This window comes from Geodermatophilus normandii (genome assembly GCF_003182485.1).
Classification (GTDB): Bacteria; Actinomycetota; Actinomycetes; order Mycobacteriales; family Geodermatophilaceae; genus Geodermatophilus; species Geodermatophilus normandii.
Genome location: NZ_QGTX01000001.1, coordinates 4,108,624 through 4,569,996 on the forward strand (window position 1 = coordinate 4,108,624; position 461,373 = coordinate 4,569,996).

Annotated in this window: 393 protein-coding genes, 6 tRNA genes, 1 other RNA gene, 13 pseudogenes and 1 riboswitch (2 of these 414 cut by a window edge); of the genes and pseudogenes, 152 read left to right on the top strand and 261 right to left on the bottom strand. The window is 74.0% G+C overall.

The window, feature by feature from the left end; translation table 11 throughout:
- Positions 1-604, bottom strand: the beginning of a protein-coding gene (locus JD79_RS19800; RefSeq protein WP_110006897.1) for an MFS transporter. 902 nt of this gene lie to the left of the window's left edge; the window shows 604 of its 1,506 coding nt (coding positions 1-604); it begins with the start codon at positions 602-604; its stop codon lies off the left edge, out of view.
- Positions 605-739: 135 nt separating this feature from the next.
- Between JD79_RS19800 and JD79_RS19805 the strand changes: the two genes are divergently transcribed.
- Positions 740-1,777 carry an iron-containing redox enzyme family protein gene (locus tag JD79_RS19805; protein ID WP_245900247.1) on the top strand — a complete coding sequence of 346 codons (1,038 nt, stop codon included), beginning with the start codon at positions 740-742 and terminating at the stop codon, positions 1,775-1,777.
- 175 nt (positions 1,778-1,952) lie between these two features.
- Here JD79_RS19805 and JD79_RS19810 read toward each other — a convergent pair whose 3' ends face one another.
- From JD79_RS19810 to glnA, 4 genes are all read right to left on the bottom strand, one after another.
- Positions 1,953-2,270 carry a CDGSH iron-sulfur domain-containing protein gene (locus tag JD79_RS19810; protein ID WP_110006898.1) on the bottom strand — a complete coding sequence of 106 codons (318 nt, stop codon included), beginning with the start codon at positions 2,268-2,270 and terminating at the stop codon, positions 1,953-1,955.
- Positions 2,271-2,313: 43 nt separating this feature from the next.
- Positions 2,314-5,418 (bottom strand): bifunctional [glutamine synthetase] adenylyltransferase/[glutamine synthetase]-adenylyl-L-tyrosine phosphorylase, encoded by a 3,105-nt coding sequence (locus JD79_RS19815; RefSeq protein ID WP_110006899.1) that lies wholly within the window; start codon positions 5,416-5,418, stop codon positions 2,314-2,316.
- Between the two features lie 4 nt (positions 5,419-5,422).
- Positions 5,423-6,160, bottom strand: a complete 738-nt coding sequence (locus tag JD79_RS19820; RefSeq protein WP_110006900.1) for a type 1 glutamine amidotransferase — start codon at positions 6,158-6,160, stop codon at positions 5,423-5,425.
- A gap of 84 nt (positions 6,161-6,244) precedes the next feature.
- Positions 6,245-7,585 (bottom strand): type I glutamate--ammonia ligase, encoded by a 1,341-nt coding sequence (gene glnA, locus JD79_RS19825; RefSeq protein ID WP_110007908.1) that lies wholly within the window; start codon positions 7,583-7,585, stop codon positions 6,245-6,247.
- A gap of 149 nt (positions 7,586-7,734) precedes the next feature.
- Here glnA and JD79_RS19830 point away from each other — a divergent pair, with 149 nt between their 5' ends.
- A complete protein-coding gene (locus tag JD79_RS19830; protein WP_211308066.1) occupies positions 7,735-9,576 on the top strand; it encodes an NAD+ synthase in 1,842 nt (613 codons plus the stop codon).
- Positions 9,573-10,403, top strand: a complete 831-nt coding sequence (gene panB, locus JD79_RS19835; protein ID WP_110006901.1) for a 3-methyl-2-oxobutanoate hydroxymethyltransferase — start codon at positions 9,573-9,575, stop codon at positions 10,401-10,403. The genes JD79_RS19830 and panB overlap by 4 nt, the downstream gene beginning before the upstream one ends.
- Positions 10,404-10,458: 55 nt before the next feature.
- On the opposite strand, the pseudogene JD79_RS24005 reads toward panB, so the two are convergent.
- Positions 10,459-10,839 (bottom strand): annotated as a pseudogene (locus JD79_RS24005) (DUF2784 domain-containing protein); the annotation flags it as partial.
- A 71-nt stretch (positions 10,840-10,910) separates the two neighbouring features.
- On the opposite strand from JD79_RS24005, the gene JD79_RS19845 reads away from it, so the two are divergent.
- Both JD79_RS19845 and JD79_RS19850 read left to right on the top strand, forming a co-directional pair.
- Positions 10,911-11,531, top strand: a complete 621-nt coding sequence (locus JD79_RS19845) for a hypothetical protein (RefSeq protein ID WP_110006902.1) — start codon at positions 10,911-10,913, stop codon at positions 11,529-11,531.
- A gap of 175 nt (positions 11,532-11,706) precedes the next feature.
- Positions 11,707-11,970, top strand: a pseudogene (locus JD79_RS19850) (nucleotide disphospho-sugar-binding domain-containing protein); the annotation flags it as partial.
- Positions 11,971-11,976: 6 nt separating this feature from the next.
- Here JD79_RS19850 and npdG read toward each other — a convergent pair.
- From npdG to JD79_RS19865, 3 genes are all read right to left on the bottom strand, one after another.
- Positions 11,977-12,678, bottom strand: coding sequence for an NADPH-dependent F420 reductase (gene npdG / locus JD79_RS19855; RefSeq protein ID WP_110006904.1), 702 nt, complete (start codon positions 12,676-12,678; stop codon positions 11,977-11,979).
- A 73-nt stretch (positions 12,679-12,751) separates the two neighbouring features.
- Positions 12,752-12,934, bottom strand: a complete 183-nt coding sequence (locus JD79_RS19860; protein WP_110006905.1) for a hypothetical protein — start codon at positions 12,932-12,934, stop codon at positions 12,752-12,754.
- Between the two features lie 112 nt (positions 12,935-13,046).
- Positions 13,047-13,517, bottom strand: coding sequence for a cupin domain-containing protein (locus JD79_RS19865; RefSeq protein WP_110006906.1), 471 nt, complete (start codon positions 13,515-13,517; stop codon positions 13,047-13,049).
- A gap of 124 nt (positions 13,518-13,641) precedes the next feature.
- On the opposite strand from JD79_RS19865, the gene JD79_RS19870 reads away from it, so the two are divergent.
- Positions 13,642-14,835 (top strand): GGDEF domain-containing protein, encoded by a 1,194-nt coding sequence (locus JD79_RS19870; protein ID WP_110006907.1) that lies wholly within the window; start codon positions 13,642-13,644, stop codon positions 14,833-14,835.
- A 45-nt stretch (positions 14,836-14,880) separates the two neighbouring features.
- On the top strand, positions 14,881-16,197 hold the full coding sequence (locus JD79_RS19875) for a M24 family metallopeptidase (RefSeq protein ID WP_110006908.1): 1,317 nt from the start codon (positions 14,881-14,883) through the stop codon (positions 16,195-16,197).
- Here JD79_RS19875 and JD79_RS19880 read toward each other — a convergent pair.
- The 4 genes from JD79_RS19880 to JD79_RS19895 form a co-directional block, all read right to left on the bottom strand.
- On the bottom strand, positions 16,194-16,619 hold the full coding sequence (locus JD79_RS19880) for a ChaB family protein (protein WP_110006909.1): 426 nt from the start codon (positions 16,617-16,619) through the stop codon (positions 16,194-16,196). The genes JD79_RS19875 and JD79_RS19880 overlap by 4 nt on opposite strands.
- A 29-nt stretch (positions 16,620-16,648) precedes the next feature.
- On the bottom strand, positions 16,649-17,110 hold the full coding sequence (locus JD79_RS19885; protein WP_110006910.1) for a cupin domain-containing protein: 462 nt from the start codon (positions 17,108-17,110) through the stop codon (positions 16,649-16,651).
- Positions 17,111-17,258: 148 nt separating this feature from the next.
- Entirely contained in the window at positions 17,259-17,996 is a 738-nt protein-coding gene (locus JD79_RS19890; protein ID WP_110006911.1) for a polysaccharide deacetylase family protein, read from the bottom strand.
- Between the two features lie 112 nt (positions 17,997-18,108).
- Positions 18,109-19,242 carry an endo-1,4-beta-xylanase gene (locus JD79_RS19895; RefSeq protein ID WP_211308067.1) on the bottom strand — a complete coding sequence of 378 codons (1,134 nt, stop codon included), beginning with the start codon at positions 19,240-19,242 and terminating at the stop codon, positions 18,109-18,111.
- Positions 19,243-19,453: 211 nt separating this feature from the next.
- On the opposite strand from JD79_RS19895, the gene JD79_RS19900 reads away from it, so the two are divergent.
- Complete coding sequence (locus JD79_RS19900; RefSeq protein WP_110006913.1) at positions 19,454-20,482, top strand: LacI family DNA-binding transcriptional regulator; 1,029 nt, start codon at positions 19,454-19,456, stop codon at positions 20,480-20,482.
- A gap of 15 nt (positions 20,483-20,497) precedes the next feature.
- Here the strand turns inward: JD79_RS19900 and JD79_RS19905 are convergent, their stop codons facing one another.
- The 4 genes from JD79_RS19905 to JD79_RS19920 are packed head-to-tail and all read right to left on the bottom strand — an operon-like array spanning position 20,498 to position 22,530.
- Entirely contained in the window at positions 20,498-20,887 is a 390-nt protein-coding gene (locus JD79_RS19905; RefSeq protein ID WP_110006914.1) for an acyl-CoA thioesterase, read from the bottom strand.
- Complete coding sequence (locus JD79_RS19910) at positions 20,884-21,105, bottom strand: hypothetical protein (RefSeq protein ID WP_245900364.1); 222 nt, start codon at positions 21,103-21,105, stop codon at positions 20,884-20,886. The genes JD79_RS19905 and JD79_RS19910 overlap by 4 nt, the downstream gene beginning before the upstream one ends.
- A gap of 19 nt (positions 21,106-21,124) precedes the next feature.
- Positions 21,125-21,382 carry a DUF2795 domain-containing protein gene (locus JD79_RS19915; protein ID WP_110006916.1) on the bottom strand — a complete coding sequence of 86 codons (258 nt, stop codon included), beginning with the start codon at positions 21,380-21,382 and terminating at the stop codon, positions 21,125-21,127.
- A gap of 14 nt (positions 21,383-21,396) precedes the next feature.
- The gene (locus JD79_RS19920) at positions 21,397-22,530 is read right to left on the bottom strand and encodes a baeRF2 domain-containing protein (protein WP_110006917.1); all 1,134 of its coding nucleotides are present in this window, start codon (positions 22,528-22,530) and stop codon (positions 21,397-21,399) included.
- A gap of 139 nt (positions 22,531-22,669) precedes the next feature.
- Here JD79_RS19920 and JD79_RS19925 point away from each other — a divergent pair, with 139 nt between their 5' ends.
- Positions 22,670-23,032, top strand: coding sequence for a DUF8129 domain-containing protein (locus tag JD79_RS19925; RefSeq protein ID WP_110006918.1), 363 nt, complete (start codon positions 22,670-22,672; stop codon positions 23,030-23,032).
- A gap of 39 nt (positions 23,033-23,071) precedes the next feature.
- On the opposite strand, the gene JD79_RS19930 is transcribed toward JD79_RS19925, so the two are convergent.
- From JD79_RS19930 to JD79_RS19970, 9 genes are all read right to left on the bottom strand, one after another.
- Positions 23,072-23,971: a type II secretion system F family protein gene (locus JD79_RS19930; protein WP_110006919.1), complete on the bottom strand. Its 900-nt coding sequence runs from the start codon at positions 23,969-23,971 to the stop codon at positions 23,072-23,074.
- Positions 23,971-24,912 (bottom strand): type II secretion system F family protein, encoded by a 942-nt coding sequence (locus tag JD79_RS19935; protein WP_110007910.1) that lies wholly within the window; start codon positions 24,910-24,912, stop codon positions 23,971-23,973. Before JD79_RS19935 ends, JD79_RS19930 begins: the two co-directional genes overlap by 1 nt.
- Entirely contained in the window at positions 24,912-26,342 is a 1,431-nt protein-coding gene (locus JD79_RS19940) for a TadA family conjugal transfer-associated ATPase (protein WP_110006920.1), read from the bottom strand. The genes JD79_RS19935 and JD79_RS19940 overlap by 1 nt, the downstream gene beginning before the upstream one ends.
- 94 nt (positions 26,343-26,436) lie before the next feature.
- Positions 26,437-27,627, bottom strand: coding sequence for a CpaE/TadZ family protein (locus tag JD79_RS19945; RefSeq protein WP_110006921.1), 1,191 nt, complete (start codon positions 27,625-27,627; stop codon positions 26,437-26,439).
- Positions 27,624-28,436, bottom strand: a complete 813-nt coding sequence (cpaB, locus tag JD79_RS19950) for a Flp pilus assembly protein CpaB (RefSeq protein ID WP_110006922.1) — start codon at positions 28,434-28,436, stop codon at positions 27,624-27,626. The genes JD79_RS19945 and cpaB overlap by 4 nt, the downstream gene beginning before the upstream one ends.
- A gap of 12 nt (positions 28,437-28,448) precedes the next feature.
- On the bottom strand, positions 28,449-29,435 hold the full coding sequence (locus JD79_RS19955) for a pilus assembly protein TadG-related protein (RefSeq protein ID WP_245900250.1): 987 nt from the start codon (positions 29,433-29,435) through the stop codon (positions 28,449-28,451).
- Positions 29,423-29,818 (bottom strand): TadE/TadG family type IV pilus assembly protein, encoded by a 396-nt coding sequence (locus JD79_RS19960; RefSeq protein ID WP_110006923.1) that lies wholly within the window; start codon positions 29,816-29,818, stop codon positions 29,423-29,425. Before JD79_RS19960 ends, JD79_RS19955 begins: the two co-directional genes overlap by 13 nt.
- A gap of 82 nt (positions 29,819-29,900) precedes the next feature.
- The gene (locus tag JD79_RS19965; RefSeq protein WP_245900251.1) at positions 29,901-30,122 is read right to left on the bottom strand and encodes a Flp family type IVb pilin; all 222 of its coding nucleotides are present in this window, start codon (positions 30,120-30,122) and stop codon (positions 29,901-29,903) included.
- Positions 30,123-30,301: 179 nt separating this feature from the next.
- Entirely contained in the window at positions 30,302-31,000 is a 699-nt protein-coding gene (locus tag JD79_RS19970; RefSeq protein WP_110007913.1) for a prepilin peptidase, read from the bottom strand.
- A gap of 167 nt (positions 31,001-31,167) precedes the next feature.
- On the opposite strand from JD79_RS19970, the pseudogene JD79_RS24575 reads away from it, so the two are divergent.
- From JD79_RS24575 to JD79_RS24015, 6 genes and pseudogenes are all read left to right on the top strand, one after another.
- A pseudogene (locus tag JD79_RS24575) lies at positions 31,168-31,464 on the top strand (alpha/beta fold hydrolase); the annotation flags it as partial.
- 53 nt (positions 31,465-31,517) lie between these two features.
- Entirely contained in the window at positions 31,518-32,012 is a 495-nt protein-coding gene (locus tag JD79_RS23185) for an alpha/beta fold hydrolase (protein ID WP_211308068.1), read from the top strand.
- 23 nt (positions 32,013-32,035) lie between these two features.
- On the top strand, positions 32,036-32,362 hold the full coding sequence (locus JD79_RS19980; RefSeq protein WP_146220491.1) for a hypothetical protein: 327 nt from the start codon (positions 32,036-32,038) through the stop codon (positions 32,360-32,362).
- Between the two features lie 30 nt (positions 32,363-32,392).
- Positions 32,393-32,659 (top strand): DUF1905 domain-containing protein, encoded by a 267-nt coding sequence (locus tag JD79_RS19985; protein WP_110006925.1) that lies wholly within the window; start codon positions 32,393-32,395, stop codon positions 32,657-32,659.
- Positions 32,660-32,681: 22 nt separating this feature from the next.
- Complete coding sequence (locus tag JD79_RS24010) at positions 32,682-33,401, top strand: hypothetical protein (RefSeq protein WP_245900252.1); 720 nt, start codon at positions 32,682-32,684, stop codon at positions 33,399-33,401.
- On the top strand, positions 33,350-34,072 hold the full coding sequence (locus JD79_RS24015) for an HNH endonuclease signature motif containing protein (protein WP_245900253.1): 723 nt from the start codon (positions 33,350-33,352) through the stop codon (positions 34,070-34,072). Before JD79_RS24010 ends, JD79_RS24015 begins: the two co-directional genes overlap by 52 nt.
- 19 nt (positions 34,073-34,091) lie before the next feature.
- On the opposite strand, the pseudogene JD79_RS19995 reads toward JD79_RS24015, so the two are convergent.
- The 4 genes and pseudogenes from JD79_RS19995 to JD79_RS22800 all read right to left on the bottom strand — a co-directional run.
- A pseudogene (locus JD79_RS19995) lies at positions 34,092-34,469 on the bottom strand (alpha/beta fold hydrolase); the annotation flags it as partial.
- 105 nt (positions 34,470-34,574) lie between these two features.
- Positions 34,575-35,315: a hypothetical protein gene (locus JD79_RS20000; RefSeq protein WP_110006927.1), complete on the bottom strand. Its 741-nt coding sequence runs from the start codon at positions 35,313-35,315 to the stop codon at positions 34,575-34,577.
- 153 nt (positions 35,316-35,468) lie between these two features.
- Positions 35,469-36,089, bottom strand: coding sequence for an SIMPL domain-containing protein (locus tag JD79_RS20005; protein ID WP_170149278.1), 621 nt, complete (start codon positions 36,087-36,089; stop codon positions 35,469-35,471).
- A 35-nt stretch (positions 36,090-36,124) separates the two neighbouring features.
- A complete protein-coding gene (locus JD79_RS22800; RefSeq protein ID WP_170149279.1) occupies positions 36,125-36,634 on the bottom strand; it encodes a hypothetical protein in 510 nt (169 codons plus the stop codon).
- A gap of 301 nt (positions 36,635-36,935) precedes the next feature.
- Here JD79_RS22800 and JD79_RS20010 point away from each other — a divergent pair, with 301 nt between their 5' ends.
- Positions 36,936-37,514, top strand: a complete 579-nt coding sequence (locus JD79_RS20010; RefSeq protein WP_110006929.1) for a hypothetical protein — start codon at positions 36,936-36,938, stop codon at positions 37,512-37,514.
- 25 nt (positions 37,515-37,539) lie between these two features.
- On the opposite strand, the gene ppk2 is transcribed toward JD79_RS20010, so the two are convergent.
- Positions 37,540-38,376, bottom strand: coding sequence for a polyphosphate kinase 2 (gene ppk2 / locus JD79_RS20015; protein ID WP_110006930.1), 837 nt, complete (start codon positions 38,374-38,376; stop codon positions 37,540-37,542).
- 167 nt (positions 38,377-38,543) lie between these two features.
- On the bottom strand, positions 38,544-40,001 hold the full coding sequence (locus JD79_RS20020; protein WP_110006931.1) for a protein adenylyltransferase SelO: 1,458 nt from the start codon (positions 39,999-40,001) through the stop codon (positions 38,544-38,546).
- Positions 40,002-40,058: 57 nt separating this feature from the next.
- On the opposite strand from JD79_RS20020, the gene JD79_RS20025 reads away from it, so the two are divergent.
- Complete coding sequence (locus JD79_RS20025; RefSeq protein WP_110006932.1) at positions 40,059-40,577, top strand: putative immunity protein; 519 nt, start codon at positions 40,059-40,061, stop codon at positions 40,575-40,577.
- Between the two features lie 6 nt (positions 40,578-40,583).
- Here JD79_RS20025 and JD79_RS20030 read toward each other — a convergent pair whose 3' ends face one another.
- Genes JD79_RS20030 through JD79_RS20040 form a run of 3 tightly spaced genes read right to left on the bottom strand, consistent with a single transcriptional unit; the run spans position 40,584 to position 42,616 of the window.
- Positions 40,584-40,946 (bottom strand): hypothetical protein, encoded by a 363-nt coding sequence (locus tag JD79_RS20030; protein WP_146220493.1) that lies wholly within the window; start codon positions 40,944-40,946, stop codon positions 40,584-40,586.
- Positions 40,947-40,998: 52 nt separating this feature from the next.
- Positions 40,999-41,775 (bottom strand): MBL fold metallo-hydrolase, encoded by a 777-nt coding sequence (locus JD79_RS20035; RefSeq protein WP_110006934.1) that lies wholly within the window; start codon positions 41,773-41,775, stop codon positions 40,999-41,001.
- Between the two features lies 1 nt (position 41,776).
- Positions 41,777-42,616: an alpha/beta hydrolase gene (locus JD79_RS20040; protein WP_110006935.1), complete on the bottom strand. Its 840-nt coding sequence runs from the start codon at positions 42,614-42,616 to the stop codon at positions 41,777-41,779.
- A 188-nt stretch (positions 42,617-42,804) separates the two neighbouring features.
- On the opposite strand from JD79_RS20040, the gene JD79_RS20045 reads away from it, so the two are divergent.
- On the top strand, positions 42,805-43,758 hold the full coding sequence (locus JD79_RS20045; protein WP_110006936.1) for a helix-turn-helix domain-containing protein: 954 nt from the start codon (positions 42,805-42,807) through the stop codon (positions 43,756-43,758).
- Here the strand turns inward: JD79_RS20045 and JD79_RS20050 are convergent.
- A complete protein-coding gene (locus JD79_RS20050; RefSeq protein WP_110006937.1) occupies positions 43,718-44,875 on the bottom strand; it encodes a DUF2235 domain-containing protein in 1,158 nt (385 codons plus the stop codon). The genes JD79_RS20045 and JD79_RS20050 overlap by 41 nt on opposite strands.
- 169 nt (positions 44,876-45,044) lie before the next feature.
- Between JD79_RS20050 and JD79_RS20055 the strand changes: the two genes are divergently transcribed.
- Positions 45,045-46,496, top strand: coding sequence for an amino acid permease (locus JD79_RS20055; protein WP_110006938.1), 1,452 nt, complete (start codon positions 45,045-45,047; stop codon positions 46,494-46,496).
- Between the two features lie 3 nt (positions 46,497-46,499).
- On the opposite strand, the gene JD79_RS20060 is transcribed toward JD79_RS20055, so the two are convergent.
- The 9 genes from JD79_RS20060 to JD79_RS20110 all read right to left on the bottom strand — a co-directional run bounded on the left by JD79_RS20060 (position 46,500) and on the right by JD79_RS20110 (position 55,218).
- A complete protein-coding gene (locus JD79_RS20060) occupies positions 46,500-47,126 on the bottom strand; it encodes a hypothetical protein (RefSeq protein ID WP_110006939.1) in 627 nt (208 codons plus the stop codon).
- A gap of 9 nt (positions 47,127-47,135) precedes the next feature.
- A complete protein-coding gene (locus tag JD79_RS20065) occupies positions 47,136-47,990 on the bottom strand; it encodes an alpha/beta fold hydrolase (protein ID WP_211308069.1) in 855 nt (284 codons plus the stop codon).
- Positions 47,991-48,482: 492 nt separating this feature from the next.
- Complete coding sequence (locus tag JD79_RS20075) at positions 48,483-49,175, bottom strand: VOC family protein (RefSeq protein WP_110006941.1); 693 nt, start codon at positions 49,173-49,175, stop codon at positions 48,483-48,485.
- Between the two features lie 50 nt (positions 49,176-49,225).
- Positions 49,226-50,188 carry an alpha/beta hydrolase gene (locus JD79_RS20080; protein WP_110006942.1) on the bottom strand — a complete coding sequence of 321 codons (963 nt, stop codon included), beginning with the start codon at positions 50,186-50,188 and terminating at the stop codon, positions 49,226-49,228.
- Positions 50,189-50,211: 23 nt separating this feature from the next.
- Positions 50,212-50,796, bottom strand: a complete 585-nt coding sequence (locus JD79_RS20085; RefSeq protein ID WP_110006943.1) for a dihydrofolate reductase family protein — start codon at positions 50,794-50,796, stop codon at positions 50,212-50,214.
- A 197-nt stretch (positions 50,797-50,993) separates the two neighbouring features.
- On the bottom strand, positions 50,994-51,599 hold the full coding sequence (locus JD79_RS20090) for a hypothetical protein (RefSeq protein ID WP_146220494.1): 606 nt from the start codon (positions 51,597-51,599) through the stop codon (positions 50,994-50,996).
- Between the two features lie 193 nt (positions 51,600-51,792).
- Positions 51,793-52,443, bottom strand: coding sequence for a hypothetical protein (locus tag JD79_RS20095; protein WP_110006945.1), 651 nt, complete (start codon positions 52,441-52,443; stop codon positions 51,793-51,795).
- Positions 52,444-52,817: 374 nt separating this feature from the next.
- Entirely contained in the window at positions 52,818-53,381 is a 564-nt protein-coding gene (locus JD79_RS20105) for a dihydrofolate reductase family protein (protein WP_110006947.1), read from the bottom strand.
- A gap of 1,135 nt (positions 53,382-54,516) precedes the next feature.
- The gene (locus tag JD79_RS20110) at positions 54,517-55,218 is read right to left on the bottom strand and encodes a hypothetical protein (RefSeq protein ID WP_146220495.1); all 702 of its coding nucleotides are present in this window, start codon (positions 55,216-55,218) and stop codon (positions 54,517-54,519) included.
- Positions 55,219-56,725: 1,507 nt separating this feature from the next.
- Between JD79_RS20110 and JD79_RS20115 the strand changes: the two genes are divergently transcribed.
- Positions 56,726-58,237 carry an RNA-directed DNA polymerase gene (locus JD79_RS20115; protein ID WP_170149280.1) on the top strand — a complete coding sequence of 504 codons (1,512 nt, stop codon included), beginning with the start codon at positions 56,726-56,728 and terminating at the stop codon, positions 58,235-58,237.
- Between the two features lie 179 nt (positions 58,238-58,416).
- Positions 58,417-58,794 carry a hypothetical protein gene (locus JD79_RS20120; RefSeq protein WP_110006950.1) on the top strand — a complete coding sequence of 126 codons (378 nt, stop codon included), beginning with the start codon at positions 58,417-58,419 and terminating at the stop codon, positions 58,792-58,794.
- Between the two features lie 2 nt (positions 58,795-58,796).
- On the opposite strand, the gene JD79_RS20125 is transcribed toward JD79_RS20120, so the two are convergent.
- From JD79_RS20125 to JD79_RS20135, 3 genes are all read right to left on the bottom strand, one after another.
- Positions 58,797-59,582, bottom strand: coding sequence for a hypothetical protein (locus tag JD79_RS20125; protein WP_110006951.1), 786 nt, complete (start codon positions 59,580-59,582; stop codon positions 58,797-58,799).
- Positions 59,573-60,328, bottom strand: a complete 756-nt coding sequence (locus JD79_RS20130) for a HipA domain-containing protein (RefSeq protein WP_146220497.1) — start codon at positions 60,326-60,328, stop codon at positions 59,573-59,575. The genes JD79_RS20125 and JD79_RS20130 overlap by 10 nt, the downstream gene beginning before the upstream one ends.
- 853 nt (positions 60,329-61,181) lie before the next feature.
- The gene (locus JD79_RS20135) at positions 61,182-63,239 is read right to left on the bottom strand and encodes an NACHT domain-containing protein (RefSeq protein ID WP_170149281.1); all 2,058 of its coding nucleotides are present in this window, start codon (positions 63,237-63,239) and stop codon (positions 61,182-61,184) included.
- Between the two features lie 874 nt (positions 63,240-64,113).
- Between JD79_RS20135 and uppS the strand changes: the two genes are divergently transcribed.
- Entirely contained in the window at positions 64,114-64,830 is a 717-nt protein-coding gene (gene uppS, locus JD79_RS20140) for a polyprenyl diphosphate synthase (RefSeq protein ID WP_110006954.1), read from the top strand.
- A 1,524-nt stretch (positions 64,831-66,354) separates the two neighbouring features.
- Here the strand turns inward: uppS and JD79_RS22320 are convergent.
- The 3 genes from JD79_RS22320 to JD79_RS22805 all read right to left on the bottom strand — a co-directional run bounded on the left by JD79_RS22320 (position 66,355) and on the right by JD79_RS22805 (position 68,584).
- A complete protein-coding gene (locus tag JD79_RS22320; RefSeq protein WP_146220498.1) occupies positions 66,355-67,212 on the bottom strand; it encodes a hypothetical protein in 858 nt (285 codons plus the stop codon).
- Positions 67,213-67,817: 605 nt separating this feature from the next.
- Complete coding sequence (locus JD79_RS24335; protein WP_281270333.1) at positions 67,818-67,952, bottom strand: hypothetical protein; 135 nt, start codon at positions 67,950-67,952, stop codon at positions 67,818-67,820.
- 206 nt (positions 67,953-68,158) lie between these two features.
- Positions 68,159-68,584, bottom strand: a complete 426-nt coding sequence (locus JD79_RS22805) for a nuclease-related domain-containing protein (protein WP_170149282.1) — start codon at positions 68,582-68,584, stop codon at positions 68,159-68,161.
- Between the two features lie 271 nt (positions 68,585-68,855).
- Between JD79_RS22805 and JD79_RS20160 the strand changes: the two genes are divergently transcribed.
- Complete coding sequence (locus JD79_RS20160; protein WP_110006957.1) at positions 68,856-69,962, top strand: tyrosine-type recombinase/integrase; 1,107 nt, start codon at positions 68,856-68,858, stop codon at positions 69,960-69,962.
- 39 nt (positions 69,963-70,001) lie between these two features.
- On the opposite strand, the gene JD79_RS20165 is transcribed toward JD79_RS20160, so the two are convergent.
- Both JD79_RS20165 and rnpB read right to left on the bottom strand, forming a co-directional pair.
- Positions 70,002-70,436, bottom strand: a complete 435-nt coding sequence (locus tag JD79_RS20165; RefSeq protein WP_110006958.1) for a hypothetical protein — start codon at positions 70,434-70,436, stop codon at positions 70,002-70,004.
- Positions 70,437-70,886: 450 nt separating this feature from the next.
- Positions 70,887-71,300, bottom strand: an RNA gene (gene rnpB / locus JD79_RS20170) — RNase P RNA component class A.
- Between the two features lie 127 nt (positions 71,301-71,427).
- Positions 71,428-71,576, top strand: a riboswitch (cyclic di-AMP (ydaO/yuaA leader).
- 271 nt (positions 71,577-71,847) lie between these two features.
- Between rnpB and JD79_RS22810 the strand changes: the two genes are divergently transcribed.
- A complete protein-coding gene (locus tag JD79_RS22810) occupies positions 71,848-72,468 on the top strand; it encodes a VldE C-terminal domain-containing protein (RefSeq protein ID WP_170149283.1) in 621 nt (206 codons plus the stop codon).
- Positions 72,469-72,510: 42 nt separating this feature from the next.
- Here the strand turns inward: JD79_RS22810 and JD79_RS20185 are convergent, their stop codons facing one another.
- Both JD79_RS20185 and JD79_RS20190 read right to left on the bottom strand, forming a co-directional pair.
- A complete protein-coding gene (locus tag JD79_RS20185; protein WP_110006961.1) occupies positions 72,511-73,230 on the bottom strand; it encodes a PIG-L deacetylase family protein in 720 nt (239 codons plus the stop codon).
- A 117-nt stretch (positions 73,231-73,347) separates the two neighbouring features.
- Positions 73,348-73,707 carry a DoxX family protein gene (locus tag JD79_RS20190; protein WP_245900254.1) on the bottom strand — a complete coding sequence of 120 codons (360 nt, stop codon included), beginning with the start codon at positions 73,705-73,707 and terminating at the stop codon, positions 73,348-73,350.
- 24 nt (positions 73,708-73,731) lie between these two features.
- Between JD79_RS20190 and JD79_RS20195 the strand changes: the two genes are divergently transcribed.
- Entirely contained in the window at positions 73,732-74,484 is a 753-nt protein-coding gene (locus JD79_RS20195; RefSeq protein ID WP_110006962.1) for a sulfite exporter TauE/SafE family protein, read from the top strand.
- 1 nt (position 74,485) lies between these two features.
- Here JD79_RS20195 and nadA read toward each other — a convergent pair whose 3' ends face one another.
- Both nadA and JD79_RS24580 read right to left on the bottom strand, forming a co-directional pair.
- Positions 74,486-75,517: a quinolinate synthase NadA gene (gene nadA, locus JD79_RS20200; RefSeq protein ID WP_245900255.1), complete on the bottom strand. Its 1,032-nt coding sequence runs from the start codon at positions 75,515-75,517 to the stop codon at positions 74,486-74,488.
- 28 nt (positions 75,518-75,545) lie between these two features.
- Positions 75,546-76,238 (bottom strand): dihydrofolate reductase family protein, encoded by a 693-nt coding sequence (locus JD79_RS24580; protein ID WP_245900256.1) that lies wholly within the window; start codon positions 76,236-76,238, stop codon positions 75,546-75,548.
- 97 nt (positions 76,239-76,335) lie between these two features.
- Between JD79_RS24580 and JD79_RS20210 the strand changes: the two genes are divergently transcribed.
- Genes JD79_RS20210 through JD79_RS20220 form a run of 3 tightly spaced genes read left to right on the top strand, consistent with a single transcriptional unit; the run spans position 76,336 to position 78,835 of the window.
- Entirely contained in the window at positions 76,336-77,214 is an 879-nt protein-coding gene (locus JD79_RS20210) for an ABC transporter substrate-binding protein (RefSeq protein WP_110006963.1), read from the top strand.
- Entirely contained in the window at positions 77,175-78,095 is a 921-nt protein-coding gene (locus tag JD79_RS20215; protein WP_211308071.1) for an amino acid ABC transporter permease, read from the top strand. Before JD79_RS20210 ends, JD79_RS20215 begins: the two co-directional genes overlap by 40 nt.
- On the top strand, positions 78,092-78,835 hold the full coding sequence (locus tag JD79_RS20220; RefSeq protein ID WP_110006964.1) for an amino acid ABC transporter ATP-binding protein: 744 nt from the start codon (positions 78,092-78,094) through the stop codon (positions 78,833-78,835). The genes JD79_RS20215 and JD79_RS20220 overlap by 4 nt, the downstream gene beginning before the upstream one ends.
- 84 nt (positions 78,836-78,919) lie before the next feature.
- Here JD79_RS20220 and JD79_RS20225 read toward each other — a convergent pair whose 3' ends face one another.
- The 5 genes from JD79_RS20225 to JD79_RS24585 all read right to left on the bottom strand — a co-directional run bounded on the left by JD79_RS20225 (position 78,920) and on the right by JD79_RS24585 (position 83,686).
- Positions 78,920-80,014, bottom strand: coding sequence for a bifunctional RNase H/acid phosphatase (locus JD79_RS20225; RefSeq protein WP_110006965.1), 1,095 nt, complete (start codon positions 80,012-80,014; stop codon positions 78,920-78,922).
- Positions 80,011-80,751 carry a zinc ribbon domain-containing protein gene (locus tag JD79_RS20230; RefSeq protein ID WP_110006966.1) on the bottom strand — a complete coding sequence of 247 codons (741 nt, stop codon included), beginning with the start codon at positions 80,749-80,751 and terminating at the stop codon, positions 80,011-80,013. The genes JD79_RS20225 and JD79_RS20230 overlap by 4 nt, the downstream gene beginning before the upstream one ends.
- Before the next feature lie 92 nt (positions 80,752-80,843).
- Positions 80,844-82,487 carry a monocarboxylate uptake permease MctP gene (gene mctP, locus JD79_RS20235; RefSeq protein WP_110006967.1) on the bottom strand — a complete coding sequence of 548 codons (1,644 nt, stop codon included), beginning with the start codon at positions 82,485-82,487 and terminating at the stop codon, positions 80,844-80,846.
- 3 nt (positions 82,488-82,490) lie between these two features.
- Positions 82,491-82,772, bottom strand: a complete 282-nt coding sequence (locus JD79_RS20240; protein WP_211308072.1) for a DUF3311 domain-containing protein — start codon at positions 82,770-82,772, stop codon at positions 82,491-82,493.
- Between the two features lie 71 nt (positions 82,773-82,843).
- On the bottom strand, positions 82,844-83,686 hold the full coding sequence (locus JD79_RS24585; protein WP_425454179.1) for a Nif3-like dinuclear metal center hexameric protein: 843 nt from the start codon (positions 83,684-83,686) through the stop codon (positions 82,844-82,846).
- A gap of 143 nt (positions 83,687-83,829) precedes the next feature.
- Here JD79_RS24585 and JD79_RS20250 point away from each other — a divergent pair, with 143 nt between their 5' ends.
- The 7 genes from JD79_RS20250 to JD79_RS20280 all read left to right on the top strand — a co-directional run bounded on the left by JD79_RS20250 (position 83,830) and on the right by JD79_RS20280 (position 96,326).
- On the top strand, positions 83,830-85,782 hold the full coding sequence (locus JD79_RS20250) for an FUSC family protein (protein ID WP_110006969.1): 1,953 nt from the start codon (positions 83,830-83,832) through the stop codon (positions 85,780-85,782).
- Positions 85,783-85,866: 84 nt separating this feature from the next.
- Positions 85,867-86,817, top strand: coding sequence for an alpha/beta fold hydrolase (locus JD79_RS20255; protein WP_245900257.1), 951 nt, complete (start codon positions 85,867-85,869; stop codon positions 86,815-86,817).
- Between the two features lie 103 nt (positions 86,818-86,920).
- Complete coding sequence (locus tag JD79_RS20260; protein ID WP_110006970.1) at positions 86,921-88,327, top strand: WS/DGAT/MGAT family O-acyltransferase; 1,407 nt, start codon at positions 86,921-86,923, stop codon at positions 88,325-88,327.
- A 59-nt stretch (positions 88,328-88,386) separates the two neighbouring features.
- The gene (locus tag JD79_RS20265) at positions 88,387-89,394 is read left to right on the top strand and encodes an NAD-dependent epimerase/dehydratase family protein (protein ID WP_110006971.1); all 1,008 of its coding nucleotides are present in this window, start codon (positions 88,387-88,389) and stop codon (positions 89,392-89,394) included.
- Positions 89,395-89,528: 134 nt separating this feature from the next.
- A complete protein-coding gene (locus tag JD79_RS20270; RefSeq protein WP_110006972.1) occupies positions 89,529-91,781 on the top strand; it encodes a glycerol-3-phosphate 1-O-acyltransferase in 2,253 nt (750 codons plus the stop codon).
- The gene (locus JD79_RS20275; protein ID WP_110006973.1) at positions 91,778-94,732 is read left to right on the top strand and encodes an HAD-IB family hydrolase; all 2,955 of its coding nucleotides are present in this window, start codon (positions 91,778-91,780) and stop codon (positions 94,730-94,732) included. Before JD79_RS20270 ends, JD79_RS20275 begins: the two co-directional genes overlap by 4 nt.
- A gap of 67 nt (positions 94,733-94,799) precedes the next feature.
- On the top strand, positions 94,800-96,326 hold the full coding sequence (locus JD79_RS20280; protein WP_110006974.1) for a long-chain-fatty-acid--CoA ligase: 1,527 nt from the start codon (positions 94,800-94,802) through the stop codon (positions 96,324-96,326).
- On the opposite strand, the gene JD79_RS20285 is transcribed toward JD79_RS20280, so the two are convergent.
- Positions 96,301-97,215 carry an alpha/beta fold hydrolase gene (locus JD79_RS20285; protein WP_245900258.1) on the bottom strand — a complete coding sequence of 305 codons (915 nt, stop codon included), beginning with the start codon at positions 97,213-97,215 and terminating at the stop codon, positions 96,301-96,303. The genes JD79_RS20280 and JD79_RS20285 overlap by 26 nt on opposite strands.
- Before the next feature lie 232 nt (positions 97,216-97,447).
- Between JD79_RS20285 and JD79_RS22815 the strand changes: the two genes are divergently transcribed.
- Entirely contained in the window at positions 97,448-98,248 is an 801-nt protein-coding gene (locus JD79_RS22815; RefSeq protein ID WP_211308073.1) for an esterase/lipase family protein, read from the top strand.
- Between the two features lie 282 nt (positions 98,249-98,530).
- On the opposite strand, the gene JD79_RS20295 is transcribed toward JD79_RS22815, so the two are convergent.
- Positions 98,531-99,364 (bottom strand): hypothetical protein, encoded by an 834-nt coding sequence (locus JD79_RS20295; RefSeq protein ID WP_146220499.1) that lies wholly within the window; start codon positions 99,362-99,364, stop codon positions 98,531-98,533.
- A 660-nt stretch (positions 99,365-100,024) separates the two neighbouring features.
- On the opposite strand from JD79_RS20295, the gene JD79_RS22325 reads away from it, so the two are divergent.
- Positions 100,025-100,282 carry a hypothetical protein gene (locus JD79_RS22325; protein ID WP_146220500.1) on the top strand — a complete coding sequence of 86 codons (258 nt, stop codon included), beginning with the start codon at positions 100,025-100,027 and terminating at the stop codon, positions 100,280-100,282.
- 1,124 nt (positions 100,283-101,406) lie between these two features.
- Here the strand turns inward: JD79_RS22325 and JD79_RS22820 are convergent.
- A complete protein-coding gene (locus tag JD79_RS22820) occupies positions 101,407-101,955 on the bottom strand; it encodes a RusA family crossover junction endodeoxyribonuclease (protein WP_110006976.1) in 549 nt (182 codons plus the stop codon).
- Between the two features lie 77 nt (positions 101,956-102,032).
- Between JD79_RS22820 and JD79_RS20310 the strand changes: the two genes are divergently transcribed.
- From JD79_RS20310 to JD79_RS20320, 3 genes are all read left to right on the top strand, one after another.
- Positions 102,033-103,214: a hypothetical protein gene (locus JD79_RS20310; protein ID WP_110006977.1), complete on the top strand. Its 1,182-nt coding sequence runs from the start codon at positions 102,033-102,035 to the stop codon at positions 103,212-103,214.
- Between the two features lie 222 nt (positions 103,215-103,436).
- Positions 103,437-104,171 (top strand): hypothetical protein, encoded by a 735-nt coding sequence (locus JD79_RS20315; protein ID WP_110006978.1) that lies wholly within the window; start codon positions 103,437-103,439, stop codon positions 104,169-104,171.
- Between the two features lie 29 nt (positions 104,172-104,200).
- Entirely contained in the window at positions 104,201-104,941 is a 741-nt protein-coding gene (locus tag JD79_RS20320; RefSeq protein ID WP_146220501.1) for a hypothetical protein, read from the top strand.
- A 196-nt stretch (positions 104,942-105,137) separates the two neighbouring features.
- Here the strand turns inward: JD79_RS20320 and JD79_RS20325 are convergent, their stop codons facing one another.
- The 13 genes from JD79_RS20325 to JD79_RS20380 form a co-directional block, all read right to left on the bottom strand.
- Positions 105,138-105,587: a very short patch repair endonuclease gene (locus JD79_RS20325; RefSeq protein WP_245900260.1), complete on the bottom strand. Its 450-nt coding sequence runs from the start codon at positions 105,585-105,587 to the stop codon at positions 105,138-105,140.
- A gap of 29 nt (positions 105,588-105,616) precedes the next feature.
- Positions 105,617-106,852, bottom strand: a complete 1,236-nt coding sequence (locus tag JD79_RS20330) for a DNA cytosine methyltransferase (protein WP_211308074.1) — start codon at positions 106,850-106,852, stop codon at positions 105,617-105,619.
- Positions 106,853-106,920: 68 nt separating this feature from the next.
- Complete coding sequence (locus JD79_RS20335; protein ID WP_110006981.1) at positions 106,921-107,667, bottom strand: hypothetical protein; 747 nt, start codon at positions 107,665-107,667, stop codon at positions 106,921-106,923.
- Complete coding sequence (locus JD79_RS20340; RefSeq protein ID WP_146220502.1) at positions 107,664-108,485, bottom strand: hypothetical protein; 822 nt, start codon at positions 108,483-108,485, stop codon at positions 107,664-107,666. The genes JD79_RS20335 and JD79_RS20340 overlap by 4 nt, the downstream gene beginning before the upstream one ends.
- Before the next feature lie 292 nt (positions 108,486-108,777).
- The gene (locus tag JD79_RS22825) at positions 108,778-108,951 is read right to left on the bottom strand and encodes a hypothetical protein (protein WP_170149285.1); all 174 of its coding nucleotides are present in this window, start codon (positions 108,949-108,951) and stop codon (positions 108,778-108,780) included.
- Positions 108,952-110,328: 1,377 nt separating this feature from the next.
- Positions 110,329-110,454, bottom strand: coding sequence for a hypothetical protein (locus JD79_RS24340; protein ID WP_281270334.1), 126 nt, complete (start codon positions 110,452-110,454; stop codon positions 110,329-110,331).
- A gap of 32 nt (positions 110,455-110,486) precedes the next feature.
- Complete coding sequence (locus JD79_RS20350; protein WP_110006984.1) at positions 110,487-111,026, bottom strand: hypothetical protein; 540 nt, start codon at positions 111,024-111,026, stop codon at positions 110,487-110,489.
- A 157-nt stretch (positions 111,027-111,183) separates the two neighbouring features.
- The gene (locus tag JD79_RS20355; RefSeq protein WP_110006985.1) at positions 111,184-111,456 is read right to left on the bottom strand and encodes a hypothetical protein; all 273 of its coding nucleotides are present in this window, start codon (positions 111,454-111,456) and stop codon (positions 111,184-111,186) included.
- A gap of 80 nt (positions 111,457-111,536) precedes the next feature.
- Entirely contained in the window at positions 111,537-111,986 is a 450-nt protein-coding gene (locus JD79_RS20360) for a hypothetical protein (protein WP_110006986.1), read from the bottom strand.
- Positions 111,983-112,924, bottom strand: coding sequence for a tyrosine-type recombinase/integrase (locus JD79_RS20365; RefSeq protein WP_110006987.1), 942 nt, complete (start codon positions 112,922-112,924; stop codon positions 111,983-111,985). The genes JD79_RS20360 and JD79_RS20365 overlap by 4 nt, the downstream gene beginning before the upstream one ends.
- 117 nt (positions 112,925-113,041) lie before the next feature.
- Positions 113,042-113,116, bottom strand: a tRNA-Val gene (locus tag JD79_RS20370).
- 40 nt (positions 113,117-113,156) lie between these two features.
- Positions 113,157-113,618 (bottom strand): peroxiredoxin, encoded by a 462-nt coding sequence (locus JD79_RS20375; protein ID WP_110006988.1) that lies wholly within the window; start codon positions 113,616-113,618, stop codon positions 113,157-113,159.
- A gap of 48 nt (positions 113,619-113,666) precedes the next feature.
- Entirely contained in the window at positions 113,667-114,092 is a 426-nt protein-coding gene (locus tag JD79_RS20380) for a DUF3052 domain-containing protein (protein ID WP_110006989.1), read from the bottom strand.
- 312 nt (positions 114,093-114,404) lie between these two features.
- On the opposite strand from JD79_RS20380, the gene aceE reads away from it, so the two are divergent.
- The 4 genes and pseudogenes from aceE (at position 114,405) to JD79_RS23195 (ending at position 118,198) form a co-directional block, all read left to right on the top strand.
- On the top strand, positions 114,405-117,203 hold the full coding sequence (gene aceE, locus JD79_RS20385) for a pyruvate dehydrogenase (acetyl-transferring), homodimeric type (protein WP_110006990.1): 2,799 nt from the start codon (positions 114,405-114,407) through the stop codon (positions 117,201-117,203).
- A 97-nt stretch (positions 117,204-117,300) separates the two neighbouring features.
- Positions 117,301-117,483: pseudogene (locus JD79_RS24590) on the top strand (FAD-dependent oxidoreductase); the annotation flags it as partial.
- A gap of 89 nt (positions 117,484-117,572) precedes the next feature.
- A complete protein-coding gene (locus JD79_RS24035) occupies positions 117,573-117,857 on the top strand; it encodes a hypothetical protein (RefSeq protein WP_245900261.1) in 285 nt (94 codons plus the stop codon).
- Positions 117,812-118,198, top strand: coding sequence for an FAD-dependent oxidoreductase (locus JD79_RS23195; protein WP_211308076.1), 387 nt, complete (start codon positions 117,812-117,814; stop codon positions 118,196-118,198). Before JD79_RS24035 ends, JD79_RS23195 begins: the two co-directional genes overlap by 46 nt.
- On the opposite strand, the gene JD79_RS20395 is transcribed toward JD79_RS23195, so the two are convergent.
- From JD79_RS20395 to JD79_RS20420, 6 genes are all read right to left on the bottom strand, one after another.
- Entirely contained in the window at positions 118,152-119,123 is a 972-nt protein-coding gene (locus JD79_RS20395) for a glycoside hydrolase family 88 protein (protein ID WP_110006991.1), read from the bottom strand. The two genes, JD79_RS23195 and JD79_RS20395, sit on opposite strands and share 47 nt — an antisense overlap.
- A gap of 9 nt (positions 119,124-119,132) precedes the next feature.
- Positions 119,133-120,533: a GH1 family beta-glucosidase gene (locus tag JD79_RS20400; RefSeq protein ID WP_110006992.1), complete on the bottom strand. Its 1,401-nt coding sequence runs from the start codon at positions 120,531-120,533 to the stop codon at positions 119,133-119,135.
- A gap of 142 nt (positions 120,534-120,675) precedes the next feature.
- Complete coding sequence (locus tag JD79_RS20405) at positions 120,676-121,776, bottom strand: ABC transporter ATP-binding protein (protein ID WP_110006993.1); 1,101 nt, start codon at positions 121,774-121,776, stop codon at positions 120,676-120,678.
- 47 nt (positions 121,777-121,823) lie between these two features.
- Positions 121,824-122,729, bottom strand: a complete 906-nt coding sequence (locus tag JD79_RS20410) for a carbohydrate ABC transporter permease (protein ID WP_110006994.1) — start codon at positions 122,727-122,729, stop codon at positions 121,824-121,826.
- 9 nt (positions 122,730-122,738) lie between these two features.
- A complete protein-coding gene (locus JD79_RS20415; protein ID WP_110006995.1) occupies positions 122,739-123,725 on the bottom strand; it encodes a carbohydrate ABC transporter permease in 987 nt (328 codons plus the stop codon).
- Positions 123,726-123,825: 100 nt separating this feature from the next.
- Entirely contained in the window at positions 123,826-125,121 is a 1,296-nt protein-coding gene (locus JD79_RS20420; RefSeq protein ID WP_110006996.1) for an extracellular solute-binding protein, read from the bottom strand.
- A gap of 187 nt (positions 125,122-125,308) precedes the next feature.
- Between JD79_RS20420 and JD79_RS20425 the strand changes: the two genes are divergently transcribed.
- Both JD79_RS20425 and JD79_RS20430 read left to right on the top strand, forming a co-directional pair.
- The gene (locus tag JD79_RS20425) at positions 125,309-126,334 is read left to right on the top strand and encodes a LacI family DNA-binding transcriptional regulator (RefSeq protein ID WP_110006997.1); all 1,026 of its coding nucleotides are present in this window, start codon (positions 125,309-125,311) and stop codon (positions 126,332-126,334) included.
- A 166-nt stretch (positions 126,335-126,500) separates the two neighbouring features.
- On the top strand, positions 126,501-127,781 hold the full coding sequence (locus JD79_RS20430) for a right-handed parallel beta-helix repeat-containing protein (protein WP_170149286.1): 1,281 nt from the start codon (positions 126,501-126,503) through the stop codon (positions 127,779-127,781).
- 37 nt (positions 127,782-127,818) lie between these two features.
- Here the strand turns inward: JD79_RS20430 and JD79_RS20435 are convergent, their stop codons facing one another.
- From JD79_RS20435 to JD79_RS24045, 3 genes are read right to left on the bottom strand one after another with little or no spacing between them, the layout of a single operon-like run.
- Complete coding sequence (locus JD79_RS20435; protein WP_110006999.1) at positions 127,819-128,304, bottom strand: pirin family protein; 486 nt, start codon at positions 128,302-128,304, stop codon at positions 127,819-127,821.
- Positions 128,301-128,522 carry a phosphatase PAP2 family protein gene (locus JD79_RS24405; RefSeq protein WP_342767684.1) on the bottom strand — a complete coding sequence of 74 codons (222 nt, stop codon included), beginning with the start codon at positions 128,520-128,522 and terminating at the stop codon, positions 128,301-128,303. Before JD79_RS24405 ends, JD79_RS20435 begins: the two co-directional genes overlap by 4 nt.
- Complete coding sequence (locus JD79_RS24045) at positions 128,447-128,989, bottom strand: phosphatase PAP2 family protein (RefSeq protein WP_245900263.1); 543 nt, start codon at positions 128,987-128,989, stop codon at positions 128,447-128,449. Before JD79_RS24045 ends, JD79_RS24405 begins: the two co-directional genes overlap by 76 nt.
- A gap of 44 nt (positions 128,990-129,033) precedes the next feature.
- Between JD79_RS24045 and JD79_RS20445 the strand changes: the two genes are divergently transcribed.
- The 6 genes from JD79_RS20445 to JD79_RS20470 all read left to right on the top strand — a co-directional run bounded on the left by JD79_RS20445 (position 129,034) and on the right by JD79_RS20470 (position 135,626).
- Positions 129,034-130,212, top strand: coding sequence for a PucR family transcriptional regulator (locus JD79_RS20445; protein WP_245900264.1), 1,179 nt, complete (start codon positions 129,034-129,036; stop codon positions 130,210-130,212).
- Positions 130,213-130,362: 150 nt separating this feature from the next.
- Positions 130,363-131,580: an acyltransferase domain-containing protein gene (locus JD79_RS20450; protein WP_110007000.1), complete on the top strand. Its 1,218-nt coding sequence runs from the start codon at positions 130,363-130,365 to the stop codon at positions 131,578-131,580.
- Complete coding sequence (locus JD79_RS20455) at positions 131,577-132,542, top strand: beta-ketoacyl-ACP synthase III (RefSeq protein ID WP_211308077.1); 966 nt, start codon at positions 131,577-131,579, stop codon at positions 132,540-132,542. Before JD79_RS20450 ends, JD79_RS20455 begins: the two co-directional genes overlap by 4 nt.
- 76 nt (positions 132,543-132,618) lie before the next feature.
- Positions 132,619-132,858 carry an acyl carrier protein gene (locus tag JD79_RS20460; RefSeq protein ID WP_110007001.1) on the top strand — a complete coding sequence of 80 codons (240 nt, stop codon included), beginning with the start codon at positions 132,619-132,621 and terminating at the stop codon, positions 132,856-132,858.
- Positions 132,859-132,910: 52 nt separating this feature from the next.
- Positions 132,911-134,152 carry a beta-ketoacyl-[acyl-carrier-protein] synthase family protein gene (locus JD79_RS20465; RefSeq protein ID WP_110007002.1) on the top strand — a complete coding sequence of 414 codons (1,242 nt, stop codon included), beginning with the start codon at positions 132,911-132,913 and terminating at the stop codon, positions 134,150-134,152.
- A 61-nt stretch (positions 134,153-134,213) separates the two neighbouring features.
- On the top strand, positions 134,214-135,626 hold the full coding sequence (locus JD79_RS20470; protein ID WP_110007003.1) for an acyl-CoA carboxylase subunit beta: 1,413 nt from the start codon (positions 134,214-134,216) through the stop codon (positions 135,624-135,626).
- A 255-nt stretch (positions 135,627-135,881) separates the two neighbouring features.
- Here the strand turns inward: JD79_RS20470 and JD79_RS20475 are convergent, their stop codons facing one another.
- Together JD79_RS20475 and JD79_RS20480 are read right to left on the bottom strand one after the other, a co-directional pair.
- Positions 135,882-136,382, bottom strand: a complete 501-nt coding sequence (locus JD79_RS20475; RefSeq protein ID WP_110007004.1) for a DUF3145 domain-containing protein — start codon at positions 136,380-136,382, stop codon at positions 135,882-135,884.
- Between the two features lie 355 nt (positions 136,383-136,737).
- Positions 136,738-137,856 carry a GGDEF domain-containing protein gene (locus JD79_RS20480; protein WP_146220503.1) on the bottom strand — a complete coding sequence of 373 codons (1,119 nt, stop codon included), beginning with the start codon at positions 137,854-137,856 and terminating at the stop codon, positions 136,738-136,740.
- Positions 137,857-137,937: 81 nt separating this feature from the next.
- Between JD79_RS20480 and JD79_RS20485 the strand changes: the two genes are divergently transcribed.
- The gene (locus tag JD79_RS20485) at positions 137,938-138,846 is read left to right on the top strand and encodes a maleylpyruvate isomerase N-terminal domain-containing protein (protein WP_110007006.1); all 909 of its coding nucleotides are present in this window, start codon (positions 137,938-137,940) and stop codon (positions 138,844-138,846) included.
- Here JD79_RS20485 and JD79_RS20490 read toward each other — a convergent pair.
- On the bottom strand, positions 138,843-140,063 hold the full coding sequence (locus tag JD79_RS20490) for a M23 family metallopeptidase (RefSeq protein WP_245900265.1): 1,221 nt from the start codon (positions 140,061-140,063) through the stop codon (positions 138,843-138,845). The two genes, JD79_RS20485 and JD79_RS20490, sit on opposite strands and share 4 nt — an antisense overlap.
- A 455-nt stretch (positions 140,064-140,518) precedes the next feature.
- On the opposite strand from JD79_RS20490, the gene JD79_RS20495 reads away from it, so the two are divergent.
- Positions 140,519-141,001 carry a DUF1707 SHOCT-like domain-containing protein gene (locus JD79_RS20495; RefSeq protein ID WP_110007007.1) on the top strand — a complete coding sequence of 161 codons (483 nt, stop codon included), beginning with the start codon at positions 140,519-140,521 and terminating at the stop codon, positions 140,999-141,001.
- Positions 141,002-141,192: 191 nt separating this feature from the next.
- Positions 141,193-141,269 (top strand) — tRNA-Ile (locus JD79_RS20500).
- A 754-nt stretch (positions 141,270-142,023) separates the two neighbouring features.
- Here JD79_RS20500 and JD79_RS20510 read toward each other — a convergent pair.
- The 5 genes from JD79_RS20510 to helR form a co-directional block, all read right to left on the bottom strand.
- Positions 142,024-143,946, bottom strand: coding sequence for a SpoIIE family protein phosphatase (locus tag JD79_RS20510; protein WP_146220504.1), 1,923 nt, complete (start codon positions 143,944-143,946; stop codon positions 142,024-142,026).
- Positions 143,947-144,795: 849 nt separating this feature from the next.
- Complete coding sequence (locus JD79_RS20515; RefSeq protein ID WP_170149288.1) at positions 144,796-146,082, bottom strand: WS/DGAT domain-containing protein; 1,287 nt, start codon at positions 146,080-146,082, stop codon at positions 144,796-144,798.
- A 300-nt stretch (positions 146,083-146,382) separates the two neighbouring features.
- Positions 146,383-148,077 (bottom strand): CocE/NonD family hydrolase, encoded by a 1,695-nt coding sequence (locus tag JD79_RS20520; RefSeq protein ID WP_211308078.1) that lies wholly within the window; start codon positions 148,075-148,077, stop codon positions 146,383-146,385.
- Between the two features lie 119 nt (positions 148,078-148,196).
- Positions 148,197-148,748 carry a TetR/AcrR family transcriptional regulator gene (locus tag JD79_RS20525; RefSeq protein ID WP_170149289.1) on the bottom strand — a complete coding sequence of 184 codons (552 nt, stop codon included), beginning with the start codon at positions 148,746-148,748 and terminating at the stop codon, positions 148,197-148,199.
- Positions 148,749-149,374: 626 nt separating this feature from the next.
- Entirely contained in the window at positions 149,375-151,522 is a 2,148-nt protein-coding gene (gene helR / locus JD79_RS20535; protein WP_110007013.1) for an RNA polymerase recycling motor ATPase HelR, read from the bottom strand.
- A gap of 135 nt (positions 151,523-151,657) precedes the next feature.
- On the opposite strand from helR, the gene JD79_RS20540 reads away from it, so the two are divergent.
- Entirely contained in the window at positions 151,658-152,512 is an 855-nt protein-coding gene (locus JD79_RS20540) for an SDR family oxidoreductase (protein ID WP_110007014.1), read from the top strand.
- Positions 152,513-152,681: 169 nt separating this feature from the next.
- Positions 152,682-153,137: a hypothetical protein gene (locus JD79_RS20545; RefSeq protein ID WP_110007015.1), complete on the top strand. Its 456-nt coding sequence runs from the start codon at positions 152,682-152,684 to the stop codon at positions 153,135-153,137.
- A 20-nt stretch (positions 153,138-153,157) separates the two neighbouring features.
- Here the strand turns inward: JD79_RS20545 and JD79_RS20550 are convergent, their stop codons facing one another.
- Entirely contained in the window at positions 153,158-154,063 is a 906-nt protein-coding gene (locus JD79_RS20550) for a LysR family transcriptional regulator (RefSeq protein ID WP_110007016.1), read from the bottom strand.
- 72 nt (positions 154,064-154,135) lie between these two features.
- Between JD79_RS20550 and JD79_RS20555 the strand changes: the two genes are divergently transcribed.
- Positions 154,136-155,095, top strand: a complete 960-nt coding sequence (locus tag JD79_RS20555) for an EamA family transporter (RefSeq protein ID WP_110007017.1) — start codon at positions 154,136-154,138, stop codon at positions 155,093-155,095.
- Here JD79_RS20555 and JD79_RS20560 read toward each other — a convergent pair.
- Entirely contained in the window at positions 155,011-155,655 is a 645-nt protein-coding gene (locus JD79_RS20560; protein WP_170149290.1) for a TetR/AcrR family transcriptional regulator, read from the bottom strand. The genes JD79_RS20555 and JD79_RS20560 overlap by 85 nt on opposite strands.
- A 101-nt stretch (positions 155,656-155,756) precedes the next feature.
- Here JD79_RS20560 and JD79_RS22835 point away from each other — a divergent pair, with 101 nt between their 5' ends.
- Entirely contained in the window at positions 155,757-157,283 is a 1,527-nt protein-coding gene (locus JD79_RS22835) for a tryptophan-rich sensory protein (protein ID WP_170149291.1), read from the top strand.
- Positions 157,284-158,346: 1,063 nt separating this feature from the next.
- Positions 158,347-158,517, top strand: coding sequence for a hypothetical protein (locus JD79_RS22840; RefSeq protein ID WP_170149292.1), 171 nt, complete (start codon positions 158,347-158,349; stop codon positions 158,515-158,517).
- Between the two features lie 60 nt (positions 158,518-158,577).
- Here the strand turns inward: JD79_RS22840 and JD79_RS22845 are convergent, their stop codons facing one another.
- Positions 158,578-159,294 (bottom strand): hypothetical protein, encoded by a 717-nt coding sequence (locus JD79_RS22845; protein ID WP_170149293.1) that lies wholly within the window; start codon positions 159,292-159,294, stop codon positions 158,578-158,580.
- Positions 159,295-159,477: 183 nt separating this feature from the next.
- Between JD79_RS22845 and JD79_RS22850 the strand changes: the two genes are divergently transcribed.
- Positions 159,478-159,981: a DUF2505 domain-containing protein gene (locus JD79_RS22850; protein WP_170149294.1), complete on the top strand. Its 504-nt coding sequence runs from the start codon at positions 159,478-159,480 to the stop codon at positions 159,979-159,981.
- 2 nt (positions 159,982-159,983) lie between these two features.
- On the opposite strand, the gene JD79_RS20575 is transcribed toward JD79_RS22850, so the two are convergent.
- From JD79_RS20575 to JD79_RS20590, 4 genes are read right to left on the bottom strand one after another with little or no spacing between them, the layout of a single operon-like run.
- Positions 159,984-160,181: a hypothetical protein gene (locus JD79_RS20575; RefSeq protein ID WP_110007020.1), complete on the bottom strand. Its 198-nt coding sequence runs from the start codon at positions 160,179-160,181 to the stop codon at positions 159,984-159,986.
- Positions 160,182-160,190: 9 nt separating this feature from the next.
- Positions 160,191-163,361, bottom strand: coding sequence for an acetyl-CoA carboxylase family protein (locus JD79_RS20580; protein ID WP_110007021.1), 3,171 nt, complete (start codon positions 163,359-163,361; stop codon positions 160,191-160,193).
- A gap of 23 nt (positions 163,362-163,384) precedes the next feature.
- Positions 163,385-164,038: a response regulator transcription factor gene (locus JD79_RS20585; RefSeq protein WP_110007924.1), complete on the bottom strand. Its 654-nt coding sequence runs from the start codon at positions 164,036-164,038 to the stop codon at positions 163,385-163,387.
- The gene (locus JD79_RS20590) at positions 164,035-166,020 is read right to left on the bottom strand and encodes a sensor histidine kinase (RefSeq protein WP_110007022.1); all 1,986 of its coding nucleotides are present in this window, start codon (positions 166,018-166,020) and stop codon (positions 164,035-164,037) included. Before JD79_RS20590 ends, JD79_RS20585 begins: the two co-directional genes overlap by 4 nt.
- 152 nt (positions 166,021-166,172) lie before the next feature.
- Here JD79_RS20590 and JD79_RS20595 point away from each other — a divergent pair, with 152 nt between their 5' ends.
- Both JD79_RS20595 and JD79_RS20600 read left to right on the top strand, forming a co-directional pair.
- Positions 166,173-166,880 (top strand): hypothetical protein, encoded by a 708-nt coding sequence (locus JD79_RS20595; RefSeq protein WP_110007023.1) that lies wholly within the window; start codon positions 166,173-166,175, stop codon positions 166,878-166,880.
- 279 nt (positions 166,881-167,159) lie between these two features.
- Positions 167,160-168,413 (top strand): serine/threonine-protein kinase, encoded by a 1,254-nt coding sequence (locus tag JD79_RS20600; RefSeq protein WP_110007024.1) that lies wholly within the window; start codon positions 167,160-167,162, stop codon positions 168,411-168,413.
- A gap of 41 nt (positions 168,414-168,454) precedes the next feature.
- Here JD79_RS20600 and JD79_RS20605 read toward each other — a convergent pair whose 3' ends face one another.
- Entirely contained in the window at positions 168,455-169,504 is a 1,050-nt protein-coding gene (locus JD79_RS20605; RefSeq protein ID WP_110007025.1) for an ion channel, read from the bottom strand.
- A 96-nt stretch (positions 169,505-169,600) separates the two neighbouring features.
- Here JD79_RS20605 and JD79_RS20610 point away from each other — a divergent pair, with 96 nt between their 5' ends.
- Complete coding sequence (locus tag JD79_RS20610; RefSeq protein ID WP_110007026.1) at positions 169,601-170,107, top strand: mycothiol transferase; 507 nt, start codon at positions 169,601-169,603, stop codon at positions 170,105-170,107.
- Here the strand turns inward: JD79_RS20610 and JD79_RS20615 are convergent.
- Positions 170,080-171,204: a glycerate kinase gene (locus tag JD79_RS20615; protein ID WP_170149295.1), complete on the bottom strand. Its 1,125-nt coding sequence runs from the start codon at positions 171,202-171,204 to the stop codon at positions 170,080-170,082. The two genes, JD79_RS20610 and JD79_RS20615, sit on opposite strands and share 28 nt — an antisense overlap.
- Positions 171,205-171,242: 38 nt before the next feature.
- Between JD79_RS20615 and JD79_RS20620 the strand changes: the two genes are divergently transcribed.
- Both JD79_RS20620 and JD79_RS20630 read left to right on the top strand, forming a co-directional pair.
- Positions 171,243-172,424, top strand: coding sequence for an acyl-CoA dehydrogenase family protein (locus JD79_RS20620; RefSeq protein WP_110007028.1), 1,182 nt, complete (start codon positions 171,243-171,245; stop codon positions 172,422-172,424).
- A 431-nt stretch (positions 172,425-172,855) separates the two neighbouring features.
- Positions 172,856-173,161, top strand: a complete 306-nt coding sequence (locus tag JD79_RS20630) for a hypothetical protein (protein ID WP_211308079.1) — start codon at positions 172,856-172,858, stop codon at positions 173,159-173,161.
- A 119-nt stretch (positions 173,162-173,280) separates the two neighbouring features.
- Here JD79_RS20630 and JD79_RS20635 read toward each other — a convergent pair whose 3' ends face one another.
- Positions 173,281-173,727 carry a MarR family winged helix-turn-helix transcriptional regulator gene (locus JD79_RS20635; RefSeq protein ID WP_170149296.1) on the bottom strand — a complete coding sequence of 149 codons (447 nt, stop codon included), beginning with the start codon at positions 173,725-173,727 and terminating at the stop codon, positions 173,281-173,283.
- Between the two features lie 21 nt (positions 173,728-173,748).
- Between JD79_RS20635 and JD79_RS20640 the strand changes: the two genes are divergently transcribed.
- The 4 genes from JD79_RS20640 to JD79_RS20655 all read left to right on the top strand — a co-directional run bounded on the left by JD79_RS20640 (position 173,749) and on the right by JD79_RS20655 (position 178,287).
- Positions 173,749-174,804 (top strand): ABC transporter substrate-binding protein, encoded by a 1,056-nt coding sequence (locus JD79_RS20640; protein ID WP_211308080.1) that lies wholly within the window; start codon positions 173,749-173,751, stop codon positions 174,802-174,804.
- Between the two features lie 78 nt (positions 174,805-174,882).
- Positions 174,883-176,334: an APC family permease gene (locus tag JD79_RS20645; RefSeq protein ID WP_245900266.1), complete on the top strand. Its 1,452-nt coding sequence runs from the start codon at positions 174,883-174,885 to the stop codon at positions 176,332-176,334.
- Positions 176,331-177,353, top strand: a complete 1,023-nt coding sequence (locus JD79_RS20650) for an acetamidase/formamidase family protein (RefSeq protein ID WP_110007031.1) — start codon at positions 176,331-176,333, stop codon at positions 177,351-177,353. The genes JD79_RS20645 and JD79_RS20650 overlap by 4 nt, the downstream gene beginning before the upstream one ends.
- A 97-nt stretch (positions 177,354-177,450) precedes the next feature.
- Entirely contained in the window at positions 177,451-178,287 is an 837-nt protein-coding gene (locus JD79_RS20655; RefSeq protein ID WP_110007032.1) for an esterase/lipase family protein, read from the top strand.
- Here JD79_RS20655 and JD79_RS20660 read toward each other — a convergent pair.
- On the bottom strand, positions 178,257-179,903 hold the full coding sequence (locus JD79_RS20660; protein ID WP_110007928.1) for a bifunctional NAD(P)/FAD-dependent oxidoreductase/class I SAM-dependent methyltransferase: 1,647 nt from the start codon (positions 179,901-179,903) through the stop codon (positions 178,257-178,259). The genes JD79_RS20655 and JD79_RS20660 overlap by 31 nt on opposite strands.
- 68 nt (positions 179,904-179,971) lie before the next feature.
- On the opposite strand from JD79_RS20660, the gene JD79_RS20665 reads away from it, so the two are divergent.
- On the top strand, positions 179,972-180,556 hold the full coding sequence (locus tag JD79_RS20665) for a helix-turn-helix domain-containing protein (RefSeq protein ID WP_110007033.1): 585 nt from the start codon (positions 179,972-179,974) through the stop codon (positions 180,554-180,556).
- A 14-nt stretch (positions 180,557-180,570) separates the two neighbouring features.
- Here the strand turns inward: JD79_RS20665 and JD79_RS20670 are convergent, their stop codons facing one another.
- The 3 genes from JD79_RS20670 to JD79_RS20680 all read right to left on the bottom strand — a co-directional run bounded on the left by JD79_RS20670 (position 180,571) and on the right by JD79_RS20680 (position 186,195).
- Positions 180,571-183,129, bottom strand: coding sequence for a putative bifunctional diguanylate cyclase/phosphodiesterase (locus tag JD79_RS20670; RefSeq protein ID WP_110007034.1), 2,559 nt, complete (start codon positions 183,127-183,129; stop codon positions 180,571-180,573).
- A gap of 108 nt (positions 183,130-183,237) precedes the next feature.
- Complete coding sequence (locus JD79_RS20675) at positions 183,238-184,770, bottom strand: S8 family serine peptidase (protein WP_110007035.1); 1,533 nt, start codon at positions 184,768-184,770, stop codon at positions 183,238-183,240.
- 258 nt (positions 184,771-185,028) lie between these two features.
- Positions 185,029-186,195, bottom strand: a complete 1,167-nt coding sequence (locus JD79_RS20680; RefSeq protein WP_245900267.1) for a CaiB/BaiF CoA transferase family protein — start codon at positions 186,193-186,195, stop codon at positions 185,029-185,031.
- 54 nt (positions 186,196-186,249) lie between these two features.
- Between JD79_RS20680 and JD79_RS20685 the strand changes: the two genes are divergently transcribed.
- The 3 genes from JD79_RS20685 (at position 186,250) to JD79_RS20695 (ending at position 189,254) form a co-directional block, all read left to right on the top strand.
- The gene (locus tag JD79_RS20685; protein ID WP_110007036.1) at positions 186,250-186,819 is read left to right on the top strand and encodes a hypothetical protein; all 570 of its coding nucleotides are present in this window, start codon (positions 186,250-186,252) and stop codon (positions 186,817-186,819) included.
- 78 nt (positions 186,820-186,897) lie between these two features.
- Positions 186,898-187,500, top strand: a complete 603-nt coding sequence (locus JD79_RS20690; protein ID WP_110007037.1) for an acyl-CoA-like ligand-binding transcription factor — start codon at positions 186,898-186,900, stop codon at positions 187,498-187,500.
- Between the two features lie 83 nt (positions 187,501-187,583).
- Complete coding sequence (locus JD79_RS20695; RefSeq protein WP_110007038.1) at positions 187,584-189,254, top strand: MDR family MFS transporter; 1,671 nt, start codon at positions 187,584-187,586, stop codon at positions 189,252-189,254.
- 49 nt (positions 189,255-189,303) lie between these two features.
- Here the strand turns inward: JD79_RS20695 and JD79_RS20700 are convergent, their stop codons facing one another.
- Complete coding sequence (locus tag JD79_RS20700) at positions 189,304-189,939, bottom strand: DUF1707 SHOCT-like domain-containing protein (RefSeq protein WP_110007039.1); 636 nt, start codon at positions 189,937-189,939, stop codon at positions 189,304-189,306.
- Positions 189,940-190,372: 433 nt separating this feature from the next.
- Here JD79_RS20700 and JD79_RS20705 point away from each other — a divergent pair, with 433 nt between their 5' ends.
- Positions 190,373-191,902, top strand: a complete 1,530-nt coding sequence (locus JD79_RS20705; protein WP_211308082.1) for an LCP family protein — start codon at positions 190,373-190,375, stop codon at positions 191,900-191,902.
- Positions 191,903-191,942: 40 nt separating this feature from the next.
- Here the strand turns inward: JD79_RS20705 and JD79_RS20710 are convergent, their stop codons facing one another.
- The 10 genes from JD79_RS20710 to JD79_RS20760 form a co-directional block, all read right to left on the bottom strand.
- Complete coding sequence (locus JD79_RS20710) at positions 191,943-194,183, bottom strand: glycoside hydrolase family 3 C-terminal domain-containing protein (protein WP_110007041.1); 2,241 nt, start codon at positions 194,181-194,183, stop codon at positions 191,943-191,945.
- A gap of 402 nt (positions 194,184-194,585) precedes the next feature.
- A complete protein-coding gene (locus JD79_RS20720; protein WP_110007043.1) occupies positions 194,586-195,452 on the bottom strand; it encodes a nucleoside hydrolase in 867 nt (288 codons plus the stop codon).
- 14 nt (positions 195,453-195,466) lie between these two features.
- A complete protein-coding gene (locus JD79_RS20725) occupies positions 195,467-196,939 on the bottom strand; it encodes a glycoside hydrolase family 43 protein (protein WP_110007044.1) in 1,473 nt (490 codons plus the stop codon).
- Positions 196,936-199,557 carry a glycoside hydrolase family 78 protein gene (locus JD79_RS20730; RefSeq protein WP_110007045.1) on the bottom strand — a complete coding sequence of 874 codons (2,622 nt, stop codon included), beginning with the start codon at positions 199,555-199,557 and terminating at the stop codon, positions 196,936-196,938. The genes JD79_RS20725 and JD79_RS20730 overlap by 4 nt, the downstream gene beginning before the upstream one ends.
- Entirely contained in the window at positions 199,554-200,459 is a 906-nt protein-coding gene (locus JD79_RS20735; RefSeq protein ID WP_110007046.1) for an alpha/beta hydrolase, read from the bottom strand. Before JD79_RS20735 ends, JD79_RS20730 begins: the two co-directional genes overlap by 4 nt.
- A gap of 10 nt (positions 200,460-200,469) precedes the next feature.
- Complete coding sequence (locus JD79_RS20740) at positions 200,470-203,118, bottom strand: family 78 glycoside hydrolase catalytic domain (RefSeq protein WP_110007047.1); 2,649 nt, start codon at positions 203,116-203,118, stop codon at positions 200,470-200,472.
- A complete protein-coding gene (locus JD79_RS20745) occupies positions 203,115-204,134 on the bottom strand; it encodes an ABC transporter ATP-binding protein (protein ID WP_110007048.1) in 1,020 nt (339 codons plus the stop codon). Before JD79_RS20745 ends, JD79_RS20740 begins: the two co-directional genes overlap by 4 nt.
- The gene (locus JD79_RS20750; protein ID WP_110007049.1) at positions 204,131-206,146 is read right to left on the bottom strand and encodes a dipeptide/oligopeptide/nickel ABC transporter permease/ATP-binding protein; all 2,016 of its coding nucleotides are present in this window, start codon (positions 206,144-206,146) and stop codon (positions 204,131-204,133) included. The genes JD79_RS20745 and JD79_RS20750 overlap by 4 nt, the downstream gene beginning before the upstream one ends.
- Complete coding sequence (locus JD79_RS20755) at positions 206,143-207,084, bottom strand: ABC transporter permease (protein ID WP_110007050.1); 942 nt, start codon at positions 207,082-207,084, stop codon at positions 206,143-206,145. Before JD79_RS20755 ends, JD79_RS20750 begins: the two co-directional genes overlap by 4 nt.
- Positions 207,085-207,172: 88 nt before the next feature.
- Entirely contained in the window at positions 207,173-208,762 is a 1,590-nt protein-coding gene (locus JD79_RS20760; protein ID WP_146220505.1) for an ABC transporter substrate-binding protein, read from the bottom strand.
- 251 nt (positions 208,763-209,013) lie between these two features.
- Here JD79_RS20760 and JD79_RS24060 point away from each other — a divergent pair.
- The 3 genes and pseudogenes from JD79_RS24060 to JD79_RS20775 form a co-directional block, all read left to right on the top strand.
- Positions 209,014-210,318 (top strand): annotated as a pseudogene (locus JD79_RS24060) (IclR family transcriptional regulator); the annotation flags it as partial.
- 46 nt (positions 210,319-210,364) lie between these two features.
- A complete protein-coding gene (locus JD79_RS24065; protein WP_245900268.1) occupies positions 210,365-210,727 on the top strand; it encodes an alpha/beta hydrolase in 363 nt (120 codons plus the stop codon).
- 84 nt (positions 210,728-210,811) lie between these two features.
- Positions 210,812-212,521, top strand: coding sequence for a dihydroxy-acid dehydratase (locus JD79_RS20775; protein WP_110007052.1), 1,710 nt, complete (start codon positions 210,812-210,814; stop codon positions 212,519-212,521).
- An 84-nt stretch (positions 212,522-212,605) separates the two neighbouring features.
- Here the strand turns inward: JD79_RS20775 and JD79_RS20780 are convergent, their stop codons facing one another.
- Complete coding sequence (locus JD79_RS20780) at positions 212,606-213,376, bottom strand: dihydrodipicolinate synthase family protein (protein ID WP_110007053.1); 771 nt, start codon at positions 213,374-213,376, stop codon at positions 212,606-212,608.
- A gap of 160 nt (positions 213,377-213,536) precedes the next feature.
- Between JD79_RS20780 and JD79_RS20785 the strand changes: the two genes are divergently transcribed.
- From JD79_RS20785 to JD79_RS20810, 6 genes are all read left to right on the top strand, one after another.
- Entirely contained in the window at positions 213,537-214,094 is a 558-nt protein-coding gene (locus tag JD79_RS20785) for a quercetin 2,3-dioxygenase (RefSeq protein WP_110007054.1), read from the top strand.
- 72 nt (positions 214,095-214,166) lie between these two features.
- Positions 214,167-215,072, top strand: a complete 906-nt coding sequence (locus JD79_RS20790; protein ID WP_110007055.1) for an alpha/beta hydrolase — start codon at positions 214,167-214,169, stop codon at positions 215,070-215,072.
- Between the two features lie 188 nt (positions 215,073-215,260).
- Positions 215,261-216,895, top strand: a complete 1,635-nt coding sequence (locus JD79_RS20795) for an FAD-dependent monooxygenase (protein ID WP_110007056.1) — start codon at positions 215,261-215,263, stop codon at positions 216,893-216,895.
- A gap of 25 nt (positions 216,896-216,920) precedes the next feature.
- Entirely contained in the window at positions 216,921-218,093 is a 1,173-nt protein-coding gene (locus tag JD79_RS20800; protein WP_110007057.1) for a glycoside hydrolase family 1 protein, read from the top strand.
- The gene (locus tag JD79_RS20805; protein WP_110007058.1) at positions 218,093-218,944 is read left to right on the top strand and encodes a fumarylacetoacetate hydrolase family protein; all 852 of its coding nucleotides are present in this window, start codon (positions 218,093-218,095) and stop codon (positions 218,942-218,944) included. The genes JD79_RS20800 and JD79_RS20805 overlap by 1 nt, the downstream gene beginning before the upstream one ends.
- Positions 218,934-220,190, top strand: a complete 1,257-nt coding sequence (locus JD79_RS20810; protein ID WP_110007059.1) for a DUF3500 domain-containing protein — start codon at positions 218,934-218,936, stop codon at positions 220,188-220,190. Before JD79_RS20805 ends, JD79_RS20810 begins: the two co-directional genes overlap by 11 nt.
- A gap of 67 nt (positions 220,191-220,257) precedes the next feature.
- Here JD79_RS20810 and JD79_RS20815 read toward each other — a convergent pair whose 3' ends face one another.
- The 9 genes from JD79_RS20815 to JD79_RS20855 all read right to left on the bottom strand — a co-directional run bounded on the left by JD79_RS20815 (position 220,258) and on the right by JD79_RS20855 (position 231,868).
- On the bottom strand, positions 220,258-221,778 hold the full coding sequence (locus JD79_RS20815; RefSeq protein WP_110007060.1) for a DUF445 domain-containing protein: 1,521 nt from the start codon (positions 221,776-221,778) through the stop codon (positions 220,258-220,260).
- Between the two features lie 33 nt (positions 221,779-221,811).
- On the bottom strand, positions 221,812-223,302 hold the full coding sequence (locus JD79_RS20820; RefSeq protein ID WP_110007061.1) for a rhamnulokinase: 1,491 nt from the start codon (positions 223,300-223,302) through the stop codon (positions 221,812-221,814).
- A gap of 12 nt (positions 223,303-223,314) precedes the next feature.
- Positions 223,315-225,351, bottom strand: a complete 2,037-nt coding sequence (locus JD79_RS20825) for a bifunctional aldolase/short-chain dehydrogenase (protein ID WP_110007062.1) — start codon at positions 225,349-225,351, stop codon at positions 223,315-223,317.
- 132 nt (positions 225,352-225,483) lie between these two features.
- Positions 225,484-226,665 (bottom strand): L-rhamnose isomerase, encoded by a 1,182-nt coding sequence (gene rhaI / locus JD79_RS20830; protein WP_110007063.1) that lies wholly within the window; start codon positions 226,663-226,665, stop codon positions 225,484-225,486.
- A complete protein-coding gene (locus JD79_RS20835) occupies positions 226,662-227,024 on the bottom strand; it encodes an L-rhamnose mutarotase (protein WP_110007064.1) in 363 nt (120 codons plus the stop codon). Before JD79_RS20835 ends, rhaI begins: the two co-directional genes overlap by 4 nt.
- Positions 227,025-227,091: 67 nt before the next feature.
- Positions 227,092-228,180: a rhamnose ABC transporter substrate-binding protein gene (rhaS, locus tag JD79_RS20840; RefSeq protein WP_110007065.1), complete on the bottom strand. Its 1,089-nt coding sequence runs from the start codon at positions 228,178-228,180 to the stop codon at positions 227,092-227,094.
- 55 nt (positions 228,181-228,235) lie between these two features.
- Positions 228,236-229,258 carry an ABC transporter permease gene (locus JD79_RS20845; protein ID WP_211308083.1) on the bottom strand — a complete coding sequence of 341 codons (1,023 nt, stop codon included), beginning with the start codon at positions 229,256-229,258 and terminating at the stop codon, positions 228,236-228,238.
- Positions 229,248-230,327 (bottom strand): ABC transporter permease, encoded by a 1,080-nt coding sequence (locus JD79_RS20850; protein ID WP_211308084.1) that lies wholly within the window; start codon positions 230,325-230,327, stop codon positions 229,248-229,250. The genes JD79_RS20845 and JD79_RS20850 overlap by 11 nt, the downstream gene beginning before the upstream one ends.
- Positions 230,324-231,868 (bottom strand): sugar ABC transporter ATP-binding protein, encoded by a 1,545-nt coding sequence (locus tag JD79_RS20855; protein ID WP_211308085.1) that lies wholly within the window; start codon positions 231,866-231,868, stop codon positions 230,324-230,326. Before JD79_RS20855 ends, JD79_RS20850 begins: the two co-directional genes overlap by 4 nt.
- 187 nt (positions 231,869-232,055) lie before the next feature.
- Here JD79_RS20855 and JD79_RS20860 point away from each other — a divergent pair, with 187 nt between their 5' ends.
- The 4 genes from JD79_RS20860 (at position 232,056) to JD79_RS20875 (ending at position 236,071) form a co-directional block, all read left to right on the top strand.
- The gene (locus JD79_RS20860; protein ID WP_211308086.1) at positions 232,056-233,087 is read left to right on the top strand and encodes a LacI family DNA-binding transcriptional regulator; all 1,032 of its coding nucleotides are present in this window, start codon (positions 232,056-232,058) and stop codon (positions 233,085-233,087) included.
- Positions 233,084-233,857 carry a (Fe-S)-binding protein gene (locus tag JD79_RS20865; RefSeq protein WP_110007067.1) on the top strand — a complete coding sequence of 258 codons (774 nt, stop codon included), beginning with the start codon at positions 233,084-233,086 and terminating at the stop codon, positions 233,855-233,857. Before JD79_RS20860 ends, JD79_RS20865 begins: the two co-directional genes overlap by 4 nt.
- 11 nt (positions 233,858-233,868) lie before the next feature.
- A complete protein-coding gene (locus tag JD79_RS20870; RefSeq protein ID WP_110007068.1) occupies positions 233,869-235,377 on the top strand; it encodes a LutB/LldF family L-lactate oxidation iron-sulfur protein in 1,509 nt (502 codons plus the stop codon).
- A 73-nt stretch (positions 235,378-235,450) separates the two neighbouring features.
- A complete protein-coding gene (locus JD79_RS20875; RefSeq protein WP_110007069.1) occupies positions 235,451-236,071 on the top strand; it encodes a LutC/YkgG family protein in 621 nt (206 codons plus the stop codon).
- Between the two features lie 66 nt (positions 236,072-236,137).
- Here JD79_RS20875 and JD79_RS20880 read toward each other — a convergent pair whose 3' ends face one another.
- A complete protein-coding gene (locus JD79_RS20880; protein WP_110007070.1) occupies positions 236,138-236,491 on the bottom strand; it encodes a thioredoxin family protein in 354 nt (117 codons plus the stop codon).
- Positions 236,492-236,676: 185 nt separating this feature from the next.
- Between JD79_RS20880 and JD79_RS20885 the strand changes: the two genes are divergently transcribed.
- Complete coding sequence (locus JD79_RS20885) at positions 236,677-237,975, top strand: PP2C family protein-serine/threonine phosphatase (RefSeq protein WP_170149297.1); 1,299 nt, start codon at positions 236,677-236,679, stop codon at positions 237,973-237,975.
- A 34-nt stretch (positions 237,976-238,009) separates the two neighbouring features.
- Here JD79_RS20885 and JD79_RS20890 read toward each other — a convergent pair whose 3' ends face one another.
- On the bottom strand, positions 238,010-238,867 hold the full coding sequence (locus JD79_RS20890) for a patatin-like phospholipase family protein (protein WP_110007072.1): 858 nt from the start codon (positions 238,865-238,867) through the stop codon (positions 238,010-238,012).
- Between the two features lies 1 nt (position 238,868).
- A complete protein-coding gene (locus JD79_RS24345) occupies positions 238,869-238,997 on the bottom strand; it encodes a hypothetical protein (RefSeq protein ID WP_281270336.1) in 129 nt (42 codons plus the stop codon).
- 271 nt (positions 238,998-239,268) lie between these two features.
- Here JD79_RS24345 and JD79_RS20895 point away from each other — a divergent pair, with 271 nt between their 5' ends.
- The 4 genes from JD79_RS20895 (at position 239,269) to JD79_RS20910 (ending at position 244,515) form a co-directional block, all read left to right on the top strand.
- Positions 239,269-241,188, top strand: a complete 1,920-nt coding sequence (locus JD79_RS20895; protein WP_110007933.1) for an alpha-amylase family protein — start codon at positions 239,269-239,271, stop codon at positions 241,186-241,188.
- Between the two features lie 29 nt (positions 241,189-241,217).
- Positions 241,218-242,156 (top strand): alpha/beta hydrolase, encoded by a 939-nt coding sequence (locus JD79_RS20900; protein WP_110007073.1) that lies wholly within the window; start codon positions 241,218-241,220, stop codon positions 242,154-242,156.
- A gap of 89 nt (positions 242,157-242,245) precedes the next feature.
- Entirely contained in the window at positions 242,246-243,739 is a 1,494-nt protein-coding gene (locus tag JD79_RS24350) for a GGDEF domain-containing protein (RefSeq protein WP_110007074.1), read from the top strand.
- Positions 243,740-243,807: 68 nt separating this feature from the next.
- Positions 243,808-244,515 carry a class I SAM-dependent methyltransferase gene (locus JD79_RS20910; RefSeq protein WP_110007075.1) on the top strand — a complete coding sequence of 236 codons (708 nt, stop codon included), beginning with the start codon at positions 243,808-243,810 and terminating at the stop codon, positions 244,513-244,515.
- Positions 244,516-244,591: 76 nt separating this feature from the next.
- Here JD79_RS20910 and amaB read toward each other — a convergent pair whose 3' ends face one another.
- The 3 genes from amaB to JD79_RS20925 form a co-directional block, all read right to left on the bottom strand.
- Positions 244,592-246,121 (bottom strand): L-piperidine-6-carboxylate dehydrogenase, encoded by a 1,530-nt coding sequence (gene amaB / locus JD79_RS20915; RefSeq protein ID WP_110007076.1) that lies wholly within the window; start codon positions 246,119-246,121, stop codon positions 244,592-244,594.
- Positions 246,122-246,206: 85 nt separating this feature from the next.
- Positions 246,207-247,373: an NAD(P)/FAD-dependent oxidoreductase gene (locus JD79_RS20920; RefSeq protein WP_211308087.1), complete on the bottom strand. Its 1,167-nt coding sequence runs from the start codon at positions 247,371-247,373 to the stop codon at positions 246,207-246,209.
- An 88-nt stretch (positions 247,374-247,461) separates the two neighbouring features.
- Positions 247,462-248,298, bottom strand: coding sequence for an HpcH/HpaI aldolase/citrate lyase family protein (locus tag JD79_RS20925; protein WP_110007077.1), 837 nt, complete (start codon positions 248,296-248,298; stop codon positions 247,462-247,464).
- Between the two features lie 134 nt (positions 248,299-248,432).
- Between JD79_RS20925 and JD79_RS20930 the strand changes: the two genes are divergently transcribed.
- Both JD79_RS20930 and JD79_RS20935 read left to right on the top strand, forming a co-directional pair.
- Positions 248,433-249,032: a TetR/AcrR family transcriptional regulator gene (locus tag JD79_RS20930; protein ID WP_110007078.1), complete on the top strand. Its 600-nt coding sequence runs from the start codon at positions 248,433-248,435 to the stop codon at positions 249,030-249,032.
- Positions 249,033-249,038: 6 nt separating this feature from the next.
- Positions 249,039-251,231 (top strand): MMPL family transporter, encoded by a 2,193-nt coding sequence (locus JD79_RS20935; RefSeq protein WP_110007079.1) that lies wholly within the window; start codon positions 249,039-249,041, stop codon positions 251,229-251,231.
- Positions 251,232-251,309: 78 nt separating this feature from the next.
- On the opposite strand, the gene JD79_RS20940 is transcribed toward JD79_RS20935, so the two are convergent.
- Both JD79_RS20940 and JD79_RS20945 read right to left on the bottom strand, forming a co-directional pair.
- Positions 251,310-251,888 (bottom strand): DUF4865 family protein, encoded by a 579-nt coding sequence (locus JD79_RS20940; RefSeq protein WP_110007080.1) that lies wholly within the window; start codon positions 251,886-251,888, stop codon positions 251,310-251,312.
- Positions 251,889-251,911: 23 nt separating this feature from the next.
- On the bottom strand, positions 251,912-252,475 hold the full coding sequence (locus JD79_RS20945) for a TetR/AcrR family transcriptional regulator (protein WP_110007081.1): 564 nt from the start codon (positions 252,473-252,475) through the stop codon (positions 251,912-251,914).
- Between the two features lie 49 nt (positions 252,476-252,524).
- On the opposite strand from JD79_RS20945, the gene JD79_RS20950 reads away from it, so the two are divergent.
- The gene (locus JD79_RS20950) at positions 252,525-253,370 is read left to right on the top strand and encodes a PhzF family phenazine biosynthesis protein (RefSeq protein ID WP_110007082.1); all 846 of its coding nucleotides are present in this window, start codon (positions 252,525-252,527) and stop codon (positions 253,368-253,370) included.
- Between the two features lie 284 nt (positions 253,371-253,654).
- On the opposite strand, the pseudogene JD79_RS24595 reads toward JD79_RS20950, so the two are convergent.
- Positions 253,655-253,753, bottom strand: a pseudogene (locus JD79_RS24595) (ANTAR domain-containing protein); the annotation flags it as partial.
- Between the two features lie 278 nt (positions 253,754-254,031).
- On the opposite strand from JD79_RS24595, the gene JD79_RS20960 reads away from it, so the two are divergent.
- A complete protein-coding gene (locus JD79_RS20960; protein ID WP_110007083.1) occupies positions 254,032-254,544 on the top strand; it encodes an ATP-binding protein in 513 nt (170 codons plus the stop codon).
- Here the strand turns inward: JD79_RS20960 and JD79_RS20965 are convergent.
- Complete coding sequence (locus JD79_RS20965) at positions 254,541-255,665, bottom strand: trans-sulfuration enzyme family protein (RefSeq protein ID WP_211308088.1); 1,125 nt, start codon at positions 255,663-255,665, stop codon at positions 254,541-254,543. The genes JD79_RS20960 and JD79_RS20965 overlap by 4 nt on opposite strands.
- A gap of 67 nt (positions 255,666-255,732) precedes the next feature.
- On the opposite strand from JD79_RS20965, the gene JD79_RS20970 reads away from it, so the two are divergent.
- On the top strand, positions 255,733-256,323 hold the full coding sequence (locus JD79_RS20970) for a helix-turn-helix domain-containing protein (protein WP_110007084.1): 591 nt from the start codon (positions 255,733-255,735) through the stop codon (positions 256,321-256,323).
- Entirely contained in the window at positions 256,320-257,039 is a 720-nt protein-coding gene (locus JD79_RS20975; RefSeq protein ID WP_110007085.1) for a B3/B4 domain-containing protein, read from the top strand. The genes JD79_RS20970 and JD79_RS20975 overlap by 4 nt, the downstream gene beginning before the upstream one ends.
- Before the next feature lie 4 nt (positions 257,040-257,043).
- Here the strand turns inward: JD79_RS20975 and JD79_RS24410 are convergent.
- Positions 257,044-258,512: pseudogene (locus JD79_RS24410) on the bottom strand (NAD(P)/FAD-dependent oxidoreductase).
- On the opposite strand from JD79_RS24410, the gene JD79_RS24600 reads away from it, so the two are divergent.
- Both JD79_RS24600 and JD79_RS20990 read left to right on the top strand, forming a co-directional pair.
- Positions 258,394-258,885 carry a serine hydrolase domain-containing protein gene (locus tag JD79_RS24600; RefSeq protein WP_211308089.1) on the top strand — a complete coding sequence of 164 codons (492 nt, stop codon included), beginning with the start codon at positions 258,394-258,396 and terminating at the stop codon, positions 258,883-258,885. The pseudogene JD79_RS24410 and the gene JD79_RS24600 sit on opposite strands and share 119 nt — an antisense overlap.
- A 9-nt stretch (positions 258,886-258,894) precedes the next feature.
- Entirely contained in the window at positions 258,895-259,917 is a 1,023-nt protein-coding gene (locus tag JD79_RS20990; protein ID WP_211308090.1) for an ABC transporter substrate-binding protein, read from the top strand.
- 47 nt (positions 259,918-259,964) lie between these two features.
- Here JD79_RS20990 and JD79_RS20995 read toward each other — a convergent pair whose 3' ends face one another.
- Both JD79_RS20995 and JD79_RS21000 read right to left on the bottom strand, forming a co-directional pair.
- On the bottom strand, positions 259,965-260,174 hold the full coding sequence (locus JD79_RS20995) for a hypothetical protein (RefSeq protein WP_110007086.1): 210 nt from the start codon (positions 260,172-260,174) through the stop codon (positions 259,965-259,967).
- A 113-nt stretch (positions 260,175-260,287) separates the two neighbouring features.
- Positions 260,288-260,875 (bottom strand): dihydrofolate reductase family protein, encoded by a 588-nt coding sequence (locus JD79_RS21000; protein ID WP_110007087.1) that lies wholly within the window; start codon positions 260,873-260,875, stop codon positions 260,288-260,290.
- A 423-nt stretch (positions 260,876-261,298) separates the two neighbouring features.
- Between JD79_RS21000 and JD79_RS21005 the strand changes: the two genes are divergently transcribed.
- Both JD79_RS21005 and JD79_RS21010 read left to right on the top strand, forming a co-directional pair.
- The gene (locus tag JD79_RS21005) at positions 261,299-262,294 is read left to right on the top strand and encodes an endonuclease/exonuclease/phosphatase family protein (RefSeq protein ID WP_110007088.1); all 996 of its coding nucleotides are present in this window, start codon (positions 261,299-261,301) and stop codon (positions 262,292-262,294) included.
- Between the two features lie 166 nt (positions 262,295-262,460).
- Positions 262,461-264,350: a M28 family peptidase gene (locus JD79_RS21010; RefSeq protein WP_110007089.1), complete on the top strand. Its 1,890-nt coding sequence runs from the start codon at positions 262,461-262,463 to the stop codon at positions 264,348-264,350.
- Between the two features lie 52 nt (positions 264,351-264,402).
- Here JD79_RS21010 and JD79_RS21015 read toward each other — a convergent pair whose 3' ends face one another.
- The 11 genes from JD79_RS21015 to JD79_RS21070 all read right to left on the bottom strand — a co-directional run bounded on the left by JD79_RS21015 (position 264,403) and on the right by JD79_RS21070 (position 276,207).
- On the bottom strand, positions 264,403-264,732 hold the full coding sequence (locus JD79_RS21015) for a protealysin inhibitor emfourin (RefSeq protein WP_110007090.1): 330 nt from the start codon (positions 264,730-264,732) through the stop codon (positions 264,403-264,405).
- Positions 264,729-265,937, bottom strand: coding sequence for a M4 family metallopeptidase (locus tag JD79_RS21020; RefSeq protein ID WP_110007091.1), 1,209 nt, complete (start codon positions 265,935-265,937; stop codon positions 264,729-264,731). Before JD79_RS21020 ends, JD79_RS21015 begins: the two co-directional genes overlap by 4 nt.
- A 377-nt stretch (positions 265,938-266,314) precedes the next feature.
- The gene (locus tag JD79_RS21025; protein ID WP_110007092.1) at positions 266,315-267,694 is read right to left on the bottom strand and encodes a hypothetical protein; all 1,380 of its coding nucleotides are present in this window, start codon (positions 267,692-267,694) and stop codon (positions 266,315-266,317) included.
- A gap of 29 nt (positions 267,695-267,723) precedes the next feature.
- Positions 267,724-269,265, bottom strand: a complete 1,542-nt coding sequence (locus JD79_RS21030) for a S8 family peptidase (RefSeq protein WP_170149299.1) — start codon at positions 269,263-269,265, stop codon at positions 267,724-267,726.
- Between the two features lie 140 nt (positions 269,266-269,405).
- Positions 269,406-270,341, bottom strand: coding sequence for a hypothetical protein (locus JD79_RS21035; protein WP_110007094.1), 936 nt, complete (start codon positions 270,339-270,341; stop codon positions 269,406-269,408).
- The gene (locus JD79_RS22860) at positions 270,338-270,772 is read right to left on the bottom strand and encodes a hypothetical protein (protein ID WP_170149300.1); all 435 of its coding nucleotides are present in this window, start codon (positions 270,770-270,772) and stop codon (positions 270,338-270,340) included. The genes JD79_RS21035 and JD79_RS22860 overlap by 4 nt, the downstream gene beginning before the upstream one ends.
- An 856-nt stretch (positions 270,773-271,628) precedes the next feature.
- A complete protein-coding gene (locus tag JD79_RS21050) occupies positions 271,629-272,174 on the bottom strand; it encodes a hypothetical protein (protein WP_110007097.1) in 546 nt (181 codons plus the stop codon).
- A gap of 209 nt (positions 272,175-272,383) precedes the next feature.
- Complete coding sequence (locus tag JD79_RS21055) at positions 272,384-272,704, bottom strand: hypothetical protein (protein ID WP_146220511.1); 321 nt, start codon at positions 272,702-272,704, stop codon at positions 272,384-272,386.
- Positions 272,705-272,744: 40 nt separating this feature from the next.
- Entirely contained in the window at positions 272,745-273,521 is a 777-nt protein-coding gene (locus JD79_RS21060) for a GAF domain-containing protein (protein WP_110007099.1), read from the bottom strand.
- A complete protein-coding gene (locus JD79_RS21065; protein ID WP_110007938.1) occupies positions 273,518-274,366 on the bottom strand; it encodes a GAF and ANTAR domain-containing protein in 849 nt (282 codons plus the stop codon). Before JD79_RS21065 ends, JD79_RS21060 begins: the two co-directional genes overlap by 4 nt.
- 1,544 nt (positions 274,367-275,910) lie before the next feature.
- Positions 275,911-276,207, bottom strand: coding sequence for a hypothetical protein (locus JD79_RS21070; protein ID WP_146220512.1), 297 nt, complete (start codon positions 276,205-276,207; stop codon positions 275,911-275,913).
- 323 nt (positions 276,208-276,530) lie between these two features.
- Here JD79_RS21070 and JD79_RS21075 point away from each other — a divergent pair, with 323 nt between their 5' ends.
- From JD79_RS21075 to JD79_RS21085, 3 genes are all read left to right on the top strand, one after another.
- Positions 276,531-276,944 (top strand): DUF6640 family protein, encoded by a 414-nt coding sequence (locus tag JD79_RS21075; protein ID WP_110007101.1) that lies wholly within the window; start codon positions 276,531-276,533, stop codon positions 276,942-276,944.
- Positions 276,945-277,133: 189 nt separating this feature from the next.
- A complete protein-coding gene (locus JD79_RS21080; protein ID WP_106276035.1) occupies positions 277,134-277,538 on the top strand; it encodes a VOC family protein in 405 nt (134 codons plus the stop codon).
- Positions 277,535-277,816, top strand: a complete 282-nt coding sequence (locus JD79_RS21085) for a winged helix-turn-helix transcriptional regulator (protein WP_110007102.1) — start codon at positions 277,535-277,537, stop codon at positions 277,814-277,816. The genes JD79_RS21080 and JD79_RS21085 overlap by 4 nt, the downstream gene beginning before the upstream one ends.
- 272 nt (positions 277,817-278,088) lie before the next feature.
- On the opposite strand, the gene JD79_RS21090 is transcribed toward JD79_RS21085, so the two are convergent.
- Positions 278,089-278,161, bottom strand: a tRNA-Asn gene (locus JD79_RS21090).
- A gap of 139 nt (positions 278,162-278,300) precedes the next feature.
- Here JD79_RS21090 and JD79_RS24075 point away from each other — a divergent pair.
- Positions 278,301-278,615 carry a hypothetical protein gene (locus JD79_RS24075; RefSeq protein ID WP_245900270.1) on the top strand — a complete coding sequence of 105 codons (315 nt, stop codon included), beginning with the start codon at positions 278,301-278,303 and terminating at the stop codon, positions 278,613-278,615.
- 5 nt (positions 278,616-278,620) lie between these two features.
- On the opposite strand, the gene JD79_RS21100 is transcribed toward JD79_RS24075, so the two are convergent.
- The 7 genes from JD79_RS21100 to dusB form a co-directional block, all read right to left on the bottom strand.
- Positions 278,621-279,202, bottom strand: coding sequence for a hypothetical protein (locus JD79_RS21100; protein ID WP_110007103.1), 582 nt, complete (start codon positions 279,200-279,202; stop codon positions 278,621-278,623).
- Entirely contained in the window at positions 279,199-281,076 is a 1,878-nt protein-coding gene (gene dnaG, locus JD79_RS21105; protein ID WP_110007104.1) for a DNA primase, read from the bottom strand. The genes JD79_RS21100 and dnaG overlap by 4 nt, the downstream gene beginning before the upstream one ends.
- A 102-nt stretch (positions 281,077-281,178) precedes the next feature.
- Positions 281,179-281,676, bottom strand: coding sequence for a hypothetical protein (locus JD79_RS21110; protein WP_110007105.1), 498 nt, complete (start codon positions 281,674-281,676; stop codon positions 281,179-281,181).
- 17 nt (positions 281,677-281,693) lie between these two features.
- The gene (locus JD79_RS21115) at positions 281,694-282,320 is read right to left on the bottom strand and encodes a YdcF family protein (RefSeq protein ID WP_211308091.1); all 627 of its coding nucleotides are present in this window, start codon (positions 282,318-282,320) and stop codon (positions 281,694-281,696) included.
- 96 nt (positions 282,321-282,416) lie between these two features.
- The gene (locus JD79_RS21120; RefSeq protein ID WP_110007106.1) at positions 282,417-282,788 is read right to left on the bottom strand and encodes a hypothetical protein; all 372 of its coding nucleotides are present in this window, start codon (positions 282,786-282,788) and stop codon (positions 282,417-282,419) included.
- A 93-nt stretch (positions 282,789-282,881) separates the two neighbouring features.
- The gene (locus JD79_RS21125; RefSeq protein ID WP_110007107.1) at positions 282,882-283,322 is read right to left on the bottom strand and encodes a hypothetical protein; all 441 of its coding nucleotides are present in this window, start codon (positions 283,320-283,322) and stop codon (positions 282,882-282,884) included.
- A complete protein-coding gene (gene dusB, locus JD79_RS21130) occupies positions 283,319-284,473 on the bottom strand; it encodes a tRNA dihydrouridine synthase DusB (protein WP_110007108.1) in 1,155 nt (384 codons plus the stop codon). Before dusB ends, JD79_RS21125 begins: the two co-directional genes overlap by 4 nt.
- A 117-nt stretch (positions 284,474-284,590) precedes the next feature.
- Between dusB and JD79_RS21135 the strand changes: the two genes are divergently transcribed.
- Complete coding sequence (locus JD79_RS21135) at positions 284,591-285,760, top strand: glycosyltransferase family 9 protein (RefSeq protein WP_245900271.1); 1,170 nt, start codon at positions 284,591-284,593, stop codon at positions 285,758-285,760.
- Here JD79_RS21135 and JD79_RS21140 read toward each other — a convergent pair.
- From JD79_RS21140 to JD79_RS21155, 4 genes are all read right to left on the bottom strand, one after another.
- Complete coding sequence (locus JD79_RS21140; protein WP_110007110.1) at positions 285,730-287,148, bottom strand: glycine--tRNA ligase; 1,419 nt, start codon at positions 287,146-287,148, stop codon at positions 285,730-285,732. The genes JD79_RS21135 and JD79_RS21140 overlap by 31 nt on opposite strands.
- Before the next feature lie 88 nt (positions 287,149-287,236).
- The gene (locus JD79_RS23205) at positions 287,237-288,304 is read right to left on the bottom strand and encodes a hypothetical protein (RefSeq protein WP_211308093.1); all 1,068 of its coding nucleotides are present in this window, start codon (positions 288,302-288,304) and stop codon (positions 287,237-287,239) included.
- A 77-nt stretch (positions 288,305-288,381) separates the two neighbouring features.
- Positions 288,382-288,660: an antibiotic biosynthesis monooxygenase family protein gene (locus JD79_RS21150; RefSeq protein ID WP_110007111.1), complete on the bottom strand. Its 279-nt coding sequence runs from the start codon at positions 288,658-288,660 to the stop codon at positions 288,382-288,384.
- Positions 288,661-288,743: 83 nt separating this feature from the next.
- Entirely contained in the window at positions 288,744-289,613 is an 870-nt protein-coding gene (locus JD79_RS21155; RefSeq protein WP_110007112.1) for a hypothetical protein, read from the bottom strand.
- 271 nt (positions 289,614-289,884) lie between these two features.
- On the opposite strand from JD79_RS21155, the gene JD79_RS23210 reads away from it, so the two are divergent.
- The gene (locus JD79_RS23210) at positions 289,885-291,699 is read left to right on the top strand and encodes a serine/threonine-protein kinase (protein WP_211308094.1); all 1,815 of its coding nucleotides are present in this window, start codon (positions 289,885-289,887) and stop codon (positions 291,697-291,699) included.
- 85 nt (positions 291,700-291,784) lie between these two features.
- Here JD79_RS23210 and JD79_RS21165 read toward each other — a convergent pair whose 3' ends face one another.
- Positions 291,785-292,630, bottom strand: a complete 846-nt coding sequence (locus tag JD79_RS21165) for a protein kinase domain-containing protein (RefSeq protein WP_110007113.1) — start codon at positions 292,628-292,630, stop codon at positions 291,785-291,787.
- Positions 292,631-292,884: 254 nt separating this feature from the next.
- On the opposite strand from JD79_RS21165, the gene JD79_RS21170 reads away from it, so the two are divergent.
- The gene (locus JD79_RS21170) at positions 292,885-294,996 is read left to right on the top strand and encodes a cation:proton antiporter (protein WP_211308095.1); all 2,112 of its coding nucleotides are present in this window, start codon (positions 292,885-292,887) and stop codon (positions 294,994-294,996) included.
- 247 nt (positions 294,997-295,243) lie between these two features.
- Here the strand turns inward: JD79_RS21170 and JD79_RS21175 are convergent, their stop codons facing one another.
- The 3 genes from JD79_RS21175 to JD79_RS21185 are packed head-to-tail and all read right to left on the bottom strand — an operon-like array spanning position 295,244 to position 298,771.
- Positions 295,244-296,734, bottom strand: a complete 1,491-nt coding sequence (locus tag JD79_RS21175; protein ID WP_170149301.1) for an FHA domain-containing protein — start codon at positions 296,732-296,734, stop codon at positions 295,244-295,246.
- On the bottom strand, positions 296,734-297,168 hold the full coding sequence (locus tag JD79_RS21180) for a hypothetical protein (protein WP_110007115.1): 435 nt from the start codon (positions 297,166-297,168) through the stop codon (positions 296,734-296,736). The genes JD79_RS21175 and JD79_RS21180 overlap by 1 nt, the downstream gene beginning before the upstream one ends.
- Before the next feature lie 55 nt (positions 297,169-297,223).
- Complete coding sequence (locus JD79_RS21185; RefSeq protein ID WP_110007116.1) at positions 297,224-298,771, bottom strand: FAD/NAD(P)-binding protein; 1,548 nt, start codon at positions 298,769-298,771, stop codon at positions 297,224-297,226.
- Positions 298,772-298,922: 151 nt separating this feature from the next.
- Here JD79_RS21185 and JD79_RS22865 point away from each other — a divergent pair, with 151 nt between their 5' ends.
- Positions 298,923-300,518 (top strand): serine/threonine-protein kinase, encoded by a 1,596-nt coding sequence (locus JD79_RS22865; protein WP_211308096.1) that lies wholly within the window; start codon positions 298,923-298,925, stop codon positions 300,516-300,518.
- A gap of 12 nt (positions 300,519-300,530) precedes the next feature.
- Here JD79_RS22865 and JD79_RS21195 read toward each other — a convergent pair whose 3' ends face one another.
- The 9 genes from JD79_RS21195 to JD79_RS21235 form a co-directional block, all read right to left on the bottom strand.
- Complete coding sequence (locus JD79_RS21195) at positions 300,531-301,295, bottom strand: isoprenyl transferase (protein ID WP_110007117.1); 765 nt, start codon at positions 301,293-301,295, stop codon at positions 300,531-300,533.
- Entirely contained in the window at positions 301,285-302,073 is a 789-nt protein-coding gene (gene recO, locus JD79_RS21200; protein WP_110007118.1) for a DNA repair protein RecO, read from the bottom strand. Before recO ends, JD79_RS21195 begins: the two co-directional genes overlap by 11 nt.
- The gene (gene era / locus JD79_RS21205; RefSeq protein ID WP_110007119.1) at positions 302,070-302,984 is read right to left on the bottom strand and encodes a GTPase Era; all 915 of its coding nucleotides are present in this window, start codon (positions 302,982-302,984) and stop codon (positions 302,070-302,072) included. Before era ends, recO begins: the two co-directional genes overlap by 4 nt.
- A gap of 85 nt (positions 302,985-303,069) precedes the next feature.
- Entirely contained in the window at positions 303,070-303,402 is a 333-nt protein-coding gene (locus tag JD79_RS21210; RefSeq protein WP_110007120.1) for a cytidine deaminase, read from the bottom strand.
- A 134-nt stretch (positions 303,403-303,536) separates the two neighbouring features.
- Complete coding sequence (locus JD79_RS21215) at positions 303,537-304,868, bottom strand: hemolysin family protein (RefSeq protein ID WP_110007121.1); 1,332 nt, start codon at positions 304,866-304,868, stop codon at positions 303,537-303,539.
- 4 nt (positions 304,869-304,872) lie between these two features.
- Positions 304,873-305,376, bottom strand: coding sequence for an rRNA maturation RNase YbeY (gene ybeY / locus JD79_RS21220; RefSeq protein ID WP_110007122.1), 504 nt, complete (start codon positions 305,374-305,376; stop codon positions 304,873-304,875).
- A 5-nt stretch (positions 305,377-305,381) separates the two neighbouring features.
- Positions 305,382-306,407 (bottom strand): PhoH family protein, encoded by a 1,026-nt coding sequence (locus JD79_RS21225; RefSeq protein WP_110007942.1) that lies wholly within the window; start codon positions 306,405-306,407, stop codon positions 305,382-305,384.
- Positions 306,408-306,590: 183 nt separating this feature from the next.
- A complete protein-coding gene (locus JD79_RS21230) occupies positions 306,591-307,418 on the bottom strand; it encodes an enoyl-CoA hydratase/isomerase family protein (protein ID WP_110007123.1) in 828 nt (275 codons plus the stop codon).
- A gap of 31 nt (positions 307,419-307,449) precedes the next feature.
- Positions 307,450-307,809: a histidine triad nucleotide-binding protein gene (locus JD79_RS21235; RefSeq protein WP_110007124.1), complete on the bottom strand. Its 360-nt coding sequence runs from the start codon at positions 307,807-307,809 to the stop codon at positions 307,450-307,452.
- Between the two features lie 107 nt (positions 307,810-307,916).
- Between JD79_RS21235 and JD79_RS21240 the strand changes: the two genes are divergently transcribed.
- The 3 genes from JD79_RS21240 (at position 307,917) to JD79_RS21250 (ending at position 311,205) form a co-directional block, all read left to right on the top strand.
- Positions 307,917-308,861 carry a putative selenate ABC transporter substrate-binding protein gene (locus JD79_RS21240; RefSeq protein ID WP_110007125.1) on the top strand — a complete coding sequence of 315 codons (945 nt, stop codon included), beginning with the start codon at positions 307,917-307,919 and terminating at the stop codon, positions 308,859-308,861.
- Between the two features lie 62 nt (positions 308,862-308,923).
- A complete protein-coding gene (locus JD79_RS21245; RefSeq protein ID WP_245900272.1) occupies positions 308,924-309,601 on the top strand; it encodes a phosphonate ABC transporter ATP-binding protein in 678 nt (225 codons plus the stop codon).
- Positions 309,598-311,205 (top strand): PhnE/PtxC family ABC transporter permease, encoded by a 1,608-nt coding sequence (locus tag JD79_RS21250; protein WP_110007126.1) that lies wholly within the window; start codon positions 309,598-309,600, stop codon positions 311,203-311,205. The genes JD79_RS21245 and JD79_RS21250 overlap by 4 nt, the downstream gene beginning before the upstream one ends.
- A gap of 94 nt (positions 311,206-311,299) precedes the next feature.
- Here JD79_RS21250 and JD79_RS21255 read toward each other — a convergent pair whose 3' ends face one another.
- The 3 genes from JD79_RS21255 to hrcA are packed head-to-tail and all read right to left on the bottom strand — an operon-like array spanning position 311,300 to position 314,249.
- Positions 311,300-312,082 (bottom strand): 16S rRNA (uracil(1498)-N(3))-methyltransferase, encoded by a 783-nt coding sequence (locus JD79_RS21255; RefSeq protein ID WP_110007127.1) that lies wholly within the window; start codon positions 312,080-312,082, stop codon positions 311,300-311,302.
- Positions 312,079-313,215, bottom strand: coding sequence for a molecular chaperone DnaJ (gene dnaJ / locus JD79_RS21260; protein ID WP_110007128.1), 1,137 nt, complete (start codon positions 313,213-313,215; stop codon positions 312,079-312,081). The genes JD79_RS21255 and dnaJ overlap by 4 nt, the downstream gene beginning before the upstream one ends.
- Positions 313,216-313,229: 14 nt before the next feature.
- Positions 313,230-314,249 carry a heat-inducible transcriptional repressor HrcA gene (gene hrcA / locus JD79_RS21265; protein WP_110007129.1) on the bottom strand — a complete coding sequence of 340 codons (1,020 nt, stop codon included), beginning with the start codon at positions 314,247-314,249 and terminating at the stop codon, positions 313,230-313,232.
- A gap of 254 nt (positions 314,250-314,503) precedes the next feature.
- Here hrcA and JD79_RS21270 point away from each other — a divergent pair, with 254 nt between their 5' ends.
- Both JD79_RS21270 and JD79_RS21275 read left to right on the top strand, forming a co-directional pair.
- Complete coding sequence (locus JD79_RS21270; protein ID WP_425454195.1) at positions 314,504-314,818, top strand: type II toxin-antitoxin system VapB family antitoxin; 315 nt, start codon at positions 314,504-314,506, stop codon at positions 314,816-314,818.
- Positions 314,815-315,342 carry a GNAT family N-acetyltransferase gene (locus JD79_RS21275; protein ID WP_245900273.1) on the top strand — a complete coding sequence of 176 codons (528 nt, stop codon included), beginning with the start codon at positions 314,815-314,817 and terminating at the stop codon, positions 315,340-315,342. The genes JD79_RS21270 and JD79_RS21275 overlap by 4 nt, the downstream gene beginning before the upstream one ends.
- A gap of 28 nt (positions 315,343-315,370) precedes the next feature.
- Here JD79_RS21275 and JD79_RS21280 read toward each other — a convergent pair whose 3' ends face one another.
- From JD79_RS21280 to hemW, 5 genes are all read right to left on the bottom strand, one after another.
- Positions 315,371-315,988: a response regulator transcription factor gene (locus JD79_RS21280; protein ID WP_110007131.1), complete on the bottom strand. Its 618-nt coding sequence runs from the start codon at positions 315,986-315,988 to the stop codon at positions 315,371-315,373.
- A complete protein-coding gene (locus tag JD79_RS21285; RefSeq protein ID WP_110007132.1) occupies positions 315,985-317,115 on the bottom strand; it encodes a sensor histidine kinase in 1,131 nt (376 codons plus the stop codon). Before JD79_RS21285 ends, JD79_RS21280 begins: the two co-directional genes overlap by 4 nt.
- A gap of 20 nt (positions 317,116-317,135) precedes the next feature.
- The gene (locus tag JD79_RS21290) at positions 317,136-317,876 is read right to left on the bottom strand and encodes an ABC transporter permease (protein WP_110007133.1); all 741 of its coding nucleotides are present in this window, start codon (positions 317,874-317,876) and stop codon (positions 317,136-317,138) included.
- Entirely contained in the window at positions 317,873-318,760 is an 888-nt protein-coding gene (locus JD79_RS21295; protein ID WP_110007134.1) for an ABC transporter ATP-binding protein, read from the bottom strand. Before JD79_RS21295 ends, JD79_RS21290 begins: the two co-directional genes overlap by 4 nt.
- A gap of 102 nt (positions 318,761-318,862) precedes the next feature.
- Positions 318,863-320,086 (bottom strand): radical SAM family heme chaperone HemW, encoded by a 1,224-nt coding sequence (gene hemW / locus JD79_RS21300; RefSeq protein WP_110007135.1) that lies wholly within the window; start codon positions 320,084-320,086, stop codon positions 318,863-318,865.
- Between the two features lie 47 nt (positions 320,087-320,133).
- Between hemW and JD79_RS21305 the strand changes: the two genes are divergently transcribed.
- The gene (locus JD79_RS21305) at positions 320,134-320,901 is read left to right on the top strand and encodes an enoyl-CoA hydratase-related protein (RefSeq protein WP_110007136.1); all 768 of its coding nucleotides are present in this window, start codon (positions 320,134-320,136) and stop codon (positions 320,899-320,901) included.
- A gap of 32 nt (positions 320,902-320,933) precedes the next feature.
- A complete protein-coding gene (locus JD79_RS21310) occupies positions 320,934-321,089 on the top strand; it encodes a heme biosynthesis protein HemY (RefSeq protein WP_110007137.1) in 156 nt (51 codons plus the stop codon).
- A gap of 164 nt (positions 321,090-321,253) precedes the next feature.
- Here the strand turns inward: JD79_RS21310 and selB are convergent, their stop codons facing one another.
- The 3 genes from selB to JD79_RS22870 all read right to left on the bottom strand — a co-directional run bounded on the left by selB (position 321,254) and on the right by JD79_RS22870 (position 324,435).
- Positions 321,254-322,999: a selenocysteine-specific translation elongation factor gene (selB, locus tag JD79_RS21315; protein WP_110007138.1), complete on the bottom strand. Its 1,746-nt coding sequence runs from the start codon at positions 322,997-322,999 to the stop codon at positions 321,254-321,256.
- Positions 322,990-324,300, bottom strand: a complete 1,311-nt coding sequence (gene selA / locus JD79_RS21320) for an L-seryl-tRNA(Sec) selenium transferase (protein ID WP_110007139.1) — start codon at positions 324,298-324,300, stop codon at positions 322,990-322,992. Before selA ends, selB begins: the two co-directional genes overlap by 10 nt.
- A gap of 39 nt (positions 324,301-324,339) precedes the next feature.
- Positions 324,340-324,435 (bottom strand) — tRNA-OTHER (locus tag JD79_RS22870).
- A gap of 23 nt (positions 324,436-324,458) precedes the next feature.
- Here JD79_RS22870 and selD point away from each other — a divergent pair.
- The 3 genes from selD (at position 324,459) to JD79_RS21335 (ending at position 327,205) form a co-directional block, all read left to right on the top strand.
- Positions 324,459-325,466: a selenide, water dikinase SelD gene (gene selD / locus JD79_RS21325; protein WP_211308098.1), complete on the top strand. Its 1,008-nt coding sequence runs from the start codon at positions 324,459-324,461 to the stop codon at positions 325,464-325,466.
- A 127-nt stretch (positions 325,467-325,593) separates the two neighbouring features.
- Entirely contained in the window at positions 325,594-326,163 is a 570-nt protein-coding gene (locus JD79_RS21330) for a hypothetical protein (RefSeq protein WP_110007140.1), read from the top strand.
- Between the two features lie 76 nt (positions 326,164-326,239).
- Positions 326,240-327,205 (top strand): zinc-binding dehydrogenase, encoded by a 966-nt coding sequence (locus JD79_RS21335; protein ID WP_110007141.1) that lies wholly within the window; start codon positions 326,240-326,242, stop codon positions 327,203-327,205.
- On the opposite strand, the gene JD79_RS21340 is transcribed toward JD79_RS21335, so the two are convergent.
- The 4 genes from JD79_RS21340 to lepA are packed head-to-tail and all read right to left on the bottom strand — an operon-like array spanning position 327,195 to position 332,184.
- Complete coding sequence (locus tag JD79_RS21340; RefSeq protein ID WP_110007142.1) at positions 327,195-328,943, bottom strand: MFS transporter; 1,749 nt, start codon at positions 328,941-328,943, stop codon at positions 327,195-327,197. The two genes, JD79_RS21335 and JD79_RS21340, sit on opposite strands and share 11 nt — an antisense overlap.
- Complete coding sequence (locus JD79_RS21345; RefSeq protein ID WP_146220513.1) at positions 328,912-329,613, bottom strand: LppX_LprAFG lipoprotein; 702 nt, start codon at positions 329,611-329,613, stop codon at positions 328,912-328,914. The genes JD79_RS21340 and JD79_RS21345 overlap by 32 nt, the downstream gene beginning before the upstream one ends.
- Before the next feature lie 58 nt (positions 329,614-329,671).
- Entirely contained in the window at positions 329,672-330,343 is a 672-nt protein-coding gene (locus JD79_RS21350; RefSeq protein ID WP_110007144.1) for an MOSC domain-containing protein, read from the bottom strand.
- Entirely contained in the window at positions 330,340-332,184 is a 1,845-nt protein-coding gene (gene lepA, locus JD79_RS21355) for a translation elongation factor 4 (protein ID WP_110007145.1), read from the bottom strand. Before lepA ends, JD79_RS21350 begins: the two co-directional genes overlap by 4 nt.
- Positions 332,185-332,365: 181 nt before the next feature.
- Between lepA and rpsT the strand changes: the two genes are divergently transcribed.
- Positions 332,366-332,626 carry a 30S ribosomal protein S20 gene (rpsT, locus tag JD79_RS21360; RefSeq protein ID WP_073419169.1) on the top strand — a complete coding sequence of 87 codons (261 nt, stop codon included), beginning with the start codon at positions 332,366-332,368 and terminating at the stop codon, positions 332,624-332,626.
- A 93-nt stretch (positions 332,627-332,719) separates the two neighbouring features.
- Here rpsT and holA read toward each other — a convergent pair whose 3' ends face one another.
- The 10 genes and pseudogenes from holA to JD79_RS21405 form a co-directional block, all read right to left on the bottom strand.
- Positions 332,720-333,646 (bottom strand): DNA polymerase III subunit delta, encoded by a 927-nt coding sequence (gene holA, locus JD79_RS22875; protein WP_245900366.1) that lies wholly within the window; start codon positions 333,644-333,646, stop codon positions 332,720-332,722.
- Positions 333,600-336,155 carry a ComEC/Rec2 family competence protein gene (locus JD79_RS21365; RefSeq protein WP_110007146.1) on the bottom strand — a complete coding sequence of 852 codons (2,556 nt, stop codon included), beginning with the start codon at positions 336,153-336,155 and terminating at the stop codon, positions 333,600-333,602. Before JD79_RS21365 ends, holA begins: the two co-directional genes overlap by 47 nt.
- On the bottom strand, positions 336,152-337,027 hold the full coding sequence (locus JD79_RS21370; protein ID WP_110007147.1) for a ComEA family DNA-binding protein: 876 nt from the start codon (positions 337,025-337,027) through the stop codon (positions 336,152-336,154). The genes JD79_RS21365 and JD79_RS21370 overlap by 4 nt, the downstream gene beginning before the upstream one ends.
- A 125-nt stretch (positions 337,028-337,152) precedes the next feature.
- Positions 337,153-338,028: a DegV family protein gene (locus JD79_RS21375; protein WP_110007946.1), complete on the bottom strand. Its 876-nt coding sequence runs from the start codon at positions 338,026-338,028 to the stop codon at positions 337,153-337,155.
- A 55-nt stretch (positions 338,029-338,083) separates the two neighbouring features.
- Positions 338,084-338,833: a histidine phosphatase family protein gene (locus tag JD79_RS21380; RefSeq protein WP_110007148.1), complete on the bottom strand. Its 750-nt coding sequence runs from the start codon at positions 338,831-338,833 to the stop codon at positions 338,084-338,086.
- The gene (gene rsfS / locus JD79_RS21385) at positions 338,830-339,429 is read right to left on the bottom strand and encodes a ribosome silencing factor (RefSeq protein ID WP_110007149.1); all 600 of its coding nucleotides are present in this window, start codon (positions 339,427-339,429) and stop codon (positions 338,830-338,832) included. The genes JD79_RS21380 and rsfS overlap by 4 nt, the downstream gene beginning before the upstream one ends.
- A 178-nt stretch (positions 339,430-339,607) precedes the next feature.
- Positions 339,608-340,105: pseudogene (gene nadD, locus JD79_RS21390) on the bottom strand (nicotinate-nucleotide adenylyltransferase); the annotation flags it as partial.
- Between the two features lie 357 nt (positions 340,106-340,462).
- Positions 340,463-341,911, bottom strand: a complete 1,449-nt coding sequence (locus tag JD79_RS21395; RefSeq protein WP_110007150.1) for a vWA domain-containing protein — start codon at positions 341,909-341,911, stop codon at positions 340,463-340,465.
- A complete protein-coding gene (locus JD79_RS21400; RefSeq protein ID WP_110007151.1) occupies positions 341,911-342,798 on the bottom strand; it encodes an AAA family ATPase in 888 nt (295 codons plus the stop codon). The genes JD79_RS21395 and JD79_RS21400 overlap by 1 nt, the downstream gene beginning before the upstream one ends.
- A 25-nt stretch (positions 342,799-342,823) precedes the next feature.
- The gene (locus JD79_RS21405; protein WP_211308099.1) at positions 342,824-344,077 is read right to left on the bottom strand and encodes a glutamate-5-semialdehyde dehydrogenase; all 1,254 of its coding nucleotides are present in this window, start codon (positions 344,075-344,077) and stop codon (positions 342,824-342,826) included.
- A 65-nt stretch (positions 344,078-344,142) separates the two neighbouring features.
- Between JD79_RS21405 and JD79_RS21410 the strand changes: the two genes are divergently transcribed.
- Genes JD79_RS21410 through JD79_RS21425 form a run of 4 tightly spaced genes read left to right on the top strand, consistent with a single transcriptional unit; the run spans position 344,143 to position 347,351 of the window.
- On the top strand, positions 344,143-345,117 hold the full coding sequence (locus JD79_RS21410; RefSeq protein WP_245900274.1) for a metal ABC transporter substrate-binding protein: 975 nt from the start codon (positions 344,143-344,145) through the stop codon (positions 345,115-345,117).
- A complete protein-coding gene (locus JD79_RS21415; protein ID WP_110007153.1) occupies positions 345,114-345,920 on the top strand; it encodes a metal ABC transporter ATP-binding protein in 807 nt (268 codons plus the stop codon). Before JD79_RS21410 ends, JD79_RS21415 begins: the two co-directional genes overlap by 4 nt.
- 1 nt (position 345,921) lies before the next feature.
- Positions 345,922-346,950: a metal ABC transporter permease gene (locus JD79_RS21420; protein ID WP_110007154.1), complete on the top strand. Its 1,029-nt coding sequence runs from the start codon at positions 345,922-345,924 to the stop codon at positions 346,948-346,950.
- Positions 346,947-347,351 carry a Fur family transcriptional regulator gene (locus JD79_RS21425; RefSeq protein WP_110007155.1) on the top strand — a complete coding sequence of 135 codons (405 nt, stop codon included), beginning with the start codon at positions 346,947-346,949 and terminating at the stop codon, positions 347,349-347,351. The genes JD79_RS21420 and JD79_RS21425 overlap by 4 nt, the downstream gene beginning before the upstream one ends.
- Here the strand turns inward: JD79_RS21425 and JD79_RS21430 are convergent.
- Positions 347,342-347,818 carry a MarR family winged helix-turn-helix transcriptional regulator gene (locus tag JD79_RS21430; RefSeq protein ID WP_245900275.1) on the bottom strand — a complete coding sequence of 159 codons (477 nt, stop codon included), beginning with the start codon at positions 347,816-347,818 and terminating at the stop codon, positions 347,342-347,344. The two genes, JD79_RS21425 and JD79_RS21430, sit on opposite strands and share 10 nt — an antisense overlap.
- Positions 347,819-347,890: 72 nt before the next feature.
- Between JD79_RS21430 and JD79_RS21435 the strand changes: the two genes are divergently transcribed.
- From JD79_RS21435 to JD79_RS21445, 3 genes are read left to right on the top strand one after another with little or no spacing between them, the layout of a single operon-like run.
- Positions 347,891-348,547: a maleylpyruvate isomerase family mycothiol-dependent enzyme gene (locus JD79_RS21435; protein ID WP_110007156.1), complete on the top strand. Its 657-nt coding sequence runs from the start codon at positions 347,891-347,893 to the stop codon at positions 348,545-348,547.
- Positions 348,544-348,858, top strand: a complete 315-nt coding sequence (locus JD79_RS21440; protein WP_110007157.1) for a hypothetical protein — start codon at positions 348,544-348,546, stop codon at positions 348,856-348,858. The genes JD79_RS21435 and JD79_RS21440 overlap by 4 nt, the downstream gene beginning before the upstream one ends.
- Positions 348,859-348,891: 33 nt before the next feature.
- Positions 348,892-349,227, top strand: a complete 336-nt coding sequence (locus JD79_RS21445) for a hypothetical protein (RefSeq protein WP_146220514.1) — start codon at positions 348,892-348,894, stop codon at positions 349,225-349,227.
- A 9-nt stretch (positions 349,228-349,236) separates the two neighbouring features.
- On the opposite strand, the gene JD79_RS21450 is transcribed toward JD79_RS21445, so the two are convergent.
- The 9 genes from JD79_RS21450 to JD79_RS21490 all read right to left on the bottom strand — a co-directional run bounded on the left by JD79_RS21450 (position 349,237) and on the right by JD79_RS21490 (position 360,262).
- The gene (locus tag JD79_RS21450) at positions 349,237-350,019 is read right to left on the bottom strand and encodes an isocitrate lyase/PEP mutase family protein (protein ID WP_110007159.1); all 783 of its coding nucleotides are present in this window, start codon (positions 350,017-350,019) and stop codon (positions 349,237-349,239) included.
- 17 nt (positions 350,020-350,036) lie between these two features.
- Positions 350,037-350,519, bottom strand: a complete 483-nt coding sequence (gene def / locus JD79_RS21455) for a peptide deformylase (protein ID WP_110007160.1) — start codon at positions 350,517-350,519, stop codon at positions 350,037-350,039.
- Complete coding sequence (gene proB / locus JD79_RS21460) at positions 350,516-351,652, bottom strand: glutamate 5-kinase (RefSeq protein ID WP_110007161.1); 1,137 nt, start codon at positions 351,650-351,652, stop codon at positions 350,516-350,518. The genes def and proB overlap by 4 nt, the downstream gene beginning before the upstream one ends.
- Entirely contained in the window at positions 351,649-353,145 is a 1,497-nt protein-coding gene (obgE, locus tag JD79_RS21465) for a GTPase ObgE (RefSeq protein WP_110007162.1), read from the bottom strand. The genes proB and obgE overlap by 4 nt, the downstream gene beginning before the upstream one ends.
- 102 nt (positions 353,146-353,247) lie before the next feature.
- A complete protein-coding gene (gene rpmA, locus JD79_RS21470; RefSeq protein WP_110007163.1) occupies positions 353,248-353,505 on the bottom strand; it encodes a 50S ribosomal protein L27 in 258 nt (85 codons plus the stop codon).
- A 7-nt stretch (positions 353,506-353,512) separates the two neighbouring features.
- Positions 353,513-353,779 carry a 50S ribosomal protein L21 gene (gene rplU / locus JD79_RS21475; RefSeq protein ID WP_425454180.1) on the bottom strand — a complete coding sequence of 89 codons (267 nt, stop codon included), beginning with the start codon at positions 353,777-353,779 and terminating at the stop codon, positions 353,513-353,515.
- Entirely contained in the window at positions 353,742-357,266 is a 3,525-nt protein-coding gene (locus JD79_RS21480) for a ribonuclease E/G (protein WP_110007165.1), read from the bottom strand. The genes rplU and JD79_RS21480 overlap by 38 nt, the downstream gene beginning before the upstream one ends.
- Before the next feature lie 287 nt (positions 357,267-357,553).
- Positions 357,554-358,321, bottom strand: coding sequence for a TIGR03936 family radical SAM-associated protein (locus JD79_RS21485; RefSeq protein WP_110007166.1), 768 nt, complete (start codon positions 358,319-358,321; stop codon positions 357,554-357,556).
- A gap of 12 nt (positions 358,322-358,333) precedes the next feature.
- Positions 358,334-360,262, bottom strand: a complete 1,929-nt coding sequence (locus JD79_RS21490; RefSeq protein WP_110007167.1) for a TIGR03960 family B12-binding radical SAM protein — start codon at positions 360,260-360,262, stop codon at positions 358,334-358,336.
- 279 nt (positions 360,263-360,541) lie between these two features.
- Here JD79_RS21490 and JD79_RS21495 point away from each other — a divergent pair, with 279 nt between their 5' ends.
- On the top strand, positions 360,542-362,788 hold the full coding sequence (locus JD79_RS21495; RefSeq protein ID WP_146220515.1) for a putative bifunctional diguanylate cyclase/phosphodiesterase: 2,247 nt from the start codon (positions 360,542-360,544) through the stop codon (positions 362,786-362,788).
- A gap of 40 nt (positions 362,789-362,828) precedes the next feature.
- Here JD79_RS21495 and JD79_RS21500 read toward each other — a convergent pair whose 3' ends face one another.
- Genes JD79_RS21500 through ndk form a run of 4 tightly spaced genes read right to left on the bottom strand, consistent with a single transcriptional unit; the run spans position 362,829 to position 365,841 of the window.
- A complete protein-coding gene (locus tag JD79_RS21500; RefSeq protein WP_110007169.1) occupies positions 362,829-363,662 on the bottom strand; it encodes an ABC transporter permease in 834 nt (277 codons plus the stop codon).
- Positions 363,659-364,438: an ABC transporter permease gene (locus JD79_RS21505; protein ID WP_245900276.1), complete on the bottom strand. Its 780-nt coding sequence runs from the start codon at positions 364,436-364,438 to the stop codon at positions 363,659-363,661. Before JD79_RS21505 ends, JD79_RS21500 begins: the two co-directional genes overlap by 4 nt.
- A 1-nt stretch (position 364,439) precedes the next feature.
- Positions 364,440-365,384: an ABC transporter ATP-binding protein gene (locus JD79_RS21510; protein WP_110007170.1), complete on the bottom strand. Its 945-nt coding sequence runs from the start codon at positions 365,382-365,384 to the stop codon at positions 364,440-364,442.
- A 43-nt stretch (positions 365,385-365,427) separates the two neighbouring features.
- A complete protein-coding gene (gene ndk / locus JD79_RS21515) occupies positions 365,428-365,841 on the bottom strand; it encodes a nucleoside-diphosphate kinase (protein WP_211308100.1) in 414 nt (137 codons plus the stop codon).
- A gap of 73 nt (positions 365,842-365,914) precedes the next feature.
- Between ndk and JD79_RS21520 the strand changes: the two genes are divergently transcribed.
- Together JD79_RS21520 and JD79_RS21525 are read left to right on the top strand one after the other, a co-directional pair.
- Positions 365,915-366,136, top strand: coding sequence for a helix-turn-helix domain-containing protein (locus JD79_RS21520; protein WP_110007171.1), 222 nt, complete (start codon positions 365,915-365,917; stop codon positions 366,134-366,136).
- 1 nt (position 366,137) lies between these two features.
- A complete protein-coding gene (locus tag JD79_RS21525; protein ID WP_110007172.1) occupies positions 366,138-366,674 on the top strand; it encodes a Clp protease N-terminal domain-containing protein in 537 nt (178 codons plus the stop codon).
- A 13-nt stretch (positions 366,675-366,687) separates the two neighbouring features.
- On the opposite strand, the gene JD79_RS21530 is transcribed toward JD79_RS21525, so the two are convergent.
- Together JD79_RS21530 and folC are read right to left on the bottom strand one after the other, a co-directional pair.
- Positions 366,688-367,062 carry a DUF4233 domain-containing protein gene (locus tag JD79_RS21530; RefSeq protein ID WP_110007173.1) on the bottom strand — a complete coding sequence of 125 codons (375 nt, stop codon included), beginning with the start codon at positions 367,060-367,062 and terminating at the stop codon, positions 366,688-366,690.
- Entirely contained in the window at positions 367,059-368,399 is a 1,341-nt protein-coding gene (gene folC / locus JD79_RS21535) for a bifunctional tetrahydrofolate synthase/dihydrofolate synthase (protein WP_110007174.1), read from the bottom strand. Before folC ends, JD79_RS21530 begins: the two co-directional genes overlap by 4 nt.
- Before the next feature lie 42 nt (positions 368,400-368,441).
- Between folC and valS the strand changes: the two genes are divergently transcribed.
- Positions 368,442-371,027: a valine--tRNA ligase gene (gene valS / locus JD79_RS21540; protein ID WP_110007951.1), complete on the top strand. Its 2,586-nt coding sequence runs from the start codon at positions 368,442-368,444 to the stop codon at positions 371,025-371,027.
- A 1-nt stretch (position 371,028) separates the two neighbouring features.
- Here valS and JD79_RS21545 read toward each other — a convergent pair whose 3' ends face one another.
- The 8 genes from JD79_RS21545 to JD79_RS21580 form a co-directional block, all read right to left on the bottom strand.
- The gene (locus JD79_RS21545; RefSeq protein ID WP_110007175.1) at positions 371,029-371,958 is read right to left on the bottom strand and encodes an oxygenase MpaB family protein; all 930 of its coding nucleotides are present in this window, start codon (positions 371,956-371,958) and stop codon (positions 371,029-371,031) included.
- A gap of 89 nt (positions 371,959-372,047) precedes the next feature.
- Positions 372,048-372,962, bottom strand: coding sequence for a DUF559 domain-containing protein (locus tag JD79_RS21550; protein ID WP_110007176.1), 915 nt, complete (start codon positions 372,960-372,962; stop codon positions 372,048-372,050).
- Positions 372,963-373,154: 192 nt separating this feature from the next.
- Positions 373,155-374,429: an ATP-dependent Clp protease ATP-binding subunit ClpX gene (gene clpX / locus JD79_RS21555; RefSeq protein WP_110007177.1), complete on the bottom strand. Its 1,275-nt coding sequence runs from the start codon at positions 374,427-374,429 to the stop codon at positions 373,155-373,157.
- A gap of 307 nt (positions 374,430-374,736) precedes the next feature.
- The gene (locus tag JD79_RS21560; RefSeq protein ID WP_110007178.1) at positions 374,737-375,366 is read right to left on the bottom strand and encodes an ATP-dependent Clp protease proteolytic subunit; all 630 of its coding nucleotides are present in this window, start codon (positions 375,364-375,366) and stop codon (positions 374,737-374,739) included.
- 18 nt (positions 375,367-375,384) lie between these two features.
- A complete protein-coding gene (locus JD79_RS21565) occupies positions 375,385-376,020 on the bottom strand; it encodes an ATP-dependent Clp protease proteolytic subunit (RefSeq protein ID WP_425454181.1) in 636 nt (211 codons plus the stop codon).
- Between the two features lie 307 nt (positions 376,021-376,327).
- Positions 376,328-377,812 (bottom strand): trigger factor, encoded by a 1,485-nt coding sequence (gene tig, locus JD79_RS21570; protein WP_110007179.1) that lies wholly within the window; start codon positions 377,810-377,812, stop codon positions 376,328-376,330.
- Positions 377,813-377,898: 86 nt separating this feature from the next.
- Positions 377,899-377,972, bottom strand: a tRNA-Pro gene (locus JD79_RS21575).
- 14 nt (positions 377,973-377,986) lie between these two features.
- On the bottom strand, positions 377,987-379,435 hold the full coding sequence (locus tag JD79_RS21580) for an amidase (RefSeq protein WP_211308101.1): 1,449 nt from the start codon (positions 379,433-379,435) through the stop codon (positions 377,987-377,989).
- A 45-nt stretch (positions 379,436-379,480) separates the two neighbouring features.
- On the opposite strand from JD79_RS21580, the gene JD79_RS21585 reads away from it, so the two are divergent.
- The 3 genes from JD79_RS21585 (at position 379,481) to JD79_RS21595 (ending at position 381,168) form a co-directional block, all read left to right on the top strand.
- Positions 379,481-379,554: transfer RNA gene (locus JD79_RS21585), tRNA-Gly, on the top strand.
- Between the two features lie 215 nt (positions 379,555-379,769).
- Complete coding sequence (locus JD79_RS22335) at positions 379,770-380,285, top strand: hypothetical protein (protein WP_146220516.1); 516 nt, start codon at positions 379,770-379,772, stop codon at positions 380,283-380,285.
- A gap of 520 nt (positions 380,286-380,805) precedes the next feature.
- On the top strand, positions 380,806-381,168 hold the full coding sequence (locus JD79_RS21595) for a hypothetical protein (protein ID WP_110007181.1): 363 nt from the start codon (positions 380,806-380,808) through the stop codon (positions 381,166-381,168).
- 195 nt (positions 381,169-381,363) lie between these two features.
- Here JD79_RS21595 and JD79_RS21600 read toward each other — a convergent pair whose 3' ends face one another.
- Positions 381,364-382,968, bottom strand: coding sequence for a hypothetical protein (locus JD79_RS21600; protein ID WP_110007182.1), 1,605 nt, complete (start codon positions 382,966-382,968; stop codon positions 381,364-381,366).
- Between the two features lie 173 nt (positions 382,969-383,141).
- Between JD79_RS21600 and JD79_RS21605 the strand changes: the two genes are divergently transcribed.
- From JD79_RS21605 to JD79_RS21620, 4 genes are all read left to right on the top strand, one after another.
- Positions 383,142-385,346: a DUF2461 family protein gene (locus JD79_RS21605; RefSeq protein WP_146220517.1), complete on the top strand. Its 2,205-nt coding sequence runs from the start codon at positions 383,142-383,144 to the stop codon at positions 385,344-385,346.
- Between the two features lies 1 nt (position 385,347).
- On the top strand, positions 385,348-386,562 hold the full coding sequence (locus tag JD79_RS21610; RefSeq protein WP_110007184.1) for a 5-methylcytosine restriction system specificity protein McrC: 1,215 nt from the start codon (positions 385,348-385,350) through the stop codon (positions 386,560-386,562).
- A 618-nt stretch (positions 386,563-387,180) separates the two neighbouring features.
- Positions 387,181-390,717, top strand: a complete 3,537-nt coding sequence (locus JD79_RS21615) for a hypothetical protein (protein WP_146220518.1) — start codon at positions 387,181-387,183, stop codon at positions 390,715-390,717.
- Between the two features lie 17 nt (positions 390,718-390,734).
- On the top strand, positions 390,735-395,396 hold the full coding sequence (locus tag JD79_RS21620; RefSeq protein WP_170149303.1) for a DEAD/DEAH box helicase: 4,662 nt from the start codon (positions 390,735-390,737) through the stop codon (positions 395,394-395,396).
- 102 nt (positions 395,397-395,498) lie between these two features.
- Here the strand turns inward: JD79_RS21620 and JD79_RS21625 are convergent, their stop codons facing one another.
- The 10 genes from JD79_RS21625 to JD79_RS21660 form a co-directional block, all read right to left on the bottom strand.
- Entirely contained in the window at positions 395,499-398,627 is a 3,129-nt protein-coding gene (locus JD79_RS21625) for a type I restriction endonuclease subunit R (RefSeq protein WP_110007187.1), read from the bottom strand.
- Positions 398,627-399,835 (bottom strand): restriction endonuclease subunit S, encoded by a 1,209-nt coding sequence (locus tag JD79_RS21630; protein ID WP_170149304.1) that lies wholly within the window; start codon positions 399,833-399,835, stop codon positions 398,627-398,629. The genes JD79_RS21625 and JD79_RS21630 overlap by 1 nt, the downstream gene beginning before the upstream one ends.
- Positions 399,836-399,840: 5 nt before the next feature.
- A complete protein-coding gene (locus JD79_RS21635; protein ID WP_245900277.1) occupies positions 399,841-401,925 on the bottom strand; it encodes a type I restriction-modification system subunit M in 2,085 nt (694 codons plus the stop codon).
- A 667-nt stretch (positions 401,926-402,592) separates the two neighbouring features.
- Positions 402,593-408,208: a sacsin N-terminal ATP-binding-like domain-containing protein gene (locus JD79_RS21640; protein WP_146220519.1), complete on the bottom strand. Its 5,616-nt coding sequence runs from the start codon at positions 408,206-408,208 to the stop codon at positions 402,593-402,595.
- A gap of 741 nt (positions 408,209-408,949) precedes the next feature.
- Positions 408,950-410,833, bottom strand: a complete 1,884-nt coding sequence (locus JD79_RS21645) for a hypothetical protein (protein WP_110007190.1) — start codon at positions 410,831-410,833, stop codon at positions 408,950-408,952.
- A 45-nt stretch (positions 410,834-410,878) separates the two neighbouring features.
- Positions 410,879-411,010, bottom strand: a complete 132-nt coding sequence (locus JD79_RS24355) for a hypothetical protein (protein ID WP_281270337.1) — start codon at positions 411,008-411,010, stop codon at positions 410,879-410,881.
- 311 nt (positions 411,011-411,321) lie between these two features.
- Positions 411,322-414,975, bottom strand: a complete 3,654-nt coding sequence (locus JD79_RS21650) for a hypothetical protein (protein ID WP_110007191.1) — start codon at positions 414,973-414,975, stop codon at positions 411,322-411,324.
- Positions 414,976-415,148: 173 nt separating this feature from the next.
- On the bottom strand, positions 415,149-415,319 hold the full coding sequence (locus JD79_RS22880; RefSeq protein WP_170149305.1) for a hypothetical protein: 171 nt from the start codon (positions 415,317-415,319) through the stop codon (positions 415,149-415,151).
- Between the two features lie 147 nt (positions 415,320-415,466).
- The gene (locus tag JD79_RS21655; protein ID WP_110007192.1) at positions 415,467-415,931 is read right to left on the bottom strand and encodes a transposase; all 465 of its coding nucleotides are present in this window, start codon (positions 415,929-415,931) and stop codon (positions 415,467-415,469) included.
- Between the two features lie 189 nt (positions 415,932-416,120).
- Complete coding sequence (locus JD79_RS21660; RefSeq protein WP_170149306.1) at positions 416,121-416,351, bottom strand: transposase family protein; 231 nt, start codon at positions 416,349-416,351, stop codon at positions 416,121-416,123.
- A 640-nt stretch (positions 416,352-416,991) separates the two neighbouring features.
- On the opposite strand from JD79_RS21660, the gene JD79_RS21670 reads away from it, so the two are divergent.
- Positions 416,992-418,017: a glycosyltransferase family 2 protein gene (locus JD79_RS21670; protein WP_170149307.1), complete on the top strand. Its 1,026-nt coding sequence runs from the start codon at positions 416,992-416,994 to the stop codon at positions 418,015-418,017.
- Positions 418,018-419,208: 1,191 nt separating this feature from the next.
- Here JD79_RS21670 and JD79_RS21680 read toward each other — a convergent pair.
- The 7 genes and pseudogenes from JD79_RS21680 to JD79_RS21710 form a co-directional block, all read right to left on the bottom strand.
- Positions 419,209-419,674, bottom strand: a pseudogene (locus JD79_RS21680) (IS701 family transposase); the annotation flags it as partial.
- Between the two features lie 134 nt (positions 419,675-419,808).
- Positions 419,809-420,441 (bottom strand): hypothetical protein, encoded by a 633-nt coding sequence (locus tag JD79_RS21685; RefSeq protein WP_110007197.1) that lies wholly within the window; start codon positions 420,439-420,441, stop codon positions 419,809-419,811.
- Positions 420,442-421,170: 729 nt separating this feature from the next.
- Positions 421,171-423,399: a S8 family serine peptidase gene (locus JD79_RS21690; protein ID WP_110007198.1), complete on the bottom strand. Its 2,229-nt coding sequence runs from the start codon at positions 423,397-423,399 to the stop codon at positions 421,171-421,173.
- Positions 423,400-423,424: 25 nt separating this feature from the next.
- Positions 423,425-424,783, bottom strand: a complete 1,359-nt coding sequence (locus JD79_RS21695; protein ID WP_110007199.1) for a hypothetical protein — start codon at positions 424,781-424,783, stop codon at positions 423,425-423,427.
- 1 nt (position 424,784) lies between these two features.
- Entirely contained in the window at positions 424,785-429,986 is a 5,202-nt protein-coding gene (locus JD79_RS23215) for a peptidoglycan-binding domain-containing protein (protein WP_211308102.1), read from the bottom strand.
- Positions 429,970-431,988: a CHAT domain-containing protein gene (locus JD79_RS21705; RefSeq protein WP_110007200.1), complete on the bottom strand. Its 2,019-nt coding sequence runs from the start codon at positions 431,986-431,988 to the stop codon at positions 429,970-429,972. The genes JD79_RS23215 and JD79_RS21705 overlap by 17 nt, the downstream gene beginning before the upstream one ends.
- Positions 431,989-432,006: 18 nt before the next feature.
- Positions 432,007-433,014 (bottom strand): hypothetical protein, encoded by a 1,008-nt coding sequence (locus JD79_RS21710; protein WP_110007201.1) that lies wholly within the window; start codon positions 433,012-433,014, stop codon positions 432,007-432,009.
- A gap of 371 nt (positions 433,015-433,385) precedes the next feature.
- On the opposite strand from JD79_RS21710, the gene JD79_RS21715 reads away from it, so the two are divergent.
- Both JD79_RS21715 and JD79_RS21720 read left to right on the top strand, forming a co-directional pair.
- Positions 433,386-434,612, top strand: a complete 1,227-nt coding sequence (locus JD79_RS21715) for a lipase family protein (RefSeq protein WP_110007202.1) — start codon at positions 433,386-433,388, stop codon at positions 434,610-434,612.
- Positions 434,609-437,017: a hypothetical protein gene (locus JD79_RS21720; protein ID WP_110007203.1), complete on the top strand. Its 2,409-nt coding sequence runs from the start codon at positions 434,609-434,611 to the stop codon at positions 437,015-437,017. The genes JD79_RS21715 and JD79_RS21720 overlap by 4 nt, the downstream gene beginning before the upstream one ends.
- A 402-nt stretch (positions 437,018-437,419) precedes the next feature.
- Here JD79_RS21720 and JD79_RS21725 read toward each other — a convergent pair.
- From JD79_RS21725 to JD79_RS21740, 4 genes and pseudogenes are all read right to left on the bottom strand, one after another.
- Positions 437,420-437,950: pseudogene (locus JD79_RS21725) on the bottom strand (hypothetical protein); the annotation flags it as partial.
- Positions 437,951-438,258: 308 nt separating this feature from the next.
- Entirely contained in the window at positions 438,259-438,786 is a 528-nt protein-coding gene (locus tag JD79_RS21730) for a hypothetical protein (protein WP_170149308.1), read from the bottom strand.
- A 128-nt stretch (positions 438,787-438,914) separates the two neighbouring features.
- Positions 438,915-439,103 (bottom strand): hypothetical protein, encoded by a 189-nt coding sequence (locus tag JD79_RS21735; protein ID WP_110007205.1) that lies wholly within the window; start codon positions 439,101-439,103, stop codon positions 438,915-438,917.
- Positions 439,100-439,687 carry a DUF6326 family protein gene (locus JD79_RS21740; RefSeq protein ID WP_245900278.1) on the bottom strand — a complete coding sequence of 196 codons (588 nt, stop codon included), beginning with the start codon at positions 439,685-439,687 and terminating at the stop codon, positions 439,100-439,102. The genes JD79_RS21735 and JD79_RS21740 overlap by 4 nt, the downstream gene beginning before the upstream one ends.
- A 98-nt stretch (positions 439,688-439,785) precedes the next feature.
- Here JD79_RS21740 and JD79_RS21745 point away from each other — a divergent pair, with 98 nt between their 5' ends.
- Together JD79_RS21745 and JD79_RS21750 are read left to right on the top strand one after the other, a co-directional pair.
- Positions 439,786-440,931 carry a sensor histidine kinase gene (locus JD79_RS21745; protein WP_110007206.1) on the top strand — a complete coding sequence of 382 codons (1,146 nt, stop codon included), beginning with the start codon at positions 439,786-439,788 and terminating at the stop codon, positions 440,929-440,931.
- Positions 440,928-441,575, top strand: coding sequence for a response regulator (locus JD79_RS21750; protein WP_110007207.1), 648 nt, complete (start codon positions 440,928-440,930; stop codon positions 441,573-441,575). The genes JD79_RS21745 and JD79_RS21750 overlap by 4 nt, the downstream gene beginning before the upstream one ends.
- Positions 441,576-441,649: 74 nt before the next feature.
- Here the strand turns inward: JD79_RS21750 and JD79_RS23220 are convergent.
- The 4 genes and pseudogenes from JD79_RS23220 to JD79_RS21770 all read right to left on the bottom strand — a co-directional run.
- Positions 441,650-441,817: pseudogene (locus JD79_RS23220) on the bottom strand (ISL3 family transposase); the annotation flags it as partial.
- Between the two features lie 103 nt (positions 441,818-441,920).
- Positions 441,921-446,843 carry a multicopper oxidase domain-containing protein gene (locus JD79_RS24360; protein ID WP_110007209.1) on the bottom strand — a complete coding sequence of 1,641 codons (4,923 nt, stop codon included), beginning with the start codon at positions 446,841-446,843 and terminating at the stop codon, positions 441,921-441,923.
- Positions 446,844-446,880: 37 nt separating this feature from the next.
- Positions 446,881-447,612, bottom strand: a complete 732-nt coding sequence (locus JD79_RS21765) for a DUF2182 domain-containing protein (protein WP_170149309.1) — start codon at positions 447,610-447,612, stop codon at positions 446,881-446,883.
- A gap of 253 nt (positions 447,613-447,865) precedes the next feature.
- A complete protein-coding gene (locus JD79_RS21770; RefSeq protein WP_110007211.1) occupies positions 447,866-448,501 on the bottom strand; it encodes a DUF1326 domain-containing protein in 636 nt (211 codons plus the stop codon).
- Between the two features lie 570 nt (positions 448,502-449,071).
- Between JD79_RS21770 and JD79_RS21775 the strand changes: the two genes are divergently transcribed.
- Complete coding sequence (locus tag JD79_RS21775; RefSeq protein WP_245900279.1) at positions 449,072-449,956, top strand: SDR family NAD(P)-dependent oxidoreductase; 885 nt, start codon at positions 449,072-449,074, stop codon at positions 449,954-449,956.
- A 22-nt stretch (positions 449,957-449,978) separates the two neighbouring features.
- Here JD79_RS21775 and JD79_RS24415 read toward each other — a convergent pair whose 3' ends face one another.
- On the bottom strand, positions 449,979-450,935 hold the full coding sequence (locus JD79_RS24415) for a M55 family metallopeptidase (RefSeq protein WP_342767685.1): 957 nt from the start codon (positions 450,933-450,935) through the stop codon (positions 449,979-449,981).
- On the opposite strand from JD79_RS24415, the pseudogene JD79_RS24420 reads away from it, so the two are divergent.
- Positions 450,837-452,147: pseudogene (locus JD79_RS24420) on the top strand (FAD-binding oxidoreductase); the annotation flags it as partial. The gene JD79_RS24415 and the pseudogene JD79_RS24420 overlap by 99 nt on opposite strands.
- Before the next feature lie 85 nt (positions 452,148-452,232).
- Positions 452,233-453,117 (top strand): alpha/beta fold hydrolase, encoded by an 885-nt coding sequence (locus JD79_RS21790; RefSeq protein ID WP_110007213.1) that lies wholly within the window; start codon positions 452,233-452,235, stop codon positions 453,115-453,117.
- A 35-nt stretch (positions 453,118-453,152) separates the two neighbouring features.
- Here the strand turns inward: JD79_RS21790 and JD79_RS21795 are convergent, their stop codons facing one another.
- From JD79_RS21795 to JD79_RS21805, 3 genes are all read right to left on the bottom strand, one after another.
- The gene (locus tag JD79_RS21795; RefSeq protein WP_110007214.1) at positions 453,153-453,695 is read right to left on the bottom strand and encodes a DUF4396 domain-containing protein; all 543 of its coding nucleotides are present in this window, start codon (positions 453,693-453,695) and stop codon (positions 453,153-453,155) included.
- A gap of 121 nt (positions 453,696-453,816) precedes the next feature.
- The gene (locus JD79_RS21800) at positions 453,817-454,818 is read right to left on the bottom strand and encodes a sigma-70 family RNA polymerase sigma factor (protein ID WP_110007958.1); all 1,002 of its coding nucleotides are present in this window, start codon (positions 454,816-454,818) and stop codon (positions 453,817-453,819) included.
- A gap of 89 nt (positions 454,819-454,907) precedes the next feature.
- A complete protein-coding gene (locus tag JD79_RS21805; protein WP_245900281.1) occupies positions 454,908-456,518 on the bottom strand; it encodes a hypothetical protein in 1,611 nt (536 codons plus the stop codon).
- A gap of 179 nt (positions 456,519-456,697) precedes the next feature.
- On the opposite strand from JD79_RS21805, the gene JD79_RS24090 reads away from it, so the two are divergent.
- Positions 456,698-456,892, top strand: coding sequence for a response regulator transcription factor (locus JD79_RS24090; protein WP_281270358.1), 195 nt, complete (start codon positions 456,698-456,700; stop codon positions 456,890-456,892).
- Here the strand turns inward: JD79_RS24090 and JD79_RS21815 are convergent.
- Positions 456,877-457,305: a MarR family winged helix-turn-helix transcriptional regulator gene (locus JD79_RS21815; RefSeq protein ID WP_110007217.1), complete on the bottom strand. Its 429-nt coding sequence runs from the start codon at positions 457,303-457,305 to the stop codon at positions 456,877-456,879. The two genes, JD79_RS24090 and JD79_RS21815, sit on opposite strands and share 16 nt — an antisense overlap.
- Positions 457,306-457,367: 62 nt before the next feature.
- On the opposite strand from JD79_RS21815, the gene JD79_RS21820 reads away from it, so the two are divergent.
- Positions 457,368-458,609, top strand: coding sequence for a GNAT family N-acetyltransferase (locus JD79_RS21820; protein WP_110007218.1), 1,242 nt, complete (start codon positions 457,368-457,370; stop codon positions 458,607-458,609).
- A gap of 63 nt (positions 458,610-458,672) precedes the next feature.
- On the opposite strand, the gene JD79_RS21825 is transcribed toward JD79_RS21820, so the two are convergent.
- Positions 458,673-459,164, bottom strand: coding sequence for a ribose-5-phosphate isomerase (locus tag JD79_RS21825; protein ID WP_110007219.1), 492 nt, complete (start codon positions 459,162-459,164; stop codon positions 458,673-458,675).
- Between the two features lie 25 nt (positions 459,165-459,189).
- On the opposite strand from JD79_RS21825, the gene JD79_RS21830 reads away from it, so the two are divergent.
- Positions 459,190-459,858, top strand: a complete 669-nt coding sequence (locus tag JD79_RS21830; RefSeq protein WP_110007220.1) for a DUF429 domain-containing protein — start codon at positions 459,190-459,192, stop codon at positions 459,856-459,858.
- Complete coding sequence (locus tag JD79_RS21835) at positions 459,855-460,616, top strand: MBL fold metallo-hydrolase (RefSeq protein ID WP_245900283.1); 762 nt, start codon at positions 459,855-459,857, stop codon at positions 460,614-460,616. Before JD79_RS21830 ends, JD79_RS21835 begins: the two co-directional genes overlap by 4 nt.
- 12 nt (positions 460,617-460,628) lie before the next feature.
- On the opposite strand, the gene JD79_RS21840 is transcribed toward JD79_RS21835, so the two are convergent.
- On the bottom strand, positions 460,629-461,373 hold the 3' portion of the coding sequence (locus tag JD79_RS21840) for an SDR family oxidoreductase (RefSeq protein ID WP_110007221.1). Its footprint extends 11 nt past the window's final position; the window shows 745 of its 756 coding nt (coding positions 12-756); its start codon lies beyond the right edge, outside the window; it ends in the stop codon at positions 460,629-460,631.

A 461,373-nucleotide genomic window follows, 5' to 3' on the forward strand; every position in this document is an offset into this window, starting at 1 on the left:
GGAACGCGATGCGCCAGCCCACGCTGGGCTCGACGGCGTTGAGCAGGACGAACGTGCCGAGGGTGCCGAGGACCGCGCCGCCCCAGTAGGTGCCGCTCACCATGATGTCGACCCGGCCGCGGTACCGCGCCGGGATCAGCTCGTCGATGGCGGAGTGGATGGCGGCGTACTCGCCGCCGATGCCCATGCCGGCGATGAACCGGGTGAGGTAGAGGAACGCCACCCAGCCGGGCCCGTTGCCGAGGGTGAGGGCGGTCAGGCCGCTGCCGACCAGGTAGACGGCGAGGGTGACCATGAACAGCTTCCGGCGGCCCAGCTTGTCCGAGAGCCGGCCGAAGAACAGGGCGCCGACGACCTCGCCGAGCAGGTAGACGGTCGCGATCAGCCCGACCTCGGTCCCCGAGAGCCCGAGGGTCTCGGGCTCGGTCAGGCGGTCGACGACGGCGCCGGCGACGGTGATCTCCAGCCCGTCGAGGATCCAGGCCGTGCCCAGCGCGGCCACCATGCGGGTGTGGAACGGCGACCAGGGCAGCCGGTCGATCCGTGCCGGGACGAGGCTGCGGATCACCCCCGGCGCGTCGGCCGGCTTCGACAGGCTCGTCATCGAGCACCTCCAGTTCGGGAACCGCGGCGCGCCGTACCCCGTCGCACACTGGTTGACGCGCGCAACGGCCACGTCCTCCGATCGGTCGATCCCGGCCTGCCTGTGCGGCACTCCATCGCGCACGGTGCATCGAACGTGCAGCCGCTGGGCATGGTCGGCACCATGCGCCTGCCCGGGCCACGGGGCCCCCTCTCCGCCGCCCTCCGCGACGACCTGCTCGCCGGGTCGGTCTCTCCCGCGACCGTCGACCTCGCCCGCGCCGCCGCTGCGGGCAGCGCCGATCCGCTGCACGACGACGACCTGCAGCTGGCGCTGGCGCTCTGCTACGAGCTGCACTACCGCGGGTTCGACGGCGTCGACGACACGCTCGAGTGGGACCCCGACCTGCTCACGCTGCGCGCGCACCTGGAGCGCCGGCACCTCGCGGCGCTGTGCGAGCTGACCGGCCCGGTCGCCGTCTCCGGTGAGCCGGTCGACCGGCAGCTGACCGCGCTGATCGCCGCCGACGACGGCCCGTCGCTGTCGAGCTTCATGGCCAAGCGCGGCACCGCGGAGCAGTGGCGCGAGTACCTGACCCTGCGGTCGGTCTACCACCTCAAGGAGGCCGACCCGCACACGTTCGCCATCCCGCGGCTCTCGGGTCGCGCCAAGGCGGCGATGGTCGAGATCCAGGCCGACGAGTACGGCGGCGGCGCGCCCGGGCGCATGCACAGCGAGCTGTTCGCCGGGATGATGCGCGACCTCGGCCTCGACGCCGGCTACGGCGCCCTGTGGGACGACGCCCCGGCCGTCGCCTTCACCTCGGTGAACACCATGTCGCTGTTCGGCCTGCACCGGCGCTGGCGGGCGGCGGCGCTCGGCCACCTCGCCTGCGTGGAGATGACCTCCTCGGAGCCCAGCCGCCGCTACTCCGCCGGGCTGCGCAGGCTCGGCCACGACGCGACGACGACGGTCTTCTACGACGAGCACGTCGAGGCCGACGCCGTCCACGAGCAGATCGCCTCGGTCGACATGTGCGGCTCCCTGGTGGCCGAGGACCCCTCCCTCGCCGGTGACGTGCTCTTCGGCGCCGCCTGCTCGCTGGCCCTCGACGGGCTGGCCGCCCGCCACCTGCTCGGTGCCTGGGAGTCGGGCCGCTCGGCGCTGCGGGGAGAGGACGCCCTCGTCGCCTGAGTCGCGATCGGGTCTCGGCCGGCGGGACGGTCCCGTTCCGGCTGCACTCCGCGACGCCGCTGCCGAACCTCTGGTCCGGATGGCGCGGTCCATCCGGGGCGCGTCCTGGGCACGAGCGCGGGACGGCGGCGGCACGGGCCGGGCACGGGGCCGGCCCGTGCCGCCGCACCCTCGCTCAGTCGGAGGGGCGCTGGGCCTGACGCAGGATCGCCGCGGCCGGGCGGGGTCGGCTCGGTGTGCTCGGCGCGGAGAACCCCGAGCGCTTGTGGCTGCCGTCGCAGAACGGCTTGATGCCGGACTTGCCGCACCGGCACAGCGCGATCGTCTTCCGGCCCGGGTCGATCTCGGCGCCGTCCTGGTCGACGAGCCGGAAGTCCCCGCGCACGACCAGCGGCCCGTCGCGGTAGGGCGTGATGGTCGCCCCGCCCTCGGTGGGCTGCCCGGGGAGCCGGTCGTCGTCGGGGAGGTCGTCGGCGGGGACGGCTGAACTCACTCCCCCAGCGTGCCCCGCGCGCGCTCCCGGCACACCCGGCGGGTCACCCGGCCGGCTGGCCGTAGAAGACCTGCTCGACGACGCCGCGGGCGTGCCGGGCGGTGCGCCGGTAGTCGTCGAGGAACTGCCCGGGGTCGACGTCGGCACCGGAGCCGCTGGCCCGCGCCACGCCGGCCAGCTCCAGCCCCGGCCGGGGCAGCTGGTCGCCGGGACGGCCGCGGACGAGGAAGACGGCGTTGCGCGCCCGGCTGGCCAGCTCCCACGCCTCGCGCAGCGCCCCGGCCTGCTCCGCGGTCAGCAGGTCGGCGGCGGCCAGCCCGGTGAGCGCGTCGACGGTCGAGGGCGTCCGCAGCGCCGGCACCGCGGCGGCGTGCTGCAGCTGCAGGAGCTGCACGGTCCACTCGACGTCGGCCAGGCCGCCGCGGCCGAGCTTGGTGTGGGTGGCCGGGTCCGCGCCGCGCGGCAGCCGCTCCCGCTCCACGCGGGCCTTGATGCGGCGGATCTCGGCGACCTGCTCGGTCGTCAGGCCCGCCTCCGGGTAGCGCAGCGGGTCGACCAGCTCCACGAAGGCGGCGCCCAGCTCCGGGCTGCCGGCGACCGGCGCCGCGCGCAGCAGCGCCTGCACCTCCCACACCGACACCCAGCGCTCGTAGTACTCGCGGAAGGCGTCGAGGCTGCGCACCAGCGCGCCCTGGCGCCCCTCGGGACGCAGGTCGGCGTCGACCTCGAAGGCGGGGTCGGGCGCGGGCTCGCCGAGCAGCCGGCGCAGCGTGTGGGCCACCGCGTTGGCCGCCTGCGCGGCCCGGCCCTCCTCGGCACCCGCGCGGGCGCGGTGCACGAAGAGCACGTCGGCGTCGGAGCCGTAGCCCATCTCCCCGCCCCCGAGCCGGCCCATGCCGATGACGGCGAGCTCCATGGGCACGTCGTCGGGAGCGGTGTCGGTCTCCCGCGCCCACGCGCGCACGGCGACGTCGAGCCCGGCCTGCAGCGTGGCCACGGCGACGTCGGTGAGCGCCTGCCCGACCCGGACGACGTCGAGGCGGCCGAGCAGGTCGGCCGAGGCGATCCGCAGCAGCTCCTGGCGGCGCAGCCCGCGCAGCACGCGGATGCCGGCCTGCGGATCGGGCGCGCGGCCGGCCGCGGCGCGCCAGGCCCCGGCCAGCGAGGCGGCGCCGCGCGGCTCGAGCTCGGCGTCGTCGGCGAGGATGCGCAGCGCCTCGGGGGTGCGGGTGATCAGCGCGGCCACGTAGCGGCTGGAGCCGAGCAGCCGGGCCAGCCGCTCGGCCACCTGGCCCTCGTCGCGCAGCAGCCGCAGGTACCACTGGTTGCCGCCGAGCGCCTCGCTCACCTGGCGGTAGGCCAGCAGGCCGGCATCGGGGTCGGCGCAGTCGGCGAGGGTCTGCAGCACCACCGGCAGCAGGTAGCGCTGCATCGACGCCGACCGCGACACCCCGCCGGTCAGCGCCCCCATGTGCCGCAGCGCGCCCTGCGGGTCGCCGAAGCCGAGGGCGCGCAGCCAGTCGCCTGCGGCCTTGCTGCCCAGCTGTGCGGCCTCCGCCGGCACCTTGGCCACCGCCGACAGCAGCGGCCGGTAGAAGAGCTTCTCGTGCAGCCGGCGCACCTCGCGGGTGTGCAGGTTCAGCTCGGCGCGCAGCACGTCGACGGCGGTGCCGCGGGCGTCGGGCTTGTAGCCGAGCGACCGGGCCAGCCAGCGCAGCTGCTGCTCGTCGGTGGGCAGCAGGTGCGTCCGCCGCAGCCGCAGCAGCTGCAGCCGGTGCTCGACGGTGCGCAGGAAGCGGTAGGAGGCGATGAGCGTGTCGGCGTCGTCGCGGCCGACGTAGCCGCCGGCCCGCAGCGCCGACAGCGCCGGGAGGGTGCCCCCCACGCGCAGCCGGACGTCGGCCCGCCCGTGCACGAGCTGCAGCAGCTGGACGGCGAACTCGACGTCGCGCAGCCCGCCGCGGCCGAGCTTCAGCTCCCGGTCGGCCTGCGCCGGCGGGATGTTCTCCTCCACCCGCCGCCGCATGGCCTGCACCTCGGCGACGAAGCCGGGACGGTCGCCGGCCTGCCACACCATCGGGAACAGCTCGTCGACGTAGGACCGCCCGAGGTCGGGGTCGCCGGCCACCGGGCGCATCTTCAGCAGCGCCTGGAACTCCCACGTGCTGGCCCACTGCCGGTAGTAGGCGGCGTGGTTGGCCAGCGTGCGCACCAGGGCGCCGGCCTTGCCCTCGGGGCGCAGCGCGGCGTCGACCTCCCACGCCGCCTCGTGGCAGATCCGCATGAGCGCGGCGGCCACCCGGGTGGCGCTCTGCACGGCCGGCGCCTCAGCGTCCCCCGCCCGCCCCCCGGGGTCCACCGGCTCGGCGACGAACACGACGTCGACGTCGCTGACGTAGTTGAGCTCCCGGCCGCCGGTCTTGCCGAGCGCGATGACCGCCAGCCGGCAGGCCGCCGCGCCCTGGGGCTGCTCGGCGACGGCGAGCGCGAGACCGGCGGTGAGCACCGCGGCGGCGATGTCGGCGAGCTCCGCGGCGACGTCCTCGGCCGAGAGCCCCTCGCCGAGGTCGCGCCCGGCCAGGCTCAGCACCGCGCGCCGGTGGGCCAGCCGGAGCGCGGCGACCCGCTGCGGGGAGGCGTCGGGCGCCGGCTTCCCCAGCCGGACCCCCCAAGGCGGGTCGTCGGGGTCGGCGCCGACGGCTTCCAGCATGTCCCGCTCGAGCGCGTACGCGGCCGGGCGCACCTGGCCGCGATCCTCGTCGTCGAGGACCGCCCAGTCCCCGGGGTGGGCGGCGAGGTGGTCGGCCAGGCCGGCGCTGGCGCCCAGCACCGCGAGCAGCCGGCTGCGCAGCGCCGCGGAGCCGCGCAGCCGGGCGAGCAGCCCCGCGGCGGCACCGCCGGTGGGGTCCGCGGCGTCGAGGGCCTCGACCAGCCGGGACAGCGAGCGGACGGCGAGGTCGGGGTCCCCGGCGCGGGCCAGCGCGGAGACCACCGGGGCGGCCTCGGGGTCGGCGGGCTCGTTGCGGTCGAGGTCCCACAGCCCCAGGGCCGGGTCGGACAGCAGGAGCGCGGCCTTCTCGCCGTCGTCGAAGCCGAAGCGGGCCAGCCGCACGACCGCGCGGCGGGGCACCTCCCGGGCGGTGGTCACCGGGTCAGACCGCGGCGCCGCGGGCCGCGCGCACCAGGTCGGCGAAGCGGGCGGCGAACGGCGCCCAGACCTCCTCGAGGTCGGGGTGCACGGCGGCGGCGCGCTCGGCCACGGTGGCGGCGTCGACGGGGGTGGAGGCGACTCCGGCCGGGTCGCTGTCGGCCCAGCGCCGCACGATCTCCGGCGTCGTCTCGACGTGGAACTGCAGCCCGTAGGCCGCGCGACCGGCGCGGAAGGCCTGGTGGGCGTAGCGCACGCCGCTGGCCAGCAGGGTGGCGCCGGCCGGCAGCTCGCTGATCTCGTCGTGGTGCCACTGCACGACGTCGGGGCTCAGCGGCACCGCGGCGAACAGCGGGTCGGTCTCGGCGGCGTCGCGCCGGGCCACCAGCGCCGCGCCGACCTCGGGCCCGTCGGCGCCGGGGCGCACGCGCCCGCCGCCGGCCTGCGCCATCAGCTGCGCGCCGAGGCAGATGCCCAGCGCCGGGGCGCCGTCGGCCAGGGCCCGGGCCAGCAGCGCGCGCACCGGGCCCAGGCCGCTGACGGCGTCGTCGTCGATGCTGGACTGCGGGCCGCCGGTGACGAGCAGTCCGTCGTGGCCCGCCAGGTCGGCGGGGACCTCGTCGCCGGCGTCGAGGTGCCGCTCGTCGAGGTCGAGGCCGGCGGCGCGCAGCCACTCCCCCAGCCGGGCGGGCGGGGCGGTGTCGCTGGGCACGACGACGAGCAGGCGGGGGCGGTCCGGCACGACCCCGAGGTTAGTGCGCCGCGCCCCGGCGTCCCGGGGAGGCGCCTCCGTGGCGCCGCCGGGCGCCGGCGTGGCGCTGACGGCTCACAGGCCGGGCAGGTAGCGCTTGAGCTCGAAGGGCGTCACGTTCTGCCGGTAGGAGTTGAACTCCTCCCACTTGTTGCGGAGGAAGAACTCGAAGACGTGCTCACCGAGGGTCTCCGCGACCAGCTCGCTGCCCTGCATCGCGGTCAGCGCCTCGCCCAGGGAGACCGGCAGGTCCTCGTAGCCGGCCGCGCGGCGCTCGGTGTCGGTGAGCGACCAGACGTCGTCCTCGGCCTCCGGGGGGAGCTCGTAGCCCTTCTCGATGCCGCGCAACCCGGCGGCCAGCAGGACGGCGAAGGTGAGGTAGGGGTTGCACGCGGAGTCCGGCGAGCGGACCTCCACCCGCGCCGACTGGCCCTTGTTCGGCTTGTACGAGGGCAGCCGCACCAGCGCCGAGCGGTTGGCCCGGCCCCAGGTGGCCGCCGTCGGCGCCTCGGTGCCGGCCAGCAGCCGCCGGTAGGAGTTGACCGTCTGGTTGGTGACGGCGGTGAGCTCGCGGGCGTGGGTGAGCAGGCCCGCGATGAACTGGCGCCCGGTGGTCGACAGCCGGATCGGGTCGGCCGGGTCGTGGAAGGCGTTGCGGTCGCCCTCGAACAGCGAGACGTGGGTGTGCATCGCCGAGCCGGCCAGGTCGGTGAACGGCTTGGGCATGAACGTCGCGTGCACGCCCTGGGCGAGGGCGACCTCGCGGACGACGTGCCGCAGCGTCATCACGTTGTCGGCCATCGACAGCGCGTCGGCGTAGCGCAGGTCGATCTCCTGCTGGCCGGGCGCGACCTCGTGGTGGCTGAACTCCACCGAGATGCCCATCGCCTCGAGCGCGAAGACCGCCTCGCGGCGGAAGTCGTGCGCCACGTTGTGCGTGGACAGGTCGAAGTAGCCGCCGTTGTCGGCCGGCTCCGGCGGGCGACCGTCGGTCGGGAGGTCCTTCAGCAGGAAGAACTCGACCTCGGGGTGGGTGTAGAAGGTGAAGCCCATGTCGGCGGCCTTCGACAGCGCCCGACGCAGCACGTGCCGCGGGTCGGCCCAGGCCGGGGACCCGTCGGGCAGCGTGATGTCGCAGAACATCCGCGCGGTGTCGCTGACCTGCCCCTTGGTCGCGGGCATCACCTGGAAGGTGCCCGGGTCGGGCTTGGCGAGCATGTCCGACTCGTAGACGCGCGCGAAGCCCTCGATCGCCGAGCCGTCGAAGCCGATGCCCTCGGCGAAGGCCGCCTCGATCTCGGCCGGCGCGACGGCGACCGCCTTGAGGTAGCCCGAGACGTCGGTGAACCACAGCCGCACGAAGCGGATGTCGCGTTCCTCCAGGGTGCGCAGGACGAACTCCTGCTGTCGGTCCATGCTGGCCATGATCGGGTCCGCTCGTTTCCGGGTCGTGTCGTCGGTGCACAGCCTGCCCGGTCGGGAGGGACGGCACACGGGCTGTCGGCGCCGTGTCGCGCCCGGGACCCGGTGGCCGCGCCGGCGCGACGGCGACGAGACTGTGCGGCGTGAGCGGTCCGGTGCAGCTGAGAGTCGCGATGGCCCAGGTCGACACCCGCGTCGGCGACCTGGAGGGCAACGCCGCGCTCGTCGTCGAGTGGGCGCGCAGGGCCGCCTCCGACGGCGCGCACCTCGTCGTCTTCCCGGAGATGACGCTCACCGGCTACCCCGCCGAGGACCTGGTGCTGCGCGAGTCCTTCGCCCGCGCCAGCGAGCAGGCGCTCACCGACCTCGCCGGCACGCTGGAGCGGGAGGGGCTCGGGGAGGTCGCCGTCGTCGTCGGGTACCTGGCGCACACCGAGGGCCTCGCGGGGGTCGACACGCCACCGAGCGACGAGGAGACCCTCGACGACGAGCGGCCCGGCGACGCCAACCCCCGCCGCGGCCAGCCCCGCAACGCCGCCGCGCTGGTGCACGGCGGGCGGGTGGTGGGCCGCTACGCCAAGCGGCACCTGCCCAACTACGGCGTCTTCGACGAGGCCCGCTACTTCGTCCCCGGCAGCGAGCTGCAGGTCGTGCGGGTCCACGGCGTGGACGTCGCGCTGACCATCTGCGAGGACCTGTGGGTCGAGGGCGGGCCGTGCGGCGTGGCGGGGCAGGCCGGCGTCGACCTCATCGTGTCCCCCAACGCCTCGCCCTACGAGCGGGCCAAGGACGACCTGCGGCTGCCGCTGGTCCGCCGCCGCGCCGCCGAGGCCAACGCGCCGATCGTCTACTGCAACCAGGTCGGCGGGCAGGACGAGCTCGTCTTCGACGGCGACTCCCTCGCCGTCTCCGCCGACGGGGAGCTGCTCGCCCGGGCGCCGCAGTTCGTCGAGCACCTGCTGTGCGTCGACCTCACCCTCGACCCGGCGCGCGTCCCGCAGCGGCGCGAGGGCCGGATCGGGCCGATGACGGTGACCCGGACGGTGCTGTCCGAGGAGCCGGTGGCCGCCTTCGAGCCGCAGCCCGGGCACGTCGCCGACCCGCTGAGCGACTGCGAGGAGGTCTGGCGGGCTCTGGTGCTGGGCCTGCGGGACTTCATCGACAAGAACGGCTTCCCGTCGGTGGTGTTCGGCCTGTCCGGCGGGATCGACTCGGCGCTGGTGGCCGCGCTGTCGGTGGACGCGCTCGGCGCCGACCGGGTGCACGCGGTCGCGCTGCCCTCCCGGTGGTCCTCGGAGCACTCGCTGGCCGACGCCGGGGACAGCGCCCGGCGGCTGGGGCTGCACTACTCCACCGTGCCGATCGCGCCGATGGTCGACGCCTTCGAGGGGCAGGTCGAGCTGTCGGGGACGGCGGCGGAGAACCTGCAGGCGCGCATCCGCGGCACGCTGCTCATGGGGCTGTCCAACCAGCACGGGCACCTGCTGCTGGCCACCAGCAACAAGAGCGAGGTCGCCGTCGGCTACTCCACGCTCTACGGCGACGCCGCCGGCGGGTTCGCGCCGATCAAGGACGTGCCCAAGACGCTGGTGTGGGAGCTGTCCCGCTGGCGCAACGCCTACGCACGGGAGCGCGGGGAGACCGAGCCCATCCCGCAGAACTCCATCGACAAGCCGCCGTCGGCGGAGCTCGCGCCCGGGCAGAAGGACAGCGACTCGCTGCCCTCCTACGAGGAGCTCGACGCCGTCATCGCCGACTACGTCGACCGCGACCTCGGGATGGCCGAGCTGCTCGAGCGCGGGCACGACCCCGAGATCGTGGCCCGGGTGCTGCGCATGGTCGACGTCGCGGAGTTCAAGCGCCGGCAGTCCGCGCCCGGCACCAAGATCAGCCTCAAGGCGTTCGGCCGCGACCGGCGGCTGCCGATCACCAACCGCTGGCGGGAGAGCCTGCCCAGCGTCCGCGAGGGAGCTGCCCAGTCATGAGCGAGTCGGTCCTCTACGGCGGGACGTCGACCGCGCGGGTGCGCATCCACCACCTGCAGCAGGCCAAGGAGCGCGGCGAGCGGTGGGCGATGCTCACCGCCTACGACACCTACAGCGCGCAGGTGTTCGAGGAGGCCGGCATCCCGGTGATGCTGGTCGGCGACTCGGCGGGCAACGTCGTCCTCGGCCACAGCTCGACGGTGCCGGTCACCGTCGAGGACCTGCTGCTGATGACGAAGGCGGTCACCCGCTCGACGAAGCGGTCGCTGATCGTGGCCGACCTGCCCTTCGGCAGCTACGAGTCCGGTCCGCAGCAGGCCTTCGCCACCGCCGTCCGGATGATGAAGGAGGGCGGCGCGCAGGCGGTCAAGCTCGAGGGCGGGGTCCGGGTGGCGCCGCAGATCCGGATGCTCACCGACAACGGCGTCCCGGTGATGGCGCACGTCGGCTTCACGCCGCAGAGCGAGCACGCCCTCGGCGGCTTCCGCGTGCAGGGCCGCGGCGCCGGCGCCGACCAGCTGCTCGCCGACGCGCACGCCGTGCAGGAGGCCGGCGCGTTCGCCGTCGTCCTCGAGATGGTGCCGGCCGACCTCGCCGCGAAGGTGACCGAGGAGCTGTCCATCCCGACCATCGGCATCGGCGCCGGCGCCGACTGCGACGCCCAGGTGCTGGTGTGGCCGGACATGGCCGGGCTCACCGGCGGCCGGGTGCCGAGGTTCGTGAAGCGCTACGCCGACCTGCGCGGGGAGCTGCTGCGCGCGGCCCGCGAGTACGCCGACGAGGTCCGCGGCGGCGTCTTCCCGGGGCCCGAGCACTCCTTCGAGTAGTCGCCGGCGGTGCCGTGCGCCGGACGCGCCGGAGCAGCAGGGCGTAGCCGACGGCGTTGAGGCCGAGCGCCACCGAGTACATCCCCACCTGGACGGCGACCGAGCGGACGTCGAGGCCGAGCGGGCCGAACAGGAAGTGCCCGAGGAAGCCGCCGTCGTAGGGCGGCGCCCCGGCCTGCTCCCGCAGCGCGAGCTCGACGGTGGTCAGGGGGCACGGCGCGCCGGCGAGGTTCACCGCGAGCACCGCCAGCGCCACCGGGGCGTGGACGAGCGCGAGGCGCGGCCACCGCAGCGCCAGCAGGGCGCCGGTCAGCATGAACAGGACCACCGCGGCGTGCAGGACCGCGACCGCGTTCGCGAGCAGCACCCGCCCATCCTCCCGCGAGCGGGTGCGCCGGCGAGGGGTCCCGGGCCGGAGATCGCGGCGTGGGCGCACACGCTCCCGGCATCCACCGTCCGGGTGGTGGTCCTGCGGGTGCGGCGCGCGCCGACCTACCCTCTGCCGCCGTGACCTCCCCCGCGACGACCGGCCCGGTGCTCGCCGAACTGCGGCCCAGCGGCCGGTCCTACGGCGCCTACGCCCTGCCGCTGGTGCCCCTCGCCGCGGTCCTCCTCGTCGTCCGGCTCACCGGTGACGGCCTGTCCCTGGGCGGGTCGGTCGCCGTCGCGGCCGGCGTCGTGGCCGTGGCCGGTGTCGTCGCGCTGCTCTACTTCCGCGGGACCTCCCTGGTGCTCACTCCCGGCGCCCTGGTGTACCGGTCCCCGCTCGCCCGCGACCGCGTCGTCGCGCCCGGCGACGTCTCCGGCGGGGTCCTGGTCCCGCGGTACCGGGTGCTCAACGGCCCCGAGTCGGTCCTGTTCGCGCTGCTCGGGCACGACGGCCGCGCGCTGGTCCGGATCCAGGGCGTGCACTGGGACGCCGGCCAGGTGACCCGGTTCGCCCGCGCCACCGGCGTCCCGCTCACGGAGGTCCCGCAGCCCGTCGACCGCCGCGACCTGCGCCCCTGGTGCCCCGGCGCGCTGCCGGTCGCCGAGCGCCGTCCGGTCGCGTTCTTCCTCACCGTCCTCGGCGGGACCCTGCTGGTGGTCGCCGTGCTGGTCGTCGTCCTCGTCGCCGCCGGCGTCTGACGCCCTCGTCCCCCGGCGGCGGGCGGCCGGCCTGGGTGCGTGCGCGTCCTGGTCGTCGCGTCCCCGCTGACCGGTCACGTCCTGCCGCTGGTCCCCCTCGCCCTGGCCCTGCGCGACGCCGGCGCCGCCGCGGCCGGCACCGACCTCGACGTCGTCCTGGTCCGGCCCGACCGCCGGGTGGCCCGCCGCCGGCGTGCCGCAGCTGGTGGTCCGCGGTGCCGGCGACCGCCGCACCAACGGCGACCTGGTCGCCGCCCGCGGCGCCGGCCTGGCCGTCGACCCCGGCGGGATCACCACGCCGCTGCTCGAGCGGCTGGTGTCCGACCCGGCCCTGGCCGCCGCCGCCGGCGAGGTCGCCGCCGAGATGGCCGCCGAGATGGCCGCGATGCCCGCGCCGGCCGACGTCGTCCCCGGCCTGCTGGAGCTGGCCCGCCGGTGAGGACGCTCAGACGTCGGTGACGCGGATGCCGGCGTGGGCCTTGTAGCGGCGGTTGACCGAGACGAGGTTGATCGTCAGCGCCTCGACCTGGCGGGCGTTGCGCAGCCGCCCGGCGTAGATGCCGCGCATCCCCGGCAGCCGCCCGGCCAGCGCCTGCACGGTGTCGGTGGCGGCGCGGACGTCACCGACCACCATGACGTCGCCGTCGATGGTCGGCTGCGAGAGGTCCTCCAGCAGCCGGGCCGACAGGTGGTGGAACGCCCCGACCACGTCGGAGTCGGGAAGCAGCGCGGCGGCCTGCTGGGTGACGCTGCCCTCCTCGACGTCGAGGACGTACGCGCCGAGCTCGTCGAAGCCCATCGGCACCACGCAGTCGACGACGACCTTGCCCGCCAGCGGCCGGGCCAGCTCGGCCAGCGTCGCGGCGTGCCCGGCGTAGGGGACGGCGACGACGACCAGGTCGGCGGCGCCGGCGACGTCGAGGTTCGACCCGCCCTGCACCGACACCTCACCGCCGGAGACGGTCGCGGCCCGCGTGGCCACCTCCTCGGCGACCTCGCGGGCGCGGTCGGCGTCGCGCGACCCGAGCAGCACCCGCTGCCCCACGGCGGCCAGCCGGACGGCGAGCCCGCGCCCCTGGGGCCCGGTGCCGCCGAGCACCCCGACGACCAGGTCCTCGACCGGACGACTCTCCGCTGCGGTGGTCACGCTGCCTCCTCCCGTGCGCCGGCGGTCCCGGCGCACCGGGCCCGATCATGCCCGGCGGATGGGGCGGGGCCGGTCAGCGGCCCTCCCACTCCCGGTCCTCCTGGTCCAGCCGCTCGTTGCGCTCGGCCACACCCTGCAGCGCGTGCTCGGCCTCCTCACGGGTGTCGTACGGGCCGAGGCGGTGCCGCTCGGCGCAGCCGTCGCGGGTCTCCACGGTGTGGTGCTTCAGGCAGTAGAACCACGGTCCCTGCGCCACGGGCGCCTCCTGTCAGCCGGTCCCCGCGGGTGGGGACGCCTCGATCCCGGCATGCCCCGGGACGGCGAGGGACATGCTCCTCCGCCGGCAGGTGCCCGGCGCCCGACCGGCCTCACTCCTCGACCATCACCTGGTCGTGCCGGGCGTAGAAGGCCGTCATCTCCTCCGGCGTCGGCCGGCGTCCGCTGCGCCGCATCTCGGCCATCTCGGCGAAGAACTCCTCGCGGGCGATGCCCGGGGTGAACAGGATGAGGAAGGACGCCGGCTCGTCGGAGTCGTTGCGGAACCCGTGCACGCCGCGCTCGTGGGCGAGGGCGAAGTCGCCGGGCCGGTACGGCTGCCAGCGCCCTCCGGCGTAGAGGGTCAGCTGGCCGGACAGCACGTAGAAGGACTCGGAGAACGTCCGGTGGTAGTGCGGCGCCGCGCCCGGCGACCTCGGGCCGAGGCGGTACTCGACCAGCCCGAAGCGGCCCGCGGTGACCGCGCCGGGCGCCACCATGCGCAGCGCCGCCGCCCCGGCCTCGGTGAGCGGGTGGTCGGCCAGGGGGCGGACGTCGACGAGACCGGGCTCCGGGTGCGACATGCGCGCAGCCTGCCAGCGACGTCGCCGCGGGGGGAGCCCTGCGGGAGCGCCGTGCCGCCCGCCGCCGCCGTCCCACCGGGAGCCCGCGCCGGTGCCCGCCCACGCGTCGTCCCCGTAGGGCACGATGCGGCCCGTGCCCCCTGTCCGGCCACGCGATCCCGACGGACCGCCGTCCGGGCGCGCCCTCGGCCCCGGCGGTCCCGAGAACCGGGTCGCCGCGCTCCTGCTCGCGGTGCTGCTCGTCATCGGCGGCCTGATGGGCCTGGTCAACCTGGCCCTCGACGGCGTCGTCCGCGACGGCGTCGTGCGCACCACGTACGCCGCCACCATGGCCGCGTGCCTGCTGGCGGCCGTGCCGCTCGTGGTGCGCCGCCGCGTGGGGCTGTGGCAGACCTTCGGCCTGGTGCTGCTCGGCGACCTCGTCTACGTCGTCGTGGCGCTGTGCACCGAGGACCCGGTCCGCTACGCGACACCGCTGGTGCTGCTGTTCCCGTCGGTGGTGGCCGCCTGGTTCCTCGTGCCGTGGATGCTCGGTGTGCACATGGCGGCCGTGCCGGTGGCCGTCCTGGTCGCGGTGCAGCACAGCTACGACAGCCCGGGCGGGCTCGCCGTCCAGGTGGCCGTCTCCGCCGGGATGCTCGACCTCGTCGCCGTGGGCGTGCACCTGCTGCGCCGCCGCGAGCAGCGCCTGCTGTCGGCCACCGAGGCGCTGTCGCAGCACGACCCGCTCACCGGGCTGGCCAACCGCCGGTACCTGGTCGAGCAGGTCCCCCGCCTGTGGCGCCAGGCCCGCCGCGAGGGCCAGCGGGTGGCCGCGATGGTCATCGACCTCGACCACTTCAAGCAGGTCAACGACCGGCACGGGCACGCCGCCGGCGACGCCGTCCTGCAGGCCGTCGCCGGCGCGCTGGCCGACACCGTGCGCCCCAGCGACGTGCTCGCCCGCCTCGGTGGCGAGGAGCTGGTGGTGCTCGGGCTGGTCGGCGACCCCGGCGAGGCGGCGCACCTGGCCGAGCGGCTGCGGCTCGGGGTGGGGACGGCGCGCAGCGTCCACGGGCACGCGGTCACCGCCTCCATCGGCGTCGCGCTGGCCCGCCCCGGCGACGGCGAGGACGCCGTCGGGGCGCTGTGGCGGCTGGTGGACCGGGCCGACGCCGCGATGTACGAGGCCAAGCAGGGCGGTCGCGACCGCGTGGCCACCCTCGCCTCGCCGTTCCCGACTCCCCCGCCGCGACGGGCACCGGCCGCCGAGCTGCTGGACCCGCCGACCGTCCCCGCCCCGCGCCTGCCCGGTGCCTCCCGGACCGACACCGGCTGAGCTCCCGAGGGGTGGCGGCGGCGGTTCTCTGCTTCCCTGTTCCCCATGACGCTGGTCGTCCCCGACCCGACGCGGACGGTGCCCCTGCCGCTGCGTCAGCAGGCCGACGTCCGCGACCGGTGGCTGACCCAGCGCCTGCTCGACCTGCTGCCCGGCCTCATGGACCGCGCCGGCATCGACCTGTGGCTGGTCGTCGGCCGCGAGGGCAGCGAGGACCCGGTGCTGCCCACCCTGCTGCCGGCCACCTGGCTGTCGGCCCGCCGGCTGGTCGTCCTGGTCCTGCACCGCAGCGACGACGGCGTCACACCGGTCGCGGTCTCCCGCTACCCGGTGGGCCAGTACCTGCCCGGCTGGTCCGCCGAGGAGGACGGCGACACCGGGGAGGGCGACGAGCGCGCCCTGTGGGCCGCGGTCCGGCGGGTCGTGGCGCAGGCCGACCCGCGCCGGATCGGCATCGACGTGTCGGCGGGCTGCCCGCTGGCCGACGGGCTGTCGGTGACCGAGCACCGCCTGCTCGCCGGAGCGCTCGGCGACCTCGCCGGCCGGCTGGTCCCGGCCGAGGACCTCGTCGTCGGCTGGCTGGAGACGCGGCTGCCGGAGGAGGTCGCCGCGCTCGACGCCCTCACCCGGCTCACCGACCGGGTGCTGGCCGAGGCCCTCTCCCCCGCCCTGCTGGTCCCGGGCCTGACGACCGCGGCGGACCTGGCGTGGGGGGTCCGGGAGCGGCTGACCGACCTCGGCACCCCGCCGTGGTTCCACCCCGGGGTGACCGTGCAGCGCGCGGGCGTGCCGCTGCGCCGCGACGCCGGGGTCGACCTGCCCGCCGTGCCGCAGGACGCCCTCCTCGAGCCCGGTGACCTGGTCACCTGCGACGCCGGTCTCTCCAGCCTGGGCCTGGCCACGGACCTGCAGCGCAGCATCTACCTGCTGCGGCCCGGGGAGGACGTGCCGCCGGCCGGCCTGCGGCAGGCGTGGGCGGCCGGCCGCCGGGCGCAGGAGCTCACCGCGGCCGCGATGGTCCCGGGCCGGACCGGCGACGAGGTGCTCGCCGCCGCCCGGGCCGCGACCGCCGCCGAGGGGCTGCCCACCGACGTCTACTCCCACCCGGTGGGCGTGCACGGGCACGGCGCGGGGCCGGCGATCGGCCGGTGGGACGACCAGCGCGGCGTCCCCGGCGACGGCGGCCGGGTGCTGAACCCGGGCACCGTGTTCGCCCTCGAGCTGGCCGTGCGGGTGCCGGTGCCCGAGTGGGACGGCCAGTGCCTGCGGCTGGCGCTCGAGGAACAGGTCGTCCTCACCCGCGCCGGGGCCGCACCGCTCGGCAACCCGCAGCGCGACCTCTGGGCCGTGCCGGCCGGTTAGCCCTCCCGGGCCTTCGCCGTCGCCCGGTCGTTGGCCTTCCGGATGGCGTCGACCAGCTCCTCCTTGGTCATCGACGAGCGGCCGTGCACGTCCAGCCGCCTCGCGACGTCCATGAGGTGCTCCTTGGTGGCGTTGGCGTCGACGCCGCCCTTGGTCTCCCGGTTCGTGTCCGCGCCACCCTCGGCCTGCACGTCGCTCGGGCCCGTGTGGTCCTTCGGCTCCCAGTGGTCGCCGACCTTCTCGTGCGTGTGCTTGACCGCCGCCCACGCCACCCGGTTGGCCCGCTGCTCGTCGCCGTCGTAGGACTCGACGGCGGAGTCGTGGGCCTTGACGAACGTGCGCTGCGCCTTCTCGTCCGAGCGCTCCAGCGTGCTGGGGATCTCCTCGGGCTTCGCGTCGCCGCTCTTCGTCGTCTTCGGCATGCCGGCGGCGGTACCCGCAGGTCGGGCGGTCAGTCGTCCGGCCCCAGCCAGGTGACGCCGTGCTCCCGCGAGGCCCGCCGGTAGGCCTCGTCGAACGAGCCGCCGGACCCGCTGGCCTCGGCGAGGATGCGGAAGAAGCCCTCGAAGCCGGCCGGGGACGTCATGCAGAGCAGCCGTCCCGTGCGTGGCACCACCCGCCGGTGGGAGTGCGGGATGCCGCGCGGCAGGAACAGCGTCCCGCCCGGGCCGACCGTGAACTCCCGGTCGCCGCACACGAAGACGTGGTCGCCCTCGATGACGTAGTACATCTCGTCGACGTCCCGGTGCACGTGCCGGGAGGTGTCCAGGATCGGGGTCTGCTCCTCGAAGAGGGTGAAGGCCCCGGCCGTGGTGTCCGCGGACGCGCGGACGACGATCGTCGTCCCCCAGAAGACCAGCCGCTCCCCGCCGTCGTGGTCCCGTGCCAAGGGTGGCGCGGCGGGCTCGGCCATGCGGGGACGCTACGCCGGGGGGCTGCCCGGCGTCAGTGGCCCGCGGCGCGGTCGACGGCGGGCGGGAACGGCCGCGGCCCTGCCGTCGGGTCCGTCCTTGGGAGGCGGGCCCGACGGCAGGGCCGGTCGGGAAGCGGTCGGGACCCGGTCAGCCGCGGCGGTCGGGCTGGTGGAAGCGCCAGCCCTCGGCCCGCAGCTCGGGGACCACCCGCGCCACGGCCTCCACCGTGCCGCTGCGGTCCATGACCGGCCCGTCGTGCATCAGGACGACGGAGCCCGGGTTGGCCCGCAGCCGGGTCTCCAGCCGCTCGGCGAGGACGTCGGCGTCCTGGGTCTCCCAGTCCTCGATGGCGAAGGTCCACCCGAGGGGCTGCATGCCCAGCTCTGCCGCCACCTGCGGGCTCTGCCCCCACGCGCCGTACGGGGCACGGAAGTACCGGATCGGCGCGTCCGGGGCGACCTCGTGGATCAGGGCCGAGGTCGCCTCGAGGTCGGCCCGGATGGCCTCCGGCGTCCAGCCCGAGAGGTCCTCGTGGTGCATCGTGTGGTTGCAGAGGGTGTGGCCCGCGGCCACGATCTGCCGGACCAGGTCCGGGGTCTGCCGGACGACGTCACCCCAGAGGCAGAAGACCGCCTCGACGCCGTTGTCCTCCAGCACCTGGAGCAGGCGCGGGGTGTCGTACGGGTTCGGGCCGTCGTCGAAGGTCAGGGCCGCGACCCGGCCCTCCAGCTTGGTGGTCGTGACGATCGCGGGAGTGGCCGGGCCGCCCTGGCCGGGGCCGGGGCCGGCACCGCCGGCCTGCGCCGGTGCGACGCCGAGCAGCAGGGCGCCGAGGACGAGCGGCGCGGTGAGGAGGCGCAGGGAGCGCCTGCGGGACGTGGTCATGCTCGCTTCCCCCTGAGCAGGTGGTGGACGGGGTGGCGGCCGGCTGACGCCGGGCGGTCGCCACTGCTCGTGGCGGCCGCCCGGCCGTCAGGTCGTGCCGGAGGGGCCGTGGTCAGTCCTGCGCCGCGGCCAGGGTCTCGTGCAGGGCCCAGTAGGCCGGCTTGCGCTCGTAGTCCTCGAACATGACGTTCGCCGCCCCCGTACCGGTGAAGAAGTACGGGACCCACGAGTACTTGTCGGTGAAGCCCCAGATCGTGAAGGAGTTGCACTCCTCCACGGCCAGGCAGGCCTCCAGCGCCCACCGGTACCAGTCGGCCTGCTGCTGCAGCTGCGCCGCAGTGGGACCGCCCTCGGCGACCGGCATGCGGACGTCGAGCTCGGTGATGGCCGTCTCCAGGCCGAGGTCGTCGAAGCGCTGCAGGTTCTGCTGCAGGTCGCCCGGGAAGGAGTACTCGAAGCTCAGGTGGGCCTGGACGGCGAAGCCGTGCAGCGGCACCCCCTGCGCGAGCAGGTCCTGCGCCAGCGCGTAGTAGGCGTCGCTCTTCGGGCCGACGTGCTCGACGGCGTAGTCGTTGAGGAAGAGCTTGGCCTCGGGGTCGGCCTCGTGCGCCCAGCGGAACGCGTCGGCGATGATCCCGGGACCGAGCCGCTGGATCCAGAAGTTCTCCGGCCGCAGCCGCGGCGTCGCCTCGTCGGTGAAGACCTCGTTGGCGACGTCCCACTGCTGGATCCGGCCGGCGTAGCGGCCGACGACCGTCTTGACGTGGTCCTCGAGGATCGAGCGCAGCTCGGCGTCGTCGAGCTCGCCGCTCTCGACACCCTCGGTGAGCCACTCGGGGTTCTGGCTGTGCCAGAGCAGGGTGTGCCCGCGCACGACCTGGCCATGGGCCTCGGCGAAGTCGACGATCGCGTCGGCCGGCCCCCAGTTGTAGACGCCGGGCTCGGGGTTGATGAACTCCCACTTCATCTGGTTCTCGGGCGAGACGGAGCTGAACTCCGCCCCGAGGATGCGCCGGTACTGGTGGTCGTGGGTGAACGGGTCGGGGTAGCCGGCGGTCACGTGGTGACCGCCGCCGGCCGCGGCCGTGCCGATGACCAGGTCGTCGGGAGCGACCGTGCGCAGGCCGTTCTTCTTGGCCTGGCCGTAGGACTGGTCCTCGTTGGCCTGGCCGGGCGGCGTCTCCCGGGCGGGGGCCGCGGCGGCGGGCAGCACCGCGGCGGACAGGAGGACGGGCAGCAGACCCACCCCGATGGCACCCCGGGCGACGAGGCGAGACATGGATGCACGCATGCAGACGTGACCTTCCGAGAGGAAACGGCGGTGTTTCCGAAACTTTCCGGAACGTGATGCACGTTACGTACCGCTCAGTGACGGCGTCAAGCCGCCCGGCCTGTCGCGGCGAGCCGTCCGGGGGACGTCCGGCTCTAGGCTGTGTGCTCCCCAGGAGGAGGAACGCGTGTCCGACAGTCAGGGCCGTGCCGTCACGATCGCGGCCATCGCGGCGGAGGCCGGCGTCTCGCTGCCGACCGTGTCCCGGGTCCTGAACGGACGCTCCGACGTCGCGCCGCACACCCGCGAGCGGATCGAGCAGCTGCTGCGCGACCACGGGTACCGGCGCCGCGGCGCGCGCGCCCGGGAACGCGCGCGGCTGATCGACCTGGTGTTCAACGACCTCGACAGCCCCTGGGCCGTCGAGATCATCCGGGGCGCGGAGGACGCCGCCCACGCCGAGGGGGTCGGCACCGTCGTCTCGGCCATCCACCGGCGGGCCAGCGCCACCCGTGCGTGGCTGGAGAACCTCGTCGCGCGGGCGAGCGACGGCGTCGTCCTGGTCACGAGCGAGCTCGACCCCGCGCTGCGGTCGGAGCTGCAGGAGCTGCAGGAGCTGCAGGTCCCGGCCGTGGTGATCGACCCGGCGGGGATCCCCTCCCTCGACGTGCCGACCATCGGCGCGACGGACTGGGCCGGCGGGGTGAGCGCGACCGACCACCTGGCCGGGCTCGGTCACCGGCGGATCGGGTTCGTCGGCGGCCCCGTCCCGCTGTGGTCCAGCCGGGCCCGGCTCGACGGCTACCGCGCCGGCCTGGGTGCCGCCGGCTTGACCGTCGACCCGGAGCTCGTGCTGGAGGGCGACTTCGGCTACGCGTCCGGGTTCGCGCGGGCCGAGCAGCTGCTGCGGCTCCCCGATCGGCCGACGGCGGTCTTCGCCGCGAACGACCAGATGGCGCTCGGGGTCTACGAGGCCGCCCGCCGGCGTGGGCTGCGCGTGCCCGAGGACCTCAGCGTGGTGGGGTTCGACGACCTGCCGCTGGCCCAGTGGTCCTCGCCGCCGCTGACCACCGTGCACCAGCCGCTCGCCCAGATGGGGATGCTCGCCGCCCGCACCGTGCTCCGGCTGATGCAGGGAGAGCCGGTGGAGGGACCACGCATCGAGCTCGCCACCCGGCTGGTGGTCCGGGACAGCACGGCCCCTCCCCCGGACTGACGCCCGCGGCCCCGCTCAGGTCACCATCCACCGTGACCAGTGCGCGCGCTGGTCGTCGGTCAGCGGGGTCGAGGCGTCGGCGGCGTAGTCGAAGTTGACCAGCACCATCTCCGCGCGCAGGACCACCCGGCCGTCCTGGGTGAGCTCCTGGCGCATGCCGATCGAGCTGCGGCCCAGCCGGGTGATCGAGGTGGCGACGGTGAGGTGCTCGCCGATCCGGTACTGCACCTGGTGGAGGTAGTCGATCTCCAGCCGGGCGAGGATGATCCCCGCGCCCGGCGTGGAGTCGACCATCGCCAGCCGTGCGTCCTCGAGCAGCCCCAGCACGCGGGCGTGGTTGACGTGCCCGAAGACGTCGGTGTCCGACCAGCGCAGCTGGACCGGGTGCTCGTGCCGCTCGCTCAGGGCAGGTCCGCCGTCTCCGCCGACTGGCGGTGCGCGCCCTGCGCGTCGTCCGCGTCGGCGTGCACGGTGCGCTCCTCCGACTCGGCGAGGACGATCTCGGCAGCGACCTCCTCCATGCCGCTGCCCTTCATCCCCGCCTCCTCGGGCAACAGGTCGGCGCGCGTCTCGATGTTGTGCTCGGTGACGTTGGCCAGGGCCTCGGGGCTCGGCTCCTTCATCGTGACCACTGCGGCCTCCTCAGAACCGCTGCTGCTCGGTGCCGATGCCGAGCTCCCGGGCCACGTCCTGCACGTTCTCGAACTGGCGGCCCGACGGCAGCCGGCGCAGGTCGGACAGGACGCGGTCGGTCGCGTTGGACTCCTGGGCGCGGGCGACCAGCGTGTCGCGGTCGGCCGGCCAGACCTCCTTGCCGAGCGCCTCGGCGATCGCCGCGCGGCGGTCGACGTCGGCCGGGCTGGTGCCCGCGGGGGTGCCCTCCTGGCGGGGGTCGGTCATGGCTGTTGCCTCCGTCACTGCGGGGTGGACGTGGAGTCGTCGGTGTAGCGGAGGATCGCCGCCACGGGGATGTCCCCCGGCATCGCCGCACGCGGCACGACGACGACGCCCGCGGAGCTGGCCACGGCGGCGGCGAGCAGCGCGCTCTCGGCGGGCACCGAGTGCACCTCCTGCACGCCGAGGGCCTCCATGTCGGCCTGGTCGACGCCGAGCTCGAGCGGCGAGGCGCCCACGAGCAGCTTCTCGTCGTCGGCGGGGTCGGCGAGCACCAGCGTCTCCACCTGGGCCTTGCGGAGCGCCTCGATCACCGGAGCGGTGCCGGTGACGGCCAGGCCGTGGGCGCCGGCCGAGCTGATCTTCTCGACGGCGTCGGCCTCGTCGCGCGCCTCGTGCTCGGCGACGAGCTCGGCCGCCTTGCGCTCCACCGGCTCGCGGTCGGCGCCGGCGGCCCGGCCGCCCTCGTCCATGGAGACGATGAGGTCCGACCACAGGCCGCTGGCGCGGTCGGTGAGGATCTGCCGGGCGCGCATGTCGCCGGCCAGCAGCACGAAGCGGGGGTGGACCCGGCGTACGACCGAGGCGATGTGCTCGGCGACGTCGTCGGCGTTGTGGACCCACTTGTTCTCGGCGTTGTGCTGGTACCGGTGGTGGGCCCAGCCGCCGCCCTGGAACTTGCGGATCTGGAAGCTGTCGCCCTCGACGGTCTCCTCCTCCTCGGCGTGGCCGGGGAGGTAGGACAGGGTGAGGTCGGCTCCGACGCGGTCGGTGAGGACGACCACGTGCGGCACCCGGCCGGGCAGGGCGCGCAGCACGGGCAGCAGGTGGGGCTGGGGCGACCACTCGGCCAGCTCCTGGCGCGGGACGTCGCCGAGCTGGGAGTCGAAGACGACCGTGCCGTCGGCCGCGACGACGACCGCGCGGCCGCGGATGGTCCCGGCCTCACCGCCGTCGTTGCCCTCGAGGAGCCGGCTGCGCACCGCCTCGACGACGACCTCCGGCGCACCCTGCTCGGTGAGCTTCTCGGCGACCGCGCGGACGCGGAGGTCCAGCTCGGTGTCGGCGTTCTCGGTGTTGTGGGTGACGTCGGCCGTCACGGTGGCGAAGGGACCGGCGGCCTCGAAGACCGGTGCCAGGAACGACACGTCCATGGGGTGGGGACCACTTCCTCGGTGCTGATCGGTGTGCGGGACGGCGTCCACGGCGGGACGCGCACTGCCCGCCCGCCTACCCACCGGCCCGGGTGCCACACACCGTGTGGATCCGGGAGGGACGGGTAGGCGGTCTGCCATGACCGAGCACGACCAGCTGCCGCTGCCCGACTACGACCACCTGCCGGTGGAGGGACTGATCTCGCGCATCCGCACGCTGGACGCGACCGGCCTGCAGACGATCCTCGACTACGAGAAGGCGCACGCCAACCGCCTGCAGGTCGTCATCGCCATGCAGAACCGGCTGGAGTCCCTGCACGGGGGCGCCCAGCCCTCCGGCGGTGACCCGGCCGCCGCGGCCGCCGACGACCCGGTGCCCGCCTCGGCCGGTTCCAAGGTGTCCGAGGCCACCTCCGGGCCGGCGATGAACGCCCCGTCGCACGGCGACCCGACGAACCCGGCCCAGCCCCGCACCAGCGGGAGCCACCGCAAGGGGAGCTGACCGCCCGGCCGAGCCGGGGCGCCGGTCCGGCGCCCCGGCTCAGCCGCCGAAGGCGTCGACCATGTCCATGGCGGCCGGTCCGAGCAGCACGATGAACAGGACCGGCAGGATGCACAGCATCAGCGGGAAGATGACCTTGACCGGGATCTGCATCGCCTTCTCCTCGGCCCGCTGCCGGCGCTTGAGCCGCATCTCGGCCGCCTGGGTGCGCAGCACGTCGGCGATCGAGACGCCGTAGACGTCGGCCTGGACGACCGCCCGGATGAACCGCCGCAGGTCCTCCACCCCGGCGCGTTCGGCCAGCGCGAGGTAGGCCTCGCGGCGGGGGTGACCCACACCGATGTCCTGCAGGGTCCGCACCAGTTCCTCGGCCAGCGGACCGCGCCCGTTCTTCCCGGCCCGGGCCATGGCGGCCTCGAACCCGAGGCCGGCCTCCACGGCGATGGTCATCTGGTCCAGGGTGTCGGCCAGCTCCAGCCCGATGGCCTGCTGGCGTTCCTGGCCCCGGCTGTGGAGCAGCAGTTCCGGGACGAAGTACGCGACGACCGTGACGCCGACGGCCATGAGCACGGTGAGCGACCCCGGACGGCCGCTCACGACCAGGAGCCCGAGGCCCGCCGCGATCGCGGCCAGGACCAGCTTGGCGGCGACCAGCCGGGGGACGGGCCAGGCCGCGGGCCGCCCGGCAGCGCCGGCCATCCGGTCCAGCCGGGCCGCCGTGCCCGCCGGTGTCAGGGCGGAGGCCAGGCGCCCGAGCAGTCCCGGACGGTCCCGCGCGGCGGCCCGCGGGCCGGTGGCCGTGTCGAGCCCGCGGGTGAGGTTGGCCCGGGACCGGGCGGCGGCGTCCTGCGGGCGCGCGAACAGTGCCCAGCCCACCAGGGGGACGCCGGCGGCCACCGCCAGTGCGGCGGCGAGGACGGGAGCGGGGACGGTGTCCATCAGAACCGGATCGCCACGGTCTTCTTGAGCCACAGTCCCCCGACGACCAACAGGGCCGCCGACACCACGATCATGATCCAGCCGGGCAGTGACTGGGTGAACGCGGAGAGGTAGACCGGGTTGGTGACCGTCAGGAAGGCGACGATGCCGACCGGCAGGGCCATGAGGACCCAGGCCGACAGCCGGCCCTCGGCCGACAGCGCCTTCACCTGACGGCGGATGGCGTTGCGCTCCCGGATCGTGGTGCCGACCGTGTCGAGCACCTCGGCCAGGTTGCCGCCGACCTCCCGGTGGATGGCGATGGCCTGGGCGGTCCAGCGGAAGTCGTCGCTGTCCACCCGCGCGGCGACCTCGTCGAGCGCGACGCCGAGGTCCCGCCCCACCCGGGTCTCGTTGACGATCCGGGCGAACTCCTCCCCGATCGGGGCCGGCGCCTGGTCGGCCACCGCGTCCACGGCGCGCAGCAGGCTGTGCCCGGCGCGCAGGCTGCTGGCCATCAGCTGCAGGGCGTCGTCGAGCTGGTCGGCGAACCGGGCCTGCCGCCGGCCGGTCCGGAGCCGGACCGCCACCCGCACGCCCAGCGGGGCGAGCAGCGCGAGGAGCACCCCGGCGAGCACGCCGCCGAGCAGCCAGCCGACCGCAGCGAGCACGAGCGTGCCCAGGCCGGTGAGCAGCACGACCTCGGGCAGCCCCATCGCGACGCCGGCCCTCTCCAGGGCGGCCGCGCCGGCCCCGGCACCGCCCCGCCGGGCCAGCACCTGCTCGACGCCCCCCTGCGCCTGCGCGGTCACCCTGGACAGCAGCGTCGGCGGCGGCGCGATCGTGGGGTCCAGGCGGGCCATCGGCACCCGGCGCGGGCCGGCCGGCACCGCACCGAGGGCCAGGAGCGCCAGGCCGCCGGCCACGAGCACCAGCCCGAGGAGCAGGAGCGCCGGGGACATCAGGCCCACCTCCGCACCTGCGCCGGCTGGGGCATCCCGAACACCGACGGGGAGACCCGGATGCCCAGGTCCTCGAAGCGGTCGGTGAACCGCGGCCGCACGCCGGTCGGGACCGGCGTGCCGAGGAAGCGGCCCGAGGGGTCGACGCCGGCGGAGTAGTCGAACAGGAACGCGTCCTGCAGGGTCACCGTCTCCCCCTCCATCCCCTGCACCTCGGTCACGTGGGTGACCCGCCGGGTGCCGTCACGCAGGCGGGTCAGCTGGACGACGACGTCGACGGCGGAGGCGATCTGCTCGCGGATGGCGCGCAGCGGCAGGTCCATGCCGGCCATGAGCACCAGCGTCTCCAGCCGGGCGATGGCATCGCGCGGCGAGTTGGCGTGCACCGTCGACAGCGAGCCGTCGTGGCCGGTGTTCATCGCCTGCAGCATGTCCAGCGACTCACCACCGCGGCACTCGCCGACCACGATCCGGTCCGGGCGCATCCGCAGGCTGTTGCGCACCAGGTCGCGGATGGTGATCGCGCCCCTGCCCTCGATGTTCGGCGGGCGGGACTCCAGCCGGACGACGTGCTCCTGCTGCAGCTGCAGCTCCACGGCGTCCTCGATGGTGACGATCCGCTCGCCCTCGGGGATGAAGGAGGACAGCACGTTGAGCAGCGTCGTCTTCCCCGTACCCGTACCGCCCGAGACGATGATGTTCAGCCGGGCCTCGACGCAGGCGTGCAGCAGCTCGGCCATCTCCGGGCTCAGCGTGCCGAACCCGATGAGGTCGTCGACACCGAAGGGGTCCTTGGCGAACTTCCGGATGGTCAGCGTCGAACCGGAGAAGGCCAGCGGCGGGATGATCGCGTTGACCCGGGAGCCGTCGGCCAGGCGCGCGTCCACCATCGGCGAGGACTCGTCGATCCGGCGTCCCACCCGGGACACGATCCGGTCGATCACCCGGCGCAGGTGCTCGTCGGAGGTGAACCGGGCGGCGCTGCGCACCAGCTTGCCGCCCTGCTCGACGTAGACCATGTCGGGGCCGTTGCACATGATCTCGGTGACCGTCGGGTCGTCGAGCAGCTTCTGCAGCGGGCCGAAGCCCAGCACGTCGTCGGCCAGCTCCGCGGTCAGCCGGGCCTGCTCGTCGGGCGAGAGCGGCACCTTCTCCTCGTCGACGACCACGTCGAGCTCGCCCAGGACGATGCCGCGCAACTGCTCCTCCGACAGCGACGGGTCGTTCATCCGCGACCCCATGCGCTCGAACAGCGCCTTGGCGACGCGGTCCTTGAGCCGGGTGAGGGCATCGGTCGGGGGTGCGGGGCGGCCGCGGTCACGGGCCGGGCGCGGGACGACCGGTGGTGTCCGCTCCGGCGGCGCGACCGGCGGCGGCGTGTGCTCGGCCGGCCGTCCCTGGGCGGCCGCCAGGCGGGAGGCGAGGTTCACGACGCCGCCCGGTGCGTCGAGGCGGAGGTCACGAACGCCGCCCAGTGCGTCGAGGCGGAGGTCACGAACGCCGCCCGGTGCGTCGAGGCGGAGGTCACGACGCCGCCCGGTGCTTGGCGCGGTAGCGGCCGGGCTTGACCAGCGGGGTGGCCGCGAAGCGGGACACCAGCCGGCGCAGCTCCTTGGCCGCCGGGTCCCGGCCGTTGCTGGCCAGGATCGGCACGCCCTGGTTGGTCGACGCCGGCACGGCCGGGGACCGCGGGACGACGACGTCCACGCCGCAGCCGATGGCCACCTCCACGTCGCGCACCGAGAGCCCGCCCCTGGGGTCGGCGAGGTTCATGACCACGTGCCGGCCGGCGGGGATCATGCCGAGCTCACCGAGCACCTGCACCTCCTTGCGCAGGCCACGGACGCCGGGCACGTCCATGCTGCTGAGCATGACCACGTCGGTGGCCCGGTCGATCGCGGCGAGCGTCTGCTCGGACAACCCCGGCGCGGTGTCGACCACCACGTAGCGGAACTCCCGGGACAGCGCCTGCAGCAGGCGGCTGACGTCGTCCCCGGTCACCGTGTCACCGGCGGCCGGCGACTCCGACCCGCAGACGGCGAACAGCCCGCTGGGGTGCTGGGTGAGGAAGGTCTTGAGGACCATCGTGTCCTGGCTGGCCGGGCCGTGGACGGCGTCGGGCAGCGTGTACTCGGGCACCAGGCCGAGCGCGTAGGCGACGTCGCCGAACTGCACGTCGAGGTCGACGAGCACGGTGGACTGGGGCGCGCCCGCGGTGAGCCCGACGGCGAGGTTGGTCGCCACCGTCGTCTTGCCGACCCCGCCCTTGGGCGAGGCCACCGTGATGACCCGGCCGGTGAACCGGGCGGTCTCCTCCAGGGGACGCAGCACCCGGCGGCGGTCGGCCGCGGCCGCGCCGGCGCGCTCGACGGCCGCGGCGACCTCGGCCGGCTCCGCCCGCGGCGGCAGCAGGTCGCGGATGCCGGCGCGCATCGCCTCCTGCCACAGCTCCGGCGTGGGGTCGGCGACGAGGACGACGCTGGTGCCGGGGCACTGCACGTCCAGCCGCCTGGCCAGGGTGAGCACCTCGTGCAGGGGCGCCAGCGGGCCGACGAGCAGGACGTCGGGCAGCTCGCCGTCGCAGAGCAGCTCGAACAGCCGGGCCGGGTCGGCGGGCAGCCGGCCGGGCGGCAGGACCTGGACGTCGCCGTCCACGGCCGTCGCGACCGCCTCGCGCAGGTCGTCGCCGGCGCCGGCGAGGACGACGCGGCTCATTCCGCCGGCTCCGCGGCCACGCTGCCCAGGGCGGCCAGCAGGTCGCCGTAGGCGTTGCCCTGGTGGACGACCCGGGTGTCGGAGGTGTCCGTGCCCTCGCGCTCCAGGGCCAGCCAGACCGTCGCGTGCTCCATGCCGAAGACGGCGACCTCGGCGTCACGGGCCGGGAGGGCCAGGGTGACCATCACGTTCCCGGTGGGGGCGGCACTGGTGGCCGAGGCCGTCTCCACGTCCCCGCCCTCGGCCCCGGCGGGCGCGGGGGCGCCCTGGACCTGGGTGACCAGGACGCCGTGCAGCGTGGCGTGCGTGGTCCCGACCTGCTCGTCCTCGGGGTCGGCGTCGATGTTGCCCTGCAGGTCCATCGAGATGTAGAGCCCGACCTCGTCACCGGCGGCCAGGCGCCCCCCGACCGCACGCTGCGGCTCGAGCACCAGGCTCACCTCCGACAGCCCCTCGGGCACCGGCACGGTGCCGGGCGCCTGCAGGTCGGCCGGCGCGGCGAACCGGCTGGCGAGCACCTGCTCGCCGGGCTCGAGGTCCGCGGTGGCGACCTGACCGGCGAGCTGCTCCAGGTCGGTGACCCGCCCGTCGACCGCCGCCTTGACGGGCAGCACCTCGGTGCGGACCAGACCGGTGACCTCCTCGGCGGGGGTGCCCTCGGGGATCGGCTGGTCGACCACGAGCACCTCGACCGTGCGCACCCCCGCGAGGGCGCGGGCGTCGGCGCCCCGCACGTAGGCCAGCAGCACCACGGTGCCGGCGGCCACGAGGACCAGCGCCGCGACGGCGGCGAGCAGTCGGCGTCTCACGTCAGTGCGCCCCTATCGGATCAGTCGGAGGATGGCCGCGCCCAGGTCGGGAGCGTCGGTGCTGGTGTCGAAGGCGCCGGAGGCGTCGACGAAGCGGGTGAAGTAGCCGCGGATGCAGCGGTCCTCGCCCCTGCAGGGCTGGCCGGAGTCGTACTGGCCGCCGAAGTGGTAGCCGGTGATCGTGAAGGCGGCGTAGCCGTGGACCTCGTACCAGGCACCGCTGCCGGTGCCACCGGACTCGTCGAAGATCGGCAGCAGCACGGTGCGGCCGACCAGTGACGCGACGTCGCCGACCGAGCAGCCCTGCGAGGGGTTGTTGCCCGGCTCGGAGTCGTAGCGGCTGCCGATGCGGGTCGTCGCCCTGCAGGTGTTGCCGCCGTCGGACTGCAGCCAGCCGAACCCGCCGGGCACGAACATGCGCGACGGGCCGGTGCAGCCGGTGTCGGACTTCTTCGGCAGCACGATCGTGCGCTGCGTGGTGGTCGACGGCATGCCGCCGCCGGTCTGCGCCAGCCACTCGCACCAGGAGAAGATCAGCGGCAGCATCGCCGTCCCGCCGCTGGGTGCGCCCCAGGTGACGGTCGCCGTCGCCGACACCGCGCTCGCGTCGTGGCCGATGACCGGGGCGAACCAGTGCTCGCGGGGGGCGCTGCCGGTGACGGTCACGCGGGTGGGGGCGCTCCGCAGCAGCGGCGGTGCCGCGGTGGCCGCCCCGGCGCCGGCGTCGGCGACGCTGTTGGCGTCGACCAGCTCCTGGGCGGTGGCCTGCATGTCGCCGCAGGCCCCGCGGGCGCAGTCGCGGGCGACGGCGAGGGCGGCGGCGTCGGCGGCCACCTGCAGCCGCGCCCTGTCGGCGTAGAGGGCGCCGAGGTCGACGGCGATCGCCGTGAAGCCGAGCAGCGGGACGAGCAGGACGGAGAGCACGACGGCTGCCGCGCCGCGCTCGCCGGCGAGCCGGCGCCGGACGCGGGCCCGCAGCCCGGGGATCAGCCGTTGCACCGCATGACCCCCGTCCCGGTGAGGTCGACGTCGGCCCCGAAGAAGCGGGTGAGGAGGGGCATCGGGTAGCTGACGGTCACCCGCACGTTGGCCGTGGTCGTCGTGGTGGTGGGGCACGCGGCGGGCGAGATGGTGATCTGCGCGTTGGTGATCGCCGGGTCGAGGGTCGGGGCGGCGTCGCGGACGGCGGCCCGGGCGGCGGCCGGGTTGCTCTGCAGCGCCATGACGCGGGCGCCCTCGCGGGCCGCCGCGGACAGCGTCCCCTGCACCTGGAAGGCGTGGCCGAACTCGATGATGCCGAGGACCAGGACGATCAGCACGGGCAGGACCAGCGCGAACTCGACGACGCTGGCGCCGCGCTCGCGCTGCAGCCGCTCCCTCATCCCGTCCTCCTCTCCTCGACGCGCCGGTGGGCGTCGTGGCGACTCGACGTCGCCACGACGCCCGGCAGGGGATCCGTGCGGGTCAGGACCCGGCCGCGCCGTTGGCCTTCTCGAGGCCCCCCACCACCGACTGGAAGAGCTCCTTCAGCTCCGGGCCCAGCAGGATGAGGGTGGCGATGATCGCGACGGCGATCAGGCCGACCAGCAGGCCGTACTCGACGGCGGTGGCGCCCTTCTCCTCCCGCTGCACGCGGTCCTTGGCGAGGGAGACGAGGGTGACGAGGGTGGCGAGCGGGTTCAGCACGGTTTCTCCTGTGGGGTGGGCCGCCGGTCCGGATCGGTCGATCCGGCCGTCACGACGCTGCGAACGTCGTCGGACAGGAGGTGCGGGGACTTGAGCGTCCTTCATCCGGTCCACGGACAGGGTTCATCCCGAAGGGTGCGTTCCGCACCTGGCTGCTGACGCTGCGTGTCTGACGGCGCTCAGGCGACGAGCGGGGCCAGCACCGCCAGTCCGGTGCCGAGCAGCAGCGCCGGGCCGAACGGCAGTTCCGCCCGCAGTCCCACCCGGCGGGTCGCCACGAGGGCCAGTGCCAGCAGCGCCTGGACGACGAAGCCGGCGACCACCCCGAGCACGACGTGCGGCCAGCCGAGCCAGCCCAGGTACAGCCCGAGGACGGCGCCGAGCTTCACGTCGCCCATGCCGATGCCGCCCGGGGAGACCAGCGCCATGAGGAGCAGGGCGCCGAAGACCGCCGCGGCCGCCAGGACCGCGCGGAGCAGCGCCGGCCACGCGCCGGTGACCGCAGCGGCGCCGGAGAGCAGCACCGCGCCCGCGACCAGAGTGGGCGCCACGACCCGGTTGGGCAGCAGGTGGTGGTGCCGGTCGATCGCGGCCAGCAGCACCCCGGCCACGACGAGCAGGAGGTAGGCGGGCAGCTCGGCGGAGATCCCGAAGCGCCACGTGGTCACCGCGCACAGCACGGCGGTCAGCAGGACCAGCAGCGGCCGCACCGCCGGCCGCTCCTCCTCGCGGGCGTCCGGCGACGGGGCCGCCGGTGCGCCCACGGGGACGCGGGCACCCGCCGGCCACGGGTAGCGCGCGGCGGCGCGGTCCACGGCTGCCCCCGCGGCCAGGCCGAGGAGCGCCGCGACCCCGGGAGCGACGGCGGCGGCGGACACGGCGGACACGATGACACGGCCCGGCAGCGGCGCCCGTGAGCGAAACCCACCCCCTCGGGTGGGATCCCAGGACACCCGCTTCCTCCCCCGGACCGGCCGGCCCCCGGGAGGGCGGTGCCAGGATCACGGCGGACGAGGGTCGCCGTCGAGACCCAGGAGGAGGACGGATGGAGCCCGGGACAGCGTCGGCGGTCCTGCTGCCCGACGGGCGTGAGCTCGCGTGGTCGGAGTGGGGACCGCAGGACGGCCGGCCGGTGCTCTTCTGCCCCGGCGCGGGGATGAGCGGCGTCCTCGGCTTCGGGACCGGCCTGCTGACCGACCTCGGCCTGCGGCTGCTGGCGCTGGACCGTCCCGGGCTGGGCCGGTCCACACCGGACCCGGCCAGGACGTACGCCTCCTGGGCCGGCGACGTCGGGCACCTGCTGTCGGCGCTGGGACTGCGCGGCGTCCTCGGTGTCGGCTTCTCGCAGGGCGCCCCTTCGCCGTCGCGCTGGCCGGCGCCGGCCTGCTCGACGCCGTGGCGCTGGTCGCCGGGCAGGACGACCTGCGCGCCCAGCGGCACCTGCTCGTGCCCGAGGTCGCCGGGATGCTCGACGCCGCCGACGCCGACCCGGGGGGCTTCGAGCGGGAGATCGCCCGCGTCGCGAGCGCCGAGTGGCTCTGGCAGGTCATCCTGGCGACCGCGGCTCCGGTGGACCGGGCGCGGTACGAGGGCACCGACCTCGGCCCCGCCGTCCGCGCGGCCCTGGACGACGGGTTCCGCCAGGGTGCCGCCGGCTACGCGCGCGACCTGGTCACCGCGCTGGGCCCCTGGCCGGTGCGGCCCGAGGAGCTGACCGCGCCGGTGCACCTCTGGTACGGCGGGCAGGACACCAGCACCGTGCACTCCCCCGACCTCGGCCGGTCGCTGGCGGCCCGCATCCCCGGCGCCCGGCACACCGTGCTCGACGACGAGGGCGGCGCGCTGCTGTGGACCCGCGCGGCGGACGTGCTGGACGCGCTCGCGGCGTGACGGACACCGATACGGTCCCGTCCGTGTACGTGGTCCGGGGACTCCTGCAGGCGGCCGTGATGCTCGTCGTCGGGGCCGTGCTGGCCGCCGCCGCGGCCGGGGTGTGGGTGGCGGTGGCCGACGGCGACTTCGGGTCGCGTCTCGGGATCTCGATGGTGGTGGTCGCCGGGCTGATCGGCCTGCTCGGCGGCACGGCGGTCGCCCGCGCCGAGACCTCCGACGTCCGCGCCTTCCTCGGCATGGGGCCGGAGCGGGAGCAGCCCGAGCTGAATGGAGCGCTCGGGCCGGTCGGCGTCTTCCTGTTCGTCGCCCTGCCCCTGGCGGCCGTCGGGCTGGTCCTCGTCGGCTGAGCTGTCGGCCCCCTCCGCCAGGCTGCGTGCATGCCCTTCGAGACGACGCTCGTCCGCTGGCCGGGCGCTGCCGGCTGGGTCTTCGCGCCCGTGCCGGCCGAGCGCGCGCCGGAGACGGCGGGCCCCTTCGGCCGGGTGCCGGTGACGGCGACCGTCGACGGCCACACCTGGGCGACCAGCGTCTGGCGCGACCGCGCGGCCGGCTGGCTGCTGCCCGTGCCGGCGCGGATCCGCCGCGGCAAGGACGACGGCGACGCGGTCACCGTCGACGTCGAGGTGGACGCCGCTCGGCTGTGACCTGCGGGGACCGTCGTACCCGGTGCGTGGCTTCGGGGTCGTGCAGGAGGTCACCGGGTCGCTCGTGGAGCGTGCGCTGGCGGGCTGGCTGGTGGAGCAGCCCGCGCCCATCCGGCGCGTGCCGGTGGCCCTCCTGTCGCGGGAGCAGAAGGCCGCCGAGCTGCAGCGCCTGCAGGCCCGCAAGGCGATGGACGCCGCCCACGAGGCGGAGCTGATCCTGGGGCTGGCCGATGAATCTCCCGATGACGACGACCCGCCACCGGGGACGCCTGGGGCGCGGTCGTGGAAGCCGGACCCGGAGTTGCCGGGGGTGTCGGAGTCCTTTCCCGCCGAGTTGGCGGTGGTGCTCAACTGCGGGCGGCTGTCGGCCGGTCAGCTCGCCCACCGCGCGTGGACCTACCGGACGCACCTGCCGGCCACGTGGGCCGCCATGTCGGCGGGGCAGCTGGACGAGTACCGGGCCGGCACGTTGTTGCTGGAGCTGGATGCCGCGGCGGCCGACCGGCGGCGGGAGCAGGCCAGGCGCCGCGCCGACGCGCGCGTCTACCCCGCCCCGCAGGAGGGCATGGCCACCCTCGCCGCCGATCTGCCGGTCGAGGTGCCGGCCGCCTGCCACGCGCTGGTCGACCAGTTGGCGCGGCTGCTCGAGGCCGACGGCGACCCCCGCCCGATCGGGGACTGCGCACGCTGGTGCTCGCCGATCTGCTCCAGCGCCCCTGGGACGAGTCCCGCCCGCCGGTGACCGCGCACCTGCAGATCATCACCACCCTCGCCTCGCTCGCAGGGCGGTCTGCCGGCGCCGGCGAGGTCGACGGGCTACCGATCACCGCCGCCCACCTCCGCGAGCTCCTCGAACAGCTCGACGCGCTCGGGGTGCGCGCTCCGGAGGGCGGATCGGTCACCCTGGCGCTGACCGACGAGGACGGCACGCGGCACGCCACCAGCACCCACGATCAGCTCCGCCGCATCGCCCGCCGCGGCTGCCCCGAGCACCCCGCTGCCCCGGATGCCGGCGCCGACTGCGGCTGCGCCGCGCTGGCCCGCCCCAAGGCGACCGACTGCTACGCACCCAGCGCCGGGCAGCAGCGGTTCGTGCGCACCCGCGACCGCACCTGCCGCTCCCCCACCCGCGGGCAGCGGGTCGGGTGGGCCGATGTCGACCACGTCGTCCCGCACGCCCGCGGCGGGGCCACCGACTGCGCCGACCTGTGCTGCCTGTGCCGCAGCCACCACCGGCTCGAGACCCTCGCCCGCGGCTGGCGATTCGCGATGAGCCCCGACGGCGTCCTGACCGTCACCACACCGTCCGGGATCACCCGCACCACCCGGCCACCGGGCACGCGACCACCACCGGCCGAGGACACCGGGCCACCACTCCCGGGCGGACCGGACCACGACCCGCCACCCTTCTGACGACGGGAGGTCGCACCGGTCACCCGAGCGCGCGGGCGAGCAACGGGTCGACCGCCGCCCGGAAGGCGGCCGGCTGCTCGACGAACGGGAAGTGGCCGCTGCCCGCGACGACCGCCGTCCCGCCGCGGGGGAACAGCCCGGCCACCGCGAGCACCGGCCTGACCCCGGCCGAGGCGTCCTGCGCTCCCGCCACCACCAGGGTCGGCGCGGTCACGGCGCGCAGCCGCTCGGGCAGGTCGGCGGGCGTCTCCCCGGAGATGTACGCGCGCGCCGCGGCCACGCGGTACCGCATCCCTCGCGCGTGCGCCTGCTCCGCACCGGTCGAGTCCCAGCGAGACCCACAGCCGGAACCGCTCCCCCATCCCGGCCAGGTCGCCGAGGTACGCGGGGTGCGCGGGGTGCGCGGCCGCGCCGCCGGCGAGCACCAGCAGCGTCGGCCCGTCGTCCCGGCCGAGGACGTCGGCGTGCAGGACCGCGCCGTCGGCCGCGGTGCAGGTCACCGTCAGCGCCCGTACCGGACGTGCAGCAGGCCGTCGTCGGTGTCGGTGAGCCGGCCGCCGGCCGCGGCCATCGCCTCCGCGGCGCGGGCCAGCCGCTCGTAGGCGGCCGCGGCGTCGGGCAGCGTGGCGGCCCGGTCGGCCGCGTGGCGGAAGGTGAGCCCCTCGACGGTCCGGACGAGGACGCCGCCCACGACCGCGTGCACCCGCAGGGCGCTGCCGTCGGCGACGAGGTCGCGACCGGGACCGATCCGGGCCGCTCCGACACCCCAGCGGCGGGCGCCGAGCTCACCGGCGGCCACCTGGCGATCCAGTTCGGCGAGCACGTCGGCGGGCAGGTCCGGGCCGGCCACCTGCACGAGGTCGCCCCGGCCGCGGGTCACCACGGGGGTGCCGGGGGCCGCGTCGAGGGACAGGACGTCGTCCCCCGGCACGGGCGGCTCGTCGACCACCCGGACCCGCCAGCGCAGCGCGGGCGCCGTGCCGGGCTCCGGCAGGGGGACCGGATCCGGGGCGGTGCGGGCGCGCTGCCGCCGGGACGGCCGGGTGGCGACCAGGTGACCGTCGCGCATCGGCTCGGCCAGCGTCCAGCCGGCGGCGTGCGCGGCCCGGAGGTCGGCGGCCAGTGCACGCACCCGGGCCGCGGCCTCGGCGAGCGTGGTGACGTCGTCGAGGTCCCAGCGGTGTTCGGTCTCGTACCGGGAGCCCGGCCAGGGCGACGGCGGGCGGGAGAGCCGTGCGGTCATGTCGGTCCTCGCGCGGGCGGGACGCCGCCGGGCGGGGATCCGGCAGGAGCTGCCGGGCCGGCGCCGGGCGGACGGTCCGTCCCGAGGGTCGAGGCCGGCGGGTGTCCCCGGGCGGGGGCCGGCGCCGACCTCCCGATCATGGCACGGGCCCGGTCAGCCCTCGAGGGCGTAGGTGGCCTCGACGACGGCGCGCACCGTGACGTCCTGCGGGTCGAGGTCCAGCGCCGGGCCGCCGCCGGCCGAGCCGCGGGCCATGACCGCCATCGCCTCCGGGCCGCCGGTGACCGCCGAGGACAGACCGGGGGCGGCGAGCTCCCGCAGCGGCCCGAGCGGCCTGCCGACGGCGTCGGCGAGGTCGGTGGCGGCCTCCCGGGCGGCGTCGACGGCGGCCCGGCGGACGGCGCGGCGCGCGGCGGCCGGGTCGTCGAGCTCCCAGGAGACCCCGGCGATCCCGGCGCCGGCGGCAGCGACGGTCTCGGCGAGATCGGGGACGGCACCCGCGTCGGCCTCCACGGTGCCGCCGACGGTCGCCTCCCACCCGGCCCGCTGGTTCGTCCCGGCACCCGGGTCCCACGACCACCGCTCGTGCACCGAGACCCGCGACAGCACGACGCGGCGGACGCCGTCGGCACCGTCGAGCGCCGCGCGCAGGTCCGCAGCCACCTCCGAGGCCCGCGCCAGCGCGGCGACCCGGCTGTCCGGCGAGGACTCGCGGACGTGCACCGCGAGCGTCGCGCGGTCGGGGACGTGGTCGGCGGAGGCCTCCCCGCGCACGCGGACGACGGCAGGCGGCTGGACCACCCGCGCCCTCAGCCCGCCGCGGGCGCGGACCGGGCGGTCAGCTCCGCGACAGCGCCCTCGAAGCAGCCGTGCAGCAGGTCCAGTCGCTCGACGAGCCGGTCCACCCAGGCCGCGGACGTGCTCACCGGCACCGGCTCGAGCATCAGCGACCAGAACAGCCGGTCGACGTCGGCACCACCCGCCCACCGCAGCTCCTCCACCGACAGCGGGACCCCGACCGCCACCGTGAACCGGCGGGCGGCCTCCCGCCGCATCCGGCCGGTCACCGCCGCGGGGACGACGAGACCGATCGCCCGGCCGAGCAGCGGCACGAGGCGCGGCCGGTCGGCGTCGGACAGGACGTCGTTGGCGTGCCGCAGCACGGTGGCGAGCTCGGCGTCGACACAGGCCGGGGCGTCGCTGAACGCCTCACCGGCCAGCAGCGCCGTGTACTCGAGGAAGCACGCACCGCGCACGGGCGTGCGGTGCCGGCCCCGGCTCAGGACCGGCAGGAAGTCCGGGCTCCGCGTCATGCTCACCGCCCCCTCCGGGCCGCCGTCGGCCCTCGGCCCGACGAGCGTAGGACCGCCCTGCGCTCAGCGCAGGCCTGCGGCCACGGCGGGACCGCGCGGGACGACAGGCCGCCGCCGATCGTGCGCTCCCCCACCGCGCCGTGAGGGCCCGGGCGGCCGCCGGACGCGCCCGGCGGTCGCGGTGCCGAACGGCACCTCGTGACCCCGTCGCGCCTGCGAGCAGGGCAGTTGTCCCCTGTCCGCGGCGCGGGATGCGGAGCAGCGTCCGGGTCCCCGTACCACCCGGTCATCCACCCTTGGAGGAGCCATGCGCCTGGCACGAGCGACGACGGTCGGCGGTCTGGCCGCTGGGATCAGCGTGCTCACCCTCGGCACCGCGGTCGCGGCGCCACCCGAGCCGATCGTGATCGAGGAGCCCGTGCAGATCGAGGAGGACTTCTGCGGGGTCGCGGGGCTCACCGTCCAGACGACGGCCACCGCCGAGGGCCGGTTCCGCGTCGTGCAGCGCGGCCCCGACCGGCTGTCGTACTACATGGAGAACGTCCGGGGGACGGTGTCGTTCGCCCGGGTCGACGAGAGCGGTGAGGTCGGCCCGGTGGTGGCGACGGTCGTCGACCGCGTCCTCAGCAAGGACCTGCGCGTGACCGACAACGGCGACGGCACCCTCACCGCGCAGGTGCTCGCCACCGGCAACTCCGTCCTCTACGACGCCGCCGGCCGGGTCCTGGCGCGCGACCCGGGCCAGGTCCGCTTCTCGGTGGTCATCGACACCGGAGGCACGGCCGACCCCGGCGACGACGAGGTGGTCGAGTTCCTCGGGATCGACAAGGAGTCGACCGGCCGGAGCGACTCGTTCTGCGACGAGCTGGTCCCGCTCCCCACCTGATCGTCGACAGCGCCGTGCCCGGCGGTCAGGGGACGACGTCGGGCACGAAGCGCTGGCTGTCCTTGGGCGGGCGCTCGTAGTCCTCGTCGACCGGCGGGCGCGGCGGCAGGTCGGGTGGCTCGGGCGTCAGGTCCTCGTAGGGGACCTGGTCGAGCAGGTGCGTCATGACGTTGATCCGCGCCCGCTTCTTCACGTCGGCCTCGACCACCCACCACGGCGCCTCGGGGATGTCGGTCGCGGCGAACATCGCGTCCTTGGCCTTCGAGAAGTCGACCCAGCGGTTGCGGGCCTCGAGGTCCATCGGGCTGAGCTTCCAGCGCTTGGTCGGGTCGTGCAGCCGCGCCTGGAACCGCTTCTCCTGCTCGGTGTCGCTGACCGAGAACCAGTACTTGAGCACGGTGATCCCGCTGCGGACGAGCATCCGCTCGAACTCCGGGCAGGACCGGAGGAACTCCTCGTACTCCTCGTCGGTGCAGAAGCCCATGACCCGCTCGACGCCGGCGCGGTTGTACCAGGACCGGTCGAACAGGACCATCTCGCCGCGGGTGGGCAGGTGGGTCACGTAGCGCTGGAAGTACCACTGCCCCCGCTCCCGCTCGGTCGGCGCCGGCAGGGCCACCACCCGGGCGGCGCGGGGGTTGAGCGTCTCGGTGATGCGCTGGATCGCGCCGCCCTTGCCGGCGGCGTCGCGCCCCTCGAACACGACGACGACGCGCAGGCCCCGGGCACGGATGAACTCCTGCTGCTTGACCAGCTCCACCTGCAGCCGGGCGACCTCCTTCTCGTACCAGGCGCTGTCGACCTTGCCGGTGGACGAGGGCGCCTCCTCGACCGAGGTGCCGGACCGCTTCTTCGAGGCCATGACGCAGCATCGACCCGGCGCCCCGCACCCGGCAACCGCGGCGGGACAGGAGGGCGGGTGCCGGCCGCCCGCGACGGGGACGTCCGGATCCGCGGCCGGGTCTGGCGGGAGCCGCGGAGCGCCGGGCCGCGTGGAGGGGACGCCGTCGGCGGGCTCGACCCGCGGGCTCAGGTGCCGCAGTAGGTGACGAACGGCCCCTCCGGCCCCGGCGCGGCGTAGCGCTCGAGGCCGGGCCGCTCGTCGAACGGGCGGCGGACCACCTCGACCAGCCGCTCGAACGGCGCGAGGTCACCGGCCGTGGCCGCGGTCAGCGCCTCCTCGACCAGGGCGTTGCGCGGCACGTACACCGGGTTGACCCGGTCCATCGCGTCGGCGTCGGGGGCCAGCGCCCGCCACCGCCCGAGCCAGGCGTCGGCGGCGGCGAGGTCGAGGACCAGCTCGCGGGCCGGCTCCGCGTCGCCGCGGGCGGCCGCGCCCAGCCGCCGCACGAACGAGGTCAGGTCCACCCGGTTGGCCTGCAGCAGGGCCAGCAGGTCGTCGACCAGGCCCCGCGCGACGTCGTCGTCCAGGCCCTCGGGCAGCCCGAGCTTGGCCCGCCAGCCGGCCAGCAGGGCGGCGTCGAAGAGGGGACGGAACCGGCCGAGCGCCTCCACCGCCAGGGCCACCGCCGCCTCCTGCTCGCCGGCGAACAGCGGCAGCATCGCCTCGGCCAGCCGGGCGAGGTTCCACTCCGCGGCCAGCGGCTGGTTGCCGAAGCGGTAGCGCCCGCCCTCGTCGACCGAGCTGTACCAGGTGTCGGGGTCGTAGGCCTCCATGAACGCGCACGGCCCGTAGTCGATGGTCTCGCCGGACAGCGTCATGTTGTCGGTGTTCATCACGCCGTGGACGAAGCCGACGAGCATCCACCGCGCCACCAGGTCCGCCTGCGCGGCGACGACCGCCTCGTACAGCGCGAGGTACGGCTGCTCGGCGTCGGCGGCGGTCGGGTGGTGCCGGGCGACGGCCTCGTCGGCCAGCCGGCGCAGCAGGTCGTCGTCGCCGGTGGCGCGGGCGAACTGGGCGCTGCCCACCCGCAGGTGGCTGCTCGCCACCCGGGCGAGCACCGCCCCGGGCAGCAGGGTCTCGCGGCGGACCGGCCGGCCGGTGGCGACGACGGCGAGCGAGCGGGTGGTGGGGATGCCGAGCGCGGCCATGGCCTCGCTGACGACGTACTCGCGCAGCATCGGGCCGACGGCGGCCAGCCCGTCACCGCCGCGGGAGAACGGCGTGCGGCCCGAGCCCTTGAGGTGCAGGTCGCGGAGCCGGCCGTCGACGCCGGTGAGCTCGCCGAGCAGCAGCGCCCGCCCGTCGCCCAGGCGCGGGTTGTAGTAGCCGAACTGGTGGCCGGCGTAGGCCTGCGCCACCGGCCGCGCGCCCTCGGGGACGGCGGTGCCGGTGAGCAGCGCGACGCCCTCGGAGCTGCGCAGCGCATCGGCGTCGAGGCCCAGTTCGGCGGCGAGGGGCTCGTTGAGCGCGAGCAGCCGCGGGTCCGGCGTCTCCGCGGCCTGCCACGGCAGCGCCATCTCCGGCAGCGCGGAGGCGAAGCGGTCGCCGAGGGCGACGGTCAGGGCGGGAGCGACGCTCATCCTCCCGAATGTACGGACGCCACGGGCCGCGGGCCCGTCGTCTGCGACGCTGCGGACGTGACGGTCGAGCTGAGCCCGGACGACCTCCGCGCGGTCGCCCGCTACGCGGCGGAGAGCGCGCGCGAGGTCCTCCCGCTCGCCGAGTCGGCCTCTCCGGGGGACCGGCGGCCACGCGCGGCGATCGAGGCGGCGGAGGCCTTCGCCGGCGGTGCCGACCGGACGGTCCTGCAGCGGACGGCCGGGCTGGCCGCGCACCGGGCGGCCGCGGAGGCTCCGACGGCGGCGGCGCGGGAGGCCGCCCGTGCCGCCGGGCACGCCGCGGCCGCGGCCTACCTGCACCCGCTGGCGAGGGCGACGCAGGTGCGGCACGTGCTCGGGGCCGCGGCACACGCGGCGCGCGCGGCGGAGGTGGCCGCCGGAGGGGACGAGGCCGTCGGGGACGAGTGGGTCGAGCGGGCACGGCAGCGGGCGACGCCGGCCCTGGTGGCGGTGCTCCGGCGCTATCCGGCCGCCCCGTCCGGCGGGAACCGCGCGAGCCGGCTGCTGGCCGCGCTCGACACCGCGCTGCGGGCGTGAGCCGCCTCAGCGGCGGAGGCGGTCCTGCGCGTGCCGCAGCACGGCCCGCAGCAGCCGGCCGGCCGACGGCGGCGGCGCCGTCAGCCGCGACTCGACGGCGGCCAGCCGCGCCTCCAGGTCGGTGACCGTCGCCGGGCCCGCGGCCGGCGGCGGGGTCGCGGCGAGCTGGGCGAGGCCGTCGGTCAGCCCGGACACCAGGCCGGACACCTCGTCCGGGCGCAGCTTGACGGTCCCGACGCACAGGTCGTCACGCCAGATGCTCAGGTTGAGCAGGCCCTGCGCCGGGTGCGCGGAGACGCGGACCGCGCGGGTCCGGTCGCGCGCGTCCCACACCCATCGAGCCCGCGCCGGCAGTGCGGTGACCGTCATCACCCCATGATCGGCCCCGGTCGCCCGGAGGGCCAGGAGGAGCGGTCGCGCGTCAGACCTCGGCGGCGACGCCGGGATCGAGCCAGCGGACGCGCCGGCGGACCTCCTCCGGTGCGGCCGCCAGGTCGCGCTCGGCGCCTTCCCGGCCCTGGCGGAAGTGGCTCCAGCCCTCGTGGTGCACCGGCACGACGACCCGCGGCGCGGTCAACCGGACCACGGCCGCGGCCTGCCGGCCGGTCATCGAGTACCGCACCGGCCCGCTCACCGGGAAGCGGACGCCGCCGAGGTGCAGCACGGCGACGTCGACCCGCAGCCGTTCGGCGACCTGCCGCAGCCCGCTGAACGCCACGGTGTCTCCGGAGATCCACAGGACGCCGTCGGTCCGGCCCGGCTCGCGCACCGCGAACCCGACGACGTCGCCGACGACCGGGCGGCTCAGCGGCGGGCCGTGCCGCGCCGGGGTGGCGACCACCTCCAGCGGCGGGCGGCCCGGCCCGTCGAGCACCGTCGTCTCCCAGGGGCGCAGCCCGCGCGCGCCGCCGCCGAGCCGGCGCGCGCCGGAGGCGGTCGTCACGACCACCGGCACCTGCGCCAGCAGCGCCCGGCCGGCGTCGTCGAGGTTGTCGGCGTGGTGGTCGTGGGTGAGCAGCACCGCGTCGACGGGCAGGACCTCGCCCGGGGACAGGGCCGGACCGCCCGTCTTCGTCGACCCGGTGCCCCAGCCGAAGGAGTAGTGCCGTCCCGGCGGGTCGAAGGTCGGGTCGGTGAGCAGCCGGTGGCCGCCGACCTCCACCAGCAGGGTCGGGCCGCCGACGTGCGTCAGGCGCACGTCACTGCGCACCGGCGACCGGGGACCGGGCGCCGGTGGCGTGGGCCAGCGCCCAGTCGAGGACCTCGTCGGCGATCCGCTCCCAGCCCGGCGCGGCGGGCAGCAGGTGCGGGTAGCCGGGGTACTCGCGGATCTCGGTCACCGTGTCGCCGCGGTAGTGCTTCGCGTTCGACCGCTGGATCGCCGGCGGCATGATGTGGTCCTCGCCGCCGGACACGAACAGCAGCGGCGGGCGGGCGTCGTTCGCGTAGTCGACGTGCGCGTCCTGCGGGCCGGGCATCAGGTTGGCCAGCACGGAGTTCCACAGGATCCGGCCCGACGCCGGCACGTGGTAGCGCCGGTACAGCGCCCGCGACTCCTCCTCGCCGAAGGTGTTCGTGAAGGCGTAGTGCCACTGCTCCTCGGTCAGCCCCACGGCGCGGTGCCGGTTGGCCGGGTTCCTCAGCACCGCCCACGTCGAGCGCAGCTGCGACAGGGGGACGACCTTCACCCCCTCGGTCGGCGCCGAGTTGAGCACCACCCCGACGGCGCCGAGCCCGCGGTCGAGCAGCAGCTGGGTGATCGTGCCGCCGGCGGAGTGCCCGACGAGCACCGGCGGGGACCCGAGCCCACCGACGACCTCGGCCAGGGAGTCGACGATCTGCGGCAGCGTCACCTCGGCGATCGGCGTCGGGTCGGCGTTCAGCGCCTCGACCTCGACCTCGAAGCCCGGGTAGGTCGGGGTGAGCACGCGGAAGCCGCGCGCCTCGTAGTGCGTCCTCCAGTGCTCCCAGCTGCGCGGGGTCACCCAGAAGCCGTGGATCAGGACGATGGTGTCCGGCGCGGACGGCTGCGTGCTCACGGTCGCTCCTCGGGGGTGGTGGCCGGTCAGCCGGAGCCTGGCAGCGCGCCGGGCCGGGGACCGGGCCGTCCGTGCACGACTCCGGTCCCTGGCTGCACCCGCGGGCGGGTTCCGGTCACGGCACCGCTCTGCCAGGCTCGACGGCGTCCACGGGGGACGTCAGCTGCCCGAGGCCCAGGGACGGCGCGATGCTGCTCTTCGACACCACCCCGCTCCCCCGCGCCGACCGCGCGGAGGCCTTCCGCGCCGCGATGCAGGAGGCGTCGGCGGCCTGCCGCGTCGAGCACGGCGAGGAACCCGCGGCGATGCAGGCGCGCATGCAGCTGTTCCCCTACGGGACGGCCGCCCTGCTGGCCACCGACGCCACCCGCTTCCGGATGGTGCGCACCGCGCGGCACGTCGCCCGCGACGACGCGGCCGTGGTGTGCCTGGCCTTCCAGCACCGCGGCCGCGGCGAGTTCGCCCAGCTCGGCCACGAGCAGCACGTGCGCGACGGCGACCTGATGCTCGTGGACACGACCGCGCCCTACGGGTTCGGCTGTGCCACCGGCGGCGGGTCCCGAGCGCTGCTGGTGCCCCTCGACCAGCTCGGCCTGCCGGTCGACGTCGTCCGCCGGGCGACGCCGCGGCTGCGGGCCAGCCCGCTGCACGACCTGGTCCGCGCCCACCTGCAGCGGATCGCCGACGACGCCCCCGAGCTGTCGGCCGACCCGGGCGCCGCCGCGCTGGGCGCCGCGACCGTCGAGCTGGTGCGGGCGCTGGTGGTGTCGGCGGCCGGGGACGGGCGGCACGGGCCCGGGGTGCGCGAGGACACGCTCGTGACCCGGGTGCGGGCGCACGTGGCGCGGCACCTGACCGATCCCGGCCTCACCCCCGCGGCGGTCGCCCGGGCCCACGGCGTCTCGGTGCGCCAGCTCTACAAGGCCCTCGCCGCCGCGGGGGTCAGCCTCGAGCAGGAGGTCATCACCCAGCGGCTGGAGGCGGCGCGCTCGCGGCTGTCCTCTCCCGCCGGCCGCCGGCGGTCGGTCGCCGCGGTCGCGCGTGCCTGCGGGTTCACCGACCCCAGCCACTTCGCCCGCCGGTTCCGCGGCGCGTACGGCGTCAGCCCCCGGGAGTGGCAGCGGGCGGCCGGCGGTCACTGAGCGCGTCCTCGGGCGTCCGCCGGACCCGCTGCTCGCGCACGGGAACGCCCACCTCCGCGCACCGGCCGCCGCGGGCGAGGTACGCGGCGACGTTGGCCGGCCGGTAGGCCCAGTCCTGGCGGTACCGCAGAGCGGCGGTCGAGGCGAGGGACTCGGTGCGCGGGTGCGTGGTGCCGATCGGCCGGCGCCGGCGCGGGAGGAGCCGGTGGAGACCGGTCCGGGACTCCCGGAGCTCCCCGCAGGGGTCCGGCGCGGGGTGCGGGCGGTCGTCGTCGGGGCCCTTCCCGGCCGGGAGGAACGCGTCGGGCGCGAAGCCCAGCCCGCACTCGCGGGCCCGCTCGACCATCCACAGCAGCGCGACGTCGGACAGCGACGTGTCGCGGTACCCGCCGCCGACGGCGGAGTGGGCACCGGCGAACCAGACCTGCTCCAGCCGCTGGCCGGGCGGGTGGGTGTCGTCCCAGTGCGGCTCCCACAGCGTGGGCCGGAACGCGCGCCGGAACTCGTCCACGGCCAGCGCCTGGAAGGCGTTGCGGACCGTCGAGCTCAGCGTGGTGTCGTGGAACGCCCACCGCCGGTTGAGCCACCCGAAGCCCCGGACCGGGAGGCCGAGCGCGCCGACGGTGTCCCAGACGCCGATGAAGGTGATCTCGGGCTCCCAGGAGTAGGAGCGCCGGTACAGCCGGGCCTCGGTGCCCCGCGGGTGCGCCTCCCGGCAGCGGTAGAGCTCGTAGGCCTCGTCGAGCCGGTCGGCGTGCCGGCGCTCGAGGACGCCCGCGGTGCGGACGAGGCCGGCGGTGCTGCGGGCGGTGAAGGCCCCACGGCTGAAGCCGAAGAACCACAGCTCGTCGCCGGGCTCGTAGTTCTCGACGATCGTGCGGTAGGCGTCCTTGACGGCGCGGGACAGGCCGACGCCGAACGCGCCCCCCCGGAACCGCTCCCCGCGCGCGGTGCCGACGCCCCGCAGGTAGTAGATGCACTGCCGCACCCCGTCCTCGCCGGTGGGCGCGATCTCCAGCGCGACCTTGGTGACGTTGGTGGGGCAGGGCCAGCCCTCGGTCGCCTGGTCGGGCGTGTTCCAGGTGCCGTCGCAGCAGATGACCAGTCGCTTCGGCACGGCGCCTCCCGCGGGTCACGGTGCTGGGGTCATGGTGCTCCCCCGCGCTCCGGCCGACAAGGCCCGCGCGCCGGGCCTCGCTCCGCCGACCCGTCGCGCGCCTCGCTTTGCCGACTCTCGGGAGGGCGAGCACCCTCTCCTCCACGGGGCCCGAGACGAGGGGGCGCGCATGAGCACTCCGGCCCGGCACTCCGTCTGGCGGCGCATGCCGGTCGAGCAGATGGAGGACGAGGAGGAACGCACCGCCGGCGGCAGGCTCGCCAAGAGCCTGGGCCTCTGGCAGCTGACCGCGATCGGCGTCGGCGGCATCATCGGCGTCGGGATCTTCTCCCTCGCGGGGCTCGTGGCCGCCGGGGACGCGGACAACGAGGGCGTCGGTCCGGCCGTCCTCATCGCCTTCCTCATCGCCGGCCTGGCGTCGGCGGCGGCGGCGCTGTCCTACGCCGAGTTCGCCGGCATGATCCCGCGGGCCGGTTCGGCCTACACCTACGGCTACGTGGCCCTCGGCGAGATCGTCGGCTGGTTCATCGGCTGGGACCTGCTCCTGGAGTACATCGCCATCGTCGCGGTCGTCGCGATCGGCATCTCCGGCTACCTCGGGGAGCTGCTCGACAACCTCGGGCTCACCCTGCCGACGTCGCTCACCGCCTCGGCCGAGGAGGGGGGCGTCGTCAACGTCCCGGCCGTCCTGATCTGCCTGCTGGTCACGTTCATCCTCAGCCGCGGGACGAAGACCTTCGGCCGGTTCGAGCTGGTGGCCGTGGGGATCAAGATCCTGCTGATCCTCGGCATCATCGGGCTGGGCGTCTTCTACATCGAGGCCGGGAACTACGACCCGTTCCTGCCGTCCGGTTTCGGCCCGGTGCTCACCGGCGCGGCCACCGTCTTCTTCGCGGTCTTCGGCTACGACGCCATGAGCACCGCCGCCGAGGAGGCGGAGGACGGCAAGCAGCACATGCCGAAGGCGATCATCCTGTCGCTGGTCATCGCGATGCTGCTCTACGTCGCCGCGACGCTGGTGCTCACCGGCATGCAGGACTACCGGGACATCGACCCGACCGCCGGTTTCGCCTCGGCCTTCGAGGGCGTGGGCCTGTCGGTGGTCGCCAGCATCATCTCGGTCTTCGCCGTGCTGTCGATCCTGACCGTGATGCTGACCTTCCTGCTCGGCGTCACCCGCGTCTGGTTCTCGATGAGCCGCGACGGGCTGCTGCCCCCGTGGTTCGCCAAGGTGGACCGCAGCGGCACGCCGCAGCGGGTGACCTGGATCGCCGGCATCGGGTCGGCCGTGCTCGCCGGCGTCTTCCCCATCCGCGCCGTGGCCGACCTGACGAACATCGGCATCCTCTCGGCGTTCATCGTCGTCTGCGTCGCGGTCATCCTGTTCCGCTACACGCGGCCGGACACGCCCCGGTCGTTCCGCCTGCCCCTCATGCCGGTGGTCCCGGCGTTCGGGGTCGTCGCGTCGCTGTTCCTGATCTGGCAGCTGCCGTGGGAGACGTGGGCGCGCTTCGGGGTCTGGCTCGTGATCGGCTTCGTCATCTACTTCACCTACGGCCGCAAGCACTCGCTGCTGAACCCCGACAGCCCGCACCACCGGGCGCGGCAGCCGGACGCCTGACCCTCAGGGGCGCAGCGCCTGGCTCTCGCGGTAGGAGAGGTCGCGGACAGCGCGGAACAGCGCGACCGGCTGCAGGTCGTCGGCACCGACGGTCGGCAGGAAGCGCAGCTCCTCGGACTCCGCCTCGGACAGCGGCGCGCCCAGGGTCAGCCGGCCCCACCGGGTCCAGCCGCCGGTGAGCGGCGCCGCGAGCAGCTCCCAGCCGTCGCCGTCGCTCCGCGCGCCGAGCACCACCGTGCGGCCGCTGCCGGTGCGGTAGGGCAGCACGGAGGAGTACGTCCGGCCGAGCGGCGCGGGCAGGAAGAGGTGGCGCAGGCCGGGCGGGCCGCCGGAGGTGTTGACCAGCAGGTCCAGCGGCCCCCCTCCCCTCCCCAGGCCGGGGAGGCGGACGGCGAGGCCCACGACGTCGGGCAGCGGCTCGGGCAGCCCGACCCCGCGGGAGACGCGGACGACGACGTCGTGCCGGCCCGCCTCGTCGAGGAGCCGCGCGCCCCAGCCACCACCGCCGTCGGTGGCCACGGTGCCCGACGACGCCTGCCCACGGGGGTGGAAGACCCGGGCACCGCGCACCGCCGTCCCCAGGGCGAGGGCGGACGCCGTGACGGCACGGGGCAGCGCGAACAGGTCCATGCCGTCCCGCTACCCGGCCGCTCCCCCGGTGACGCCCTCCTCCACGGAGGGCTCGTCGAGGAACGCGAGCACCATCGGCAGCAGCCAGTCCAGCCGGTCGAGGACGCCGCTGCCCGGTGGCATGAAGTGCGTGGTCCCCGGCAGGACCGCCAGGCGCGCCGTGGACAGGCCGGACAGGTCGCCCATCCCGCCGCCGCCGAGGAGGCGGAACAGCTCCACGGCGGACTCGGCGCGGACGGCGTCGGCGTCCCCGGCGACGACCATGGCCGGCGCGGCGATCCCGCGGATGTCCTCGGCCGGCCAGTCGAAGGGGGTCTCGTCGAGGGTCTTGAGCTTCTGCACCAGGACCGGGAAGTGCGCCGGGTCGGGCGCGAGCTCCTGGTAGGCGGCCTCCATCGGGGAGCCGGCGAACAGCTCGGGCGTGATGGACGGGATCATCTCGAGCAGCTCCGGCTGCGTCCCCGCGCTCGAGTGGCTCGCGGAGACGACCACCAGCCGGCGGACGACGTCGGGGTGGCGGACGGCCACCTGCAGCGCGGCGGCACCCCCCATGCTGTAGCCCACGACGTCGGCCGGGCCGGTGCCGAGGTGCGCCAGCAGGCCGGCGGCGTCGTCGGCCATGCCCTCGTAGGTGAGGGGCCGGTCGACGTCGGCGGTCCGGCCGTGCGCCTGCAGGTCCGGCACGACGACCTGCCGGGTGGCGGCCAGCACCGAGACCAGCGGCGCGAGGTCGCCGGCCGACATGTAGGCGCCGTGCAGGAGGAGGACCGGCGCCGCGCTCGTGCCCGCCCCGTGCACCTCGTAGTACATCTGCAGCCCGTTCACCGGGGCGTACCCGGTCGTCGGCGGTGCGGCATCGGTCACGGCGTTCCTCCTCGGTGGTCCCCGCGGCAGGGGCATCGTCGCGCAGCCGGGCCGTGGTGTCGTGCTCGTCAGCTGGCGCACGCCGACGGTCTCCCCGACCGCGTCGGCGGGGAGCCGGCTCGGTCAGGAGGCGGCGGTGCGCTGCCGCTCGTGCCGGCGCAGCCGGGCGAGCACGTCCCCGACCAGGAGCCGGACGTCGACCTCGGTGTACACCCGGCGGGCCGCCGAGCCGGCGATCCGCCCCGGCCGTCGCCCAGGTGCTCGACTCGTCGCTGGGTGCGACCGGCCGCCGCCCGTCCCGAGAGCCGCCGCGCACCCGACGTGGACCGCCGGCCGCTCCGGCCCGCCGACGAGGGGTTGGTCGGGGACGGCAGGTGGTGGGCCAGCGCGACGAGACCGTCAGTCCCCGGCCCGGTCGTCGTCGACGACCACCCGGCAGTGGGCGGCGACGGGCAACCGTGTACGTGGCGGCACGGGGGTCCTCCCGGGGGATCAGCGGGTCGACACCGTGTACCCGTTGCCGTCGGGATCGGTCATGAGCACCCGCCCGTCGCGGGCGGTGCCCACCCGGGTCGCCCCGAGCGAGACCAGGCGCTCCACCTCGGCCCGCAGGTCGCCGTCGGCCGCGAGGTCGAAGCGCCAGCGGTCGTCGCCGGCCGGCGGCTCGACGGGCGGGCCGCCCCAGGTGACCTTCGGGCCGCCGTGCGGCGAGCGGATCGCGGTCTCCTGGTCCTGGTCCCAGACCAGCGGCCAGCCCAGCGCCCGACTCCAGAAGTGGCCGACCGCCTGCGAGCCGTCGCACGCGAGCGCTCCGACGAAGCCGCAGTCGGCGAGGAACCGGTTGCCGGGTCCGATGACGCAGAACTCGTTGCCCTCGGGGTCGCCGAGCACGACGTGGTCCTCCTCCGGGCGCTGACCGACGTCGACGTGCCGGCCGCCCAGCGCGAGCGCCCGCTGCACCGTCCGCCGCTGGTCCTCCAGCGACGTGCTGGTCAGGTCGAGGTGCCTCCGGTTCTGCGTGGCCTTCGGCTCCCGCGTCGGCACGAAGCGGAGCCGGAAGCCGGTGTCGTCGGTCGGCACGAGCGCGGCGCCGTCGGGCTCCCACCCCAGGACGCCGGCCCAGAAGCGCGCGAGCCGGAGCGGGTCGAGCGCGTCGACGTCGAGCGCGACGAGGTCACAGGCCATGGGCTCCGCATCTCCGATCCGCCGACCCGGGCGCGGGCAGGGCAGCGACGCTAGGACGTTCCCGCGGCGGGACGCAACGCGGTTCCGCCGGCCACCCGCGCCGCGGCCAGGCGCTCGGTGAGCCAGGCGTCCCGGTCGCCCAGCGCGGCTCTCGCCATGCCGGTCGGGTGGCCGGTGAAGCCGTGCGGCGACTCCGGGTAGACGCGGAGGTCGACCTCGTTGCCCGCCGCGGACGGCCGGGCGGCCATGACCAGGTTGTCCTCGAGCAGGATGTCCAGCGCCCCGACGACCAGCAGTGTCGGCGGAAGGCCGTGCAGGTCGCCGAAGACCGGGGAGACGTCGGGGGCGGTGCGGTCGGCGACGTGGCCGACGTGGGCCTCGAGGAAGTACTCGCCGGCGATCCGGCGGCCCGTCGGGGTCCGGCCGCTCAGGTCGTGGGTCCCGAACTGCAGCACGGCGCCGCAGACGCGGTCCGCGAGGCCCCGGTCCCGCAGCCGGAGCAGCGTGGTGACGGCGAGGGTGGCTCCGGCCGAGCTGCCGCCGATCGCCAGCGCGGTCGTGCCCAACCGGACCCCGGCGTGGTCGAGGAGCCAGAGCGCGGCGGCCTCGCAGTCGTCGGGCGCGGCCGGCCAGGGGTCCTCGGGGGCGAGCCGGTGCTCGACGCCGACCACGGCGATCCCGAGCGACTCGGCGAGCGCCGCGTCGCGCGCGTCCCCGCCCGCGGCGGACCCGAGGGTGAAGCCGCCACCGGGGACGTCGAGGTACACGCCGCGGAGCTGCCGGGTCGCCGGTGACGCGATCCGCACCGGGACCGCCCGCCCGGATGCGTCGGCGACCTGCTCGACGGTGACCCCCGCGGTCGGCGCGGCCGGGACCTGCTGGGCGCGCGCCTCCCGGAGCTCCTCGAGGGACGCCGGTCCTCGCCGCTCCCCCCGCGCGGCGTGGAACGCCCGGCTCCCCGCCACGTGCCCGGCGAGTCCTGCCGCGACCAGGCAGTCCAGTCCGACCCGCACGCGCGCTCCTCGTCCGGCCGGACTCAGCCGTGCAGGGTGGGCCGGTAGACGAGCTCCTGGATGCGGCCGTCGAGCGTTCGGGCCTCGAGCAGCTCGAGGTCGAAGTCGGCCGCACCAGCGAAGACCGGCTCCGCCCCGGTCCGGCCGGTGATCACGGGGAAGACCGACACCTGGACGCGGTCGACCAGACCGGCGGCCATCAGCGCCCGGTTCATCGACAGGCTGCCGTGCGAGCGCAGCGGCACGTCGGACTCCGCCTTGAGCCGCGCGACGACGTCGACGGCGTCACCGCTCACCAGCGTCGCGTCCGGCCAGTCGAGGGGTCCCTCGAGCGTCGTCGACACCACCGTGGTCGGCATCGTCCTCATCCGGGTGTTCACCGGGTCGTCCACCTCGGAGGTCTCGGTGAGCGGGCCCAGGACCTCCACGAACTCCCGGAACGTGGTGGCCCCGAGGACCATCCGCTGGTCGCCGGAGTACGCGGCGAGGCGGCGGTCGAGGAACTCGGGGCCCTGCTTGCCCCAGTAGCCACCCCAGTCGCCGCCCTCGCCGTAGGAGCCGAAGCCGTCGAGGCTGCAGAAGACGTCGAAGGTGTAGACGGCGGTCATGGGGCCCTCCTCGTGTGCGGTCGGTCGTCCGCTCGGGAGACAGACCGCGGACCACGGCCGGACTCATCGCCGTCGGCGGTCCCGCGACGTCGAGGCGCGGCAGCAGCCGACCGCCACGCTCCTGCAGCCCCGCGCCCGGGCCCGCGGTCGTACGCGACCGCGGGCCCAGGCCCAGGACCGCAGGAGCGGCCGGCGCGTCAGCCCGTGAACTCGAGGAAGTCCGCGCAGAAGTCCCGGCCCTCGGTCTCCAGGTGCCCGTTGATCCGGAACGCGCCGTCGACGACGCCGACGAACTCGTCGTCGTCCGGGTCACCGGGCGTGCCGTTGTAGTCGACGATCACGGCCTCCCGGACGTGCCCCTGGTCGACGAACAGCAGTTCGCCGTCCGACCCGTAGACGCGCTGCCTGAAGACGGTGTTGAAGCTGACGGTGATGGTCCCGTCCCCGTTGTCGACGATGCGCAGGTCCTTGTCGAAGAAGGTGTTCGTGACCGTGAAGGTCCCGCCGGTGTCCGGGTTCGTGTAGACGTCGGTCGACGTGCCGCGCGCGGCGAGGTACGGGAACTCGCTCCCCCGCACCTGCTCGAAGAGCTCGAGGTCCGCGGTGTACGAGTGCACCACCGGGTTCTCCGGGGTGAAGCCGCAGAACTCCGTGAACTCCGGGTCATCCGCCGGCGGCAGGAGCTCGGTGGAGGACTCCTGCACCGGCTCCCACACCGAGGTGGGCGGCGCAGCCTGCGCCGGCGAGGCCATCAGTACCAGCGACGTCGCGCCGAGGGCCGAGAGGAGTGCTGTCTTGCGCATGCGACTCACCGCCGTCCGTCGCCCGGCCCCGGTCGGCCGGGACGAGGGCGGATGCTGGCACGCCCCCGGACGTGACGGAAGGGTCCCGGCCACGCTGGTCGGCGCCCTCGACGACGTCGCTCGACCCGGCCCCGGGCAGCGATGGACGCCCTGCCGGGCCCGGTGGGAGACGGCTGAGGAACGCCGGCGCGGCTCACCTGTGGTTCCGGTGGCCGTACGCGTGCCCGTACGCGTGCCCGTGACCGCGGTTGCCGTCGAACCAGGTGCACAGGTCGACCACCCGCGCATCGACGTCGATCTCCTCGGAGGCGAACGAGCCGGTCTCGGGGTCGAAGACGACGTAGAACGTGACGACACCCTTGCGGAAGTACCCCAGGTCCGGCAGACCGGCCGCCTCGAAGGCAGCGGCGTCGACCGGCCCGAACTCCGGGATGGGGTAGAGGATCGCCGGGCCGTACATGCGCGAGACGCTCTCCGTCCCGCCGGCGTGGATCAGCTCGGACAGAGCGCCGGAGACGTCGAGCTCGTCGATCACCTCGCCCGTGTCCTGACGGCTGAGGTCGACGGTCTGCTCGCCGCGCCTCTCGAACAGGAGGTCCCCGTCGGGGAACGTGGTCTCGCGCCCCTCGACGTCGGCGACGTCGCCGGTGGTGATGGTGACGGTCGTTCCGCACGCCGAGATCTCGACCGGGTCGTAGAAGCCGGGACGCAACTCCTCGATGGGCACCCAGCCGGCGTCGTCGTCCGGCGCCGCTCCATCGCCGTGGGCTCCTGCCGGCGACGCGGTCAGCGCCATCGTCCCGCCGACGACCAGGACGACGCCGAGACGTGCGAGACGGTTCATGGGGGGCTCCTCACTGAGCGGTGTCGACCTGGAACAGGTCTGTTGACCGACGCAGGGCCCTGATGAGCCTCCCCCTGACCCCGCGCAGACTGTGAGCTGCGTCACAAAGCCTGTCCAGGGGCGTCCTGCGCCCGGAGGGGCACCGTGGTGGTCGCCCCGCCAGCCGTCACGAGGAGCAGGTGGCCGTTCACGGTGACAGCGGTCCCGTGCACCTGGACAGCTCGGGTGGCCGGATCGAGCGCCTGCGGCACTGCCCCGACCCGGATGACCGGACACGCGCCGCCGTCGTCGACCCGGTCAGGCGCGACCGTGTTCCCGGAGGCGTGCACCGGCGACGACCCGCTGTCCCGCCGGCCCGGGCCGATCCGAGGTACTCAGCGCCTGGTCTCGTACCTGGTCAGGACCACGCCGTCAGGGAACGTGCGGGTCTCCAGCAGGTCCAGCTCCACCCAGTCGTCCAGGGCCGTGAAGAACGGCGTGCCGCCACCGACCAGGACCGGATGGGTGACGATCGCGTACTCGTCGATCAGCCCGTCCCGCATGGCCGCCGCGGCGAGGGTGGCGCCGCCGATGTCCATGGGGCCGCCGTCCTCGGCCTTGAGCCGGGTGATCTCGGCGACCGCGTCGCCGGTGACCAGGCGGGTGTTCCCGTCGACCGTGCGGGTCGTCGAGGAGAACACCACCTTCGGCATGTCCCGCCAGCGGCGGGCGTACTCGATCTCCGCCGGCGTGGCACCCGGCTGCTGGTCGGCGGTCGGCCAGTGGGAGCTCATCGCCTCCCAGAGCCTGCGCCCGTACAGCGCCGTGCCCGTCGCCCCGACCCGGTCGGACCACCACTGGAACAGCTCGTCGCTCGGCACACCCCAGCCGAGGTCGTCGCCGGGCGCGGCGGTGTAGCCGTCCAGGCTCACGTTCATGCCGAAGGTCAGTCGTCGCACGGTGTCAGCCTCCCGTGGGTCGGGGTCCGGAGTACGGACCGGCACGGCGCGGAGGAGTCATCGGCCAGGCCGCACCGGGGGCCGGAGTCCGACGACCGGACCGGACCGCGGAGGACGCCGTGCTGGCTCCTGCGGGCTGCGGAACAACCGAAGGACGGGGACCCCGCCGGACCTGGAGGCGCAGGTCAGGCGGGGGACGACGGACGAGTCGGCCTGTACGCCGGGGACGGATCCCGGGATGTGGATCACTGTTGGCTGCCGCCGGATGCACCCACTGACCTGCGGATTCACCGTTGGCAGCCGCTGGTCAGGGTGGCCCGCGATTGACCCTGCTGAGGAACGATTGAGGAACGACCCGGCGAATCCAGCCACCTTGGCGGTCCCTGGTTGGTAACCGTGCGGCCTCCAGGAGGACTAGCAGGTCAGGACCCCAGATCGCCTGCCGAGAAAAACGACGCGGCTCACGACACCAAAGAGGTCCGTCACCCGCCTGCGATCGCGCGGCGTCCGCGTCCCAGCCTTCCAAGCGGCCATGCCGGTTCGATCCCGGTCACCCGCTCCACGCAAGACCGCAGGTCAGACGGCACATTAGTCTTGCAGGAGGAGTCCAGGAGGACTCTCCGGAAGGCCCGCTACAACCCCATTTTGACCCCTGTTTTCCGCTGCGTGGGTCATGTATGGGTCACGCCCTCGCCTTCGATGGCCTGGTGGGCAGCGCCTCGGGCCGCCGGTCAGAGCCCGTGACCCACGTTGGGTCACGGGCCAGCTCCTCGGGACCTGTCGTCAGACACGAGCGCTCAAGACGACGCGGGGCGACCGCACCTTGAGGGCTGGAGGCGGCGCAGCACCCTCACGCTCGCGATACGCACCATCGGAGGCGCTGGCGCATCCGGCGCTCAACACGGCTGTTGTCCGTCAGCACCTTGAGCGCATGGACGCCCAGAGCCTCGGGAGCGCCCCGGAAATGAGTGCTGCTCGCACATTACGACCCGCAGAGCAGCGCCCAACTGCCCCCTGCCGATACCTCAGCTACAGCCGACTAGTCACCACTCCGACCAGGCCGCCCCCTCGCTGTGGCCTGGTCTACGGAACGCAGGGGACGAGGTTCACGCAGTCTCACGGCTGAGTCATCTAGCTAGGACTCATCTGAGACGCGCATGACTGGAGCCTTTCCGCCGGAGCGGCGGATACCGAGGTCCTCAATCTGCTTGGCAAGCCATACACTTACGGGATCACTGTCGGGCTTCAGTTCGATGGCCGTAGGAAACTCGAACTCCTGAAGTTCATCACGCTCAAGCCCTAGCCCGCAGACTAGGCAGTGAAAGTCGACGGGATAAGCAGTACGCAGGATCCCGGTACCGACACCTGCCTCGTCCCTCAGCACATGGCCTCGTTCAATTTGGCATGACAGATAGCCAACCTGTGCGCACACAGGGCACGCATGCGGTTGGTCCTGCTCGTCAGTCATGAAGCTTGCGTACTGGCCGGATAGGGAGGCCAGGACGACGCTGCGGGCACTCTCATCGAGCCGGCCAATGAGCGCGGCGAGTCGTGCTCGCGCCATCACCTGCTTGGCAGCCACTATGCGCCGGCGCTCGGTCGTGGCTTCATTCAGTAGCTCAGACGCCAGTGAAGCCAAATCATCCCCCCAAAACTTGGCCGGGTCGGCCTTCCGGATGGTCAACAAGCCATCCACGTACCGGAGCATCACGAGCACGGCCGAGCGCAAATCGTCGCAATCCACAAGACCCATGTGAGCGGCGGCATTGCGGACTCGAAACACGACGGAATCGGTTGCCTGACGCCACGTGAGGCTGGGATGGAGGTGAACGGCCATGGCTACCGCATCAGGTGCAGACAGAGTCTTTACCTCTGTCGGCGCCTTGGCGGATAGATGGCCGAGATCGGTCAGGTGGAGAAGGGAATCTCGATCGCCACGCTCACTAAGTAGCGCGGGACTCGTGGCAGCAATCAAACTCTTGCTCAGTAGCTCAATCGCGCACCCGATTGAGATTGCAGTGAGCTCTTGATCACTGGGGTCCTCGGAGCTGAACCTAGATAGGGCGCGGCGGGCGTGGACACAGCCTGATGTCCATAGGTGTCTGGGGAGACCCTTGTGGTCGTATGAGAATATCGGGCCAACGGGCCAACGAGAGCCAGTTTGGGCAGGGGCGTCCTGCGTGGCGTCACCGCTCGGTTCTGTCGTCATCGCCGCCTCAGCACAGCACAGCGGCCGAGCCGCCAGTGGACACCTCGCCGGTTGGGTGACCTGATCGTCGTCCACCGCCATGTACAGGACGATGTTCAGCAGACTTGCACTCAAGCAGGATCCCAGGGGGCAACACTGGTTGACGGGAAGGCGGCATGACGGCCGAAGCGCCGCTGTCGTTCCGGTGCCGCGCACCCGTGCCAAGCGGGTCGCTTAGCGGCTGCCGCGTCCTCGTCCTCGGCGGCGCCGATGACGCGGCAACCGCCACCTGGAAACGCGTCCTCGAGGCTGGCGCTGACGTCGGATCAACCCGACCGACTCGGTCACCGACCTGGTACTCGTCCCGGCCCCCGCCAGGCCTACGGACCAAATGGAGGCCTCTTGGCCTTCGTCCTAGATGCCGAGACGTACCCTCTCTCAGCGCAACGCCACTTGGCGCTGACGCGCCATGGGCCAAGGTCTTCTTAAGCACCTCTCCGGCCTCGCCATTCGACACGCGTCGACATCGAAGAACATGACTGCCCCGCCCAGTCGACGTTGCTTCAATAAGAGACGTAGTCGTGCTGCAGTCCACTCGGGCCGGCCCCTGCCACCGCACCGCCAGGCCGTCTTGATGGTGTTCGTGGCGGTTCGCCGCCGTTCTGCGAGCCGACTGGCGTACGGAATCACAAGACGGCGGACGATTTCACGCTGGCGCGATCGAGGTCAATTACAACCCCAACTGCAACCAGGCGTGCGGAGCCGCGTCCGACGCGGGCACCGCCCGACGCCGCGCCTTGCCCGTCCTTGCGTCTCTAGAGGCCGTCGATGGGCGGCCGTCTGTCATCCGTCGTGCTGGCCAGCGGTGGGACGCGGGCGGTAAGGGGACGCTCCACACCCAGTCTGGAAGACACACGGCGGCCCACCACAAGTACGCGGAAGGACGAGCGGCCGCTGGCGAGTAGCGGTCCTCCGGGGTGGCGCAGGCAGGACTGCGGCCTGCCCACACCGATGTCTGGGCCCACTCTAGGCTCGCGTCGCACAGCCGGCGCGCGCTGAGGCCGCGAGCGACGCAGTGTCGACGCCTACCGAGGGCTTCATGCAGCACGACCCGGTAGCTTCCGAGCAGCGCAGGTGTGCAATCGAAGGAGTTCGAGTGGCGAGCGGACTGCTTACGGCGGATGAGCTTGAGGATGGGGCGGCGGTGGTTGGTGCCCGCTCGCTCGACCGCTTTCCCCCACTCATCTCGGACCTGTCACTCACAGACGCCGCAGGGACCCTAGCGGAGCATGCTGCTGCTTTGATGGCCGCCGGGAAGAGCCATTGGGCCGAAACTCTGACCATGTCCCGTAGCGGCTCCGGGCCTCGACCGGTCATAGTCCTCGCGCCCGCATCCAGAGCCATCTATACGGCGTTAGTAGCCCGGCTTGCACCTGCGTTGCCTGAGCCAAGCCGAGGCGAGGGCGCCTGGGAAGCGCACACTCAATTCGGCCTAGAGGGCCCGCACGGCTATGTCGTCGAGTTGGATATCGCGGCCTGCTACGAATATCTCGACCATTCGATCCTGGCGGACGAGTTGTTGCTGCGCTCCATGGCGCCAGCAGTCGTCGCCGAGCTGGCTGCCGTCCTCCGCGATGTTTCGTCTCGCGGCCGTGGACTTCCTCAGATGCTTAGTGCCAGTGATCACCTTGCGGACGCCTACTTAAGCATCCTGGACCGCCGTCTGATGCGGGATGGCTATGATCTGCATCGTTTTGCGGACGACACTCGAATTACCGCCAGCACGTGGGAAGATGCCAACAGGGTAATCGAGCGCGCGGCCGAGCATGCACGCGACCTTGGATTGATCCTTGCGAGCAAGAAAACCCGCCCATACAAGCGAGAGACCTTGGTGGAACGCAAGGCGGCCGAAGAGGCCTTCTTCGACAAGTACTACCGCGAGGCGCGGAAATCCCTGACTCAGACCCTATTTATCATGTCAGACCCCTACGGTGATATTGAGCAAATGCTACTCGGAGCCGACGTTCTGGAGTCTCGACAAGTCGCTTCCCGCAAGGTGGTCGAGGATTGGGCCACAAGCGTTCAAGCCCAGGATTCCGAAGACCACGTCGATGTCAATCTACGGAACTTCCAAAGTCGCGCTGTGAGCGCGCTGGTACGTGCAACCCAACGACTCGAGGACGAGACGCTGCTCGACCTTGTTTTCTATGATCCACAGCGACTGCAGTCCGTCAGCACATACCTTCGGCGCCGCGCATTGAGCGAGACTTTTTCTGACGAGCATCACTGGAGGACTGTTGGTAAGCTGATCGGCGGCTCGAGGGAGAGTGCGTGGACCTCGCTCTGGTTGCTCAATATCGTTCAGGCGCTTCCGGAGAGCGTGGAACCCGAATACGGGGCAGTCATGACCTGGGTTGAAGAGCGCCTTTCCGACCGGCATGAGGTAGTACGCTGTCAGGCCGCATGGGTTATGGCCAGTCGGCAAGCCTTGCCCAAGGATGCGATAGCCGACCTCTACAGGAGGTCAACCCCTCTCACTCAGAACGGCTTAGCTGCAGCCGTGGCAAAGCAGGCTGACTCTCCTGTCAAGGTTCGCGGAGCCGTCGTCGACGACTCGCCACTGAACAAGGCGGCAGCACAATGGGTAGAACAACAGGCGTCGAGCTAAGCGACCTGACGGCCTCGGGGGAACAATGCCTTCGCAGGGTCGCTGAGCTCAGTGTGTCCGGCGGACCGGAGCAACAATTAGTCACAAGTATCGCGACCGCAGTAGAGGTACATCTTTCTTCAGTCCTGGACCGACTCGTTTCGACGAGTGTGGTAGCCGGGGAACGACTGGGAGCCGCCTTGCTCGCCAAGGTCGGTGACGATCTGCAGCGGACTTGGGACTCACGCGCCAACTGGCTCAAGGAGGGCTTCGGATTGCGGGTCAAGGACGACCCCACATACGGCGACTTCAACTTGGTCGTCGAAGTCCGAAACGCTGTTGTACACGGCGGCGGCCGGCTTACCGACTTCCAGATGAGCAGCATCCATAAGACCGTGGCTCTGCGCAGGGACCTGGACAGACGCTTGGATATCGACGCTACCGCGGAGCTGCGTTTCGGCTCCTCGTCGCTTACTAGAATCGTAGAAGCGGTGCGCAACTACGTTCACTTCTTCGACCGCCACGTCTCCAACAGCTACCCCAGCCTATACTTAAAGGCTGGGGTCAGCTCAAGGTAGGACTAGATCAACAGGACGTGTTGAAGGGTGGAGACAGCCTCGTCGCGATCGTCTACGTCAACCGTCAGCGCCACTCCCTCCAGGGGGAGGAGGACCTCGTCCAAATCTGTGGAACCTTGCTCAGCCTGCGTTGATGAATAGAACGCTAGAAAGCTGTGGGCGGAGTCGGCGTTACGCGCCGCTGTCACTCGACTGAGGAGGTCTCGAGCATAGAGCGGACCCTGCTGCGGCGTGGCAGGCACTTGATCCAGCAGATGTAGTTGACCGTTGGTGTAGCCCATCTCGAACGACACTTGGGTCAGCGTTCCGTCTGGCTTGTATCGACCAGGAACGGTGATGTGGCGTGTGGGTGAGATGCCGGCGATCGCGAGGACTTCCTCGATCCCCGCTTCAAGCGGCGATACGCGCGGCTCACGGACTGGGCGCTCGACGGTTACGAGCTCGCGGAACAACTCGTCAAAGAAGGCGTCGAGCCGGACGTCCTCGTCAAATCGCATGCCGCCCAGTTCCGTGTAGAAGTTCTTCACGCGGCCGCGGCGCTCAAGGCGATTGACGTCCTCCCAACTACCACTTAGAGCCTTACGGCGGTAGTAGTCGATCCACGTTCGGTAGGCGTCGACCTGAAGGTTGAGCCATCGAACCTGCCGCCCGTCGACGTGACCCTGCTCGTCCTCGCCGACGAAGCGAACGATCGAACGCCCTTGCGCCTGCAGGACGAGGCCTACGTTCCGTGGCTCTCGCCGCCGGGGGTCCGCCACATACTTGATCAGGTGCCACGTCAGGGCCACAGCGTCTCTCCCTCCTGGGCGTCTGAGTCGTTCGTCTGGGGGACCGGTGAGGGCCAACCCATGGACCGCTGGACCAGCGCACCCAGGTTTCTACGCCTGTATGACAGGAACGTGAGGACAGCGGCTCCCTGGTCCGCCGTCAGCAGTCTCCTGTCACGTGCGTCCTGCACCGTGCGGCTGACCGCCGCATCGGTGTGGCGCTGAATGCGTTCGATCCACTCGCCGGCGTGAGCCTGTATGACCTGATCGCTAACGAAGGCGTAGCTCGGGGTGCTGTGGTCCCTCGACCCACTGAGCGTGGTCGCGATGTCCTCCTGAGAGCCGGCCAGGCATTGATCGTGGTCGATCAACCAGAGGCCGAGGCTTGGGTGGTAGAGGAGGTTTTCTTCGTGTCGGTCGACGTTGTGCAGCCAAACGTCAAAGACCACGATGCCGGCCGTAAGCACTGGAAAGATGGTGGCCAAGCTGGCCGGGTCGGGAGGTGCAACGTCCTGCCCCTGCAGGGCGATCTGAGCGCTCACCCAAGCGGCCCGGTCTCCGTCGTAATGGCCGACGTCCCCCATCGGCACTGGTAGGCCAAGCACGGTGGCTAAGCGAGCCGCGACCAGCTCGTTCAGCGCTAGATGTGGATGCTCCGGCGTGCTGGGCTTGACGAAGACCCGGCCACTGCCCCACCAGGTGTCGTTGCTGCCGTCGCCAGGCGCGTCCAGTGAGATGATCTCGATGCCGGGCCGTCGCACTCTCATCGGGCCCAACGTTCCTCGCTTCGCTCGGTGGGGACGGGCGGGGCGGTGCCGTCGACGGTCAGGCGATCCTAGAGGTGGGTCTCGCGACGCTCAGGTATGTCAGTCCCCGCCTCACTCGGTGGGACGAGCACCGTCGCCGGGCGTGGCGCTGCGCAAGCGTCCCGCCATGCAGCGGGGTGCGGTGGCGATACAGAGGGAGCTGCGCAGTCTCGGATGGTGGCACTGCCCCAGAGGCCGCCCTAAGGGACGGCTGCCCGGGCACCGCGGTCGCCTCACGCACCCACCATGGCGCGTCGCTGAGCCGCTTTGGAGCGCCACCCAGAGCCGGACCATCGGCACCGGAGACTGACGAGATCAAGGGGGACACACCTCTTGCACCTGCGGCCTCCAAACTCGTGGTGACAAGTCACTGAAGGCTCATCCGCAGCGTCGTCACATGAGAGACAGCGCGAGCCCCGACTACCGAGCCCGAAAACGAGAGCGTGAGAGGCAGCGGCGGGAACAGGAGCGCCGGCGCCGTCTACGAGCCGAGCAGCCGCCGGTCACCAGGGCCGCAAGGACGCCCGACGGTCAGGTGGTCGCTCGGGAGCGACGGGCGGCAGCGCGGACGTGTGGGTGGTGCAGTGGACCGATCACGCCGAGGAGCCGTGGACCGATCCCCAAGTGGTGTTCGGCTACTTGCAGGCACCGAGCCTGGGAGCAGACGCGGGCCACGACGTCGGACCGAACAACAGTCCAGGTGGTCGAGCGGCCGATACAGTTCCGCGTCCCCCTAGCCCCGACGCGGCGAGTCTGGCTAAGGCTTAAGGCCAGTCATACTCCTCATCATCTCCTGGGGCGATCGCAAGGCTGCTCAAATATGCCCGGCAACGAGCGCGTCCTCTATTTCCCTTTGGCGGAATTGATAACTGGCACCAGTCGAACGCAGGATTCCCACCGCGGTTGCCCACCGCAGAAAGGGAACGAATCGAATTGGTATACGGGTCCAGCGCGCCCAAAGAAGGATGCAAGCAAGGAAGTACCTGACGGAGGCAACGGAACCCCACGCCATGCCATAGATTAGCATGGCGCCGAGCGACACGAGCGCACCGAATTGCGGGCCAATAGCCACCGTTCCGCCAGCACCTCCGACCAGGATGAAGGGCACACCGCGAAGGAGTCCGTAGGCCGCATCATTGACAACCACGGCCGCTGGCTCATAAGCCTGCGACTGCTTCCTGCTCGCTGCGAGCCCTATGCCGAAACACATCGCCAGTATTCCGCCAGCCACGCCGCCTACGACGAGACTCCGAACGGACCCCAACGACAACCCGCTCCGTACACCCACTGCTTGACCGACCAGCAGGCCAACCACAACACCCACCAGACTGCAAACCAGAATCAGTGAGAGTGCGCCCAATCTCGCTAGTCCGCGCAGGCTGACAGAATGGGCTTGTGGATCCTTCGACGAGCAACGCAACATGGTAACGAACACCGCGCCCATCAAACCCACAACTACGACCACCGCGGCAAGCGAAAAGGCTGCATCAAGGTGCGGGTATGCCCTTATGTAGTCTTCGACGGCTGCGACCGACCAGATCCTGGGGCCGTCAACAGCCAAATATATTGCAACTAGACCACTGACACACGCAAGGGCGCCGACTCCCTGGTGTGCAACTCGAGTCCACCTTTCGTGCGCAAGCCACCACCTGTCGAGGCGAAGGTCACTCGGCTTTCCTAGGGCACGCTGCGCAGCCAAATGTTGCGCCATGAATCGAAGCGTGCTTAGGACAACCGCCGCGTCCCGAGGTTGCCCTCGGCGCACTGCATTCAAATGCAGCACCCCTGGCAAAAAGTAGCGCACCAGTTCACGATGGACATCGGATTTGGCGCGCACTATTACGGGAGCACCCGGCGCTGAAGCTAGAAAGAGATTATCGGGACGACGACCCGATTTGGCGGCTATCAGCGCGAGTGAAATGTGCCACGGCGTGACGAGACACTCGGCCAATCGTGCCTGAGCGATCGGACCATGAATACCTGCGAGGACGTCGCATACTCGGTGCCAATCAAATTCTTCCGCAGCGGACTCGTGCCGACGCTGAATATAGGCAACCGCGTCCGTCGGAGAGACTTGCTCCATCTCTACAACGGTGGCATCGCGCACTTGCAGACCGAGAGCGGAATAGACGCTTGAGCGACATGTCACCACAAACGTCGCCGGCACGCCTTCTAGAAAGTAGCTATTGAGGCGCGCGACCACTGCAGCCGCCCGTTCGTACGCGGTCCCTTCTCCATCAAGTTCGTCTAAGCCATCCACAACAGGGATCACCTTGTGCCGCTCAACCAGCTCCTTGGCGGTTCTCTTATCGACGCCTCCCTGCGCTATCAAGGCGTCAACCATCCAGGAATCGATTGAAGCTTCCCCATTGAAGCTTGTTGCGGGCAGCCATACCGGGATTGGACTACCCGGCGCCCGACCTCGATTCAGATCTACCACTAATTGCAACGCAAGAGTAGTCTTCCCTGATCCGCGCGCGCCGACGACAACTAGGCGTCGAGGGTTAAGGCTTGCGAAGTAGGTGCTTATGTTCTCGGCCTCGCCGGCGAGTGCACCTCCGGCGGCTTGGTACTGAAGGACCTGTCGCGAGAAGCGCAGGTTAATACGGGCTCCCTCTTGGTCTGTGTCAATCGCCACCATGCGCGAAAGTTCATTGCCCCGCTCCATACCAAAACGTGTAGCTAGCTCGTCGAGGGTCGCACTCAAGCGCGCGGTACGCGCGTCGGCGCGTTCAAAGCGACGGGAGACTAATGCCTCGAGAGCAATACCCCCAACCACGAGGGCAAAAATGTTCGCCCATCCTACAAGATCATCGAACCACTCCTCTCCACCGAACATCTGGGCTCCGGCCAGATAGACGGCTACGACCAATAAGCTGAGCGCTACCAACCACCCGATGAGCGCTCGTCGAGGGCGGTTCATGGGACGCTTCCGCAAAAGGGACCGTCGTTACCGACAGCGAGCAAGGTCCAATCCTCCACGAGAGCTGGCCGTCACGTAGACTTCGGAGATATACCCAAGGTGCCCACTGGCGCTTACGACGCCATACCACAAGTTGGATGTGACCCTGTTAGGATTCCGTCGGGCGCTTAGGGATGCAAGGTTCATGTTGGTCATGCTTGCTCCCTCCGCGAAGCAGACAGCATCAAGCCGTTCACCGTCCGACAATCGTGAACCGTTAAGCATGCATGACGGCTGCTGATCAGCACAGTACGGCTCCAACCTCGTGGAGAGGTAAGCAGGCGTGTGATCCAGGACCAGCCCATCGCCGTTGACGACAACCCTGTTTTGCACCACTATCGTCGCCTTCTCTGCGGTTCCCGGTTGCGGCAAGATGGGATTGCGCCCTTGCATCGGATAAGCGGCCAGTACTGCAAGTGCGCCGAGAAAGAGCACCGCAACAGCGACGGAAGCAACGCGCCTGAACGTAGGGATCGCCTCCGCTAGAACGGGAGCCAGGAATGAGGCTCGAGCGAGCGTCGCAGATGGATGTCTTCAGCGGACTGCCTAGTGACGACAGTGTGCCAGATCGGAGCAACGCAAGGGTGGCAGCCCAACGGTCGGGCGGAGAGCCCTTGAGAGAAGGGCCGGCCGCGGTGTTGAGGGCCTTTGAACCCTTGCGTCTGATCCTCCAGCGCTCAAGAGGTCTACGAGGACCACCTCGGTTGACGCGACATGCGGCTACATCGAGACTGTTTGCCGAGCCTGGTTAGCCAACCATGTGCATCGACGACACGGGGGATCCATGGCAATAAGAGGTGGCGCTGCTACAGGGGGCCCTACGCATCTCGCGATGATCATGGACGGTAATGGGCGATGGGCAACCAGGCGCGGGCTCGAGCGAGTCGAAGGTCATTCGGCGGGTGAGGCTGCCATTCTTGCCGCTGTAGACGCCGCCCTGAGCTCGCAGGTGCCATGGCTGACCCTCTTTGCCTTCTCGACGGAGAATTGGAACCGGCCCGCGGCCGAGGTCGCTTTCCTGATGGACTTCAATCGGCGCGTCATAGATGAGCACGGCGGGTCTTTTCATTCACGCGGCGTGCGCGTCCGCTACATGGGTCGCCCCGAACGGCGCATCCCGCAGGTATTACGCGAGGCGATGCATGACATTGAGGAGCTCACGCGCGAGAACGACGCCATGACTCTTACGCTGGCCTTCAACTACGGGGGGCGAGACGAGATACGAGAAGCGGTTAGGAGAATACTTGACGCTGGCCTATCGAGTTCGGAGATAACAGAGAGTACGATTGCACAGCACATGCAGTATCCTGACATGCCCGACATTGACATGCTTGTGAGGACCGCGGGCGAGCATCGGCTCTCCAACTTCGCTTTATGGCGTCTGGCATACGCCGAGATGGTCTTCTTGCCGACATTGTGGCCAGACGTAACCGAGTCGACTGTTCACGAGGCGATATCGGAGTATAGGCGTCGCGACCGGAGGTTCGGGTCGATAGCATGATCGCTCACTCTGGACGGACAGTGTGGGAGCCGGATGTCCCTGGATGTCCGGATTGGCCGCCGCAGGCCGAAGGAGCCGCTCGCTTATTCATCGATTCCATATTCGAGTCCGCGACCTTGCGGCATGGCGCCGGCAAGCCCACGGCGTTCCGTCGCGCCGTGCGCTCACCGCGACCAAGGTCTTGCCTCTGTCCGAACGATTGAGGCGGGACCGGAGGACTGCGCGCTATCGCTCACTGCGTCCTCGTCCTGGCCTGCAGGAGGCTCCAGTCCGTGGAGGCGTAGCCCTGCGCCGGTCCGACGTCCTGCCCGGCGGCCGGATCCGCGTCAAGCGAGGCACCGGGCGATTGCCCTGCCGAGGGCAGTCGCGGCCGTACTGGCTGAGTACCTAGATTAGCGCGTCGCCGCTGCTCCAGATGCGCTGCCGTCCAGCGCCAACTGCCGGGGCTACGTCGTCCACACAAACTGGGACGCGGTTCTTCGGCGCGCCGCTGACTCCATCGGCCTGCCGGCGGTCCGGCCACACGAGCTCCGCCACACCGGGGCCACCCTGGCCGCTGCCACCGGCGCGATCACCAAGGAGCTCATGCGCCGACTCGGCCACTCCTCCGTGGCCGCCGCTCTGTCACCAGCCCGCCGCAGACGACCGCGACGCCGAGATCGCCCGAGCCCTCGACGCCATGCTGACCGCAGGACATGAGCCATCGAATGGGCGTTCCGGACCCACCACGCCTGCAGGCTCAAGGCATGGTGGGTCACGCATGGGTCACGCCAGACCGCTGGGTCACATGTCGGGCATCGGCCCTCCTCCGTAGGTCGAGGTGAGCCGCTGACCAGCGCCGACATGGTCGCAGCATCCCGCCTTCCAAGCTGGCCACGCCGGTTTTATCCCAAGTACCGGCGCCAAGCGTTCCCGTAGGTCATCTGGCCTGTTGCCTCTTCCAAAGAAGCTTTGGAAGAGCCTCCGAGCCGCCCGTGTGAACCCTTTCAGGGCTCCTGCTTTCGCTGCGTAGGTCATGGATAGGTGACGTCGTCCGGCCCCGTACGGCCGGTGCAGATCCTCGTTTACCCCTCCGCGTGACCACAACTGGTCGCACCGCTAGCGCAAGACTCACCACGGTAACCACCTCCCCCATAGCCGCGACTCGCCAAGAGGCGCAGCACCGCGTCGTGCGAGGACTCTTTTGGTCCGGTCACGGGCAGGTCATCCACCTCGGCGGGCCGCGGCTCTGCGGCGGCCCGGGGCGCGGTCGGCGGAGGCCTGGGGCCTCGGGGACCAGCTGCCGCGGTGCTTGGTCGAGGGTCTAGGGCGGACTCATGACCGTCATGAGTAAGGCGCGGCAAGCCAAGGCCTGTCAACGACGCTGAGCCCACTGCAACCTCGACGCGACTGTCCATGGAGCCGCCCCAACGCTGACGACCACAGGCGCAACTCGACGCATCTGGCGGTCTCCGAACGCGAGGCCGGCCTCCCGTGTCAGGTTGCGGCACTGCGCTACGACCGCAAGACCTCCTAGCGGCACTGCTAGGTCATCGACCGGATATCTCCTGCGGTTTCGGCCTTGAGTGCGGCGCTAGCGTGATCGCGAGGTGCGTCGGTGTCGATGAACGTGTAGTACGCCTTTTCGTAGTCAAGTAGTGGTCGACCTCCGTAGGTCGCTACCGCTTGACCGTCCTCGTGCTCGCGCCAGAGGACGCCAAAGGTCTGCGAATTCATATGTCGGTAAATCTTCACGACTTGAGGCGCTCCGCCAATGGTGTGGTGTTGCCCCGACCGGATCAAATCTCTCAAGACCTCGAGCGGTTCCATGTCCAACGAGGTTGCCTCGGACGCCTTGAGTCGCTGCCTTAACACACCCCCGCCCAAGCCGCCAAGGTCCCCAAGAGCTGTCCATCGCAGGGTTGATTTTCGCCCCGCTGCATCCTTTGCGATGCGTAGGGGAATGCGTTCATACACGCGCTTCTTTGGGTTATAGACATATGTCCACGCCCGGAATTCGCTATAGCGCCACGAGTAGCCCGCCAACAGCAACTGTGTCTGCGACTTTTCTAGAGCCACGGAGTCACGCAGGAAACGCTCGACATCCCTCTTGTCCAACATCTGGTTCAAGATGTTGCGCACCAAATCCGAAGTGTCCGCGATGTCATATCGGCGTTCACGTTGTGCAGGGTTCGACTGGACAGCCTTCGAAATTTGAAGCAGCGCAGGGTAGGCGATGGCCGTGGATCCACAGAAGGCCATCACCGCGTCAGTTCTCGGAAGTTGCAGGATCTTGGGACACGCGTCCCACGTCGCACCGTCTCCGCTTAGACGACTATCCGAGGCGACTACAAACTCCTGAATCTCTCCGACGTTCCTGAGCCAGGCAAAGACGAGCGTCACAGACCCGACAGAATCACATGCCGCAGCAAAGTGCCAGCGACAGGCCGTGGCGAGGTCAACGATTCTTTTCGACATCCCTGGAGAGGGAGGCCCCTCTAGGGCGTGACTCGTCAACTGCTGCCCGCTGAGAGGCGATGGTGGCTCAATGAAGTACTTAATCCCCGACACGACCCAACTACTGGCAGCCGCGGCAGCCTGAGGGCGGTGGACGTGAGGTCGGCAAACGGGATACGGCTTCACGGCCTCGGTCAACTGCGTGACGGGGCTTCCAGTCCCGACCCCTGCTTTTCGCTCGAGCCCGACTCCCACGCCCAACGCGGTCTCAGCCTAGGCCGCACCCCCAGCTGGACATAGGGGCCCATCTCGGCGACGGAGACGGCGGCGATCAAGGCATGGTGTCTTCACCCGCGAGACTGAGCCCCACGTGCACGTCGTTGCTGTCTCGATCTACTCGTCACAACGAGTCGCTGGCCCGACAGTGCATGAGGTGTGTCGCCTCAGGATCCTGGATGCTCCAGTGGCGCTGAATCGGCGGCCTCGGTCAGGCGAAGCAGCCAGTGCCGAGGTCTCAGGAGACGTGCGAGCGAGGCAGCCCCACGGCTGGCTCAGGAGCGACGAACGGAGCGCTGCAACAGGTCGTCGTCCGCCGCTGCCGCCAGCCGAGCCACCTGATCGCGGTGCAGCGTCTGCGGTCGGCCGATGAGCCAGTCGGCCAAGTGCTCCCCCTCGACGTAGGTCACCCCACCGGCGCTCTCGACACGCTGCGGCAACCGAGCCCACACCACGACCACTGGTTCGGGTTGAGGGACGGCCAGGCCGCTCCGTGATGCAAGGGCACGGGCTATTGCAGTTCCGGCGCGTGTCTGCCTTCCACGCTGTCCACGGGCGGTCCACGCCGCGTCCGGGTTGTCCCTCGGCGTGATCGTGGCTCCGGCGTCATCGACGCTCACCACGCCGCTCCACGCCTTGCTGTCGAGCACGAAGACTCCCCGGGGCCGACGACCATGTGGTCGACGTTGCCGGCGCCGGGCCAGTCGAGGTCGTGCAGCACGTGCCAGCCGCAACGCACCAGCGGCCTCAGCACCCGTTCGGTGCTCCGCTCGCCCTCAGCTCCGCTGTTCCAGCTCTCGATGTGCTGCGGCGGCGTCCTCCAGGCGATGACGAAGAGCGCCAGGCCCGCACCGAGCACAACACCACCGTTCCAACGCAGCCAGCCGTCCAAGAACGCGCTGAGGGCGATCGCCGCAACCAGGAAGGGCGACACGATCAGGAGCAACGGTCCGAGGACCCGGCGCCGCCAACGACGGCGCAGTCGCCGGTAGTGCTGCGCGGCGTACCGGCCGGCTCGTGACGAGCGCTTCCACGAGCCCACGACGTCACCATCGGCCGAGCCGCGCCCAACAAGAGCCGACTGACCTGCTGCCTCACCACTGCAGGGGAACTGGAGATCTTCTCCAGTGCCGTCGGCAGGCTGGGCCGACGGCTCCAGCCTGCCGACGGCCACGGTGCCCGGCCCGCCTATCCACAGGCGCGGTCCGCTCCACAGATTCCGCAGCAAGGCACCCAACCCCTGCGGCCGCGCAGTAGCCCGGGGTGCGGCGGCCGGGAGACCCCGCCCGCTCAGTCCCGCGCGAGGAGACGGCATGGCCAGCATCTCGAGGCGACCCAACGGCACCTGGCAGGCCCGCTACCGCGCCGCCCCCGGCGGCCCGCAGCGGTCCCGCGTCTTCACGCGGAAGGTCGATGCCCAGCGCTGGCTCGACGAGGTCCGCGCCAGCATCGTCACCGGTCAGTACGTCGATCCTCGCGCCGGCCGGCAGACCGTCCGCGAGTACGCCGAGCAGTGGCGGGCCGCCCAGGTGCACCGGCCGACCACGGCCGCCCACGTGGAGACGATGCTCCGCCGGCACGTCTACCCGAGCCTCGGCGACAAGCAGCTGTCCGCCGTCCTCCCGAGCGACGTGCAGGCCCTCGTCAAGCGCCTGTCCAAGACGCTCGCGCCTGGCACGGTCGGCGTCGTCCACCGCATCCTGTCCGCCGTCTTCAAGGCCGCCGTCCGGGACCGCCGCATCATCGCGTCGCCGTGCACGGGGACGCGGCTGCCCAAGGTCCATAAGCAGCGCATCGAGCCGCTGTCCATCGAGGCAGTCCGCGCGCTCACCGACGCCGTCCCCGAGCGCTACCGGGCGCTAGTCACCCTGGCCGCCGGCACGGGTCTGCGTCAGGGCGAGGCCCTCGGGCTGACCGTCGACCGGATCGACTTCCTCCGTCGGCAGCTGACGGTCGACCGCCAACTGGTCACCATGCCCGACCGCCCGCCCTACCTGGCACCGCCCAAGACCCAGGCCTCGGTCCGGGTGGTGCCTCTTCCCCAGGTCGTCGTCGACGCCCTCGCTGCCCACCTCAAGCAGTGGCAGAGCGACGGCTTCGTCTTCACGACCGACCTCGGCAACCCGATCCGCCGGACGGCCTTCTCCGCCACGGTGTGGCGCCCGGCCGTCAAGACAGCCGGCCTGGACGACACCGTGACCTTCCACGGTCTCCGGCACTTCTACGCCAGCCTGCTCATCCGGCACGGCGAGTCGGTGAAGACCGTCCAGGCCCGGCTTGGTCACGCGAGCGCCTCCGAGACCCTTGACACCTACAGCCACCTTTGGCCGGACTCCGACGACCGGACGCGCGCAGCGGTGGACGCCGTGCTGGCTCCGCATGACGAGCCGCCAGGGAGAACCACTCACTTGCGCCCCTGAGATCAGTCGGCTGGGACGAGGGGCCCGTCCCCGGACTCGCTACTCCTGCACCGTCTCGGCTGGGAAGTCCCGGACTTGGAGCGTCGAGTGGTCGAGCAGCGTCAGTCGCCCATCAGCAACGAACACCAGCTGGCCAGGGAGCGGCGTCAATAGGTACGGGATGGCGAAGATGACGCGCCGCCGGAGCCAGCCAACACGGCGGACATGCAGCCTCGTCGACCAGCTGTCACGAACAGCCTTGAGGATCTCGTATGCCTGGGCGGGCTTCGCGGCGTACCGCCCGCGGAAGTCACCAGCGGTCGCCGGCGCCTCCGGGGTCGACCGCGTGCGATAGATCGCCTGCGGGCCGGCGGCCCAAGCGAAGCCAGCTCGAACGTCAGTGCACGGGTGCTTCGGCCATGGCGGTCCCATCTCGTCGAAGTAGACCCGACTGCCGGCCGCGTTCGACCAGAAGTAGACGGCTGCGCCGCACACGGGGCAGCGAGCATTGGGCCTCAGCCAGCGAGCCGAGTAGGGCAGTGCCGGATAGCGGACCGTGGCGGGTCGCGGCGGGGCTGGATGGTGGTCCTGCGTGAACCAGCTCGTCGAGTAGGAGCTTGAGCTCTGCCTGCCCGAGGACCCTCGTGTGACGTCGTGCGCAGAGACCCAGTGCATGGTCCCGTTTCGACCACGTCGCCAATGCCCCCGCCGCCGGTACTTGGCCAACGTGCCTCCTGCTCGGGCCGACGCTGGATCGCAGCCTCCCATACGAGACGTTCAAGTCCGCCCTCGTTGCCGGCGGCCGCGCGCAACGGGTGCGGACACGTCCGGGTCCTCGTCCTCAGGCGGGCCGTGGTGGGCGCCGTACTGGCTCCCGCGGCTGAGGAACATCTGAGGAACGGGGACCCCCGCCGGACCTGAAAAGGCAGGTCAGACGAGGGGCGACGGACGAGTCGGCCTGTACGCCGGGTTCTGTCCTCGGGCGCCTCGCGGCCTCCCGATGGGCGGTCATCCATCTAGGCCCGCCGTTGCCGGCGGGCTCGAGCGGTCCACCCGCAGGCTCGGGCGGGCAGCCCTCGAACGCCTGCGCAGGACGACGTTCCCGCCGTCCCTTCTCGACCTTGCTCCGGGTGGGGTTTACCGAGCCGCACCGGTCACCCGGTGCGCTGGTGGTCTCTTACACCACCGTTTCACCCTGACCGGCCGTGTCTCCGGAGAGGCACCGCCGGCGGTCTGTTCTCTGTGGCACTGTCCCGCGGGTTCCCCCGGGTCGCCGTTAGCGACCACCCTGCCCTGTGGAGCCCGGACGTTCCTCGGCGACGGGGTCTCCCCCGCCGACGCGACCGCCCGGCCGACTCGTCCGTCGTGCCCGCAGTCTACGGACCCTTCACAGCGGAACTGCCCGGTCCGCGTTGTGACTATTCCGTAACCCACCTACGGTTGCCGGGTCCGGTCGGTCGTCACCGCCTCCACCCGGGGGGAGCCGCACCGGATGCCGCCGAGTCGTGACCATCCGTGGCCGCGAGCCGGGGACCCACCGAACCACTGGGGTGAGTCCCGCTCCCTCGGGAGCGGGTAGGGCGCATCCCCGCCCGAACCCGTCAGCTGACCCGGTAGGCGGCCATGGGAGAACGGAGAACCGCAACGGGGTGCGCCGTAGGCGCCTGCCCTGGCGCGCCCGCACCCCCTCAGAGACGGACGCCGCGACCCGCGCACGAACGCCGGTCGCCGCGCATCCCGAGCCGGACCGCGACCGCTCTCGCGTCGGCCTGCCCTCCAGCAGGTGCCCGCCGCCCGGTCGCCCGCCCGGCCGTCCCATCCGGGGGCTTCCGCCCCACTCACGTGACGGTGACCGCTGAACACACGGCGGCGCCGCACGGAACCGACGTCAGGAGCTCTCCTCGTCATGCCTTCGCACAGCTCATCCCGCACCGTCCGCCGCACCGTCACGGTCGGCGCCCTCGCCCTCGCCTTCGGTCTCTCCGGGCAGTCCGTCGCCCAGGCCGAGGGCCGGTGGGACGGCCACCGCTCCGACTGGTCGCACGGCTGGTCCCACGACCGGGACGAGGCGCCGGCCGCCGCTCCGGCGGCAGCCCCCGCCGCGGCCGCGGCTCCCGCAGCCGCGGCGGCCCCGGCGGCGGCCGCCGCCACCGCGGTGGTCGCGGTGTCGACCGACCTCACCGGCAAGCCCACGCCGACCTCGACCGCCTACAGCGCCTGGGCCGCGCACGTCCGCCCGGTCGTCGCGGAGGTCACCTCGACCTTCGGGGTGTCCACGGTCCTGACCCGGCCCGGGCACTCGCCCACCCAGCAGCTGGCCGCGGACTTCATGGTCTACGCGGACTCCGCCAAGGGGAACGCCGTCGCCCAGTACGTCATCGACAACGCCGCGCGGTTCAACGTCGAGTACGTCATCTGGCAGCAGCGGATCTTCATCATCGGCGGCTCCGGCTGGCGGGCGATGGAGGACCGCGGGTCGGTCACCGCCAACCACTACGACCACGTGCACGTCAGCTTCAACCCCTGATCGACCGGGACGCGGCCCCGGGTCCCCCGGGGCCGCGTCCCCTCACCCCGCGTAGAGGGCGAAGCCGGCCACGCGCCGGCCGTCCAGCTCGGGGGTCGCCATGTCGACCTGCTTGCGAGCCTGCTCCTCGACCGGCTCGTCCGACAGCGCCTCGAGGTAGCGGCGGTGCTCGGCGAGCGAGGCCACCGCCCGGTCGACGACGTCGGTGACATCGACGGTGTGCGTCACCCCGACCGGCGTGGCGACGGCGGTCCACCGCACGCCCCGCCACGGCTCCTGGGCGGCGAGCTCCGGGAAGATCCACTCGTTGGCCGCGTCGCCGACCGCGTCGAGCGCGCAGCGGCCCAGCGCCCGGTGGTCGGCGCTGTTCCAGTAGCCGACCGCCGCGCCCGGGGGCGTCCAGGTGTCGCCGTGGTGCATCGTCACCACCAGGTGCGGCCGGTGCCGCCGGATCGCCGCCGCGAGCGACCGGCGCAGGTCCGTCCCCTCGGTCAGCCGGCCGTCGGGGTGGCCGAGGAACTCGACCACCGACACGCCCACCACCGCGGCCGCGGCCCGCTGCTCGCGCTCCCGCAGCGGCCCGGCCTCCTCCGGCGGCAGCCCGGCGATGCCGGCCTCGCCACTGGTCGCCAGCACGTACCGGACGTCGCGTCCGGCCGCGGTCCACGTGGCGACGGCGGCCGCGCACCCGTACTCGACGTCGTCGGGGTGGGCGACGACGACCAGCGCGCGCTCCCAGTCGTCGGGCAGCGGATCGGCCATGCGGGCAGTGTGCCCGGCGTCGGCGCGCGGCGGCGGGCTCGGGACGCAGCCGGGTGGACGGCGCCCGGCCGACCGGGCCCGACCCGGTCCCCACCCGCGGCCGCTGATCGACCGGCGTCAGCGACCGCGGGCCACCCGCAGCGCGGCGGCGATCATCGGCGCCTGCAGCGGCAGCCGGACCGCGGCGGCCGCCAGGAACGCCGGCCGCCCCCGCGCGAGGCGGACGTGGTGCAGGTGCGCCGGCAGGAACGAGGCGAGCAGCCCGGCCGCCGCCCACCCCCCGGCTCGCCGGGTCGGCGGCCCGGTGAGCAGTGCCGCCGCGGCGACCTCGGCCACGCCGCTGCCGAGCACCCACGCCCGGGCGTCGCCGAGCTCGGGCGGCACCAGCCACTCGTAGGTCCGAGGCCGCACCAGGTGCAGCACGCCGGAGCCGCCGAGGGCGGCGGCCAGCCAGGTCGCCGGGGCGGGGAGGCGCACGGCGTCACCGTAGGCTGCCGCTCCGTGTCAGCCGCCGACCTGCTCATCGCGGCCGCGGTGGCCCTCGGCGCCGGCGTCATCAACTCGATCGCCGGCGGCGGGTCGCTCGTCCTCTTCCCCACCCTCGTGGCACTCGGCCTGCCGACGGTGGCGGCCAACGTCACCAACTCGGTGGCGCAGTGGCCCGGCTACCTCGGCGGGATGGCCGGGTTCCGCCGCGAGTACGCCGGCCAGGGCGAGCGGCTGGTGCGCCTCGGCGCGGTGTCGGTCCTCGGCGGCACCGCCGGCAGCGTGCTGCTGCTGACCACGCCCAGCGAGGCCTTCGACGTCGTCGTCCCGGTGCTGGTGCTGCTGGCGAGCCTGCTGCTGGCCGTGCAGCCGCTGCTGACCCGCCGGCTGCGCGACCGCGACGACGGCACCGCCCGCGACCCGTGGTGGCTCCATCTCGCGCTGTTCCTCGCCACCGTCTACGGCGGCTACTTCGGCGGGGCGCTCGGCGTGATCCTGGTCGGCGTGCTCGGCACCGCGCTGCACCGGCTGCAGCTGGCCAACGCGCTGAAGTCGGCGCTGTCCGCGGTGACGGCGACGGTGACGCTCGTCGTCTTCGGCTTCTTCGGGCCGGTCGACTGGCAGGTGGTCGCCGTCGCGGCGCCGGCCAGCCTGGTGGGTGGGTTCGCCGGTGCCCGGATCGCCAGCCGCATCCCCGCGACGCCGCTGCGGGTGCTCATCGTGGTCTTCGGCGTCGTGGTGTCGGTCTACCTGTTCACCCGGATCTGACCTACTCGCCGCCGCGGCCGGGCTCGCCGATGGCGATCATCGCCTCCACGGCGCGGCGGGCGCGGGCGGCGGTCTCCGGGTCGACGTCGATCGCACCCTCGCCGGTGCGCAGCGTGTGCAGCAGCTTCGCCGGGGTGATCATCTTCATGTATCGGCAGGCCGCCCGCTCGTTCATCGGGATGAACGCCGTTCCGGAGTTCAGCGCCCGCAGCTGGTGCAGGATGCCGACCTCGGTGGCCACCAGCACCTGCGGGGCGCGGGTGGTCGCGGCCTCCTCGACCATCCCGCCGGTGGACAGCACGCGGGTGCGGTCGGCCGGCAGGTCGCCGTGGCTGACGAGGTCCAGCACCGAGGTGGTGCAGCCGCACTCGGGGTGCACCAGGATCTCCGCGTCCGGGTGCGCGGCCACCTGCGCGCGGACGTCGGCCGGGCTGATGCCGGCGTGCACGTGGCACTCCCCCGCCCACACGTGGACGTTCTCTCGCCCGGTCACGCGCTTGACGTGCGCGCCGAGGAACTGGTCCGGGCAGAACAGGATCTCCCGGTCGGCCGGGATGGAGCGGATGACGTCGGCGGCGTTCGACGACGTGCAGCAGATGTCGGTCTCGGCCTTCACCGCGGCGGTGGTGTTCACGTAGCTGACGACGACGGCGCCCGGGTGCTCGGCCTTCCACTCGCGCAGCTGCTCGGCGGTGATCGAGTCGGCGAGCGAGCAGCCGGCGGCGTGGTCGGGCAGCAGCACCGTCTTGTCCGGGGAGAGGATCTTCGCCGTCTCGGCCATGAAGTGGACGCCGCAGAAGACGATCTCGCGGGCGTCGGTCTGCGCGGCGACCCGCGACAGGTAGAGGGAGTCGCCGGTGAAGTGGGCGACGTCCTGGATCTCGGGCACCTGGTAGTTGTGCGCGAGGACCACCGCGCCCCGCTCGTCGGCCAGCCGGCGGACCTCGGCGGCCCAGGTCGCGTACTCGGCGGGCGACAGGGTGCGCTCGTCGCCGGCGACGGCGGGGGTGGCGGGCGCGATGGTCGCGGTCACGGGGCTCCTCGGAGGCAGGCGCGGGGGCTCATCGTCCCCGGTCCACCGTCAGCGGCGGTAGCGGGGTGCCCCCTACAACGCCGGGCTCCCCGGCCCGCTTCCCCCGGCGCCGGACGTCAGCGCCGGACGTCAGCGCCGGACGTCGTACACCAGGTGCGTCACCCGGCTGCCCTGCACCACCTGCGGGTCCTCGAACTGGATCTCCGGCGGTCCCCCGGCGCCGGAGTACGGCTTCCCCGAGCCCAGCACCACCGGGACGAGCGCGAGCACCACCCGGTCGACCAGGCCCGCGCGCAGCGCCCTGCCCGCCCACGTCCCCGGCCGACACCGTGACGTCCCGGTCGCCGGCGAGCTCCCTCGCCCGCTCGATCCCGGTGCGGACGTCGGCGACGAAGCTGAACGGCGCCGTCGCCCGGTGCGGCCAGTCGTCGGCCGGCCGGTGGGTCACCACGACGACGTGCTCGCCGTTCGGGGGCACGCCCTCCCAGCCGTCGGTGATGTCGAACAGGTGGCGTCCGCACACCATGACGCCCGCCCGCTCGGCGAACGGCCGCAGGAACTCCGCCGTCGGCGCGGTCACGTGGAAGGGGCGGTTCCGGTCGCTGAAGGTCATCTCGACGTCGCCGTTGCCGTACCAGTCGAACAGCGGGCCGGGCATGTCGTCGTCCCGGCCCACGAACCCGTCCAGCGACACCGCCGCGAACAGGACCACCGCACCCATGGCGCACCTCCTCGTCCGACGAGCCCGGGTGAGGCCGGACACACCGGCCCCGGTCCTACGATCTGCGCGCCGATCCGACCCAGCAAGGGACTCCTCGATGCGCCGTCGTCCGCTCCCCCTCGTCCTCGCCGCCACCGCCGCCCTGGCGCTCTCCGCGTGCGCACCGCAGGAGGAGTCGACCGACGCCGGCTCCTCCGGCAGCGGCGGCTCCTCGGCCACCGGCGCCTGCACGCCCGACGAGCTCGACACCCTCGAGCCGGGCACGCTGACGATCGCCACCGACGAGCCGGCCTACGAGCCGTGGTTCGTCGACGACGCCCCGGAGAACGGCGAGGGCTTCGAGTCCGCCGTCGCCTACGCGGTCGCCGAGCAGCTCGGCTACTCCGAGGACGACGTCACCTGGACGCGGGTGCCCTTCAACGCGGCCATCCAGCCCGGCGCCCGCCCCTTCGACTTCGACGTCAACCAGTTCTCCATCACCGAGGAGCGGCGGCAGGCCGTCGACTTCTCCTCGCCGTACTACACGGTGAGCCAGGCGGTCATCACCACCGCGGGCTCCGCGGCCGACGGCGCCACCAGCCTCGCCGACCTGCGCGGCCTGCGCCTCGGTGCCCAGGTGGCGACGACGAGCCTCGACGTCCTCACCACCGTGATCGCCCCCGAGAACGACCCGGTCGTGTTCAACACCAACGACGACGCCAAGCTCGCCCTGCAGAACGGCCAGGTGGACGCGATCGTCGTCGACCTGCCGACGGCCTTCTACATCACCGCCGCCGAGCTGGAGAACGGCGTGATCGTGGGCCAGCTCGAGGACTCCGGCGAGGGTGGCGACCAGTTCGGCCTGCTCCTGGCCAAGGACAGCCCGCTCACCGACTGCGTCAGCCGGGCCGTCGACGCGTTGCGCGAGGACGGCACGCTCGCCGAGCTCGAGCAGCAGTGGCTGTCCGACGTCGCCGACGCGCCCGTCCTGTCCTGAGCACCGTCGTCCCCGGCGGCCCCCGCGGCGTCGCCCTCCCCCCGCCCAGCGAGCTCGAGCTCTCCCGCCGGGCCTGGCGCCGCAGCCGGGCCCGGCGCTCGACGCTGGTCGCGCTCGCGTCCACGCTGGTCTTCGCCGTCGTCGCCTACCTGGCCGTCACCCGCTCGCCGGGCTGGCCGCGGGTGCAGGCCACGTTCTTCTCGCCGTCGGTGGCGCTGGAGTCGCTGCCCGACATCGCCCGCGGGCTGCTGGTGAACCTGCAGGTGCTCGTCGTCGGCGGCCTGCTCGTCCTGCTGGTGGGCCTCGGCATCGCCGCGCTGCGCACCCTGCGGGGGCCGGCGCTCGCGCCGCTGCGCTTCCTGGCCACGGCCTACGTGGACCTGTTCCGCGGGATGCCGCTGATCATCGTGCTGTACCTGGTCGGCTTCGGGTTCCCGGCGCTGGGCCTGCAGGGCGTGCCGACGTCGCCGTTCGTCCTGGGCACGGCGGCGATCGTGCTCGTCTACTCCGCGTACGTGGCCGAGGTCTTCCGCGCCGGCATCGAGTCGGTGCACCCCAGCCAGCGCGCCGCGGCCCGCTCGCTCGGGCTCACCCACCGGCAGACGATGCGGATCGTCGTGCTGCCGCAGGCGCTGCGCACGGTCACCCCGGCACTGCTCAACGACTTCGTCGCCCTGCAGAAGGACGTCGGGCTGATCTCGGTGCTGGGCGCCGTCGACGCGGTCCGCTCCGCGCAGATCCAGGTCGGACAGAGCTTCAACTTCACGCCCTACGTCGTCGCCGGGCTGCTGTTCGTGCTGCTGGCCGTCCCCTCGGCCCGCCTGGCCGACGCCGTCACCGCGCGCGCCCGCCGCCGCCAGCAGAGCGGCTCGCTGCTGTGAGCGTCCTGGAGCTGCGCGGGATCGCGAAGGCGTTCGGCGGGAACGTCGTGCTGCGCGGGATCGACCTCGCCGTCGACGAGCACCGGGTGGTCGCGCTGATCGGCGGCTCGGGCTCGGGCAAGTCGACGCTGCTGCGCTGCGCCGCGCTGCTGGAGACCGTCGACGACGGGCAGGTGCTCCTCGACGGCGAGGACGTCACGGACCCGCGGGTCGACGCCGACCGGGTGCGCCGCCGGATGGGCGTCGTGTTCCAGGCCTACAACCTGTTCCCGCACCTGTCCGTGCTCGACAACGTGACGCTCGCGCCCACGGTGGTGCACGGCCGGCCGCGCGCCGAGGCGGTCGAGGAGGCACGGGGGCTGCTGGCACGCATCGGCCTGGCCGACAAGGCCGGCGAGTACCCCGACCGGCTCTCGGGCGGCCAGCAGCAGCGGGTGGCGATCGTGCGCGCGCTCGCCGTCCGCCCGCGGGTGCTGCTGCTCGACGAGGTGACCAGCGCCCTGGACCCCGAGCTGGTCGGCGAGGTGCTCGCGCTCGTGCGCGAGGTGGCCGGGCAGGGCATGACGATCGTGATGGCCACCCACGAGATGGGCTTCGCCCGCCAGGTGGCCGACACGGTGGCCTTCCTCGACGGCGGGGTGCTGCTGGAGTCCGGTCCGCCGGACCAGGTGCTCGGCGAGCCGCGGCACCCGCGCACCCGGCAGTTCCTGGCCCGCGTCATCGACGCCGGCCGCCTGTAGGTCGCCCTCCCCCCGCCGAGATCGGCGGTCTCGCACGCTCCGGGCGACCGAGGCGTGCGAGACCGCCGATCTCGCCGGGGCGCGTCAGCGCAGGTGCGCGGTGTCGTTCACCAGGCGGACCGACGTGCGGCCGTCGCTGCTCCACGCGACCGTCGACAGCGACGCCGCCTCGAGGAACACCCGGTGCACGACCTCGTCGCCCACCCCGAGCCCGGCGGCGAGCAGCAGCTTGATCGGCGTCACGTGGCTGACCACGAGCACCGTCCTCCCGGCGTACCGCTCGAGCAGCCGCGCGCGCGCCCGGGCCACGCGCTTCGACACGTCGGCGACCGACTCGCCGTTCGGCGCGGCCACGGTGACGTCGGCCATGAACCGGCGGGCGGCCAGCGGGTGCCGCTCCCGGGCCTCGCCGGCGGTCAGCCCCTCGAGGTCGCCGAAGTCGAGCTCCACCAGGTCCTCGTCGAGCTCCACCCGCAGGCCGAGGGCACCGGCCACCGCCTCGGCGGTCTCCCGCGTGCGGCGCAGCGGCGAGGCGACGACGACGTCGATGCCGAGCTCCTCGGCGCGCGCCGCGGCCGCCTCGGCCTCCGCCCGCCCGGTGGCCGACAGCGGCAGGTCGTTGCGGCCGCTGTACCGACGTTCGGGCGTGTGCTCGGTCCGCCCGTGCCGCAGCAGGTGCGTGACGGTGGTGACGACCGGTGCGGGCTCGGCCGTCGGCTGGACGTCGTCCTCGGCGACGGACGGCTCGGCGGCCGCGTCGCGGTGCACGGGCCGGCCGTCCATCGCGCTGTTGGCCAGCGCGTCGGCGGCGCCGTTCTGCGCGCGCGGCACCCAGGTGTAGCGGACGCTGCCCAGCTGCCGGGCGATGTCGCGGGCCTGGACGGCGAGCTTCTGCATGTCCGGGTGCTTGATCTTCCAGCGGCCCGACATCTGCTCCACGACCAGCTTGGAGTCCATCCGCACCTCGACGTCGGCGGATGCGTCGAGGTCCAGGGCCGCCTGCAGCCCGGCCACCAGGCCGCCGTACTCGGCGACGTTGTTGGTGGCGCGGCCGACCGAGGCGGCCCGCTCGGCGAGCACCTCCCCGGTCTGCGCGTCCCGGACCAGCGCGCCGTAGCCGGCCGGGCCCGGGTTGCCCCGCGATCCCCCGTCCGCCTCGACGACGAACCGGCGGCTCACAGTCCCGACTCGGCGGTGCGCACCAGGATCCGCCCGCAGTTCTCGCAGCGGACCACCTCGTGCGGGTCGGCGTTGCGGACCGCGGCGAGCTCCCGGCCGTTGAGCTCGATGCGGCAGCCCTGGCACGCCCGCGCCCGCAGCATCGCCGCGCCGGTGGTGCCGGTCTGGGTGCGGATGCGGTCGTACAGCGACAGCAGCGGAGCGGAGATGCCGCCGGCGACCTCGGCCCGCTTCGCCTGGTGCCGGGAGGTGGAGTCGGCGATGTCGGCCAGGGCGTCGTCACGCAGCTGCTCGGCCCGCCCCCGGTCGGCGGCGGCCGAGGCCCTCCCCGTCCGGGCGTCGGCCAGCGCGGCGTCGGCGACCTCCCGGCGCTCCATCAGCTCGAGCACCTGGTCCTCCAGGTCGGACTGCCGCCGCGCGAGCGACTGCAGCTCCGACTGCAGCGAGGTGATCTCCTTCGGCGTCGCCGCGCCGGAGTCGATCCGCCCCTGGTCGCGCGTGGCCCGCTGCCGGACGGTGTCGACGTCGGCCTCGAGCCGCTTCTGCTCCCGGTCGAGGTCGCCCACCTCGGTCTCGGCGCGGACCTCGGCCTCGGCGAAGGTGCGCTCGGCCTCGGCCGCGGCCTCGACCGCGGCGACCTCGGGCAGCGTGCGCTGCCGGTGGGCGAGCTGGGTGAGCGCGACGTCCTCGTCGGCCAGGGCCAGGAGCTTCTGCTGCTCGAAGTGGTCGGCCTTCACCCGTCCAACCTACCGGGGCACCGCCTGGCCCTCGGCCCCCGTGCGGGGTCCCGCCGCGCGCGTGCGAGCGGTGGGGGCACGGGGTCCGTCGTCTACCTGCGGGTCGCCCTCTCCCCCGCCGCTCCGGGCGGTGCGGACTCCAGCGGGTCGGGCAGGTCGCGGAAGGTCGGGTCCTCCCGCTCGGCGGTGTAGTCGGACTCCGCCGTCCCGTCGACGCCGTCGGAGACCTTCATCGCCCGCAGCACGACGGTGACGACGACGGCCACCAGCAGGTTGGCCAGCAGTGCGAGCAGGCCGGCGTACACGCTGGAGGCGACGTCGAGGCCGAGCTTGGACAGCGCGAACGACGACCCGCCGAAGTGCTCCCGGACGACCGTGCCGTCCGGCCCCAGGCGCGGGATGTTGTAGAGCATCAGCAGGCCGGCCGCCATGCCGGCGAACCAGCCGGCGATGAGGCCGCCGCGGTGCAGCCAGCGGGTGTAGAGGCCCAGCGCGACCGCGGGCAGCGTCTGCAGGATGATCACGCCGCCGATGAGCTGCAGGTCGATGGAGAACTGCGGGTCGATGAAGAGGATCGCCGCGACGGCGCCGAGCTTGACCACCAGCGAGACGATCTTGGCGACCTGCGCCTCCTGGCGGGGCGTGGCGTCCCGCTTGAGGAACTCCTTGTAGATGTTGCGGGTGAACAGGTTCGCCGCGGCGATCGACATGATCGCCGCCGGCACCAGCGCGCCGATGCCGATGGCGGCGAAGGCGATGCCGGCGAACCAGCTGGGGAACATCTCCTGGAACAGGACCGGGACGATCGTGTTGCCGTCCTCGCCGATCGGCGTGACGCCGGCGGCGATCGCCATGAAGCCCAGCAGGGCGATGAACCCCAGCGCGAGGCTGTAGACCGGCAGCGCGCTCATGTTGCGCTTGAGCACGTCGCGGTTGCTGGCGGCCAGGACGCCGGTGATCGAGTGCGGGTAGAGGAACAGCGCCAGCGCGGAGCCCAGCGCGAGGGTGGCGTAGCCGAGCTGCCCGGTCGCCGGCAGCAGCACGCCCGCCCCGGTCCCGGCGGAGAACTTCTCCTCGGCCGCACCGAAGACCACGTCCCAGCCGCCGAGCTTCGTCGGGATGACGATGACGGCGACGATGATCGTCAGGTAGATCAGGGTGTCCTTGACGAACGCGATCAGTGCCGGCGCCCGCAGCCCGGAGTTGTACGTGTAGAGCGCCAGGATCACGAACGCGACGATGAGCGGCAGCTCGCCCTCCACACCCATCGCCTTGAGGATCGCCTCGATGCCCACCAGCTGGAGGGCGATGTAGGGCATCGTCGCCACGATCCCGGTGAGGGCGACCAGCAGGGCGAGGCCCGGGGAGTCGAACCGGGAGCGGACGAAGTCGGCCGGGGTGACGAAGCCGCGCACGTGGCTGACCGACCAGAGCCGGATCACCACCAGGAACACCAGCGGGTAGATGACCACGGTGTACGGGACGGCGAAGAACCCGGCGGCGCCCGCACCGAACATCAGCGCGGGGACGGCGACGAAGGTGTAGGCGGTGTAGAGGTCGCCGCCCAGCAGGAACCAGGTGATCCAGGTGCCGAAGCTGCGCCCGCCCAGGCCCCACTCGTCCAGGTGCATGAGGCTCTCCGCGCGCCGCCAGCGGGCGGCGACGAACCCCATGACCGTGACGATCAGGAAGAAGACGATGACGATCGTCAGCTCGACGACGTTGACCCCGTCCACGGCTCAGTGCCCCCCGTTCCGGTCGTCGGTGGTGCGCGCCGCCGCGTCCCGGGCGTCCCGGGTGACGGCGGCGCGGGCGGCGGCCTGGTCGGCCGGGCTGCGCCGGGTGGCCCGGTAGACCAGAACGGTGGTGAGCACGCCGAGTCCGACGAACAGCAGCTGCACCCAGTAGAAGAACGGCCAGCCGAACAGCGTCGGCTCGACGCGGTTGAAGACGGGGACCAGCAGCGGGACGACGATCGGCACCAGCAGCAGCCAGTTCCACGGGCTGCGGTCGCTGCGCACGGGCGTCCCGTCCGTCCTGCCCGGTGCGCCCCTGGGTGGTGTCGCTGCGCTGGACATCCCCGTCCCCTCCCTCAGCCGGCCGACCCCGCGGTCCGGTCCCCCTCGGCCCCGCGGTGCACCGTCCACGGGTCGGTGCGGCGCCGGGAGGCGACCGCCTCGACCCTGCCGGAGAGGTCCGTGGTCAGCACGTCGGCGACCACGGGCACCCAGGGCCACTCGGAGGCGAAGTGTGCCACGTCACACAAGGCCGGCCCGGGAGCCTCGCCGGCCTCCGACACGGGGTGGTGCCGCAGGTCGCTGGTGAGGAGGACGTCGGCCCCGGCGGCCGCGGCGGCCGGCAGCAGCGAGCCGCCGCTGCCCCGCAGACGGCGACCGTGCGCACCGGCCGGTCCGGGTCGCCGGCCGCCCGGACGCCGCCGGTCGTGACGGGGAGGACGGCGGCGGCGTGCGCGGCGAACCCGGCCAGCGTCGTCGGCTCGGCGAGCTCGCCCACCCGGCCGAGGCCCTCCGCGAGCCGGGGCGGCCGGCTGCAGCGGGCGGGCGCCGGTCAGGCCGAGGACGGCGGCCAGCGCGTCGTTGACGCCGACGTCGGCGGCGCGGTCGGCGTTGGTGTGCGCGACGAACAGCCCGCAGCCGGCCCGGACCAGCCGGTGCACCAGGCGGCCCTTCGGGTCGTCGGCCGGGACGCCGTGCACCGCGGTGAGGAACAGCGGGTGGTGGGTGACCAGCAGCCCGGCGCCCGTCTCGACCGCCTCGTCGACGACGGCGGCGACCGGGTCGACGGCGACCAGCACGCGGCCGACCGGCTCGGCCGGGTCACCGCAGACCAGCCCGACGGCGTCCCAGTCCTCGGCCAGCGCGGGGTCGAAGCGGGCCTCCAGCGCGGCGACGACCTCGCCGAGGGTGGCGGTCACGGCCGCCGACCCTAGGTCAGGGGGTGCGCCCCGTCCGGGCTCACCGTGGCGTGTCCTGGCTCGGCGTCGACCGTGAGCCAGGACGCGGCACGATCAGGTCACCTGGTCATCCGCGCCCCCCCGCGGGTGGCAGGCTGCGGGGCGTGGCGGACAGGTCGCTGCGCGCTCCGGCGTGGCTCGAGGAACTGGTCCGCACCTCTCCCCCGCCGGTGCCCTGGCGCGACGTCGCCCGCTTCGCCGTCACCGTGCCCGCGCCCCTCGCGGTCGCCCTCGTGGTCGGAGGCACCCCGGCGCTCGGCGCGGGCGTCTTCGGCACCACCGGCGCGCTCGCGGCCACCCTCGCCCCGCAGGCCGGGCCGCTGCGGGACCGGCTGCGGCGCACGGCGGCCGCCGTCGGCTTCGGCGCGGTCGGCCTCGTCGCCGGTCAGTTCGCCAGCGGCGGCGGGGTGCTGCCGGTGGTCCTGGTGGCGGTCCTGTCGGTGGCCGCCGCGGTGATCAGCGCGGTGAACTCGGCGATGTCGCTGGGGGCTCTGCAGCTGCTCGTCTACACCGCGCTGGCCTCCGGGCTGGTGACGCCGCTGCCGCAGTGGGCGGAGGTGTCGTTCTTCGCCGCCGGCGCGGCCTGGGCGACGCTCGCGACGCTGGTCCAGGCCGCCACGGAACCCAGCGACCCCGACCGGACGGCGGTGGCGGCGGTGTTCACCCGCATCGCCGGGCTGCTCACCGCCGTCGGCACCGAGCGCACCGACGACGCCCGCCGCGACCTCACCACCGCGCTCAACGCCGCCTACGACCGCGTGATCCGCACCCGCAGCCTCGCCGCCGGCCGCAACCGGCAGCTGTCGGAGCTGGCCGGGATCCTCAACGCCGCGGCGCCGCTGGTGGAGGCGGCGGTCGCCTCCGCCCGCGCCGGGGTGCCCGCCGACCCGCACGACGTGACGGCGGTGCACGCGCTGGCCACCGCGGTGTCCGCGGACCGCGACCTGCCCGGCGAGCGCCCCGCGGCGCTGGACGACGGACCCGCCACCCGCCGCGCCGTGCGGCACGGCGTGCGGCTGGCCTGGGCCGTCGTCGGCGACCCGGAGGAGCGCGCGGGCGCGGCGGTCGCGCTCCCCCGCCGGCCCCTGGGTGCCCGGCTGCGCGACCTGGCCGACCGCACCCTCGGCAGTCCCGACACCCGCGACTTCGCCGTCCGGCTGGCGCTGTGCATGACCGTCGCGGAGACCGCCCGCCAGCTGCTGCCCATCGAGCGGCCCTACTGGGTGCTGCTCACGGTCGCGATCGTGCTCAAGCCCGACTTCGGCTCGGTGTTCACCCGGGCGGTGCAGCGCGGCGCGGGCACGCTGCTCGGCGTCCTCATCGGCTCGCTGCTGCTGTCGTTCCTGCCGCGCGACGGCTGGGTGGTCGTGGCCATGGCGGTCGCGGCGGGCCTGCTGCCGTGGGCCCGCGGCGCCAACTTCGGCCTGTTCTCGGTCTTCCAGACGCCGGTGATCATCCTGCTGCTCGACCTCGCGGTCCCCGGCGGCCCGGGACTGGTCGGCGCGCGACTGGCCGACACCCTCATCGGCTGCGCGATCGTGCTCGTCTTCGGCTACCTGCTCTGGCCGCAGACCTGGCGGGCGCCGCTGGAGGACGCCATGCGCGCGGCCGCCCTGGCCCTCGACGGCTTCGTCGGCGCCGCCTTCGACGGCGACCCGGTCGCGCGCCGCCGCGCCCGCCGGGCCACCTACCGCGCGCTCACCGAGCTCACCACCCAGCTGCAGCGCCGGCTGGCCGAGCCGCCCCCGATCAGCACCCGCGCCGCGGCCTGGTGGCCGGTCATCGTGCAGCTGGAGCGCACCGCCGACGCCGTCACCGCGGCGGTCATCGCCGTCCGGCACGGCGGGGAGGCCCCGGAGCCGGGGCAGGTGGCGGTGCTGCGCCGGGCGCTGCGCGAGCTGGAGGACGACGTCCGGGCCCACCGGACCCCCGACGACGCCGAGATCCACGCCGAGGGCGTGCTCGCCCCCGTCGCGCGGGAGGTGGACGCCGCCCGCCGGCTGGTCCGCGACGCCGCGCCGGGACGGCGCCCGGAGGCGGCGGCCCCCGGCGGCTGAGTCGCCGGTCCCCCGGAGCTGCGCTGTCATGGACGGGTGCCGCTCCGACGACGTCCCGCCCCCGCGCCACCCCACGTCCCGGTCGTGCCGGGCATCGACGGTCCCCCGCCGCCGGGCTCGCGCACCGTCCGCACCGACGACGGCGTGGACCTGCACGTCGAGTTCGACGGCCCCGAGCACGCCCCGGTGACCGTGGTGTTCTGCCACGGGTTCACCGCCCGGCTCGGCGAGTTCGAGCTGCAGCGCCGGGCGATCCGCGACCGCGCCCGGATCGTGCTGTGGGACCAGCGCGGCCACGGCCGGTCCCGCTGGGTGGACCCCCGGACGGCGACCATCGACCGCACCGGCCGCGACCTCGGCCAGGTCCTCGACGCCGTCGTCCCCCCGGGACCGGTCGTCCTGGCCGGGCACTCGATGGGCGGCATGACGATCATGGCGCTGGCGCGGCAGCGGCCGGAGCTGTTCGGGCCCCGCGTCGTCGGCGCGTTCCTGCTGGCCACCTCGGCCGGTGGCCTGGTCGCCAGCGGGCCGCTCGGCGCGGCCGTGAAGCTGATGCGCAGGCTGCACCTGCTGCGGCTCTACCTGTGGTGGCTGCGGCTGCTCGCGCCGGGACTCGAGCGGCTGCGCCGCCGCGGCACCTGGCTCGGTGCGCGCTTCACCCGCCGCTTCCTCTTCGGCCGCGACGACGCCACCCGCGAGGCGGTCCGGGTCGTGCAGGCCATGCTCGAGGAGACCCCGCTGACGGTGACGCTCGCCTTCTACGGCACCTTCCTCGACCACGACGAGAGCGCGTCGCTGCCGGTGCTCGGCCGGGTGCCGTGCACCGTCGTCGCCGCGCAGTACGACCGGCTGACACCCGCCGCCCACGGCCGCCGGCTGGCCGAGGGCATCGGCGAGCGCGCCGAGCTGGTGGTCGTCCCCGGGGCCGGGCACAGCGTCAACCTCACCCGCACCGCCGTCGTCGACCGGGCGCTCACCGACCTGCTCGACCGGGTGGCCGCCGCTGGCCCCGGCTCCGCCCGGCAGGCAGGCTGATCGCCGGGCCTACTGTGTCCGGCACCACACGACCGTGTTCGGTCGGCCGGGTCGCTGGATACGGAACCGGCCGTCACCGTCTCGAAGGAGCAGAGGAGCGACCGTGGACCGCTTGAGTGCGACCGATGCCGGGTTCTACTACGCGGAGACCGAGAACGCGCCGCTGCACGTGGGCTCGGTGGCCGTGTTCGAGGGTCCGGCGCCGTCGTACGGCGACCTGGTGCGGCTGCTGCTGAGCAAGCTGCCGCAGGTGCCGCGCTACCGGCAGCGGGTGCGCGAGGTGCCGTTGAACCTCGGCCGCCCGCTGTGGGTCGACGACCCCCACTTCCAGATCCTCTACCACGTGCGGCACACCGCCGTGCCCCGGCCGGGCGGCCCCGAGCAGCTGCGCAACCTCGCCGGGCGGGTGCTCGGCCAGCGCCTGGACATGGCCAAGCCGCTGTGGGAGGTCTGGCTGGTCGAGGGCTTGGAGAACGACCAGTGGGCGATCATCTCCAAGGTCCACCACTGCATGGTCGACGGCGTCGCCGGCACCGACCTGATGCAGATCATGTTCGACCTCGACCCCAACGCCGAGCACGCGGCGCCGCGGGACTGGTCGCCGCAGCGCACCCCCTCGGGCCTGGCGATGGTGGCCGGCGCGCTCGCCGAGACCGCCACCGCTCCCCTGCGCCAGCTGGTGCACAGCCCCGACGCCGTCACCACCGGCGCCAAGGGCCTGGTGAGCAGCGCCCGCGCGGCGGTCAGCACCGTGCCGCAGCTGGCCCGCCAGGCGCTCACGCCTCTGGCCCGCACGCTGACCGGGCCGATCGGCCCGCACCGGCGCTGGGCGTGGTCCGACGCGCAGTTCGAGGACCTGCGCACCGCCCGGGCGGCGCTGGGCGGCACGGTCAACGACGTCGTCCTGACCGCGATCACCCGCGGCTTCCGCGACCTGCTCAAGGGCCGCGGCGCGCTCGGTGCCGACACGGTGGTGCGCACCATGGTGCCGATCTCGGTGCGCAAGGAGGGCGAGCGCGGGTCGCTGGACAACCGGGTCACCGCCGTGTTCGTCGACCTGCCGGTCGGTGAGGCCGACCCGCTGGCCCGGCTGGCCGCCATCCGCGGCCAGATGGACGAGTACAAGCGGACGATGCAGGCCGTCGACGCCCGCTCGATCATCGGGATGGGCGACTACGTCGCGCCGACCCTGCTGGCGCTCGGCGTCCGGGCCGCCGCCCAGACCGGGCAGATGTGGTGCCAGGCCGTGACGACGAACGTGCCCGGCCCGCGGGTGCCGCTCTACGTCCTCGGCAAGCGGATGGTGTCGGCCCACCCCTACGTGCCGATCGCCGGCGGCACCCGGGTCTCGATCGGGATCTTCAGCTACCTCAACGAGATGACCTTCGGCATCAACGCCGACTTCGACGCCTTCCCCGACGTCGACGTGCTGTCCGAGGGCATCTGCCGCGGCATCGCCGAGCTGGTCGGGCTGGCCGCCGACAAGCAGCCGGCCACGGCCGCCCGGTGACCCGGCGGCCGTCGGGCGTGACCGGGTTCACGCCCGGCGGCCGCGGGTAGCGGTCCGGGGTGACCGCTCCCGACACCGACCTGACCGTCGCCGTCACCGGCCCCACCGGCACCTTCGGCGAGGGCCTGGTCCCGCTGCTGCAGGCCGACGACCGGATCGGCCGCGTCGTCGGCATCGCCCGCCGCCCCTTCGACCCGGCCGCCCGCGGCTGGACGAAGATGGAGTACCGGCGGGGCGACGTCCGCGACGCCGACGCGCTGCGCGAGGCCTTCGCCGGCGCCGACGTCGTCGTCCACCTGGCCTTCCTCATCACCGGCAACGCCTCGCGGCAGACGACCCGGGCGATCAACGTCGACGGCACGCTCAACGCCTTCCGGGCCGCGGCCGCCGCCGGAGCGCGCCGCTTCGTCTACGCCTCCTCCGTGGCCGCGTACGGGTTCCACGCGGACAACCCGGTCGGCATGACCGAGGAGTGGCCGGTGCGCCCGGCGGCGAAGCTGTTCTACGCGCAGGAGAAGGCCGAGCTCGAGCAGCTGCTGCAGGCCGAGGCGCAGGCGCACCCGGAGACCGACCTGTACCTGCTGCGCCCGCCGGTGGTGCTCGGGCCGCACTCCGTGGGCGCCAAGGACGTCCTGCCCGGCCCGCTCGCGCCGCTGGGACGGCGGCTGGCCGAGCAGAGCACCCGGCGGCTGCCGGTCCCGGTGCCGGCGTTCGTCCCCGCCCTGCCGCTGCAGTTCATCCACGAGGACGACGTCGGCCAGGCGCTGCTGCAGTGCGTCGTCGCCGCCGGCCCGCCCGGCGCCTACAACATCGCCGGCGACGGCGTCCTGACCGCCGCCGACGTCGCCCGCGAGTACGGCGCCATCCCGCTGCCGCTGCCGGCCGGGCCGGCCCAGCTCGCCGCCCGCGCCGTGTCCCGGCTGCCGTTCCTGCCGCCGGTCGCCGAGTGGGTGGAGGCCGCCAGCCACCCGGCGATCATGGACACGAGCAAGGCCAAGCGGGAGCTGGGCTGGCAGCCGCGCTACACCGGCCTCGAGGCGCTGCGCGCCACCCTGAACCAGAGCTGATCACCGGGCCGGCCCGCACCGCGGCGTGAGGGGGCAGGATCTGTCCCCTCACGGCGGGTGCCCGTGACCCGCGGGGCGTCCCGCCCGTTGGACCCGGCGCGGACGCGCCCGACGAGTGCTGTGGAGGAGTGCGCATGAGCCCCGGAGCGGACACCGACGTCCCCCGCATCGTGCTGGTCGACGTCTCGAGCGAGGTGGAGCGCCGGCTGGTGGCCGGCGCCCTGCCCCTCGGCGGCACCGTCCTGCCCCTGAGGGGTTCGGCGCTGGCCGGGCCGCTGGCCGACGCCGACCCCGCCACGGTGGTCACCGCCACCCGCGTCGCCTGGGCGCCCGGCGGCGGGTCCGAGGTGACCCGGCGGGGCACCGGCCGGCGGGGGCGGCGGCAGCGGTGGTCGGCGGCCCGGCCCGCGCTCAAGCGGCGCCCGCCGCGCCCGCTGCAGGCCGCCGCCGTGCGCCGCGACCCCGACCGCGCCCGGGTGGTGGTCGCCGAGCCCGCCACCGTGGCCGAGCTGACCGCGCGCTGGGACGGCACCGGGACGCTGGCCGGATTCGTCGCCCACCAGGCGGCGCTGGCCCTCGACCGGGCCGAGCGGCAGGTCGTCGGCGACCGGGCGAAGGTGCCGCGGCACGTGGCCGAGGCCATCCGCCACAGCCCCGAGTGGCGCTCGGAGATCGCGAAGCTCGCCGAGCGGCTGGAGGCCCCCGAGGAGGAGGTGGCCGCCGAGGCCGCCGCCGACCTCGACGAGCTGGTGGCGGCGATGGACCCGGCCGCCGTCGAGGTGTTCACCGGGCTGCTGCGGCCGGTGCACGCCCGCGCCTGGGACGTGCAGGCCGACACCGCCCGGCTCACCGACCTGCGCGAGCTCAACCGCACCCACCCGCTGGTGTTCCTGCCCAGCCACCGCTCCTACGTCGACCCGCTCGTGCTGGCCGACGTCCTCACCCGGCACGACTTCCCGCGCAACCACGTGCTCGGCGGGGAGAACCTGCGCTTCTGGCCGGTCGGGCCGATCGCCAAGCGCGCCGGCCTGGTGTTCATCCGCCGCACCTTCGGCGACGACCAGGTCTACAAGACCGCCGTCCGCGAGTACCTGGCCTTCCTGCTGGCCAAGCGGTTCAACCTCGAGTGGTACATGGAGGGCGGCCGCTCCCGCACCGGCAAGCTCCGCCCGCCGCGGCACGGGCTGCTGCGCTTCGTGGCCGACGCCGTCGAGCGCAAGCGGGTGGAGGACGTCTACCTGGTCCCGGTCTCCATCACCTACGACCAGCTGCGCGAGGTCTCCGGGATGGCCGCCGAGCAGGGCGGCGCGGCCAAGCGCGGCGAGGGCCTGTCGTGGATGGCGTCCTACATCCGCGAGCAGGTGCGCACCCCGCTGGGCACCGTGCACGTCGGCTTCGCCGAGCCGCTCTCGCTGGCCACCGCGCTGCGCAACGGCGCCGACCCGGACGACCCCGACGCCCGCCGGCTCACCCTGCAGAAGGTGGCCTTCCAGGTCGCCGTCGGCATCAACTCCGCCACCCCGGCGACGGCGACGGCGCTGGTCACCACGGCGCTGCTCGGCGTCCGGGACCGCGCGCTGACGCTGGCGCAGGTGCAGCGGGTGCTCGAGCCGCTGCTGCGCTACCTCACCGAGCGGGACCTCCCGCACTCGGGCGCGGCCCTGCAGAGCGCCCGCGGCGTGCGCCGGGTGCTCGGGGCGCTGGCCGCGGAGGGCGTGGTGACCGTCTACGAGGGCGGCGAGGAGGCGGTCTACGCCATCGAGCGGGGCCAGCACCTGGTGGCGGCCTTCTACCGCAACAACGCCATCCACCACTTCGTGGACCGGGCCATCGCCGAGCTGGTCATGCTCCGCGACCCGGCCGACCGCTGGGACGAGGCCCACCGCCTCCGCAAGCTGCTGGAGTTCGAGTTCTTCTTCCCCGAGCGGGAGCCCTACCGGGAGCGGCTGTCGGCCGAGCTCGAGCGGCTGGACCCGGGGTGGGAGACCGCCGACGGCCGCGACGTGCTCTGCCGCGCCGACCTCCTGGTCGCCCACCGGGTGCTGCGGTCCTTCGTCGACGCACAGCTCGTCGTCGCCGAGCGGCTCGCCGCCCGCGACCCGCGCACGCCGGTGACGGAGCCGGAGTTCCTCGCCGAGTGCAGCGGCGTGGGCCAGCAGATGCTGCTGCAGGGCCGGCTGCACGGGCCGGAGTCGCTGTCGCGGGAGCTGTTCTCCGGGGCCCTGAGGCTGGCGGCGAACCTCGACCTGGTCGACCCCGGCCGCGAGGAGCTCGCCCGGCGGCGGCAGGAGTGGGCCGCTCAAGTCCGGGACGTCGTCGGCCGAGTAGTGGTGATCGACGAGTTGGACGCCGCGGCGCGGCGGGAGAACGTGGGGGTGGAACCGTGACGGCCGAGACGCCGCCCGGAGGTGGACTGCGCGAGCAGGCGGCCGCGATGGCCCGGACCAACGTCTGGACCGAGGAGCAGCTGATCGCCGACGTCGAGGCGGCGCCGCCCGGCCCGCGGGTGGGCGCGTTCTTCGACTTCGACGGCACGGTGATCGACGGCTACTCGCTGGCCGCCTTCGCCCGCCACCACCTGCGCTCGCTGGAGGTGACGCCGACCGACCTGGGCCAGCTGCTGCTCAACGGCCTGCGCGGGGTCACCACCGAGGAGGACTTCGAGCGGTTCACCGTCTCGGGCATGCGCGCCTGGGCCGGCCGCAGCGAGGACGAGCTGGCCGAGCTCGGCGAGCGGTTGTTCGTCCAGGGCATCGCCGGCTCGCTGTACCCCGAGGCGTGGCGGCTGGTCACGGCCCACCTGCAGGCCGGGCACACCGTCGTCCTGGCCTCCTCCGCCACCCGCTTCCAGGTGGAGCCGGCCGCCCGCGCCCTCGGCGTGGAGCACGTGCTGGTCTCCCCCGTGGAGATGGTCGACGGCGTCTGCACCGGGCGCCCCGGCGGCCCGCTGCTGTGGCGGGCGGGCAAGGCCGCGGCCGTGCGGGCCTTCGCCGAGGAGCACGGCATCGACCTGCTGCAGAGCTACGCCTACTCCAACGGCGACGAGGACGTCCCCTTCCTGCGCACCGTGGGCCGCGCCCGGGCGCTCAACCCGGGCCGGGGGCTCACCGCCGCGGCCCGGCACTACTCGTGGCCGGTCGCGCGCTTCCGCCGGCGCGGCCGCACCGGGCCGGCCGACCTCGCGCGCACCGTCGCCGGGATCGGCGGCATGCTCGGCGGGTTCACCACCGGCCTGGCCGTCGGCGCGCTGGGCGGCTCGCGGCGGGAGGCGGTCGACCTCGGCCTCACCCTCGCCGGTGAGCTCGGCAGCGCCCTCGCCGGCGTCCGGATCGACGTCCAGGGCGCCGAGCACCTGGCCACCCGGCCGGCGGTCTTCCTGTTCAACCACCAGAGCCAGCTCGACGTCCTCATCCTCGCCAAGCTGCTCCGCGGCGGGTTCACCGGCGTGGCCAAGAAGGAGCTGGCGAGGACGCCGGGCTTCGGGCTGGCGTTCCGGCTGGCCGACGTCGCCTTCGTCGACCGCAGCGACCCCGCGCAGGCGCGCCGCGCCCTCGAGCCGGCCGTCCAGCGGCTGCAGGAGGGCATCTCGCTGGTCATCGCCCCCGAGGGCACCCGCTCGGCCACCCCGACCCTCGGCCCGTTCAAGAAGGGCGCCTTCCACGTCGCGATGCAGGCCGGCGTGCCGATCGTCCCGGTGGTCATCCGCAACGCCGGCGAGCTGATGTGGCGCGGCGCCACGGTGGTCACGCCCGGCACCGTCCAGGTGCGGGTGCTGCCGCCGGTGCCGACGACGGACTGGGTGGCCGAGGACATCGACCGGCACGTGACCGAGGTCCGCGACTCCTACCTCGCCACGCTCGCGAACTGGTCGGGCCGCACCCGGCGCCCGGTCGTCGCCGAGTCCCCCACCGTCGACGACGGCGCCCCCGCACCCGCGGTCCCCGCCGCGCCGCTGGACTGGGGCACCTCGCCGGAGATGAACCCCATCGAGACGGCGATGTGGCGCGCCGAGGCCGCCGACCCGCGGCTGCGCGCCAACGTCACGCTGCTGGAGGTCCTGGAGACCGCGCCCGACTGGGACCGCTTCCGCGGCGCGCACGAGTGGGCCTCCCGGATGGTCCCGCGCATGCGCCAGCGGGTGGTCGAGCCCGCGCTCGGGGTCGGCGCGCCGCGCTGGGTGACCGTCGAGGACCTCGACCTGGACCGGCACGTGCACCGCGTCCGGCTGGAGGAGCCGGGGTCGATGCGCCAGCTGCTCGACGTCGTCGGGGAGTTCTCCTCCGGGCTGCTGGACCGCGACCGGCCGCTGTGGGAGGTCATGCTGGTCGAGGGCCTGGCCGAGGGGCGCGCCGGCTACGTCGTCAAGACCCACCACAGCACCACCGACGGGCTCGGTGCCGTCCAGCTCATGGGCCTGCTGCACCGCCGCGGTCCCGAGACCGATCCCGCCCGTCCCGAGCCGCCGGCGCCCGTCCCCGGGGACGTCTCCCGCGTCGGGGCCCTCACCGAGCAGCTCGTGGGGACGGCGCGGTCGGTGCCGCTGGCGGCGCTGCGGCGCGGCGTCGAGGCGCTGGGCACGCTGCGCCACCCGCGCGAGGTGGCCGCGCAGGCGCTCGACGCCGCCCGCTCGGCGACGAAGACCCTGGCGCCGCCGCGCGGCAGCTCGCCGCTGCTGACCCCGCGCGGCGGGGACTGGCGCTTCGAGGTGCTCGAGGTGCCCCTCGCCGACCTCAAGGCGGGGTCCAGGGCGGCCGGCGGGAGCCTGAACGACGGGTTCCTCGCCGCGGTGCTCGGGGGCTTCCGGCGCTACCACGAGCGCTCCGGCGCGCCGCTGGGGACGATGACCATCGGCATCCCGATCAGCCTGCGCGCCCGCGACGACGCCCAGGGCGGCAACCGCTTCACCGGTGCCCGGTTCACCGCGCCGCTGGACGAGGCCGACCCGGCCGCGCGGATCTCCACGATCCGCGAGTTCGTGCTGTCGGCGCGCGAGACCAGCACCAGCGGCGTCACCGACGACCTGCTCGGCCCCGCGCTGCACTGGATCCCCGCCCCCGTCGTCGGGGCGGTCTCGGGCCGGCTGACGGGCGCGAACGACGTCCAGGTGAGCAACATGCCCGGCGTGACGCACCCGGTGTGGATCGCCGGCTCGCGGATCCTGCGGATGTTCCCCTTCGGGCCGCTGCCGGGCTGCGCCGCGATGGTCACGCTGCTCTCGCACGAGGACCTGTGCTGCATCGGCGTCAACCTGGACTCCGCCGCGGTGACCGACCCGTCGGGCCTGGTCGCCGACCTGCAGGAGGGACTGGACGAGGTGGTCGCACTCGGCCGCCGCTGAGGTGTAGCCGCTCGCTGGCGCGGTACTGCACCGGGTTGTAACCAGCGTCACAGCCCAGGGAGCGGCCATGTTCAACCTCGCCACGATCCTGCGGGAGTCCGCCTCCGCGCAGCCGGACAAGCCGATGCTGCGCCTCGGCCCGCTCACGCTGACCTACGGGCAGGTGGACCAGCTGTCGGGGCAGGTCGCGGCCGGCCTGCGGGAGGCGGGGCTGCAGCGCGGCGACAGCGTGGCCCTGCAGCTGCCCAACGTGCCGCAGTTCGTGCTCGCCTACTTCGGCGCGCTCAAGGCGGGCATGACGCTCGTGCCGCTCAACCCGCTGCTCAAGGCACCCGAGGTGAGCTACCACCTGTCCGACAGCGGGGCGCGCGTCCTGATCACCTTCGACGCCTTCGCCGAGGAGGCGGTCAAGGGCGCCGCCTCCGCCGGCGACGTGCGGGTGTACGTGGTGCCCTCGCCCGGCGGGCCGGAGGCCCCGCCGGACACGACGCCGTTCGACGCGCTGCTCGCCGCCGGGCAGGGCGCCGACCCCTCCGACGTCGAGCAGATGTCGTCGGAGGACACCGCGGTGGTCATCTACACCAGCGGCACGACCGGCAAGCCCAAGGGCGCCGAGCTCACCCACTTCCAGGCCTACATGGCGGCCTCCGTCGCGGCCGAGACCTTCCAGTACCAGGACGACGACGTCGCCATGGCGGTGCTGCCGCTCTTCCACGTCTTCGGCCTGTCCAGCGTGATGAACTGCGCCGTCCGCGCGGGGGCCACGCTGGTGCTGGTGCCGCGCTTCGAGGTCGGCGCGGTCCTCGACGCGATGGAGCAGCACCGGGTCACGGTCTTCTGCGGCGTCCCCACGATGTTCGTGGCGCTCATGCACGCCGACCTCACCGGCCGCGACGTCTCCGCGCTGCGGATCTGCGTGTCCGGCGGCGCGTCGATCCCCGGCGAGGTCATCAAGGGCTTCGAGGCCGCCTACGACGCGACGGTGCTCGAGGGCTACGGGCTGTCGGAGACCTGCGCGGTGGCCACGTTCAACCGCAGCGCCGAGGAGCGCCGGGTCATGTCGATCGGCAAGCGCCTGTGGGGCTGCGAGGTGCGCGTGGTCGACACCGACGACAACGAGCTGCCGAGGGGCGCGGACAACGTCGGCGAGATCGTGCTGCGCGGGCACAACCTCATGAAGGGCTACCTCGGCCGGCCCGAGGCCACCGCCGAGGCGATGAAGGGCGGCTGGTTCCACACCGGCGACCTCGGCTACCAGGACGAGGACGGCTTCTTCTACATCGTCGACCGGAAGAAGGACCTGGTCATCCGCGGCGGCTTCAACGTCTACCCGCGCGAGATCGAGGAGGTCCTGCACGCCCACCCGGCGGTGCTCGAGGCCGCCGTCATCGGCCGGCCCGACGAGCGCCTCGGCGAGGAGGTCGTCGCCTACGTCAGCCTGCGCCCCGGCGCCTCGGCCGAGCCGGCCGAGGTCATCGGGTTCTGCAAGGAGCGGCTGGCGGCCTACAAGTACCCGCGGGACGTCGTGGTGATCGACGAGCTCCCCAAGGGGCCCAGCGGCAAGGTCCTCAAGACCGAACTGCGGACCCGCTGACCCTCTCGGCCATCCAGGAGAGCACCAGGTCGGCCAGGCGGTCGGGCACCTGCAGCTGCGGCACGTGCCCGACCGCCGCCAGCTCCTCGTAGCGCCAGCCGGGGTGCGCCTGCGCCACCTCGCGGGCGGCGGCGACCGGGACCAGCCGGTCGCGGTCGCCCTGCACCAGGAGCACCGGCGCGGCCACCCGGTCCATCGCCGACCGGTAGCGCCGTGGGTCGACCAGGATCCGCAGCAGCGAGCGCGCGGCCGTGAGGAACGCGCGGTCCATCCCGGCGACGTCCTCGCGCTGCTCGAGGAGGGTGACCGCGCGGTCGACCACCGGGGCCGGCAGCTCGTCGGGGTCGACGCCGACGAGCCGCAGCATCGCCCGCACGCGGGTCAGCGGCGTCGAGCGCGCGCGCCGCAGCGCGAGGAACCGCTCCCCCAGCCCGGGCAGCGCGTAGAGCGCGAACGTGGCCGCCACGAGCGGGTCCAGCCGGCGGCGCCCACCGGGCAGCGCGGGGTCCAGGAGCACCAGGCCGTGCACCAGGTCGGGCGAGGCCGCGGCGGTGAACAGCGAGATCATCCCGCCCATCGAGTTGCCGACCAGGACCACCGGCCCGCCCACGACCTCGCGCAGGAAGCGCTGCAGCACCTCGACGTTGGCCGGCACGGTGGCCCGGCGGTCCCCCGGCTCGCTGCGGCCGAACCCGGGCAGGTCCAGCGCCCACACCCGGCACGTCGGCGTCAGCAGCGGCGCGAACAGGTCCCAGTTGCCGTGCGACCCGCCGAGGCCGTGCACCAGGACGACCGCCCGGCCGCCGTCGGCACCGCCGTAGTCGACGACGTGCACCGGTCCCCCCAGGTCGATCGTCCGGCTCGTCCCCGGCGCCTGCGCCTCGTCCACCCGCGGTCCCTCCTGCCGGCCGCACGCCCGTCGCGCCGCCGTCCGTACGGTTCCACGGCCCCCGGGAGAGCGCTCGACGTACCCCTGGGGCGGCTGCGACGACTGTGGCCCGCATCACGCTCCTCTCCGCGAGCCGCCACAGTCAGGTGTGACCGGAGCCCCAGGGTGGTACCGACGGGTCAGTGGTCACGGGTCGAACAAGGGGCCCCGGACCGCCAGCGAGGAGGACGACGTGGCACGACAGCAGTTCGAGGGGCCGGGCCTGCCCCTGTACGTGACCGAGGTGGGCAGGGCGTTCGCGGACTACGGCCTGTACCTCGCAGCCCGGCCGCTGCTGCCCCGCCTGCCGGCCGGTGACGGGCACCCGGTGCTGGTGCTGCCCGGTCTGATGGCCGACGACATGTCCACGGTGACGCTGCGCCGCGTGCTGCGGCGGCTCGGGTACCGCGTGCACGGGTGGCGACTGGGCCGCAACATCGGCCCGACCGCCGAGTGCGTGGAGGGCATGGCCCAGCGGATCGAGGACCTCAGCGACCGCTACGGCCGGCCGATCAGCCTCATCGGGCAGAGCCTGGGCGGCATCTTCGCCCGCGACCTCGCCCGCAAGGCGCCCGACTCGGTACGCCAGGTCATCACCCTCGGCAGCCCGTTCGGCCTGCAGGCGGACAACCAGTCCCGGGCGCACAAGGTGTTCGAGCGGTACTCGCACCTGCACGTGGAGAAGCGCACGCTGCCGCTGGAGAGCGAGTGCGAGCCGCTGGCGATGCCGGCGACGTCGATCTACTCCCACTACGACGGCATCGTCGCCTGGCAGGCCTGCCTGGACCGGCTGGGGCCGCAGGCGGAGAACATCGCCGTCCACGCCAGCCACCTGGGCATGGGCCACCACCCGGCGGTCATCTACGCGGTCGCCGACCGGCTCGCGCAGCCCGAGGGCACCTGGCGGCCGTTCCGCGCCCCGCTGGCGCTGCGCCCGGCGTTCCCGCGCGCCGACGTCCCCCGGCACGACTTCCGCCCCGCCGCGGCCGCCTGAGCCCGGCGGCACCCGCCGCTCGTCGGCCTGCGGCCGTCTCGACCACGCCGAGACGGCCGCGGGTCGACGACGCGCGCCCGTCGGGGCACCGAGTGGTCACCTGTAGAGGTCCCCGCCCGTCGGTGACCACCACAGGTGACCACTCGACGTCGGCGAGGTCTGGGGTGGGCGCGGCCGGGATCGAACCGGCGACCGCTCGCTTGTAAGCAGTGAGCGCCTGAGCGCTGTGCTGGCCTGGGACTTTGCAGCTCGTTCCCGAGCGTTCCTGCGCAAGTTACGCGGTCACTGCGAGCCGGCCCCATGCCACGCCTCTGTCAGTGCGTCCGATCGCACCCACCCGACCAGCAGGACAGCCAACTGCACGATGTTCTGCGCCTCCTGGAGCGTAGGAGCGCGTCGCTCTCCGGTGCCATGCCGATCGGGGTTCGGCCAGAGCAGTCGGAGCAGCTGGACCACCGCCTCGATGTTGCTGGCCTTGGTGCTCGAGGTCGCCAGCCGGAAGAAGAACTTGTCAGGCTTCCTCCCGAGCCGCTCGATGATCTTCCCCAGCGTGGCCTTGGCGTCGTCCGGTGTCACAATCGGCCACAACGACAGCTCGACCGCCTTGATGGCGTGGTCCCATGCATCCGAGGGGTCGGGGTTGCGTCCATAGACAGCCGCCCAGGCCGTCCGCAGCTCATCGGAGACCTCGTCTGCCGGAGATTGGGCACGGTCGTAGGCCTCCTGCTCCCCCTCGCTGACGCGCCGGACAAGCGACCGATGATCCGCAGCCACAGTCCAGACCGACCCGCCAACGAGCAGTTGGAGCTCCAGGTCCTCAGCCGTTCGACCCTGAGTGAAGGCAAGCGCTAGGTCCAGCACGTCGAGGAACGCGTCCTCGTCGTCGCGGCAGGCGTTGAGCACCGCACCGAGTCTTGTCGAGCGCTCTGGTGCCGGAATCCGCAGCTGCAAAGCAACGAGCGAGGCCACCTTCTCCTCGGCGCCGGCAAAGCGGGGGTGGAGCGTCTCCTCGACCCATTCGAGCAGCCGAGTCCGCAGGTGATCAGGGACGCCTTCGTAGGGTCCGTCGGGCTCCGCCAGTCCCCGCCGCACGGACAGTGGAACCCACCGGGACACGCGTCCTCCTTGTCTTGGCGAGCTGAACTCGGGGGGCTCGTACAACCAAGCCGCTTGCGAGCTCCGTCGCAGCGGCAACGGCAGGCAGCAGGCCGCAAGCTCTCAACGGGGGTGCTGCGCCACGCTCAGCCTCTCAAAGAGGCTGAGCCTCGATGCCGCGCAGGATACGCCAGGCTTCGTTGTCGGCGAAGGTGGCCATGGTCGCTGGCATGACTCAGCTCCCGATACTTGCCTGCCCTCCCTTGTCCGCAGGGAAGTAACCGCTGCCTCCAATGATCAGGATTTGCCCGGCGAGGGCTGACACTTCTTGAGTTTGTCCGGCAGAGATTCGAAGAATGAAGTGCACATTGCAGGCGCCGTCAAGCAGCTCGACGGAGGTTTCTTGAATCGACGGTCCTCCAGTCAGCGTAACCCTCACGGATTCACCAAGGGGGGCCGTCACCCAGCTCTGCGTGACAACAGGAAGCGTCAATGCGCCATAGGTCACTTCTCGCTGGCACACGCCTGGAGCGGGCGTGGCCGGTGGGGGGACGTGGGAGCCGACGACGTGGGAGCCGACGACGTGGGCCGACGACGTGGGAGCCGACGACGTGGGAGCCGACGACGTGGGAGCCGACGTGGAGCCGACGACGTGGGAGCCGACGACGTGGAGCCGACGACGTGGGAGCCGACGACGTGGGAGCCGACGACGTGGGAGCCGACGACGTGGGAGCCGACGACGTGGGAGCCGACGACGTGGGAGCCGACGACGTGGGAGCCGACGCCCCGCAGGTCGCATCGGGACCAGCGTCGAAGGAACGGGCGAGGATATCGCTGATGGCCATGGGGGGAGAGCCAAACGACTCCACCACTTGCACGCCCGACCCGGTCAAACATTCATATGTTCCCCCATCGGGGATCCAGTGCCGGTCGTATTGACCATCTATTAGCCATGCAGTGCCCGTAGCGGGATCACGCAAGATCTTGCCCAGCAGCGTGTTACGAGGGGGGAAGGACCACGTTATGGGAACGCCCACTGATACAGGAGTGCCGTTCGGGACAAGGTCTATTCGCTGCGACGTGCCGTACTCCTCGCTCTGCTCCCATCCCGCAACGCAGTGAGCAGAGTCGAAAGGGGGTAGGAAGCAGGGTGCCCATAGGTAACCGCGGGAAGCAGCCAAGCTCATGCGCTCGCTGTCCGACAACGAGCCGGGGATGCGCACTTTGAGCGTGTACCACTGGTCCGGCATCAGCCGGGTCACGTCGTCGATACCCACCGTCAGGTCGCGCCTGTCCCACGCCCTTGAACTGTCGACATACGCGCCCGGCAGATCGGTCGACTCAATGCTGAAGTTCCGAGCCAGTCCTGTCGTTGAAAGTTTCAAAGCAGTCTCGAACTCGAAGGCAACTCGGTCGCGGCACGAGTCGAATGTGAGATCCTCAGCTCGCCATTTAGCCCGGATGGTCATGCGTGTATGAGCCGTTCCTGGATCGCCGGGCCGGATCGTCTCGAAAACGATCGACCCCTCCGACGGCTGCCACCCGACATAGCACTTAGATGGCCCGTTCGACTCGTCGGCCGCAGTGACGAGTGCCCCTGGCTCAGCGCCAGCCATCTCGTGGAACTGCCAGGCCGCGAGTCCACCCCAGACAACTAGCAAGGCCAGAAGGCCGACTAGTACACGCTTGACCAGTCGCACTATAACAACCACCACTCCCCCGTGCCACGGGTGGCCGGATGTTCGGGAGGTGATGGTAGGTGAGTTCCACCACGACGGGTACTGAGTTCAGCGCCCCTGGAAGCGCTAATATAGCCCGTGCCGGAAGAGTCGGTTTGGTTGCGGATTGCGCCGTGGTCGGCGGCGCTGCACCTTCTGCCCCACCTTGGGCCTTCTGCCGACCCGCTGAGTGCCGGCCAGCCCTTCCCATACTTCCGCGTTCATGAAGATGACCATGGCGGTTGGTGCTGACGCGGCGCCGACTTGGTTTAAGGCGAACGCCCACGGGACGTAGCCGGGTCGCCCGGACGCATGGCGACCCGCGAACCCCTGCTCGGTGACGGCCTAGCGGGCGATGTGGACGGTGATCGTCACTCCCGGCTCCTCGCCCTCCGCCACAGTGCGCTTGCTGGCCACCAGGTAGTCCACCCGGTCGTCGGCCGGCTGGGGCGGACCCGCCCAGGGACGGTGCCCGAAGACTCCCTCCATGGCGTCCAGGGTGGCCTTGACGAGGTTGTCCAGGTCCCAAGCCTCGTTGCTGTTGCGGGGCACCGGCGTACGGAACCCGATGCTTACCGCAAAGCGGCCGATGGTCGGCTCGACGTGCTCGGCCTCGATGGCGGCCCGGACCGCCTGCTTCCACGGGGCGGTCGCCGCCGTCGAGCACGAAGAGGGGCGACCCGCAACCTGGACGGCCAAGAGAGGTTCACCGGGCAGTCGGGCCTTCCCTGCAGCCCAACTCGCACGTGGAGCCATGCCCGGCCTTGTCCGGGGAGCACGCCAGCCCGATGTCGGCCCCTGGCGTCGACGGCCGACGCACCCGGCGACCGGCTGACCGCCAGCTGGGTCCTTGCGCTGCCACGGGCTGAGCCAATCGCGGCCAGCCGCTCGCATGTAGCCGTGAGGCAGCGGAGACCGCCGAAGGTGTTGGATGGGCCGCCTCGCCACAGCACCACGGAGGAGAGGGGTCGATGGCCACCACCAACAAGAACCCGACCGACCGCGACCCGGACGCCTCGGTGGAGCTGACCCGCGCCGACCACCAGCGGCAGCGCACACTGGAGGAGATAAGGGCAGCGTCCAAGGACAAGGTTGCCGCCGCACCGCCCATAAGCTGGGAAGTGGCGAACGACGTCTACGGCCTGCTCTACGCCACCCGCGACCGCGACCCGAGCGAACTCGTCGTCTGGCGTTGCCGCCTGTACTGCGGCCACGTCGCCGAGTGGACGGCGCACCGCGACCATCGCGAGCCCAGCAGCCACAGATGCCCTGAGTGCGAGCAGGACATGACCATCGTCGCCGCCAAGCGCCTCGGGCCGCCGCGGGAGGGCTGGCGGCCGCGACCACCTCGACTGCCCGAGAAGGCCCTGCCCGGTCGTGTCCGCCCACAGCGCGAGGTGCTGGCCGAGGTTGAGCAGCACAACGCCAAGGTCCGCCAGCGGATCCGGGAGCACTGGCAGGTCCCGGAGGATCAGCCGACCCCTAACCTGGAGGCGGCATACTGCGCCGCCCCGGAGACGTTGTTCCGGTGGAAGATCGGGCTGGACTGCGGCTGCATCACCGAGACACTCACCCGGGGCGACGACCCGGCCAAGCTGGAGGGCTCGACGCACCGCTGCAGGAAGTCCTCACACGATCACCCCAGCCGACGCCGGATCGTGGAGTGGCGCGACCGAGCCGAGGTCTGTCGCACCGACCTGTACGAGGAGTACTGGCGCGAGGAGTACGGCATCAGCACGCCCGCGTCCCGGCGCCATGAGCACCTGGCCCTCTGGACCATCGTGCTGGAGTGCGGGCACACGGTCGAACAGCACTCGACCGCTGCGGACTTCGACCCGACAGAGGGCCCGTCCTATGCCACCCCCAAGCGCGTCGCCGAGCTCCGCGCGGACAGGGAACTGGCCGGCGACCCGGACTGGCAAACCTGGTTGGAGCAGGGACTGCCGTCCCCACGCCAGGACTGGAACTGCACCGACTGCTGGATGCACCGCAGCGTCGTGGCCTACGACCCGATCGGCTGGCTTATCCCCCGCGAGCGCCCCAGGAAGCGGACGACGGCCCAGTCCAAGCCATCGCGGGCAGAGTTGGAGCGCAGGCTGCGGCACACCGAGGTCGAGGCGGCGCGCCTCCGACGGCAGCTTGAGCTGGAGTGATCCGCGGGCTCATCGCCCTGGCTGCACCACCTGACTGTCGGCCTGAAACCGTCAGGCGGAGGTCATCTCGCCCTCGGCAGGGGCGACGAGGCCCGGCGACGTCGGTCGTGGCGATCAACGCGGGCTCCGGTTGCGCCTGTAATCGACAGCACACTATGGTCCGAATCCTCTGACCGGCGACGCCCCAACGGGGGGCCGACCCGTGAGAGGGATGGAGAGAACATGTCCACGTGGCGCGACAGTGACGACGCCAAGCAGGCTCTCGCCGAGCAGGGCTACTACGACGAGGACCACGAAGCCCTCAACAACACCGCTCTGGCCGGCACCCTGGCGAAGATTTTCATGCGCAAGCCGGTGCGGGCCTCGGACGCCGAGTCGTTCGACCGATTCACCGCGGTGAAGCACCAGGGTCTGTCGAAGAACCAGCTCGTCGACGAGGTGCTGCCCCACTTCCGTGAGGGCATCGAACTCACCGATGAGGAGTTCGAGCTCTGGAAGAAGAATCGCAAGGAGCACCCGGACCTCGACGAGCGACAGCAGACGCTCGCCAGCGTCGGCAACCTCCTGTGGGGCACGATGTGCCGCACCTCCTCCAGCGGCGCTGTGCAGAAGCTGCTCGTGCCCAAGGGGCTGCTGCTCGTCGAGGCCAAACTGGGCCGTGAGGGTGAGCCGGGGCCGCTGAAGGTCGCCACCGACGACCACGAGCTCATCATGGAGTTCTTCGTGCGGCCGCGCGGCGACCAGCTCGTGCGGGTGAGCGGCAGTGTGCGCGCCGACTGTCTCATGGTCGGCATGGCCTTCGACGGCATCAGCGCACGGATGCGGCAGGAGCTCGGCATGAGCGTCACCAGCGCGGTGACGGACCTGATGCAGGTGGCGAGCCCCAACTTCGCGGTGATCACCGGGTCGTCGACCGAGGATTCCAAGGCTCTGACCTCGGGCGCCTCGAAGCGCTGACGGTGGGCTCCCGCGACTGGGAGACCCTGGTGGCCGAGGCGGTCCGCTTGGGTCAGGCGGACCGTCTCGACCGCTGGGCGCTCGGCGACATCTGCCTCGAGGCTGTCCCCCCGGGTAAGGACCGCGCCGGCCGGTCCGAAGCCCAGCGGCGCCTCGCCGCCTTCGCCCACGACATAGGCCACCCGATCAACCTGCTCAAGGACCTGCACCGGACGGCCGTGGCGTGGCCGCCGGACATGCGCATTGAAGGTGTCAGCCACTCAAAGCACTCGAAGTACGCCTCTCACCCGAACCGGGTCGCCCTCGTACTGGGGGAAGGTCTCGACGAGGGACTGTCCGGCCGGATCCTGCGCGACGTGGGCAAGGTGGAGAAGCTGCTCAAGGACCCCGCCGTGCGCGCCGCCGCGATGGACCGCACCAAGAAGCGCACGGCAGCAGTACGACAGCTTGCTCGCGCGCGCGAGGACGAAGCTCTCGCCGAAGCCCGGGAACACGAGCGCGTCCTTGCCGACCATGCCAAGGCCATGGAGATGGCCTCGCGGCTCCCCGGAGCGGGCGAGAGGGCGATGCAGGCCGCGAAGGCCCTGGGCAGGATGTACACCCACCTCATCGAGCTGCAGGACTTCGTCGGCCAGATCCCCGACGGCTACAAGGACCGGTGGGTCGAGCAGCTGGAGCGCATCAGGCGTGGCGCCGAGAAGCTGCGGCAGGAGCTCCGGCCGGAGTCGCGGTCACCTCAACCCCACGACGTCATCGACATAGTCGACTGACCGACGGGCGCAGAGCACCGACGCCTTGGCCGGGAAGAGGCCTCGGGCCCCGGTGTGGTCGACATCCACACCGGGGCCCGAGGTCGTTGCCTCGCTCGACTACTGCTGAGCAAGGGCGTCCGGAAGTCGGAACCCATGGGGGTGTGGGACTTCACCGGCACCAACACCGTAAGACGACTAGGCAAAGCCACAGGTGTCAGGACCCTGGGGTCGGTGACGTCGCTTGGCGCACAGTCAGTTCGATTTGGTCCGCAATAGCCGTCGGTGTCTCGTGCTCCCAGAAGCGCAGGACTTGCCAGCCGGCGTCGAACAGCTGCCGGTTGGTCTCGCGGTCACGCTCGACGTTGCGATCAATCTTGGGCCCCCAGTAGGCCCTGTTGGCCGCCGGCATTTGGAAGTGCTCCGGGCACCGGTGCCAGAAGCAGCCGTCGAGGAACACCGCAATCCGTCGCCGCGGGAACAGCAGGTCCGCTGTCCTGCGCAGTCCCTTTAGAGGTCGGCGGTCGACGTAGTAGCGAAGGCCACGGGCGTGCACCAGCGAGCGGACGGCCAGCTCGAGCCCGGTGTCGCGCCCGCGGTTGGCGACCATCGTGCGGCGTGCGGCCTCCGAAGACGCCCAGGACGCGGTGACAGGCTTGGGGGGCACGACCGGCATCCTTCCCCCACCCGCAGATCTCAGGCCTTCGACAGCGCCTTGGTGACGGCCTTGGCGACGGCCCAGCCCAGTGGCGGGGGGACCGCGTTGCCGATCTGACCGACGGCCTGGTAGACCGCGCTCGGCCAGGTCCAGGTGGGCGGGAAGCCCTGGATGAGTGCGACGTCGGCCACGCTGAGGCGGAAGGCCCCTGTGTCGGTCGGGAACGCGCTGGCCGCCTGGCGAGTCGCCGCGACGCCGTTAGGCCACAGCCCGAGGGCTGCCCAAGACCTGGCGGCGCTGGTCGAATTGCAGATGCTCGTGGTGTGCCGTGGGCCGGTCAGCCCGCTTCGGATCGTTGGTGCCAGGCCGTCAGGGTGCTCTTCGACCTGGGGCAGACCGAGCGCCGCCCGCACACCCATGGTGGCCGGAAGGTCGCTGCCAGGATCGTTCCAGGCGTGGGTCGGCGTGGGGTTGCGGAAGGCGTCATAGGCCTTCTTGGAGCGAAAGCCGACGAAGACGACCCGCTTGCGCACCTGGGGCACGCCGAAGTCCTTGGCCTCGAGCAGGATCCGGTGCACATAGTACCGGGGCCGGGAACGCTCGAGTGGCTCAACGATTACGTCGCGGACGTAGTCGGCGAACTTGGCGCTGGCCAGCGCGGGCACGTTCTCGGCGACGAAGGCAACCGGCTGGATGGCCCGGATGGCGTTGACCGTCGCGGGCCAGCAGTCGCGGGGGTCGAGGTGTCCCTGTTGCCGGCCGGCATTGCTGAATGGCTGGCACGGCGGGCCTCCGTGCATGACATCAACCCTGCCGCGCCAGTCCTTCCACTTCACGCCGTGCACGTCGCCGTCGCCGCCGCCGTGCACCTCCCACTCGGGCCGGTTCCGCGAGAGCGTCTCGGCCGCGTGATCAAGGATCTCGTAGCTGGCGACGTGCTCGAAGCCGGCCCGCTCGAACGACACGTCGAGACCCCCGCCGCCGGAGTACAGGCTGAGCGCCCGCAGACCGTTCGGCTCCTGACGCGGCATCAGGTCACGGGTGTCAAGGGAGGGGATGTTGACCTCGTGCAGCGGGTCCAGCTCTCCCGCCGCTGCCCGCCGAGACTGCTCACGGCTGCGCTGGGCCATGAGCCGGTACCGCTCGCGCTCCCGCGCGGTGAGCTGCCAAGGCTGGTGCAGCGGGTGCGTCGAGGGGATCCGGCTCGGGACGACCGCCTCAGGCAGGAGCTCCAACCCATCGTCTTCCCAGGCCATGGATTCGCTGCTCGACACGGAAACGGATCGTAGGCGGACCCGGTGACAACTTCCGGGACGCGTTGGGTCGCGTCGCCCACCTGACGTCAGCGCCGAGGCGGCTCAGCCTCCAACGCGGCCATGACGGCGCGGTGCAAGTTGAGCGCCCACTGAGGACCGGTGATCTCCTGGCAGCGGCTCATGACGTACAGACGGCTGATCTTGCGGTTGTTGACCGTGCTGCCGCGAGCGAGCAGGTAATGCGCGCGGTCGCGGACCGCCTGCATCGCGACTTCTGGGCTGTACAGGCAGTCGGCAGGCTTAGCCGCCCGACGGACATCGGCGTTGGTGATGTAGCGATTCGGCAAGCCTAGGGCCGACTTGGCGTTCCAGTGGTCCTTCATCAGAGCATGAAGGTCGTCGTAGGTGTAGACGTCCTTGTGTCCCAGGAGCTGATTGAGGATGTCCTTGTCAGCCAGGTCAGGGAGCAGACTGGTGAGCGCCAGATCAGGCGCTAGGTAGGCCTGCTCCTGCCGATTCCACTCGCGCATCATCGCCGGCGAGCCGTACCAGAGCCGCTTCGGGACGTTGTCTCGCGGCGCGAACCAGCCGAAGACGAAATGCATGTTGGCCCAGCGCCGCAGCTGCCCGATGCCGGTGTCGCGGCCAGTGCCGAAGTCACCGTCCACGGCCGCGGACTTGAGCTCGAACAGCAGACGCAGCCGACGGCCATGCCAGTCAATGTCGAGGTGGGCGTCCTCGTCCTGGCGACCACGGTCAGAGCGCTGCTCAAGGTTCAGCACGCTGACCATGGCCCGCTCGCGCAGATCGTCCTGGTTGAAGGGAGTCGTCACGACGCGACCGTTCCAGCAGATCGCCTTCGTTTCGGAACGACACGCCGCTCCGTACGCGTCTCAGCTAGGCCAGCCCCGACCGCTGCACGCAAACTCGCGGCCGGGTTCCGCAGGTCCAGCTCCACACAATTGTCGATGACGTACTTCCAGGGAACATGCCTGTTGTTAGTGGTGACGCCCCGAGCCATGAGGTAGCTGATGCGGTCCCCGATCGCCTCCGCGACCCCGTCTATGTCATAAGTCAACGCTGAGTTGCGCTTCGCCGAGTCTGCATTGCACGCGCGTTCCCGGTAGCGACTCTTGAGGCCCAGCTTCGGCTTGGCCTGCCACTCCGCCTTCATTAGTGCCTTCATCTGCTTGTAGCTATAAGGGGGGCCCTGCTCCCCCTCCTCCTGCTCCATGGCTGCGCGCATGAGGACCTCGACCAGCGCGGGGTTCGCCTTGATGAGATCGGGAACCCGAGCCGCTAGGGCAAGGTCAGGTCCGATGTACTTCAACTCCCTGTCGAGCCACTCGCGCATCATGGTGGGCGACCCGTACCAAAGTCCTCGCGGTTCGGGGTGGCCCGGCTCGAACGCGCCGAAGGCCCAGTGCCTGGTCGACCACTGCGTCAGCCGAGCCGCGCTGGTGTCGCGTCCGGTACTGAAGGCTTCTCCTTGGACGCCCGACTTCAGCTCAAAGAGAAGCGGCTCCTTCACCCCAGCGATGTCGAGATGGCCGTCCTCTTCGCCCCCTCTGCGCAGGTCCTCTCGACGGACGAGGTTCAGCGCCTGGCGCATGGCGCGTTCGTTGTCTTCGAGCTGGTAGGACCGCGGCACGGCAGCACGGTGACAGACGGACGGCGATTCCTCCAGAACCGACACGGACCGCATCACTCCGTGGAGTGGGTCATCCTTCCGGCGCGCGCCTGAGGAGGGGGCGACGCAACGGTCACCTTCAGCCCGTCGCCGCGTTCCATGCAATCGGGGCCTATCAGCTCCGCGATTCAGACGTGGACGTGTTGGGCGATCGCCTCAAGGGCGCGGCCGCGCAGCTCATACCGGGGGCAGCGACCGATGACTTCCTCGGCCGCGGCACAGCAGCGCTCGCCGTCAGCGTCCTCAACCCAGGTCACCCAGCCCTGGTCACCCAGCCCTGGTCGCCGTCGAGGTCTAGAGCAAGCACCACGTTGGCGCCGTCCGTGAGTAGCTGGATTCCGAAGTAGCCGCCGGCGAGTGAGACCACCTTGCCGGCGGTCGCCTCCGCGGCCTGGCCGAGCTCCTGCAGGTAGCTCCCGTACTCCATACGTTCGACCTCCGAGTGGCGCAGACGTCCGCGTCCATCAGCGTTGCGACTCATCGATACTGCATGAGGCGCAGTCAGGTACGCCCGGCGGTCCACAAGCAGCACTCGAGGCCGGCGAATCAGGGACGGTCACCCCGCGTCCTCTGGGCGCCGGCGGTGCTGGTGCTGTGCGCGAAGCTGAGCGAGCCTGCTCATTCCGGCCGGTTCGGCTGCCTTCACGGCCCCTTCCGGTGCCACTGCAGCGATCAAGCGGGTTAGGGCAACGCGCTGCGCGCGAACCTCGGCGGCCAAGCGCCGCAGTTCGAGCGAGTTGGCGTCCTCGGCTAGCTCATTGAGCCGATCGCACATGTCAGCGGTGCGGGCTGCCTCCCTGAGCAGCAACAACCGTGCGGGGTCGAGGGAGTAGCGGGTCGTCATGTCGGTCCAGAGATGGCGACCGGACGATCCCAGGCCAGCAGGGGCTCGAGTTGTCATAGGGGTTCTCCTGTTGTGCGTCGGAACCCGGCGCGATTTTCGGCTGGGGGGAGATCTCCGCTTTCCGACGGGGCGGAAGTCCCTTTCATCGGCACGTCCGTCACGTCCCCCCCTGCCCTTGGTGACACGGCCCGGCAGGTGGAACGTGTCCCACCTGCCGTCGCCGGGCCGCGGTGGTCGGGCTCGGGCAGGGTGTGGCACGGGCACGTGTCGCCTCTCGCTGATCGCGGTGGCCAGGCGCGGACTTGGGTGCATGGGCTCCGCTCCGCTGCGCGTGCCGGTCGCGGTTCTCTGCCGCCGTCCGCGGTGGGACGGGTCGGCCCCGAGCGCGGGCGTCGGCGGGTCGAGCGGATCGGCGGGCGGACCTCGGCCGGCCGCTTCGGTCGGTATCGGTCGGGGGGTCGGGCACGAGGACGAGCAGACGGTCGGCACGCGTCGGCATGACGTCGGCGCGACGGTTGGCGAGCACGGTCGGCGAGGGCTCGGGCCACGGGCGGCACGGTGGACGGCAGCGGATACGCAGCGACGGGCGGCAGGATGGCGACGCGACCGGCTCGGGGTGGGGCTGGCGCCAGGTGGGTCGCTTCGGCGCCCGGTTGCGCGACTCACGGATGACCCGTCGCGCTAAGCCGGCGACACCACTGAGCTGGCCACCGAACGGCGCGTGGCGCTGAGCCCGCAGGACGGCGACGGCTGGCCACCGACGGGTGCGTGCGCGTCGTTGACTGGTCGCAGGTTGTCGACGGTCGAGGCGGCCGTCTTGCGCGAGGGTCGCGCCGGCGATCACCGGGCCGGATCGTTGCTGACCATGCTCCTGGGTCCGGGCCGACCGGCTGGGGAGGGCGGGCGGTGTCGTGAGACAGGCGGCCGGGACATCCGCCCTCTTCGACGTGCGGCGCTGCCTCATTGGGTCAGTTCTCCAGGTCGATGCGGGATCGGCGCATGGGTGTCGAGGGAGTCGGCGAGATCGACGACGACGTCCTCGACTTCGGGCTTGGGCTCACCGGGCAGCGAGAGCCGAAGCAGCACCCGGCAACGCCAGGGACGGGACAAGTGGCAGGTCATGGGGTGGCCTGCCGCTGCCGTTCCCGTTCGGCGATGCGTGCGCGCACCGCTCGCAGCGCGGCAGCCCGCTCGTCGTCCTCACGCGCGTGCGCGTCTTCCGCAAGTGGTCCCGTAAGTGCCTCCTGACCCGAACCCGTCCCGTCCCTTTCGCTTCTCGACTCGCTAGCCGACCGGGTTAGCGGGTGGATTTCCGACAGCTCACGTGGCGAGCCGGTGCCTTTCCGGGGCCGACCGCCCTTCTTGCCGTTCGCGGCGTTTGCCGCCTGCTGGGCGAGCACCTGCTCGCGGGTCCGCTGGTAGCCAGCGTGGTGCCGGATCGCCAGCTCGTCGCCGTCCTCGGTCCACCAGCCGACGGCCACCAGCTCGGGCAGGGCCTCTGGGTGGGTGGCGAACCGGCGCAGGTGATCCCTCGGGATGCGGCAGTCCAGCAGTTTCCGGTTCGACCAACAGAGCCCTTCGACGTGCAGCCGGAACGCGGCGTCGGAGAGGCAGTCGCAGTCGTCGGGAAAGTCGTCCGACAACTTGCTCCACGTCACGGGGTCACCCCCGGGCTGTCGGCTCGGCGCACCACGGCGGCAGCCAAGACAACGTGCCTTACAGGGAACGGGTTACACGGGAGGCAGGCGCTGCCGGGCGACCTGCCTCCCGCATGTTCTGGGCCGGTCCTTCCTGGGGGCGACCCCTTCCAGTTGGTCACGCCCCGCCTCCGGACGCCGGGGTTTGGCGGCGCACCTGAGCCGACTTGAGCGCAAGGCGCTTGAAGTGGGCCTTGCGCAGGTGCTCGGCGCGGCGAGCCCGTTCGGCGGGCGGCAGGACCCCGTCAGGGTCGGCCTCCCGCTCGAACCGGTCGCGGAACGCGCGGCGGGCGTTGGCGGTGCGTGCGGCCGGGTCGGCGGTGTTCGCCCATGAGGAATGGGCGGCGATGGAGGCGATGACGGAACGGTCTTCGGGACGGCGCGCGGGCACGGCAGGACTCCGTAAGGGGAGTCCCGGCGCCGATCTCCGGGGATGCGGGAAGTGCCCGACCGGCCACTAGCGGCGGCGGATCAACGCCGCTGCGGTACCGACAGTACAACGTGGGCGCCGGGCATCGGCCGGTCGCCGGTGAGCTCGGCTGCGGTGACGGTCACCGCGGGGCGGTGGCAGCGGCAGCGCAGCACCCAGGAGTCGCGCAAGGTGATCACCCACATCGGCGGGGACGGACGCCCGTCGTTCCAGGTGGCTCGACTCGTGGGCACGGCCAGGAACCGGCGGCGGAACAGCTGCCGGCCACGGACGAACTTCGACGAGGTGGGGATCCGGTAGAGCCGCAGCAGCGTCTTGCCGCCGTCGCAGCGGACGGTGGACATGAGCAGTCGGGAGCGCACGTCTGGGGGCAGCTCGGCCAGCCAGGTGGCGGCGGTGGTGGCGCTGGTCACCAGCTGGTCGACATCGCGCGCCCACTGCGGTTGGGGCAGGCCGGAGATGCCCAGCCAGCCGGCGACCGGGTCGGTCACAGCCGGTCCCCTAGGGCGAGCCGCCGAGACGCCTCACGGGCCCGCTCGTCGGCGGTGCTGGCGGCGTACCGGCGGAGCATCTGCGCCGAGCGCCAGCCGGCCTTCCGCATCAAGTCCGACTCGCCGCCCCCGGCGTTGAGCCAGTGGTGGGCGTGGGCGTGCCTGAAGAGGTGGGCGTGCACCGGCACGCCAGCCTCGCGCCCGCGGCGCTCGAGCATCTGCCGGACGCCGTCTGCGCTAAGCGGCCCCCGGCCCTTCTCGGCGATCCAGAGCGGCGCGGTGGGCCCGATGTGCGCTCCACCCCAGCGGTCCCGGTCGCGCAGCCGCCGGTAGCGGCTGAGAGCCTGCGCGGTCTTCGCGTCGAAGGGGACGACCCGCACTCGGGAGCCCTTGCCGGTGACGGTGATCGTCTGCTGCTCGAGGTCGACGTCGGCCAGGGCGAGCCCGGCGACCTCGGCGCGGCGGCAGCCAGTGTCGAAGAACAACCGGATCATGGCCGCGTCGCGGCGGTCGACCAGGGCCTTGCCCGCGGCGGTGGCGAGCAGGGCCCTGATCTGGTCCAGGCTGAGCACCGCTACCGGCTGCTCCGGAACCGTGGGCGCGCGCATCCCATCCATCGGGTTGCGGTCGACCTCGTCCTCCTCGCGGAGCCAGCGGTAGAGCTGTTGCAACGCCCGGTACTCGACCGACACGGTGGCGGGCTTGGCGTGGTCGTGCCGGTCGGCGAGGAAGGCGTTCAAGTCCCGGCGGGTGACCTTGGTCGGGTTGTCGGGACCGTCGTGCTCGCGGCACCAGGCAGCCAGCTTGTTGAGCGCGCCGAGATAGAGCCGCGACGTGTTGGCGCTCTTGCCCTGAGCGCGCAGGGCGACCGCCCAGTCATGCCGGTAGCTGTCCCAGGCGGTCGGTCGGGGGGAGAGCGGGGTGACGGTGGCGGCCATCGGAGCCTCCGGTTGCGGTGTCCCTGGTGCCCCGTATGCAGATGTTACGCGGTCGCTGAACGCTGTGCATTGAGCAGTGAGCCCCTGACCCGGAGATATCTCCAGCTCAGGGGCTCATGGTGGGCGCGGCAGGGATCGAACCTGCGACCGCTCGCTTGTAAGGCGAGAGCTCTCCCGCTGAGCTACGCGCCCCGCCCGCCCAGGGTAGGGACCCCGGGCGGCGGTCCGGGGACTACGCCGCGATCTTCGCGACGGCGTCCTTCCAGCCGGACTGCTCGCGCGCGTCACCGGGCTGGTTGACCTCGGCGAACGCGATCTTCCCCTCGGCGTCGACGAGGAAGGTGCCGCGCACGGCCATGCCGGCCTTGTCGTTGAACACCCCGTAGGCCTGGGCGGTCGCGCCGTGCGGCCAGAAGTCGCTCAGCAGCGGGAAGTCGAAGCCCTCCTGCGCCTTGAACGCCTTGAGGCTGAAGACCGGGTCGGTGCTGATGGCGACCACCTCCACGCCGGCGTCGGTGTAGGTGGTCAGCTCGTCACGCAGCTGGCACAGCTCGCCGGTGCAGATGCCGGAGAACGCGAACGGGTAGAAGACGACGAGCACCGGCGTCCCCCGCAGGTCGGCGAGGGAGACGACCTGGCGGTCCTGGTCGGGCAGGCTGAAGTCGGGCGCGACGTCACCGACGGAGAGGCTCATGCGCCGATCGTGCCGCACGGGCCAGGGCGGCCCGTCAGCGGGACGGCGTCAGCGGCGCGTGCGCGCCGTCTTGGGGGTGACAAGCCGGATCCCCGACCAGTCCTTGGCCGCGGAGATGCTGCTGGTCTGGGCGAGCCCCGCGGTGGGGGCCGCCTCGGTGACGTCGCCGGGCTCGACGTGGCCCGGGCGCCCGGACTTGGGCACCAGCAGCCACACGACGCCGTCGTCGGCGAGGGAGGCGATCGCGTCGACGAGCGCGTCGACGAGGTCGCCGTCGTCCTCACGCCACCAGAGGAGGACGACGTCGGCGACCTCGTCGGTGTCCTCGTCGACCATCTCGCTGCCCGAGAGGTCGACGATCGAGTCGCGCAGGTCCTCGTCGGCGTCCTCGTCCCAGCCGAGCTCCTGCACGACCATGCCCGGCTTGATGCCCAGCCGGGCCGCCATGCCGGCGCTGCCCGAGTCGACGCTCATCCCTGCTGTTCCTCCGAGGTGTGGCCGGCCGCCGGCGTCCCACCGGCGGGCACGAGGCGCCTGACGGGCGCGTGGGAGTCGTGGGGGCCGACGGCGGACACGACCGGCGGGGAGTCCACCCGCTGCCTGGTCATGTCACCCCTCTCGTGCCCGGGAGCGCGGTCCCGACGGCGTCGGTACGCGTGGGCAGGAGCGTAGGGCATGCCTGGTCACGCGCAAGCGCTCGTCGACGACGCGCCCGACGGGCCCTTCCCACCGCTGGCCGGGAGGTCTGGCGTGACGCGGGCCATCCCGGCGCGCGACGATGGACCCATGAGCGCTCCGCAGCAGGGTGGCGACCCCACCCGCGACGCCGGCCAGCCCCGCGCGGTCATCACCGACGGACTCCCCAGCCAACTGGTCGACACCGATCCCGACGAGACCCAGGAGTGGGTCGAGTCCCTCGACAGCGTCGTCGAGCACGCAGGCCGCGGGCGGGCCCGCTACCTCATGCTCAAGCTGCTGCAGCGCAGCCGCGAGCAGCAGGTGGGCGTACCGGCCCTCCGCAGCACCGACTACATCAACACGATCCCGCCCGAGCGCGAGCCGTACTTCCCCGGCGACGAGGAGACCGAGCGGCGCATCCGCGCCTACATCCGGTGGAACGCCGCGATCATGGTGCACCGCGCGCAGCGGCCGGGCATCGGCGTCGGCGGGCACATCTCCTCCTACGCCTCCTCCGCCAGCCTCTACGAGGTCGGCTTCAACCACTTCTTCCGCGGCAAGGACCATCCCGGCGGCGGCGACCAGATCTGGTTCCAGGGCCACGCCTCCCCCGGCATCTACGCCCGCGCCTACCTCGAGGGCCGGCTCACCGAGCAGCAGCTCGACGGCTTCCGGCAGGAGGTCAGCCACCCGGGCGGCGGGCTGTCGAGCTACCCGCACCCGCGGCTGATGCCGGACTTCTGGGAGTTCCCCACCGTCTCCATGGGCCTCGGCCCGATGAACGCGATCTACCAGGCGCGGTTCAACCGCTACCTGCACTCCCGCGGCGTCAAGGACACCTCCGACCAGCACGTGTGGGCGTTCCTCGGCGACGGCGAGATGGACGAGCCGGAGTCGCTGGGCCTCATCGGCCTGGCCGCCCGCGAGGAGCTCGACAACCTCACCTTCGTCGTCAACTGCAACCTGCAGCGGCTCGACGGCCCGGTCCGCGGCAACGGCAAGGTCATCCAGGAGCTGGAGTCGTTCTTCCGCGGCGCCGGCTGGAACGTCATCAAGGTGATCTGGGGCCGCGAGTGGGACCCGCTGCTGGCCGCCGACCGCGACGGCGCCCTGGTCAACCTCATGAACCAGACGCCCGACGGCGACTACCAGACCTACAAGGCCGAGGACGGCGCGTTCGTCCGCGAGCACTTCTTCGGCCGTGACCCGCGCACGCGCAAGCTCGTCGAGGGCATGAGCGACAAGGAGGTCTGGGACCTCTCCCGCGGCGGGCACGACTACCGCAAGGTCTACGCGGCGTTCAAGGCGGCCGTGGAGCACAAGGGCCAGCCCACGGTCATCCTCGCCAAGACGATCAAGGGCTGGACGCTGGGCAGCCACTTCGAGGGCCGCAACTCCACCCACCAGATGAAGAAGCTGACCGCCGAGGACCTCGCCGCCTTCCGCGACCGGCTCTACCTGCCCATCCCCGACGAGCAGCTCGACAAGACGCTGCCGCCCTACTACAAGCCCGCGCCGGACTCCGACGAGATGCAGTACATGGTGGAGCGGCGGCGCGCGCTGGGCGGGGCGGTGCCGCGGCGGCGCTCGGAGTTCAAGACGCTCAAGGCGCCCGACGACAAGGCCCTCGACGTCCTGCGCCGCGGCTCCGGCAAGCAGGAGGTGGCGACGACGATGGCGTTCGTCCGCCTGCTCAAGGAGCTGCTCAAGGACAAGGAGCTCGGCCCGCGCTTCGTGCCGATCATCCCGGACGAGGCCCGCACCTTCGGGATGGACAGCCTCTTCCCGTCGCAGAAGATCTACAACCCGGCCGGCCAGCGCTACACCTCGGTCGACCGCGAGCTGATGCTCGCCTACAAGGAGTCCGAGCAGGGCGTGATCCTGCACGAGGGCATCAACGAGGCCGGGTCGACGGCGTCGTTCACCGCGGTCGGCACGTCGTACGCCACGCACGGCGAGCCGATGATCCCGATCTACATCTTCTACTCGATGTTCGGGTTCCAGCGGACCGGCGACTCGTTCTGGGCCGCCGCCGACCAGATGACCCGCGGCTTCGTCCTCGGCGCCACCGCCGGCCGCACGACGCTCAACGGCGAGGGCCTGCAGCACGAGGACGGCCACTCGCTGCTGCTCGCGCAGACCAACCCCGCCGTCGTGTCCTACGACCCGGCCTTCTCCTACGAGGTCGGCCACATCGTCAAGGACGCGCTGGCCCGCATGTACGGCGAGGACCCGGGCGCCCCGCTGGGCGGGTACCGCAGCCCCGACGTCATGTACTACCTGACGGTCTACAACGAGCCGTTCCAGCAGCCGGCCGAGCCCGAGGACCTGGACGTGCAGGGCCTGCTCGCCGGCATGTACCTGTACGCCCCCGGCTCCGGTGAGGGCCACCGGGCGCAGGTGCTGGCGTCGGGCGTCGCGGTGCCGTGGGCGCTGCGGGCGCAGGAGCTGCTGCGCGAGGACTGGGGCGTGTCGGCCGACGTGTGGTCGGTGACGTCCTGGAACGAGCTGCGGCGGCAGGCCGACGAGGTCAGCGAGCACAACTTCCTGCACCCCGAGGAGGACCCGCAGGTGCCCTACGTGACCCGGCGGCTGCAGGACGCCGAGGGTCCGGTCGTGGCGGTGTCGGACTGGATGCGGGCGGTGCCCGACCTCATCGCCCCGTACGTGCCGGGCGGCATGGCGACGCTCGGCACCGACGGGTTCGGCCTGTCCGACACCCGCCCGGCGCTGCGCCGACACTTCCACGTCGACGCCGAGTCGATCGTGGTGCGGACGCTGGGGGCGCTGGCTGACCGCGGGCAGATCGACCGCTCGACGGTCCGCGAGGCCGTGGAGAGGTACCGGATCCGCGACGTGCAGGCCGCCCCGGCCGAGGAGCGGACCGACCCGAGCCCGGCCACCTGACGAAGGACCCCTTGCCCCCCACCACTCGCGAGCTCGCGGCGGGGCCCTGCACGGGGCCGCCGACGACGGCCACTCCGTGGCCGTCGTCGGCGGCGGGGTGGTCGGCCTGACCTGCGCGCTGGAGCTCGCGCGGGCCGGGCACCGGGTCCGGCTGCACACCGCCGACCCGTGGGCGGCGACCACCTCCGCGGTGGCCGCCGCCATCTGGTTCCCGTACCGGGCGGCACCCGTGGACGCCGTCCTCCGGTGGGGCGCCACCTCGCTCGCGGTCCTCACCCGGCTCGCCGCCGACCCGGCGACCGGCGTGCGGCTCCGCCCGGGCACGTACGTGCACCGGACCCCCGACCCCGACCCGTGGTGGACGCCGGGGTGCCCGGGGTCCGTCCGGCTGCGCCGGAGGAGCTCCCGCCGGGCGTCCCCGCCGGCACCCGCTGCACGCTGCCGGTGGTCGACACCGGCGAGTACCTGCCCTGGCTGGCCGCCGCGTGCGCCGCGGCCGGGGTGACCACCGTGCCCGGCCGGGTGGACGCGCTGGACGACGTCCCCGGCGAGGTCGTCGTGGTGGCCGCGGGCTCGCGTCCGGGCCGCTGCTCGGTGACGGCACCGGCGTGCCCGTGCAGGGCCAGGTGGTGCGCCTGGCCGATCCGGGGCTGACCGAGTGGGTGCTGGACGAGGACGGCCCGGCCGGGCTGACCTACGTCGTGCCCCGCGGGCGGGACGTCGTCTGCGGCGGGACGGCGGTGGAGGGGGCCACGGGCCGGGACCCCGATCCGCGGGTGGAGGCCGCGATCCTGGAGCGGGCGTGCGCCCTGGTGCCGGCGCTGCGGGGGCAACCGGTGCTGTCACGGGCGGTCGGGCTGCGGCCGGCCCGGCCCACCGTCCGGCTGGAACGGCTGGCGGTCGGCGGCCGGCCCGTCGTCGCCTGCTACGGGCACGGCGGTGCCGGGGTCACCCTCTCCTGGGGCTGCGCGGCCGACGTCGCCGCCCTGGTCTGAGCGCCGCCGCGTCGGCGAGCAGCAGGAGGGCCTGGGCCTCGGGTGAGCGCCCCGGCCGGTCGAACCGGGGCGCGGCCGGGACGCCGGCGACCCGCCCGAGGGGGTCGAGGCTCGCGGCGGCGGTGGCGAGCAGCGACCGGCCGACCGCCCCGTACTCCCCCGGCAGCCAGCCCTCGGCGGCGCCGCTCGACGCCGTGTAGGACAGCATCGCGGCCACCGCGGGATCGGGCCGCGACGCCTCGTCGTCGAGCACGTCGCCGAGGGTGCCGTCGGGCCGCCGGTGCGCCAGGCAGGCGTCGAGGAGTGCGCGGACCTCCTCCGCCACGGCGGCGCCCCGCGCGGTCGGCAGCCGGCCCACCGTCCGCGCCAGCCCGGCGGCCACCCAGCCGTTGCCGGTGCCCCAGGCGCGGGCGTCGGCGGGCCGGCCGGCCGCGTCGTCCCACCGGGCGCGCCACAGGCCGTCGGGCCGCCGCAGCCGGGAGCGGTGCCCGTCCAGCTGGGCGAGCGCGGCGTCCGCGTGCCCGGCTGCGGCCAGCGGCGGCACCACCATGAACACGGTGTCGGCCCAGACCTCCCGCGAGCCGACCAGGTGGAACAGGGTGCCGTCGGCGGCGCGGGGCGCGTGCCGCAGCAGCCAGTCCCGCTGGCGGCCGGCGGCGGCGGACAGCGCCGCGTCGCCCGTCCGGCGCGCCACCAGGTCCACGAACTCGCCGACGACGCCGCCGTTGACGCTGCACGCGGGATCGAGCTCGGCCAGCCGGCCGTCGGGCAGCTGCCGGGCTACGGCGTCGTCGACGAGCGCCCGCAGCGCGTCCGCCTCGCCCGCGGCGTCGAGGACCGCCGCCGTCAGGCCCTGGTCCCACGAGTGCCGCTGACCGACCAGCAGGGAGCACAGGACCCGACGGCGGGTCTCCTCGTCGAGCACGGCCTCCGCTCAGGCGCCGTCGCGGTGGCGGCGCAGCAGCTCGGCGTAGGCCAGGCCGCTGTCCTTCACGGTGCGCCGCTGGGTCTCGTAGTCCACGTGCACCAGCCCGAAGCGCTGGGCGTACCCGCGGGCCCACTCGTAGTTGTCCAGCAGGGACCAGGCGAAGTAGCCGCGCACGTCGGCGCCGCGCTCCATCGCCGTCGCCACCGCCGCGAGGTGGCGGACCAGGAAGTCGACCCGCTCGGGGTCGTGCACCGCGCCCTCGGCGTCGACCTCGTCGTCCCAGGCGGAGCCGTTCTCCGTGACGACGAGCGGCAGGCCCGGTGCCTGCCCGCCGATCCACAGCAGCAGGTCGGTGAACGCCTCGGGGCTGATGCCCCAGCCCATCGTGGTCGTCGGCCCCTCGGGGTCGAGCTCGACGACGTCCCCGCCGCCGATGAACGACGTCGGCGGCTTGCCGGCCGGCCGGGCGCCGGCGCGCACGGTCTGCTCGAAGTAGTAGTTCACGCCCAGCCAGTCCAGCGGCGCGGCGATCGTCTCGAGGTCGCCGTCGCGGACGGGCAGCGGGGCGCCGGCGGCCTCGAGGTCGGCGACGACGTCGGCCGGGTAGGCGCCGTGCACGACCGGCTCGAGGAACATCCGGTTCTGCTGGCCGTCGAGGCGGCGGGCGGCGTCGACGTCGGCCGGGTCCTGGCTGGCCGGGCTCATCGGCGTGAAGTTCAGCGTGATGCCCAGCGAGGAGACCCCGGCCTCCCGCAGCCGGGCCGCCGCCAGGCCGTGGCCGAGCAGCAGGTGGTGGGTGGCGCGGGCCCCGGCGACGGGGTCCTGCAGTCCCGGCGCGTGCGCTCCGGACACGTGGCCGAGCAGCGCGCTGCACATCGGCTCGTTCAGCGTCGACCAGTGCGTCACCCGGTCGCCGAGCGCGTCGACGACGACGGACGCGTACTCGGCGAACCGCTCGGCGGTGTCGCGGTCGGCCCAGCCGCCGCGGTCCTGCAGCGCCTGCGGGAGGTCCCAGTGGTAGAGCGTCAGCCAGGGCGCGACCCCGACGGCGAGCAGCTCGTCGACCAGCCGCCGGTAGAAGTCCAGCCCGCGCTGCTCGACCCGGCCGCCGCCCTCGGGCACCACCCGCGGCCAGGCGACGGAGAACCGGTAGGCCGAGAGCCCGAGACCGGCCATGAGCGCGACGTCGTCGCGGTAGCGGTGGTAGTGGTCGACGGCGACGTCGCCGGTGTGGCCCTGGTACGTGCGGCCGGGCGTGTGGCTGTAGGTGTCCCAGATCGAGGGGCCGCGGCCGTCCTCGGTGACGGCGCCCTCGATCTGGTAGGCGGCGGTCGCGGCGCCGAAGACGAAGCCGGGCGGGAAGGTGAGGCCGGCGAGGGCGTCCTCGCGGATGTCGGTGCTGGTCACGGCAGGGGTTCTCCTCAGGGCAGGAGGGAGCACGGGCAGGGGGAGGTCAGGCGGCAGGGAGAGGTCGGGGGTGGGCCCGAGGTGGCCCGCTGCCGGGGCCCACCGCGAGCGTGCGAGTGGTGGGGGGCAGCGGGGTCCTTCGTCAGTCGACGCGCCGCTGCGTGGCCGGGTCGAAGACGTGCAGGCCGTCCTCGCGCACCCGCAGGTGCACCGTCTGCCCCACCGCGGCGGCCGAGCGGGGGTCGGTCCGCACGACGACGTCGGCGGTGTGCAGGACGTCGCCGTCGTCGTCGGCGCCGAGGGTGGCGTAGAGGAAGGCGTCCGAGCCGAGCTGCTCGACGACGTTGACCACGACCGGCACGCCCTCGCCGGGGGGCGCGGTCTCCAGCGACTCGGGGCGGAAGCCGACGGTGACCCTCCCCGTGCCGGCCGAGGCGCGGGCCAGCTTCTCGCGCGGCACCGGCAGCACCGCGCCGGCGAGCCGGACGCCGCCGTCGACGGCCGGTCCGGTGACGACGTTCATCGCCGGGGAGCCGATGAAGCCGGCGACGAAGGTGTTGGCCGGCCGGTCGTAGAGGGCGCCGGGGGTGTCGCACTGCTGCAGGACGCCGTCCTTGAGCACCGCCACCCGGTCGCCCATCGTCATCGCCTCGACCTGGTCGTGGGTGACGTAGACGGTGGTGACGGCCAGCCGCCGCTGCAGCGCCGCGATCTGGGTGCGGGTCTGCACCCGCAGCTTCGCGTCGAGGTTGGACAGCGGCTCGTCCATGAGGAAGACCTGCGGGTTGCGCACGATGGCGCGGCCCATGGCCACCCGCTGCCGCTGGCCGCCCGACAGCGCCTTGGGCCGGCGGCCCAGGTAGTCCTCGAGGTCGAGGATCCTCGCCGCCTCGGCCACCCGGCGGCCGATCTCGTCCTTGGCGACGCCGGCGATCCTCAGCGCGAAGCCCATGTTCTGCTCGACGGTCATGTGCGGGTAGAGCGCGTAGTTCTGGAAGACCATCGCGATGTCGCGGTCCTTGGGCGGCGCCTCGGTGACGTCGCGGTCGCCGATCCGGATGCTGCCGGCGTCGATCTCCTCGAGGCCGGCGAGCATGCGCAGCGAGGTGGACTTGCCGCAGCCGGACGGGCCGACGAGCACGAGGAACTCGCCGTCGCCGATCTCCAGGTCGAGGGTGTCGACCGCCGGCCGGTCGGACTTCGGGTAGATGCGGGTCGCGGCGTCGAAGGTGACGGTGGCCATGGGTCAGGCGCCTCTCGGGGAGCTGGGGGTGGGGGTGCTCGGGCGCCTCATCCCTTCACCGCGCCCTGCATGATGCCGCCGACGATCTGCTTGCCGAGGACGACGAAGACGACGAGCACCGGGAGGGTGCCGACGAGCGTGCCGGCCATGATCACCGCGGTGTCGGGGACGTAGCCGCCGCCCAGACCGGCCAGGGCCACCTGCACGGTCGGGTTCTCCGTGGTCAGCGCGATGATCGGCCAGAAGAAGTCGTTCCAGGCGGTGAGGAACGTGAGCATCGCCAGCACCGCCATCGCCGGCCGGGCGACCGGGACGACCACGGACCAGAAGGTCCGGAGCGTCGAGGCGCCGTCCACCCGGGCGGCCTCGAGCAGCTCGTCGGGCAGCGCCTGCGACAGGAACTGCCGCATGAAGAAGACGCCGAACGCGCTGACCAGCGTGGGCAGCACGACCGCCTGCAGGTGGTCGACCCACTGCAGCTGCGCGATGAGGATGAACAGCGGGATGATCGCCAGCTGGGTGGGCACCATCATCGTGCCGACGACGAGGCCCAGCAGCGTCTTGTTGCCGCGGAACCGCAGCTTGGCGAAGGCGAACCCGGCCAGCGTGCTGCACAGCACGGTGCCCACGGTGATGCAGCCGGCGACGATCACCGAGTTGGCGATCGCCAGCCCGATCGGCGCCTCCTCCATCGCCCGGCCGATGTTGGTGAAGAGGTCGGCGTCGGGGAGGAACGGCGGCGGGGTGCCGGCGAGCTCGGCGTTCGTCTTCGACGCCGCGACCGCCGTCCAGTACAGGGGGAAGACCGACAGCAGGGCGGTCAGCCCGAGCAGCACGTGGGTCAGCGGCCCGGCGGAGGTGACCTTCCGGGCCCGGCGGCCGCGGCGGCGCGGTGCAGAGGCGGAGGCCGGCGCGGGCGGGGCCTGCTCGGGCGCGGGGGTGAGGGTGGTCATGACCGGCTCCTACCGCTCGGCCCGGGCGCGCCGGCGGGCGATCAACCCGTAGACCCCGACGACGACGAGGATGATCAGGAACATGGTCCAGGCGGTCGCGGCGGCCTGGCCGAGGCGGAAGTTCGTCCAGCCCTGGTCGTACATCAGCAGGCCCAGCGTCTGGTACTGGTTCGAGACGCCGCCGCTGGTCATGCCGTTGCCGCTGAACAGCAGCGGCTCGCCGAACAGCTGCACCGCGCCGATGGTCGAGACCACGACCGTGAACAGGATCGTGGGCTTGAGCGCCGGCACGGTCACGTGCAGGAACTGCTGCCAGCGGCTGGCGCCGTCGAGGGTCGCGGCCTCGTAGAGGTCGTTCGGGATGGCCTGCATGGCGGCCAGGTAGATGAGCGCGTTGTAGCCGGTCCAGCGCCAGGTGACGATCACCGAGATGGCGATCTGGCTGGTCCAGGTGCCGCTCTCCCAGTCGACCCGGTCGAAGCCGACGGCCTCCAGCAGCGTGTTGATCAGCCCGTAGTCGTGGCCGAACAGCTGGGCGAAGACGAGCGTGGCGGCGGCGATGCTGGTCGCGTAGGGCATGAGCATCGCGACGCGGAAGAAGGTGCGGCCGCGGAGCCGGTAGTTCAGCAGGTGGGCCAGGCCCAGGGCGATGGCCAGCTGGGGCACCGTGGAGAGGATGCCGATGGTGAGGGTGTTGCGCGCGGCGTTCCAGAAGAACTCGTTCTGCAGCAGCTCGGTGTAGTTGCCGAAGCCGACGAAGGTCGCGCCGTCGAGGTCGGAGAGCCGCACGTCGTGCAGCGAGATGTAGGCGGTGTAGAGGAACGGGTAGAGGCTGAAGGCGGCGAAGAGGACGAAGAACGGGGCGACGTAGGCGTAGCCCCAGCGGTTGCGGGTGAGCCGGGACCGCCGCCGGCGGCCGGCCGTTGCGGGCGGCGGGGCGGGCGGCGGTGGTGCGGCGGCCGCCGCGACCCGGGGGTCGTCGCTGGCGATGGTCATGCGGGGCCTTCCAGGGGGTTCTCGGGCTCGGTCCCTCGGACGGGGTGGAACCGGCCGGTGCCCGGGCGGGTGGACGCGCTCGGGCACCGGCCGGGGTCTGTCAGCCTCCGGTGATCTGCTCGATCTCGGCGAGGGCCGCCTGGAAGGCGTCGTCCGGAGCGGTCCCCTGGGCGACCGTGCTCAGGGCGTTGGTGAACGCCTCCTGGATCTGCGTGTCGTAGGGGCCGATCGGCGTGAACCGCAGCGCCGCGGCGGAGTCCCCGAAGATCTGCCCGACCGGCGCGCCGCTGAAGTACTCGTTGACGGCGTCGGCCACCTGCGGGTCCTCGGCCGCCTCCTGGCTGGAGGGGAAGTGCGCCTCCTCGGTGAACATCCTGATCTGCTGCTCGGGCGCGGTCAGCCACTGGACGAGGGCGATGGCCTCCTCCTTGTGCTCGCTGGACTCGGTCACGCCGAGCCACGAGCCGCCCCAGTTGCCGGCACCGCCGGGCAGCGGCGCGACGTCCCAGGCGCCGGAGGCGTCCTCGCCGGCCTGTTCGCTGATGTAGCCGAGCATCCAGGCCGGGCAGGAGATGGTGGCGAAGGCACCGCTGGCGAACGCGGCGTTCCACTCGTCGCCGAACTGGATGAGGTTGGCCGTCATGTCCTCGGCGGCCGCGACGCTGGCGTTCTGCCACGCCGTGGCCACGCCGTCGCTGGACTCGGGGATCGGGTTGCCGTCCGCGTCGTCGTAGGCGGTCTCGCCCTGGTAGACGGCGGCCGAGAACACGCTGGCCGGGCTGTCCACGAACGAGGTGCCCTCCGGCTTCGTCGGCGAGGCCTCGTACTGCCGGCCGACCTCGAGGTAGCCCTCCCAGGTGGACCACAGCTGCGCGAGCTGGGCGCGGTCGGTGGGCAGGCCCGCCTGCTCGAACAGGTCGCGCCGGAAGCACATGGCCTCCGGGCCGGCGTCGGTGCCCAGGCCGATGACCCGGCCGTCGGAGGTGGTGGCCTCCTCGACCTTCCAGTCGTAGTAGTGGCCGAGGAGCTCGTCGGCGTTGCCCTCCGCCGCGAAGTCCACGAACGCGTCGGCGTGGTTCTGGACGACGTCGGCGACGAAGCCGATCTCGATGCCCTGGACGTCGGCGAGGCCGGACCCGGCCGCCAGCCGGGTCTGCAGGGCCCGGTAGTAGTCGGCCGACCGCTCGACCGACGTCTCCTCGATGCGGATCTCGGGGTGCAGCCGCATGTACTCGTCGTAGAGCCCGGCCTGCTCGAACCCGAAGGTCCCGAACAGACCCACGTCGAGCGTGACGGTGCCGTCGTCGGCGGAGCCGGAGCCCCCGCAGCCGGCGGCCAGGAGCGAGGCGACGAGCGCGGCGCCCAGTGCCGCCCTGCGTCTCGGGGGAACGGTCATCGGTCCTCCTGGATCGGTTCCCGAACGACCTCGTCCGGGCTACGGTGTCCGACGTGAAAGCGCTCTCACGACCGGTTGGGAGGAGAGTGATGGGCACCACAGTCACCTGTCAAGTACGAGTTCCGACGAGTCGCGCGGCGGCCCGGACCGTGCACCATGGACCCCGACCGCGATCCCAGGAGGCCCCGTGACGACGCTCGCCGGACGCGGCCCGTCCCCCACGCTCGACGAGGTCGCCCAGCTCGCCGGGGTGTCCCGGGCGACGGTGTCCCGCGTGGTCAACGGCTCGCCGAAGGTGCGCCCGGAGGCCCGTCGCGCCGTCGAGGAGGCCGTCGCGCGGCTGCGCTACGTGCCCAACCCTGCGGCCCGCAGCCTGGTCACCCGGCGCACCGACACCATCGCGCTGGTCCTGTCGGAGTCGGACACCCAGGTCTTCAGCGACCCGTTCTTCGCCCGCGTCGTCCGGGAGCTCTCGGCCGCGCTGGCCGACACGGAGATGAACCTGGTGCTGCTGGCCGCCCGCGGGGAACGCGAGCAGGAGAAGGTCGCCCGCTACGTCCGCCAGGGGCACGTGGACGGCGTCATCCTGATGTCGCTGCACAGCCAGGACACGCTCCCCGCCGTCCTCGCCGAGGCGCAGGTCCCGCTCGTGCTCTCCGGCCGGCCGCTCGACGGTCGCCCGGTCTGCTACGTCGACGCCGACAACGCCGGCGGGGCCCGCGAGGCGACCGAGCACCTCCTGGCGTCCGGGCGGCGGCGGATCGCCGCGGTGAGCGGCCCGCAGGACATGATCGCCGGGATCGACCGGCACGCCGGGTATATCGCGGCGCTCGAGGCGGCCGGCGTCGCGCCGGACGCCGACCTGGTCGCGGCGGGCGACTTCACCGAGGCCGGCGGCGCCCGGGCGATGGCCCTCCTGCTCGAGCGGGCGCCCGACCTCGACGCGGTGTTCGTGGCCTCCGACCCGATGGCGGTCGGGGCGCTGCGCGTGCTGCGGGAGTCGGGCCGCTCGGTGCCCGGCGACGTCGCGGTCGTCGGGTTCGACGACGCCGCGGTGGCCGCCACGAGCGACCCGCCGCTCACCACGGTGGCCCAGCCGCTGGACGAGATGACCCGCCACATGACCGACCTGCTGCTGCGCCAGGTCGAGGGCGACACCGGGGTGCAGGCCCGGGTCTGCCCCACCCGCCTGGTGGTGCGCGCCTCGGCCTAGGGCGACCGCGGGAGGGACCCCGGCCCGCGCCGGAGGGAGGAGGACCGACCGCGACCCGGGTATGAGGTCTCGCGCCTCCCGTCGTGTCAGCGGACCCTTCCGTCACATCCTCCCCATCGTGGGCGCACGTGCCGGGTCCCCGGCGCGCGCACAACCGGGAGGACACATGCAGCACGGCAGCACGGCAGGACGCCTGCGATCGCCCCGCCTGTCCCGCGGGCTGACGATCACCGCGTCCGCGGCCCTCGTCTTCACCGCCCTGCCCACCGGCGTCGCCGCGGCGACGGGAGGGCACACCTGGGTGGTGCACCCCGGCGAGTCGATCCAGGCCGCCGTCGACCAGGCCCGGTCGGGCGACACCATCAGGATCGAGGCGGGCACCTACGAGGAGGCGGTCTGCGTCGTCGGCAAGGGCCTGACCGTCGTCGGGGCCGGCCGCGGCGACGACGGGACGCGGATCACCTGGCCCGAGTGGAGCACCCCCGACCAGCTGCCGGACGTGGACCCGACGGAGTGCTGGCAGGCGCAGAACGCGGCCGACCCCGAGTCGGACCCGGACACGCTGGCCGACGACGTCTCCGGCCTGTTCTTCCTCGACCCCGACGGACCGGTGCGGGTGCGGAACCTGTCGACGCACGACCACCCGGCCAACGGCATCGCCGCGTGGGGCGCCGACGGCTTCCGGGTGACGAAGACCCGGGCGCACGGGCACGAGCGCTTCGGCATCCTGGCCGCGGCCTCGACGCACACCCGGATCAGCCGGAACATCCTCGAGGGGACCGACCGCGGCACCGCCGAGGCGCCCAACAGCGGCACGGCCGGCATCGGGATCACCGACTCCGACGCGTCCTACGCCGACGTCGTCGCCAACGACGTGCAGGGCTACAACATCGGCGTCTTCGCCCGCGAGTCCCGCAGCGGGGCCATCCGCCACAACTACGTGGCCGGCAACTGCGTCGGGATCCTCGTCTTCGACGACGCCGCCACCGAGATCCCCGACGACTCCCGGCAGGTCGCGGGCGGGGACTGGCAGCTGAGGTGGAACGAGGTGACCGGCAACGACCGCTTCTGCCTCGCCGGCGTGGGCGAGGTCGAGGCGTCGCTGCGGGTGTCGGGCACCGGGATCGGGATCGTGAACGCCGACTCCGTCAGCGTCCGGCACAACGACGTCCACGACAACGTGCCCTCGGTCGACCCCGCGACGCTGCAGTTCCCCGCCGGGGGGCTCGTCCTGGTCACCCTGCCGCCGTTCAACAACCCCGACGGCATCGACCCGGGCCCGGCGGAGGGCATCGTCGTCGAGGAGAACACGATCACCGGCAACGTCCCCGTCGACGTCCTGCTGAGCTCGCCGCAGCTCAGCCCGTTCCTCGGCGACGTCGGCGCCGTCGACTTCGAGGACAACACCTGCGCGACGAGCTTCCCGCCGGGGATCTGCACCCCCTGACCGGACGGCCGGGAGCCTCCTCGTCGGAGGCTCCCGGTCAGCCGGCCCAGTCGGGACGGGCGGGATCGACCCACCACACGACGACGACCCCGCCGCCGGGGCGCAGCACGACGCCGTCGGGGACGTCGCCGCCGTCCTCGCCCAGCCACAGCCGGGCGTCGGGACGGCCGAGGTCGACCCAGCCGCGCGGGGCGCGCAGCACCTCGTGCGCCGGCGCGGCGACCGCCCCGGCCGGGCGGAGGTGGGACTGCAGGACCCGCGCGCCGTCGGGGCCGGCGACCTCGTCGTGCTCGAGCCCCGTCCCGGCCCGCAGCAGGCCGACGTCGCCGGTGCCGATCACCGCTCCCCCGCCCCAGCGGTGCGTCACCGACCCGGCCAGGACCACGGCGACGACGTCGACCGCGCGGTGGGCGTGCACGCCGTAGCCGGCACCGGGCGGCAACCGGTCGTCGGTGACCCGCAGCAGCGGCCCCAGCGAGCCGTCGCCCGGCTCGAGCAGCGTGGCGCCCTCCACCCCGGTCACGGCGCGGCCTCCCGCTCCGGCAGCGCCGCGGGGCCGCCGGGGAAGGCGCCGGCCACCAGTGCCGCGAGCAGCGACCACGCCGTCCCGAGACACAGCCCGCCGACGACGTCGGACAGGTAGTGCACGCCCAGCCACATGCGGGTCAGCGCGACCAGGACGGCCAGCGCGACCCCGGCGGCGACGGCGACCCGGCGCCGGAGGGGCGCAGCCGCGGCCAGGCGAGCACCAGCCCGACGGTGACCAGCGTGGCGATGCCCGAGGAGTGACCGCTCGGGTAGCTGAGCCCCTCGTACACCAGGCCGCCGTTCTCGAACGCCGGCCGGGCGCGGCCGACCAGCTCCTTGATCGTCGTGGTGATCGGCCCGACGGCGGTGATCGCGACGACGACCCACACCACCGTGCGCCAGGCGCGGCGGCGCACCAGCCAGACGAGCACGGGCAGGAACACGAGCACCCGGAACCAGGTGACGCCCGGCGTGGTGAGGACCTCGAGCAGGCCGCCGCGCAGGGCCGAGCGGTCGTCGCCGGCATAGAGCGCGCGGCTCACCGCGTCGTCGAGGCGCACCTGCGGGCCGAAGCGGGCCGCCACCCCGGTGCCGAGGACGGCCAGGACGGCGACGCCGGCGCCCGCGGCGGCGAGCACCCGGCGGCGCAGCCGGGACCGCGGGGTGGTCGGGGCGCTCACTCCCCCACTCTCCCCGACGCGCCGGACCGTGACACGCTGACCCGGTGGCCCACCGGGTGATCGACCACCCGCCGACGGCGGCGACGCTGCGGCGGCTCGAGCGCGCGTCCGGGGCCATCGCCACCCGCGCCGTCGCCCGCATGGACGAGGACCTGCCGTGGTTCCGCACCATGCCGGCCGACCAGCGCTCGTGGGTGATGCTCGTGGCCCAGGCCGGCATCGCCTCGCTCGTCGAGTGGTGCCGGGCGCCCGGCCGCCCGCCCCGGCTGACCGGCGAGGTGTTCGGCGCCGCCCCGCGCGACCTGGTCCGAGCCGTGCCGCTCAAGCAGACCGTCGACCTGGTCAAGCTCACCGTCGAGGTGATGGAGGACCACGTCGAGTCGGTGGCCGAGCCCGGCGACGCCGACACCCTGCGGATGGCGGTGCTGCAGTACAGCCGCGAGGTCGCCTTCGCCACCGCGCACGTCTACGCCAGCTTCGCCGAGAACCGCGGCGCCTGGGACGCCCGGCTGGAGGCCCTCGTCGTCGACGCGCTCGTCCGCGGCGAGCGCTCCGAGGAGCTGCCCGGCCGCGCCGCCGCGCTCGGCTGGGACGGCACCGGCCCGGTGGCCGTGCTGGTCGGGGCCGCACCCGCCGACGGCGACGCGCACACCGGCGTCCGCCGCGCCGCCCGCTCGCAGCGCTGCGAGGTCCTCGTCGGCGTGCACGCCGAGCAGCTGGTGGTCGTGCTGGGCGGCGGGGAGGACGTGCCGACGGCGGCCGAGCGGGTGGCCGAGGAGTTCGGTCCGGGACCGGTCGTCCTCGGTCCCGTCGTCGACCGGCTCAGCGCGGCCGGCGGGTCGGCCGCCGCGGCGCTGGCCGGCCTGCGGGCCGCGCGCGCCTGGCCCGGCGCCCCGCGCCCGGTGTCCGCCGACGCGCTGCTGCCCGAGCGGGCCCTCGACGGCGACCCGCTGGCCCGTGCCGCGCTCACCGGGCGGGCCGTGCTGCCGCTGCGCACCGCCGGGGGCGAGGTGCTCGAGACGGTGCGCGCGGTGCTCACCGCCGGCGGCAACCTGGAGGCCAGCGCGCGGGCGCTGTTCGTCCACCCCAACACGGTGCGGTACCGGCTCAAGCGGGCCGCGGAGCTGACCGGCCTGGCGGTGACCGACCCCCGCGGCGCCTGGACCCTGCAGGTCGCGCTGGCGCTGGCCGACCTCGACGGCGACCGCTCCCTCTGGCACTAGGGGGACCCCGCTCCGTGTGTTGTCCACCACGGAACGGGTCCGCGACGGCCCGTCCGCGGCCGCCGTTTGTGGGGATCCTCCAAAGGGATGTGCCGTCCTTTCGTTCCGGACGAGCGCGCGGGACCCGGGCAGCAATGAGACGGTGAGGAGGTGCTGGCCGTCCTCGCACCCGGGCAGGGTGCGCAGAAGCCCGGGATGCTCACCCCCTGGTTGGAGCTCCCCGGTGCCGAGTCCTTCTTCCACTGGGCCGGGGCGATCGCCGACGCCGACCTGCTGACCCTCGGCACGACCGGCGACGCGGATGCCATCCGCGACACCGCCGTCACGCAGCCGCTGGTCGTCGCGATGAGCCTCTTCGTGGCCCGCGAGCTCGGCGGCCTGCCCGGCCCGGTCGCGCACTCGCCGCACACCGGCCGCGAGGTCGTCATCGCCGGCCACAGCGTCGGGGAGCTCACCGCGGCCGCGCTGGCCGGCGTCCTGTCGGTCGAGGCGGCGATCGCGCTGACCGCCGTCCGCGGCCGGGCGATGGCCCGCGCCTGCGGCCTCACCCCGACCGGCATGTCGGCCGTCCTCGGCGCCGACCCCGACGAGCTGTCCGCGGCCCTGGAGCGGCACGGGCTGACCGCGGCCAACCTCAACGGCGGCGGCCAGGTCGTCGTCGCCGGCCCGCTGGAGGGGCTGGCCGCGCTCAGGGCCGAGCCGCCTGCCAAGGCGCGGGTGGTGCCCCTGTCGGTGGCCGGCGCGTTCCACACCTCCTACATGGGCCCGGCCCGCGAGGAGCTCGAGGGCCTCGTCGGCGGCGTGCGCCCGGCCGACCCGAGCCGCCTGCTGCTGTCCAACGCCGACGGCGCCGCGGTGTCCACCGGCGCCGAGGTGCTCTCCCGCCTCGTCAGCCAGGTCACCAGCCCGGTCCGCTTCGACGCCTGCCTGGCCACGCTGCGCGAGCTCGGCGTCACCGCGGCCATCGAGCTGCCGCCGGCCGGTGCGCTCGCCGGCCTCGCCAAGCGCGAGTGGAAGGGCGCCACCTCGAACGGGGACACGGTCGAGGTGCTGGCCCTGGCCGGCCCCGGCGACCTCGACCGCGCCCGCGCCCTCATCGACGCCGCCCGCGGCCGGCCCGAGGCCGAGCACCAGCCCGACTGGCGCGTCGTCGTCTCCCCCGTCCGTGGCACGGTCAGCCCCGCCGACGTCCCCGAGGGCACCCACCTGCCCGCCGGCACCCCGCTCGGCTGCGTGCGCAGCCGCCGCGAGGAGGTCAACGTCTCCGCCGGGTACGACGGCGTCCTCGCCGAGTGGCTGGTGCACGACGGCGACCTGGTCGACGCCGGCGACCCCCTCGCCCGTCTCTACCCGGAGGTCCCCGCGTGAGCATCCGACTGCCCGAGGGCGCCCCGGGGGCGCGCATCCTCGGCCTGGGCGCCTACCGCCCGCGACGGCGGGTCACCAACGACGACCTCGCCCAGGTGATGGACACCAACGACGAGTGGATCCAGACGCGCGTCGGCATCGCCGAGCGCCGCTGGGCGTCGGAGGACGAGACGCTGCAGGAGATGGCCGTCGCCGCCGGCGGCAAGGCGCTGGCCGCCAGCGGCCTGTCCCCCGACGAGGTCGACCTGGTCATCCTGGCCAGCGCCAGCCTCAAGGAGCCCATCCCGGGCATCGGCCCGCAGGTGGCCCACCGCCTCGGCATCCCGCGCCCGGGCGCCTTCGACCTCAACGCCGGGTGCGCCGGCTTCTGCTACGCGCTGGAGATGGCCTCCGCGGCCATCCGCGTGGGCTCGGCCCGCAACGCGCTGGTGGTCGGCGTCGAGCGGCTCACCGACGTCGTCGACCAGACCGACCGCTCCACCGCGGTGATCTTCGCCGACGGCGCGGGGGCGGCCGTGGTCGGCGCGTCCGACGAGCCGGGCATCGGACCCGTGGCGTGGGGCAGCGACGGCGACCAGTTCTCCGCGATCGAGATCGTCGCCGGCAGCAACGGCATCTCGATGGCCGGCCAGGCCGTGTACCGCTGGGCCACGACCCGGCTGACCGACACGCTGATCCAGGCCATGGAGGCCGCGGGCGTCGGCCCCGAGGACATCGACGTGTTCGCCCCGCACCAGGCCAACCTGCGCATCGTCGAGTCGATGACCAAGCGGCTGGGCTTCGGCAAGGAGACCGTCGTCGCCCGCGACGTCGTGCAGTCCGGGAACACCTCGGCCGCCTCGATCCCGCTGGCGCTGACCGCGCTCATGGAGTCCGGCGAGGCGAAGAGCGGGGACCTCACCCTGGTCCTCGGCTACGGCGCCGGCCTCACCTTCGCCGGCCAGGTGCTCGTCCTGCCCTGACCGGCACCCCAGCCCCCGGATCCCCCGGGCCCGACGGCGGGCACCGCCCGTCCCCACAGAGAGAGAGGACCCCCGCGTGAGCGAGGACATCCAGGCAGGTCTGGCCGAGATCCTGGAGGAGGTCGCCGGGGTCGCCCCCGCCGACGCCACCCCGGAGAAGTCGTTCACCGAGGACCTCGACGTCGACTCGCTGTCGATGGTCGAGATCGCCACGGCCGTCGAGGACAAGTTCGGCGTGGCCATCCCCGACGACGAGCTCGGCAACATCAAGACCGTCGGCGACGCCATCAGCTTCATCCAGAAGAACCAGGGCTGACCAGCCCCGCTCTCCCCGGCCCCCGGCCGCCCCATCCCAGGAGGAACACGTCATGAGCACGTCCGACCGCGACGTCGTCGTCACCGGTCTCGGTGCCACCACGCCGCTCGGCGGCGACGTCGCGAGCACCTGGGAGGCCCTGCTGGCCGGGCGGTCGGGGATCAGCCGGCTCACCGACGACTGGGCGAAGGAGTTCCCCGCCCAGCTCGTCGCCGCGCTGGCCAGCGACCCGGCCACGCAGATCGACCGGGTCCGCGCCCGGCGGCTCGACCGCAGCCAGCAGGTCGCGGTCATCGCCGCCGAGCAGGCCTGGGCGGAGTCCGGCGCCGCGGACTCCGGCGTCGCGCCCGAGCGCATCGCCGTCGTCTTCGGCACCGGCATCGGCGGGGCGCTGACCCTGCTCGGCCAGGACGACGTCCTGGAGGACAAGGGGCCCAAGCGGGTCTCCCCCTTCACCATCCCGATGCTCATGCCCAACGGCCCGGCCGCGGCCGTCGGTCTCGCGGTCGGCGCCCGCGGCGGCGTGCACGCCCCGGTGAGCGCCTGCGCCTCCGGCGCCGAGGCCATCCGCTGGGGCCTGGACCTGCTGCGCTTCGACCGCGCCGACGTCGTCCTGGTCGGCGGCACCGAGGCCTGCGTGCACCCGCTGCCCATGGCCGGCTTCGCCGCGATGCGGGCGATGAGCACCCGCAACGACGAGCCCGAGCGCGCCTCGCGGCCGTTCGACAAGGGCCGCGACGGCTTCGTCCTCGGCGAGGGCGCGGCCGCGCTGGTCCTCGAGCGGGCCGGCTCGGCCGCCGCCCGCGGCGCCCGCGTGCACGCCCGGCTGGCCGGCGCCGGCGCCACCGCCGACGGCTACGACCTCGTCGCCCCCCACCCGGAGGGCGAGGGCGCGGCCCGCGCCATCGGCGCCGCGCTCCGCGACGCCGGCCTGTCCCCCACCGACATCGGCCACGTCAACGCGCACGCCACCTCGACGCCCGTCGGCGACACCGCCGAGGCCGCGGCCATCCGCAGCGCCGTCGGCGAGCACGCGCTGGTCTCGGCCACCAAGAGCCAGACCGGCCACCTGCTCGGCGCCGCGGGCGCGCTGGAGTCGGTGTTCACGATCCTCGCCCTGCGCGAGCAGGTCGTGCCCGCCACCGCCAACCTCGAGGACCCCGACGACGACCCGGCCGTGCAGGCCCTCGACATCGTCCGCCGCGAGCCGCGGAAGGCGTCGCTGTCCGCAGCGGTCAACGACTCCTTCGGCTTCGGCGGCCACAACATCGCGCTGGTCTTCACGACCGCCTGATGAAGGACCCCGCCCGGCCCTCCGGGCCGGCCCCGCACCCTGGCCCGCCCCTGGAGGTCCGGTGACCACAGTCCACGCCGTCCCGACCCTGCCCAGTCCCGACCCGCGCGACCCCGAGGACCGCCTGCAGCGGTTCTTCGACCCCGGGTCCACGACGCTGCTCGTCCCCCGCGACACCTCCGGGGTCATGGCCGCGCGCGGGACGGTGTCGGGCACCCCCGCGGTCGCCTTCTGCACCGACGCGACCGTCATGGGCGGCGCGATGGGCATCGACGGCTGCCGGCACATCGTCGACGCCATCGACACCGCGCTGCGCGAGCGGGTGCCGGTCGTGGGCATCTGGCACTCCGGCGGCGCGCGCCTGGCCGAGGGCGTGACCGCGCTGCACGCCGTCGGCGAGGTGTTCGCCGCGATGGTGCGCGCCTCGGGCCGGGTCCCGCAGATCTCGGTGGTCCTCGGCCCGGCCGCCGGCGGCGCCGCCTACGGGCCCGCGCTCACCGACCTGGTGATCATGGGACCGGCCGGGCGGGTGTTCGTCACCGGTCCCGACGTCGTCCGCTCGGTCACCGGCGAGGACGTCGACATGGAGCGCCTCGGCGGTCCGGACACCCACGGCCGGCGCAGCGGCGTCGTGCACGTGGTCACCGACACCGAGGCCGCGGCGCTGGAGACGGCGCGCCAGGCGGTCGACCTGCTCGCCGCGCAGGGACAGTTCGCGCCGGCGTCCGGGACGCCCGACGTCGACCTGCGCGCCCTGCTGCCCGAGCAGCCGCAGCGCGCCTACGACGTCAAGCCGCTGGTGACGGCCGTCCTCGACGGGCCGGGGCTGGAGCTGCACCCGCGCTGGGCGCCCAACGTCGTCACCACGCTGGGCCGGCTCAACGGGCGCACCGTCGGCGTCATCGCCAACAACCCGCTGCGCCTGGGGGGCTGCCTGGACTCGGCGTCGGCGGAGAAGGCCGCCCGTTTCGTGCGGATGTGCGACGCGTTCGGCGTCCCGCTGGTGGTGCTGGTCGACGTCCCCGGCTACCTGCCCGGCGTCGGGCAGGAGTGGGACGGCGTCGTGCGGCGCGGCGCCAAGCTGCTGCACGCCTTCGCCGAGGCGGTCGTGCCGCGGGTGACGCTGGTGACCCGCAAGTCCTACGGCGGGGCCTACATCGCCATGAACTCCCGATCGCTGGGCGCCACCGCGGTCTTCGCCTGGCCGGGCGCGGAGGTGGCCGTCATGGGCGCCAAGGCGGCGGTGGGGATCCTGCACCGCAAGAAGCTGGCCGCCGTGCCGCCCGGGGAGCGGGAGGCCCTGCACGCCTCGCTGGCCGCCGAGCACGAGCGCATCGCCGGCGGGGTGAACCGGGCGCTGGAGATCGGCGTCGTCGACGAGGTCGTCGAGCCCACCCGCACCCGGGGCCGGCTCGTGGCCGCCCTGGCCGCCGCGCCCGCCGGCCGCGGCGCGCACGGCAACATCCCGCTGTAGTCGGAGGACCCCGCTGCCCCCGCCCCTCGCGAGCTCGCGGCGGGACCCTGCAGCGGAGCCGGCCGCTCAGCGGAGGTCGTCCGGACGCCGAGAGGCCCGTTCCCCGGAGGGAACGGGCCTCTCGTGCTGAGGTCGCCCGGACGCCGCTTCCCCGACGGCGTCCGGACGACCTGGACTGGAGCCTACGACCTCGACACGGGGTGTCTCACGTCGTCGTGCCCTGATCGTGACCTGCGGGTTCTCCGGGGGCCGGTCTCAGACGACCTGGTGCAGCCAGGTCGTCTGGCTGCCGTCGCCGGCGTACCGGTAGACCTCGAGGTCGGCGTCCCAGGCCGCGCCGAGGAGCTGGTCGACCCCGTGGCGGAACGCCTCGACCGACGTGGCGGTCGCCGCGAGGGTGCGCAGCTGCTGCTCGGTCACCACGATGTCGCCGTTGGCGCTCGTGGGGGCGCGGAAGACGCCGTGCCCGGGCACGTAGGACATGCGCTCGCCGTCGTTGCCGTGGCTGGCCTCCTCGGTGACCTCGAAGCGCAGCATCGGCCACGCGCGGAGCGCGGCGACCAGCTTGGCGCCCGTCCCGGGGGAACCGGTCCAGGCGACCTCGGCACGGTAGGCACCGTGCGCCGCGGGCTGGTCGGCCCACGACAGGGAGACCGGCGCGCCGATGACGCGCTCGAGCGCCCACTCGACGTGCTGGCAGAGCGCCTTCGGGCAGGAGTGCACGAAGACGACACCCTGGGTAGACCGTCGCTGCACGAGGCACCTCCATCGACTCGATCGGTCTCGTCTTCCCCAACGGACGATCGGTTCGGTGACAGGCTGTGTTCGGCGGCGTCGGACCAGGGGTCCCGGGGACAGTGTGCACGATGAGGCACCGGTCGCGCCAGTGCGGATGCGGCGACTGTGCCGGAAGTGACCCCATCCGTCCCAGCGGTCACGGAAGTGCTGGTCAGCGGCCATAGCACGACCACGCGACAGGCGTCCAACCCGGGTCCGGACGGCCTGACGGTACACGGGCGACGCGATCACGGGCCGTTGTCACCAGAGGTGTCGCATGCGGAACTCTTCCGGTCCCCGGTGACGCTCGGTGAGTGGCGCGCGGAGCGACCCGTCACCCTGCGAGATCGGCCACGCGGTCCCCACCTGCGGCCTTGGCCCGGTACATGGCCGCGTCGGCCCGGTGCAGCACGCCCGCGACGTCGTCGCCAGGGCGCACGAGGGCGCGCCCGACGCTGGCGGTGACGCCGCAGCCGGCGCCCACCTCGGCGACGGCGGCGCGCAGCCGCTCGGCCAGCACGGCGTCGTCGGCGGGCAGGAGCGAGCCGGCCACGACGGCGAACTCGTCCCCGCCGAGGCGGGCGACGGTGTCGGTCTCGCGGACCACCCGGCCCAGGGCGGCGGCCACCGCCCGCAGGACGGTGTCACCGGCAGCGTGGCCCTGCCCGTCGTTGACCGCCTTGAACCCGTCGAGGTCGACGATGCAGACGACGGCCCGCTCACCCCGCCCGGCGCAGCTCACCGCCCGGCCGACGCGGTCGAGGAAGACGCGGCGGTTGGGGACGCCGGTGAGCGGGTCGGTGGTGGCCAGCGCCTCCTGGGTCCGCAGGAGCAGCACCTGGCGGTCGTGGGCGGCCCACTGGTTGGCCGAGGTCATCGTGCAGATGAGCGTCGTCGTCGCCAGCACCGTGGTCACCAGCAGCGACTGCGGGTCCAGCGGGCCGGCGACGAGCGCCGTGTGGACGGCGGTCATCAGCCCGCCGGCGAGGACCACGCCGGCCGGCGGGAAGGCCACCGCCATGTAGACGAGGACGAGGAAGAACAGCACCGGCAGCGGGCTGGCGGCCCCGCCGTCGAAGGCCGACGCCGTGGCCACGATCGCCGTGGTGGTGGCCGTCCAGCCGTAGAACAGCAGCGGCCCGCGCAGGTCGCGGACGATCCGGTCGAGGGGCAGCAGGAGCAGCAGGGGCGTGACGACGACGACGGCGGCGGCCAGCGTCAGGAGCACCGGGTGCGCGTGGCCGGGTGTGGCGGTGGTCGCCGTGTAGACCAGGCAGGCGAGACCGGCGATCTCGCTGAGCAGCACGCCGGTGTGCACGTGCCGCACCCAGAACCGCGCGCGCTCGTCGTCCTCGGCCAGGGGCCGGTACAGGCCGGCGCCGAGCCAGGCCGGCGCGGGACGTCGACGCAGACGCCGGACCGGGGCCGGTCCTGTCGCTGCTGCGTCGTCCACGGCCGGAGCATCGGCCGGATCCGTTCCGCTCTCGATCCGGATCTCGGGGCGATCCCCCGACGGGGTGGGTAGGGGCCCGGTATGGGACAGGACGACGACACGGCGCGGCGCGGGATGGCCGGCGCCGGCCGGGACGTGGTGGGGCCGATGGTGCTCGGCGCCTGGGACGCCTTCCTCGAGCAGGCCGCGGCCGTCGACCTCGACCGGCCGACCCGGCTACCCGGCTGGCGGGCCCACGAGATCTGCGTGCACCTGGGCGCCTGGCCCGACCACGCCGCGCTGGCCGACCTGGCCGCCTCGGCTCGGTCGGGCGGCACCGGGGCGCCACCGGACGTCGACGCGACCAACGCCCGGGTGACCGCCGCCCACCGCGACGCCTCGCGCGAGGAGGTCCTGGCCGCGCTGCGCCGCAACCGAGAGGCCACCGTCCGCTACCTGGCCGACGAGCCGGCGGAGCTCGACACCGCGCCTGCCTCCTCCACGGTCGGCCGGCTGCCGATGCTGTCGGTGGTGCTGGGCCAGGCCTACGAGCTCGCCGTCCACGGCCTGGACCTGGTGCCGCTGGGAGCGACCCCTCCCCCGCCGTCGGTGCTGGACGCCGGGCTGGCGGCGCTCGCCGACGTGACCGGCGCGCTGGCCGCCTCCTCCGGCATCGCCGGCGGCGCCGCCCTGGTCACCCCGGACGGCGGCTGGGCCTTCGCCGCCGACCCTCCCGGGTGGACGGTGCGCCGGCTGTCGGGCGAGCGGCCGCGCGGCGCCGTCGTCGAGGCGGCGGCCGACGTGCTGCTGGAGGCGGCGTCGGGACGGGCCAACCCCGCCGCGGCCCTGGTGCGCCGGCGGCTGCGCGTGCGCGACCTGCCGGAGCTGATGCGGCTGGCGCCGATCGTCGAGTCGGCGCCGGGCATCCCGGGCGGTCCGATCCTGGCGCTGGCGGCACGGACCGTCGGGGGTGCCGGCGACCTGCTCGGCCGGTTCCGCGGACGGCGCTAGCAGCTGCCCCCGAGGGAGATGCCGTGGGCCTCGAGCCACGGCATCGGGTTGACGCGGCTGGCGTAGAGACCGCCCTCGTGCACCTCGAAGTGCAGGTGCGGGCCGGTCGACTGGCCCTTGTTGCCGACCTCGGCGATCTGCTGGCCGGCGCTGACCACCTGGCCGGCGGACACGAAGAACCGGTTCACGTGGCCGTAGAGGGTGATCGAGCCGTCGTCGTGCTGCACGTAGACGGCCTGGCCGAACCCGCTGGCCGGGCCGGCCTGCAGGACGACGCCGCCGGAGGGGGCGAAGACCGGGGTGCCGATCGGCGCGGCGATGTCGACGCCGTAGTGCATGGTGCCCCAGCGGGCGCCGTAGCAGCTGGTGACCCGGCCGGTGGTCGGGGCGATGCCACCGCCACCGGTCGACCGGACGTTGACCGCGGCGGCCTGCTCGGCCTCCTGCTGCGCCTGCCACGCGGCCTCGGCGTCGGCGATGCCGCGCAACCGCAGCAGCTCGACCTCCGCGGCGCGCAGCCGCTCGTCGAGGCGGGCCTTGTCGGCGGCGAGCGCGTCGTAGTCGGCCTGCGCGTCCGCGAGGCGGGCGTCGGCGGCGGCCTGGGCCTCCACGGCGGCGGCCGCGGCGACGTCGCGCTCGGCGACGGCGGCCCGCGCGGCGGCGTCGGCCTCCTCCTCCTGCGTCTCGAGCAGCTCGTACTCCTGCAGGGTCTCGGCGCGCTGGGTGCCGAGCAGGTCGAGGGTGGCGGCGCGCTCGAGCACCTCGCGCGGGCCCTCGCTGTCGAGCAGCACGGAGGCGGCGCCGCCCACGTCGACGCTGCCGCCCATGTACGCCTCGCGGCCGAGCTCGACGACCTCGTCCTGGGCCTCCGCGACGGCGTCGCGCGCGGCCTGCAGCTCGGCGGCGGCCACGGCGGCGGCGGCCTGCGCGGAGGCCAGCTCGGCCTGGGCGACGAGCGCGGCGTCCGCGGCGGCCTCGGCCTCGACGGTCATCCGCTGCAGCTGCTCCTCGGCGGCGGTGACCTCGCCCTGGATGCGGCCCACCTCGGCCACGAGCTCCTGCTCGGCGGCCTGTGCCGCGGCGACGTCGTCGGCGGGGGCGGCCAGCGCCGGCACCGGTGCGGCCAGCAGGAGGGCGGCGGCGCCGGCGGCGAGCACGGCGCGGCGCAGCCGACGGGAGGAGGCGGGATGGGCGGTCCGGTGGTGCAGGGTCGCCAAGACGGCGGATCTCCGTTTCCTCGCATCCGCCTGCCGGGTCGGCGCCCGCCCGTCGGGAGGGGCACCGTGCCCGCGTCAGCAGTCCGCGGGCGCGACCGTGCCGGGGACCCCCACGTGCGGTCCCCGTCTCCGGCGGAGGCCGGAGCGGTCAGGCGGGATCTCGCCGGGGCCCTCGGTGGATCGAGGGGCTGAGGCCCGGCAGGACCGCGGGCGAACGTACTACGGATGGGACGGGTGAGGTCACGGGGAGGTCACGGTCACGGCGCGCCTGCTTGCGCGTTCAACGTCCTCGACCAGCGGTTCTCACGGTCCGTACAGGGATCGGCACCGCATGCCACTCCCTCGCACGTGGCACGTCGCGGGCGTGTCCGCGCTCACAGGTCCGTCACAGGTACCGCAGGCACCCTGGCGCGCCGGACCGGCTCGTGGAGAGGAACGACGTGGACGCAGGGCCGATGGCAGGACGGACGACGGCACCGCAGGGGGCCCAGGCGGTCCCTCCGCCGCTGCGCGCCTCCGATGACGACCGGCTGGCCACGGTGCACCGGCTGCAGGACGCCGTCTCCCGCGGGCTGCTCACCCCGGACGAGGGCAGCGACCGGATGGCGGCCGCGTTCGCCGCCGTGCACGTGCGCGACCTGGTGCCGCTGACCGCCGACCTGCCGCCGGCGGTCGCCGTTCCGCCCGTTCCCGCCCCGCCCGGATGGCGGCAGCTCGGCGCGTCGGCCTGGCAGCAGCTGCGCGCGAGCGTGGCCGCGGCCCGGCACGGCGGCCCGGCGGCCTGGCGTCTCGCGCTGGCCGTGATCGTCGCGCTGGTCCTGCTCCTGACGGTGCTCTCGCTGATCGCGCACGGCCTGGTCGACGGTGGTCCCGGCGACTTCCGCGGCCCCGACCCGGGTGGCCTGGACGGCGTCGACGGGGACCGCGGCCCGCGCTGAGGGCGGACGGCCCGCCCGCGAGGGCGGGGTGCCCCGTCCTCAGGGGCGCCGTCGGCACCGGGGCCCCGCTGGTCGGGGGCCTCTCCGACACCGCGGTCCGTGAGGACGTGGCGGCCGACGTCAGGAGGGTGCGGGGTGGGTGGACGTACCGGCGGCCCCGCGCGCGACGTCTGGCAGGCTGACGCCGTTGCGGGGCGGTAGCTCAGCCGGTCAGAGCATGGGACTCATAATCCCTGGGTCGTGGGTTCGAGCCCCACCCGCCCCACCACCAGCCGATAGGCGAGTACTCAGTCCCGCACAGCGTTACAACAGCCGGGGACTGGGCCCACGCTGTGGGGCATGACGCAGCTCCGAGGAGCAGCTCCGGTCGACGACCTGGCGGTGCTGCTGCCCGACTGGCTCACGCACCTGCGCGCGCAACGTCGCCCCGTCGACCGTCGCCAGCTACCTCACGGTCGGCGACAACCTGGCGGCCTGGCTGCGCGGGGCCGGGATGCCGACGACAGCGAGCGGGATCTCCCGCGAGCACCTCGAGTCCTTCCTCGCCGCCCTCGCCGACCGGGTGAGCCCGGCGACGGTCGCCGAGCACTACCGGTCGATGCAGCAGCTCTTCCGCTGGCCGGTGGAGGACGGCGAGATCCCGCACTCCCCCATGGAGCGCATGCGTCCGCCTGCCGTGCCCGAGCAACCGGTCGACGTCTTCACCGACGACGAGCTGGGCGCCCTGCTGGCCACCTGCCGAGGGACACGTCGAGAACGTGCACCCGCACTGGTTCCGGCACACCTACGCCCACACCTGGCTGGCGAGCGGCGGTCAGGAGCAGGACCTCATGCGGCTCGCCGGCTGGCGCTCCCGGGAGATGGTCGGCCGCTAGGCAGCGAGCGCCGCGGACGAGCGGGCCCGCGCCGCCTTCCACCGTGCGGCTCTGGGGGACCGCCTGTGACCCGCGGCGCCCGTGCCACCGCAGGCCGGTCGGAGGTCCGGGGCGGCCGGCGGCCACCGCACTCGGGCCGGGGCGTGGTCAGTGGCCGGCGTCGGTCGGGATCCCGGCCAGGGCGAGGACCTGCTGGGCGACGCTGCCGGGGCGGCAGCGCACGCGCGCGCTCACCCCGGCCCGGCGTGCGTGCTGCAGACCGACCCGGAGGGCGCTGATCGCGCTGCTGGCGAGGACCGTGACGTCGTCGAGGTCGATGGCGAGGTCCGGCGCGCCCGGTGTCGTGCCCAGGGCCAGGTGCGACTGGAGCTCCTCGAGCATCGCCGCGTCGATGGGTCCCCGCACCCGCAGCACGTTGCGGTCGCCGTGCTCCTCGAAGTAGACGTCGGCGAGGCCGGGCGGGGTCGCCGGGGCCCGCGGGACACTGGTGCGGGACGGTTTCCACGGGCGGTGGTGGACGGTGACCTCGGTGCCGTGCTCGTGGTCGATCGACACGGCGGTGGACATCTGCCGGACGGCCGCCAGCCCGATGCCGCGGCCCTGGACCGACCGGGCCGGCGGGCGCCACGGCCCGCGGTCGCCGACCGTGAGCGTGAGGTCGCCGCTGGGGGCGAGGTCGGCGCACACCGTCACCGGGCCACCCGTGCCGCCGTAGGCGTGCTCGACGGTGTTCTCGACCAGCTCGGTGAGGATCTGGTCGAGCTCGGACAGCGCCCGCTCGTCGACCTGGCCCGGCCGGAACCAGGCGCGCAGCGATGCGCGGACGCCGGCGACGTCGCCCGGCCCGACGACGCGCTCGAGGCGGAACGGCTCCAGCGCCGGGACGCGCTGCAGAGCGAGGAGGGTGACGTCGTCGGTGGCGCCGGTCTCCCTCGTGAGGCGCTCGAGCACCTGCACGGTGACCCGGTCGACCGCTGACGGTGGGCTGAAGGCGGGCAGCAGCTCGTCGGCGACGGCCGCGGTGGCGGTCCGGAGGAGCTCGACGACGCCGCGGGTGGCCGGCACGCCTGGGCGCTCGACGATCCCGTCGCTGTAGAGCAGGAGCACGCCGTCGTCCAGCCGCGCGGTGAGGACGCGTCGGTCCCCGGCCTCGCCGAGGGGGCCCTGCCCGCTGGGCTCCAGGTAGGCGCTGCCGCCGGTGCCGCCGGCGAGCAGCGGCGGCGGGTGGCCGGCACTGCAGTAGCGGAGCTCGCCGCTGGGCAGGTCGAGGGTGACGACGCAGACGGTGCTGCCGGCGCCGCCGGGCACGACCTGGGTGAAGCGGTCGAGGGCGGCGACGACCTCGGCGACCCCGGCGCCGGCGTGCAGGCGCTCGAGGGCGACCGCCCGCAGCTGAGCCATCACCGCCGAGGCGGCCACGCCGTGGCCGACGACGTCGCCGACCACGGCGGCGACGGTCCGGTCGTCGAGCGGGAGGACGTCGAACCAGTCCCCGCCGGCCGCCTGCTCGGCGCCGCCGACGGTGTAACTGGCGGCGACATCGAGGGCCGGCAGCACCGGCAGTCGCGCCGGCAGCAGCGCGCGCTGCACCTCGTCGATGACGTCGGTGGCCCGCCGGTAGCGCCGGCTCAGCTCGGCCGCGGCCGCGGCGTCGGCCTCCTCGCGACGGACGGCGGCGGTGATGTCGCGGCCGACGCCGAGGACCCCGACGATCTCGCCGTGCCGGTCCCGGAAGGGGCCGACCTCGAAGTCGAGGACGATCTCCTCCTCGTGCCCGTGCGGCGTCACCACGGCCAGGCGGATCCGGTCGAGCATCGCCCGCTCGCCGGCGTAGGCGCGGTCGAAGATCTCGATGACCCCCTGCCCCGCGATGCCGACGAGGAAGTCGGCGGCGCGCATGCCGACCGGGTCGAAGCCGCCCAGGACCCGGAGGAACTCGGCGTTGAGAGCGGCAACCCGGTGTTCGGGGCCCTCGTAGACGATGGCGTACCAGGGCAGCTGGTGCAGGGCGGCCGACCGGACACGGTCGCTGCCGACGCCTGCCTCGATGGGGAGCTCAGACTCCTGCACGCCACCCCCTGCGCACGACCACGCCGCGACCGACGACGGGGCGCAGCCGTCGGCGCGCACGAGGGACCGGGGCCCGGGTCGATGCAGACCAGCGACATGCTGGGTGCACGGGTTGCCGGCGCCGCGGCCTGGCCTCCGTGGCCGCCGTCACGACGCGTCCCCGGGGCGCGAAGCTCACCAGCAGAATGTGCCCGCAGGGCCGAGAGCTCGCAAGACACGCCCGACGCCGCCGATGCGCCGTCAGGAGCCGGAGCGGTCGGACCCGGGCGGGGTCCGGCAGGCCGGCTCCGAGCAGTGACGGAGGGACGGACGGCCAGGCGACTGCGCGGTCGCGATGGGCCGGCCGGCGCTCACCGCAAACGCACGGCCGGCCCTGGGCTGCGGGGACGCGAAGACACACCGCGCGGACATCCCACCTCGCGAGGAGGGCGCCGTGGTCGATCCACCGGTGCAGGTGGACTCCACCGTCATCGCGGCCGCGCTCGATCGCCTCCGCGGTGCGGCCCTGGTGCCGGAGGAGCAGCTGTCGGAGGCGGTGCCGAGACCGTGACGTAGGAACGCCCCTCGACGTCGGCCGCAGCCACGACAGCCGGGGACTCGCCCTCCTGCGCTCGACTTCGACGCGCATGTCCGCTGGTCAGCACAGCGTTGAGGCCGGAAGTGCTCATCATCCCTGGGTCGTGGGTTCGAGCCCCACCCGCCCCACGCGTGGCATCCGGGTCAGCGCGGTGGCTGTCGTCTGTCGAGATCGCGGGTCTCGGCCGGCGCCCACACGGCACCCACGACACGCTCCGTGACCGCCTGGTCGTCCCCGTGCCCGTGCACAGCCCTCACGCGACCCACAGGTGCTCACCCGGCAGAGGTGCCCGCGGTCCCGTTCCGGTCGGTGTGCAGCAGCTCGGCCGCCGCCTGCTCCACCGCGGCGGCGAGCAAGTCGAGGTCCCCGACCACCGAGGGGTCGGCGACCAGCCCGAACCCCAACCGGTCGGCGACCGACAGCACCCCCACCCGCAGCGCGTGGTGCTGCGCGACCTCCACGAGTGGCTGGACAGCGCCGACAGGCGCGTCGAGCACGGTGACCGCCCGGTCGGGTCCCCGGACGTTGGACACGTTGAGCGCGAACGAGCGTCCGCTGCGCTGCAGCCGCTGCGACCAACCGGCCAGGCGGGGCGAGAGTCGCGCCAGCCCGTCCATGAGCTCGTCCAGTTGCTGGGCATCGTGGCGGGCCTTGCGCTGCGCGGTCTCCCGGCGGACGGCGAGCAGCCGCGTCACGGGGTCCGCCTCGTCCACCGGCAGGTCCACCCGGAAGTACGAGTCGCGGTTGCCGACCTCGTCGCCGTCGTGGTGCAGGGTCACCGGCACCTTGACCGTCAACCCGTGGATCGACCCGTGCCTGTGCTCCAGCCACCGGCGCAGCGCACCTGCCACCACGGCGAGAACGGCGTCGTTGAGCGTCGCCCCGGCCAGCCTGCGCGCGGCCTCGCGCAGGGCCGCCACCGGTGTCACGGCGAGGGCCACGTCCCGCTCGCGGCCGACCCGCGCGTCGAACGGAGAGCGCCGCAGTCCGGGGAGGAGCCCGCCGGTCAGCACGCCGGCGAGCGAGGAACATGCCTGACCGGCTCCGGACGTCCCGGGGCCGGCGGTTCCGGAGCGGCGCTCCCCGGCGCCTCCCGCGGCCGGCGCCGGGTCCCACAGCACGTCCTCGGCGAGACGCATGACCGTTCCGCCGTCGGCCAGCGCGTGGTGCACCCGCCACACGAGGTACGCACCCTGCCCCGCCACTCGGCTGATCACGTCCATCCGCCACAGCGGCAGGCTGCGGTCGAGGTGCTCCTCGAAGAGCCGGACCAACTCGGTGCGGAAGCCGGCCGCGTCGAGCGGGCCGACCGCGCCGACGGCCCGGACGTGCGCCGCGACGTCCACCTCGTCCGGGCGCCACACCGGCTCCTCGGACGTCCCGCCCAGCCGCCAGGTCAGCCGGGGCGCGGCCGGCAGCCGCCGGGCGACCGCGTCGCGGAGCAGCCGCAGGTCCGGTGCACCTCCCGGCAGGTGCACCACCGTGGCGGTGTGGCCGACCAGCTGGGGACCCTCCAGCGCGAGGATCGCCCGGTCCTCGGCGGTCAGCGGGACCTGCACGGCAGCAGCCTGCCGGTGCGGCGTGAGTCCGGACAAGCGGGATCCCCGGTCGCGCGCCCGTCGTCCCCGTCGCGGCGCATCCGGCCGGTGGTGTGCGGACCGCCAGGCGCCGTCGATCCGGAGCGCTCCTGACGGCTGCACGACCGTCCGCCGGTCTCGTCACGAGCCAGGGTCGTCGACACGACCGGCGCGGGATGACGGACCGGATGCCCACGCAGGGCAGCCGGCCCCGCTCGTGCTGCCGAGGCACGTCGACGAAGCCGCCTGGGCACGGCCACGTGTCCTCCACCGGCCGCCGGATCAGGGCGCCGGGAGCGGTACCTCGGTGACCTCGATCCAGCTGTCACCACCGAAGTGCACGGTGTTGCGGCAGGGGTAGGGCGGCACGGGCATGTCGAACTGCGCGTAGCCCTCGCTCGGGTCTGCGCGCAGCAGATCGACCCGGCTGGCGAGCTCCAGCCGCAGGGTGTCCCCGCGGCGCAGCAGCGTCGGCCCGGGCGTGAGGCTGAAGCGCAGGACGACCGGCTCGTCCGGGACGAGGGGTTCGCGGCGGCCGGCGTCGATGGCGATCTCCAGTGGCGTGCTGCGTCCTTCCTCCTCGGTGCGGGACACGGGACGGATGGCGCCGAGGGAGAGCTGGTGGCACCCGCCTGCGGCGTCGAGACGGGACAGTCGGGCCACGACGTAGGAGTCGATCTCGTTGCAGCTGTAGGTGAGTCGGGCGGTGACCGGACCGGCGAGCCGGGTGTCCTCCTCGACCGGCAGGTCGAAGGCGAGGACCTGGTCGGCCACCTCGTCCAGGCCGCCGAGCTGCGGCAGCCCCAGGGGGACGGCGACCCAGGACCCGGAACCCCCAGCCGTCGCCTCCCGGCTCAGCCGGTGGGTGACGGCGTCCCCGTCCGGGGGTCCGAGGTGCAGACGCCGGACCTCCCCGCCGGCGGGCGGGAAGGCGGTGGCGGCGTCGAAGCGTTCGGCGCCCTCGACCCAGTAGCGCACGTGCGGCTGCTCGGCGTAGCCGTTGTCGGTACCGCGCAGGACGTGGTCGAAGAAGGCCAGCGCCTCGCCCTGCCACGAGTAGACCGGCAGGTCGTAGGCGGGCGGGGCGAGGATGAGCCACCGGGACCCAGCAGGTGTTCCCGCGTTGGCGACCAGGTCGTAGCAGCCGAACTGGTGGAGGTTGAAGTACCCGAGGTTCTGCACGACCGTGAAGGGCACCTCGACGTCGCCGAGCGTGGCGGTCGGACCCTCGGGGATCGTCGCCTGCGCGCGTGTCTTCTCGTCGAACATCCAGGCCGCGTAGATGCGGCGCATGAACTCCACGGGCGTGGCGGTCTCGAAGGACTCGAACATCCCCGACACCCGGCGGTGGACCAGCCGCTCCACCAGCGGGTGCAGCGGCCCGTTGGTGACCTGGCTGAGGAGCGCACGACGGTCCGGTGACAAGCGCTCGTCGTAGTCCTCCTGGGCGTAGTTCGCCCCCATCCAGATGGCGACGAAGAACCAGGCGGGTACGCCGGCGAAGTGGACCAGGTGGCGCCACAGGTCGGTCGACACCTCGTTGCAGAACAGCGCCCTGAGCGCCGGCGGCTTCCGCGCGGCGACGCTGAGCTGGGACACGGCGTAGTAGGAGGTGCCGAAGAGGACGACCTCCCCGTTGCACCACGGCTGCTCGGCCGCCCAGGCGATGACCGCCTCGTGGTCGTCGACGTCCTGCGGATCGAAGAACATCACCTGCTCGCCGGTCGAGCGGCCCATCCCCCGGCGCTCGACGACGACGGGGCAGTAGCCGCGGTCGGTGAACACCGGCGGTGAGCCGATCTCGTTCGAGCCGGCCGGGATGCCCGCCGTGGCCTTCTCGGTGGCGTAGCCGCCGAAGGAGACGACAGCCGGATGACGGCCCGGCGCTCGGGGGACGTAGACGTCGGCGTGCAGCTCGGCGCCTCCGGCGACCGGGACGCGCTGGTCGGCCAGCACGCGGTTCCCGAGCCCTTCCATGGCAACGGCGCGTGGTTCCCACCCGGCGTACTGCCGGCCGGCGGTCGAGCCCCTGAGGGGGATGTGCGTGCTCATGCCGGTGCCTCTCCTGGGTCGGTGCTGCGGTGGGTGCGGTGGGTTCAGGTGCAGTCCTGTTCGGTGCGCAGGCCGGTGAGCAACTGGGTGAGGACGTGCTCGGCGCGGCCGCGGAACGCCTCTGCGCCGGTGGCCAGGGCGAGGACCGCGATGCCGGTGGAGGTCGCCTGCAGCAGGGCGAGTGAGGCCTCGGTCGGCTCGGCACCGAAGGAGCTGATCAGCTCGGCGCCGAGTGGAGCGATCCCGGCGCCCAGCGCCGCGAACGCACGGCGTACTCCGGGGTCGGCGTCGGCGCTCTGTGTCAGTGCCGTCAGGATCCGTGTCTGACGGGGGTCGACGAGCACCTCGACGAGCCCGGCCACCTTCGCCGCCGGGTCCTCGGCCGACACCGCCGTACGCAGGGCCTCGATCCGTCGGCGCACGGCCTCGTCGGCAACAGCGAGCAGCAGGTCGGCCCGCGTGGGGAAGTAGTACGTGAGATGGCTCTGGCGCAGCCCGGCCCGCCGGGCGACCCGCGGCTGGGTGAAGCCGCTGAGCCCCTCCTCCTGGATGACGTCGAGCGCTGCAGCCACGATCGCCTCCCGCCTGGCCAGCACGCGGATCCTCCTGGTTGGTCGACTTACCAATATGGCGGGACCTTGCCCTTCCTGCAAGGAACGCGCGCGCGGCCGAGTCGCTTCTCGTCACGGGCGTGGGTCCACCTCGCGAGGGCCCTGGGCACCCGGAGGCTCGTCCGGCTCCAGGACACGGCCGAGCCCGCCGATGACGACGTGGACGAGCACTCCCGAGACCACGCCGACGGGAACGAGGCCGACCCGTGATCCACACCGCTCTCACCGCCGCAGCCGTCGCCGTCGCCGTCCTCGCCCCCCTGGCGATCGTCGTCAGCGCCGCCGTCCTCACCGTCGCCGCCGGCCGCGGCCGCGCGCCCCACGGCCGGATCCGACGCTCCGGTCGCGACGTCACCCGAGGGGGTCGTGGCGGCCGCAGGCACCTCAGACCGTGCGACGAGGCGGTCCGCTGAGCACACCGCCTGCTCCTCCGGCATCCACGGACCCCACACGCTGTCCTCTCACCCGGTGGGAGGCGGAGGCGCCGGTGTCCGGTCGTGCGATCGAGCCGGGCCCGCGGCACCGGCCGCCACCCGGACCCGCCGGCCCTCCCGTCCCGTGGCGCTGAGCGACCGGCCCGGACGGTCCACCGCGGCGATCGTCACCCGACGTCAGGAACTCGTGAGGACGACGAGCTGCGAGGTCGCGCGGGTCATGGCGACGTAGCGGTCGACCGCTCCCTCGATGCCCCCGCCGAGGTGGTCGGGATCGACGAGCACGACCAGGTCGAACTCCAGCCCCTTGGACAGCACCGGCGTCAGTGACCGCACGCGCGGCGTCGCGCGGAACGTCGGGTCACCGATCACGCAGGCGATCCCCTCGGCGTGCGCGGCGAGCCAGCCGTCGAGCACCGACCACAGGTCCGAGGCGCGCCCGTGCACGACGGGCAGCCCGGTGCTGCGGATCGACGTCGGCACGTTGGCGTCGGGCAGCGCGGCCCGGATGACCGGCTCGGCCTCCGCCATGACCTCCGCCGGCGTCCGGTAGTTGATGGTCAGGGAGGCCACGGTGGCCCCGCCGAGGCCGATCCGCTCCAGCCGCTCCTGCCACGACTCGGCGAAACCGTGCCGCGCCTGGGCGCGGTCCCCGACGATCGTGAAGCTGCGCGAGGGGCAGCGCAGCAGCAGCATCTGCCACTCCGCGTCGGTCAGCTCCTGCGCCTCGTCGACGACGACGTGCGCGAACGGCCCGGCGAGCTCGTCCGGGTCGGCGGTGGGCAGCGCCGCCTGGTCGACCAGCGCGTCGCGCAGGTCCTGGTGGCGCAGGCTGGTCATGAGCAGCAGCTCGGAGTCGTCGGCCGCGATCAGCTCGTCGATGACGCCGGCCATGCGCTCGCGCTCCGCGGCGACGGTGGCCGCGGCCTGCCGCCGGCGCCGGGCCACCCCCGGGTCGCCGACCCGCTGCCGCGCCGCGTCGAGCAGCGGCAGGTCCGACAGCGTCCACGCGCGGGGGTCGGGCCGCTGCAGCCTCCGGACGTCCTCGGCGCCCAGCCACGGGGCGCACCGCCGCAGGTAGGCGGGGACCGACCACAGGTCCGCGACGACGTCGGCCGCCTCCAGCAGCGGCCACGCTCGGGTGAACGTCGCCCGCAGCTGCCGGTCCCGCCGCAGCGCGGTGCGGACCAGCTCGGGCTCGACGTCGTCGTCGTGGGCGTCGACCAGGATCGTCAGGAGCTGCTCCCAGACCTGCTCCTGCGCCTCGTTGTGCGGGGTCCCGGGCTCGCGCGCCTCGAACGCCTCGGCCCAGTCGTCGGGGCTCAGCCGGACGTCGGTCCACGGCGTCTCCACGGTCGTGCCGGTCGTCGGCGGCTCCTCGGAGAAGGCGACGGCCGCCTCGATGGCGCGCACCATGTCCACGGAGGCCTTCAGGCGGGCGACGTCCGGATCGGTCTCGGCCGCCGCCGCGGTCCCCTCGGGCACGAGGTCGCGCAGCGTGCAGGTCCGCACGCCCTCCACGCCGAGGCTGGGGAGGACGTCGGACACGTAGGCCAGGTAGGGCTCGTGCGGGCCGACGAACAGCACCCCGCCGCGCCGGTGGCCCAGCCGGGAGTCGGCGTGGAGGAGGTAGGCCGTCCGGTGCAGGGCGACGACGGTCTTGCCGGTCCCCGGCCCGCCGTCGACGACGAGGGCGCCGGCCGACCCCGCGCGGATGATCGCGTTCTGGTCGGCCTGGATGGTGCCGAGGACGTCGCGCATCCGGGCCGAGCGGTTGCCGCCCAGGCTGGCGATGAACGCCGACTGGTCGTCGAGCGCGGCGTGTCCCTCCAGCGCGTCGGGGGTGAACACCTCGTCCCAGTAGTCGGTGACCCGGCCGCGGGTCCAGCGGTACCGGCGGCGGCTGGCCAGGCCCATCGGGTCGGCGTGGGTGGCGGCGAAGAACGGCTCGGCCGCGGGCGAGCGCCAGTCGACGAGCAGCCGCCGACCCGCGTCGTCGGTGAGGCCGAACCGGCCGACGTACACCGGCTCGCCGCCGTCCGCGCCGACGATGCGGCCGAGGCACAGGTCCAGACCGAAGCGGCGCAGCGCGCGCAGCCGCGCGGTCAGGCGGTGCACCTCGAGGTCGCGGTCCAGGGCGGCCTGGCCGGTGCCGCCGGGCGACCGGCGCTCGGCGTCGAGGCGGTCGGACAGCTCGGCGATCGAGCGCTGGAGGCTCTCGGCCACGGCGGCGAAGTGCTGCTCGTCGCGGGCGACCAGGGCCGGGTCGGCCTTGGCGGCGAGGTCGTCGGGGAGGTCGAACACGCTGGTGCTCAGGGGGCTCACGGCGGGCGAGTGTGAGCCCCGACCCGGGTCTTGCCGCAAGCCCCGGGCCGCGCTATACGTTGAGGTGGCGGGAGAGGTGCTCCCCCCGCCGCCTCCTCCGTCCGGTCCGGCTCCCGGCCTGCCGATGTGGTTGCCGTGGACAACGAGCAGCGGACCGTGCTGATCACCGGCTGTTCCTCGGGTCTGGGCCTGGAGACCGCCGTCGAGCTCGCCGGCCGCGGCTGGCAGGTCGTCGCCTCGATGCGCGACCCCGCCCGGCGCGCCGCCCTCGACGCGCGCACGCGCGAGGCCGGCCTCGACCCCCTCGACGTCGTCCAGCTGGACGTGACCGACGCCGAGTCGGCGCAGCGTGGCGTCAAGGAGGCGCTCGAGCTGACCGGCGGGCGGCTGGACGCCCTCGTCAGCAACGCCGGCACCGCCAGCGGCGGCGCGTTCGAGGAGACCGACGAGGAGGAGTGGCGCCGCGTCCTGGACACCAACCTGTTCGGCGCGATGCGGCTGACCCAGCTCGTGCTGCCGGTCCTGCGGGAGCAGCGGTCCGGCCGGCTGGTCCTCGTCTCCAGCGACTCCGCGCGCTACGGCAACCCCGGCCTGTCGCTGTACTGCGCCTCGAAGTGGGCGCTCGAGGGCTGGGCGGAGTCGCTGGCCTACGAGGTGGAGCCCTTCGGCGTCGGGGTGGTCCTGGTCGAGCCGGGCAACTACGACACCGCCATCTGGACGACGACGCCGCGCACCACCCCGCCGGGCAGCCCCTACGCCGGGCTGCTGCGGACGGTGGAGCGCTTCCTCGAGGAGGAGCACCTCCCCCGCTCGCGCGACCCGCGCGAGGTGGCCCGCGCGGTGGCCCGCGCGCTGACGGCACGCCGCCCGGCGTTCCGCGTGCAGGTGGGGCCGGACGCCCGCATCGCCGCGGGGCTCGGCAAGCTCCCCTACCGGGTCTCGTCGGCCGCCGTCCGCCGGCTCACCGGCCTGCACCGCTGGAAGCCCTGACACCGCTGGACGGGAGAACTCGACCGCGACGGCGATCGTGAGATCGCTGGGAGTCCTCCCGTCCACGCCTTCACAGGACGACGCCCCGTGCCGATGTCCCTGCCGTGGGTGGGGGAACGGCGACGGCCGTGTTCGGATTCCTGGGGACCGTGGTCGGCGGACTGATCACGTGTTCGGGCAGTGGCACAGCTCGCGGGTGGGACGTCGGCGCCAGGAGATCCAGGTGCAGCAACAGCGGGCCGACCTCCGGCGTCAGGCGTACCTGCGCTTCCTGAACAGTGCGGACGAGTTCCAGGAGCACGCCCGGGATGTCACCGCGGTGATCGGCGCCGGGCAGGACGGCGACGTCCGTCGACAGGCGGAGGAGCGCTACCTGCTGGGCTGGCGCCAGCTGAACAGTCGTCTCGCAGAGGCCCAGATCGCGGGGCCTCGACAGGTCAGCGACGAAGCCGGGCGGCTGTACAGCGCCGCTGCTGCCTACAGCGACGCGGTCGACAGCTACATCCGGGAGACGCCTCGAGGCAACCGGGGGAAGGCGCAGCGGGAGTCCCTGGAGGACGCCGTGATCGAGGCTCGGCGGGTGTTCGCCGTCGAGGCACGGCAGGCGATCGACCTGGATCGCTGACACGTCCGCCCGGCTCGACCTCAGCGCGGGGCAGCCGATGCCTCCGCGGAGACGGCGACCAGCGCGTCGAGCACGCGGCGGACGACGAGCCGCTCGGCGGTGTCCGGCCGCAGCAGCGCGTCGACCGTCCGCCCCGCGCGCACACCCCCGAGCGGCAGCAGCCGGACGCCGGGGTGGCCGCCACCGGTGAAGCGGGGCAGCAGCGAGACGCCGTGACCGGCGGCGACGAGCGCCTCGGCGACGGAGAAGTCGTTGATGCGGTGCACGATCCGCGGCGCGGTCCCGGACGCCGTCGCCACGGCGCCGAGCACGTCGGCCACGGGGAAGCCCTCGCGCACGGCGATCCAGTCCTCGTCGTCGAGGTCGCCGGGCGACACCCGGTCGCGGCCGGCCAGCGGGTGGTCCCTCGGCACGGCGACGTCGAGGGGCTCGCGCAGCAACGGGACGACGCGCAGCCCCGGCGCGGGCCACTGCGCGCCGTCGGGCCGGTGGGCGACGACGACGTCGACCCGGTCGGTGAGCGCGGGGAAGTCGTCGAGCGCCACGTCCTCGTCCGAGCACTCGACGGTGATCCCGCCGAGGGTGGCCACCCGGGTGAGCAGCGGGGGCAGCAGCAGTCGCGCGCCGCTCTGGAACGCCGAGACGCGCACCGTCCCCTCCGGGCGCTCCAGGAAGGCCGCGCAGGCCGCCCGGGCCCGCTCGACGGCGACCGCCACGTCGACCGCCGCGTCGGCCAGCGCGTCGCCGGCGGCGGTGAGCCGCAGGCCGCGGCCGACCCGCTCGGTGAGCGGCACGCCGGCCTCCCGCGCCAGCGACGCCAGCTGCTGGGACACCGCCGACGGTGTCAGGTGCAGGACGGCCGCCGCGGCGCCCACACCGCCCTGGCTGCGCACGGTCCGCAGCGTCTCCAGCGCCCGCACGTCCATGCAGCGACGCTACATCGTCAGTACAGATCTGTTCGCTGGTGCTGACGCGTCGGCGCGGGGAGGCTCGACGTCGTGCCGACCCGCGACCGCCTCCTCGCTCTCCTCGTGGCCGTCGTCTGGGGCTTGAACTTCCTGGCGATCCACCTGTCGCTCGAGCAGTTCCCGCCCTTCTTCCTCGTGGCGCTGCGCTTCGCGGTGATCGCCGTCCCGACGGTCCTGCTCGTGCCGCGCCCGGGCGTCCCGTGGCGGTGGGTGCTCGGCTACGGCGCCGGCTTCGGCGTCCTGCAGTTCGTCTTCCTCTACGTCGCGATGGACACCGGCATGCCGACCGGGCTGGCCTCGCTGGTCCTGCAGTCCTCGGCGCCGTTCACCGTCGTCCTCGCCGGGCTGCTGCTGCGCGAGCGGCTGACCGGGCGGCAGGCGGCGGGGGTCGGGCTCGCGGTCGTCGGCCTGGCCGGCATCGCCGTCCACCGGGCCGGCCTGGACGGCGGCGCCACGCTGCTGCCGGTCCTCCTGACGCTGTGCGGCGGACTCGGCTGGGCGCTGGGCAACCTGTGCAACCGGCAGGCGCGCCCGCCCCGGCCGTTCCGGCTGATGCTCTGGATGACCGTCGTGCCGCCGCTGCCGATGCTGGCGCTCTCGCTCGCCACGGAGGGGCCCGCCCGCATCGTGACGTCGCTGACCACACTGGGCACCCGGCAGGGCGTCCTCGCGCTGGCCGGCCTGCTGTTCACCGTCGTCGTCGCCACCCTGCTCGGCTCGGGCATCTGGACGGCGCTGATGAGCCGCCACCCCTCGGGCACCGTGGCGCCGTTCTCGATGCTGGTCCCCGTCGTCGGGACGGGTGCGTCCTGGCTGTTCCTCGGGGAGCGGACGCCTGCGCTCGAGCTGGCCTGCGGCGTCCTGGTGGTGGCCGGGGTGCTGTTCGGCAGCCGGCTCCCCCGCTCCTACCCGTCGGAGCCCAGGGCGACCGAGCCCGGGGCGACCGAGCCCGGGGCGCCGACCCAGGAGACCCGCAGCGCCTCGGTGTAGGCGGCCGGGTCGAGGTCGCCCAGCAGCAGCCGCTGGAGGAGGAAGCCGAGGACCGCGGACAGCATCGTGGCCCCGAGGTGGTGGGGGTCGGCGTCGGCCGGGAGGGTCCCGGCCCGCTGCCCGCGTCGCACGACCTCGACGAAGAACCCGCGGATGGTGCGGTAGGCCCGGTCGACGACGGCGTGCACCTCGGGGTTGCGCAGCGCCTCGCCCCACGCCTGGACGGCGACCCGGGTCAGGTCGACCGACCCGCGCCCGGCGACGTCGGCGACCATCCGGACGGCGGTCGCGACGGCCCCGGCGGGGTCCGGCACCGGCTCCTGCCGCAGCAGCACGTCGAAGCGCGCCGCCGCCTCGCCCAGGACCCGCTCGACGATCGCCGCGATCAGCTCGTCCTTGCTGCGGAAGTACCGGTAGACCGCGCCCGCCGAGAGCCCGGACGCCGCGATGACGTCGGCCATGCCGGTCGCCTGGAAGCCGTTGGCGGCGAAGCGCGCGGTGGCGGCGTCGAGGATCTGGTCGCGGCGGGCGGTGAGGTGGGACTCGGGTACGCGGGGCACGCGTCCACTGTAAAGCGAACGACCGTTCTTGACGCCGTGCCGCGGTGGGTCCACACTCGGCGCGGTAAGCGAACGGTCCTTCGTTTTACTGGAGTGGTCCGATGTCCGCCTCCCCGCAGCCCGCGTCTCCTCCCCCCGCCCGCGCGCTCCTGACCGTTCCCGTCGCGGTCGCCGTCCTGCTCACCGTGGTCCTCACGGCCTTCGCCTGGTTCGCCGTCCGCTCGGCGCCGCACGACCTCCCGCTCGCCGTCGCGGGGCCGGCGCCCGCCGCCGCCCCGGTGACCGCCGGCCTCGAGGCCGCCTCCCCGGGTGCCTTCGACGTCCGGCCGGTCGACGACGAGGCGGCGGCCCGCTCGGCGATCGAGGACCGCGAGGTCTACGGCGCGGTCGTGGTCGACGCCGCCGGCCCGCGGCTGCTGGTCGCCTCGGCCGCCTCGCCCACCGTCGCCACCGCGCTGCGCCAGGTCGCGACCGGGCTCGGCGCGGCCACCGGCACCCCCGTCCCGGTCGAGGACGTCGTCCCCGCCCCGGAGGCGGACCCGCGCGGCGCCGGCCTGGCCGCCGCCGCCCTGCCCCTCGCGCTCGGCGGCATCGTGACCGCCGCGCTCGCCTCGCGCCTGGTGCGCGGCCGCGGACGGCGGATCGCCACGGCGCTCGCCGCGGCGGTGGCCGGCGGCATGGTGACCGCGACCGTCCTGGGCAGCTGGCTCGGCTCGGTCGAGGGCTCGTGGTGGACGACGACGGGCGTGGTGGCCCTGGGCGTCGCGGCGACCGCGCTGGTCCTGCTGGGCCTGCACGACCTGCTGGGCACGCCCGGGCTGGCGCTGGGCGCGGCGACGACCGTGCTGCTGGGCAACCCGCTGTCCGGGCTGGCCGGCGCGCCGGAGCTGCTGCCCGGCGCCTGGGGTGCGGTGGGCCAGTGGCTGCCGCCGGGCGCGACCGGCACGCTGCTGCGTTCCACCTCGTGGTTCGACGGCGCCGGGGCCGGCCCCGCGCTGCTGGTCCTGACCGTCTGGTGCCTGGCCGGCCTGGCGCTGACGGGCGCCGGCGCCGCGACGGCCCGCCGCTCCCGGCCCGCGGCGCCGGTCCCGCCGAGCGGGAGGCCGTGCCGGCCTGAGCGGGCCGTGCTCGGGGCCGTCGGGGCCCGGTCCCCTGGTCACCTCCACCGTGCCCGTCGTGCTCACCGCGCTGGTGGGCACGGCGGGCACCGACGTCGGCCCGGGCTGGTGCCGGCGCCTGGACGAGCCGCGCGGGCAGCCGCCCGGCCCGGCCTCCGGGATCACGGGACGGCGCTGTACGTGCCGCTGGCCACGGCCGGCACCGGGGCACCGCGGCGGGCGGGGCCGGACGGCGGAGCTGGTTGCGTTCCCGGTCGACCTCCTCCTGGACGCGGGACGGCCGTGGGCGTTCCTCCGCGCCACCGGCCCGCGCTCGCGGCGGCGGAGGCGGTGCTGCTCGCCGTCTCGAGCGCCGACCTCGCCCGGCGGTCCGCGCGGATCGACCGCACCGCCGGGCCGGCCCTGCTCCCCCACGCGGATTGGACGGCCTTCGCCGCGGTGCCGAGCACGGAGATCGTGCGGCGCGACCGCCGCTGCCCCCGTCCCGCTGCGGCGGCCGGGAGTTCGTGATCGGATCGGTTCCGCCTCCCGCTGGGAGTGTCCACGCCGGCCTCCGGCGGGGCGCACGCGCGACACGCGCAGCGCCTGCGGGTGCCACGCCGTCGGCCATGGACGTACGGAACCGTCCGGGACACCATGGGCGGGCCTTCCGACAGCTCAGGGGGAGCGCACATGGACAGAAGACGACGCGGTGTCCGGTCCGCCCGGTTCGTCCCGGGCCTCGGCGCGAGCGCGTGCGCACTCGGGATGGCGGCCGCGGTGGCCGCCGTCTCGGGCCCGCCGGTCACCGGCGCTGCGGGGACGGGCAGCGCGTCGGCGGCCGGGGAGGCGGCGCACACGGAGGCCCGGGTGGGCGAGACCGCGGACGACGCCGGACCGCTGGTGCTGCCGAGCATCGGCGTGACGGCCCCCGGCTTCGAGGACGGCTGGGTGCCGGCGTCCGCGTCGCGGCCGCTGCCGGACGCCGGCGCCTCGCCGGGCGACCTGCTGGAGCGGTTCTCGTTCGACACGTCCTCGCTCGGGAACTCGTTCTCCTCGGGTGGGTCCGCGGGCGGGCCGGTCGCGCCCGACGTCCCCCCTCCGGCGCCCGTCCCCGCCGACCCGGTCCCCGCCGCGCCTGCTCCGGAGGCTCCGGCACCCGAGGCCCCGGCACCCGAGGCCCCGGCACCCGAGGCCCCGGCCCCTGAGGCCCCGGCCCCTGAGCCGCCCGCCGAGCAGCCGCCCGCCGAGCAGCCGCCCGCCGAGACGCCGCCCACCGAGACGCCGCCCACCGAGCAGCCGGCCGCGCCGGCGGACGCGGCGCCCCTCGCCCCGGTCGAGGAACCGCCGGTCGAGGAACCGCCCGCCGAGGAACCGCCCGCCGAGGAACCGCCCGCCGAGCAGCCCCCGCCGAGCAGCCCCCGCCGAGCAGCCCCCGCCGAGCAGCCCCCGCCGAGCAGCCCCCGCCGAGCAGCCGCCGGTCGAGGAACCGCCCGCCGAGCAGCCCCCGGCAGAACAGCCACCGGCGGAGGGATCTCCGGCGGAGACGCCCGTCGCCGACCAGGCACCGGCGGAGGAGCCCGTCACCGAGCAGGTGACACCGGTCGCCCCGGCGTGCGAGGACCCCGCCGACGCGGCGGCGGCCGACGGCACCGCGGTCGCGGACCCGGCGGCGACCACCCCGGCCGACCCCGCGGCGACGGAGTCCGCCGAGGCGGCCGTCGAGGCGTGCACGGCTCCCGAGGAGGCCGCGCCCGCGGCCTGACCCCGACGCACGGAGGCCCCCACCCGGACTCGGGTGGGGGCCTCCGTCATCGACGTGGCGTCAGCGCTCGGCGGCCTTGGCGAAGCTGCTCACGCACTCACCCTGGTTGCGGAAGACCGGCAGGGTGCTGGTGGCCCAGCCACCGTTCTTGCACTGCTGCTTGCCGGTCAGCTCGACGTCCCGCGCGAACGTGTACCGGGTGCCGGCGAAGTGGATCGCGTTGATCACGCCGTCGCCCTTGACGCCCGAACCGAGCGAGAAGCCGAACGCGTCGACCCGCGCTGTCGGGAACGCCGCTCGCCACTGGTCGAGCGTGCCGTGGTCGGTGCTACCGGACCCGCCCTCGTGTGAAGGAGCGCCGTCCTTCACGAACTGGGCGGCCTCGTTGTTGAGCCACCAGTCGCCGTTGTAGGCGCGCTCACCGACGAGGATCCCGTCCGGGGTGCCGTTGGCATCGAAGTCGACGACCAGCTGGAATCCCGGAGCGCCACCGGTGGTGGCGGTGTAGTCGAGGGTCGGCTCACCGACCCGGGCCAGCGGGGTGTCCGTGGCGACGTACTCGGCGACCTTGTCCGTGCGGGTCGCGCCCTCGGTCCAGATGTGCAGGCCGGTGCCGGCCACCTCGAAGTGACCCGTGGCGCGGGTGTCGCTGTAGGGAGCCGCCAGGAAGTCGCTGGGGTGGATCACGTCGGTTGCGGCGGCCTGGGCGGCCGGGCCGGTGAACAGGATGGTGACGCCGGCGGCCAGGGCCCCGGCGACGGCGGTGCTGCGGCGCACGCGTCGTCTCCTCGATCGGTGCGCCGGTCCCCGATCGGCCGGCGCGGTGTGACGGACGCTAGGTCGCTCGGACCGGCCCGCCGCGGAGGTCGCGGGCGCGGGTCCGGCCCAGCGGCCCCAGTGCCCTCGCCCGTCCCGGTGACCCCGGTGGGCGCCCCGCCCGTGGCCGCACGAGGATGGGGCGTGCCCATCGACGCCACCACCAGCTACGCCGCCACCCCCGACCGTGTGCTCGCCGCCCTCACCGACGAGGCCTTCCTGCGCGAGGTCGCCTCGGCCCTGGAGGCGCAGGTGCAGGAGGTGTCCAGCCGCACCGAGGGGCCGGGGACCACGACGGTGGTGCGGCTGACGGCACCGACGACGGGCATCCCGCCGGTGTTCGCCCGCTTCGTCGGCGGCACCGTGCCGGTCACCGAGCGCACCACCTGGACCTCCGACGGCGACGGTGGTTACCGCGGCGCGCTCGACCTGCGCGCCGAGATCATGGGCCGCCAGGCCCTCGTCACCTGCGAGCGGCGGCTGACCCCGGCCTCCGGCGGCGGCACCCGCGCCACGGTGACCGGCGACGCCAGGGTCGACGCGCCCTTCATCGGCCGCCAGGCCGAGGGAGCCGTCCGCGACCTGGTCACCCAGGTGGTGCTCCGCCGCGAGCACGAGGTGCTGCAGCGCCGCCTCGGCGAGGACTGAGCTCAGGGGGCGATCGGGCCCCACCGCGCGACGTCGCCGCCGGCCTCGTCGCGGAGGACGTACTCACCGGCACCCGGCGGGTCGTCCGCGCGGTGGCGGCTGACGACGTCGACGGCCTCGGACTCGGCGGCGGTCGCGTCGGCGGCGTCCCACTCCCGCAGGACGGCGCCGTCGCCGGTGGTCAGGCGGTGGCTCGGCACGGCCGGACGCTAGGACGGTCCGGCCAGTCCGGCCAGCGCGCGGACCAGCACCTCCCGGGTGTCGGCCGGGTCGACGACGTCGTCCACCTCGAAGGCCGAGGCGACGTTGAGCGCCCGCCCCTGCGCGTAGGACTCCGCCACCAGCTCGGCGTAGCGGGCCTCGCGGGCCTCGGGCGGCAGCGCCTCCAGCTCGCGCCGGTGCCCGAGCCGGGTCGCGCCCTCCAGGCTCATCGGCCCGAACTCGCCGGTGGGCCAGGCGAGGGTGAGCAGCGGGACGCGCAGGTCGCCGCCGAGCATGGCCATCGCGCCCAGCCCGTAGGCCTTGCGCAGCACCACCGCCAGCAGCGGCACGCCCAGCTGGGCCCCGGCCACGTAGAGCCCGCCGAAGCGGCGGACGGTGCCGGTCCGCTCGGACTCCGGGCCGACCATGAACCCCGGCGTGTCGACCAGCGAGACCACCGGCAGCCCGGCCGACGCGCAGAGCCGCAGGAACGCCGCGGCCTTGTCCGCCGACTCGCCGTCGATGGCGCCGCCGAGGTGCCGCGGGTCGTTGGCCACGATGCCCACCGGCCGCCCGTCGAGGCGGGCCAGCGCGGTGACGACGCCGCGGCCGAACGCCGGCCGCAGCTCCAGCACGCTGCCGGTGTCGGCGAGCGTGCCGACCACGGGCCGCACGTCGTAGCTGCGCACCCGGTTGGCCGGCAGCGCCGTCCGCAGCGCCCGCTGGTCGGCCGCCTGCCCCGCCACGACGCGGCCGGTGAGCAGCCCGATCGCCTGCCGGGCGGCGGCCACGGCGGCGGCGTCGTCGGGGACCACGACGTCGACGACGCCGTTGGCGGCCTGCACCGCGGTCGGGCCGACGTCGCCGGGTGCGACGACGCCGAGCCCGCCGGCCTCGATCATCGCCGGGCCGCCCATCCCGATGCTGCTGTCCTCGGTGGCGACGACGACGTCGCAGCAGCCGACGAGTGCGGCGTTGCCGGCGAAGCAGTACCCCGAGACGATGGCCACCGTGGGCACGCGCCCGGCCAGGCGGGCCATCGTGGTGAACGTCGGGACGTCGAGCCGGGAGAAGCCGCCGCCGTCGGTGTCGCCGGGCCGCCCGCCCCCGCCCTCGGCGACCAGGACGACCGGCAGCTCCCGCTCCGCGGCGACCTCGAGCAGCCGGTCGGTCTTGCGGTGGTTGGTGCGCCCCTGGGTGCCGGCCAGCACGGTGTAGTCGTAGGCGAGGACGGCGCACGGCACGCCGCCGACCTCGCCGATGCCGGTGACCATGCCGTCGGCCGGGGTCCGCGTGACCAGCTCCTCCAGCGACCGCCGGGCCCGCTGGGCGGCGATGCCGAGCTGGCCGTACTCGACGAAGGTGCCCGGGTCGACCAGCGCGGCCACCGTCTCGCGCGCGGTCATCCGCCCGGCGTCGCGCCGGCGGGCCACCGCCTCGGGCCGGGCGTCGTCGAGGGTGGCGGCCCGCCGCTCCTGCAGCTCGGCCAGCTCCGGGCGGACGGCGTCGGGATCGGCCGCCTCCGGTCCCGCGGCGGCGTCGTCGACGTCGCCGGGGACGACCCCGCCGAGGACCGTCCCCGCGGTCACGACGTCGCCCACCCGCACGGCCAGCCCGGTGAGCACGCCGGCCACCGGCGCGGGCACGACGTGCTCCATCTTCATCGCCTCGAGCACCAGCAGCGTCGTCCCGGCGGCGACGGCGTCGCCCTCGGCGGCGGTCACCTCCACCACCGCGCCCGACAGCGGCGCGGTCACCGGCAGGGCGCCGTCGGCTCCGGCGACGGCGGACTGCACGGGGACGTCCGGCACCAGGTCGGCGAGGCGGTCGTCGACGAGGTCGGTGGTCGCCCTCCCGTCGGCCACGCCGGGCAGGTCGAGCAGCGCGGCCAGCAGGTCGCGGTTGACCGGGACCCCGGCGACGTCGAGCTCGGCCAGCGCACGACGGCAGCCGGCCAGCGCCCGCGGCAGGTCGCGGTCGGTGACGACGACCTTGGCCAGCAGCGAGTCGTAGCGCGGGCCGACCTCGTCGCCGGCGACCACGCCGGTGTCCACCCGCACGCCGCGGCCCGTGGGCGGGACGAACCGCTCGAGCCGTCCCACGCCGGGGTGCACCGTGCCGTCGGGCAGCAGCGTCTCGGCGTTGACCCGGGCCTGCACGGCCGCGCCCCGGGACGGCGGGGGCGAGGCCAGTCCGAGGTCGCCGAGCGTCGCGCCCTCGGCCAGCCGGATGCCGACCTCGACCAGGTCCAGGCCGGTGACCTCCTCGGTCACGGTGTGCTCGACCTGGAGCCGCGGGTTCACCTCGAGGAAGGCCACCTCGGCGCCGCGCGCCTCGTCGTGGCGGACCAGGAACTCGACGGTGGCGAGCCCGCGGTAGTGCAGCGAGCCGCACAGCGCGGTGGCGTGGGCGGCCAGGCGGGCGCGCAGGTCGTCGCCGAGCCCGGGCGCCGGAGCGATCTCGACCAGTTTCTGCCGGCGCCGCTGCAGCGAGCAGTCGCGGTCGCCGAGGGCGACGACCGCGGCGCCGTCGCCGGCCACCTGCACCTCGACGTGCCGGGCGCCGGTCAGCAGCCGCTCCACGTACACCGCGCCGCTGCCGAAGGCCGCCGTCGCCTCCGAGCGGGCGCGCTCGAGCGCCGCGGGCAGGTCCGCGGGGTCGCGCACCGGGCGCATGCCCCGCCCGCCGCCCCCGGCGACCGCCTTGACCATGACCGCGCCGCCGTCGCCCAGGCCGGCGAGGAACGCGGCGGCGGCGTCGAGGCCGGTGTCGCTGTCGGTGGCGACGAGCACCGGCAGGCCCAGCGCGGCGGCGCGGGCGCGGGCGGCGGTCTTGTCACCGAGCAGCGCGAGCGCCTCGGCGCCGGGGCCGACGAACGCGACGCCCGCCTCCGCGCAGGCGCGGGCGAGGTCGGGGCTCTCGGCGAGGAAGCCCCAGCCGGGGTGCAGGCCGTCGGCACCCGAGCGCACCGCGGCACCCACGACGGCCGCGACGTCGAGGTAGGCGGCCGGGCCGCTCCCGGGCAGGCGGACGACGTCGTCGGCGCGGCGGGCGTGCAGGCTCCCGGCGTCGTCCTCGGCGGCGACCGCGACGGTGGACAGGCCGAGGGCGGCGGCGGTCCGCAGCACGCGGACGGCGACCTCGCCGCGGTTGGCCACCAGCAGGCGGGTGAGCGTCATCGGGCGCGGAGTCTAGGCGGGCCTCAGGTCCCCAGCCCGGGCGCGGCACCACCGAGGCCGGCGTCCCGGGCCCGCGCCACCGCCTCGGCCCGGCTGCCCACCTCGAGCTTGGCGAAGACGGCCGAGACCACGTTGCGCACCGTCTTCTCCGACAGGTACAGCCGCCCGGCGATCTCGCCGTTGGACGCCCCCGTGGCCAGCAGCCCGAGCACCTCCCGCTCGCGCTCGGTGAGCTGCGGGAAGGCGGCGAGCCCGTCGCTGCGGGGGCTCAGCCGCGCGAGCGCCGCGCCGAGCCCGCGGCCCAGCACCGTCTCGCCCTCGGCCACCGCCTCCAGCGCCCGCGCGATCTGCGCCCGCGAGGAGCCCTTGACCAGGTAGCCCCGCGCACCGGCCCGCAGCGCCGCGGCCACGGCGTCCTCGTTCTCCACCATCGTGAGCACCAGGACCGCGGTGTCCGGCAGGTCGGCGGTGATCCGGGCGGTGGCGTCGATGCCGTTGCCGCCCGGCAGGTGCAGGTCCATGAGCACGACGTCGGGCCGGTGTGCCAGCGCCGCGGTCACCGCCTCCCCGGCGTCCGCGGCCTCGGCCACCACCCGCGCCCAGCCGAGGGAGTCGACGAGCGCCACCAGGCCCTCGCGGAACACCGGGTGGTCGTCGACGACGAGGACGGTGGTCACGCCGCTCCCGTCGGCAGGCAGGCGCGCACCGTCGTCCCGGGACCGCTGCTGACCGTGCACGTGCCCCCCAGCTCGGCGGCGCGCTGGTGCATCGAGCCCAGCCCCACGCCGGTCGCCGCCCCCGGCCGCACGCCGATGCCGTCGTCCTCCACGCAGACCTCCAGTGCCGTCCCGCGGTGGGTGATCGTGACGTGCGCGCGGGTGGCGCGGGCGTGCCGGGCCACGTTGGTCATCGCCTCGCCGACGATGCGGAGGGCCGCCACCTCCACGGCGGCCGGCAGCTCGCCGAGGTCCCCGGGGACGTCCACGGTCACCGCGACGCCGCCATCGGCCAGCCGGGCCGCGTGCGCCCGCACCGCGCCGGCCAGCCCGAGGTCGCCGAGCGCGGCCGGGCGGAGGTCGTCGACGATCCGGCGGACGTCGGCCACCGAGGCGCGCAGGTGGCCGGCGGCGCGGTCGAGCATCGCGGTGGCCCGGGCGGGGTCGGCCGGCACGAGCTCCGCGGCGGCCTCCAGCTGCATCGCCGTCGCCGCCAGCACCGGGCCGAGGTCGTCGTGCAGGTCGTGGCGCAGCCGCCGCCGCTCCTCCTCGCGCGAGGTCACGATCGACTCCCGCGAGCGCTGCAGCTCCCCGGCCAGCAGCACCGCGTGCGCCGCCTGCGCGGTCTGCCGCACCAGCTCGTCGAGCAGGTCCCGCAGCCGCGGGCCGAGCCCGCCGGCGGGCAGGACGACGTCGAGCCGCCCGACCGTCCGCCCCTGGTGCACCAGCGGCAGCGTCCGGACGTCGTCGCCGCTGCCGGGGGCGCGCCCGGCCGTCACCGGCTCGGAACCGGGCAGGTGCAGCGCGACCGACGGGAGCCGCAGCGTGCGCGCGAGGACCTCGACCACGCCGGGCAGGACCTGGGACGGCGCCGTCGCCGAGTCCACCCGCCGGCCCAGCTCCCCCACCACCACCCCGGGCTCGACGACGTCGCCGTAGAGGAGCCGGTTGACCCCGCGCTGCAGCGCGTCGCGCGCGGGCTGGACGAGCACCGCGGCGAGGGCGAAGACCAGCAGGTCCGACTGCTCCCCCAGCCGGCCGAGCAGGCGGCCGGCGAGCACGAGCAGGACGCCGTGCAGGGCCAGCGCCAGCAGGGTCAGCGACAGGTAGACGAGCGTGCGGGCCAGCGCGGGGTCGAGGTCCCACAGCCGCGTGCGCACCAGCGCCCAGGCGGTCGCCGCGGGCAGCGGCAGCAGCGCCGCGGCGATCAGGGCGGTCTCGGCGGCGGGCACCGACCAGGCCAGGACCAGCAGCAGGACCGTGGCCAGCGCGCCGGCCAGGACCCACAGGACCTGCTCGCGCTCCCGCCCGCCGCTGCGCCGCAGCCGCACCACCAGCGAGGCCACGCCCGCGACGGTGCCGGCCAGCACGAGGACGAGGGAGAGCCCGGCCAGCGCGAAGGCGCCGTCGACGCCGACCGGGTTGACCAGGTCGCGGTACGGCGCCGCCACCGGCCGGTCCTGCTGGTCGTAGGGGGTCAGCGCCCAGCCGACCGGGGCCAGGACCACCGTGGCGGCGCCGACGCCGGCCGCCGCCGTCCAGCCGCGGCCGGGCAGCCGCCCGTCCGGCAGCACCTGCAGCAGCAGCGCGACGACCGGCACGTAGGCCGGCACCCACAGCCAGGTGGAGAGCCAGAAGGCCGCGGCGCCGACCGCGGACGCCGGGTCCGCGGGCACCAGCGCGGCGGCGACCGTGGCGGCCAGCGCGACCCCGCCGCTGCTCACCCCGACCAGGAGCATCAGCCACCCGGCGAGCAGCCGCGGCCGCGCGGCGGCGACGACGGCGCCGAGGACGCCGGACCCGCCCGCGCCGGCCAGCCCCCAGGCGACCGTCGCGGGCCCGGCGTCGGGGACGCCGGTCAGCGCGAGCACCAGCGCGGCGACGGCCATGGCCAGCCCGGCGACGGCCGCGGCACCGGCGGCGACGGTCCGGGCGGCGGGCACCGCGACATGGTGGCAGTGGAGGTGTCCCAGGACCCAGGGACCACGCTCCCCCGGCAGGTCGGGACACGCGGCCGATGCCGCCGGGACGCCGTCGCCGCGACCGTTCCCGGTGCCCGGCCGACGGAGCCGGTCCCCCGCAGGAGGAACCCGACATGTCCAGCACCACCCACCTCGGCACCGGCCTCGTCGCCCCGCAGGCCACCGCACCCGAGGTCCCGGCCGCACCCGCCGCGCCGGCCGCCCCCGCACCCCACCCGCGCCGCCGGCTCCTCGTGGGCGCCGCCCTCGCCGGTCCGGTCGCCCTCGCCGCCCAGTACCTGTTGTCGTCGGCCGGCCTGCCCCGCGACGACGCCGGCCCGTGGCTGGCCGGGCTGGCCGAGGACCCGACGGCCCAGACGCTGTCGGTCGTCGTCTACCTGGTGGCGATGGTCGCCGGGATCGCCGCCGCGGCCACGGTCGCCCTGGCCTGCGGCCGCCGCGCCCCGTGGCTGTCCGGCATCGCCGCGGCGCTGCTGGCCGCCGGCAGCGTCGGCGGCGGCGGCTTCGCCGGCATGCGGCTGATCGCCGGCGTCCTGGCCGGCGAGGGCGGTCCCGCGGCCGCCGAGACGTGGGCGGCCGTGCAGCAGGGGCCGCCCTTCCTCGTCCTGGGCCCGCTGGTGCTCATGGCGGTCGTCGGCACGGTGCTGGCCGCGGTGGCGCTGGTCCGGGCGCGGGCCGACGTGACGGTCTGGGCCGCGCCGGCCTACCTCGCCGGCTTCGTCCTCGCCAGCGGCGAGTTCCCCACGGCCGTGAGCGTCCTCGGCGAGGCGCTGGTGCTCGCCGCGCTGGTGCCGGTGGCCCGGGCGGCCCTGCGCGGGTGACCCGGCGCGGGTGACCCTGCGTGGGGAGCCCGGTGCGGTCCGGCGGCGCCGGGTCCGTCCTCCCCGGACGGGCCCGGCGCCGGGGCGCGGACCGGACGCGACCGGGGCAGGCTGGAGCCATGACGACGCCGGAGCCCGACCTCCCGCAGCCGCGCGACATCGCCCTGGAGATGGAGGACGAGGAGACCGCCGCCCACCTCGAGGCGGAGAGCGACCCCGAGCCGGGTCGCAGTGACTGAGCCGGGCCGCCCGGCCCGCTCCGGGCGTACCGTCCCCGACATGACCGCCGACGCGGGTGCACAGCGGTTGGTCGCCGGCCGCTACACGGTGAACGGGATGCTCGGCCGAGGGGGCATGGGCGTCGTCTGGCGGGCCACCGACCAGGTCCTGGGCCGCCCAGTGGCGCTCAAGGAGGTCACCTTCCCGGCGCACCTCACCGACGACGAGCGCGAGGCGCTGCGCAACCGGACGCTGCGCGAGGCCCGGGCGGCCGCCCGCCTGGTGCACCCGTGCGTCACCACCCTCTACGACGTCGTCGAGGAGGACGGCCGGCCCTGGCTGGTCATGGAGCACGTCGAGTCCCGCAGCCTGCAGGAGATCGTGCAGCGCGAGGGCCCGCTGCCCTGGCGCGCGGTGGCCCGCATCGGCCTGGACGTGCTCGACGCGCTGGAGGCCGCGCACGCCGCCGGGATCGTGCACCGCGACGTCAAGCCGGCCAACGTGCTCGTCGGGCGGGACTGCGCGGCGCACCTCACCGACTTCGGCATCGCGATCGCCACCGGCGGCCCGTCGATCACCACGTCCGGCGCGATCATCGGCTCACCGTCGTACATGGCGCCCGAGCGGGCCCGCGGCGAGGAGCCCGGGCCCGCCGTCGACCTGTGGTCCCTCGGCGCCACGCTGTACACCGCCGTCGAGGGCCGGCTGGCCTTCGACCGGCCCGAGTCGATGGCCACGCTGCTGGCCGTCGTCTCCGAGGACCCCGCGCCGACCGAGCTCGCCGGCCCGCTGGCCCCGGTCCTCGAGGGCCTGCTCACCAAGGACGCCGCCGCGCGCTGGGACGTGCCGCGGACGCGGGCGGCGCTGCGGGCGGTGCTCGAGGGCGCCGGGCCGGGACCGGAGTGGACGCCCCGCGCGCAGGACCCCGGCGACGACCGGGCCGACGGCAGCGACTCCGACCGCGACGACGGCAGCCGCCCGACCCTCGGCGGCCAGGTCGAGCGCTTCGACCTCGACGACCTGCGCGCCCTCGCCTCGGTCATCCACGGCGTCGCCCGCGACGCCCGCGACCAGGCGCGCTACCTCGCCGACCGGCGCAAGGAGCGCAAGGAGCGCAGGGACGCCCGGGAGCAGCAGCGCAGGCAGGGCAGGCGGGCGCCCCGGCCCGCTCCCGCGGCCGCCGCCGCGCCCTCCACCCCGTCCCCTGCCGCGCCGCCGGCCCCGTCCCCGGCGCCGCCCCGGCCCGGCGCGCGGCGCCCGTGCAGCGGCGCCGCCGGTTCAAGCGCCGCTGGGTGGTCGTCCCGGTCGTGCTGACCGTGCTCGCCGTGCTGGCCGCCCTCGCCGGGGTGGTGGCGCTAGTGGCCGCGGCGTTCGGCGTGTGGTGAGCGGCCCAGCCGGGACGCGTCCAGCCGCTGCGACGCCACGTAGTAGAGGGTCGCGCCCTCCGGCACCGGGGTGTCCCACGCGGGGCTGACCAGCAGCCCCTCGCCGGTGCGCAGCGCGAGCACGGTCGCGCCGTGGTCCCGGCCGAACGCCGTCTGGCACTCGCCGAAGGTCCGCTGCGGCAGGTCGCGCGGCACCCGCACCGAGTAGGTGTTGCCGTGCCCGCCGGCGGTCATCAGCTCGTTGTAGACCTGGGTCAGCCCCGGGTCGGCGGCCTCCTCCGACAGCAGGAACGGCATGTGCCACTGCACGACCTGCACGCCGGGGTTGACGTAGCGGAGCGTCTCGCGCCGGCCGAGGTCGCGCACGGCGGCGACCATGTGCACCTGCGGGTTGGCGTGGTCGACGGCGACCGCGATGGCCAGCGTCTCGTTGTCGTCGCGGCCGTCGATGACCGCCGTCCGGGCGCGGTCGACGCAGGCGCGGGTCATGACGTCGGCGTGGGTGAGGTCGCCGCGGACGAAGGACACCCGCGGCTCCTCGGGCATGGGGTTGCTCGCGACGTCGTCGTGGGCGGCGAGCACCACCTGGGTGCCCGGCTCGACGGTGAGCTCGGCGACGATCCGCTCGGTGCGCCCCGGCGTGTAGCCCAGGACGACGACGTGGTCCCGGAGGTCCAGGCCGACCACTCCTCTCAGCCGCTTGCCCCGCGCGGTCTGCAGGGCGGTGGCCAGCTCGGTGAACAGCAGGGTCAGGGTGACGATCCCGCCGACGATGACGTAGGCGCCGACGAGGTGGCCGAGGCCGGTCTCGGGGAAGAAGTCGCCGTAGCCGACGGTGGCGGCGGTGACGACGAAGTACCACCAGTAGGTGCCGGGGGCGACGAGCTCGCTGCCCGGCTCGGCCAGCGCCATCAGCCCCCAGCTGGTGAGGAACACCAGCGTGGCCACCGCCAGCGGCAGCTTCCAGCCGGGCAGCCGGATGCGGGCGAAGCGCAGCAGCCGGTGCAGGAAGAACGGCAACGCTCTGGCTCCCTCGACGGCGCGGCGGACACCGCAACCTACCGTCGCGCCGGGTCCGCAGGAGTCCCCCGCGAGCGGGACGGGTAGCGGCCGGTCATGCGCACCCGTGAGCTGCTCACCTACGCCTACTCGCAGATCGGCGAGACGCTGCACGCCGCCGTCGAGGGCCTGTCCGCCGGCCAGCTCGCCGCCCGGGTGGGCCCCGACGCCAACCCGATCGGCTGGCTGGCCTGGCACCTGCTGCGCGTGCAGGACGACCACCTCGCCGAGGTGGCCGGCACCGAGCAGGTGTACACGGCGCAGGGGTTCGCCGTCCGCTTCGGCCGGCCCGCCGACGACACCGCCACCGGCTACGGGATGAGCAGCCTGGAGGTGGAGTCGCTGCGGGTGCCCTCGGCCGACCTGCTGCTCGAGTACGCCGACGCGGTGGCCGCCCGCAGCGCCGAGTACCTCGGCGGCCTGTCCGACGACGACCTCGACCGCGTCGTCGACGAGCGGTGGGACCCGCCGGTCACCCTCGGCGTCCGGCTGGTCAGCGTGCTCTCCGACGACCTCCAGCACGTGGGCCAGGCGGCCTACGTGCGGGGGCTGCTGGGCGCCTGAGGTCCCAGCACCCGGGCGGCGAGCTCCTCGAGGACGGCCGCGGGCTGGGCCAGGCAGCGGCTGAGGCCGGCGGCCTCCGTCAGGGCGTGTGCGGCGGTGAGGCCGGCGGCCGCGAGCCGGTCCGGTCCCAGGGCGACCCGGCCGGCCAGCGCGACGCAGGGCACCCCGGCGGCACGGGCCCGGGCGGCGACGACGGCCGGCGCCTTGCCGCGCAGCGACTGCGCGTCCAGGCTGCCCTCCCCCGTGACGGCGAGGTCCGCGCCGGCCAGCGCGGCGTCGAGCCCCACGAGGTCGGCGACCAGCTCCGCGCCCGACGCCACCGTGCAGGTCAGCACGGCGGCCACGCCGGCCGCGGTGCCGCCGGCCGCGCCCATCGCAGGCTCCCCCTCGAGGTCGGTCCCCAGGTCGCGGCGGACGACGGCGGCGAACCGGGCGAGCGCGGCGTCGAGCGCCGCCACCTGCTCCGGCGTCGCCCCCTTCTGCGGCCCGTAGACCGCCGCGGCGCCGTCGGGGCCGGTGAGCGGGTTGTCGACGTCGGTGGCCACCTCGACGGGGACGCCGCGCAGCCGGGGGTCGCGGGCGCCGGCGTCGATCCGGTCGAGGACGGCCAGGCCCGCGCCGCCGGGCGGGACGTCGCGGCCGTCGGCGTCGAGCAGTCGCACGCCGAGCGCCTGCAGCAGGCCGGCGCCGCCGTCGGTGGTGGCGCTGCCGCCCAGTCCCAGCACGATCCGCCGGGCGCCGGCGTCGAGGGCGGCCAGCAGCAGCTCCCCCACCCCGCGGGTGGTCGCGGTCATGGGCGCCGGCGCGGGGAGCAGCCCGAGGCCGGCCGCGGCGGCGAGCTCGACCACCGCCGTCGTCCCGTCGACGGCGAAGGTGGCGCGCACCGGCCGGCCGTCGGGACCGCTGACCGTCGTCGTCACGGGCCGGGCGCCGGCGCGCACCGCGGCGGCCACCGTGCCCTCCCCGCCGTCGGCCACCGGACGGGTCAGCACCTCGGCCTCCGGGCGCACCCGCAGGACCCCGCGGGCGACCGCGTCGGCGGCCTCCGCGGCGGTCAGCGTGCCCTTGAAGGAGTCGGTCGCGACGACGATCCGCACGCCCGGCAGCATGCCGTGCCCGCGCGTAGCGTCGGCACGTGACCGAGACCGCGCGCACCGACTTCTACGCCCTCGACGAGCTCCTCACCCGCGAGGAGATCGACGTCCGCGACCGGGTGGCGGACTGGTGCGCGAAGGAGGTCACCCCCCGGATCAACGACTACTGGGAGCGCGCGGAGTTCCCGTTCGAGCTGGTGCCGGGCTTCGCCGAGCTGGGCATCGCCGGCGGCACCATCGAGGGCTACGGCTCCCCCGGCATGAGCGCCGTCGCGGCCGGTCTCGTCGCCGCGGAGCTCGCCCGCGCCGACGGCAGCATCGGCACCTTCAACGGGGTGCACAGCTTCCTGGCGATGCAGTCGATCGCGCTGCTGGGCTCGGAGGAGCAGCGCGAGCGGTTCCTGCCCGAGATGGCGCGGATGGAGAAGATCGGCGCGTTCGGGCTCACCGAGCCGCGGCACGGCTCGGACGCCGTCGCGCTGGAGACCCGCGCCCGCCGCGACGGCGACTCCTTCGTCCTCGACGGGCAGAAGAAGTGGATCGGCAACGGCTCGATCGCCGACTACGTGCTGATCTGGGCGCGCGACGAGGAGGGCGCCGTCGGCGGGTACGTCGTCGAGAAGGGGACGCCCGGGTTCACCGCGCGGGTCATGACCGGCAAGACGGCGCTGCGGGCGGTGTGGCAGGCCGAGATCACCCTCGAGGGCGCCCGCGTACCGGCCGAGAACAAGCTGGAGAACTGCCGGTCGTTCAAGGACGTCTCCACCATCCTCGACCGCACCCGCTATACCGTCGCCTGGCGGGCGCTGGGCGTGGCGATGGCCTCCTACGAGCTGGCGCTGGCGCACTGCCTGGGCCGGGAGCAGTTCGGCCAGCCGATCGCCGGCTACCAGCTCGTGCAGGAGAAGCTCGCCACGATGCTGGCCGAGATCACGAACATGCAGCTGATGTGCTGGCGGCTGTCCGGTCTCGCCGACGCCGGCCGCATGACCGCGGCTATGGCGTCGCTGGCCAAGCGGCACTGCTGCGCGGCCGCGCGGGCGATCGTGGCCGACGCCCGCGACCTGTTCGGCGGCGACGGGATCCTGCTCGAGCACCACATCGCCCGGCACCACGCCGACATCGAGGCCATCTACACCTTCGAGGGCACCGACCACGTGCAGGCGCTCATCGTCGGCCGGGAGATCACCGGGCTGTCGGCGATCAGCGGCCGCCGGCGCTGAGCCCCGCCGCGCCGGGCCGCGCGGCGCTCGGCCCGCGCGGCTGAGCGTGGCGGCCTCCCGGACGAGCCCGGACAGCCGGCGGCACTCCCGGCAGCGGGTGCGCCCGGCGCCGATGCGCTCCCACCGCTGGCAGCCCCAGATCTGCACGATCGCCCCGCACGGGGCCAGCTCCACCTCGCCGTCGAGCTCGTCCGCCGGGCGCAGCGCCGGAACGGCGTGCCACCGGATCCGCGCCGACCTCTGACCGGCCTGTGACCACCGGTCCGGGCGCGCGGACCCGACGGCGAAGGGCTCCACGCCGGGGCTGTGCCCTGCGTCACCGGGAGGCGTCCCCTCGCCCGGGGGAACCGGCCGGCGCCCCCGGTGCGGCACCTCGGGGGCGTCCGCGGCGTTACCGTCGGGGAGGTCTGCGGAGCGGAGGAGCGAGCACGGTGGAACCAATCAGCCTGGTGGTCGGTGCGGCCCTGCTCGCCATGGGCTTCGTGGCCGGACGGCTCGGGCGCCGTCGTCCCGCCGGTCCTCCGCCCGTCCCGACGGCGGTGTGCGGCTGCGGGCACCCCCTGAGCCAGCACGACACCGAGAGCAACACCTGCTACGCCGAGCTGCGGCGCGACACCTTCGACAAGCGCGGCCGGTGGGCGGGGCACAGCTGGGTGCCCTGCACCTGCCGGCAGTACGTGGGCCCGCGCCCGATCGACGAGGTGTTCCTCCCCCGGATGCTCCCGCCGACCGACTGACGGAGGACCCGCTGCCCCCGCCCCTCGCGCGCTCGGGGCAGGCCCCTGCAGCAGGGCCGTGCGTGTCGCGCGTGCACGTACCCGGTGACCGACTCCCGCCGACGGCCGGCGCCGCGGGCTCAGGCGGGCGTCGGCTCCGCGAGGTCGGTCAGGGCGGTGACCAGCGCGGCCACCCGCGTCTGCCCGAGCTCGGTGGTCAGCGCCGCCTCGTGGGCCGACACCAGCGCCTCCAGGCGGTCCAGCCGGGTGCGGCCGCGGGCGGACAGGTGCACCCGCACCCGCCGGCCGTCGTCGGGATCGGGCAGCCGGTAGGCCAGCGCGGCGTCGACCAGCCCGTCGACCAGCCGGGTCGCGGTCGGCGCCGGGACGCACAGGACGGCGCACAGGCCGCTCATCGTCCGGCCGGGCCCCGACGCCAGCGCGCGCATCAGCCGGTAGGTCTCCAGCGTCGCGCCGTCCTCGGCGAGCACCGCCCCCACCCCACGGGCGACCCGCCGCGAGACCACGCTCAGCAGTTCGACGAGCGAGGTCGTCGCGATCCCGGTGGCCTCCTGCTCGACCGCCATGGACCGCACCATACTCAGACGGTGACCCGCCCGACCGTCCCGATGGACGCGTGGGAGGCCGCCGTCGCCGGCCGCTCCCCCGACGCCGTCCGGATCGGTCTGGCCGTCCCGCTGACCGGGTCGCTCGCCATGACCGCGCCCTCGGCGCTGGACCTCGCGGCGCTGGCCGCCGACGAGCTCACCGAGGCCGGTGGCGTCCGCGGACGCGCCGTCGAGCTGGTCACCGTCGACGCCGGACGGCGTCCCGCGGAGGTCGCCGCCGAGGTCGCCGCGCTGCACGCCGCCGGCGCCGTGGACGTCCTCGTCGGCTTCTCCACCAGCGACGTCTCGCGCGCGGTCGCCGCCGCGCTCGCCGGGCGCGCCGGCTACGTGTTCACCCCGCCGCACGAGGGCGGGCGCGGCACCCGCGGCGCGCTGCGCCTCGGCTCCTCGCCGCTGGTGCAGCACGCGGCCGCGCTGGCCTGGCTGGTGCGGCACCGGCGCGCGCGGCGCTGGGTGCTGCTCGGCACCGACTACGTGTGGCCGCAGGCGGTGCACCGGGCCGCGCGGACCGTGCTGCGCGACCTCGGCGCCGAGGTCGCCGGCGAGCTGCTCGTCCCGTTCGGCCCGTCCGACCCCGGCCCGGCGCTGGACCTGGTCCGCCGCACCCGCGCCGACGCCGTCCTGCTCAGCCTCGTCGGCCGCGACCTCGTCGCCTTCAACCGCGCCTTCGCCCGCGCCGGGCTCGACCGCCGCGTCGTCCGGCTCTCCGGGGCGCTCGAGGAGAACGGCCTCTACGCGGTGGGCGGCGACGGCACCGGCGAGCTCTACGCCTGCATGCCCTCCTTCGCCATGTCCCCGTCGGGAGAGGCCGACGGGGCCGGCGACGAGGGACAGCTGGCGCTGCAGGAGCGGCTGGCGGCGCGGGTCGGGCCGAACGCCCCGGTGGTGTGCGCCTACGCGCGCGGCGTCCACGACGGCGTCCGCACCGCCGCGCGGCTGCTGGAGACGGGCATGCCCGAGCCGGCGCGGATCCCCCGGCCCCGGCTGGCCCGCGCCGACGGGCTGCTGTTCCGCGAGGTCGGGTCGCCCGACTGACCCCCACTGCTTCCGATCGGAAACAACAGTGGCCTACCCTCCCCGCGTCCGGCTGCGTGCCGGCCGAGAGGAGGAGCCGTGAGCGACCCCCGCACCACCCCGTCCCCCGACCTCACGAAGCCGGGAGGGACCGGCGCCGGAGCGGTGCCCGCCGCCGGCGCGGCCGGCGTCGAGGAGTTCGGCTACCGCCAGGAGCTCAAGCGCTCGCTGACGTTCACCGACCTGCTGGTCTACGGCCTGGTCTTCATGGTCCCGATCGCGCCGTTCGGGATCTTCGGCAGCGTCTTCCAGGGCTCCGGCGGCATGATCGCACTCGCCTACGCCATCGGCGGGCTGGCGATGGCCTTCACCGCGGCGTCGTACTCGCAGATGTCGCGGGCGTTCCCGATGGCCGGCTCGGTCTACACCTACGCCGGCCGCGGCATCGCCCAGCCGGTCGGGTTCATGGCCGGCTGGATGATCCTGCTCGACTACGTGCTCGTCCCCGCGCTGCTCTACCTCATCGCCGCGGTCGCGATGAACTCGATCGTCACCTCGATCCCGGTGTGGGTGTGGCTGATCGGCTTCGTCGTCCTCAACACCGTCGTCAACTACTTCGGCATCGAGTTCACCGCGCGGGTCAACAAGATCATGCTGGTGGCCGAGCTGATCGTCCTGGCGGTCTTCCTGGTCATCGGCGTCATCGCGCTGGCCACCGGCGAGGGCCGCGGCTTCGACTTCACGCCGATCTACAACAGCGACACGTTCTCCCTCGAGCTCGTCTTCGGGGCGGTGTCGATCGCCGTCCTGAGCTTCCTCGGCTTCGACGGCATCTCCACCCTCGCCGAGGAGAACCGCGACTCCGCCCGCTCGATCGGCAAGGCGATGATCGCCGCGCTGGCGCTGGCCGGGACGCTGTTCATCGTGCAGACCTGGGTCGCCGCGCTGCTCGTCCCCGACCCCGACACCCTCATCGCCGAGGGCGACGCCGCCGGCACCGCGTTCTACGACGCGGCCGAGGTCGCCGGCGGCGCGTGGCTGGGCACCCTGACGGCGGTGGCGACGGCGGTGGCGTGGGGCTTCGCGAACTCCCTCGTCGCCCAGGCGGCCACCTCGCGACTGCTCTTCGCGATGGCCCGGGACCGCCAGCTGCCCGCCTTCCTGCGCCAGGTGCACCCGACCCGCCGCGTGCCGGTCAACGCCACGCTGCTGGTGGCGGTCGTCTCCCTCGTGCTGGGTCTCTACATGGAGTCCCGCGAGGACGGCATCACGCTGCTGTCGACGCTGGTCAACTTCGGCGCGCTGTCGGCGTTCCTGCTGCTGCACGTCTCGGTGGTGTGGCACTACGTCGGCCGGCTGGGGAGCAGGAACTACTGGCTGCACCTCGCGGTGCCCGTCATCGGGTTCGCGATCCTGGCCTACGTCGTCTACAACGCCCAGGTGGCCGCCCAGGAGCTCGGCTTCGTGTGGCTGGTCGTCGGCCTCGTGCTCATGGGCGTCCTGATCGCCACGGGCCGCAAGCCCGAGATCCGAGCGGAGGAGGACCTGTGACGGCGTCCCTGGAGGTCGTGTCGCTGGAGCCGACCCCCGACCAGTACCGCTTCTCCTTCGGCGGTGGCGAGCCGCTGCTCACGGTGGCGCCGGGCACGGTGGTCGAGCTGACCACCGAGGACTGCTACGGCGGCAGGGTCCGCGGCGTCGACGACCTGCCCAGCCAGGTGTGCGACTTCCCGTACCTCAACCCGGTGAGCGGCCCGATCGCCGTGGAGGGCGCCGAGCCCGGCGACACCCTGGCGGTGCACCTGGTCGACATCGCGCCGGCCCGCGACTGGGCGGTGTCGAGCACCTTCCCGCACTTCGGCGCGCTCACCACCACCCACTCGACGGCGATGCTGCACGAGCCGCTCGAGGAGCTGGTCTGGCTCTACGAGGTCGACCGCGAGCGGGGCACCTGCCTGTTCCGGCCGCGCCGCGGCGGCCCGGAGGTGGAGCTCCCGCTCGACCCGATGCACGGCACGATCGGCGTCGCCCCGGCCGCGGGCGAGGTGTTCGCCAGCATCACCCCGGGCGCGCACGGCGGGAACATGGACACCCCGGAGATGCGGGCGGGCACGACCGTCCACTTCGGCGTCAACGTGCCCGGCGGGATGCTCGCCCTCGGCGACGGGCACTGCCGCCAGGGCGAGGGCGAGGTGTGCGGCACCGCGGTCGAGTCGGCGATGCGCACGGTCGTCGTCGTCGACCTGGTCAAGGGCGGCGCCCCCGCGTGGCCGCGGCTGGAGACCGACGAGTTCCTCATGTCGACCGGGTCGGTCCGGCCGCTCGAGGACGCCTACCGGGTCAGCCAGCACGACCTGGTGACCTGGGCGGCGCAGCTCACCGGGTGGGACCCGCTGGACGCCCTGCAGCTGGTCAGCCAGGCCGGCCTGGCGCCCGCGGGCAACGTGGTCGACACCAACTACACGATGGTCGCCAAGCTGGCGAAGCGGTTCGTGCCGGGTGCCGTGGCGCACGACGGCGTCCACGAGCGGCTGCGCGCCACCGCCGCGGCCTACCTGCAGCAGCGCTGACGGCCGGCCCGGGACTCGCCTTTCACGCGCGGAAGGCGAGTCCCGGGCGCCCGGCGGGGTAGCGGAACGGAACGCCACCGCCGTCGGAGGAGTGCCCGTGCCCGAGTCCCCGCAGAACCGCCGGTCCGGCGGGCGCACCGCGCCCGGCCGCGCTCCCGGGTTCCTCCAGCCCAGTCGGCGAGCCACCCTCCTCGCGGCCACCGAGCCGGTCCGTGCCGCGGCGAGCGCCGGCGCACTCGCGCTCACCTATCCCCTGCTGCGCGGCGCCCCCCGCGGCGAGCCGCACGGCGTCCTCGTGCTCCCGGGGCTCATGGCCTCCGACGCCTCCACCGTGACCCTGCGCCGCTGGCTGCGCGGGCTGGGCTACCCGGTGGTCGGATGGGAGCTCGGCCGCAACCGCGGCCCCACCCGCGAGATCACCGAGCAGCTGCCGAAGCTGGTCGAGCAGCTCGCCGACCGGCACGGCGGCCCCGTCAGCGTCGTCGGGCAGAGCCTCGGCGGCATCTTCGCCCGGCGGCTGGCGCTGCGGGTGCCGCGGCTGGTGCGCCAGGTCGTCAGCCTCGGCTCGCCCTTCGGCCTGGCCGGCCGCCCCGCCGACGGCACGCCCGGCGCCCGTGCGTACGCCCGCTACCGGCACCTGCACGCCGTGCCGACCACCGGCCGGGGCGACCTGCGCGGCGCGCTGCCGGTCCCGAGCACCGCGGTCTACTCGCGCTGGGACGGCGTCGTCGACTGGCGGGCCTGCCGGCAGCGGCCCGGCCCGGGTGCGGAGAACGTCGGCGTGCACGCCAGTCACCTCGGGATGGGCCACGACCCGGCGGTGCTGTGGCTGGTCGCCGACCGCCTGGCCCAGTCCCGCGACGACTGGCGGCCCTTCACCCCGCCGGCCCGCCTGCGGCTGCTCTACACCAGCGAGGACGACGTCGACGGCTGACGCCGCGCGCGCAGGACGGCGTCGGCCACGTGGGCGTGCCCCTCGTGCCCGCCGTGCCCCTCGTGCCCGCCGTGGTCGTGTCCCCCGTGCCCGTTCTCGTGCGCGCGGGCGCGCCGCGGCCGGGTCTCGGCGACCTCCACCGTCCACTCGGCCGGGTCGAGGACGGCGGCCATCTGCTCGCCCGTGGCGTACCACTCGGGCAGTCCCGGCCGCTGCAGGCCGCGGGAGAGGTCGCTGCCGTCGTGCACGGTCACCAGCAGCGTGCCGCCGGGCGCGACCGCCGTCGCCAGCCGGCGCAGCACGTCGTCGCGGGTGGCGGGGAGGAAGTGCAGGAACGACGCCGTCACCAGGTCCCAGCGCTCGTCGCCGGGCTCCCACGTCGAGACGTCGGCCCGGCGGGTCTCCAGCGGCACACCGGCCTGCTCCGCCGCCGCGGCCGCCCGGTCCAGCGCGGTCCGGGAGAGGTCGAGCGCGGTGACCTGCCAGCCCCGCCCCGCCAGCCAGACGGCGTCGCCGCCCTCGCCGGCACCGGCGTCCAGCGCGCGCCCGGGCGGCAGCCCGGCGGCCTCGGTGGCCAGCACGTCGTTCACCCGGCCGCTCCAGACCCGGTGCTCCTGCGCCCGGTAGCGGTCCTCCCACCAGCGCTCGCCGAACTCCGGGTCGGTCTGCGCGCGCAGCACCTCGACCGCGAACCGGGTGTCCTCGGCGACGAGGTCGGCGTTGACCGCCGCCCCGGCCATCAGCCCGGCCGCGGCCGCGCCGATCACCTGGGCGCCCGGGTCGGCGACGTTGCCGGCGGCCCACACGCCGGGCACCGCGGTGGCGCCGCGCGGGTCCACCGGCACGTGCGCCCCGACGACGGCCTCACCCATCCGGAACGGCTCGGCCTCCAGGCCCAGCCCGGTCAGCACGGCCGATCGGGCCACGAACCGCGGGGCGACGACGACGGCCGCGCGCGGCACGACCCGCCCGTCCGCCAGGCGCACGCCGGTGAGCCGCCCGCTCCCGGTCTCCAGCGCCGCCACCTCGCCGCGCACCACCCGGACCCCGCGGGCGGCGAGCGCCTCGGCGGTGTCGTCGTCGGGCTCCGGCGCGGTGTGCAGGAAGAGGACGACGTCGGCGCTCCACTGCCGCCAGAGCTGGACCTGGTGCAGCGACATGGGGCCGGTGGCGACCACGCCGACCGCCTGGTCGCGCACCTCCCAGCCGTGGCAGTACGGGCAGTGCAGGACGTCGGTGCCCCACAGCTCGCGCACGCCCGGGATCTCCGGCAGCTCGTCGGTGAGGCCGGTGGTGACCAGCAGCCGGCGCGCCCGCAGTCCGCGGCCGCCGGCCAGCTCGACGGTGAAGGCGCCGGCCGAGCCGCCGACGGCGGTCACCGTGTCCCGCACCAGCGTTCCGCCGTACCCGGCGACCTCCGCCCGCCCGGCGGCGAGCAGGTCCGCGGGCGGCGTGCCGTCGCGGCCCAGGTAGTTGTGCATCTCGTGCGCCGGCGCGTTGCGCGGCGTCCCCTCGTCGACGACGGCGACCGAGCGCCGCGCCCGTCCCAGCGCCAGGGCCCCCGACAGGCCCGCCGCGCCTCCACCGATGACCACCACGTCGTACGTCTCGTCCATGCCGCCCACGGTGCGCCCAACGGTGCCGGCTTGACAAACTCCGTTGCAGGAACGGCAAACTGGACGGCGTGACCGACCTCGATGCCGTCCTCGACGCCGTGGGCCCGCGCCTGCGCGAGCTGCGCCGGCAACGCGGCGCCACGCTCGCCTCGCTGTCGGAGGACACCGGCATCTCGGTCTCCACGCTGTCCCGGCTGGAGTCCGGGCAGCGCCGGCCGACGCTGGAGCTGCTGCTGCCCCTGGCGCGGACGCACCAGGTGCCGCTCGACGAGCTCGTCGACGCCCCCGAGACCGGTGATCCGCGGGTGCGGCTCACGCCGGTCACCCGGCACGGCGCGACGTTCATCCCGCTGACCCGCCGGCCCGGTGGGCTGCAGGCCTACAAGCAGGTGCTGCCACCGCGCTGGGGCGGGGAGCCCGGCGAGCAGCGCTCGCACGGGGGCTGGGAGTGGGTCTACGTCCTGTCCGGGCGGCTGCGGCTGCTGCTCGGCGACACCGACGTCGTCCTCACGCCCGGCGAGGTGGCGGAGTTCGACACCCGCACCCCGCACTGGCTCGGCAACCCCGACGACCGGCCGGCCGAGCTGCTGGCCCTCTACGGCCCGCAGGGCGAGCGCATCCACGTCCGCGCCGCCACCGCCCGCCGCGGCTGATCCGGCCGGCGGGGTCAGACGGTGCCCACCGTCACGCGCGCCGCCGCACGCGCACGCAGCCACGGCAGCAGGTCGTCGACGGGCATCGCCCGGCCGAGGTGCCAGCCCTGCACGATGTCGCAGCCCATCTCCCGCAACAGCTCCCAGGTCGCGGCGTCCTCCACGCCCTCGGCGACCACCTCGAGCTGGAGGTGCCGGCCGAGGTCGGTGACGGCCCGGACGATGGCGACGTCCTCCGTGCCCCTCCGCAGGCCCGTGACGAAGCTGCGGTCGATCTTGACCTCGTCGACCGGCAGCCGCTTGAGGTAGGACAGCGACGAGTAGCCGGTGCCGAAGTCGTCGACCGACAGCCGCACCCCCAGGTCGCGCAGCCGGTGCAGCAGCGCGATGGCCCGCGCGGGGTCGGCCATGACCGAGCCCTCGGTCACCTCCAGCGTGAGCCGGTGCGCCGGCACGGCGTGGCGGGCCAACAGCCGGGCGACCTCGTCGACGAGGTCGGTGTCCAGCAGGCTGCGCGCCGACAGGTTGACCGCGACGCCGAGCCCGTGACCCTCCGCCTGCCAGGCCGCACACGCCGCCAGGGAGCGGTCGAGGACGTGCGTCGTCAGCGGGCCGATCAGGCCGCTGCGCTCGGCCACCGGGACGAACTCCTCCGGCGAGACGCTGCCCAGCTCCGGGTGGTGCCAGCGGACGAGCGCCTCCACGCCGCTGACCTCGCCGGTGGCCAACCGGGCCTGCGGCTGCACGTGGACCTCGATGCCACCGCCGGCGAGGGCGGTGCGCAGCTCGGAGACGAGCGTCAGCCGCCGCGGGTCGCTGGTGTCGAGGTCGGGGGTGTAGACGCGCAGGCCGCGCGCCGCACCCTTGGCGTCGTACATGGCGACGTCGGCCCTCTTGAGCAGCCCCGCGGGGTCGGACGCGTGCGCGGGCGCGAGGGCGATGCCCAGCGAACCGCCCACCTCGACCTCGAGGCCCCCCAGCGCGATCGGCTGCTCGAGGGCCCGCAGCAGGCGCCGCCCGAGGCGGACCACCCGGTCCTCGTCGGCGGCGTCGGTCACCAGGACGGCGAACTCGTCGCCGCCCAGACGGGTGACGGTGCCCGCGGACCCGGCCGCGGACACCAGGCGGGCCGCGACCTCCACCAGCAGCTGGTCGCCCTGCTGGTGGCCGAGGGTGTCGTTGACCTCCTTGAAACCGTCCAGGTCGAGGATCATGACCGCGGCTCCGGCGGCCCGGCCGCTCCGGACGTCGTCGAGGGCCGGGGTCAGCCGGCGCTGCAGGAAGGCCCGGTTGGGCAGGCCGGTCAGGGCGTCGTGCAGCGCCTCGTGCCGCAGCCTGTCGATCAGCTCGCCGTTCTGCAGCGCGACGCTGGCGTGGTTGGCGACGGTCTCGAGGAGCAGCACGTCCTCCTCGTCGAAGGTCCGGACGTCGCCCAGGCGGTCGGTGACCAGCAGGACGCCGACGGTGCCGGCCCCACCCCGCAGCGGGACGGCGATCGCCTCGCGCGCGTGCTGGGCAGCCAGCCACTCCCGCTCCGCGGCTCCCCGCGTGGTGCGCGGCAGCAGCTGGGCCTCCCCGTCGGCGACCACGCCGCGCAGCAGCCACTCGTCGGCAGGTGACTGCCCGCCCTCGGAGCGCGACAGCCGGCCGGACGCGCCCAGGCGGACACGGGCGACGGTGCCGCTCCCCGGGGCGGGGAAGAGGACCTCGGCGTTCTCCGCCTTGAGCAGCTCACGCGCCTCGGCCAGGACGTTGCCGAGCACGACGTCGATCTCCGGCGAGCTGGTCACCGCCTGGGTGAAGCGGTACAGCCGCTCGAGGTTGAGGTGACGGTCGTTGAGGGACGCGTAGGACCGGTAGGCGGCCAGCAGCCCGGCGGCGGCGAGCAGCAGCAGCCAGGTGCTGCGGACATCGGCGGCCAGGCTCGTGACGGCGACGAGTGCGACCGCCACCACCATGGGCGCGACCGGCTGCCCGGTCACCGCCTCGCGGGCGAGGGCCGCGGGGCGCAGGCCGCCCTCGAAGGCAGCGATCACGAGGCCGATGGACACGATGCCGAGCACGTTGGCCAGCAGGGCGGCGGCCAGTGCGCCGACCCAGAGCACGGGGACCCCGTCGGCGAGGTGGCCGACCACGCCGAAGACGAGGACGGCGACACCGGTCTCGGCCGCGGCGAGGGAGAGGTTGAAGGCCGTCTTGAGCGGCGTCGACCTCCGGTGGAGCACGAGCACGGCCGCGGACCCCGCCAGACGGCCGGCCAGCAGCGACAGCGGACCGGCGAAGAACAGCCCGAGGACCAGCGGCAGCTCGCTGACGGCGACCGTCTGCGCCTCCCGCTTGACCTGGATGTGCAGGACGGTGGCCTCGGTGGCCGCGTAGGCGAGGGCCAGCGCCCACCAGGGCAGGTCCACGCCGCCGTGCGGGCCGGTGGGCAGGGCGGGCGCGCCGGGCGCCGTCCACAGCGTCCCGACGGTGAGCCCGACCAGCGCGGCCGTGATGCCCAGGACCCGCAGTACGGGGCCGCACGCGCGCCGGCGCGGGGCCGGGCGCCCACCGTGCTCCGGCTCGTCCACGTGCCACCTCCTCGGGATCGGGTCTCCCCGTAGACGACGGCAGGGTGGGGTGCGACCTGCAGTCGCACCCCACCCCGGTCACCCCGAGGGGTCAGCCGATCGCGTCGCTCATCCCCATGCCGCGCTGGCGAGGTCGGCCGTCCGCCACTGACGGGTCGACCAGGAGGCGTCGCGCCACTGACGGGTCGACCACGTGGTCGTGACCCAGGACCCGTCCCTCCACTGGCGGGTCGACCAGGAGGCGTCCCGCCATTGCCGGGTGTCCCAGGCCGGCTGGGTCCACTCGGCCGTGCGCCAGGTCGTGCCGTCCCAGCCGTCGCCGCTGAGGAGGTGGCCGCGCCAGGTGCCGCCCGCCCACACCGTCTGCCGGGCGGAGGCGGCGGCCCAGGCCCGGCCGTCCCAGGCGTTGCCGAAGACGTCGATCTCGCCCTGCAGGAGCACCCCGTCGTGGTCGACGTGGCTCGTCCCGCGGGACGCCTCGACCGAGCCGGTCCCGGTGCTCCAGAACTGGGACGACTGGGTGGCAGCGGCGTTCGGCTTGACCTGCGCCTGCCGGACGTCGGTCAGCCCGTTGCCCCGGTACTGGTTGGTCGTCGAGCTGAACGCCGTCGCCGTCGCCATGATCTGGCGCTTGACCTGGTCCGGGGTCAGCCGCGGGTCCTCCTGCAGCAGCAGGGCGACCTCGCCGCTGACCACCGCAGCGGCCTGCGACGTGCCCGACGAGACGGCGAAGCGGGCGCCGCGCCGGGCGTCGGCGTGCCGCTCGTCGGCGTAGCCGTTGGGCACCCGCAGGCCGACGACCGAGACACCGGGGGCGACGACGTCGACGTGCCGCTGGTTGGTGCCGCGGGTGGCCCAGGCCGGCACCGTGTCGTCGACCGCGCTGACGGTGCCCTGCGTGTCGGCCGCGCCCACCGCGAGCACGTACGGATCGCGCGCCGGGTTGGCCAGGTTGTAGTTCGTCGACCCGTCGTTGCCACCGGCGACCACGACGACGATGCCCGCCTTCCACGCCTGCTCGACCGCGAAGGCCAGCGGGTCGACGCGGCTGTCCTGGGTCGAGTCGGTGCCGTAGGACAGGTTGATGACGCGGATGTTCATGCCGTTGTCGTTGCGGTGCTCGACGACCCAGTCGATCGCGGCGATCACCTGGGTGACGTCGACCGCGCCGTCGCTGGCACCCACCTTGACGTTGACCAGGGTCGAGTCCGGCGCGATGCCCGTGAACCGGCTCGGGTCGGTGTAGGACGCGGGGCTGCCCGGCACGTCCCGGCCGGCGATGATCGAGGCCAGGTGGGTCCCGTGGCCGTAGGCGTCCCGGTGCGCGAGCTCCGGGTCCTGGCTGTCGAAGGACAGGTCGACCCCGTCGACGACGTTGCCGCTGTCCAGGCCGGGCACCCGGGTGACGCCGGTGTCGATGAGCGCGACGCCGACACCCCTGCCCGTGTAGCCGGCCCGGTAGGAGTCGTGGGCCCCGACGGCCTGCGCGATGTGGGCGAGCGCGCCCTTGGCGTTCGGGTCGTAGCCGAGCGGGTCGGCACCGGCCGGTCCTGCCCCCGCGACCATGCCCCCGAGTACGGCGGTGGCGGCCGCGACGGTGGCGACCATCCGGGAGGTGCTGCGTGCCCAGAGCCGGCTCATGCGCCGGCTCCGAGAGCAAGTGGTGACTGCACGTCACGTCACCTTTCTCATCCGTGAGCGATGTCATGCCATCCCGGCCGGGATGGCACGCTGAGTAGCGCACAGACAACGGACCGTGCACCCACGGCGACCGACTCCGTACCTCCGAGGAGGGAAGGACACAGGACTCCCGGGGAGGGCTGCCGCCGGGGGCGGCCTCCGCACGGGCGACGTCCCGGGGCGACCGCCGGTGACGGAGCGTGAGGAGGGTCGACCGCGTCAGCCGGGGGGTGGGGACGGCGGCGCCTGCAGCCAGCGCCGGATCTCCTCGTCGTGCTCGCCCAGGGACGGCGGCGGCAGCCGGTAGGACGCCGGCGTGTCCGAGAACCGGATCGGGTTGCGCACCGACGGCACCCCGCCGACGTCGACCACCGGGTCGAGCCCGAGCCGCGCGGCCAGCTCGATGCCCTGGTCGACGCTGTTGATCGGCCCGCAGGGCACGCCGGCGTCGGTGATCACGGTGAACCACTCGTCCTTCGTGCGGGTCCGCAGCCGCTCGACCAGCAGCGGGCGCAGCTCGTCGCGGTGGGCGGTGCGGTCGGCGTTGTGGCGGAAGCGGGGGTCGTCGGCGAGCTCCGGCACGCCGAGGACACCGACGAGCGTGCGGAACTGGGCGTCGTTGCCGGCGGTCACCACCAGGTCGCCGTCGGCGCAGGGCAGCGGCTCGTACGGGAACAGACTCGGGTGGCTGTTGCCCATCCGGTGCGGCACGACGCCGCCGGCCACCACCGCGGAGGTCTGGTTGACCAGGCCCGACAGCGCGGAGGACAGCAGGTCGACCTGCACGTGCTGGCCGCGACCGGTCTGCGCCCGCGCGTGCAGGGCCGAGAGGACGCCGACGGCGGCGTGCAGCCCGGTGATCACGTCGATCACCGCCACACCCGCGCGGTAGGGCTCGCCGCCGGCGTCACCCGTCAGGCTCATCAGCCCGGACACCGCCTGGACGATGAGGTCGTAGCCGGGCAACGACCGGCCGCCCGGGCCGTCGCCGAAGCCGCTGATCGAGGCGTAGACGACGGCGGGGTTGAGGGCCGCCACCTCGTCGTAGCCCAGCCCGAGGCGGGCCAGTCCGCCGGGACGCAGGTTCTCCACGAGCACGTCGGCGCGGCGGACCAGCTCCCGGGCGGCGGCGAGGTCGTCGTCGACGGTGAGGTCGAGGACCACCGAGCGCTTGTTGCGGTTGATCCCCAGGTAGTAGGTGGAGACGCCGTCGCGCACCGGCGGGACCCAGGTGCGGGTGTCGTCGCCGCGCGGACCCTCGACCTTGACCACCTCGGCGCCGAGGTCGGCCAGCAGCATCGTCGCGTACGGCCCGGCGAGGATGCGGGAGAAGTCGGCCACCAGCACCCCGGCCAGCGGTCCCCGGGGGCCCTCCGTCGTCGTCACCGCTGCAGGCAACCACGCGGGTGCGGGCGCCGCCCCGCGGGTACCGGTGACCGCATGAGCGGGAAGTCGGCGGAGGACTACGCCCGGGACTACACGGACCCGGAGCTGCGGGAGCGGCTCAAGGAGGAGATCAAGGCCGGCGGCAAGGGCGGGCGGCCCGGCCAGTGGAGCGCCCGCAAGAGCCAGCTGCTCACGCACGAGTACGAGGCGCAGGGCGGCGGCTACCGGCACGAGGGCGAACGCACCGCGTCGCAGCGGCACCTGCAGGAGTGGACCGAGCAGGACTGGCACACCGCCGACGGCGGCGACCGGGCCCGCGGTGCCGACGGGACCCGGCGCTACCTGCCCGACGCCGCGTGGGAGCTGCTCTCCGAGGAGGAGGAGCAGGCCACCGACGCGCGCAAGCGCGGCTCCGACGAGCAGCACGTGGCCGACACCGACGCCGCGAAGGAGGCCCGCAGGGCCGCCGAGCTGGTCGACGTCCCCGCTGCCGAGGCACGCGAGCGGGTGCGCTCGATGCACGGCGACTCCCAGCTCGACCGCGCGGAGCGGGCCGAGCGCGACCTCGGGACGGGCCGGAAGACGGTGCTCGAGGCGATCGAGCGGCAGCGCGACCGGGACTGATCCCGGGCGACACCGGCGACACGCCGTGCAGTGCACGCAACATTGCACGGACTGCAGGTTCCGCGGGATGATGGTCCGGTGACCTCCGGCCTGCGCGAGCGCAAGAAGCTCGCCACCCGCCTGGCGCTGCACCAGGCGGCGCTGCAGCTGGTGGCCGAGCGCGGGCTGGACGGCGTCTCGGTCGACGACATCGCCGCCCGCGCCGACGTCTCGCCGCGCACCTTCTTCAACTACTTCCCGACCAAGGACGACGCCGTCGTCGGGATCGACGCCTCCGCGGTCGGCCAGGCCGCGGAGCGGTTCGCCGCGCGGCCGGCGCACGAGTCGCCGGTCGAGGCGCTGCGGGCGGTCCACGCCCAGCAGGCCGCCGAGATGGCCGGGGAGCCGGAGACGCTGTGGCCGCTGCGGCTGCGGGTCATCGACGAGCACCCTGTCCTCATCGCCCGGCTGCACGCCGTCTTCGGCTCCGCCGAGCGGGCCCTGGCCGAGGCGATCGCCGTCCGCACCGGCACGGCCGTCGGCACCGACGTCTACCCCACGCTGCTCGCCGCGGTGTCCGGGACGGCCGTGCGCGCCGCCCTGAACGCCTGGCTGGCGAGCGACTTCACCGCGTCCCTGCCCGCCCTCGTCGACGAGGCGTGGGACGCACTGGCCGCCGGGCTCCCCGCCCCGCGCCGCTGACTCCCCCGAGCGGCCGGCGTCGTCCGCTCTCCCCTCGGTGCCGCGCGCCCGCGGCACCGCCGAACGACCGAAAGAGGACCTCCGTGCAGGCCCCGCCCGACCCCTCCGCGCCGCCGATCGTCCTGACCCGGCGGCGCATCAACGTCATCTTCGGCGCGCTGCTGGCCGGCATGCTCATGGCCGCCCTCGACCAGACGATCGTGTCGACGTCGATGCCCACGATCGTCGGCGAGCTCGGCGGCGTCTCGCACATGGCCTGGGTGACCACCGCCTACCTGCTGGCGACGACGCTCGTCATGCCCGTCTACGGCAAGTTCGGCGACCTGTGGGGCCGCCGCACGCTGTTCCTCGTCGCCATCGGCCTGTTCACCGTGGCCAGCATCGGCGCCGCGCTGGCGCCGGACTTCACCTGGTTCGTCATCTGGCGCGGGGTGCAGGGCCTCGGCGGCGGCGGGCTGATGATCCTGTCGCAGGCGATCATCGCCGACATCGTCCCGGCGCGGGAGCGGGCGAGGTACATGGGCCCGATCGGCGCGCTGTTCGGCCTGTCCGCCGTCGCCGGGCCGCTGGTCGGCGGCTTCCTCACCGACTCGGCCGCGCTGGGCTGGGAGTGGTGCTTCTGGGTGAACGTGCCGGTGGGCCTGGGCGCCTTCCTCATCGGCTGGTTCGCGCTGTCGCTGCCGCGCAAGCGCAGCACGACCCCGCTCGACGTCGCGGGCATCGTCGCGCTGTCGGCCCTGACGACGTCGCTGGTGCTGTTCGCCGACCTCGGCGGCAGCGACGGCTGGACCGACCCGCTCACGCTCGCGCTCGCGGCGGCGTTCGTCGTCGCGGCCGTCGCCTTCGTGCTGGTGGAGCGGCACGCGGTCGAGCCGATCGTGCCGCTGAGCCTGTTCCGCAACCGGACGTTCGTCGTCGCCACGGGGATGGGCATGGCCGTGGGCCTCGGCATGTTCTCGGCCATCGCGTTCATGCCGACCTTCCTGCAGATGAGCTCCGGGCTGTCGGCCGCGAACTCGGGGCTGCTCATGCTGCCCATGACCGCCGGCATCATCGTCACGATCCAGGGCTCGGCGACGTTCATCCTCCGGACCGGGCGGTACAAGCGGTTCACCGTCGCCGGCATCGCGGTGATCCTCGCGGCCGTCGTCTGGATGACCACGCTGACCGGCGCGACGTCGCTGTGGACGATCGGCGTGATGTTCTTCGCGCTCGGCTGCGGACTCGGGCTGATCATGCAGAACGTCGTCCTGGCCGCGCAGAACGCCGTCCCGGCCACCCAGATCGGCACCGCGACCTCGACCAACAACTACTTCCGCGAGGTGGGCGCCACCCTCGGCGTCGCCGTCTTCGGGACGCTGTTCACCAGCAGGCTCGCCGAGAACCTGACCGGCGCGCTGTCCGGCAACGCCGAGCAGGCGGCCGCCGCGGGCATCACCTCGCCGGACACCCTGGTGCCGGCCGCGGTCGAGGCCGCCGGTGAGCCCCTGCGGACCGCGATCGTCGACGCCTACGCCGACTCGCTGGCGCCGGTGTTCTGGTACCTCGTGCCGCTGCTCGTGCTCGCGCTGCTGCTGTCGTTCGCGCTCAGGGAGATCCCGCTGGCCGAGCACGCCGGCATGGTGGCCCGCGGCGAGGCGGTGGAGTCCGAGGAGGAACTCGCGGCGCTGCTGCGCTCGGGTGCGCACGCCGCCGTCCCGGCGGCCGGGCCCACCCTCCGCGAGGACCGCGACGACGACCAGCTGAGGGTCTGACCGTCGCCCGGGGGTGGCAGGGACGGCCGTCCCTGCCACCCCCGGGCGGTCAGGACCCGGCCGGTCGCGGACGCTGGGCCAGCCGGTCGAGCAGCGCCCGCCACCCGCTCGCCGACTCGCCGGGACCGAGGCTGCGCAGCCGCAGGTCCCCGATCACGGCGTGTGCCCGCACCACGACGCGCGGGGTGCCCGCCAGCCGCGGCACCGGCGCCAGCTCGACCCTCCGGTCGCCGATGACCGTCCAGCCCTCCAGCTCGGCGTCCACGCCCTCGGCGACGACCACGTCCACGTCGCCGATCACGGTGGTGAGGTCCAGGTCGACCACCTCGGCGTCGGTGCGCAGGGCCCGCAGGTCGACCCGGATGTCGCCGATCCCGGTCCTGACCCGCTGCGGCAGCGGGGACCGGGCGTCGAGCCGGACGTCGCCCAGGACGGAGGACCGCGCCGCGGCCTGCCGACCGCCCACCATCTCGACCTGCGCGTCGGCCGCCCGGGCCGGCAGGTCCGCGAGCAGGGGGCCGAGCTGGTCGGTGGTCGTCGCCGCGTAGGCGGCCTGGGCCCGCTCCCCGAACTCGTCGACGGTGATCCGCCCCTCCGCCATGGCGGTCTGCAGCCGGGTCACCGCCGCCTCGCGGTCGGCGTCGGACGCCCGGACGGCGGGCCGCGGTACAGGGTCCTCGAGCATCGGCCGGCCTCCTCCTCCGCGCTGCCGACCCCCGTGGGCGCACCCCACCCTGGCACGACCGCCCGGCCGGACGACAGGGCCGCACACCCGGGTCTTCCCCTTCCAGACCCTGCTCCCGGCCGAGGACACCGGTCTCCAGGTCGACGGCGAGGCACAGTCGGAGCAGGTCCGCGCCGTCGCCGTCGAGCGCGTCGGGGGCCGTTCCCGGCCGGGTGCCCCCCACGAGGACGGCCGCCCTCGACGACGCGCTCCGCCTCCACCTCCACCGCTGACCGGCCGCCGCCCGAGGACCGGTCCTCGGGCGGCAGGAGTGGCCGTCTCCGCCGCCCCGGGAGTCCGGCCGGCCCGGTCGGCCGGCCCCGGCACCGCGAGCTGTCGTTCCCGCGTCCCGAGGAGCCCACGCCCGCACCCGCCGCCCCTACCCTGCGGCGCCGTGAGCCGAGACCTCGACGACCACGGCGGCCCCGCGACCCGGCCCATCCCCGCGCGGCTCGACCCGCGCGCCGGCCGCGGGACGGGGACGCCGCGCCGCCGCACCGGCCCGGCCGTCGTCGTCCTCCGCGCCGTGGCCGCCGTCGTGTCGGTGGTCCTGCTGGCCGCCAGCGGCTGGGGCTGGTACCTCGGCCGGGTCGCCGACGCGACGGTCGACCGCACCGACGCCATCCCCGGCGACGGCACCGGCGGGGATCCGGCGGAGGCGATGGACCTGCTCCTGGTCGGCAACGACAGCCGCGCCGACCTCACGCCCGAGCAGCTGGCCCGCTTCAACGCGGGCGTCGACTCGGGGACCAACACCGACACGATGATCCTGGTGCACGTGCCGGCGGACGGGTCGCACGCCTCGTTCGTCTCCTTCCCCCGGGACTCCTACGTCGAGATCCCGGGTCACGGCACGGACAAGCTCAACGCCGCCTACGCGCACGGCTACGGCGACGTCGACGACGCCGCGCCCGAGGCCGACAAGGAGTCCGGCGGCGCGCGGCTGCTGGTGGAGACGATCAACCGGCTCAGCGGTCTGGAGATCGACCACTACGTCGAGGTCGACCTGCTCGGCTTCTTCGAGCTGACCGAGGTCGTCGGCGGCGTGACCGTCAACCTCTGCTACGCCGTCGACGACTCCGCGTACTCCGGCGCGGTCTTCCCGGCCGGGGAGCAGACCATCTCCGGCGTGGACGCGCTCCGGTTCGTCCGCCAGCGTCACGGGGTCCGCCCGGACGGCTCCGACGCGCTGCCCCGGGCCGACCTGGACCGGATCGTCCGCCAGCAGGTCTTCCTCGGCGGCGTGCTGCGCAAGCTGCTCTCGCAGGACGTGCTGCTCGACCTCGGCACGCAGCGCGAGCTGGTGCGGGCGGCGTCGGAGGCGCTCACCGTCGACCGCGACCTCGACCTCCTCGACCTGGCCCGGCAGCTGCAGTCCGTGACGCCCGGGGACATCGACTTCCGGACCGTCCCGATCGCGGACCCGGACGCCCGTGACGCCAACGGCAGCTCGATCGTGCAGCTCGCCGACGAGGAGACCCTGCACGCGTTCTTCGCGGGTCTGGCCGCCGAACCCGAGGCAGCGGCCCCCGGGGCACCCGCGGCTCCGGACACGGTGGCGCCGTCGGAGGTGTCGGTCGAGGTCCTCAACGGCTCGGGCGTGCCCGGGGCGGCCGCGCAGGCCCGGTCCGCGCTCGAGGCCGCCGGCTTCCGCGTGACCGGCACCGGCAACGCCGACCGCAGCGACCACGACCGGACGACGATCCGCCACGCCGCGGGCGACGAGGCCCCGGCCGCCACGCTGGCCGCGCAGGTGCCCGGCGCCCTCACCGAGGTCGCCGACGACGCCACGCCCGGGACCGTGCAGCTGGTCCTGGGCGGGGACTTCTCCGGCATCGGCCAGGCCGTTCCGCCGCCGACGTCCTCCCCCGCCGCCCCCGCGGAGCCGGCGCGGACCGCCGCCGACACCAGCTGCATCAACTGACGGGCGGCAGCACAGCCGTCTCCGTCGCCCGACGGGGAGGTCACGTGGCGCGCGCGTCCCGCGCCACCGCGACCAGCCGGTCGAGCTCGGCCGGCGGGATGGCGGAGCCGAAGTCGGCGGCGAAGCGGCGCATCGGCATGGAGCCGATCATCTGCAGCATCCCGGCGTGCATCTCCGCGGCGCCGTCCGGCATGGACGCGAGGAAGCCCTCGAGCAGCTGCGGGCCGACCACCGGGTGCTCGAACCACTCGGCCACCGACGAGCCGAGCGTGAGCTCCGGGACGACCGTGTCCCCGGCCAGGGTCACGGTCTCCTCTGCCAGCACCTCGGCGGCGCTGGCGCCGACCTGCACGGTGTACTCCCCCGGCGCCACGACCCAGCCGCCCTCCCGGACGTCCCAGTAGGCGAAGGCGCGGCGGTCGAGCTCCAGCTCCACCGTCCGCGACTCCCCCGGCTCCAGCGCGACCTTGGTGAACGCGCGCAGCTCCCGCGCCGGGCGGCGGACCGGGCCGGCCGTCGTGGCGACGTAGACCTGCACCACGTGCCGGCCCGCCCGCTCCCCGGTGTTGGTCACGGTGACCGACACCAGGGCGGTGTCGTCACCGGTCGCCGTCACCCGCAGGCCGGAGGTGTCGACGGTCGTGTAGCCCAGCCCGTGGCCGAACGGGTAGCGCACCGGACGGCCGACGGTCGTGTAGTGGCGGTAGCCGACCATCACGCCCTCGCCGTAGCGGACGTGCCCCTGCTCGCCCGGGAAGTCCAGGAAGCTGGGGTTGTCCTCGAGGCGCAGCGGGATCGACTCCGCCAGCCGCCCCGACGGGCTCACCGCGCCGGTGAGCAGGTCGGCCAGCGCACTGCCGCCGGCCTGGCCGAGCAGGAAGCCGGCCAGGACCGCGTCGACGTCGTCGTGCCAGCCCTCCAGCGAGACGATGCCGCCGGAGGACAGCACGACGACGGTGCGCGCGCTGGCCGCGGCCACCGCCCGGATCAGCTCCACCTGGACGGCGGGCAGGTCGATCGTGGCGCGGTCGAAGCCCTCGGACTCGTCGTCCTCGGCCAGCCCGGCGAAGACGACGGTGACGTCGGCGTCCCGCGCGAGCGCGACGGCCTCCTCCCGGAGGGAGTCGCCGGGGCCGTCGAGGGAGAAGCCGGGCGCGAAGGAGACGGCGGGCAGCGCCTCCCGCAGGGCCGTCAGGGCGTCGTCGACCCGGGTGGCGTTGACGTGCGAGCTCCCGCCCCCCTGGTAGCGCGGCGTCCGGGCGAACTCCCCGACGACGGCGACCCGCGTCCCCGGCGCCAGCGGCAGCACGGCGCCGTCGTTCTTCAGCAGCACCGCGCACTGCGCGGCCAGCTCCCGGGCGAGCGCGTGGTGCGCGTCGACGTCGAAGGCCCCGGCCGGCTCGGCCACCAGGTCGGCCAGCGCGGCCACCCGCCGGGCACTGCGGTCGACGAACTCCTCGTCCAGCTCCCCGGACCGGACCGCCTCGACGACGAGCCGGTTGCCGGCGCCGGCGTCGCCGGGCATCTGCAGGTCCAGCCCGGCCCGGAGGGCCGCGACCCGGTCGTCGACGGCGCCCCAGTCGGACACGACGACACCCTCGAAGCCCCACTGCTCGCGCAGCACCTCGGTGAGCAGCCAGTGGTTCTGCGAGGCGTAGACGCCGTTGACCTTGTTGTAGGCGCACATGACGGTGGCCGGCCGCGCCTCGGTGACGATCCGCTCGAAGGCGGGCAGGTAGATCTCGCGCAGGGTCCGCTCGTCGACGTCGGCGCTGACCTGCATGCGCTGCGTCTCCTGGTTGTTGGCCGCGAAGTGCTTGACCGAGGCACCGGCTCCCGCCGCCTGCTGGCCGCGGACGTGCGCGGCGCCGAGCACGCCGGTCAGCAGCGGGTCCTCGGAGTAGTACTCGAAGTTCCGCCCGCCCAGGGGGGACCGCTTGACGTTCACGCCCGGGCCGAGGACGACGGGCACGCCGAGGGCGCGGGCCTCCCGGCCGACCGCGGCGCCGACCCGCTCGGCGACGTCGGGGTCCCAGCTCGACCCCACGCCGACCGCCGGCGGGAAGCAGGTGGCGGGGACGCTCCGCAGCAGCCCGATCCGGTCGAAGTCCCCCTCCTGGCGGCGCACGCCGTGCGGGCCGTCGGTGAGCACCACCGAGGGCAGCCCGGCCGCCTCGACCGCCGGCGTGGACCAGAAGTCCTGTCCGGACAGCAGCGCCGCCTTCGTCTCGAGGGGCAGCGCGTCCAGGTCGGACCGGTCGGGGGGCGTGGCGGAGGTCACCACCCCATCCTGCTGTGCCGCGGACCGCACGGCCTCGCAGCTGCCGACCAGTGGCAGCGCCGCTCGGTGCAGCGCGGCGTCCGCCGGGCCGGCTCGACTCCTCGGCGTCGCTGTGGACCTCGACCGTCAGCGGCGTCCCCCGGGTCCCGGAGGGGAAGGCCCAGCTGCCCACGGTGTCGCTCCACGCCCAGGGGGTGGCCGACAGCGCGAGACCGGAGCGCTCCGGCCGCAGCACCACGACGTAGGGGGCGCGGCGGAGGCTGGAGACCATCCCGCGGTGGTGGGACGCCGGCCGCCGGGGCAGCCGGGTGAGCACCGTGGTGGCGCCCTGAACCGAGACCGGCATGAGCACGTCGTGACCCGGTGGGGTGGGCCGGGTGCCCCACCCCACCCGGGCGCCGGTCACACCCGCCCCGGGGCCCCGACCGCCTGCCGCTCGTGCCGCCGCAGCTTGGCGTGGAGGTCGGCGACCAGCAGCCGGACGTCGACGTCGACGTACACGCGCCGGGACGCACCCCCGGGCGCGGACGCGGTCTCGGTCCACGCACTGGTGGCGTCGCTGAGGGCGGTCAGCAGCAACGGCGGGGTGTCGCCCAACGGCCAGGTCTCCCCCTGCTCCACGAAGTCGGGGATCGGCAGCTCGACGTACCGCTGCCACAGCCACGCCCCCACCCGGCCCGCCCCACCCAGGTCCTGCTCCAGTTCGGCGACGGAGTACTCGCACCGCCGGTAGGTCTCCAGCGGGAACTGGGAGACGGCGAGATCGGTGCGGGCCAGCACCTCACGGGCTGCTCCGGCGTCGGTCTCCCGGTTGTACTCGAAGGCGGCCGGGTCCAGCGCCCCGCCGACCCAGACCAGCGTCAGCCGCGACGCGATCTCCGGCGCCTGCCGCAACGCCTGCGCGACGTTGGTGAGCGGCCCGGCGCAGACCAGGAACAGCGGCAGTGGGTCGTCCCGCCGGGCCTCGGCGACGATGAGGTCCGCCGCGGCCGAGCGGGTGTCGCCTGCGTCCAGGAGCACGTCGCAGCCGGCGGCGACGGCCGGCCGGGGGCCGTCGACCACGTCCACCAGCTCCTCGGCGAACCGGGCGCCTCTCCCCGCGGTGCCCTCGGGTGGCCCGAACACCGGGTTCAGGTGCGAGCTGGTCACCGCGTCCACCCGGTTGGCGGGGCTGAGCAGGTGGTGGGCCAGGGCGACCAGGCCGTCGGGGTCACCGGCCCAGTCGTTGTCGACGACGACGCGGCAGCGTCGGGTGATGCGCAGGGACACACGTTCCTCCGTGGTCAGACGGCGGCCGGGTCGTCGGCGCCGCGGTATGCGGTCGATCGGACGAGCAGTTCGCCGCGCGCGCACCAGACGCCGCCCAGCCGTCCGGTCATGCCGCCGGCGACCTCGGTGGAGACGTAGCGCCCGTCGAGGCGGCCGAGCTCGGTGCAGCGGCCCGCGCCGGCGAGGCCGGCCACCAGCACGTCGGGGGCCAGCGCCGTCGAGGAGAAGTGCCCCTCGGCCGGCAGCGTGCGGATCTCCAGGACGACGTCCTCGCCCGGGGCGACGGCGGCCTCCCCGAGCACCGAGCGCAGCGCGCCGACCTGGGCGACGGCCCGCACCCGGTCGCCGTCGACCTCCAGGTCGAGGTGGTGGCGGGCGTCGATCCGCAGCGTCAGCCCGCCGACGCCGTCCACCCGCACGGTGGCGCGGAACCGGGCGTGCTCGTGCTCCTGCCGGCGTCCCACGAAGGCGAGGTCCTCCGAGGCCGGGTCGGGATCGGCCGCGGTCAGCCGCCACCCGCCCTCGACGCGGGTGAGCAGCTCGCCGGGGAACCGCCGGGGCGCGACCCACGCGGAGCCGGGGAGGTCGTCGGCGACCTCGACGGCGCCGTCCGGCGGCGTCAGCCACTCCCCCAGCCGCGGCCAGCCGTGGACCCACTCGACCTCGGCGGCGAAGGTCTCCCGGCCGAGGACGTGGAACTGCGGGCTGGCGCCGCGCGGGCGGACGCCGTGGAAGACGATCGCCCAGGAGCCGTCGGCCCGCTGCACCAGGTCGGCGTGGCCGGTGTTCTGCACCGGCGACTCGACGCCACGGTGGGTGAGCAGCGGGTTGGCCGGGCAGGGTTCCCACGGCCCGGCCGGTGACGGCCCGCGCGCGATCGTGACCGCGTGCCCGCGCTCGGTGCCGCCCTCGGCGATGAGCAGGTACCAGAGGCCGCCCACCCGGTACAGGTGCGGGCCCTCGGGGAAGCGCCCGCCGGTGCCCTGCCACAGCCGCCGCCGCCCGGTGAGCGCGGCCCCGGTGACCGGGTCGACCGCCTGCTGCACCAGCCCGGCGGGGCCGCCCGCGCCGAAGCCGGCGTAGGAGACCAGCAGCGTGCCGTCGTCGTCCCAGGCGAGGTCGGGGTCGATGCCGCGGACCTCCGGCATCCGGACCGGGTCCGACCACTCCCCCAGCGGGTCCTCGGCGGAGGTGAGCACCTGCCACCCGCCGTCGGCGAGGTTGGTGGTGACCATCCAGAACCGGCCGTCGTGGTGGCGGATCGTCGGCGCGGTGACGCCGCCCGACCCGGGCGCGGCCGAGACGTCGAGCTGGGAGGGCCGGGCCAGCACGTGCCCGGCCTGCTCCCACGTGACCAGGTCGGCCGAGCGGTACAGCGGGACGCCGGGGGCGTACTCGAAGCTCGAGTGCACCATCCAGTAGGTGTCGCCGACCCGGACCACGCTCGGGTCGGGGTGGAAGCCGGGGACGACGGGGCGCGGGATCACGGGTGCGCGTCCGGGTCGAAGAACAGCGCCGGCCTCTCCACCGGGCGCGGCTCCTCGATCGCGCAGGCGAACGCGTGCCGGCCCGAGCCCACCTCCACCGGCGCGCTGCCGTCGGGCAGCACGACCTCCGCAGACGTGTTCGGCGGGACGACGACGTCGAGCGCGAACGCCGTGCCCCCGGTCAGCGCCCAGGACACCGACGCGGTGCCGTACGGCGTCTCGTGGGTGGCCGCCGCCGAGGTCAGGCCCGGCCCCGGCCGCGGGGCGAACCGGATCCGCCGGTAGCCGGGGGCGGCCGGGGCGAGCCCGGCGACCGTGCGGTGCAGCCAGTCGGCGACCGCGCCGAACGCGTAGTGGTTGAACGACGTCATCTCCCCGGGGTTGATCGTCCCGTCGGGGAGCATGGAGTCCCAGCGCTCCCAGATCGTCGTCGCGCCCATCGTCACCGCGTACAGCCACGACGGGTTCTCCCGCTGCAGCAGCAGCGCGTAGGCGGTGGCCAGCTCGCCCGCGTTGGTCAGGGCGTCGGTGACCAGCGGCGTGCCGAGGAAGCCGCTGGCGATGTGGAACCCGTCCGCCAGCACCTGCTGGGCGAGCAGCCGGCCGGCGTGCTCCCGCTGCCCGGGCTCGAGCAGGTCGAACTCCAACGCCAGGGCGTAGGCCGTCTGCGACGGGAAGGCGACCCGGCCGTTCGGGGAGACGTACTCGGCGCGGAAGCGGGCCGCGGCCCGCTCGCCCAGCTCGGCGAAGCGCGTTCCGTCGTGCCCGAGCACCTCCGCGGCCTGCGCCACGGTGCGCGCCGAGCGGGCGAGGTAGGCGGTGGCCACGCACTGCCACGGTGTCCGGGCGGCCGCCGGGTTGTCCGGCGGGGCGGCGGTGTCGAGCCAGTCGCCGAAGGAGAACCCCCCTCCGGGGAAGTCGAGGGCCTCCCCCGCCCGTGCGGCGAAGGCGTCGACCCAGGCCGTCATCGACCCCCACTGGTCGGCGAGCAGACCGGCGTCGCCGGTGCGCTGGTACAGCACCCAGGGGACGACGACGGCCGCGTCGCCCCAGCCGGTCTCGGCCTGCTGCGGGAAGGGCAGCAGCGGCAGGAACGGCACGTACATCGGGACGACGCCGTCGAACTCGCGCTGCTCGACGGCGAGGTCGGCCAGCCAGGAGCGCAGCATGCCGGTGGTGTCGTGGAGGAACGACGCCGTGGGCGCGAACACCTGGAGGTCGCCGGTCCAGCCGAGCCGCTCGTCGCGCTGCGGGCAGTCGGTCGGGATGTCGAGGAAGTTGCCGCGCATCCCCCAGACGACGTTCTCGTGCAGCCGCTCGACCTCGGGGTCGGAGCAGCTGAACGTCCCCGTGCGCCGCAGGTCCGTGTGCAGGACGACGGCCTCGAGGTCCTCGGCCCGCAGCTCTCCGGGCCAGCCCGACACCTCCGCGTAGCGGAACCCGTGGAAGGTGGACCGCGGCTCCCAGGTGCGCGGGCCGCGACCGTCGAGCACGGCGACGTCGGTGGCGCGGGCGGCCTTCAGCGGGCGGGTGCCCAGCTCTCCGTGCTCCAGCACCTCGGCGTGCCGCACCGTGATCTGCGTGCCGGCGGGGCCGTCGGGCAGCGCGAACCGGATCCGCCCGACCAGGTTCTGCCCGAAGTCGACGAGCCGCCGCCCCGACGGCGAGGTGGTGACCGCCTGCACCGGGAGGACCTGCGTGCGGCGCACCGGCGGGCCGGTGGGCGCCACCAGCGTGGCGAGGTCGAGGTCGGCGACCTCCACCGGCGTCCACGCGGCGTCGTCGAACCCGGGCGCCGACCAGCCGGGCAGGTCGCGGCGGAAGTCGACCGTCTCGCCGGAGTAGAGGCCGGAGCGGACGGTGGGCCCGTCGGTCGTCGAGCGCCACGCGCCGTCGGTGGTCACCACGGTGCGGGAGCCGTCGGGGTGCTCGACCTCCAGCTGCAGGAACGCGCCGGTGCGGTCGCCGTACCACTCCCGCTTGCCGGTGAAGCCCAGGTAGCCGGTGAACCAGCCCTCGGCCAGGTGCACGCCGAGCGCGTTGGCGCCCTCGCGGAGCAGGCCGGTGACGTCGGTGGTGCGGTACCGCAACCGGTGCCGGTAGCTGGTCCAGCCCGGGGAGAGCACGGCGTCGTCCACGGGCGTGCCGTTGAGCTCGGCCTCGTACACGCCCTGGGCGGTGGCGTACAGCCGGGCGCGGGTCACCGGCCGGTCGAGGGTGAACTCCCGCCGCAGCAGGGCCACGGCCTCCTCGGCGCCGGTGGGCGGCACCGGCCGCACCAGCCGCGCGGTCCAGTCGGCCGGCGCGAGCAGGCCCGCCTCGACGGCGACCTCCTCGCTCCAGGCCGACGGCCCGGCGTCGCCCTGTCCCCACACCCGGACGCGGACGGTGCGCCGCTCCCGGGAGGCCAGCGGCGGCGCGCCCCAGGGCACGAGCACCGAGTCTGCGGAGTCGACCCGGCCCGAGGACCAGTCGCCGATCTCCAGCTCGTACGCGGACTGCCGCCAGCCCGGCAGCTCCGTGGCGGTGACCCACGACAGCCGCGGGGTGGTCCCGCCGATGCCCAGCGGCACCCGGTGGTGCTCGACGGTGACGGGGGCGACGGTCACGTCGCTCATCGGACCCGGTCCCCGAGGAGCACGCCGGCGAGGTACCGCACGGAGCGGTCGACGATCCCGTCGACGTCGTCGGAGCCGAGCCAGATGTGCCCGGCGCCCTCGACCGGCACCAGCTCCGGGGAGGCGCCGGCGGCCTGCAGCGCCGCGTGCAGCGCCTCGCTCTGGGCGTACGGGACCAGCCAGTCCGCGGTGCCGTGCAGCAGCAGGAACGGAGGCGCCTCCGCGGTCACGTGCGTGACCGGGCTGGCGTCGGCGCGGGTGGCGTCGGTGAGGCCGGCGACCAGGTGCTCCTCCGGCGGTCCGCGCAGCTCCTCGGGCAGCAGCGCGGCGACCTCCGGCGGCGGCGTCTGCCGCGGCATGGTGTCGAGGTCGGAGACGCCGTACCAGTCGACGACGACGTCGACCGCGCTGGACTCCCCGACCACGCCGTGCGTGCCCTCGAGGTCGGGCCGGTGCCCGGTCAGGCCGAGCAGCGCCGCGACGTGCCCGCCGGCCGACTCGCCCCACGCGCCGACCCGGGTGGTGTCGACGCCCAGCTCGCCGGCGAATCGGCGCAGGTACCGGACGGCGGCCTTCGCGTCGTGCAGCAGCGCGGGGAACGGCGCCTCCAGTGCGTGCCGGTAGTCGATGGTGGCGACGGCGAGGCCGGCGTCGAGCAGCGCGTCGAAGACCTGGTTCCCGCGCAGCGTCTCGGGCAGGTACCGGCGGTCGCCCATCATGAACGCGCCGCCGTGCACCCACACCACCAGAGGCGCGGGCGCCGGGGTGTCGGGCACCCAGACGTCGAGCTGCAGCGGCCGGTAGCCGAAGGCCACGGCGTAGGTGACGCCGGAGAAGTGCCGGGCGCCGTCCTCGCGCCGGACGGGCGCCGGCGGGGCAGGAACCGGGCGGGGCCGGCCCACTCGGTGGTGGTCATGCGACGTCCTCCAGGGTGCTCGGAAACGTGTGGGTGCCGGGGCCGGCGGTCGTGGTGGTGCCGTCGGGCAGGACGACCTCGGCTCGGGTCCCGGCGGGGACCTCGACGGTCAGCTCGAAGCGGCCGCCGTCGATCCGCCAGGACGACCCGATCCGGCCGTACGGCGACTCGTGCGCGGCCGCGGCGGAGGTGAGCCCGCCGCCGGGGCGGGGCCGGACGCGGAAGCGGCGGTACGCGGGCTCCAGCGGCTCGATCCCCGCGGTGTACCGGTGCAGGAACGAGACCACCGCGCCCTTGGAGTAGTGGTTGAGCGACTCGTGCGGGACGCCGTCGGCGTCGACGCCGTCCCACCGCTCCCACACCGTGGTCGAGCCGCGGTCGACCATCACCAGCCAGCCGGGCTCGGTGTCCTGCAGCAGCAGCTCGTAGGCGACGTCGAGATGCCCGGCGTCGGCGAGGGCGGGCAGCAGGTACGGGGTGGCGAGGAAGCCCGTGCCCAGGTGGGTGCCCGCCTTCCGCACCAGCTCCACCAGCCGGTCGGCGACCGCGGGCCGCAGCTCCTCGGGGACCAGGCCGAAGGCGAGGGCGCGCACGTGGTCGGCCTGGGTGTCGGAGACCAGCCGACCGTCGCCGTCGAGGTACTCGGCCCGCCAGGCGGCGCGCACCTGCGCGGCGAGGCCGGCGAAGCGGGCGGCGTCGTCGTCCCGGCCGAGCACGGCGGCGACGCGGCCCGCGAGCTCCGCGCTGTGCGCGAACCAGGCGGTGGCGACGACGCCCTCGTCGGCGGCGACGAACGCGCCGAAGTCGCCCACCTCCTCGCCGGGGACGAGCCACTCGCCCCAGTGGAAGCCGGTGTCCCACAGGTACCGCTCGTGCGGCGCGGGCTCCGGCCGGCGGGCGGCGCGCTCGGGGTGCCGCTGCTCGCGGGCCATCCGTCCGGCGCGGTCGAGCCAGCGCACCATCGCCGGCCAGGTCTCCTCCAGCACGCGGGTGTCGCCGTAGGCGCGGTACAGCTCCCACGGCACGACGACGACCGCGTCGCCCCACCCGGCCGAGCCGTTGAGGAACGACACCGGGCTGTCCCGCCCCTCGCCGCGCGGGCACGGGCTGACGTTGGCGACCGTGCCGTCGGCCCACTGGTCGGCCACGACGTCGCGCAGCCACTTGGTGGAGAAGCCGGCGACGTCGTACAGGAACGCCGCCGTCGGCACGAACAGCTGCCAGTCGCCGGTCCAGCCGTGCCGCTCGCGGTGCGGGCAGTCGGTCGGGACGTCGCAGGCGTTGCCGCGGAAGCTCCGGACGGCGGCCTCGTGGAAGGCGTCCACCCGGGGGTCGCTGCAGGTGAACGTGCCGGTGCGGCGCAGGTCGGTGTGCACCACGACGCCGCGCAGGTCGCCGGGCGTGAGGTCGCGCGGGTGGCCCTCGATGCGCACGTAGCGGAAGCCGTGGGTGGTGCGGCGCGGCTCGAAGACCTCGCCGGGCACGCCGGCGGAGACGACGACGTCGACCTGGCCGGCCGGCAGCGGGTGCGGCAGGAACGGCAGGTCGGGCCGCAGGTGCTCGACCGTGACGTCGCCGTCGGGGCCGAGCCACTCGCCGTGGGTGAGCGTGAGCGTCGTGCCGGCGGGGCCGAGGTCGGTCAGCCGCACCCAGCCGTTGACGTTCTGGCCGAGGTCGGCGACCTGGACGCCGGACGGCAGCCGGGTCACCGAGACCGGGACGATCTCCTCCACCCGGCGCACCGGCGGGGCCGGGCTGTCGACCAGCCCGCCGAAGCCGTGCTCGGCCACGGTGACCGGCTCCCACGCGGCGTCGTCGAAGCCGGGGGCGTCCCAGCCGCGCGGCAGCCGCGTGAGGTCCCACCGCTCCCCGGCGATGAGGTCGGCGGCGGTGACGTGACCGGTCGCGCTGCGCCAGCCCGGGCCGGTGCCGAGCACCGTGACGGCGCCGTCGTCGTGCGTGAGGTGCAGCTGGGCCAGGAACGCGACGCGGTCGCCCCACTGGTCGGCGGAGCGGGTGACGCCGGTCTGGCCCCGGAACCAGCCGTCGGCGAGCACGACGGCGAGCGCGTGCCGGCCGGGCGCCACCGGGCCGGGGTCGAGCGTCTGCACCTGCAGCCGCTGGTCGTACTGGGTGTAGCCGGGGGTCAGCTCGGCGTCGCCGACCCGGTCGCCGTCGAGGAACGCCTCGTAGAGACCCTGCGCGGTCGCGTACAGCCGGGCGCTCACCACGGGCCGGTCGACGTCGAGCTCCCACCGCAGCAGCGCGGCCGGCCGCTCCCCCGCCGGGCCGCCCGGCATGGTGCCGGGCTCGATCCAGTCGGCGGCCCAGTCGGTGGCCTCGAGCAGGCCGGTCTCGAACCGGGCGGGGTCCGACGGCGGGCTCTCGCCCAGGTCGGTGCGTACCCGCACGCGCCAGGCCACCCGCTGCGCCGAGCGCAGCACCGGGCCGGTCCACGGGACGAGCACCGACCGGCCGTCCCCGACCCAGCCGGAGTCCCAGCCGTCGTCGGTGGTCAGCCGGTACGCGAGCTGCTCCCGGGCGCCGTCGGGCAGCCGCCACGACAGGCGCGGCGACGTCGTACCGATGCCGAGCGGCTCGTCGAGGTGCTCGGTGCGCAGGCCGTGCGGTGCCGCACCCGTCACAGGGCGGGGACCCGCTCGGCGTGGTGGCAGGCCGTCTCGGTGCCCCCGACGAGCCGCAGCGGGGGCCGCTCGGCGACGCAGACGTCGGTGGCCAACGGGCAGCGCGGCACGAAGGGGCAGCCCGTGGCCGCGGGCTGCGCAGCGCCGGCGGTGCCGAACCCGGCGGCCTCCCGGGCGGCGCGGCGGGCCGCCTGCTCGGCCGGGCGCGGCACGGGCGCCGCGGCGGTCAGCGCGACCGTGTACGGGTGCCGCGGCGCCCGGCTGACCGCCTCGACCGGTCCGGTCTCCATGACCTGCCCGCGGTAGAGCACCACGGTGCGCTGGGAGAGGAACCGGACGACGCCGAGGTCGTGGGCGATGAACAGGAACGCCAGGCCGCGCTGGTCGCGGAGGTCGGCGAGCAGGTTGAGCACCTGCGCCTGGGTGGAGAGGTCCAGGGCGCTGACCGGCTCGTCGAGGACGACGACCTGCGGGTCGCACACCAGCGCCCGCGCGATGGCGATGCGCTGCCGCTGGCCGCCGGAGAACTGCGACGGGTAGCGGTCGACGGCGTCACCGGGCAGGCCGACCGACTCCAGGCCGGCGCGTGCCTTCCGCAGTGCCTCGGCGCCCCTGGTCCCCATGAGCCGCAGCGGCTCGACCAGCGTCTGGCCGATGGTGCGCGCCGGGTTGAGCGAGGAGTACGGGTCCTGGAAGACGACGCGCAGGTCGGCCACCTGGCGGCTGCGCTGCTTGAGCGACATCGCGGTGACGTCCGTGCCGTTGACCCGGATCGTCCCGGAGGCCGCCGGCTGCAGCCCGAGCACGGCCTTGCCGATCGTCGACTTGCCCGAGCCGGACTCGCCGACCAGGCCCACGGTCTCGCCGGGGGCGATGTCGAAGCTGACCCGGTCGATGGCCGGGGGCGCCTGCCGCGCCTTCCGGCCGGAGCCGTAGCGGACGACGAGGTCGCGGATCTCCAGCGCGGGGGTGGTGGCCGCGGCCGACAGGGCCGTGGCACCGGCGGGGGCGGTCATGCGGACACTCCAGCGGTCGGGGTGGGCTCCTGGACGGAGGTCTCGTCGCCGGCGGACTCGGGTGCCCACGTGGCGTGGTCCCGGGTGAGCTCGTCGACCCGGACGCACAGGACCGAGCCCTCCCCGTGCGCGGGCAGCGCCGGGAACGGCGTCGTGCACTGCGCCTCGGCGAACCGGCAGCGGGTGGCGAACCGGCAGCCAGTCGGCCACGAGCCCGGCGGCGGGACGGTGCCGGCGATGGAGGCCAGCCGCTCGGGCACCGGCTCGCCCTCCGGCACGTGCGGGTTGGCCCCCAGCAGCGCCATCGTGTACGGGTGCGCGGGGGCGTCGAGCACGGCCGCGGCGGTGCCGGACTCCACGACCTCGCCGGCGTACATCACCGCGACGGTGTCGCAGATGTCGGCGACGACGCCGAGGTCGTGGCTGACCATGACCACCGACAGGCCGGTGTCGCGCACCAGCGCCCGCAGCAGCGACAGGATCTCCGCCTGCACGGTGACGTCGAGCGCCGTCGTCGGCTCGTCGGCGATCAGCAGCCGCGGCTCGCCGGTGAGCGCGAGCGCGATGCACACCCGCTGGGCCATGCCGCCCGAGAGCTGGTGCGGGTAGCTCGTCAGCACCCGCTGGGCGTCGACGATGCCGACGTTGCGCAGCAGGTCCGCGGCGATCCGCCGCGCCTGCTTGCGGCCGACCCCGCGGAAGCGGCGGATGGGGCCGACGAGCTGGGTGGCGATCGAGAACATCGGGTCCAGCGCCACCATCGGCTCCTGGGAGATCATCGCGATCTCCCGGCCCCGGATGCGGTTGAGCTCGGCCTCGGGCAGCCCGGCGAGCTCGCGGCCCTGCCAGCGGATGGAGCCGCCGGTGACCGCGACGCCGTCGGGCAGCAGGCCCATGAGGGAGCGGGCGGTCATCGTCTTGCCGCAGCCGGACTCGCCGACCAGGCCCAGCACCTGTCCCTGCCGGAGGGTGAAGGAGACCCCGGTGACCAGGTCGGGGCCGTCGTCGACGGAGATGGTGAGGTCGCGGACCTCGAGCACCGCCTCCGGGTCGGCGGGCACCGCGGTGGCCGCCTCGACGGCGCGGCGCAGCGGCCGGCGCCGGCGCCGGGCGGGCGCCTTCCCCACGGCTCGGCCGGCCAGCGCGTCGGCCAGCTCGTTGGCCGCGACGACGGTCAGCGCCAGCACCAGGCCGGTGGGGACCAGCAGCCACGGCCCGTCGAACAGATGGCCCGAGGCGTCCTGGATCATGAAGCCCCAGCTGGGCTCGGGCTCCGCCGGCCCGAAGCCGAGGAACGCCAGGCCCGCGACGATGAGCAGGCCGATGCCGAACAGCTGCGCGGCCTGCACGGCGACCACCGTGGCCATCGACGGCAGCACGTGCAGCAGGTTGACCCGCAGCGAGCCGAGCCCGTTGACGCGGGCGGCGTCGACGTAGAGGCGCTGGCGCACCGACTGCGCGACGCCCAGCAGCACCCGGTAGACGGCTGCGGAGACGAGCACGCCCATGATCGCCATCACCGGGTAGAGGCGGTTGCCGATGACGCCGATGACGGCGAGCAGCAGGATCGTCGCCGGCAGCGCGAGGAACACCTCGGTGACCCGGCTGATCACCCGCTCGACGCGGCGGCCGCGCTCGGCGGCGACCAGCGCGAGCGGCAGGCCGATGCCGAAGGCGACGACGAGCATGAGCGCCGACGCCAGCAGCGGCAGGGACCCGGCGGTGAAGATCCGGGACAGCAGGTCGCGGCCCAGCGGGTCGGTGCCCAGCAGGTGGTCGGCCGAGGGCAGCGCGAGCCGGTTGGCGGTGTCCTGCTCGGTGACGTCGTAGGGCCGCCACAGTGGGGCGGTGAGGGAGGCGACGACGACGAACGTCAGCCAGACGGCGCCGAAGACGCCACCGGGACGGCGGAGGACGGACGGCAGGCCGCGGCGGCGGCGGGCCGGCGGGACCGGCTCGATGGCGACCTCGTCGGCCGCGGCCTCGGCGCCGGGGAGGGGCAGCACGCTCATGCAGCACGCACCTTCGGGTCCAGCGCCGCGACCAGCAGGTCGAGCAGCAGGTTGACGACGACCACGACCGCGGTGGCGATCACGACCACACCCACGAGGGCGGGGAAGTCGCTCGCGGAGGCGGCGTTCTGGCTGGCCTGCCCGAGGCCGGGCAGCGCGAAGAGGTTCTCGATGATCACCGAGCCGCCGAACAGCGCGATGAACTGGATGCCCAGGGTCGACACGACCGGGACGCTGGCGAACCGCAGCGCGTGCACGTACCGGATCCGCCACTGCGGCGTCCCCATGGCCCGCAGCGTGCGGATGTGCTCCTGGGCCAGCGCCTCGCGCATCCCGGCGGCCGCGGTGCGGGCCACGATCGCCGCCCCGCCGACGGTGAGCGTGAGCACGGGCAGCAGCAGGCTCTGGAACCAGGTGGCGGGGTCGACGGAGAAGTCGACGTAGCCGGTGGCCGGCAGCCAGCCCAGCTGCAGGGAGAAGAGGTAGACGAACAGGACGCCGACCCAGAAGGCCGGCAGCGACAGCGCGATGCCGCTGCCGGTGGTGATGCCCTTGCCCAGCCGCCCGCCGCGCACCGCGGCGGTGACGCCGACCAGGATGCCGACGACGCCGGACAGCAGGGTGGCGAACAGGGCGATGAAGCCGGTGACCGGGAGGCGGTCGGCCAGGTCGTCGGCGATGTCGCGGCCGTCGATGAGCGACGTGCCGAGATCGCCGCGGAACAGGTCGCCGAGGTAGTCGGCGAACTGCACGTACAGCGGGCGGTTCCAGCCGAGCGCCTCGTTCTCGGCGGCGACGGCCTCGGCCGTGGCGCCCGCGCCGAGCCGGACCGCGCCCGGGGTGCTGTCGCTGGCGTGCACGAGCAGGAAGGTGATCAGCACCGCGGCCAGCAGCGTGCCGACCGCCAGGGCCAGTCGCCGGGCGACGTAGGCGAGCATCGCAGGATCCCTCGGCTGGAGTGGGTGGGTGGGGGTGCGGCCGGTGACCGCCGGGGAGGCCCGGCGGCCACCGGCCGCGTCAGACGGGTCAGGCGGCCGGCTGGATGGCCGACAGCACCAGGAAGTTGTTCGTGCCGGCGAACGCGGGCTCGGAGACCGAGCCGGCGTTGTAGCCGGCGTAGGTCACGTCCTCGTAGACCGGGATGAACCAGGCGTGCTCGGTGATGGCCCGGTTCAGGTCGGTCAGCGCCTGCTCCTGGGCGTCGCCCGTGGCACCGAGCGCGGCACCGAGCGAGGACTCGATGTCCGGCTCCGTGGCGCCCTGCATGTTCATGAAGCCGCCGTAGAGGACGCCGGCCACGAAACCGGCCGGGCTGGAGCCGACCGAGAACGGCCCGAAGATCACCGGGTCGGTGCGGACCGCCGCGAAGACCTGGTCCGTCGAGGTCGCGGTGACGAAGTTCAGCGTGATGCCGACCTCGGCCCACTGGCTCTGGATCGCGATGGCGTCCTCGTCCGGCTGGCCCAGCACGGTGTAGTCGACCTCGAACCCGTCGGGGTAACCGGCCTCGGCGAGCAGCTCACGGGCCCGGTCGGGGTCGTAACCGAACTCCTCGTCGAGGGCCGGGTCGAAGCCGGGGGCGTCCTCGGGGAAGAACTGCGAGGTCGGCCGGGAGCCGTCGTGCAGGTCCGCGACCAGCGACTCGCGGTCGGTGGCGTAGAGCAGCGCCTGCCGCGCCGCCTCGTTGCCGAAGGCCGGGTTGCTGCTGCCCAGCTTGTCGATGACCGGGAAGCCGACGATGGTGCCGCCGACGTCCACGGTGCTCTGCCGGGACTGGACCAGGTCGATCGTGGTCGGGTCGAGCTGCGTGGCGATGTCCGCCTGCCCAGAGACGACGGCGTTCGCGAGGGCCTGCGGGTCGGTGATGACGTTGTACTCGATGGTGTCCCAGGCCCAGTCGTCAGCGGCCCAGGCGTCCTCGTTCTTCACCACGGTGTAGGTGCTGGCCCGGGTGGTCGCGTCCTCGTCGAGGACGTAGGCGCCGGACCCGTCCGGGGTGGTCTCCAGCGAGGTGGGGTCGGCGACGGCCTCCGGCCCCACGATCACGCCGGCCGTGTCGGCGAGGAGGACGTCCGGCGAGGCCTGCGGGGAGGCCCAGGTGATGACGACGGTCTGCGGGTCCTGCGCGGTGACGTCGACGATCTCGGACGCCTGCCCGGCCCCGAAGGAGCTGTAGGCCTCCAGGTGGGCGTCGCTGCGCCGGTCCAGGTTCGCCTTGACCAGCTCGGCGTCCAGCGGCGAGCCGTCGGTGAAGGTGACGCCCTCGCGCAGGGTCAGCGTGGTCTGGGTGTTCTCGGGGTTGCTCGTGAACTCCGTGACCAGGCTCGGCTCGACCGACCCGTCGGTCTGGGTGACGAACAGGGCGTCGTACAGCGAGGCGAAGAACTCGAACTGCCGGGCCGAGTACAGCAGCGGGTCGTAACCGGTGGGCGCGGCGTCGGCGTCGAAGGCGATGGTGAGCGTGCCGTCGGCGCTGGCGCTGCCGGCACCTCCGCCGCCGCCGTTGCCGCCGCAGGCGGCCAGGGTGGCGGCCGTCGCGAGGGCGAGGGTCGCGGCACCGAGACGGGCCCTCATCGGGCGGGTGCGCCGGTGGGTCGGGAGGGTGAATCGATTCATCTGTCCTGGCTCCTCATCCTCGGCGGACGCGAGGGGTCTGGACGGCCGACCGGCGGCCGTGCGGGCTGCTCCGCCCGACTGCTCCAAGACGATGCGGACGTCTTCGCTGTGGCGTCAGGCACAATTCCGGTCAATGGCACGCCAGTGTGGTGCGGGCCTCAACTGACGGGGGAAGGAACCAGCAGGTGTCGGAGACACCCTCCGGGGAGGTCCCCCGGGTGCGCGGCAAGCGCCCGCCGCAGGGCGACCCGGTGGTCGACCGGGCGTTCGCGCTGCTCGCCGCCTTCGACGCCGGCCGCCCGTCGTTGACCCTCGGCGAGCTGGCCCGGCGCAGCGGCATCCCGACCAGCTCGACGCTGCGGCTGGCCGGCCGGCTCGTCGCGTGGGGCGCCCTGGAGCGGGACGCCGAGGGCCGGTTCACGGTGGGCCTGCGACTGTGGGAGGTGGCCTCGCTGGCCCCGCGGGCCCGCGGGCTGCGCCAGGTGGCGATGCCGTTCCTCGGCGACCTGGAGGAGGTCACCCGCCAACACGTGCTGCTCGCCGTCCGGGAGGGCGGGGACGCCGTGCTGCTCGAGCGGCTGTCGGCACACGCGGCGATCCCGGTGCTCTACCAGGTGGGCGGCCGGCTGCCGCTGCACTCGACCGGCGTGGGCCTGGTGCTGCTCGCCTATGCCGAGGCCGACGTCCAGGAGGAGTACCTGTCCCGGCCGCTGCTGCACGAGCCGGAGCGCACGCCGGTGTCGGAGGCGGCGCTGCGGCGGACGCTGGCCGACGTGCGCCGCGAGGGCATGGCGCACTTCCGCCGGAGGGTGCCGCGGCCCATCGTGTCGGTGGCAGCGCCGGTGTTCGACGCCGCGGACCGGCTGGCCGCCGCGGTCTCGGTCGTCGTGCCGCAGGAGGATGCCGACGCGCGGGTGCTCGGTCCCGCGGTGCGCACCGCCGCCCGCGCCATCTCCCGCGGCCTGGGCGCGCGCCGCCCCTCGGCCCCGGCCGCTGAGCCGACCCGACGCGGACGGGGCCACGGTTCCCGAGGACCCGTCCCGCCCGGGCCCTCTCGCCGCGATCACGGAGCTCCGGTGGCGACACCCCGGCGGCCATCGGCGTGTCGGCACCGCGACTCCGTGATCGCGAGGGGGACGGCGCCCGTCTGCCGGTGGATGGCACGGCGATGGCCGGATCCACACCGCGCTGGCGAGGGTGACGCCGACTCCCCGCCGAGCCCCGGGGGCCGCCCCGTGCCGATCCACCCCGCCATCGCCGCGAACCTGCACCTGCTCGAGGGCATCGAGTCCTTCGAGCAGGGTCTCGCCGACCCGGAGCAGCGCGCCCGCCTCGACGCGTTCACGTCGATCGAGGGCGCTCCCCCGCCGCCCGCCGTCGCCACCCGGGCCGCAGCCGCGCCCGGCCCGCACGGCGACGTCCCCGTCCGGGTGTACGAGCCCGACGGCGACGGTTCCGGCCGGCCCTGCCTCGTCTGGCTGCACGGCGGCGCCTTCCGCACGGGCGACCTCGACATGCCCGAGGCCGACTGGACCGCCCGGCAGGTGTGTGGGCGCGCGGACGCGGTCGTGGTCAGCGTCGACTACCGGCTCTGCGGCCCGGATGACCGAGGTCCCCCGGCTGCTGCGCTTCCTGCCCGAGGACCGGCGGTCGATCACGACGAACTACCTGGGCGGGCCGGAGAGCACGGCCGACGGGTACGCCATGCCGGCGAACGCCGTCCTCGAGGGCCTGTGCCCCGTGCTGCTGCTCGACTCCGAGTACGACGACCTGCGCGCCTCGGCGGAGGCGTTCACCGCCGCGCTGGCACTGGCCGGGGTCGACGTCCGCCAGGTGCTCGTGCCCGGCATGCTGCACGGCTTCCTCAACCTGCCGGCGCACGACGTCGAGCCGGTCGACCGGGCGCTGGCCCTCGTGGCCGACGTGGTCCTCGGCACCGAGCGGAGGCCGGTGCCGGCCGGGTGACCCCGGAGCGCCCCGTCCAGGGCGCGGCGCCGGGGGCCGGCGCTCGTCTGGACCACCGTCTCGGCACGGAGCGAGGATGGCGCCGTGGCCCTCCGCAGCGCGCAGTGGTACTCCGGCGACGTCCGCAACGCCTACATCCACCGGGCCTGGATGCGCCGCGGCGTCCCGGACGACGCCTTCGGCCGCCCGCAGATCGCCATCGCGAACACCGCCTCCGACCTCGTGCCCTGCAACCGGCACCTCACCGAGGTCGCGGCCGCCGTCCGTGACGGTGTCCTCGCCGCGGGCGGCACCCCGCTGGAGGTGCCGGTGTTCGGTCTGGGCGAGACGCAGGTCCGGCCGACGGCGATGCTCTGGCGCAACCTGGCCGCGATGCAGATGGAGGAGGTGTTCCGCGCCAACCCGGTCGACGGGCTGGTGCTGCTCGGGGGGTGCGACAAGACGATCCCGTCGCTGCTCATGGCAGCCGCCTCGGTCGACCTGCCCGCCGTCGTCGTCCCCGGTGGGCCCATGCTGACCGGCACCTTCCGCGGGGTGCCGCTGGGCTGCGGTACCGACGTGTTCCGTCTCTCCGAGGAGGTCCGTGCGGGCACGTTGTCGGCGGAGGAGTTCGCGCGGTCGGAGTCGGCGATGATCCGCAGCCGCGGGCACTGCAACACGATGGGCACCGCCTCGACCATGGCGCTCGTCGCCGAGGCGCTGGGCACCGTCGTGCCCGGGGTCGCCGGGACCCCGGCCGCGGACAGCCGCCTGCTGGAGGCCGCGCACGGGACCGGACGGCTCGCGGTGGAGATGGTGGCCGCCGACCGCCGGCCGAGCACCTTCCTCACCGAGGGGTCCTTCACCAACGCCATCGTGGCGCTGGCCGCCATCGGCGGGTCGACGAACGCCGTCGTCCACCTGCTGGCCATCGCCGGCCGGCTGGGGATCGACCTCACGCTCGACGACTTCGACCGCATCGGCTCGGGCGTGCCGGTGCTCGTCGACCTGCTCCCGGCCGGGCGGTTCCTCATGGAGGACCTCCACCGCGCCGGCGGCCTGCTCGCCGTGCTGGGCCAGGTCCGCGACCTGCTCGACCCGACCGCGCTCACCGTCACCGGCGAGCCGCTGGTCGACAGCCTCGACGAGGCGCCGATCTGGGACCCGCAGGTGATCCGGCCGCGCGGGGAACCGCTGCTCGAGCACGGGGGCATCGCCGTCCTGCGCGGGAACCTCGCGCCGTCCGGCGCGGTCGTCAAGCCGGCCGCGGCCTCCCCACACCTCCTGCGGCACCGCGGCCGGGCGGTGGTCTTCGACTCGATCGAGGACTTCCACGCCCGCATCGACGACCCCGACCTCGACGTCGACGCCGACTCGGTCCTCGTCCTGCGCGGCTGCGGCCCGAAGGGCTACCCCGGCATGCCCGAGGTCTCGAACATGCCGCTGCCGAAGAAGCTGCTGGAGCAGGGGGTGCGCGACATGGTGCGGGTGTGCGACGGCCGGATGAGCGGCACCGCCTACGGCACCGTGGTCCTGCACGTGGCGCCGGAGGCGGCCGCCGGCGGCCCGCTGGGCCTGGTACGCACCGGCGACGTCGTCACGCTGGACGTCGCGGCCCGCCGGATCGACGTCGAGGTCCCGGACGACGAACTGGCCCGGCGCCGGCCGAGCGGGGCGACCGTCGCCGGCTTCGCCGAGCCCCGGCGCGGCTGGGAGCGGCTCTACGTCGACCACGTGCTGCAGGCCGACACCGGCGCGGACATGGACTTCCTCGTCGGCTCGAGCGGGTCGGCGGTGAGCCGCGAGTCCCACTGAGCGCTGTCAGCGATCCCGACGGCCTGACCCCGCGCCTCGCTCGTTCCTCGCTCGTTCCTCGCTGCGGTGCTCCCGAGGCTGTCGTCAGGCGCCCACCCGGGTGACCACCGACGTGCCGAAGCGCTCCGCGGCCGCCCGCTTGTAGCCCGCCGGGAAGTCGGCCGACGCGCTGCGGTCGACGGCGGCGAGCCGCACCTGTGCGTCCGGGTCGCCGCCGGAGGCCGCGACGCACTGCTCGGGGGCGACGTTGGCGGCCGCCACCAGTGCACCGGCGCCCCCGATCGCGCCGCACAGCCCGACCAGGGACGCCGCCCCCGTGTAGAGGTCGCCCGCGAAGACGTCGCGCTCGTGCAGCAGCCGGCCGGCGTCCCCAGAGGAGTCCTTGAGCCCGGACACCGGCAGGTCGGGCAGCAGGCCGACCGGGATCCCGGGCGCGGAGGCACCCGGGAAGTGGTACGCCAGCAGCGGCCCGGTCGCCGCCTTCGCGACCGCCTCGTAGTACGGCCGCGGGTCGGGGACACCGGCCGGCGACAGCGCCAGGACGGCGTCCGCGCCCACGGCGAAGGCGCGCTCGGTGAGCTCCGCCGCCTGCCGGCCGGTGGGCGCCCCGGTACCGGCGAGCACGGGCACCTCCGCCGGCAACGCCGCCCGCACCGCGCCGACGAGCGCATCCCGCTCCTCGGCGGTCAGGGCGGCCGCCTCTCCCGTCGTCCCGGCGACGAGCACGCACCGCACGCCGAGGCCGGCCAACTGCGCCGCCAGGTCGGCGGTGGCCGGCGCGTCCAGCGCCCCGTCCTCGGAGAACAGGGTGACCAGGGCGACGCCGACGCCGGTGAACAGGGGCACGTCCCGCATCCTGCTCCTGCGGACGCCCCCGGGCCCGCCGGCAGGACCGATCCGGCGGGGACCGGGCCGCGGCAGGAGATGGTTGCCGGTCAATGGCACGCCGCTGGGAGTGCGTGACCCGGCTCACGGATGCTCGGACGGTCACCGTCGACCCGACCCGGGAGTGCAGATGAGCTTCGAGTACCTGATCGACCCGGAGAAGGGCCCGCAGTGGCAGGGCGTCCTGCCGGGCAAGCCGGTCCCCTACGTGCTCAGGCGCGGGGAGGGTGAGCACGCGATGCTCTTCGGCGACCTGTTCACGGTGCTGCTCTCCGGCGACGAGACGCAGGACCAGTTCGGGATCGTCGTGAGCGACTCGCCGGCCGGCGACGTCATCCCCACGCACTCGCACAACGAGACCCACGAGACGTTCTTCGTCCTCGACGGCAAGGTCCGGCTGTTCTTCGAGGACGCCGAGGGCGGCAGGCAGTCGCAGCTGCTCACCCCGGGCGACTTCGGCTACGTGCCCGCCGGGTTCGCCCACGCGTACCAGATCGTCGAGGACGCCCGGATGATGGGCACCCTCTCCGGCGGCTTCGAGCGCTTCTTCCAGCACATGGGCCAGCCGACCGACCACCCCACGAAGGAGCAGCCGCCCTTCATCCCGGACCTCCCGCGCATGCAGGCGGCCGCGCAGCAGCACAACATGCAGTTCCTGCGCGACGTCGAGTGGCCCGAGCAGGCCTGAGTCCCGCACTCCCCCGACCGGGCGCGGCTCCTCGTGGAGCCGCGCCCGGCGCGCGTCCCGAGGAGGTCCCTCGTGCCCACCCCCGCCCTGCCGCTCCCGCCGCCGGCCTCCGCCGCTCCCCTGCCGCCGGCCTCCCCCGGCCCGGACGGCACCCGGTTCCTCGGCGGCGTCCCGTACGCGGCACTCCCGGGCGCCCGCCCGCTGGAGCTCGACCTGTACCTGCCGGCCGGCGACGGTCCGCACCCGGTCGTCCTCTTCCTGCACGGCGGCGGCTGGCGGCTGGGCAGCCGGCGCTCGGGCGGCCCCGCGTTCCCGGGCCGCAGCCTCTTCGAGCGGGTCGCGGGGGCCGGGATCGCGGTCGCCAGCGCCGACTACCGGCTCTCCGGCGAGGCGGTCTGGCCGGCCCAGCTCTCCGACGCCAAGGCCGCCGTCCGCTGGCTGCGCGCGCGGGCCGGCGAGCTCGGCGTCGACGGCGAGCGGATCGCGGCCTGGGGCGAGTCGGCCGGCGGGCACCTCGCCGCGCTGCTCGGGCTGGTCGCCGACCCGGCGCTGGAGGGCGACGTCGGTGTGACCGGCCCGCCGAGCGCCGTCGTCGCCGTCGCCGCCTGGTACGCGCCCAGCGACGTCGCGGCGGTCGCTCCCGACACCGGAGCCGACCCGGCCGACGCCACCACGCGCGAGGCCCAGCTGCTCGGCGCGGCACCGTCGGCCGTCCCCCGGGTCGCCGCGCAGGCCAGCCCGGTCGGCCACGTGCGCGGGGACGTCCCGCCGTTCCTGCTGCTGCACGGGCGGGCCGACCGGTTCGTCCCGTGCGTGCAGAGCGAGCGGCTGACCGCGGCCCTGACCGCGGCGGGGGCCGACGTCGAGCTGCACACCTACGACGGCGCCGACCACATGTGGCTGGGCGCCCCGGAGGCGGCCGCCGACGCGCTCGAGCGGACCGTCGCCTTCCTCCGCGCGCGCCTGCTCGCCGGCTGATCCGGAACCGCCCGGGGCCGTCTGCCGGTCAATGGCAACAGGGTGGGGCCGGGTGACCTGTGCCACCGATGCTCGACACGTCCGGGGAGCGGCTCCCGAGCCCGCCGGCCCCGATCTCCCCGCGCCGTCCCGTACAGCCTTTATCGCGATAAAGGCTCCTCCGGCACCGCAGTCCGACAGGAGTCCCCGTGTCCGAAGCCCCCGTCCCCTCCCGGGTCCCGGTCCTCGTCGCCGGCGGCGGCCCCAGCGGGCTCGCCGCCGCCATCGAGCTCGGCCGGCGGGGCGTCGAGGTGCTCGTCGTCGAGCCCCGCACGGTCCTCGACCCGCTGCGCCCCCGCGCGAAGACGACCAGCGTCCGCACCATGGAGCACCTGCGCCGCTGGGGGCTGGCCGACCGGCTGCGCGCCCTGGCGCCGCTGCCCGTCGCGCACGCCCAGGACGTCGTCTTCTGCACCGGCCTGTTCGGACACGAGATCACCCGCTTCCCCGAGGCGTTCGGGCTGTGGACGCAGCCCCGCCAGATCGCCGCGGAGGCCGGCCAGCAGGCGCCGCAGCCCGACGTCGAGGTCCTGCTCCGGGCGGCCGCCACCGAGCTGGCGTCGGTCACCGTGCTGGCCGGCTCGCGGGTCACCGCCGTCACCGACGGTCCCGACGAGGTGCGCGCCACCGTCGAGGGCCCGGACGGCACGGCCACCGAGGTCGTCGCCGACTACCTGCTCGGCTGCGACGGCAGCGCCGGGATCTCCCGCCGCGCCATCGGCGCCCGCTACGAGGGATCCTCGGGCGCCCTGCCCAACCTCAGCGTCACCTTCCGCTCGCGGGCGCTGGAGGAGCGGCCGCTGTGCGCGCTCGGCGTCCACTACTGGGTGATCGGCACCGAGCGCGGCGGGCTCATGGGCCGCCTCGACCTCGAGGGCACCTGGTGGGCGATCGTGCAGGGCGTCGACACGGTGGCCGAGGACGCCGACCCGGTGGGGCTGGTGCGCGCCATGGTCGGGCACGACATCGACGTCGAGGTGCTGGCCACCGACCCGTGGCAGGCGCGGATGCTGCTGGTCGACCGCTACCGCGGCGAGCGGGTGTTCCTCGTCGGCGACTCCGCGCACCTCAACCCGCCGTGGGGCGGCCACGGCTTCAACACCTGCGTCGGCGACGCGGTGAACGTGGGCTGGAAACTCGCGGCCGTCCTGCGCGGCTGGGCGCCGGCCGCGCTGCTCGACAGCTACGAGCCCGAGCGGCGGCCGGTGGCCCGGCGGACCATCGAGGCGGCCGGCAGCCAGGAGGCCTTCCTCGCCCCCGCCTTCTCCGGCCGCGACCTCGACGACGACGGCCCGACCGGCTGGGAGCTGCGCGCGGCACTCGCCGAGGCGCTGCAGGTCAAGGACCCCGAGTTCCACAGCCTGGGCCTGGTGCTGGGTTACGACTACCCCGACTCCCCCGTCGTCGTCCCGGACGGCCGTCCGGTGCCCGAGCCCGCGCTGGCCACCTTCACGCCCTCGGGGCACCCGGGCGCCCGGCTGCCGCACGCGTGGCTGGCCGACGGCGAGTCGCTGTTCGACCGCCTCGGGCCCGAGCTCAGCCTGCTGCGGCTCGACGCCGCCGCCGACCCCGCGCCGCTGGTCGCCGAGGCGGCGCGGCGCGGTGTCCCGCTGACCGTCGTCGACCTCCCCGACGTCCCGGGGCTGCGCGAGCTGCTGGGCGAGGACCTGGTGCTCGTGCGGCCCGACCAGCACGTCGCGTGGCGCGGCCCGGCCGTCGCCGACCCCGCCGCGCTGCTCGCCCACGTCCTGGGCGTCCCCGTCCCCGCCGCCGTCGCCCCCTGATCCGCCCGACCTCCCAGGAGACCCGATGACCGTCCGCTTCCCCGAGGGTTTCCTCTGGGGCTCCGCCACCGCCGCCCACCAGGTCGAGGGCGGCAACGTGAACAACGACCACTGGGAGATGGAGCACGCCGAGCACTCGCCGTTCACCGAGCCCAGCGGCGACGCCTGCGACTCCTTCTCCCGCTGGCCCGAGGACCTCGACCTCGTGGCCGGCGCGGGCCTGACCGCCTACCGGTTCAGCCTCGAGTGGAGCCGCATCGAGCCCGAGGAGGGCGAGGTCTCCCGGGCCGCGCTCGACCACTACCGCCGGATCGTCGACGGCTGCCGCGACCGCGGGCTGACGCCGGTGGTCACGCTCGTGCACTTCACCCAGCCGCGCTGGCTGTTCCACGACGGCGGCTGGACCGGCGCGAAGACCGGCGACCGGATCGCCCGCTACACCGAGACGGTGCTGCCGGTGCTCGCCGACGCCGAGTACGTGGCCACGCTCAACGAGCCCAACCTCATGGCCGCGCAGCCGGTCATGGGCGCGATGGCCCGCCGCGGTGAGGAGATCAGGGGCCTGCCCCGCCCCGACCAGGAGGTCGCCGAGGCGCTGCTCGGCCTGCACGGCCGGTCGATGGAGGTGCTGCGCGGCACCGTCCGCAACGCCGGCATGACGCTGGTCGGGCGCGAGCACATCGCCGAGCCGGGCGGCGAGGAGCGGATGCGCGAGGAGCGCGCCGCCTTCGAGGACCAGTTCCTCGAGGCCGCCCGTGGCGACGACTTCGTCGGCCTGCAGGTCTACACCGCCGCCCGGTTCGGGCCCGACGGGCTCATCGCCCCGGCTCGTGAGCTGCAGACCCTCGCCCACGGCATGGAGCGCCGGCCGCAGGCGCTCGGCGCCGCCGTCGCGCGCGCCGCGGAGGTGCTGCCGGGCGTGCCGCTGGTCGTCACCGAGAACGGCATCGCCACCGCCGACGACGACGACCGCATCGCGTTCACCACCGAGGCGCTGACCTCGCTGGCCGCCGCGATCGAGGCCGGCGCCGACGTCCGGGGCTACCTGCACTGGTCGCTGCTGGACAACTTCGAGTGGATGCTCGGCTACCGGCCCACCTTCGGCCTGGTCGCCGTCGACCGGCAGACCTTCGTCCGCACGCCCAAGCCGAGCCTGGCGTGGCTCGGCGAGGTGGCCCGCCGGAACGGGCTGGCCTGATGCGGGTCGTGGGGATCCGCCGCGCCGGCGGGCCGGTCGAGGTGGCCGCGCTGTCCGGCGACGGCGCCCGTGTGACCGTGCTGGCGTCGCTGGAGGAGTTCTGGGCCGACGCGTCCCGGTTCCTGGCCGGAGACCCGGCCGGGGACCCGGTGCCGGCCGGCGACGTGGAGTTCGTGCCGCCGGTGCTGCCCGGCGCGCGGGTGCTGTGCACCGGGCTGAACTACCTCAGGCACGTCGCCGAGGGGTCGTTCGCCGGCGAGGGCGTGCCGCCGTACCCGACGCTGTTCGCCCGCTGGACGCAGTCGCTCACCGTCGACGGCGCGGAGATCCCGGTGCCCGCCGACGAGGACGGGCTGGACTGGGAGGGCGAGGTCGTGGCCTACGTCGGGTCCCCCCTGGTGGACGCCACGCCGGAGGAGGCGCTCGCCGCCGTCGTCGGCTACTCGACGTTCAACGACGTGACCTCGCGGCGGGCGCAGAAGCTCACGTCGCAGTGGATCCTCGGCAAGAACGGCGACCGGTCCGGCCCGCTCGGGCCGCTCGTCCCGGCCGCCGAGGTCGGCGACCTGCGCGACGGCCTGCGGGTGCGGACGCGGGTCAACGGTGAGACCGTCCAGGACGGCCGCACCGACGAGATGGTGTACACGGTCGGCGACACGCTCGCGCTGGTCAGCCGCACCTTCACGCTGCGGCCCGGCGACCTGCTGGCCACCGGCACGCCGTCCGGGGTCGGCTACGCCCGCACGCCCCCGTGGCTGATGCAGCCCGGGGACGTCGTCGAGGTCGAGGTCGAGCGCCTCGGCGTGCTGACCAACCGCGTCGTCGGAGCGGAGGCCCGCCGTGGCCGGTGAGTTCCGGCGGTACCTCTTCCCCCGCGACCACCCGCGGCTGGCCGGGGTCCGCGGCCTCGACCCCTACGCCTACCGCGAGCACGCCCGGACGCCGGGCACCTTCACCGGCGGGCTGGTCGAGGGCTGGACGCCGCTGTACCTGGCGCCGTTCCGCGGCGTGACCGAGGACGGGGTCCTCCGCGAGGGCCTCCACCCGCTCACCCCTGCACAGCCCGGCGAGGAGGCGCCGGTGGCCGCGATGGTGGCCGCCGCGGAGACGCTGCTCGGCCTGCTGAGCCCAGGGGACCGCACGCGGCTCTGCTTCCCCGTGGACGCGCCCGAGTGGCAGACCTGGGCCAACCCCGAGTTCATGCAGTTCGACACCGGGCTGCGGCTGGAGTTCCAGCCCGAGGAGGTGCGCGAGGCCGCGCTGGCGCTGGTCCGCGCCTCGCTGTCGCCCGAGGGCGCCGCCCTGGTGCACGCCGCGATGCTGGTCAACGGCTTCCTCGGCGACGTCGTCGACCTGCCCACCGTGCTCGGCGAGTGGAGCTACAACGTCGCGGTCTACGGCACCCCCGACCTGCGCGCGCCGTGGGGCTGGCAGCTCTACGGCCACCACTGCGCGGTCAACGTGCTCGTGGTCGAGGGCCGGATGGTCGTCTCGCCGGTGTTCGTGGGCGCCGAGCCCGACGGGATCGACGACGGCCCGCACGCCGGCGTCGCCGACCTGTTCGCCGACCGCATCTCCTCCGGTCTGGCGGTCATGGCGGCGCTGACCGGCGAGCAGCGCGCGGCCGCCACCGTCTACGAGCAGATGGTCGACCCGGCGATGCCGCCCGGCCGCGTGCACCCCGGCGACGAGCGGCACCTGGCCGGCGCGTTCCAGGACAACCGCGTCATCCCGGTCGAGGGAGTGCGGCTGTCGGAGGTGTCGGAGGAGGCGCGGGCCCGCGTGCTCGACGTCGTCGCCGCCTTCGTGCGGCTGCTGCCGGAGGGCCCGCGCGCGGCGCGGCTGCGCGAGCTCGAGGCGCACCTGGACGAGACGTGGTTCTCCTGGATCGGGGGGCACGCGCCCGGCGACGTCTTCTACTACCGGGTGCAGTCGCCGGTGGTGGTCGCCGAGCTCGACCACCACTGCGGCGTCTTCCTCGACTACCACACCCCGAAGCCCTTCCACGTGCACACCGTGCTGCGCACCCCGCACGGCAACGACTACGGCCGTGCCTGGGTCCGGGAGTGGCAGTCGCAGCACGATCAGGTGGGCTGATCGTGCTGCGTCCTGGCTCACCGTCGGCGGTGAGCCAGGACGCGCCACGGTGAGCCGGGACGGCCGGTCAGCCCTCCGGCGCGGCGTCCCCGGTCTCGGTGCGCGGGGCCTCGGGCTCGGGCTGCGCGTCCCCCGTCCCGGGCCGCGAGGCCTCGACCCGCGGCTCGTCGGCCCGGGGCTCGTCGGCCCGGGGCTCGTCGTCAGGCGGCCGGGGGTCCTCGACCTGCGGGTGCGGGTCGTCCCCGCGTTCGCGGGCGCGGCCGGCCCCGGGCAAGCCCGACACCACCTGGTGCAGGTCGTCCATCAGCTCGAGCAGCGCGTGCAGGTCCGTGGGCACCCGCCCGAGGTCGGCGGTGCGCGGCAGGTGGCCCGACTCCAGCCCGCGCAGCAGCCGCGGCACCTGGTCGGTGAGGGCGGCGAGGTTCGCGGCCCGCTCCTCGGTCAGCAACGCGGGCAGCCGGCCGAGCAGCGCGCCCAGCGCGCGGGCCGCGTCGTCGTCGATCTCGCGGCCGAGCCGGGTGAGCAACCCGAGGACGGCGTCCACCTGCTCCTCGCCGAGCGCCTGCTCGAGCCGGTCGAGGCGCTCGTCGGACAGCAGGCCGTCGAGCCGGGAGCCGACCCGGGCGAGGCGCTCGTCGTCCAGCAGCCCGGCGGCGCGGTCCACCAGCCGCGGGACGCGCTCGTCCTCCAGCAGGCCGGCGGCGCGGTCCACCAGCCGCGGGACGCGCTCGTCCTCCAGCAGGCCGGCAGCGCGGTCCACCAGCCGCGGGACGCGCTCGTCGGCGAGCAGGTCGTCGAGCCGGCCGAGCAGGCGCAGCACGCGTTCGTCGGCCGCCAGGTCCAGCAGCGTGCGCACCCGCTCGTCGGCGCCCAGGTCGAGGGCCTGCTGCACCCGGTCGCCGGTGAGGAGGTCCAGGGTGCGGTCGACCCGGTCGCCGGTGAGGAGGTCCAGGGTCCGGTCGACCCGGGCGTCGGTCAGGACGTCCAGGGTGCGGTCGACCCGGTCGCCGGTGACGAGTTCGAGGGCGCGCACGACCCGGTCGTCCCCCGCGAGGTCGAGGGCACGCTCGACGCGCTCGTCGGCCAGGTGGTCGAGCACCCGCTCGATCCGGGTCAGCAGCTCGGTCGACAGCAGCCGGTCGAGCCCGTCGGCGAGCCCGTCGAGCCGGCCCGGGGACAGCAGGCCCGAGGACAGCAGGTCGTCGAGCGCGTCGAGGGCCCGCGGCACGACGTCGGCGCGCGAGCGCAGGGTGTCCACGGTCCGGGTGACCGCCTCGACCCGCTCCGGCGCCAGCGCGGCACCGAGCCGGTCGACGAGCGTGCCCAGGGCGGCGATCCGCTCCGGCGTCATGACGGCGGCGAAGCGCCGCACCACGTCGGCCGCCACCTCGACGGCCTCCGGGCCCACCGCGACCGCGCGGGCGACCGCCGGACCGGCGCCGTCGAGGAGCGACCGGGTCCGGCGGAGGACGTCGTCGGCCAGGGGCAGCAGCGTCTCCGCGCGCGGCAGCGCCGCACTGAGGCTGCGGACGGAGTCGGCGAGCGTCCAGGGCAGGTCGAGGAGGTCCGAGGGACCGGGCAGGCGCACGGGCGCTCCCTACCCGTGCGCCCGCCTCCGGACTCACCGGCCCGGGTACGCCCGCGCCTCGGCGGCGTCCCAGGCGGCCGACGAGCCCGAGGGCCGGTACTCGACCGGCGCCTGGGTGGCGCGCAGCAGCCGGCGCATCTCCCCCAGGCCACCGCCGAGCGCGCCGAGCGCCCGCGCCTGCACCAGCGCGTTGCCAAGCGCCGCGGCCTCCACCGGTCCGGCGAGCACCGGCCGCTGGCAGGCGTCGGCGGTGAGCTGGCACAGCAGCGCGTTGCGCGCTCCCCCGCCGACCAGGTGGACGACGTCGACCTCGCGGCCGGACAGCTCCTCGGCCGCCCGCACCGTGCGCCGATAGGCCAGCGCGAGGCTGTCGACGATGCAGCGCACCGTCTCCGCCTGGCCCTGCGGCGGCGTCTGCCCGGTCTCGGCGCAGACCTGCGCGATCCGCGCCGGCACGTCACCCGGCGGCAGGAAGCGCGCGTCGTCGACGTCGACCACGGCGGCGAAGGCCGGCACCCGCGCGGCGGCGGCGAGCAGGTCGGGGAGGTCGGCGGGCAGGCCGGCCGCGGTCCAGGTGCGCAACGACTCCTGCAGCAGCCACAGCCCCATCACGTTGTGCAGGTACCGCACGGTGCCGTCGACGCCGAGCTCGTTGGTGAACCCCGCCGTCCGGCCGGCCTCGGAGAGCACCGGCTTCTCCAGCTCCACGCCGACCAGCGACCAGGTGCCGCAGGAGACGTAGGCGAACCGGTCGCCGCGCGCCGGGACGCCGACGACCGCCGACGCCGTGTCGTGCGACCCGACCGCGACCACCGGCACGTCGCCCAGGCCGGTCTCGGCGCGGACGTCGGCGGTGAGCCGGCCGATCTCCTCGCCGGGCTGCACCAGCGCCGGGAGCAGGTCGCGCGGCAGGTCGAGCCGGTCGAGCAGGCCGGTCGCCCACTGCCGCGTCGTCGCGTCGAGCAGCCCGGTCGTGGAGGCGTTGGTCACCTCCGCGACCCGCGCCCCGGTCAGCCAGTACGCCAGCAGGTCGGGCACGAGCAGCGCCTGCCGGGCCGCGGCGAGGCGCGCCGTCCCCCGCATGGCGGCGAGCTGGAACACCGTGTTGAACGGCAGGTGCTGCAGGCCGTTGACCCGGTACAGCTCGTCGGGCGGGACGAGGGCGTGCACGTCGGCGACCGCGGTCTCGTGCCGGGCGTCGCGGTAGTGCACGGGGTTGCCGAGCAGCGCGCCGTCGGCGTCGAGCAGGCCGACGTCGACGGCCCAGCTGTCGATGCCGATGCCGTCGACCCCCCGGCCGCCGGCCTCGTGGCCGGCGGCCCGCAGCCCGTCGAGCACCCCGGCGTAGAGGCCGAGGACGTCCCACTGCAGCGTCCCCGCCGTCCGCACCGGCCGGTTCGGGAAGCGGTGGACCTCCGTGAGGTCCAGCCGCCCGGAGCCGACCCGCGCGACCATCACCCGGCCGCTGGAGGCGCCCAGGTCGACCGCCGCGAGGGTCAGCTCCCGGGGGACAGAGGTGGCCATCCCTGCCACCCGTCAGCGGAGGAAGGCGGCCGCGACGCCGGAGTCGACCGGGACGTGCAGGCCGGTGGTGCGCGACAGCTCCCCGCCGGTCAGGGCGAAGACGGCGTCGGCGACGTGCTCGGGCAGCACCTCGCGCTTGAGCAGGGTGCGCTGCGCGTAGAACTGGCCCAGCTCCTCCTCCGGCACCCCGTAGACCGCGGCGCGCTTGGCGCCCCAGCCGCCGGCGAAGATGCCCGACCCGCGGACGACGCCGTCGGGGTTGATGCCGTTGACCCGGATCTGGTGCTCCCCCAGCTCGGCGGCCAGCAGCCGGACCTGGTGCGCCTGGTCGGCCTTGGTCGAGGAGTAGGCGATGTTGCTGGGCCCGGCGAAGACCGCGTTCTTCGAGGAGATGTAGACGACGTCGCCGCCCATCCCCTGCTCGATCATGAGCCGGGCCGCCTCGCGGGAGACGAGGAAGCTGCCCTTGGCCATGACGTCGTGCTGCAGGTCCCAGTCCTGCTCGGTGGTCTCCAGCAGCGGCTTGGAGATCGACAGGCCGGCGTTGTTGACCACCAGGTCGACGCCGCCGAAGGCCAGCACCGCCTCCCGGAACGCCGCGGCCACCGCCTCGGCGTCGGACACGTCGGCGGCCACGCCGATCGCGACGTCGGCGTCGCCGATGCCGGCCGCGGCGTCGGTCGCCTTCTGCAGGTCGAGGTCGGCGACGACGACGCAGGCGCCCTCGGACGCCAGCCGCTCGGCGATCGCCTTGCCGATGCCGCTCGCCGCACCGGTCACCAGCGCGACCCGCGACGCCAGCGGCTTGGGCTTCGGCATCCGCTGGAGCTTGGCCTCCTCCAACGCCCAGTACTCGATGCGGAACTTCTCGCTCTCGTCGATCGGCGCGTAGGTGCTGACCGACTCGGCGCCGCGCATGACGTTGATGGCGTTGACGTAGAACTCGCCGGCCACCCGGGCGGTCTGCTTGTTGGCGCCGAAGCTGAACATGCCCACGCCGGGGACCAGCACGATGGCCGGGTCCGCGCCGCGCATGGCGGGCGAGTCGGGCGTGGCGTGGCGCTCGTAGTAGGCCGCGTACTCGGCGCGGTACTCCTCGTGCAGCTCCCGGAGCCGCGCGACGACGTCCTCGACCGGGGCGCTCGCCGGCAGGTCGACCACCATCGGCCGGACCTTGGTGCGCAGGAAGTGGTCGGGGCAGGAGGTGCCGAGCGCGGCGAGGGGCGCGAGCTTCTCGCGCGACAGGAACTCCAGGACGACGTCGGAGTCGGTGAAGTGCCCGACCTGCGGCCTGTCGGTGGAGGCCAGGCCGCGGATCACCGGGGCGAGGGCCGCGGCCCTCACCCGGCGCTCGGCGACGGGCAGCGCCTCGTAGCCGGGGACGACGGCGCCGAACGGCTCGGCGCTGCCCCTCTCGGCGAGGAAGCGCTCGGCGGTGCGGATGACGTCGAGGGAGTTGGCCTCGGCCTCCTCGCTGGTCGCGCCCCACGCGGTGATGCCGTGGCCGCCGAGGACGCAGCCGATGGCCTGCGGGTTCTTCTCCTTGACGGCCGCGATGTCGAGGCCGAGCTGGAAGCCGGGGCGGCGCCACGGCACCCAGACGACGCGGTCGCCGAAGCACTCGCGGGTCAGCGCCTCGCCGTCGGCCGCCGTCGCCAGGGCGATGCCGGAGTCGGGGTGCAGGTGGTCGACGTGGGCGGCGTCGACCAGGCCGTGCATGGCGGTGTCGATCGACGGGGCGGCGCCGCCGCGGCCGTGCAGGCAGAAGTCGAACGCGGCGACCATCTCGTCCTCGCGCTCGACGCCCGGGTAGACGTCGACCAGCGAGCGCAGCCGGTCGAGCCGCAGCACGGCCAGGCCCGCCTCCCGCAGGGTCCCGAGGTCGCCGCCGGAGCCCTTGACCCACAGCAGCTCGACGGGCCGGCCGGTGACCGGGTCGGTCCCGGTGCCCTTGGCGGAGGTGTTGCCGCCGGCGTAGTTGGTGTTGCGCGGATCGGCGCCGAGCCGGTTCGACCGCGCGATGAGGTCGCTGACCACGGGGTTGGTCACAGCAGTGGGTTCCTTCCGGGAGGGACCGGCGAGATCGCCGATCTCGCACGGTTCGAGGGGCGGAGACGTGCGAGATCGCCGATCTCGCCGGGCAGGCGGACCGCCTCTCGCGCGCGCGAGAGGCGAGGGGGGCTAGGCGCCCCAGGAGGCCTGGGTGCCACCGATGCGCTCGCGGGCGATGCGCTCGGCGTGGCCCGAGCGGGCGTAGGCGGCGTACGGGTCGGCGTCGAGGCCCTTCGACTCGCGCAGCTCGGCGAGCAGCGGGCGGACGTCGGTGGCGAAGGCGTCGGTCAGCGCGCCGTGCGCGGCGAGCACGTCACCGGAGGCCTGTGCGGCGGCCAGCGCCTCGCGGTCGACCAGCAGCGCCTTCGCCGTCGCCTCCTGGACGTTGAGCACCGAGCGGATCTGGCCGGGGATCTTCGGCTCGATGTTGTGGCACTGGTCGAGCATGAAGTTGACGCCGGCGCCGAGGAGCGCGTCCGCGGCCACGATCTCGTTCATGATGCGGAAGAGCTGGAATGGATCGGCCGAGCCGACGATGAGGTCGTCGTCGCCGTAGTAGCGCGAGTTGAAGTCGAACGCGCCGAGGCGGCCCACCCGCAGCAGCTGCATGACGATGAACTCGATGTTGGTGCCGGGCGCGTGGTGGCCGGTGTCGAGGACGACGGTCGCCTGGTCGCCGAGAGCCAGGCAGTGCAGCAGCGAGGTCCCCCAGTCGGGGATGTCCATCGCGTAGAAGTACGGCTCGTAGAACTTGTACTCCAGCAGCAGCCGCATGCCCGGGTCGAGCATCGCGTAGACCTGCTGCAGCGAGTCGGCGAGCCGGTCCTGCCGGGCGCGCAGGTCGTCCTGGCCGGCGTAGTTGGTGCCGTCGGGCAGCCACAGCTTCAGGTCGGTCGAGCCGGTGGCGCGCATGACGTCGACGCACTGCGCGTGGTGGGCGATCGCCTTGTCGCGGACCGCCTCGTCGGGGTGGGTCAGCGACCCGAGCCGGTAGTCGTCGTCCTGGAACAGGTTGGAGTTGATCGCGCCGATGGCCACGCCGAGGTCGGCGGCGTGCGCGGCGAGCTTGGAGAAGTCGTCGACGAGGTCCCACGGGACGTGCAGCGACACCCGCGGCGCGGCGCCGGTGTAGCGGTGCACCTGGGCGGCGTCCTCGATCTTCTCGAACGGGTCGCGGGCGACGCCGGGCTGGCCGAAGACCTTGAAGCGGGTGCCGGAGTTGCCGAACGCCCACGAGGGCAGCTCGATGGTCTGCTCGGCCAGCGCGGCGAGGGCACGGGCTCGGCGGTCGGGGGTCCCGAGGTCGGTCACGGTCGGTCTCCTGTTGCTGCGGTGGTGGGGTCGCCGAGCGCCGCGAGCTGGGCGTCGAGGTCGAAGACGAGCGGCAGCTCGGACTTGCCGGAGCCGTCGCCGGAGACGAAGAAGGGCGCCATGGAGGCCTCCCAGCGGGCGCTCACCTCGGTGGCGTCCACGGCGGCCCGCGCGGCGGCGAGGTCGTCGGTCTCCACGACGCCGACCAGCAGGCCGTCGTCGCGCAGGTAGAGCTGGTAGTCCCGCCAGCCGGCGTCGCGCAGGGCGCGCAGCATCTCCGGCCAGACGGCGGCGTGCCGCTCGCGGTACTCGGCCAGGCGGTCGGGGCGGACCTGGAGGGTGAAGCAGGCGCGGGGCACGAGGGGTCTCCTAGGAGGGGCCCGGTCCCGCCGCCGCCGGGTGGGGGCGGCGGGACCGGGGGGCGACTCAGAAGTCGAAGTCGTCGATGTTGTCGGCGTTGAAGACCGTCGGCTCGCCGAGCACGATCTCGCCGTCGGCACCGACCTCGTACTCGCCGAGGTCGCCGGCGGTGAAGGTCTCGCCCTCCGCACCGGTGATCTGGCCGGCGGCCAGCGCGGCACCGGCGTAGGCGGCCAGGTAGCCCAGGTCCTCGGGGTTCCACAGCGCGAACGCGGTGACGGTGCCGTCCTGGACGTACTCGCGCATCTGGTTCGGCGTGCCCAGGCCGGTCAGCGCGACCCGGCCCTTGTACTCCGAGCCCGACAGGTAGCGCGCCGCGGCCGAGATGCCCACGGTGGTCGGCGAGATGATGCCCTTGAGCTCCGGGTAGGTCTGCAGCAGGCCCTGGGTCTCCTGGAAGGACTTCTCGTCCTCGTCGTCGCCGTAGACCGTCGCCACGATCTCCAGGTCCGGGTACTCCGAGGCGGCGTACTCGGTCATGAGCTCGATCCAGGTGTTCTGGTTCGTGGCGTTGGCCGTCGCCGAGAGGATCGCGACCTGGCCGGCGCCGCCGATCTGCTCCGCCATGAGGTCGATCTGCGCCTCGGCGATGCCCTCGGGGGTCGCCTGGTTGATGAAGACGTCGCGGCACTCCGGCGAGGTGTCGGAGTCGAAGGTGACGACGCTGGCGCCTCCGCTGCGGGCCTGGTCCAGGGCGCTGCAGATGGCGTTGGGGTCGTTGGCCGAGGTGAGGATGACGTCGGCGCCCTGCTGGGTCAGCGTGTTGATGTAGCTGACCTGCGAGGAGGCGCTGGCCTCCGACGGGCCGACCTGGCTGAACTCGCCGTCGATCTCGCCGGCGGCCCGCTCGGAGCCGGCGGCCGCGACGTCGAAGTACGGGTTGTTGAGCTGCTTGGGCAGGAAGGCGATCGCGAGGTCCGCGGGGATCTCGGCGTCCGGGTCCGCGGACGCTCCGGCGGCGTCGCCGCCGGAGCTGCTGCCCTCCTCCTCGCCACGGGTGGTGCCACCGCAGGCGGCGGTGGTGAGCACGACGGCGGCCACCGCCACGCCGGTCAGGCCGCCACGCAGGCGACGGCTGGTCAGGAACAGCGACATCGGGGTCCCTCTCTTCGGGGTGGTGGGGAGTGGAGCGGGTGGAGCGGTGGTGCGGTCAGGAGGCCGGTCGTCGCCGGGCGAGACGGCCCTTGACCCGCGCGGTCACCTGCGGGGCGACGACGGCGGTGATCAGCAGGACGCCGGTGACGATGTTGAGGACGTCGGAGGGGACGTTGACCAGCTGCAGGGCGTTGCGCACCGAGGCCAGGAGCAGCGCGCCGGCGATGACGCCGAGCAGGCCGCCGCTGCCGCCGAAGATGGACACCCCGCCGAGCAGGATCGCCGCGACCACCTGCAGCTCCAGGCCGGTGGCGTTGTCGGCGCGGGCGCTGCCGTAGCGGAGCGTCCAGTAGACGCCGCCGAGCGCGCTGACCACGCCCGTGGCGACGAACAGCCACAACTTGGTGCGGGCGACGTCGATGCCGCTGAAGCGGGCGGCGTCCTCGCTGTTGCCCATGGCGTAGAGCGACCGGCCGACCGGGGTGGCGTGCAGGACGACCGCGGTGACGACGACGAGCACCAGCAGCGGGACCACCACGGTCGGGATGCCGGTGGAGCCGATCGAGCTGATCGCCCACGTCGTCCAGGCGCGCGGGAAGTCGGCCACCGCCTGGTCGCCGAGGACGACGAACGCCAGCCCGCGGTAGAGCGCCAGCGTGCCGATGGTGACCGCCAGCGACGGCAGCCCGAGCCGGGTCACGAGGAACCCGTTGACCGCGCCGAGCACGCCGCCGAGGACGAGCACCAGCGGGACGATCGCCTCCAGCGGCAGGCCGGCGATCCACAGCTGCCCCATCACCGCGCTGGACAGGCCGACCGTGCTGGCCACCGACAGGTCGATCTCGCCGGTGACCACCACGAGCGTCAGCGGCAGCGCGATGAGCGCGATGACGACGACGTCGAGCAGCAGGAACCCGGCGTTGCGGGTGGAGGCGAAGCCCTCGACCGACACCGCCGCGACGACGAGGAACAGCACGAGGAACGTGGTGATGACGCTGCCCGAGGGCAGGGTCGGGCCGCGACGGGCGGGCGCGGCCGGCGCCGGGGCGGCCGGGGCGGGGGCGGTCTCAACGGTCACTGCGGGCGTTCCTCCCCCGGAGGCGGGCGGCCAGGCGCAGTTGCAGCGCCCGGTCCAGTGCGATGGCGGCGAGGATCAGCGCGCCGACGGCGGCGTCCCGCCAGAACGGGTCCAGCCCCAGCTGGGGCAGCGCGGTGCCGATCGTGGTGAGCAGCAGCGCGCCGAGCGCGGCGCCGTAGACCGAGCCGCTGCCGCCGAAGATGGCGACCCCGCCGACGACCGCGGCGGCCACGACGAACAGCTCCTGGCCGGTGCCGGCGGTGGTGTCCAGCGTCTGGAAGCGGGCGGCGTAGAGGACGCCGGCCAGCCCGGCGAGGGCCCCGTTGACGACGAAGGCGGTGAGCACCCGCCGGCCGACCGGGATGCCCGACAGCCGCGCGGCCTCCGGCGCCGAGCCGATGCCGTAGAGCTCGCGGCCGCTGCGGAAGGTGCGCAGGTAGTAGCCGACGACCAGCACGACGACGACGGCGACGAGGAACAGCACCGGGACGCCGAGCAGCCGCGCGGTGCCGAGGGACTTGAAGCCGCTCGGCAGGTCGGCGGCGTTGATCTGCAGCCGGTCGGCGCTGGACGCCCACAGCGAGTCGAGCCCGCGGAAGGCGTAGAGCGTGCCGAGGGTGACCACCAGCGAGGGCACCCCGGCGACGGCGACGATCGCGCCGTTGAGCAGGCCGCACACCGCGCCGACGGCCATGCCGGCGAGCACGACCACCACGAGCGGCAGGTCGGGTGCGACCACCAGCAGCGTGCCGGTGGCGTACGCCGACAGGCCCAGCACCGACCCGACCGACAGGTCGACGTTGCGGGTGACGATCACCATCGTCTGGCCGGCCGCCAGCACGGTGAGGATCGCCGCCGACAGCAGCAGGTCGCGGACGTTCTGTCCCGACAGGAACCGCGGGTTGGCGATGACGGTGACGACCACGAGCAGGACGAGCGCGGCCAGGATGCCGAGCTCGCGGGCGAGGACCAGGCGCTGCACCAGCGCGGCGCCGCGGCGGCCGGCGCGCTCGGGGGCGGCCAGCTCCTCCGGCAGCGGCGCGGGCGTCTTCGTGAGGGGCGCGCTCACCGGGACACCCCGGCGGCGGCCTGCCCGGTCGCGGCCAGCATGACGCTGTCCTCGTCGGCGCGGGCACGGGGGATGTCGTCGACGAGGCGGCCCTCGGAGACGACGAGGACACGGTCGGCCATGCCGAGGACCTCCGGCAGCTCGCTGGACACCATGACGACGGCGAGGCCCTCGGCCGCCAGCTGCGACAGCAGCCGGTGCACCTCGGACTTGGTGCCGACGTCGATGCCGCGGGTGGGCTCGTCGACGATCAGCACCGTCGGCTCGGTCGACAGCCACTTGGCCAGGACGACCTTCTGCTGGTTGCCGCCCGAGAGCGTGGACACCGGGTCGGAGAGCCGCCCGGCCTTGACCTGCAGCCGCTTCGACCACTCGGCGGCCTGCGCCCGCTCCGCGCGGGAGCTGAGCAGCCCGCCCCGGGCGAGCTTCCAGCGCCGGGTGAGCGTGGCGTTCCGCTCGACCGACAGCTCCATGACCAGCCCCTGCTGGCGGCGGTCCTCGGGGACGAGCGCGATGCCGGCGGCCATGGCCGCGGCCGGGTCACCCTTCCTCAGCGCCTTCCCGGACACGCGGACGGAGCCGGCGTCGTAGGGGTCGATGCCGAACACCGCGCGGACGATCTCGCTGCGCCCGGCACCGACCAGCCCGGCCAGCGCGACGATCTCGCCGGCCCGCACGTCGAAGGAGACGTCGGAGAAGACGCCGCGGCGGGTCAGCCCGCGCACCTCGAGCACGACCTCGCCGGGCTCGACGTCGGTCTTGGGGAACAGCGAGGAGACCTCGCGGCCGACCATCCGGCGGACCACCTGGTCGACGGTCAGGTCGCGGGCGAGGTCGGTGGAGACCCACTGCCCGTCGCGCATGACGGTGATCCGGTCGCAGAGGTCGAACACCTCGTCGAACCGGTGGGAGATGAACAGCACCGCGGCACCGGAGGCACGCAGCGACCGGGCGACGGCGAACAGCCGCTCCACCTCGACGCCGGACAGCGCCGCGGTCGGCTCGTCCATGACCAGCACCCGCGCGTCGAACGACAGCGCCTTGGCGATCTCGACCATCTGCTGGTCGGCGATCGACAGGCCGCGCGCCGGGCGGTCGGGGTCGAGCGCGACGCCGAGCCGGTCGAACAGGGCCCGGCAGCGCTCGACGAGGCCGCGCCGGTCGATGCGGCGGCCCGGGAGCAGCGGCTGGCGGCCCATGAAGATGTTCTCCGCGACCGACAGGTCGGGGAACAGCGTGGGCTCCTGGTAGATGACGGCGATGCCGGCGGCCCGCGCCGCGGCGGGGTCGGCCAGCGTCACCGGCTGCCCGTCGAGCAGGACGTGGCCGGTGTCGGGGCCGTGCACGCCGGCGAGGATCTTCACCAGGGTCGACTTGCCGGCGCCGTTCTCGCCGACCAGCGCGTGGGCCTCCCCCGCGCGCAGCTCGAGCTGCGCGCCGCGCAGCGCGGCGACCGCGCCGAAGCTCTTGCCGACGTCCTCCAGGGCGAGCACGACCTGCCCTGTCGCCGGCGGCGCCGCTGGCGCCGGGGCGTGGTCCACGACGACCACCTCCGTTGTGAAACGATTCAGACGGGCTGTGGCGCAGACCATAGGGCGACGTTCCGAGACGTGTCAACGACCGGATCCACGTCCCGCACTGGTCGTTGACACGTTTCAGTCCAGGGGCGACCATCGGTCCCGCGACGGTGTCCCCCGTCACCACCCCGCCCCTGCCGAGGAGGACGCCGTGCCCGCGAGCATCCGCGACGTCGCCGAGCACGCCGGCGTCTCGGTCGGGACGGTGAGCAACGTCCTCAACCGCCCCGAGGTGGTCAGCGGGCCGACGCGCGAGCGGGTCCTCGACGCCATCGCCGCCCTGGGCTTCGTCCGCAACGAGTCGGCCCGCCACCTGCGCGCCGGTCACAGCCGCACGATCGGCCTGGTGGTCCTCGACATCGCCAACCCGTTCTTCACCGACGTCGCCCGCGGCGTGGACGACGTCGTGGACCCGGCCGGCCTCGCGGTGATCCTGTGCAACTCCGACGACCGCCCGGAGAAGGAGTCCGCCCACCTCGACGTGCTCGCCGAGCAGCGCGTGCAGGGCGTGCTCATCACCCCGACCGCGGAGCTGTCGCCGCACCTGGAGTCGTTGCGGCGCCGAGGGATCCCGGTCGTGCTGGTCGACCGGCGCGCGCCCGGCCCCGACCAGTGCGCCGTCGCCGTCGACGACGTCCTCGGGGGCCGGCTGGCCGCCGAGCACCTGATCGAGCGCGGGCACCGGCGGATCGCGTTCATCGGCGGCGCGTCGGGCCTGCCCCAGGTGCAGGAGCGGCACGCCGGCGTCGCCGCCGCCGTCCGGGAGGCCACCGGGGACGGCGACGCGCTGCTGGTCCTCTCCCCCGAGCACCTCACCGTCGCCGGCGGCCGCGAGGCCGCGGCCCGCATCGTCGGCCTGCCCGCCGCCCGCCGGCCCACCGCCGCGGTGTGCGCCAACGACCTGCTGGCCCTCGGCGTGCTCCAGGAGATGGTCCGCCAGGGCGTGCGGGTGCCCGAGGACTTCGCGATCGTCGGTTACGACGACATCGACTTCGCCGCGGCCGCCGCGGTGCCGCTGACCTCGGTGCGCAAGCCGCGCGCGGCGCTCGGGTCGCGCGCCGCCGAGCTGCTGCTGGACGAGGCGCGCGGCGAGGGGCACGCGCACGTGCAGGAGGTCTTCGAGCCCACGCTGGTGGTGCGCGAGTCGAGCATGGTCTTCCGGGACCGGGAGGGAGCCCAGTGAAGGTCGCGCTCTTCGCCACCTGCCTGGTGGACACGATCGTTCCGCAGGTCGCCCGGGCGACGGCGACGCTGCTGCAGCGGCTGGGCCACGAGGTGGTCGTGCCGCCGACGCAGGCCTGCTGCGGGCAGATGCACGTGAACACCGGCTACCGGCGCGAGGCGGTGCCGATCGTGGCCAACCACGTGCGCGCCTTCACCGCTGCCGAGGCGGTGGTGGCGCCGTCGGGGTCGTGCGTCGCCTCGATCCACCACCAGCAGGCGGCGGTCGCCCGCCGCGCCGGGGAGTCCGCCCTGGCCGACGAGGCCGAGGCGCTGGCCGCGCGCACGTACGAGCTGTCGCAGTTCCTCGTCGACGTCCTCGGGGTGGTCGACGTCGGCGCCTACTACCCGCACCGGGTCACCTACCACCCGACCTGCCACTCCCTGCGCCTCCTGCGGGTCGGCGACCGGCCGCTGCGGCTGCTGCGCGCCGTCCGCGGCCTCGACCTCGTCGAGCTGCCCGGCGCGGAGTCCTGCTGCGGCTTCGGCGGCACCTTCGCGGTCAAGAACGCCGACACCTCGACGGCGATGCTCACCGACAAGATGGCCGACGTGCTCTCCACGCACGCCGAGGTCTGCACCGCCGGCGACTCCTCCTGCCTGATGCACATCGGCGGCGGGCTGTCGCGGCTGCGCTCGGGGACGCGCACGGTGCACCTGGCCGAGATCCTCGCCTCGACGGAGGAGAACGTGTCCCCGACCCAGACCACCGCCCCCGCGGTCCCGGCTTGAGGGCGGCGCGAATGACCACCTCTGCCGACCCGACGCCGCTGGCTCCGGGCGCGCCCCGCTCCGGGACGACGTTCCTCGGCCTGCCGACCGCGCCCCGCGGGGTCGGCCACCTGCGCGGCACGCAGTCCTTCCCCGACGCCGCCCGCACGTCGTTGCGCGACGGGCAGCTGCGCGCCAACCTCGGCCGCGCCACGACGACGATCCGCGGCAAGCGCGCCGCCGTGGTCGCCGAGGTGCCGCACTGGGAGCAGCTGCGCCAGGCCGGGAAGGCGCTGAAGGCCGCCACCATGGCCCGCCTCGACGAGCACCTCGAGGAGCTCGAGCGGCAGGTCACCGCGCGCGGCGGCACCGTGCACTGGGCCCGCGACGCCGCCGAGGCCAACCGCATCGTCACCGAGCTGGTCCGGGCCACCGGCAGCGACGAGGTGGTCAAGGTCAAGTCGATGGCCACCCAGGAGATCGGCCTGAACGAGGCGCTCGAGGCGGCCGGCATCGAGGCGGTCGAGACCGACCTCGCCGAGCTGATCGTGCAGCTGGGCGAGGACTCCCCCAGCCACATCCTCGTGCCGGCCATCCACAAGAACCGCTCGGAGATCCGCGAGATCTTCCGGCGCACGATCCCCGGCGTCGACCCCGGCCTCACCGACGAGCCCCGGCAGCTGGCGATGGCCGCCCGCACGCACCTGCGCGAGCGGTTCCTGCGCGCCCGGGTCGCCGTCAGCGGGGCCAACTTCGCCGTCGCCGAGACCGGCACGCTGGCGGTGGTCGAGAGCGAGGGCAACGGCCGGATGTGCCTGACGCTGCCGCAGACGCTCGTCACCGTCATGGGCATCGAGAAGGTCGTGCCGCGCTGGGAGGACCTCGGCGTCTTCCTGCAGCTGCTCCCCCGCTCCTCCACCGGCGAGCGGATGAACCCCTACACGTCGCTGTGGGCCGGCGTCACCCCCGGCGACGGGCCGCAGGACTTCCACCTGGTGCTGCTCGACAACGGGCGGACGGCGGTGCTCGCCGACGAGGTGGGACGCGAGGCGCTGCACTGCATCCGGTGCTCGGCCTGCCTCAACGTGTGCCCGGTGTACGAGCGCGCCGGCGGGCACGCCTACGGCTCGGTGTACCCCGGCCCGATCGGCGCGGTGCTGTCCCCGCAGCTCACCGGCGTCGAGGACAACGCGTCGCTGCCGTACGCGTCGTCGCTGTGCGGCGCCTGCTACGACGTCTGCCCGGTGGCCATCGACATCCCCTCGATCCTCGTGCACCTGCGCGCCGAGCACGTGGAGGCGCAGCCGCGGCCCACCGCCGAGGCGGTCGCCTTCCGCGGGCTGTCCCGGGTGATGAGCAACCCGCGGCTCTGGCACCTCGCCCAGCGCGCCGCCGGGCTCGGCCGCTTCCTCGCCCGCGGGAGGCCGACGCTGCCGGCCGCGCTGCCGCCGCCGGCCAGCGCCTGGACCCGCACCCGTGACCTGCCCACCCCGCCCGGGAGGTCGTTCGTGCAGCAGTGGACGGAGGAGCACCGCAGGTGAGCGAGCCCGCGAGCTCACCGGTGGACGGGGCAGTGCCGCGAACGCGGCCGACGAGCGCCGGCGAGGAGGTCACGTGAGCGCCCGCGAGGAGGTGCTCGGCCGCATCCGCACGGCGCTCGGCGAGCACCGTCCGGTCGTCGACGTCCCGCCGGTGCCGGCACCCCGGTCGCTGGCTCCTGCCGAGCTGCTCGACCTGCTCGCCGAGCGCGTCGAGGACTACCGCGCCACGGTGCTGCGCTGCGCGCCCGACGAGGTCCCCGCGACCGTCGTCCGCGGCCTGGACCTGGCGCTCGGCGGCGGCTGGGCGCCCGCCGACGTCGTCGTCGCGCCCGGCGTGCCGGCGGCCTGGCGGCCGTCCGGGTCTCCGGAGGACGACGGCCGGCCCGCCGTGCGGCTGGCCGCCTTCGCCGCGACGCTGACCGGCGTGGCGGCGGCGGTGGCCGAGACCGGCACCCTCGTCCTCGACGGCTCGCCGCTGTCGGGCCGCCGGGCGCTGTCGCTGCTGCCCGACGTGCTGGTGTGCGTCGTCGAGGCCGCCCAGGTGGTCCCCGACGTGCCCGACGCGCTGGGCCGGCTCGACCCGGTCGCCCCGCTGACGATGGTCAGCGGCCCCTCGGCGACGTCGGACATCGAGCTGCAGCGCGTCGAGGGCGTGCACGGCCCCCGGACGCTGGTCGTCGTCCTCGCCGGCTGAGCGCCCGCCGTCGGTCTGCCGTCGTCTCGCGCAGCCGGAGGCAGCCGCACGTCGGCACCCGGCGGCTCAGAGGGGCTCGGGGTACTGCGCGACCACCGCGGGCATGTCAAGCACACGGACGGTGGCGATGAGCAGGTCGACCGAGTCCTCCGGCAGCCAGCCGGGCTCGGCGAACACCAGCACGCCGTCGCGGTAGACCATCAGCGTGGGCGCCGAGCGCACCCCGAGCTCCGCGGCCAGCGCCACCTCCGCGTCGGCGTCGACCGCGGCGAAGGTCACGTCCGGGTGCCGCGCGGCGACGGCGTCGAGGACCGCGCTGAACGCGCGGCTCGAGCCCGACCGCGACGAGCGGACGTCGACCAGCACGATCCCCTGGGCCGACACCGTCGACGCGAACCCGGCTGCGGTGAGCGTCCTCATGCGCACCTCCCGTCCGCCGACCAGTGTGACGCGGACGACGACGCACCGTGGGCCCGCAGCGGTCCGGTCCGTCGGGCGAGGGGCGCCCGGCCCCCGCTGCGCCGCCGACCTGCAGGTCGGCGGGTGAGGGCTGCCGTACGCTCCGTACCCGGCGCCCGGAGCGAGGGGGCCGGGACGGAGCCGGAGTGAGTGGACCCAGGGAGGACGGGGCCGTCGACGTCGAGCGCGACCGCTACCGCTACCTCGCCGAGGTCACCGAGTCCCTGACGCAGAGCCTGGACACCGGTACCGCCGCCGACCAGCTCGCCCGCCTGGTGGTCCCGCGCCTGGCCGACTGGGCGACCGTCACCGTCCTCGCCGGGGACGGCGCACCGGGCAGCTCCGCCCGCGCCCACCGCGACCCCGAGCGCCTCGTCGACGTCGACACCTACCTGGCCGGCCGGATCACCGCACCGCGCGACACCGAGGCCGTCGCGATGGTCATGCACTCCGGCGAGCCGGTGCACCTGCGCGGCATCGAGCCCGACCTCGGGCCGGAGTCGCTGCCCGAGGGCCCGGTGCGCGCTGCCTGGGAGCGGCTGGACCCCCGGTCGAGCCTGTTCGTGCCGCTCCAGGCCCGCGGCACGGCCTTCGGCGTGCTGTCGCTGGTGCGCTGCGGCGACCGGCCGCCGGCCGGGCCCGACGACGTCGCCCTCGCCGTCGAGGTCGCCCGCCGCGGCGCGCTGGCACTGGACAACGCCCGGCTCTACGGCCGGCAGCTGCGCGTCGCCGAGACGCTGCAGCACAGCCTGCTCACCCCGCCGTCGCAGCCCCCGGGCCTCCAGGTCGCCGTCCGCTACCGGCCCGCCGTCTCGCAGGACCTCGTCGGCGGCGACTGGTACGACGCCTTCGACCGGCCCGACGGCGCGACCGTGCTGGTCATCGGCGACGTCGCCGGGCACGGGGTCGAGGCCGCCGCGGCGATGGCGCAGCTGCGCAGCGCCGTCCGGACGCTGGCCTACGACTCCCCCGACGGCCCGGCGGGAACGCTGGACCGGGTCGACCGCGTGCTCGCCGGCCTGCACGTGGGCACGCTGGCGACGGCGCTGGTGGGGCACCTGCTGCCCCGGGCCGACGGCGCGCCGGGCTCCCTGCTGCGCTGGTCGTCGGCCGGCCACCTGCCGCCCCTGGTGCTCGGCACCGACGACCGGGTGCGGCTGCTGGAGACCCCGCCCGAGCGGCTGCTGGGCGCCGACGAGCTCGCGGTGCGCAGCGACCACGAGACGGTCCTCTGCCCGGGCGAGACGCTGGTGCTGGTCACCGACGGGCTGGTCGAGGTCGGCCGGCGGGGCATCGACGAGGGGCTGGCGGCGGCCGCGGACGCGCTGTCCGGGCTCGCCGCGCTGTCCCCCGACGCGCTGTGCGACCGGCTCCTCACCCGGGTGCTCCCCGAGCGCACCGACGACGACGTCGCCGTCCTCGCCGTCCGCGTCCTCGGCGCCTGACACCTCCTCCACGCCGCGGGCCGACCACGCGCCCTCAGCCCCAGGCGGCCCGGACCTCCTCGGCCACCCGCTCGCCCTGGGCGCGGCCGGCGCGGGCGCAGGGCTCGCGGGTGGCGGGGTCGAGCGGGTTGGTGCCGAAGGCCCGCACCGCGGTCTCGTCGGCGAGCACCAGGTGCGCCTCGCCCGCGCCGCGCAGGGTGGCCATCTCGTCGTCCAGCGAGGGCCCGAGCGGGCTGCCGGCGGTCCCGGCCATCGGCGCGACGACGAGCACCGTGTCGCAGCCGGCGGCGAGGTCGGCGTTGGTGACCGAGCGCATGCCGCCGTCCATGAACCGGCGCCCGCCGATGGTGATCGGCGGGTAGACGCCGGGCACCGCGCACGACGCGGCGACGGCCTCGAGCAGCGGGAAGCCGGTGTCACGGTCGACGGCGAGGAACTCCCCGTCGGCGGTGTCGACGACGGTGACCACGAGCCGCCGGCCGGGCCACTCCGGCGTCCCGATGCGCGCGCCGATGACCCCGAGCCGCTCCGACTCCGGCATCGTCCGCCCCCGCAGCGCGAGCGCGCCGATCCGGGCGCGCGCCTCCTGCTGCCCCGTCGCGCCGGCCAGCGCCGCGGCGAAGGAGGCGAAGAACGCGGCGCCGTCGAACGGCACGGCCCGCTCGGTGGGCGGCACCGGGCCGAGCTGCGCGGCGTAGAGCTCCTCGAGGTCGGCGCCGGTGCGCAGGAGCGTGCCCACGATCGAGCCGGCCGAGGTGCCCACCACCAGGTCGGCGTCGCGGACGTGCACGCCGGAGGCGGCCAGCCCGGAGAGCAGGCCGATCTCCCACGCGATCCCGGCGATGCCACCGCCCCCCAGGACGAGTGCCCTGCTGCGGCCGGGGGAGCTCACCTCAGGACCCCGGGACGCCGGCGCCGGCGGCCGGCGCGGGCGCGGTGACGTGGCCGGACCCGTCGGAGGCGGGGAACGGGACGACGTCGGCGCCGTCCTCGTGCCGGACGGGCAGCAGGTCGCTGGACATGGACGTCAGTCTGCGGTCCCAGCCCCGGCCGCGCCGCAGGTGGCCCGGATCGGGGCCGGGCCGGCCCGATGGCGGGGGCCTCGGCCGTGCCGGGGCGCCGACCAGCACGATCGAGCCTCCCCCTCCCGAGGACCGGTGCGGCGTGGGGCCGTGACGGTGTTCCCACCCCGGTCTCGTCGGGTGTGCACCGCGTGCGGGGCCCTAGGGTCGACGCCGTGGAGCGGGGAACGCGGCAGTCCTCCCGGCCGGGGACGGAGGAGACGTGACGGGCATGCCAGCGGGGCTGGCCGACGAGGCGACCGCGGCGCTCGGGGAGGACGAGGCCGACGCCTTCCTCGCGCGGGCCGGCCTGGTCCTGCCCGACGTCGTCGCGGCCCTGGAGCGCCTCTACGGCGACCGGGCCGGCGACCTGCTCGGCAGGGCGCTGCGCACCGCCCTGCAGGCCGCCGCCGAGCGGCCCGCGGCCCTGCGCCGGCTCGACCGCCGCCGCGAGATCGACCCCGCCTGGTTCCAGTCGCCGCGGGTGCAGGGCTACGTCTGCTACGTCGACCGCTTCTGCGGCACCCTGCGTGAGCTGCCCGCCAAGCTCGACCACCTCGAGGCGCTGGGCACCACCTACCTGCACCTCATGCCGCTGCTGCGCCCGCGGGAGGGCGAGAACGACGGCGGCTACGCGGTGGCCGACTACCGCGCCGTCGACCCGCGGCTGGGCACGATGGCCGACCTCGAGGCGGTGGCCGGCGCGCTGCACGAGCGCGGCATGAGCCTGTGCATCGACCTGGTCCTCAACCACACCGCCCGGGAGCACCGGTGGGCGCGCGGCTGGCTGGCCGGCGACCCGGCGTACGCCGGCTTCTACACGGCGTTCCCCGACCGGCGGCTGCCCGACGCCTACGACGCCACCATCCCCGAGGTCTTCCCCGACCGGGCGCCGGGCTCGTTCAGCTGGGTGCCCGAGGCGCTCGGCGGTGCCGGCGGCTGGGTGTGGACGACGTTCTGGCCCTACCAGTGGGACCTCGACTACACCAACCCCGAGGTGACGCTGGCGGTGCTCGGCGAGATCACCTGGCTGGCCAACCGCGGCGTCGACGTCTTCCGCATGGACGCCGTCCCGTTCCTGTGGAAGCGGATCGGCACCAACGGCCAGAACCTGCCCGAGGCGCACGTCCTGCTGCAGCTGCTGCACGCGCTGACCCGGCTGGCCGCCCCCGGGGTGGTGTTCAAGGCCGAGGCGATCGTCGCCCCCGACGACCTCGTGCAGTACCTCGGCGCCCACGAGCGGTACCGGCCCGAGTGCGAGCTGGCCTACCACAACCAGCTCATGGTGCTGCTGTGGAGCAGCCTGGCGACCGGCGACGCCCGGCTGGCCCGCCAGGCGCTCGGCCGCATGCGGCCGATCCCGCCGACGACGACCTGGTGCACCTACGTGCGCGGGCACGACGACATCGGCTGGGCGGTCACCGACACCGACGCCGGAGCCCTCGGCCTCGACGGCGCCGCCCACCGCCGGTTCCTCAACGACTTCTACTCCGGCCGCTTCCCCGGCTCGTTCGCCCGCGGCGCGCTGTTCCAGGAGAACGAGGCCACCGGCGACGCGCGGATCTCGGGGACGACGGCGTCGCTGTGCGGCATCGAGGACGCCCTCGACCGCGGCGACGACGCCGCGCTGGAGGCGGCCCTGCGCCGGCTGGGGCTGCTGTACGCGGTCGCCTACGGCTTCGGCGGGATCCCGCTGCTGTACTCCGGCGACGAGCTGGCGCAGCGCAACGACACCGGCTACCTCGCCGACCCCGCGCTCGAACCCGACAACCGCTGGATGCACCGCCCGCCGCTGGACTGGGCCGCCGCCGCCCGCGCCGGCGACCCGCGGAGCCTCGAGGGCCGGGTGACGGCGCTGCTGCGCGGGCTGGCCGAGGCGCGGCGGGGGCAGCCCGCCCTCGCCGGCGGCACGGAGTCCGAGGTGGTGGACGCCGGCAGCGACGCCGTCCTGGTGTGGCGCCGCCGGCACCCGCGCAGCGGCACCCTCGTCGGGCTGGCCAACGTGAGCGCACGGCCGCAGACCGTGGACGCCGACACCGTCACCGGCTTCGGCACGTACCCCTGCGTCGCCGGCAGCGACGGCCCCCTGCCGGTCGAGGACGGCCGGCTCGTCGTCCCCGGGCTCGGCTGGGCCTGGTACGCCCAACCCTGACCCACTGCACAGGAGGACACGTGGCACGGATGGACCTGCGGGTGCGGGTGCTCGGCCGGCTGCTGCGCCCCGCGTCGATCGCGTCGATGGACGACGAGCGGCTCCGGAAGGCGCAGTCGCGGTCGGTCCCGCACAACCCCGTGACCGACCTGCTGCTCGGCGGCGTGGCCCGCGGCGTGCGGCTCACCGACGGCACGGCCCGCGGCGAGACCGGCGACGTCCCCGTGCGCACCTACCGGCCGGAGGGCGCGACCGGGCCGCCGCCGCTGGTCGTCAACTTCCACGGCGGCGGGTGGACGCTGGGGAACCTCGACTCGGCCGACTGGCTGTGCAGCAGCGTGGCGGCCACGGTCGGCGCCGTCGTCGTCTCGGTCGACTACCGGCTGGCGCCGGGTCACCGCTGGCCGGCCGCGGCGGAGGACTGCTACGCCGCGACGGTCGACGTCGTGGCGCGGGCGGAGGAGTTCGGCGCCGACGGGAGCCGGGTCGCGGTGATGGGCGACAGCGCCGGGGGCAACCTGGCCGCCGTCGTGTGCCTGCTGGCCCGTGAGCGCTCCGGCCCCCGGATCGCGCACCAGGGGCTGGTGTACCCGTCGGTGGACCTCACCATGAGCAGCCCCTCGATCGACGAGAACGCCGCGGCGCCGATCCTGACCAAGGCCGACTGCCTCGCCTTCCGCGACCACTACCTCGGCGGCCAGGACCCGCACCACCCGCACGCGTCACCGCTGTTCGCCGCTGACCACTCCGGCCTGCCGCCGGCGTTGGTGCAGGTGGCCGAGCACGACCCGATCCGCGACGACGGCGTGCGCTACGCCGGTGTGCTGCGCGACGCCGGCGTGCCGGTGCGTTCCACCGAGTACGTCGGCATGCCGCACGGGTTCCTCGCCTTCCCGCGGCTGTGCCGCTCGGCGCCGCAGGCCCTGGCCGAGCTCTGCGCGGAGCAGTCGGCAGCGTTCGCGTCCTGAGACGCGCGGCTCACCCCGACGGGTCATCTCCCCGGCGGCGCCGGGCGCCGATCAGGAGGAGGACACCCCGTCGGCGAGAGGAGCACGCCATGCCCCGGACCACGTCCCGGCACCTCGGTGTGCTCCTGGTCGTCGTCTGCACGACCGGGACGCTCGCCACCGCGCTGCTGCCCGCTGCCGCCGCGGTGCTCGTCTCCGACCTCACCCAGGCGCTGGCCGCCGCCTCCGCGGCCGCGGCCACCGCCCGGCACGCCACCTGGTCCACCGGCCTGCGGCTGCGGGCGGCCTGGGTCCTGCTGTCGGCGGCCTGCGCGTGCTGGTTCGCCGGCCAGACGTACTGGGCCGTCCTGTCGGCGCGGGGCGAGGAGCCCTTCCCGTCCCTGGCCGACCTCGGTTTCCTCGGCTTCGCGGTGCTCTCGGTGCTGGCCCTGCTCGTGCACCCGGCCGGCGGCGGGCGCACCGGCCTCTGGCAGCGCTGCCTCGACGCGGTGATGACCGCGGGCGCCGTCGGCCTGGTGAGCTGGCAGACGGCGCTGGGCGCGGTCCTGCGGGAGGACGCCGGGCACGACGTCGCCGTCCGGCTGCTGCTCGCCGCCTACCCGGTCAGCGACGTCGCCCTGGTCGTGCTCGCCGTCCTGCTGGTCACCCGCACGCCCGGCGACCGGCGGCCGCTGAACCTCGTCGCCGCCGGCGTCACCGCGATGGCGGTCGCCGACAGCGCGTTCACCTACCTCTCGGCCACCAGCGCCTACGACGGCGGCACCGCCGACGCCGGCTGGACGCTCGCCTTCGTGCTGCTCGCCGTCGCCGGGCTGTGCCGTCCCGCCGCCCCGGCCGCCGCCGCTCCCGACCGGACCGGCCGCCGGACCAGCGCCGCGGCGTCGCTGCTGCCCTACGTGCCGGTCTCCCTCGCGCTCGGTGTCGCGCTCGCGCGCACCCTCACCGGCACCACCCTCGGCCGCGGCGAGGAGGTCGCGGTCGCGGTCGTCATCGCCGCGCTGCTCGCCCGCCAGTACGGGACGGTGCGGGAGAACGTGCGGCTCGCCGACGACCTCGCCGCCCGCGAGGCGCAGCTGCGGCACCTGGCCTTCTCCGATCCGCTCACGGGCCTGGCCAACCGGTCGCTGTTCCTGGACCGGCTCGAGCACGCCCTCGTGCTGCACGCCCGGGACATGCGACCGGTGGCCGTCGTCTTCCTCGACCTCGACGACTTCAAGTCGGTCAACGACACCCTCGGCCACGCTGCGGGCGACGAGCTGCTGCTGCGGGTCGCCGAGAGGCTGACCGGCGCGCTGCGCGGCGGCGACACGGTCGCCCGGCTCGGTGGCGACGAGTTCGCCGCGCTGCTCGAGGACGGCGGGGACCCGATCGGGGCCGCCGCCCGCGTCACCGCCGCGATGGACGTGCCGTTCAGCGTGGCCGGCCGCAGCCGCGCGGTGGGCGCGAGCACCGGCGTGGTCGCACTCGCCGCCGGCGACGCCGCGGTGGGCGCCGACGAGCTCATGGCCCGCGCCGACGCCGCGATGTACTCGGCCAAGCGCGCCGGCAAGGGCCGCGTCGTGCACCACGGCGCCCCCGCCTGACGTCCGCCCGTCCGCCCCCGCCGCACGGACAGCGGGCGCCGACCCCGGACGGGTGACAGGCTGGACCGGTGACCGACGTCGTACGCCGGGACGGGCGTCGCACCCCCGCCGTCCGCAGCTACCAGGGGCACGGGATCCACGCGGCCCCGGGCGTCCACGAGTACGCCGCCGCCCTGGCCCGGTCGCTGCTCCCCGACGGCGGCCGGGTGCTCGAGGTCGGCTCCGGCTGCGGTGCGCTGGCGCTGCGGATGCGCGACGCCGGCATCGACGTCGTCCCCACCGACCTCGACCCGCCGCACGACTGGATCGCCCGCCTCGACCTCGACGACCCCGAGTGGACCGACGACACCCGCGGCCCGTTCGACCTGGTGGTCTGCGTGGAGACGCTCGAGCACGTGGAGAACCCGCGGCAGGTGCTGCGCTCCGTCCGCGGGCTGCTGCGCCCGGGCGGCCGGCTGCTGGTGAGCACGCCCAACGTCACGCACCCGCACTCGCGGCTGCTCACGCTGCTGCGCGGCGCGCCGTACGTCTTCGGCCCTCGGCTCTACCACTCCCCCGGGCACATCACGCTGCTGCCGGACTGGATGCTCACCGAGCACGTGCGCCTGGCCGGCTTCGACGACGTCGAGGTCACCACGGCCGGGGACACGTTCTACCGCGGGCCGATGCGCGTGGCCTATCGGGCGGAGATGGCCGCGCTGTGGCTGCTCGGCATCCGCCAGCGCGCCACCTCCGGCGACGGCGTCTGCACCTTCCTCACCGCCACCGCCGTCTGAGGCGCCCGACGGTGTGCGCCGGGGCCGCGTTCCAGCGGAGGGAACCCGGCGCCGGCGCACACCGTTACGGCGGCGGTCAGATGGGGAACTCGACGCCCTGCGCGAGCGGCAGCTCCCCGGAGAAGTTGATCGTGTTGGTCGCGCGGCGCATGTAGCCCTTCCACGCGTCGGACCCGGACTCCCGGCCGCCGCCGGTGTGCTTCTCACCGCCGAACGCGCCGCCGATCTCGGCACCCGAGGTGCCGATGTTGACGTTGGCGATGCCGCAGTCGGAGCCGTCGGCGGCGAGGAACCGCTCGGCCTCGGCCTGGTCGGAGGTGAAGATGCTCGACGACAGCCCCTGGGGGACGTCGTTGTTGAGGGCCACCGCCTCCTCCAGCGTCCGGTAGGGCAGCACGTAGAGGATCGGCGCGAAGGTCTCCTGCCGGACGATGTCGGTCTGCCCGGGCATCCGGACCAGCGCCGGCTCGGCGTACCAGGCGTCCGGCGCCTCGTCGGCCAGCCGCCGCCCGCCGCCGACGAGCACCTCCCCGCCCTGCTGGCGCGCCGCCTCGAGCGCGTCCTGCATCGCCTTGTACGCGGCGTCGTGGACCAGCGGTCCGACCAGCGTGCCGGCCTGCAGCGGCGAGCCGATGGGCAGCCGGCGGTAGGCGGCGGTGACCCGCTCGGTCAGGGCGTCGACGACGTCGACGTGCGCGATCAGCCGGCGCATCGTGGTGCAGCGCTGCCCGGCGGTGCCGGCGGCGGAGAAGACGATGCCGCGGGTGGCCAGGTCGAGGTCGGCCGACGGCGTGACGATCGCGGCGTTGTTGCCGCCGAGCTCGAGCAGCGACCGGCCGAAGCGGTCGGCGACCCGCGGCCCGACCAGCCGGCCCATGCGGGTGGAGCCGGTCGCGCTGAGCAGGGCCACGCCGGGCGAGGCGACCAGCGCCTCGCCGACGTCGGCGCCGCCGAGCACCACCTGGCTGAGCCCCGCGGGCGCGCCGGTCTCGGCGATGGCCCGGTCCAGCAGCGCGGCGGACGCGAGCGCCGACAGCGGCGCGAGCTCCGAGGGCTTCCACACGACCGGGTCGCCGCACACCAGCGCTATCGCGGTGTTCCACGACCACACCGCGACCGGGAAGTTGAAGGCGCTGATGACACCGACGACGCCGAGCGGGTGCCAGGTCTCCATCAGCCGGTGGCCGGGGCGCTCGGAGCTGATCGTCCGGCCGTAGAGCTGCCGCGAGAGCCCGACGGCGAACTCGCAGATGTCGATCATCTCCTGGACCTCACCGGCCGCCTCGGAGGTGATCTTGCCGACCTCGATGCTGACCAGGGTGGCGAGGTCGGCCTTGTGCTCGCGCAGCAGCTCGCCGAGGCGGCGCACCAGCGCGCCGCGCACCGGCGCGGGGACCGTGCGCCAGGTCCGGAACGCCTCCCCGGCCCGCGCGACGGCGGCCTCGACGTCGGCCGCGGTGTCCCGCCGGACGGAGGCGACCCGCCGGCCGTTCACCGGCGAGACGACGGCGTCGTCGCCCGCGACGGCGTCGAGGTCGACGCCGCAGCGGGTCGCGGCCTCCGCCGCCAGGCGGGCGAGGTCCTCGGCGGTGGGCAGGGTGGTCACAGACGGACTCCTCGGGAGTGACGGTGGGCGGCCCCTGTGCAGGGACCCGCCGCGAGCGTGCGAGCGATGGGGGGCACAGGGGTCCTTACACGACGTTGAGCTCGGGGCGTACTCCCGCACCCGAGAACCTACGGACGTCGAAGACGGACACGTCGACGAACGGCTCCACCCCGAGGACCAGGTCGCGCACGACCTCGCCGACGGCCGGGCCCATGAGGAACCCGTGGCCGGAGAAGCCGGTGGCGTAGAGGAAGCCCTCGACGCCGGCGGCGCGGCCGATGAGCGCGTTGTGGTCGGGCGTCATCTCGTAGAGGCCGGCCCACCCGCCGGCCACGCCGACTCCGGCCAGCGCGGGGGCGCGCCGCTCGATCGCCGCGGCCAGCCGGGGCAGCCACGCGTCGGATCGGGTGAGCCGGAAGCCGGGCGTCTCGTCGGGGTCGGACATGCCCATGAGCAGGCCCCGCCCCTCGCGGTGGAAGTAGAACGAGGTGTCGAAGTCGATGGTGAACGGCGTGTGCGGGTCCAGGCCCGGGACCGGCTCGGTGACCAGCACCTGGCGGCGCAGCGGGCTGACCGGCAGGTCCACCCCCGCCCAGGCGCCGACCTCCGCTGACCAGGCGCCCGCGGCGCAGACCACCGTGTCGGTGCGGATCGTCCCGGCCGCGGTGTGCACCGCGGTGACCCGCCCACCGTCGACGTCGATGCCCGTGGCCGCGCACTGCGGCAGGAGCGTGGCCCCGGCCCGCCGGGCGGCCGACGCGTAGCCCAGCACCACCGACTCCGGCGTGCAGTGCCCGTCGGTCGGCGAGAACGCGGCGGCGAGCAGTCCCTCGGGGTCGGCCAGCGGGGACAGCCGGGTCGCCTCGGCGACGTCGAGCATCCGGCTGGGCACGCCGAGGGAGTTCTGCACCGCGACGGCGGCCTCGAAGTCGGCCACCGCCTGCGGTGTCGACAGCAGGAACAGGTAGCCGACCGGCGCGAAGTCGATCTCCTGCCCGAAGCGGGCCGGGAAGTCGCGGAAGGTCTCCAGGCTGCGCGCGCCCAGGGCGACGTTCACCGGGTCGGAGAACATCGCCCGCACCCCGCCGGCCGCCTTGCAGGTCGAGCCGGCGCCGAGCGCGTCCCGGTCGAGCAGGACGACGTCGGGCACGCCGGCGCGCGCCAGCTCGTACGCGGTGGCCAGCCCCACCACCCCGCCGCCGACCACCACGACGGACGCCGAGGCGGGCACCTGGCGCGACGACCGGGTCACCGGGGACCTCCTGCACGGACGGGGACGGGCCCCCATCCTGCGTCCTCCGGGGCCCCCGGCACCACGCCCCGGCGCAGCGCGCCGCGGATCAGGCCGGCTCGACGCCGAAGGTCTGCGCCAGCCGCTCGATCTTGCGGGCCCGGCCAAGCCGCGGCTTGTCGCTGCCGTCGCGGATGACCTGGCCGCGGGCCTCGAAGTCGGCGAGGAAGGACCGCGCCCACGCGACGTCGGACGGCGCGGGGCTGATGACCTCGTTGATGACCGGCGCCTGGTCGGGGTCGAGGCAGAGCTTGCCGGTGAGCCCGAGGGAGACGGTGACCGCCGACTGCTCGCGCAGCACCGGGTGGCTGGTGCTCACCGTCGGGCCGTCGATCGGGCCGGGCAGGCCGCCGATCCGGCTGGCCACGACCAGGCGCGAGCGCGGGTAGGCCATGGCCAGGTCGTCGGCACTGGTGCCGGTGTCCCGGCGGTAGTCGCCGCTGCCGAAGGCGAGCCGGAACGCGCCGCGCGCCCGGGCGACGTTGACCGCCTCCTCGATGCCGAGCGCGGACTCCACGAGCGCGAGCACCGGGGTGGCGCCGCCGAGCCGGTCGAAGGTCTCGGTCACGTGCTCGCCGGCCTCGGTCTTGGCCAGCATCACGCCGGCCAGCCCGGGCAGGCCCGCGAGCGCGGCGACGTCGTCCTCCCACCACGTCGTCGAGCGGTCGTTGATCCGCACCCAGGCGGGGCGGGCGGCGTCGCCGAGCCAGGCGACGACGCCGTCGCGGGCCTCGTCCTTGTGCGCCGGGTCGACGGCGTCCTCGATGTCGAGGACCACCTGGTCGGCGCGCGAGGCGTACCGCTCGTCGAACAGATCCGGGCGCGCGCCGTTCACCAGCAGCCAGGAGCGCGCGTCGGCCGGCCCGACCCTCCGTCGTGTCGTCATGACGTCATCCTCGCCCGCGTCCGGCCGCGCCCCGCGGTGCGACTCCCGGCCAGCGGCACGCTGTGAGCGAGGGCACGCCGACCACTTCGGGTGGTCGGCCGACCGGATCGGTCGGTCGGCCGTACCGTGGTGCCGTGGCGCGACCGTTCCGGCAGCAGATCGACGAGGGCATCCTCGACCGCGCCGCCGCCCTGTTCGCCCGCCGCGGCTTCGCCAAGACGTCGGTGCAGGACGTCGCCGACGCCGTCGGGCTGTCCAAGGCCGGGCTGCTGCACCACTACCCCAGCAAGGACGCCCTGCACGAGGCGGTGCTCGGTCAGGCGGAGACGCTCGGCAAGCGGGTCCTCGAGCAGGTCGAGCACCTCCCGCTGGGCGCGGCGCGCGACCGCCGGGCCGTCGAGGTCCTGGTCGACGTCGCCCTCGCCCACCCCGGCGTCGTCGCGCTCCTGCTGGCCCCGGCCACCCAGGGCGAGCCGGGTGCCGACGGGTCGCTGACCGAGGGGGCCGGCGCCCTGGCGCTGGCCGCCTTCGGCGTCGACCCGGAGAGCACCGACCCCGAGCGGTGCGTCCGGGTGGTCGGTGCCCTGGGCGCGCTCGCCGTCCTCACCCTCGCCGCCCGCCAGGCGGACCTGACCCTCGCGTGGCGGCCCTTCGTCGTCGGCACGTGCTTCGACGCGCTCGGCCACCGCCGTCCGCGCGCGACCCCTCCCGCCCCTCCCACTCGTGAGGCCTGATCGTCCATGGCAGTCCTGTTGTCCCGTCTCGGGACGTTCTCCGCACGGCACCGGTTCGCCGTCCTCGCCGTGTGGCTCCTCGTCCTCGTGGCCGGCGGCGCCGGCGCGGTCACGCTCTCCGGTGAGACGTCGACCAGCTTCTCCATCCCGGGGCAGGAGTCCACGACCGCGCTGGAGCGGATCGGCGAGGAGTTCGGCGACGTCGCCGGCGGGGTGAGCGCGCGGGTCGTCGTCGCCGCTCCCGAGGGCGGCACGCTGACCACCCCGGAGAACGCCGCCGCGGTGACCGGGCTGGCCGGCACCCTGGCCGAGCTCCCCGGCGTCGTCTCGGCCACCGACCCCCTGGACCCGGCCGCGCCGTCGGTCAACCGGGACCTCACCACCGGCTACAGCACCGTCACCTACGACGCCGAGGCCGGCGGGGTGACTCCCGAGCAGCAGGACGCGCTGCTGGAGGCCGTCGACGACGCCCGCGACAGCGGGCTGACCGTCGAGGTCACCGGCCAGGCGATCGAGGAGGTGCCGGCCGTCGGCGGCCCGTCGGAGGCCATCGGCGTCGTCGTCGCCCTGGTCGTCCTGGCCGTCACCTACGGCGCCCTCGTCGTGGCCGGCATGAACCTGCTGACCGCGCTCGTGGGCGTGGGCGTCGGCGTCCTCGGCATCACCATCGCCACCGGCTTCACCGACCTGTCCTCCACCACGCCGATCCTCGCCGCGATGCTCGGCCTGGCCGTCGGCATCGACTACACGCTGTTCATCGTCACGAGGCACCGGCAGGAGCTGGCGCGCGGCGCCGAGGTCCGCCGGTCGATCGGCCTGGCGGTCGGCACCGCCGGGTCGGCCGTGGTGACCGCCGGTCTCACCGTCGTCATCGCCCTGGCCGGCCTGTTCGTCGCCGGCATCCCGTTCCTGACCCAGATGGGCCTGGCCGCCGCGGCCACGATCGTCGTCGCCGTGCTGGTGGCGCTCACGCTGGTGCCGGCGGTGCTGTCGCTCCTCGGGCACCGGGTCCTCCCCCGCAGGCGCCGCGCCGCGGCCGTCGCCGCCCCGGCGGGGGCACCCGCGCCGGCGCGCGGCCGGGGCTTCCTCCCCGGCTGGGCGGCCACCGTCAGCCGGCACCGCGTGGTGTCCCTGCTGCTGGCGATCGTCGCCCTGGGCGTCGTCGCGATCCCGGTCGCCTCGATGCGGACGACGCTGATCCAGACGCCCGGCGAGGGCACCACCCAGGCCCGCGCCGACGCGCTGCTGGCCGAGGGCTTCGGCGAGGGCTTCAACGGCCCGATCACCGTGCTGTTCGAGGGCGACGGGGCCGCCGAGGCCGCCGCGCGGGCCGCGGGCACCGTGAGCGGCCTCGACGACGTCGCTCTGGTGGCGCCGCCCGTCCCGGACGCCGACGGCACCGCCGCACTGCTCAACGTGATCCCGCAGTCCGGCCCGGCCACCGAGGCCACCGAGCAGCTGGTCGCCGACCTGCGCGCGCAGCTGGGCGACCTCGACGGCGTCGAGGCCTCGGTGACCGGCCAGACGGCGGTGAGCGTCGACGTCGCGCAGAGCCTGGACGCCGCGCTGCCGGTGTACCTGCTGCTCGTCGTCGGGCTGGCGCTGGTCCTGCTGGTGCTGGTCTTCCGGTCGCTGCTGGTGCCGCTGGTCGGCGTCCTCGGCTTCCTGCTGACCATCGGCGCCTCGCTCGGCGCCACGGTGGCGGTGTTCCAGTGGGGCTGGCTGGCCGACGTGGTCAACCTCGACACGACCGGCCCGCTGCTGAGCCTCACGCCGATCCTGGTGATCGGCATCCTGTTCGGCCTGGCGATGGACTACCAGGTGTTCCTGGTGTCGCGCATGCACGAGGCGCACACCGACGGCGCCGCGCCGCTGGACGCGATCCGCACCGGGTTCCGGCAGGCCGCACCGGTCGTCGTCGCCGCCGCGCTGATCATGTTCTCGGTGTTCGCCGGGTTCGTGCCGGCCGGTGAGCCGACGATCAAGTCGATCGCCTTCGCGCTGGCGATCGGCATCCTGTTCGACGCCTTCGTCGTCCGGATGGTGCTGGTGCCCGCGGCGCTGGCGCTGCTCGGCGAGCGGGCCTGGTGGCTGCCGCGCTGGCTGCGCTGGCTCCCGGCGGTCGACGTCGAGGGCGCGGCGCTGGAGAAGGACCACGGTGCCGTCCGCGAGCCGGAGCTGGTCGGCGACCCGCGCTGACCTCCGCACCCCACCCGGCCCGCCTCCCCTCCCGGGGAGGCGGGCCGTGGTGTGTCCGGGGTCCTCAGCCGGCGGGCGTCACCAGAGCCGGCCCCTCCTGAGCTGCTCCAGGCAGGGCGTGCTCGCGTGCAGGACGTCGAAGGCGGTCGCGCCGGCCGGCACCTGCTCCGGCTCGGAGGTCCAGAGCGTGAAGCGCGCGAGCTCCCACCGCGCGGGGTCGACGGCCACGGCACGGCTGTGCCAGCCGTCGCCGGCGGGGGCGGGCGCCCGCAGCTCCTCGGCCACCGCCTCCCCCGGCGGGACGTCGTCGGGCAGCGCGACCAGCTCGCGGGTGGCGAACCCCGGGGCGCCGGCCGCCGGGCCGCGCTCGAACGCCGCACCGATCCAGTGCCGGACCGGCGGGCGGCCGAAGTCCGCGGTGATGGCGCGGAACGGGCCGTAGAGGAAGGCGTCGAGCCCGGCGGGGTCGCGCCACAGGTAGAAGGGCGCGTAGGCGTTGACCGGCGACCCGTACCTGCCCCTCCGGCGCACGGCGTAGGCCTTGAGCCCCAGGTGCGGGAAGTCGTCGGTGGCCGCGCCCCGGGTGGCGACCCGGTGCTCGATCACCCCCATGTCGTAGTCGGCCGGCAGGGTGATCTCGTACTGCACCACGTGCACGTCGTCTCCGTCCTCGGGTGGGCTCAGCGGGCCAGGGCGGCGAGCAGCGCGACGGCGCCCTCGGTCGCCTCCGCGAACGGCTCGGGGCGCCCGGCGGAGCGGGCCAGGACGTAGCCGCCCTGGACGGTCGCGACGAGGGCGGCCGCCACGGCCGCCGGGTCGACGTCGGCCCGCAGCTCCCCCGCCTGCTGCCCCTCCGCCACGACCTCGGCCAGGCGGCCGCGCAGCCAGGTGAAGGTCGTCTCCAGCGGCGCGCGCAGCTCCGGGTCGGCGACCAGGTCGGGGTCCTGGGCGTGCCGGCCGACCGGGCAGCCGCGCAGCACCTGCCGCTCGCGGCGCAGGTAGCCGGTGAGCCGGTCGAGTGCCGTTCCCCCGCCGCCCAGCAGCACCTCGGCGCCGGCGCGCTCCCGGTCGGCCGTGCGCTGCAGCGCGGTGCGCGCGAGGTCGGCCTTGCCGGTGAAGTGGTGGTACATGCTGCCCTGGCCGGCGCCGGCGCGGTCCTGGATGGCCCGGGGGCTCGTGCCGACGTAGCCCCGCTCCCACAGCAGGTCCTGCGCGGCCTCGACCAGTCGCTCCCGGGCGTTCACCCCTGCTACTGTACACACCAGTAGGTACAAAGCAGTGACAGGAGGCCCGATGCCCGCTCCCGAGGTCCTGCGGTACGTCGCGTTCAGCGACGACCCGTCCGGTGGGAACCCGGCCGGCGTCGTCCTGGACGCCACCGGCCTGACCGACGACGAGATGCTGGCCATCGCCGCCGACGTCGGGTTCTCCGAGACGGCGTTCCTCCTCCCCCGCCCCGACGGGCTGGACGCGCGCTACTTCAGCCCGCTGGCCGAGGTCAGCTTCTGCGGCCACGCGACGATCGCCACCGCCGTCGCCGCCGCCGAGCGCGGCGGCGCCGGCACCCTGCACCTGCGCACCCGGGCCGGCGACGTGCCGGTGCGCACCGAGAGGTCCGCCGACGGCGCCTGGACGGCGACCCTCACCAGCGTGCCGCCGCGCACCGTGCCGCTGGACGACGGCGACCTGCGCGACCTGCTGGCACTGCTGCGGCTGTCGGCCGACGACCTCGACCCCGCGCTGCCGCCCCGCGTCGCCTACGCGGGCGCCTGGCACCCGGTGCTGGCGCTGGCCTCCCGGGAGCGGCTCGCCGTCCTCGACTACGACGTGGCCGGCCTCGGGCGCCTGATGGCCGACCGCGACTGGACGACGGTCGCGCTCGTGTGGCGCCAGGACGCGGCCACCTTCTCCGCCCGCAACCCGTTCCCGCCCGGCGGCGTGGTGGAGGACCCGGCCACCGGTGCCGCGGCCGCCGCGCTCGGCGGCTACCTGCGCGAGGGCGGGCACGTCGCGGTGCCGGCCCGGCTCACCGTCCTGCAGGGCGCGGACATGGGCCGGCCGAGCACGCTGACGGTCTCCGTCCCGGCCGGGACCGGCGGCATCGAGGTCAGCGGCACCGCCGTCGTCATCCCGGGCTGACCACCGACCCCCCGGTGGTACGGGAGGACACCCGCTCCGGGCGGGCGGGGGCGGCCCCGCCGCCCCCGTTCTGGAGCGACGGGGCCTGACCGCCGGGGTCTCCCGGGAGACGCCGGCGGCTGCCCAGGAGTGTCGCTGCGCGTCCGGTCCCGGGCGACCGGACGCCGGCGCAGGGCACGGCTGCGCGGCACGACGACGGGCAGCTCCCCGGTGCGCACCGGGTCGTCGGCGGTGTCGGGGACCTCCCGGGTGGCGTGGGCCGACGCCCGGGCCGGCAGCTGGAACGCCTGGCCGGGGCGCAGCTCGTGGCGCTCGACGAGCACGCCCTTCGCCTGGTCGACCACCGCCCGGCTCGCCAGCGCGGCCTGCAGGCCGTGGGCCATCCCGCGGGCAGCCCGGCAGGCGTGCAGGTCGCCGACCGCGACCTCACCTCCGCGGTCAGGCCGGCCACGGTCTGCCGCAGGCGCTCCGTCGACAGGTCCCGCAGGGACGGCCGGCCCCGTCGCCTCCGGCGCTCGTCCGCGGCCCACGCGGGTCGACCGCCCACCGGGCCGCACCGCGGCCCTGCGCGTAGCGTTCCCGGCAGGCGGCCCCCACGGGCCCCGGGCGAGGACACGAGGGCCCGAGTCGAACACCCGGTTCGGACCGTGGAAGTCGGCCGATGACCGCGTCGCCGTGGGCCCACCGGGCACCGCCGGTCAGGGACACGCGGTCCGGCCTCGTGGGGCGGTGGAGCCCGGGGACGCTGGCGGAGCTGACCCTGTCCCGGCACGCGCTCGGCGTCGCCCTGCGCGGCGGCGCCCGGCCGGCCACCGCCGCCGAGGGTGCGGTGCAGCGGCTGCTGCTGGCCTTCGAGGAACTGACGTCGAACGCGCTGCGGCACGGCCGTCTCCCCGTGGAGGTCACGGTCACCCGGACGGGGCGGTCCTGGCTGCTCGAGGTCAGCGACGCCGCCGGCGACCACGCGCCGACGCCGGCGGCCGACCGCGACCCCGCCCTCGGCGGCCTGGGCCTGCCCCTCGTCGCCAGGATCTCCGCCGCCCACGGCTGGACCGTGGTCGGGGGCCGCAAGGTGGTGTGGGCCAGTCTGGACCTCACCCGCCCCGAGGCCTCGGACGCACCGCGGGACCCGCGGCCGCAGGGCAGGAGCGACCGGCGCCGGCCGGCACGCTAGCCCTGCACAGCACCGTCCAGCGCGGCGGCGAGGTCGGCCCAGAGGTCCTCGACGTGCTCGCAGCCGACGCTGAGCCGGACCAGGCCCGCCGGGACGTGCTCCTGGCCGGGGAGCTTCGCCCGCCGCTCGATGGTCGACTCGACTCCCCCGACGCTGGTCGCCGAGGCGATGACCCGGACGCCCGCGCACACGGCGTCGGCGGTGTCGGCGTCCCCGACCTCGAAGGCCAGCACGGTCCCCGGCCCGCGCATCTGCCGGGCGGCGACGGCGGAGTGCGGATCGCCGGGCAGCCCCGGGTAGCGCACCCGGCCGACCGCGGGGTGCGCCTCCAGCCGGCGGGCGAGCTCGCCGGCCGACCCCTGGGCCTGGCGCAGCCGCACGGCGAGGGTGCGGGCGCCGCGCAGGGCCAGGTAGGCCTCGAGCGCGCCGGGCGTGGCACCGGCGACCTCCCGGCGGCGGACCACCCGCTCGCGGTCCTCCTCGCGACTGCACACCACGACGCCGAGGAGCAGGTCGGAGTGCCCGCCGATGGACTTGGTCGCGCTGTGCACGACGAAGTCCGCGCCGAGGGCCAGCGGGTTCTGCAGCAGCGGGGTGGCGAAGGTGTTGTCCACCGCGACCAGCGCACCGGCTGCGGCGGCGATCCCCGCGATGTCGACGACGTCGAGCAGCGGGTTGCTCGGGGTCTCCAGCCACACCAGGTCGGCGTCGCGGACGGCGGCGGCGAGCCCGTCGGCGTCCGCCACGTCGACGGTGCGCACCGTCCAGCGGCCGCCGGCTGCCGCACCGTCCGCGAGCAGGGCCCGCAGGCCGGGATAGCTGTCCCGGGGGACGACCACGCGAGCACCGACGGGCAGCAGCTCGAGGACCGCGGCGATGGCGGCCATGCCCGAGGAGAAGCACACCGCCGGGCCGCCCTCCAGGTCGCCGATCAGCTCCTCGAGCGACTCCCACCCGGGTGTGCCGTCGTCGCGGGAGTACTCCCGTCCCCCCGTCCCGCCGCCGGCGGCCCGGAAGGTCGACGCCGGGACGATCGGGACGTTCAGCGGCTGACCCGGGCCCGCGGGACGGCCCAGCACCGCCAGCCGTGTCTCCACCCGCAGCCCCGTCGTGTCCCGCACGGCGACCCCCTCACTCCTCGATGCAGTATGTTGCACTTCGGAGAGCAGCGTACGGGAGAGGAGCGGGATGACGCAGGCCCCCGCGGTCAACGAGCTGATCGGCGCACGCGTCCGGCAGCACCGGACCGCCCGCGGCTGGACCCTCGACGAGCTGGCCGACCGCTCCGGGGTCAGCCGCCGCATGGTGATCACCATCGAGCACGGCGAGGGCAACCCGAGCATCGCCACCCTGCTGCGGATCAGCGACGCCCTCGGCGTCGGGCTGCCGGTCCTGGTCGACGTCGAGCGTCCGCGTGCGGTGACCGTGACGGCGGCCGGGCGGGCGCCGGTGCTGTGGCGGGGTCCGGGCGGCGGTCAGGCACTGCTGGTCGCCGGCACCGAGCCGCCCGACGTCGTCGAGCTGTGGGACTGGACGCTGCAGCCCGGGGAGGCGCACACCAGCGAGGCGCACAGCGCCGGCACCCGCGAGCTGCTGCTGGTCCTGGCGGGCGTCGTGGACCTCCGCGTCGGCGACCGGACCGACCGACTGCAGACCGGCGACTCGGCGGCCTTCGCCGGCGACGTCGCGCACGGCTACGCCACCCCGGCCGAGGCGGCCGCGTCCGCCCGCTTCGCGCTCACCGTGTTCCAGCCCCACGTCACCGGAGGCCGACCGTGACCGATCCCCAGGCGTGGCTCCGCGCCGCCACCGTCGACGACGCGGTGTCCGCGCTGCGACCGGACTACCGCGCGCTGCTGCTGACCGCCGACGGCCTGCGCGGCGGCGCGAGCGACGCGACCAGCGAGCGCGTCCTCACGGCCGCCGAGGCCACCGCCCGGGAGCGGCTCGGCGGCCAGCGGCCCGAGGAGCTGCCGCACCTCGCGGCGTGGCGGGAGGCCTACCGGGCCTTCGGCGCCAAGCCGCAGCGCACCCGCCCCAGCGTCGAGGCGCTCCTGCGCCGGCTGGAGCCGGACGGGCTGCCGCGCATCGACCGGATCACCGACGTCTACAACGCCGTCTCCGTCGCGCACCTGCTGCCGCTGGGCGGGGAGGACCGCTCCGCCTACGCCGGACCGCCGCGGCTGGTGCGCGCCGACGGCACCGAGCCGTTCGACACCACCGCCGGCGGCGCGGCCGTCGTCGAGCACCCCGAGCCCGGGGAGGTGGTCTGGCGGGACGACGCCGGCGTCACCTGCCGCCGCTGGAACTGGCGCCAGGGCGTCCGCACCCGCATCACGACCGCCACCACCAGCGCGCTGTTCGTCCTCGACGTCCTGGACCCGATGACCGACGACGCCGCGCACGCCGCGGCCGACGCCCTCACCGAGGGCCTGCTCGCGCTCACCCCGGACGCCGTCGTCCACCGGCGAGTGCTCGGCGGCCGGCCGGACTGACGTCTCAGGCGTCGACGGACGCGTACAGCCCGGCGGACGCGCTGGCGCCGGTGACGACGAGCTCGGCCACCACGCGGGAGGCGACCCAGGCCTGGACGTTGCCCGTCCCGTTGTAGCCGCCGAGCGCGAGCACCCGCCCGGCGCTCCCCGGCACCGGTCCGCAGCGGGGCAGGGGGTCCTCGGCGAAGCCCACGACGCCCGCCCACCGGTGCGTCACCGGTGCGTCCACCCGGAGCTCGTCGGTCAGCCACCGGTCGAGGCGCGCCTGGACCGGCGCGGAGACCTCCGCCCGCGCCGTCCAGCTCGCGTCGCCGTCGAGGTCGGAGAAACCGCCGAGCGCGATCCGGCCGTCGGCCGTCTGGTGCACGTACTCGTGGCCGTACCGCGCGTAGACGGGGAACGGGAGGACCGCCCGGCGCAGCGGTGCCGTGGCGAGCATGTTGAGGCGCCGCGGACGGACCGACCGCGCCGACGGCACCAGCGCCGCCAGGTCGCCGTCCACCGCCACGACCGCCCGGTCGCACCACACCGCTCCGGCGGTGGTCCGCACGCGGACCCCGTCCCCCTCGACGGCGGGCGGCCCGACCACCCGCGAGTGCTCGAACACCCGCGCCCCGCGCGCCTCCAGGGACCGGGCCAGCGCCCGGAGCCAGCGCACCGGGTGCACCGACCCGTCGTGGGGGAAGAACAGCCCGGCCCGCCCCCGCGGGCGAGCGGTGCCGGCAGGTCGTCGCCGGCCACCAGGTGCCCCGGGAAGCCGTCCTCCGCGAGCGCCGCGGCGTTCGCGCGGACGTCGTCGGCCTCCGCCTCGTCGACGGCGAGCCGGAGGAGCCCGTCGACGCGGAAGTGGTCCCGCGCGCCGACGGCGTCGGCGACCTCGAGCACCTCCCGCTGGGCGGCCAGCGTCGCCGCGTGGACGGCCGCGGCCCGCTCGCGCCCCCACAGCCGGCGGGTGTCGTGGTACATCGGCGCGGCGCCGGCGATGAAGAAGCCGCCGTTGCGGCCGCTCGCGCCGGAGGCCACCTCGGCCCGGTCGAGCACGACCACCGAGAGGCCGGCGTCGACGAGGCGCCGGGCGGTCGCCAGGCCACCGACGCCGGCACCGACCACGCAGACGTCCGCCCGCGCCTCGCCCTCCAGCGCCGGTCGCGGGCGGTGGGGCTCGTCCTGCCACAGCGGCACCGGTGCGCTGGTCACGTGCGTCCACCTCTCGACGGGCTCCTCGCGGCTGAGCGCCCCACCGTGGCACGGCGCGGCGCCGGACCGGGAAACGCGGTCGTCCCGGACGCGCCGGTGCGGGCCACCACGGTGCACGGCCGACGTCCGGGGCCCCTCCGACGAGTCGTTCACCGCGGTGCCGAGGGCGCTGGGCGGACTGCCGGACGACGGGGACGCGGGCGGCTCGGTCGCGGTCCTCGTCGACGGCGAGCCGGTGGTGGACGTCTGGGGCGGGTCCGCCGACGCGGAGGGCACGACCCCGTGGCGGCGGGACACGACCACCGGCGTCCGGTCGGTGACCAGGACGATGACGGCGCGGTGCGCGCCGGTACTCGCCGGCCGCGGCGACCTCGACCTGGGCGCACCGGTCGGCCGGAGTCCACCGTGCGGGGCGAGGAGCGGGTGCTGGTGCGGCGACTGCTCGCACACGGCGGGCCTCCCGACCGGGACGGGCCGGTGGAGGACCTCCACGACTGGACGGCGGCCACGACCCGGCTGGCCCCGCAGGGGGAGCCGGGGACCGCGGCCGGTACCACTCGCTCACCCGGGGGTTCCTCGTGGGCGAGGTCGTCCGCTGACCACGGACCGGACGTCTCCCCGTGATCACACCCAACTTAGGACAGGCTAACCTCGCCCGGTGCCGAAGAACGCGGGCCTGCTGCGCCCCTCCCGTCTCGCCGTCCCGCTCGCCGTCCTGGCCCTGTCCGGAGGGCTGACCGCCTGCGGCGGCTCGGAGGACGACGCCGCCGCGTCCGCCGCCGGGACGTCCTCCTCGCCGGGCTTCCCGGTCAGCATCGAGAACCGGTTCGGCACGACCGAGATCCCCGCCGAGCCGCAGCGCGTGGTCACCGTGGGCTTCAACGACCAGGACTTCGTGCTGGCCCTGGGCGTCACCCCGGTCGGCGAGCGCGAGCTCCTGGGCGACTACGACGCCACGACGCGTCCCTGGGCGGAGGAGCTGCTCCCGGCGGAGGACATCCCCACCGTGGGCGGTGAGGAGATCGACCTCGAGGCCGTCGCCGCGCTGGAACCCGACCTGATCGTCGGCGTGTACTCCTTCATGGACGAGACGGTCTACGACCAGCTGTCCGGCATCGCGCCGACGCTCGCCCAGACCGACGAGTACGCCGACGGCGCCACCCCGTGGCAGGAGCAGACCCTGCTCATCGGTCAGGCGCTCGGCCGCGAGGACGAGGCGCAGCGGCTCGTCGACGACGTCGAGGGCCGGTTCCAGCGGGCGGTCGAGGAGAACCCCGGCTTCGCCGACAGCTCGATCGCCGTGGACCTGACCGGCGTCGGCTCGGGCCACTACCTGCTCGGCGCGGACGACCTGCGCACCCAGTTCTTCACCGGTCTCGGCTTCGGCGTCCCCGACACCAGCACCGACGTCAGCCAGGAGCGGCTGGACCTGCTGGACGCCGACGTGCTGGCCGTGAACGGGTACGACCAGGCCGCCGCCGACGCGGACACGCTGTTCTCCGCCCTCGACGTGGTGACCCAGGGCCGCACGGTCCTGCTCGGCAGCTACTCCGGCGACGTGTCCGCCGCGCTCGGCTTCGGCAGCCCGCTGTCGCTCCCCTTCCTGCTGGACGAGGTCGTGCCGGCCCTCGCCGCTGCCGCCGACGGCGACCCGGCCACCGCGGTCCCCGCTCTCGGCTGAACCCCTCGACGCGCCCTCGGCCAGCCGGTCGAGGGCGCGTGGAGCGCTCAGGCGTGCGCCGCGTGGTCCGGGACGTCGTCCCGCGCCCGCGAGCCCACCCGGTCCGGACACGCGCCGGAGAACGCGATCAGCCCCCAGGTGACCGCGATCGGCACGGCCCAGTCGAGCAGCAGCTCCGCCAGGTGGTCGGAGGAGCGGGTGGTGGCGTGCTCCTCGAGGAGCGTGTCGAGGACACCGGCGGCCCCGATCACGACCATCCCCGTCCCCCACGCCGCGCTGACGACCCGGTCGACGGACCGGGACCAGGGAGACCGGCTCCACGGCCGCCGACCATCCGCGCGGGCGGTCCCATCCCGCTCCAGGCCCCGTCTCAGACGGACGGCGCCGCCACCTGGGGCCGTCGGACGGCGTAGCGCAGCAGCACGACGCCGTTGCCGAAGCGCCGGTCCTCCACCAGCTCCAGGTCGGTCGGGGTGTCGGCGGTCTCGAACAGCCGCCGACCGCGGCCGACGACGACCGGGTTGACGTAGAGCCGGTACTCGTCGACCAGGTCCAGCCGGCGGAAGGTCTCGACCAGGTCGACCCCGCCGAGCGTCATGTCCCCGCCGGGCTGCTGCTTCAGCGCGCGGATCTCCTCGGGGTCCACCTCCGCCCGCAGCGAGGCGTTGGGGCCGACCTCCCGCAGCGTGCGGGAGAACACGATCTTGGGCACCGCCCGCCAGATGCCGGCGAACTCGTGCATGACCGGCGGGTACCCGGGGTTCTGGTCGGCGGTCGGCCACACCGCCTCCATGAGCTCGTAGGTGACCCGGCCCTCCACGAAGGCGCTCATGGTGGCGAGCTGCTCGTTGAAGTGCGCGTGCAGCTCCTCGTCGACCCGGTGCCAGCTCAGGTCGCGGTCCGGCCCCTCGAAGTAGCCGTCCAGCGACAGCATCATGTGCACGACGATCTTCCGCATGCGTCCTCCTGGTCTGCGGCTCGGCCCGGGAACTCGGACCGGCGGACGCGGACGATCTCATCGGTCCCGTCGTCGTCCGGTGCCAGGCGACGGCGCGGGGACGCAGCCGGAGCGGACCACTGCAGTCGTCCGGACGCTCCCCCGGGCCGCCTCGACGCCGGGCCCTCCGCCCACCGGATCGCCGACCGCCGCGAGCGCGACCGTCGGCGCGCGGGCCGACGCACGCGGTCGGGGAAGCCGACGCGGGGCGCACCACCGATCGGGCGACGCGGCTGCACCGAGGGCCAGGACCTCGCCTCGGGCCGATCGTGGCGGGCGGTGCCCGTGTCCGGCTGGGTCCGGAGGGCTGGGATCCGTCCGGTGACGTGGTGGTGACGGCCCAGGCCCCAGGATCCGGGTGCGTCGGGATGGGGGTGGACGGACATGGACGTCGAGATCGGGACGTTCAACCTGCTCAACCTGGCCCGGCCCGGCGAGCGCTACTACCCGGACGAGAGGCCGTACTCCCAGGCCGAGTACGAGCAGAAGGCGACGTGGATCGCGCACCAGCTGCGCCTCATGGACGCGGACCTGGTCGGCTTACAGGAGGTCTTCCACGAGGAGGCCCTGCGGGACGTCTGCGACCGGTCCGGGCAGTACGACGACGGCACCGTCGTCGCGCCGGGCGCCGACGGGGCCAGCGGCCCGCGACTCGGCCTGGCCAGCCGGCTGCCCCTCGACGGTCCGGTCACGGCCGTCACCGACTTCCCGCCGGGGATCGACGTGGCGGTCGAGGACGTCGGCCTGCCGGCCGGGACGTTCAGTCGTCCCGTCCTGCGCGCCCGCGTCGTCCTCGACCCGGCGAAGGACACCACCGCGACGGTCCTGGTCGCGCACCTGAAGTCCAAGCGCCCCATCCGCGACCCGCAGGCCCCGGAGCACGATCCGCGCGAGGAGGCCCTCGGCAAGGCCCGCGCGCTCGTCCGCAGGGCCGCGGAGGCGGCGGCCCTGCGCTTCCTGGTGCTGGACGAGGTCGTCGGCACCTCGCAACCCGTGATCGTGCTGGGCGACCTCAACGACGCCGCCCGGGCGGTCACCACCGACGTCATCATGGGCGACGCACCCTCGAGGTTCTGGCCGAGCGACCCCGAGGACCGACGGGCCTACTGGGACCGGCTCCTCTACTCGGCGTACGAGCTGACCGTCCGCCGCACCGGACGCGACGTCAGCTACACGCACATCTTCAACGGGCACTACGAGAACCTCGACCACATCCTGGTGAGCCAGGAGTTCTACGAGCGCAATCCGCAGCGCATCGCGGAGGTCCGCTACCTGCGCTACCTCAACGACCACCTGGTCGACAGCCAGCTCAGCAACGACCGCCGCGACCGGGTCGCTTCCGACCACGCCCAGCTCGTCGCCGAGATCCGCCTGCTCTGACGTGGATCGAGGACCGGTCGTCCCGGCCCGCACCGGCAGGACGGTGACGCGGTCGTGACGTCCGGGTGACGGCGCACCGGGCACCGTCTCCCCGGACGGTCCCGGCGGTGTCGACCGCCGGGCGACGGCATCCGCGACGGCGGCACCCGGGCGGTCAGGAGCGACGATGGACCCACTGACCGGCACGGTCGTCTTCTCCGACGTCGGCGGCACGCTGGCCTCGGTCTCGGTCTCCGCGGGCGGGGACCGGATCGAGCGACTCGCCGTCTACCCCGACGTCCCCGGGATCCTCCGTGGTCTCCAGGAGCGAGGGGCCCGACTGGGCGTGATCTCCGACCCCGGCCCCCTGCCCGCCGAGGAGGTCGACCGGGCCCTGGCGGAGGCCGGTCTCCGGAGGTTCTTCGAGCCGGACCTGGTCGTCTACGGCCGGAAGGACTCGCCCCGCCTCTTCGAGCGGGCCGCGGAGCGCGCCGGGGCCGCGGACCGGCTCCTCTTCGTCGGCGAGGACGCGGACGAGCGCGCGCACGCCCTGGCCGCCGGGATGCTCGTGGCGCCCCACCCGGGGCTGGCGGAGGCGGTGCTGGACGAGCGGGCCCCCGTGCGCTACCTGCGGATCACCGTGCCGGCGTCGCACGCCGCCAGCCAGTGGCGCCCGGCGCTGCGGGACCTGCCGGTACTGGCCCTGCACGTCGCAGGCCCGGCCGGCACCACGGTCTACGCCGTCGGGACCACGTCAGCCGCCGCACGACTGGACGACCTGGGCTTCCGCGTGGACCGCCTGGGCGCCGGGGACGAGCCGCTGACCACGACCGCGTACGTCCTGCGCGACGACCGGCAGACCGAGAGCGGCTTCCTCGCACCGGACGGCAACTCGCAGGGGTTGTTCGGGACGGGTGCGGCGGCCGGGCGGGTGCTCGCCTCGACCGATGACGGCCTGGTGGTCGCCGTCCCGGCCGGGGAGTCGGTGGAGACGTACCACTTCGACCGGACCCGGCACGGCCACGACCTGAGGCTGGTGCCGACCGTGCAGGCCCTCGGGCGGGCCGACGAGCCCCCGGGGACTCCCGCGCCCGAGGCCGGGCCCGCGACCATCACCCCCGAGGAGCGTCGGGTCATCGAGGCCAGGACGCGCCCGCAGGACATCCGCGACCACCTCGCGCGCTACACCGGGGCCGCACCCGCCGGACACGGGGCCGGGCCCATCCGCAGCCGGCACGTCCAGCACCCGGACAACGCCGCGGCCATCGAGGCTCTCGTCGGCGACCTCGACCGGATCGGTGGCGGGCGGTTCGTCATCCGCCGGCACTGCTTCCCGCACGAGGGCCGGCAGCTGCAGAACGTCGAGGCCGAGCTGCCCGGCAGCGGGCTCGACGGCGTCGTGCTGGTGACGGCCCACGTGGACTCCACGGGGGCGCTGCACCCCGGGTACCAGCCCTCCCTCGACCCGGCCCCCGGCGCCGACGACGACGGCAGCGGGGTCGCCGGGGTGCTCGCCGCCGCGGACGCGCTGCAGGCGTTGGACGCCGCGCTGGGGATCCCCCGGCGGGCCGTGCGGTTCGTCCTGTTCAACGCGGAGGAGCACGGGCTGGTCGGCAGCCTGGCGTACGCGGGTGACCAGGCGTCGCTGGGCGACCCGGTCGTCGCCGTGTTCCAGATGGACATGATCGGCTGGGACGTGCTCCCGGAGCGGACCTTCGAGGTGCACGCCGGGGTCACCGGCCGGCCGGTGGCCGAGGAGCGGTCGCTGGCACTCGCACGGCGGATCGCCGACCTCGTCCCGCAGATCTCCCCGGAGCTGGCGGCCCCGCAGGTCTACCCCCGCGGTGGGGAGCCGGATCCGGCGGAGGCACGCAGCGACCACTTCAGCTTCCAGCTGCACGGTCACGCGGCGTGCCTGGTCTCGGAGGACCTCTTCGCCGGGCCGGGGAGCGGGGCGCCGCCCGCCGAGATGAACCCGCACTACCACACACCGGCGGACGCCTCGGTCAACGCCGACTACGCCTCCGGCATCGTCCGGGCGGTCACCGCGGCCGCCTGGTTCACCGCCACGCGGTGACGCGGCGAAGCGTCAGGCGCCCACCGGGAGCGTCGGGCGCCGGCCGGGAGCGTCAGGCGCCGGCCGGCGGGAGGTGCTCCTGCAGCCAGCGGAGGAGCGCTGCGAACTCCGCGGTCATCGACGTGTCGGTCTGACGGAGGACCACCGGGTCGGCGCGGTCGACTCCGGTGTCGACGGTGACCTCGTAGGTCATCGCGTCCCCGCCCCTGGCGTCGCCGGCGCCTGCAGCCGTGCGCGCAGACGCCGTGCGCGCGGCCTCGACCAGGCGGGTCAGCTCCCCGGCCTCGGCCCCGGTCAGCCCTGACGTGTCCACCGTGGACGGCCGGCGGCCGAGCCGCAGCCCGGCCGCCAGCCCGCCGTGCGTCGCCAGGGACACCCTCATGCGTGCGGCGCCGGACGTCCCCCGCCGACGGCCTGCCGCTGCAGGTCGCGACGCAGTGCGTCGATGGAGGCGGACATCTCGGCGAGGTGCCGCAACACGTCGCTGACGGAGTCGGACCCGCCCGCGGCGCCGCTCGCGCGCGACACCGTGGGCTCGGAGGTGACCGTGATGCCCACCCCGTCCCAGCCGGCCTGGACCGCCTGCTGCTCGGCGGAGTCGATGCCGTACAGCTCGCCGGCCTTGGTGAACGTGGTGTCGGCGAACTCCTGGAAGTCCGTCGTCGCGGTGGAGGCCCGCAGCGACTCGTACCAGATGTGGCCGGCGGCCTCCCAGGCGTAGCCGCCGATCCCCACGGCGGTGAAGTGGAAGGCCTTGTTCGGGATGCCCGAGTTGATGTGCACCCCGCCGTTGTCCCCCTCGTCGGTGTCCGGGAGCTGGACGTAGTCGCGCATGTGCGCCGGTTGCGGGTCCTTGCCGAGCAGCTCGTTGTCGTAGGCCTGCCCCGGTGCCGCCAACGAGCGCAGCGCGTCGGCCTCGATGCCCGGGGTGAAGACCTCGGCACCGATCAGCCAGTCCGCCTCGTCCGCGGTCTGCCGGAGCGACCACTGCTTGACGAGCACGCCGATCACGTCCGACATCGACTCGTTCAGCGCACCCGACTGGTTGTGGTAGACCAGCCCGGCCGTGTGCTCGGTGACCCCGTGGGTCAGCTCGTGCGCGATGACGTCCAGGGAGGCCGTGAAGTCGGTGAAGATGATCCCGTCACCGTCGCCGAACACCATCACCTGACCGTTCCAGAAGGCGTTGTTGTACCGCACGCCCCGGTGGACGTAGGCGTCCAGCCGCATGCCCTGGTCGTCGATCGAGTCGCGCTGGAGCACGTCCCGGTAGAACTGCCGCGTCGAGCCCAGCCCGTCGAAGGCCTGGTTGACGGACCGGTCGGACGACGGCGGGCCGTCCTCCGACCGCGCCAGCGAGCACAACGGCAGGAACGTGGAGTTCCGGCAGTCGAAGACCGTCCGCCGCCCCTGCCCCGGAGCCGCCAGTCCCGCGAGGGACGCGCGCACCTCCCGCTCCCCTCGCAGCCGTGCCGTGGTGAGCAGCGTGGTCATGGCCGCGGAGCGGACCGCGGCGTCGCCGCTCTCCACCAGCCGGTTCAGGACGTGCGGGGGGATGATGCACTGGCGGGTCATCTCGTGCCTCATGGGGTCACCTCTCCTGTGCGGGATCCTGGGAGTCCGCCCTTCGGCGTCCATCTCCTCGTCAGCGCCTCGGTGAGGACCACGTCCCCCCGGGCCCGACCACGCTCCGACACCTGGGTCGTCCAGCGGGACGTCCGGGCGCTCGCTCCGTGCCGGCACGATCCTCGGAGGTCCCCGTCACGGTGGCGTCACCGCCACGTCACCCGGCCGTCGCGGTCACCCGGCCGTCGCGGTGACCCGGCCATAGCGGTCACCCGGCCATCGCGCTGGGAGCGTCGCGCGGGGCGAGGCGAGCGGAGTGGAGACGGCGACCGCCCTCCCCTCGCGCCTGCGCGGCCCTCCCCTCGCGCCGCTCCGCGGCACGGCCGGCGGCGAGCCGGTCACGGGGGCGCTCCGCCCTGCGGCGCCGGCGCCGGGGAGGTGGCCTCCGCGGCCGGCGGCGTCCGGGGGCTCACGACCGGAGCAGCGAGCATCGCCTGCAGGAGGGCGTTGGCGACCGCCCGGTTCCGGACGTCGCCGTGGCCGGACACGTGCCGGTCGGCGAGCAGGTTGGTGATCCGCCGTGGGGCGAACCGGTACCGGGCCTCGTCGTCGCCGAGGGTGGCGTGATCGGCCTCGGCGGTCGCCACGGCGCCGTTGGCGCCAAGGCCGCCGTAGGGGTCGTCGGCGTCGCCGAGACCGCTGCTCGCCTGCCGGGCGAGCCGGGAGGCGACGGCATAGGCGAGCAGGACTGCCTTGTCGTTGTGCGTGTGGGTGACCACGACGGGCCCGACCAGCTGCGGACCGGTGAGCACCCCGCGGAAGGTGCCCGGGGGTGCGGTGCTCCCGCTGAAGCTGCGGTGGCTGAAGGCGCCCTGCAGCAGCGTCAGCGAGGCGACGGGCACCTCGGTGGCGGCAGCTGCCGCGGTGACGACCCGGGCTCCGAAGGAGTGCCCGACCAGGTGCAGGCGCGGCGGACCGGGCAGCCGCGCGAGCCGGGCGAGCAGCGGGGCGACACCGCGCGTGCCGACGCGGCCGGCACGCCCCTTCATCGTGTAGTAGGTGGTGAGGTTGAGCAGCTGGCGGGCCGCCCGCGTGGGGTCCAGGCCGGGCAGCGACAGGCCGGTCGCGGTGGTCCCGCTCGCCGTCAGGAAGTCGGGGGGCACCCCGGGCGGGAGGCCGGCGCCCGCGCCCGGGGGGTCGGACGGCTCGGCCCCCGTGTCGACGTCCAGCTCGGCCGCACCGGCCCGCGCGAAGACCTCCTCCGTGTCGCCGCTGCGCAGCGTGCCGGGGACGGGGTCGTCGTCCCCGTCGTCCGGCTCGGGCGGGAGCAGGTCGCGCAGGCGGGCGAGGAACCGGTCCCGCGCCTCGGCCGAGGCCTCCAGCGCGCCGGCCAGCTCCCTGAGCTCGCCGGCGGCGGCCGGGTCCTCGACCCGCTCGGTGATCGCGTCGAGGAGCGCGGGCAGCTCGCCCGCGGCGGACAGTCCCCCGCCGGCCACCCGGTCGTCGTCGGCCCACCTGACGGAGGGCCAGAGCAACCCGACGACCACCCACCGACGGTTCGGCGCGCGGGTGCGGGCGAGGTCGGCGACGTCGTCGGCGAGCTCGGTGAACAGGCGCTCGGCGTCGTCGACGTCGTTGTTCCAGCCGTGCGCGATCAGGAGCACGTCGGTGGCGGGGTCGGCGCCGGACCGGACGAGCCGCAGCGCCCGGTCGACCTGGGCGTCTCCGGCGGCCCTCCCCTGCTTCGTGAACTCGACCGGTGCGTAGGGCCACTCCACGGGATCCCCCTCGGGACTCTCGGTACGGGCTAGACGGACTGGATGGCCCGCATGGCGTCGACCAGGCCGGCACCCTGGAAGTGCCGCGACCGCCCGATGTCGGTGGCGGTGTCCATGAGCGCGGTGCGCACCTGCTCGGGGTGGCCGATGAACTCGGGGTGCACCGAGAGGAAGCCGGCGGCGACACCCGACACGTGCGGAGCCGCCATCGAGGTGCCGGAGTTCTCGATGTACATCGACCCCGGCAGCGCCTCCCGCGCGCGGACGGCCAGCTTCCCCGCCGCCGCGCTGACCACGCGCTCCCCCGGGGCGATCAGGTCCGGCTTCATCCGCCCGTCCCCGGTGGGTCCCTTCGAGGAGAAGTAGGAGACGCCGTTCTGGTGCGGGGAGCACGAGGTGGAGCCGACCGTGAGCGCGAGCGCGGCGTTGCCCGGGTCGTTGATCGTCATGTCGAACCCCAGGCGGAACACGTTGTTCTGGGGGTCGCGCGCATAGCCGTAGCCGGAGTTCCCCGCGGCCACCACGACGACCACCCCGGACCGGACGAGCCGGTCGACCTCCCGGCACACCGGCGTGAGGCCCGTCGCGAACCAGGTCGGGTCGAACGGGTGGCCGACGGAGACGTTCACGCCGTGGACGACGAGGTCGCGGCCGTTGTCGTTGAGCGTGTTGACGTACTGCAGGGCAGCGATGAGCCCGGTGATGTCGCCGGACTCGTCGGGCCGGAGCACCTGGCAGGACAGGAGCCGGCACTCGGGCGCCATCCCGGCGATCGACGGCAGCCGCAGCGCGGAGGGCTGGACGGTGCCACCGCTGTCGCGGTACCAGGTCGTGGCGGTGATCGAGCCGCCGTCGGGCGCCACCATCTCGCCGGCCAGGATCCCCGCCACGTGCGTCCCGTGGCCCGCCTCGTCGACCAGCGCCATCTTGTCGTCGGCGTCCACGAAGGACTTGTGGGGCAGCCCGTCGAGGTTGTGGTGAGTGGCGAAGTGCGGGTGGTCGCCCTGGATGCCCGAGTCGAGGACGGCCCAGACCAGGCCCCGGCCGGTCGCCCGGAAGGAGCGCTGCGCCGCCTGGCACTTCGTGGTCACGATCGAGCGGTAGATGAGGGCGGAGGTCTGGAAGTTGGGCCAGAGCCGGTGGATGGCCCCGCGCGGCGCCCGGCCCTGCTCGTCGGGCGACTCCACCGGGCCGGCGTCGTAGCGCACGAGCTCCTCGATCGCGGGAGCCCGCAGCGTCACCGTGAGGTAGCTGCCGTTGACGGCGATCTCGTCCTCCCGGACGCCTGCCACCTCGCCGAGGAGCTGGGTGACCCGGGCGCGGGCCGCGGGGATCCCGCCCTCGTACCGGGTGCGCAGCTCGACCATGACGCCGATCGGGCCGCCGCCGCCGCCCATCAGCTCTCGCAGCGGCTTGGAGACCACCGAGTCGAGCACCAGCTCCGGCGACGTCGGGACCTGCCACGTACGCGCGCCCGGCGTTCCCGGGACGTACTCGTCGGCGGGATCCCGGACCGGGCCGTACTCCGACGGGAACTGCGGGACGCCGTCCCATCTCGGGGGTTCGGTCACGGTGCCTCCCCTGAACGTCCGCCGTGCGGCCATCCGTGGCCGCGGACGGTAGGGACGAGGCATCACCGTGCCGTCACCCGTGCGTCAACGCGCGGGTCGAGGCCGGGATCCGCACGGGTGCCGCGCGCGGTGGTCCGTGGTCACGGAGGGTCGTTGAGGAAGCGGAACTGCAGCCGCACCGAGTCGTCCATGGGCACCACGAGGGTGGAGTTGCTGGCGTCCCACCTCTCGGGGACCAGGAACACCCGGTCCTCGCCCTGGACCAGCAGCCGCAGGTCGCGGTACCGGTAGCGGAACGTCTGCCCCTCGCTCGGCTCCAGCGCCGTCTCGCGGACGCCGCGGGAGGTCAGGTGCAGCCGCTCGGTGGTGTCGAGGATGACGGCCGGGAGGCGGTCCAGGTGCCGCGCCGCCTCACGCGCCGCGCCCCGGCCGGACCACTCGGCGAAGGTCGCCGTGGCCCAGAAGACGCTGATCACCAGCAGCACGGACAGGACGACGGTCACCACCCCCGACGGCGGCTGCCCCGGCCGCAGCGACCGCGCGATCCGCCGTCCGTAGAGGGCGAGTCCGGTGCCGGCCGCCATGAGCAGCGGCGTCACGAGGGGGTAGTACGCCCAGCCGCCCCACGACGGGAAGCCGACGAGGAGCAGGACGCCGACGAGCAGGAGTGCGTCCCCGGTGACGACGACGGCGCGCGCCTGCCGGCTCCCCCGCTCCACGCGGTGCCGCCCGCTCGCGGCCACCTGCGGGTCGGCGTCCTCCGCGTCCGCCAGAGCGGCCTGCACCCGGTGGCGCACCCGCTCGTGGACGACCGCGACGACGACGGCCAGGAGCGCCAGGACCAGCAGCGGGGTGAGCAGCGGTTCCGGGCTGCGCATGACGTAGTCCTGCGTGCTCAGCCCGATGGTGTCGACGTCGACGCCGAAGTACAGGTACCGGGCCCGCGAGGACGCGTAGCCGAAGTAGAAGAGCAGCGCGGTGAGGACGCTGAGCGGCGCGACGACCTGCGCGACCGATCCCGCGACCTGCCCGAGCCGGCCGAGGGGCGTGGCCGGGTCGGGGGACGGCGAGGTCATCCCTCCGGCTCGGGCGGGATGAGCTCGATGTCCTGGTCGTCGGCCTCGACGCCGGCCGCGAGTGCCGTGCAGGGCGGATCGAGGTCCGCCGGACACCGCACGAGACCGGTCAACTGGAGGAACGCCGGCTCCGGTCCCGGCGCCGGTTCCGCCGGCTCGTCAGCGGCCGGGGCGTCGTGGTGGACGGCGACGACGCACACGTCCCGATCGTTCGGGTCCGTGTTGTCGGAGGTGAAGACGAACCCCTCGCACGGCGGGTCCCCTCTCTCCGAGCACCCGTCCCCGCCCACGGTGAAGGCCCCACCGGTGACCACCGCAGCACCGACCTCGATCTGGACGCCGGGCGGGAGCTGGCTACCCAGGTAGCTCACGATCACGCACTGGTCCGGCGTGCCCTCCCCCTCGACGGGGCCACCGATCGGCAGTCCCACCGCATCGACCTCCGGCTCCTCCTCCGCCGGTGGCTCCGGGGCCTCCGGACCCGGTTGCTCCGGCGGAGGCGCCGGCGCACCCGGCTCGGCCGGGGGCTCGACCGGAGGAGCCGGGACCGGTGCTGAGGGGGCCGGAGCCGGTGCCGGAGGCGCCGGCGAGTCCGGCCCGGTCGGCGACTGCGGGGAGTGCGGAGCCGCAGGACCCGGTCCGGTCGGCGACTCACCGGGTGTCCCGTGCTCCGGGGTGTCCGGGTCGGCCGAGGGCTCGGGCGACGGCGGGAGGGGATCGGCCGGCACCGGCGCGGGTGCCGGAGCCGACGCGGACGACGTCGTCGCGGCCGGAGCGGCACCCGGGTCGCCGTCGTTCCCACCACCGCACCCGGCGACGACGACCAGCGCCACCACGGCTCCCCACACCGTCCTCGGCCGCGACGTCGTCATGCGATCACCCCGGCCGTGGCCGCCACACCCGGGGCCCCCGATCGACCAGCACGACGCGCCCGGCGCGGGTCGGCGCCCCCGCCGTCACGACGGACCCGTGCAGCGGCACCGAGCCCGTCCACCCGACCTCCCCCGGACCGGGTCCGTCCGTCGGCTCCACCGACAGCGCGTCGTCAGCGGCGACGTCGCCGATCCCCTGCCGCGGCGCGGGAACGGCCACGCGGGAGGTCTGCGTCACGGTCGAGGTGTAACAGCGGAGGCGTCACCGCGACGTCACCACCGCCGCCGGGTCCGGCGACCTGCCCGCGCCGACCGCCTGCTGCACCGCCGTGGCCCCGCGGTCGGGGCGCGGGACCCGGACAGCGCTGCGCCGGACCCGGTCCACGGACGCCCCCGGTGGCCGGGGCCGCCGGAGTCACGTCGGCTCAGGCCGCGACGGGACGGGCGCGCGATGCGCGGCGGGTGGCTGGGTCGGGGCCCTGCCATCCCGGGGCTCGGCGAAGGCCAGCCACACGAAGCACAGTCCGACGAGGAACACGCCTCCCGTCACCATGCCGGCGAGCTGCAGGGGCGTGAGCGCGAACGTGTCCTGTGGCGCGAACGCCACCGCGCCCATGGCCGCGTAGAGCACCGGGTCCACACCGCGCAGGATCCTGCTCGACAGCGCATCGGACCTCGTCGAGCGCCGCACGAAGGACACTGCTTCGGCCAGCCCGATCAGACCGGCTGCCAGGAAGGTGGCCCGCCAGATGAGGCCGTCCGGCGTTCCGTCCGCGAGCACGGAGGCCAGGCTCGCCGTCCCGGGCAGGAGGAAGTGCAGTGCGGTGTGCAGGTTCGCGCGGTGCCGACGCGGGTCGGTGCGCCAGTGGTCGGGGACCAACTGCAGCGCGGTGAACCACAGCCCGAGCAGGGTGAAGCTGACTCCGGCCAGCGCTTGGTAGAAGCTGATCTCCGGATCCACGGCGCTTCCTCTCATCCGGCGGCCCTGCAGTGCAGGTCACCACGTACGCCTCGCGTCGACCGCGCTCGGGCACCCCGGTCGTCGGACGGTCCTCCACGCGCTCACCGCGCTGGGACGATCGTCGGCACTCCGCGTCACGGTGGCGTCACCGCTCCGCTACGCCCCCGTCCCGCGCCGCGAGTCGGACCTGACGTCGTGGGGGGCTTCGCTCAAGCGGTGTCGACGTCGGGCGACTCGACCTGACCCGCCGCCGGCCGCTCGCCCATCAACTCGTCGATGATCCGGCCGAGCCGCTCGTCGCCCGGATCACCGGGCGGCGGCGTCGACAGCGGGATGCGGTAGGCGCGGTAGCTGTCCTCGAGCGCCTCGTTGAGCGCCTGGGCGAGGACGTCCTGCTGGAAGGTGTCCAACGGCACCAGTCCCTGCAGGTAGCCGTCGAGGTCGAAGGCGTCGCCGGTGCCACCGAGGGCGAGGTAGCGCAACCACAGGTCCTGCACGGTCAGCTCCGCGCGGACCCGGGCGGCGTCCATGCGCCCGTGGCGCTCGTCGCAGGTCATGGTCGACGAGCGGTCAGGCGTCGCCGCGAGAGGCGTTGCGCGCGGCGACGGCGGTGACGAGGGCGCGGGCCACGTCCAGCACGGGGCGCTCGGCCTGACGTGCAGCGGCGGCCAGGCCGGCGAAGGCCTCCTCCTCCCCGGGAGCGCCCCGGGCGAGCAGCACGCCGGTGGCCCGGGCGATCGCGTCGCGGCTGGCCAGGGCCTCGGTCAGCTGCCGGCTGAGCCGGCGGGCCTCGGCCAGGCTCTGGGTGTTGGCCAGCAGGATCGCCGCCTGCCCGGCGAGCAGGCGCATGACCTGCTCGTCGTGCGGGCCGTAGTTCACCGGGCGCTCGCAGTAGACCTTCATCGCGCCGATCGACTCCTCGCCCACCACCAGGGGTGCGCTGAGCACCGAGCGCACGCCGAGCGCGCTCGCGGCCTCGCTCCACCGCGGCCAGCGGCCGTCGGTGAGGGTGTCGTCGATCCGCACCAGTTCCCGGGTCCGCCAGGCGGTCAGGCAGGGCCCCTCGTCCAGCTCGTACTGCAGGGCGTCGGCCCGCTCCACGGTGGCGTTGGACGCGGCGCGGGAGCGCTTGCCGTACTCGTCGACGACGGTGACCGCGGCACCCAGCGTGCCGGCGGTGGTGGTCGCGGCCAGCGTGGTGACCAGCTCGAGGGCGGTGTCGACGGTCTCCCGGGAGAGCACCAGCCCGGCCATCTGGCTCAGCGCCGCGCCCAGGTCCACCGGCGGGGCGAGGCCCGCGGAGTCGGTCGCGGCCGGTGCCGGGTCCTCGGCAGCGGGGTCGGTCATCCGTACTCACCTCCAGCGGAGTCGCGCTCGGCCGGGGCGGTCCTCGCCGGCCGGCGCTTGGGGGGTGCAGAGGGCGGTTCGCCGGTGAGCCGGGACGTGCGGCCGCCACCGCGTGCCGGCACGGCCTGGAGTTCCCCGGTGTGCACCAGCTGGTCGGCGATGTGGCGGACCTTGCGGTTCGCGTGCACGGACACCCGGGTCAGCAGCTGGAACGCCTGGTCGGGCGTGAGCCCGAACCGCTCGATCAGCACGCCCTTGGCCTGGTCGATCGTCGCCCGGGACTCCAGGGCGGCCTGCAGGTCGTCGGCCTTGGTGTGGGCGGACCGGTAGGCGTGCAGGTTGCCGACGGCCACCGCGGCGTACGGGCCGAAGCGGGTGGCTGCCGCCCAGGCGTCGGCGTCGAAGGCGGAAGGCTGTCGGGCGTAGACGTTGAGCGCGCCGGAGACCTGCTCGTCGACGGCGATCAGCAGCGGGACGGACAGCGAGCTGAGGACGCCGCGCTCGGCCGCCCGGGGCACGTAGTCCGGCCAGCGGCGGTCGGTGCGGGTGTCGGCGATCTCGACCACCTCACCGGTGCGGGCGGCGTGCAGGCACGGCCCGTGGTCGCGCTCGTACTGCGCCTCGTCGGCGTCGACGGCGAGTCGGCCGGTGGAGACCACGGTGGTGGGTCTGTCCCTGACGAGCAGCGACACCGAGGTCTCGGTGTCGCCGGGCACGACCGTCTTGGCCAGGTCGGCCACGGTCTGCAGCAGGTCCTCCATGGACAGGTCCCGCAGGGACAGCCGGCCCAGGTGCTCGAGCGCCTCGGCGGCCTGCACGGGCTGGGGGTCCTGGCTGCTGGCCACGGCACGGCCTCCGGTCTGGTGCACCGGGGCGGATGACCTCGGCAACGGAGCCCGATCTGGAGTCCGTGCGTGCGCGGTACGCCGCTGGTGGACGTACGGGCGGGGTTCGCCCCGCACTCCCACCGAGCCTACGCGGATCCGCCCGGACCCGGGGGCCGACCGGCACGGGCTCGACGGGACCGAGTGCGCTCTCCGGCCCGGCATCGGACCGGATACGGCGTAGGGTGAGACCACCTCCACCGCGGAGGCGTCGTACGACACCGAGGTTGTCACCGTCCCCACAGACACGCTCGTCCTGGCCTGCCGCCTCAGCGGCCTCTCCCTCCACGACCTGTGGTGCGAGTACCTCAACCTCGGCGGGAACCGCTCCGAGACGCAGTTGGCGGCCCGCATGACACTCGGGTACGAGTGGCCGGCCTTCGACGACCTGGTGCTGTCGACCGCTGCTGACGAGGCGCTCGTCGACGGCGGCCTGCCGCCACTCGTCCGCTCCTCCGCTGTCTGAGTCATCGGCTCAGACACCTCCGGGACACCCGTGACGACGAGTGCCCCGATCGCCCGGGACGGGTCCGCCGCCCTCCGACTCGCGGGCCTGAGCCCTCGCGGCTCGACGCCCGCGCGTCGACACCCGGTCACCACCTGAGCCGCTCGTGCGGTGGTCCGGTCGGTCGAGGCCGGCCATCCGGCGGTTGCACCGCGGGTCCTGGCCGGCTGCCTGCGCCCCGTCCTGCGGACAGCGGACCCGCCCTGGCTGCTGCGCCGGACGACTGGGAAGCACCGGAGAGCGCCGTCGATGCTGGAGGACCGGTGCCGCGCCCCGTCACGGCTCACCGGCCGTCCCGAGATCCCCGGCCGCCGTCGCCGTGGCCGCAGCCGCGCCGAGGACGAGCGCCGCTCGCGGACCGCGCTGCGCGACCGCGCCGGGATCCGCGGAGGACCGACCAGGGCCGACAGCCACCCGTCCGCGGTGGCCACGGCCCGGGCTCCCGCCGAGCAGTTCCGGCTCCAGGCAGCCTCGGCAGGCGAGCCTCTGGGCGCCGACGTCAGCACGGGTTCCGATACCGCCGGAGCGCGGGATGCCCTCGTGCCCCCTCACGGCATGTCTCATGGCCGCCGTCCCCACCAGTCAGCGCACCTGGTTCCGGACCGCTCAGGCCATGCCTTCATGCACGCCCTGTGAGGCTCGGCCTCACCTGGAGAGGCCTACAGCGCTTCGCCCGCCACCTGGCGGCCATCGGGCCTGTCGTCCGCCCTGAGTCCGAGCAGAGGGAAGGTCATGCGACGTCGCCGGCCGACACGTCCGCTCCGCGACTGCTGAACCACGGGTGTCCTCGAGTGGGCCGCTCTGGGACACAGGGCGGCTGCAGGGCAGGGACGGCCGTCACCTACTGCGGACGGTCCTGTTCGTTCCTAGGCGCTGCATCGAAGTCCGGGCGGAGAGCGCCGTTCCGATGTGCTCCACTGCGAATGCAAGAGCCACACACCCGAACGATGGGCGTCCACCTGCAGGCGTCGGGGACCGCCGCCAGCCAGCCCCTGGTGACTCACGCGTTCGCCGCCGTACGCATCTCGAAGTGCGTCACTTCGAAGCGCTCGACGTCCGCGATGACCGTGCCGCCTGCTTGGGCCGCATCAGCCCTGACCCGGCTGGCCGCCTCCTCGGACGCACGAAGAGCTACCTCGCTCTCCCACAGAGTCACGGTCAGCACCCTGCCGTTCTGACGGTCGACCATGCCGATGACGCCCGCACAGCCGTCCATCTGCAGCACCGTGGAGGCGAAGCCGGCCTGAGTCTGCTCATCGGCGTCGGGCCGATCCGCCGGACCTTCATAGGTGGACACTCGAGCGAACATCCGAACACCCCCCACGACGTGCACCCTCCGGGACTGCCTGACTTTCCTCGCGCCATCGCGGTGGAGGCAAGGACCTCCGCCACCTCCCGCTGCGCATCCGCGAGTTCGCGGGCGAGCCGGTGCCCCGACCGGAGCGGCTGGTCAGCACCTGGCCGTCGTACCGGTCGCGTTGCCGACGCCGGGTCGAGTCGGCCGGGACCGTGGACGTCGTGCGACGGCCGCGACCAGCTGCACGACCACCGCCCGGCCGCACACCCCTGGTCTCCCGACCGGGAGTGCCCCACGCTGTATGCCTGCGGCGGGGAGGTGCGATGAGGACGAGCCGGCTGCTGCTGACCGGCGCCGCCGTCGGCACGATCGTCGGCACGGCGCGCGCGGACCTGAACGCCACTCACGTGTTCAACCCCGACTGGCCCCCACACGCCCGTTTCCACGGCGCCGCCGGCTGGGGCACGGTCGCCGGTGCTCAGGTGCTCGCGCTGTGGCTGTTGTGGCGACCGGCGTCCTCCACCGCCGAGCTGGACCTGGCGACCAGGACCGCCGCGCTGCTCCCGGCGGTCGCGTGGGCGCCGTTCTTCGCCGCGCTCGCCACGCCCGGCACCGCGGTCGAGGACGAGCCCGGGCACCTGCCGCGGCTGGCCGGCGTGCCGCTCAACCTGGTCCCCGCGACCCTCGTACCGGCCGTGGCGGCCCTCGGCTACCTGCTGCACCGCCGCGGCCTGTAGCCCACCCGCGCCGGAGAAGCCCACAGCCGGGCGGTCCGAGCCCCGCCGACCACTCCGACGGCTCCGCGGTGATGCGTTCCTTGGTGGACCGCTCAGGGACAGCTGTGCACACGACCCGACGCACACGACCCAACTCGAGCGCGCGGCCAGGACTTGACGTCGCACTTGCATTTTGCAAGTGTCGGCCGCATGAGCCTCTTCATCACCTGCCCCGTCGAGAGCGTCGAGCGCGCGACCGCCTTCTACACCGCCCTCGGCTGGACCCTCAACGCCGAGATGTCCGATCACAACGTCTCGTGCTTCGCGATCGCGCCCGAGCAGTACGTCATGCTCGGCAGCCGCGAGATGTACGCGAGCGTCGGCGGCGTCGAGGAGTTGGTCGGTGGACCCCGTACGCCCTCGAAGGTCACGGTCTCGTTCGACCTGGGCAGCCGCGAGGCGGTCGACGAGCTCACCGAGCGCGCCGGCGCCGCCGGCGGGCGGATCGGTGACACCGACGACTACCCCTTCATGTACCAGCGCCAGTTCGACGACCTCGACGGCTATCACTACTCGCCGTTCTGGATGAAGCCGGACGCCGATCCGACCGCGTGAGCGACCTCGCCGCGGCCCTCGACATCGTCGGAGCACGGTGGGCACTGCTCATCGTGGAGCGGCTGCTCGACGGGCCGCAGCGCTACGGCGATCTGCAGCGCGACCTCGGAGTGCCGACGAACATGCTCGCGACCCGCCTGCGCGAGCTCGAAGCGGCCGGCGTACTGACCCGTCTGCCGCTCCGGCACAACACCCGGGCCTACGCGCTGACCGATCGCGGCCTTGCCTTGCGCGAGGCGATCGTCGCGCTCGGACGCTGGGGCGCCGAGGAGGCCTGAGCCCCGCGCGGAACCACGGGTCGCTCCGACCGGTCGAACCCGGCTCGCACCGACGTTCGCGCTCAGGCAAGGCGACGACTGTCCCATGAGCCGCCTCCAGGGACGGGGATGGCGACGCACAAGATCCGCAGGCCGAAGCCCAGCCGCGCTGCGTCGTCCCGACGCAGCACCGTGAGCGGCGAGAAGGGCGGTGGCCCGTCGGCCATTCCAGGGGTTCGTCATGGGTGGCTGGGCCGCCCGCCTCGCTCACGAGGCGCTGACGTGCGGTGTTGCTCCCCCGATTGGACTCGAACCAATAACCCTGCGATTAACAGTCGCATGCTCTGCCAATTGAGCTACGGGGGACGGGCGGGCGTGGCCCGCGCGCCCGTCGAGAGTACCGCACGGCCTCGGGCGTCCCGCGCAGGCTCCTCCGATCGCGGACGGTGGGGTCCGCCCGTAGCGTGATCACCTCGTCGGTCTCGTCTCGAACACGGAGGTCCCCGTGGCCAAGTTCTCCTTCCTCCTCGGCTTCGGTGCCGGCTACGTGCTCGGCGCGAGGGCCGGTCGTGAGCGGTACGAGCAGATCCGCGGCCTGTGGTCCGACGCCAAGGACAACCCGCAGCTGCAGGGCCTCGCGGGCATGGCGCAGGCCCGCGCCGACGACGTCGTCAGCTCGGTGAAGGCGAAGATGGGCCGCGACACCGGGTCGGACACCACGTCGGCCCGCAGCACCGGCACGACGACGACGCCGCCGGCCACCAGCACCGACTCCCCCGACCTCACCGCGCTGCCGGTCGACCCGCCGCCGATGGTCTGAGCGGCTCAGTCGGGCTGGTCCGCCGCCACCGCCTCGGCGAGCTTGCGGCGGGCCACCTCCCGCGCCTCGGGATCGCTCCGGTCGGCGTCGTCGTCGAAGACGACGGTCCACTCCCGCACCGCCTGACCGGGCACCCGCCGGGCCACCAGCACCACCCCTCCCCCACCGGGCAGCGGTGAGCGGCGGCTGGCGACGACGGTCTGGTCGACCCGGCGACGCACGATCGCGGGCAGGTCGCCGGCGTCGCTGAGCGCGTACCGCTCGGCGGGCTCGCGGGCCTGCACGCCCGGCTCCACCTCGGTCAGGGCGCTGACGGTGAAGCTGCCGCCGCCGTCGTTGGTGGCCGACCACCGCGCCGACCCCACCTCGTGCCAGGGCAGCAGGCCGACGTCCCCGGCCCGGGCGAGCGTCAGGTCCTCCGGGACGACGCGCAGCCCGCGGCTCGTGGCCACCAGCCACCCCTGCCCGCGGACCAGCACGCCCCAGGCCAGGACCCGCTCGTCGGGGTCGGGCGAGGCCTGCACGGCCGCGCGCACCGGCTCGGGCGGCCGGGTGAAGCGGCGTCGCAGCGCCGAGGCGACGCTCACGTCAGCCCGCCGATGGCCCGCTGCCGCAGCGAGATGGCCTCCTGCTCCAGCGCCATGAGGCGGGAGAAGGCGCGCATGTACTCGTCGCCCTGCTCGACCGGGTTCATCCGCTGCAGCCTGCCCTTGAGCGCGGTGACCTGCCGGACGGTGGCCATCTCCTGCAGCCTCGCCAGCACCGCCGAGACGTACCCGGCGTCGGCCTCCCCCACCGAGCGCAGCGGCTCCACGGCGAGCGCGGTGAGCTGGGCGCGGGCGGTCTCGCGGTCGCAGTGCGCGGCCACCTCGTCCAGCCACGCCGGTCCGGTGACCTGCGCGGCCGCCGCTCCCCCGGCCTGCGCCACGGCCGCGGCGACGGCGGCGTAGTCGGGGTCGGTGTAGGCGTCCGGCCCGATCGCGTCGAACGACGGCCCGGCGATCTCGGGCACCTGGAGCGCGGCCTTGACCGCCTCCCGCTCCACGGCGAGCGCGGCGTCGTCGGGGGTCCGCTGCGGTGCGCGCGGCCGCCGCGGCGGCGCGGTGTCCCCGCCGGTGATCCGGCGGACCCGCTCGAGCACCTCGCCCTCGTCGGTGTCGCCGATCAGCCCGGCCAGCCGGCGGGCGTAGGCCGGACGCAGCGCGTGGTCCTTGACCTGGGCCAGCAGCGGGGCGGTCCTGTCCAGCGCGGCCACCCGGCCCTCGACGGTGTCCAGGTCGTACTCGGCCAGCGTCGTCCGCAGCACGAACTCGATGAGCGGGGTGCGCCGGGCCACCAGGTCGCGGACCGCCGCGTCGCCGTGGGCCTGACGCAGCTCGCAGGGGTCGCGCCCGTCGGGCTCGACGGCCACGTAGGTCTGCGCGACGAAGCGCTGGTCCTCCTTGAACGTCTTCATCGCGGCGGCCTGCCCCGCGGCGTCGCCGTCGAAGGTGTAGACGACCTCCCCGCGGAACTCGTCCTGGTCCATGAGCAGCCGCCGCAGCACGCTGATGTGCTCGGGGCCGAACGCGGTGCCGCAGGAGGCCACCGCCGTCGTCACCCCGGCCAGGTGGCAGGCCATGACGTCGGTGTACCCCTCGACGACGACGGCCTGGTGCCTCTTCGCGATGTCGCGCTTGGCGCGCTCGATGCCGTAGAGGACGGTGCTCTTCTTGTACAGCGGCGTCTCGGGGGTGTTGAGGTACTTCGGGCCGGGGTCGTCGTCCATGAGCTTGCGGGCGCCGAAGCCGATGACGTCGCCGGTGATGTCCCGGATGGGCCACACCAGCCGGCGGTGGAAGCGGTCGATCAGCGTGCCGCGCGAGGACTCCTTGGCCAGCCCCGCCGTCACCAGCTCCTGCTGGCTGTAGCCCTTGCCGCGCAGGTGCCGGGTGAGGGCGTCCCAGCCGGCCGGGGCGAACCCGCAGCCGAAGTCGAGCGCGACCTGCCGGTCGAAGCCGCGGTCGGCGAGGAACTGCCGTGCCGGCGCGGCCTCGGGGCTGCGCAGCTGCTCGGCGTAGAACTCGAACGCCGCGGTGTTGGCCGCGACCAGCCGCGCCCGCTGCCCGGCCTGCGCGCGGTCGGGCGCACCGGTGGGCCGGCCGCCGTCGTCCTCGTACCTGAGGTCGATGCCGGCCCGCGCCGCCAGCCGCTCGACGGCCTCGGTGAAGCTCAGGTGGTCGATCTGCTGCACGAAGCTGATGACGTCACCGCCGGCTCCGCACCCGAAGCAGTGGAAGAGGTTGCGCGCCGGGGTGACGTGGAAGGACGGCGACTTCTCGTCGTGGAACGGGCACAGGCCCTTGAGGCTGCCGCCACCTGCCCGCTTGAGCTGCAGGTGCTCGCCGACGACCTCGTCGATCCGGCTGCGCTCGCGCACCAGCGCGATGTCCGCGGCTCGGATGCGTCCCCGGCCGGCCATGGGCCCCCTCCGTCGTGCTGCTGCCGGGACGCCGGTGCGCGTCCCGCACCGATCATCCCCTCTCGCGACGGCGGGAGCCGCAGCCGTCCTGCAGCTGCGGGCTCAGCTGCCCCCCGCGGCCGCGGCCCCGCCGGCCGTGGCCGCGGCCGCGGACGTCGACTGGCGCCGGTCGAGCACCAGCTGCACCCAGAGGAGGAAGACCTGGGCGTCCAGGGACAGCGTGTCGTCGGCGGTCAGCGTCGGGCGCCGGGACCAGCCGCCGGTCGTGCCGCTCTCCCCCACCGTGCGCCCGCCCGAGGTGTAGCGCCGGGTGCCCCTCCACCAGGAGGCCGTCTCGACGGCGACCGGGACCCCGTCCAGGTCGACGTTCCAGGTGCCCCTCCACAGCGAGGTCGGCACGGCCCGGAACCGGGCGGCGTCCTCGGGATCGGCGGCGAGCCGTCCGACCAGCTCGCGCTCCCGCTTCCCGAAGGCCCACTCGCGGTCGCCGACGACCGCGGTGGCCGCCTCCCGCCAGTTGCTGGCCCGCAGCCGGGCCACCGGCTCGCCGTCGCGCAGCACCGGCGTCCCGTGCTGCCCGGCCTTGCCCAGCTCCAGCACCCGCGCCTCCCGTGGACTCAGCCGATGCCCGGTGCGCCCGCGACGCTCTCCCCGGTTACGCGGTAGAGCAGGTAGGCGGCGGTCTCCCTCAGGATGTACCGGAACTGCGTGGTGCGCGTCTGGACGGCGGGGCCCTGCCGCGTGGGCGAGCTCTCCGCCGAGATGCCGGCGTCCTCGGCCATCCGCTCGGCGCGCATGGCGTGCCAGGGGTCGGTGACCAGGACGGCGTCGGACCAGCCACGCTCGGCGAACGCGGTGCCGACCGCGCGCATGCTCTCCAGCGTGTCCACGCCCTCGGGCACCGCGAGCAGCGACTCCCCCGGGATGCCGGCGCCCGCCAGGTAGTCGCGCCCGGCCTCGGCCTCGGTGAACTGGTCACCGGCCGCCTTGCCGCCCACGGTGACGACGACCGGCGCGACGCCGTCCTCCCACAGCGACAGGGCGTGCTCGAGCCGGGCCTCGAAGATCGACGACGGGACGCCGTTGTACTGCGCCGAGCCCAGCACGACGATCGCGTCGGACTGCGGCCGCGCGTCCTGCCGCGCGGTCCACCAGATGGCGGCCGCGGTCGAGGCGACGAGCAGCAGGGCAGCGAGCACGAGGGCGCCGAACACCCGCGACGCCAGCGCCCCGACCCGAGTCACCGGTCATGGATAACACGGGCCCTGCGCCGTCCGTGGCAGCTGTGACGGGCGTGGCGCGGGGCCCGCCCCGGTGACGGGCCCCGGCCGCCGGGACCGTCAGGCGACGAGGACGAACCCGACGACGGCGAACAGCAGGGTCAGCACGCAGACGAGGATGCCGACGTACAGGCCGGTGCGGTTGACCGGCGAGGGCGGCGGCGGGACGTAACGCGGGAACCCGCTGGCCAGCGACCCCCGCTGCACCTGCGCGGCCTGCTGCGGCGTGGGCGTGAACTGCGGCTGCGGCGGCAGCTGGACCTGGCCGGGGAAGGCGACCTGCGTGGGCGCGGCCTGCTGTGGCCCGGGGGCGCCGACGGGTGCACCTGCGGGTGCGACCCCCGCGGCGGCGTACGGCGCGGCCGGGGCGTAGGGCCCGGGCTGGGCGTAGGCCCCCGCGGGGGCGACGGGCGGGTGGGGCGGCTGCGACAACGCGGTTCCTCTCGAGCGGGCCCGGTGGACCTCCAGCCGGGCGGCGCACATGGTGACAGCCCGCCGCCGGGGTGAGAAGGGATCCGCTCGCGGTCAGCCGGAGGTGCCGCAGATCCTCGGGCCGTCCTCGAGCACCACGGTCAAGGTGGCCTCCTCGCCGTCGTCCCAGCGGACCCGGACCTCCCGGGAGTCCTGGTCACCGAGCCGTCCCTCCGCGACGCCGACGACCTCGCCGGTGCCGGGGTGCTCGTACGCGGACAGGACGTCGGCGACGTCGCCGGAGTCCCGCTCGGCCTCGCACAGCAGGTCGCCGGAGGTCTCGGTGTCGCCGGCCTCGAGGGCGGCGAGGAAGACGCCGGCCACCTCGCGGGCCTGCTCGTCGCCGCCGCCCTTGACCAGGGGCAGCGCCACGACCATGGCGACGGCGAGGGCCGCGGTGCCCCCGAAGATCCACAGGATCAGGGCGTTGCTGCGCCGCGGGGTGCCGGTGTGCAGCGGCTCGGGGCCCTCGTCGTACAGGTAGGGGCCGCTCATCCGCCGCTCGTCTCCAGCTCCGCGCCGGCCGGCGGGCGGGGGTCGTCGCGGTCGTCGAGCCAGCCCTGGGGCAGCGCCACCGGCCGGGGGCTGCTCGTCCGGCCGCGCGGGCCGCCGAGGACCGCCGTCGGGTAGGGCTGGTCGGGGATGCGGTCGAGCAGGCCGGCCAGCTCGTCGAGCGAGCTCACCATCGCCAGGGCGCGGCGGACGTCGGAGCCCACCGAGAAGCCCTTGAGGTACCAGGCCACGTGCTTGCGGAAGTCGGTGCAGCCGTGCAGCTCGCCCTGCTCGGCCGACAGCAGCTGCGCGTGCCGGTGCATGACGGCGGCGACCTCGCGCAGCGACGGCAGCGCGCGGCGCGACTCCCCCGCGAAGGCCGCGGCGAGGTCACCGAAGAGCCAGGGCCGGCCCAGGCAGCCGCGCCCGATGACGACGCCGGCGCACCCGGTCCCGTCCAACAGGCGCAGCGCGTCGTCGGCCTCCCAGACGTCCCCGTTGCCGAGCACCGGGATGTCGACGGCCTCGACCAGCCGGGCGATCGGCGCCCAGTCGGCGGTGCCGCTGTAGAGCTGGTCGGCGGTGCGCCCGTGCAGGGTGATCGCGGCGGCGCCCTCGTCCTGGGCGATCCGGCCGGCGTCGAGGTAGGTGACGTGGTCGGCGTCGATGCCGATGCGGGTCTTCACCGTCACCGGCACGTCACCGGCGGCGCGGACGGCGGCGCGCACGATGTCGCGGAACAGCACCCGCCGCCACGGCAGCGCCGACCCGCCGCCCTTGCGCGTCACCTTGGGCACCGGGCAGCCGAAGTTCAGGTCGACGTGCGCCGGGCGGGTGCCGGCGACCTCCTCGTCGACGAGCATCTCCACCGCGCGGCCGACGGTGGCCGGGTCGACGCCGTAGAGCTGCACGGAGAAGCCGGCCGCCGCCTCCTCGGGCGTGGCGCGGATCATCCGCAGCGTCTTCTCGTTGCGCTCGACCAGCGCCCGCGTGGTGATCATCTCGCAGACGTAGAGGCCGGCGCCGAACTCGCGGCACAGCGTGCGGAACGCGGGGTTGGTGATGCCGGCCATCGGCGCGAGCACCACGGCCGGGTCCACGGTGAGCGGCCCGAGCCGCAGCGGGGCGACCGCCGGTGCCAGGGTGCTCGTCACACCGTCCAGGGTAGGTGGCCGCCTCCGGTGGCCGGGGTCACCCGCGGGAGGGCCGGCCGCATGGACGGCGTCCCCGCTGGGCAGGGGGTCTCCCGTCCACCGAGCCCAGGAGCACGCGTGCCGAGGTCCGCCCCGCTGACGCCCGCGGGCGCGCGCGTCCCCGGCGTCGAGCGGATCGCCGTCCTGCGGGCCAACTTCCTCGGCGACCTGGTGCTGACGCTGCCGGCGCTGGACGCGCTCCGGGCCGCCTACCCCGACGCCGAGATCACCCTGCTGGGCGCGCCGCTGCACGCCGCCCTCCTCGACGGGCGGCCCGGGCCGTGGGACCGCGTGGTCGTCGTCCCGCCGTGGCCCGGCGTGCGCGACGCCCCGGGTGCCTCCCGCGACGGCGCCGAGGTGCGCGAGTTCCTCGCCGGCCAGCGCGACGAGGGTTACGACCTCGCGCTGCAACTCCACGGCGGGGGCGGCAACTCCAACCCGTTCGTGGCCGCCCTGGGCGCCCGGGTGACCGCCGGCGCCCGCGACGTCGGCGCCCCGCCGCTGGACCGCTGGCTGCCCTACGTCTCCGACCAGCACGAGGTGCTGCGCTGCCTGGAGGTCGCGGGCCTCCTCGGCGCGGTGCCGGTGACCCTGGAGCCGCGGCTGGCGGTGACCCCCGAGGACGCCGCGGCGGCCGACGGCGTCCTGCCGCCCGGGCCCGAGCCGTGGGTGGCGCTGCACCCCGGCGCCCAGGACCCGCGGCGCCGGTGGCCGGCGGAGTGCTTCGCCGAGATCGCCGGCGGCCTGGCCGGCGAGGGGGCGCGGGTGGTGCTGGTCGGCGCGGGCGAGGACGACCGGCGGGCGGCCGACGCGATCCGCGCGGCGACGACGGCGCCGCCGCTGGACCTCGTGGGCCGGCTGTCGCTGTCCGCGCTGGCCGGCGTCCTGGCCCGCTGCCGGCTGGTGGTCGCCAACGACTCCGGCCCGCGCCACCTCGCCGAGGCGGTCGGGACGGCGACCGTCGGCGTCTTCCTCGAGCGCAACCTGCTCAACGCCGGCCCCCTCACCCGCCGGCAGCACCGGGTGGCGGTCTCGGCCCGGACGGCGTGCCCGGTGTGCGGCGTCGACCAGGGCCGCGCGCGCTGCGGGCACGACGCGTCCCTGGTCGCCGACGTGCCCCTGGAGACGGTGCGGGCCGCCGCCCTCGACCTGCTCGAGGACGGCGGCCCGTCGGTGCACCCCGCCGCCGCTGCCGCGCGGCAGCGGCGGCGTCCGGCTCAGCAGCCGGGGAGGCGTGCGGCGAGGTAGGACTCGACGGCGTCCAGGCCGATCCGCTCCTGGCTCATCGAGTCCCGCTCCCGCACCGTCACCGCGTCGTCGGTGAGGGTGTCGAAGTCGACGGTGAGGCAGAACGGCGTGCCGATCTCGTCCTGCCGGCGGTAGCGGCGGCCGATCGCGCCGGCGTCGTCGAAGTCGACGTTCCAGTTCCGGCGCAGCCGGGCGGCGAGGTCCCGCGCCTTGGGCGAGAGGTCGGCGTTGCGCGACAGCGGCAGGACGGCGGCCTTGACCGGCGCCAGCCGCGGGTCCAGCCGCAGCACGGTGCGGACGTCGACGCCGCCCTTGGCGTTGGGCGCCTCGTCCTCGGTGTAGGCCTCGACGAGGAAGGCCATGAGCGAGCGGGTCAGCCCGGCGGCAGGCTCGATGACGTAGGGCGTCCAGCGGGTGTTGCTGGCCTGGTCGAAGTAGGACAGGTCGACGCCGGAGTGCTCGCTGTGCGTGGACAGGTCGAAGTCGGTGCGGTTGGCGATGCCCTCGAGCTCACCCCACTCCGAGCCCTGGAAGCCGAAGCGGTACTCGATGTCGACGGTGCGCTTCGAGTAGTGCGACAGCTTCTCCTCCGGGTGCTCGAAGTGCCGCAGGTTGTCCGGCGAGATCCCGAGGTCGGTGTACCAGCGGGTCCGCTCGTCGATCCAGTACTGGTGCCACTCCTCGTCGCTGCCCGGCTCGACGAAGAACTCCATCTCCATCTGCTCGAACTCGCGCGTGCGGAAGATGAAGTTGCCCGGGGTGATCTCGTTGCGGAAGGACTTGCCGATCTGCCCGATGCCGAACGGCGGCTTCTTGCGGGCGGCGCCCATGACGTTGGCGAAGTTCACGAAGATGCCCTGCGCGGTCTCCGGGCGCAGGTAGTGCAGCCCCGACTCGTCCTCGACCGGGCCGAGGTAGGTCTTCAGCATCATGTTGAAGTCGCGCGGCTCGGTCCACTGGCCGGTCACGCCGCAGTTCGGGCAGGTGATCTCGGTCAGGCCGTTCTCCGGGAGCCGGCCCTTCTTCGCCTCGAAGGCCTCCTCGAGGTGGTCGGCCCGGAAGCGCTTGTGGCAGTTCTGGCACTCGGTCAGCGGGTCGGTGAAGACGCCGACGTGACCGGAGGCCACCCACGTCTGGCGCGGCAGGATCACCGAGGAGTCCAGGCCGACGATGTCGTCGCGACTCTGGACGACGGTGCGCCACCACTGCTTCTTGATGTTCTCCTTGAGCTCGACGCCCAGGGGCCCGTAGTCCCAGGCGGAGCGGGTGCCGCCGTAGATCTCACCCGACGGGAAGACGAAACCCCGGCGCTTGCAGAGGTTGACCACCTTCTCGAGGCGGGCGGGGTCGTGCGGCGCGGTCGACGTGCTGGTGGTGCTGGCGCTCACGGGCTGGGTGCTCCATCCGGCTGGCGGTCGGCGGTTGACCCGCCCACGGTAGACGCCCCGCCCGCGCGCCCCCGCCCGCCGTGGCCCCTCAGGGGGAGGTGTAGCCGCAGACGGCCGGACCGCCCTCGTCCACGACGGTGACCACGAACGCCGCCTGCTCGCCGCTGTCCAGGGTCACCTCGAAGGTGACCTCGTCGACGTCCCCGGCGGCGGTCGCGCCGGTGGCCGACCCCTCGGTGATCTGCCCGCCGAGGAAGGTGTCGAAGTCGTCGAGCAGCGCCTGCCCGTCGGGGAACTGGCCCTGCCCGTCGGTGCACAGGTCGGCGTAGGCGGTGTCGCCGTTCCGGTCGACCACCGCCTGCACCCACGAGGCGGCGAACTCCAGGCTGCCCGGGATCCCCGGCTCCCCTCCCCCGCCGGTCCCGCCCCCGCCGGTCGGCGTCGACGCCCCGCCGCCGAAGCCACCCTCGCCGGAGGGAGACGACGAGGAGGACGAGGAGGACGACGAGGACGACGGCGCCGAGGACGAGGTGCTCGCCGACGTGGCGGTGGCGGTGGACGTACCGGCGTCGTTCCCGCGATCGAGCAGGACGACGGCGAGCACGCCACCGCCGACGAGCAGGACGGCGAGCGCGACGAGGAGCGCCACGAGCGGGCCACGGCCCTTCCGCGGCGCCCCCGGGCCTGACCCGCCGTACGGGGGCTGGCCGTAGACGGGCTGGCCGTAGCCGGGCTGGCCGTACTGCTGCTGCCCGTACGGGGGCTGCCCGTACTGAGGCGGGCCGTACGCGGGCTGGCCGTAGGGAGGCTGACCGTGGGGACCCTGCCCGTAGCCGGGCTGGCCCTGACCCGGCGGACCGTAGGAGGGCTGGCCATACGGGGGCTGGCCCTGGCCCGGCTGTCCCTGGCCCGGCTGTCCCTGGCCCGGCTGTCCCTGGCCCGGCTGTCCCTGGCCCGGCTGTCCCTGCTGGGGCCGGCCGTACGGGGGCTGCTGCACCGGGCCACCCAGGCGCAGCGTCGGGTCGCGCTGCTCGGACGCGCCGGGCAGCCGGTCGGTGGGCGGGTCGGGCAGCGGACGCGGCGGCACCGGGGGGAGTCGGACCTCGCGGGTGCGGTCGGGCGGCGGCGTCCCGTCGTCGTGCGGCGGCTGGCTCATCGCGCCTCTCCCGATCCGGCGTGTGCTGTCCCGCGAAGGCTACGCATCCGGCGGGGCCGTGGCCGGGCACGCCGGGCTCACCCCGCTGGGAGGTAGGCGCCGGGCTCGTCGAGGGCGTGCACCCACACCGGCGCGCCCGCCACCTTCACCTCCGCGGCCGACAGCGCGCGGCGGTAGGCGCCGACCCCGTCCCAGCGGGTGACCAGCGCCCACAGGGTCGGGTCGTCGGCGCAGCGTCCGGACTCCCCGCCGAGGCAGCCGGGCCGCGCGGCCAGCGCGGCGAGCAGTCCGTCGACGGCGGACGCGACCTCGGCCGCCTCGCTCTCGGGCACGCGCAACCGGGTCACGGCGAACACCGGCACATCGTGCCGCAGTCGCGGGGCACAGACGGCGACGGCCGGTCCCCGCGGGTGCGGGGACCGGCCGTCGGGGGGGTGCGTCAGCCGAAGTTGCAGACCGTCAGGTCCGCCTGCACCCACACCTCCACGGTCTGGGTGCTGCCGTCGTCGAGGGTCAGCTCGAAGGTGGCGACGTCGACGGAGTTCGCCGGGTCGTACTCGATGCTGACCAGGCCGCCGTCGGTGATCGTGTGGCCGCCCAGGATCTGGCTGTAGAAGTACAGCGTCAGGTACTCCTCGGGGCTGTACTCGCTGCCGGCCGAACCCTCCTGGGCGGCGGACTGCAGCTCGGCGCAGGAGAGGCCGAAGGCGGTGGTGTAGTCGAAGTCGTACACCGCCTGGACCCACGCGAGGGCGAGGTCGGAGGAGCCGGCGATCTGGCCCGCGTCGGCGCCCCCGCCGGTCTCGTTCCCCATCGGCGTGCCACCGCCGGTGCTGCCTCCGCCGCCGGGGGTGCTGCCGCCGCCGGGGCCGGGCGTGCCGGCACCGCCGGGGACCGAGACCGGGCCGCCCATGTCCATGCCCATGCCGGAGCCGGAGCCGGAGCCGGAGCCGGAGCCGGAGCCGCTGTCGGAGCCGCTGTCCGCGGAGGTGGACGTGGAGGTGGAGGTCTGCTGCGCCGCGGGAGCCGGGTCGTCGTTCCCGCGGAGGAGGAAGAACAGCAGCACGCCGACGCCGGCCGCCACCACCACGACCGCGGTGATGACCCACGGCAGGACGCTCTTCTTCTTGGGCGGCTGGCCGTAGCCGCCGGGACCGAAGCCGGGGCCACCGCCCGGGCCGAAGCCGGGCGCGCCGTACTGGCCGGGCTGCGCGTACTGGCCCGGCGCGCCGTACTGGCCGGGCGCGCCGTACTGGCCGGGCTGCGCGTACTGACCGGGCGCGCCGTACTGGCCGGGGGGCTGACTCATCTGCTTCTTCCGTTCGTGTGGACGGGCGCTGGGGGCCCGCGAGCGAGAGCAAGATAGGGAGACTCCGCCGCCCCGCATACCGGTTCGCGCGCGGCAGTTCCGCGGACCGGTCACAGGTGGGTCACGGCCCGGCGACCGGCGTCCCGCAGGTGGAGGAGCCGCGGCCGGGACGCTGGTCGGGGTGCGCACCCGTCCCTAGACTCCGCCGACGACCCGCACCCGGCGCCGGCTCCGACGAGCGCCCGCGCTGCGGCACACGGAGGAACGACCGGTGGAGTTGCAACAGTTCGGCCCCTACCGCATCGAGGCCCTGCTCGGCCGCGGCGGGATGGGTGAGGTGTACCGCGCCTTCGACACCGAGCACGACCGCACGGTCGCGCTCAAGGTGCTCTCCGAGCACCTGGCCGCGGACAAGGGGTACCGCGAGCGCTTCCGCCGGGAGGCGCACCTCGCGGCCCGGCTCAACGAGCCGCACATCGTCCCGATCCACCGCTACGGCGAGATCGAGGGCCGGCTGTTCCTCGACATGCGCCTGGTGCCCGGCCGCGACGTCGCCGCGGTCCTCGCCGCGGAGGGGCCGATGAGCCCGCAGCGTGCGGTGTCCGTCGTCAGCCAGACCGCCCGCGCGCTGGACGCCGCGCACGCCGACGGCCTGGTGCACCGCGACGTCAAGCCCTCCAACGTGCTGCTCACCGGCACCGGCGAGGACGAGTTCGTCTACCTCGTGGACTTCGGCATCGCCCGGTCGACCTCGGACGCGCAGGGCCCGGCGCTGACCCAGACCGGCGCCGCGCTCGGGTCCTTCGACTACATGGCCCCCGAGCGGTTCCTCGAGAAGCCGATCGACAAGCGGGTCGACGTCTACGCGCTGGCCTGCGTGCTGTTCGAGTGCCTCACCGGCCGCCGTCCCTTCACCGGTGACGGGCTGGCCACGCTGATGTACGCCCACCTCAACAACACCCCGCAGGCCCCGTCGGCGCTGCGGCCGGGGCTGCCGCGCGCGCTGGACGACGTCGTGCGCAAGGGCCTGGCCAAGGAGCCCGACGAGCGGTACGCGACCTGCGGCGAGCTCGCTGCGGCCGCGCGCGCGGCGCTGAGCTCGGCCGGGGTGTCGGTCCGGACCGAGGCCGCCCCGCCCACCTCGGTCAGCCCGCTCCCCCATCCGCAGACGGTGGGCTTCTCCTCCCCCGGCCCGGCCGGCACCTACGGCGCACCCTCGCACGCGGTCGCGCCCGCGGCGCTCTACGGCCCGCCGTCGAACCCCGGCTACCCGACCGGCGGCTACGGCCCGCCGTCGGACCCCGGCCCGCCCACCGGCTACGGCCCGACCTCCAACCCGGGCCCGCCCACCGGCTACGGCCCGACCTCCAACCCGGGCCCGCCCGGGTATCCGCCCCCGACCGGCCCGGCCTTCCCGCCGCCGGCCGGCGGGTCCTCGGCCAGCGGCCGGGGCCGCGGCTCGAGCAAGCTGCCGCTGGTCATCGTCGGCACGGCCGTGGTGGTCATCGCGGTCGTGGTCGGGATCATCGCCCTGGCCGGCGGCTTCAGCGGGGGGGACGACGTCCGGGCCGACGACACGGACACCTCGACCGGCTCGTCGAGCGGCGGCTCCTCCGGCAGCGACGACCCCGCGGACCCCGAGGACGAGTTGCTGAGCGTGATCCCCGGCGGGTTCGACGTCGAGGACTGCACGTCCGGGACCCCCGCCGGGGACGGGGACCGGGCGCGGGTGGAGTGCGGAGCCGCCACGCAGCCCGGCCCCGAGGTGTCGTTCTTCTACCTCTACGAGGACGAGGCGGCCGTCGACAGCGTGTTCCTCTCCGACGTCGGCAACGTGGGCCTGTCCCCCCTGACCAGCACCGACTGCCCGGACGCACAGGGTTACCGCGGGTACGAGGCCGACGACCAGCCGGCCGGGCGGGTGGCCTGCTGGGTGGACACCGACGGCGACGCGAACATCGCGTGGACCCAGAACGACGTGGCCGCCGAGGGCCTCGTCACCATCCCCGACGGCGGGCAGTCCGGGCTCGCCGACCTGTGGGCGTGGTGGAACGACCCGGCCAACAGCGACTTCGTGCAGCGCTGAGGTCCCGCGCGAGGTCCTGACACGACGAGGGCCCCGTCCCCACCGGCCGGTGGGAACGGGGCCCTCGTCGGATCGGAGCCGCCGGTCAGGCGCGGGCGGCTCCCAGCGCGGCGTCGGCCAGCCGGTCGAGCCGCTCGGCCACCTGCAGCGCGGTCACCGGGCGCTGGCCCACCGGCGCCAGGCACTCGGAGACCAGCGCGGCCTCGTCGTCGGTCAGCCCGGGGGCGATGGCCGGCTCGGCGCTCATCACCCGGCGGATGGCCAGCAGCGGCTCGCCGTCGGGCAGCTCGCCGTAGAGGCCGGTGCCGGTGAGCGCCCGGTTGAGGGTGGCCCCGAGGGCGAACACCTCGGTGGCGCGGGACGGGCGCTCGCCGCGCAGCAGCGCCGGGTCGAGGTACTCGACCGACGCCGCGCTCGCCATGCCGGTGAGCGTCACGCCCGGGGCCAGGTAGCGGGCCAGCCCGAGGTCGGAGAGCTTGCCGCCGTCCTCGGTGAGCAGGATGTTGGCCGGCTTGATGTCGCCGTGGGTCAGCCCCGCCTCGTGCAGCGCGTGCGCCGCGTGGGCGGCGTGGGCCACCGCGCGCAGCACCTCACCGCGGCTCAGCGGCCGCGCCGGGGCGGCCAGCGAACCGAGCGGGCAGTACTCCATCGCGTACAGGAAGCTGTCCTGCAGCACGGCGTCGTAGACCCTGACCAGGTACGGCGAGGCCACCTGCGCGAACGCGCGCAGCTCGCGCACGCCCCGCTCGTAGGCCTGCTCGCTGTGCGTGCCGGTGAAGACCTTCACCGCGACGTACTCGTCGGGCAGCCCCAGCCGCGCCGGCGGGCGGGCGAGGTAGAAGCGGCCGTTGTTGCCCTCGCCGAGCACACGGATCACCTGGTAGTCCGCGATCGTGGCAGGCGCCGCGCCCACCAGGCCGACGGCATCCATGCATGTCCTCCTGAAACGCTGTCCTCCCCGGACGAGCCGGGGACGCCGCCGGTGCGGCAGCGGCACAGTGTGACGGCACCCGTGCCGTCCCGGAAGCCGTTCACGCCTGCGAAGTCCCGCGCGCGGAGCGCCCCCGGGGCGGACGGAGCGCAGCTAGCATCCGCGCCCGGCTGGCCCCGGTGGCCCGGATCCGGCCGTCCCACCCGACTCCCGCGCGGTCCCACGTGGCGCGGACAGCACCGCCCGGAGACCCAGTGGAAGCGCGCCCCGTCGCAGAGATCATCGCCTACGTGTTCGTCGATCTGGCGGTGATCATGATCATCGCGAGGTTGATGGGCCGCCTGGCCGTCAAGGTCGGCCAGCCGGCCGTCGTCGGGGAGATCGTCGCCGGCATCCTCCTCGGCCCGACCCTCCTCGGCGCGCTGCCCGGCGACCTGGACCTGCTGCTGTTCCCCACCGACATCCGGCCGTTCCTCAACGTGCTCGCGCAGCTCGGCCTGGTCCTGTTCATGTTCCTGGTGGGCCTCGAGGTCGACCTGTCCTTCATGCGCGGGAGGGAGAAGGTCGCCGTCTCGGTCTCGCTGGCCTCGATCCTGCTGCCCTTCTCACTCGGCGTGCTGCTGGCGACCTACCTGCACGTGCAGCACGACGTCTTCACCGAGATGGACGGCACCACCTCGCCGATCCCGTTCCTCGGGTTCGCGCTGTTCCTCGGCGTGGCGATGTCCATCACCGCGTTCCCGGTCCTGGCCCGGATCCTCGCCGAGCGGCAGATGCACCGGATCCCCACCGGTGTGCTCGCGCTGGCCTGCGCCGCCGTCGACGACGTCCTCGCCTGGTGCCTCCTGGCCGTCGTCGTCGCGATCGTGGCGGCCTCCTCGTTCAGCGGCGTCGTGCTGATCCTCGGCCTGTCGGTGGCCTTCGCCCTGGTGATGTTCCTGGTCGTCAAGCCGCTGCTGCGGGTGCTGGTGACCCGCTACGAGCGGCTGGGTCAGCTCACCCCGGAGATGCTGGCCGGCGTCCTCATCGGCATCCTCGCCAGCGCCTGGGTGGCCGAGGAGATCGGCATCCACTTCATCTTCGGCGCCTTCCTCTTCGGCGTCGTGATGCCGCGCAAGGGCGCCGCCCGGCTCAACCACGAGATCGTCGACCGGCTCGAGCAGGTCAGCGTGCTCCTGCTGCTGCCGGTCTTCTTCGTCATCACCGGGCTCAACGTCGACGTCGGCGCGATCGACCTCGCCGGCCTCGGCGAGCTGTGCCTCATCCTGCTGGTGGCGATCTCCGGCAAGTTCGTCGGCGCCTACGCCGCGGCCCGGGCGATGCGGGTGCCCAAGCGCCAGTCCACCGCCCTCGCGACGCTGATGAACACCCGCGGCCTCACCGAGCTGGTCATCCTCAACATCGGCGTCCAGCAGGGTGTGCTCGACGGCGAGATGTTCACGCTGATGGTGATCATGGCGCTGGTGACGACGGGCATGGCGACGCCGCTGCTCAACGTCATCTACCCCAAGCGCATCCTGCAGCGCGACATCGCCGCGGCCGAGCGCGCCGAACTGGGTCTCACCGAGGCCTACACCGTCGTCGTGGTGGTGGACGACCTCGACCGGGACGCCGCGCTGGTCGACCTGGCCTGCGACCTCGTGGGCCGCGAGACGCCCGCCCAGGTCGTCCTCACCCGGGTGGTCCACCGCTCGCGGCCCAAGCCCGAGTGGGCCAGCGGCCTGGGCGCGGACCTCGAGCTGATGGCCACCGTGGCCGACGAGCTGCGGACGCTGGCCCGGCAGGTCGAGGCCCGGGGACTCAGGGCCTCCGTCGCCTCGCGGTTCAGCGAGGACCCGTGGGCCGAGGTCGTCGACCTGGCCGGCAGCACCGAGGCCGACGTCGTCCTGGTCCGCAGCGGCTGGGGTCTGGCCGAGGGCGCGCTGGCCGCCGACGGCTCCGGCACCCCCTGGCCGCCGTCGCTGCGCGGGTCCGTCGTGACCGTCTCCGGCGAGCTCGGCGAGGCCGGACTGCAGCCCGGCGGGCCGGTGGCCGTGCTGCAGGACGGCGACGCCGACGGGCGGGCGGCGCTGCGGCTGGCCGCGCACGCCGCCGTGGGTCGGCGCGTGCCGCTGCAGCTGCGGGCCGGCGAGGGGCGGAGGGGCGTCAAGCGCAACGTCGCGGACTCCCTGCGCAGGGCGGGTGTGCAGGTCGCCGCGCAGGCGGAGTCCCTGCCGGCCCTGCTGGTCGCCCCGGCCGGCGCGGGCACCGTCCCGGGGGCCGACGACCTGACGCCGATCCTGCTGGTGCACGCCGGCACGGCCGACACCGACCGCGACATGGACGAGACCCTCGCCGGCATCGCGGCCCGTCCCGGGGCGGTCTGACCGTCCTCTCCTGCAGGCCCGGAGCCCGCGTCCCGTTCGAGGGGACGCGGGCTCCGTCGTCTCCGGGGTCGGGTCCCCGGGCGAGGCCGCCGGCGGCGGCCTCCTCCCCCTCGGCTCGCTCGTGCTCTGCCCCGCGTCAGTGGGCAGAGCACGAGCGTCCACGGGAGAGCCTCCCGCACCCCCGGACACGTGACGGCGCCCGCCTCCCCGAGCGGGGAGACGGGCGCCGTGGTGGTGCCGGGAGCGGTCAGTAACCGCCGTGCGGCGACTCGAAGGCGAACTGCCGGCCACCCATGCGGACGGCCATGCCCGGGGTCAGCCGGACCGGCTGGTCGGGCACCAGTGAGGACCAGCCCGGTGCGCCGCGCGGGGCGACGAGCGTGCCGTTGGCCGAGCCGGTGTCGACCAGCAGCACGTCCCAGCCCTCGAGCCGGATCTCGGCGTGGTGCCGGCTGACCCCGCCGGTCTGGTCGAGGACCAGCAGCGGCCGCAGTTGCCCGGAGGCCACCCGCTCGTCGGTCTCCGGTTCGCGGCCCAGCAGGTAGTCCATGTCGAGGCTGACCGTCGCGCCGTCGTCGAAGACGAGCAGCCCCAGCGGCGGGCGCACGCCCTCGATCAGCACCGCCGTCTGCTGGGTGGTGCGGATCCCGCACAACGCGCAGAAGCCGGCCCGCGGGTCGTTGAGGTGGCCGTTCTTGCAGAGGATGCCCTTGACCTTGGCCCGCTCGTCCTCCGGCTCCGCCGCGGCGGGCGCCGAGGGCTCCGCGCCGGGGGTCGGCAGCGGCTCCCGGGCCGGCTCTGCCTCCGCCGGGCCGCCGAACAGCAGCGCCGACCTCTTCGGCGCCGGCAGCTCGACCGGCGACGGAGCGGGCGGCTGCGCCGCGACCGGCGCGGGGGCCGGGTGGTCGTGCCCGGCGTGCTCGTGACCGGCGTGGTCGTGCCCGGCGTGGTCGTGCCCGGCGGGCGCCGGGACGGCCGGCGCGGGGGCCGCGGGCGCAGGGGGCTTGACCGTCGACAGCGGCACCCGGGCGTGCGGCGCGGGCAGCCGGACCTGCATGGTCGCCGCCGGCGGAGGGCCGGGCACCGAGGGTGCGGGAGCCGGGGCTAGCACCGCCGCGGCACCGGGGACCGCGCCGGCCTCGAGGTCGGCGAGCGGGTGCGGCGCGGTGTCGGCGGGCGAGCCGGCCGACAGGTGCAGCGCAGCCGGCGGCCAGGTGACGAAGCGGTCGAGCACGAGCGTGCCGTTGTCCAGCTTCTCGCCCTGCGCCGGCGTCAGCCGCAGGCCCAGGTCGGGCACCTCGGCGGTGCCGCCGCCGACGAGCACCAGCGTGAGCCCGTCCTCGGTCGCGGCGGTGACCGCGAACGACGGCGGGTCGGCGACGGTGCCGAGCCAGCTGCGCAGCTCCTCGTGCAGCCGGCGGCCGGGGGCGCGGGACCCGGCCGCCGAGACACGGCGGCAGAGCGCGACGAGCTCGCCGACGTGGGCGTCACCGGCGGGGGCGGCCGCCGGTGCGGCCGGGACCGGAGCGCTGCCCCAGCCGACCAGCGCCGGCTTGGCGGCGGGCGCGGCGGACCCGGTCGGCCGGTGGGTGACCCCGACGACGAGCAGCACGCCGGGCAGCCGGACGACGAGGTCGGGGCCGGGGGCGACCCGGACGGCGACCTGGTCGAACGGCGGCACGGTGGCCGGGGCCCCGGTGGTGCCGGTGAGCGGCGCCGGAGGGGTGGCGGAGGACATCAGATGAGCCTCCCACCGTTGATCCGCCAGTGGATGAAGGGCACGCGCATCGGGCCGTTGGCCACCAGCCACACGATCAGCCACGTGCTGACGAAGTGGATGGCGAAGGCCGGGCCGGGCAGCGAGTCGATCCACGGGATCGCACCGCCGGCGAAGAGGAACCACACGAGCAGGCCCTCGGGGATGCCGGTGAGCAGGCCGAACAGCGTCGGCCAGTCCTTCTCCCACCGGAACTGCTGGATGCCGTGGTAGACGAACTCCCACAGCACGCCGAGCACCAGCACGACGAGCAGCACGGAGAAGGTGGCGCCGTAGGAGGCCGCCAGGGAGGCCCCGGTGGGGAGCACCGGGGTGATGATCAGGGTCCAGATCGAACCGACCACGGCCAGCAGGAAGATCCTGGTCTGGATGCGGCCGCTCAGGGTGGGCAGCACGGTGTCGTCTCTCTCGGTCGTCGCGGACGTCGGTGGCGGGTCGGGGGCGGGTCGGTCAGATCTGCTTGTTGCGGACCCACTTCCACCACTGGCTGGTCGACCGGCCCGGGCCGAGCTTCTGCGCGAAGCCCTGCGCGATCAGGTCGTCGGCGATCTCCTGCGCGGCGATCTGCAGCCCGAAGAACGTGTCGACGCCGGGGAACGGCCCGCCCAGGGTGGCGCTGCCGGAGGCGTAGATCTTGCCGCCGTTCTGCGCGCCGGTGACCTCGAAGTTGCGCTGCACGTCCAGCCGGCCGACGGGGTTGCGCTGGGCGTTGGAGTGGTCGAGCAGGTCGGCCAGCACGCGGTGCTCGCGGATGTCGGCCTCGAGGCCGGTGCAGTCGATGACGGCGTCGAAGGTGCCCGTGTGGGGACCCTGGTCGGGGGTGTTGACGGTGACCTCGACCAGGTCGCCGACCGGCTTGAGCTCCTCGATGGAGCCGATCATCACGCGGTACCAGCCCTCGCGGCGACCCCGCCGCAGCTGCTCCTGCCAGTCCCGCCGGACCGGGGTGTTGGTGCCGCCCATCTCCTCGTACAGCCGCTTGCGCTCGGGGCCCTCGCTCTTGCGGACCTGCTGCTTGAGCTGGCCGCCCCACACCGACTTCGGGTAGTTGAAGCCCTGGTAGGCCCAGCCGTCGGCGCCCTTGCGGCGCTTGAGGATGCCGGTGCCGTGCGGCCGGTCCACGTAGGTGCGGAACAGGTGGACGATCTGGGTCTGCAGGCCGCGCTGGTCGCGGTCGTCGATGAGCCGCTGCAGCACCCGCGAGGCCACGATGCCGCCACCGCGGATGAGCACCGTCCCGGGGCGCTGGTGCAGCCGCTCGTAGACGTGCTCGTGCCGCTCGTAGGCGTTCACGACCCTGCTGTAGTCGTTGTACTCGTTGCGGTACCGCTGCAGGTCGGGGAGGAACTTCAGGCCCGGGTAGCCGACGGCCACGTGCACCCACTGGCTGCGGTAGGCGATGCGCCGGGTCGGGGTGGCACCCTCCGGCGGCGTCAGGATGGTGAAGTAGCCGCCGCCCACGCGGCGCCGGACCATGCGGACCTGGCCGTTGACGACCATCTCCGGGTACCGGATCCGGTACATCTCCTTCTCCATCGACTCGAACGCGTGCCCCGCCTTGGGCGTGTAGTAGTTCGCGAAGATGGGCTCGACCAGCACGTTCCACGCCTGCTTGACGTTGCCCTGCAGGGCCTCGCGGATGGCGTAGCTCGGGAAGCCCCAGATGTTGTCGGGGCAGGACGAGGAGTCCGACCGCAGCCGCTCGCCGCGCGGGATCTGCGAGACCGTCGTCAGGTACTCGTAGCTCTCCCACGGCGTCTTCAGCGGGGTGAGCACCCGCATGGCGCTGGTCGGGACACCGCAGATGCGCAGGTAGTCGACGGTGACGAACGAGCCGATGCCGCCACCGAAGGTGACGAACGGGACGTCGACGACGGGGATGCCGGCCTCGGCGAGCATCTGGTCGGTCCAGAAGTCGCTGGCGATCAACGCGTCGTTGAGGTCGCCGGGCTGCGGCGGTGTCGGGGCGTGCTGGGGCGCGATGGTGCTCTCGCTCACGGGAGTGGATCCGTCCTCTGTCGGGGAGCCGCCACTGTCAGGTGGGTGCGCAGCACTGTCAACGGATTCCGGCGCGGCTGCGCGAACCGTTGCCCGACCCCGGACGAGGGCCGCCTGCCTACACTGCCGCCACTGCTCCGGGAGGCCACGGGTGGAGTCACGACAGTTCGGTCCCTACCGGATCGAGGAGCTGATCGGCCGCGGCGGCATGGGCGAGGTCCACCGCGCCTTCGACACCGAGCACCAGCGCACCGTGGCGCTCAAGGTGCTCGCCGAGGACCTCGCCGCCGACCGCGGCTACCGCGAGCGGTTCCGCCGCGAGGCCCACGCCGCCGCCCGGCTGTCGGACCCGCACGTGGTCCCGATCCACCGCTACGGCGAGATCGACGGCCGGCTGTTCCTCGACATGCGGCTGGTCCGCGGCCGCGACCTGGCCACCGTGCTCTCCGAGGAGGGTCCCCTCTCGCCGGCCCGCGCCGTGTCGGTCGTCGGGCAGGTCGCCCACGCCCTCGACGCCGCACACGCCGAGGGGCTGGTGCACCGCGACATCAAGCCGAGCAACGTGCTGGTCTGCTCGACGGCGGGCAACCCCGTCGACGACGACGAGTTCGTCTACCTCGTCGACTTCGGCATCGCCCGCTCGGTGGTGCAGGACGGCGGCACGACCGCGCTCACCCAGGCCGGCTCGGCGGTCGGGTCGTTCGACTACATGGCCCCCGAGCGGTTCCTCGAGCGGCCGGCCGACGCGCGCGCCGACGTCTACTCCCTGGCCTGCGTGCTCTTCGAGTGCCTCACCGGCCGCCGTCCGTTCGGGGCGCGCGACCTCGCGCCGCTGATGTGGGCGCACCTCAACGACACGCCGCCGCCGGTGTCCTCGCTGCGCCCCGGCGTGCCCGCCGCCCTCGACGAGGTGGTGGCCCGCGGGCTGGCCAAGGACCCCGCCGACCGCTGGCCGTCGGCCGGCGCGCTCGCCTCGGCCGCCCGCCGTGCGCTGACCTCGTCCGGGACGCCGGCCCGCCCGGACCCGGCCGCGCCACCGCCCGGGCCACCGCCCGGGCCACCGCCCCTGCCGGCCACGGCCGGGGCCACCCGCCTCCCGCCGCCGCGCCCGCCGGCCGCCACCGGCCCGGCCGCTCCCCCGCTCCCGGCCGACGGGCGTCGCTCGCGGCTGCCCGCCCTCCTGGTGACGACGGCGGCGCTGCTCGCGGCCGCCCTCGTCGCGGTCGTGCTGCTCGCGGGGGGCGGCGGTCAGGCCGCGGCGGACCCGCCGGCCCGGCCGACCGAGACCGCGCGGCACGACGACCTGCTGGCACTCGTCCCGGCCGACTTCGACCGGGCCGCCTGCCGCCCCGCCCCCTCGGCCGGTGACGGCGACGTCGCCGCGGTGGACTGCGGACCCTCGACCACCGAGGACGGGCCGCGGACGGCGCGGTTCTTCCTGTATCCCGACGGGGAGGCCGCCGAGGCCGCGTTCACCGCCGACGTCACGCGGCTGGAACTGCCGCGGCTGGCCAACGGTGCCCGCTGCCCGGCGTCGCAGGGCCACCAGGACTGGACGCTGGAGGGCGCGGTCAAGGGACAGCTCGCCTGCTACGTCGACGAGGAGAACACCGCCGTCCTCGTCTGGACCGAGACCGAGGACGCCGTCGAGGCGATCGTCACGATCCGCAACGGCGGGACCGCCGGACTGGCCATGCTGCGCCAGTGGTGGGACGACCCGGCCCTCTCCACGTTCGGAGCGGCGTAGGCCGGGGGCGGCTCAGGCCCTGCCGAAGCGGCGCTGGCGCGAGGCGTACTCCTCGCACGCGGCCCACAGGTGCCGGCGGTCGAAGTCGGGCCAGAGGGTGTCGAGGAAGACGAACTCGGCGTAGGCCGACTGCCACAGCAGGAAGTTGCTCGTCCGGTTCTCCCCGGAGCTGCGCACGAACAGGTCGACGTCGGCCATGTCGGGCTCGTCGAGGAACCGGGCGACGGTGGACTCGTCGACCCTGCCCGGGTCGAGCCGGCCGGCGGCGACCTCCCGCGCGATCGCGGCGGCGGCGTCGGCGATCTCGGCGCGGCCGCCGTAGTTCACGCACATGGTGAGCGTGAGGACGTCGTTGTCCCGGGTGAGCTCCTCGGCGACCTCGAGCTCCTTGATGACGCTGCGCCACAGCCGCGGGCGGCGGCCGGCCCAGCGCACCCGGACGCCGAGCTCGTGCATCTCGTCGCGGCGGCGGCGGATGACGTCGCGGTTGAAGCCCATGAGGAAGCGGACCTCCTCGGGGCTGCGCCGCCAGTTCTCCGTGGAGAACGCGTAGGCGCTGATCGCCTTCACGCCGAGCTCGATGGCGCCCTCGACGCAGTCGAACAGCGAGGACTCCCCCGCCTCGTGTCCCGCCGTCCGCGGCAGGCCGCGCTCCTTGGCCCAGCGGCCGTTGCCGTCCATGACGATCGCGACGTGCCCCGGCACCCGGTCGGCGGGGATCGACGGCGGCCGCGCTCCCGACGGGTGCGGGTTGGGCGCCTTCACCTCACGCCTCACTCAGCAGACCCGCTTCCCGCCTCGGGGCGACGTCGGAGCGGTCGACCAGCGGCAGCGAGCGCAGGCCGCGCTCGAGGTGCCACTGCAGCAGCGCGGCCACCAGCCCGCTGCCCTCGCGGCGCTGCGGGTTCTCGCTGGCCTCGGCGGTGTCCCAGTCGCCGGACAGCAGCGCCTCCAGGTGCCCGATGGTGACCGGGTTGGGCATGGCCGAGCCGGTCGGCCGGCAGCCGGGGCAGACGGTGCCGCCGGCCGGGACGGAGAAGTGCCGGTGCGGGCCGGTGACGCCGCAGCGGGCGCAGTCGCCCAGCGCCGGCTCCCAGCCGGCCACCGACATCGCGCGCAGCAGGAAGGCGTCGAGCACGAGGCCGGACGGGTGGGTGCGCTCGGCCAGGGCCCGCAGTGCCCCGACGACGAGGAGGAACAGGCGCAGCGAGGGCTCCTTCTCCTCGGCGGTCAGCCGGTCGGCGGTCTCCAGCACCGCGGTGCCGGCGGTGTAGGCCGGGTAGTCGGCGGCGATGACCGAGCCGTAGGAGCGGATCGACTCCGCCTGGCTGACGATGTCGAGGGTGCGGCCGGTGTAGAGCTGCAGGTCGACGTGGCTGAACGGCTCGAGGCGGGCGCCGAACTTGCTCTTCGTGCGGCGCACGCCCTTGGCCACCGCCCGCACCTTGCCGTGCCGGCGGGTGAGGACCGTGACGATCCGGTCGGCCTCCCCCAGCTTGTGGGTGCGCAGGACGATCCCCTCGTCGCGGTACAGCGACTTCGGCGTGGTGCTCAATAGCCCAGCCTGTTCAGCTTCTTCGGGTCGTCCTGCCACTCGCCGAGGACGGTGACGTGCAGGTCGAGGTGGACCCGGGCACCGAGCAGCTCCTCCAGTCCCGCGCGGGCCTCGGTGCCGATCGCCTTGATGACCGACCCGCCCTTCCCGAGCAGCATCGGCTTCTGGCTGGGGCGCTCGCAGTGCAGCAGCGCGTGCACCTCGACCAGCTCCGCGCCCTCCCGCTTGGGGTCGGGCCGGCGGTTCAGCTCCTCGACGGTGACGGCGAGGGAGTGCGGCACCTCCTGGAACACCTTCTCCAGCGCCGCCTCGCGGATCAGCTCGGAGATCTGCCGGTCGGTGTCCTCGTCGGTCGTCTGCTCCTCGGGGTACAGCGGCGGCCCCTCGGGCAGCAGGCCGACGAGCAGGTCCTCCAGCAGCTCGACCTGGTCGCCCCGCACGGCGCTCACCGGCACGACCTCGGCGGCCTCGACCAGCGCGCTGGCGGCCACCAGCTGCTCGGCCACCTGCTTCTTGCTCGCGGCGTCGGTCTTGGTCACGACGACGACCACCGGCGCTGTCACGTCCCTCAGCTGCCGGGCGATGAACCGGTCACCGGTGCCCACCGGCTGGTCGGCCGGGATGCAGAACACGACGACGTCGACCTCGGACAGGGTGTCGCGCACGACGTCGTTGAGCCGGCGGCCGAGCAGGCTCTTGGGCTTGTGCAGGCCGGGGGTGTCGACGAGGACCAGCTGCCCGCCCGGCCGGTGCACGACGCCGCGGATGGCGTGCCGGGTGGTCTGCGGCCGGTTGCTGACGATGCCGACCTTCTCGCCGACGAGCGCGTTGGTCAGCGTGGTCTTGCCCGCGTTGGGACGGCCGACCAGACAGGCGAAGCCGCTGCGGTACGGCTGGTCCGGCGTGGTCACCCGACCAGTCTCCCACCGCGCACCGACACCCTCGCCGTCCCGCACCGAGACGTCGGTCCCAGGAGCCGACAGCGCTACGGAGGCCCTAGACGGTGGTGCGCAGCGCTCCGTCCGGGCCGGCGAGGAACACCGGCGCCGAGGCCGTCAGGTCGTGCACGGCGGCGAGGCCGTCGGACTCCACCGCGTCGGCGTCGGACACGACCGCCGCCGCCTCCAGGCCCTCGACGCCGCTGGAGACCGCCGCGGCCACCGCGGCCTGCAGCGCCGACAGCCGCAGCGAGGGCAGCGCGACGCTGGCGGCGACGTAGGTGCGCCCGTCGGTGTCGCGGACCGCGGCGCCCTCCGGGGCGCCGGTGCGGCCGCGCGCGGAGCGGGCGAGGGTGACGAGCTTGGCGTCCTCGGGCTGCAGGTCGGGCACGGGACGATTCTCCCCACCGGTGGCTCCGGCCCTCCCGCAGGGGCCCGGCGCCGGCCCCGTCCGGAGGCTCGCCCGAGCGTGCGAGGGGTGAGGGGGACGGGGTCCTTCCACGGTGGGGGGCGGGAGGGTCCTCCTCAGCCTTCCACGCCGGCCGGGACGTCGGCCCGGGTGGCACCGGACTGGTGCTCCGGGTCGGTGTCGGGCAGGCGGGAGACGAGGATCGTGTCGATGCGGTTGCGCCGCCCGCCGGTGCTCTCGGCGACCAGCCGCAGCCCCGCCACCTCCGCCGCGGACCCCTCGATCGGCACCAGCCCCAGCTCGCGGGCCAGCAGGCCGCCCACGGTCTCGACGTCGTCGTCGCGGGGCAGCTCGACGTCGAAGAGCTCGGCGAGGTCCTCGACCGGCAGCCGGGCGGTGATCCGCACCGACCCGTCGTCGAGGTGCTCCACCGGCGGCCGCTGGACGGCGTCGTGCTCGTCGGCGATCTCGCCGACGATCTCCTCGAGGATGTCCTCGATCGTGACCAGCCCGGCGAAGCCGCCGTACTCGTCGACGACGACCGCGATGTGCGTGCGGCGGGCCTGCATGTCGCGCAGCAGCTCGTCGACCGGCTTGGACTCGGGCACGAACGCCGGCGAGCGCATGAGCTCCTCGACCCGCGGGCCGCGGCCCTCGCCGAGGTTCTGCGACCGGCGCACGAGGTCCTTGAGGTAGACGATCCCGACGACGTCGTCGACGTTCTCGCCGATGACCGGGATGCGGCTGAACCCGCTGCGCAGCGCGAGGGCCAGCGCCTGCCGGAGGGTCTTGGTGCGCTCGATCCAGACGACGTCGGTGCGCGGCACCATGACCTCGCGGGCGATGGTGTCGCCCAGCTCGAACACCGAGTGGATCATGTTGCGCTCGCCGGACTCCACGACGCCGCGCTCCTCGGCGAGGTCGACGAGCTCGCGCAGCTCGACCTCGGTGGAGAACGGGCCGTCGCGGTAGCCGCGGCCGGGCGTGATCGCGTTGCCGACGAGGATCAGCAGCCGGGTGACCGGGCCGAACACGCGGCCGAGCAGCCGCACCAGCCCGGCGGTGGCCAGCGCGATCGGGTAGGCGTGCTGCCGGCCGAGGGTGCGCGGCCCGACGCCGACCAGCACGTAGCTGACCACCGTCATCACCCCGGCCGCGGCCAGCACCGCCTGCCAGGTGCTCTCCAGCATCCCGTAGACGACGACGCCGACCAGCACGGCGGCGACCATCTCGCAGAGGATGCGCAGCAGCAGGAGCAGTGCCACCAGGCGGGCGCGCTCGTCGAGGACCCGCTCCAGCCCGGCCGCCCGGCGGACGCCGTCGCGGCGCAGCTCCTCGACGCGGGCCTTGGACACCCGCTGCAGCGCGGCGTCCATGGCACCGAACGCGCCGGCGAGCGGGACCAGGCAGATCGCGACCACCAGCAGCGTGACCGCACCGGCGCTCATCGGGTCACCGGGTCCCGGGACCCCGTTCGGCCGGCTCGCCGGTGACCGGCTGCCGCGGAGCGGAGCGCCAGCCCTCGAGCAGGCGGGTCTGCAGGCCGAACATCTCCCGCTCCTCCTCCGGCTCCATGTGGTCGTAACCGAGCAGGTGCAGCACGCCGTGGGTGGCCAGCAGCAGCAGTTCGTCGTCCATGGAGTGGCCGGCGGCGCGGGCCTGCCGGACGGCGACCGACGGGCAGAGCACGACGTCGCCGAGCAGCGCGGGACCCGGCTCGGGGTCGTCGGGCCGGGCGGTGTCGAGCTCGTCCATGGGGAAGGCCAGGACGTCAGTCGGGCCCTTCTCCCCCATCCAGCGCTCGTGCAGCACCGACATGTAGTCCGGGTCGACGCACAGCACCGACAGCTCGGCCATCGGGTTGACGCCCATCTCGCCGAGGACGTACCGGCAGATGCCGGTCAGCTCCGCCTCGTCGACGGCGATCTCGGACTCGTTGGCGACCTCGACGGGCACGCCGCTCAGCTCCCCTGCCGGCGCGGACGCGCCGGCCGGGCCGGGGCCGACGGGCCCGCGGTGGACTGCTGGCGGGAGGTGTCCCAGCGCTCGTAGGCGTCGACGATGTCGCCGACGAGCCGGTGGCGGACGACGTCGGAGCTGGTCAGGTTCGCGAAGTGGACGTCCTCGATGCCGTCGAGGATCTCCCGCACGATCCGCAGTCCGCTCTGCGCGCCACCGGGCAGGTCCACCTGCGTCACGTCGCCGGTGACGACGATCTTCGAGCCGAAGCCGAGCCGGGTGAGGAACATCTTCATCTGCTCGGCGGTGGTGTTCTGCGCCTCGTCGAGGATGACGAACGCGTCGTTGAGCGTGCGGCCGCGCATGTAGGCCAGTGGGGCGACCTCGATCGTGCCCGACTGCATGAGACGCGGGATCGACTCGGGGTCGACCATGTCGTGCAGCGCGTCGTAGAGCGGGCGCAGGTACGGGTCGATCTTCTCGCTGAGCGTGCCGGGCAGGTACCCCAGTCGCTCGCCGGCCTCGACCGCCGGGCGGGTGAGGATGATCCGGTTGACCTGCTTGGTCTGCAGCGCCTGCACGGCCTTGGCCATCGCCAGGTAGGTCTTGCCGGTGCCGGCCGGGCCGATGCCGAAGACGATGGTGTGCGCGTCGATCGCGTCGACGTAGCGCTTCTGGTTCAGCGTCTTGGGCCGGATCGTGCGCCCGCGGCGGCTGATGATGTCGAGGCTGAGGACGTCGGCCGGCCGCTCGGAGCCGCCGCTGCGCAGCATCCCGATGACCCGGCGCACCGAGTCGGGGCGCAGCGCCTGCCCGGTGCCGAGCAGCGCGATGAGCTCGTCGAACACGCGGACGGCGAAGGCGTTGTCGGCCGGCTGGCCGGTCACGGCGATCTCGTTGCCGCGCACGTGGACGTCGGCGTCGAGCTCGGCCTCGACCAGCCGCAGCAGCTCGTCACCGGAGCCCAGGAGGGCGACCATCGACACGGAGTCGGGGACGGTGATCGTGGTGCGGACCGCGGCGGGCACGGGGCTCGCGAGGGTGCTGGCGTCGTCCACCGCGGCGGCCTGCAGAGAGGCCTCGCGGGACGTGGGAGCGCCTGGCACGGGGACGTTCGGGGAGGTGTCGGGCAAGAACCCTCGACCCTGCCTTCCTTGCACGGGGGGATGACCGCTCCGACTCTACCCGCGCCCGTCGAGGGGGAACCGCGCTCAGCGGCCCCGGTAGGTGGCCTTCCCGGGTCCCTCGTCCAGGAACGAGGCCACCGCGCCGCGCAGGTCGGCGGTGCCGAACAGCGGCCCGGAGACCTGCGGGGTGATCTCGTCGGCAGCCCGCACGCCGTACCGGACCGCGGTGGTCACCAGGCGCTTGGTGGCCGCGTGGGCCAGCGTGGGGCCGGCGGCGACGCGGTGGGCGTAGGCGCGGGCGGCCTCGGCGAAGCCCTCGTCGGGCAGCACCCGGTTGACGACGTCCCACCGCTCGAGCACCGCGGCCGGGTAGCGCTCACCGGTGAAGATCAGCTCCTTGGCCCGCGCCGGACCGGCCCGCTCGGCCAGCCGCTGCGGCCCGCCCATCGACGGGGTCAGCCCGACGACGATCTCGAGCAGCCCGAACGACGCCTTCTCCGCGGCCAGCAGCACGTCGCAGGCCAGCGCCAGCTCGAAGGCGGCGGTGAGGGTGAGCCCGTGGGCGGCGAAGACGGTGGGGACGGGCAGGTCCTCCAGCGTCTGGGACATGCGCAGCAGCCGTGCCCACAGCGCCGCGCCGCGCTGCTCGGGGTCGGGGCCCTCGGCGATCTCCTGGAAGGCGTGCACGTCGACGCCGCCGGAGACCACCTTGCCGCGCGCCTCGAGGAGCACGGCGCGGGCGCGGTCGGGCCGGCCGGGCTCGGTCAGGGCGACCAGCTCGGCGACCGCGGCCTCGAAGCCGGCGAACACCGACTCGTCGAAGAGGTTGAGCGGCGGTGCGTCCAGCACGACGACGGCGACGTCGCCGTCGCGCTCGATCCGGACGGGGGCGGCGCTGCCGGCGTCGGTCATGCCCGCCACCCTGCCAGGCCCCCCACGCGGGTCAGCCGGGAGGCCAGGTGAGCGGCCGGCCGCCCAGGACGTGCAGGTGGAGGTGGTGGACGGTCTGCCCCGCGGCCGGGCCGGTGTTGGCGACCAGCCGGTAGCCGGGCTCGGGGCCGTCCTCGGTGGCCAGGCCCTCCTGGACGGCGACCGCGTGCGCGGAGGCGACCACGTCGGCCAGCAGCTGCGGATCGGCGCCGACCAGCAGCCCCGCCGTCGCGTGGTGCTCCTTGGGGACGACCAGCACGTGCGTCGGCGCCTGCGGGTTGACGTCGCGGAAGGCCAGCGTGCGGTCGGTCTCGTGCACGACGTCGGCGGGGATCTCCCGGGCGACGATCCGGCAGAACAGGCAGTCGCTCACGGCGCCGACCCTAGGGGGCGGGGGCGGACGCCGCGGGTCAGGATGGCGCGGTCGCCGTCGACCCGAGGAGGTCCCGTGCCCGTTCCCCAGCCCCCCGAGCGGACGTAGTGGGCCGCCGCAGCGCTCTCCGGTCGGGGAGCCCCGGGGTCCAGCCGTCCCGCCGCGCGTTCCTCGCCGGCACCGCCCTCGCCCTCGCCACCGCGGCGTGCGGCCGCTCCTCCCCCGTCGGCGCCGCCTCCTCCGGCGCGACGACGACGATGCGCATCGGCGCGATCCCCGACCAGGACCCCGAGGTCCTGCAGCGCCTCCACGGCACCGTGGCCGACTCGGTGTCCGCCGCGCTCGACCTCGACGTCGTCTACGCACCGGTCACCGACTACGCCGCCGCGGTCTCCCTCTTCCGCACCGGCGACCTCGACCTCGTGTGGTTCGGCGGCCTCACCGGCGTGCAGGCACGGCTGCAGGCGCCCGGCGCGCGGCTGATCGCCCAGCGCGACGTCGACGAGGACTTCCACTCGGTCTTCGTCGTGAACGCCTCGACCGGGCTCGCGCCGTCGGACGACCTGCGCCCGCTGGCCGGGCTGCGGTTCACCTACGGCAGCGAGACGTCGACGTCGGGTCGGCTGATGCCCGCCTGGTTCCTGCAGCAGGCCGGCGTCGACCCGCAGGGCTTCCCCGGCGGGCCGGGCTTCTCCGGCTCGCACGACGCGACGCTGCAGCTGGTGGCCTCGGGCAGCTACCAGGCCGGGGTGCTCAACGAGCAGGTGTGGACGTCGCGCTCGGCGGAGGGCGCGGTGGACCCGGCGGTCGTTCCCTACTCCCGCACCCCGGGCTACCACGACTACCACTGGCTGCTCGGCCCGCGGGCGGCGGAGCGGTTCGGCGGCGACGTCGCGGAGCGGCTCACCGCGTACTTCACCGGGCTGTCGGCCGACGACCCGGACGACGCCGCGGTGCTCGCGCTGTTCGGCGCGGGCTCCTTCGTCCCGGCGCGGGCGTCGGACTACGACCGGATCGAGGAGATCGGCCGCAGCCTGGGGCTGGTCCGCTGACCGCCGTCCTCCGGCTGGCCGGCGTCACCGTCCGCTTCGGGACGGCGACCGCGCTCGACTCCGTGGACCTCACCGTCGGTCCCGGCGAGCGGGTCGCCGTCGTCGGGGCCTCGGGCGCCGGCAAGTCGACGCTGCTGGCCGTGGCCAACGGCGCGGTGCCGCCGTCGTCGGGTGCGGTGCAGGTGCTGGGGCAGGACCCGGCCGGACTGCGCGGGCCGGCGCTGCGCCGGCTGCGCGCCCGGGTGGGCACCGTGCACCAGCACCTGGAGCTGGTCGGCCCGCTGCGGGTGGTGCACAACGTCAACGCCGGCCGGCTGGGGTCGTGGCCGGCGGCGCGGGCGGCGTGGTCGCTGGTGCGGCCGCAGGGCCTGCCCGAGGTGCTCGCCGCCCTGGACCGGGTCGACCTGGCCGACCGGGTGTTCGACCGCACGGACACCCTCTCCGGCGGGCAGCGGCAGCGGGTCGCCGTGGCGCGGCTGCTGGTGCAGGACCCCGAGCTCGTGCTGGCCGACGAGCCGGCCTCCGCGCTGGACCCGGTGCTCGCCGACCGGGTGCTGGAGCTGCTGGCCGGACCGGCGTCGCGGGGCGGCGCGCTGCTCGCCGCCCTGCACGACCCGTTGCTGGCGCTGCGGCACTGCGACCGGGTGGTCGGGCTGGCCGGCGGGCGGGTGGTCCTCGACGCCCCGGCGGCGGCGCTGACCGTCGCCGACCTGGCCGCGTTCTACGGGGCGCCGGCGTGACGGCGGTGGCCGCGCCGGCGGTCTCGCCCGGACTGCGGCGGGACCGCCGCCGCTGGGGATGGGGGCTGGCCGCGCTGGCCGCCGTCGGCTGGTCGCTGGTCGCGGCCGTCGACGGGGAGGGGGTGAACCCCGCCGGGGCCGCGCAGTTCGGCCGGTTCGCCGCGGCGGCGCTGTCCCCCGCGCTCGACGGCGCCTTCCTCGCGGTGCTCGGCACCGCGGCGCTGGTCACGGTGGCCTACGCCGTCCTCGGCACCGCGCTGGCCCTGGTGCTGGGGGCGGCCGGGGCGGTGCTCGCCGCCCGCACCACCTGGGGACGCCGCCGGCTGGGGTGGGCGGCGGCGCGCGGCGTGCTGGCCGTCCCGCGCGGCCTGCACGAGGCGGTCTGGGGCCTGCTGCTGGTCAACGTGCTGGGCCTGGACCCGTGGGTCGGCGTCCTGGCCATCGGGCTGCCCTACGGCGCGGTGACCGCGAAGGTGTTCGCCGACCTCCTCGACGAGGTGCCGCGCGGGCCGTACACGGCGCTGCTGGCGCAGGGCTCGGGCCGCGCGGCCGCGGCGTGCTACGGGCTCGTGCCGCAGGCGGCCGGCGGGCTGCTGTCCTACGCCTTCTACCGGCTGGAGTGCGCGGTGCGCTCCGCGGTCGTGCTGGGCCTCATCGGGGCCGGCGGGCTGGGCTACCAGCTGTCCCTGTCGTTCACGTCGCTGCGCTGGCCCGAGGTCTGGAGCGCCGTCTACGCCCTGGCCCTGCTGTGCCTGGCCGCCGACGTCGCCGGGCGGGCGGTGCGGCGCCGGGTGGCCGCGCCGCGTCGCCGCACCGGGGTCCTCGCCCGCGACCGGGTGCTCGCCGTGGCGGCCGGAGCGGTGCCGGCCGCCGTGGCGTGGTCGTGGTGGTTCCTGGCGCTGTCGCCCGGGTCGCTGGGATCGGCGCGCACCCGCGAGCAGGCCGGCTACGTGCTCGGTGCGGCGTGGCCGCCGGCCGGGGACGGCGACCTGCTGCGCGAGGTCGCGCGCCAGTCGGTGGTCACGCTGCAGACGTCGGTGCTGGCGATCGCGGTGGCGACGGCGGGCGCGGTGCTGGTGGCAGGGGCCGCCGCGCGGCCGGCCGGGCGGCCGGGGCCCGCGCGCCGGGTGTCCGGGGCGCTGCTGCGCGCGGCGCTGCTCCTGCTCCGGGCGGTGCCGCCGCCGGTGTGGGCGCTGGTCCTGCTGTTCGTGCTGCTCCCCGGCGTCCTGCCCGGCGCGCTGGCGCTGGGCGTCTACACGCTCGGCGTGCTGGGGCGGCTGGCCGCCGAGGCGGTGGAGGAGGCCGACGCCCGCCCGCGGACGGCGCTGGCGGCGCTCGGCGCCCGGCCGACCGGCGGCTGGCTCTACGCCGTGGCGCCCCAGGCGGCCGGCCCGGTGCTCGCGTTCGCGCTCTACCGGTGGGAGGTCGTCGTCCGGGACACGCTGCTGGTCGGGCTGCTCGGCGCCGGCGGGCTCGGTGCGCTGCTCGCCTCGCGGCTGGCGGCCTTCGACTGGGCGGCCGTCACCACCGTGCTGCTCGCGACGATCGCGCTCACCCTCGCCGTCGACCTGGTCGGCGACCGCGCCCGCCGCGCGCTGCGCTGACCGACGTCCTGGCTCACGCTCGTGCGTCCTGGCTCACCCTCGGCGCTGAGCCAGGACGCAGCACGATCAGGTCACCTGATCGTGCACGCCGGGCTCAGGACCAGCGGGCGCGGACCGACAGCGCGGCCAGGGCGGCGGCGCCGGCGGTGGAGGTCCGCAGCACCTCGGGGCCGAGCCGCACCGCCTGGGCACCGGCCGCGCGCAGGGCCACGACCTCGCCGTCGGTGAGCCCGCCCTCGGGGCCGACGACGACGGCCACGGTGCCGCCGGCTGGCAGCTCGACCCCGGCCAGCGGCCGGCGGGCCTGCTCGTGCAGGACGAGCGCGAGGTCGACGTCGGCCAGCTCGCCGCACACCTGCCGGGTGGTCATCAGGCCGGTGACCTCGGGCACCCGCGGCCGGCGGGACTGCTTGGCCGCCGCCCGCGCGGCGGCCCGCCACTTCGCCAGCCCCTTGTCGACGCGGTCCTCCCGCCAGCGGGTCACGCACCGCGCCGCGGCCCAGGGGATGACCCGGTCGACGCCGAGCTCGGTGGCCAGCTCCACCGCCAGCGGCCCGCGGTCGCCCTTGGGCAGCGCCTGGACCAGCACGAACTCCGGCTCGGGCGCGGGCACCTCGTGGCGGGCGGTCACCCGCACGCGCAGCCCGGCCGGGCCGGCATCGACGACGACGCCCTCGACCAGGGCGCCGCGGCCGTCGCCCACCCGCACCGGCTCCCCCGGGGCCAGCCGCACGACGTCGACGGCGTGCCGGCCCTCGGCGCCGTCGACGAGGACCTCGTCGCGGTCGAGCAGCTGCGCGGCGGGCAGCTCGTCGAGGAGGAACAGCGGCGAGCCGTCGAGGGCGGGGCGGGGCGCGTCGGGGGCGGCGGCGCTCACTTGAACGGGTTCCGGACCCGGGAGAACAGCCCGCCGTGCGCCTCCGCGGACGGGCCGGGCCGGTCCTCGCCGCGCAGCACGGCCAGCTCGCGCAGCAGCTTCTCCTGCTCGGCGTCGAGGCGGGTCGGCGTCTGCACGTCGACGTGCACCAACAGGTTGCCCCGGCCGGTGGCCCGCAGCCGCGGCGCGCCCTGGCCGCGCAGCGTCAGCACGGTGCCGGCCTGGGTGCCCGGGCGGACGTCGACGTCGGTCTCCTCGCCGTCGAGCAGCGTCAGCGGCAGGGTGGTGCCCAGCGCGGCCGCGGTCATCGGCAGGGTCACGTGGCAGTGCAGGTCCTCGCCGTCGCGGGTGAAGACCTCGTGCGGCCGCTCGCGGATCTCCACGTACAGGTCGCCCGCGGGACCGCCGCCGGGGCCGACCTCGCCGCGGCCGGTGAGCCGGATGCGCATGCCGTCCTCGACACCCGCGGGCACCTTGACCTGGATGGTCCGGCGCGCGCGGATGCGGCCCTCGCTGCCGCACTCGGGGCACGGGTCGGGGATGACCTGGCCGGTGCCGGCGCAGGTCGGGCACGGCCGGCTGGACACGACCTGGCCGAGGAAGGAGCGCTGCACGCTCTGCACCTCGCCGCGGCCGGAACAGGTCGCGCAGGTGGTCGGGTGGGTGCCCGGCGCGGTGCCCGCGCCGCTGCAGGTGCCGCAGAGGACGGCGGTGTCGACGGTGATGTCCTCGGTGGTGCCGAAGACCGTCTGCTCCAGGTCGAGCTCGAGGCCGATCAGCGCGTCGTCACCGGCACGGACCCGGCTGCGCGGACCGCGGCCGCCCACCCCGCCGCCGAAGAAGGCGTCCATGATGTCGCCGAGCCCGCCGAAGCCCGCCCCGCCGAACGGCGAGCTCCCGGCCGCGCCGGCCCCGCTGTCGAACGGGTCGCCGCCGAGGTCGACGATGCGCCGCTTGTCCGGGTCGGTCAGCGCCTGGTACGCGCGGCTGACCTCCTGGAAGCGCTCCTTGGCCTCGGGGTCGGGGTTGACGTCGGGGTGCAGGTCGCGCGCCAGCCGCCGGTAGGCCTTCTTGATGTCGGAGTCGGAGGCGCCCCGGGCGAGTCCGAGGACGCCGTAGTAGTCGGTTGCCATCAGCTGTCGAGACCTCAGCTCCCGGCCAGCAACTGGCCGACGTAGCGGGCCACGGCTCGCACCGCGGCCATGTTGCCCGGATAGTCCATGCGGGTCGGGCCGACGATGCCCAGCCCGCCGAGCGCCCGGTCGCCCGAGCCGTACCCCACCGACACCACCGACGCACCGGCCAGGGCCTCGTGGGCGTTCTCCTCGCCGATGCGCACGAGCACGGCGCCGCCGCTGTCGACCTCGCTGATCAACCGGAGGACGACGACCTGCTCCTCCAGCGCCTCCAGCAGCGGCCGCAGGCTGCCCGGGTCGACGGCGACACGCGCCAGGTTCGCCGTCCCGCCGATGACGAGGCGGTCCTCCCCCGGCTCGACGAGCGTCTCGACCAGGGTGGCGCTGACCGCGGCCACCAGCGCCCGCAGGTGCGGCGGCGCGGTGTCGACCAGGTCGGCCACCTTGCTGCCGGCGTCGGCCAGCTTGGCGCCGGTGAACGCCGCGTTGAGCGTCGTGCGCAGGTCGGCGACGTCGTCGCGGCCGACGTCGACCGGGCAGTCGACGATCCGCTGCTCGACGCGGCCGGTGTCGGTGATGAGCACCAGCAGCAGTCGCGAGCCGGTGAGCTGCACGACCTCGAGGTGACGGACGGCGCTGCGCGACAGGGTCGGGTACTGCACGACGGCGACCTGGCTGGTCAGCTGCGCCAGCAGCCGCACGGTCCGGCCCAGCACGTCGTGCAGGTCGACGGCGCCGTCGAGGAACCGCTCGATCGCCTTGCGCTCGGCGGCCGACAGCGGCTTGACCGCCGAGAGCCGGTCGACGAAGAGCCGGTAGCCCTTGTCGGTGGGCACCCGGCCGGCGCTGGTGTGCGGCTGGGTGATGTAGCCCTGCTCCTCGAGCACGGCCATGTCGTTGCGGATGGTGGCCGGCGAGACGCCCAGGTCGTGCCGCTCGGCCAGGGCCTTGCTGCCCACGGGGTCGTTGGTGGAGACGAAGTCCTGGACGATCGCCCGCAGGACCTGCAGGCGCCGTTCGTCGTGCGCCACGGTGACACCTCCCCGAACCGGTCGACGTCGCCGTGCGGAGGGCCGCGGGGCCCCGGCCTGCACGCTCCGGAGGGTCCGGGCGGGCTGGCACTCGCACGGACCGAGTGCCAATCCAGCATACGTCCAGGGAGCCGTTCCGTCGCGGATGCGCGGGGGCCGCCCCCCGGAGGGGGCGCGGCGCGGGCCGGGGGCGGCCGATACGCTGACCGGGGTCGGAACGGGCGCGCGCAGGTCGGACGGAGGTCGGGTCCCTGATCTTCAAAGCGGTGCGGAGCGGGCGCCCCTATCCCGAGCACGGCCTGTCCACCAGGGACTGGGCGATGATCCCGCCCCGGCAGATCCGGCTCGACACGCTGGTCACCACCAAGCGCGAGCTGGCGCTGGACACCCTGCTCGCCGACGACTCGACCTTCTACGGCGACCTGTTCCCGCACGCCGTCCAGTGGCACGGCGACCTCTACCTCGAGGACGGCCTGCACCGCGCGCTGCGGGCGGCGCTGCAGCAGCGCTCGGTGATCCACGTCCGGGTGCTCGACCTCGACGCGCTGATGCCCGCCAACCTGGCGTGACGAAGGACTCCCTCGCCCCCCGCCACCCGCTCGCTCGCGGCGGGCTCCTGCGAGAGGGCCGGGACGGACCGGTACTGCGCCGGGCGACCGCGGACGACCTCCCGGCGATCGTCGCGCTGCTCACCGACGACCCGCTGGGCGCCGGCCGCGAGTCCGCCGACCTCGCTCCCTACCGCGCGGCGTTCGCCGCCGTGGACGCCGACCCGGCCCACCTGCTGGTCGTGGCCGAGGACGCCGGTGCCGTCGTCGGCACGCTGCAGCTGTCCTTCCTGCCGGGGCTGTCGCGCGGCGGGGCGCTGCGCGCCCAGGTCGAGGGCGTGCGGGTGGCCGCGGCCGCCCGCGGGTGCGGCCTCGGCGAGGCGATGCTCGGCTGGGTGGCCGAGGAGTCCCGCCGCCGGGGCGCGGCGCTGGTGCAGCTCACCACCGACACCCGCCGCCCCGACGCACACCGCTTCTACGAGCGGCTCGGCTACGTCCCGTCGCACGTGGGGATGAAGCTGGAACTGCAGCCCGTCGACCTGTGAGCCGGCCCCCTCGCAGGGGCTCCTCCGTCTAGAGCCAGCCCTTGTCCGCGGCGACGCGGGCGGCCTCCACCCGGGTGCGGGCGCCGGTCTTGCCGATGGCCGAGGACAGGTAGTTGCGCACCGTGCCCTCCGACAGGAACAGCCGTCGGGCGATGTCGGCGACGGTGGCGCCGTCGGCGGCCTCGCGCAGCACGTCGGCCTCGCGCGCCGACAGCGGCGTGGCACCGATCGCGAGCGCCGCGGCGGCCAGGTCCCGGTCGATGACCCGCTCGCCGGCGACGACGGCCCGGATCGCCGTCGCCAGCTCGGCCACCGGCGCGTCCTTCACCAGGAAGCCGGCCGCGCCGACCTCCATGGCGCGGCGCAGGAAGCCCGGCCGGCCGAACGTGGTCAGGACGACGGCGCGCACCGCGGGCAGCTCCGCGGCCAGCTCGCGGGCGGCCTCGAGACCGTCGCGGCCGGGCATCTCGATGTCGAGCAGGGCGACGTCGGGGCCGTGTTCGCGGGCGGCGGCGAGCACCTCGTCGCCGCGGCCGACCTCGGCGACGACGGTGATGTCGGGTTCGAGCTCCAGCAGCGCCCGCAGCGCGCCGCGGACCATCGACTGGTCCTCGGCCACGAGCACCCGGATGACGCGGTCGGTCACCGGGCGACCGCCTCCGGCACCGTGTCCGGCGCCGCGGCCGGGACCAGCGGCAGCACCGCGCGCAGCTCGTAGCCGCCGTCGTGGCCGGCGCCCCCGGTGAGGCGGCCGCCCAGTGCGCCGACCCGCTCGGACAGGCCGGCCAGCCCCGAGCCGGGCTCGCTGTCGTCGGCGGGACCGCGGCCGTCGTCGGTGACGGTGAGGACGGCCTCGGCGCCGTCGTCGGCCAGGGACACCGTGACGGTCCGGGCGCCGCTGTGCCGCAGCACGTTCGTCGTCGCCTCGCGGACCACCCAGCCGAGCGCGGCGTCGACCGGGCCGGGCAGGACCGGCACGCGCGTCGGCACGCGGACGGCGATGCCCGCGCCCGACAGCGCCGAGCGGGCCTCGGTCAGCGCCTGCGCGCAGCTGACCTGGCGGTAGCCGCTGACGGCGTCGCGGACCTCGGCCAGCGCGCGGCGGGCGGCGGCCTCGACGTCGGCCATCTCGGTGCGCGCCCGGGCGGGGTCGGCCTCGGCCAGCCGTCCCGCGAGCTCGCTCTTGAGCGCGATGAGCGAGAGGCTGTGGCCGAGCAGGTCGTGCAGGTCGCGGGCGAAGCGCAGCCGCTCCTCGGCCACGGCGTTGCGCGCGAGCTCCTCGCGGGCCGCGGCGAGCTCGGTGTTCACCGAGATCAGGTGGCGGGTGCCGCGCATCGCGAACGCGGTCAGCAGGCACATGACCGGGAGGATGAACAGGCTGGCGAACATGCCGTCGGCGGCGACGACGGCGGTGCACACCGCGGCCGCCGCGAGCACCGCCGGCCACACCCGGCGCTGCGGCAGCGCCGCCGACGAGGCCGCCGACACGTAGATCATCAGTCCCGCCCAGGACGGCCCCATCCAGACGGCGAGCCCGACGCCGAGCGCCGCGACCACCGCCAGCCGGCTCAGGGTCGGCTGGATGCCGCAGCTCGTGAACGACCGGCGGAACACGTCGAGGTAGACGACGGTGAACACCAGCAGGCCGGCGCCGGCGACGACCCGGGTGGCGAGCGGCCGGTCGGTGGTGACCAGGTCGGCGACCGGGAAGAACTGGAACAGCAGCCAGGGCAGGGACCAGCCGATCTGCTGCCACCGGCCACGGGGATCCACGGCGACCGACCGTAGCCCGCTCAGCCGGCCACGGCCGCGAGCGGGCGGCGGCGCGCCACGGCGACGGCGAGCACGGCGAAGACCACCCCGGACGCGACGAGCACCGCCACCGCCGTGGCCCCCGGCGGACCGCCCGCGGCGACGTCGCGGCCGGTCTGCGCGTACCAGTAGGACGGCAGCGCGTGCGCCACCGCGCGCAGACCCGACGGGAAGACCTCCACCGGCACCCACAGCCCGCCGAGCGCGGCCAGCACGGTGGCGACGAGCCCGATGGCGCCGCCGGCCGCCTTCTCCTCCAGGGCCCAGCCCAGCAGCAGGCCCAGCGCCACGAACACCGCCGACCCGAGCCACAGCACGCCGACGAGGCCTGCCCACGCCGCGGGGTCGAGCCGCACGCCGCTGACGAACCGCCCGACCAGCGCGACGACCACCAGCGGCGGCAGGGTGAGCAGCATCCCGACGGCGACGTCGACGGCGACCACCGAGGTCTGCGGCACGGGCGTCACCCGCAGCTGCCGCAGCCACCCCGAGGCCCGGTCGAAGGAGAGCCGGATGGTCGCGCCCAGCGCCGCGCCGATGGCGCCGTAGGCCATCATCGCGACCATCGTGGCCGCGGCGGCCTCCTGGCTGATCCCGCCGGGCGCGCCGGCGAAGACCTGCGTGAAGAAGACCGTGAACGCCGCCGGCAGGACGACGGTGAAGAGCAGGTACTGCCGGTTGCGGCCGACCCGGCGCAGCTGGAAGGCGAACAGCGGGCTCATCGGGCGGCTCCCGTCGTGAGGGTGAGGACGGCGTCCTCGAGGCTGGCGCCGCGGACCTCGAGGTCGGCCAGCGGGACACCGCGGTCGAGCAGGACGCGCAGGGTGGCCTCGGCGTCGGAGGTGGTGAGGACGGCGGTGCCGCCCCGGCGCGTGGCGGCGGTGACGCCGGGCAGCCCGGTGAGGTCGGCGTCGTCGGTCACCGACAGGCGCACGGTGCGCCCCGCGACCGCCGAGCGGACCCCGGCGGAGGAGCCGTCGGCGACCACGCGCCCGCCGGCGAGGACCACCACCCGGTCGGCGACGGCGTCGGCCTCCTCGAGGTGGTGGGTGGCGAAGACGACGGTCGTGCCGCGGGCGGCGAGCTCGCGCATCGTCGTCCAGAAGGCCCGCCGGCCCTCGACGTCCATGGCGGAGGTGGGCTCGTCGAGCAGCAGCAGCGGCGGCTGACCGGCCAGCGCCAGGGCCAGCATCACCCGCTGCCGCTGGCCACCCGAGAGCGCCTCGACGGGGCGCCCGAGCAGCCCGCCGGTGCCGGTGGTGGCCACCAGGTCCTCCAGCGGCCACGGGTCGGGGTAGCTGCGCCGCACCAGCTGCAGGACCTCGCCGACGCGCGCCTCGCTCGGCAGTCCGCCGTGCTGCAGCATCGCGCCGACGGAGCCGGCACGGACGGCGTCGGCCGGGGCGCGGCCCAGCACGCGGACGGTGCCGGCCGCGGGGCGCAGCAGGCCGAGGACGGCGGAGACGGTGGAGGACTTGCCGGCGCCGTTGGGGCCGAGCAGCGCGACGGTCTCCCCCGTCCCGATGCGCAGGTCGAGGCCGTCGACGGCGAGCACGTCGCCGTGGCGGACGGTGAGGCCGGAGAGCTCCAGGGCGTCGAGGGGCACGTGACGAGCCTGGCGCCGGCCCGGGTGCGCGTACCAGTGCGGGACGTCGTCGTCCCGACCTGACATCCGTCAGACGTGGGGAGCCCTCGTGGCGCCAGTGGCTCAGTCCGTGAGGTCGCGGACGACGGCGTCGGCGAGCAGCCGGCCGCGGTCGGTGAGCACCGCGCGCCCCGCCCCGTGCGCGCCGGCCTCCAGCAGGCCGCGGGCGACGGCGTCCGCGGCGCGCAGCCGGCCCGTGTCGGACAGCGCGGCGAGCGGCAGCCCGTCGCGCAGCCGCAGGCCGAGCATGACGGTCTCCAGCGCGCGGTCGGCGTCGTCGAGGACCTCGCGGTCGGCCACCGGGCTCTCCCCCGCCGCCAGCCGCCCGGCGTAGGCCGCCGGGTGCTTGACGTTCCACCAGCGCACCCCGCCGACGTGGCTGTGCGCCCCCGGGCCGATCCCCCACCAGTTCGCGTTGGCCCAGTACAGCTCGTTGTGCCGGCAGCGGGCGGCCTCCCCGCGCGACCAGTTGCTGACCTCGTACCAGTCGAACCCGGCACCGCGCAGCGTCGTGTCGGCCTGCACGTAGCGGTCGGCGAGGACGTCGTCGTCGGGCACGGGCAGCTCGCCGCGGCTGATGCGGCGGGCCAGCCGGGTGCCGTCCTCGACGATGAGCGCGTAGGCGCTCACGTGGTCGACCGGCGCGGCCAGGACGGCGTCCAGTGAGGCGGCCCAGTCGGCGTCGGTCTCACCGGGCGTGCCGTAGATGAGGTCGAGGTTGACGTGCTCGAAGCCGGCCGCGGCCGCCTCGCGTGCGGCCTGCGCCGCCCGGCCGGGCGTGTGCCGGCGGTCGAGCACGGCGAGGACGTGCTCGGCCGCGGACTGCATGCCCAGGCTCAGCCGGGTGAAGCCGGCCGCGCGCAGGGTCGCCAGCGACGCCGGCGTCACCGACTCGGGGTTGGCCTCGGTGGTGACCTCGACGTCGGGGGCGACGGGGAACAGCTCGCGGACCGCGGCCAGGACGGCGGCGAGGTCCTCGGCGGGCAGCAGCGTCGGGGTGCCGCCGCCGACGAAGACCGTGGAGACCGTCGGCAGGTCGGGGCCGAGGACCCGCGCGGCGCGGGACAGCTCGGCGATCGCGGTCCCGGCGTACTCGGCGCGGTTGGCGCCGGGGCCGAGCTCGTCGGAGGTGTAGGTGTTGAAGTCGCAGTAGCCGCAGCGCGTGGCGCAGAAGGGCACGTGCACGTACAGGCCGAAGGGCGTCGTCGTCAGGTGCTCGCGGGCGCCGGCCGGGAGGTCGTCGTCCGCCGGCGGGCGCGCCGGCAGCAGCGGCAGGGTCGTGGTCATCCGCTCCCAGTGTGCCGCGCCGCGGCTCCCCCGGGGAGGATGCCCCGGTGAGCGAGGGCCGGCTGCTGCAGGTGACCGTCGCGGGGGGCGTGGCCAGCCTGGTCCTGGACTCCCCCGCCAACCGCAACGCGCTGTCCCGCGCGCTGCGCGGTCAGCTGCGCGAGGCGCTCGACGCGGCGCTGGCCGACGACGCCGTCCGGGTGGTCGTGCTCGACCACACCGGCCGGGTCTTCTGCTCGGGCATGGACCTGTCCGAGGCCGCCGGCGCCGGCGCCGGGGACCAGGGCGTGCGCGAGCTGCCCGACCTGCTGGAGGCCCTGTGGACGGCACCCAAGCCGGTGGTGGCCACGGTCCGCGGCCCCGCGCGCGCCGGCGGGGTGGGTCTGGCGGCCGCCTGCGACGTCGTCGTGGCCGCCTCCTCGGCGACGTTCGGCATGTCGGAGGTGCGGCTCGGGCTGGTGCCGGCGGTGATCTCCGCGGTCGTGCTGCCCCGGATGCAGCCCCCCGTGGCGCACCGGCTGATGCTCACCGGCGAGGTGTTCGACGCCGCCACCGCCGCGGCCGGCGGGCTGGTGGACCTCGTGGCGCCCGACGACGAGGTGGACGCGGCCGTCGACGGGCAGGTCTTGGCGCTGGCCGCCGGGTCGCCGTGGGCACTGGCCGAGACCAAGCGGCTGCTGCGCGCCGGCGGGCTGCGCGGCTCGTTCGACGACCTGCTCGAGCTCTCGGCGCGGGCCTTCGCCGGCGAGGACGGCCAGGAGGGCATCGCCGCGTTCCGCGAGAGGCGCCCGGCCCGCTGGGTCCCCACCCTCTAGCGCCGGCACCGGCGGCGCGGGACCCTGCGGGCGTGACCGCAGCCGAGGACCCCCGCGCGCGCTTCCGCACCCTGCCCGAGCCGGTCCGCCCCGACGACGCGGTGGAGACGGTGGACGCCGAGCCCGCGCGGCCGGTGCACACCGGGAGCGACGAGCGCGCCCGCCTCCTGCGCGAGGCGGGCGGCTGATCCTCCTCCGTCGCTCGCTCGTGCTCTGCCCCGCCCGGCGGGGCAGAGCACGAGTTCCCGCCGGACCCCTCTCGCCCGCTCGCTCGTGCTCTGGTCCGGATGGGGGGCACAGCACGAGCGTCCGCGGACCAGTGACTGCGCCCGTCCGGCTCGCAGCGGCCCGGTCACCGCAGCCGGCGGCTCGCGTCGGGCAGCCGCTGGGTGACCCCGCGGGCGTCGAGCCACTCCATCAGCGGCACCGCCACACGGCGCGAGGTCCCCCACGCCGAGCGGGCCTGGCTGAGCGTGAACGGCTGGGGCACGCCGGCCAGCCGCCGGCGCGCGACCTCCTCCACCCCCGGTGCCAGGTACACGCCGTCGGCGATGCGGACCAGCTGTCCGTCGCGCACCGCCGCCGCCAGCTCGCGCGGGCCCAGCCGGGCGGCGCGCAGCTCCTCGGCGTCCGGTGCGGCGAACGGATCGGCGGCCAGGCGGGTCCGGATCGCGTCGACGGCGCGCTGCACGGCCGGCGGCAGGCCCGCGGCGGCCACCACCACGCGGCCCTCGCGCAGCGCCAGCGGCGGGCAGACGACCAGTGGCACCAGGTCGTCGGCGGGCAGGTCCAGCTCCCGGCGGACCGCGGCGACCGGCGGCCCCGGCTCCAGCGGGTGCGCCTGCCGGTGCGCGGCCACCAGCCCGGGCACCCGCCGGGCGAGCTCCCCCACCAGCCCGGGTGCGAGCAGCCACGGGCCGGCGCGGACGGCGTCGTCGGGCACCGGCCAGCCCATCGCCGTGAAGTCGTCGGCGCGCACCACCCGTCGCCGCGCGAGGTCGGCCGCCGCACCCGCGGGCCCGGCCTCCTGCGCGTCGAGGTCGGCGGCCCGCTGCCGGGCGGCACCCCGGCGGCGCAGCTCCGGCGGGGCGACGTCGCGGACGTCGGCGCCGAGCACCCGGCGGGCGCCCGGGTCGCGCAGCAGCACCCGGTCGCCCACCCGCAGCGGCAGCGGCGAGGCCAGCCGCAGCCGCACCGCCGTCCCCTCCAGCGGACGCAGCCGCACGGGCACCGCTGCCGACCCCACGTGCAGCACCGCCTCGGCCGGCAGCCGCTCCCCGGGCTCCCGCGCCAGGACGACGTCGACCTCGTCGGTCTCCCGGAAGGCGCCGGGGGTGAGCAGCGCGTCGCCGCGGGACAGGTCCTCGACGGCGACGCCGCGCAGGTTGAGCGCCACGCGCGCGGTCGCCGCCGCCTGCTCCACCGGCCGGCCCAGCGACTGCACGCCGCGCACGGTCACCTCGCGGCCGCCGAGCCGCAGCCGGTCGCCCGGCGCCACCGACCCGGCCGCCAGCGTGCCGGTGACCACGGTGCCGGCGCCGCGGATGGGGAACGCGCGGTCGATCCACAGCCGCACCGGAGCCGCGGCGTCCGGCGCGGGGAGCCCGGCCAGCAGGGCCTCCAGCGCGGCCGCCAGGTCGGCGACGCCCCGCCCCGTCGGCGCGCTCACCGCCACGCCCGGCACGACGCCCATCGACGTGGCCGCCAGCCGCTCGGTCGCGTCGGCCAGGACCGGTGCGGGATCGGCGAGGTCGGCCTTGGTGACGGCCAGCAGCGCGTGACGCACGCCGAGCGCGTCGAGGACGGCGACGTGCTCGGCCGTCTGCGCCGACCAGCCGTCGTCGGCGGCCACCACGACGAGCGCGGCCGGCACCGACCCGACCCCGGCGAGCATGTTGCCGACGAACCGCTCGTGCCCGGGCACGTCGACGACGGCGACCACCCGGCCCGAGGGCAGCGTCGTCCAGGCGAACCCGAGGTCGATGGTCAGGCCGCGCCGGCGCTCCTCCTCCCACCGGTCGGGCTCCATGCCGGTGAGCGCGCGGACCAGCGTCGACTTCCCGTGGTCGACGTGGCCGGCGGTGGCGATCACGTCCACCGGCGGGCCACCTCCAGCACCGCGGCGGCGAGGTCGTCGTCGGCCGACGGCGGCACGCTGCGGAGGTCCAGCAGCGTCCGGTCGTCGGCGAGGTGCCCGACCACCGGCCGCGCGCCCAGCCGCAGCGGCTCGGCGAACGCGGAGGGCAGCGAGACCGCGGCGCTCGGCAGCGGGTGCTCGGGCGCCCCTCCCCCGCCGACGCGGGCGGCCGAGTCCACGGCGCGGGCGTCGAGACCGGCGGCGGCCAGCCGGGCGGCGAGCGCACCGGCCCGCGCGCGCAGGTCCGCGACGTCGGCGGCGAGCATCTCCTGCACCGGCGGGAGCGGGCCGCGCAGCGTCGCCTCCAGCGCGGCCAGCGTCGTCTTGTCCACCCGCAGCGCGCGGTAGAGCGGGTGGCGGCGCAACCGCTGCACGAGGTCGGCGCGGCCGAGCACCAGCCCGGCCTGCGGGCCGCCGAGCAGCTTGTCGCCGCTGGCCAGGACGAGGTCGGCGCCGTCGGCCAGCGTGGTCTGCAGGTCGGGCTCCTCGGGCAGCGCGGCGTGCGGGCGCAGCAGGCCCGAGCCGACGTCGGCGACCAGCGGGACGCCGGTCCCGGCGAGGCCGGCCGCGAGCGCGGCCACCGGCACCGCCCGCGTGAACCCGCGGACGACGAAGTTCGACGGGTGCACCTTGAGCACCGCGCCGGTGCCCGGGCCGAGCGCGCGCGTGTAGTCCTCGAGCGCGACCCGGTTGGTGGTGCCGACCTCGCGCAGCCGCGCCCCGGTGGACTCCAGCAGCTCGGGGATGCGGAACCCGTCGCCGATCTCGACCAGCTCGCCCCGGGCGATGACCAGCTCGCCGCCGAGCGCCGTCGCCACCAGGGCCAGGGCGGCCGCGCAGTTGTTCACCACGACCGCCGCCTCGGCCGCCGGCACGGCCGCGAGCAGCGCGGACAGCGCCGCCTCCCCGCGCGGGCCGCGGCGGCCGGTGCGCAGGTCGAGCTCGACGCCGGTGGTCCCGCTCGCGGCGACCACGGCCTCGACGGCGGCCGGTGACAGCGGCGCCCGCCCGAGGTTGGTGTGCACCAGCACGCCGGTGGCGTTGAGGACCGGCCGCAGGCTGCCCGCCGTCGTCGGCAGGCCGGCGAGGACCGCGGCGACGGCGTCCTCCGGGTCCAGCTCACCGGCGCGGACGCGCGACTGGACGGCGCGGACGGCGTCCTTGACCAGGTCACGGCCGAGCCGGGCGGCGGATGCGGCCAGCGCGGGATCGGCCAGCAGCGTGTCGGTGCGGGGCACTGCCCGCCGCGGGTCGGCGCTCATCGCCTCGGGAGCGTAGGCGCCGCCCGCGACGGGGTCGGCTGGCGGAGGCGGACGGGAATCGAACCCGCCTGACCGAGCTGCTCGGCCACGTCGGCTTTAGAGGCCGCGGGGGCCACCAGACACCCTGACGCCTCCACGTGCCAGCCTACGGTGAGGCCGTGACCACCGCGCCTTCCCGCATCCGGCTCACCCAGTACGCCCACGGCGGCGGCTGCGCCTGCAAGATCCCGCCCGGTGAGCTCGAGGCCGTCGTCGCGGGGCTCACGCACACCGGCCCGGCCGACCCGGCCGCGGAGCTGGTCGTCGGCCTCGACGACGGCGACGACGCGGCCGTGGTGCGCATCGCCGGAGGGCAGGGGCTGGTGCTCACCACCGACTTCTTCACCCCGGTCGTCGACGACCCGTACACCTTCGGCCGGATCGCCGCGGCCAACGCGCTCTCCGACGTCTACGCGATGGGCGGCACCCCCGTCGTCGCGGTCAACCTGCTGGGCTGGCCGCGCGACGTGCTGCCGGCCGAGCTGGCCGCCGAGGTGCTGCGCGGCGGGCTGGAGGCCGCGCAGGAGGCCGGCTGCCACGTCGGCGGCGGGCACTCCATCGACGACCCCGAGCCCAAGTACGGCATGGCGGTCACCGGCGTCCTGGACCTCGACCGCGTCATCCGCAACGACGCCGCCGTCGCCGGGACGCCGCTGTCGCTGACCAAGCCGCTCGGCGTCGGCGTGCTCAACAACCGGATGAAGGCCACCGGCGAGGTCAGCGAGGAGGCGGTGGCCTCGATGACCGCGCTCAACCGCGACGCCTCGCTGGCGGCGCTGGCCGCCGGCGTCCGCGCGGGCACCGACGTCACCGGCTTCGGCCTGCTCGGGCACCTCTACAAGATGGCTCGCGCCAGCGGGGTGACCGCCGTGGTCGACGCCGCCGCCGTCCCGTACCTCACCGGTGCCCGCGAGGCGCTGGCCGCCGGGTTCGTCTCCGGCGGCACCCGGCGCAACCTCGACTGGGTGCGCCCGCACACCGACCTGTCCGCCGTGCACGAGGACGAGGCGCTGCTGCTGGCCGACGCGCAGACGTCCGGGGGGCTGCTGCTGGCCGGCGAGGTGCCCGGCGCCCCGGTCGTCGGGGAGTTCGTCCCGCGCGGGGAGCACGTCCTCGTCGTCCGCTGACGGCGCGTCCCGGCCGACGCGCCGCCGCCCGGCACCGCCGCGCACGGATCCGTTCCGGCTCTCCCCCTCCGCTGCCACGCTCCCCCCGCCCGACCCGGAGGGCCCGGGTCGCGCGGAGGAGGACGACATGCGGACGAGGACGGCCGGCGCACTGACCCTGCTGCTGGCTGCCGGCACCCTGGGCGCGCTGACCGGCACCGCGGGGGCAGCGCCCCCGGCCGGTGCGGGGACGGAGAACACGACGACCGGGTCGGCGACCGCCTTCCCCCTCGTCGGCGGCGCGGGAGTGTTCCTGACCGCCTACGACCCGGACGGGGAGGCGCCCCTCACGGTGCCGGAGGTCTTCGCCGGCAGCTACGAGTGCTTCGCCGACGAGAGCCTGCCGGCGGACTTCCGCGGGCTCGGGTCGGTGAGCACGGCCGGGACGACCGGCGTCACCTGCTTCGCCGACGGGCTGCCCGACCTCACCGGCACGCTCACCGTCGACGTGCAGTGGCGCGGTCGGGGGCCGGCCACCGAGCAGCCGGAGCCGCCGTTCCCGACCGAGTGCGACCTGCGCGTGCTCATCCGCCAGGCCGACGTGACCGGCTCGATCGCCCTGGAGATCCCGGCGCTGGGCATCGACGCCACGACGGACCTGGTCGGCGTACCGGGGGACATCCGGACGGCCCTGTCGAACTGCGCGGCACCGCACTGACCGGCGCGGGGTCGCGGCTCCGGGCGGGCCGCGACCCCCGTCGCCCGGCGACCGGTCACCGGCTAGCGTCCGGCGCATGCGCGCCGTCTTCGTCTCCACGCCCTCGCCCGACGACCCGCTCTCCGTGCTGGAGGTCGGCGACCGTCCCGAGCCCGAGGTGCCCGACGGCTGGACGACGGTGCAGGTCGAGGCGGTCTCGCTCAACCACCACGACCTGTTCAGCCTGCGCGGCGTGGGCCTGCCGCAGGAGCGCATGCCGATGATCCTGGGCACCGACGCGGCCGGTCTGGACGAGGACGGCAACGAGGTCGTCGTCCACGGCGTCGTGGCCACCCCCGGGTGGACCGGCGACGAGACGCTCGACCCCAGGCGCACGCTCTTCTCCGAGCTGTACCAGGGCACCATGGCCGAGCGGGTCGCCGTCCCCCGGCGCAACGTCGTGCCGAAGCCGGCCGAGCTGTCCTTCGGCGAGGCCGCGTGCCTGCCCACCGCCTGGCTGACGGCCTACCGGATGCTCTTCGTGAAGTCCGGCCTGCGGCCCGGGCACACGGTGCTCGTGCAGGGCGCCAGCGGCGGCGTGGCCACCGCACTGGTGGTGCTGGGGCGGGCTGCCGGGTTCCGGGTGTGGGTGACCGGCCGCAGCGAGGAGAAGCGGCAGGCGGCCCTCGACCTGGGCGCCGAGCAGGCGTTCGAGCCCGGCGCCCGGCTGCCCGAGCGGGTCGACGGCGTCATGGAGACCGTCGGCAAGGCGACCTGGAGCCACAGCGTCAAGTCGCTCAAGCCCGGCGGCGTCATCGTCACCTCCGGCGCCACCACCGGCTTCGACCCGAGCGCCGAGCTCAACCGGGTGTTCTTCACCCAGCTGTCGGTCATCGGCTCGACGATGGGCACCCGCGACGAGCTCGAGGCGCTCATGCGGATGTGCGCGGCCACCGGCGTCCGCCCGGTCATCGACGTCGAGCTGCCGCTGGACCAGGCCCGCGACGGCTTCGCCCGCATGCTCGAGGGCCGCACCGCCGGGAAGATCGTCTTCACCCTCTGACCCGGGGTGCGCGAGCCCGGCTGACCTCCCGGAGCAGCACCAGCGCCGCGACCGCCGCCAGCCCGGCGGCGACCGCGGCGCCGGCGAACACGGTGTGCAGCTGGGTGAGGACGGCGGCGTTCGTGGCGTCGTCGTACGCCGCGCAGTCCGCGGGCGACGCGGGGCACAGCGTCAGCGGCGAGCCGATCGCCTCCACCTCGGCGGTGAAGCGGCGCAGCGCCACCGCGGTCAGCAGCGAGAGCCCGACCAGCATGCCGACGGTCCGGGCGACGACGGCCAGCGCGCCGGCGCTGCCGTGCACCTCGGGCGGCGTGACGGCGAGCAGCACCGCGTTCACCGGCGCGATCGCCAGGCCGAACCCCAGGCCCGCGGCGAGCAGCACGAGCGTCGACGTCCACGAGTCCAGCGAGGTCTCCCCCCAGCCGGTCATCGCCCACAGCGCCAGCGCGGCCAGTGTCATGCCGCCCGCCGCCACCGCCCGCGGGGGCACTCCCCGGCACAGCCACCCGCCGGCCACCGCACCCACCGGGACGGCGACCAGCAACCGCACCAGCACCAGCGCGGCGCCGAGCTGGTCGCCGGGCGTCGTCGTCGCGCGGGCGAACAGCGGGACGTCGACCAGCGCGGCCACCAGCGCCACCCCGACCAGCAGGTTGACCACCAGCGCGCCCCAGGCACCGGCCGGCCGCAGCGCGCCCAGCGGCAGCACCGGGTCGGGCGCGCGCCGCTCGTGCAGCCAGAACGCGACGGCCGCCGCGGCCGCCACCGGCAGCAGCACCGGGCCGTGGGCCACGACCTCGCGCGCCGGGTCGGCCGCGGCGAAGGCCCACACCAGCGCGCCCAGCGCCACGACGGCGAGCAGCGAGCCGAGCACGTCGACCTCGCGCAGCAGCCGCGGCACCCCGCGCAGCGGCAGGACCGCGCCGACGGGACGGGTGAGGCTGCGCGCCACCAGCGCCGTGCCCGCGACCACCGCTGCCAACACGAGCGGTGTGGAGGCGGGGACGCCCTCGGCCAGCGGCACCCAGGCCAGGCCCAGCGTGACGTCCTCGGCCAGCGCGGCGGGCTCGGCCAGGTGCAGCCCGGCGGCCGTGCCGGTGACGGCGAGCAGCGCGAGGCCCAGCGGGTCGGGCCGCCGTCCCCCGGTGACCACCACCCCGGCGGCCAGCGCGATCCCGAGCAGCAGGTTGAGCCAGAAGACCGCCCGCCAGTCGCTGACGGCGAGCACCGCGGCGCCGGCCAGCGGGCCGAGCACCGCGCCGGCCTCCTGCACGGCGCCGACCACGCCCAGCGGCACCGCCCGGCGCTCCGGCGGCCACCGGTCGGCGACCAGCGCCAGCGTGGCCGGGACCAGCCCGCCGGCGCCGACGCCCTGCAGCCCGCGCCCGGCGACGGCGGGGCCCAGCCCGGTCGCCGTCGCGGTGAGCAGCGAGCCGACGGCGAACAGCAGCAGGCAGCCGGCCAGCACCGGCACCCGCCCGCGCAGGTCGGCCAGCCGGCCCAGCAGCGGCAGCGTGGCGGTGTAGCCGAGCAGGAAACCGCCGATGATCGGCGTCGCCCGCTGCAGCTCGTCGATGCCGACGCCGACCCCGGTGAGGATGTCGGGCAGCGCCAGGACGACGACGTAGGTGTCGGCCGCGGTCACCAGGACCGCGAGCGTGGCCAGGACGACCAGCGGCAGCCCCGGGACCGCGCGCGCCCGGGGCTCAGCCGACAGGCGGTGCGGTGATCTCGACATCGTCGCCGGCCTCGGAGAGCTCGATGGTGAAGGTGGCGTCCTGGTCGGCGGCGTAGAAGGGGCCGGTCAGCTCGGCGCGGCGCAGCTCGCCCGACTCGGGGGCGACGGAGTAGCGGGCCTCCACCGGCTGGCTCGGGTCGGCGCTGGTGAGCACCTCCTCCACCAGCTCGCCGGGCAGCTGCGCGGTGACCTCGCGCACCACCTCGCCGTCGACCCGCCGCTCCTCCCCCAGCTCGGCGGAGTCGGCCTGGGCCAGCAGCTGGGAGATGCCGGTGTCGGGGTCGAGCAGCGCGCCGGGGTCGCCGAAGCCGAACTGCGCGGGGTCGACGACGCTGTAGCCGCTGGTGAAGGGCAGCTGGGCGTAGACGGTGCCGTCGACGGAGACCACGGCCAGGTCCAGCGCCGAGCCCACCGCCAGCACCTGCAGCGTGCCCTGGAAGGAGGCCGGCCGGACGACGTCGCCCTCGCCGCCGACCAGCGCGGTGCCGGTGGTGGGCGCCCCCTCGCTGGTCAGGACGAAGTGCAGGCGGTCGGTGTCGTCGAGCGTCGTCTTGGCGCGCGACAGCAGGTCACCGGCCGACTCCTCCGGCTCGTCGGACCCGCAGCCGGCCAGCGCCGACCCCGCGAGCACGAGCCCGGCCACCAGTCCGGCGGCACGGCGCAGCAGCATGACGACCTCCCCGTCGCGCCGGTGCACCCGGCGCGGGCACGGTAACCGACCCCGCCGCTCAGGCGCGGGCAGCGGCCTCCGACCGGCTCGCGGCGCGGGCGATCCGCTCGGCGAGCTTGGCCTGGTCCTTGACCGGCATCGCCGCCAGCGCCGGCTCGAGCTGCGCGATCCGGTACCGCTGGGTGGTCAGCGCCCGGAAGGCCAGGCCGGTGGTGACCCCGTGCGCGGGCCGCTCGACGACGGTGACCTCGTCGCCGGCGCCGATCTCGCCGCTCTCGAGCACCCGCAGGTACGCGCCGGTGGCACCGTGCGCGGTGAAGCGCCTGACCAGGTCCGGCACGCCCCAGAAGCGGGCGAAGTTGGCGCACGGGATCCGCGGCGCGGTGACCTCGAACAGCGCCGTCCCCACCCGCCAGCGCTCGCCGATCACCGCGCCGGTCAGGTCGAGGCCCGCCGTCCGCAGGTTCTCCCCGAAGCGGCCCGGCGGGAGGTCGCGGCCTAGTTCGGCAGCCCAGTGGTCGGCGTCCTCCTGGGCGTAGGCGTAGACCGCCTGGCCCTCCCCGCCGTGGTACTTGCGGTTGACCTGGACGTCGCCGTCCAGGCCCAGCGCGGCGACGGCGACCCGGCCGGCCACCGGCCGCTTGTCGATGCCGCTGCGGTCGGGCCGGCGCCCCGGCAGGGGCAGCAGGTCGGAGCCGGAGACGCAGACGGCCAGCAGCCGCGCGTTCACTTCTTGGAGGCGGTGGACTCGTTGGTGGAGAGCGCGGCGACGAACGCCTCCTGGGGGACCTCGACGCGGCCGACCATCTTCATCCGCTTCTTGCCCTCCTTCTGCTTCTCCAGCAGCTTGCGCTTGCGGGTGATGTCACCGCCGTAGCACTTGGCGAGCACGTCCTTGCGGATGGCGCGCACCGTCTCGCGGGCGATGACCCGGGAGCCGACGGCGGCCTGGATCGGCACCTCGAACTGCTGGCGCGGGATGAGCTCGCGCAGCTTGCCGGCCATCATCACGCCGTAGCTGTAGGCCTTGTCCTTGTGCACGATCGCGCTGAACGCGTCGACGGCCTCGCCCTGCAGCAGGATGTCCACCTTGACCAGCGCGGACTCCTGCTCGCCGGCCTCGGCGTAGTCGAGGCTGGCGTAGCCGCGGGTGCGCGACTTCAGCGCGTCGAAGAAGTCGAAGATGATCTCGCCGAGCGGCAGCGTGTAGCGCAGCTCGACGCGGGACTCGCTGAGGTAGTCCATGCCGCCGAGCTGGCCGCGCCGGCTCTGGCACAGCTCCATGATCGCGCCGGTGTAGTCGCTGGGCGCGATGATCGTGGCGTTGACGATCGGCTCGTAGACGCGGTCGATCTTGCCCTCGGGCCAGTCGCTCGGGTTCGTGACGGTGATCTCCGAGCGGTCCTCCATCACCACCCGGTAGACGACGTTCGGCGCGGTGGAGATCAGGCTGATGCCGGCCTCGCGCTCGAGCCGCTCGCGGACGATCTCCAGGTGCAGCAGGCCGAGGAAGCCGACGCGGAAGCCGAAGCCGAGAGCCGCCGAGGTCTCCGGCTCGTAGGTGAGCGCGGCGTCGTTGAGCAGCAGCTTGTCCAGCGCCTCGCGCAGCAGCGGGTACTCGCTGCCGTCGATCGGGTAGAGACCGGAGTAGACCATCGGCTTGGGGTCGCTGTACCCGCCGATCGGCTCGGCGGCCGGCTTGTGCTGCAGCGTGACGGTGTCGCCCACCCGGGACTGGCGGACGTCCTTCACACCGGTGATGAAGTAGCCGACCTCGCCCACGCCGAGGCCGTCGACCGGCTTGGGCTCCGGGGAGATGACGCCGATCTCGAGCAGCTCGTGGACGGCGCCGGTGGACATCATCTTGATCCGCTCGCGGCTGGAGATCCGCCCGTCGACGACGCGGACGTAGGTGATGACGCCGCGGTAGATGTCGTAGACCGAGTCGAAGATCATCGCGCGGGCCGGGGCCTCGGCGTCCCCGACCGGGGCGGGGATCTGGGCGACGATCGCGTCGAGCAGCTCAGGGACGCCCTCACCGGTCTTGCCGCTGACCCGCAGCACGTCCTCGGGGTCGCAGCCGATGATGTGCGCGATCTCCGCGGCGTAGCGCTCCGGCTGCGCGGCCGGCAGGTCGATCTTGTTGAGGACCGGGATGATCGTGAGGTCGTTCTCCAGGGCCAGGTAGAGGTTGGCCAGCGTCTGGGCCTCGATGCCCTGGGCGGCGTCGACCAGCAGCACCGCGCCCTCGCAGGCGGCCAGCGACCGGGACACCTCGTAGGTGAAGTCGACGTGCCCCGGGGTGTCGATCATGTCGAGGACGTACTCGTCACCGGCGGCCTCGCCCGTGCGCGGGGTCCACGGCAGGCGGACGTTCTGCGCCTTGATGGTGATGCCGCGCTCGCGCTCGATGTCCATGCGGTCGAGGTACTGCGCGCGCATCTGCCGCGCCTCGATGATCCCGGTGACCTCGAGCATGCGGTCGGCCAGCGTCGACTTGCCGTGGTCGATGTGGGCGATGATGCAGAAGTTCCGGATCCGGGCGGGATCGGTGGCAGCAGGCGTCGTCACAGTGCCGCCATCGTCCCACGACCGGCCGCCCGCGCGGAGCACCGTGCCGGGAGGGGTCTCTCCCCGGCCGGGGTGGGACGCCGCGCCGCACGCTGGTAACCTGGCAGGCCGGTCCGCTGACGCACGCCGTCCGGACGCACCGACAGACCCTTTCCCTCCTGCGAGACACCGAGGCTCACGCGTGGCGAACATCAAGTCCCAGATCAAGCGGAACAAGACGAACGAGAAGGCGCGTCAGCGCAACGTCGCCGTCAAGTCCGCCCTGAAGACGGCCGTCCGCCGCTTCCGCGAGGCCGCCGCTGCCGGCGACACCGAGGCCGCGACCACGGCGCTGCAGAAGGCCGGCAAGGCCCTCGACAAGGCCGCCAGCAAGGGCATCATCCACAAGAACCAGGCGGCCAACCGCAAGTCGGGCATGGCCAAGCAGCTGACCAGCCTCTGAGCTGTCCCAGCGCTCCCCGACGAGCCCCCGTCCTCCCGCCGGAGGACGGGGGCTCGTCGCGTGTCGGGGCTCGTGCGTCCCCGGGGCCCCGGGTCAGTGACCGGCGCGGACCCGGCCGCCGCGGCCGGTGGCGGCGCGGATGTCCACGATGCGGCGGATGGCGCGCTCGAGCGCGTAGTCGGCGCTGGCGGCCACGCCCTTGACGTCGGCGTTGAGCTCGGCGGCCACCCCGATCGCCTGCTGCAGACCCTCGATGCTCCAGCCGCGTGCCTGGCTCTGCGCCTTCTTCACCTTCCACGGCGGCAGCTTCAGCGCCCGCGCCAGCTCGCCGGGGTTGGCGGTGTCGAGCGAGGTGACCCGCGCGGCGGTCCGGACGCCGTCGGCGATCGCGTCGGCGATGAGCACGTGGGCGACCCCGCGCTCGAGCGCCCAGCGCAGCGACTCCAGCGATCCCGTGCGGTCCCCGACCAGCACCTTCTCGGCGACGGTGAAGCCGGTGACCTCGGCCTGCCCGCGGTGGAACCGCGCGACGGCGTCGGCGTCGATGGTGCCGCCGAAGTCGGCGACCAGCTGGGTGGCCGCCGACGCCAGCGCCCGCAGGTCACCGCCGACCGCCTCGACCAGCGCGGTCACCGCGTCGGCGGTGATCCGGCCGCCGGCCGAGCGCACCTCGTTGCGGACGAAGGCCGCCCGGTCCCCGGCCGAGCTGATCCTGGGGCACTCGTCGACGGCCGCCCCCGCGGCGGTCAGCGCCTTGAGCAGCGCCTCGTTGCGCTTGCCGCCGTGGTGGACGACGACGAGCGTGAGCTCGGGGTCGGGGTCCTTGCAGTAGCTCGTCAGCGCGTCGACCAGGGCTCCGGCGGCCTCGTGCACGCCGGCCACGACGACGAGCCGGTGCTCCCCGAACAGCGACGGCGCCAGCACGTCGGCGAGCTGGCCGACCGGCAGACCGAGCGCGGCGAGCTCGTGCAGCTCAGCCTGCGGGTGGCGCTCGAGGACCGCGGCGCGCACGGCGGCCACGGCGCGGGAGCGCAGCAGCTCCTCCTCGCCGACGACGGCCCGCAGCCGGGAGGTCGGTGCCGGGGGTGCCGCTGCCACACCCCGATGGTGTCACGGCCCGCCGACGGTCCCGCCGCGCCACGGGGACCGGGAGCACGCCGTCCGGGAGCCCCGGGGCGGCCGGCGTCGGAGGGGCGGCCGCCGCGCCGGGCGATCCCCGCACGGCGACGCCCCACGTCCCCGCCGACCCGGCGACGGCCAGGTCGCCCTCCCGGTCCGTGCGGTGCACCTGCATCCCGGCGCGGGCCAGCAGCGACAGCAGCCGCGGCGCCGGGTGGCCGTAGGTGTTGTCCGCGCCGACGCTGACGAGCGCGACCCGGGCGCCGGTCGCGGCGAGGAAGGCCGGGTCGGCGTCGGCGCTGCCGTGGTGCGGCACCTTGAGCACGTCGGCGCGCAGGTCCACGCCGCGGTCGAGGACCCGTGCCTCCGCGGCCGCGCCGAGGTCGCCGGTGAGCAGCACCCGGACGCCGCGCGCGGTGACCCGCACGACGAGCGACAGGTCGTTGGGCTCGGCGGCCGCCGTCGCGATCTCCGGGGGTGGGGCGAGGACCTCGAGGCGCACACCGCCCACCTCCCGGCGGTCACCGGGGACGAGGACCTCCCGTGCGGCGCCGGCCCGGGCGGCGGCGGCGTCGAGGGGCCCGGCCCGCTCGTCGGCCGGGGAGAGCGTCCCGGTGGCGACGGTGCCCACCTCGCGGCCGCCCAGGGCGCCGGCCAGCCCGCCGACGTGGTCGGCGTCGAGGTGGGACAGCAGCACCAGCGGCAGCCGGTCGATGCCCAGCCGGTCGAGGCAGCGGTCGACCGGGCCGACCTCCGGTCCGGCGTCGACGAGGACGCCCTCGCCGGGGGCGGTCGGGAGCACCAGCGCGTCGCCCTGCCCGACGTCGCAGGCGACCAGGAACGCCCCGGCGGGAGGCCAGCCGTCGGCCGCCTGGCGCAGTGGCCAGCCGAGCAGCACCAGGCCGAGCAGCGCCGCCAGCCCGAGCGGGCGCAGCCTCCGGTACCGCCACAGTGCCAGGCCGGCGACCAGCAGCAGCACGGTGAGCAGCAGGGCACCGCCGGTGCCGGCCGGCCAGCCGGTCGCGCCGTCGGGCAGGCCGGCCGCGATCCGGGCGGCCAGTACCAGCCACCGCACCGGCCAGCCGGCCAGCCACGCGAGCGCGTCCCCGGCGACCGGCAGGACCGGCCCGGCGAGCGCGGCGAGCAGGCCCAGCACCGTCGCCGGCGCCACCGCCGGCGCGGCGAGCAGGTTGGCCGCCAGCGACACCGGGCTGACCAGGCCGGACAGCCCGGCCACCAGCGGCGCGGTGGCCAGCCCGGCGGCAGCGGCGACCGCCACGGCGTCGGCCGGGGTGCGCGGCCAGCCCCGCCGCTGCAGGCGCCGGGACCAGCCGGGCGCCAGCAGCACGATGGCCGCCGTCGCGGCGACCGACAGCGCGAAGCCGGCGTCGCGGGCCAGCCGCGGGTCCAGGAGCAGCAGCACGGCCACCGAGGCCGCCAGCGCCGGGACCGCCGCCCGCGCCCGCCCCGCGGCCAGGGCGAGGAGCGTCACCGCACCCATGGCCGCCGCCCGCACCACGCTGGCGTCGGGCCGGACGAGCACCACGAAGCCGGCCAGGGCGACCAGGGCCACCGCAGCCTGGACCCGCCGGCTCACGGCCCTGCGGCGCAGCGGCGCGAGGACGCCGGTGAGGACGATCGCGACGTTCGCCCCCGACACGGCGGTGAGGTGGGAGAGCCCGGCGCGCCGGAAGTCCTCCTCCAGCACGGGGTCGAGGCCCCGGGTGTCCCCGACGACCAGCCCGGGCAGCAGCCCGTCGGCCGGGGTGTCCAGCACGCGGCGCGCCGTGGCGGCCAGCCCGTCGCGGACCGCACCGGCGGCGCGCTGCAGGCGCGACGGTCCCTGCACCGGCTCGGGCGGACCCCGCGCGGACAGCCGGGCGACGACGCCCTCGGTCGCGGGCACGGTCGCGACCGACGCCCGCGTCCGGACGACCTCACCGGGCAGCACCCCGGTCCAGTCCTGCGCCGGGGCGAACAGCACCGCCCCGGCGGACAGCTCCACCGCGTCCGCGTCGTCGGAGAGGGCGGTGACCGTGACGTCGAGGACCACCCGCGGCGGACCGACGCCCGCGACGCGCCGCGGGTCGCCGTCGACCTCCAGGACCACGTCGACCGTCCGGCCACCCGCGACCTCGGCCAGCGGCGACGCGGCACGGGCGGCACCGCGGACGGCGGCGACCGTGGCGGCGGTCGCCACGGCGGCGAGGACCGCCAGCAGCACGAGGACGCCCGCCGATCCCCGGCGCGGCGCGAGCAGGGCGGCGGCGAGGGTGGCCGCACCGGCCACCACGAGCAGCGCAGCGGGGGGGAGCAGCGCCGAGACGAGGGTGACGACCCACACCGCGGCGGCGACCGGGACCAGGCGCAGGTCCAGCCACGACCAGCGGCGGTCCCGGCCGGCCCTCACACCCGCACCAGGTCGGCCAGCTCGCCGTAGACCGCCGGCCCGATGCCCGGCACGTCGTCGAGCTGCTCGACGCTGGTGAACCGGCCGTGCCGCTCGCGGTGGTCGACGATCCGCTGGGCGAGGACCGGGCCGAGGCCCGGCAGCGCGTCGAGGTCGGCGACCGTCGCCGTGTTCAGGTCGAGCGGACCGGTCGGCGCCGGGCCGCCGTCCGCGCCGGCCGCCGGCGCCGCGCCCGGCAGGCCCACGGCGACCTGCTGGCCGTCGCTGACGACCGCGGCCAGGTTGACCGAGGCGGGGTCGGCCTCGGGGAGGAGGCCGCCGGCAGCCGCCACCGCGTCGGCCACCCGGGCGCCCTCCGGCAGCGTCACCAGGCCCGGTGAGACGACCAGCCCGACGACCGAGACGACCACGGTGCCCCGGGCCTCGGCGGCCCCCGCGGCACCACCTCCCGTCGGCCCCTCGGCGTCCGTCTCGGCCGCGGGGACCACCGCGGGCTGCGGCGCCGGCTCGACGTCCGGCCGCTGCAGCCACGTCCAGCCGACCAGCAGCAGGGCGGCGAGCAGGCCGGTGAGCCACAGCGCGGCGCTGCCGCGCCGGCCCGGGTCGACGCGGACGGTGCGGCCCGGTGCCCGGTGGCGGCCCAGACCGCCCGGCAGCCGCTCCTCGGGGTCGTCCTCCGGGGGGACGTCCCCGGACGGTGCGTCGTCGGCGTCGTCACCGGCGGGCCGGAGGAGGGCGACGCCCGTGCGGGGCGGGTCCCCGGGCGGATCGTCGTCGGGCAGCCAGCCGGAGCGCCGGCCCTCGTCGAGCAGCACCCGCAGGCGGGCACGGATGACGTCGGCTGCGGGGTCGCGACGGGAGGTCAGGCGCACGCGGCGGACGCTAGGCAGCCTCCCCGGCCGGGGCCCCCGCCCGGCGACCGGCTGTGGACGGCGGTACCGGCTGTGGACGTGCGGGTCCGGCGGACGGCGGGCCGGTGCACGCTGCGCCCGTGCTCTCAGCCCCGCTCCGGATCCCCGTCGCCGTCCTCGGCCGGGCTCACCACCACGCCCACCGCGCCGGGGCCGACGTGGGCGCCGATCGCCGCACCGAGCTCGCTGACGTAGAGCTCCCGCACGTCGGGCACCGCACGCTGCAGCTCCGCGGCCAGCTTGGCGGCGCGCTCGGGAGCCGCGAGGTGGTGGACGGCGAAGGAGGCACCGGGACCGCCGGCGGCCTCCACGGCGCGCTGCACGAGCCGGGTGAGCGCGCGGGCCGACGTGCGCACCCGCTCGAGCGGGACGACCTGCCCGTCGGCCACGTGCAGCACCGGCTTGACCGCCAGCGCCGTCCCCAGCAGCGAGGCCGCCGGGCCGATCCGGCCACCCCGCCGGAGGTGCTCGAGCGTGTCGACGACGAAGAACGTCCGCGTGCGCGCGGCGGTGCGCTCGGCGACGGCGGCGACCTCGGCGGCGGCGCCCCCGTCGGCGGCGCAGCGCGCGGCGGCGAGGACGGCGAAGCCGGTGCCCATGGCCGCCGACCGCGAGTCGATCACCGTGACGACGTGCTCGCCGACCTGGGCGGCGGCCAGCCGGGCGGCGTCGCCCGTGCTCGACAGCTCCGCGGAGAGGTGGACCGAGACCACCCGGTCGGCGCCCTCGGCCAGCCGGCGGCGGTAGGCGGCGACGAAGTCCCCGGGCGTCGGCCGCGACGTGGACACCCGCTGGCCGCGGGTGGTGACGGCCCGGGCGACGTCCCCCGGGGTGATCTCCTCGCCCTCGCGCCCGGACCGGCCGGCGAGCACCACGTAGAGCGGCACCACCTCGATGCCGTAGCGCGCGACGACCTCGGGAGGCAGGTAGGCCGTGGAGTCGGTGACCACGGCGACGGGCATCACGCGAGGCTAGCCCGCGCCTTGCGGGCGGTCGGCCGGTGCCCCGAGGGCAGCGTCAGTGGACCGCGTCGGCGTCCTGCGCGGGCGGCGCGGCACCCTCCGGGGTGGCCTCGGCGTCCGCCGGGGCGGTGGCCGGCCGGCCGTCGGCCCGCCCCTCGAGCCGGTCCGGGACCGCGGCGACGACGGTGTTGTGCCGCATCAGGCGCCAGCGCTCCCCGTGGCGGGCCAGCTCGCTCCAGCCGCAGTTGGCCAGCGGCCCGAACACCCGGCGGTGCTGCGGGCCGAGCTCGAGCAGGGCCTCGATGAGCCGCCCGGCGGTCCCGCCGTGGGTCACGACGACGGCGACCTCGGCCGGCGGCAGGTCCCGGAGGGCGGCCAGCGCGCGCCGGGCGACGTCGGCGGACTGCTCCCCACCGCGGCCGGGCACCGCGCGGCCGGCGAGCCAGTCCGCGTACTGCTCGGGATGGCGCTCGGCGACCTCGTCGCGGGTGAGCCCCTCCCACGAGCCCAGGCCGTGCTCGCGCAGCCGCTCGTCGAGGCGCAGCGGCACACCGAGCACGCCGGTCAGGGCGGTGGCGGTGTCGGCGGCCCGGACCAGGTCGCTGGCGACGACGACCGTGGTCTCCGGCGTCAGCCCGGTCGCCACCAGGTGCGGCGCGGTGCGGGCGGCCTGCGCCCGGCCCTCGGCGTCCAGGGGCGGGTCCAGCTGCCCCTGGAAGCGCCCGGTGGCGTTCCACTCCGTGCGACCGTGCCGCCAGACGACGAGCCGGGGCACCGGCAGGTCGAGCGCGGCGGGGGCCGTCACCGGCCGGTCGTCCCCGGGTCCCCGCCCGCGGAGCCCGGGCCGGTGGCGTCCTCGTCCGGGCCGTCCTCGGCCGGGACGTCCTGCGCCGGGTCGCTCTCGACGACGTCCTCGTCGGCGAGGTCGTCCTCGGTGAGGTCCTCGGTCGGGTCGGGCACCAGGGCCAGCGGGTCGGAGCTGCCCGGGTCCACGTCGTCGGTCGACGGCGTGCCGCCGCCCGGGGACGCCGCGGCCGGCAGGGCGCGGTCGACGAACGGGATGGTCGGGCAGTCCTTCCACAGCCGCTCGAGGGCGTAGTACGCCCGCTCCTCGGTGTGCTGGACGTGCACGACGACGTCGACGAAGTCCAGCAGCACCCAGCGGGCCTCGGCGACGCCCTCGCGGCGGACCGGCTTGACGCCGTGCGCGCGCAGGCGCTCCTCGACCTCGTCGACGATCGCCTGCACCTGGCGCTCGTTGGGGGCCGCGGCCAGCACGAAGGCGTCGGTGATGGCCAGGCGGTCGCTGACGTCGACGATCGAGACGTCGGTGGCGAGCTTGTCCGCGGCGGCCTGGGCGGCGAGCATCGCGGTCTCCCGGGCCTCGGTGGAGGCGGTCATCGGGGTACCTCCCGGAGGTGGGCAGCAGGGTCGGTGGGGTCGGACTCGGGCGCGGGCGGACGGTCGTGGGCGGGCCGGTCGCCGCGGGGCCGGGGAGGCGGCGGCCGCCCGGTCCGGAGCGGTAGAGGCCGCGCTTCTCGATGTACTGGACCACGCCGTCGGGGACGAGGTACCAGACCGGCATCCCGCGGGCGACGCGGTCGCGGCAGTCGGTGGAGCTGATCGCCAGCGCCGGGATCTCGACCAGGCTGACCGCCCCCTCGGGCAGGTGCCCGTCGGCGAGGGTGAAGCCGGGCCGGGTCACCCCCACGAAGTGGGCCAGCCGGAGGAAGCGGTCACTGTCGCGCCAGCTCAGGATCTGCGACAGCGCGTCGGCGCCGGTGATGAAGAACAGCTCGGCGTCGGGGCGCTGGGCGTGCAGGTCGGAGAGGGTGTCGATGGTGTACGTCGGGCCGTCGCGGTCGACGTCGACCCGGCTGACGGAGAACCGCGGGTTGGAGGCGGTGGCGATGACGGTCATGAGGTAGCGGTCCTCGGCCGGGCTGACCTCGCGCTCGCTCTTCTGCCAGGGCTGCCCGGTGGGGACGAAGACGACCTCGTCGAGACCGAAGAGGCCCGCGACCTCGCTGGCGGCGACCAGGTGGCCGTGGTGGATCGGGTCGAACGTCCCGCCCATCACGCCGATCCGGGTCCCAGCCACCGATCGAGCCTAGCCGGGCGCGTCAGGGGCGGCCCGGCTGGACCGGTCCCGCGGGGACGGTGCGGAGGACCCGCGGAGGAGGCGCGCCGACGGACGGCGGACGGCCGGGTGCGGGACGTCGCCGCACCCGGCCGCCGGGACGGGTCCGTCCGGGCGCGACCGGCACCCCCGTGCCGTCGGTCGCACCGCCCGGTCGCCGTCCGCGACGACGGCCTCCGGGCGCGGGCACCGGTGTCGCGACCGGGGCCCGCGCTGACCAACGGCCGACCGGCCGACCGGTTACGGCGTGTTCCGGGAACACACCCGCGGGCGTGTCGGTGGGAGCGGCCGGGGTCAGAGCGTGGTGACGAAGTCCGCGAGCTGGGTGGCGTTGCGGCACTCGACCATGTCGATGACCTCGCCGTAGCGGTCGGCGGCGGAGTCGCCGCTCCCCCACAGCCGGCGTGGCTCGGGGTTGAGCCAGTGCGCCGAGCGGGCCCTGCGGACCAGGTCGGCCAGCACGGGCAGGCCCGGCTGCCGGTAGTTGGTCCGCCCGTCGCCGAGCACCAGCAGCGACGTCTTCGGCCCGACGGCGGTGGGCCAGCGGTCGGCGAACACCTCGAGGGCGTTGCCGTAGTCACTGTGCCCGTCGAAGGCGACGACGTCGGCCTCGCGCCCGATGCGGGTGATCGCGGCGGTGACGTCGGCACCGGGCCGGAAGAAGCGGGTCACCTCGTCGGTGGCGTCGACGAAGGCGAACGCCCGGACGCCGGAGAAGTGCTCGCGCAGCGCCTGGGTGAGCATCAGCGTGAAGTGGCTGAAGCCGGCCACCGAGCCGCTGACGTCGCAGAGCACCACGAGCTCGGGCTTGTGCACCCGGCGCGGCCGGTGGTGGGTGACCACGGGCACGCCGCCGGTGCCGAGCGAGGCACGCACGGTCTTGCGGAAGTCCAGCCGGCCCTGGCGGCCCATGCGCCGGCGCGCCGACAGCCGCACGGCCAGCCGCCGGGCCAGCGGCGCCACCGCCCGGCGCAGCTCGGCGAGGTCGGACTGCTGCGCCCGCAGGAAGTCGACCTGCTCGGCGAGCGGCCGCACCGCGCTCTTGGCCACCCGGTCGCGGCCCCGCTCGGCCGCCGCGCGGCGCCGCACCTCGGCGTCGACGGCCGACCGGAACGCGGCCAGCCGCTCGCGGACGGTCTGCCGGGCGACCTGCTCGGCCAGCCCGCCGCGGTCGCCGTCGCCGAGCAGCCCGGCGAGCAGTTGCGCGACGAGCGTGTCCGGCGACAGCGCCCGCATCACCCGGTAGCCGAAGTAGGACTGCCCCGACGGGGACGCCGGCGCCCGCCCGAGCTGCTCGACCGCCTGGCGAGCGAAGCGGCGCAGGGCCTCGTCGTCGCCGTCCCGCAGCAGCCGCGCCAGCTGCTCGCGCATCCGCTGCGCGAGGTCGCGCTCGTCGCCGTCGCCGTGCCCGTCGGGCAGGTCCAGGGTCGAGCCGTCGTCGGCGCGGGGGTCCTCGTCGCCCTCCGCGCCGGACGTGCCCCCGGCGCGCGGGCGGTCCGACAGCGGCCACCACAGGTCGAACAGCGTGTCGTAGGCCGGCCGCTGGGAGGCCCGCTGCAGCAGCACCGCCGCCAGCCCGTGCCGCAGCTGCTCGCGGTCGAGCAGGTCGACGACGGTGAGGATCTCCGCGGCGTCGACGGCCTGGCTGATCCCGACCGGGATGCCGGCCTCGCGGACCGCGCGCACGAACCCGTCGAGGTGCCCGGCCAGTCCCCCGGGGGCGGCCGAGGCGGGCGCGGACATCAGTTGAGCCGCAGCTCGGCGGCGGCCCGCTCCTGGTCGCTGGCGTGCTTGAGCACCACGCCGAGCGTCGAGCGGACCGCCGTCTCGTCGAGGGTGTCCAGGCCCAGCTCGAGCAGGGTCTGCGCCCAGTCGAGGGTCTCGGAGATCGACGGCGACTTCTTCAGCTCCATCGCCCGCAGCGCCCGGATGGTGCGCACCAGCTGCTCGGCCAGCCCCGGCGCGAGGTCGGGCACCCGCGAGAGCACGATCTCCCGCTCCCGCTCGGCCGACGGGTAGTCCAGCGACAGGTACAGGCAGCGCCGCTTGAGCGCCTCGGACAGCTCGCGGGTGGCGTTGGAGGTGAGCACGACGGTCGGCCGGCGGGTGGCGGCCACGGTGCCGAGCTCGGGGATGGTGACCTGGAAGTCGCTGAGCACCTCCAGCAGCAGGCCCTCGACCTCGACGTCGGCCTTGTCGGTCTCGTCGATGAGCAGCACCGTCGGCTCGGTGCGCCGGATCGCGGTCAGCAGCGGCCGGGAGAGGAGGAACTCCTCCCCGAAGATGTCGTCGTGGACGGTGTCCCAGTCGGTGCCGTCGCCGCCCTGCGCCGCCTGGATCCGCAGCAGCTGCTTCTTGTAGTTCCACTCGTAGAGCGCCCGGGCCTCGTCGAGACCCTCGTAGCACTGCAGCCGGATCAGCTCCGAGCCGGTCGCGGCGGCCAGCGCCTTGGCCAGCTCGGTCTTGCCCGTGCCCGCCGGCCCCTCGACCAGCAGCGGCTTGCCCAGCCGGTCGGCGAGGAAGACCGTCGTCGCGATCTGCGCATCGGGCAGGTACCCGGCGGTCGACAGCCGCTTGCCGACGTCGGCGACCGAGGAGAACGAGGGCATCTGCGTCGGCGGGCGGGTCATGCGACTCCTTGGCGGCGGGGCCGGGTCAGCGGGTGTGGCCGCTGCCGGTGACGACGTACGTGGTGCTGGTCAGCTCCGGCAGGCCCAGGGGCCCGCGGGCGTGCAGCTTCTGGGTGGAGATGCCGATCTCGGCGCCGAAGCCGAACTCTCCGCCGTCGGTGAACCGGGTAGAGGCGTTGACCAGGACGGCGGCGGCGTCGACACCGGCGGTGAACGCGGCGATCGCGGCGGCCGAGTCGGCGACGATCGCCTCGGAGTGCCCGCTCCCCCACCGCGCGACGTGCTCGAGCGCCTGCGGGAGGTCGTCGACGACCCGCACCGCCATGTCCATCGACAGGTACTCCGTCGCCCAGTCCTCGTCGGTGGCCGGGACGACGGCGTCGTGCGCGGCGCGGGCGGCGTCGTCGCCGTGCAGGGTGACCCCGGCGTCGGCCAGCGCGGCCAGCAGCCGCGGCAGGAACGGCACGTCGCGGTGCACCAGCAGCGTCTCGGCGGAGTTGCAGACGCTGACCCGGTGCGTCTTGGAGTTGAGCACGATCGCCTCGGCCATCGCGGCGTCGGCGGAGGCGTCGACGTAGACGTGGCAGTTGCCGACGCCGGTCTCGATCACCGGCACCTGCGCCTCGCGGACCACCCGCTGGATGAGCGAGGCGCCGCCGCGCGGGATGACCAGGTCGACGTGCCCGCGGGCCGACAGCAGCTCGCCGACGGACGCGCGGTCGGCCGGCAGCAGCTCCACCGACCCCTCCGGCAGGCCCGCCTTCTGGCCGGCCTCGGACAGGACGGCGACGAGGGCGGCGTTGGTGCGGTGGGCCGAGGCCGAGCCGCGCAGCAGCGCCGCGTTGCCGCTCTTGAGGCACAGGCCCGCGGCGTCGACGGTCACGTTGGGCCGCGCCTCGTAGACGACGCCGACGACGCCGAAGGGCACCCGGACCTGCCGCAGCTCCAGCCCGTTGGGCAGCCGGGAGCCGCGGACGACGTCGCCGACCGGGTCGGGCAGCGCCACGAGCTCGCGCAGCGCGGCGGCCACGCCGGCGACCCGCGCGGCGTCCAGCCGCAGCCGGTCGAGCACCGAGGCCGGGGTCCCGTCGGCGGCCGCGGCGTCGACGTCGAGCGCGTTGGCCGCCAGCACCTCGTCGGTGCGCTCGACCAGCGCGTCGGCCATGCCGGCCAGCGCGGCGTCCTTGACGTCGGTCGGCAGGGTGCGCAGTACGCGGGACGCGGCGCGGGCACGCAGCGCGGCGGCCCCGATCAGCGGCAGGTCGGCGGCGTCGGACACGTCCCGCAGGGTACGCGCCGCCCCCTCCGCCCGGGCGCGTCGCACGCTGTGTGAGAATGGTTCTCATGCCCACGACGACGCGTGCCCTCGCCTCGGCCACCGCGGCCGCCACCGCCCTCCTGCTGGCCGCCTGCGGATCCTCCGGGGACGACGCGGCCGCCGCCGCGGACGGCGTCTCGGTCGAGGCGGCCTTCTACCCCCTGCAGTGGGCGGCCGAGCGGGTCGGCGGCGACCGGGTCGACGTCGCCTCGCTGACCCCGCCGGGCGCCGAGCCGCACGACCTCGAGCTCACGCCGCAGGACGTCGCGTCGCTGTCCGAGGCCGACCTCGTCGTCTACCTGGAGGGGTTCCAGCCGGCGCTCGACGACGCCGTGGTCGAGGCCGGCGACGCCGCGTGGGACGCCGGTGACGCCGCCGACCTGTCGCTGACCACGACGGAGGAGCACCACCACGAGGGCGAGACCCAGGAGGAGCACGCCGGGCACGCCGACGAGGAGGAGCACGCGGAGGGCGAGGAGGTCACCGACCCGCACTTCTGGCTCGACCCCACCCGGCTGGCCGACGTCGGCGACGCACTGGCCGGCCGCCTCGCCGAGGTCGACCCCGACGGCGCCGACACCTACCGCGACAACGCCGCGGCGCTGCGCGGCGACCTCGAGGCGCTCGACGCCGAGATGGAGCAGGGCCTGGCCGACTGCGCGGTGACCACGCTGGTCACCGGCCACGACGCCTTCGGCTACCTCGCCGAGCGCTACGGCCTCGACGTCGTCGGCATCAGCGGGCTGAGCCCGTCGAGCGAGCCCAGCCCGGCCCAGCTCGCCGAGATCTCTACGCTGGTGCGGGAGCGCGGCGTGACGACCGTCTACACCGAGACCCTCGTCGACCCCGCCGTCGCCGAGACCGTCGCCCGGGAGGCCGGTGTGCAGACCGCCGTCCTCGACCCGATCGAGGGCCTGACGGACGAGTCGGCCGGCGACGACTACCTGGCGGTCATGCGCGCCGACCTGGCGACGCTGCAGGAGGGACAGGGCTGCGCATGAGCGATCCCGCGCTCCGCCTCACCGGCGCCACGGTGGGCTACGGCGACGTCGCCATCGTCCGCGACGCCTCCCTGACCGTCCGGCGCGGCGAGGCCGTCGCGGTCCTCGGGTCCAACGGCTCGGGCAAGACCACCCTCATGCGGGGGGTGCTCGGCCTCGCGGCCGTCCTCGGCGGCAGCGTCGAGGTGCTCGGTGCCCCGGTCGGCAGGCCGCGCGAGCACGGCCGGGTCGGCTACGTCCCACAGCGGCACACCGTCAGCGGCGCGATGCCGGCCACCGTGCGCGAGGTCGTCGGCGTGGGCCGGCTGCCGCGGCTGGGCCTGTTCGGCCGGCCGGTCGCCCGCGACCGGGCCGCCGTCGCCGAGGCGGTCGACGCCGTCGGCCTCGCCGACCGGCTCGACGACCCGGTGGCCTCGCTCTCGGGCGGGCAGCAGCGCCGGGTGCTCGTGGCCCGCGCGCTGGCCGCCGAACCCGAGCTGCTGGTCATGGACGAGCCGACCGCCGGCGTCGACGCGGCCAGCCAGGCGGCGCTGGCCACGGTGCTGGCGCGGGTGTCGGCGGCCGGTACGACACTCGTCGTCGTGACCCACGAGACCGGCCCGTTGGCGGGCGTGCTCCGCCGCGCCGTGGTGGTGGACTCCGGACGGTTGACCTACGACGGGCCGCTGGTCGGCGCCGGCCCGGCCGCCGGCCCCGACTGCCACCACCCGGACGAGGCCACCGCGCCGCCGGTCCGGGGGTACCGGCTCGACCAGCCGCGACCCGCGCCGGACGCCGCCCGGGTCCGCGACGGGAGCCGCTGACGTGGAACTGCTCGACTACGGCTTCATGCAGCGGGCCCTCCTGGCCTCGCTGATGGTCGGACTCGTCGCCCCCGCGGTGGGCGTCTTCCTCGTGCAGCGCCGGCTCTCGCTGCTCGGGGACGGCCTCGGCCACGTCGCGCTGACCGGAGTCGGCGTCGGGGTCCTCACCTCCAGCGCGCCGGTCGGGACGGCACTGGTCGCCGCCGTGCTCGGCGCGGTGCTCATCGAGCTGGTCCGCGCCCGCGGGCGCACCAGCGGCGACGTCGCCCTCGCCGTCCTCTTCTACGGCGGCATCGCCGGCGGGGTCGTGCTCCTCTCCCTCGCGCCCCGCGGGCAGGCCACCAACCTCGACGCCTACCTCTTCGGGGCGATCACCACCACGACGGCGTCCGACGTCGCCGTGTTCGCCGTCATCACCGTGGTCGTCCTGGCGGTCGTGTGGCTGCTGGGCTCCCGGCTGTACGCGGTGAGCGACGACGAGGAGTACGCCCGCGCGGTCGGACTGCCCGTGCTGCCGCTCAACGTGGTGCTGGCCGCGCTGGTGGCCTCCACCGTCGTGCTCTCGATGCGGGTGGTCGGGCTGCTCCTGATCAGCGCGCTGATGATCCTGCCCAGCGCCGTGGCTCAGCTGGTCGGGCGCAGCTTCCGCAGCACGCTGTACCTCGCCTGCGGCATCGGCGTGGTGGTCAGCGTCTCGGGCACCGCGACCTCGTACTACACCGGCACCCCCTCCGGCGGCACGATCGTGCTGCTGGCCATCGCGCTGTTCCTCGCCGTGACCGTCGCCGTGGCGCTGCGGGACGCCACGGCCCGGCGACGGCACGGGCGCCGCGTGGACGTGCACGCCGCCCACCCGCACGAGCACGGCGACGACTGCGGGCACCGGCCGGTCCCGCACGGCGACCACGTCGACTACGACCACGACGGCCACCTGCACGCGCCGCACCGGACCGGCACCGGCGTGCACTACGACGAGCACGACAGGGCCGGTTCCGCCGTCGCCCGGCCGGCCGGGACGGAGCACCCGTGAGCGCCCCCGAGGTCCCGGTCCGCCGGCAGACCCGGCAGCGGACGGCCGTGCTCGCGCTGCTCGACGAGCTCGACGGGTTCCGGACCGCCCAGGACCTGCACGCCCTGCTGCGCGAGCGCGGCGACGCCGTGGGCCTGGCCACCGTCTACCGGGCGCTGCAGGCCCTGGTCGACGACGGCCTGGTCGACGTCCTGCGCAGCGAGGACGGCGAGGCGGCCTACCGGCGGTGCTCGCCGGTGCACCACCACCACCTGGTCTGCCGCTCCTGCGGGACCACCGTCGAGGTCGCCGACCCGCCGGTGGAGCGCTGGGCGGCGCGGGTGGCCGCCGAGCACGGGTTCGCCGACGTCCAGCACCAGCTGGAGGTGTTCGGCACCTGCCGCGCCTGCGCTCAGCGGTAGGGGTCGGTCACCTCGCGCAGCCGGGTCAGCGCCGCGCGCAGCTGTGCGGTCGCCTCCTCCCCCAGGTGCGCGGTCCACTCCGCCTCGACCTCGGCCTCCACCCGGCGGGCGACCGCCACCACCTCCAGCCCCCGCTCGGCGATCTGGACCAGCCGGGCGCGGGCGTCGGTGGGGTCGGGCACCCGGCGGACGTAACCGGCGCGCTGCAGCTGGTCGACCAGGTGGCCGGCGGTCTGCTTGGTGACCAGCGCCTGCGCGGCCAGGTCGGTCAGCCGGGTGCCGGCAGGGCCGATCCGGGCGGCGACGCGCGCCTGCGCGAGGGTGATGTCGTCGTGCCCCTCGGCCGCCAGCGTCGCGAGCAGCCGCGCCTCCATCGCCCGGTGCGGGTAGAAGCACAGCAGCGCCAGGTTCTGGTGGTCCCGGTCCTGGCGGTCCCCGTTCGAGAGGACCTCCTCGCGAACGCTCACGACACCCCTTGACGTTGGTCAGATGTTCTGACTAGATAGTCAGGACATCGTACCAACTCCGAGGAGGTCGTCGTGGACCTCGACGACGTGTGGCGCAGCATCGACTCCGAGCGGTCGAGCCTGGCGGACCTGCTCGACGACCTCACCCCCGCCGAGTGGGAGACGCCGTCGCTGTGCACCGGCTGGCGGGTGCGGGACGTCGCGGCGCACCTGACCCAGGCGCAGATGACACTCCGGGAGGCGATCGTCCCGGCGATCCGGGCGGGCGGAAGCTTCGACCGGATCATCCGGGACACGGCGCTGCGCGTCGGCCCGCTGCCCGACGACGAGTACGGCCGGCGGATCCGGGCGATGGTCGGCTCCCGGCGGCGGGCGCCGTTCGTCTCCCCCATCGAGCCGCTCACCGACGTCCTCGTGCACGGGCAGGACATCGCCCTGCCGCTGGGCCGCGAGCGGCCGATCCCGCCGGTCCCCGCGGCCGTGTCGGCGAGGCGGGCCTGGGCGATGAGCTTCCCGTTCGGGGTGCGGAAGCGGCTGGCCGGCCTGCAGCTGCGGGCCACCGACAGCGACCTCGTGCTGGGCGAGGGTGCTCCGGTCGAGGGCACGACCGGCGACCTGCTCCTGCTGATCACGGGGCGCACCGCCACGGTGCACCGGCTCTCCGGCGAGGGCCGGCAACGGCTGCCGGCGGCGGACGGCCGCCGGGAGGAGTCGAGGAGGACGACATGACCCTGGGCGTGATCACGGACGTGTCCGCACCCGTGGAGCTCTACGACGCCGTGCACGCGGCGATGCTCGAGCGGATCGAGCAGATCGGCCCGGCCCTCGACGGGCTGCTGCTGCACCTGGCCCGCCCCACCGCGGACGGCTTCCAGGTGATCGGGGTGTGGGAGTCGCGCGAGGACTACGAGCGCGGGAACCGGGAGGTGGTCGGACCGGTGTTCGCCGAGGTCCTGCGGGGGCAGGCACCCCCCGCTTCCGTGGACACCGAGTTCGAGGTCCGCGGCCTCGTGCTGCCACGGGCCGGCGTCGCGGTCTGACGTCGCGCTCTCGTCGGAGAGGGAGACGAGGTCATGTGGGCAGTGATCGAGGACGCGTCCGCACCGGTGGAGGAGCCGTACGACGTGGTGGAGCTGTACGACACCGTGCACCGACTGCACCTCGAGCGCACCGGTGGGGAGGTCGACGGGCGGCTGGTCCAGCTGGCCTGGGCGACCGCCGACGGGTTGCGGGAGGTGGCGGTGTGGGAGTCCCGCGAGCAGTACGACCGCTACGGCCGCGAGGGCATCGGGCCGCTGGTCGCGGAGGTCCTCGCGGGGCGGCCGTGGCCGACCGTGGTGGTCACTCCGTTCGACGTCCGCGGCCTGGTCGTCCCGGCCGGCGGGGTGGCACTCCCCGCCGGCCGGTGACCCGCCGGTTCAGTTGAGGGCGCGGGTGCCGGGCGGCAGGACGCCGCCGCCGACCATCTCGACGACGGCGTCCTGCAGCGCGGTGAGCGCGACCCGCTGGGTGAACGGGCCGGTGGAGACACGGGCGACGCCGAGGTCCTGCAGCTCGCGGGCCGGCAGGGAGCGCCCCGGCACGCTGATCACCGTCAGCTTCCCGCGACCCAGCCCCTCGACCAGGGCCTCGATCTCCTCGCGCGCCACGACACCGGGCACGAAGACGACGGGGGCTCCCGCCTCGAGGAACGCCCGGCCCCGGCGGACGGCCTCGGCGAGGAGCTCGGAGCGGTCGGCCCCCGCCTCCGCGCGGAGGAACGCGTCGGTGCGGGCGTTGAGCACGAAGTCGATGCCGGCGTCCCGTCCGGCGCGCACGACCGCCTCGACGGCGGCCACGGCGTCGTCCAGCGGCTTCATCTGGTCCTCGAGGTTGCCCCCGACGACCCCCTTCTCGACGGCGCGGCGGGCGGTCTCGCCGGCGTCGCCGTAGCCGGCCTCCATGTCCATGCTCAGCGGCAGGTCCACGGCGGCGGCGATCCGGCCGACCATGTCCAGGTGCAGGTCGAGCGGGATGTTCTCGCCGTCCTCGTAGCCGAAGGTGGCGGCGATGCCGTGGCTGGCGGTGGCGAGGGCCCGCACGCCCTCGGTCGCGGCCACCACCTGCGCGGAGACGACGTCCCACACGTTGGTGAGGACGAGGATCTCCGGGGCGGTGTGCAGGTCGAGCAGGGTCCGGGCGCGGGTGGCGAGGTCGGTCACGGGCCCGACCGTACGGCTCAGCGGGCGCGCAGGGCCCGCAGGGCGGTCTTGCGGGCCTCCCCGGTCAGCCGGTCGAGGAAGACCTTCCCATCGAGGTGGTCCACCTCGTGCTGCAGGCAGCGCGCCATGAGCCCGGTGCCCGACAGCCGCAGCGGCTCCCCGTGGACGTCGAAGCCCTCGACGACGGCCTCCATCGCCCGCACCGTGGGTGCCCACAGGCCCGGGATGGACAGGCAGCCCTCGTCGCCGTCCTGGGTCTCCTCGGACAGCTCCACGACCCGCGGGTTGACCAGGTGGCCGATCTCGCCGTCGACGTTGTAGCTGAACACCCGGGCGCTCACCCCGATCTGCGGGGCGGCCAGCCCGGCGCGGCCGGGGTGGTCGACGGTCTCCTCGAGGTCGCGCACCAGGGCGGCCAGCTCCCTGTCGAAGGCCCGCACCTCGTCGGCGGGCGTGCGGAGCACGGGGTCACCGAGCTCGCGGATGGGGCGGATCGTCACGCGGGCAGTCTCCCAGCCGCCCGCGGGCGCGCGAGCAGCACCATCTCGTCGCGGTGCACGACCTCGCGCCGGTACTCCGGGTCGAGGTCCGGCGTGCGCCGCCCGAGCAGCGCGGGCAGCTCCCGGGCGTCGTAGGCGACCAGCCCGCGGGCGACGACGGTGCCGTCGGGACCGACCAGCTCGACCGGGTCGTCGGCCAGGAAGTCGCCCTCGACGGCGGTGACCCCGGCGGCCAGCAGCGAGGCGTGCCGCTCGCGGACCGCCCGCACCGCGCCGTCGTCGAGCACCAGCCGCCCGCGCGGGCGGCTGGCGTAGCGCAGCCAGAACTGCCGCCCGGAGGGACGGCGTCCCGAGGGCTCGAACAGCGTGCCGACCGGCTCGCCGGCCAGCGCGGCGGCGGCCTGCGGCGTCGAGGTGACGACCACGGGCACGCCGGCGCCCGACGCGATGAACGCCGCCTCGACCTTCGTGGCCATCCCGCCGGTCCCCACGCCGTTGCGCTGCGCGGTGCCGAGGGTGACCGCGGCGAGGTCGGCGGGACCCCGCACGGTGTCGAGCAGCTGCGCGGGGCCGGTGCGCGGGTCGCCGTCGTAGACGCCGTCGACGTCGGAGAGCAGCACCAGCGCGTCGGCGGCGGCGACGTGCGCGACGAGGGCGGCCAGCCGGTCGTTGTCGCCGAACCGGATCTCCTCGGTGGCGACCGTGTCGTTCTCGTTGACGATCGGGATCACGCCGAGGGTGAGCAGCCGCTCCAGCGTCTGACGGGCGTTGCGGTAGTGGCCGCGCCGGGTGAGGTCGTCGGCGGTCAGCAGCACCTGGCCGACGGTGACGCCGTGGCGGTCGAAGGCGTCGGCGTAGGTCTGCACCAGCCGCAACTGCCCGACGCTGGCCGCCGCCTGCGCCGTCGCCAGGTCCCGTGGCCGGCCCTCGACGCCGAGCGGCGCCAGGCCCGCGGCGATCGCGCCGGAGGACACCAGCACCACCTCCCGGCCCTGCGCCCGCACCGCGGCGAGGACCTCGACGAGCGCGGTGAGCCGGGCGGCGTCCAGCCCGCCGGGCAGCGTGGTGAGCGAGGAGGAGCCGACCTTGACCACCACGCGGCCGGCACCGGCCACCGAGGGCCGGGTGCTCACCCGTCCTCCTCGGGCAGCTCCCCGTCGGCCAGGTCGTCGTCCGTCCAGGTCTCGGTCATCTCGTACGGCACCCGGCGGGCCTTCTTCGCCGCCAGCCGCTCGGCCGCGCGCACCCGGTGCGGCGCGTCGATGCGGCTGTCGGTGCCGCGCCCGCCCAGGCCCGCGGTCTCCTCGGCCAGCGGCGTGCCGGCGGGCAGGCTGGGCTGGAAGTCGAAGGCGACGTCGCCGATGACGACCGTGTCGCCCTCCTGCGCGCCGAGCGTCGTCAGCCGGTCCTCCACCCCGAGGCGGTTGAGCCGGTCGGCGAGGTAGCCGACCGCCTCGTCGTTGGTGAAGTCGGTCTGCCGGACCCAGCGCTCGGGCTTCACGCCGCGGACGACGAAGGTCCCCTCGTCGTCGGGGTCGACGGTGACGGTGAACCCGGAGTCGTCGACGGCGCGCGGCGTGAGCGTGACACGCTGCGGCTCGGGCGCCGGCAGGGCGGCGCGGTACTCCGCGACGGCGGCGGCCAGCGCGTAGCCGAGCTCGGTCAGCCCCTCCCCCGTGGCGGCGCTGACCGGGAAGACCTGCAGCCCGCGGGCCTCCAGCCCGGGCCGCACCAGGTCGACCAGCTCCCGGCCGTCCGGGACGTCGATCTTGTTGAGGACGGCGACCCGCAGCCGGCCGACCAGGTCGAGCTCCTCGCCGCCGTACTCGGCCAGCTCCCGCTCGAGGGCCTCGATGTCGCTCTCGGGGTCGCGGCCGGGCTCGAGCGTCGCCATGTCGACGACGTGCACCAGCACCGCGCAGCGCTCGACGTGCCGGAGGAACTGCAGGCCCAGCCCCTTGCCGGTGGCCGCGCCCGGGATGAGGCCGGGGACGTCGGCCATCGTGAAGACGACGTCGCCGGCGCGGACCACGCCGAGGTTGGGCACCAGCGTGGTGAACGGGTAGTCGGCGATCTTCGGCCGGGCCGCGGACATGGCCGCGATGAGCGAGGACTTGCCGGCCGAGGGGAACCCGACCAGGCCGACGTCGGCGACGCTCTTGAGCTCGAGGACGGCGTCGAAGGACTCGCCGGGCTCGCCGAGCAGCGCGAAGCCGGGCGCCTTGCGGCGGGGGTTGGCCAGCGCGGCGTTGCCCAGCCCGCCCCGGCCGCCGGAGGCGAGCACGACGCGGGTGCCGGCGCCGACGAGGTCGGCGACCACCTCGCCGCCCACGCTGACGACCGTGCCCTCGGGGACGCGCAGCACGCGGTCCTCGCCGTTGGCCCCGTGCCGGTTGCTCCCGGCGCCGGGGCGCCCGTTGCCGGCCCGCTGGTGCGGCCGGTGGTGGAAGTCCAGCAGCGTGTGGACGCTGGGGTCCACCTCGAGGACGACGTCGCCGCCGTCCCCGCCGTTGCCGCCGTCGGGTCCGCCGAGGGGCTTGTACTTCTCGCGGTGCACGGAGGCGACGCCGTGGCCGCCGTTGCCTGCGGCGACGTGCACGACGACGCGGTCGACGAACGCGGCCATGTCTGCTCTACCTGCTCACTGCCTGCTCGACGCCGACGAGCGCACGGGCCGTCCGGCCCGTGCGCTCGCTGGCGGTACGTGTGTGGCGCCGAGCCCGAGGGCTCAGGCGTCGACCGTGGTGATCGAGACGGTCTTGCGACCACGCCGGGTGCCGAAGGTGACCGCACCGGCCTCGAGGGCGAACAGCGTGTCGTCGCCGCCGCGGCCGACGCCCAGGCCCGGGTGGAAGTGGGTGCCGCGCTGGCGCACGATGATCTCGCCGGCCTTGACGACCTGGCCGCCGAAGCGCTTCACGCCGAGGCGCTGGGCGTTCGAGTCGCGGCCGTTGCGGGAGGACGAGGCGCCCTTCTTGTGTGCCATGTCGTCGTCAGCCCTTCGTGATGTCGCGGACGACCACGTCGGTCAGCGGCTGACGGTGGCCCTGACGCTTGTGGTAACCCGTCTTGTTCTTGAACTTGTGGATGCGGATCTTCGGGCCCTTGCCGTGGCCGACGATCTCGCCGGTCACGGTCACCCCGGCCAGCGCCTGCGCGTCGCTGGTGACGGTCTCGCCGTCCACCAGGAGCAGGGCCGGGAGGGTGACGGTGTCGCCCGCCTCACCCGCGAGACGGTTGACCGTGAACCGGTCGCCCACGGCCACCTTGTGCTGCCGGCCACCGGCCTTCACGACTGCGTACACCACTGACTCCTCGATCGCTGCTGTCTGTCCCGCGAAGCGTCCTGCGCGCACCCCGGCGCGGGCGCCGCGTGCTGGACGGGCCGCACCGCCTCCGCGGGACCGGGGTCCGGTCCGGGGCGGTGCAACCCGACCAGCGTACCCGAGCGGCCGGGACGGGGTCGAACGCGGTCCCGGCCGCCCGGGTGTCAGGAGGCCGGGGGCCGGCCGGGCGGCTGGCGGCGCGGCGGCGGCGCGGGCGTGCCCCGCCGACCGCGGTCCCGGTGCCGTCGTCGGCGGACGGCGGCTGGGACTCCGCGACCGGGGGCTCCGGCGCCTGGGACTCCGGCGCCCGGGACTCCGGCGCCCGGGACTCCGGCGCCTGGGGGTCCGAGGCCGGCGCCGGGTCGTCGGGACCGGCGCCCGCGGGCACCTCGGGCTCGGATCCGGAGTCATGCTCGGCCATGGCAGCCAGGGTAGGCGCGGGCGGCTCGGCGGACGGGGTCTCCAGGAGAGCCGGGACGTCGGTGACCAGCAGGGCGGGGTCGGCCTCCTCGGCCGGCTCCTCCGCCGGGGTCTCCTCCGGCTCGGTCACCTCCGGCTGCGTCCCCTCCGCCGGGGTCTCCTCCGGCTCGGTCACCTCGGCGCCCGGGACCTCGGATCCGAACTGCACCGCGACCTCGACCTCGGCGGCGTCGTCGGCCGCACCGGCCGGGCCGGCGGCGGCGTCCTCGGGTGCCGTGTCGTCGGGGACCGCGGAGGCGGCGGCGAGCACCGCGGCGTCCTCGGCCGCGCGCTCCTCACCGGACTGGCCGCGGTTGCGCCGGCCGCGGTTGCGCCGGCTGCCGCCGGGGCGCTGGCCCTCGGCCTCGCCGGCCGGAGCCGACTCGGGACCGGCGTCGGGGGCCGCGGTCTGCGGCGTCACGGCCTCGGCCTCGGTGCGCTCGGCGTCGCGGCGGTCGGACCGGTCGGCGTCCTTGCGGCCGTTCTGGTCGCGCCGGCCGCCGTTGCCGGAGCCCTGCCCGCCCGCACCGTGACTGCCGCCCCCGGAGCCGTTCCCGCCGCGGCGGCGGTCGTCGACCGGGTCGGTGTGCACGAGGACGCCCCGGCCGCGGCAGTGCTCGCACGGCTCGGAGAAGACCTCCAGCAGCCCCTGCCCCACGCGCTTGCGGGTCATCTGCACCAGGCCCAGCGAGGTCACCTCGGCCACCTGGTGCTTGGTGCGGTCGCGGCCCAGGCACTCGGTGAGCCGCCGCAGCACCAGGTCGCGGTTGCTCTCGAGCACCATGTCGATGAAGTCGATGACGATGATGCCGCCGATGTCGCGCAGCCGGAGCTGGCGGACGATCTCCTCCGCCGCCTCCATGTTGTTGCGCGTGACGGTCTGCTCGAGGTTGCCGCCCGAGCCGGTGAACTTGCCGGTGTTGACGTCGACGACGGTCATCGCCTCGGTGCGGTCGATGACCAGCGAGCCGCCCGAGGGCAGCCACACCTTGCGGTCGAGGGCCTTGGCCAGCTGCTCGTCCACGCGCAGGTCGCGGAAGACGTCGCCCTCGCCGGTGTGCCGGGTCAGCCGCCCGGACAGCTCCGGGGAGACGTGCGCGACGTAGGCCTCGACCGTGTCCCACGCGTCGTCGCCCTGGACGACGAGCTCGGTGAAGTCCTCGTTGAATACGTCGCGGATGACGCGGATGGCGAGGTCGGGCTCGCCGTAGAGCAGCACGGGGGCGTTGCTGGAGGACTCCGCCTTCTGCGAGATGACCTCCCACTGCGCCTGCAGCCGGGCGACGTCGCGGGTGAGCTCCTCCTCCGAGGCGCCCTCCGCGGCGGTGCGGATGATGACGCCGGCGTCCTCGGGGACGATCTTCTTCAGGACGTCCTTGAGGCGCTGCCGCTCGGTGTCGGGCAGCTTGCGGCTGATGCCGGTCATCGAGCCGCCGGGCACGTAGACCAGGAACCGGCCGGGCAGGTTGACCTGCTGGGTGAGCCGCGCGCCCTTGTGGCCGATCGGGTCCTTGGTGACCTGCACCAGGACCTTGTCGCCGGACTTGAGCGCCTGCTCGATCGAGCGCTGCTTGCCCGAGAGGCCCGCGGCCTCCCAGTTGACCTCGCCGGCGTACAGGACGGCGTTGCGCCCCTTGCCGATGTCGACGAAGGCCGCCTCCATGCTGGGCAGCACGTTCTGCACCCGGCCGAGGTAGACGTTGCCGGCGAAGGACGTCGCCTGCGCCTGGGTGACGTAGTGCTCGACGAGCACGCCGTCCTCGAGGACGGCGATCTGGGTGCGCTCGCCGCGCTGGCGGATCACCATGCGGCGCTCGACCGCCTCGCGGCGGGCGAGGAACTCGGCCTCGGTGAGGATCGGCGCCCGGCGGCGGCCGGTGTCGCGGCCCTCGCGGCGGCGCTGGCGCTTGGCCTCCAGCCGGGTGGAGCCGGCGACGCCGCGGACGTCGTCGTCGCTGGTGCTGCGGCCGTTGCGGCCGGCGCGCTCCGGGCGGTCGTCGTCGTCCTCGGTGCCGGACTCGGCGGCGGCCTCCCCGCCCCGGCGACGGCGACGGCGGCGCCGGCGGGTGCTCGACCCGCCCTCGGCGCCGTCCTCGCCCTCGGCGTCCTCGCCGGTGTCGGCGTCCTCGTCGTCCTCGTCGTCGGCGGTCCGGTCCTCGGCGGCGCCGTCGCCCGAGGGGCGCTCGGCGTCGTCCTCGGCGTCGGCGGACTCGTCGCCGTTGCGGCCCCGGCCCCGGCCGCGGCGCCCGCGGCGGCGACGGCGGCTGCCGCTGCCGTCGCCGTCCTCACGGTCGGTCTCGTCGCGGTCGGTCTCGTCGCGCTCGGCGTCGTCGGCCGCGTCCTCGTCGCCGGTGTCCTCGTCGGCGGTGTCCTCGTCGGGGTCGACGACGCTCTGCTCGTCGGCCGCCGGCCCGTCGGCATCCCGGTCGGCGGACCCGCCGCGGCGGCGGGACCGGCCGCGGCGCGAGCGCGGCGCGGGCGTGTCCTCGTCGTCCTCGACCGGGACGACGACGTCCCGGACGTCCTCCACGTCGGGCGACTCCGCCTGCGGCCGGCGGCTGCGCCGGCGCGGAGCGGGCGCCACCTCGGCCTCGGGGGCCACGAAGCTGACGAAGGCCGGGATCGTCGGGGCGGTGACCGGCGGGAGCGGCTCGACGGCGCCGGGGTCGGCGGCGCCGGCGGGGCGGGTGGCCCGGCGGCGGGGCCGGGCGATGACCGCCGTCGGTTCCGGGGAGCTGAACTGGGCGCCGAAGGGCGAGGGGACCGGCTCGTCCTCGGGCTCCTCCTCCGGCTCGGCCGGGACCTCGGCCCCCGGTCCGGCCGCGGCCGTCTCCGCGGGCTCCTCCTCGGGGGTCTCCCCCGTCGCCGCCTCGCCGCTCAGCACCTCCTCGACCGGCGCGTCGCCGGTCGGGAGGGCGACCGGGCTGGTGTCGCTGGTGCTGTCGCTGTCCTGGTCGGCCACGAGGGCTCGCCTCCTGTGTGGTGCTCCCGGGCGCCGATCCCCAGCGGGGACGAGCAGCCGCGCAGGTGCACGGGTTGGGCGGTCCGGGCGGCCGCTCGGGGTGCGGCGGCGCGTCCGGCTCGCGAAGTCTGGGGTCGGTCCCGGGCGGCGGTCGCCGCGGCCGGGGCCGGACTGCAGGTGGTGCGGACTGCAGGTGGTGCGGTGGTGCAGAGGGTCTCGGGTGGTGCCGGTGCGGCACGTCTGGCAGCCGTGTCGCTCGACGGCGCGGGAGCGGCCGGGCTCCCCGGTCAGACGGCGGCGTGCTCCCCCTGGCAGCGGGCGCGCGCCGCACGGTCGGGACCGAGCGGATCGGCCACGGTCCCGCTGTCGTCGAGCCGGCCCTGCGCCTCACGCACGGCCCGTGGGGGCGACGGCGGGCGCAGGTCGGCGACGGCAGCGAGAGCGGCCACCACGTCGTCGGGTCGAACAGCGGGCGTCACCTGCCGGACGACCACGTGCAGTATGGCACATCCTGCCGCCCCGCCCGCGGACGCGGACGCGATCGGAGCGCGCGCATCCACGTCGCGGAGCCCGTTCTTGGTGCGCTTGGCCACCGTGACCTCCCCGGCGGCGAGGAGGGCGGCCACGGCCGACCCGAGCTCCGCCGGCTCGATGCCGGGGAACTCGATGCGCCAGCGGGTGGCGTCGATGCGGTCGGCCAGTGAGCCGCCGCCCTCGGCGGCCTCGACGCACTCCAGGACGTCGATGCCCGGGGGCAGCGAGTCGTCGAGCGCGGTCCGCACCGCCTCGGGGTCGCACCGCTGCGCCAGGCCGATCTCCAGGTACTCGGCCTCGCTGGCCGCCCCGGTCGGCGCCGCGCCGACGTAGCTGATCTTGGGGTGCGGCGTGAAGCCCGCGGAGTAGGCCATCGGCACCCGCGCGCGGCGCAGCGCCCGCTCCAGCGCCCGGGCGAGGTCGCGGTGGGAGGCGAAGCGCAGCGGCCCGCGCTTGGCGTAGCGCAGCCGCAGCCGCTGCACGGTGGGCGGCGGGGGCGGCCCCTCGGGCTGGCGCGCCACTAGCGGCCCACCTCAGCGACCCACGACGGTCAGCGGCAGCAGGCTGCGCCCCGTGGGACCGATCTGGATCTCCGTGCCGTTCGTCGGGCAGACGCCGCAGTCGTAGCAGGGCGTCCACCGGCAGTCGGCGACCTCCTCCTCCGACAGCGCGTCCTGCCAGTCGTCCCAGAGCCACTCCTTGTCCAGCCCGGAGTCCAGGTGGTCCCAGGGCAGGACCTCGTCCTGGGTGCGCTCGCGGGTGGTGAACCAGTCGAGGTCGACACCGAACGGGGCGAGCTCCTCGGCGGCCGCGGCGGTCCACCTCTCGAAGGAGAAGTGCTCGCTCCAGCCGTCGAACCGGCCGCCCTCGCGCCACACCCGCTCGATGACCCGGCCCACCCGGCGGTCGCCCCGGGAGAGCAGTCCCTCGATCACGCCGGGCTTGCCGTCGTGGTAGCGCAGGCCGATGGAGCGGCCGATCCGCCGGTCGGCGTTGATCGCCTGGCGCAGGACCCTCAACCGGTGGTCGATGGTCTCGGCGCTGGCCTGGGCGGCCCACTGGAACGGCGTGTGCGGCTTGGGCACGAACCCGCCGATGGAGACGGTGCAGCGGATGTCCTTGCGCCCGCTGGCCTCCCGGCCGGCGCGGATGACCTCGACGGCGAGCTCGGCGATCTCCAGGACGTCCTCGTCGGTCTCCGTCGGGAGCCCGCACATGAAGTAGAGCTTCACCTGCTGCCAGCCGTTGGCGTAGGCGGTGGTGACGGTGGCGACCAGGTCCTCCTTGGACACGGTCTTGTTGATCACCCGGCGGATCCGCTCGCTGCCGCCCTCGGGGGCGAAGGTGAGCCCCGACCGGCGGCCGTTGCGGGACAGCTCGTTGGCCAGCGTCACGTTGAAGGCGTCCACGCGGGTCGACGGCAGCGACAGGCCGGTGTTGGTGCCCTCGTAGCGGTCGGCCAGCTCCTTGGCCACCTGGCCGATCTCGGAGTGGTCGGCGCTCGACAGCGACAGCAGCCCGACCTCCTCGTACCCGGTCGCGCGCAGGCCCTGGTCGACCATCGACCCGATGCCGGTGATCGTCCGCTCGCGCACCGGGCGGGTGATCATCCCGGCCTGGCAGAAGCGGCAGCCCCGGGTGCAGCCGCGGAAGATCTCCACGCTCATCCGCTCGTGCACGCTCTCGGCGAGCGGGACCAGCGGCGTCTTCGGGTAGGGCCACTCGTCGAGGTCCATGACCGTGCGCTTGCCGACCCGCATCGGGACGTCGGCGCGGGTGCGGGTCACCGCGGCGATCGCGCCGTCGGGGCCGTAGGAGACGGCGTAGAAGCGCGGCACGTAGACGCCGTCGACCCGGGCCAGCCGGGCCAGCAGCTCCTCGCGCCCGCCGGGCCGGCCCTGCTCCTTCCACGCCGCGACGACGTCGGTGACGTCGCCGACGGCCTGCTCGCCGTCGCCGAGGACGGCGCAGTCGACGAAGTCGGCGATCGGCTCGGGGTTGAACGCCGCGTGCCCGCCGGCGACGACGACGGGGTGCGTCTCGTCGCGGTCGGCGGCGTGCAGCGGGATCCCGGCGAGGTCGAGCGCCTCGAGCAGGTTGGTGTAGCCGAGCTCGGTGGCGAAGCTGACGCCGAGGACGTCGAAGTCGCGCACCGGCCGGTGGGCGTCGACGGTGAACTGGCCGACGCCGTGCGCGCGCATGAGGGCGGCGAGGTCGGGCCACACCGCGTAGGTGCGCTCGGCCAGGGCGTCGGGCCGTTCGTTGAGCACCTCGTAGAGGATCATGAGGCCCTGGTTGGGCAGCCCCACCTCGTAGGCGTCGGGGTACATCAGCGCCCAGTGCACGGCGACGTCGTCCCAGGCCTTGACCTGGGCGTTCAGCTCGCCGCCGACGTACTGGATCGGCTTCTGCACCTGGGCCAGCAGGGGCTCGAGACGGGGGTACAGGCTCTCTCCGCTCATGACCGGTCCAGGGTAGACGCCCCTCGGGGGCGGTCCGGTGTCCCGTCCGCTCGACCGGCGCCGCTGCGTGAGCGTCAGTACACTGACCGTGACCAATGGGGGTCGTCTCCGAGGAGGAACATGGTCCGGCCGACCCGGGGACCCGGGGTGCCGAGGGACGTCGGCGGCGTCCTCCCTCCCCGAGCCCGTGGCCGGTCCTCCGTGGTGTTCCCTCCCGGCCGCGCGGTGCCGTCCCTGCCCCGGGGCCGGGCGGTGCCGTCCCTGCCCCGAGGCCGGGCGATGCCGCCCGAGCAGTGGGCCGCCCACCACACCGTCGTCGTCCGGACGCTGCTGGTGCTGCTGGTGGCGGTGCCGGTCTACGCGCTGGCCCGCGGGCACGACCTCGCCTCCACGGCGCTGCACACCGTGCCCGTCGCCCTCCTGGCCCTCGCCGCGTGGACGCCGTCGCTGGGCCGCGACACCCGCGCCGCGGCCGCCGCGCTCGGGCTGATGACGACGGCCGCGATGGCCGTGCAGCTGTCCGACGGCGCCACCGAGGCGCACTTCCTGTTCTTCGCGCTGCTGCCACTGGCGGCCCTCTACGCCGCGCGCGCCCCGTTCCTGCTCGCCGTCGCCTTCGTCGCCGTCCACCACCTGCTCGTCGGCACCCTGCTGCCGCACCACGTCTTCGCGCACGGGCCCGACCCCCTGCCGATGGCGCTGCTGCACGCCGCGTTCGTGCTGCTCGAGAGCTGGGCCTGCCTGGTCGCCTGGCGGCACTTCGACGACCGGCGCGAGCACGTGGAGGCGCTGGTCGCCGCCCGCACCGCCGAGCTCTCCGCCCAGCGCGACGAGCTGGCCCGGCTGGCCGCCGTCGTGCAGTCCACCGACGACGCCGTGGTCACCGCGACGCCGGACGGGCGGATGACCTCGTGGAACCCCGGTGCCGAGCGGCTCTACGGCTGGGCCGCGGACGAGGTCGTCGGCCGGCACGCGTCCCTGCTCTCGGCCGGCCAGGACCTGCCCGCGGACCTCACCACGCTGGGTCCCGGCACGATGGAGCGGCGCCAGCGGCGGCGCGACGGCGGCGCGTTCGACGCGCTGGTGACGCTGTCGGTCATCCGCGGCGACGACGGCACGCCCACCGGCGTCGCCGCCATCACCCGGGACATCACCGGCCGCAAGCGCGACGAGGCCGAGGCCCGCGCGACCGCCCGCCAGCTCGAGCAGCAGGCCGGCGAGCTGGCCCGGATGGCGCTGCACGACCCGCTCACCGGGCTGGCCAACCGGGCGCTCATGCAGGACCGGCTCGAGCACGCCCTCGCCGACCGCCGGGCGCGCCGGCACGCGGTGCTGCTGCTCGACCTCGACGACTTCAAGACGGTCAACGACACCGCCGGCCACGAGGCGGGCGACGCCGTTCTCCTGGCCGTCGCCCGGCGGCTGGAGTCCTCCGTGCGGCCGGCCGACACCGTCGCCCGGCTCGGCGGCGACGAGTTCGTGGTGCTCATGGAGGACGTCGAGGGGCGGCGCGACGTCGTCCCCGTGGCCGAGCGGCTGCTCGGTGCGCTGCGGCGGCCGGTCGAGTGGGGCGGCGAGCGGTTCACCGTGGGCGGCAGCGTCGGCGTCACGTTCACCGACGCGACCGACGGCCGCGGCATGGACGACCTGCTGCGCGACGCCGACCTCGCGATGTACGTGGCCAAGGCCGGCGGCAAGGACCGGGTGCGGGTGTTCGAGCGCGGGATGCGCGAGGAGGTCGCCGCGCAGGACGAGCTCGTGCGCGACCTGCGCGCCGCCGTCGGCACCGGCGAGCTGCGGGTGCTCTACCAGCCGCAGGTCGACCTGCGCAGTGGCGCGGTCACCGGCGTCGAGGCCCTGGCGCGCTGGCAGTCGGCCACCCGCGGCCTGGTCGAGCCCGCCGGCTTCATCCCGGTCGCGGAGGCCACCGGTGTGATCGACGAGATCGACGACTGGGTGATCGCCCAGGCCTGCGCCCAGCTCCGCGCCTGGGACGACGCCGGCCTGCCGCCGCTGCGCGTGGCGGTCAACGTGTCGCCGCGCCGGCTGACCACCGGTGACCTGGCGGTGGGCATCGCCGCGGCCACCCGGGACGCCGGCGTGGACCCCGGCCGGCTGGAGATCGAGGTGCCCGAGGCCGTGGCCGCCGGCCCCGACGCCGCGGCCGGCATCCGCGCGGTGCGGGCGCTGGGCGTCCACGTGGCCATCGACGACTTCGGCACCGGCGCGTCGTCGCTGTCACGGCTGCAGGACCTGCCGCTGGACCGGCTGAAGATCGACCCGTCGTCCGTGGCGCTGCTCGCGGCCGGCGCCGCGGCGGGCTCGGTGGCCGACGCCGTCATCGCGCTGGGCAACAGCCTGGGCCTGCAGGTGGTGGCCGAGGGGGTCGAGCAGCCCGCGCAGCTGGCCGCCCTGCGGTCACTGGGCTGCGACGCCGCCCAGGGCCACCTGTTCGGCTCCCCCGTGCCCGCCGCGACCGTCGAGCGGCTGGTGCGCGCCGGCCGCCCCCTCCTCGGCGCGGCGTGAGCAGCCAGCACCCGGTCAGACGGCCCCGTGCAGCCCTCCGCTACGCGAGCAGCAGGCGCTGCAGGCGGCGGGCGCCCAGCGCGAGCCCGGCCAGCCCCATGACCGCCAGGTAGGCGGCCGAGCCGAGCAGCGCCCACCGCACGTCGCCGGTCACCAGCCCGCGGACCAGCTCGATGCCGTGGTAGAGCGGCGTGCACTCGACGAGGAGCTGCAGCGGCCGCGGGTAGGTCGACAGCGGGTAGAAGGTCGTGGAGAACAGGAACAGCGGCAGGATCGCGACCTGGACGAACTCGAAGTCCTGCCAGCCGCGCAGGAAGGTGCTCGCGGCCAGCCCGACGGCGGCGAAGGCGAACCCGATGAGCACCGCCGCCGGCAGTGCCAGCAGCGCCCACCACGAGCCGACCAGGCCCATCGCCAGCATGACGAGCAGGAACGCCGTGGAGTAGACGGCTCCACGCAATAGCGCCCACACCGTCTCCCCCACCGCGGCGTCGGCGGCCGAGACCGGCGTGGCCAGGACGGCGTCGTAGAGCTTGGCGTAGCGCAGCTTGAAGAACAGGTTGAAGACCGCGTCGTAGACCGCGCCGTTCATCGCGGCCGAGGCCAGCAGCGCCGGGGCCACGAACTCCTGGTAGGTCAGGGCCGTGCCGGTGTCGGTGACCACGTCGCCGACCAGCGCGCCGATGCCGACGCCGATGGAGAACAGGTAGAAGAACGGCTCGGCGAACCCGGACACGAAGACCAGCCAGCTGCGCCGGGCCACCAGCAGGTTCCGGTACACCAGCTGCCCGGCCCGCCGCGCCGACACCGGGTACAGCGGCACCACGCGCAGCAGCAGCGAGACGGGGCGGGTCGCCGTCGGGACGCCGGTCACCGGACCAGCCGCCGCTGCAGCGTCCGGGCGGCCAGCCACGTCCCGGCGGCGGTCCACAGCGCCAGGTACCCGACGTGCAGCAGCGCGGAGCCCGCCTCCGCAGTCCCCAGCGCGAGGTCGCGGGCCAGCGCGACGCCGTGCCACAGCGGCGTGGCGTAGGCGGTCCACTCGAGCACCACCGGCAGCTGGGTGACCGGGAAGAACGTCCCGCTGAACAGGAACATCGGCACGATGAGGAACCGCTGCAGCGCGGCGAACGCGGCGTCCTCCTCCAGCCGGGCGGCCATGGCGGAGACCGGGGCGGCGAAGGCCAGCCCGGTGAGCAGCGCGACCGGCAGCGCGAGCACCACCAGCGGGCTCGCCGCCGCGCCGAAGAGCACCAGGACGACGAGGAAGGCCGCGGCCGACGTCGTCACCCGGAAGGCGACGTAGAGCAGGTGGCCGGCCAGCACGTCGGCCGGGCGGGCCGGGGTGGCGAGCACCGCCTCGTAGAGCCGGTCCCACTTCAGCGCCCCGAGCACCGGGTAGCTCGACTCGCCGGTCGCCGTCTGCATGGCGGCGGCCACCAGGAGCCCGGGCGCCAGGAAGGCCAGGTAGCCGACGCCACCGGGGACGCCGGGCCCGCGGTCGACGAGGCCGCCCAGGGTCAGGCCCATCGCGGCGAGGAAGAGCACCGGCTCCAGGACGCTGCCGATGGCGCTGCTGCGCCAGAAGTGCCGGTGGGCGGTCAGCCGCTGGACGAAGAACGACGTCGCCGCCGGGCCGGGCAGGGCCACGTCAGTCCACCAGCGTGCGGCCGGTGAGCCGCAGGAAGACGTCCTCCAGCGAGCTGCGGCGGACCAGGGACGACAGCGGCCGCAGCCCGAGCGCGAGGACCTCCGACAGCGCCGCGTCGCCGTCGGCGGTGTAGAGCAGCAGCCGGTCGGGCAGCTCCTCGACCCGCTCGACGGCGCCCCGGGCGGCCAGCGGCGCCAGGGCGGCGGCGTGCGAGGGGCCTCCCTCGGTCAGGGGGAACCGCAGCTCGAGCACCTCGCGGGTCGACCAGGTGGCGATCAGCTGGGCCGGGCTGCCCTCGGCGGCGATCCGGCCGCGGTCCATCACGACGAGCCGGTCGCACAGCTGCTCGGCCTCGTCCATGTAGTGCGTGGTGAGCACCAGGGTCACGCCGCGCTGCTTGAGCCGGTAGAGCCGCTCCCAGAGCACGTGCCGGGCCTGGGGGTCCAGCCCGGTGGTGGGCTCGTCGAGCAGGACGACGTCGGGGTCGTTGACCAGCGCCCGGGCGATGGTGACCCGCCGCTTCATCCCGCCCGACAGCGGCTCGACCCGGTCCCCCGCGCGGTCGGTGAGCTGCACGAAGTCCAGCAGCTCCGCGGCCCGCTCCCGCACGGTCGCCCGGGGCAGGCCGAAGTACCGGCCGTAGACCAGCAGGTTCTCCTCGACGGTGAGCTCGAGGTCGAGGTTGTCGGTCTGCGGGACGACGCCGAGGCGGGCGCGGATGGCCGGCCCGTCGACGGCGGGGTCCATGCCGAGGATCCGCAGCTCCCCCGCCGTCGGCGGCGAGACCGCGCCGACCATCCGCATGGTCGTGCTCTTGCCGGCGCCGTTGGGCCCGAGGAAGCCGAAGGACTCCCCGGGCGCGATGTCGACGTCGATCCCGTCGACCGCCGTGTACGTGCCGAACCGCTTCACCAGGCCCCGGGCCCGGACCAGCGACTCCACCATGCCTCCCATGCTGGCCCCGGCCCCTGGGGCGGGGTCCAGCCGATTACGCGGAGAGGTCGGGGAAGAAGAGCCCGATCTCGCGGGCGGCGGACTCCGCGGAGTCCGAGCCGTGCACGATGTTCGACTGCACCTCGAGGGCGAAGTCGCCGCGGATGGTGCCGGGCGCGGCCTTCACCGGGTCGGTGGCGCCGGCCAGCGCGCGGAACGCCTCGACCGCGCGCGGCCCCTCGACGACGAGGGCGAGCAGCGGGCCGCCGGTGATGAACTCGACCAGCGAGCCGAAGAAGGGCTTCTCGCGGTGCTCGCCGTAGTGCTCCTCGGCGACCTCGCGGGTCAGCGTGCGCAGCTCGGCCGCGACCAGGCGCAGGCCCTTGGCCTCGAGACGGGAGACGACCTCCCCGACCAGGCCACGGGCGACGCCGTCGGGCTTGACGAGGACGAGGGTGCGATCAGTCACGAGGCGGCACCCTACGGGACGGCATGTGTCAACTCGGGTTGACAGACGGCGGGATGTCAACGACAGTTGACGCATGGCCACTCCCACCGACGTCACCACCGCCGCCGCGGCCGACGACCCGGACACCGGCCTGCACGCCGTCCGGGCGCTGCGCGAGCTGGCCGAGCGCCTCGAGGTGCTGCAGGTCGGCAACGCGCGGGCGCGCGGCTGGTCGTGGCAGCAGATCGCCGGGGCCCTCGGCGTCAGCCGGCAGGCCGTCCACAAGAAGCACGCCCGGAGCAGGAAGGACGTCTGAGGTGTTCGAACGCTTCGCCCACGAGGCCCGCCGCGCGGTGGTCGTGGCCCAGGAGGAGGCGCGCGACCTGCGCGCCGGGCGCATCGAGCCGGTGCACCTGCTGCTCGCGCTCACCCGCGACCCCGGCCGCGGCGGTGCGGCCCTGCGCTCGGTCGGCCTCGACCACGCCGCCGTCCGCGACGCGCTGGCCCGCTCGGGCGGGCCGCTGGACGCCGACGCCCTGGCCGCCGTCGGCATCGACCTCGAACAGGTGCGCGCCGCGGCGGAGTCCGCCTTCGGTCCGGGGGCGCTCGAGCGCGGGCCGCTGGAGCGCACCGGCCACGTCCCGTTCGGCGACGGCGCCAAGAAGGTGCTCGAGGGCGCGCTCCGGCACGTCCTCGCCCAGCCGCGCCGGCGGCGCGACCGGGTCATCGACACCGGGCACCTGGTCCTCGGCGTCCTCGCCGTCGCCGACCCGGTCGTCGAGCGGGTGCTGCGGCACCTGGGCACCGACGTCGTCCGGCTCCGGCAGGGGCTCGACCGCGCGTCGGCGGCCTGAGCCGCCGTCCGGGTCAGTCGGCGGGCGCGGCCGGCTCGCGGAACGGCGAGCCGAGCAGGTCCTTGCGGACCTGCAGCAGGTACAGCCAGATGAGCACGAACAGACCGCCGACGAACCACATCGACGAGTCGATGAGCCCGGTCAGCAGGAGGGGCACCTGCAGCCCGGTGGCGATCTCCAGGCCCCGCGGGCGCCGCTGGATGCCCGAGGCCAGGATCAGGACGGCGGCGAGCGCCAGCAGCACCGTCAGCCGGACGCCACCGAGCCCGGCCGGTGTCTGCGCGATGGCCCGCGGGACGAACAGCACCGCGATCCCCTCGAGCAGCAGCACCGCGGCGGCCGCGCCGCGCAGCGCCTTCCCGGCGCGGACCGGGTCCGGCGCCGTCACGACCGGCCGCCGAGGACGGTCCTGGCCTCGCCGGCGGTGATGACGCTGCCGGTGACCAGCACGCCCGACCCGCCCAGGGCGTCGTCGGGACCGGCCTCGGCCAGCTCGATCGCCTCGGTGAGCGCCTCCGGCAGCCGCGGGGACACGCTCACCCGGTCGGCGCCGAACACGTCGACGGCCAGGGCGCCGAGCTCGTCGGCCGGCATCGCCCGCGATGAGCTGTTCTGCGTCACGACGAGCTCGGCGCAGACGGTCTCCAGCTCGCGCAGCATGCCCTCGACGTCCTTGCCGTGCACCGCGCCGACGACGCCGACCAGCCGGGTGAAGTCGAAGGACTCGCGGATCGCCTCCACGGTCGCGGCCATGCCGGCGGGGTTGTGCGCGGCGTCGACCAGGACCGTCGGGCTGGTGCGCACGCGCTCGAGCCGGCCCGGCGAGCGGACGGCGGCGAACGCGGCGCGCACCGTCTCCTGGTCGATCGGCCCGGTGGCGGCGCCGGCGCCGAGGAACGCCTCGACGGCGGCCAGCGCGGTGGCCGCGTTCTGCGCCTGGTGCGCGCCGAACAGCGGGAGGAAGACCTCCTCGTACTCACCGCCCAGGCCCTGCAGCCGCAGCTGCTGCCCGCCGACGGCGACCCGGCGGTCGAGCACGCCGAACTCGGTGCCCTCGCGGGCGACGACGGCCTCGACCTCGACCGCGCGGCGGACCAGCGCGTCGAGCGCCCCCGGCTGCTGGCGGGCGAGGACGGCGATCGCGTCGGGCTTGATGATCCCGGCCTTCTCACCGGCGATCGTGGTCACGTCGGGGCCGAGGTACTCGGCGTGGTCGAGCGCCACCGGCGTGACGACGGCGACCTTCGCGTCGACGACGTTGGTGGCGTCCCAGGTGCCGCCCATCCCGACCTCGACGACGGCGACGTCGACCGGGGCCTCGGCGAAGGTCGCGTACGCCATCCCGACCACGACCTCGAAGAAGCTCATCGGGTGCTCGCCGGCGGCGTCGACCATCTGCACGTAGGGCGCGATGTCGTCGTAGGTCTCCACGAAGCGCTCGGCGTCCACCGGCTCGCCGTCGAGGACGATCCGCTCGCGCAGGGACTGCAGGTGCGGGCTGGTGAAGCGCCCCACCCGCAGGCCGAAACCGCGGAGCAGCTCGTCGACCATCCGCGCCGTCGTCGTCTTGCCGTTGGTGCCGGCCACCTGCACCACCGGGTAGGCCCGGTGCGGGGCGCCGAGGAGGTCGACGAGGGCGGCGATGCGTCCCAGGGACGGCTCGAGCCGGGTCTCCGGCCAGCGCGCCAGCAGCTCCTTCTCCACGCGCGTCAGGTCGCTGCTCATCCTCTCCAGGATGCCAGCCGCCGGGTTCCTAGGATGGAGGCCATGGTCACCGACTCCGCCACCCCGGTCAGCACCACCCCGGGAGCCGGGTCCGGCGTACCCGAGAAGCCCAGCCTCGACGGTCTCGAGGCCACCTGGGTCGCCCGCTGGGCCGAGCAGGACACCTACGCCTTCGACCGCGCCGCCGCCCTGGCCGCGCCGCGCGAGCAGGTGTACTCGATCGACACCCCGCCGCCCACGGCCAGCGGGTCCCTGCACGTGGGGCACGTGTTCAGCTACACCCACACCGACATCGTCGCCCGCTACCAGCGGATGCGCGGCAAGCACGTCTTCTACCCGATGGGCTGGGACGACAACGGGCTGCCCACCGAGCGGCGCGTGCAGAACTACTACGGCGTCCGCTGCGACCCCTCGCTCCCCTACGACCCGTCCTTCGAGCCCCCGGCCAAGCCGGGCAAGGACCAGGTGCCCGTCTCCCGGCGCAACTTCGTCGAGCTGTGCATGCAGCTGACGGAGGAGGACGAGCACGCCTACGAGCAGCTGTGGCGGCAGGTCGGCCTGTCGGTGGACTGGACCAACGTCTACCGGACGATCTCGGAGACCTCGCGGGCGACCGCGCAGCGGATGTTCCTGCACAACCTCGCGCGCGGTGAGGCCTACGCGCAGGAGGCGCCCACCCTCTGGGACGTCACCTTCCGCACCGCCGTCGCGCAGGCCGAGCTCGAGGACCGCGAGCGCCCGGGCGCCTACCACCGGATCTCCTTCTCGGGCCCGTCCGGCCCGGTCTTCATCGAGACCACCCGCCCGGAGCTGCTGCCGGCCTGCGTCGCGCTGGTGGCCCACCCCGACGACGAGCGGTACCGGCCGCTGTTCGGGCAGACCGTGCGGACGCCGCTGTTCGGCGTCGAGGTGCCGGTGGTCCCCCACCGCCTCGCGGAGCCGGACAAGGGCTCGGGCATCGCGATGATCTGCACCTTCGGCGACCTCAACGACGTCACCTGGTGGCGCGAGCTGCAGCTGCCCACCCGCGCGGTCGTCGGCTGGGACGGCCGGCTGATGTCCGAGGCGCCCGACGGCGTCCCGGCGGAGCCCTACGCCGAGCTGGCCGGCAAGACGGTGTTCAGCGCCCAGCAGCGGATCGTGGAGATGCTGCGGGCGTCCGGCGACCTGCACGGCGAGCCGAAGGCGATCACCCACCCGGTCAAGTTCTTCGAGAAGGGCGACCGGCCGCTGGAGATCGTCACGACGCGGCAGTGGTACATCCGCAACGGCGGCCGCTCCCCCGAGCTGCGCGACGCGCTGGTCGCCCGCGGCCGGGAGATCCGGTGGGTGCCCGAGCACATGCGGCACCGCTACGAGAACTGGGTCGAGGGCCTCAACGGCGACTGGCTGATCAGCCGCCAGCGGTTCTTCGGCGTGCCGTTCCCGGTCTGGTACCGGCTGGACTCCGCCGGCGACCCGGACTACTCGGCGCCCCTGCTGGCCCCCGAGGAGTCGCTGCCGGTCGACCCGTCCTCGGACGTGCCGCCGGGGTTCGAGGAGTCGCAGCGCGGCGTCCCGGGCGGGTTCATGGCCGACCCCGACGTCATGGACACCTGGGCGACGTCGTCGCTGTCGCCGCAGGTGGCCTCGGGCTGGGACACCGACCCGGAGCTGTTCTCCCACGTCTTCCCGATGGACCTGCGGCCGCAGGCGCACGACATCATCCGCACCTGGCTGTTCTCGACCGTCGTCCGCTCGCACTACGAGTTCGGCGCGGCGCCGTGGACGCACGCGGCGATCTCCGGCTTCGTCGTCGACCCCGACCGCAAGAAGATGTCGAAGTCCAAGGGCAACGTCGTCACGCCGGTCGACGTGCTCGAGCGCTACGGCACCGACGCCGTCCGGTGGCGGGCCGCCGGTGCCCGGCCGGGCGCGGACTCGCCGTTCGACGAGGCGCAGATGAAGGTCGGCCGGCGGCTGGCGATGAAGATCCTCAACGTCGGCAAGTTCGTGCTGGGGCTCGGTGTCACGGCCGGGCTGACCGGCGAGCAGGTCACCGAGCCGATCGACCTCGGGCTGCTGCGCCGGCTGGCCGGCGTCGTCGACGAGGCGACGGCGGCCATGGACGCCTACAACTACACCCGCGCCCTCGAGGTGACCGAGGCGTTCTTCTGGTCGTTCTGCGACGACTACGTCGAGCTGGTGAAGTCCCGCGCCTACGGCACCGGCGCGGCGGCGGAGTCGGCGCAGGCCACGTTGGCGCTGGCGCTGTCGGTGCAGCTGCGGCTGTTCGCGCCGGTGCTGCCGTTCGTCACCGAGGAGGTCTGGTCCTGGTGGCAGGCCGGGTCGGTCCACCGGGCGCCGTGGCCGGCCGCCGCCGAGCTGCCCGCCGGCGGCGACCCGGAGGTCGTGCCCGTGGTGGCCGCGGCGCTGGCCGGGGTCCGCAAGGCCAAGTCCGACGCCAAGGTGTCGATGCGGGCCGACGTCGAGTCGGCGACCGTGACCGCGCCCGAGGCGCAGGTGCCGCTGCTGGAGGCCGGCCGCGCCGACCTGGTCGACGCCGGGCGCATCGCGTCGCTCGACGTCGTCGCCGGTGAGGGCCCGCTGACCGTGGACGTGGTGCTGGCGCCGCCCGCGGAGGCCTGAGCTAGGCCGCCGTCTCCCGCGCCCACGCCGGCGCCGGGCCCATCCCCAGCCGCCACCGGGCCGCCTCCTCCGACGGGCTGTGCTCGCCGAGCGCGAGGCGCAGCCCCCGCAGCTGGGCGCGGGCGACGGCGACCTGGGCGGCGCCGCCGCGCCCGCGGCCGGGGACGCCGGCGCACCCGGCCACCGCGGGCGAGACCACGTGCGCCGCGGCCCCGGCCAGGCCGCGGTAGAAGACCCGCTCGGCCGCGCCGAGCCCGGGCGGGGCGGTGACGAAGGCGCGCATCGCGTCGGGGACCGGCGCGAGCTGCGGTCGGTGGGCGGCGAGCGCCTCGGCCAGCCCGGCCGCGCTGGTGGGCAGGTCGGTGGCGCCCAGCCGCTGCGCGCTGCGCGCCCACTCGCGGACGTAGACGTCGGGCCAGCCGCGGCCGAACCTCGGAGTGAGGTCGCGGCCGACGGCCTGCTGGGCGGCGAGGAAGGCGTCGGTGAAGGCGAGGTGCACCCAGCGCAGCAGGCCGGGGTCCGACGCCGAGTAGGAGCGGCCGCGGATCCGGCCGCGCACGGTCTCGTGCATCCCGCGGACCCGGGCGGACTCGCGCTCGGCGAGCTCCTCGGAGCCGAACGTGCTGACGACCAGCCAGCGCGCCGTGCCGGCCAGCCGCTTCCACGGGTCCTCGCGGTAAGCCGAGTGCCGCTGTACGCCGGCGAGCGCGAGCGGGTGCGCCGCCTGGCCGAGCAGCGCCGCGACGCCGCCGACCAGGGTGGACAGGTCGCCGTGCACCCGCCACACCACGCCGTCGGGCTCGAACCAGCCGGGGCCGGTGCCGACGAGGGCGATGTCGCGCACCCAGCCGGGCGCGCCGGTGGGGTCGCCGGACACGCGCGTCCGGAACGCCTCGCGCGCGGCCTCGGGCAGGGACGTCAGCACGCGCACACCCCCGACTGTGCCAGCCCCCCGCTCCCCCGGCCCTCCGACGCCGACCGTGTGCGCTGACGCTGGGTTCCCGGGCACGGAGTGCGGCGTCAGCGCACACCCTCGCGGTGGAGGCGGCGCCGGACCCGGTGGACGGCGAGGATCTCGGCGCGGCAGGCCTCGGGCTCAGCCGTCAGCCGCCGGTAGCCGAAGCGCAGGGTCTGCCAGCCCGCCGTCGCGACGAGGGCGTCCCGGCGGATGTCCCGCTCGCGCTGCGCCCGGGAGCCGTGCCAGGCGGCCCCGTCCATCTCGACGGCCAGCTGGACCTCGTCGTACGCGGCGTCGAGGACGAACACCTCCCCGGCGACCTCGAGCCGCCGTTGCTGGGTGAACACCGGCATGCCGGGTCGGCGCAGCACCGTGAGGCAGCCCCAGATCTCGAGCTCGCTGCGGCATCCCTCGGCCAGCAGGCGCACGAGATCGACCAGCGCGGCACGTCCGGGCAGGCAGGGACGGCGGTCGAGTTCGGCGTACAGCTCCCGCGGCCGGCAGAGTCGCCGACGCACCGCGTCGATGGCCGCGGCGCGGACCTCCGCGCGGGTCAGCCCGGCCGGAGTCCCCCACGTGTCGACGACGGCGCGTTCGGGACAGGAGACGGGCAGGCCCTCGACCCGCCGGATGCCGTCCTCCAGCGCCCGGGTGCGGTGGAGGACGACGCCCGCGGTCCCCCGCGCACTCCGGGTGTGACCGACGGTGAGATGCACGGGACCACCGGGCGGGGCGAGCTCCCACAGCGCCAGGGCGGACCGGTGGCTGACCACCCCGACGCTGGCACGGACCGCGGCCTCGACGCGGAGCCGCCAGTCGCCGGCCACCGCGGGCAGCGCGTAGACGCCGGGCTGAAGGCGTGCCAGCCGGCCGGTGGCCACCCAGCGGGCCACCGTGCCGCGATCCACCCGGGCGGTGAGCGCCTCCCAGGTGGTCCATCCGTCCGGACCGACGAGGGACGAGGGGTCGAGGGTCACCAGGTGACGGTGGCCGAGTCCCCACCGCGGGTGTGGCGGCCACGGGGATCTGTGGACGACCGGTGGCGGTGTGCGCTCAGGCCGGGTTCTCCCCCCTTGAATGCGGCGTCAGCGCACACGCTCCTGACCCCACACGCGAGCGAGCCCGCCCCCGGGGTCGGGGACGGGCTCGCTCGGGAGGATCTCGGCGCGTCAGGCGCTCTTCTCGCGGCGCTCGCGGGTGGGCTTGCGCGGCACGATCGTCGGGTTGACGTGCTCCAGCACGACCTCCTTGGTGATCACCACGGAGGCGACGTCGTCGCGGCTGGGCACCTCGTACATCACCGACTGCAGCACCTCCTCCATGATCGCCCGGAGCCCGCGGGCACCGGTGCCACGGAGGATGGCCTGGTCGGCGATCGCCTCGAGGGCGTCGTCGGAGAACTCCAGCTCCACCCCGTCGAGCTCGAACAGCCGCCGGTACTGGCGCACCAGGGCGTTCTTCGGCTCGGTGAGGATCTGGATCAGCGCGTCCCGGTCGAGGGCCTGGACGCTGGTGATCACCGGGAGCCGGCCGATGAACTCGGGGATCATGCCGAACTTCAGCAGGTCCTCGGGCATGACCTCGGCGAAGGCGCTGGAGGCCTCGATCTCCTTCTTGCCGCGGATCTCCGCGCCGAAGCCGATCCCCTGCTTGCCGACCCGCTGCTCGATGACCTTCTCCAGACCGGCGAAGGCACCGCCCACGATGAACAGCACGTTCGTCGTGTCGATCTGGATGAACTCCTGGTGCGGGTGCTTGCGGCCGCCCTGCGGGGGCACCGACGCCGTCGTCCCCTCGAGGATCTTCAGCAGCGCCTGCTGCACGCCCTCGCCGGAGACGTCGCGGGTGATCGACGGGTTCTCGCTCTTGCGGGCGATCTTGTCGACCTCGTCGATGTAGATGATCCCGGTCTCGGCCCGCTTGACGTCGTAGTCGGCGGCCTGGATCAGCTTGAGCAGGATGTTCTCGACGTCCTCGCCGACGTAGCCGGCCTCGGTCAGCGCCGTGGCGTCGGCGATCGCGAACGGGACGTTGAGCATCCGGGCGAGGGTCTGCGCCAGGTGCGTCTTGCCGCAGCCGGTCGGGCCCATCAGCAGGATGTTGGACTTGGCGAGCTCGACCGAGTCGTCCCGGCCGGCGCGCTCACCGCCGGCCTGCACCCGCTTGTAGTGGTTGTAGACGGCGACGGCGAGCGTGCGCTTGGCCTTCTCCTGGCCGATGACGTACTGCTCGAGGAAGTCGTGGATCTCGCGGGGCTTCGGCAGCTCGTCGAACTTGAGGTCCGACGACTCCGAGAGCTCCTCCTCGATGATCTCGTTGCAGAGGTCGATGCACTCGTCGCAGATGTAGACGCCGGGGCCAGCGATGAGCTTCTTGACCTGCTTCTGGCTCTTCCCGCAGAACGAGCACTTGAGCAGGTCACCACTCTCACCGATTCGTGCCACCTGCTGACCTCCACCTCGGGGGAAGCAGGTCCTCGGGGGTAGGGACCTGCGGATGACGTGTCACTGATGTGCCCGTGTTCGGTCCCGCTGGTGGCGGGTGCCGCGAGGACGGCCCTCCCGGCGCTGCCGGCCGGGGATCGGGCGCTCGCCGACGGTACCTGCCGCCACCGACGCCGCGGGGGTCCGACGCCCCGGTGCGCCGGGGGCGGTCGACTCGCTCGTCACTCCCGGCACTGCCCCCCGAACGGTACGGGCTGCGGCCGCGACACGCGCGGATTCTTCCCGCGCCGTCCGGGGGACGGCGTGCTCACGCCGTGGGCAGGGCGTTGAGCTTCCGGCTCTGGATGACCTCGTCGACGATGCCGTACTCCTTGGCCTCGGTCGCGGTGAGGATCTTGTCGCGGTCGATGTCGGAACGGACCTGCTCGGCCGTCCGGCCGGTGTGCCGCGCGAGGATCTCCTCCATCTGCGTGCGCACCCGCTCGATCTCGGCGGCGTGGATCTCCAGGTCCGAGACCTGGCCGCCGGCCTCGCCCGAGGGCTGGTGGATCAGCACCCGGGAGTAGGGCAGCGCGAGCCGCTTGCCCGGCGTCCCGGCCGCGAGCAGGACGGCGGCGGCCGAGGCGGCCTGCCCCATGCACACGGTCTGGATGTCGGGCCGGACGAACATCATCGTGTCGTAGATGGCCATCAGCGACGTGAACGAGCCACCGGGCGAGTTGATGTAGATCGTGATGTCGCGGTCCGGGTCGGCCGACTCCAGCGTGATCAGCTGGGCCATGACGTCGTTGGCCGACGCGTCGTCGATCTGCACCCCGAGGAAGATGATGCGCTCCTCGAAGAGCTTGTTGTACGGGTTGGACTCCTTCATGCCGTAGCTCGTCCGCTCCACGAAGGAGGGGAGGATGTAGCGGCTGGAGGGCATCTCGAAGCTCATGTCAGTTCCTCCGAACCGTCAGTTGTCGGTGACCGGGTTGGTGCTGTCGGTCATGGCGGCCCTGCTGACCACGTGGTCGACGAAGCCGTACTCCAGGGCCTCCTGCGCCGTGAACCAGCGGTCACGGTCGGAGTCGCGCTCGATCTGCTCGATCGACTGGCCGGTGTGGAGGGACTGCAGCTCGTTGAGCTCGCGCTTGGTGCGGCGGAACAGGTCGGCCTGGATGGCGATGTCCGCGGCGGTGCCGCCGACGCCGGCCGAGGGCTGGTGCATCATGATCCGCGCGTGCGGCAGGGCGTAGCGCTTGCCCCGCGTGCCGGCGGTGAGCAGGAACTGGCCCATCGAGGCTGCCAGGCCCATGCCGTAGGTGGCGACGTCGCAGTCGATGAACTGCATCGTGTCGTAGATGGCCATTCCGGCGCTGACCGAGCCACCGGGCGAGTTGATGTACAGGTGGATGTCCTGCTTGGGGTCCTCGGCCGAGAGCAGCAGCATCTGGGCGGCCAGCTGGTTGGCGATGACGTCGTCGACCTGGGTGCCCAGGAAGATGATGCGCTCGCGCAGCAGGCGCTCGTAGACCGAGTCGTTGAGGTTCATCCCCCCGGCGGCACCCCGCATCAGCGGGCTGTACGCCGGGTTCGGGTCGGTGCTCACGGGTGGTGTGACCTCCGTTGGCGGTGGATCGAGTCGGTCTCGGTGGGCGGGGAGCGGGGCCGGCGGCCCGGCCGGGCCGTACCCCCGGCGTCCGCCCCGAGTCACGTCGACCCTAACGCGCACCCCCGGGCCGGGAGTCCCGGCGCGGGCCCTGTTCGCCGTCGGCGCAGCGGACCCCGCCGCGACCGGCCGGGAGACGACGGACGCCGCCCTCCCCCGCGCACGCGGGGCAGGACGGCGCCCGTCGGTGGCCCCGTCCCGGGGCTCACCCCGAGCGTGCTCGGGGTGAGGAGGACGGGGTCCTCCGTCAGCCCTTGGTGACGTCCCCGCTGTCCTCGGTCGCCCCCTCGGTGGCCTCGACGGCGACGGCGTCGGCGACCTCGGCGTCGGGCGCCTCGTCCTCGGTGCCGGCGTCGACGGCGTCGGTCGCGGTGTCGTCGGCGGCCGGGGCGGCCTCGGCGGCGCGGACCGTCTGCGGGCGCACCGACTCCAGGTCGACGACGTTGCCCGAGGCGTCGGTGATCGTCGTCTGCTCGAGCAGCTGGGCCAGCGCCTTGGTGCGGCGGACGTCGGCGACGAACTCGGCGATGTTGCCGCCCTGCTGCAGCTGCTGGGCGTACTGCTCCGGGCTCATCCGGCTGCGCGAGGCCTGGGCCATGATCTGCGCCGACAGGTCGTCGTTGTCGACGGTGATCTCGCGGGCGTCGGCGATCGCGTCGAGGACGAACTGGGTGCGCACGGCCTCCTCGATGTTCTTCCGCTGCTCGGCGTCGTAGGCCTCACGGTTCTCGACGCCCGACATGGACAGGAAGGTGTCCCAGTCCAGGCCGGCCTGCTGCATCTCGCGCTGCAGCGCGTCGTTGCGGAACTCCAGCTCGCGGTCGGCGAGGCCCTCGGGGATCGGCACCTCGGTGACCTCGAGGAGGTGCTCGACGAGCTTGTCGCGGGCCTGGGCGCCCTGCTGCATGACCTTCACCCGCGAGAGCCGGGTGCGGACGTCGTCGCGCAGCTCCTCGAGGGTGTCGAACTCGCTGGCGGTGGAGGCGAACTCGTCGTCGAGCTCGGGCAGCTCCTTGGCCTTCACCGAGCGGACGGTGACGGTGACCTGCGCCTGCTCGCCGGCGTGCGGGCCCTGCTGCAGCGCGGTCTCGAAGGTGGCCGACTCGTCGGCGGACAGGCCGCGGACGGCGTCGTCGAGGCCCTCCATGATCGAGCCGGAGCCGACCTCGTAGGACATGCCGCTGGTGGTGCCGTCCTCGAGCACCTCGTCGCCGACGCGGGCCTCGAGGTCGATGGAGACGAAGTCGCCGTCCTGGGCGGCCCGCTCGACGCCGGTCAGCATCGCGAAGCGCTCGCGCATGACCGAGACCTGCTGGTCGATCTCCTCGTCGGTGACCTCGACGTCGTCGACGGTGACCGCCAGGTCCTCCAGGGAGGGGAGCTCGATCTTCGGGGCGACGTCGACCTCGGCGGTGAAGGCCAGGGTGTCGTTGTCGTCGAGGCGGGTGACCTCGATGTCGGGCTGGCCGATGACGCGGACCTGGTTCTCCCGCACGACCTCGGAGTAGACCTCCGGGATGGCGTGCTGGACGACCTGCTCGAGGACGACCGGGCGGCCGATGCGCTGGTCGAGGATGCGGTTGGGCACCTTGCCCGGGCGGAAACCGGGGACTCGGACCTGGTTCTTGAGCTCCTTGTAGACCTCACCGAAGGCGTGGTCCAGGTCCCCCCACGGCACCTCGATCGCCATCCGGACCCGCGTGGGGCCCAGTTCCTCGATGGTGCTCTTCACAGCGGCAGTGCTCCTCGATACGACGGAAGGGGACGCCGGGACCGGCGCCGGGTCGACCCCCGAGTCTAGAGACGCCGGGGGCGGGGTCGGGGTGGCGGGATTCGAACCCACGGCCCCCCGCTCCCAAAGCGGGTGCGCTACCAAGCTGCGCCACACCCCGTGGCGCCCGCGAGTCTAGGCGGGCAGCCGCGGGCGCCGCCCCGCCCACGGTGCGGCCTCCTCCAGGGCGGCCGCGACCCGCACCAGCAGGTCCTCCCGCCCGGCCGCGGCGACGACCTGCACGCCCACCGGCAGGCCGGCGTCGGTGGCGTGCAGCGGCAGGCTGGCCGCCGGCTGCCCGGTCACGTTGAACTGGGCGGTCCAGGGCATGAAGGCGGAGATCCGCCGCCCCTCCTCGCGCGGGCCCGCGGCGGTGAACCAGCCGAGCTCCGGCGGGGGCGCGCCCACGACCGGGGTGACCAGCAGGTCGAAGCCCTCGCCGCCGTCGTCGGCCGGCGTCCAGAAGGAGGCCATGCGGCGGGACCAGCCGCCCAGCCACGCCCGGGCGGCGAGGTACTCCGACGCGGTCAGCCGGTTGCCCACCTGCCGGTAGTACACGTTGCGCGGCTCCAGCTCGTCGTCGGCGATCTCACGGCCGAGGACGCGCTCGTGGTCGGCGAGCATGCGGGCGCAGTCGGCGGCGACGGTCGTGTTGAAGGCCCGGGAGAAGCCGTCGTCGAAGAAGGCGGCCGGGCCGGCCTCCTCGACCGCGCAGCCGAGGTCCTCGAGCAGCCGGCCGGCCCGGGCGACGGCCGCCCGGCACTCGGGGTCGTCGAGGTGGCGCTCGTCGGGCGGGGAGGCGAGCAGGCCGACCCGCAGCCGGCCGACCGGCGCACCGACCTCCTCGAGCAGCGGGCGCGGCAGCGGCGGCGCGGCGTAGGGGTCGCCCGGCATCGGCCGGCCGACGAGGTCGAGGACGGCGGCGGTGTCGCGGACGGTGCGGGTGACGACGCCGTCGATCGTGGCGCCGCCCCACCCCTCCGCGACGCCTGGCCCCTGGCTGACCCGTGCCCTGGTGGGCTTGAGCCCGACCAGCCCGCACGCGGCGGCCGGGATGCGGATCGACCCGCCGCCGTCGCTGGCGTGCGCGACCGGCACGTACCCCGCCGCGACCGCCGCGGCCGACCCGCCGCTGGAGCCACCGGCCGAGCAGGTGGGGTCCCACGGGTTGCGGGCCGGGGCGTTGGCGGCGGGCTCGGTGGTGACCGTGGTCCCGAGCTCGGGGACGTTCGTGCGGCCGAGGACGACGAAGCCGGCGGCGCGGAACAGCGTCGCCAGGTGGCTGTCGCGCCGCCAGCGGATGCCGGCCTGCTGCAGCGGGGCCAGGCCGTAGGCGGTCTCCTCCCCCGCCATGTGCGCGCCCATGTCCTTGAGCAGCAGCGGCACGCCGCGGAACGGCCCGTCGAGCGGCGCGGCGGCCTCGCTGCGAGCGGCGTCGAACCGGTCGCGCAGGACGGCGTTGAGCTGGGGGTCCGTCGCCTCGATGCGCGCGATGGCGGCGTCGACCAGGTCGGCGGGACCGACCTCCCCGCGGCGCACCAGGTCGGCCTGGGCGGTGGCGTCCAGCTCTGTGGGCTCGGTCACGCCCGGACGGTATCGACCCGGCCCGCTACGCTGGGGCGGCACCCCGCGGGTGTAGCTCAATGGCAGAGCCCCAGCCTTCCAAGCTGGCCATGCCGGTTCGATCCCGGTCACCCGCTCCACGCATGACCGCAGGTCAACTGGCCTGTCAGGTTCTCTGGAGAAGCTCTGGAGGAGCCTCCGAACCGCCCGTTTGAACCCTTTCAGGACCCTTGTTCGCCGCTGCGTGGGTCATGAATGGGTCACGCCGAGCGGCCCATACGGCAAGGTTGCAGCCCTCGTTCCTCTCTCCTGGGGCTGCGTGACCACAGTTGGGTCACGCGGTGAGCTCGAGGCCGTGCCGAGCGGCAATCCGTCGCGCGATGTCCTCCACTGGCATCACCAGCCGCTCGGCCGCTGCCAGGGTGTAGACGACGAGGGCGAGGACGGCGTACTGCCACAGCGGGGTCTGCCATCAGCCGGCGTCGTTCAGGAGATCAAGCTGCAGGCCGCCGCGCATGCAGGTGGCGGCGTTCAGAACGTATCGGCTGTTGCGGTGCTCGACACGGCCGCGAAACGTCACCTCCGGGAGGTAGCGATCATGCAGTCCCTCATACAAGAGCGGCTCTGCGTTGGGCGGGCGGGCGAGGTCGAGCGCCGTGACGACGAGCTCAAGCAGCGCGACGCTCGGCATGAACGAGCCGGGCTCGTGGCTCGATTCCGCGGCCGCCAAGAGATCGCCTACATCGTCGCACCGAAGCAGCCCGGACGGCACTGCCTCTTGCGCCCGTCGGTGCAGTACCTCCACATCGACGCGTTCCTGATCCGACACAAGCACAGCGTCGCCGAGCAGATCTCCACCTCCAAGCCATAGCCCGTTGCCACGACGGTGGAGGGGCACCCGGGTCGCCGATGCGGATTGGCTCGGGGCGGGGACATGGGCCGACTGCCGTGGACCCTAAACGCAGGCGGCTGGAGGCTGGCGACACGGCGGCATGGAGTACATGCGAACACCCCTTGGTTCCGCAGACGAGGAAACGCTGAAGCAACGTCTCCTCGAGGAGGAGCCGCCGCGGAAGCCTGACGCGGAGGCGGCCTGAGACGGTGGTCTGGCGCCAGCCGTTTAGACGTCCTGAGCGGAGGGCTGGGCGACGGCTCTAGGTCCGGGTGGGTTTGAACCGACGCCGTCCGGCTCGAGGGGCAACCCCGCCAGGGCCACCCAAGCCATCACGTCTCAATGGCGTCGGGACAGTCGTAACCAGTGCGGGAGCGGCCCGCGGCAAATGCCTGCCCCTTTTCGGTAACCAAGAGCCGCGCTGCCCGTGAACCCGTCGCAGTCGCCTGCCATCCTCGTCCAAATCCTGGTACGCGGCCGGAAAGAAGGGAGGTGCGCGATGGGTCTTGGTATCAACAAGGACTTGGAGCCGCTGGCGCGCGCGGTCGAGCGCCGCGGTGGCACGGTCACTGTGACCGGTAGCAATCACCTCCGCTGGATCCTTGGCGAGTGGACCTACATGACCGGTTTAACGATGAGCGGCTCCAGTGCTCACGCCTGCCGGCGAGACATCGAGCGACATCTCGCCTCTCTTGACGCCCCGGTCGGCACGCATGTGGTCGTCGGCCCGGACGATCGCGGGAAGTTTGAGGTACACCACCCGAACGGTCCGGTGCGCAACGCGAACGGCTACGCACGCACCTTCAGCACCCGCGACGCCGCCAAGCGCGCCGCTCACTCGCTGGATCGAAGGTCTGTCTGACCATCGCCCAGATTCCAGCCCCTTCGCGGATCTACTCTGAACGACTGCGCGGTCGCCGGCATCGCCTGCCTCGGCACAATGCGTGCCGCCGCCCGGCACCACGTCCAGCCGCCTGGACCGGCCGACGCCTTCGACGAGGTGCGGGCCGCCGGGCCTGTCCGCTGGCGGTGCGGCGGGCCATGATGTCGCCAGCACTCAGCGGTGGGCGATCTCGCCGGGGAACCACTCCTCTGGCCGGACTCGTCCCGCGAAGACCCACTCGCCCTCGAGGAACGTGGTGGCGGCCCCCGTGGAGTCCACCCGGTACCGGCCGCCGCCCGGCCGGACCGCCAGAAGCCGGAGCAGAACGGCACACGCCTGAGCGTTGCCGATCTCCGAGGCGAGCCACGTCCCGTCGGCGACCCGCTGGACGCCCACCGAGGTCACCGAGTAGCGGGGCCCAAGACCGGGGTGGGGGGTGCCCAGGGGAGGGTCGTCGAACACCGCCTCTTCCGGGTCGTCGACCAGTCGGCCCAGGTAGGTGAGCACGCCGTCGACGTAGGTCGTCGCGTCTGCGTCCTCGTCCACCCACACCCGGCCGCCCTCGGGGCGGATCGTCAGGAACGAGTCGATCAGGCGAGCAGCGACGGGACCGGGCAACACCTCATCCAACGACAACTGGCCGTCGTAGGTGACCAACGTTCGCATCGCGCCGGAGAGGGTCCACACGTCCCCGCCCCGGGGATACGGCCAGGGCTCGCCCGGCGCGGGAAGGACCTGCTCCTGCTCTTCCTCCACATGGTGAGCCGCTCCTTCGTCCCCGAGCTTCGCCAGGACGCGCTGCAACTGCTCCAGCCGGTCAGCCGTGGAGTCGTGTTCGGGTTCGACGAGGGCACGGGTGAACGCAACGCTGCCCGCCAGGTCGTCGCGCTCGGATTCCGCCGTCGCGGCTCGTCGCTCCGCCTCCTCGGCATTCTGGCTCTGCTTCTCGAGCCGCTTCTTCAGCGCAGCTCGCTTCTTCTCCGACTTCGCGAGACGCTCGCCTTGTTCGGCCGCCTGCTTCTCCGCCAGCTCGAGCTGCTGCTGCAACTGAGTGGCCCGGATCGAACTGGCATCGGCTTCAGCGACCTGCTGGCGCAGGGACTCAGCCTTCGCCTCGAGGTCCTCCCGAGCGGCGTCAACCGCATGGAGCGCGTCTTCTGCCCGCATCCATTCGTCATGCGCGCGCTCGCGATCAGCCTCGATGGAGGCCACCTGTGCGCGGAGGCGGTCGGCCTCCGCGACCGCCTGCTCCGCTCGCTCGGCCCGCTCCTCCAGTTCCTGGATGCGCTCGGCCGAGATAGACGCGCCGGCGGGCGGCCGAGATGGCAGTGCCGCAGCTTCGTGGGCGATGTCGTGCAGATCGTCCACGCAGTCGAGCTTCAGCGTTCCGGCCAGGAGAAGGAGATGGCCAATGTCATTCTCCACCTGCCGGACGGCAACCGGTTCGTCCGGATGCGCGAATCGGTTTCGCACATCCACTGCATGCGTGAGCACCCTGTCCACCTTCGAGAAGGGGATGCCTAGCGCTGTGCGGAAAATCTGCCGCGTGTCACTCAGCTCGCGCCTGCCGAATAGGCACTGGGCGTAGCTCGACAAGTCCCGCCGCCCGAACCTGCCGCGCGTCGGGTGCACCTGGGTCAACCATTCTGGGCCGTACACGTGTTCGAGGTGCGGCCGCATTCGAGCGTGCAAAGCGTCTCCGAGGAGCAGCAGCCCCCGGTCGATCAGGGCACGACCACGAGCTTCGATCCGGTCCTCGAGGCTTTCATTGCTCTGCACTGCATCAGTGTCATTCCACGGTGACGTCCTGATGCCGTTCGACACTCCTCGACCACCCGAACGTGCTGCAGTCGATGGCGCTGCCCCGCAACTGTGCAGGTCGGTGGCACCACGCCTCCCTGCGGTGGTGATCCAACGGCACCCGGGATCCGCTGTGCGGGGAGACTGGTGGAGTGAACGGTGGTGAGGAGACGACGGATCCGACGCCGCACGTGCTGGGCCAGGTGCGGACCACCTTCGGCGACCAGTTCGTGGCCGGCCGCGCGCTCGCGGAGCAGGAAGCCGTGGCCCTGCTGAACAGCCGCGCGGGCTCCCTAGACCGGGACGAGGCGATGCGTCTCGGGCAACTGTTCAACACCCACGAGCTGGCCGGCCGGGTGCGCCAGGACCGGTTCTCCCCCGCGTTCGCCGGGGCGACGATGCAGAGGGTCACCGAGGACCTCGACCGGTTCAACGAGGTCGTGGTCGACCTGTGGACGGCGGACCTAGACGCGGCGCTGGACACGCTCGGGGGGATCCTCGGCGACCGGTCCCGCCTGTCCGGCGCCGGGTCGTCGCTGCCCAGCATGTTGCTCTATCTGCGCGATCCAGACCGGTTCGGGGTGTGCATCAACGCCACCATGCGTGGGCTCGCCGCCGCCCTCCGCTGCCCGCCGTTCCGCGCCGACGGCCGCGTGGAGTACGAGCGGTTCTGCGAGTCGCTCATCGAGTGGCGGACGCGCTACGACGTCGCGCCGCAGGAGGCCGATGCGATCTTGACCGGGCTGTGGCGCAGCGCCCGAGACGAGCGCACTGGGTCCGGCACCATCACACCGTTCGGGCAGGCGCCCCTGAAGTTCCTGGCGGATCTGTCCGCGAACAACAACGGCGCCTGGATGCAGGCGAACCAGGTCCGCTACCGCACCGAGCTTCGTCAGCCGTTCGTCCAGCTGCTCGAGCAGGTCGCCGAAAGGCATCTGCGGGAACTGGACCCGCAGCTGGACACGGCGGTGAAGACCAACCGCGTCCTGGCCTCCATCCGTAAGCGGTTCCCCGACGAGCAGGGCGAGTACTACCCGTACCTGTGGGGGGCGTTCAGCCGAGGCCGCAAGCAGGAAGACGTCCAGCTCGCCGTGTTCGTGCAGCCGGGAGCACTGGAGGTGTCCCTGTTCTTGGGATCGGCCACCGGCGAGCAGCGGGAACGACTGAAGACCGCCCTGACCACCAGGGCCGACGAGCTTTTCGCTTCCGTCGCGCCTCAGCTCGACTGGCTCACCTGGGAGACCCAGGACCGCGAGCACCCGCTCGACGAGGCGCCGCGGCAACTCCCCGTCGGAGACGCCCGAGGTATGCGAGCGTGGTTCGATGCCGGCGGAACATCGATCAAGTGGACGATCCCGGCGGGTGATGCACGCCTCGACGACCCGCAGCTCGCCGACGAGATCGGGAGGCTGTTCCGGGCCCTGCATCCGCTCGCCGCCGCAGCGTGGGGCGACCAGGTAGTGGTGCCGATCGACGCCGAGCTCGAGGCTAGCGGAGACGAGCCCGGCCAGCGGCTGTCAGCCGAGCGCATCGCGGAAGCCTGCTACCTGCCCGCCGAGCTCATCGATGAGTGGGTCGGCGCCCTGACGACCATGCGGCAGGGGCTCTTCTACGGACCGCCGGGAACCGGGAAGACCTATGTGGCCACCACCCTCGCCGAGCACCTCGCCACCTCCGCCGAGCACATCGAGTTGGTGCAGTTCCACTCCGCCTACTCCTACGAGGACTTCATCGAGGGGCTGCGCCCCGACATCACCGCTGACAGCGGTGCGCTCCGCTACACCGTCCGCCCCGGGCTGTTCCAGGAGCTGTGCACGAAAGCGCGTGCCGCGGCCAGTGACACGTTCGTGCTGATCATCGACGAGATGAACCGTGCCGACGTCGCCGCGGTGTTCGGTGAGCTGCTGCTCCTGCTCGAGTACCGCGGTAGCCGATCGGTGCTGCTGCCCTACTCCCAGCGCCGGTTCTCGGTGCCCCGCAACCTCGTCGTGCTCGGCACCATGAACACCGCCGACCGCAGCCTCGCCCTCGTCGACTTCGCGTTGCGCCGCCGGTTCAACGCTTTTCCGCTCGGCCCGAGCCGCGACGTGTTGGCACGGTGGGCGAAGGCCCATCCCGACGTCGACGGAGACCTGGTCGTCAGTCTGTTCGACCTGGTCCTCGACCGCGTCGGACCGGACAGCCCCGTCGCGCCCGGCCACTCGTACTGGATGGTGAATGACGCCGACGCGGTCACCGCGGAGCGGATCTGGTCGTACCAGGTGTGGCCCTACCTCGCCGAGCACTGGTTCGAACAGCCGCAGCAGCTCGCCGCACTCGACCAGGACGTCCGGGCGCTGATCGCCGAACGAAGCTGACGTGCTCGAGCTGCGCGAGTACGAGACACGCACTGTCGCGTTGACGCCCCAGCAGGCCGTCAAGCTGGCCCGGCTGACCCGGGGCGCCCGCACCGACAGCGCCGAGCCGCGGGTGATCCAGCAGGTCACACCGTCGTCCCAGCCAGGGCACTACGACGTCCAGCCCGGCCCGTTCGTCGGCCGGTTCACGCTGCGCTCCGGCCTGACCGTCGACATCGCCAGCCGGTTCCCGTTCACCGACCTACTCGAAGTGCTGCGGATCGCCGCACGCCACCCCACCGTGCTGCACGAGACGGCCACCCCGTTCCACGCCGGGCGCGGGCTGCTCGATCTCATCGCCACCGCGTTCGCCCGCGAGCTTCGCGGCATCGTCGGGTTCGGGCTCGCGAAGGCGTACGTCACCCGGACGTTCACCCGGCCGCCCTATCCCGGGGTCCCTGACGCCACCGCCCACCTCGCACGACATCTGGGCAGGCCGGACCGACTCATCACGCGCGCGCGGCGGCAGACCGTCGACATCCCGGCGAACCAGGTGCTAGCCGCCACGCACCGGACGCTGGTCAGCCAGACCTACAAGGACCCACAGCTGACCGTGCGGCTGCGCGCGCTGGCGCCGGCCCTCACCGGCATCACCGCAGTGGCCGATCCCCAAAGCCTGCTCGACCTTGCCCGGCGCACCATGCCGGGCCGCTACCGGGAGGCAATGGGGCTCGCCGCCCTGATCCTCAGTGGGTGCAGCACACTGCCCGCCGGCAGCGACGCCGGAGGCGTCAGCGTGCTCTTCAACATGACGAAGGTCTGGGAGTCCTTCGTGCACGCGGCGTTGGCGCCGACCCTGCCGCCCGGTCATCAGCTCGCGGTCCAGCACCCGGTGATCCTGAGCACCGACGGGACGAACATCGCCGCAGCCGCCGACCTCGTAGAGCTGGGGCCGGATCGCAGCCCGGTCGCGCTCTACGACGCGAAGTACAAGCCGTGGGGAGCGAAGCCCAGCACGGACGAGATCTACCAAGTCGTCACCTACGCCTACCGGCTCGGTCTCCGCACCGCCACGCTCGTCTACCCCGGCCGCGGGGAGCACAGCGAGGTCGGCATCGGCTGGTACCGCGTCCGCACGATCGGACTGGCGGTACTCACGCCCCGCGTCCCGCCCGTTCCTGCGCCGGCACCACTACTACGTGATGGTCGGGGTGCACAGCGGCGAGCCGTTTCGTGAGGCCCCGCGGGTCCTCCCCAGGGGCCTTGGCGGCACGGCGCAGGAGCCCTAACCTGCTCGCGACGCGCCAGCGGAGTAGAACCCAAGGCCTTCACCGGTCGGCACGCTTCTGCGGCCAGTATTGCCCGGGCCGGCATCTGCCCGAACGTCCTCGTTGCAGAGATTGCGACCGGTGACAGAGTCTCACGAGCGGACGCGCCAGGTTGAGCAGGACCTGCGGAAGCGCCGGCGAAAGTACCAACTACCGGCCACTGGTGCACCACGGTGGGTCGGCATGCTCGAAGACATCGATCTGATTTCCAATTGCCGCGCGAAACGACGCGGGGCTGGTCCCGTCCGCTGCTGAGCGTGGTCACTCGCCCGCTTGTGACGACTTCGTCCCGGCCGGGCTTCGCAGGACTCGTCGGGCTTGACACCGGATCCTGGACAGCCTGACCGCCCTCGGCCTTCGGGCGTCCTAATCTATTTGCTTATTTGTCTGACTCGTTCAGGTCCGGCCGCCCGTGTCGACCTTGTCAGGAACGGTCGAGTGCTGTTCTATCGAGGACCCCCAGGGCGCCATTCGGGTCCTCTGGTGCATGGTTCGGGAACGGGGTGTTCGTGGCGTCTGGTACGGCCGTGCCGCCGACGAGCCGGTACCAGGCGCTGGCCGGGGAGATGGTGGCGCGCGGCCATCGGGTGCTGCCGGAGACGTGGGCGGTCGCCAAGGAGTTCGGACTGGAGGCCTTAGAGGGCCGGTGGACCGACCGGGCCCAGACTCCAGCCGAGACGGCCCGGATCGAGACATCGTTGCGGGCGCTGCCCGGGGCCACCACTGCCCCACCGGCGGCCCCGGCGACGGGTGCGCATCCACTGGCGGAGGCGACCCGCTGGCTGGAGAACCGGAACAAGGTGTGGACGCAGCGGCTGTCCGCTGTGTCCCTCGTGGGCGAACTGGACGTTGGTTACGGCGAGACGCAGGACCTGTTGGACCACCTGGGCCTGTGGTGGCGGCTGGCCGGTGGCCGCTCATCCGGGCCGAGGCTCCGGGACAAGTACCTCGCGTGTCTCATGGTGGCACTGGTGGCGGTCGCGTCGGAGGAGTACGCGGCGGGGCGCTACTGGCCGCAGGTAGCCGCCCGGTGGGGGGCGGATGAGCTCTCGGCTGCTGAGAAGGACCTGCTCGGGACCCTGTTCCTCGAGGGGGTGTCCGGGCTCGGGATGCCGACGTTCACGCATCTGCCGCTCAAGCACGTCGGGCCTATCACGTCGCACGCAGCCATCCCGACGTTCTGCTTGCGAGACGTGTTCGACCTGTTCGCCAAGCGGCTCGCCGCTGACCCGGAGCTGTCAGCCGGGTCGCTGTTGGCGTGGCTGGCCGAGGACGAAGCCCGGCAGCGGACGCTGGACACTCCGGCGCGGGTGTTCCTGCTGGAGGGTAGAGAGTTCGCGCGGGACTTCACCGACCGCTGCCTCGATCTGCTGACCCGGGACCCGGCCGCTGGAGACACAGCGTTCGACGGTGTGGGGCTGCCGGAGCGGGTGATCGCCTGGTACCGAACGCTGGTCACCGACGGGCTGATGGAGCCGCCGCCGGAGGGCGCGCGGACGCGGGCACGGGTGACGGCGAAGGTGCGGCTGGTGTTGGAGCCGTGGGACCGCGGGCTGTGCCTGTCGCTGCCGGTGCGGGCCGGAGACGAGTTCGACGTGGACACCTGGCGGCTGAGCCTGCCCGGGCTGGTGTGGCAGGTGCCAGTACGCCGGTCCCCGGTCGGGGGTGAGGTGCTGGTGCCGGTGCCGCGTCCGGCGCCGTCGGTGCACGTGAGCGTGGACTCGGGATGGGTGGCGGCACAGACGGTGCCGCTGATCGAACAGGCCGATCCGCTGCTGGTGTTCGACGGGTCGGGCCGTTTGATGGTGGCGGGGACGCCGGTGCCGAAGGGCCCGGCGTGGCTGATCTACCCCTCCCCCAGCACCCACCGCGGTTCGGACGCAGCAACCGATGGGGCGGGGCTGCGGGTCGAGGGCACCGGCTGGAGCCGGTCCCATCGCGAGCCCCCGTACGGGTGGGATGGCTGGGCGTTCCACGAGGCTGACCTCACCGACGTCCGCGGCCTGCGCTACGGGTCCGGCGCCGAGTATCTGATCGAGCAGCGGCCGGTGCCGCAGGTGGTGTGTGGCGAGCCGGTGCCGTTCGTCGATGTGGGTGGGCGGCCGGTGTTCGGGGAACGTCCGCGGCTGCGGCTGCCCGAGGCGGCGGCGGCGTGGACGGTGACGATCACGCGGCTGGGCGAGACGACGCCGGAGCGCGTGGCGGTGTTCGACACCGGCGGCGCGCTGGTGGATCCGTGGCCCGACGGTCCGGTCTGCGGCACGTTCACGATCAGTGTGCGGGGGCCGTTGGGCCGGCGGATGTCGCGGCAGATCGTGTGCGTGGTGGAGGGCCTGGCGGCGGCCGGGTCGCCGGGGTTCCGGTCGATGGGCCCGGCCGGGTTGTCCCCGGGACTGGTGCAGGTGCGGGTGCCGCACTGGCTGGGCCAGAGCACCACCGTGGCCCTGGATGAGGGCCAGGTGGAACGGACGGTGCAGATCGGCCGGGCCGGGCAGACGGTGGCGCTGCGGGTGCGGCTGCCGCACGGCTGGGTGCAGTGGGTGCCCGCCGCCGGGGCGGGATCGCGGCAGACCCGGCCGGTGGAGGCCGTGTCGGATGCGGTGCACGAGGACCCCGGTCATCTGCTCGTCGCCGCTGATGGGGTGGGGCCGTTCACGGATCTGCACTACACGGTGGATGGGGTGCGGGTGCAGACGATCCGGGCGCAGCGCACCCTGCTGCCGGGGGTGGTGCGGTTCGGCCTGCACGGGCTGACCGACACGCTGCGGGCACGGCCGTGCGGGGATCTGGTGCTCGACGGTGGGCTGCCGGTGATGCGGCTGGTGCCGACCGTGCTGGCCGCCGACGTAGTCCGCGAGGACGGCATGTTGTGGGTGGAGGGGGCGGCGGTCCGCGGCTCGCTGGTCGCCGACGTGTATTTCTGCGCGTTCCCGTGGCGGGGGCCGGTGACCTGCCCGGTCGACGGCGAGGGCCGGGTGCACGTGCCGACGCCGCTGGTCGACCCGACCGGGCGGCTGTTGGTCGTCTTGCGCGTCGATGACGGCTGGGGCAGTGCGGTGACGCCATCGCCGTGGCCGGAGCCGGACACCGACAGCGTGTTCGAGGTGCTGCCGGATCCGGCCGGCCTGGCGCCCCGACTCACCGCCGAGGAGACGGCGTTCGTGGCCGGGCTGAACTCCGAGGCGCCGATGCCGCGCACGGTGGAGGCGACCCGGCGGCTGTTCGCGCTGCTGGTCGGCGACCGCTGGGAGCAGCTGCCACCGTCGGAGTTCGCCGACGAGTCCCGCCGCGACGACGTGCTCGGCGCGCTGCGGCAGGGATCCCGTTTCACCCTGCATGCGCTGTTGAGCCTGGACGTGCCTGCCGAGTTGGCGACCCGGGCGCTGGTGGAGTCCCGGCTGGTCGCCGAACCCCTGGCGGCGCTGCACCGCAAGGACGTGGAGCGGCTGTGGCCGCAGTATCCGGTCGCGGCGATGCTCGCCTCCTCGGAGGCGCTGCGCGTCCGGGACAAGCGGTATGTCAGGCAGGCCGTCGCCCACTGTGGGCCGACCTGGCAGCAGCTGGCCGGAAAGGAGCCGCAGCACCCCTCGGCGGCCGGCGCCTGGTTGCAGGACCACCGGGGCTGGCACATTCGCGGTGTCGCGGACCTGCGCGCCCCGGTCGTGGTCCGGCCGGGGCTGACCCGGCTGCTCGACGACGACACGCGGATCGCGGCCTCCTGTGACCTGTACGCGGTCGCCGCCCAGCAGCGGCTGGAACCGCTGCTGGCCCGCACCACGCTGGGCACGGAGATCGAGCGGGTGCTGATCCGGGCGCGGCTCGGGTCGAAGATCGGTTCGGTGCTGCGGGCTCGCGCCCACGCCGCGCAGGGGTGGCGGGCGTTACCGGCGCTGTGCCTGGGGTTGGCGGTGATCGCGCGGCTGGCTGCCCGCGGTAACCGGTACGCCCGGGACGCCTTCGAGTCCTATGCCGAGGACTTCGCCGCGCTCGCCGCGGTCGCTCCCACGGCCGTCGCCACGGATCTGCTGCTCGCTGAAGCCTTGTTGATTGGACACGGACACTGATGTCTTCCTCCGCCGGCTTGGATCCGATTCTCGCCGCGTCGACGATCACCGCCGACTACCGCCGTTATCTGGAGTCGCTGGCCCCGGTCAGTGACGCGGTGCTGGCCGACGGGTTGGCCGCCGCGCTCGCCGACCCGGGGGCGATCACCAAGGGGCCGCTGCTGGAGGTGGCCGCGCCGTACGCCCCCGGTGCGTCGATCGCTGATCTGGTCGCCGAGGGGGTGCTGAACAAGCGGTTCCTGGACGCCGACCAGGAGGCGCTGCCGTCAGATCGTCCGCTGTACGCCCACCAGGAGACCGCGATCCGTAAGGCTGCCGCGGGGCGGAACGTGGCGCCGGTGACCGGCACCAACTCGGGCAAGACCGAGACGTTCGGGCTGCCGATCCTCAACTCGCTGCTGGGCGAGTACGACGCAGGGACGATCGGGCAGCCCGGCGTGCGGGCGATCCTGCTGTACCCGATGAACGCGCTGGCCAATGACCAGGTGAAGCGGCTGCGCGGGCTGCTGCGGGCGTATCGGGAGATCACGTTCGGCCGGTACATCGGCGAGACCGAGGAGACCGACGACGCCGCGTTGGGCCTGTACCGGGAGCAGAACGCCGCCGACCCGTTGCCGAACGAGTTGATCTCTCGGCGGCAGATGCGTGCCACGCCGCCGCACGTGCTGATGACCAACTACGCGATGCTGGAGTACCTGCTCCTGCGCCCCAAGGACATGGACCTGTTCGACGGGTCCACCGCTCAGCACTGGCGGTTCATCGTGCTGGACGAGGCTCACGTGTACGACGGGGCGAAGGGCGCGGAGATCGGGCTGCTGCTGCGCCGCCTGAAGGACCGGGTGGCCCCGTCCCGGCCGATGCAGTGCATCGCCACGTCGGCGTCGGTCGGGGACAGCCTCGCGCAGGTGGCGGAGTTCGCCACCGCGCTGTTCGACGAGCCGTTCGAGTACGTGGCCGGCGACCCGGACCGTCAGGACATCATCCGGGCGCAGCGCCGCGACATGTTCGGCGGCGAGCGGTGGGCGCTGCCGGCGAGCGTGTGGCCTGCGCTGGCGCTGGCCGGCGACCCGCAGGCCGCGCTGATCACCGCCGCGCGCGAGCTCGGGGCCACGGATCCGGATCCGGGTGCGTTGTTCAACCGGGAGTCGCTGGTGCGCGGGCTGCGGTCGGCCATCGACGCCGACGGCCCGGCGTCACTGCGCACCCTGGCCGAGCGGCTGCTGCCCGGCGTCCCGGACGGCGAGGCGGTGCTGACCAGCGTGGTCGCGGTCGGCGCGAGCGTGCACGGCGCCGACGGTCATCCGGGACTCGCGGCGCGCTACCACTTCTTCGTCCGCGGCCTGCAGGGTGCCTACCGCTGCTTCGGCCCGCAGACGCATGTGCGGCTGCATCCGGCCGAGCACTGTCCCGAGCCCGGCTGCGGGGCGGCGGTTGCGGAGTTCACCGGCTGCCGCCGCTGCGGTGCGGTGTACCTGCTCGGCGATGTGCTGCGCGATGACGTGCGGCGGCTGCACCGGCTGGTGCCCTCGTCGCTGGACCGGTCGATGGACGACGAGGCCGACCGCAAGCACGGCTGGTTCGCCCTCATCTCCCGCGACGTGCTCGACGAGGACGACGCGACGCTGGACGAGACGATCACGACCGGCCCCAACGGCGCCGATCCGCACACCCTGTGCGGCACCTGCGGCTGCATCCGGGACGGGGACCGGCCCTGCCCGGCCGGCTGCGCGGGCCCGCAGATCAAGGTGTGGAAGATCAAGACCCGGCACCGGTCGCTGCCGCAGTGCATCTCCTGCGGCACCCGCTCCCGGGCGGCGGTCCGGCGCCTGTCCACCTCCGACCCCGGGGTGGCGGCGCTGGCGACCACGCTGTACCAGATGCTGCCGCCGGATCCGAAGGTGACCGGCAAGCCCGGGCAGGGACGCAAGATGCTGCTGTTCGGTGACTCCCGCCAGTCGGCGGCGTTCTTCGCGCCGTTCCTGCAGGACACCTACATGCGCAACCTGCGCCGCAACCGGGTCTATCAGGCGCTGGTGGCCAAGGACGACCCCGAGGAGCCGCCCGGCTGCTACGACCTGGCCGAGCACATCGCCCGACGGCGCGACGACGGCACCGGCCTGTTCACCCGCGCCCAGACCGCCGGCCAGCGGCTGCTGCAGACCTCGCTGTGGGTGCAGCAGGAACTGCTGTCCCTCGATGAACGGTTCAGCCTGGAAGGCGTCGGCCTGGCCACCCTGCACCTGGACCGCGACCCGTCCTGGGTGCTGCCGCCCAGGTTGGCCGACTACGGGTTCACAGCCGAGGAGGGGTGGGCGCTGATCGAGACGCTGCTGGGCACCGTCCGCCAGCAGGGCGCGGTCACCTTCCCGGAGAACGTGCAGCCCGACAGTGAGGACTTCGATCCCCGCCGCGGCCCGATCTACGTGCGGGAGTCCGGACCGGACCGCTTCAAGCGGATCATGGGCTGGCTGCCGACCACGCAGCCGAACAAGCGGATCGACTACGTGCGCCGCCTGCTCATTGCCATGGGTGCCGACCCGGCCCAGGCGCGGGAGATCCTGCGCGGCATCTGGACCTACCTGACCACCTCCAGTGTGGACTGGCTGGTGACCGGGCACGTGGACGGCGCCGGATCGGCGTCGCGGATCAACCACGAGATGTACCGCTGGCACCTGGTCACTTCAGACCGCCCGGCCTACCGGTGCTCCCAGTGCAAACGGATCAGCGCGTTCAGCGTCCGCGGTGTCTGCACCACGATGCACTGCGACGGCACCCTCACCGTCTTCGTGCCGCCGGTCGATGACGCCGACTACCACCGCGTCCTGTACCGCGAGCAGCACCCGATTCCGCTGTCGGTGTCCGAGCACACCGCGCAGTGGACCAGCAAGGAGGCCGCCCGCATTCAGCAGGAGTTCATCTCCGGCACCCTCAACGCGCTGTCGTGCTCGACGACGTTCGAGCTGGGTGTGGACGTCGGTGAACTGCAGACGGTGCTGATGCGCAACGTGCCGCCGACCATCGCCAACTATCAGCAGCGCGCCGGCCGGGCCGGGCGACGGCTGGGATCGGCGGCGTTCGTGCTCACCTACGCCCGCACCGGCCCGCACGACCTAGCTGTCTACGACGCTCCGGAACGATTCGTCGGCGGCGTCTCGGCCACTCCACGGGTGCCGATCGAGAACGTGCGGATCGCCGAACGGCACGCCTACGCGATCGCGCTGGCCGCCTACTTCCACACCACCTTCGCCGGGCAGAACCTGCCCCACTCCGGGCCGTTTCTGGACCGCACCACCGGCGTGACTGCCGAGGTGGACCGGTTGCGGAATTGGCTCACCACTCCTCCGCCACAGGTGGTGGAGGCGATCGGGCGGGCGCTGCCCCCCGGGGTGCACGCCGCGGTCGGGGTGGACACCGGCGAGTGGGCCATCCGGCTGGTCGAGCTGCTGGACGGGGCGGCGGACCTGATGGGCGGGGACATCACCTTCTTCCGGGACCGGCAGGAGGAGGCCAGCAAGAAGACCAACTACAGGTTGGCCGCCCGCTACGGCGACGTGCTGCGCACCATCACCGAGGTCGGGCTGATCGCCCACTTCGCCTCTCGCGGGATCCTGCCCAAGTACGGGTTCCCGGTGGACACGGTGGAGTTGGCGACCGCGTTCGGCCGCAACCGCACCGGCGAGGGCGGCGACCTGAAGTTGGCCCGGGACCTGTCGGTGGCGATCACCGAGTACGCGCCCGGCGCGGAGATCGTCGCCGGGGGCTACGTGTGGCGCTCCGGTGGGGTGCGACGGCTGCCCGACCGCGGCCTGGACGGCAAGCACTGGGACGTCTGCGAGTCCTGCCACTCCTACGCCGAATCCCGCGAGGGGCTGACCGACGCCTGCGCGCAGTGCGGCACGCTGCGCGCTCCGTTCCGCAAGTCCTACGTCATCCCCACCTACGGGTTCGTCGCCGCCCGCGCCGACCTGCGCCGCCCCGGTCAGGAACCACCGCTGCGGGTGCCCCGCGCCGACGTGCACGTGGTCTCCAGTGGCGAGGCGACCGACTGGTCCGCGCGCGCCCTGGCCGACGGCAGGACCACGATGCGGTGGCGGACCACGGCCCGCGGTGAACTGATCGCGGTCAACAACGGCGCGTTCAACCGCGGCTACATCCTCTGCTCCTGGTGCGGGCACGGCGAACCCAACACCGGCGCCGGTGGGATGAGCGCGCACAAGACGCTGCTGGACCAGACCAAGGACTGCAAGTCCACCGCCTACCAGGTGCGGGCGCTGGCCCACCCGTACCAGACCGACCTGCTGGAATTGGACCTCGACGTCCTGGCCCCACTTCCCTACACCACCGTCTACTCGGTGCTGTACGCCCTGCTAGGAGCGACCGCGACGGTGCTGGACACCGCCCGCGAAGACGTAGACGGCACGCTGATCAACCGGAAGGCTGCTGCGTCGTCGTTCTCCCGGCTGTTCCTGTTCGACACCACCCCCGGCGGCGCCGGGCTGGTCACCCGGATCCCGGGCCGGATGGAGGAGATCCTTAGCGTCGCGCGTGCGCTGGTGTCGGACTGCGAGTGCGGGGAAGAGACGTCCTGCTCCCAGTGCCTGCGCACCTTCCGTAACCAGAAGTACCACCACATGCTGGTCCGGGGTGAGGCGCGAGACTTCCTCACGCACATCACCTGACCGGCCGGCGTTCGGGGCAACGGTTCGGGGTGGTGGGTGGAACCCCCTCGGCTTGCGGCCGGCGGGGGTTCCACCTGCGGTACTTCCCCGATCCGCGTTCGGTCAGGCGCTCGCGGGCTGATCGATCGCCGCCTCGTAGAACGCGTCGGCCAGGGCGAGGATGACGCCGGTTATCCCGGGGCCGTCACTGAAGAAGTAGTCGGCCATGGTGTTGTGGGCGCCCTGGTTGTCGATGACCGCCTCGGTGACCGCTGCCTGGAAGTCCTGGGACTCCAGGAACTGCTTCTTGGAGTTCACCTGGGTCTGCTTGACCAGGTCGGGGTAGGCCAGCAGCCGCTGCACGAGACCGTGGACGAACTCCCGGACCTGCGACTCGGTGAACGACTCGGCGCCGAAGAGGTCGTTCATCTTGTCGATCACGACCTGGAGGGCGACGTACTTGGGCTCCTTCTTCGTGCCGGTGCCGGCGGCGCTGATGCCCTTGAGCTGTCCGTCGCCGGTCAGGGAGATGTCCACCGCGGCGCCCTTAGTGTGCTTGACCCCGACCAGCACCACATCGGAGAGGTCGACCTCTGCCGCCCAGGAGCTGTCGTCGATGACCCGCTCCAGCAGGCGCAGGAAGATCGACAGCATCTCTAGGTAGGGGTCGCCGTAGTCGACGATCTGGCTCATGAAGTCGTAGAGCCGCACGTACGTCGAGACGTCCTTGCGGAACAGGTCCAGCGCGTTGAGGGTGACCTTGTCGTCCTCCTCGAGCGCCCGGGCGTACCGACGCGCGAAGTCATGCTGGGCCGGGCTGATCGCCGCGGAGAGGGCGTTGTTGCCCTTGCGGGTGACCCACAGCTCGGCGACCTGCCGAACCTCGTCCTCGGTGTAGATACCCGTCTGGGCGAGCTTGGTCGCCAGGTGCACGACGACGTAGGGGTCGGTCTCGGTCTCCAGGGTGGCGTTCATGAAGTACGGCTCGAAGGCGACCTTGATGTCCTCGGGCTTGTTGACGAAGTCGATGACGAACGTCTTGCGCTTCTGCTCGCCACCGGCGGTGCGGTGGGTGCGGTTGAGCCGCGACAGCGTCTGCACCGCGGTCACACCCGACAGCTTCTTGTCGACGTACATCGCCGAGAGCAGCGGCTGGTCGAATCCGGTCTGGAACTTGTTGGCGACCAGCATGATCTTGTAGGTCTCGCCCTTGAACGCCGCCGCCAGGTCCGCGCCGGCGCCGGGGTTCATGTTGGCCTCGGTGAACTCGTCGTCCTTGCTCGGGGCCGGACCCCAGTCCTCGCCCCAGACCTCGGCCTCGTCCATCCGCACCGCGCCGGAGAACGCCACCAGCGTCCGGTACGTGTAAGAGGGGTCTGCGTCGGCCCGCTTCTCGATGTAGGCGTCGATCGCCTTCTTGTACTTCACCGCGGCCTTGCGTGAGTCGGTCACGACCATCGCCTTGGCCTTGCCCTCCAGCAGGTGGGCGACGTTGGCGTGGAAGTGCTCGACGATGATCTGCACCTTCTGGCTGATGTTGGTCGGGTGCAGCCGCACCCACCGCATCAGACCCTTGCGGGCCGCCCCCTCTTCAACCTCGCCCTCACTGTTGGCGTTCCCGGCGATCTTCAGGGCGGTCTCGTAAGCCTGGTAGCCCTGGAGAACGTCGAGGATGTACCCCTCCTCGATCGCCTGCTTCATCGAGTACAGGTGGAACTCCCGCGGCCTGCCGTCGGGCCCCTTGCGGCCGAACAACTCCAGCGTCTTGTTCTTCGGGGTGGCGGTGAAGGCCAGGTAGGAGATGTTGGACGACTCGGCCCGCTCGGTCATCTCCGCGGCCAGGATCGACTCCACGTCGACCTCGCCGCCGTCCTCGATCTCCTGGAGCTCCTCCGCGGTCAGGACCTGCTTCAGCTTCGAGGAGATCTGCCCGGACTGTGAGGAGTGCGCCTCGTCGGCGATGACGGCGAACCGCTTGCCCTTCAAGCCCGCGTCGGCCCGGATCTCCTCCAGCGCGTGCGGGAAGGTCTGCACCGTCACCGCGATGATCAGCTCGCCGTTCTTCAACGCCGTCGCCAGCAGGCTGGACTTCGACTTCGCGCCCGCCTTGCGGACGTCCTCCGGGCTGATGGTGGCCACGATCTTGCCGGTGCCGTCGATCTGGCGGATCGCGTCCTGGAGCTGCCCGTCGAGCACCGTGCGGTCCACGACCACGATCACGGAGTCGAAGACCTTCTCGTTGTCCACGTGCAGGCGGGCGAGCCGGTGCGCGGTCCAGGCGATCGTGTTGGTCTTCCCCGACCCGGCCGAGTGCTCGATCAGGTACCGCTGCCCGACCCCCTCCTCGGCGACCGCGGCCACGATGTCCGTGACCGCCTCCCACTGGTGGAACCGGGGGAACAGCATGCTCGTGCGACGCACCGAGGTGCCGGTGGCGACGTCCCAGTCCTCCCTGGTCTCCACGATCATCAGCCGGCCGATGATGGTGAGCCAGGCGTCCTTCCCCCACACCCGCTCCCACAGGTACGCCGTGGCCGACCGCCCGTCCGCGCCGGGCGGGTTCCAGGCCCCGGCGTCGTGGCCGGTGTTGAACGGCAGGAAGTGGGTCTTCTCCCCCTCCAGCCTGGTGGTCATCGCCGCCAGGTCGTTGGAGACCGCGAAGTGCACCAGCGCCCGGTGTCCGAACGACAGCAGCGGCTCCGGCCGGCCGTTTGTCAGCGGGTGGCGGTCCCTGCGGTACTGCTGGATCGCCTCATCCAGTGACTGGGTGAAGTGCGTCTTCAGCTCCGCCGTCGCCACCGGGAGCCCGTTGACGAAGAACACCAGGTCGATGCTGCGCCGGTCGGCGGTGGAGAAGTGCACCTGCCGCATCACCCGCACCCGCATCGCCGCGTAGTGAGCGTTCGTCGTGTCGTTCAAGCTGGTCTCGGGCCGGAACTGGGCCATCTTCAACCGGCCGCCGCCGATGTACTGCACCCCGTTGCGCAAGATGTTCAGCGTGCCGCCGCCGTGTTCCAGCGGCCTGTCCAGCGCTGTGGTGAGCACGTCGAGGAACTTCACCGGCGACCCGGCCGCCTTCAACGCCTTCTCGTACGCCGTCGGCTGGGTCGCTTCCAACCACGCGAACAGGTCCTCCGGAAAGAGCGCCCGTTCCCGGTCGTAGCCAGCGTCGTTCGTCGAGTACAGCCAGCCGTGGGCCGCGAGGTGTTCGCAGATCTCGGTCTCGAAGACGACCTCGTTGTGGTCGCCCATCACGCCACCTCACGCACGTCGAGTTCCCCCGTCACCGCCGCCGTGATCAACGCCGACCGACGTTCGCGAGCCAGTTCGATGAACCGCTCCGTCTCCGCAATCAGCGCGTCGATCTTCGCGGTTTGCTCGTCGAGGTGTGCGGCAATGACCCGCTGCTCGTCGACGGACGGCAGGGAAAGCTCGATCTCCCGCAGTTTCTCGCCTGTGAGGTGAACGAAGGAGACCGACCCGTAGTGGTTAGCGTAGTACGCCAACTCGTACAGCCGCAGCATCGACCAGTACACAAACCGGGCGTCCGCCTGATGGCCTACCCGCAGGCGGTTGACTGTCTTTTGGAAGGCGACTCCTGGCGCGGACTCGAACATGAATCCGGGACGCCCGACCGTGGCACCACCCTCGATCAGGAGAACATCTCCTGAACGGAGGTCGAATGCCTCCATTTCCGCCTCGGAGAATGGCATCTGGTTCAGATCCACGAGATTGACTGAGCCGTCCGCACGGACATCCGCGGCTCGGACATACGGCCTCAGCTCATCGCCCGGCCGAACCGCGCGGCCTGCATCCAGCATCTTCCCCAAGCTGGTCTCACCGATGTGCTTGATCCGGCGGCGCAGCCATGAGTCGGTCGGCGTCAGCGCGGTTGAGATGACGGCTGCACGGCGCTCCCGGAGCATGGCGATCAGGCGTTGCTGCTCGTCCATGAGTGTGTCGATGCGGGCGGTCTCGCGGTCGAGGTAGTCGGCGATGGCTCGCTGCTCATCCCGAGCGGGCAACGGAATCGGTGTCTCCGCGAGTGGCCCCAGATTGAGGGCGCGAAAGGTCGCACCGCCGATGGATGACTCCCAGAAGTCGACAGATGTCTGTGACTGGAGCGCCCAGACGACGTATCGCGTACACAGGCCGGGTCGCACCGCAACACGCGCGGTCCCCTGCGTGAGGTTGGCGCCGTCGAGTTCTTTCGGAACCACCATTGTCTTGCCGAATGAGGGACCAATCGACACCACGACATCCCCTGGCTTTAGGGATGAGCGCGCGTAGGCGGCCGCGACGTCAGCACTCGTGGTGCGGAGAGCGCTTGGATTGACACCGCGATGACCGTCCATGTCGACCGGTCTGATGTAGGGCACTCCATCTACGACGTCTTCGCCGGCTTGGACGATCCCATACGTGATCGGGCGGGCTGAATCGACCAAGCGCTTGAGAGGCACGGTCATCACTGCTCGACCTCTCGAAGAAGGTCGAGGATCTTGGCGACCTGCTTCTCCAGGTCGGCGTCGATCTCGGCGAGGGGGCGGGGTGGCACGTACTTGTAGAACTGACGGGTGAAGGGGATCTCGTAGCCGGTTTTAGTCTTGGTCCAGTCGATCCAGGCGTCGGGGACGTGGGGCTTCACCTCGGTGTCGAAGTAGGCCTGGATGACGTCGACCATGCCGGCTTCGCCGGCGGTGGAGCCGCCGTAGGTGAAGGGCACATTCTCGGTGTCGCGCTTCTTCGAGTCGGGCTTGGGATTGCCCTTGCGGTCGAGGATCGGGTTGCCGGTCTCGTTGAGGAGGGGGCGCTCGACGGTGATGGTCCAGTAGCCAAAGTCGTTGTTGGTCAGGACCTTGGAGTAGTCGGGGTCGGCGTCGGTGAAGTCGGCGTACAGCTGGGCGACTCTGGCGCGGTCTGCCTCGCTGAGCTCTCGGTTCTTCGAGCCGAGGCTCTTGCGCATCTTGGTCCAGCACGAAGCGCCGTCGATGAGCTGGACCAGGCCCTTGCGGTCGGGGCGCTTGGTGTTGTCCAGGATCCAGATGTAGGTGCCGATGCCGGTGTTGAAGAACATGTTGGTTGGCAGCGCCACGATGGCATCAACCAGGTCTTTCTTCAGCAGCCACTGGCGGATGTTGGAGGGCCCAGACTCCGCGCCCCCGTTGAATAGCGGCGAGCCGTTCATGACGATCCCGACCCGGCCGCCACCGTCCTCGGGTGCCCGTATCTTGTGGGCCAGGTGGAGCAGGAACAGCATTTGCCCGTCGGAGGTCGCCGGGAGCCCCGGGGCGAACCGGCCGTAGGGACCGGCTTCGTCGCGTTCCTTGGTGATGGCCTTGGCGTACTGCTTCCAGTCCACGCCATAAGGCGGGTTGGACATGCAGAAGTCGAACTGGCGTCCCTTGAACGCGTCGTCGGTAAGCGTGTTGCCGAAGGCGATGTTGGTCGCGTCGTGGCCCTTGGCGAGCAGGTCGGACTTGCAGATCGCGTAGGACTGAGGGTTGTACTCCTGGCCGTAGAGGCCGAGTCGGGCATCGGGGTTCTGGGCGAGGAGGTGCTCCTCGGCCAGGGAGAGCATGCCGCCGGTGCCGGCGGTGGGGTCGTACAGCGTGCGGACGATGCCGGCCTCGGTCAGCGCGGCGTCCTTCTCCGCGAAGAGCAGGTCAACAAGCAGCCTGATCGCGTCCCGGGGGGTGTAGTGGTCACCGGAGGTCTCGTTCGCGGCCTCGTTGAACTTCCGGATGATGTACTCGAACGCGTCGCCCATGTCAGAGTTCGACACGTTGTCCGGGTGCAGGTCCACCGCTCTGAACGCCTTGACGATCTCACGCAGGAGACCCGCCTTCTCCAGGGCGAGGATCTCCTTCTTGAAGTCGAAGTACTCGAACACGTCGACGTCGGCGGAGAATCGGTCGACGTAGTCGGTCAGGTTGTCCGCGAGCCCGTCGGCGTCGGCCAGCAGGTTGGCGAAGGAGTAGTTCGAGGTGTTGTAGAACGGCCGCCCGGTGGCCTTGCTGACCTCGACCTTGAGCCGGTTCGGGTTGTCGTACTTCGAGGCTAGCTCCCGCACGGTGTCGCGATCGGGCTCGAGGATGCAGTCGAGGCGTCGCAGGATCGTGAACGGGAGAATCACGTTGCCGTACTGGTTTGGGCGGTAGGGGCCCCGGAGTTGGTCGGCGATCGACCAGATGAAGCTTCCGAGCGTGCTCACAAATTTCCTCACGACAGGCGACGAGCGATCGCTGCTCAGTCTGCCGAAGACCGACGAGTACTCCGCACAGGCATGCCGAGCAGCACCGAGAAGCGACGCAGCGATCGGGCACTCCCCGCTGCGGGCGTGGGCGACCCGGTGAACCCGGCAAGCACCGGCCGACTCGTCGCGGAACCACGGGGCCAGCCACACCACCGCGGCGGCGCCCAGTCCGGACACGCACGCCAACGACTGTCCCAGGTGACCGCGATTGACCCGTCTCAGATGGTTCTCGACGATGCCGACCCGGCCGTCGTGGATTTGGGCCTGGATGTCCAGCCGAGAACAACCGACGGGCACCGCCTGGCGACAGGCTTGAGGGACATCCCCAAGTCGTCAGCGAGCACGTCTACGTTCTCGATCAGCCACGGGGTGGAGTCCCCGACTGCGGGGGTCCACGCAACCCGCGCCTTGGCGACCCGGCATAGGCGACCTAGTCCCCAAGTCGACCTAGTCCCCTTGCTGTCGAGCTCCATGACGTTGTCCTACGCAGTCCGCACCGCGTGTCGACCGTAGGGACCAGCCCTGGAGACCGGAGGGCGGGCCACCGAACCCTTGGCCGCCGACTGCGTAGTACGCACAGGTCCTGATCGTCCGGTCGTGTCCCCGACTGAATATGGCTACCTGCTTGGACAGTTGCGGAAGTCATGCCCTTGGTAGCCGCAGTTGCGGCACCTGCCCGCGTTGTCGCGGACAGCGCACGTCCGGATGTCGTGGCCACCCCTGCCGCACCTTGAGCAATGACGCGTCCCGCCTACGCTCATCTCCGCCGCCCCCGTGTTCTCACGCTCACGATCGCAGCCTAAGAGCCTGGGTCCGACTCGTGGCTGCTTTGAGCACACGGCACAGACATGTGTCGTGTCGTAGCGCCCCAAGCGGGCAGCGGCGCCACGCCGGTGCCGCGGACGCCGCCGACCCGCGACGGGGCCCGCCGCCGAGATCCGATCGGGTCGCCTCCGTCCGCGGGTCAGCGGACGGCGTAGCGCACCTGATAGGTGTCCTCCTCCAGCCGGAGCAAGTCCTTCTCGCGGAGTCGGACGGGATCGGGGAGCAGGTCGAGGCGCGCCGGAGTGGCCCCCGAAGCTCCGCGTCGCACGACGAGCACCGCGTAAGCCGCGCCTTCGCCGGCGGCAGAGAACCGCTGCGCCGTCGCCCACTCGTTGCGACTGAGCAGGAAGCGGCCGTGTGCGCTGCTCTTCACCTCGAGCGCGACCGGTTGCGGCGCGGCGCCTTCGTGGGTCGGCAGCCAACCGAGGAGGTCGTAGCCGAAGCCGTCACCGTGGCGGCTGACGTGCAGTAGGCCCGCGAGGTCTGCCAGTAGATCTTCCTCCTCAGCGTCGGGTGACGATGCCGCCGGCAGGTGTGCGAGCGCCGCCTCGACGGCGGCGCCCTGCGCATCGCGGCGCAGAAGGTCCGCGACCTCCTCCAGCGCCGCCGCGCGCTCGGCCGGCGCCAGCGCGAGCAGCGGCCGGACGACGCATGCAAGCGCCCAGCTCTCGGCCTCGTCGCCGAGCCGCTTCTTGCGCTGGTCCACCGACGCGTCCACCGTGACCCGGGGGACCGTCGTGGGCCCCGGCCGCCGGGGGGCTCGGTCGGTAGGCGTGGCAAGGCCGGCAGGAGTCGTCGGGGCCAGGCCTGCGGCGCCGAGGCGGCCGACGCGGTCGCGAACCTGGCGCACCAGCTCCTTGACCGGTGCCGCCAGCGCCGTTTCGACCGTCTCCGCAAGCGTGACCGGTAGCCAGTCGGACAGCTCCGCGAGCAGTTCGGCCCGGTCCGGCCCGGGCGCGGTCACGCTGTCGACCAGGCGAGCCGCCAGCCGGTCCTGGACGCCGGGGCGTCCTACGAACACCTGCGGTAGACAGGCGCACAGGTCGCTGGGCTGGACGACCCGAGACGGCAACAGCTGGCCCACCGCGTCGTGGTGGCCCCGGGTCGCCGCGCGCGTCTCGCCCGGTGTCGTCCTCGCCAGGGTGCCGAAGAAGGCGGTTTCCGTGCGCCACGACGCGGCCAGCCGGGCCAGCACCCGCCGTCGCTCGTCGTCGACGTACAGGGCGTCCACCCGCTCGTCGAGGTCGGCCGGGCCCTGGGCGCGGGCCAGTCGCACGAGCTCCGCCAGCGGGTTCGCCACCAGCGCCTCGACGTCGGGCGCGAGCCCGGCGACCGTGAGGAGGTGGCCGACGCCTGCGAGCACCCGGGTTGGGGCCGGGTCCAGCACGAGGGCAAGGACCGGTGGCGGCAGCAGGCCGTCGACGCCCGCGCGCGCGGCCTCCTCGGACGCGCCTGCCCCCGCCAGTACGGCGACGAGCCGCCTGCCGTGGAGGGCCTTCCATGCCCGTAGCTGCTGCGTCGCGGCGCGCACCTCGAGCCCCGGATCGCCGGCGTCGCGCAGCCGGCGGTCGAGTGCAACCAGGTCGACGCCGGCGTCGTCGAGCAGCCGGAGCACCGGTCCGGCGTCGGTGCGCACCGACTGCCCACCTCCTGCGGCAGCTACCTGTTCGGCAACCTCGGGCGGCAGCCCGGCCGCGCGCAGCTCGGCTGCTGCGTGGGGACCGACGGAGGTCGGTACGCCATACAGCACGGACAGGACCGCGTCGAACCACACCCGCGAGGTTCGCCGGTCCATCTCGGTGACGGCGCCGAGCCGCAGCCGCACCGCGTCGACGTCGTCGGTGCTGATGCCGAGGTCGTGCAGCACGCGCTCGCGCTCGGCGTCGTCCTCGGCGAGTAGCAGGAGCTGGAACGTGGCCGTGTACGCGGTGTTCTCGACCAGTACCGCCAGGTGGCTGGCGAGGCGGGTGCGCAGTCGGCGGGGCCAGTCGGGGCCGTCCAGGTCGTGGAACAGGACCGGCGTGAGTGTCGTGGCACCATCGAGGAACAGGTCATGCACGGAGCCCTCCCCCACGACGACCGTCCGCCCCGTGCCCACTGCCTCGACGTCCAGCACAAGGTCCGCGACCTGGCGCACCACCAACCCCTGCAGCCGGCGCGAGCGCGTCTCGAACTCGTTGCTCGTGGGCTCCAGCGTCTGCGCGCCCAGGCTGTGGTGGACCAGCACCGCGAACAACTCCGGCAGTCGCTCGGCGAGGGCGTCGGACATTTCCGCGGTGACATCGGTGCCGGCGTCGGCGGCCTGCCGGCGCACCGTGACCTCGAACGGCGTCAGGCCGAGCCGCCGGGCCACCGGCCCCTTGTCGCGGGCCAGCACGACGAAGGGCACGACCCCGGTGAAGTAGCGCCGGTAGGTGGCAAAGCGATCGTCGTCGTGGCGCGCCTCGCCCGGAGGGCGGTAGACCAGCGACCCGTCGAGTTCGCACAACACGCCCACCTCCTGCAGCAGCGCCGCCCCGCTCTCCCCCAGCTCGGACAGCCGCCCGTACGCGAGACGGTGCAACCCGATGAGCGCCTGCCGCCCGCTCCCACTGAGCACGGCACCGCTTTCGACACCCGCGCGCAGGTCCCGCAGGAGGTTCGTGAGTCGCTCCGGCGTGCTGTGCTCGAGGTCGGTGATCCCGCACAGCCGGCGCAGTTCGGACGACATCGCTGTCTTCCGGTGCAGCAGCGGTAGAAAGCGCAGTGGACTGTTGGCCATGCCGGCGTCGGACGGAGGGTTCTCCGCCCACCAGACCGCACCGGGTGCCGCGCCTTCGGGCTGCGGTTCGCCGGCCAGCGATGTCGGCACCCACCGCTCGGCCGTGAGCTGCAGCGCGAGCGTGCTGACGCCGCGATCGTCGACACCGGTGCGGTACCTGACCCCATGCCGCCCGTGACCGGCGTCGCTGCAGGACTGGCAGAAGGCGGCCGCGGTCATGAGCTGGCCGTACAGCCCGGCGCCCGTGTCCAGCAGCGCCGCGACCGCAAGCCGTCCCGCGACGTCGGGCTGATCGAGGACCCAGCGGAAGCGGAAGTCCTCCGACACGCGGACGTTCAGGTGCCCGCGCCCAGCCCACCTGGGCGCGTCGAAGTCCCACCAACCGGCATCGACGCCGGGACGCAACCGACTCCGGAGCCCTGCCCACGGGCGCTCGGGGTTCTGAGTCTCGCGCCGGTTCTCGTGCGCCTCGACGGGAAGCACCTCCCAGACGCCGAGACGCAGCAGGAATGCCAGTCGCTCACGCTGGAGGGTGCGGCCGTCGAGCACGAGGTGGCGAGCAGCCTTCCTTCGTGGGGCGGCGTCCGGATCGGCCTCGTCGTCTGGGTCGGCCGCGTCGTCGTCCAACAGGCCGGTCAGCTCGGGCAGGAGCGGAAGCACCTGCTGGGGCGCGCCGAGCAGAGCGCCGTCGTCCGGCGCCACCTGACCGAGCGCCCGGTAGGTGGCGGCGCGCGTGGTCGTCGCCTGGTCCGCGGGCGCCCAGGTCTCGAGCCAGTCGGCCCAGTCGTCGCCGAACGCCAGGGTGCCGGCGGGGCGCCAGCTGCCGTCGCGAGCCGGTAGTCGGACGTCGCTCAGCCGCCGCTGCCGGCGCTGCTTCGCGCGGTCGTTCTCGGTGAGCTCAGCCCTGCCCGGCTGGCACCAGAACCACTGGGCGGGGTCGAGGGTAGCGACGAGGTGAGCCCCCTTCGCCGTGCCGAACTCGTGCCCTCGCTCGCGGGCCAGCAGGCTCCAGAGGAAGGTGACAACCTCACCGCCCTCGGCGTCCTGCACCGCGGCGAGCCGGTCGAGGACGGTGTCGACGGTGAAGGGGCGAACCCCCAGGGGCTTGGCCCGATCGCCGTCGGCCTCGCTGGCAAGCAGCCCATCGCGGAGGAAGACGACGTCCATCGCAGCGGGAGGCTGCAGGGCCGCCCCGGCCTCGCGTACCCGGCCCATGACCAGCGAACTGGTGCGGCCGCGGACGCCATCCTCCGGTGCCGGCAGCGGGAACAACCGCCGGCCTCCGTCAGGTGCCGGCACCGGCAGCAGCCGGGCCTGCGGGTCACCGCGCAGCGATGTCAGCAGTTCTTCGCAGCGCCGCCGGTCGAGCGCCTGCAGGACCGTCACGAGATCGAGCAGCGCACGGAATCCGTTGTCCTCACCGCCCTCCGGCCACGGCGATGACGACCCGGGACGCAGCAACGTGCCGACCTCCGCCCAGACCTCCTCGACGTCGGTCGGCCGCCGGGCCAGCAGCAGCGCGCGTGCCGCGCCGCTGAGCGCCGGGTCGGCCACCCGGCGCTTCGACTGCCGCTCGAGGTACTCGGCGGGGAAGGTCGTGAGCAGCGCGTCGTCGAGCCGGCCGTCACCGGTGACGAGGCAGTCGACAGGCCGGGCCCGCCGCGGGGTGTCACCGCCCTCGGCGAGCGGGACCCACGCGACGTCGTCGAGGCCCGCCAACACGGCCTCACGGAAGCGGCGGGCGTGCGGGTCGTCCGGAGGCGTCGTCGCGGCCAACCGCTCCACGAGGCTCAGCAGATCGACAGCGCCGGTCTCCGCCAGGTCAGCCAGCGCCTGCACGCTCAGGCGACCCAGTGCCTCCAGCACCTCGCGGTTGCGAACGGCCGAACCCTCGTAGAAGCCGGTACGGGCGGCGTCGACCTCGAAGTAGCCGTGCAACAGCAGCGGCAGACCGCTGGCGATGCGAGTCGGAAAAAAGAGGTGGAACGGCGCACCGGCGTCGCCCTCCAGCGGCGGCACCACCTCGGGCGGTCCCTCGCCGACCGGTTGCACCCGCACCCCAACGGCCGTCTCGTCGGCCAGGCCACCGTTGCCCTGCCGGTACAGGAACCAGCTGCTGCTCGGGGCGCCGTCCCGCCTAATCAGGACCGACTCGCGGACTATGCCGCCCGACAACAGCTCACGCGGCTGCCACGAGGGCGCAACGGTCCGGCGCGTGTTCGCGAGCCGGTCGTCGACGACCACCTCGTCGAACGTCCCGAGCAGCAGCAGGATCTGGTCGGTGACGTCGTCGTCCAGCGCCCGCCGCACGACCGCGAGCCAATCCTGCACCGGACCGGCTCCGGTGAACGGCAGGCGGATCACCGTGGTGAACCCCTCCGCCGCGAGCTCCGCCACGACGGGCGGCGGTTCCTCCACCCACCGCGGGAAGCGGAGCACGGGGACGGCATCGACCTCCCGCTCGACGTCGGGGACTTCGCTCAGGTACTTCTCCCAGCCGCTCGACCGCTCCCGGATCTGCAGCAAGGCGGCCTCGGCATCGAAGCGGACGGCGAGCCGAGGTCCCTGCGGGCCGAGCCCCGAGTACAGCTCAGGCGTGGCGGAGACCTCGAGGACCGACTTGAACCCGATCCCCTTGTGCCCGATCGCCTCGCCCTGAGCCTTCGTCGAACGGCCGATGTGGCCCAGCGAGTCGAGCACCACCTGCGCCGGGAACTCCGCGCCCTGGTTGGCCACGACGAGGGCCGGACCATCGGTATCGAGCACGACGCGGACCGGGCTGCGCTCTCCCGGGCCTGCCTGCAGCCGCCAGGCGTCGGCCGCGTTCTGCAGCAGCTCGATGAGGAACCGGCCGTGGTACTCACGGCCCAGCAATCGCTCCGCCCGAGCAAACGAGCACGTGGTCTGCACCTGCTCGGCGGTCTCGTGCACGGCCCGCTCGTGAATCCGGTCCTCGACCAGACGGCGGGCGCCCCCTATGACGTCGACGCTCATGGCGCGAACGCTACGGACAGCCACCCGGCGTGCGCAGACGGTCAGCACACCGCGTGTCGTCCGGAGCCGGTCCTGCCCGACACGCGTGCGGTCCTCACCGACATGACGCCGGTAAGGGGTGGATGAGCCGGATGTCCCCGACGGCCGTCCTGCTCCTGGCGACCGGCCGGGCAGCGCCGGGCTGAGCAATCACCACCACGAGAGTCGGTGCCGCCCCGTGGTTGCCCTTGCTCACCGCTACCGTCGCGGGCGGGACGCCAGTGCACGCAGCGGAACATCCACACTGCTAGACCGAACGAAAGGACTGGCACATGGGAAAGCGGCACGTGCCCGAAGCCGGGTGGAGCAAGGAAGGTGGGGATTGGTTCAACAGCTTGGACTGGGAGGATGCTCAATTTCTCTTGACGGGACAGGCGGGCGACGCTCGCACCGAAGATGATGAAGCGCGGCTTGCTAGGCTTCGAGAAGGCTACGAGAACGCGACGGGCGAGACTTGGGAATGACCGATCCTGGGCGCGCGCGGCGTCTTGACTGGAATCGCACCGAATTCTGAAGGGGTCGCCGGGGTAGGTCGAAGGACTCCCGAGAAGTCGGGACAAAGGAACATCTATCGGAACCTCGCAGCGGCTTAGTTCGATCCGATAGCCGATGTGGGCGGTAAGCGGGCCTCAACGAACAGACTGTCTGAGCGAGCGGCTGCAGGCCATCGCAAAGTACAAGATTGGCCAAGGAAACGAAGTGCTACTGGGTGTTCTCGCGGGTGTTGACGTCGTGCCAGATCGCCTCTTGTTCCAACCAGTAGAGGAAGTAGCGCGTCGCCTCATCTATGGTGCTGTTCAGGACTGGGTCGTCCTTGCTGGTGGACAAGTAGGTGGTTGCGTTGCGGCGGACCAGCCAGATCGTCGTGAACTGGCTGATTTCGCGCCGGATGCGTCGGGTGGCCGGCTGGGTCTCCAGGACACGGAAGTTCTCCACGAGGTCGCGCCAGACGTCCTCCGGTGCGGCCGCATTGGAGACCTCTGGCGGGAAGGTGAACCCGTAGTGCGCCAGGAACCGCCGGATGGCGTCTGCGCGCCGCCTCACCGACGGGGTCATCGCAATTCGACGGCCCGCCGGGGACGGTGCCTGGATGCTGAGGTCCAGGACCGGTTCGACGAGATCCTCGTAGTACAGCGAGAGCAGGTCATCGATGCTGGTCACGTCGTTACGCTCGGCGAGGATCGGCCGGATCCCCCACGGGTCGAGATCACCGAGTAGGTCCCACTCGGCGGCGCGGGACTGCAAGAAGAAGCCGATGCGGTCGGCCAGAGTCCGAGGGTTGGCATACGAGTCCCATGCGCCCGTCCCCTCGGTGAGGCTGTCGGCGACCCCCGCGCCGAGGTCACCCGACCATGTCGCGGCCGCCCAGTTGGTCCCGATGTCGAAGGAGGCGACCAGCGCCCTGGTGACCGTGACGGGGCGCTCGGGACGAGCCAGGGCGTCGAGGCCTACCAGCAGATGCTGCAGATCGACCCACCGCCCGTCCGGCGCGATCACCGCCTCATAGTCAAGGAACATCTGCCATCGACCGGCCTGATAGGCCAGTTTGTCCTGGTAGATCTTGCCGGGTGCCGCCCCGATAACCTCGTCGAAGGGTAGGTTTGACTTGTGGCTCCGTTGCCGAAGCATCGTGATTCGCTCGGCGAGCGGTGTCATCAGCGGTAGGGTGGTCTCCCACTCGCGCAGGTCGCGTCGGAACGCGTCCCAAGGGGCAGCGGCGATCGAGATCCCGCCGGCCGACAGCCATGCGAGCTGTCCCGCCGGAAGTAGCTTGCGCTGCACGTTCCCTTTGGACACCAGATCTTTGGACACCGACAGCGGTTCCTCCAGCTTGACCTGGTACCAGGTACGGCTGCTGCCGTCGGGGTCCGTGGTCGAGGCCTTGTCGAGGATGGCGACCCGCCCCTGGTGGCCGGCCAGGACGCCGAGGCTGGCTGCTGGCGGTCGCGCGGGATCGGTGCCCGCGCTCGGCCCGGCACGCAAGTGCAATTCGTCATGCGGATCGGTGCGCCCTTCCAACGGGGGCATCGCGGGGACCTTGTCGAGTCGCGTTGGCGTCGGAAAGACGGGCGCAGGCAACAGGGGACTCGTGAGGTTCGGGTCCGCACGCAGATAGCGCTGTAGGCCCGCTGGTAGGTACACGTATGCCAGCAGCAGGTGCTGCGGCGCAGCCGTCCTGGCGTCCAGTTGCACCCGCGACCGCACGAACAGCCGGCTGACATCGAGCGCGAGTGCTTGCTCTAGCGCCGCTCGGTCCTCGTTGGATCTCACGAGCACGCGTTGCCATTCGACCGCAGCGCTCCGCGGGTACTCCTGGGCTTTGCGCAGCATCAGGTACCCGGTGATGGCCTCGTCGATCTCATCGGCCGTCATGCCCGCCCGTTGAATTAGGAAAAGCTCGACGGTCAGCGGCAGGGCCGAGGAGAGCTGTTCGAGCGGCGCCCGCAGCCGATCCGGCCAGGTCGCGCCCCGCCGCCGCGCCGCCTCGATCAGGGACGACACCGACGCCGGTGGGACCGCAATCCGTCCCCTGGCCAAGATGGCGAGCTTCAGGTGCGCGGGGATCTCCCGATTGCCCGGCGCCACCCGGGGACGCCAGACGACAACCTTCTCCAGGACGCGACGCACGGCTCAGGAAGCGGTCAGGAGGTGGTTGACGGCGACCGGCAAACCTCTGGTCGGCTCGTGATAGTCGAGCTCCACCGGCCGGCTGAGCCCGCCGGGTACCCGCGTCAACGTCACGGTCAACGTCACGTCCGGCACGGGAACTCCTCACTCGCGGTCAGTCCGCCACCATCGGATGTCGCACCACTCTCAAGCCGGCCGGCTGCCAGAGCATCGCCACGACACACCGTTCCGTAGACCGACGGTGGTCGGCGAGGAAGCCGAGCACGGGTCCTCACCGGACAGGCTTGCGGCATGCCGTCCCCTAGTCGTCACGGTCCCGTCACGCGCCTCGCTGTGGGGTCCATCAACGATCTCGGACCGAGGCTCGCTGCTGAGAGGATCTGTCCATGCCAGAGCAGCGGCGGAGGTTTAACCCACAGGGAAGTGGTCGTCTGCCTGAGCGTGGGTCACGCCGCCGGCCTCCTTCTGAAGCTGAGCAGGCCGTTGATTCGAGTGCCATAGGGAGGCGCGAATTCGCTGCCGTAGTATGCCTCCAAGTGGCCCGAGTGGTTGGCTGGGTCCAGCATGCGGCCCTCCATTTTCACGGTGACCGACTTACCACGAATCTCCTCCGGGATGTGATGGGTGCCACCTACCAGCATCAGAGCCTGCTCCGGCCCCTCCGTCTGGTCGGCCTCGTAGTTGACGTCGAACCTAGAGGGATCGGTAACGCTCCCACCAAAGTCGAGTCTAAGTTCGCCCCAAACGTCGCCACCTACTACCCCTGGGGACAGGGAAAAAGTGAAGTCGACGTCGGCGGCCCAGTCCGGTATGGGCACCTGCCAGACGGCCGCGGAGGGCCACTGAGTCCAGGCCGTCTGGTCGGTTGCCAGCGTCGACGGGACTTCCTGGTGCGCGGTCCCGCTCCACTGTCTCGACGAGGGCCCATCCGATGTCGCCCCGCCGACCTCGACCCACTCGCCCTGTTGATTCTGTTCCCAGCGCGGCAGGCGGTCGTCGGCCCGCAAGTGCACGAGGTTCGTGGGTACCCGCACAATCCACGGCGCACCCTGCGGTACTTCGGCACCGGGCCGGTCGAGGCGCTCGGCGATCTCGTCGGCGATAGGCAGGTAGAGCGCGCTGGTGATCGGGGGCAGCGGTCCGCCGTTCCAAGTCTCGCCGAAGGTCAGGAAGTGGTCGATCGCCCCCTCGAACCCGGGCCGGGCCGGCACCGACACACGCGCGTATCCCGCCTGCAGGAACTCGTTGAAGGCCGGATCGGGGTCGTCGTAGGCGATTCGCTCGTCCCACTGGTCCTTGCGACCCCAGAAGTACGGATAGGTCACCCAGGTCATCTGCTCCCACTCGAACGCCTGCTCGAAGAAGCGCACGTACGGACCCTCACCGGCGGTCTCGAAGACATCCAGCTGCGGCAGACCCGTGCTCGCCGACAGTTTCATGGCGTCGAATAGATCGAAGTGCTGGTCCGTAAGGATGCTGATGCAATTCTTCTTTAGCTCTGTTCGGATCGAGAGCTGGTTCGCCGCCGGGTTGCGGCCGCGGATCGCGACGCCGGCCTGCAGCTGCAGCGCCGCCAGCTTCTCTTCGTAGTCCGCGACCAAGGCGGCGTGCGCGGTGGCCAGCTTGGCGTGCGTCTCCAGCCGCCACTTCTCCATAGCCCTCTCGGTCCGCTGGCACTTGACCTCGATCGCCACAGCGACCTGTGCGACGTGGAAGCTATCGAGGGCGAACGGCACCGTGTCGCGCTCGTCGTCCAGTGTCGTCGTCCAGAGCCAGTTCCCGGCCCCCATCCGCTGAGTTCGCCGACCGAGGACGACGTCCAGCGCGCAGTCGCCCTCCCACTGGTTGAGCACCCTGCCGACGCTGCCAAAGACCGCACGGTAGCCGTCGTCGATAGCGATCTGGCCAGAGTGGTTGTAGTTGGTGTTCTTGTCCCCGCCGCCTGCCTTGAAGTCTGCCGACTTCGTGCGGTAGAGCTCCGGCGGCGGCGCGACGTCCTTCGCTTGATAGACCTGCACCCAGTAGCCGTAGTTGCTTTCGTTGATTTGAGCTGGTAGGAGGGTGAACGTGGGCGGCTTGGTAAGTGTGACCGTTCCGGCATGCGCTCGGTTCATGGCGGCCACGATGAACGCTGCCGGCTCGGGCACCATGAAATCGAAGGTGGCGCGCAGGCCGTAGTTGTACATTTGCGCCTGGTAGACCTTGTTCACCCACTGGTAGACCCCGGATACGTGGCCGGCCCCCTTGACGTTGTTCAACTCGTGGGTGTTCTTCTCGATGGTCTCCGTGGTGAGGCGAGTCGTGGTTCGCTCGAGGATGCGCTCGGCGATCTTCCGCGAGCTGCGCTCGGTGACGTCCTGGGAGAATGACGAGGCGGCCTTCGTCGCCTCCTCTTTGGACCGTGACAGCGAACCCTCGGCGCTGACCGCGAACTCCACGGTCGGGCCGTAGCTGCCCGAGATGTTGAGGCCAGCCTTGAGCGCGGCGTCCTCCTTGATCGTCGTGCTCGTCTCACGGGTCATCTCGAACCGGTCCGCGGTCTCCAGCTCGCGCTCCTCGCTGGTACCAACCTCGCTCTCGGACAGCGTGAAGACCTCTGACTCCTCTCGCCGGGTGTGCTCGCGCAGCTTCCGCTCGCCCCGGAGCACGTTCTCAATGTGTGCGACGTCGGCGCCCTCGTATCCGATCAGTTGCTGCCGGACGACGAGCAGGTCTGCCACACCAGCAGGTGCGACGGCGCCCCGGGTGTGCGGGATCCGGCCGTCCATCGGGAACACCGGGACGGGCAGCAGGCCACCGGTCCCAAGGGTGCCCCAGCCGGTGACGATCGGTGTCTGCACGGAGACCAGCGCGTCCCCGACGCGGGTGAAGGACTGCCTCACCGGGTGGCCGGCGATCTGCTCCAGCCGCTCCACGGTCGTGGTCAGTTCGGCACCGAGGCCCTGGGTGATTCGGTCGAGTGGAACGGCGCTGAGGTCGAGGCCGCGGTCAGCAAGCAGTGTGCGGGTGCCCTCGGTCAACGCCTCGGTGGCCTCCGGCTGCAAGATGAAACCAGCCTCCGTCAGGTCCGGAGGACTGAACTCAACTCTGCCCGGGGCGGCGACGGAGGTGGTGCCTGCCAAGGTTGCCGCCAAGTTCGCCAGGCCATCAGGAACCGTCGTCGATCCGGCCGCCGTGTCACCGCCCTGCTCGCCCGCCTCTTCGATGATCGGGCCTTCGTCGATCGTTCCCCCCAGCCGGCGGAGACTCACCGTGCGCAAGTCCCTCGTGAAGGTGCTCTCCGCGGCCATGGCGCTCGTCAACCGCAGTTCCTCCGGCGGATCTACGGCCTCGCTGCCCTCCACTGCAGAGACCCGGAAATGGCGCCCCTCGAGCGAACCGAGTTCGGCGATCGCGACCCGCAGCGCTTCGTGTCGGCCGAGCAGATCGCCAACTTGTGCCTCGCGCTCCGCGATGGCTTCCGCCCGACGCTGGCGTAGTTGCTCCTCGGCGTCTCGGGTGGACAGACGCGATCCCCAACCCGGCACCACGGGCAGCCGAAGCGACCGCCGGCGATAGGCGTGCAATGCGGGGCCGCCGTCGAACCGGTCCTCGCTTGCGGCCCTCCGGACGACCTCGGCGGTGCGCAGCTGTCGGGTCAGCTCTTCCACCGGCCTGGTGTGCTCCTCCTGCAGTACCTTGATTGCCGTGAGGCTGTCGCGCAGGCGCCGCAGCATCCGCTGGAACATCTCGTCGTCCACAACCTCGGACGCCGGGCGGCCGAACGCTGTCCGGACCGCTCGGGCGACGGAACCCTGCTGGTCGCCGTCATCGTCCTGGTCCTGAGGCGGACGCCGGACGACGGGCTCGTCCTCCAGTCCATCGAGCAGGGCGGCGAACTTAGCGAGCTCGGCAGCATATTCGCTGCCCGCGGGATCGCCCAGAAACTCGTCGCCCTGGACGTACGCGCGGCTCACCTCCTCCGCGCCCTCGCGTCCGCCGGGGACCGCCTCGCGTAAGGCGTTCTGATAATCGGAATCCTGGGTGAGGTCGATGCTGGGACTCTCGGGGTCTTGCGTTACGGCGGGCCGCAGGAGCATCAACCGAAATAGGTCTTCCATTCCGACCTCCGTGCGGACCAATTCACTGGCGCTACCAGTTCCCACCGCGGTGCTGTGTCGCCACGGACAGCCACAACACTGCAAGGGCTCCGTCACCGTTGCGTCACCGTCCCGTCACCAGGGGCCCTGCAAAGTCCTGAAAGCGCCGGTTGGCCTGCTGTTCTGTTCTTCCGTCAGGCGGCGGCAAGTGCGTCGAGGACGTCGGCGGGTCGGTATCTGAAGTCACGGTGGGTGGCGGCGATGTCGGTGCCGCCGCGGAGCCGGATGATGTTGATCGCGGTGTTGCGCGCGGCGGCCATGACTTGGGGTTCCGTGGCCAGTGCGTAGCCTCGACTGGTCCTCACCCTCGGTCACGTCGCGGACCCAGTGCAGACAATTCTTAATCGTCCAGAGGGAGCGGATCCAGGCGACCAACAGGCGCGGATCGGCATCCCGGTGGTCCAACGAGGTGATCGCGTAGACCGTTTCCACCGACGGGCTGGCGTGGCCGCTCACCCGTCGTCGGCGGACGACCTTGATCGCCCGGGCGCCGTGCGGGAACAGCCCAGCCTCCGGTGCCCCGCCAGGTCGATGACCTTGATCGACCGGGATTCGGCTCGGCCGTGCCCGACGTGCCGCTCGCGCAGCCCGCTCACCTGCGCCCAGGGCAGCCGGGCCAGCGCCGTGCGCAGCGTCGGCTGGTTGCTCCTGACGGTGAACAGGTAGTTGGCTCCGCGGTCGTGCAGATAGTTCGCGTGCGCGCGCTGGCAGTGCAAGGCATCGGCGGTGACCACGAGGTCGCGCAGGTCAGGCAGGATATCCAGAACGGCGGTGAACGCGGCCAGCTCGTCTCCGCCGCTCACTTCGACCTGAGCTGGCGCCAGGCCCTTGGCGTGATTGAAGACCGCGATTAATTTGGCCTGTCCACCGGGGCCGTCGCGGACGCCGCACAAGATCTTGCCGTCGACGGCCGACACCGGACGGACCTCACCGCGCGGCCGAACATGCTGGGCGCGCTGTCGCTACCGGTCCTGGCGGCGGGCCAGGACCTAGCTGGTCAGCGCCCACTGCAGCGCGGCGGCATAGACCGCGGCCAACACCCGGCCGAACGTAGTCGCATGCGGGGTCGGCCCGCAGACGCCCACCGCCTGCTCGGCGTGCGCGGCTCATTGCACGATCGCCGCGTACGAGCGGGCGCCGGCCAGCACGGCGCCGACCGCGAGCAGCAGAATCGACTGCAGGCCGTGACGACGGCCCCGCGCCTCACGCGGGTCAGGAACCGCAGACAGGGCCTGGAGCAGGCCGATCGATTCGGCCGCACCCAGCGACTCTGGTGGCAGGCCGGCCTCGGCGACAGCGTCGAGCAGAGCGGACGGGGAAGATGAACTTGCGGGCACGGGCCTCTCGCTGGTGATCGACGGCTTCGACCACCTTCAGATCACCACACGGCCCGTGCCCGCCCCCGAACTACTAGCTCGAGCGCTCGTTGCCCGACTTTGCAGCGGCCCTGGTCGCGTCACGGACTCGTCAGTCATGGCTCGGTGATGACAACGAACGGTGTGGGCGAGTTGTTCGAGTTGGGCGACCAGGTGGCAGCTTTCCTCCTCGTCGTTGCGGCGGACGAGCCAGTCGGGCTTACGGTCCCGGTAGCGCTCGTGGTTCTTGAGCGTCGAGTGGGCAACCGGGACTTGGGCGCGGGCTCTGCCGCGGCGGCTGGTGAGCCGGGCGTGCTGAGCGGCGAGGAAGTCGGCGCCCTTCATCGACCGAGCCGGCCGCTCGACTGGCATCGCGGTGAGCCACTTGGTTGACGTGCTGCTGCTCGGGCCGCTGGCGCTCGCGGGCCGCCTCGTGCACCCCCGAGCCGACCCAGGCGGCCAGGTGAGCGGCCGAGGGAGCCGGGACCGACGCAGGCGTCCGAGCCCGGATGAGTCAGCCGCAGCGCGTAAGTACCTGGGCGGATGGGGCCACGAGGCGCAATCCCCCCCGTCGACAAAGGCTGTCTGCGACGCTGCGCGGATGATTGATGAGCGTCCATCGGTGACCGTCGTCATGCGGACTAGGAACCGTCCGCTATTACTCAAGCGCGCTGTCGCGGACGTCTGCCGCCAGACATTCTCGGACTGGCACTTAGTGGTAGTTAACGACGGCGGGCCCGCCGCGGACGTCGACGCCGTGCTTCGGCACCATCCCATGCCGACCGGCCGGCTGACCGTTCTGCACAACGAGGCCCGGCGGGGTATGGAGGCTGCCTCCAACCGGGGCATCGCGGCTGGAAACTCCACGTACGTGGCAATCCACGACGACGACGACACGTGGCACCCCTCGTTCCTCGCTCGGACCGTCGCGCACCTGGACGGCACGGGCCAAGCCGCGGTGGCCGTGCGCACCGAGATTGTCCGGGAGGAGATTCGCGGGGAGTCCATCGTCGAGACGGAGCGCGAGACCTTTGCCCCGCAGGTGCATGCGTTCACGCTGTTCGAGATGCTCCGCACGAACCGGATTGTGCCGATATCGGTTCTCTACCGGCGCGCGGTCCATGACACGGTCGGCTGGTTCCGAGAGGACCTCCCAGTCGTCGGGGATTGGGACTTCTTTCTTCGCCTAACTTTGACCGATCTGCGCCTGGGCTTCCTCGACGGCGACCCCTTGGCCTTCTGGCATCAGCGGCCTGCGGCGACCGGGCCAGCGGCCAACAGTGTAGTTGAAGGGACAACAGAACACCACGACGTCGACCTACTCCTCCGCGACGAGGCGCTACGGGCTTACGGCCAGCGTCATGGACTTGGCGGCCTGCTGTACACGACCGCCTACTTTCAGCGGGAGATCGACGGGCTGATTGTCCGCATCACCGAGATCCGGCATCGCGAGGAGGAAGCTGTGCACCTGCTGCGGCGCGCGGCCGAGCTGCTAGAGCGGCAGGCCGAGCGGGTCGACCAGCAGAACGACCGCCTTGCCGCGCTCGAGGCCGCCGTATCCGACGCCAGCATGGTGAGCCTGGCGCGCCGGCGATACCGCCGGTGGAAGTCTCGGGTGCTCAGGTTGGCACGGGTGCTCAGCGTCTGAATAGGCAATAGCTTCAGCAGCAGGGGTGACCGTCCGAGTCGTTGGCTGACGCTTCCCCCCAATGGTCGCTACTCTTGACCGACGGAAACATCGAGGGGACATTGGCCCTTTCGGTCGCGGTGGGCAAGGGATACGGCATGGTCTGATGAGGTCGCTGGTGACGACGTCAACCGCCGTCGTCTCCAGCACTGACCGCCCATCGTTGGACACCTGACGCCGACGACACCGCGAGCCGCGTCTAAGTCTTGATTCGACTTTGAAGTAGGCCACAGGCAAGGGAGCAACTTCCCGTTGCCGAATCGACGCGGTTATGTCCAGGTGGTCTACGACGCCACGTCGCCCAGTAGGTGTCGTGACCAGGCAGGTTGTTCACGCGGCGAGTCGGCTGATCGGTGGGCGGCCTGCGAGGGCGGAGTGGCTGCGGGCAGTGTTGTAGTGGGTCAGCCAACTGTCTGGCGTGGCTCAAGCGTCCAAGGGAGCCTCTGGCACAACACACCGTCCGCCGGCGAGCAGTGTGGCGTGGGTTGGCTACGGCTCAGGGCAGCTGCCTGCCCCCGTACGGGGCATCGGGGCGCAACTGCGGCACGGCGTTGCCGGTGCGCCGCTCGAAATCGGCGGCCGCCACCAACTCCACCAGCACCGAGACCTCGGGGTATCCACCAGCCCGGCAATCGGGGCTCGCCCGCAGGGTCAGCTCCCGGCACCCGGGCGCATCGGCGCCCGGTGCGGTCCGGGTCAGTGCCCGCCAGGCCCCAGAGTCGCTCGCGATTCCCGGGAGACTCCGGTTCGGAGGCACCGGGAGTGCGGTGGCGGGCTCGCCCTCCCCCACCGCGCGACCGGTCACCGCGTCGGTCGCGCCCAGCGTCGACAGGAGCGCGACAACCCTCACCGACCAGCCCGGGCCCCGCCGATCCGGGAGCAGCCCGAGCCATGCGCCCTCCCCTTCGGGTACGGGCAATAGCAGGTGCCCGGGCCCGGCCGCCGCCAGCGGCAGGGCCCCCCAGCTGCGCGGCAGGTCGTGCAGGACAGCTGATCCGGGTAGGGGATACCGCTGGAAGGACAGCGACAGCTCCGCGGTCAGCGGCGGGTCCGGCGTAGACGTAGTAGGGCAGCTGCGGCTCCCCGCCCGGGTCGGCGGGGATGCTGCGGCGGGCCAGCACCCAGCGGGCCCAGCTCGGGTTGAAGCTCCCGCGGCAGGTAGAGCTCCCGGTCGATCAGCGCCCGGCCGGCCGGTGTGGCGTAGGCCAGAAAGACCCCAATCTGGCAGTTGTCGATCTTGCCGGTGGTGCCGGTGTACTGCCGGGCCACCCCGGCCGACCGGGTCCCCTTCTTGATGAACCCGGTCTCATCGACGATCAGCACCCCGCCGGGGCCCAGCCGCTCGACCACATAGGAGCGCAGTTCCTCGCGGACGGTGCCGGCGTTCCAGTCCGCAGTGCGCAGCAGCCGCTGCATCCCATCCGGAGACATCTCCCCTGGCGGCCTCGGCCAGCGTCCAGCCATTCTTGCGCTCCAACTGTCCGAGCAGCCCGCGAAGATAGGCCAACACCCGGGCCCGCGGCTCGACCCGGGCGAACGCCCCGGCGATCCGGGCGTGCACCTCCTCTAGGTCTACCGCCCAGTCCTGCACCTCGGCCACCAGGCCATCGCAGCGCATCCGCACACGCTGCTACCAGCCCCCCGCCGATCATGACAGCGACACGCACAAGTGCCGCTGCAGTACCAAGGACCCCGACACCGTCATCGCCACGGCCACCGACCCGCAGCACCGCAAGAGACCAGCCACGTCAGTTACGGAGCACTAGGCTCCGCGCTTCTCTTCCCCGCCGCCGCGGCGGAATTACTCAAGGGCCGCGACGGGGCGGGAATTCTCTCTGCGGCGGGCGCTCTCTGTGCGGCGGGCGCGCCCTGTGCGGCAGCGGCTCCCTGTGCGACGGCCTCCTCAGGAGTGCCGGTGCAGAGGAAGTTGGTGGCGAACGCCAGGACGGCAGCGGCGCCGAAGGTGATCGCCACCGTGGCGAAGGTCAGTGCGTTCCCGGCAAACCAGAGGTTGAGTGGGCTTCCAGGCATCACCAGACCCCAGGCCGCCGCGGCGAACGCCGCGATGCCGCACTCCAGCCACGGCACCCCTACCCATCGGTAGTCGGCCGGACTTGAGCCTGCGGCTTTGTGCTTTCCCCAGTACACCGCCAAGGGCGCCAAGAAGGAGCAAACCACGAAGACGAGAAACACCGACACGCGGAAGGGGCCGTACTCGCTGGAGTTGATTCCAGCGGCCAGAACCGCTGCCACGATAGCCGTGTACGCCGCCAGGGTCTCGGTGGGAACGGAAGCAACCAGGGCCTGCGTTGCCGTGGCGACGTCCTTGTCGGGCTTCGCGTCGTCCCGTTTGGCAGCGAGGTCTCCCATATTCAGCGCGCTCATGGACGCCTCCTCCGGGGTGCGGCGGGAGGGCACTAAACGCCATTACAGTGCGCACGCCGAGAGTGCGGCGACAGAGTCCATGGTCCCCGTCCTCACAGGGGGAGATCGACAGCTAATCACCGAGCGCCCCTGCGAACAGAACGGACCTTCCTTGACAACACAGAGCCTCCGTAACCATCCAAGGACAACCCCATGCATTGACACAGGTGTCATGCCGGAGTCACGTCTCTCATCACACCGACTTGGCCGCTTCATCGCCGGAGGGGGCCCCATGAACGGAAGCCGAGGAGCCTGGCCGGGATTGGTAGGGAGCGCCTGCGTCCCGTACTACCTGACGGGCTGTCGATCGGGCTGGACTGCGGCACGTCCAGCGGCCCAAGCGACTTGAGCGAATCGGGAATGCAGATCTGATTTCGACGGCGACCTCCATATCGTGCTTCCCGCCGTCCGATCACCCTACGGCTGGAAGGTTACAGTCGTCAGTGCCCGCGGCGACCGTGAGATCGTGCCGGCGGCGCTCCCGACGGAACCACCGTGATCCGCCATCATGCTCGCCCTACCAGATCCGCTGTCGAGTACCCAGCGTGTACTCGACGACACTCGGATAACCGGCCCCGTTACCAGGCGTCCCGGCGCTGGACCTCACTGCCTTGCTCGTTCCCAGGGCCAACGTCGAGCTCCGTCACCAGAACCCGCACTCAGCTGCGGGACTCAAGCCGGTCAACAGTCTCAAATCACGGTAAGCGCTGAATTGAGGCCACCCGCTACCACCAGCGCGAACGACTGCGGCCCGTGGAGGATGTTGGACGCCACGACTTGGATCAGGTACGTCCCCGCGTCCGGTCGGTCGAGACGGATTACCTGGACGTTGTTTCCCGGGTCCGGCGACGGGAACTGGGCCGGCCGGTTCTGGTTACCGACCCACTTGGTGCCGGACTCCCGGTGTTCCGCGAGTAAGGCAAGATTGTTCTGCAGACCGCGGCCAGGGGGGTCCGTCCAGACCAGACAGAGCCGGAGCCAGGTGTCTTCGGTGGCCGTGACCACATATCGCCGGGCATCGCCGACCCCCGAGAACCCCGTGGACCGATCCTGCCAGTCGTCCACGTACTCTAGGCGCATGGCCGGCTCAAGCGGGTTTGGGATCGTCCACGGCAGGTAGAGGCGGCCAAATCCCTGGTGATAATTGGGCTCCCTCGCGTGGTCATGTAGCGCGTCCCTCCCGGACAGCCAGCGCGCCCCGTTCACTAGGGCGGCCTTGAGCAACGCCGCGCTCGGCTCGTGGTCGCGCGTCTCAGTGAAGTACTGCCGAACCAGCGCTGCGCTGCCCGAGACCAGCGGAGCCGCCATACTGGTGCCGCCCATGTACGCGTAACCAGGGTCCCCCTCGGCCCAGAAGTTCTCGGCCGGCGCGATGGCCGATCGAGTCGACAGGATGAAGGTCCCCGGTGCCACGATGTCCGGCTTCGCGCGGATTTGCTCGTCGCACGGCCCTCGGCCGCTGAAGGCCGCCATGGCCTCCGGATCGCCGCTGATGGCCTCGTCCCCGAGCGGTGGTGGGAAGTTGGCGTCCCACCACTGCGCCCAGGTGGGAGCCCCTGGGACGACCCGGTCGCTGCGGCTGGCGCCAACGGTCAACGCGTTCTTGGCCGTGGCCGGCGCATCGAGCGAGAACAGATCGACCGAGCCGGGGTTGGTGAACCGGGGCTGGGCAGCCGTGCCGTCGTTGCCGGCGGCGATGACTAGCAGCATGTCCGGGTGGCTGGCCACGAAGTCGTCGACTTCCAGGCTGCTCACCCGATACGCCGACCCGGCTTCGGCTCCCCAGCTGTTGTTGTGGATCCGGGCCCCCGCCTGATAGGCCTCGTCGAACAGCTCCGCCAGATCGGCCGGGAGGCCGCCGAGGCCGCCCTGTCCGTCCATGATGGATTGGAAGAACAGCCCGGCCTCCGGCGCGGTACCGCGGACCGCGCCGGCGGACGCGGTGCCGTCTCCCACTACCGAGCCGGCAACGTGCGTGCCATGGCCGTGGTCATCACTGGCGTCGTCGGGCCGCCCCCACGCTCGCACGTCGACCAGACGCTTCCGTAGGTCTGGGTGCGTGTCGTCAATGCCGCTGTCGGCCACGGCGACCATCTGCCCTTGACCGGTCAACCCGATTGGCGCGGATCCACCAGGACCTGCCGGGTCGAGGCCGAGGATCCGGCGGGCGTGGTCGTTCGAGAGCCTTGGGGGCACGAACTCCTCCACCGTGGCCACGCTCGGCAGCCTGGCCAGCTCGGTCAGGGCGGCGGCATCGGGACGGGCGAGGAAGCGCAGCTTGCGGCGGGCGCCGCCCTGCACCGTCAGGTTCCGCGCGTCGAGCCACGTCCGCACGTCGTCGAGGTCGTCGGTGCGGTGAACCAAGACCTCGAAGGGCCTGGGCGGAACCGTCGCGCGACCACCCCGGCGTTGGCTCAAGGTGGTCCGCGCAACCGTCTCAGGGGTCTCGTACAGTCCCATCTCGACCACGAACCCGAGACTGCGCACGGCTGGGACCGCGCTCAGCCGGACCCAGGCGCTGTATGAATCAGGCCTGAGCCGTTCGATGAGCTCGACACCGGCGTGCTCCAGGGACTGCCGCCAAGGATCGAGCAGCGGGCCGGCGAGCCGAAGCACCCACACGTCCAGATCGGCGGGGACTGCCGGCGCCACGGGGATGGGCGAAGGTCTGGCGCCACGCCGGCCCCCGCCTGAGCTAAGCCCAGGCTCGCCACGCCGTCCTCGGGCAGGACCCGGCACCTGCGGGTCCTCGTCGACCACGGTGACGAAGACGCCGGTGTCCCGGAGCTCGGCGAGCCGGGTGTCATCGACCTCCCCGACGATGACCCGACCCTGCACCTGGGGATGGCCGAGGACCGCCAACGCCGCCTGCAATTCCTCCTCGTGCATGTAGTGCGCAGTCACGCGCTTGGTCACCATCCGGGCCTCCTTCCGGCGGGCGCCTCTACCGGTCCTGGTCTCTAATGAGAATCTGGTAGAGTTCGCTGACTAGCGTCAGATCGGCGCCGACCGCGCCCTTCCTGTCAACTTGGGCTCGGTAGCGGGTTCCCGGCTGCTGGATCAGCGCGGCCCGCTCCAGGATGTTGTCCTGGACGACCGGGTGCACGAAGGAGTCCGGGTCTGACCGGAAGGCTTCGGCCGCCACCGCCAACAGGGTCCGGATGTCCTTGGTCTTGGGCTTCCACTTCTTGAGCAGCCGCTGCGGCTGCCGGCCGGTGTCGCACTGCGCAGTGCACGTGATGACGTCGTCCAGTCTCAGTTGTCGGTCACCCCGCGTGCCGAACCCGGGGTACGGCCCATGAACCAGCGCCCGGCCCATCTCGACTGCGATGCCGTACCCATCGACCTCGGCGACCGGTATGTCGTCCATGGCCCAGGAGGCCCGCACTTGCTCGGCGGCCTGCTCACAGCGGGCGGCCTCCAAGGCGCCCGCGGCGAGGGCCAGGCGCAGCAGCCTCGGTGGGTACGCGTCGTCGCCAGTCGCCAGCTCGGGACTCTCCGCGGGGAGGAAGTCCTCGAGCGTGTCGAGGTAGGCCGGGCCCCCGCAGAGGACGCCGTACACATCGGCGAATGACTCCTCCGCCCACGCGCACCAGGCGTCGCGCCGAGCCATGCACTGGCCGAGTTCGGCCGCCCTGCGGTCGACGACCTGCTGCACCGTGTCGAGACCCACGAAGTCGACAAGAACGGCGTGACCGACCTCGTGGCCAATGATGAGTGCCTCCGGCAAGTGCCGCAGTTGGTACCACGGCACCGCGACGACCGGCAGCGGGAGCCGCCTGATCAGCGCTCGAGCCGTCCGGCTCTGAAGGGATTCAGGCGGGATCTCGGTTGCTATCGAGTCCCCGCGGGCCAGCGTCATCGGACCGTCGACCGGGCCGAGGTAGACCAGCGGTGGCTCCCGGACCGCTTCCATCCCGACCGTCCCGCCCGCGACGGCGTGCAGCTGCGCCGGTTCGTAGCATGCCCAGGCGAACTCGTCGGCCAGCACGAGGTAGCGGCTGTACTCCTCCAGGCGGCGGAGAGCCCACTTGTCCCTGAAGAAGCCCCATACCTGGTGAACATCCAGCACCTGCCGCTCCAGCTCGCGCCAAGTCGCGGACAGGTCCGCGCTGTGCGCCACGTCCTCGGTGAGGAGGTCGACCATCGGCCGGAGGTACGCAGTGACGGATCGGACCTGCGAGTTGTGCTTCTCCATCGGATGTCTGGCCGCCGAGAGCGCCAGCCAGTGCTCTTGCTCCGCGGTAATCGTCCGGAGCTTGGCCTGCAGCTCGACCCGCTTGCGCTTCTCCCATCTGGCCATGTCAGTACCCGAGGGGGAGCAGTGACATCGGCGGTCTCTCCAGGAAGAGGGCGGAGCCGGCGCAGGCCAGCGTGCCCGCGAAATCGTCCGGCGGGCGGAAGCGCTGCAATTGGCTCGTCACGATGGCGATGTCTTTTCCCTCGGTCAACCCGGCGAGCACCTGATCGAGGATCTGCGCCTGATCCGGGGGCTCGGCCAAGCCCATCGCGAGGACGGCTTCCGCACAGCCGAGCTTCAACAGCTGGTGGGCCATGGAATTGCGGATGGCGAGGTGCCGGGTCGCCTCGAGTGGGCTGTACGGTAGCGGGACGTCGAGCAGGATCAGCGGCAACTTAGCGCCGCTGCCCAAAACCGTGCAGAGGGCTCCCAGCGCGCTCACCGATAGCATGTTGCTGGTGAGCTGTCCCCTGCGCGACAACTGCTCGCCGGTCTCGCCGAACTCCAGCACGGTGGCCCCGGTGGTCAACCGCACCGGGGCCATTACGTGCAGCAGGTCGGGCGTGCCTTCCTTGAAGAGGCCGCCGAACTCGGTTAGCGCGTCCGGTTGGGGGTCTTCCACGGTGACGAGCTCGATCCGGTGCTGCCGGTACGCGGCCACCGGCTCCTGCCCGGCGGCCGCATACCCCCGCTGTCGACCCGCCTCGCGCTCCCGGCCCGGCCGCAGGACGACCGCACGCAGCGAGTGGCGCGGCACTTCCGCCAGTACCTGCCGGCGCAGGGCGGACCAGGTCTCTGTCCCTGTGTCCGCGCGGACGGCGATGCCTGCCGCCTCATGGAAATCGCAGATCGCCTGGTCAGTCGACGGCCCTCGCAGACCGTCGGGTACCCCCGCAAAGTGTCCGAGGCGGCGGAGCAGCTTTTGCAGCGTGCGAGTCTTGGCTTCGTCACGCAGCGGCTGCGTCAGGCTGCGGTACACGAACTCGATATCCGGTCCCTGAACGAGTGGCACGTCCGCATCCCACGCCCGGATGAGCTCCCAGGGCAGGGCGGCGGAGTCGCGGCTGTCAAACACCAATCGCACCTGCCGCCGTGGGCCGTTGGTGACGGTCAACGCTTTTCGCAACTCGTTTGGCAGGAGGTGTTCAGCGACCTGTTCCGACCATGCTCGCCAGCCGTGGGCCAGCGAGCCGAGAATCGTCCGAAGTCGCGACAGAGCCTGGCTGGAGTCCTCCGCATCGCCGAACTCGCGTGTCGAGACGGTTTGGTCAGTCCGCTCACCCTCGGGGCGCAGCACTGAGATGTTGAGCGACTGCCCGGACAGCGGCCCGAACCGCACTTCGATCGTCCCACCCTCATCCACATGGCCTTCGCCGCCGAGCTGGAAGCGCCCGGCCACCTCGTCGCGCCGCCGCGAGTCACCTAGCTGGCTGTAGACGGCCGTGGCCTCCGCTGCGTGCCGGCGAGCAGCCAGCTCGTCACCCTTCCGGCGGGCGACCTCGGCGCGGACCATCGCAATCCGCGCAGTCCACTGATCGGTTCCGAGCCCCGACCTGAGTTGGTCCGCGGCGTCCAAGCGCGTGACCACCTGGTCGAGCGGGTCAAGGTCCAGACGTCGTTCCGCCAGCGCGACCTGGCAGGCGATCGCCAGCGTCCGGGGAGGGCGGCGCAAGAGGGCGGCCGACGGCGTCGGCTCGTCCGCGGTCGGGGGCCCCAACCGTCCCATGCCATCCAGCCACCACCACCACCCGAGGAGGTCGCCGCGACCTGCGAGCGCCGAGTCCAGGTAGCGGCCCGCCTCCTGCGGCCGGCCGACAACCCGAAGGATCTCGGCGACTCGCCACTCGAGGGCCGTCCGCTCCGCAGTAGAAAGGTCACTCCCGGTGCCGCCCAGGTCGAGGTCGTCGATCAGCAGGGCACGCAGGAGCCGCACCTGCGGCTCGGGCAACTGCAACCGCGGAAGCTCTCCCAGGTTCTCCAGACGCCTCAGCCGCGCGCGCGGCGGCGTCACTCGCTGCAGGTTCACCACCAGACCGACGACGAGCTCCTCATGGTCGCCCGGAGACGCCACCGACAGGTAGTGCAAGCCAGCCTCGACGAGGTCGCCCGGAGACGCTGCCGCACGCCTCATGGTGTTTAAGGCATCTCGGAGAATCGCCTGCGCGTCACCCTCATCGCCCATCGCCTGCCGCAGACGTGCGGTGGCCAGGCGAGTCCGGAGCCAGGCGCGTGACCCGGACTCGGGTTGGGTGCGCTGTGCCTCTTCCAGGACCTGCGCTGCCTCGAGCAGCTTGCCGGAGACGGTCGTCAGGACGAGCGCTGCCCGCGCGCAGTACATCGCCGCGCTGTCGTAGTCACTAAGCTCGCGTACCCGTGCCGCCGCTTCCATAAGGTCGGCGGCGCCGCGATCGGCGTCCAGCAGAGCCGCGTACGCCATCCCCCGCAGACCAAGAGTGACGTCCCTGGCATCGACCCCCTGGGCGGAAAGGTCCGCGCTATCGAGCGCCCCGTCCGTCGCGGCGAACACGCCGACGAAGTCGTCCACTCGCAGGCGGGCCAGAGCGAGCACGAGAGGGGCCTGGACCCTCACCGCCACGCCGCCGAAGGACAGCTGCTCGACCGCCTGGATGGCCCGGTTGACAGAACCGGCCTGAAGCAGGAGATGGGCCTCCAACAAGCGTAGGTCGGCGTCCGTGTCGACCCGGAAGCCGTCCTGCCGGGCCCGGCCGAACACACTCACGGCAGCGGCGTAGTCATCGTTCCGCGCATACGCCCGCGCCAGTGCCATGACTGACTGCCGGGCCCCGGGGAGGTCCCGCTCGCTGAGGGCGATCTCGTAGGATCGCAACAAGTGCGCGATCGCGTCCGGGCCGCGTGAGTTGAGCAGAGCCTGGCCCAGCGCCCGCTCGAGGTCGGCGAGATCGCGGGACGGCTCGAGGTCATCCTGCGCACGGCGTAGCAACCGCTCGCTCCGGGTGGCGTCACCCTGCGCCAGGGCGAGACGTGCCTCGATCGTCACCGCAGTTGCGACCGGAAAGCGGATCTCCGGCCGTGCGGCCTGCTGGGCGCGTGCCGCACCCAGCCCGGCCTCGACCTCCCTCCACAGCGGGTCCTCCCGACCGGCGAGGTTTTGGTCGGCAAGGGCGGCGGCGGAACGAGCCCGCTCTAGGTGCGCCGACGCCAGCGCCTCGTAGGTCATGCTGCCGATGGGCTGGACGAGGCGGTCGACGTAGTCCTCGCCCAGAATCTCGGTCGCCAGCTCCAGGCAGTCGTCGTATCGGTACGCCGCGCGCGCCTGCTCGAGCGCTGCCCGCCAGGTGCCCATGCCGGCCTCGGTGCTGAACTGGAATCGATGGAAGACCGCCTCCCGCGTCCAGTCGAGCCAGTGCTCGGGGTCGCCGGCGGCCCGTTGCTCGAAGTAGTCGCCGGCGGCGCGCTGGAGCTCGGCGAACACTGGGTGCGGGCGGATCAGGTGACGCAGCGGGTCCAGCACGTCCGGTCGGATCTGCACCGCGTCTGACTCGTCTGCGGCGAGCGAGATCCACCCGTAGTCGCTGGTGTAGTCGAGCAGCGTCGTCCAGAGGTCCCGCACCTGCGCCTCGGTCTCGGGAGCGACCAGATCAGTGCGAAACGTCGCCCGAGCCCGGGCCCGCGGCCGGGGCCGGTCGTCCTGCTGCGGATCGTCCCATGTTCCCTTGCCCGTCATCGCGTCGCTCATAAAGGGCCGCCACATCACGGAGACGACGAAGTCGTAGCGCAACCGGCGTGGGATCACGCCGTACCGCAGGAGCCAGTGGACCCGGTCGTCCTCGATTCGGTCGACGTACCGCTCGATGGCCGCGAGCAGGCCGGGCGTGCGCCAGCCCGCCAGTTCGTCCGCCGAAACGTCATCTAGCCGGGAGATGAGGTCGGCGTAAGTGGCCAACGTCAGTGGCCGTCCCTGAGCCAGTTTCCGGACCTGCTGGACGATGTCCTCCTGGAGGCCACGGATGTCCACCAAGTAGTGATGTTCCTCATCAGGCGTCAGCCGCTGAAGATGGTGGCTGGCAAGCTCTGGCAGATTCGCCGACATCCGCTCACGCAGGTCGAAACGGCCGGCAAGCACGACGCGCAGGGCCGGCACGCGGTGGACGACCTCGGACAGGAGTTCGACGATGCCGGTGGGGTCGACCGAACGGTGCAGCACCTTCTCGATCGTGTCCAGCACCAGCACGGCGGGACGGTTGCCCGGGCGGCTCAACAAGGCTGCGACAAACCGCTCGCGGACGTCCTCCCCCTCGCCGCGTGAGGCGTGGCGCGGTGCGATGCCGAAGTCGGCAGCCGGGTGCCGTGTCAGCAGGGCTCCATAGTGGCCGTACGTGGCGAGTAGCTCCTGAAAGGGCAAGCCGGTGATCTGCTGGTCCAACTGGGCCGCCGCCTCGATAAGGAGCAACCACGGATGCCGGGTCGCCGCGACCGGGTGCACGTCGTCGAAATCCACCCGGGCAGCGGGCAGGCGTGCCGGGACGCATCGCCGCGCGACGAACCAGCGCAATTGGGTCGACTTGCCCATGCCGCCGTCGGCGTACAGCTGCAGCATCCGGCCCGGGCGCCCCCCGAGCAGCTCCTCGAGTACCGCCTCGACCGTCTGCCGGGGGGTATACAGGGCTGACCGGTAGTAGTCCTTGGCCCACTTCGTCCGTGCCGCGAGGTAGGTGGCGTACTCGGTGCGCAGCGCAACCAGGGAGCGGTCAAATACTGGCCGGCGAGCGGCGACGTCGAGTACATCGAGGATCGCCCGGCAGCGGCCCAGGTCGTGTTCCTTGTCGGCGCTGTTGTAGAGGTCGCGCAGCAGGTCCCGCGCCTTGTCGGAATCGTACAGAATGCGCAGTTCAAGCTCCTCCAGTTCGCGAGCGTCGTCGTGGGCCCGGTCGGCGAGAATTCGGGCGAGCTCCGGCAGTCCATCCGGTACCTGCATCTTTACCGCCGACTCATGTCCCCCGGCGGCCCACCAGTCGCTCAGGCAGGTCTCCCGTAGCCCAGGCGCCAGCCGATGACGGTCCGGCTCGCCGGGAGCAGCCTCGACCTGGCCCATGGTGGTCAGCTCGGCCAGCGTTGGGCCGTCGTTCGAGCACAGCAATTCCTCGTACGCAGCTCGGTCGAAGGTGGGCGGCACCGCGCAGCGGCGCAGGCAATTCCGAACCGGTTCGTCGAACAGGGACAGCAACCGGAGGCCGACGTCCTCCGCCGCTGACGCGGCGGCCCAGTGTCTACGAACGACGATCACCGGCGTACCCCTTGCTCTTCATTTTCACCGCACCAATGAGCCATCCGAACTGGTCGGCGGTCAGCGACTCCACCCCTTCGACGAACCGGCCGATCTCCATCCACTTCTCCGCCTCGAGCGAGATGCCCACACGAGCGCAGAACTCCCGGGCGAGGCGGAGCAGCTCTCCGGAGCGGAACTCACGCATCGCCATCCGGTCACCCGCCAAGTCGCGAACCTCGTCGGTGAGCGGCCGAAGCTGCTCGTCGGTGCCGACGACGACGAAACGCAGCCCATCCCACTGACGCTCTGTCGCGACCGGCTGGAGCAGCAGCGGGCACAGGACGTCACTGACGTCGGGAGGCTCCACCGCACCCCAGGAATCCAGGACCACGAGCAGCGGTTGTTGGCCAGCGGCCGCGTCCAGCATGTTCAGGAACGACGTGAAAATCTTGGCGATCCACTCCTCGTAGTCCTCGCCGACCGAGGCGAACTCCTTGCCGTCGTCGGCGAACGAGCTCTCTGGTGTCCAGGGCTCGGGGTCGCGGTACCGCATCAGGAAGTGGAGGCTGTGGTCGAACTGGCGGCGGGGGTCGGCAGGCGCATCCGGCATCCAGTCGTCGTAGAGCGCGTCTCGCATCGCTCGCAGCACCGTCAGCCAGCTCAACCGCTTCTTCTGCTTCGTCGGCGCGGGGCTCACCTCGGAGAGGTCGACGTAGACGACGTTGCGCCCCCGAAGTCGAAGCGTGACCAACGCCGAGAGCACCATGGTGGACTTGCCGTAGCCCTTGTCGCCGGTGACGATCAAAAGCTTCTGGGGGCTCATGCCAACGACCGGGTCGACGGAGCGCCAGAACCTCCGACGCTCCGTCGACTGGTCCACATGCCCGGTCAGCCCCTTGAAGTGGCGGAGGTAGGGAGGCCTGCCGACTCGAGTCAGGTCGCCCGGCTGGACCTTGACCGGCAGCACGTCGTCCGGGTGGACGGCGACCGTCAGGGAGGGCAGTGCCCAGCACCGGTCGTCCGCGTCGATCCGCAATATGCTGTCGATGGCCCGACGCCCCGTGGCCGCCGCCACGTCCACCCCCCGGCCTGCGGCCAGGTCTGAGTAGAACCTGCGGGAAAACTCCACCGCTCCCACGGCCGGGATGTCTCCCTGCATCGACACCACGGCCGCGCTGCCCCGCTCCAAAAGGGCTCGAGTGAATGTCCTCGACGCCTCCCGCCCACCAATTGCATCCCCGGTTCGGCAGGCATTGAGGACAACAAGCGGGGGGGCCGGCTGTGCGGGGTCGGGAAGGTTCTTGATGTCCTTCGGGAACAGCGGCCACAGCCCGAGCGATCCCTCCATCTGGAGCGCGGACCCGCCGTCGTCATCGATGCCGTGGCTGATGACATGCAGGACGTCCGGGTTCACCTCCCGCCAGATGTCCTCCAGTTCCTGCCTCGTCTTCGGGGCTTCCAACAGCTCGACCGACCAACGTCCGGGGACATCCCGAAGCGCCTCGTGGATGGCGGCCAGTTCGTCGTCGACCATCAGGTCCTCCGAGCTGCGGTCGCCGACGACGACGAGCATCCCTGCCGGCACAGTGAGCGGCTCTCGATGGGCCAGCTGTGAACGCCACGCGCGCACCCATGGCAGCAGGTCACTCTGGAAAAGCGGCTCGCCGTCGGCGTTCGCCAGCAGCTCCCAGGGCAGAGATTGGAGCTCAGGTGTCCGTACGTCCAGGAACGTGCGCAACACCGATCCGCCCGCTCGCTCGGCCTTCTCCTGCCACCAGCGGTGAATGCTGGGCCCGAGCAGCTCCCACAGCGCCCGCCCGGCTTCGGGCGCACTCATCTGCGGATCACCGACCCCTAGCACCGCGGCTCGGGCATGGTCGAGTATTAGATCGTCGCGGAGAGGCAGCCCCTCGCACTCGGGGTTGTCCGGCCAAGAATCCGCTCCGACCTGCATCGTGAAGCCGTGCACGGTGAGCCTCTCGCCATCCTCTGGCTGGTCGACTCGGATCAACAACGTCATGTCGTCCTTCGCTCCTCGTCAGAAGCGCGGCTGTCGATGGCCGGCGTCCGTTCCACCTCGGCCCTCCCTGTGCTGGGCTGGGGATCGTTGGGGCGACCAGGGCGTGGTAGATCCGCTCGGCGACTTCCGCATCGTCGAGGTAACCGCTGATTCCGTGCCGATTACGCGTCCGGTTCCGCACGTCCCGCTTGTTCTCGATCGCCGGCGTGGCGGGATTGAGCGGAAGATGTGTGGGGTTGAGGGGTGGAGTGCGACCACGTCGCGCTCGTCCTGGGCGTTGAACCACCGCGACACGACGGATGGGCAGCGCAGCGGCAAGGAGCTGTGAGTGGTCTTGCGGATCTCGGTCACCGCGAGTGGCGATCCGCGCGTGACCAAGAGCGGAATCTGCCATCCGCGCTGATCGCCCCGCTGCCTCAGCAGGTTGTACGCCATGACGGTGCCGAGGGAATGGGCGACGACGACGGTTTCGGCACCGTCGGCGGATGCGCCTCCCACACCGCTGTCGATGTCCTCGCGGATAGCCGGGTTCTTCAGATACTGATAGACATCTCGGGTGATGAGCGCGATGCTGGTTACGCTTTTGTGCTGGACAAACCGGTCCACCGCACGCAGGATCGCCTGGAACCATTCCCAGTTCTGCGGCCCACGTTCCACCACGTCCTGGCCAGCCGCCTCGGCGAGCTGAGTGTCGGAGATGCCAGCGTGCTGCCAGATCTCCAGCACGGCGCGGGTGAAACGCTGCTCGTCGTCGTCCGCGCCGTCGCCCCGCACCACGATGTCGGCCGCGGCGTGAGCGGATCGCCCGTCCACGAGGTCGTACAGCGTGTCTCCGTAGAAGGGGAACCGCACGTCCGTCTCGGGGATCGGCTTGGCGAAAGACTCGTCGGTCAGCCCCTGCAAGAGAGCCCAAGCGTGCATGCGGTGCGCCCCAGCTGCCGCATCGTTGAGCCTCTGGAGGTCGCCGGTCCGGTCGACCCCGACGAAGACACCGGCCCGGATCACGTCGATCTCCCCCGCCGACATGACGCGGTGGATCGCCTAGCGACGACCTTGGAGCGGTGATCATCGCCCCGAAAGGGAACACACTCGGCAACCATGCGACTTCCCTCGGCACTCGCATACGTCCCTCATGAGAGGGGGGCGTCCTCCCGGCTCATCCAGGACAGTCGGGCTAGACAGGGACAGGATCGCCCGCGTGTGTCACTACATCGTCACCACCTCGTCACCAGGCCCTGCGACGACGTCTGAAGTGACCCCCGTCAGGCGGACGCCTTCGACCTCTGTGGTGAGCGGCTGACTCCACGACGATCGGGCCGAGGCGTGCCGGGACCCAAGGCTCTGGTCCGCCGAGTCACCCGTCACAAGAATTTCACACCCGCGGAGGGAGAACCGGCATGACCGGAAAGCTGCTGTTTGTCCACGGAACCGGCGTCCGCGACGTCTCCGCCTCGGTCCGCAACATCAAGGACGGGGTGGAGAAAGTGTTGGGCTGGGGCGCGGAGCAGGTGCACGCCGTCGAGTGGGGGAAAGCCGTCGGCCCGCAGCCCCTCGACATCGGACCCGCCCTGCCGCCGGAGGACACCCGTGGAGAAGGGCTCGAGGATGAGGACCCCGCGGCGCTGTGGGACCTTCTGCTTGCGGATCCCTATGCGGAGCTGCGCATCCTCGCCGAGGTTCCCGCGCCGGCGATGGGCGGCGGCGACGACCTAGGACTTGAGGAGGACCTGGCCAGCGTCGTGCTAAGCGCACGCCTCAAAGACCTCACCTTGGACGACGAGACGCTGGCCACCGCCGGCCTCAGCCGCGCCGCCGTCAACGAAGCGCGTGACGAGCTGGCGGAGGCGAACATGCTGGCGCAGGCGGCCGATCGGATAGGGGACCCCGACGACGGCGACCTCGTTACCGCCACGGCCGACGCCCTGGTCGCCATCGCCCTGGCGCCCGGGGTCGACCTGCCGGCTGAAAGCGAAGAGCCGGAACCGCGTGCGCTTTACGACGGCGCGGCGCGGGAGGCGCTCGTGCAGGCGATTGAGCAGCAGCTCTCGCCTACGATGGGTCTTGGCGGCGCGCTGATGCGGCGGATCGTCGGGCCGATCGCGACTCGCATGGCGATGCGCAAGCGCGTCACGTACATGAAGCCACTCAGTGACTTTATCCGCGACGTCGCCTTCTACATCCAGCGCGGCGAGCAGGTGCGTGGGTACCTCGCCAGCGAGCTGCGTCAGCACGGCACTGGAGAGCCCGTCGTTCTGCTTGGGCACAGCCTCGGCGGGATCGCGGCGGTCGACCTCCTCGCCGATCCGACGGTGATGAGCGGGCCGGATCCGCTGAACGTGGACCTGCTCGTGACGGTCGGGTCGCAGGCGCCGTACCTATACCTGCTTGACGCGTTAAGCTCGTTAAGCCCTCGGTCGCCTAACCGGGTGCAACCCTTTTCACCATGGCTGAACATTTATAACCGCGAGGACCTCCTGTCGTTCTGCGCCGAGGGCGTCTTCGTTAACGCGGCCGGTGTACACGACGAGCCCGTCGACGCCGACGTGCCGTTCCCCATGTCGCACAGCGCATACTGGACCGTGGACCGGACGTACGAGCTGATCCGCGAGCAGCTGCGGCGATGAACGAGGCCGCCGAAACCTGGGCGTTGCTAATCGGCATCGACGCCTACCTTCACGTCCGGAAGCTCACCGGCGCGGTCCGCGATACGGTCCAAGCAGTGGGCTGGTTGCGCCGGCTCGGCGTCCCAGATGCGCAGATTCTCCTGCACGCGGCCCCGACCGCCGAATCGAAGGCAGAGCTCATCGCCCTCGGCCTGCCCGTGCTCGGTTGCACCGAACCTGAAATCTGGCCCTCCTTTGAGACACTCGGCCACAATCAGGGCAAGCGCCTGTTCGTCTTTTTCTGCGGGCACGGCCTCTACGAGCCAGTCCGGGGGCGGGTCTTTCTAACCCAGGAGGCGCGCAAGGGTCTCAGGAAAAACTTGGGCATCGATTGGTACGCCCGGTACCTGCGGGGCCTGCCCTACCGCAGGCAATTCCTGGTGATGGACGGCTGCCTCAACTATCCGTACTCGCAGGCGGAGCGGACGCGCTTCGTCCCCGGTCAGCCGTCGTCCGTCGAGCCGGACCCGCCGCGTGCCGACGTTCTGCAGGTGTTCTGCTATGCGGCCGCGATGAGCCAGCGCGCCGTCGAAAAGGACGGTCACGGCCTGTTCCTACATACGCTCCTCAAGACGCTAGACCTCGACGACCCCGATCGGCTGTGCCTCGACATCGACGAAACCAGCGGGGTGTACCGGCTGAACCTGGACCAGGCAGTGACGAAGGTGGTCGCGCCCACAGTCACTCAGATCGCCAAGCAGCAGAGACGCGACCAGTCGCCGGGTTACCAGATGCTCAGCGAGGGCGCCACGCCACCAGCGCTGCCGGTGGTCGAAATTGTGCCGACCCGTCGCGCGCGGGTGCGCGTGACCGTGGATCCCGCGGATGCAGCCGCCGACGTGAAGCAGCTCATGCTGTGGTCGGACGACACCGCCTGGCGGCGGGAACTGCCGATCCCGCCATCCAAGTCGGTGCAGGTTCCCTACGAGAGCGTCATCCCTGCGGGACTGCCGGTGGCCGTGCGCTGCAGGGTCCCCGCCGGGGGTAGATGGGCGCAACCCGCCCAGGAGGAGTTTGTCGCGGACCGAGACTTCGAGGTGCTGTTCCAGCTCGAGCCTCCTGCGCCGCCGCCCGCGGGCCCGGACACGGTCGTCAGCGTACAGACCGTCGGCAGCGGCGGCGACGTCATCGGAGGCATGTCAGCGGCCGCGTACAAGGCGGTCGAGCAGCTTCTGACCGGCAATCAGGCGAACGTTTCGCTCGTGCGCCATGAAAGCGGGCCGGTCCTGCATAGTCATCCCGGCTTCCTCGCCAGCCTTGCCCCGCTGGCCTACCGGATGGCCGACGCCATTAACCGCACGACCTCGCGAGACGTCGGCGTGGTTGTGCGCCACCCGGCCACCACGCCCCTGTCCACCGCTGTCGCGCTTCCGCTGACCGAGGCCGCATCCAAGCGCCTGGCCGGGCTGCTCGTGCACGAGGACGTCGTCTCGATGTGCGATCAGCATCTGTCCCTAGACCGACTTGTGTGGTCTCCGTTCGTAGCGGTTGACCCCGGGCCGGTCACCGTCCAGCTCAGCCTGCCGTGGGGGTCTTGGGTTCACCGGGTTGTGGTCCGCCCCGGAAGCACAGAGACGGTGGTGCTGCCGGAAAGCATCGGCACGGAGCCGCTACGGGTGCGATTGCTTGCGCCCGACGCCGGGGCGGGGTCTGAGGATCCGCCGCGTTCGCTGGTCTCCGCCAGGCGCAGCCCCGTCACCGGCCGGATGCGGAGCGGGACGGACGTCGTGGGGGACATACGCCCCACCGAGCCATTAGGCGCCTCCTGGCGCGGCAGGTGGTCGCAGGGCAGCAGCGGAGGCGTCCGTTGGGCGACGTACTGCACGGTAAGTGCATCGCGCGGGCAATTCTCATTCCCGATCAACGAGCACGGCGCACTTGCGGTACATCTCGGTCGGTCACCTCGAGTCGAGCCGCTGTCGCGGACCCCGTCGGCACACTGGGACCGCCTCATTTCGGCGGGACGGCTTGAGGAACTGGGTGAGGAGGAGGCCACGCGCTTAACCGACGACAAGTGGTCAGCCCCGCTACTCGGCTTGGCAGGCGCCTACGCCTGCTACGCGCAGCGGCGCGACGACTACTTGCGTACCGTCCTCGGCAACCTCGGCGGGCTCGACGGCGGGTTGCCCGACCTTCCCCTGCTAGAGGCAGCGGTGGACCAGCGTCAGGGACGCGTCCGCGCTGAGGTGCGAGGGGAGCTTGAACGGCTCGCCAGGGCGCGGGCCGTGCCAGTTTTCCGGTGGGGCGTCGCTATTGGAGTCACCGCAGCACAGCACTACCACTTGCCCTCTCTGGCCGACTGGCTGGCCCGTGTAGACGCCCGCCTCGTCCCCACCTCGACGTGGACCCTCTGGCGGGACGGCTAGCCGGCGGAGGAGGCCCCAAGGACATTGGGCGGAGGGTTTGTCGCCGTTCAGGGTGGTCGAGCCACACCTGAAGGACGAGACACCCGGCCGAGTCTGAAATGGTCTGACGGATCCTCGCGAGGTGCGCTACCTGTAGGAGTGCGGCAGACAGGGTCCGCACGCTCAAACTCACGAAGCCTGACTGCCGGCGCCCGCACACCACCCACCGCCCGCTGAACTCTAAGGCACGCAGAAGGCACGCCCCGTGGCCTTGTAGCCGTCTGACCAGCAGAGAAGTGCGTCGGGAGCCAGCGCCTTCCAAGCTGGCCATGCCGGTTCGATCCCGGTCACCCGCTCCATGTCTTGACCAGCCCAGATGCCCGTTTGCGCAGCTCAGCCGCGCGGCGCTGCTCCTTCCGTACCTCAACGGTGCTGACCCGTGTTGACCGCTGACCACCGGCTTTGGCCGGTGCTCGGGGCACGGAAGGGCACGGAAGGGCACGGCCTCGAGAAGCCCAGTCCGCAGACACAGTTGGAGCGCTCCGACCCACGTGGGCGCCCCCATCTCTTCGGCTCTGCTCCCAAGTGTGCGCTGACACGACCGGGCGTGGTGTGACCGGTTTCGCTCGCGGGCTGTACCGGTTCCGCAGCGCGGAGAGGCCCTGCGCCGCCTCGCGGACGACCCATATCGACACGGGCCCCGTCCCATAGAAACGGTGACAGTTCGCCGCCTGTAGGCGCCTCGGCGACCGGGCGTGTAAGGGTGCGCGCCCAGGTGTGCCGCTTCTCGCCGACCGTGAGGTCGCCAGGTAGTCCGCTGGACTGCAGCAGCACGCCGATGTGTGCCCGGACCCGGGCGCGCTCGGTGAGCGGATTCGCGCCGAGGATGCGGACCGAGCCTCCGTCGGCGGTGGCCAGGCCTTCGACCAGTTCGAGCACGGAGGTCTTGCCGGCGCCGTTGACGCCCGTAAGTGCGAAGACCTCTCCGGGATGGAGGGTGAGGGAGACGCCGCGGACGGCCTCGAAGCTGCCTACCGGCGGTGGCGGCCGACGACCTCCACGGCGAAGTCGCGATCCACTGACTCAGGAGTGGGCACGAGTTGCCTCCGCCGGGACGATGCGAGCCGGTGATCGTGGAGAAGGCGCTGTTCGAAGGTGTCGCTGAGGCCGGCGCGCGCGACAGGTGCCGGAACTCATCGGGTGCGTCGAGCGGCCCACCGATGGACCGTGACGTGCCAGGACGCAGAGGCCCGCGTCGGCGGTCACGGCGCACTCCCCGTGCCGCGCAGCCGGTCGAGCAGCCGCCGGACTCCCCCGGCAGGCACTTCCTCCGGCCAGTCCGGCACCGGCGCGCCATCCGGCACGATCGTGGCTAGCACCAGGGGACGGACGTCGACCGGCTCGACGCCCAGTGAGGCGAGGGCGCGGGCCGACGCGGTGCCCGGCTCCAGCACGGTCAGCCACAGCTCGCCGGTGCCCAGCTTCAGGCCTGGTCGCAGCCGCCTGCTGCGCACCAGCGGACGCCACTTCGCGGTGAACTGCCGCGCGGCCCGGCGGAACTCGGCCGATGGCTCCGGCGTCGACCGGCTGCTCCGCGCCTCGTGGTCGCCGTCCTCCTGGGTCCGTCCGGAGGGGGCGCCCAGAGCGGTGCGGATCGCGGCCTCGGTCAGTTGAGGATGGTCGAGAGTCACGGTCGCGGTGACCGCGTCCGCGGTCCGCAACAGGCCCAGGAGGACGTGCCCGGTCTCGTACGTCGTCGCGCCCAGGCGTCGGGCCTCATCCGCTGCCACGTGCAGAGCCTCTGCAGCGGGGGCGTCGTAGAGCAGCATGGCGGCTTCCTCTCGTGGGTCGGGATGAGTCGTCTCGACGGACTCCACCGAGTTCCCGCACGACGTGCATGGAGGTGCAGTGGGGGATCTCAGGGCCGGTGGACGACCGACCGGCGCCGGCTCCAGGCTGCGACCAGGGGCATCCACACCCGTGCCACCGCACCGCTCACCGTCGTGGCGAGCATCGTCGCGGCCGAGAAGCCGCTGAGGGCCAGCGCGGTGACCGTGCCCGCGGGTGGCGCGAGCGGAGGATGGTCGGGCGTGGGGCGGGCAGTCACGCCTGCTGCGGTGTGCGGAGTGCCTCGTTGTCGAGGCCGGCTGCCGGGGTCGCCGGTGATGCGGTGCGGCGTGGCCAGGTCCAGGCGGAGCGCAGGATGAAGGCCAGGATCAGCACCTCGAGTCCGATGGAGAGGCCGTAGAAGTAGGAGTAGCTCCAGGACTCGCCCACCGCGTTGTACGCCGCGACGGGGATCTGTACCGAAGCCACGATGAGGTTCGCGGTGCGGTTCACACGGGCGGGTAGCGTCATCGACAGGACGACCATGAGGATCGGGATCGCCATGAGCGTGAGCCCGATGGCGAGAAACGTCGGGCCGGCGTCGTACTCGTGGACGATTCCGGCCAGGATGTCGTCGACGACGCCGGGCTTGAAGAAGTTGAGGATGTCCACGTAGACGTACAGGAACATGAAGCTCGTCCATGCTGCTGCGAGTTTGGCCTGCACGGGCAAGCGCCGATCTTCCAGCGCGCTGTTGATCGGCGGATTCTCCCGTGCGGTGTGGGATCGAGGCGTTCTCATCACATTGCTCCTTGGCTCGATCAGGTGGGCGCTGCCACCTTCACGGATGTCGACGGCGGACACATCAGCCCCGGAGCCTGATCCGACCTGGCCGTTGGCACAGCCGAGCTCTCGTGCTTTCGGCGGATACACCGAGCACGCGGGCTGCCTAGGCTGATCAGATGGCCACCAGCGCACTCCGCTCGCTGTGGGCCGAACCTCGACCACCGAATGCCCCGGACCGGGGGCCGCGGGACTGGGCCTTGGTCGCAGCACTGGTCGGCTGGTCCGTGGTGGAACTGGTGCTTCGCCGGGACCTGATGCCGCGCCCGCTGCTGCTGCTCTACACGCTCGCGGTCCTCGGCCCGCTGCTGTGGCGACGCACGCACCCGCTCGTCGCGGTCGCGGTCTCCTTCGGCACGTTGACGATCGTCGACACCGTCCGGATCCTCACCGGGTCGCAGGGCACCCCGCTGAACAGCACGTCGGGGCTGCTGATCCTGGCCTACGCCCTGTTCCGGTGGGGCTCCGGTCGGGAAGCCGCAGGCGGCCTCGGCGTCATCCTGCTCTGGCTGCCCGTCACCCACCTGGCCGACTACACGAGCCTGTGGGAGGCGGTCGCAGGGTACGGGTTCTTCCTGTTCGCCGCCGCGCTCGGTGCCGCGATCCGCTATCGGACGAAGAGCCGCATCCGTGACATCGATCGAGCCAAGGCCCGCGAACGTGAACAGCTGGCGCGCGAGCTCCACGACACCGTCGCCCACCACGTGTCGGGTATCGCCATCCAGGCCCAAGCCGGACGTGCGATCGCGGCCTCCCACCCCGAGCGTGCCGTCGAGGCGCTGGCCGTCATCGAGGACGCAGCGACCCGCACCCTCACCGAGCTGCGCGCCATCGTCGGCGTGCTGCGCGCCACACGGGACACCGAGTTCGCGCCGCAGCCCGGCGTGGCCGAGGTCGAGGAGCTCGCCACCGATGGCCAGACGCGTCCCTGCGTCGAGGTGACTCTCTCCGGCGAGTTCGACGACCTCAGCCCGGCGGTCGAGGCCGCGATCTACCGCCTGGCCCAGGAGTCCGTCACCAACGCTCGACGGCACGCCCGCCACGCGACCCAGGTCACCGTCGCCGTCACAGGCGACGCCGATCGGGTACGGCTGACCATCGACGACGACGGCTCCGCCGCCGGCGGCCGCGCCACAGCGGGCTACGGCCTGGTGGGCATGCGGGAACGCGCCTCACTGCTCGGCGGCACCTTCCACGCAGGCCCCGCCGCCGAGCGGGGCTGGCGGGTGGAGGCGGTCCTGCCCCGAACCGGGACGCCACGATGAGCATCAGGGTCCTCATCGCCGACGACCAGCCCATCGTGCGCACCGGGCTGACGATGCTGCTCGACGCCCAACCCGACATCGACGTGGTCGGCGCGGCCGCCGACGGGCGCGAGGCAGTCCGCTTGGCGCTCCAGCTGCGCCCCGACGTCGGCCTGTTCGACATCCGGATGCCGCTGATGGACGGCATCGAAGCCACCCGACGCCTCGCCGGCCCGGACGTCACCGACCCCCTGCCGATCGTGGTCATCACCACGTTCGACCTCGACGAGTACGTCCACGGGGCGCTCAGAGCCGGCGCCCGCGGGTTCCTGCTCAAGGACGCCGGACCCGCCCTGCTGACCCAGGCCATCTACGCCGCCGCCGACGGAGACGCACTGATCACACCCAGCGTGACCGTCAGACTGCTCGCAGCGTTCGCCCGCGGGCAGACCTCACCACCGAGACAGCCGATGGAACCGCTCACCGCCCGCGAGGAGGAGATCCTCGTGCCTGTCGCCCAGGGCCGCACCAACAGCGAGATCGCCAGCGAGCTCCACATCACCCCGAGCACCGTCAAGGCCCACCTCGCCAGCCTCATGCGCAAGCTCGGCGCCCGGAACCGCGTCGAGGTCGCCATGTGGGCCCACGAGACCGGCCGCATCTGACGCCGCACAGGGTCCCGCCGCCGTTCGTCGCAACGCCCCACAGCGTCACGAAGTGGCCTGTAGCCCGTACGGGATCATCGCCATCCAGGGTGCCTTCGCGGTCTGGACTCGCCGGTCTTCAGCAGGCTCCTGGCGATGTAGCTCGTGAGGTTGCGGAGGCCGAGGGCTGAGCCGCGCAGGTCTTCCAGGCGCCGGTCAATGGAGGACGGCGTAGGCGGAGCCGAGCTGGTTCCGCAGCGGTCGGGGCGAGGGCATGCCAGGAGCGAGGCCTGGCAGCCAAGCAGGCTCACCTGCCCGGCTGACCGCTCGACGGAGCCGGCCTCACCGGTCGCGAGTCGCCGTCGCTCACGTACGCCGTCTCCCCACCTCGGTCCCGAGGAGCCTGGCGAGCTGGTCCCGGACCGTGCCGACGGCCTCGGCCCACCCCCGGACCCCTGGCCGCTCGACTCGCAGGATGCCCCAGATGCCCTGTTCGAGGGCCCACTTCAGGACACCGGTGCGGTAGGCGTGGTCCCCGCTGCGGGTCGCGGTGAGCTCGATGTCGTGGACGGTGGCGGCGGTCAACCCGGACAGGGACCCGAGCCAGTCGACCGAGCGGCCGTCGCGCACCCACGGCGCGGCCGGCCAGGCCAGCCCGTGCAGGGTGAAGGTGTGGTTGCGCGGCTTGTCGGCGGCGCCGACGAGCCGGAGCCAGAGCGTGTCGCCCACGCGGGCGGCCCAGACCGGGGTCGGTGGCCGGGAGCGGGCCATGCCGGTCGGGTGGTGGACGACCGCGCTGCCGTAGCCGACCCCCTTCTGCCCCGAGTCCTCCGCCTCGACGTCGATCTCCACGTCGGGGACGGGCACCAGCGGGTTGCCGGCGACGAAGTGCCGCATGCCGTCCCGGACGAAGAGGACCTGCTCGTTGGCGAGCGTCTCCCCGCCTCTGCGCAGCAGCACGTGGGTGCCGGACCACCGTTCCGCCCCCGTCCTCGGGTGCACGGGCACGAGGTCGCGGGGCTCGACGACGACCGCGCCGACGAGCCCGTGGTGCGGGTGGTTGCGGACGTCGGCCGTGTCGTGCAGGTAGCAGACCTGTCCCATGGACCCCGCCGGCGCCAGCCCGTCGTCGGCGTACCACCAGTACTCGCGCCAGTTCGGCCCCGAGGCACCGTGGCGGTGGTCGGCCCGGTCGACGACGATCCCCGCCTGGGGGTCGGCCGCCATCTCGTGCCCGTGGTCGTCCCGCACCGCCAGGGGCGCGACCGTGCTGTCCCGGTTGAACCCGACGTGGGACCCGTCGTCGGAGACGACGTCGTAGCCGAGCAGGCAGGCGTGCAGGGAGACCCGGGGGCTCACGGTCCGCACCCGCTCGTCGAGCGGTACCCGCGGCGGGAGGAGCTCGGGCCCGAACCGCGGCAGGTAGGGGTCCACCTCGTCCTCGGGGAGGAGGACCTCGTTGAGCAGGGTGACCCTGATCCACTCGCCGGGGTGGGCACGGAGGACCAGCGGCTCCCCCGTGTCGTGCACACCGACGGCCCGCCGGTCGCCGCGCGCGGCGCCCGGCCCGGCCGCGACCGGCTCGCTTCGGTCGGCCCGCTGGTAGACGAGGCCCCAGGGGTCGGTGAGGGCCGTGCCGTCGTAGCGGATCTCGCGCCGCCGGGCGACGACGACGTAGTCGCGGACCGGGCCGGCGTACGTCCCGTCGGGTCGGCGGTGTGGCCGTGGCGGCACCGGCCGCTGGCGGAGGAGTGCATGGCGGTCCCCGTGCAGCGACCGCACGTCGGCGAGTCGGCCCACCGTCGGGGGCAGGGCCCGGATCAGGCCCCAGCAGCCCAGCCAGGTGTCGTCGATGGCGGCGAAGCGCCACAGGTGGTCCCCCGGGCCGTAGGACCGCTCGTCCCCGAGCGCCGGAACCTCGACGGTGAAGGCCTCGGAGATGCCGATGGTCTGCTGGTCGACGAGGGTGGACTCCGGCACCAGCCAGTCCCTGCGCCAGCGCAGGCCGTGCAGCACGAAGCTGTGCTGCTCCTCGTGGGAACCCTGGACCAGCCGCAGGCGCAGCCGCTCCCCCGGGTAGGTGGAGATGACCGGGGTGGCGGGGTCGCCGTCCTCACGCCCCCACTGCCCGTGCCGGTCCGCTCCGTCCGCGCGCGGCTGCGCCCGGTCGCCGGCCGGCTGCCCTGCCGCCGGGTCGTTGCGGTCCTCGTCCTCGCGGCTGCGGCTGCTGAACCACCGGGAGGGGTCCTCGCCGCGCTTGGTGAGCGGTTCGCAGCGGTAGTTGACGGCCATGGCGCCGGGATCGTCGTCCCCACCCAGTTCCCCGGGCGGGTTGAGCGGATCGCCGTGCTCGTCGAAGAGCGGCACGAAGTCGGCCACGGCCAGGCAGGCCTCCCGGAAGGCCGGGAACCGCCGGCCATCCGGGCCGGGTGCGATGACCGCCTGACTCCCGGTCCAGGCATCGGTGGGCGCGTCCGCCGCCGGGTCCCAGGTGTGCGGGGTGAGCCAGCGGGAGCCGTGCGGTTCGACGTTGAGGGCGGCGAACAAACCGTGTTTCTGCCGGTAGTTGGCCAGCAGGTGGTCGTGGAAGAAGCAAGGGCCGAACTCCTCGTCGACCACCCACCGGTGGAACCCGACGTTGGGCGGGAGCTGGCGGGGTCCTGCCTCGGGCAGGCCGAGGACCGGGTCGTCGCAACTTGTCCCGGACAGGTAGTTCCACCCGGTCGAGGAGCCGTCGGCGGCCAGGACGTCGAACTTGGTCAGGTGCACGTGGAGGGCGCACTCGACCGGGAGCTGCGCGTGGTCGAAGGCATCCGGCGGCAGGCCCTGGAGACCATTGGTGAACCGGGACTCGAGGACGTCGCCCTGGTTGGCCCGGGTGTAGAGCGGCTCGATGGCGTCCGGCTCGGTGGGAGGTCCGGGAACCGCCTGCGGTACGCCGTCGACGGTCGCGCCCTTGAGGACGTAGTGGTGCCCGTGCGGGTCGTGCCAGCCGTACGGGTTGTACCGCACCGGCTTCTCCCGTACCTCGATGTCGTGCTGCACGAGCCGGGTCCCCGGCAGCCCGGCCCGCTGGTTCCACGTCGCGGCCAGTGTGTCGAGGTCGATGAAGAAGGAACCCGGCTTGCCGGCGCACCCCGGATCGCCGGCGGCCTCCTCTGCGGCGCTGGCCCGGATGCCGTAGAGCAGGCGGCGGCGGCCGACCACGTGCTCGTCCTCCCACGCCGGCGGGGGTGGCGCCTTCTGCGGGAAGGTGGCGTCGACGAACCAGGGGAAGCCCAACCGGTCGGCGTCGGGTGGACGGCCGGGCAGCGGCTGCAGCCCGGCGCACGGGGCGCCGTCCGGCAGCAGCCGGCGGCCGTCCACGAGCTGGTCGAAGCTGCGCCACAGCCCCCACATGCCGTGGTGGAAGTGGGGGTAGAGGTGGCAGTGCCAGATGATGTCGCCGACGGCGCGCTGCCGGCTGCCGGACCCGTAGAGCGGGTCGATGGTGATGGCCGTCTGCGGGCCGATGGTGATGGCGTCGAGCAGCTGTGAGCCGGCCGCCTCGCCGGGGAGGGCGGTGTCGGTGGCGACGGCGCGCCACTGGTGCACGTGCAGGTGGAAGACGTGGGTCTCCTTGACCCCGCCGTGCACGAGGCGCACGCGCGCCGGGTCACCGGCGTAGGCGCGGACCACCGGGATGGCCGGGTCCCCGAACAGCCAGGAGCTGTGGTGCTGCTCCTCCCCGGCGACGTACTCCAGCCAGCGGCCGTCGCGCCGGGCGGTGCGGAAGACCTCGCCGAGTTCCGTGTCGTACTCGACGCCGACGGCCTGCAGGTCGACCCCCGTGTCGCTGAGGCGGCCCGGGGTCGGCTGCTCGGCGAGCCGGCGCATCCGGTGAGGCAGCCGGTTGGGCATGGGCTCGGCCCGGTAGGAGATCGGCATCACGGTGTGGTCGACGTCGCCCACGTGGAAGGCGCTGTGCACCTCCGGCTCGTCGTGGAAGAAGATCGTGAACTCCCGGTGGCTGACCAGGGTGGTGTGCAGGTCGACGTACTCGTCCGCCGCGAGCGCCTGCTCCCCGGGGACGCGGATGTCCACGTCGAGCCCGTCCCCGTAGGGCGACCGGGTCAGGTCCTCACCCGTCTCGGGGTCGTGCCAGCGGACACCCGGCGGCTCCACCACGAGGGCCCCGAAGAGTCCGTGCGCGTTGGTGCCGGCCTGGGTCCCGCGCAGGTCGGCCAGGTCGTTGAAGTACCAGACGCCCTGCCGGCCGGCGTTCCAGAGGAAGGTCCGGCACCCGCCGGGGCGCACCGTGCTGGGGTCGTTGACCCCCACCGCGGCCCCGTCGTCGTGCCGGACACCGCGGGCGAGGCCGGTGGAGATGCCGTCGCCCTGCAGGTGCAGGCCCACCCGGCGCCCGCGGACGGAGTTCTGCAGCCGGATGCGCACGGTCTCGCCCTCGTGGGCACGGAGGACCAGCGGCCGGACCAGCGGAACCGGCTTCATCGGGTTGAACCGGGTGTAGCGCCGCACCCGGTCCTGCTCGTCGAGGAGTTCCCGGTCCGCGCCGGCGGCGCGGGCGCGCCGCCAGTCGTCGTCGGCGTGGTCGTTGAGCAGCAGCCGCCGCACGCGCTCCGCCGGCAGCCCGCTGGCGGCCGACAGGCGGTCGGCGTCGAAGCGGCGGAGGGGGTCGGCCTCGACCCGCTCGAACCACGCCTCGATCCCCCGCCGGCCGTTCTCGAGGGCCAGCCGCCAGCGCTTGAGCAGGTCGGCGACGTCGGGCCGGCCGGTCTCCGGGTCGACCGGCAGGGCACGAACCTGCCCGTCGGTGAGCAGGTCCAGCAGCGTGGCGATGCGGTCGACGAGCCCCCGCACGTGGCGCTCGATGCTCTGCACCCGCGGCGAGGCGCCCCGGCGCGGGCCCTCGTCACCGTCGGGGGCGGCGCGGGATCGGCCCTGGTGGACCCGGAGCTCCTGCAGCACCTCCCGGTCGATCAGCGCGTCCTCGGCCGTCTCCTCGTACTCCTCGTCCAGCGTCCGGGCCACCCGCCGGTCGTCGTGTCGGTGCCCGAGGACGGTCTCCTCGTAGCGCCGCAGGTCGTCGACGAGCACCTGGATGCGCTGCGTGCGCAGGTGCAGTCGCGGGAGGTATCCGTCCTCGTCCTCCCAGCGCGCCCGGACCCAGTCCAGCAGCGGCCGGTGCGCCTCGAGGGCGTAGAGCAACCCGTTCGGGTCGTGGTCCCCGTCGACGTTGTAGACGATCGGCATCGACGTCGCGACGACGTCGTACGAGCGGGAAGCCATGACCAGCACCTCGATCGGAGCAGGAGAACCGGGACGGTCAGGACGCGGTGCTGAGGAGCACCAGGCCCAGGAGGACGGCGGCCACGCCGGTCGGGCGGACGAGCCGGAGGCCCGTGCGGGTGGTGCGCTCGGCGGCCATGACGACGGCCAGCGGCACCATGGTCGCGAGGTGGGCCGTTCCCCCCGCGAGGCACACGGCCATCAGCGCCCAGCAGCACCCCACGCAGGACGCGCCGTAGGCGACACCGATGGTGGCGGCCTCGACCGCCGGCCGGCGCTCGCCGTGCCAGTGAGCGACCGCGAAGGTGCGCGGACTGCGGCAGGCGGTGAGGCACCGGCGCTTGAGCGGGGAGAGCTGAAAGGCACCGGCGAGGACCAAGACCCCACCGACGAGAACCTGGGGAGCGGGTCGCCACGCCTCTGCCGCCACGGCCGAGAACAGGGCCTCGCCGGCCACGAACAGCACGCCGACGGCCATCCACACGGCGATGAACGCGCCGGCCCCGGACGCGACCAGCAGGTGCTGGGTGCGGTGCCGGGCTGCCAGTCGCTGCAGCATCCGTAGGAGAGGCAACGCAGGGGGCAGCATCATGGCCACGACCATGAGCCCCCACCCGGCCAGTGCCGCCGACGGCGACCAGCCGGCCCCCGGCGACCAGGAGTGCCCTCCGTGCACGTGCCCCCGGTGCCCGGCACCGTTCCACTGGTCGATCAGGTACAACGCGAGCCAGGCGCCGCCGGCAGCCACCAGGACACCGACGGGCAGCACCGGCCGTTCGGTCCAGGGCGAGCGCCCCGTACGACCGGGCACGGGATGTGTCGCGGCCATGCTCATCCCGGCCCGGTGCCGGACTCGGCGCGGTCGGCGGGACCCGAGTAGCGGAACCTGCCTCGCATGGCGGACCGGCGCTCGGCGTCCACATAGCCGGCCGGTAGCGCCGGGAGGTTCAGCCGGAAACGGGTCGCGGTCATCGCGGTCACCGATCCGACCGCGGCGAGCTCCTTGTGCAGGGCCGTGCGGTTCAGGGAGAGCGGTGCAGCTCCGGACGTTGCACCGTCTTCCTCGCCATCGGACGCGGTTGCCGCGCCGGCCGGGAGATCGAAGACGAGGTCCGTCCCGTCCGCCTCGAAGGTCGGCGTGTCGCTCGTCGTGGACTCGGTGGGGTGTCGGGCGTCGTCGACCCCTCGCTTCTCGTGGACCCGGATGCACCAGCGGCCGTCCTTCCCCCGGCCCCCTCACCCTCGACCCGGATCTCCGCCGGGGACACCGACAGCACCGCTCCCATCACCTCGGACAGATCCGCCAGGGGTCCCCGGGGCGCACCGAACGCCCGCTCGAGGGCGTCGTAGGCGTCCTCCCGGTGGACGACGTCGTCCACGTCGACGAAGAGCACGGAGTAGCGCCCCCCGTCGGGGTCGCGTCGCCGGCCGTTGTGGGTGGAGATGCTGACGACACGGGCCCCTCCGACATCGACGAGGCCATCGACACCGCTGACCCGGCCGTGGTCGATCACCCAGGCGAACAGACCTGTGCAGTGGTCGTCATCGGGGTCGTCGTCGACCCAGCAGGGACAGAGCGACTCGCAATCGCAGGTCTCGATGAACCATCCCTCGAGCACATCCGTATGCAGCTGGGTCCCGGAACCGGTGGTGGTCATCTGCTGCGCCCATCCCCTTGCCCCATGGCCACCGCAGCACCGAGAGATCGGATCCTGCGCGGCGTTCCCTACCGGGGTCGCGGAGTCGCTGGCCCGTGACCTGGAGCATCGGGCCGGGCCGTCACCGCTCCGTCACCACCTGTTCGTCATCGACGAACTCCGCCTGCTGATCGCCTGCGCCCGCACCGCCGTGGAGCGCGGACACGGAGCCCGCCACTGAGGCAATCGGAAGGCACGAATGCCGCCCTTCGAGCCCCTGACCGGGAACGGCATCGCTCAGAGGATCAGGCCTTCCACGCTGGCCATGCCGGTTCGATCCCGGTCACCCGCTCTCCGCGTTCCGTGATCCGACCGGGCTGTCGGCCGCGACGTCGCGGGCGCGTCGAGGACCGTCACGAGTCGTCACGTCCTTGCCACGGCCCGGCGGACCACGCCGCCCGACGGCTGTGAGCGGTGACCGGCCGACCGCTCGAGCGGCGCGGTGCTGGTCCTGAGCCGGGCGGCGAGCCAGGCTGGTCGGCGCGGAGGACGTGGACGGAGCCGGGCAGCCGGAGGTGGGCCGTGCCGCGCGTGGCGATCGTGACCGGTGGGACCTCGGGGATCGGACGGGCGCTGAGCGCGGCCCTGGTGCGCCGGGGCGACCGGGTCGTCCTCACGGGCACCGAGGACGCGGCCGCGGTGCAGGTCGCGGAGCAGCTCACCGCGAGCGGACCGGGCGCGGCCTCGGCAGCCGCCCTGGACGTGCGTGACGCGGCGGCGGTCGATGCCCTCGTGGCGGACACCGCAGCGCGGTACGGCCGGCTGGACCTGCTGTTCAACAACGCCGGCGTGGGCATCGGCGGCCCCGTCGAGGAGTTGTCCCTGGCCCACTGGGACAGGGCCGTCGACGTCAACCTGCGGGGCGTGGTGCACGGCGTGCGCGCCGCCTACCCGGTGATGGTGCGGCAGGGACACGGGCACATCGTCAACACCGCGTCCGCGGCCGGGCTCCTGCCGAACCCCGGGTTCGCTCCCTACGCGATGACGAAGTGGGGGGTGGTCGGGCTCTCGTTGGCCCTGCGCGGGGAGGCCGCTCACCGTGGCGTGCGCGTGTCCGTGGTCTGCCCCGGTGGCGTGGACACCCCGATGCTGGACAAGGGGATGCCCCCGGATCTCCCGCGGGTCCCCACCGTGGAGGCGCTCGACGCCCGCACGGTGATCACGAAGCTGAGCGGGGGCCGCCTGTACGACCCCGGTGCTCTGGCCGCCGACGTCCTGCGCGGGGTGGACCGGGACCGGGCGATCATCGTCGCCCCTCGGCAGGCGCGGGTCGCGTGGCGGCTGATGCGCCTGTCGCCGTCGCTGTTCATGCGTCTGGCACGGCTGGTGGCCGCCCGCGACGCCGACCTCCGGTCGGCCACCGGCGGAGCGGTGCCTCCGTCGGAGCCCCTCGGGAGCACGCCCTCGACGGACTGACGTCCCGTGGCGCGGCACCGTCTCAGTCCGCGAGCCCGCGGGTGAGCAGCACGACGGTGACGAACGTCCGGTAGAGCTCGACGGGGTCCGCGTCGGTGACGCGGACGTCGACGGCGCCGGCGCGTTCCACGCCGGCGATGCGGCACGCCATCTCCGCCAGGTCCGCGTTGCGGACGGTGATCTCCAGGGTGGCCGGGAGCTCGATCTGCGGCAGTCGCGCCGCGGAGAGGCCCCGCAGAGCGGCGGCGGCACGGGACCGGATGAGCGCGCAGGCCTCGTCCGGGTGCAGGCTCTCGGCCGCGAACCGCGTCACCGACCGCTTGACGACGGCGGCCTCGATCCCCGGGCACACCGCGCGGGCCTCCTCGGCGGTGGTGTCGTCGCCGGTGACCAGCACGACCGGGACGCCGTGGCCCAGCGCCACGAGCGCGTTGAGACCCGACTCCCCCACCTCGACGCCGTTCAGCCGCACGCGGGCGATCGCCGCCGGGTTGTAGGTGTGCGACAGCACCGAGGACGGGCCGCCCATCGAGCCGTGGTAGCTGACGAGGAAGACGGCGTCGAAGGACGCGTCCAGCCCCTCCATCATGTACGCCGGCTTGTGCCGGCCCGACAGGTAGCGGGCGCCGCCGAGCAGCTCGCCGGGCCGCAGGTTCTGCATCGACGAGTGCGAGTCGTTGACGAGGAACTCCGTCGCGCCGGCGTCCATCGCCCCGGCGATCGCCGCGTTGACCTCGTCCTGCAGCAGGCGCCGGTAGTACTCGTACTCCGCCCCGGGACCGCGGCACTGTCCCCAGTCGACGACACCGGCGGTGCCCTCCATGTCGGAGGAGAGGTAGACCTTCACCGGCCCATCCTCGGCGGGGTGTTTCCTGTCCGGGTGACCACCCTCTCCACCGGGGTCGTCGGGGCCCTGCTGGCCGCCCTGCCCGCCGACCGCGTCCTGCTCGACGACGACGTCCTCGCCTCCTACCGGCACGACGAGGCCGAGTGGGCGCCGGCCGGGCGGCCGCTGGCCGTCGTCCGCCCGCGCGAGGCCCGGGAGGTCCAGGCCGCCGTCCGGGCGTGCCTCGGGCACCGGGTGCCGGTGGTGACCCGCGGCGCCGGGACCGGCCTGTCCGGCGGCGCCAACGCCGTCGACGGCTGCGTCGTCGTCTCCACCGAGGCCATGCGCGAGATCCGGGTGATCGACCCGGTCGAGCGCTACGCCGTCGTCCAGCCCGGCGTGGTCAACGACGACCTGCGGGCCGCCTGCGCCGCGCGGGGCCTCTGGTACCCGCCGGACCCGGCCAGCGCCCCCTGGTCGACCATCGGCGGCAACGTGGCCACCAACGCAGGCGGGCTGTGCTGCGTGAAGTACGGCGTCACCCGCGACTACGTGCTCGAGCTCGAGGTGGTCACCGGCACCGGCGAGCTGGTGCGGCTGGGCCGGCGGACGGCCAAGGGCGTCGTCGGCTACGACCTGGTCGGGCTCATGGTGGGCTCGGAGGGCACGCTCGGGATCGTCACCGAGGTCACCGTGCGGCTGCGCCCGGCCCGCCCCGCCGAGCGGACCGTCGTCGGGTACTTCGCCTCCGTGGTCGACGCCGGGCGCGCGGTGGAGGCGATCGGCGCCGCGGGGATCGTGCCGTCGGCGCTGGAGCTGGTCGACCGGCACTGCCTGGCCGCCGTCGACGCGTGGAAGAACACGGGCCTGTCGGTCGACGCCGACGTCGTCCTCCTCGGCCGCGCCGACGCCCCGGGCGAGGCCGGCGACGCCGAGGCCGCCGGCATGCTGCGCTGCTTCGAGGACGCCGGCGCCACCTGGGCCGCCGCCTCCACCGACGCCGAGGAGGCCGAGGCGCTGTTCACCGCCCGCCGGCTGGCCTATCCGGCCGTCGAGCGGCTGGGGCCGGTGCTCACCGAGGACGTGTGCGTGCCCAAGGCCGCCGTCCCGGAGATGCTGGCCCGGATCGAGGCGGCGGCGCAGCGCAACGACGTCCTGATCGCCAACATCGCACACGCTGGCGACGGCAACCTGCACCCGCTGCTGATCACCCCGCCCGGCGACGACGCGGCGCGCGAGCGGGCGCAGGTGGCGTTCACCGAGATCATGGCCGACGCCGTGGACCTCGGCGGGACGGTGACCGGCGAGCACGGCGTCGGCCTGCTCAAGCGCTCCGGGCTGGCGCTGGAGCAGAGCCCGGCGGTGGTCGCCATGCAGCGCGCGGTGAAGGCCGCCCTCGACCCGCACGGCATCCTCAACCCCGCAAGGTCCTGCCCGACGAGGTGCCGGCGTGAGCGCGCCGCAGGCCGTCGAGGTCGCGCGGCCCGGCGGTCGCACCGTGCACGTGCGGCGCCGGCCGGGCAGCACGCCGCCGGTGCTGGCGGTGCACGGGCTGAGCAGCACCGGCGGGCTGTGGGAGTGGGTGCTCGAGGAGGCGCCCGACCTGGACCTGGTCGCCCCCGACCTCAGCGGCCGCGGGCTGAGCACGCCCCGCTCCGACGTCTCCACGATGGCCGGGCACGCCGAGGACCAGCTGGCGGTCCTCGACGCCCTCGGCCTGGAGCGGGTCGACGTCGTGGGCATGTCGCTCGGGGCGTTCATCGCCGTCCAGCTGGCGGCCGCGCACCCCGACCGAATGCGCACCCTGACCCTGCTCGACGGCGGCGTGCCCGTGGTCCGGCGCCCCACCGGCCGCGACCAGCTCGAGGCCGCCTTCGCCGACCGGCTCGGCCGGCTGGCCACCGACTGGCCCGACCTCGCCACCTACGCCGGGTACCTGGTGGCGACCACCGCGCCGCTGCTCGACCCCACCGACCCCCTGCTGGCCCGCTGCCTCGCCCGCGACCTCGAGCGCGGGGCCGACGGCGGCCGGGTGCGGCTGGACGGCCGGGTCCTGGTCGACGACGCCGCCGACGTCTTCCTCACCGACGCCGCCGCCGCGGCGCTGGCCGCGCTGCGGGTGCCGACCCAGCTGCTCTACGCGGAGTGGAGCGCGGGCGCCGGGACGCCGCCGGCCTGCACGACCGACGAGGTGGCCGCGGTGGTCGCCGCGCACGGGTCGCTCGTGCAGGCCGAGCTGCTGCCCGGCCACGACCACGCCGGTGTGGTCGTGACGCGGACCGGCGCCGCGGCGTCGGTGGCGGCGCTGCGCCGCTCGCTGGCCCGCGCCGCCTGACCCCGGGGCCGGATCCGCCGTCACCGGATCCGCCGTCAGTGGTACGCGTGCACGACGGCGTGGCCGAGGCCTCGCCCCATGAGCCAGCGGTTGACCGGCAGGGTGACGACGAAGGCCACCGCGAGGGCGGCGGCCAGCGACAGCCAGAACAGCGCCGAGGACAGCCCCGCCTCCATGGCGCCGGGCACGCCGACCAGGACGGCGTTGTCGACGAGCTCCATGACGGCGATGGAGACGGTGTCAGCCGCCAGCGCCACCCGGAGCGCCGCGCGGAACGTCAGGCCGGCGCGCAGGACGCCACGCATCGTGAGGGCGTAGCCGAAGACGAAGGCCAGCGCGACGGCCAGGACGACGGTGGCCGCCATGGACCAGCCGAGTGCGGTGCCGATCACCACGCCGAGCACCTCGCCGATGGCGCAGCCGGTGAGGCAGTGCAGCGTCGCCTGGGCGGCCGTGCCCCAGGAGACCCGGCCGGCCGCGGGGCGCCCGTGGTGGTGACCGGTGCCGGCAGGACCGCCGGGGTCGTGACCGGTGTGGGGATCGGGTGTGTGCACCTGGTGGGTGTGCTCGGTGTTCATGATGCCTCCTTCGTGGACGACGTCCGGTATACCCCCCAGGGGTACCTGGCGCAACCCCCGGACGCCCCACCGCCTCCCGTCCCGGGCGGGGAGGGAGGCGGTGGGGTGAGCCGGTGGAGGATCAGCCGGCAGCGGGCTCCGCGTCCGGCGTCGCCGGCAGGCCGAGCCGGGCGAACAGGTCGTTGTCCAGGTCGAGGAAGCTCGTCTGGTGCCGGATGCGGCCGTCCTCGATCTCCAGGACGTGCAGCGCCCACGGCGCGTGTCCGCCGTCGGGCGTCGGCCGCCACTGGGCGACCGCCGGGCAGCCGTTGGCCTCGGTGAGCAGCACCCGGGAGTTGCGGCACCCGCTGCCGGGGCCGAGCATCCAGGTGCCGATGTCGGCGGCACTGCCCAGCCACATCTCGAACGGCGGCATGTGCTGGGTCGCGTCCTCGTGCAGGAGGGCGACGAAGGCGTCGATGTCGTAGCGCTCGAAGGCGTCGACGTAGCGGGCCAGCAGGTCGCGGTGGTCGGCGTCGAGGGGCCGCTCCTCCGGGGTGCCGCCCATCGCCGCCAGCGTGGCGCGCGCCCGCTGCAGGGCGCTGTTGACCGAGGCGACCGTGGTCTCGAGCAGGACGGCGACCTCGTCGGCGTGCCAGCGCAGCACGTCGCGCAGCAGCAGCACGGCGCGCTGCCGCGGCGGCAGGTGCTGCAGCGCGGCCACGAAGGCCAGCCGCACCGACTCGCGGGCCACCGCGCGCTCGGCCGGGTCGCCGTCCTCGGGCAGGACCGCACGGTCGAGGACCGGCTCGACCCACGCCTCGGCCGGCCGCTTGGCCGCCAGGGACGCCTCGACCGGTGACCACGGCGAGCCGGACAGGTCCATCGGCAGCGCCCGGCGCTGCCGGCCCGACAGCTGGTCGAGGCAGACGTTGGTGGCGATCCGGTACAGCCAGGACCGCAGCGACGAGCGGCCCTCGAACGAGCCGAAGCTCTTCCAGGCGCGGACCAGGGTCTCCTGCACCGCGTCGTCGGCGTCGAAGGACGACCCGAGCATCCGGTAGCAGTAGCCGGTCAGCTCCCTCCGGTGCTCGAGCAACCGCGGGTCGAGCCCGTCGGCCACCCCGCTCAGCACGCTGGTCACGCGGACCACCTCTCCTCGTCGGCTCCCCGTCGGCGGGCGTCAGTCCACCACGCGGCACCGACGGAACGGGAGTCCCCGACGGCGGGGTGCTACTGGTAGCTGATCAGCTGGGGACGCGGCGAGACCTGCGCGATCGTCTCCTCCGGCGTGAGCATCGGCAGGTCCTCGTCGTAGAAGTTCTTCCAGCCCCAGGCGAGCCCCTCCGGGCCGATCCCGTGCAGCACCCGCCACGTGTCCTGCTTGGCTCCCTGACCTCCCTGGCCGTCGGCGTGCACCATGACCGCGACCTCGTCACGGGACAGGTCCACCTGCTCGCGGCCGGGGATCATGTCGACGCGGAACTGGTGCAGCACCAGCAGCTTCTGCGGCAGCCGGTTCTCGCGGGTCAGGTCGGCCAGCCAGGTCACCACCCGGTTGACCTCCTCGACGCCCACCGAGCCGATCTGGGTGAGGTGCACCTGGTTCGGCGTCAGCCGCCACTCCGGGTCCAGCGCCAGCCCGACGTACGGCAGCTCCAGGAGCTCGCGGTAGCGCTCGGCCTGGGTCACGAAGTCGGTGCGGCCCGGCTGCAGGTCCAGGACGACGTAGAGACCGGCCGCGCCCGCGGTCTCCACCCACGGCCGGAGCTGCTCGATCGGCGCCTCGTAGGAGTAGTCGTTCTCCTCGGTCGGGAACTCCGAGGCGACCGTCGCGATGATCTCGAAGGCCGGGACGACGGTGGCGTCGGGGACCAGCGCCTCGTAGGGCGCGGCGGTGTCGCGGGCCCGCTGGACGGCGGCGTCGGCGTCCTGCTCCCCCAGGACGCCGAGCGAGCCGGTGCCCGGGTGCCCGTAGAGGGCGACCATGAAGTGCTGCGGGAAGAGCGTCTGCCCGCCGCCGGGCAGCTGCGTGCCGGTGGCGGCGGTCTCGACCTTCCAGTCCAGGCCGTCCTCGGCGCCGAAGCCGGTCCCGAGCGCGACGACGGTCTCCGCTCCGGACACGGCGTCGACGGCGTCGGCGGAGGCGCGCGGGTCGGTCTGCCCGCCGGTCACCGACACGCTCGCGCCGGCGGCCCGGGCGGTGGCGACGCCGGCCAGCGACTCGGCGGTGCCGGAGGCGAGGACCACCGTGGAATCCAGCGGCTCGGCACGGGTCACCGACGGCAGCTCCCCGTCGGCCTGGCCCTCGGCCGGCTCGGCGTCCTCGGGGCGCAGCGCGGCGGGCGCGTCGGGGTCGAGCGCCGCGACGGCGGCCGCGTCACCGTCGGCCGGCACGGGCTCGGCGTCGGCGAGGTCCAGCCCGGTGGCGGCGGAGACGGCCTCGGCGCTGGCCGGGACGGCGACGACCTCGGCCTCGCCGGGCGCGGAGTCGGCGCCCACGGCGAGGACGGTCCGCGCGCCCAGCCGGTCGAGCTCCTCGGCGACGGCGTCGTCGGACCCCTCGCCCTCCGGGTCGAGCAGCAGCGGCACGCCCAGGCCGACGGCGGCCGAGGCGCCCAGCAGCGTGGCCGCGCGGTCGCCGTCCGGCGCGACGACGACCACGCCGGCCTCGTCGAACAGCGCGCGGCTGGCGCTGACGGCGGAGGCCACGGGCTCGGCGTCGGCCACGAGGGTCAGCCGCTGGTCGGGCGCGGACGTCGCCACCGCCGCCGCCTCGCCGTCCTCGTCTCCCCCGGCCGCCGAGGACGTGCAGCCGGCGGCCAGGAGGAGGGCACTGAGCACGACCGGCACCGCCCTGGGACGCATGGGGACCTCCGTCCGCCGGGCACGTGGCCGCGCGGGGGCGCGGCGCCGTCGGCACGCTCCGGCAGGCTCCGACAGTAGCCAGGACCCTGGGCAACGGCGCTCCGCGACCGGGAGCATCGGGTCCGCGGCGCCGCGCCGACGACCCCGTCCGCCGGCTGACCCCGCGGGAGCGGGAGGTGCTCGGGCCGATCGCCGAGGGGCACTCCGACACCGCGATCGCCCGGCAGCTCGTGGTCACCCCCGGCGCCGTGGAGAAGCACACCCGGCGGATCTTCGCCGAGCCCGGCCTCGCACCCGACGAGGAGCGCAACAGCCGGGTCATGGCGACGCCGGCCTACCTGCGGGGCTGACCGGGGGCCTCCCGCTCGAGGTTCGCCACCATCCGGGCCAGGCCGGCGACGGTCGCCGCGTACTCCTCGGCCGACAGCCCCTCGGCGACGCGGCGGCGGAACGCGGCGACCGCGCCCGCCAGCCGGCCGTGCGCCGCCCGGCCGTCGGAGGTCAGCGCGAGCCGACCCGCGCCCTCCTCCACCCAGCCGCGGGCGGCGAGGTCGGCGACGACGCCGTCGACCCGGCCCGGCGTCGCGAACGACGTGAGGGCGGTGGCGAGCTCCCGGCGCGTCGACGGGCCGGAGGCGAGGGAGTCGAGCACCTGCCAGTGCCGGCGGGAGAGCCCCTCGGCCGCGACGACGTCGTCGAGGCCCCGCTCGAGCAGCTCGTCGAGCCGCTTGACCCACCACCCGACCGGCCGCTGCTGCTGCACCCCGGGATGCTCGCACCGGAACGCGGTCGCGGGCCGTCGTCCCCTCCCGGTAGACAGCGGGGGTGACCGATCCCGCTGACCTCCGCCCCGTCACCACCGAGGAGTGGCCGGCCTTCAGCCGGGCGATGCTCGAGGTCTTCGGCGACGAGCCGGTCGGGGACTTCACCGAGACCCCGCCGCCGGTGGCCGAGCTCGACCGCTCCCTGGGCCTGTGGGCCGACGACGGCCGGGTGGCCGCCACGGCCGGCATCTACAGCCGGCAGCTCACCGTGCCCGGCGCCGTCGTGCCGTGCGCGGGCGTCACCTGGGTGACCGTCTCCCCCACGCACCGCCGCCGCGGCGTGCTCACCGCGGTCATGCGGCGCCAGCTCACCGAGCTGCACGAGCGGGGCGGTGAGCCGCTGGCCGGGCTCTGGGCCTCCGAGGGCGGCATCTACGGCCGGTTCGGGTACGCGGTGGCGACCCAGCGGGGCAACCTGCGCGGCCGCACGCGGGAGATGTCCTTCCGTCCCGACGTCGACCTCGGCACGGGCGCGGTGGCGCCGGTCGACGCCGACGCCTACCGGGCCGGCGCCGCGCGGGTGCACGAGGCGCTGCGCCGCTGGGTCCCCGGGAACATGGAGCGCGACGAGCGCTGGTGGGGCCGGCTGCTGCGCGACCCCGCCGAGCACCGCCACGGCGCGAGCGCGCGCCGGTTCCTCCTGCACCGCGAGGCCGACGGGGAGGTGAGCGGGTACGCCGCCTTCCGCGTGCGGTCGCGCTGGACCGACGACGAGCAGCCCGACGGCACCGTCGTCGTCGACGAGGTGCGGGCCCGCAGCACGCCCGCCTACGCGGCGCTGTGGCGGTACCTGCTCGACCTCGACCTGGTGCGGTCGGTGGAGGCCGGCCACGCCCCGGCCGAGGACCCGCTGCGCCACCTGCTGGCCGACCCGCGGGCGCTGCACGCCCGGCCGCTGGACGGGCTGTGGCTGCGGCTGGTCGACGTGGGCCGGGCGCTCGCGGCCCGCCGCTACCCCGCGCCGATCGACATGGTGCTCGAGGTGCGCGACCGGTTCTGCCCCTGGAACGACGGGCGCTGGTGGCTGCGCGGGCACCCGGCCGGCGCCTTCTGCGCCCCCACCGACGGCGACCCCGACCTGGTGGTCGACGTCGAGGCGCTGGCCGCGGCCTACCTCGGCGGCGTCTCGCTGGGCACGCTGCAGGCGGCCGGCCGGGTCACCGAGGTGAGCCCCGGCGCGGTCACCCAGGCGGCGACGGCGTTCTCGTGGCCGGTGAGCCCGTACTGCCCCGACCAGTTCTAGAAGGACCCCGTCCTCCCCACCCTTCGCGAGCTCAGGGCGGGACCCGGGACGGGGCCGAGGGCCTCACACCACGTCGCCGCGGGTGGGCAGGCCGCCGGCGGGACGGTGCCGGTTCTGCTCGTAGTCGTGGATCAGGCCGATCCGGCGGACGTGCCGCTCCTCCCCGCTCCACGGGGAGGCGAGGAAGTGCAGCACCAGCTCGGTGGCCTCCTCGATCGAGTGCTGGCGCGCGCCGATGGCGCACACGTTCGCGTCGTTGTGCGCCCGCGCGAGCTCGGCGGTGTCGCGGTTCCACACCAGGGCGGCGCGGACGCCGGGCACCTTGTTGGCCGCGATCTGCTCGCCGTTGCCCGACCCGCCGATGACCACGCCGAGGCTGCCCGGCTCGACGACCACCCGCTCGCCGACCTCGAAGCAGAACGGCGGGTAGTCGTCCTGCGGGTCGTACTCGTGGGCGCCGCAGTCGACCGGCTCGTGCCCGGCCTCGGCGAGCGCCTGCTTGAGGTGCTCCTTGAAGTCGAGTCCGGCGTGGTCGGTGCCGACGAAGACGCGCATGGCCCGAGTCTGTCAGGGTCGGCACGTGGCGGTGCTCGGGGTCGACGGCTGGCGCGGCGCCTGGGCCGGGGCGCTCCTGCAGGGCCGCGCGGTGACCCTCCTGGCGCTGGGCGACGTCGCCGCCGTCCTCGCCGTGCCGGACGTCGCCCTGGTCGGCATCGACATGCCGATCGGGCTGTCCGACGACGGGGTGCGGGCCTGTGACGTCGCGGCGCGGCGCCTGCTCGGCCGGGCCGGCAGCTCGGTCTTCCCCGCCCCGGTGCGCGCGGTGCTCGGCGCCCGCGACCACGCCGACGCGCGGCGGCGGTCGGTCGAGGCCACCGGCGGCCGCTCGCTGTCGGCGCAGTCGTTCCACCTCGTCCGGTCGATCGCGGCCCTCGACGACGCGCTGGGCGACCCGCCGCGCGACGACGTCGTCGAGGTGCACCCGGAGCTGGCCTTCCGCGCGCTCGACACCCGGGTCGGCGACCCGAAGTCGAGCGCGCGCGGGCTGGCGCAGCGGATCCGCGCGCTGCAGCCGGTGATGGACGTGCTCGACGCGCTCGCCGCCGCGCCGGCCGGCCTGCCCGCCGTCGACGCGCTCGACGCCTGCGCCGCCGCGTGGTCGGCCCGGCGGGTCGCCGACGGCCGGGCGGAGTGCGTGGGCGACGGCGCCCGCGACGCCCGCGGCCGGCCGATGCGGATCTGCTGGTGACCTTCGCGGAGGTCGTCGACGGCGTGTTCGTCCGGCGGCACGAGTCCCTCGACCTCAACTGCGGGCTCGTGGTGGGCGACGGCGCCTGCCTCGTCGTCGACACCCGGTCGCACCCGGGCGAGGCCGCCGACCTCGTCGCGGCCGTCCGCCGGGTGACCCCCCACCCGTGGACCGTCGTCGACACCCACGCCCACTACGACCACTGCTTCGGCAACGCCGCCTTCCGCCCGGCGACGATCTGGGGATCGCGCGGCTGCGCGGCCGACCTGCTGGCCACCGGCGAGGCGCAGCGCGCCGCCCGGGTGGCCGAGCTGCTCGCCGAGGGGGACGCCGAGGGTGCGGAGCAGGTCCGGCGGGCGCCGCTGGACCCGCCGGACGCGCTGGTCGACGACGTCGCCGTCCTGGACGTCGGCGGGGTCGAGGTGGTGCTGCGGTTCCTCGGCCGCGGGCACACCGGGCACGACCTCGTGGTGGAGGTCGAGGACGGAGTGGTCTTCGCCGGCGACCTGGTCGAGGAGGGCGCCCCGCCGGCGTTCGACGACGCCTTCCCGGTGGAGTGGCCGGCGACGCTCGGGCGGCTGCACGCGATGGCCCGCGGGCCGGTGGTCCCCGGCCACGGCGCGGTCGTGGACGCCGCGTTCGTGGGCGCCCAGCGCGAGGAGCTGCTGGCGGTGCTGGCGGCCCTGCGCGCCGGCCGGCTCGACCGCGGCCCCTACCCCGAGGCGACGATGCGGACGGCCGCCTCGCGGCTGGGGTGAGGCGACGCGACCTCAGGTGAGGCGGCGCAGGACGGGCAGCGGCAGCACCCGCAGCAGCGCCGACACCGGCCGCCACGGCCACTCGGGCACGTAGGCCCGGACCGGCTCGCGCTCGATCGCGGCGACGAGGGCGTCGACGCCGGTGTCGAGGTCGACGGTGAACGGGCCGCGGCGGCCGACGTTGATGGCGGTCTCGATGTAGCCGGGCAGCACGGTGGTGACCCGGATGCCGCTGCCGAGCAGGTCGGAGCGGATGCCCTCGGCCAGGGCGTTGAGCGCGGCCTTGCTCGCGCTGTAGGCGGTGCGGCTGCCGGTCATCCCGCGGACCGAGGCCACCGAGCTGATCAACACGAGGTGGCCGGAGCCCTGCGCGCGGAACAGCTCGACGGCGGCCTCGCACTGCGCGTGGGTGCCGAGCACGTTGGTGGCGAGCACCGCCCGGTTGGCCGCGGCGGCGCCGGTGCCGATCGAGGAGCCGTTGCCGATGCCGGCGTTGGCGACGAACCGGTCGATGCCGCCGAGCTCCGCGGCCAGCGCCGGGACGCCCTCGGCCACCGCCTGCGGGTCGTCGACGTCGAGCGCGGCGGTGACCACGCGGATGCCGGGGTGGGCGGCGAGCAGCTCGTCGCGGAGCTCCTCGAGCAGGGCGGTGCGGCGGGCGGCGAGGGCGAGGTCACGGCCGCGCGCGGCGAAGCGGCGGGCCATGCCCTCGCCGAGGCCGGAGCTGGCGCCGGTGATCAGGATGCGCTGGCGGACG

Coding starts and splice junctions, on each gene's coding strand:
- JD79_RS20760 (WP_146220505.1), bottom strand. CDS start 208,762: ATGAATCGATTCACCCTCCCGACCCACCGGCGCACCCGCCCGATGAGG.
- JD79_RS21230 (WP_110007123.1), bottom strand. CDS start 307,418: ATGACCGACGCCGGCAGCGCCGCCCCCGTCCGGATCGAGCGCGACGGC.
- JD79_RS20995 (WP_110007086.1), bottom strand. CDS start 260,174: ATGGTCGTGATCGGGGCCGCCGGTGTCCTCGACACGCTCCTCGAGGAG.
- JD79_RS20745 (WP_110007048.1), bottom strand. CDS start 204,134: ATGACCGCCCCCGCCGGTGCCACGGCCCTGTCGGCCGCGGCCACCACC.
- JD79_RS24360 (WP_110007209.1), bottom strand. CDS start 446,843: ATGGCTTCCCGCTCGTACGACGTCGTCGCGACGTCGATGCCGATCGTC.
- JD79_RS21640 (WP_146220519.1), bottom strand. CDS start 408,208: ATGAGCGTCGACGTCATAGGGGGCGCCCGCCGTCTGGTCGAGGACCGG.
- JD79_RS19875 (WP_110006908.1), top strand. CDS start 14,881: ATGACGCTGGTCGTCCCCGACCCGACGCGGACGGTGCCCCTGCCGCTG.
- JD79_RS21335 (WP_110007141.1), top strand. CDS start 326,240: ATGCGCGCCGTCTTCGTCTCCACGCCCTCGCCCGACGACCCGCTCTCC.
- JD79_RS21395 (WP_110007150.1), bottom strand. CDS start 341,911: ATGTCCGCGCCCGCCTCGGCCGCCCCCGGGGGACTGGCCGGGCACCTC.
- JD79_RS20055 (WP_110006938.1), top strand. CDS start 45,045: ATGAGCACTCCGGCCCGGCACTCCGTCTGGCGGCGCATGCCGGTCGAG.
- JD79_RS21400 (WP_110007151.1), bottom strand. CDS start 342,798: ATGACCCGCCCGCCGACGCAGATGCCCTCGTTCTCCTCGGTCGCCGAC.
- JD79_RS20030 (WP_146220493.1), bottom strand. CDS start 40,946: ATGACGGTCACCGCACTGCCGGCGCGGGCTCGATGGGTGTGGGACGCG.
- selA (WP_110007139.1), bottom strand. CDS start 324,300: ATGAGCGCCGACCCGCGGCGGGCAGTGCCCCGCACCGACACGCTGCTG.
- JD79_RS20020 (WP_110006931.1), bottom strand. CDS start 40,001: ATGAGCGTCGCTCCCGCCCTGACCGTCGCCCTCGGCGACCGCTTCGCC.
- JD79_RS20950 (WP_110007082.1), top strand. CDS start 252,525: ATGCCCGCTCCCGAGGTCCTGCGGTACGTCGCGTTCAGCGACGACCCG.
- JD79_RS21445 (WP_146220514.1), top strand. CDS start 348,892: ATGTGGGCAGTGATCGAGGACGCGTCCGCACCGGTGGAGGAGCCGTAC.
- JD79_RS21690 (WP_110007198.1), bottom strand. CDS start 423,399: ATGGTGACCAAGCGCGTGACTGCGCACTACATGCACGAGGAGGAATTG.
- JD79_RS21005 (WP_110007088.1), top strand. CDS start 261,299: ATGGACGTCGAGATCGGGACGTTCAACCTGCTCAACCTGGCCCGGCCC.
- JD79_RS20610 (WP_110007026.1), top strand. CDS start 169,601: ATGCGCACCCGTGAGCTGCTCACCTACGCCTACTCGCAGATCGGCGAG.
- JD79_RS21340 (WP_110007142.1), bottom strand. CDS start 328,943: ATGTCGAGATCACCGCACCGCCTGTCGGCTGAGCCCCGGGCGCGCGCG.
- JD79_RS20700 (WP_110007039.1), bottom strand. CDS start 189,939: ATGCTCGAGGACCCTGTACCGCGGCCCGCCGTCCGGGCGTCCGACGCC.
- JD79_RS20970 (WP_110007084.1), top strand. CDS start 255,733: ATGACGCAGGCCCCCGCGGTCAACGAGCTGATCGGCGCACGCGTCCGG.
- JD79_RS20805 (WP_110007058.1), top strand. CDS start 218,093: ATGCGGGTCGTGGGGATCCGCCGCGCCGGCGGGCCGGTCGAGGTGGCC.
- JD79_RS21625 (WP_110007187.1), bottom strand. CDS start 398,627: ATGGGCGACCACAACGAGGTCGTCTTCGAGACCGAGATCTGCGAACAC.
- JD79_RS20210 (WP_110006963.1), top strand. CDS start 76,336: ATGCGCCGTCGTCCGCTCCCCCTCGTCCTCGCCGCCACCGCCGCCCTG.
- JD79_RS20485 (WP_110007006.1), top strand. CDS start 137,938: ATGGGACAGGACGACGACACGGCGCGGCGCGGGATGGCCGGCGCCGGC.
- JD79_RS19865 (WP_110006906.1), bottom strand. CDS start 13,517: ATGTCGCACCCGGAGCCCGGTCTCGTCGACGTCCGCCCCCTGGCCGAC.
- JD79_RS21795 (WP_110007214.1), bottom strand. CDS start 453,695: ATGAACACCGAGCACACCCACCAGGTGCACACACCCGATCCCCACACC.
- JD79_RS20010 (WP_110006929.1), top strand. CDS start 36,936: ATGCGCCTGGCACGAGCGACGACGGTCGGCGGTCTGGCCGCTGGGATC.
- JD79_RS20410 (WP_110006994.1), bottom strand. CDS start 122,729: ATGACCACCCTCACCCCCGCGCCCGAGCAGGCCCCGCCCGCGCCGGCC.
- JD79_RS21695 (WP_110007199.1), bottom strand. CDS start 424,783: ATGGCCAGATGGGAGAAGCGCAAGCGGGTCGAGCTGCAGGCCAAGCTC.
- JD79_RS21595 (WP_110007181.1), top strand. CDS start 380,806: ATGGGTCTTGGTATCAACAAGGACTTGGAGCCGCTGGCGCGCGCGGTC.
- JD79_RS20820 (WP_110007061.1), bottom strand. CDS start 223,302: ATGGCCACCTCTGTCCCCCGGGAGCTGACCCTCGCGGCGGTCGACCTG.
- JD79_RS21710 (WP_110007201.1), bottom strand. CDS start 433,014: ATGTCGGCGGGGGAGATCGACGTGATCCGGGCCGGTGTCTTCGTCGGG.
- panB (WP_110006901.1), top strand. CDS start 9,573: ATGAGCGAGTCGGTCCTCTACGGCGGGACGTCGACCGCGCGGGTGCGC.
- JD79_RS21520 (WP_110007171.1), top strand. CDS start 365,915: ATGGCCACTCCCACCGACGTCACCACCGCCGCCGCGGCCGACGACCCG.
- JD79_RS19930 (WP_110006919.1), bottom strand. CDS start 23,971: ATGGACACCGTCCCCGCTCCCGTCCTCGCCGCCGCACTGGCGGTGGCC.
- JD79_RS21080 (WP_106276035.1), top strand. CDS start 277,134: ATGAGCCTCTTCATCACCTGCCCCGTCGAGAGCGTCGAGCGCGCGACC.
- JD79_RS20090 (WP_146220494.1), bottom strand. CDS start 51,599: ATGCGCAAGACAGCACTCCTCTCGGCCCTCGGCGCGACGTCGCTGGTA.
- JD79_RS21035 (WP_110007094.1), bottom strand. CDS start 270,341: ATGACCTCGCCGTCCCCCGACCCGGCCACGCCCCTCGGCCGGCTCGGG.
- JD79_RS21015 (WP_110007090.1), bottom strand. CDS start 264,732: ATGAGGGTGTCCCTGGCGACGCACGGCGGGCTGGCGGCCGGGCTGCGG.
- JD79_RS20800 (WP_110007057.1), top strand. CDS start 216,921: ATGACCGTCCGCTTCCCCGAGGGTTTCCTCTGGGGCTCCGCCACCGCC.
- JD79_RS20130 (WP_146220497.1), bottom strand. CDS start 60,328: ATGAGAGTGCGACGGCCCGGCATCGAGATCATCTCACTGGACGCGCCT.
- JD79_RS20000 (WP_110006927.1), bottom strand. CDS start 35,315: ATGACCGCACGGCTCTCCCGCCCGCCGTCGCCCTGGCCGGGCTCCCGG.
- JD79_RS20310 (WP_110006977.1), top strand. CDS start 102,033: ATGGCCACCACCAACAAGAACCCGACCGACCGCGACCCGGACGCCTCG.
- rsfS (WP_110007149.1), bottom strand. CDS start 339,429: ATGACCGCCTCCACCGAGGCCCGGGAGACCGCGATGCTCGCCGCCCAG.
- JD79_RS19935 (WP_110007910.1), bottom strand. CDS start 24,912: ATGTCCCCGGCGCTCCTGCTCCTCGGGCTGGTGCTCGTGGCCGGCGGC.
- JD79_RS21510 (WP_110007170.1), bottom strand. CDS start 365,384: ATGGTGGAGTCGCTGGTCCGGGCCCGGGGCCTGGTGAAGCGGTTCGGC.
- JD79_RS21125 (WP_110007107.1), bottom strand. CDS start 283,322: ATGAGCGGCCCCTACCTGTACGACGAGGGCCCCGAGCCGCTGCACACC.
- JD79_RS21075 (WP_110007101.1), top strand. CDS start 276,531: ATGAGGACGAGCCGGCTGCTGCTGACCGGCGCCGCCGTCGGCACGATC.
- JD79_RS20375 (WP_110006988.1), bottom strand. CDS start 113,618: ATGAGCCTCTCCGTCGGTGACGTCGCGCCCGACTTCAGCCTGCCCGAC.
- JD79_RS20730 (WP_110007045.1), bottom strand. CDS start 199,557: ATGAGCGACGTGACCGTCGCCCCCGTCACCGTCGAGCACCACCGGGTG.
- JD79_RS19920 (WP_110006917.1), bottom strand. CDS start 22,530: ATGGACGTGTCGTTCCTGGCACCGGTCTTCGAGGCCGCCGGTCCCTTC.
- JD79_RS20870 (WP_110007068.1), top strand. CDS start 233,869: ATGACCACCTCTGCCGACCCGACGCCGCTGGCTCCGGGCGCGCCCCGC.
- folC (WP_110007174.1), bottom strand. CDS start 368,399: ATGAGCAGCGACCTGACGCGCGTGGAGAAGGAGCTGCTGGCGCGCTGG.
- JD79_RS20185 (WP_110006961.1), bottom strand. CDS start 73,230: ATGGCCGATCCGCTGCCCGACGACTGGGAGCGCGCGCTGGTCGTCGTC.
- JD79_RS21000 (WP_110007087.1), bottom strand. CDS start 260,875: ATGCGGAAGATCGTCGTGCACATGATGCTGTCGCTGGACGGCTACTTC.
- JD79_RS20895 (WP_110007933.1), top strand. CDS start 239,269: ATGCCAGCGGGGCTGGCCGACGAGGCGACCGCGGCGCTCGGGGAGGAC.
- JD79_RS20785 (WP_110007054.1), top strand. CDS start 213,537: ATGAGCTTCGAGTACCTGATCGACCCGGAGAAGGGCCCGCAGTGGCAG.
- JD79_RS19945 (WP_110006921.1), bottom strand. CDS start 27,627: ATGAGCCGCGTCGTCCTCGCCGGCGCCGGCGACGACCTGCGCGAGGCG.
- JD79_RS20925 (WP_110007077.1), bottom strand. CDS start 248,298: ATGACGACACGACGGAGGGTCGGGCCGGCCGACGCGCGCTCCTGGCTG.
- JD79_RS21715 (WP_110007202.1), top strand. CDS start 433,386: ATGACCGGAAAGCTGCTGTTTGTCCACGGAACCGGCGTCCGCGACGTC.
- JD79_RS21745 (WP_110007206.1), top strand. CDS start 439,786: ATGGCCACCAGCGCACTCCGCTCGCTGTGGGCCGAACCTCGACCACCG.
- JD79_RS20430 (WP_170149286.1), top strand. CDS start 126,501: ATGCAGCACGGCAGCACGGCAGGACGCCTGCGATCGCCCCGCCTGTCC.
- JD79_RS24345 (WP_281270336.1), bottom strand. CDS start 238,997: ATGTCCAGCGACCTGCTGCCCGTCCGGCACGAGGACGGCGCCGACGTC.
- JD79_RS21705 (WP_110007200.1), bottom strand. CDS start 431,988: ATGACGTTGTTGATCCGAGTCGACCAGCCAGAGGATGGCGAGAGGCTC.
- JD79_RS19890 (WP_110006911.1), bottom strand. CDS start 17,996: ATGACCACGTCCCGCAGGCGCTCCCTGCGCCTCCTCACCGCGCCGCTC.
- JD79_RS24350 (WP_110007074.1), top strand. CDS start 242,246: ATGCCCCGGACCACGTCCCGGCACCTCGGTGTGCTCCTGGTCGTCGTC.
- JD79_RS21685 (WP_110007197.1), bottom strand. CDS start 420,441: ATGAGCGCGCTGAATATGGGAGACCTCGCTGCCAAACGGGACGACGCG.
- JD79_RS19925 (WP_110006918.1), top strand. CDS start 22,670: ATGACCGAGCACGACCAGCTGCCGCTGCCCGACTACGACCACCTGCCG.
- JD79_RS21290 (WP_110007133.1), bottom strand. CDS start 317,876: ATGAGCCCGCTGTTCGCCTTCCAGCTGCGCCGGGTCGGCCGCAACCGG.
- JD79_RS20495 (WP_110007007.1), top strand. CDS start 140,519: ATGGCAGGACGGACGACGGCACCGCAGGGGGCCCAGGCGGTCCCTCCG.
- JD79_RS24580 (WP_245900256.1), bottom strand. CDS start 76,238: ATGGGTGCGGTGGTCCTGTTCGCGGCGGTGTCGCTGGACGGGTTCGTG.
- JD79_RS21215 (WP_110007121.1), bottom strand. CDS start 304,868: ATGAGCGCCGGTGCGGTCACGCTGCTGGTGGTCGCGATCTGCCTGGTC.
- JD79_RS20085 (WP_110006943.1), bottom strand. CDS start 50,796: ATGACCGCCGTCTACACCTTCGACGTCTTCTGCAGCCTCGACGGCTTC.
- JD79_RS20755 (WP_110007050.1), bottom strand. CDS start 207,084: ATGCTCGCCTACGTCGCCCGGCGACTGGCCCTGGCGGTCGGCACGCTG.
- JD79_RS20415 (WP_110006995.1), bottom strand. CDS start 123,725: ATGACCATCGCCAGCGACGACCCCCGGGTCGCGGCGGCCGCCGCACCA.
- JD79_RS20600 (WP_110007024.1), top strand. CDS start 167,160: ATGACCGCCGACGCGGGTGCACAGCGGTTGGTCGCCGGCCGCTACACG.
- hemW (WP_110007135.1), bottom strand. CDS start 320,086: ATGACCACGACCCTGCCGCTGCTGCCGGCGCGCCCGCCGGCGGACGAC.
- JD79_RS21330 (WP_110007140.1), top strand. CDS start 325,594: ATGCGGACGAGGACGGCCGGCGCACTGACCCTGCTGCTGGCTGCCGGC.
- JD79_RS20780 (WP_110007053.1), bottom strand. CDS start 213,376: ATGCGGGACGTGCCCCTGTTCACCGGCGTCGGCGTCGCCCTGGTCACC.
- JD79_RS23205 (WP_211308093.1), bottom strand. CDS start 288,304: ATGAGCCAGCCGCCGCACGACGACGGGACGCCGCCGCCCGACCGCACC.
- JD79_RS21165 (WP_110007113.1), bottom strand. CDS start 292,630: ATGGATGCCGTCGGCCTGGTGGGCGCGGCGCCTGCCACGATCGCGGAC.
- JD79_RS21375 (WP_110007946.1), bottom strand. CDS start 338,028: ATGCCCGTCGCCGTGGTCACCGACTCCACGGCCTACCTGCCTCCCGAG.
- JD79_RS20045 (WP_110006936.1), top strand. CDS start 42,805: ATGCTGCTCTTCGACACCACCCCGCTCCCCCGCGCCGACCGCGCGGAG.
- JD79_RS22810 (WP_170149283.1), top strand. CDS start 71,848: ATGCCTTCGCACAGCTCATCCCGCACCGTCCGCCGCACCGTCACGGTC.
- JD79_RS20900 (WP_110007073.1), top strand. CDS start 241,218: ATGGACCTGCGGGTGCGGGTGCTCGGCCGGCTGCTGCGCCCCGCGTCG.
- JD79_RS19985 (WP_110006925.1), top strand. CDS start 32,393: ATGCCCTTCGAGACGACGCTCGTCCGCTGGCCGGGCGCTGCCGGCTGG.
- JD79_RS20935 (WP_110007079.1), top strand. CDS start 249,039: ATGGCAGTCCTGTTGTCCCGTCTCGGGACGTTCTCCGCACGGCACCGG.
- JD79_RS21770 (WP_110007211.1), bottom strand. CDS start 448,501: ATGACCACCACCGGTTCCGGGACCCAGCTGCATACGGATGTGCTCGAG.
- JD79_RS20420 (WP_110006996.1), bottom strand. CDS start 125,121: ATGACCGTTCCCCCGAGACGCAGGGCGGCACTGGGCGCCGCGCTCGTC.
- JD79_RS21020 (WP_110007091.1), bottom strand. CDS start 265,937: ATGAGGCACGAGATGACCCGCCAGTGCATCATCCCCCCGCACGTCCTG.
- JD79_RS20160 (WP_110006957.1), top strand. CDS start 68,856: ATGGCCAGCATCTCGAGGCGACCCAACGGCACCTGGCAGGCCCGCTAC.
- rpmA (WP_110007163.1), bottom strand. CDS start 353,505: ATGGCACACAAGAAGGGCGCCTCGTCCTCCCGCAACGGCCGCGACTCG.
- JD79_RS20595 (WP_110007023.1), top strand. CDS start 166,173: ATGTCCAGCACCACCCACCTCGGCACCGGCCTCGTCGCCCCGCAGGCC.
- JD79_RS21825 (WP_110007219.1), bottom strand. CDS start 459,164: ATGCGCGTCTTCGTCGGCACCGACCACGCCGGACTCGACTTCAAGGAG.
- JD79_RS20060 (WP_110006939.1), bottom strand. CDS start 47,126: ATGGACCTGTTCGCGCTGCCCCGTGCCGTCACGGCGTCCGCCCTCGCC.
- JD79_RS24065 (WP_245900268.1), top strand. CDS start 210,365: ATGACCGAGGTCCCCCGGCTGCTGCGCTTCCTGCCCGAGGACCGGCGG.
- ppk2 (WP_110006930.1), bottom strand. CDS start 38,376: ATGGCCTCGAAGAAGCGGTCCGGCACCTCGGTCGAGGAGGCGCCCTCG.
- valS (WP_110007951.1), top strand. CDS start 368,442: ATGGTCACCGACTCCGCCACCCCGGTCAGCACCACCCCGGGAGCCGGG.
- JD79_RS20550 (WP_110007016.1), bottom strand. CDS start 154,063: ATGGACGTGCGGGCGCTGGAGACGCTGCGGACCGTGCGCAGCCAGGGC.
- glnA (WP_110007908.1), bottom strand. CDS start 7,585: ATGGACCGACAGCAGGAGTTCGTCCTGCGCACCCTGGAGGAACGCGAC.
- JD79_RS19885 (WP_110006910.1), bottom strand. CDS start 17,110: ATGGCCGAGCCCGCCGCGCCACCCTTGGCACGGGACCACGACGGCGGG.
- JD79_RS19880 (WP_110006909.1), bottom strand. CDS start 16,619: ATGCCGAAGACGACGAAGAGCGGCGACGCGAAGCCCGAGGAGATCCCC.
- JD79_RS20660 (WP_110007928.1), bottom strand. CDS start 179,903: ATGGACGAGACGTACGACGTGGTGGTCATCGGTGGAGGCGCGGCGGGC.
- JD79_RS21650 (WP_110007191.1), bottom strand. CDS start 414,975: ATGGAAGACCTATTTCGGTTGATGCTCCTGCGGCCCGCCGTAACGCAA.
- JD79_RS20075 (WP_110006941.1), bottom strand. CDS start 49,175: ATGGCCTGTGACCTCGTCGCGCTCGACGTCGACGCGCTCGACCCGCTC.
- JD79_RS19915 (WP_110006916.1), bottom strand. CDS start 21,382: ATGACCGACCCCCGCCAGGAGGGCACCCCCGCGGGCACCAGCCCGGCC.
- rhaS (WP_110007065.1), bottom strand. CDS start 228,180: ATGTCGCTGTTCCTGACCAGCCGTCGCCTGCGTGGCGGCCTGACCGGC.
- JD79_RS20365 (WP_110006987.1), bottom strand. CDS start 112,924: ATGGCCGCCACCGTCACCCCGCTCTCCCCCCGACCGACCGCCTGGGAC.
- obgE (WP_110007162.1), bottom strand. CDS start 353,145: ATGGCCGCGTTCGTCGACCGCGTCGTCGTGCACGTCGCCGCAGGCAAC.
- JD79_RS21055 (WP_146220511.1), bottom strand. CDS start 272,704: ATGGACGCCGCCCGGGTCCGCGCGGAGCTGACCGTGCAGGACCTGTGG.
- JD79_RS21410 (WP_245900274.1), top strand. CDS start 344,143: ATGCCCACGACGACGCGTGCCCTCGCCTCGGCCACCGCGGCCGCCACC.
- JD79_RS21720 (WP_110007203.1), top strand. CDS start 434,609: ATGAACGAGGCCGCCGAAACCTGGGCGTTGCTAATCGGCATCGACGCC.
- JD79_RS21060 (WP_110007099.1), bottom strand. CDS start 273,521: ATGACCGACCCCGCTGCCGAGGACCCGGCACCGGCCGCGACCGACTCC.
- JD79_RS22835 (WP_170149291.1), top strand. CDS start 155,757: ATGTCCGCCTCCCCGCAGCCCGCGTCTCCTCCCCCCGCCCGCGCGCTC.
- JD79_RS20270 (WP_110006972.1), top strand. CDS start 89,529: ATGAGCCCCGGAGCGGACACCGACGTCCCCCGCATCGTGCTGGTCGAC.
- JD79_RS20465 (WP_110007002.1), top strand. CDS start 132,911: ATGAGCACGTCCGACCGCGACGTCGTCGTCACCGGTCTCGGTGCCACC.
- JD79_RS21440 (WP_110007157.1), top strand. CDS start 348,544: ATGACCCTGGGCGTGATCACGGACGTGTCCGCACCCGTGGAGCTCTAC.
- JD79_RS19870 (WP_110006907.1), top strand. CDS start 13,642: ATGCGGCCCGTGCCCCCTGTCCGGCCACGCGATCCCGACGGACCGCCG.
- JD79_RS21010 (WP_110007089.1), top strand. CDS start 262,461: ATGGACCCACTGACCGGCACGGTCGTCTTCTCCGACGTCGGCGGCACG.
- JD79_RS21175 (WP_170149301.1), bottom strand. CDS start 296,734: ATGTCCTCCGCCACCCCTCCGGCGCCGCTCACCGGCACCACCGGGGCC.
- JD79_RS20380 (WP_110006989.1), bottom strand. CDS start 114,092: ATGAGCGTCGACTCGGGCAGCGCCGGCATGGCGGCCCGGCTGGGCATC.
- JD79_RS20675 (WP_110007035.1), bottom strand. CDS start 184,770: ATGAGCCGGCTCTGGGCACGCAGCACCTCCCGGATGGTCGCCACCGTC.
- JD79_RS21155 (WP_110007112.1), bottom strand. CDS start 289,613: ATGAGTCAGCCCCCCGGCCAGTACGGCGCGCCCGGTCAGTACGCGCAG.
- JD79_RS20960 (WP_110007083.1), top strand. CDS start 254,032: ATGACCGCGTCGCCGTGGGCCCACCGGGCACCGCCGGTCAGGGACACG.
- JD79_RS20635 (WP_170149296.1), bottom strand. CDS start 173,727: ATGGCGGTCGAGCAGGAGGCCACCGGGATCGCGACGACCTCGCTCGTC.
- JD79_RS20110 (WP_146220495.1), bottom strand. CDS start 55,218: ATGGCCGTTCACCTCCATCCCAGCCTCACGTGGCGTCAGGCAACCGAT.
- JD79_RS21750 (WP_110007207.1), top strand. CDS start 440,928: ATGAGCATCAGGGTCCTCATCGCCGACGACCAGCCCATCGTGCGCACC.
- JD79_RS21345 (WP_146220513.1), bottom strand. CDS start 329,613: ATGCTGCTGCGCCGTGCCGCCGGACTGGTGGCCGGGCTCGTGCTCGCG.
- JD79_RS21560 (WP_110007178.1), bottom strand. CDS start 375,366: ATGAGCTTCGAGATGCCCTCCAGCCGCTACATCCTCCCCTCCTTCGTG.
- JD79_RS20520 (WP_211308078.1), bottom strand. CDS start 148,077: ATGGAAGGGCTCGGGAACCGCGTGCTGGCCGACCAGCGCGTCCCGGTC.
- JD79_RS22825 (WP_170149285.1), bottom strand. CDS start 108,951: ATGGAGTACGGGAGCTACCTGCAGGAGCTCGGCCAGGCCGCGGAGGCG.
- JD79_RS21495 (WP_146220515.1), top strand. CDS start 360,542: ATGCCGCCCGAGCAGTGGGCCGCCCACCACACCGTCGTCGTCCGGACG.
- JD79_RS20750 (WP_110007049.1), bottom strand. CDS start 206,146: ATGAGCGTGCTGCCCCTCCCCGGCGCCGAGGCCGCGGCCGACGAGGTC.
- dnaJ (WP_110007128.1), bottom strand. CDS start 313,215: ATGGCAACCGACTACTACGGCGTCCTCGGACTCGCCCGGGGCGCCTCC.
- JD79_RS21415 (WP_110007153.1), top strand. CDS start 345,114: ATGAGCGATCCCGCGCTCCGCCTCACCGGCGCCACGGTGGGCTACGGC.
- JD79_RS20880 (WP_110007070.1), bottom strand. CDS start 236,491: ATGAGGACGCTCACCGCAGCCGGGTTCGCGTCGACGGTGTCGGCCCAG.
- dnaG (WP_110007104.1), bottom strand. CDS start 281,076: ATGGCCGGCCGGGGACGCATCCGAGCCGCGGACATCGCGCTGGTGCGC.
- JD79_RS20315 (WP_110006978.1), top strand. CDS start 103,437: ATGTCCACGTGGCGCGACAGTGACGACGCCAAGCAGGCTCTCGCCGAG.
- JD79_RS20580 (WP_110007021.1), bottom strand. CDS start 163,361: ATGACGCTCACCCGCCTGCTGGTGGCCAACCGCGGCGAGGTCGCCGTC.
- JD79_RS19960 (WP_110006923.1), bottom strand. CDS start 29,818: ATGAGGGAGCGGCTGCAGCGCGAGCGCGGCGCCAGCGTCGTCGAGTTC.
- uppS (WP_110006954.1), top strand. CDS start 64,114: ATGGCAATAAGAGGTGGCGCTGCTACAGGGGGCCCTACGCATCTCGCG.
- aceE (WP_110006990.1), top strand. CDS start 114,405: ATGAGCGCTCCGCAGCAGGGTGGCGACCCCACCCGCGACGCCGGCCAG.
- JD79_RS20280 (WP_110006974.1), top strand. CDS start 94,800: ATGTTCAACCTCGCCACGATCCTGCGGGAGTCCGCCTCCGCGCAGCCG.
- JD79_RS21490 (WP_110007167.1), bottom strand. CDS start 360,262: ATGAGCGGAGAGAGCCTGTACCCCCGTCTCGAGCCCCTGCTGGCCCAG.
- JD79_RS20685 (WP_110007036.1), top strand. CDS start 186,250: ATGAGCGGGAAGTCGGCGGAGGACTACGCCCGGGACTACACGGACCCG.
- JD79_RS22820 (WP_110006976.1), bottom strand. CDS start 101,955: ATGCGAGCGGCTGGCCGCGATTGGCTCAGCCCGTGGCAGCGCAAGGAC.
- JD79_RS19910 (WP_245900364.1), bottom strand. CDS start 21,105: ATGAAGGAGCCGAGCCCCGAGGCCCTGGCCAACGTCACCGAGCACAAC.
- JD79_RS20095 (WP_110006945.1), bottom strand. CDS start 52,443: ATGAACCGTCTCGCACGTCTCGGCGTCGTCCTGGTCGTCGGCGGGACG.
- JD79_RS20405 (WP_110006993.1), bottom strand. CDS start 121,776: ATGGCCACCGTCACCTTCGACGCCGCGACCCGCATCTACCCGAAGTCC.